The organism is Nocardia sp. Tas62D01, from assembly GCF_055232035.1.
Genome location: NZ_JBUYUZ010000001.1, coordinates 1 through 461373, shown reverse-complemented (window position 1 = coordinate 461373; position 461373 = coordinate 1). Strand labels below are relative to the sequence as shown.

Sequence of the window (461373 nt, the reverse complement as noted above, 5' to 3'; positions counted from 1 at the left end):
GGACACCCCACGCACCGAAGAGAGGGATTTCGTGCGTCGCAAGTTGTTCGCCGTCGCCATGCTCGCCATCGTCGCCGCCACCGGGTTGTCCGCGTGCGGCAGTCGCGACCCGAACGTAATCAAGGTCGGCACCGAGGGCACGTACTCGCCGTACAGCTTCCAGGGACCCGACGGCAAGCTGACCGGCTACGACATCGAAGTGGTTCAGGCCGTCGCCGACAAGCTCGGCAAGAAGGTCGAGTTCGTACAGACGCCATGGGACGCGATCTTCGCCGGCCTGGAATCCAAGCGCTTCGATCTGGTCGCCAACCAGGTGACGATCAACGACGAGCGCAAGAACAAGTACGCGCTGTCGGAGCCGTACACCACCTCCGAGGGTGTGATCGTTACCCGCGCCGACAACAACAGCATCACCTCGCTGGCCGACCTGAACGGCAAGACCTGCGCCCAGTCCTCCACCAGCAACTGGAGCAAGGTCGCCTCGGGTGCGGGCGCGAAGGTCGAAGCGGTGGAGGGTTTCGTACAGGCGATCCAGCTGCTGAAGAGCGGCCGTGTCGACGCCACCGTCAACGACACCCTCGCGGTGCACGAGTACAGCAAGACGACAGGTGACACCAGCGTGAAGGTCGCCGCCAAGACGGGCGAGATCAGCAAGATGGCCTTCGCCGCACGCAAGGGTGACACACTCATCGACGACGCGAACAAGGCGCTGGATCAGCTGCGCACCGAGGGCAAGCTGACGCAGATCTCGGAAAAGTACTTCGGCACCGACGTCAGCAAGTAGTAGCTCGCTGCCATGGATGCCGCTACGCGGGAACTCATCTGGCACAACCTGTGGCCGATGTTGCAGGCCACGATCACCAAGACCATCCCGCTGACCGCGATCAGTTTCGCGATCGGCTTGGTCATCGCGCTGATCGTGGCACTGGCAAGGATGTCGCCGGTGTGGCCGGTCTCGGCGGCCGCCCGGTTCTATATCTCGATCATCCGGGGCACGCCGCTGCTGGTGCAGCTGTTCATCGTCTTCTACGCGCTGCCGCAGTTCAACATCGTGCTCCAGCCGTTTCCGGCCGCGGTGATCGCGTTCAGCCTCAATGTCGGCGGCTACGCGGCGGAGGTGGTGCGCGCCGCGATCCTGAGCGTGGCCAAAGGGCAGTGGGAGGCTTCTCAGGCGCTCGGCATGTCGTATCCGAAGATGATGCGGCTGATCATCCTGCCGCAGGCCTCGCGCATCGCGGTGCCGCCGCTGTCCAACACGCTGATCGCCCTGGTGAAGGACACATCGCTGGCCTCGACCATTCTGGTGACCGAACTGCTGCGGGTCGCCCAGATCGCGGCGGCCCCGACGTTCGATTTCTTCGCGCTCTACGGCGTCGCGGCGATCTACTACTGGGTAATCTGCCTGATTCTCGGATTCGGGCAGACCCGTCTGGAAACGCGGTTGAGTCGGCACGTCGCGCGATGACGACAGGTTTCACCAACTACGTTCATATTCTTCACCAAGGTTTCACCGAGGCCGCCACATGTCGAGTGCACCCATCAGGTCTAGGCTCTACCCGTGATACGACGGACGAAGATTGTGTGCACACTCGGCCCGGCCACTGCCACCGAGGAGCGAATTCGAGAACTCGTCGAGAGCGGCATGGACGTGGCGCGGCTGAATTTCAGCCACGGCGAACACGCCGACCACGCCGAGAATTACAAGAAGGTACGACAGGCCGCCGACGACCTGGGCCGCTCAGTCGGCGTTCTCGCCGACTTACAGGGCCCGAAGATCCGGCTCGGCCGGTTCATCGGGGACCGCACGGTGTGGGCGACCGGTGAAGAGGTCCGCATCACCGTCGACGACATCCTCGGCACCCACGACCGCGTCTCCACCACGTACAAGGAACTGGTCAAGGACGCCAAGCCGGGCGACCGGCTGCTGGTGGACGACGGCAAGATCGGGCTGACGGTCACCAGTGTCGAGGGCAACGATGTTATCTGCCGGGTGACCGAAGGCGGACCGGTCAGCAACAACAAGGGTGTCTCCCTGCCGGACATGAACGTGTCGGTGCCCGCGCTGTCGGAGAAGGACATCGAGGACCTCGAGTTCGCGCTGAAGCTCGGCGTGGACTTCATCGCGATGTCGTTTGTGCGCTCGGCCTCGGATGTGGAGCTCGCGCACGACGTGATGGACCGCGTCGGCCGGCGGGTTCCGGTGATGGCCAAGCTGGAGAAGCCGGAGGCCATCGACAACCTCGAGGCCATCGTGCTCGCCTTCGACTCCATCATGGTTGCCCGCGGTGACCTCGGCGTCGAGTTGCCGCTCGAGCAGGTCCCGATCGTGCAGAAGCGTGCCATCCAGATGGCGAGGGAGAACGCGAAGCCGGTCATCGTCGCGACCCAGATGCTGGAGTCGATGATCGAGAACTCGCGCCCCACCCGGGCCGAGGCCTCCGACGTGGCGAACGCGGTGCTCGACGGTGCCGACGCGGTGATGCTCTCCGGCGAGACTTCGGTCGGCGCCTACCCCATCGAGACGGTGCGCACCATGGCGCGCATCGTGCACGCGGTGGAGACCGAATCCACCCAGGTGCCCCCGCTGACCCACGTGCCGCGCACCAAACGTGGCGTCATCTCCTACGCGGCTCGCGATATCGGCGAGCGACTGAATGCCAAGGCGCTGGTCGCGTTCACCCAGTCGGGTGACACGGTGCGTCGCCTCGCTCGGCTGCACACCCCGCTACCGCTGCTGGCGTTCACCCCGCTGCCGGAGGTGCGCAGCCAGCTGTCGCTGACCTGGGGCACCGAAACATTCATCGTGCCGACTGTGAAGAGCACCGACGCGATGATTCACCAGGTCGATGTAGCACTGCTGTCGATGGAGCGATATCAGAAAGGTGATCTGGTGGTAATCGTTGCGGGCTCCCCGCCCGGTACCGTCGGATCGACGAATCTCATCCACGTGCACCGTATCGGTGAGGAGGACCATTAATTTGAGTGCCGCGCCAGGTGGTGCTGTCGGCGTCGGTGCGACGTCGACGGGAGGTTCCGATCTGCAGGTGCTGCTCGGACTGCTGGATCTGGAGCAGGTCGACGAGGACGTCTTCGTCGGTCAGCATCCGGAGAAGGTGTGGAGCCGCACGTTCGGCGGGCAACTCGTGTCGCAGGCCATCATGGCGGCGGGCCGGACGGTCGGCGACCGTCCGGTGCACGCGGTGAACGCGCACTTCGTGCGTGGCGGCGATGTGAAGAAGCCGATCGAATACCGGGTCGACCGCCACCGCGATGGGCGCTCGCTGGCCAACCGCACGGTGACAGCGATCCAGGCCGGCCAGGAGCTGTTCGTGATGCTCGCGGCGTTCCAGGACTGGGGCAAGGGACTTGAGCACGCCGCGCAGCAGCCGGTCGTGCCCGACCCCGAAACGCTGCCGCGGGTGGAGGAGAGCTTCGAAGGCTTCGAAGACAAGCTGGAGATGTTCGTCAAGGCGCCGCATCCCATCGACATGCGCTACACCAACGACCCGGCCTGGATCATGAAGGGCACCGGCGAGCGGCTCAACCACAACCGGGTGTGGATGCGGACCGACGGCAGGCTGTCCGACGATCCGCTGATTCACGTTGCGATGCTGGGCTATTCGTCCGACGCCACGGTGCTCGACTCGATCATCACCACGCACGGGCTGTCTTGGGGCCTGGACCGGATCGTGGCGGCGACGATCAATCACTCGATCTGGTTCCACCGGCCGTTCCGGTTCGACGAATGGACGCTGTACGCCACCGAATCCCCGGTGGCCGCGGGTTCGCGTGGCCTGGCCACCGGCAGGTTCTTCTCCCGCACCGGTGAACTGCTTGCCACCGTCGTGCAGGAAGGCGTCATCCGGCACTTCCCGGCCCGCAGGTGAACTGAAGCGGTTGGCGCTAGAGATATTGGCGCCTAGAGCGATTCGCGTTCGGTCTCGAAATCGAAGCTGTCGCGCCGCTGCACGCGGATCGTCCGTGGGATTTCGAGATCGGTTGGGTCACCGGAGGTTTCCAGCATCAGTCGGCGCTCCAGCGCGGCCAGGCCCGGCGCGGTGAGGTCGCGCGGGGCGCCGACCAAGCTCAGTGCGATCTCGTAGGTGCAGCGGGCACCCGGCTGCCGACCGGGATGGTCGACGCGCCATTGTGTTTCGAGCATGATGTGGTCCGGTGCGTCGGAGTCGACGGGCAGCGTGAAGCGCCACGCGAACACGTCGCGGTCCTGAAGGTGGTCGTCCAGCACGGCGCGCACCGTATCGACGACGCGCTCGAGGGTTTCCGGTGTCACATAAACATGGAGCGAAACATCCGAAATTCGTTTCGGCATGTCTGATTCCTGTCGTGTGTCGAACCATCAACTGCGGATGTTGTTCGCGGGGAGTTTAACCCTCGACGCACATGATGGACACAGCCAGGGGCGAATTCGTTGAAGATGTCACTGGATTCGGTGCGCCGCCAGGAATGCCGCCAGCGGTGCGGGCGCGGCTCCCGGTGCGACCACCAGGCCCGCCCGTTCGTCCTCGACCGGCCGGGACTGCTCGTGCGGAGCGAGTGCCAGCAGCAGTGGAACCAGCGCCTCGGCGATCCGATCGCCGACTTCGCAGAACGCGGCCTCCGACAGCCCGACCGGGTCGGCGATGTTTTCCCGGCCGACCATCGACAGGTCGTGGCGTGAGCGATGCAGTTCGGCGATGGTCTTGGCGCCGGTCACCTTGGCGATCCGGTGCGCCTCCAGCAGCGTGAACGTCCGTGAGCTCGCGCCGAATCCCATCTCGGCCGCCTGGTCGCGGAGCTGTTCGGTCATTGTGAGGACGAGGTCGGCTTTGTCGATCATCTCCGGCTTCAGCCTCCGTGCGCGGAAATTATCGGGGTCCGCGCCGAGACCCGCAATGGTTTGTGCTGCGAGTGGTTCCACCGGAAAGCCGACCAGCGCACGGGTTCCCGCGCTTTCGGCGGTCAGGCCGGTCAGCTTGTGATCGACCGCGACGGCACGGGTAAGCCGCTCGGCGATCACCGAACGGCAAACATTGCCGTTGCAGACGAACAGGACGTGCATGGGAATACGGTAGGACGGCAGATAACGCTTCAGAAGCGGTCCGACCACGAATCACACCGCGACGAGCATAAATTCATCTGTACGTCGTGTGCCGTACACGAAATACGCCCTGGTATTGGGGGAGACGCTCGATGACTGTTGCCGACATATTGTCGGCCCGTCATCGAGGTCTGGGCTTACCCGTGCTGTTACCCGATGCGAATGAATTCAATCATGATGTCGGGAACCCGATGTTCCCGAGTTTGGGAAGTCTCACTCGGATTCGGTTCCGTAGTAAGTGGATTCGTCGACCACCGGCGCAACCTTCGCGGGCTCATCATGCACCCGGCTGCGCGTGGAGAACATCCGACCCCGCGACGCGACCACGGGCGCGAAGCGGGCGAGGCCCGTCGAGGCCTGCAAATCGTCGTACATCGTGTCGATCCCGCCCCGCAGGAGATATGCCTCATGCCAGAACCCGGTACCGCCGGAGTCGCGCAGGAACTTCTGCCACCAATCCCGATGTGGCGCCGCGAGTAAGCAATCAGTTCGATGGCAGACGTGAAGCCGCACATACGCGTAGCGCCCGAGGAACCGGCACCCATACGTCGACTCAACTACAAGACACAGGAGACAGCCGCGCATGCCCTCGACGTACCCATTGGGAGGGTTGGGAAAAGACCCGCACATCCGCCGTCAACGCAACCCATGAAGGGGGCCAGCGCAGCGAAGCCCCGCCGGGTGGGGTCTGGGGCCCCAGTAGTCACGCCAAGCGAAACGGCTCACGCTCTCAGTGAGCATGAGCCGTCCATGAGCTTGGTGCCGATTGTGGGACTCGAACCCACACGTCCTTTCGGACAACGGTTTTTGAGACCGTCGCGTCTGCCAGTTCCGCCAAATCGGCGCACCGGGAGAGAACTATAGCGGGTCGTCGGCCGGGTTCGCGAATGGGTTGTCCCACGCGGCGCGACCGGGGGTCTTTGCGCAGGGTATATGCGTTCTATGCGGAAGTGAAAGGTACTGTTTACATCACTCGACAGCGCGACGGTTGGCCGATGGACCGGCAGTTGGGCCACGGCCATCCTTCGGCGTGTCGGGACAGGCATCGGAACCAGAGGGGTCTACCTATGAGCAGTACAGCAGGGGGCGCCGCGAAGCGCGACGCCGGGGCGAAGCGAGTCGTCGTCGCCGAGGACGAGGCGCTCATCCGCATGGATCTGGTGGAGATGCTGACCGAAGAGGGTTATCGGGTTGTCGGTGAGGCGGGTGACGGCCAGCAGGCGGTCGATCTCGCGGTGGAGCATCGGCCAGACCTGGTGATCATGGATGTGAAGATGCCGCGCCGCGACGGTATTGACGCGGCAGCCGAGATCGCGTCGAAACGTGTTGCGCCGGTGGTGATTCTGACTGCGTTCAGTCAGCGTGACCTGGTCGAGCGGGCGCGTGATGCCGGTGCGATGGCATATCTGGTGAAGCCGTTCACGAAGTCCGATCTGGTGCCGGCCATCGAGCTGGCGGCCAGTCGCTTCCATGAGATCACCGCGTTGGAGAGCGAGGTCGCGAATCTGTCCGACCGGCTGGAGACGCGCAAGCTCGTCGAGCGGGCCAAGGGCGTGCTCATGCAAACGCAGGGTCTCTCCGAGCCGCAGGCTTTCAAATGGATTCAGCGCACCGCGATGGATCGCCGTACTACCATGAAGGCGGTAGCCGAGGTGGTGCTGGAGAACCTGGCCCCGAAGTGATCGTGACCTGTCAGTGACCTCGGCTCCGGAGTGACCTTGGGCGGCGTCTGAAGTGACACAGGGCTGGTCGCGGCCGGAAAATTTACAAAGTTGAAACAAAATCGCGAAGAAGAATTCGAACAAAGTCATCCGCATGACGCGATTGTGATGCGGATCTAACGTGGCGACGCTATGTTCTGACCGGGCTGACGTGGTCGGCCTCCTCGGAGAGCCGGGGGAGCACAGGACGTAGAGGTGAGACGTGCTTAGTTCGACATGGCGCCGTTCGACGCTGGGTGTGTTGGTCATCGGTGCCGCCGCCGCACTCGTGCTGACGGGTTGCAGCAGCAAATCGACCAGCAATGACTCGGGGTCTTCCGGCACGAGCGGTGCGGGTGGTCTGTCCATCCAGCCGGTCGCGCAGGTGGATATCGACGGCAAGCAGGTGCCGAAGACCGACCCGGCCAAGGCCGCCGATCCGGCGGGTGATGGCAAGGCGACCTGCGCGCCGGGCACGACGATCGCTTTTGCCGGCGCGTTGACGGGCCCGAACGCCGCTCTCGGCATCAACATCGTCGACGGTGTCAAGCTGGCGCTGGATCAGCACAACAAGGCGAATCCGGGCTGCAAGATCGAGCTCAAGCAGTTCGACACCGAGGGTGACCCGCAGAAGGCTACCCAGGTCATCCCGCAGATCGTCAACGACAAGTCGATCATCGGCCTGGTCGGCCCGGCGTTCTCCGGTGAGACCAAGGCGACCGGCAAGATCCTGAGCGATGCGGGCCTGGTCTCGGTGACCGCCTCGGCCACCAACGCCACGCTCACCCAGAACGGCTGGGTCACCTTCTTCCGCGGCCTGGCCAACGATGACATCCAGGGTCCGTCGGTCGCGAAGTACCTGACCGGCTCCGCGGGCTACAAGAAGGTCTGCGTCGTCCAGGACAACAGTGACTACGGCACCGGCCTGGCCAAGAGCATCACCGAGGGCCTGGGCGCTGCGGCCGATCCGGCCTGCGCGGCCAGCATCAAGACCGGTGACAAGGACTTCTCCGCCACCGTCACCAAGGTCGCCAGCGCGAAACCGGACGCGGTCTTCTACTCCGGCTACTACGCCGAGGGCGCCCCACTGGCGCAGCAGCTGAAGTCCGGTGGCGTCAACGCCGTCTTTGTCGGCCCGGACGGTGTGAACGATCCGCAGTTCCTCTCGCAGGCGGGTAGCGCCGCCAAGGGCGCGACACTGACCTGCCCGTGTGGTCCGGCCCCGGACAAGTTCGCCAAGGACTACGAGGCCCTCAACGGCCAGCCGTCGGGTGTCTACTCCGTCGAGGCCTACGACCTGGCCACGATCCTGGCCAAGGGCATCGACAGCGGCAAGGTGAGTCGTCCCGACCTGCTCGAGTACGTGCGGTCCTACGACGGTGCCGGTCTGGCGCGTCAGTACAAGTGGAACCCCAATGGGGAACTGTCCAATGCACTGATCTGGATCTACACGGTCAAGTAACCCACGGCACGACGCGCAGCACGTATGGGGGTTCGCGCGAATCCCCATACGTGCTGTTTCGTGAGAGCGAATGAATGAGGGCGAATTACGAATGACATCAACAGCATTGGCCGGCGCTGTACAACTAGCCGGCGGATCGATCGACTTCAACTATCAAGGAGTCATCGACGACTTCTGGCGACTGACTGTCGACGGATTGTCCTACGGTGCGATCTACGCGCTCGTCGCTGTCGGCTACACCCTGGTCTACGGCGTATTGAGGCTGATCAATTTCGCCCATTCGGAAATATTCATGCTCGGCCTCTTCGGCCAGTATGTCGGGCTTATGTTGCTCGGATTCTCACCGAGCGGTGATGTCTACTCCCAAGGCATCATCCTGACCGTCACCTATCTCGCACTCGCCATGATCTTCGGAATGGCGGTATCCGGTGCGGCCGCCGTCGGATTGGAGCGGGTGGCTTATCGGCCGCTGCGCAGGCGCGGCGCCAAACCACTGATCTTTCTCATCACCGCCATCGGCGCCTCGTTCGTGATCCAGGAGGTCATGCACTTCGTGGTGCCGAAGATCTGGCCGAAGCTCGGCGGCACCAACGCGCAGAAGCCGATCATGCTGGTCGAGCCGACCAAACAGTTCAGCTTCGGCGGCGCCGATGTCACCAACGTGACGATCGTCATCATCGTCGCGGCGGTCATTCTGGCCATCGCGACCGAGGTGGTGATCAACCGGACCAAGTTTGGCCGCGGCATCCGGGCCGTGGCGCAGGATCCTGATACTGCGACGCTGATGGGTGTTTCGCGGGAGCGGGTCATCATGCTGACCTTCCTCATCGGCGGTGTGCTCGCCGGTGCGGCCGCGCTGCTGTACGCGCTCAAGATTCCGAACGGGATCATCTATTCGGGCGGATTCATCCTGGGCATCAAGGCATTCAGCGCCGCGGTGCTCGGCGGTATCGGCAATCTGCGTGGCGCGTTGCTTGGCGGGTTGATGCTCGGGCTGGCGGAGAACTACGGCCAGATTCTCTTCGGTACCGAATGGCGCGACGTGGTCGCGTTCGTTGTCCTGGTTCTGGTGCTCATGATTCGCCCGACCGGCATCCTCGGTGAGAGTCTCGGAAAGGCGCGCGCATGACCGACACGGTAAAGAGCCTGCGTCCGCCGCAGTACAGCCCGGACGAGACGCCCAAGCGCGGCGTCGGCGATGCGGTGCGCACCTGGTGGAGCGGATTGTCACGGCCCGCGCAGTGGTGTGTCGGCGTGCCCGCCATCATCCTGCTCGCGCTGCTGCCGCTGTACCCGCCGCCGTTCCTGGATACCCCGGGTACCAGCTTCGGCGGCGTAATGGCACAGTTCGCGATGTACGCGCTGTTGGCCATCGGCCTGAATGTCGTTGTCGGACAGGCGGGTCTGCTCGATCTGGGGTACGTCGGCTTCTACGCCGTCGGCGCCTACACGGTGGGCTTGCTCACCAGTCCCAACAGTCCGTGGAACCAGACCGACGGCGGCTGGCTGAGTTCAAATTGGGCCTGGTTGGCCTGCCTGCCGCTGGCGGCGGCGGTCACCGCGGTGTCCGGCCTGATCCTCGGGTCACCGACGCTGCGGCTGCGCGGTGACTATCTGGCGATCGTGACGCTCGGCTTCGGTGAGATCGTCCGGCTGCTGGCCGACAACCTCGGCGACATCACCAACGGCAGCCTCGGCCTGTCCGGCATCGCCTACCCACGCCTCGGCGAATCGGCCACCCGGCCCAACGGTGTGTTCTCCGCGGGCAATACCGGAGATGCCAACGCTTCCAACATCTTCGACAAGGCCAACTCCGGCGTGTGGTGGTTCTGGGTCGGCATGGTGCTGGTCATCGTCGTACTGCTGATCGTCGGCAATCTGGAGCGCAGCCGGGTCGGCCGGGCTTGGGTCGCGATCCGCGAGGACGAGGACGCGGCCGAGATCATGGGCGTGCCCACCTTCAAGTTCAAGCTGTGGGCGTTCATGATCGGCGCCGCGGTCGGCGGGCTCTCGGGTGCGCTGTATGCGGGCCAGGTGCAGTTCGTGAATCCGAGCGGGTTCAACATCATCAACTCGATGATGTTCCTGTGTGCGGTCGTCATCGGTGGTCAGGGCAACAAGCTCGGCGTCATCGTCGGCGCGTTCATCATCGTGTACCTGCCGAACCGGTTGCTCTCGGTGCAGGCAGTGGGACAGTCCGCCTTCGGTTACGTGATGCTCGCGCTGTCCATCGCCGCCGTCGTCGCATTGGTGATGGTGTGGAAGCGTTGGGCTCGCGACCAGGAACGGCCGGTGCGTCTCGGCTATGTCGTCGGCGCGATCGTGGTGGTGATCGGGTTGTTGATCGTCCTCGGGAATGTGCTGAAATTCCATGAGGCAGGGGCACAGTCGCTCGGCGACTTCAAGTACCTGTTCTTCGGAGTCACGCTCATCGTGTTGATGATTTTCAAGCCGCTGGGGTTGTTCCCGGTGCGGCAGAAGTTGCTCGCCTACGGGCGGCAGGTATATCGGGCCGTGCGTAGACCGTTCGGCAACGAGGCGATCGGGGAACGGGCATGACCGGGCCGGGCGCGGGTGGCGCGCTGTTCGACAACGAGGACATGGCGGCGGAGGGCTATGCCAGCGAACCGGAAGCGGCGCCCAGCGCCGGCATGGTCGATGTGACCGCCGTGCTTCCGGTACTCGGCGACGCCGATGCGGTCGCGGAGGTGGTCGCGCCGAGCCGGGAGATCGAGACTCCGGTCGGCGAGGCGCTGCTGCGCACCGATGGACTGACCGTGAAGTTCGGGGGTCTGACCGCATTGGACAACGTGGGTTTCGAGATTCGCCGCGGCGAGATCCTCGGGCTGATCGGTCCCAACGGAGCGGGCAAGACCACCTGCTTCAACGCGATCACCGGTGTATACCGGCCGTCGTCGGGCGTGGTGTATTTCGACGGCAAGCCGCTGACGAAGACCAAACGTAATGCCATCACGCGGCTCGGTATCGCCCGCACCTTTCAGAACATTCGGCTCTTCGCCGAGATGACTGCGCTGGAAAATGTCGTGGTCGGCACCGACGCCAGGCACAAGACTTCGGTGCCCGGCGCCATCTTCCGCACCACCAGGCATCGGCGCGAGGAACACGAGGCCATCGAACGCGGCATGGCGTTGCTCGAATTCGTCGGCATCGCACCGCGGGCGGTGGAGAAGGCGCGCAACCTGTCCTACGGTGATCAGCGCAGGCTGGAGATCGCCCGTGCGTTGGCCACCGAGCCGAAGCTGTTGTGTCTGGACGAACCCGCCGCCGGATTCAATCCCAGCGAGAAGTCCGCGCTGATGGATCTGATCCGCAAGATCCGTGACGACGGGTTCACCGTGCTGCTGATCGAGCACGACATGCGACTGGTGATGGGGGTGACCGACCGGATCGTGGTGCTCGAATTCGGCCGCAAGATCGCCGACGGGCTGCCCGCCGAGATCCGCGAGAACCCCGATGTGATCGCCGCCTACCTCGGTGTGCCCGACGACGGCACCGAGGCAGGGGCAGCAGACGGCGCACACGGGACGGACGGGTAGGGACATGGCTTCTCACAAGCAACCGGACAACCAGACCGAAGCCTCGGGTGCACTGCTCGAGGTCGAGAGCATGGTCGTCAACTACGGCAGAATCCAGGCGCTGCACGGGATTTCGCTGCAGGTGGCACACGGCGAACTGGTGACACTGCTCGGCGCGAACGGCGCGGGCAAGACCACCACCATGCGTGCCCTTTCCGGGCTGCTGCCGTTGAGCCGCGGCCGCATCATGTTCGAGGGTCGCGACATCACCCATATGAAGGCGCATGAGCGGGTGAAGTCGGGACTGATCCAGGCACCGGAAGGCCGCGGCGTTTTCCCCGGCATGACGGTGCAGGAGAACCTCGACATGGGTTGCTACGCACGGCCGTTCAATCCGAAGTCGGAGTACGACACGACCTTGGAGTGGGTATTCAGCATGTTCCCGCGGCTGGCCGAGCGGCGCAAGCAGGTCGGCGGCACGCTCTCGGGCGGCGAGCAGCAGATGCTGGCGATCGGCCGCGCGCTGATGGCCCGGCCGCGGCTGCTGCTGCTGGACGAACCGTCGATGGGTTTGGCGCCCATGGTGATTCAGCAGATCTTCCGGATCATCTCGGAGATCAATCAGCAGGGCACCACGGTGCTGCTGGTCGAGCAGAACGCACAGCAGGCGCTTGCCCGCAGCGATCGGGCGTACATCCTGGAGACCGGTGAGGTCACCAAGTCCGGTAGTGGCCGCCAACTGCTCACCGATCCGGCGGTGAAGTCGGCCTATCTCGGTGTCGGCTAGCCAAATCTTCGGCATGATGGATCGTCATGGATGCGCATGATGAACTGACGGGTTTGGCCGACCAGTATTGGGACAGCATGCTGGCGGCCTCGCCCAGTCAGGCCACGGTATTGGGCGACCATCGTTTCGACGACCGCATCGAGGACCTTTCGCTCGAGGCGGAGCAGCGGCTGCTGGCGCAGTGGCGGGAGCTGCTCGGCAAGGTGACCGATCTCGATGTCGACCGGTTGAGTCCGGAAGACCGGCTCACCCGCAGCCTGCTGCACACCGAACTGGCCACGACGGTCGATCGTTTGGCGTGGCGACCGCTGGAGCTGGCGTCCGATCAGATGGACGGCATCCACGCCGGAATGCTCATGGTGGCGCCACATCCGTCGGCAGCGTCGGCTGGCCGCCGATCGGCTCGGGGATCGGTTCGATATCAAGGCATTTCACGATGTGGTGCTGAGCGCGGGGTCGGTGAGTCTGCCGGTGCTGCGTGAACTCGTTGCCACGCTCTGATGTGCCGATCGGCCGCACCGGGGCGCCTCTCGATGCGGCCGTGGTGCTTTCGGTGGTTTTGACTGCTTTTCGCTGGTGCCGTGGTGCTTTAGGTCGTGCCGTGGCGCTTTGGACGGCAGGTGGTCGTCGATGGCGCTGATCTGCTCGTCACCGGTCCGACCAGAACGTGCTCAATTGGTTCAAGCAGACCGCCATGCCGGCGAAGTCGGCGCCTTCGGTGATGTAGGCGGCCTCCGCGGCGAGAACCGCCGCAGGGCGGACATTGTTGTGGTCACGGGGAAATGTTGTCCGGTGAGCGTGGCTCGGTCTGGCGGGAATCGGACGGAACCCCTGGCCCCCGGCGGCACGCGGGTCCCGCCGCTGTGAGTTGTCGGTGCCGCTCCCTAGACTCGTCCTCGTGACCCCAGCGACCACTGATCAGCGTACGAGTGCAGCGTCTGCAGCCGACTCCGATTCGGCCGGTCCCCAGCCGACTCTGCTGTTGCTGGATGGTCATTCGATCGCGTATCGCGCGTTCTTCGCTCTGCCCGCGGAGAACTTCAAGACGGTCACCGGACAGACCACGAACGCCGTGTACGGGTTCACCGCGATGCTGATCAACCTGCTGCGCGACGAGAAGCCGACACATATCGCGGCAGCGTTCGACGTGTCGCGCAAGACATTCCGCACCGAGGCATATCCGGAGTACAAGGCCAACCGCAGCGCCACCCCGGACGAGTTTCGCGGCCAGGTCGAGCTGACCAAGGACGTGCTCGGCGCGATGGGCATCCCGGTGATGGCGATCGACGGTTTCGAGGCCGACGACCTGATCGCCACGCTCACCACCAGGGCGGCGGCCGAGGGCTTCCGTGTGCTGATCGTCTCCGGCGACCGCGACGCGATCCAGCTGGTCAACGACAACGTCACGGTGCTGTACCCGCGCAAGGGCGTCTCCGACCTCACCCGGTTCACCCCGGACGAAGTGATGGCCAAATACGGTCTCACCCCGGCTCAGTACCCGGATTACGCGGCGCTGCGCGGCGACCCGAGCGACAACCTGCCCGGCATCCCCGGCGTGGGAGAGAAGACCGCCGCAAAGTGGGTGCGCGAATACGGCGACCTGGCCACCCTGGTGGACAAGGTGGACGAGGTGAAAGGCAAGGTCGGCGACGCGCTGCGGGCCAACCTGAGCAGCGTCGTGCTCAACCGTCAGCTCACCGAGATGGTGCGCGACGTGCCGCTGCCCTACACCCCCGGCCAGCTGGCCCAGCAGCCGTGGGACCGCAACAAGATCCACCAGCTGTTCGACGATCTGGAATTCCGAGTGCTGCGCGACCGGCTTTTCGAGACCCTCGCTCCGCCGGAGCCGGAGGCCGAGGCGGGCTTCGAGATCAGCGGTGGCGCACTCGCCATCGGCGCGGTAGCGGACTGGCTGGCCGAGCATGCGAAAGCCGGTGTCCGGCACGGTGTTTCCGTGATCGGCAGCGGCACGCCCGGCGGCGGTGATGTGCGCGCGCTCGCGATCGCGGCGGGCGACGGCGAGAGCGGCTACATCGACGTCACCGTGCTGACCCCCGAGGACGACGCCGCGCTCGGCGCCTGGCTGGCCGACCCGGCGGTGCCCAAGGCGCTGCACGAGGCCAAGTCGGCGATGCACGCGCTGCGCGGACGCAGCTGGACCCTCGCGGGCCTGACCAGCGACACCGCCCTTGCCGCGTACCTCGTGCGCCCCGGCCAGCGCAGCTTCAACCTCGACGATCTGTCGCTGCGCTACCTTCGCCGCGAACTGCGCGCCGAAACCGACGAGACCCCACAGCTGTCGCTGCTGGACGACGAGGACGCCGTCGACGCCGAGGTCGCGCAAACCGAAATGTTGCGTGCCAGGGCGGTCGTCGACCTCGCCGCAGCGCTGGACGCCGAACTCCAGCAGATCGAATCCGTTCCACTGCTCGCGGAGATGGAGCTGCCGCTGCTGGGCGTGCTGGCCACCCTGGAGGACGCGGGCATCGCCGTCGACGTCGACCAGCTGGAGACGCTGCAGCGCCAGTTCGCCGACAAGGTGAACGAGGCGGCCAACGCGGCCTACGAGGTGATCGGCAAGCAGATCAACCTCGGCTCACCGAAGCAGCTGCAGGTGGTGCTGTTCGACGAACTCGACATGCCGAAGACCAAGCGCACCAAAACCGGGTACACCACCGACGCCGACGCGCTGGAATCGCTGTTCGAGAAGACCGAGCACCCGTTCCTGCAACACCTGCTCGAGCATCGCGACGCCACCCGCCTCAAGGTCACCGTCGACGGCCTGCTCAAGTCCGTCGCCGACGACGGCCGCATCCACACCACCTTCAACCAGACCATCGCCGCCACCGGCCGGCTCTCCTCCACCGAGCCGAACTTGCAGAACATCCCGATCCGCACCGACACCGGCCGCCAGATCCGCGACACCTTCGTCGTCGGTCCCGGTTACGCGGAGTTGATGACCGCGGACTACAGCCAAATCGAAATGCGGATCATGGCGCACCTTTCCGCTGACGAGGGACTGATCGAGGCATTCAACTCGGGCGAGGATCTGCACACCTTCGTCGCGTCCAAGGCCTTCGACATCCCGCTGTCGGAGGTGCATCCCGAGATGCGCCGCCGCATCAAGGCGATGTCCTACGGCCTGGCCTACGGGTTGAGTTCCTACGGTCTGTCCGCGCAGCTGAAGATCAGCACGCAGGAGGCGAAGGAGCAGATGGATGTCTACTTCGATCGTTTCGGCGGCATCCGCGACTACCTGTACGAGGTCGTCGAACAGGCCCGCAAGGTCGGCTACACCGAAACCCTGTTCGGCCGCCGCCGCTACCTGCCCGACCTGGACTCCAGCAACCGGCAACGCCGCGAGGCCGCCGAACGGATGGCGTTGAACGCCCCAATCCAGGGCACCGCCGCCGACATCATCAAGGTCGCGATGATCAACGTGAACAAGGCGATTCAGGCCGCGGGGCTGCGGTCGCGGATGCTGCTGCAGATCCACGACGAGCTGCTGTTCGAGGTCGCCGAGGGCGAGCGGGAGACGCTGGAAACGCTTGCGCGCGAACAGATGTCCTCGGCCATCGCGCTGTCGGTGCCGCTGGATGTGTCGGTCGGCACCGGCCGCAGCTGGGACTCCGCGGCGCACTGACCGCTGCGCTCTACCGAGTAGATGTGCCGCACTGCGTTACGCCGACCATCCGGTGTAACTGGCCTAATCGACGTATGCCGCGATGAGTCGAGGAGTTCAGGGCATCGGCGGCCTGCGCGGGATTGGAAAAGCGCAGGATCGCCAACTCCGGGTCCAGGCCGAGCGTGCCTGCCTGCGCTGTGCGGCGGTGCCGAAGCCCGTCGGCGGCACGCCGGGCTACCGCGCGCCGCCGCGGCACCGACACCGCTCTTGCGCGTATCCCGTGAGCTGCGGCGACGATACTCGTGAGTAGGCACGCCGGAGGGACGAATAAGGTTGCGATTGCGTCGATATGTCCCTATCGTGTACCGCGTGCCGAATCCCGCCGACCGCCACAGTGCAGCGCTGAATGTCGCAGACCGCGACAGCGCCGCGCTAATTCCGCTTACCGCGATGGTGGCGCCCCGGCGACTTCTCCTCGTAGTAACCCGCCGTAGCGGGGTCTGATTCGGACCAGCTTTCTCGCTGCGGCTGTTGATTGTTAGTGCTGGTCCCCTCTGCCGATTCTCTTCGGGAAGACCTGATTGCAATGACGATCCTGACCACTGACACACACACGTTCATCGCCGCCGCACCCAAGGGCCTGCGGGCCGAATGCGGCAGCCTGACGCCTGCGGAGTTCTACGACCGCTACTGCGAACATGCCGGGCCCATCCGGATCAGCGACTGGTCGCTGGCCGGTAACGGGAGCTCGGAGTACGCCGCCACGCTCGAGTTCGCGGATCATCTGCGGACGGTCAGCACCACCGGCAGCCCGGTGGCGGCGCTGACCTCCGCGCTCTACGACGAGGGCTATCCGGTCGAGATCCTGCAGTTCCACCAGCGCCGCACTGAGGATGGCACCGCCACCTTCGTGCAGTGCGAGGTCAACGGAAGGCGCGGCTGGGGCGCGGCCATGGCCGACGACGGGTCCGAGTCGACGATTCGCGCAATGATCGCGGGCGTCAACCTGATCGGGGCCTGACAGCACAACGGACCGTTCATCTCCGTGGTGGCGATGAACGATCCGTGTGTGGGTCTTACTGAGCGGTCTGCTCCGCCTGCTCGGCGAGCTGCTTGCGAACCTCATCCATATCCAGGGCCTTTACCTGGGTGACCAGATCCTCCAATGCGGCGGGCGGGAGCGCGCCGGGCTGTGCGAACACGAGCACGCCCTCGCGGAACGCCATGATCGTCGGGATCGAGCGGATGTTCGCCGCGGCGGCCAGGCCCTGCTCGGCTTCGGTGTCGACCTTGCCGTGCACGACGTCGGGGTGCTTGGTCGAGGAGGTCTCGAAAGTAGGCGCGAAGCTCTTGCACGGGCCGCACCACTCAGCCCAGAAGTCGACGAGTACCACGTCGCTTCCGGTGACTACCTCGTCGAAGTTCTGCTGGGTCAGCGTCTGGGTCGCCATGACGTCCTCTCGTGTCGTTTTATTGCCAGCTGTAACGTCTGGCGTTCTCTTTATCTTCCTCGGGCCACCGGCCACTCACGCCGTTGGTCGCCGTCCCAACGCCGTATACCCACCACGGTCGCCGGGAAATCACGATCCCGCGCAACCGCGTGCACGGCCTCGCCGAGTTGCTGGTGGGCAACCCGTCGAGCCAGCGTCACGTGCGGGGTCCACTGGTCGGGGTGCAGGTTCGCCGGGATACCAGGACACGGCGCAACCGTGGTGAAGATTCGCCGTTGCACCGCGAGCAACTGCTCGGACGGGACGATGGCACGGACCAGGATCGGCTGGCGGGCTCCAAAGACAAGCAGCCCGCCGAGCCTCAGCGGGATGGGCCGGAAACTCTGCTGGTCCAGGGCCTGTTCGATGCGCGGCCAGATCTGCCGGGCGACCGCGACGGTGATGTGTGGGCGCGTGGGTTCGGTCGTTTTCGAGGCCAGGCTCGGAATTCCCGCGTCCGCGAGCAACTGCCACTGCCGCCGGATCTCCGCGTCGGCCGCGTCGTCCAACAGTAATTCGACCGACTGCACCATGGTCTTCAGAAAGTAGCGCCCCACGCGTGTCCGTGGGTCGGTTCGGTCACAGCGGACCCGCGGCGGGAGGATGACCAGGTGAACGATGCGACGGAACGCGCCGGTTCGACCGTGCGCTGGGGCCTGATCGAGGGCAACGGGATCGGTCCCGAGGTCATGCGGGCCGCCCGGGCTGTGGTCGACGAGGCACGGGCCGCGGCGGACGCATGTCGGCGTCGTTGAACTGTTCGACGACCCGGGCGATGGCGCAGGCGGTGCACGGCGCCGCTCGCGCGTTGGCCGGGCACAATCGCGCGAATCCGGTGGTGCTGCAATTGTCGTTGGCAATGTTGTTGCACTGGTTGGGAACTCGTCGCGGTGACCGGGCGATGCTCGGCGCCGCCGCGCGGATCGAGCGCGCGGTCGCGGCCACCTTCGAGGCCGGTATCGGGCGCGCGCCTTCGCCGAGCGGGCCAGATACGCGCGGACCGCGCTCATCGACGGCCGCATCGGCATCCTCAACGCACTTCGCGCTCACCGGGCTGTTGCTCGACAGAATGCTGCCGGTGCCGGGCTCGCGGGTGGTCACGGTCAGCAGCGTCGGCCATCGTATCCGGGCGCGGATCAACTTCGACGATCTCCAGGGGGAACGGTCCTACAACCGGGTGGCGGCGTACGGCCAGTCCAAGCTGGCGAATCTGATGTTCACCTACGAGCTGCAACGTCGCCTGTCCGGCACCGGCAACGCGATCGCGGTCGCGGCTCACCCCGGTGCTGCGAACACCGACTTGATGCGCAACATGCCGACTGTGCTGCGTGCGCTCGTGCCTGTTATCGCACCCATCGCCACGCAGAGCCCAGCGATGGGTGCCTTGTCGATACTCTGCGCGGCCACCGACCCCGACGTGCTCGGCGGTCAGTACTACGGACCGGGTGGATTCTTGGAGACTCGTGGCTACCCGATAATCGTCGAATCGAGTCCACAATCGCATGACACGGCGATTCAGCAACGCTTGTGGACGATCTCGGAGAAATTGACCGGCGTCACGTTCCCTGTCTGATCGCAGCGGCCGGCCGCTGCTCCGTGTTATCGGCTGGTGACCCAGCCCCCCCGATTCGTCCTGACCATGGCCGCTGGATCGGTCACCGGCACGCTGGTCGGGAGTCTGCTACTGGGCGTGGTCCCCAGTCTCGCACTCATCCCGGGATTGGCTGCGCTGCTGCTGTTCTCCGCCGTCAAGGTGTGGCGCCATCGGTAGCAACCGCCGACCGCCACCACGACCGACACACCAGTGCAGCGACTTTCAGACTTCCGATATTGCTACGGAGTCAAGCGTCGGCCTGTTCGGGCGCGCCGCGAATAGTTCACCGAGGCCTGTGGTGGGGTCGTCGGTTTGGCTGGGGAGGCGTTGTCAGCGGTGAACAAGTCCTCGTTTAACGTGCTGGAGCGGCGGATTGGCAGGTGAGGAGAGGGCAGCGTGACTGGTAGAGGGTGGCGGATGCTCGCACGGGTGCGGCGATGGCTGGCAGGCGACCTTGCTCCGGGGGTGGTTCTGCTCGTCGCGACCGCGGTGGCCTTGCTGTGGGCGAACAGCCCACTGGCCGACTCGTACTCCGCGCTGTGGGAGACGGCGCTGCCGCATTCGGCGGGGCTGCCACACGATGTCCGGCATTGGGTCAACGACGCGCTGATGACGGTGTTCTTCTTCGCCATCGGGCTGGAGGTCAAACGCGAGCTGGCGGTGGGTGCGTTGTCGCATCCGCGAGCGGCTGCAGTGCCCGCGCTGGCCGCGGTCGGCGGTGCCGTCGTGCCTGCCCTCGTGTTCCTGGCGATCATCTGGGGCGGGCCTGCCGCATCGGGCTGGGGTATCCCGATGGCCACAGACCCAGCCTTCGCCGTCGGTGTGCTGGCCCTGCTCGCTCGCCGCGCGCCCTCGGGAGTGCGGCTGTTGCTGCTGGCCATCGCCACAGTCGACGATGTGTTGGCTGTGGTGGTCATCGCCGCCGGTTACACCGGCGGCTTGGACTGGCCGTGGCTGGCCGCCGCTGCGGTGGCCTGTGTGGTGGTCGCGGTGGTGCGCCGGTGCGGGGTCACCGCGATCTGGCCGTATCTGCCGCTGGGCGTTGCGGTTTGGTATGCGACGCTGCGTTCGGGGGTGCACCCCACGCTGACGGGTGTGGCATTGGCCCTGCTGACTCCGGCCGGGTTGGTCGCGGGCCGCGATCTGCTCGCGGACCTGCTGCGGTGGGTGACCCCGTTCAGTGTGTTCGTCGCGGTGCCGGTGTTCGCGCTGGCCAACGCCGGGGTGCGGTTGGATGCCGACTCGATCGCCGCCGCGTTCGGATCGCGGGTCGCCTGGGCGGTACTGGCCGCGCTGGTGGTGGGTAAAACGGTCGGAGTGGTAGGCACCATCGCAGCGGTCACCGCGAGCCGGGTGGGCCGCTTGCCCGAAGGGATCACCCCACGCCACCTGCTGGGTCTCGGCTTGGTCTGTGGTCTCGGGTTCACTGTCTCGTTGTTCGTCACCGAACTCGCCTACCAAGACCCCGCACTCATCGCGCACGCCAAGATCGGTGTCCTGGCCAGCGCGCTGATCTGCAGTGCCGCGGCTGCTTTGGTGCTGGCCATCGGGCGCGCTGCCGGCAACCCCACAGGGCCCCCGATTTCCGCGCAGCTCGGGCAACACTCCGAGTAAACGGGCATGGTCTACCCTGATAATCAGCAACTGCCCCGGTGTATCGGGGTTGTGCGCGGCGGTGGGGCCCGCCGTACCCGAACCGCGGCACCATAGCCGCCAACGGTCCCTGCTTGTGATGGTCTGCGCCCACACCCGGGCGACGCACGAGTGGGAGACACGCGTATGGAAACACCTCGCCCCAATACAGCACCGGCGGATACCGCCGATTCCGGTGTCTTCGCACCTGCGGCTCGATCCGGGAGCACCTTCCGGTAGTGGTCGTGGTGGCGCTCGGCGGTGCGGTCGGGGCGAGTGCCCGGTACGGGGCGTCGCTGCTGTGGCCGACCGCGCCCGATGCGTTCCCGTGGACGACGTTGGCGGTCAATGTCACCGGCTGCGCCGTGATGGGGATCTTCATGGTCCTGATCACCGAGGTGTGGTCGGCGCACCGTCTACTGCGGCCCTTCGTCGGCACCGGCATCCTGGGCGGCTACACCACCTTCTCCACCTACACCGCCGACATCGTGCATCTGGTCGATACTGGCCACGCGGGCACCGGGCTGGCCTATCTCGCGTTGACCCTGATCTCGGCGCTCACCGCGACCTGGAGTGCGGCCGCACTCACCCACAGCATCACCACGAGGAGGACACGATGACCAGACTCACCGGAAACGCGCTGCGGCTGACCGTGTTCATCGGCGAAAGCGACACCTGGCACCACAAACCACTGTTCACCGAGATCGTGCACCGCGCCCACCACGCCGGTCTCGCCGGTGCCAGCGTGTTCCGCGGAGTGGAAGGCTACGGCGCGTCCTCCCACATCCACACCACACGACTGCTGTCGCTGAGCGAGGACATGCCGATCGCCATCGTCATCATCGACGCCGCCGACCGGATCCGCGCCTTCCTTCCCAAGTTGGATGAACTCGTCAGCGAGGGCCTGGTGATACTCGACGACGTCGAGGTCATCCGCTACATCGGCCGGAGCGCCGAGCAATGAATTGGATTCTGGTCATCGCAGGCGCTGCGGTCGGCGCACCCCTGCGGTATCTGACCGACCGGATCGTGCAAGCCAAACACGACACCCTGTTCCCATGGGGCACCTTCACCGCCAACCTCACCGGCTGCCTCATCCTCGGCATGCTGACCGGTGCGGTGACCGCGGGCGCCGCCTCCTCACACACCCAACTGCTCGTGGGCACCGGACTCTGCGGAGCCCTGACCACCTACTCGACCTTCTCCTACGAAACACTGCGACTGACCCAGACCAGCGCACGGTTCTACGCCGCCACCAACGTCATCGCCAGCGTGATCGCCGGACTCGGGGCGACCTTCATCGGAACCGCACTGGCCCTGGCCGTCTGGACCTGACTGACAGCCATCGGCGATGATTCGACGGAGGCCGGTTCCCGCGATCTGTTCGAACCGAGCTCGCCGGAATCGCTCGCGACACAACAGTATTGGGGCGGCTCGCCGCGTAATCAGGTGTGTAGCTGGGATCCGAAGATACGCGTGCCGAATTGCTGAGCATCCGCGAGATCCAGGATCACACCGCTGATGTTTGGGTGCGTGGTCTGCCCATTCTTGGGCGCTGTGCCGGTCGGTGAAGAAGTTGAGGTAGTTGCAGCAGGTTTATCTCGGCTCTGTCGATATCCGCCATGCCGCGTCACCCTTCGAGCGATCTGTCCCCATTGTCGTTCCAGGCATGGGATTTCGCGCCCGTCTCGCCGACTCGATTGTACAGATTGACGTGAATACAGACAAATCTGTATCGTTTGTCTATGGCCACATTGGTGCACAGCGACGCGCTGTCCCGCTTCGGATACGCCTTGTCGGATTCGACGCGATCACAGATCCTGCTCGCGCTGCGCACCGCGCCGAGCTACCCATCGGATCTCGCCGACAGGATCGGCGTCTCACGCCAAATCCTGTCCAACCATCTGGCGTGCCTACGCGGCTGCGGGCTCGTCGTCGCCGTCCCAGAAGGCCGACGCAACCGCTACGAACTGGCCGACTCCCGGATCGGGCGAGCGCTCGACGACCTAGTTGGGCTGGTCCTGGCCGTGGATCCCGCGTGCTGCCCGGATTCCGACGCGGATGGGTGCTGCTGATGAGCGCGAACCTCGGACTACCGATCGTGCTCGGCGCCCCAACCCCTGCGCGGCGACAGGTTCTGTCGAAGCGGATACGGCTGTTCGTGGCCGCGACGATCAGCTACAACGTGATCGAAGCAGTGATCGCGTTGACCGAGGGCACCCGAGTCTCCTCGGCGGCCTTGATCGGCTTCGGACTCGACTCCGCCATCGAAGTGTCCTCCGCCGCCGCGGTGGCGTGGCAGTTCGCTGGTCGCGACCCCGAGGCGCGAGAAAAGCTCACCCTGCGGATCATCGCGTTCTCCTTCTTCGCGTTGGCCTTGTATGTGATGGTCGACGCGGTGCGCTCCTTGCTCGGGCTCGGTGAGGCGCAGCATTCCCTGGTCGGGATTGCCTTGGCCGCAGTGAGTTTGGCCGTCATGCCGGTCCTGTCTTGGGCGCAACGACGTGCGGGTCGTGAACTCGGCTCGATCACGGCGGTCGCCGATTCCAAGCAGACGCTGCTGTGCACCTACCTGTCGGCAGTTCTGTTAGTCGGGCTGCTGCTCAACACCCTCTTCGGGTGGTCGTGGGCCGACCCGATCGCCGCCTTGGTGATCGCGGTCATCGCGGTGAAGGAAGGCCGCAATGCATGGAAGGGCGACACCTGTTGCGCCACACCGATCGCCGCGGTGGGAGGACCCAAAGCCGGTGAGCGCGACTGTGATTGCTGCGACTAACGCCGCCGGAACACGGCACCGGCGGGGGCGTCGAGTGTGCTCTCATCGGGGCAAGCTTTGGGTGATCCGTTACAGGCGCCGCGGTAGCTCGCCTTCCTCGAACGTGTGGACCTCGTCCAACTGCCGGCCTTCGGCGAGGTCGTCGACAAGGTGGCGGGAGAAGAAGTGCACGGCGAAACCGCCGTGCTCGAAGATGTCGTCACCGTGCGCGGTCTCTGTACCGTAGTGCGCGTCACCGGTGTTGCGCACCGTGTAGATGAAGGTGCCGCCCGGGCGCAAGACACGGCGGACCTCACCGACCAGGGCGACGATCTCCTCGGTGGACAGCGCCATACACAGCAGCATGTGCGCGAACACCGCATCCACGGAAGCATCCGTCTGCGGCAACCGCTTCCTGACGTCGACTACGGTCGTGCTGACGGTGTTCAGGTCCTCGTCGTTGGCGCGATCCCGCAACTGTTCGAGGCCCACATCGCTGAAGTCGGTGGCCTGCACGCTGAACCCGAGCCGCGCAAAGTGCACGGCATCGCGGCCGTGCCCGGAGCCCAACTCCAGGACCTCACGCGCACCGGCTGAGCTGAACACATCAACGGCATGCAGCGCCGGCTCGGACGGTTGGTCGCCGTACATGTGCGGATGGGCACATAGGTGCTCTGCCCGTGTTCGCGCTGGATCTCGGCCAGCTCCCGGTCCTGTGCGTGCATCACCACCAGATTTTCACAGGGTGAACAATCCGCCGAAGATGGAACCGGCTCAGGCCCACGGTCTGGGAGAGTTCCATGATTCCGACGTCGGCCTGATCCTCGCTCCGCTCGATCCCGCTGCGCGACCCGAATCCCGAAATGTTCGGGTCGCGCAGTGTTGGCAATTCAGCTTCGGCGCGCGCCGTGCCAGTTCAGAATGAAACTGAGCACTACCACAACCACAGTAGTTAACTGTTGGTAATTACCCTGGGTGGCTACGGCGCGGTGAGGATGAAGGTCTCGTCATGCAACAGTCTTCCGCTCCACCGACCGACACCGGTATCGGTCTGTCCGAGGGCGCGTTCCCGCTGTCGGCAGCGCAGCGCGGAATCTGGTTTGCCCAGCACATCGCGGGCGACATCCCGATCTCCATCGCCCAGTACGTCGACCTGGCCGGACCGATCGACCTCGACCTGCTGGCACCGGCAGCGCGCCAGGCCGGGCGCGAGTTCGGCACCGGCTATCTGCGCCTGATAGAAATCGATGGCCATCCATTCCAGTGTGTCGACACCACCCTGGACGACAGTGCGCGCATCGTCGACTTCCGGCGTGAGCCCGACCCGGTGGCCGCCGCGCACGCCTGGATGCGCGACGAATACTCGGCACCCCTTGATCTGATGAGCGATCGGCTGGTCTGCGTCGTCATGCTGCGGATCGCCGACGACCGCTGGTTCCTGTACTGGCGGATTCATCACATCGTGCTGGACGGCATGGGTGTGTCGACCATGGCGCGGCGCACCGGCGAGCTCTACACCGCGGCGATCGAGGGGAGGCAGCCTCCCGCCGCGCAAGCCGAGGACCTCAGGAAGATCGTCGACGCCGATCTGGCATACCGCAGCTCCGACCGCTTCGCGGCCGACCGGGAGTACTGGCTCCGGCACCTCGACGGGATGGCCGACCCGGTGAGCCTCGCAGGCCGCACCGCCGACGTCGACGCGCACCCGAGCCGCGTCGAGGGCGCGCTGGCGCAGGACGCGGTGGAGTTGCTGGAGATGGTCGCGAAGGCGGCCTCGTCCGGTGTGGCGCCCACGGTGGTCGCCGCGTTCAGCGCCTATCTCGCCGCGACGACCGGTGCACCAGAGGTGGTATTGAGCCTGCCGGTTTCTGCGCGCACGACGGCAACCATGCGGCGCTCCGGCGGCATGATCGCCAACGTCGTCCCGCTGCGACTCACCCTGGATCCGACCACGACCGTCGGCGAGGTGATCAGGGCCGCACAGGGCGAGCTGACCGGTGCGCTGCGGCGGCAGCGCTACCGTCAGGAGGATATCTTCCGCGACCTCGGCTGGCCGATGGACGAGGTCGCGTCGTTCGGTCCGTCGGTGAACCTGATGATGGTGGACACCAGGGTCCAGCTCGGCGCGGTCACGGGACGAGCGCATGTGCTGACCGCCGGGCTGATCGAGGACCTGTTCGTCAATCTGTATCCCGGTGTGGGCGGTGAGAGCACCCACATCGATTTCCAGGGCAACGCAAACCTGTACAGCGACACCGAATTGGCCGCGCACCACAGCCGGTTCCTGCGGTTCCTGCACCGGTTCCTCGCTGCCGGACCGGACGCGGCGCTGTCGACGGTATCCGTCGTGTCCGACGACGAGCTGGCCGAGCTGGCACCGGCACGTGGACCGGCGGGCGTCGCGCCGCGGACGCTGCCCGAAATCCTCACCGCCGGTGCGGAACTCGACCCTGATGCGATCGCTGTCCGCAGCGGCGCGACCTGTCTGACCTACCGCCGGGCCGACGAATACACCAACCGGCTCGCGCGCGTCCTGATCGCCTCCGGTGCCGGGCCGGAACGCAGTGTGGCGATATCGATTCCGCGCTCGGTCGAGTCCGAGCTCGCGATGCTCGCGGTGGCCAAGACGGGCGCCGCCTTCGTGCCGATCGATCCGACCTATCCCGCCGACCGGATCGAGCACATGGTCGGCGACAGCGGGGTCGTCGTCGGCGTGACCGTGGCGGCCGCGCGAAAGTCGTTGCCGGACCAGGTGAACTGGCTGATCCTCGACGAGGAGGCGACCGGCCGGAGCGTCGCCGAGCAGGACGCGGCACCGGTCGACGACGCCGCGCGGCGTGCCGCGGTGCACCTGGATCAGGTCGCGTACATCATCTACACCTCGGGATCGACCGGATTGCCCAAAGGCGTGCTGGTCTCGCATCGGGGATTGGCAAATCTGGTCGCGAGTTCCGGTCGCGGGTTCGGCATCGGTGCCGATTCCGTAATGGCACACGCCGTTTCGCCGAGTTTCGACATCTCGGTCGAGGAGATCCTGGTCACCTTCGCCGCCGGTGCGACGCTTGCTGTCGTCCCGCCGTCGGCGTACGCGGGTGAGGAGATGGCGGAAGTCCTACGCGCGCACCGCGTCACCCATCTCAATGTCACGCCGGCAGTCGTGGGATCTCTTGACCCGGCGACACTGCCCGACCTGCGCACCGTCATTGTCGGTGGCGACGCCTGCCCAACTGAGCTGGCGGCCAAGTGGTCCGGCCGTGTTCTTCTCAACGGATACGGGCCCACCGAAACCACCGTCACGGCGACGTTGAGCGACGCGTTGACACCAGCTGCGCCGGTCACCATCGGTGGCCTCGTTCGCGGTGTCTCCGCGGTCGTGCTCGATCCATGGTTGCGACCCGTGGCTCCGGGCACCATCGGTGAGCTGTACCTCGCCGGTGCCAGCGTGGCGCGCGGCTACCATCAGCGCAACGGCCTCACCGCAGGCCGATTCGTCGCGAACCCGTACGCGTACGGCGAGCGGATGTACCGCACCGGAGACCTGGCGCGCTGGACCAAAAGCTCCGGCACGTTGGAGCTGGACTACCAGGGCCGCAGCGACTTCCAGGTGAAGGTGCGCGGCTTCCGCATCGAGCTCGGCGAGATCGACGCCGCCCTGCAACGGCACCCGGACATCGACTTCGCGATCACCCTCGGCGCCCAGACCGATTCCGGTGCCACCGCGCTGGCGGCCTACGTGCTGCTCAAGCCGGGTGCCGAGGTGCATCCGGAAGCACTGAAAGCGGCTGCCGGTGAATCGCTTCCGGCCTACATGGTGCCCGCCGCGGTCATGGTGCTGGACAGCATCCCGCTGACACCGCTGGGCAAGGTGGATCGTAAGGCGCTGCCCGAACCCGATTTCGGTGCCCACGCGCTCATGAGCCGACCGCCCTCGACTCCGCGTGAGGAGGCGCTGGCCGCGTTGTTCGCCGAGGCTCTCGGGCTGGACTCGGTCGGCGTCGACGAGAGCTTCTTCGCACTCGGCGGCGACAGCATCGTGTCCATCCAACTGGTCTCGAGGGCGAAGACCGCCGGGATCGGCTTCAGCGCACGGGATGTGTTCGAGCGCAAGACCGTTGCCGCGCTGGCGGCGGTGGCCACCGAGGTGCGTGCCCAGGTGGTACACGAGCTGCCCGGCGGTGGCGTCGGTGCTGTCGAGCTCACGCCGATCGTGCACGCGATGCTGGACCAGGGAGGTACCTGGTGCCGGTTCAGCCAGGCCGTCTTGATCGGCCTCCCGGCGGGCGTCGCCCGCGCCCGGCTGGTCGCGGCCGTGCAAGCGCTCCTCGACCACCACGACCTGCTGCGCTCCTCGTTGTGCAACTCCGAACACGGCTGGGAATGGGTTGTCGCCGAACCTGGTTCGGTCGAGGCAGACACCCTGGTGGACGTCGTGACGACATGTCGCGACGTGAACCAGACCTGCGAACACGAATTGCAGCGCGCCGCCGACCTGCTCGACCCCGAGACCGGAATCGTCGCGCGCTTCGTGCTGATCGAACGAGCGGACGCCGCTCCCCTATGCTGGCTCGTGCTGCACCACCTCGTGACCGACGGCGTCTCGTGGCGCAACCTGCTGCCGGATCTGGCGACCGCGGCCATGGGCGGCGCCCTCGCTCCGGTCGGCACCTCGTTCCGGCGCTGGGCGCACGGTCAGCGCGCGCACGCGGCCGGACGCGGTGGCGAACTGCCGGTCTGGCAACGCATCCTGGCCACGCCCGATCCGCCGATCGGCACGGGCACCCTGGATCCGGCCGTCGACGTCGTCGCCACCATGGCGACCTGGCAGACCACCATCGCGTCGGACGTCGCAGACACGGTACTCACCACAGTGCCGGACCGATTCCATTGCAGCGCCGACGATGTGCTGCTAGCCGGGCTCGCGATGGCGGTGAGCCGCTGGCGCGACCGAAGGTCATCGCTGTTCACGCTGGAGGGCCACGGGCGCGCGGAGGCCATCCTGCCCGGCGCCGATGTCGCGCGCACGGTGGGCTGGTTCACCAGCGTGTATCCGGTGGCCATCGATCTGACGGGCATCGACCTCGGCGACGCGTTCGCCGGCGGCCCCGCGGCGGGCGCCGCGATCAAGACCACAAAGGAACAACTGCGGGCGGTGCCGGACAAGGGCATCGGCTTCGGCATGCTGCGCTACCTGAACGCCGACACCATCGATGCGCTCGTGGACGCGCCGACCCCGCAGCTCAGCTTCAACTATCTGGGCCGGGCGGCAACCGGCGGCGAAACCGGAGCCTGGCTGCCGCAACGCTTCGCGGCAACGCAGGACGACCGAGCGCCGTTGGCCGCGGTCGTCGACATCAACGCCGTGCTGACCGACACCGGCTTGGAAGTGACCTGGGCCTACGCTTCTCGGCTGCTCGATGCGGCCGACGTCGGAGAGCTCGCCGACCTGTGGGCGGACGCGCTGCGGGCTCTGGTCGACCACGCCAGGACCGCGGGCGCGGGCGGGCGCACGCCGTCCGACTTCGACCTCGTCCCGGTGACCCAGCGGCAGATCGATACGTGGGAGCGCACCTATCCGAATCTCGCTGACATATGGCCGCTCTCACCACTGCAGTACGGCCTGTTCTTTCACGCGCTGTACGATCCCGACACCGCCGACGGCTACACGGTGCAGTCGCTGCTCACCCTGGCGGGCACCGTCGACACCGCGCGATTACGCACCGCCGCTGAGGCAGTCGTGGCGCGGCACGACAACCTGCGGGTCGCCTTCGTGGAAACCGACGACGGGCCCCGCCAACTCGTCCTGACCGACGCCGACATCCGCTGGCAGGAGATCGACCTGACCGGAATCGCCGATGCCGAGGAACGGCAGCGGGAGCTCGACCGGGTGATCGCCCTGGACGCGAGTACCCGATTCGAGCTGACCTGTCCGCCGCTGGTGCGCTTCACGCTCGTGCGTACCGCCCCCGACCGGTACCGGTTTGTGCTGACCAATCATCACCTTGTGCTGGACGGCTGGTCGACGCCGTTACTGGTGCGCGAGTTGCTGACGCTGTATGTCACCGCGGGCGACGCCTCCGCGCTGCCGCCCGCGCACTCCTACCGCGAGTTTCTGTCCTGGCTGCGCGAGCAGGACTATGCCGCGGCGACCGCCGCATGGGCGCAATCCCTGGCCGGCATCGACACCCCGACACGGGCGGTCCCGACACTGGCAGGGATCGGGTCGATCGAGGCCGGGATGGTGTCCGCCGACCTGTCCCGGGACACGGCCGACCGATTGGAAACGGCCGCGCGCGATTCAGGCACCACGGCCAACACGATAGTGCAGGCGGGCTGGGCGATGCTGCTGGCCATGCTCACCGGCCGAACCGATGTGGTGTTCGGCGCAACGGTGTCCGGCAGGCCACCGGAACTGGCCGGTGTCGAAGAAATGATCGGGCTGTTCATCAATACGCTGCCGGTGCGCGTGCGGCTCGATCCCACGGAGAAGGTGGTCGACCTGCTGGCCCGCCTGCAGAGCGAGCAGGCGCGGCTGATGGACCACCAGCATGTCGGGCTCGCCGCCATCCATCAGGCCGTGGGCCTCGCCGAATTGTTCGACACGCTCACCGTTTTCGAGTCCTACCCGATCGACCGGGAAGCGTTGTCGCAGCCGCTCGACATCGCGGGCATGCGGGTGCTCGACGTCGAAGGCACCGACGGCACGCCATATCCGTTGAACCTCATGGTTATTCCACTCCGCGGCAGCGATGGGCACAACACGCTGCGGATCACCCTGAAGTTCCTGGCCGACCAGCTGGATCCCGCGGCAGCCCGGCCCATGCTCGATCGCTTCGTCCGGCTGCTGACGCAGCTCGTCGGCAACCCACGCGCCCTGGTGTCCCAGCTGCAGTACTGCGACGACGCGGAACGCGCTGCCCTGCTGCCGGTTCGCGGACCGGAGTCCATGCCGCCCCTAACCCTGCCCGAGATCCTCTGCGCCGGAGCGCAGATCGACCGCGACGCCATCGCGGTGAGCGCGGGCGAGCTGACCCTGTCCTACGGCGAACTCGACGCGTGGTCCAACCGCTTCGCGCGGGTCCTGCTGTGCCGCGGTGTCGGGCGCGAGGTGTTCGTCGTGCTCGCGCTCACTCGGTCACTGGAATCGGTGGTCGCGGTGTGGGCACTGGCCAAGACCGGCGCCGCGTTCGCTCCCCTGGATCCGAACTACCCGGTGGAGCGGATCGAGCACATGCTCACCGACTCGAAGGCGCCGATCGGCGTGACGGTGACCGCGACCGGCGAGACGCTGCCGAGCACCGTCGACTGGCTGCTGCTCGATGACCTCGATACGATCCGCCGGGTCATGACGGTCTCCGATGCGCCGATCACCGACGAGGAGCGCGGCGGCCCCATCCATATCGACCAGACGGCCTACCTGATCTACACCTCGGGCTCCACCGGCAAGCCGAAGGCTGTGCTGCTCAGCCATCGCGGCGTGGCGAATCTGGTCGCCGCTCAACGGGAGTCACTCGGGCTGGATCCGACGGCCAGCGCGCTGCATGTGGCCTCACCGAGCTTCGACGCGTCGGTCTTCGAGCTGCTGACCACGCACGGCGCGGGCGGCAGGCTCGTGGTCTCGCCGCCGGATGTCTACGGTGGCGCCGACCTGGATCGGCTGCTGCGCACCGAACGGGTCACCCACGCGGCCGTCACGCCGTCGGCGCTGGCCACGATGGAGCCCACCGGCCTCGACCACCTGCGGGTGCTCGCTGTCGTGGGCGAGGCCGCGACACCAGAATTGATCGAGCAGTGGTCGACCGGGCGGCGAATGGTGAACCTGTACGGTCCGACGGAGTTCAGCATCTGGGCGACCGGCCCGGGCGAGCTCGTCGCGGGCGAGCGGATCACCATCGGCGGGCCGATCCGCGGTGCCGCAAGTATGGTGCTCGACCCCTGGCTGCGCCCGGTGCCGGTCGGCGTCGCCGGTGAACTGTACCTGGCCGGTCCCGCGCTCGCACGCGGCTACTTCAACCGATTCGAGATGACCGCGGGACGATTTGTCGCCGACCCCTACGGCGAACCGGGCGAGCGGATGTACCGCACCGGCGACATGGTGCGCTGGGTCACCGGGCACGACGGCGCGTACGAGCTGGAGTACCTGGGCCGCAGCGACTTCCAGGTCAAGATCCGCGGCCTGCGGATCGAACTCGGCGAGATAGACACGGTGCTGTCCCGCGACGAACAGGTCGAATATGCGGTTACGATCGGCCGCGCCGGACCGGCGGGGGCGACCGTGCTGGTGTCGTATGTACTGCCCGCCGATGGCGTCGAGCTCGACGTCGCACACGTGCGCGCCGTCGCGGCCGATACCCTGCCCGCCTACATGGTCCCGTCCGCCTTCGTCGTGCTGGATGCGATCCCGCTCAACGCGGTCGGCAAGCTCGACCGGGCAGCGTTGCCGACAGCGGTATTCACGGCCGAGCAGACCGAGTACCGAGCACCCTCGACACCGACCGAGGAAGCTCTCGCCGCCATCTACGCGGAGCTGCTCGGTCTCGACGAGGTCGGTGCCGACGATTCCTTCTTCGCCCTCGGCGGCGACAGCATCCTCGCCATCCAGCTCGTGTCCAGGGCAAAGCAGCAGGGCATCAACTGCACCCCGCTGCAGGTGTTCGAGCACCGCACCGTGGCCGCACTGGCCGCGGCCGCCGACGCCGCGGGCGCGGTGGTGGTGCTCGACGAGCTGCCCGGTGGCGGTACCGGCGAGCTGCCCCTCCCGCCGACCGTGCGCTACATGCTGGAGCGCGGTGGCAATTTCGACCGCTTCGCGCAAACCGTTGTGCTGGAGCTTCCGATCGGCATCGGACGACCGCAGATCATCGCCACGCTGGCGGCCGTCATCGACCGGCACGACATGCTGCGCGCGCGGCTGTCCCCGTCCGAGGACGGCGAACCGCGCCTGTGGGTGGACGCACCGAGCTCCGTCGACGTGGACGCGCTGGTGCGCCGCATCGAGTTCGACACCGCCGCCGATACCATCGAACTCCGCGAATACGCCGTGACCGAGCTGGATTCCGCAACGAATCGGCTGGATCCCGCGAACGGCACTGTGCTGCAGTTCATCTGGCTCGACCCGGTAGGCGACGGTGGCGCCGGGACCAGGACGGGCCGACTGATCGTGGTGGCGCACCACCTCGTGATCGACGGTGTCTCATGGCGCATCGTAATACCCGACCTGGTCGCCGCCTGGGCACAGGTGTCCGTCGGTAACACGCCGGTCCTCGCCGAGACGGGCACGTCGATGCGACGATGGTCGCACGCCCTGACCGATGAATCACGCATGCAGCGACGGGTTTCCGAACTCGCATACTGGCAGAACGTCATCGCGGGCTCGGACCTGCTGATCGGTTCCCGGGAACTGGACCCGGCGATCGATCAGGCGCACACCTTGCGCACGGTCGAACGCGAGGTGTCCGAGAAGGTCACTACTGCACTGCTCACCACGCTCCCCGGCCTCTTCCAGGGCGGCGTCATCGACGCCATGCTCGCCACACTGGCGCTGGCCCTGGTGCGCTGGCGGGCCCGGCGCGATGCTGCCGAGGGCACGACGCTGGTGCGGCTGGAAGGCCATGGTAGACAAGAGGAAGCGATCCCCGGCGCCTTGTCTCGGACCGTGGGCTGGTTCACCAGCATCTACCCGGTGCGGCTCGACCTCGGCGGCATCGATGTCGATGACGCACTCGCCGGCGGTCCGGCCATGGGCGCGGCGATCCGCGCGGTGAAGCATCAACTGCTCGCGGTGCCGGACAAGGGCATCGGGTTCGGCCTGTTGCGCTACCTGAATCCCGCGACTGCAGCGGCACTTCCGAAACGCCTGCCCGGCCGGATCAGCTTCAATTATCTCGGCCGGCCCTCGACCGGCGACATCCCGGCCGGGCTCGAAGGCCTCGGTTGGCTGCCCACCGACGAGTTCGGCGACCTGCACGCCGCCGAACATGCCGACGTGCCATTGCAATCGGCGATCGACGTCAATGCCATGCTCATTGGCGACCGGTTGCGGGCGAGTTTCGGCTTCCCCGAAACGCTGCTGCGCCAGGACGAGGTGGCTGAGCTGGCCGACCTGTGGATCGACGCGCTCGGCGCGGCGGCCCACTTTGCCTGGACTCCGGCCGCGCAGACCGCTGCGGCCGACGAGGCCGCGCCCCTCGCTGCGCAATCGGCGGTCGACGCCGTACCCGGCGGACTCGGGCTCGACGTTGTGTTGCCGATCCGGCTCGGCGGCACCGAACCGGCGCTGTTCTGCATCCACCCGTCGTCCGGAATGTCGTGGACCTACCTGGGATTCGCGGATGCGCTGGCACCGGGCAGGCCGATCTATGGACTGCAGGCACCGGATCTGCGCGGCCACGAAGCACCGGCACGCTCGATCGAGGAGTTCGCCGATCGGTACATCCGCGAGATCCGCGCCGTGCAGCCCACCGGGCCGTACCACCTGCTCGGGTGGTCGTTCGGCGGACTCATCGCGCACGCGATCGCCGCGAAGCTGAAGGACGCAGGCGACACCGTCGGTGTCCTCGCGCTGCTCGACACCGATACCGCTGACATCGACGCTGACAGCATCGAGCGGCTCACCGCGGGCGCCTTCGTCAATACCTTCGGCCCGATCTTCAATATCCACGATGTGCCTGCCGAGGCGTCCGCACAGGAGGCCGCCGATCTGATCCGTGCACGGCTGGGCGGTGTTTCGCTGATCGACGCAGGCACCATCGAGCGGATGGCCCGGTCGTACAACGCAGGGATGCAGACCAGAACGGGATACCAGCGTCCCGTATTCGACGGCGACATCGTGTATTTCAGCGCGACCGTCGACACCTCCGACATCTTCGGTCCGGCCGGCTGGCGGCCCTATGTGACCGGTGAAATCATCAACCACGACGTCGAAGTCACCCACGACGAACTGACCGCACCGCACGTGCTGCCGATCATCGCGGGCATACTCGACGAACATTTGGGAGGTCGAGGATGAGTTCCGAACAAGGAGTCGTCGTCGAAGGAGTCGAGAAGTCGTTCGGCGCCGTAAAAGCTTTGCGCGGCGTCGGTTTCGAAGCCGCACCTGGCGAGGTGCTCGGCATTCTCGGCCCGAACGGTGCAGGCAAGATCGCCGCCGAAGCCGAATAGCGCGTCGCCGTCGTCGCCGAGGAACGCGACAGCATCCGTGCCGAAGCCGAGTCAGCCTCAGCCTTGTGAAACCGCCGGCCCAAACGCCCCCGGCTGGTGGCCGACCGAGCTGACCCGCTGCATTTCGACGGTAGCGCGGCTGGTCGCGGCACAAGGGTCGGCATTGTCGCGGACCCATGTGCCTGTAAGGAATTCGGTGGGGTTGGGTCCCGCATCGGACTGGAACAACTCCCAATGAAATGTCGCGTTGGTGTGCGGCTCGTTCGATCCAACGTAGCAGGGATAAGGCTTGTTGTAGCCGGTCCGCCATGCCCCGCCTTCGAGCACGAGCAGCGGAGAAAAGATGGCGCGCGGATCTGCGCGAGGATCTGCCTGTGTCGTTGCGGCACAGCGGTCGCCGCTGCGCACGCAGATAGTGTCGTATCGTTGCCGGATCTTGTCCGGCGGTGGGGGATTGAGAACATCCGGTGTCGCGGTGTAGGTGATGGTCACGTCGTAGGTGCCGCTGATCAGCGCGATGGGCAGGGTATCGACGCGAGCGGGGATGGTTTCGGGCGGGACGACGGCGACATTCGGGTCGATCTCGCCGAGGCGGGAAAGCGTCATCCCTTCCTCTTGGATGTATGCGCAGGGCCCGCCGGCGAAGTCGAAGTAGGTTCCGGTCCACGACGGGGCGCCGAATCGGAATTGGACTCTCTGCCATGCCGGGACGTTTTGGGGCTCGCTGGTGATCGGACTTTCGCAATCGGTATCGGGCTGGGGCGATAGCTCTCTTGTCATCATCCACGTGCCGTCGCGATAGTCTGCGACGAACTGGGCCGGGGCTTTCTCCGGCTCGGACGGGTTCTGGCTGGTTATCGAGGCTACGCAGCGTTCGCTGTGCGGTGGGCAGTGCGATCGAACCGACCACACCTTGGTACTCTGGGGCCGGTCGACGGGCTTCCCGTTCATAGTCCGGGGCGTGTAGGTGACCTCGTACTTGCCGTCGAAGGCGGGCCCGGGCTTCGAGCTGTGGGTTAGCCGCCAAAGTCCCGCCACCATCGCCGTGGCGATCAGCACGGCAACCACGGCCACCGCTACACGGATGACGGGCCGTTTACGTCGCGGCGGTGCGGGGCCGTCTCGTCGGATCCGCACCGATTCGGATCTGGGGGTGGTTCTGGTGGTACTTCCGGTGATAGCTGCGGCGCCGGTGGTGAGGGCGTGGTCGGCGGCGGCGGCCAGTTCTCCGGCGGTCGGGTAGCGGTCGTCCGGGCTTTTCGCCATGCCCCGGGCGACGACGTCGTCGAACCCGCCCGGCAGGTCGGGTCGCCGCAGGCTCGGTGCAGGGGGGTCGGCCGTCAGGTGTGCCGCGATCTGTTGCTCCGCGCTGTTGCCCAGGTAGGGTGGGATTCCGGTCAGGCATTCGCACAACACGCAGGTGAGGGCATACACGTCGGATCGGGCGTCGGCGACGCCGGTAGTGAATCGCTCCGGAGCCATATAGGCCAAAGTTCCGATCATCGCGCTGGCGCTGGTCATCGCGGTATCGTCGGCCGCGCGGGCGATGCCGAAGTCGATCAAATACACGAAGCCGCTGTCGGTGACCAGCAGGTTGGATGGTTTGACGTCGCGGTGCACCAAACTTTGGGCGTGTGCCGCATCCAGCGCCGCCGCGGCTTGGGTGATCACCGCAACCGCCATCTGTGGCTTCATAGCACCATCGCGGTTGAGCACGGTTTTCGCGTCGGCGCCGTCGATCAGGCGCATGTCCAGGTAGAGGTGGCCATCGATTTCGCCGTAGCCGTGGATCGGGACCACATGTGGTTCGCGCAGTTGGGCGGTTTCGTGAGCCTCGCGTCGGAATCGTTTCCGGAAGCTGGGATCGGTGGCGCAGTGTTCGGGCAGCAATTTGACCGCCACAATGCGGTCGGTGACGGTGTCGTAGGCCCGCCATACCTGGCCCATGCCGCCCTCACCGATCATCTCCTGCAACCGGTAGCGGCCGAACGCTATGCCGTTCACCGACCACCTCCCGCAAGGATGGATCGCGTTTGCTATGAAGGATTCGCATCGTGAAAAGGTCGCATATCGATCATATCGGCCCCGACCGCATCACTGTGTGGGCAAGGCGATCCCGTACAGGATCTATGTGTGGTCGCCAATACCGGCCGGGTCGATGTCGGTACCGCTCACGACACCGCCGCGTTCGCGATACTCCTACCGCCCCAAGGGTCAAGTGCGCTCGCACACTCGCAAGGCAGTATCGAAGCGCAAGGCTCCGGTGAGCTCACCGTGACGGACTGGCAGCAGCACACCAAGCAGCAAACCGATCTCATCGAAGGTCTACGGAAAAAGGTTGCGGCAGCCGAACGATGCCGAGACGACTTCCGGGCAATCATCAACGACCAGCGGCTCCATTTTCAACCTTCAGCAAGCCGAATTACCGCAGCTCGAAATAACCATTCGCTCATTTCCGGCACGAAGTGCCGGAAATGCCATGAATAGCCGAGGTCAGCCTCGATCTTTCGTCCGGCGGTCGTGTCGGCCTGATCGGGTTCGGATTCCGGATTCGACCGAGATTTCCTTTGTCTGGCGTGGTCGTCCTGCACCGCCAGCTTCCGACGCGGCGCGCGCTGCTCTACGCCGCCGAACTGCGCTTCCCCGGTGACACGCGCACCGAGGAGCGCGAGCAGCGGGTCGATGAGGTCCTCGACGAGCTCGGCTTGGCGCGGCACGCCGATACCCGCATCGATAGGCTCTCGGGCGGGCAGCGCAAACGCGTGAGCGTCGCACTGGAGTTGCTGACCAAACCGTCCCTGTTGTTTCTCGACGAACCGACCTCCGGCCTCGACCCCGGCCTGGACAAAACGGTCATGGAAATGCTGTCCGAACTGGCGCACGACGGGCGGACCGTCATCGTCGTTACGCACAGCGTGGCGAATCTTGATTTCTGCGACCGCCTGCTGGTCCTGGTGCCCGGCGGTCGGCTGGCCTATTACGGGCCGCCCGCGGAGGGGCTGCAGCAGTTCGCACAGCGCACCTGGGCTGAGGTGTTCCAGGCATTCGAGCGCGAGGCCGACCGCGACTGGGCCGATGAGTTCCGGACTTCGCCACGCTTCGAGCAGTACGTGGCGGTCGGATTGACCGACGATGTCGGCCCAGCGGAAGTGCACCCACCGGCGCCGCCGCCCGCGCCGCAGTCCAAGCTCAGCCAGCTCAGTAGGTTGTGCCGGCGATATCTGGCGGTGATTGCCTCGGACCGAAGTTATTTGGCGCTCCTCGGTGTGATGCCCCTGCTTCTCGGTGGCTTGATCGCTGCAGTGCCGTCGGGCGAGGGGTTCACCGGGACGCCGGGAACCAATACCGATGCCCCGACCAAGCTCATGATTTTGGCATTCGCCGCGTGCTTCGTCGGCACCGGCAACGCGATTCGCGAAATCGTCAAGGAGCAGACGATCTACCGCAGAGAACGCGCGGCAGGCCTGTCAGCGGGGGTCTATCTGATGTCGAAACTGCTGGTCCTGGGCGTGATCACCACCCTTCAGGCGGCGGTGTTGGTCTTGATCGGCACCATTGGCGTGAATATGCCGCCCAGGGGGATTTTCACGGCAGTCGAGGTGGAGCTGATTCTGGCGATGGCGATGCTCGGCATCGCATCGCTGGCATTGGGCTTGCTGGTGTCGGTGTCGGTGAACACCTCGGAGAAGACACTGCCGCTGCTGATTGTGCTGTCGATGGCACAACTGGTGCTCACGGGCGGGCTGGTGCGGCTCCCCGGCACACCCGGCCTGCAGCAACTGTCCTACCTATCGCCATCCCGTTGGGGGTTCGGCGCGGGAGCCGCCACCCTCGACCTCGACACCCTCTCACCGCACACGGGCGGACCCGACCCGCTGTGGGAACACACCCTCGGCACATGGCTGGTCGACATGGGAGTCGTCGCCGGCCTAGGGGCCGCCTTCCTCGCGCTGGCCTGGTACCGCCTGTACCAGCTGCGTCCACGGCGCCGCGGTGCCCGCCGCGCGAGGCTTTGACGCCCAGCGACGCGAACCGGCGGCTCGTCGACTGGCTGGTTTCCGCAGGTCAACCGCGCTTAGGTTAGGGCTTCAAGCAATCGTTGGACCGCTTGGCGGTGACGCGATGGTAGACACGGCGGATGCCCGCACAAACGCCATCGGGAGCAATTCCGACTTCGACATTCGACCCCGATCCCGACCCTGTCCCCGAGGTGGTGGCGTGGCATCCCGATCACACCTATCCGCTCGACGAGAACGGCCACGCCGACCGCCAAGCCGCGATCCGGCTCGAGCGGATCGGCCGCATGCGCGACTGCGCCATAGGCGTCGCGGGTGAGGGTGGCCGGCAGCGCGGCATAGACACGAGGCACGTATTCGGCGAACGTCGGCGCCGAGGGCCGAGTGCGCAGACCTTTGAGGTCCTCGGGGGACACCCCGAGGCTTCGCAGCACCGTCATGGCGGTGGCGATCTTCTCACGACGGCGCCGACCCCGTAGAAGGTGGTGGTCTTACGGGATTCGCTGACTCCGGCCAAGGGTGGCGGAGTCTGGTTCGGGGTGGGCGGTGTGCATGGACCGGGCCCGTTACCATCAGGAAAACTAGCGGGATCACCGACCGGAGTACGTCAGAAGACTCGGCTGTCCCCATTCGTCTCGAAGCCGCTGATCAGAGAGGCAGAGGGTAGGGGTTTCGGCGGCGTATAGACACCTGGGCAGGGGTGAATTCGCAACGACTTCGCGTCACTCTTCCGTTACTGTCCAGCACGAAGCGTCTCGGTCGCTTAGATTGCCAAACGGGTGGTGACACCCGGGTTTCTCGAATCCGAAATGTGGAGGGCTGCTGTGTCTGTTCGATCGGTTCTTGGCAGGCGCGCCCTGCAGGCGATGTGCGTTGTCTCAGGCGGCGTGCTGGTGCTATCGGGCTGTAGTAATTCCGAAGACAACACGCCCGCGGTGGCGAAGGTGAGCGGCGTCAACAAGGTCGACGCGATCGCCGCGCAGCTTCCGGACAAGATCAAGCAGTCGGGCAAGCTGGTCGTCGGAGTGAACGTGCCCTACCAGCCCAACGAGTACAAGGATCCCAGCGGCAAGATCGTCGGATTCGACGTCGACCTGATGGATGCGGTGGCCGCGACCCTCGGCATCAAGGCCGACTACGTCGAATCCTCCTTCGAGAAAATCATTCCCGCAATCCAGGCCGGTACCTACGACGTCGGTATGTCCTCGATCACCGACTCGAAGGAACGCGAGCAGAGCGTCGACTTCACCACCTACTTCAGGGCGGGCAGCCAGTGGGCCCAGCAGAAGGGCAAGCCGGTCGACCCGGACAACGCCTGCGGCAAAAAGGTCGCCGTCCAGGCCACGACGGTCCAGGACACCGACGAGATCCCGAAGCGCAGCGACAAGTGCGTCGCCGAGGGTAAGCCCGCGATCGACAAGAAGTCCTTCGACGAGCAGAGCGCGGCGACCAACGCCCTGGTGCTCGGCCAGGTCGACGCCATGTCGGCGGACTCCCCGGTGACGGCGTACGGCATCAAGAAGAGCGACGGCAAGATCGAGGCCGCCGGTACGGTCTTCGACTCCGCGCCCTACGGCTGGGCCCTCCCCAAGGGCTCGCCGCTGGGCAAGGCACTGCAGGCGGCGGTGCAGAACCTGATCGACAACGGCAAGTACCTGGAGATCACCAAAAACTGGGGTGTACAGGAAGGCGCGATCACCAAGTCGGTCATCAACGGCGCCGAGAGCTGATCGATGACGTCACAGGACACGTCGGCGCCCGGTGGTAACACCGGGCCCGGCGGGGCAGCAGCCTCATCGGAGCCGCAGCCGATCAAGGCGGTACCGCTGCGCAGACCCGGCCGGTGGATCGCCGCGGCGCTCATCCTCGCGCTGGTCGGGCTGTTCGTTTACGGCGCCGCGACGAACCCCGCGTACGCGTGGAACACGTACGCGAAGTACCTATTCGACAGCCGGATCGCCGCCGGGGCGTTGGTCACCCTCGAACTGACCGTGCTGGCGATGGCCATCGCCGTCGCGCTCGGCACAGTGCTCGCCGTCATGCGACTGTCGCCGAACCCGGTGCTGCGCTCGGCGGCATGGGTATATCTCTGGATCTTCCGTGGCACACCGATTTTTGTGCAGTTGGTGTTCTGGGGGCTGTTTCCGTCGCTGTACAAGCAGATCGCGCTCGGCATCCCGTTCGGGCCGGAGTTCGTGAAGCTGGATGTGCAGGGGCTGCAGGCCGCGTTCACCTTCGCGGTGATCGGGCTCGGGCTCAACGAGGCCGCGTACATGGCCGAAATCGTCCGTGCCGGAATCAATTCCGTCGGCGAGGGACAGCGCGAAGCCTCGACCGCGCTCGGCATGTCCTGGTCACAGACGATGCGCAGGACGGTGCTGCCGCAGGCCATGCGGGTGATCATTCCGCCGACCGGCAACGAGCTCATCGGCATGCTCAAGACCACGTCACTGGTCACCGCGATCCCGCTCAGTACCGACCTGTACGGGCGCGCCCGCGATATCTATGGTGTGAACTTCCAGCCGATTCCGCTGCTGCTGGTCACCGCGACCTGGTACCTCGCTGTCACCAGCGTGCTGATGGTGGGACAGTTCTACCTGGAGCGCTACTACTCGCGGGGCGCCTCGCGCACGTTGACCACCAAGCAATTGCAGGAACTGGCCGACGCCCAGACGATTGTGAAGGCGAAATGACCGACGGCGCCGAAACCGAAAAGGCCGCTGAAACCGACACTGCCGCCGATACGACTGCCGCCGCCGAAAAGACGTCTCGGCTACCGATGATCGTCGCCGATCGGGTGTGCAAGAACTTCGGCGCGTTGCAGGTGCTCAAGGGCATCTCGCTGCAGGTCGGCCGCGGCGAGGTGCTGTGTCTGATCGGCCCTTCGGGGTCGGGCAAGTCGACTTTTCTGCGTTGCATCAACCACTTGGAGCAGGTCAACGCGGGTCGGCTGTATGTGGACGGCGACCTCATCGGCTACCGGGAGAAGGGCGACAAGCTCTACGAACTGCACCCGCGTGAGGCGGCCAAGCAGCGCCGCGATATCGGCATGGTGTTCCAGCACTTCAATCTGTTCCCGCACCGGACGGCGCTGGAGAACATCATCGAGGCGCCCACCCAGGTGAAGAAGATGCGCAAGGCCGATGCGGTGGCCCGCGCGCACGAACTGTTGGACCGAGTCGGCATGGGGGACAAGGCGAATGCCTATCCCGCGCAGCTGTCCGGCGGTCAGCAGCAGCGCGTCGCGATCGCCAGGGCGCTGGCGATGGATCCGAAGCTGATGCTGTTCGACGAGCCGACCTCGGCACTCGACCCGGAGTTGGTCGGCGAGGTGCTCGGGACCATGCGAGAGCTGGCCGCCTCCGGCATGACCATGGTGGTCGTCACGCACGAGATGGGTTTCGCGCGCGAGGTCGCCGACCAGTTGGTGTTCATGGACGCCGGCGTCGTGGTCGAGGCAGGCAGGCCACGCGAGGTGCTGGCCAACCCGCAGGAGGAACGCACCAAGGCTTTCCTGTCGCGGCTGCTATAGTGCCGCAATGATTCTCGGAGCCTGCGGCGGCTGCTAGGGGGTCTTTGTTCCGGCGAGCGCGATCCGGAGCTGGCCTAGTAGGACCTTGGCGGCAGGGCTGCCCGGTCGGTCGCGCCGCCAGGCGAGCGCTAGGTGGCCGTGCAGTTCCGGTTCGGTGATCGGCAACACCCGCACTCCGAATGCCGCGGCCTCTGTCGCTGTCAGCGCAGGCACCACCGCGATGCCGAGGCCGCGGGCGGCCAGTCGCAGCAGCAGGGCCGGCGCGGCGGCTTCGAATTCGATCTCGGGCTCGAATCCCGCTGCGGCGCAAGCGCGGTCGAGCACACCGCGAATGCCGGTGCCGCGCGGTAGGCAGATCAATGGCTGGTCGCGCAGGTCTGCGAGCGGGCATCTCGGTGCGGTCCGGTGCGTCGAGCGCGACGGCCGCGTCGACCGGGGTGTCGAGCACGACGTCGGTTCCGATATCGGCGTCGATATCGGCGCCCGTCAATCCGATCGGTGCGATATCCAGCTCGCCGTGCCGCACCGCGGCCAGCATCCGCTCGGAGGTGTCCTCGGTCAGGCTGATGCCGACCTGTGGAGGATCGTCGTGGAAATCGGACAGTGCCTGCCCTTCAAAGGGGCATCGCGAGTCGCCTCGACAGGTACTCCGCAATGCCGGACCCGCCAACCCCAACGTCCTCTCCACCGCCACCGACTGCCCAACCGCCGCGACCCCATGCCTCCCAACCACGCGCACCGGCAAGCTGCCGCCCCATCACCCCGCACCGTCGTCTGCTATCGTTGTGATATCACTTTGATACTTCGGAGGTAGTCATGAAGTTTCGGGCCGCATTCCATCTCAACGGCTTTCTGGTGCTGTTGTCCTGGCTGGTGCTCACCATCCTGTTCGGCGGCGGCGCCATCTTGGGCTACGTGGCGGCAGGGAAGGGCGACAATGTGCCCGCGCTGATAGGTGCGATCGTCGCGACCGTCATCGTGGTTGTGCTGCTCCTGTTGGCGACCGGATTGACGGTGGTCAATCCGAACGAGGCGAAGGTGGTGCAGTTCTTCGGTCGCTACATCGGCTCGGTGAGTGAACCGGGCTTCTTCTCGGTGGTGCCGCTGTCGGATCGCCGCAGTATCTCGTTGCGGGTGCGCAACTTCGAGACGCAGAAGCTGAAGGTCAATGATGCCGACGGTAACCCGGTCGAGATCGCCGCGGTGGTGGTCTATCGCGTAATCGACAGTTTCAAGGCCGCCTTTGCCGTCGACGACTACGAGGAGTACGTGGAAACCCAGTCCGAGGCGGCGGTTCGGCACCTGGCGACCACGCATCCCTACGACGCGCACGACGATGACCGCACCAGCCTGCGCGACGGCGCCGAAGTGGCCGAGGAGCTGACCGTCGAACTGCGCGAACGCACCGAGTTGGCCGGCATCGAGGTGCTCGAGGCTCGGATCACGCACCTCGCTTACGCGCCGGAGATCGCCCAGGCCATGCTCGTTCGCCAGCAGGCCGCGCAAGTGGTTGCCGCTCGCACCCGCATTGTCGAGGGCGCCGTCGGCATGGTCGGTCTCGCCCTGGGCAAGCTCGCCGAGCAGGGTGTGGTCGAACTCGACGAGGAACGAAAGGCCACCATGGTCTCCAACCTCTTGGTTGTGCTCTGCGGTGACCGCGCCATCCAGCCGGTGGTCAATACCGGATCCATCTACTCCTGAGCCGCGCTGATGGCCGAACGTAAGAAGCTACTGCTCCGCCTCGACCCGGCAGTGCACGACGCCATCGCCAAATGGGCGGCCGACGACCTGCGCAGCATCAACGCCCAAATCGAGTACGCCCTGCGGCGCGCGCTGGAAGATGCGGGCCGAAAACCGAAATGATCCGAACAGGGTCCCGTCACCGATGTCGTTGCGAAAGACCGGAACCGACTGGTGGCGGGACCCTTTCGTGTGTGCTGGTTCCCGGCGTTCGACGGGGCGGCTGAGCGGGCTGCCAGCCTGAGCGAGGTGACCGGTTAGGGATGGTCGAGGCGTGGAGCGTCGGTTGTGAGCTCATCGAGTAATCGGACACTGTCGGTGTACAGCGCTCGCTGCGCATCGAGGTCGTAGGACGCGATCGATGAGCGTCGTTCGTCACGTCCGGCGAAGTAGCGGCCGGTTAGATCGGCGACCGCGGGATCGGTGACCAGCCAGGCGAGATCGGCGCCGGATTTGCGGGGCGTATTCACCCCCGGCAGTGCGAACAATGCCCGGGCGGCCGTGCGCCACAGCAGCCGTGCCGCCCGACCCGCGCCCCTGGCCAGCCCGGTGCCCGGCATCAGACCCGGATCGAATGCGTTGACCGTGATCCCTCGCGGCTCGAGCTGCCTGGCCAGTTCATAAGTGGTTTGCAGGTTGGCCAGCTTCGAGGTGCTGTATCGACGCCTGCCGTCGCGCTGTTCGGATTCGGTCGCCGTCGGTGGGTAGGCGAGTTCGCGCGCACCGGCGGTCAGGGGGTGCGGCATTCCCGTGAATTGGTCGGGATCGTGGGTTCCGGAACTGACGAACACGATGCGTGCCGGTGCGGTCAGCTCGTCGAGCAGCGCCAGGACCAGCGCGAGGTGCCCCAGGTGATTGACGCCGAAGGTGGCTTCCACGCCGTCGGCGGTGTAGCTGCGCCGCGTGAACTGCAGCCCGGCATTGCAGACCAGTGCGCGCAAGGGCGGCAGTCCGGCATTGCGCAATTCGGCCGCGAAACGGGCTACGGATGCGAGCGAGCCGAGGTCGAGTGCGGCCCCGCGCGTGCCGATCGCGGTCGCGTGGTCGTGCGCCCGATCGGCGTCGCGTCCGGTGACGATGACGGTCCATCGCGGGTCTGCGGCGAGTGTGCGCGCGCATTCGCGGCCGAGTCCGCTTGTCCCGCCGGTAATCACGGCGGTTCTGTCACTCGTTGCCATATGGCAGAGTCTGCCATATGACGCGTTGTGTGACAATAGCCGGATGTCGTTGCGGGACAGGAAGAAGGAACGGACCAGGCGGGCGATCGGCGACGCCGCGCTGCGGCTGTTCGTCGAGCGCGGTTTCGATGCGGTGACCGTGGCCGATATCGCCGCCGAAGCCGATGTGGGAACTCGCACCCTGCACCGCTACTACGCGAGCAAGGACGAGTTGCTCTTCGCCGAGGACGACGACCATCGGGAAGAACTGGCCGAACTACTGCGGGAGCGCCCGGCGGGCGAAGCCCCGGAGGTGACGCTGGCCGCGGTGATCGGCCCGATGGTCGAACGATTCGCCGATCGGCTTGCCGACGCCCGCGCACGGGAAGCGCTGATCGCGGGGAATCCGGCCCTGCAGGCCAGGGAACTCGCCAAGCGCAATGCCGTCGAATCGCTCGTTGCCGAGCACCTCGCGCATCCGATGGGCGTCGAGGTCGGCGTTGACGTGCGGCCGCTGCTGTGGGCCAAAGTCGGGATGGCCTGCTTCTTCTCCGGCTACCAGATCTGGCTGAGCACCGGCGGCGACCTGGGCGCGCACATCGCGGCCGCGCGCGCCGCACTGCTGACCGAATTCGGTAGGCCGACGAGCGCCGCGCCTGCCGCAAACTGAACTCCAGCCGCGCAGCGCGGCGCCAAATGCCGGGTATCTGCCGGTGTAGGAGGCAGTATCAGGACGTTCGGTCAGCGATTCCAACGGCGGGAGTGATGATGCAGGGCACTGTCAAATGGTTCAATGCGGACAAAGGATTCGGCTTCATCGCTCCGGATGACGGAGGGCCGGATGTCTTCGTCCACTTCAGCGCTATCGCCGATAGCGGCTTCCGAAGCCTGAACGACGACCAGCGGGTCGAGTTCGATGTCACGCAGGGCCAGAAGGGCGCGCAGGCGGAAAACGTACGGCCGCTCTGAGGTGCTTCGGGGCCTGTGTGTCGCCGGCGGATCTAGGAATCCCTGGCGGCGCATAGGCTTTCGGTTACTCGGGTTTGCGGGTGACGAAGATGGCGGTGCCGGGGAAGAGTTCGCCGCGCAGCGGACTCCATTGGCCCCATTCGCGGTCGAGCCGCTCGGGCCAATCGGGTTCCACGATGTCCTCGATGATCAGTCCCGCGGCGACGATCTCGCGGACGCGGTCGCCGATGGTGCGGTGGTGTTCGACGTAGGTGGCCGCGCCGTCGCCGTCGACCTCGACGTAGGGTGTGCGGTCGAAGTAGGGGATCGAGGCGGTCAAACCGGCGGGGCCGGGGTCGTCGGGGAAGATCCAGCGCATGGGGTGATTGACCGAGAACACCCAGCGGCCGCCGGGGCGCAGCACTCGGGCGACTTCGCGCATCACCTGGGCGGAATCGGCGACGAAGGGGATGGCGCCGAAGGCCGAGCAGGCCAAGTCGAAGGCGGCGTCGGCGAAGGGCAGCGATTCGGCGCCGGCCTGGACGAGGGGAACCTGGGGTCCGCCGCGCGCCATCGCGGCCAGGCCGCGTTCGAGCATGCCCATCGACAGGTCCAAGCCGACCGGGAGCGCGCCCTGACCGGCCAACCAGCGCGAACAAGGCGCCGATCCGCAGCCGATCTCGAGGATCCGCTTGCCCGCGACCGCGCCGAGGAAATGCATGTCGCCCTCGTGCAGGCCCTCCGGGCACCAGACGAATTCGCCGTCGGGCGAGTCGACGCCGAGAAAATCGGCGTGGGTTTCGTGATACTGGGTGGCGTCGGCGTCCCACCAGCGCCTGCTGGCCTGCTGGCTCGCCGCCGAGCCGATCCGGGTGCGCGCGGTCCCGGCTGTCCCCAGCAGTGTGTTTGCTAGCGCATGGCGATCTTCCGACACTCGGTCAGCCTAGTCCGGCGTGGCGTCAGCACTGGTTTGCCCGGCCGGACCAAGGTCGCGTACGCTGAACGCGCGAGTGTCTTGTGTACTGCCGTACCGGTGTCCGAATGCGGGGTGCCGAAGTGTCCTGTACAGGGTACTGAAGTAGCCGGTGCGGTAACAGAGCACCCGCGCTGAGTTTCACAAGCTTTGCCGTGCGGTACGTTCATCATGTCCGTCACGTCGCGTCATCGCGGTGAGTTCGCAGCGTACCGAAAGTTCCAATGTCCGCAACCGACCACAATCCGTCCGGAGCAAACCGACATATGCCCACCACCGTCACCTCGCCGCAGGTAGCCGTCAACGACATCGGCTCCGCCGAGGATTTCCTCGCCGCCATCGACGCCACGATCAAGTACTTCAACGACGGCGACATCGTCGAAGGAACCATCGTCAAGGTCGACCGCGACGAGGTCCTGCTCGACATCGGTTACAAAACCGAAGGCGTCATCCCTTCCCGCGAGCTCTCCATCAAGCACGATGTCGACCCGAACGAGGTCGTTTCCGTGGGTGATGAGGTCGAGGCCCTCGTTCTCACCAAGGAGGACAAGGAAGGCCGCCTGATCCTGTCGAAGAAGCGGGCTCAGTACGAGCGCGCGTGGGGCACCATCGAGGAGCTCAAGGAGAAGGACGAGGCCGTCAAGGGCACGGTCATCGAGGTAGTCAAGGGCGGCCTGATCCTGGACATCGGCCTGCGTGGCTTCCTCCCCGCCTCGCTCGTCGAGATGCGTCGCGTCCGCGACCTCCAGCCGTACGTCGGCAAGGAGATCGAAGCCAAGATCATCGAGCTGGACAAGAACCGCAACAACGTGGTCCTGTCCCGCCGCGCGTGGCTCGAGCAGACCCAGTCCGAGGTCCGCAGCGAGTTCCTGCACCAGCTGCAGAAGGGCCAGGTCCGCAAGGGTGTGGTCTCCTCGATCGTCAACTTCGGTGCCTTCGTGGACCTGGGTGGCGTCGACGGCCTGGTGCACGTCTCCGAGCTGTCCTGGAAGCACATCGACCACCCGTCCGAGGTTGTCGAGGTCGGCAACGAGGTCACCGTCGAGGTTCTCGACGTCGACCTGGACCGCGAGCGGGTTTCGCTGTCGCTCAAGGCGACTCAGGAAGACCCGTGGCGTCAGTTCGCCCGCACCCACGCGATCGGCCAGATCGTTCCGGGCAAGGTCACCAAGCTGGTTCCGTTCGGCGCGTTCGTGCGCGTCGAAGAGGGCATCGAGGGCCTGGTGCACATCTCCGAGTTGGCCGAGCGCCACGTGGAGGTCCCGGACCAGGTTGTCGCGGTCGGCGACGACGCGATGGTCAAGGTCATCGACATCGACCTGGAGCGGCGCCGGATCTCGCTGAGCCTCAAGCAGGCCAACGAGGACTACCACGCCGAGTTCGACCCGTCGAAGTACGGCATGGCCGACAGCTACGACGACCAGGGCAACTACATCTTCCCCGAGGGCTTCGATTCCGAAACCAACGACTGGATCGAAGGCTTCGACAAGCAGCGCGAAGAGTGGGAAGGCCGCTACGCCGAGGCGGAGCGTCGCCACAAGATGCACACCGCGCAGATGGAGAAGATGGCGGCCGACGCCGCGGCCGAGGCCGCGAACGGTGGCGGCTCGTCGAACTACTCCTCCGAGAGCGGTTCGCAGTCTTCCTCCAGCCCGGCCGAGTCCGCCGTCGGTTCGCTGGCGAGCGACGCCCAACTCGCGGCTCTGCGGGAGAAGCTCTCCGGCAACGCCTGATTCGGGTAGACACACGCACGAAGGCCCCGGTCCGTATGGACCGGGGCCTTCGGCCTCTGTGGGGTGGGTGGCCGGTCTTTTCGGTGGGCGGAGTGTGAGAGGAGCCGGACGGTGTTCGACAGTGTGAGGCACGACCGGTGACCGGTGTTGCCACCACCGTGGCGAAGCTGGCGCCCATCGCGCTGGGGTTCGGGGCCGGGGTGGTGTTCGCACGGCGCAAGATCATCGGGGCAGAGACCGCTGCGGCCACTCGCGCGCCCTTGGGGCGGGTCGCTGCGTCCAGTCGGACGGATGACCAACTTACCGGTAGGGTCAGCGCGGGCAGTCAGCACTCTGCTCGATCGAGCTCGGCAGAAAGGCCGTAACCCCACAATGTGTGCATCGGGTCCGTTCAGCGGTCTCAACCGCAGGCAATTCCTGGCCAAGGCCGCGGCGGCGGGCGCCGCGGGGGCACTGGCCTCCTGGGCCAACCCGATCATCGAGCGCGCCTACGCCGCCGATCCGGCGGGGACCGGCGGCCTCGGCGATATCGAGCACTTTGTGTTGCTCATGCAGGAAAACCGTTCGTTCGACCACTATTTCGGCACCATGTCCGGCGTGCGCGGCTTCAGTGAGGCGTCCGCGGCCTGGCAGCAGTACGGCTGGACACCCGGCGTCGGGCCGACCCCCGACGGCTACGTGAACCCGTTCCGGCTCGACACCACCCGCGGCGCGACCCTGGACGGCGAGTGCGTCAACGATCCGGACCACACCTGGGCCGGCATGCACCGGGCCTGGAACGGCGGCAAGAACGACCAGTGGATGCCGATGTCGGTGGCCAGCGTCGGCGCGGCCAACGCGCCCGCGGCTATGGGTTACTACCTGCGCGAGGACATTCCGATCCACCACGAGCTGGCGGACGCGTTCACCCTCTGCGACAACTATCACTGCTCGGTGCTCGGTCCCACCGACCCGAACCGGTTGTACTGGATCAGCGCCACCATCGACCCGGACGGCCGAGCGGGCGGGCCGCTGGTGGAAACACCGACCCTGATCCCGCAGCACGTGTACAGCTGGCGGACCTACCCCGAGAACCTCTCCGAGGCCGGGGTCAGCTGGAAGGTCTACAACAATCGTGATGTCGGCCCGCTGTCATCGGTGCTCCTCGACGGCATGCTCGGCTGCTTCACCCAATCCTCCGACCAGAATTCCGAGTTGGCGCGCCGCGGCCTTGCCCCGGTGTACCCCAACGACTTCCAGGCCGATGTCGCCAACGACACGCTTCCCGCCGTGTCCTGGGTGATCCCGTCGCTGATCAACTGCGAACATCCCGCGCTACCCGCCGCCTTCGGCGCTTTCGGCATCGTCAAGCTGCTGGATATCCTGACCTCGAACCCGATGGTGTGGGAGAAGACGGCGCTGATCATCAGCTATGACGAGAACGGCGGCTTCTTCGATCACGTCGCCCCGCCGACGGCGCCGCCGGGCACACCGGGCGAGTTCCTGACCGTGCCGCTGGCTCAGGTGAAGTCGTCGAACGGCATCAGCGGCCCCATCGGACTGGGCTATCGCGTTCCGGGACTGGTGATTTCGCCCTACAGCCGCGGCGGCCTTGTCGCCTCGGAGACCTTCGACCACACCTCACAGTTGCGCCTGCTGGAGACCCGGTTCGGGGTGGAGGTGCCGAATCTGACGCCGTGGCGGCGCAGCGTTACCGGCGATATGACTTCGACGTTCGATTTCGGCTCGAAGCCGAATTCGGCGAAACCGATCCTCACCGATCCGAAACCGAAAATGGATGCCGCAATCGCGCAATGTGGCCCGAATGTCGCATTGGGCATGGCGACCGCGGGCGCTCCATATCCGGTGCCGCCGAATGCGATGCCGCAGCAGCAATCGGGCAGCCGGCGCAGGCCGAGCGGCCTCGTCTAGGAGGACATGGAGGTGGCCCAGCCCCGATCCGGCCGGGCCACTGGAGAAGTCGAGGTCAGCTGGCGGTGGCAGGTGCCCAATACGCGGCGGCCATGGCAGAGCGTTTTCGCATAGCGGCGAAGCTGTGCCGGGCGGGGTTGGTCAACGCGGTGAACCATGAGCGGCGGTGCTCGGTGAGCGCGGCCGCGACGGCGGGGATCCGGATGCAATGCATTCCACCCGCCATACCCAGGCGGTGGCGACCCGTCTGGTTGTTTCTGGTGCCCAATAGTGTTCCTTTGTTTGCTGGTACTGGCCTGCATCGCCACGGCGAAGATTAGCCGAACGAAAGGGCGAGTCAGAGTATTTTGCGTAAGCAATTGCCTCGGCGTGTCGGAAAGATGTCGTCCCCGAATGGGAATCGGCCGAAAATGTTGCGAGATGGTCTCGGCGGAGTCACGGATCGGGCAATTAGCCGTGTGGGTGGTGGAATACGCGGTCGGACTGGGTAATCGAGTCCGATTGGGGTTGTGTGCGGCGCGGCGGTCATCGGGTGGTGCACCGATCCGGATGGCGCGGATGCAAGACTGGTCGAATGTTGCGGATCGGCCTCACCGGAGGCATGGGAGCGGGCAAGTCGACAGTGGCGCGAATTCTCGCCGACCGCGGGGCGGTGATCATCGATTCCGACCTGATCGCCAGGGAGGTCGTCGAGCCTGGCACCGAGGGCATTGCCGCGTTGGTCGACGCGTTCGGGCCCGATATCCTCGCCGCGGACGGCAGCCTCGATCGGCCCGCGCTCGCAGCCAAGGCATTCGGTAATGATGAGGCACGCGCGACTTTGAATTCGATTGTCCATCCACTGGTCGGAAAATGCACCGCTGAATTGATCGGCGCCGCGCCACCTGATGCGATTCTCGTGCAGGATATTCCGTTGTTGGTCGAAAATGGTCTCGCGTCACTCATGAACCTTGTTCTGATAGTGGACGTTCCCGAGGAAATTCGAATCCGGCGATTGGTTGAATTACGTGGTGTTTCCGAAGCCGATGCGCGGGCGCGTATTTCGGCACAGGCCACCGATGAGCAGCGCCGCGCGGTCGCCGACGTGCTGCTCGACAACAGCGGAGCGCCCGACGAGATCGTCCCGGTGGTGCATTGGCTGTGGGACGAGCGCCTGGTGCCGTTCGAACACAACCTGCGCACCGGCGCACCCGCGCAGCGACCGGATGTGCGCATCGTGCCGCCGAACCCGGACTGGCCGGTCCAGGCGCAGCGGCTCATCGCCCGGCTGTGGGTGGCGTGTGGTCCGACCGCGTCGCGGATCGACCACATCGGATCGACCTCGGTACCGGACCTGCCCGCCAAGGACGTGATCGACTTGCAGATCACCGTCGCTGATCTGGCGGCAGCCGATGGCTTGCGCGATGCGCTCGGCGCGGCCGGTTTCCCGAACATCGCGCGGGTCACCCACGACAACCCGAAACCGACCGATGCGGATCCGGCCGGGACGGACGCTGCGCTGTGGGCCAAACGACTGCACGCCAGCGCCGACCCGGGTCGGCTCGCCAATGTGCATGTCCGCGTGGCGGGTTCACCGGGCCAGCAGTTCGCGCTGGTCTTCCGGGACTGGCTGCGCGCCGACGCCGCGGCGCGCGCCGAGTACGGCGAGGTGAAGCGCGCGGGTGAGGCCAAGGCGGCCGGACTGACCGGCGAGGAGGCGATGCTCGCCTACCTGGACGTCAAGGAGCCCTGGTTCGACGCCGCCTACCAACGCGCCCTGGCTTGGCGCGACGGTCAGGCCTGACGCGACGCCGACACCAGCGTCGCCAGCCGGTCCAGCGCCTGGCCCCAGCCTTCCCGCGCCCCGTCCTCCGGGCTCAGCGGTCCGGGAGCGAGCAGGTGGAAGGCCATGGTGGTTCTTGTCGCCGGTCGGCGAAGGTCACCGTGGCGACCGACTCGTTCGCCGCCGTACCGTCGCCGATGTCAAGGGGTTGCGCGAAAAGGGGTTACTGCCAGGTGAGCGTGATGCCGAGGGTGGCGAGCCAGCGTTCGAGGGAGTGGCCGTTGGCGGCGATGCCGTCGATCGTGGTGGCCGCGTGCTCGATCGCCGACTGCGCCGCGGTGAAGCCGATCAGGCCCACGGTGTGCGCGGCGAGTAGCTCGTCCACGTCGAGCAGTTCGGTGTCGCGGCCGGTGCGCACCACGATGTCGAGATAGTGATCCACCGACTTCCAGATGGTCGGACCGACCTGGGTGAACTCACCGAGATCGATATAATAGTCCTGATCTCGTTGATGTTCGGGGTGGTAGTGGAAGACCGTCACGCGAATGAACAGCTCGGGCAGCAGCCACGACTCGATGTAGTGGAACTGCGGATGATCGGAGACGCGCGCCATATACAGGCCCCACGGTTCGGCGCGAAACTGCTCGACCGGCCGGATGAAGCCCTTCGGGTCCGTGTTGGTCAGCTCCGCGACGTCGAAGTACTCCACCTTCGGGCGATGCACGTCCACTGATGGTGCCTGTGTCATGCACATAGAATCTACCGCCGCCGGCCCCCCGTCGAGTCCAGCGGCGGTGGTCTCCGCTACATCCAGGTGAGAGTGATGCCCATCGACGCGAGCCAGCGTTCGGCGTCGTGGTCGTATTCGGCTAGGCCGTCGACCACAGCGGTCGCCCGCTCGAAGGCATGCCTGGCCTGCGCGGTGTCGATCAAACCGGCCGCGTGGGCGGCCAGCAGGTCGTCGGCGCCGCGCAGTTCGGACGCGTGGCCGTGGTGCACCATGATGTCGAGATAGTGGTCGACGGCCTTCCAGCGTTTCGGCTCTACCTTGGTGAATTCGCCGATATCCAGACAAAAATCCTGTTCCCGGTGATGTGCCGGGTTGCGGTGGGAGATCGTCGCGCGGACCCACAGGTCCGGCATCAGCCACGATTCGACGTAGTGGAACTGCGGGCCGTCGACCATCCGCGCCATATATAGGCCCCATGGCTCGACGTGATAGCGCTCCACCGAGCGGACGAACCCTCTGGCATCGGTATTGGTGAGTTCGGCGAGATTGAAATACTCGACCCTTGGTCGTTGTGGGGTCGCCGCCGATAGCTTGTCGGGTGGCGCGGTCACGAGCCGGGTGGCTAATTGCGCTGGCATGAGAGCGCGGACATCTCTCGCGACATACCCCGCAACCCCGGTCACCGCGGGGACTGCGACGAGCAATGGAATCAGAGCGCTCATGGCGTCTTCCTTCATCAGTACCGACAACCAAATCAGGCTACACCCGGGGGGCGTCGCGTTCGTTCTTTACGATTATGGCGAATGTCGTTGCGGCAACGGACATTTCGGACAGGCTACGAGTCGCGTGGCAATGCTGGTAATTAGCGGCGCGGCGAATTTCGAATAGCGCGCCGCGTCGGCTGGTCTGTCCGCGAGTGGCCGAGCCGATCTTGTACGGCTCGCCCGCGTCAGTTCGGGCGAGGCCGCGGCACCGCGCGGGCGGGAAGAATCTGTCGGTGGCTGCGCCTAGGCTGGTGAGCATGGCTTTCGCAACGGAGATCCCCGCCGGGGGCGAGACACCACTCGCGCATTCCGAGTTCCGCCCGGTCGGTGCGATCGAGCGCGCCGTCGGACGGTTCCAGGTGGTCAGCGAGCACAAGCCGGCCGGCGATCAGCCTGCGGCCATCGAGGAACTGGAGCGTCGGATCAATACCGGCGAGCGCGACGTGGTGCTACTCGGCGCCACCGGCACCGGTAAGTCGGCGACCACCGCCTGGCTGATCGAGCGGCTGCAGCGCCCGGCCCTGGTGATGGCGCCGAACAAGACCCTCGCCGCGCAGTTGGCCAACGAGCTGCGAGAGATGTTGCCCAACAACGCAGTCGAGTACTTCGTCTCGTACTACGACTACTACCAGCCCGAGGCTTACATCGCGCAAACCGATACCTACATCGAGAAGGACAGCTCGATCAACGACGACGTCGAGCGATTGCGGCACTCGGCCACCTCGAGCCTGCTGTCGCGCCGCGATGTGGTGGTGGTCGCCTCGGTGTCGTGCATCTACGGTCTCGGCACGCCGCAGTCGTATCTGGATCGGTCGGTGCAGCTGGAGGTCGGCACCGAACTCGATCGGGACAAGTTCCTGCGGCTGCTTGTCGATGTCCAGTACACGCGCAACGACATGTCCTTCACCCGTGGCTCGTTCCGGGTGCGCGGCGACACAGTCGAGATCATCCCCTCCTATGAGGAACTCGCGGTCCGCATCGAGTTCTTCGGCGACGAGATCGAGGCGCTCTACTACCTGCATCCGCTGACCGGCGATGTGGTCCGCCAGGTCGATGTGGTGCGGATCTTCCCGGCCACGCACTATGTGGCGGGTCCGGAGCGGATGGAGCGAGCGGTCGGCGATATCGAGAAGGAACTGGAGGAGCGGCTGGCCGAGCTCGAGCGCCAGGGCAAGCTCCTGGAGGCGCAGCGGCTGCGCATGCGTACCCAGTACGACCTCGAGATGATCCGGCAGGTCGGCTTCTGCTCCGGCATCGAGAACTACTCGCGGCATATCGACGGCCGCCCAGCCGGTTCGGCGCCCGCCACGCTGATCGACTACTTCCCCGAGGACTTCCTGCTCGTCATCGACGAGTCGCACAACACCGTGCCGCAGATCGGTGGCATGTACGAAGGCGACATGTCGCGCAAGCGGAACCTGGTCGAATACGGCTTCCGCCTCCCGTCCGCGGTCGACAACCGGCCGCTCACCTGGGAGGAATTCGCCGACCGGATCGGGCAGACGGTATACCTGTCGGCCACGCCGGGCCCGTACGAGCTGGGGCAGGCAGGTGGTGAGGTCGTCGAGCAGGTGATCCGGCCGACCGGTCTGGTAGACCCGAAGGTGTTGGTGAAGCCGACCAAGGGCCAGATCGACGACCTGATCCACGAGATCCGCCAGCGCACCGAACGCGATGAACGCGTGCTGGTCACCACGCTCACCAAGAAGATGTCCGAGGATCTCACCGACTATCTGCTCGGCCTCGGCATCCGGGTGCGCTACCTGCATTCCGAGATCGACACCCTGCGCCGGGTGGAACTGCTGCGGCAGTTGCGGCTGGGCGAGTACGACGTGCTGGTCGGTATCAACCTGCTACGTGAGGGCCTCGACCTGCCGGAGGTGTCGCTGGTCGCGATCCTCGACGCCGACAAGGAAGGGTTCCTGCGCAGCACCACCGCGCTTATCCAGACCATCGGCCGCGCGGCGCGCAATGTGTCCGGCGAGGTGCACATGTACGCCGACAAGATCACCGACTCGATGCAGTTCGCCATCTCCGAGACCGAGCGGCGCCGGGCCAAGCAGGTCGCCTACAACGAAGAGATGGGCATCGACCCGCAACCGCTGCGCAAGAAGATCGCCGACATCCTGGACCAGGTGTATCAGGAGGCCGACGACAGCGAGGTCGCCGTCGGCGGATCCGGCCGCAACGCCAGCCGCGGCCGCCGCGCCCAGGGTGAGCCGGGTCGGGCGGTCAGCGCCGGAGTCTACGAGGGACGCGACATCAAGTCGATGCCGCGCGCCGAACTCGCGGACCTGGTGAAGGAGATGACCGCGCAGATGATGAACGCGGCCAGGGAACTTCAATTCGAGTTGGCCGGACGGCTGCGCGACGAAATCGCTGACCTCAAAAAGGAACTGCGCGGTATGGACGCCGCCGGGTTGAGTTGAGGCTCGCCCCGGCGGCCGTTCCGGCTGTCGCTCCCGGGGCCCCGGCGAAAGCCGGTACCCCGCAGCGAGTTTCGCGCTGGATACCACATCCGGGTTTCGGCGTGTGCGAGACCCATGCAGGCTCAGCTCTGCGTGGCCATCCACTCGTTGACGCGGCGCTCGGCTTCTTCGCGAGACACGTTCTCCACCTTGGTAAGTACCGCCCAGCGGTGGCCGAACGGGTCGATCACCACGCCGAAGCGGTCGCCGGTGACGAAGGTCTGTGGCGCTTCCGCACTGCGCGCGCCGTTTTCGACGGCGCGTTTGATGACTCCGTCGACGTCCGGGCAGTAGTGCACGATCGACGTGTGCACCCATTCGCCGTTCGGGGCGAGCACGTTGTTGTCGGGGATGGGCATGCCGAGTTGCAGGGTGGAGTCGCCGAACTTCAGTTCAGCGTGCGCGGGCTGGCCGTCGGGCATGTCATTGCGGCTGATCACCTCGGCGCCGAAGACCTTGGTGTAGAAGTCGATTGCCTTGTTGCCGTCGGGCACCGCGAGGAAGCAGGTGATCGAGTGGTAGCCGTCCGCGATGGGGTTCACTGTTTCGCTCATGGGTGTAAGCCTCGTCGATCGCGCGGCGTGGGTCTTGTAAGAAAGCGACACCATGCCAGGGAGTGCTGACCAGGTGCCGGTGCAACCCGTCAGGGTCCCGGCTCCCGACGACATGAAGGGCATCCTGCATCCCGACGAGCAGGCCCGGCATCGGTCGCTGGCCCGGTTGCCTGCCGGACCCGGGGTGGGGCGGTTCGTCGAGTGGTATTGGTCGGTGCGCTGGGATTTACGTGGCCGCGCCCCCTACTACGCCGAAGTGTTGTCGTATCCGTGCGTGAACGTCACTTTCGAGCGGACCGCTACCCGCACCGGCGGTTTCGTCAACGGTGTGTCCACGACCAAATACATCCGCGAACTCAGCGATGTGGGGGAGACCTTCGGCGTCCGCTTCCGTGCGGGCGGCTTCGGCGCCTACACCGGTCTGGACGTCAGCTCGTTCCGCGACGCGGCGGTCCCGTTGACCGAGGTGCTGCCCGAGGCCGAGGGGCTGACCGAGCGGGTACTCGCCGCGCTGTCGGACCAGCAGCGCCGCACCGTCATCGAGGATTTCTTCGCCGGTCGGCAGACCGCGGACGACCCGAACTACCGGCTGGTGTTGCGCATTGTCGAGGCAATGGAGCACGACCAGGAACTGACCAGGGTCGATCAGGTCACCGAACGGTTCGACGTGCCGACCCGCACACTGCAGCGGATGTTCCGCAGATACGTCGGGGCCGGGCCGAAATGGGTGCTGCGCCGCTACCGCCTGCAGGACGGCGCCGATCTGCTGGCGTGTGGACACATAGGAGATCTGGCCGCTCTCGCCGCGGACCTCGGTTACTTCGATCAGGCGCATTTCTCGCGCGAGTTTGCCGCGGAAGTCGGAATGGCGCCGCTGGAATATGCCAAGAATTCGCTACGCTCGCGCAACGAGGTCACTTCGAAAGTCCTGCCTACCGAAATGTAGCTGCGGGTCGACAATGGAATAAGACCTCGTGTACCCATTGCCAATGAGGGAGCAGGACATGGACGTCGTGGTTTTGATCGGGCGGGTGCTTTTCGTGGTGTTGTTCCTGAGCTCGGCATTCGGGCATTTCACACAGACCGATGCGATGACGGGGTACGCGCAGAGCCGTGGCATCCCGTCGCCCAAGGCGGGCGTGCTGGCCGCGGGCGCGCTGATGGGCATCGGTGCGCTCAGCCTGCTGCTCGGCGTATGGGCGGATCTGGGTGCGCTGCTGCTGGTGATCGTGCTGCTGCCGACCGCATTCCTCATGCATCGGTTCTGGTCGGAAACCGATGCGGAGGCCAAGCAGGGTGAAATGATCCACTTCAATAAGGATCTCGCGCTCGGTGGCGCGGCACTGATGCTGTTCGCGTTCTTCGCGCATGTCGACGAACTCGGATTGACCATCACCAAGCCGCTTTTCCATCTCGGCTGAGCTCGTCGCGCCGATATTGCCGGTGTTCGTATCGGTGACCGGTCCACAACCGATGAATGTGATCAATCTCCCAGGGGCGCAAGAACGTTCGCGGTAGTTGTGATGGATCACAGAACTCGACAGGTGGAATTGAATCCGCCCTGGTCGGAAAGGTCGTGGGGCATTGGCCCACGTAATGGGTGTTCGGAATGCCCGAACACCACCAGTGTGATGTGTTGCGATTTCTGATATTTCCGGGTGTTTTGCCGCTAGGGTCGAGCGCAGTCGCCGCGCCGGTGCTCGACATGCTCGGGACAGGACCCGACGCAGGCACCCGACCACCGCATAGTTGGAGGAGAGCATGACCGCCTACCGGACCATTGTCGTCGGTACTGATGGCTCGGATTCGTCGTACGTCGCCGTAGAGAAGGCCGCCGCACTGGCCGCCGCCGCGGACGCGACGCTGATCGTGGCCTGCGCGTACTACCCGACCGACGATCGCGATCTCGCGGCTGCGGCCGATGTTCTCAAGGACGAGGCATACCAGGTGCGCGGTTCCGCGCCGACCAACGAGATCCTGCGCACCGCGCGGGATAAGGCCACCGCCGTCGGCGCCAAGAACATCGTCGAGCGCTCCATCGTCGGCGAGCCCGTCGAGTCGCTGCTCGGCCTGGTCAAGGAGACCGAGGCCGACCTGCTCGTGGTCGGCAACCGGGGCCTGAACACCCTGGCCGGTCGCCTGCTCGGCTCGGTGCCGTCCGATGTCGCCCGCAAGTCGCGCTCCGATGTGCTGATCGTGCACACCACGCGCTGAGCCGTCTGACACCGGACCAAAACCCCGTCGCCTCGGCTTTTCGCCGGGACGACGGGGTTTCTTGTCCATACGGCCTAGCTCAACGCTCGCAGCACCGACGGCAGCTCCCCGGTGTGCACCACACCGAGTCGCTGCGTGGCGCGGGTCAGCGCCACATACAGATCGTTGAGCCCCCGCGGCGACTCCGCGAGGATCTGCGCAGGCTCGACCAGGTACACCGCGTCGAACTCCAAACCCTTCACGTCGTGCACCGTGAGCACCCGCACCGCTTCGTCCACCAGGTCGGCGAATTCCGCGACCAGATCGTGCGGCGTGATCACCGCGGTGGTGCCCGGGCCGTCCTCGGTGGCCACTAATCGTGCTACCTCGCCGTGCAATTCGCTCGCGGTCACCGCATAGGCGCGCGGCGGCAGCCCGGTCTCGCGGACCGATCGCGGCGTCGTCGCCTCCGGGTCGATCGCGGCGAGCACGTCGGCGGCGACGTCCATGATCTCCGCCGGGGTCCGGTAGTTCACCGTCAGCTCGGTGAGCTTCCAGCGCTTGGCGACATAGGGTTCCAGCATCGACTGCCAGGACGAGGCGCCCGCCGGGTCGCCGGTCTGCGCCACGTCACCGACCACCGTGATCCAGCGGTTCGGGATGCGGCGCATCACCATTCGCCACGCCATCTCCGAAAGTTCCTGCGCCTCGTCCACGATCACGTGGCCGTAGGTCCAGGTGCGGTCGCCCGCGGCGCGTTCGGCGGTGGTCTGCCTGGCCCGCACGTTCTGACGTTCGGCGAGCTGGCCGGCGTCGATCAGGTCGTAGGCCATCAGGATCTCGGGGTCGAGCTCGTCCTCCAGATCCTGCGGCGCCGAACCGGTCAGGATGTCCAGCGCGTCCTGCGCCTCCGCCAGCTGGGCCCGCCAGCGCCGCTTGGCGCGTTCGCGTTCCTCGGTGTCGTCCACACCCAGCAACTCGGCCAGCTCGTCCAGCAGCGGCGCGTCGGCGGCGCTGTATTCGCCGTTGTCCGGTCGCACCAGCTCGGCCCGGTCGGCCGGGTCGAGGCTGCTCGCCACCCGGTCGAGTGCCTTCGGGTCGGCGAGCAGATCGGCGAGCACGTCCTGCGGCGACATGATCGGCCAGAGCCTGCCGATGGCCGCCTGGATCTCGGGGTCGGCGCGCATCTCGTCGCGGATTTCGGCGAGATCGGTTCGGCTGAGCAGGCTTTGGCCACCGGACAGGTCGGCGCCCATGGTCTGGGCAAGCTGGTCGGCCAGCGCGTCGAGCACCGAGCTGGCGAAGATCGGCCTGGCCAGGTTGTGTGGGCGCCGCGAGGAACGGGCCCGGCCGCGGGCCCGGGTGGCGATCTTGCGGTCCAGGATTACCGGATAGCCGTCGAAGCTCAGCCGGATCGGTTCGGCGGGGATTTCCTGCCGGTCGCGCACCGCCTGCTTGAGCACCTCGAGAATGTCGAGGGAGCCCTTGATCTCACCGGCTCGCAGCGAGTCCTCACGGGTGGCCTTCACACCGGGATACAGGTCGCCGATGGTGGACAGCAGCACACCGGTCTCACCGAGCGAGGGCAGCACCTGACCGATGTAGTCCAGGAAGGTGGCGTTCGGGCCGATGATCAGTACGCCGGACTTGGCCAGCTGCTGGCGGTAGGTGTAGAGCAGGAACGCGACACGGTGCAGCGCGACGGCGGTCTTACCGGTGCCGGGACCGCCCTGCACCACCAGCACGCTCTTGTGCTCGGAGCGGATGATGGCGTCCTGCTCGTGCTGGATGGTCTCGACGATGTCGTTCATATGGCCGGTGCGGGCAGCGTTGAGCGCTGCGAGCAGCGCGCTCTCGCTGCCGACGCCGCCGTCCGCGCCGGTCACCCCGGCGGTGCGGGCGGTATCGAGATCGAGGTATTCGTCGTTGATCGCGGTGACCCGGCGATTGCGTGAACGGATGTGCCGCCTGCGGGTCACCCCGTCGGGCGTCGCGGTGGTCGCCAAATAGAACGGACGGGCAAGCGGCGCACGCCAATCGAGCAGCAGCGTCTCGTAATCGTCTCTTTCGTCGAGGATTCCGAGCCTGCCGATATAGCGATATTCACCATCCTGATCACCGACGCCATTCCCCGAAGTGTCGCGCTCCTGCCCGTCGGTGAGGTCGATCCGGCCGAAACACAAACCGTGTTCGGCGGCATCGTATTTGGCCAGATCCTCGGTATAGAGCTGACTGAACGACTCGCGTTCGGTGCGGGCCTGCGGGGTGCCGCCGGTTTCCAGCAGGACGGTGCGCAGCCGATTGGTGGCGTAGTCGCGCATGCCGTCGAGCCGTTCGTACAGCACAGACAGATATGTCTGTTCCTGTTCGATGTCGCGGTTCCGCTCGGGCGCGCCGTCGTGCGCGGCACGGTCCTGAGTGAGACGGTCGGGCAAACTGAACTCCTTGTCACCGCGATGAGCAGACATACCCGCAGGGAGCAGGGCACGCGAACGCTCGGAAAACAGAGTTGTCGAGTCTACTGTTGGTTCGGCGTACTCGCCGTAACCGCAGGTGGAGTACCCGGTGTCGCGTCGCTCACTACCGTGACGAAGTGCTGCACCACCGGGAATGGGTCGTAGAAGTGGTGCAGCAACCGAAAACCGGGCTTCGCCGAGATGATCGGCCTGGCCTCGGCGAAGGCGGCCTCGAAATCGTCGGCTCGTTCGGGGCGGACCGGAAGCAGGGCGTGTTCGAGAATCATCGAGAGAACCTGTCAGGAAGCGTGTGTGTTGTTCGGACGGCGGCCCAGGCCGGCGCCGCTTTCGCGGTGCCCGGCGGGCTTCGCGCGGTACATCGCCAGATCGGCGTCGTGCAGGACCGCCTCAGGGGTCCGATGGTCGCCAAGCGTGAGCTCGGTGACACCGATCGAGGCGTTCACCTCGATGCGATGCCCGCGCGCGATGATCGGCTCGGCCATCGACGATCGCAGCCGCGTCACCAGGGTCTCGATATCGACGCGTCGCGCCGGACCGGACAGCAACACCAGGAATTCGTCACCGCCGAGCCGACCGACCAGATCGTCGCCGCGCAGCGCGCGCTGCAGCCGTTGCGCGACGATCTGCAGCACAGTGTCGCCGATGGCGTGGCCGAGGGTGTCGTTGATCACCTTGAAGCCGTCCATGTCTATGAAGAGCACGGTCGCGACCGGCAGCGTCTCGCTGGTGGCCAACGCACCGGCGAGCTGGGACAGGATCAGCGAGCGGTTGGCCAGCCCCGTCAGCGAGTCGTGGGTGGCTTGGTACTCCAATTGCCTTCGGCTGGCCCGGAATTCGGTGATATCGGCGAACGAGGAGACGGCGGGGGAGTCCGGGTCGCCGGGGTTGAGCAGGCGGCTGCTTCCGGACAACCAGCGCCGCTGCCCGTCCTTCCGGTCGACGCCGAAGATGTAGCCGGTGATGGTCTCGCCGGTGGCCAGCGTCCGCGCGACGGGGTGGCGGGTCGCGGGCAGCGGCTGCGCGTTGGCATCGAGCAGCGCCAGCGGCAGTTCGACGATCGCCGCGCCGACGAGGTCGCCGGTGCGCTCGTCGGTGCCGAAGATCCGCAGGGCCGCCGGATTGGCCGATTCGATGCAGCCGCTGCGGTCGATGACCACCACGCCCTCCTCCAATTGGGAGACGACGGTGGTGAAGTGCTGTTCGGCGCGACGCTGTGCGGCCTCGGCGGCGCGCTGCGCGGTGAGATCGTGCATGACCACCTGGTAGGCGAGATGGTCTTGCCAGGCGGTGAGCACCGACACCATCTCGACGGGGACGATGCCGCCGTCGACGCGCACCAGCGACATTTCGGCCGGATCGGAGGCGTCACCAGAATGCGTCAGCGTGCTGATGCGCTCGATCATGCCGAGCACCGATTTGGGATGGACGAATTGAGTCAGCGGCTGCCCGACGATTTCTTCTGGGTTCTCGGCAGCGAGCATCCGCACCATCGCCGCATTGACGTAGACAATGGTGCCGCGCTTGTGCACACAGATGCCGTCCGGTGTGTGTTCGACCAGGAACCGATACCGCTGGGCCAGCTGATCGGCGTTGACCGCGACGTCTGCCTTGTCCTCACCCACTCGAAACCCCCGATCGTCGACCCCAATTATGGCCACCCAATTATGGCCATTGGAACGTGGGATTATTCTCGTATCGACGTGCACAACATCACATCGTCGACGCCATTGCTTCGATCACAGTTCGGAACTGCATCGGGCCTTATCCGATGATCATTACAAACCCGGTTCCCCGCGAACATCTCGAGCCAACATGCTGGTCGGCCCGGGATCGGCGAAGGAGCGATGCTATGCCAGGCTCGAACGCCGGTACCGAAGAGTAATACCAAGATCATATGACGATTGCCGGGATCGGCGCGGTCACCGGGTACAGCTGGGATCGAGAGACGCTGTGGCACGGGTTGCTGAGCGGCAAGTCGGCGACTTGCCTGCAGCCGGGCTACGGTCACGGCCAGGACGAGCACGCCTGAGTGACGCTGATACCCGAGGGAGGCGATCCGGCGGACATTGTCAGGGGGCTGCGGCCGGAGGTGGCCGCGGCGGCACTCGGCGACGAGCGGGGTATCGTGCCCGCCGCGCCGATCGTCGCACCCGCCTATTCGCGACTGCTGGATGGGCCGACGCCGTTCGAGGGTGGCATCACGGTGAAGCTGTCGCTGGGGATGGGCGGCCACAATTCGATAGTGGTGCTCGGACCGGCCCGCGCGTAGCGGTGCATCGGACGCCCCCGGCGGTGGGGGTTCCGCCCGGGGTAGGGACTCAGGGCAGCGGTACCGACCAGCTCAATCGGGTGCCGGGACGCACGGTGCCGTCCGACGCGTCGGCGCGGTGTGCGCCCGGCCCGATGGTGAACTGCCCGTCGGCCTTCTCGGCCCGCTGCTCCAGATTGTGTAATCCACTGCGGATCACGTGATTCGGTATGCCCCAACCGTTGTCGGTGACCACGATGCTCAGATCGTCGGCCACACCGATCTCCACCGTAACGAGATCGCCGCCGGAATGCCGCACCGCATTGCTCACTGCCTCGCGTACCACCGCCTCGGCATGGTCGGCGAGCTCAGCTTCGAGCACCGACAAGGGGCCGGTCACCTGGATGGTGGCGCGCAGCTCGGCGTCGGCAGTCTGCTGTCGGATCGCCGACTCGATCCGCTGCTGGACCCCGGTGCCGTCGGCACTGCCGCTGTGCAGGTCGAAGATCGAGGTGCGGATCTCCTGCACCACTTCCTGTAGATCGTTGATGACCGTCGAAAGGCGCTCCTGCACTTCCGGAACCCGTGCCTGCGGTACCGCGCCCTGCAGGGTGAGTCCGATGGCGAACAGCCGCTGGATCACGTGGTCGTGCAGGTCGCGGGCGATGCGATCGCGGTCGGCGATGATATCCAGCTCGCGCATTCGGCGCTGGGTATCGGCCAGCTGCATGGCCAGCGCCGCCTGATCGGTGAACGCCGCGGTCAGCTCGACCAACTCGTCGGTGTAGGGCGCCGCGCCGACCGGACGCACTGTCACCAGCGCGCCGAGGGTGGCATCCGGGGTGCACAACGGCAGGATCAGCGCCGGGCCGACATTAGGCAGTGGCGCACCCAGATCGACCTGGGCGGCGTCGTCGAAGCGCAGCGGCGTACGGCGGGTGAATGCCTCGCCGAGCGCGCTGCCGTCGGTGTGTACCGTCCAGCCCTCGTGCCCGGCACCCGGCCCGGACCACTGTGTGACGATCAGCTCGGTGACCTCGTCGAGTCCTTTGACCGGGACGGCGACGCTGGCCAGGAAAGACTGATGTGAACCCGTCAGGGTGCGCGCGTGGTCGACTACATGTGCTAGCACGAGATCGGGTTCGGTGCCCGCCAGGAACTCGGTGGCGATGTCCCTGGTCGCCTCGATCCACGCCTGCCTGGTGCGCGCCGATTCGTAGAGCCGGGCATTGTCGACCGCGATGCCCGCCGCGGCCGCGAGCGCTTGGACGAGCACGTCGTCGTCCTCGGTGAACGGTTGCCCGCTTGCTTTTTCGGTCAGGTACAGGCTGCCGAAGACCTCGTCGCGGATCCGCACCGGAACGCCGAGGAAGGTATGCATCGGCGGGTGGTGCGCCGGAAACCCCACCGACGCAGGATGATTCGACAGTTCGTCCAGGCGTAGCGGTTTGGGTTGGTTGAACACCACGCCGAGAACTCCGTGTCCGGCCGGCAGCCGGCCGATCAGTTCGCGGGCCTCGTCGTCCATGCCCTCATCGATGAATTGGGTCACCTGCTGGTCGTGGCCACGTACCGCGAGCGCGCCGTAGCGGGCGTCGACCAGGCTGGTGGCGGTGTGCACGATGGTGCGCAGGGTTTCGTCGAGGTCGAGGCCGGAGGTCACTGCCAGCATCGCCTCGACCAGGCCATCTATCCGGTCCCGCGAATCGATGATCAGCTCGACGCGTTCCTTGACCTCGGAGAGCAACTCCCGCAACCGCGGTTGCGAGAGGGTGTCGCGCACCGAATACGGGCCGCTGCCGTCGTCTTCGGTCATGTCGGCTTCCTGTCCTGGCGAGCGCGTAACGGCCCGCCGCCAGTCTAATTGTCCGATCGAGGACTTTCGGCCCTGTTCACGGTGCGGTTGCGGTGATGAGGTGGGCGCACCGGGAGAATAGAAAGTAGGAGTGTCCTATGAATTCGACTGAGATGGTGGGTGTGTCCGAGCTACTCGGCTCGACCCAATTGATGCGTTCGACCGAGCTGTGGGCGACCGCGGCCGACCCGGAACTCGCGGTGACCACCCGGGGCGCCGTATCGCCCGCCGACGTGACGAGGGCGGTGCGGGCGATCGGGCGGGTGTTGCGCCGCCATCATGTCGATACGGCGGCGCGGGTGCGGGTCACCCAACCCGCGGATGCCACCGAACCGACGCTGGTGCAGGCGAATATCCGCGTCCACGACACTCCGACCCGCGTGCAGGTCACCGGTCCGCGTGGTTTCGCGGTGACCTTCGCTGTCGAACGGCTGGATCGGCAGATCGCCCGGCTGGCGACGAAACAGTCGCGCTCCTGGCCGGATCCGGCCCGACCGCCGCTGGCCAGGGTCACCGAGCCGCATCCGATCGTGCGCAGGAAGCACTGCGCGCTGCTGACCGGAACGCCCGCCGAGGCGACGGCGGTGCTGGATGCGATGGATTACGACGCATACCTGTTCACCGACGCGGAAACCGGTGAGGACGCCATCGTGCACTGGGCAGAATCGGTCGGTGTGCAACTGACTCGGCAGCGCACGACGTCCGCACCGCTCGTGGCCGAGGATGCGCCGCTGACGGTGAATTCGCTGCCGCTGCAGGTGGATTCGGAACCAGCGCCAACATTGGACGAGGACGAGGCGGCGACCGAGCTGTGTCACAGTGGCCTGCCCTTCCTGTTCTTCAACGATGCCGTCGGCGGTCGCGGCCGGTTGCTGTATCGCCGGTACGACGGCGACCTCACCATAGTCGTACCGGCCGGATCCGCTTAGCTGTCGCGGAGTTTGGACGCCAGCACCGCAGCCTGGGTGCGACGTTCCATTCCGAGCTTGGCCAATAGTCGGGATACATAATTCTTGACGGTTTTTTCGGCAAGGAACATTCGCACCGCGATCTGCCGATTGGTCAATCCTTCGCCCAGCAGTGCGAGCAGCCTGCGTTCCTGTTCGGTGAGTCCCGCCAATGGTCCGTCGTTCTCGGTGCTGTTGTGCAGGCGCGCCTTGAGCGCGGCCGCGGCGCGATTATCCAGCAACGATTTTCCGGCGCCGACTTGTTTGATGGCCGCGGCCAATTCCATGCCCTTGATGTTCTTCACCACATAGCCGCTCGCACCGGCCAGGATTGCGTCGAGCATGGCGTGTTCGTCGGTGTAGGAGGTGAGGATGAGGCAGCGCAGGCCATCGATACCGGCGAGCAGATCGCGGCACAACTCGATGCCGTTGCCGTCGGGCAGTCGCACGTCGAGCACCGCGACATCGGGGCGCAGCTCGCGGATGCCGGTCATGGCCTGAGCCACGTCGCCCGCCTCACCGATCACCGTCAGCTCGGGGTCGCTTTCCAGCAGGTCGATCAGGCCGCGCCGGACGATCTCGTGGTCGTCGACGAGGAACACCTTGAGCACACCGACCTCCTGTGTCCCGCTGGGCCTCTCGATGACCCCGACCCCGCCAAGGTATCGCGTCGATCGACCGTCGGGATAGTCAACAGATAATTTCGGGTAAAGGTGACTCGAATTTACACCCGGGTGCGAGCGAAAGATCCGACCGCGAAAATCGGTGTGCGAATCGAGGTTCCGGGTATGCTTGCACCGAAGTCACTCAAAGGAGGGCTGGTGGCAGCGGCGCCGAATGGCCCGTACACTGTTATCTCGGACGATGACTTATTCAGCGACACTAGATTTCGGTAATATTTTCGGTCCACCGCGCGCTTGTCCCGGTTGCGGATCGAACTCCATCGGTAGTCCAGGTGGCCAGGCTGGCGCATCGGAAGTTGTTGTTGATCACGAAGATGCGGGAACCGGAGCAGCTGCGCTACTACAATGAACGAGTGCGTCTGCTGATGGGCTCCGACGATCCCGAACCGCGCGAAGAGCCACTGGCATCGCGGGTCGAGCTGATCCGCCACGCCGACGCGCTGATCAATCCCATCGAATGGCCGGAACCGGTCGGACTGGTGATGGCGGAGGCATTGGCTTGCGGCACACCGGTATTGGCGTTCCCCAACGGCGCGGCGCCGGAGATCGTCGACCACGGTCGGACCGGATTCCTCTGCCGCGACATCTGGGATATGGCCGACGCGCTGGAACGGGTCGACTCGATCGATCGGCGCACCTGCCGGGCTACCGCCGAACAACGCTTCGGCGTGCTGCGCATGGCCCATGACCACGAGCAGTTCTACCGCCACATCCTCGCCGGTGAGCGGATGAGCCGCGCGATGCTGCCGGCGCCGGTTGGATGACGCGGGCGAGCCGCGGCGAGGTGTAGTAGTGACGAGGCAATGGGGGGACGGCGGCGACTCGGACGAGCTGACGGCCGTCGGGGCGGGCGTCACCCTGGTCGAGGGTTCGACCTTCTGCATCAGCGAAACCGGCGGCACCATCAGCCCGCATCGGGCGGAGGGACTGTTCGTTCGCGACACCCGGGTGCTGTCGCGCTGGCGGCTGACCGTCGACGGGCTGCCCCCGCAGCCGCTCACCGTCCAGTACGCCGACCCGTACAGCGCGACCCTGCTGGCCAGAACCGTGCCGCGCACCGGCCGCGCCGACAGCACGGCGCTGGTGATGGTCGGTCGCCACGTCGGCGACGGCATGCGCGAGGACATCACCCTGCGCAACCTGTCCGGTGACCCGATCAGCTGTGTGGTCGGGCTGGAGGTCGACGCCGATTTCGCGGATCTCTTCGAGGTGAAGGAGGGCCGCACCGGCCACGGCGCGGTCACCAGCAGCAGCACTGTCGACGGCGCCGTCGAGATCTGGAGGGCCGATCTCGAGCTCGCGGTCACCATCGTCGCGGCGGGCGCCACCGCGGTGGATCGCAAATTGCGCTGGGAGGTGGCACTTCCCGGCCGCGGCGAATGGACCGCCTGCATCCAGTACCAGCCCGCGCTCGGGTCGGTACCGGTGACGCCGCGGCATCTGTGCGGCAGTTCGGTTTCGCGCAGCGAGCCCGCGCAGCGTCTGCGCGAGTGGTACGAGAACTCGCCGACCGTGCACACCGAGGACGAAACCCTCGCGGCGGTACTGCAACGCGCCGTCACCGACCTGGGCGCGCTGCGTATCTTCGATCCCGGTCACCCGGAACGCGCGGTGGTCGCCGCGGGCGCGCCCTGGTTCATGGCCCTGTTCGGCCGGGACTCGCTGCTCACCTCCTGGATGTTGCTGCCGTTGGACCGCAGGCTCGCGGTCGGCACGTTGCAGAGCCTGGCCGATCTGCAGGGCAATGAGATTCGCACGGTCACCGAGGAACAGCCGGGCCGCATCCCGCACGAGGTGCGATTCGGCCGCGCGGCGACCCTGCTGCTCGGCGGCGACACCGTGTACTACGGCACCGCCGACGCGACACCGCTGTTCGTGATGCTGCTCGGCGAGTTGCACCGCTGGGGGCTGGACGCTAGGACCCGCGATGAGCTGCTGCCGCACGCCGATCGGGCGCTGGACTGGATCGAGCACTACGGCGACGCCGACGGTGACGGCTTCGTCGAATATCAGCGCGCCGCCGAACACGGGCTCGCCAACCAGGGGTGGAAGGACTCCTGGGACGGGGTGAACTTTATCGACGGCAGCATCCCGACGGCGCCCATCGCGCTGGCCGAGGTGCAGGGGTACGTCTATGCGGCATACCTGGCGCGGGCGGCGCTCGCCCTCGACACCGGCGACAACGCCACCGCGGATCGGTTGCGCGCCAAGGCGGCTCGATTGAAGGCCGCGTTCAACGAGGCGTTCTGGCTGCCGGAGCACGGCTGGTACGCGATCGGCCTCGACCGGGACAAGCGGCCTATCGACGCGCTCACCTCCAATATCGGGCACTGCCTGTGGACCGGTATCGTCGATGAGGACAAGGCGGGCCTGGTCGCGGACCGCCTGCTCGCACCCGAGATGTTCAGCGGCTGGGGGATCCGCACGCTGGCCACCACCATGGGCGCCTACAACCCGGTCAGCTATCACAACGGGTCGGTGTGGCCGCACGACAACGCGATCTGCGCCGCCGGGCTGATGCGGTACGGCTACACCGCGCAGGCCACCCGGGTGATCGATGCAATGCTGGATGCGTCGAACCGGTTCGGCCATCGACTGCCCGAACTGTTCTGTGGCTTCGACCGCGCCGAGTTCGCGGCGCCGGTGCCGTATCCGACGTCGTGCTCGCCACAGGCGTGGGCGGCCGCGGCGCCGCTGCTGTTCCTGCGGAGTATGTTGCGGCTGGAGCCGGGCGGCGACGGCGTGGCGTCGGTGGCGCCCGTAGTGCCGCAGCGGTATCTGCCGCTGCGGGTCAGCGGGCTGCGGGTGGGCACGGATGTGCTGGCCGTCACCGTGGACGAGGACGGCTGGCAGCTGCGCGGATTGTCCGGCGAACAGCATCGATCAGGGCGCTGACCTGGGTAGACGCCGCCCTCGGACGGCGCTGGACGAAACTTGTCGGTGGGCGGGCCTAGCATGGCGACGGGGGTACGTCTGGACACGTCTACACACGATCGAGAAGGGACACCTGGTGGCGGAACGCCTCACTGTGCGTGGAGCTCGGGAGCACAACCTGAAGGGGGTCGACCTCGATCTGCCCCGCGACAGTCTGATCGTGTTCACCGGACTGTCGGGCTCCGGCAAATCCAGCCTCGCCTTCGACACCATCTTCGCCGAGGGCCAGCGCCGGTACGTGGAGTCGCTGTCGGCCTACGCCCGCCAATTCCTCGGACAGATGGACAAGCCGGACGTCGACTTCATCGAGGGCCTCTCGCCCGCGGTGTCGATCGACCAGAAGTCGACCAACCGCAACCCGCGCTCCACCGTCGGCACCATCACCGAGGTCTACGACTACCTGCGCCTGCTCTACGCCCGGGCGGGCACTCCGCACTGCCCGGTCTGCGGCGAGCTCATCGCCAAGCAGTCGCCGCAGCAGATCGTCGACCAGGTGCTGGCCATGGAAGAGGGCATCAAATTCCAGGTGCTCGCGCCGGTGGTGCGTACCCGTAAGGGTGAATTCGTCGACCTGTTCGACCAGCTGAACACCCAGGGCTACTCCCGCGTCCGGGTCGACGGCGTGGTCTATCCGCTGACCGATCCGCCGAAGCTGAAGAAGCAGGAGAAGCACGACGTCGAGGTCGTGGTGGATCGTCTTGCCGTCAAACCGAATTCGAAGCAGCGCCTCACCGATTCGATCGAGACCGCGTTGCGGCTGGCCGACGGCATCGTGGTGCTCGACTTCGTCGATCGCGACGAGCACGCGCACGATCGAGAGCGCCGCTTCTCCGAACGCCTCGCCTGCCCCAACGGACATCCTCTCGACATCGAGGATTTGGAGCCGCGGTCGTTCTCGTTCAACTCGCCCTACGGCGCGTGCCCGGACTGCACCGGCCTCGGCATCCGCAAGGAGGTCGACCCGGATCTGGTGGTTCCCGATGCGGAGCTGAGCCTGGCCGACGGCGCGATCGCACCGTGGTCGCGCGGCCAGACCGCCGAATACTTCACCAGGCTGCTGTCCGGTCTCGCGGAAGCCATCGGCTTCTCGATGGACACGCCGTGGAAGGATCTGCCCCTCAAGGCACGTAAAGCGGTGCTCGAAGGCAGCGCCGATCAGGTGCACGTCTCCTACACCAACCGCTATGGCCGGAAGCGTTCGTACTACGCCGATTTCGAGGGCGTGATGCCGTTCCTGCAGCGGCGCATGGAGAACACCGAGTCCGAGCAGATGAAGGAGCACTACGATGGGTACATGCGCGACGTGCCGTGCCCCGTCTGCAACGGCGCCAGGCTGCGCCCGGAGATCTTGGCCGTCAGCATCGCCTCGGGCGGTGAGCGGAAGTCGATCGCGGACGTCAGCGAGTTGTCCATCGCCGACTGCGCGGCCTTCCTGAATTCGCTGACCCTTGGCGAGCGGGAGACCGCGATCGCCGGGCAGGTGCTCAAGGAAGTGCAGGCGCGCCTCGGCTTCCTGCTCGATGTCGGGTTGCAGTACCTGTCGCTGTCGCGCGCCGCCGCCACGCTGTCCGGCGGTGAGGCACAGCGCATTCGACTGGCGACCCAGATCGGTTCCGGGCTGGTCGGCGTGCTCTACGTGCTCGACGAACCCTCGATCGGTCTGCACCAGCGCGATAATCGGCGGCTCATCGAAACCCTCACGCGGCTGCGCAATCTCGGCAACACGCTGATCGTGGTGGAACACGACGAGGACACCATCCGCGCCTCGGACTGGGTGGTCGACATCGGCCCGCTGGCCGGCGAGCACGGCGGCACGGTGGTGCACAGCGGTCCGTATCAGGAACTGCTCACCGACCCGAATTCGCTGACCGGCGCGTACCTTTCGGGCCGCGAGCGGATCGAGGTGCCGCTGGTGCGCCGCCCGATCAGCAAGAAGCGTCAGCTCACCGTGGTCGGCGCGAACGAGCACAACCTGCGCAACATCGACGTCAGCTTCCCGCTCGGCGTGCTCACCTCGGTGACCGGCGTATCCGGTTCGGGCAAGTCCACGCTGGTCAACGACATCCTGGCGACCGTCCTGGCGAACAAGCTCAACGGTGCGCGGCAGGTGCCGGGCCGACACACCAGGATCAACGGTCTCGATAACCTGGACAAGCTGGTGCAGGTGGATCAATCGCCGATCGGTCGCACGCCGCGCTCGAACCCGGCCACCTACACGGGTGTGTTCGACAAGATCCGGACGCTGTTCGCGGCGACCACCGAGGCGAAGGTGCGCGGCTACCAGCCGGGGCGATTCTCCTTCAACGTCAAGGGCGGTCGCTGCGAGGCATGCTCCGGCGACGGCACGTTGAAGATCGAGATGAACTTCCTGCCGGATGTGTATGTGCCGTGCGAGGTCTGCCACGGCGCCCGATACAACCGGGAAACCCTCGAGGTGCACTACAAGGGCAAGACCGTCGCCGAGGTGCTGGACATGTCCATCGAGGAGGCCGCAGAGTTCTTCCAGCCGGTCACCTCCATCCACCGCTACCTCAAGACGCTGGTCGACGTCGGGCTGGGTTATGTCCGGCTCGGTCAGAGCGCGCCGACCCTGTCGGGCGGTGAGGCACAGCGCGTGAAGCTGGCCGCGGAACTGCAGAAGCGTTCCACCGGTCGCACCGTCTATATTCTCGACGAGCCGACCACCGGCCTGCACTTCGAAGACATCCGCAAACTGCTGCTGGTCATCAACGGCCTGGTCGACAAGGGCAACACCGTCATCGTCATCGAGCACAATCTGGACGTCATCAAGACCTCCGACTGGGTGATCGACATGGGTCCCGAGGGCGGCTCCGGCGGCGGCACCCTGGTTGCCGAAGGCACACCGGAAGACATTGCGGCCGTTGCGGACAGCTACACCGGACAGTTCCTGCAGCATGTGCTGACCGAGGTTGCCGCGGCACCGCGTGCGCCCGCCAAGAAGACGGCAAAGAAAGCGGCGAGCAAGACGGCCGCGGCCAAAACTGCACCGGCCAATGCCGGGGCAGCCAAGACCGCGGCAACAAAGATCCCGGCACCGTCCGCGGCCGCCAAGCGCGCGTCGAGGAAAGCCGCCGCACTCAGGTGACGATCGGGCGGCGCCGCACACAATGCGGCGCCGCTCTCGCCTCGCACGTCTCGGGAGAGAGCCGTTTGCGGTCAGTTCTCCGGTGTTCGGCCGCAGTAGAGTAGATCGGTGGATGTCTGCGGCAGGCGTCGGCGATCCGGCGAAAGCCGCGATCAGCGGTTGGCGACCTTGTGGATCAGCTCGGCGAGTTCGCGGTGCTTCGACCACATCGGCCAGTGACCGGTGGGAAGGTCGATGTACTCGGCGTCGATGCGGGACAGTTCGGCGAACAGCGGTTCCTCGCCCGCGTCGCGGAGTTGTTTCACCAGGTCGGCGCTGATGCTGTTGCAGATCACCGTGGTCGGTACGGCCAGGCGCGCCTCGGAATCGCTCAGCCGCAGCGGGGCGGCGGCGATGCCCGCGGGTTCGGAGACCGCGCGGTCACGGAAGCGGCTCAGCATCGCCTCGTCCAATCCGGTCAGGCTGTTGCCGTCGGCCTCCATCTGGGGCCAGTCCGGTAGCGGCAGTTCGCGGACCGCCGCGTCCAGCGCGGAATTGAGGACGAAACCGTTGGGCAGCGGTGCGCTGTCGACGTAGATGGCCTGGCTGAACCGGTCCGCCGCAATGTCGGTCGCGCGATAGGCGGGCGCGGCCCCACCCGAGTGGGAGACCAGCACCGCGGATTCCCTGGGCGTGACGGCGTCGAGGATCGCGTGCGCCTGCCTTTCGAGGGCGGCTTCGAGCCGGTCGTCGTCGGCCGGATCGAGGCCGGGCAGGGTCAGCGACAGCACCTCGTCTCCCCAACCGCCCAGGTGGCCGGCGACCTCTTCCCACGCCCACGCGCCGAGCCAGAATCCGGGAACAAGAATTATCCGTGCCATGCCCTGAGCATCGCATGTCGAAGCCTGCGGAAGGCTCCGATGGCGCGCAGCCGATAGTGGCTGTGCGCCATCGAGGCTGCCGGTGCCGCTAGGAGTCCAGTGCGGGACCGAACCAACGTGACAGCGCGTTTTCGAGCCGATCCGCGTTGGACTCCTCGGTATCGCTTGCGGCCCAGGCGACGTACCCATCCGGGCGGATCAGCAGTGTGTCGGCGGGCGCATCGGCACTCGTCGCGGTGACGGTGTCGACGCGATCGCGCCAGCCCCGCGCGATATCGGCGAATTCTGTGCCACCGGCCAACACCAGCAGCACCGGTCGTGCCTTGTGCAGCAATTCGGCGACGCGCTGCGGTCCGTCTGCGAAGTCGAAGGTGAGTTCGGGGACCATCCGCCCGGCGAGCGCGTGGCTGTCGCCGGTGTCGTAGCGAACGTCGGATCCGGCGAGGAGGTGGGCAATGTGTGCGGCGTTGGCAGGCGATTCGAGCAGTTCGCCGAAGAGCTTGCGCACCGCGGTCACCTCGGGGCCCGGTGCCATCAACGCGGTTTGGGTGAGCGACTGCATCATGACGCGTTCACCGACCGGGTAGCGCTCGGACTGATAGCTGTCGAGCAGTCCGGGCGGCGCCCAGCCGTTGATGTGCCCGGCGAGCTTCCAGCCGAGGTTGGCCGCGTCCTGCAGTCCCAGATTGAGGCCGGGCCCACCCATTCCGGAGTGCACATGTGCGGAATCGCCGACGAGGAAGACATTTCCGTCGCGGTAGCGCTCGGCCTGCCGGGTGTTCTGGCCGTCGATCCGGCGCAGCGCGTGCGGTCCGGGGCCGTGCGGCGGTTCGATCGGCAGGTCGACGCCGAGCACGCGATGGACGCTCTCACGCAGTTCCCCGAGCGTCATCGGAAGGTCTTCCGGCACCGGATCACCGCCGAACTCGATGGTCGCGACGATCGGCGTGCCGGGTTCGAGTTCGGCGAAGACGAACCCACCGCGTTCGAGCCGGTTGTGCCCGAATGGCAGACGGCCGAAGCCCGGAACTTCGATTCCGCCGTCGGCGGTGCGTAGTTCGTCGGGCAGACTCACATGAGCCATCCGAGTCAGCGTCACCGCGAGTGTGCTTCCGGGAAAGTCGATTCCGGTGCGCTTGCGGACAAAGCTCTTGCCGCCGTCGGCGCCGATCAGATACGTGCTCGCGATGTCGTAGTTGCCCTCGGGACCGGCCACTGTGACGGTGACGCCATTGTCGTACTGGTTCAGCTCCGTCAGTCGGTGTCCCCATCGAAGGTCGACGCCGAGTCCGAGCACGTGTTTCTCCAGCAGGCGTACCAGTTTCGGTTGCGGGAGGAAGAGCATGCTCATCGGATTGTCTTGCAGCGCGGCGAAAGATACCGGCATTCCGCTGAACATGTAATGCGGGAGCTGCGCGGGCGCGCCTGGCGCTCCGCCGAATTCGTGGTACAACCCACGCATGTCCAACAGCCGAATCACCTGTCCGACAAGGCCGTTCGCCTTTGGTTCGGCACTCGGCCCGGGCAGCTCATCCAGCACGATCGGGCGCACTCCCGCCAGTGCGAGTTCGCACGCGAGCATGAGCCCGTTCGGCCCAGCGCCGGAAATGACTACGTCGACAGATATTTCGGGCATGACAAATACACCTCTTGTTGTTTTTGGGTTGTTCTACTTACATGTCAGGCTTGTGCTGAGCCGAGTCGTTCAGCCTGCGGCCGACGGGTCGGGGAGTCCTGCTGCTATCTCGTCGAGAGCGCGCCGCAGCAGTGTGGTGATGCGCATCGGTGGATCCGCGCGGATGTATGTCTCCATGGCGGCTTGATGGACGACGCCGATCGCGCCCGCGACCAAGCGTGGATAAATGTCGCGGACGGGGTCGGTGCCGGTGCGTTCCGCGATCACCTCGACCAAGTCGTCGAATGTGTCCTTGGACAACGCGGTTCGCATCTCGGGCGCGTCGAGTAGTTTGCGGATTTCCAGCAGTTGCGCCGTGCTCGGTATCGCGTCCTCGGCCCCGTCCGACTGCAACGGCTCGAGTACCGCCGTGGTGATCGCCGTCCAGAGCGGCTCGTGCTCGGGTCGGTTCCGCAGCACGGTTACGCTGCGTCGCACTCGTTCGACCTGCCGGTAGGCCAGCGCCTCGAACTTGCCGGTGAAGTAGTTGTTGAAGGTCCGCACCGATACGCCCGCGCGTGCTGCGATGTCTTCCCTTGTGATGTTTTCCAGGCCGCGCTCGAAGGTCAATTCGAGCGCGGCGTCGCTCAACGCCCTGCGGGTATCGAGCTTCTTGCGTTCTCGAAGACCCAACGACTGTTCATCCGGCACGGCATCAGCGTACCGACAAAAGTGCCCGGCGGGCAATATTTCCTGCCGGGCAAAATTCTAGAGCGGTGACCAGAGCGCTCGCGCTCGAGTGGGCGCGGGTCAGAAGACCGGGCCGGTGTACTTCTCGCCCGGACCCTTGCCCGGCTCGTCGGGGTGCGCCGAGGACTCGCGGAAGGCGCGCTGCAGGGACTGCAGGCCGTCGCGGTAAGGGCCCGCGTGCGGTCCGAAGTATTCGACCGACGAGGTGATCAGCCCCGCGAGGGCGGTGATCAGGCGGCGGGCCTCGTCCAGATCGCGGTGCGGGCTGGAGTCCGGGTCCTCGTCGCCGAGCCCGAGCTTCTCCGCAGCCGCACTCATCAGCATCATTGCGGCGCGGCTGATCACCTCCACCGCCGGGATGTCGGCCAGTTCGCGGACCGTGGTGTCGGGCTGCTCAGTCATAGTCATCAGGCTAGCGAGGCCGCCCGCGAGGCTCGGAGCTGGCCGAAGGCCGAGGTGGGTTCGACCCGCCGATTCGGCGATAGCGAGTGAGAATGTTAGACTTTTCGCTGACGACCGCCCCGGGCTTGCCTGGGGCTGATAAGTGGAGCCCGACTCCCACCGTTGCCGACGAGCAATCGTACAGGTCAAACGGTCCGGTCCCCCGCCCTTCCGGGGCGGGTTTCTTGTGCAGGGTACTTGCGCGGCGAGCGATTCGTCGCGGAGGAACCTCGAAGCACGGGGTCGACGCGAGCGCCGTTGGCGCCTGATGTCGGCGGCCGGTCGACTCGGGCCCCGTGGCGGAGAAATACCGCACTGGGGCCTTTGTGTTGAACAAGGGGTTGCACTTATTGCACGCGGTTGTCAGACGACATCGCTTGACCTAGGAGGCCCCATCAGCACTGAGACCCGCATCAACGATCGCATCCGTGTTCCCGAGGTTCGACTCATCGGACCCGGCGGTGAACAGGTTGGGATCGTGCGTGTTGAAGATGCACTACGCGTCGCCCTCGAGGCCGATCTTGATCTGGTCGAGGTGGCTCCGGACGCACGTCCACCGGTCTGCAAGATCATGGACTACGGCAAGTTCAAGTACGAGACGGCGCAGAAGGCGCGTGAGTCTCGGAAGAACCAGGTGCAGACCGTCATCAAGGAGCAGAAGCTCCGCCCGAAGATCGACGACCACGACTACGAGACCAAGAAGCGCAACGTCGTTCGCTTCCTCGAGGTGGGTTCGAAGGTCAAGGTGACGATCATGTTCCGCGGTCGCGAGCAGTCCAGGCCCGAACTCGGGTTCCGGTTGCTGCAGCGGCTGGCCTCCGACGTCGCGGAGCTGGGTTTCGTCGAGACGTCCGCCAAGCAGGACGGTCGCAATATGACCATGGTCCTCGCGCCTCACAAGGGTGCGAAGACGCGTGTCAAGGCGCAGGAGGAATCGGCGTCGCGGTCGCAGCAGGCTGCCGCACCGCGCCCCGCTGCCCCCGCCGCCGACCCGCAGGCCGCCCCCGCTGCCCCCGCGCCCGCCGCGGCCTCGGCGGAGTCGGCCGGCTCGCAGTAATAACGAACAGCACCGGCGGTCCGCAAGGACCGCCGGCACGAGACAGATAGAGGAATCCATGCCGAAGATGAAGAGCCACAGCGGCGCGTCGAAGCGGTTCAAGGTGACCGGTCGGGGCAAGCTGCTGCGCCAGCAGGCCAACCGTCGCCACCTGCTCGAGCACAAGTCCTCCCGCCGGACTCGTCGTCTGGATGGCACGGAGTCCGTCGCGTCCGTTGACGTCCCTCGCGTCAAGCGGCTGCTCGGTCTCTGAGACCGGCACGGTCTCTCCAGATCCAAGCAGCACCCGCGATCCGGATTCCGGACGCCGACCACCGACCGAACCCAGGGCGCCCGCATGCGCCCCCTAGATCGACAAAGGACTGACCCATGGCACGCGTCAAAAGGGCCGTCAACGCTCAGAAGAAGCGTCGTTCCATCCTCGAGGCATCCAAGGGCTACCGCGGACAGCGCTCGCGCCTGTACCGCAAGGCCAAGGAACAGCAGCTGCACTCGCTCACCTACGCCTACCGGGACCGCCGGGCGCGCAAGGGTGACTTCCGCAAGCTGTGGATCGCCCGCATCAACGCCGCGGCGCGCCTCAACGACATCACCTACAACCGCTTCATCCAGGGTCTGAAGGCCGCCGGTGTCGAGGTTGACCGCAAGATCCTCGCGGAGCTTGCCGTCTCCGACGCCGAGGCGTTCGCCGGTCTGGTCGCGGTCGCCAAGGCCGCCCTCCCGCAGGACGTCAACGCTCCGGCTGCCTGAGCCGGCGTTACGTGACTGATCTTTCGGAACGACCCGTGGATGCGCTTTCCGAGCGCAATCCGCGGGTCGTTTCCGCTGTCAAGCTGCATCGTTCCGCACATCGCCGCAAGACCGGGCAGTTCCTCGCCGAGGGCGCCAATTCGGTTGCGGCGGCGCTGGATACCGGACGGGTGCGGGAGCTGTTCTATTCGGCTGACGCCGCGGCCCGTGAGCACGAACTCGTCGCGGGCGCCGCGGCATCCGGGGTGCGCACCACGCTGGTGAGTGATCGCGCCGCCAAGCAGCTCGGCGAAACCGTCACGGCCCCAGGGTTGGTCGCGGTGTGCGAGCTGATCGATGTGCCGCTCACCGAGGTCCTCGACGCGCATCCGCGCATGCTGGCCGTCCCGGTCGAAATCGCCGAACCGGGCAACGCGGGCACCCTGATCCGAGTCGCCGATTCCGTCGGCGCCGACGGAATCGTGCTGGCGGGGGACACCGTCGACCCACACAACGGAAAATGCGTGCGCGCCAGCGCGGGCAGCCTCTTCCACGTCCGCATCGCCCGCCACCGCGACGTCACCGAAACACTGGATTCCATTGCGGCAGCGGGCATTACGATCCTCGCGACCGCCGCCGACGGCGAGATCGACTTGGACGACGCCGACCACCTCTTCACCGCCTCCGTCGCCTGGCTCTTCGGCAACGAAGCACACGGCCTACCCCCCGCCGTCGCCGCCCGCGCCGACCACCGCATCCGCATCCCCATCCGCGGCCGCGCCGAAAGCCTGAACCTGGCCACCGCCGCCGCCATCTGCCTATACGCGAACTCCCGGGTCCGGTTCGCGCGGCACTGATCGCCGATATCTGGTCATGATGGTCGGCAGGTGCAGTGCCGCAAACGCTTTTGCGGACGCCGTGGCGGATCATTTGGTCGGTGAGGAACCCGAACCATCGGCCCCTGGCCGGCCAGGGCGATGCTCACCCGCACGGTGGGGCGCATGGGGGATAGGATCGCGCAGTACGCCTCGCTTGGATTCTCGCGGACTTCTTGCCCCTGGGAAACCACCGATGTAGGCGCACCCTGGAGCTCGACGCCTGGAACAGACATGACTCTGACTGCCGAAGGCTAGTGTCGCTCGGCCGACGCTAACTCACACCGGCTCAGGAACGGGCGTGTCCGGGCCGGGGTGCTCGCCGCGGCGGGGCAACCTTCGCTCAGCGATGTGCATGCAGTTGACTATTAACCCCTCGGAGGCTCAACGGTCACTGGCCGCCGCAGGTGGCCAACGTGGTGTCGATGAAGGCCTGAGTCGCGGCGGTGACGGGGCCACCCCGGTATATGAGCCACTGCGGAAGTGTCTCCGCAGGCGAGAACCGGTAGACCTCCGCACCGGCCCGCAGGGCGAGATCAGCCCAGCCGTCCGGCATCAGGCCGGCCCCGATTCCCTTGAGCACCATGGGCAGGACCACGCTCCGGTCACCGACCTCCGCCGCGATGGTCATATCCCCGACGGTGGCGGCGAGCCGGTCGAACAGGGCGCGGACCGCCGTCGCCGGCTTGGTCATTACGAACCGCATGCCGCGCAGCGCCTCGGGAGTCACCGTGGGCCCGGTGGCCGCCATCGCGTTCGGTGGCGCTACGAGCAGGAACTCTTCGTCCCGCAGGTGATGTGCGACCAGCCCCTGGCCGGTGGGGCGCTCGGCACTGCCTGTGACCCCGACCTCGCAGCGGCCCTGGAGCACCATGGCGACCACTTCGGCCGCCGACAGGCCGGACGAGGTACTGACCGTGACGCCCGGATGACGCACGCGGAGTTCGGCGACAATGCTCGTCACGGGCTCCAGCGCCGAGGATGACGTCGCCGCGACATCCACCCTGCCCACCGTTCCATGGCCGATCGACCGCGCCGCGGCACGCAGGGCGTCGAGATCGCGGAGCACGAGCCTCGCCTTGTCGGCCAGCATCTCCCCGGCGCTGCTGAGCACGACGTTGCGGCCGACCCGGTGGAAGAGCGTGACCCCGAGGTCGCGTTCGAGCTTCTGGATCGCACGCGACAGCGAGGGCTGGGCGACGCGCAGCGACCGTGCAGCGTGGGTGAACCCGCCCTGCTCCACGACAGCCACGAAGTACTCGAGCTGGTGGCGTTCCATGGAGTCCTCACGAACTGATCGATAGCGAAAGCAATGGATAGCGATTGACTATCTGAATGGTGTCATAGATGTCTTGGACGCAAAGCGAGCAGCGGGTGTTTACTTTCTGAAAGAGCGTAAGCACTGGCGGGACCTGCGTGAGGTGAGTCGAGGAACGCGCGCCCGGGAAGCTATGTCGCGTTCTTGGACAGTGCTGAAAAACATGAACGGAAAGGACCAAGTTGTTCACCACCCGACCGACCCTGCAAGGCCTGCACGGCATGGTGTCCTCCACCCATTGGCTCGCCTCCTCGACGGCCATGGCAGTACTGGAGGATGACGGCAACGCCTTCGACGCGGCGGTCGCCGCCGCTTTCGTGCTGCACGTCGTCGAACCGCACCTGAACGGACCCGGGGGCGAAGTACCAATGATCCTGGCCCCGGCCGGCCATCGCCCCCAGGTCCTTTGCGGACAGGGCCCGGCGCCCGCCGGAGCGACCATCGAGCACTACACCTCGCTCGGCCTGGACCTTGTCCCCGGCACCGGTCCGCTGGCAGCCGCCGTGCCCGGCGCGTTCGATGCCTGGATGATGCTGCTGCGCGATCACGGAACCAAGCGGCTTTCCGATGTGCTGAAGTACGCCATCGGTTACGCCGAGCAAGGGCACCCCGCCGTCGAGCGGATCGGGGCGGCCGTCGACACGGTGCGGGAGCTCTTCGAAACCGAGTGGACAACGTCGGCCGAGCTTTATCTCCGCGACGGCAAATCACCCGCCGCCGGCGCCCTGCTGCGGAATCCGGCGCTGGCCGGCACCTGGCGGCGGGTCATCGCGGAAGCCGAAGCGGCGGGCTCCGGCCGTGAGACCCAGATCGACGCGGCCCGCCGGGTGTGGCGCGAGGGCTTCATCGCCGAGGCTCTCGCCGAGTTCGCGGCACGCCCCACCATGGACACATCCGGCGAGCGGCATGCCGGTACCCTCACCGGCGCGGACCTCGCCGCGTTCTCCGCGACCTACGAGGAGCCCGCCACTTACGACTGGAACGGCTGGACGGTGGCCAAGCCGGGCCTGTGGAGCCAGGGCCCGGTGTTCCTCCAGCAGCTCGCGCTGCTGCACGGCACGGAGCTGGACTACGGCACGCCGGACTACGTACACACCCTCATCGAGGGCACGAAACTTGCGATGGCCGACCGTGAGGCATGGTACGGCGACAGCGCGGATGTGGCGCTGGAGACGCTGCTCTCCGCTGAGTACAACGATGCCCGGCGTGCCCTCATCGGAGAGCGGGCTTCATGTGAACTGCGGCCGGGCAGCCCCGGCGGCCGCGCCCCCCGGCTGAGCAGGCATGCCCGGCACGCCACCGACTACGGCGCGGTGGACCTGCCGCCGGGCGCCGGTGAACCGACGGTAGCGAAGGTTCACTGGGGGCACCCGGCCGGAGAGTCTCCGATCGGCGGGGCACCGGTGGACCTGCCGCCGGCCGCGGGCGCCGGTGAACTGACGGTGACGAAGAACGGTTCCACCCGGGGGGACACCTGTCACGTGGACGTGGTCGACCGGTGGGGCAACATGATCGCGGCCACCCCGAGCGGCGGCTGGCTGCAATCCAACCCCACTGTGCCCGGCCTCGGCTTCCCGCTGGGCACCCGGTTGCAGATCGCCTGGCTCGAGCCCGGGCTGCCCAATTCCCTGGCCCCCGGGCGGCGCCCGCGTACCACGCTCACACCGTCCATGGCACTCCGCGAAGGTGAGCCGGTCATCGCGTTCGGAACTCCAGGTGGTGATCAGCAGGACCAGTGGAGCGTACATTTCTTCCTCGCCGTCGCATTGCGGGAGAAAGTACGCGGCGGGCTCGACCTGCAAGGCGCGATCGACGCGCCCAACTGGCACAACGAAAGTTTTCCGAGTTCTTTCTATCCGCGCGTCATGAAGCCGGGAAGCGTCACGGTGGAATCGCGAATCGGCGATTTCGCCATTGCCGAACTCCGACGCCGCGGGCACGAGGTCACGGTCGGCGAACCTTGGTCGGAAGGCCGACTCTGCGCGGTCGCCCGCGACCCTGAAACCGGCATCCTATCGGCGGGCGCGAACCCGCGCGGCATGCAGGGTTACGCCGTTGGGCGATAGTGACGGGTGGGGGGAATAGAGAAATAGAGAAATAGAGAATGGCGAATAGCGGCCCGGACTCGGGCCGCTATTCGCCATTCTCTATTTCTCTATTCTCCACACCCTTTCATAAGGGCAATTCGTAACAGTATTTAATCTCTCCGCAATCGACCACGGGCACACAGGAACTACCTTAAGCTTCACCTAAAATGATTTCGGGAGTTTTCATGTTCCTCCGGTGTTCCAAGTTTGTGCGCGGTGCCCCGATTTGGCCTGTGGTGATCGGCCTGGCCGCGGCAGTGCTCACTTCTTGCGCCCCCATTCAGCACGTCGGCGTCGCCGGCGATCACACCGACGTCTACGGCGCCCCCGTCGGAAACCAGCAGGTCCGTGCGGGCGGTGATCTCGTTGTGGGCCTCTCCGGCGAACCGGACCAACTCGACCCGACCAGTTCCAGCTCGTCGTTGACGCGCAACGTGATGAGCGCGATCTGCGAGAAGCTGTACGACCTCGACGCGAGCGGTCGGATCATCCCGCAACTGGCGACCGAGCTACCCACGACCTCGCGCGACGGGCTGACCGTGACGATTCCGGTCCGCACCGGCGTCGTGTTCGCCGATGGCACTCCGTTCAACGCGGAGGCCGTGCGCACCAGCCTTCAGCGACATTTCACGATGAAGACTTCGCAGCGCAGGACCGAAATGGGCCCGATCGTGAGCATGGAGGCGACCGACGCGACCCATCTCGTGCTCCACTACAAGCGCCCGTTCGCGCCGATCACCGCCGCACTCGCCGACCGGGCCGGGATGGTCATGTCGCCGGCCGCGCTGGCCACGAAGGGCGACGATTTCGGCAACTCACCGGTGTGCGTCGGTCCGTTCAAGTTCGTCAACCGTGTCCCGCAGACCTCCATCACGGTCGAGCGCGACCCGCTGTACTACGACGCCGCCCAAGTCCACCTCGACACGATCACCTACCGGATCATGACGGACGCGAACATCAGGGCCGCGAACCTGCGCTCCGGCGATGTCCAGGTGGCCGACACCATGTCCCCGCAGGACGTCGACGCGCTGGCCAAGGATCCGAATCTGAAGGTGCTTCAGTCCGGTTTTCTCGGATATCGCGGAATCACATTCAACACCGGCAATGTGGACGGCGCCGGGAAGCCCCCGAAGACCGTCGACACGCCGGTCGCGGACTCCAGAGTCCGGGAGGCCTTCGGCTACAGCGTCGACCGCGAGACCTTGGTCAACACCGTGTTCAACAACTGGTTCGAACCGGCGTGCTCCCCCATCGCCCCCAATACCCCGTATGCCTCGGCGGCCAGCAATGCCTGCCCGGAGTTCAACCCGAAGCGCTCACTTCAGTTGCTCAAGGAAGCGGGCGTCCAGGTGCCGCTCAAGGTGGACCTCACGGTGGCCAACGCCCAGGATGAACTCCGGTATGCGCAGGCGCTACAGGCCAGCGTCGCCGAGGGCGGCTTCGATCTGCGCATCCTCCCGGTCGAATACGCCACTTCGCTCGATGTGCGGAAGCGCGGTGGCTTTGAGCTGATGCAAATCGGCTGGTCCGGGCGCATCGACCCGGACGCGAACACCTCGAGTTTCCTTGCCACGGCCGCGAGCTCCAACTACGGCGGATTTTCCTCGGCGCAACTGGACGACCTGTTGGTCCGGGCCGCGGCGATCACCGACACCGCACAGCGGGCCGAGCTGTACGGGCAGGCGGCGCAGTTGATTCAGAAGGAGAACCCCATCGTGTACCTCTACCGGATGCGCAACATCACCGTCCACTCCACCCGGGTCGCCGGCGTCGAGGTGTACTCCGATGGGATTGTCCGGCTCGCCAAGGCCGCGTTCGTCTCACAACAGGAGAGCTGAACCTTGCTGCGCTACCTGTTCAACCGCCTGTGGCAGTCCGTTGTCACACTCGTACTCGCGTCGATCGTCGTGTTCGTCGGTGTGCGCGCGCTGCCGGGTGACCCGGCGGTGGCGATGGCTGGGGATGGAGCCGACGAAGCGACGATCGCGGCGGTGCGGGCCCACCTCGGCCTGAATGATCCACTTCTGGTGCAATACTTCCGGTTCGCCGGCCACGCGCTGACCGGCGACTTCGGCAATTCGGTCCGGACCGGTATGCCGGTTGACCAGATGATTGGCACGACGCTGCCGGTGACCATCCAGCTCGCGGTATTCGCGATGGTCATCGCCGTACTGGCCGGGATGTCGGGGGGCGTGCTCGCGGCGGTCTTCCGGGGCCGGTGGCCCGAGTGGGTGGCGAACGGCTTCTCCCTGCTCACGCTGTCCGTGCCGACCTTCTGGCTCGGCATCCTCGCGATCCTCTACCTCGCCGTGCAACTGGGCTTGTTTCCGGCATCGGGTTACGTCTCCCCCTTCCAAGATCCGCTGCGCGGGATTTACTACCTGATCCTGCCAGCAGTGATCCTCGGGATGACCCATGCCGCGGTCGTCCAGCGGCAGACCCGGGCGGCGATGGTCGGCACCCTCACCGCCGATTTCGTGCGCACCGCGCGAGCGAAGGGGCTGGGCCGCGGCGCCGTGATCTTCCGGTACGGCTTGCGCAACAGCCTGATCGTGGTGACCACGGTCATCGGCCTGCAACTCGGTGGCCTGATCGCCGGTGCGGTGGTCACGGAGCGTATCTTCACGCTGCCCGGCATCGGCAAGCTCACCCTCGACTCGCTGCTCAGCCGGGACTATCCGGTCATCCAGGCCGTCGTCCTGGTCGTCACCGCGTCCTACATCGTGATCAATCTGCTGGTCGATCTCCTTTACACGGTCATCGACCCACGCATTCGAGTGTCTGGGAGGGCGCAATGAGCACAGCCACCGAAATGAGCACAGCGACCGAAACGGCGGCGCTTGGCACCGCGGATCTCGGGCGGGTGCGAGGCAGGGTGTTGCGCAAGCTGTTGGGCAACCCTATGGGCCTGGTCGGCGGCGCGTTGCTGCTGATCGTCATCGTTGCCGGGGTGTTCGCGCCCTGGCTCGCGCCCTACCCGCCGGCCGCGGTGCACTTCTCGACACCGTTCCAGCAGCCGAACACCGTCGGTTTCGCGCTGGGCACCGATGACCTCGGCAGGGATGTGCTGTCACGGGTGTTGTACGGCACGCGCGCTTCGCTCGAGGTCGGCGTGCTGTCGGTGCTGCTCGCGCTCGTCGTCGGCGTGCCGCTCGGACTGCTCGCGGGCTACTGGCGCCGGTTGGACGCTCTGGTGTCCAGGCTCGCCGATCTCATGCTTGCGTTCCCCTTTCTCATCCTCGCGGTCGGCCTCGCGGCGATCAACGGCGCCGGACTCGGCAACGCGGCGATCGCGTTGGGCATAGCCAACGTTCCCACCATGATCCGTGTGGTCCGCGCCGAGACCCTGCGGTTGAAGGACACCGATTTCGTGACCGCCGCGCACGCCATGGATGCGGGAGCATGGCGGATCCTCGGGCAGCACATCCTGCCCAACGCCTTGTCCGCGATCATCGTGCAGGCCACGGTGATCATGCCGGCAGCCGTGCTCGGCGAAGCCATCCTGTCGTTCCTGGGGCTCGGCATCCAACCCCCGGCCCCGAGCCTGGGCATTATGCTCTCCGACGCCCAGCAGTACCTGTTCCGCACTCCGTGGCCGGCCGTCTTCCCCGGCATCGCGATCGCTTTGATCTGCCTCGGGTTCAACCTGTTCGGCGACGCCCTGCGGGACGCGCTTGATCCGAAGACCGGAAAGTGAGGGCTGAGTGATGACGAAATCCGATGCCGGGCCGCTGCTGGAAGTGAGCGATCTCGAGGTGTCCTTCGCGGGCGGCGCGGTCCCCGCCGTGCAGGGTGCCGGTTTTCGGCTGATGCCGGGACAGCGGGTCGCCGTGGTCGGCGAGTCCGGCTCCGGTAAGTCGACCACGGCACACGCCGTGATGGGTCTGCTGCCTGGTTCGGGCCGGATCACCGGTGGCCGGATCCGCTTGCGGGGCGAGGACATCACGCATGCCGACGAGAAGCGGTTGCGGCGTTTGCGCGGGCGCGAGATCGGGCTCGTTCCGCAGGACCCGATGTCCAATCTCAACCCGGTCGCGCGGGTGGGGCGGCAGGTCGCGGAAACCCTAGTGGTGCACGGCATGGCCAGTCGGCGTGAAGCACCTGCACGCGCGGTTGAGATGCTGGCGGAGGCCGGGCTCCCGGAGCCGGCCCGCCGGGCGCGGCAGTACCCGCATGAGTTGTCCGGCGGCATGCGTCAGCGCGTTCTGATCGCGATCGGCCTGGCCTGCCGGCCGGATCTGCTGATCGCGGACGAGCCGACCTCCGCGCTCGATGTGACCGTGCAACGGCAGATCCTCGACCACCTGGAGAAACTGACCGACGAGCTGGGCACCGCGCTGCTGCTGGTCACGCACGATCTGGGCCTTGCGGTCGACCGCGCCGACCAGGTGGTGGTGATGTCCAAGGGCAAGGTGGTGGAAGCGGGCCCCGCGCGGCAGATCCTCATGGATCCGGAACACGAGTACACCAGGAGACTGGTGGCTGCCGCGCCCTCTCTCTCGACTCCACGCCGGCGAGCGGTCGTGCCCGGCGAGCACAGCGAAGAGACGGTGCTGGAGGTCGACCGGGTATCGAAGGAGTACCGCATCCCCGGGCGGGGTGGCGTGCTGCGTGCCGTCGATGAGGTGTCCTTCACCGTGGGACGCGGACGTACGACGGCGATCGTCGGCGAATCGGGCTCGGGCAAGACCACCACGGCCAGGATGGTGCTCGGGCTCGTGCCGGCGACCACCGGCGCCATCCGGCTCGACGGCTCGGAAATGGCCGGACTCCGTGGTGGGCGGCTGCGCGCGGTACGCCGGGCCATGCAGCCGGTTTTCCAGGATCCGTACGCGTCGCTCGATCCGACGTTCACGGTCGAGCGGCTGATCACCGAGCCGCTGCGGATCTTCGGCGTCGGAAACCGCGCCGAGCGCGGGGCCAGGGTGCTGGAACTGCTGGAACAGGTCGCGCTGCCGGCCGCCGTAACTCAGCGGTACCCGAACGAGCTGTCCGGTGGCCAGCGCCAGCGGGTGGCGATCGCCCGCGCGCTCGCGCTCGGTCCCCGGCTGGTCGTCTGCGACGAGGCAGTCTCCGCGCTGGACGTACTGGTGCAGGACCAGATTCTGAAGCTGCTCGACAACCTTCAACACGAACTCGGGCTCAGTTATCTGTTCATCTCGCACGATCTCTCCGTCGTCAGTTCGATCGCCCATGACGTCGTGGTCATGCGCGGCGGCAGGGTGGTCGAGCAGGGTCCGGTCGACCAAGTGCTCAACTCGCCGGCGGATCCCTACACGCAACAGCTTCTCGAGGCGGTCCCCGGTGCGGGGGTGTTCAACTGACTTCTCTTCCCGGTTAAGCGGTCGGGGGTCGGTGCCCTGCGCGTCAGCGTGGGCACCGGCGGCTCCCGCAAAGGACAACGCATTGCAGACACCGAGCCCGACAGGTAAGAGCTCGCGCAGATAGGTGGCGTGGCCGGCAACCGTCTCGACATCGACCGCGTCGACGGGGGTGCCCTGCTGGCTTGTCCGGCGCTGCATGGGCAGGCGCCTGTCGCGGCGGTGTCAGCGCGGGTGGCTGGTTCGCTGAGTACGCCGCCGGTGCCCGATTCCCGATGGTGGGGCGAGCCTCGAGTCGCCACACCATCGGTGCTGTCAGCCGCTGAGCTAGCGGTTCTCGCTAGTCGATACCGAATGGCGCGGCGTAGCGAACGGTGCCGCGCGGTAGCGGTTGAGCAGAGTCGAGTGTCAGCGCCATCAACGCCTCATCCGGCACCTCGATGCTGAGGCCTATGCCGTGCTCGGATGCCCTCCCGAAGCCGAAGCGCGGGTAGTACATGGGATGGCCGAGCACAATGACGAAAGGCTCGCCCATCCGCGCCGCAGCCGCGAGCCCGGCCCGGATCGCGGCGGTACCGGCACCGGTCTTCTGGTATTCGGGCAGCACCGCGCAGGGGCCGAGACACAGTGCCGGCGTGATGTCGACGTGGCAGCGGGTCAGCAGCGCGTAGCCGACCAATGTGCCGTCCGACAGTGTGCTGACGATAGACAGTCCGTCGATCCAGGCAGGATCGTCGCGCAGTGCGTCGACTAGATCGGCTTCCTCGGCCCTGTCGAAGGCCGCTTGGTTGATCGCGTGGATGGAGAGGATATCGGCATCGGTTTCGGCGCGCGTGCGCCAATCGATGGGGGAATTCAACTCGGATTCTCCGTATTCGTGATGGTTTGAGCCCGGTCGCGGACACAGCACCACCGTCAGGCGAGCCGGATGGCTCGCGGCACGAACGCCGGACGAAGAGAGATCAGACAGGACCCGGGGCGTTGTGTATGACGGCGGTCTTCGGCGCGGTCATCCCGCCCCACCTCCTCAGGCTGTGCACCAGGTCGAATACGAACAAGCGATGCTAGCGCGCCCGATAGCAGGCGGGCTAGCGAATTAGAAACGAGCGCTGGACACAGTCCATATTCGACTTCCGACGCGACATGTTGGTCAGAGCGGGATCGGTTCGCACCGAGCTCGGCGCCTCGCTGAGTGACCTGCAATGGTTCGTCAACGCCTACACACTCGCCTTCGCCTCGCTGCTGCGGTCCCGCGCCTTCCGGGTGAGCACCATGTTCACCTTCTCGGTCGGCGTCTTCGGCTCGATCTTCCTGCTGGCGCAGTTTGCAGGGCTACGGCCCGCTGCAATCGGGCATCCGCACCATGCCGTGGACGATGGCGCCGATGGTGGTTGCGTGCTCGCGGGTCTGATCGTCGACCGGGTCGGCGCCCGCACGCTGCTCGCCGCTGGGCAAGCGGCGCTGGCCGTCGCGCTGGCCTGGATGGCGGCGATCACCTCGAGCTTCGTCGACGGCCTGGTACCCGCGGTGTGGGTCGGCGCCGCCATCGTGGCGGTCGGCGCACTGGTGTCGTGGTTGCTGCCCAGACGAATCGTTGTCGTGGACTGACCAGCAGTCGAAACGCGTCGCGCCCTTCCCGAGCCCGGGGGAGGGCGCACTGCCGTACGTCGGGCAAACTGGGAGAAGTGCCCGATTCGGGCGTAGCACACCCGTCGCAAACGCTGGAGCGGTAATCCGAGTGAATCGGATATGTCCGATCGAATACGATTCCACCAGCAGCAATGTGGGTAGGCAATGAGCCGAACCAGCGAACCGATCCCCAGGGGAGAGTCGAACGATCGTGGCCGACGACAACGACGCAGTCGAGCAGAGCCCGGCATTGACCGAGGAGGCACTGGCCGCCGCCGCGGCCGCGGCCGAGAAGGCGTTTGCGGCTGCCGCCGATCTGGATGCGCTCGCGGTCGGGAAAACCGAGCACCTCGGCGGCAAGGCGCCGCTGGCCTTGGCTCAGCGCGCCCTGGGCGGCCTACCCAAGTCCGAGAAGGCCGACGCGGGCAAGCGGGTCAATATCGCGCGGGCCAGGGTGTCGGAGGCATTCGAGGCGCGCCGCGCGGTGCTGCTGGCCGAGCGTGATGCCGCGGTGCTGGTCGCCGAGGCGATCGACGTGTCGTTGCCGGCACGCAGGCAGCCGGTCGGTGCCAGGCACCCGATCACGGTGATCTCCGAGCAGATCGCCGACGTGTTCGTCGCGATGGGTTGGGAGGTTGCCGAGGGTCCCGAGGTCGAGACCGAGCACTTCAACTTCGACGCGCTGAACTTCCTGCCGGATCACCCGGCCCGCACCATGCAGGACACCTTCCACATCGCGCCCGAGGGCTCGCGGCAGGTGCTGCGCACGCACACCTCCCCGGTGCAGGTGCGCTCGATGCTGGAGCGCGACGTGCCCATCTATGTGGTGTGTCCCGGCCGCACCTTCCGCACCGACGAACTCGACGCCACCCACACCCCGGTGTTCTCTCAGGTGGAGGGGCTGGCCGTGGACAAGGGCCTGACCATGGCGCACCTGCGCGGCACCCTGGACGCGTTCGCACGCGCTCTGTTCGGGCCGGAGACACGGACGCGCATGCGCCCCAACTATTTCCCCTTCACCGAACCCTCCGCCGAGGTCGACGTGTGGTTCCCGGATAAGAAGGGCGGCGCGGGCTGGGTCGAGTGGGGCGGCTGCGGCATGGTGAACCCGAAGGTGCTGATCGTCAGCGGGATCGATCCCGAGGTGTACAGCGGGTTCGCGTTCGGCATGGGGCTGGAACGTACCCTCCAGTTCCGCAACGGCATCCCGGACATGCGGGACATCGTCGAGGGCGACGTGCGCTTCACGTTGCCCTTCGGTATCCGGTCCTGAGCCGGGGCGATTCCACATACTCCCTTCGATCGAGAGAGCGAAACGTCAAGTGCGAGTAGCGCAGTCCTGGCTGACGGACATCATCCGCCGGACCACCCCCGAGTGGTCGGTGACGCCGGAGGAACTCGACGCCGGGTTCGTCCGTGTCGGGCTCGAGGTCGAAGAGGTCGACAAGCTCGAGCGGGTGACCGGTGACATCGAGAAGCCGCTGGTCGTCGGCCGCGTCGCCGAGATCACCGAGCTGACCGAGTTCAAGAAGCCGATCCGCTTCTGCAAGGTCGACGTCGGTCGGGGCGAGCGGAGCGACGGGGGATCGGACACTGCGCAGCTGCAGGAAATCGTCTGTGGCGCAACCAACTTCGCCGTCGGCGACCTGGTTGTCGTGGTACTGCCCGGCGGCGTGCTGCCGGGCGGTTTCGCCATCTCCTCGCGCAAGACCTACGGACACACCTCGAACGGCATGATCTGCTCGGTCGCCGAACTCGGTATCGGCAAGGACCATTCGGGCATCCTGGTGCTCGAGCCGGGCACCGCCGAGCCGGGCGCCGACGCCAATGAGCTGCTCGGCCTCGACGACACCGTCATCGAGCTGAACATCACGCCGGATCGCGGCTACTGCTTCTCGGCCCGTGGCCTGGCCCGCGAGCTGGCGTGCGGTTTCGACCTCGATTACGCCGACCCGGCGGTGCGGACGCTGCCCGACGCGGACGCCGACGCCTGGCCCGTCCGGATCGAGCCGGAGTCCGAGTGCACCAGTTTCGCGGTCCGGCGCGTCACCGGCATCGACCCGAAGGCCGTGAGCCCTTGGTGGTTGCAGCGCAGGCTGCTGCTGTCGGGTGTGCGCCCGATCTCGCCCGCGGTCGACGTCACCAATTACGTCATGCTCGAGCTCGGCCAGCCACTGCACGCCTTCGACGCGGCCAAGCTGAACGGTGGCCTGGTGGTGCGCAACGCCGATACGGGCGAGACGCTGCGCACCCTCGACGAAACCGAGCGGGTGCTCGATGCCGAGGACGTGGTGATCGCCGACGATTCCGGCGTCGTCTCGCTGGCCGGAGTGATGGGCGGCGCGACCACCGAGGTCGGCGCCGAGTCGACCGATATTGTGCTCGAGGCCGCCACCTGGAACCCGCTGCGCGTCTACCGCACCGCACGGCGGCACAAGCTGGTTTCGGAGGCGGGTAAGCGGTACGAGCGGGTCGTCGATCCCGAGATCAATGTTGCCGCGCTGGACCGGGCCGTCACCCTGCTGGCCGACATTGCCGGTGGCATCATCGAATCCGCGCTCACCGATGTCCGGGTGCCGGTGGCGCCAGTGGAGCCGATCCGCATCGACATCGACCTGGCCGACCGGGTCGCCGGCCTGATCTACCCGACCGGCACCTCGGCCCGTCGCCTCGCGCAGATCGGCTGCACCGTCGAGGTGGGTGTCAACGAGGCCACCGGACACGGGCAACTGGTCGTCACCCCGCCGAGCTGGCGGCCCGACCTCGCCCAGCCCGCCGACTTGGTGGAGGAGGTGCTGCGGCTGGAGGGGCTCGAGCAGATCCCGTCCGTCATCCCGACCGCACCGGCCGGGCGCGGCCTCACCGCCGCGCAGCGCCGCGGCCGCGCGGTCAGCCGCGCGCTGGCCTTCGCCGGTTGCGTCGAGGTGCCGCCGCCGGTGTTCCTGCCCAACGGTGTCTTCGACGCTTGGGGCCTGGACGCCGATGACCCGCGCCGCAACACCACCCGCGTGCTGAACCCGCTCGACGCCGAACGTCCGGAACTGGCGACCACGCTGCTGCCCGGTCTGTTGGAAGTGGCCGCTCGCAACATTTCTCGCGGCGCCCGCGACCTCGCGGTCTACGGCATCGCCCAGGTCGTGCTGCCCGGCCCGAACGTCAGGCCGATCGAACCGCTGCCGGTCGACCGCCGCCCGACCGACGACCAGATCGTGGAACTCATCGACTCGCTGCCCGCACAACCGGTGCACGTCGCCGCCGTGCTGACCGGCCGTCGTGATCCGCGTGGTCCCTGGGGCCCCGGCCGCCAGGTGGAGGCCGCCGACGCCTTCGCACTCGCCGACGCCGTCGCCGATGCGGCGGGCGTGACCATCGAACGCCGCGCCGCCGCTCACCTCCCGTGGCATCCGGGCCGCTGTGCCGAACTTCTGGTCGACGGCGAAATCGTCGGCTACGCAGGCGAATTGCACCCAGCCGTGCTGGAACGCTCCGGCCTGCCCCCGCGCACCTGCGCCGTCGAACTCGACCTCGACGCACTGCCGCTGCGCGAATCCCGGCCCGTGCCAGTGGTTTCCCCGTTCCCCGCGGTGCTGCAGGACGTGTCGGTGAGCGTCGAGAAGACGGTCGCGGCCGCATCGGTGGAATCGGCTTTGCGTTCCGGCGGTGGCGAACTGCTCGAAGACATCGCGCTTTTCGACGTCTACGAGGGCGCCCAGGCGGGTGAGGGCCGCAAGTCACTCACCTACGCCCTGCGCTTCCGCGCCGCCGACCGCACGCTCACCGAGGACGAAGCGAGTGCCGCTCGGGACGCCGCGGTCGCTACCGCGGCGGAGTCCGTCGGCGCGGTCCTGCGCGGCTGATACGCATCAACGTCGAGATCGAGCGGCCCTGACGGCCGTACGGTCTCGTGCGTTATCCGGCCGGATGACCAGGTCGGCCGTGACGCTGTCGGCGGCGATGGCGTATACAGGCAAGTTATGCGACATCCGGCACTCCCGATCCTGCATGCGCTGACCTACCTGCCCGCGCGGCCGATCGCGCGGACCCCGGCGATTCTCGGGATGGAGTATACCGATCTGTCCATCGCGACCGAGGACGGCGAGACGCTGCACGGCTGGTGGGTGCCGGCGCGCCGGTCGATCGGGCACGTGCTGTTCGCGCACGGCAACGCGGGCAATATCGGGGACCGGGTGGCGATCTTCGCGCTGCTCACCGAGATCGGCCTCGACGTACTGGCATTCGATTACCGCGGCTTCGGACGCAGTACCGGACGACCCACCGAGCACGGCACCTACCTCGATGCCCGGGCGGCACGGCGAGTGCTGCTCGAGCAGCCGGACGTCGATACCGAACGCGTACTATATCTGGGCAAGTCACTCGGCGGTGGCGTGATGCTCGAACTGTCCACGGCGCATCCGCCCGCCGGACTGATCCTGATGTCCACCTTCACCGGCATTCGCGATGCCGCCAGGTCGGTGTATCCTTTCTTGCCCCGCCCGCTGGTTCCCGACGCCTACCCGAGCGAGCGCCGGATCCGGACCCTGCGCGCGCCGGTCCTGATCATGCACGGCGATCAGGACGAACTGCTGCCGCTGCGGCACGCCGAAAAGCTGTATGCCGCAGCACCGGAGCCGAAGCAACTGGTGGTCTTCCCCGGCGCGGGCCACAACGACCTGATCGTTTCGGCGCGTTCGGACTGGACCGCCCTCATCCGCGACTGGGCGACCGGCGTGCTCGGACAGTGAGCCGAACGCTGGCCCGCAGCACCTTCCGCGCGGCCGCCGACATCCTGGCGCCGATGGAGCAGACCCATCTGATCACCGAACGCATCGATAACCAGCTGGACTCGCCGCTGATCGCGATCGTGCGGAGGTATTCGGACGAGGTGATTGTGCAGCGGCGCAAGGCGGCGTCTGCTGCGTAACCTGGCGGTATGAGCGATACCAGCGAGATTGTCGACCGGTTGGCGGCGTTGTCGGATGACGAGCTGGTGGCCGTGCTGCGCGCCACGACGGCCGACCGTCCGGCACTGGCCACGGTGCATGCGGCGCTCGTCGCGGCGGCCGAAACCGATGATTCGGTGAGCGATGCGGTTGTGACTCCTACCACTGAGTCGACGCCGGACTATGTGTCCCCCGCGGGGCGCGGCGCATCCGAGCAGGTGGGAGGCGGTTCTGCGGTACCCGCGGTACCGGTAGCGCCGACAGGTATCGTTCTGCCCGCGGAGGTGGGCGGATATTCGCCCGGTGGAGTCCCTACTTTCGAGTCAGTTCACGATAAGGTCGAGCAGCGCTTCGGTACCGCGCAGGGAATGGGCGAACTCGACCGGCAGACCCCGGCGGGCCGCAGCGCCGACGAGCAATGGGAGGCGCGCGAGAAAGCCGCGCGCGAGCGTCTGGACCAGATACGGAAATCGTTGCACGGCAACGACGTCGAAACGCAGGAGCCGTAATCTGCCCGGACGCACCGGACTACGAATGTGATGGGTGGAACTCGATGAGCGAGCCGCGTGAGATCGCCGAACGGCTACTCGATGCCCAGGTGGAATTCTTGCTGGCCGAGGTGAGCGGCGACCGCTTCGCGGAGGTGATCGCCCGCGATGTGGAGGCGGTCATCGGTGTCGCCGACGCCCTGGTCTTCCGGGACGTGGTGGAGGTCGATCAGGCCAAGCAGACGGTCGCGACGATCATCGATCTGATCGGTGGCAGCCCGGTGATCGCGGACATGGTCGGCGTCTTCGCCGACGCGATCTACGACAACATCGCCGCCAACCACGACTACACCCTCGGCCAGGTTGTCGACCGGGAACCGGTCGAGGCGTTGCTGGAGAAAATCTTCGGCATGCACCAGGCGCAGGAACGCATCCTGGATCGGCTCACCGAGAGCCCGCTGGTCGCGACCGTCGCCTCGAAGTTCGTCGACAAGCTGATCAACGACTTCATGGCGGCCAACCGGGAACGCGCTGAGAAGATACCCGGGGTGTCCTCGCTGATGTCGCTCGGTCAGTCCGCGGCCAATCGAGCCAAGAAGGCCGCCGACGGCACCTTCGTCGGTGACCTGGCGGGCAAGAGTGCCATGTTCGCGCTCAAGCGCACCAACAACGCCATCCGCGAGATGCTGCGCGACGCACCGGTGCACTCCGCCGCCATGGAGTTCTGGGACCTGCACGCCGACGAGCCGGTGAGCGGTCTGCGCGAATACCTCAGCCAGAAGGACCTCAACGAGTTGGTGCTGATCTGCTATGAGATTGTGATCACCACGCGCGAGAAGGAATACTTCGGGCTGCTCGTCGAGGAATGCGTCGAGGTGTTCTTCACCAAGTACGGCGACTACACCCTCGCGACGATGCTGCCGGAACTCGGCCTGTCCGGTGACGACATCGCGACCGAGATCCTGCGCTACGGCCCGGCGGTCATCGAGGGGGCCAAGCGCAACGGCGTGCTCGGCAAGCTGATTCGCGAACGCCTAGAGCCGTTCTACACCTCCGATGTCGTGCTCGGCATCCTCGGCGGCGCCACCAACTGACCTCGCACTACCGAACCGCGTCGGCATGTTCGGCGCGGTTTGTGTTGTTACAGACTATTTCGGCCAGCTCTGAACCGGCAAGATATGGCGTCCGTGCACCCGTCGGTTCGGCCGCGCTGCCGATCGGTGACACGTCACATCGGCCGGCGCCGTCGTGTGAGCGAATCGACACCGCGGATACGGTTAATTACCAGCGTGTATACAAATGTGGCCGATGTCCGATTTATCCGGATCTTACGGTTGACATCGAGACGGCCCTGTGGGAGTTTGCTCCTGACCTTCCGTGCGCTCGCCGTGGAGCTGTCACGGCTTGCAATCGGAGGAGCAGGTGGTGCGTGTACGTCGACGGCCGGAATTATCCGGCGGCACACCGGAAGTCGCTTTGACGGCGGCCGTAAATGAACGGCAGGTGTCCAGCAGTCGAATAGTACGGCCGCGCACTATTCGGGGTCAATTGGCCCGGATACTTGTCGTATCGCTGACTTTGGTGTTGGCGCTGTTGGGTGTGACGGTCGCCAGGGAGATCGATGCCTACCGGCAGAGTGGCGACATCGTGCAGGAGGTGTCATTGGCGCTCGCGGTGCAGGATCTGGTGCAGGAGGTGCAGCGCGAACGCGGGCTGAGCAACGGCCTGCTCGGCGGCGACACGCGACTGTCGCAGCCGGTCGCCGACCAGCGGACCCACACCGACTGGGCCCTGGGTCAGCTCAACGATGCGATGGCGGGCGACCCGCCGGGCACGGCGCAGGTGCGTTCCGCGGTCGGCCAATTGGCCCCGCTCGCCGCGACCCGCACGCAGGTCGACAGCAGGCGGACCACCAGGCAGGCCGCCTTCCAGTTCTACACCGACGGCATCAGCGCACTGAATCGGCTCTCGCTCGGGCTCGATCAGGCCAGCGACCCGCAGGTCCGCCACGGCTTGCAGGCGCTGTACGCGCTGGGCGACGCCAAGGAACAGACGGCCAAGGAGCGCGGATTCCTCAACGGTGTGTTCGCCGCCGACGAATTCGGCCCCGGTGAATACGTGCAATTCCTCGACATCCGCGCCGCCAAGGTGGCGGGGCTCGCCGCCTTCGCGCGCGATGCCACTGCCGCGCAGCAAGCGCTGCTCGACGATGCGCTGCGTAGAGAAAATGCCATCAAGGCAACCGAATCGGAGAATATCGCGATCGCATCCAACCGGGGGCCGCTGGTGCAATCAGTGGATCCGAGCACCTGGTGGGCGCAGATGACCAGCGTCATCGATGAGCAGCGCAAGGTGCAGCAGGCGGTCGGCGACACGGTCCAGCAGCGTGCGGCCGAACTGCGCAAGGTCGCCGCGTTGACCCTGGGCGGCTTCCTGATCGCCGCGCTGTTGGCCATCCTCGCCGAGGTGATGCTGGTGATCACCAGCGTGCGTGCCATCGTGCGGCCGCTCGGCGCGCTGGCCGCCGAAGCCGACGACGTCTCCACCCGCCGCCTCCCCGATGTCATCGCGGCCTGGCATCGCTCCGACGACACCCAGCCGGATCCGCCGCCGCCGGTGCGGACCCCGCGCGGCGCGAGCGTCGAGATCGCCGCGGTGGCAGGGGCACTGGACCGGGTGCAGACCACCGCCTTCGACCTGGCCTCCGAGCAGGCGCTGGTGCGCCGCAACACCACCGAATCGATGGCCAACCTGGCCCGGCGCAACCAGAACCTGGTCCGCCGCCAGCTGGGGCTGATCAGCGAATTCGAAAGGGAGGAACTCGATCCCAAAGCGCTGTCGAACCTGTTCGAGCTCGACCATCTCGCCACCCGCATGCGCCGCAATGCCGAAAGCCTGCTGGTACTGGTCGGTGAGGCCAGCCCGCGGCGCTGGGCCGAGCCGATCGCGCTCACCGACGTGATCCGGGCGGGCCTCTCGGAGGTCGACGACTATCGCCGGGTGGTGCTGCGCAGGGTGGATGACATCTCCATCACCGGTGCGGTGGTCAGCGAACTCGCGCACATGCTCGCGGAGCTGATCGAGAACGGCCTGGCCTTCTCGCCACCGGATCTCGAGGTGGAGATCTACGGACGCAAGCTGCCCAACGGGTATCTGCTCGCGGTGGTCGACCACGGCATCGGCATGGTGGTGGATCAGCTGGCCGAGGCCAACGCCCGGCTGCGCGGCGAGCAGGACTTCATCGTCGCGCCGACGCGCTACCTGGGCCACTACGTCGTCGGCCGGTTGGCGCAGCGGCTCGGCATCGATGTCGAGCTCAATGTTTCGCCTGTGAGCGGGATCGTGGCGAGATTGCTGCTGCCCGCGAATATCCTTGCGGGCGAGAAGGATCGGCATCCGGCGGCACCCGCGGCACGGACGGTCGGCGAGCCCGCGGCGCGACCCGCGCTCGAATCCGCTGCCGCGTCGGCCGTACCGGCGATTGCCGCCGCACCGGCAAGTGGCGCAGCGGAATCCGCTACACCGTCACCCAGCGCACCCAGAAATGGCGCCGCCGTGCCCGCGATGACCGGAGTGACGGGGCGGGTGCCCACGCACGCCGCCTCAACGTACGAAGGGATCAATTCCACCGGCGCCCATGCCGCGGACGCCACGGGCCGATCCGGTCCCGCGCACACCACGACCGGTCGTTCGGCGTCCGAGGCGCCCCGCGACGCGGGATCGAGTGGACCGGCGCATGCCCGGGTGGGGGCGCCGACACCGGCGCCCGCTCCGTTCACTCACTTTCTGACCACACCCGATATTCCCGCGGTGCACGGTTCTTCGCCCGGTGTGCCCGCCGCCAACGGTTCCGGTCCTGTCACATCCCCGAATCTCCTGCACGCGTCGGAGCAGTCGATGTGGCGTATTCCCGAAACTAGCAGCGCGCCCGCGCAACCCGCCGAATCGTCCGCCGCCGCGGCGGACGTCCAGCGCACCCGCAATGGACTCGTCAAGCGCACCAAGCGAACTCGCGGCACCGACGCGGCGAGTGGTGCACCGGCCGCGCCGTCCAGGCCGACGAATGCCCCGGCCGCCGAACGCACCCCCGCCGAGGTGCGCAATATGCTGTCGTCGTTCCGTGCTGGACATCAGCGTGGCGCTCCCGAGTCCGCGGCAGCCGCGCCGCCGCGCCCCTACGTTGCCGGATCTTCCGAGACCGACACGCGCGCTACGGATCTGGCGCACCCCTCAGCTTCAGCCATGACCACCGCAGAGGAGATTCGGTGACCACCCATATACAAAGCGCCGACCCGCATACCTTCAACTGGATGCTGGCCAACTTTGTGCGCGACACCGACGGCGTCCGCGACACCGTCGCCGTATCCTCGGACGGATTGCTCATCGCGATGTCCGACGGCCTGGACCGCGCGGGTGCCGATCGGCTCGCCGCGATGGTGTCGGGCCTGTCGAGTCTGGCCCGAAGTGCCTCGCGCAGCTACTCTTTCGACGGCCTGAAGCTGATCATGATCGAGATGAAGCGCGGCTTCCTGCTGGTTTCGGCGCTCGGTGACGGCAGCTGCCTCGGCGTGATCGCCGACGGCGGTTGCGATATCGGCCTGGTCGGTTACGAGATGGCGGTGCTTGCCGAGCGAGCCGGCGCGCTGCTCGACCCGACCCTGATCTCGGAATTGCGAGAGTCGTTGCGCAGATGAGAGATCCAGACCGGCCGAGGCTGCCGGACCCGCGGATGATTCCGGTGAATCAGTTCGTCGGCTGGTTCGCACCGAACCAGCCGCAGGAACGTCCGGAGGAGCTCGTCGAGGACTCGGCCGCCGACACCGACGACCGATTCGTTCGGCCTTTCGTCGTCACCGCAGGGCGCACCACACCGTTGATGGACGGGCTGCGCATCGAGACACTCGTGCAGGCGCCGCCCGCCGCCCTGTCCGCGCCGCTGCAATTCGAACAGCGCACCGTCGTGCAGCTGTGTCAGCGGCCCCATTCCATCGCCGAGATCGGTACCGCGCTGCGGGTGCCGGTCGGCGTCGCGAAAGTCATCGTCAGCGATCTCGCGGCCGCCGGTCACGTTTCGGCGCGGGACGCCCCAGAACTGTCCACCGCAGCCATCGAGAGGATCAGGGACCTTGTACGGGCACTCTGAATATCGGGCACCAGCACCCGTCGAACGTATGCCGTCGTCGGTGAAGATCGTGATCAGCGGCGGATTCGGTGTCGGCAAAACAACTTTCATCGGCTCCATCTCCGAGATCGAGCCGCTGGTGACCGAGGCCGCGATGACCGAGGTCGCGCTCGGTATCGACGATCCCGGTCGGCGCGCGGATAAGACGCAGACCACCGTGGCCCTCGACTTCGGCCGCATCACGCTGGACAGTTCGCTGATCCTCTACCTGTTCGGCACCCCCGGCCAGGACCGTTTCGTGTTCCTCTGGGACGACTTGGTCGACGGCGCGCTCGGCGCGGTGATCGTGGTGGACACCGGCCGCGTCGAGGACTGCTATCCGGTGCTGGACTACTTCGAGGAACACAACGCCCCGTTCGTCGTGGTGGTCAACCGTTTCGAAAACGTCGACCGCTTCGATCTCGACGAGGTACGGGAGGCGCTCGGCCTCGACGACTGGATCCCCGTGCTGGAATGCGATGCGCGAGAACGAGAATCGGTGAAGGTCGTGCTGGTCGCGCTGCTGGAGCAGGTGCTACTGCACCGACTGTCGGCACCGCAACTGCGGGCCCGCGAGGTCGGCTAGCCGGTCTTACCCAGTACCGCGCTGCCCACCTGTACGTGACCGCCCTCCGCGGCGACCAGATTGTGCCACCGGTTCGGCGCCGTGTGATTGCCGCCGAACGACCCGCATACCAGCAGGTCGTCACCGTCGTGGACGAGCATCAGCACCACCGAACGCGGCACACCGGACTTCCTGCCCCCGACGGTCAGCTGAAACACCGGACGCCCCAACCGCTTTCCGAATCGGGTGCCGCCGAAGCGGCGGTAGAGCTTGCTGTGCAGCCGCCCCTGAATCTTGCTGATGCCGTTCAATCGGGTGCTGGCGAAGTGAGCGAACCGTCCGGTGAGCGTGAGCTGGGGGTGATCGCCGGGGGCCTTGTCGGCGAGTCACATTCACTGCGGAGTCTGCTGGATTGGGGGCGGCGCGGCGAAGCGACGAGCGTCACGGCGAACGTGTGATCTTGGCGCAGTAATGTCGGGTTCATGAGTGAACCGCAGATCGAGGCGGAACAGGACGCGACCCGGCCGCTGCGCGACGACATCCGGTTTCTCGGTGGCGTCCTCGGCGACACCATCCGTGATCATGAGGGCCCGGAAGTGTTCGATCTCATCGAACGCGTGCGCATCGAGGCATTCCGGGTGCGCCGCGAGGAGGTCGAGCGCAGTGCGGTGGCGGAGATGCTGGACGGTGTCGATATCGCCGTCGCGCTCCCGCTGATCCGTGCCTTCAGTTATTTCGTGCTGCTAGCCAATCTGGCCGAGGACATTCAGCGCGACCGTCGCCGCGTCGTGCACGAGGCGGCGGGGGAGCCGCCGCAGGATTCCTCGCTCGCGGCCACCTACCGCAAGCTCGACGCGGCCGCACTGGACGGCGCGGAGGTCGCCGATCTGCTCGCCGACGCACTGGTGTCGCCGGTGATCACTGCCCATCCGACCGAGACCCGGCGCCGCACGGTCTTCGATGTGCAGACGCGTATAACCGAGCTGATGCGGCTGCGGCAGCGCTACACCGAAACCGAGCGCGAGCGTGGCGAATTCGAGCTGCGGATCCGCCGCCAGGTGCTTACGCTCTGGCGGACCGCGCTGATCCGGTTGCAGCGCTTGCGGATTCAGGACGAGATCGCGGTCGGCCTGCGCTACTACGAGATCACCCTGTTCGAGGTGATTCCGGCGATCAACGCGGAGGTGCGGGCGGCGCTGCGCTCACGGTGGCCGGGTGTCGAGCTGTTGCCGCGCCCGATCCTGCGCCCGGGTTCGTGGATCGGCGGCGACCGTGACGGAAATCCTTATGTGACAGCGGAGGTGGTGCGCACTGCGGCGGATCAGGCCTCGGCCGTCGCCTTCGGCCGGTATCTGCGCGAGCTGGTGGAGTTGGAGAAGGCGCTGTCGCAGTCGGCGCGCCTCGTTCCGGTGACACCGCAGGTGGCCGCGCTCGCGGCGACCGGCTACCCCGATCCGACCACGCGCGCGGATGAACCGTACCGCCGTGCGCTGCATGGGATTCGGATGCGATTGGCGGCTACCGCTGAGCACGCACTCGGCATGGTGCCCGGCGGAGCCGGCGCGGGCATCCGATCGGGTGCGGCGGTCGCCGCAGCGGGCATTGCGGCACTGTCGAACTCGCCGCAGCGGGCGATCGGCATTCCAGGCGCGACGCAGTCGAGTGCCTCGTCGCAACAAGCTGTGGATCAAGGCGTTGCGGTGCAACCCTATTCGTCGCCGCAAGCGGTGCTCGACGACTTGGACGCGGTCGATGCCTCCATGCGGGCCAGTGGCGACGACCTGTTGGCCGATGAGCGGCTCGCTGCGCTGCGGCACGCGATCGAAACCTTCGGCTTCCATCTGCAGGGCCTGGATATGCGGCAGAACTCCGAGGTGCACGAGCAGGTCGTCGCCGAACTGCTGGCCTGGGCGGGCGTGCATCCGGACTACGCGAGCTTGGCCGAAGCGCAGCGGGTCGAGCTGCTCGCCAACGAATTGCGCACCCGGCGCCCGCTGCTCGGCCCGCACGCGCGGCTGAGTGAGCTCGCCGCCAAGGAGCTCGACATCGTCCGTGCCGCACGGGATGTCGTGGTCACCTTCGGCGCGGAGGCGGTGCCGAACTACATCATCAGCATGTGCACCTCGGTCAGCGACATGCTGGAGGCGGCGCTGCTGCTGAAAGAGGGCGGACTGCTCGATCCTGGCGAGCCGGACGGACCACCGCACTGCCCGATGGACATCGTGCCGCTGTTCGAAACCATCGAAGACCTGGGCGCCGGGGCGGCGACCCTGGCCGCCGTACTGGAAGTTCCGGTGTATCGAGGGCTGGTGGCCGCCAAGGGGATGCGGCAGGAGGTGATGCTCGGCTACTCCGATTCGAACAAGGACGGCGGGTATCTGGCCGCGAACTGGGCGCTGTATCGCGCGGAGCTGGATCTGGTCGAGGTAGCGCGCAAAACCGGGATCCGGTTGCGGCTCTTCCACGGTCGCGGTGGCACGGTTGGTCGCGGCGGTGGCCGCAGTTACGACGCCATCCTCGCGCAGCCCGCGGGCGCAGTGCAGGGTTCGCTGCGGCTGACCGAGCAGGGTGAGGTCATTGCCGCCAAATACGCTGAACCCGGTACCGCACACCGCAATCTAGAGTCGCTGATCGCCGGCACTTTGGAATCGACCCTGCTCGATGTCGAGGGTCTCGGCCCCGACGCCGAGCCGTCCTATGAACTCATGGACGATCTGGCCGCGCGCGCCCGAGCGGCGTATTCGCGTCTGGTGCACGAAACGCCGGGATTCGTCCAGTATTTCCGACAGTCCACGCCGGTCGCCGAGGTCGGTGACCTGAATATCGGCAGCAGGCCCGCCTCGCGCAAACCGACGAACTCCGTCTCCGACCTCCGTGCCATCCCCTGGGTGATGTCATGGAGCCAGGCCCGCGTCATGCTGCCTGGTTGGTACGGCACCGGAGCCGCGTTGGAGGAGTGGGTCGGTGGCGACCCCGATCGCCTCGCCACCCTCTCCGACCTCTACCGCCGCTGGCCGTTCTTCCGCACCGTCCTGTCGAACCTGGCCCAGGTGATGGCCAAGAGCGACCTCGATATCGCGGCTCGCTACGCCGAACTCGTCGACGATGCCACCCTGCGCGAGCACATCTTCGGCATGATCCGCGACGAGCACGCTCGCACCATACGCATGCACGCCGCCATCACCGGCAACGACCACCTACTCGCCGACAACCCGAGCCTGGCCGAGTCCATCCACAACCGCTTCCCGTACCTGGAGCCGCTCAACCAGATGCAGGTCGAGCTACTGCGTCGGTTGCGCGCGGGCGACGACTCGGAACTCGTCAAGCGCGGCATCCTGCTCACCATGAACGGTCTCGCGACCGCCTTGCGAAACTCGGGTTAGCCCACGCAATCCCGGCGTCCCGGTGAATGCCGGACGCAGTGGCCGGGACGTCGAGGGTCGCCATGCGGATTCGAGCACCGTCGGTGTGAGCCGGGCCCTTGCCCGCTAGTCCGTGACGACGGCGATCGCGTCGATCTCGACCAGCATCTCGGCGCGGGGCAGGCCGGTGCAGACGGTGGTGCGGCTAGGCAGCACGTCGCCGGTGGTGTTGGCGGTGACAAATTCGCCGTAGGCGTCGTTCATGGCGGCGAAGTCGTCGCGGGTGGTGAGGTAGACGCGCAGCATCACCACGTCATCGAAGGTGGCGCCGCTGGCGTCGATGATCGCCTTCACGTTCTGCAGCGTCCGAATGGTCTGGGCGGCAACATCTCCCGGGAAGAGGTACTCGTTGGTCACCGGGTCCACCGGACCCTGGCCGGAGACCTGGACGAACGGACCCTTGCGGACACCCTGAGAGAAGGTGTGCGCGGGGGCAGGGGCGTCTGTGGTGCGGACGGCGATCTTCTCACTCATGGGTCAGCCTTTCATGGCGGTGGTCGGTCGGCCGGAAGTCCAGCCGAGTTCGGTGGAGATGGCGTCGGCCGCCGCGCGCAGCTGCGGCAGCTCGGCCAGTACCTGGTCGTGGTCGAGCAGCATGTCCGGCACGGACATAGACACCGCCGCGACCACCGCGCCGGTGCCATTGCGCACCGGAACCCCGATGCAGTTGACGAAGCTCTCGTGCTCCTCGTGGTCCTCCGCATAGCCTTGCGTGGCAACGAGTTCCAGCTCCGCCAGGTACTGGTCGGGGGTGCGGATGGTGCGCTCGGTGAAGTCGCGGTAGTCGAGGTGCTCCGCGATCGCCCGCCATTCCGTGCGCGGTTGGGCGGCGACGAGTACCTTGCCGACCGCCGTGCAGTGCAGTGGAGCGGGCCGTCCGATCCGGGAATACATGCGCACGCTCTGGTTCGCGTCGAACTTGTCGATATAGATAGCCTCCCGCGACTCATAGGTGGCGAGGTGAATGGTCTGTCCGGTAACGGAATTCAGCGCGCTCAGATGCGGACGCGCGATGGTGCGGACATCACGCTGTTCGAGCGCGCGATTGGCCAACTCGAAAAGCTTTGAGCCAAGCACATATTGGTGCTGACTGTCGTGGGTCACGAAGCGCTGCGACTCCATGGTCTGCAGCAGTCGCAAAACCGTCGACTTGTGTACGCCGAGCTCGGTTGCCAGCTGATCCAACGACCGCGCATCCTCGCCGAGTGACATGAGAATGGTCAACGCACGCGACAGACTCTGACTCATGACACTCTACCTACGATTCGCTCGCTCATAACGCCACATTCTGGTTCACGACCGCCTCGGCGTAATGCACTCGCGCCCACGCGGGCTCGTCCAGGGCCGCGAGAGGCTCGAGCACCTCGGGCGCGGGCAGTTCCGCGACGTCACCGGTGCCGGTCAGCGCCGCGGCGGCGCACAGGTGTCCGAACCGCAACCGCTGCGCCAGGCGGCGGCCGTGCAGCAGCGCCGCCAGATACCCGCCCGCGAACGCATCGCCCGCCCCGATTCGCTCGGTGACATCGAGTCCGAGAGCGGGCACCTCCACGCGCTCGCTACCGGAGAACCCGGTCACCGAATGCTCGTTGTTCTTGACCACCAGGTGCTCGGGCTCGGGGAACAGCGCGCGCAGCCGGTCCGCGTCGTCGACATCGAACACCTCGCCCGCCTCGTCGGCGCCGAGAAACACCACGTCGCTGCCGCGCACATGCCGGGCGAGCACATCCGCCGCCCGTTCCTGCCGTCCGGCCCAGAGCGCCGGCCGGAAGTTCAGATCGAAGCTGACGAGCCTGCCGTGCCGGGGCAGCGCGATGAGCGCCTCGGTGAGCCCAGTTGCCGATTCCGACAGCGCGGTGGTGATCCCGGTGAAGTGCACAAGATCGCAGCGGTTGAGCAGCCCGGCCGCGGTTTCGGCAGTCAGATCGGCGGTGGACAGCGCGCTGGCCGCGGAGCCGGTGCGGTAATACAGCATCCGGCTGGTCCGCTCGGCCAGGTCGGTCGCCTTGCCCGACCCGCTACCGCGTTCTTTGACGTACACGGCGGTCGGCCGCGCCGGATCGGTGACGACCGCGGACACATCCACCCCGCGTCTGGCGAGATGCCCGACCAGATACCGGCCGAATCCGTCGGCGCCGACCCGGGAGATCCACGCGGCGTCGACACCGAGTTGGGTGAGCACGGTGGCGACATTCGCCTCGGCGCCGCCCGCGGTGCGTTCGAAGTTTTCCGAGTCCTCCAGCGGGCCGGGCCGGGCCACCAGAACGGCGAGTCCCTCCCCGAGGGTCACCGCCCGCGAGCGGGTCGATGTACGCCACATCACACCGATCTCCTTCCTGCCCTTGCGGCCATCGGCCATCCCGTGCAGAATAACCACACAAAACACGATGTGCAACAAGCGTTGCATAATGTGCAATGCTAGTGGATGAGTTCGGGGCGCGACACTGTGGACGCGATCCGCGGGAAGGAACGCCGTGGCGATCGACGAGAAAGCTGTTGCCGCACTGGAAGAGCGGACACTGGGGCCGGAGCACAAGGGACTTCCGCCCGCGGCTTGGGGCCGCACCGTCCGGGAATTCCTGGACGGTGCGCCCCATCTCGACGAGTTCGAGACACCGGTACTGACGGTGGATCGGGCGGTGGTTGCCGCCAATGTCGCGGTGATGGCCGACTGGGCGCGGGCCGCGGGCGTACGGCTGGCTCCGCACGGGAAAACCACCATGGCGCCGCAGCTGTGGGCGCAGCAGCTGGTGGCGGGCTGCTGGGGCATCACCTTCGCCACCGTGTGGCAGGTCCAGGTCGCGCGTTCGTTCGGCGTCGGTCGGATCGTGCTCGCGAACGCGCTTGTCGATCCCGTCGGTTTGCGTTGGGTCGCTGAGGAATTGGAGCGGGACCCGTCCTTCGAGTTCGTCTGCTGGGCCGACAGTGTCGAGACGGTTACGCTGATGGACGAGCACCTGCGTTCGTCTGCGGGGGAGGCGCGAATCCGGGTGATCGCCGAACTCGGTGGGCCACACGGTCGTACCGGCGCCCGCACGATCGAACAGGCGCACGCCATTGCCGCGGCGGTGGCCGGTTCCGCCCGACTGGCGCTGGCCGGTGTGGGTGGCTACGAGGGCGCGCTCGCCCACGACCGCACCCCGGAGGCCATCGCTGCCGTGCGTCACTATCTCGACGAACTCGCCCGCCTGCACCGCGAACTCGCCGCCGCAGGGCTCTACCACGACACGGCGATCGTTACCGCGGGGGGCAGCGCCTACCAGGACCTGGTTGTGGAGTGTCTGGGCGCGCTCGCCGATGAGGAAGGCGCACAAGGCATTCCGACGACCGTCGTGCTGCGCTCGGGGGCCTACATCATCCACGACGATGGCTTCTACGCGGGCATCTCGCCGCTGGCCGCACCGCGCAGCGAGCGACCGCTGCGCTCCGCGATGCACGGCTGGGCGCGCACCGTGTCGCGACCCGAGCCGGAGCTCGCGCTACTGGACGCGGGGAAGCGTGATCTTCCCTTCGATGAGGGGCTTCCGGTCCCGCAGCATAGTGCGGGACAGGAGGACTCACTGAACCCGGCCGCAACGGTGTCGGCGCTGAACGACCAGCACGCCTTCCTGCGGATGCCGGGCAGTAAAGCCGATGAGCTGCCCGTCGGCAGCGTCGTGCGGCTCGGTCTGTCGCATCCCTGCACCGCCTTCGACAAGTGGCGGCTCATCCCGGTCATCGATGACGCCGACGCCGAACGACCCCGCGTCGTCGACCTCGTGCACACGTTCTTCTGACGAGGGAGAACCATGACCGACTTATTGTTTCGCGACATCGACATTATCGACGGCACCGGTGCCCCCCGCTTCCGCGGTGACGTGCTCATCGATCGCGGCCGGATCAGCAAGGTCGCCGCGCCGGGCACACTCAGCACCGCCACGCGGATCGTCGACGCGGCGCCGGGCACTGTGCTGACCCCCGGTTTCATCGACATGCACGCCCACTCGGATCTGCATCTGCTCACCGAGCCCGGTCACTTTCCGAAGATCAGCCAGGGCATCACCACCGAACTCCTCGGGCAGGACGGGCTGTCCTACGCCCCGATCGACGACGCGGCGCTCGCGGTGCTGCGCCGCCAAATCGCCGGATGGAACGGCAATCCCGTCGATCTGGACTTCTCCTGGCGTAGCGTCGCCGAGTACCTGGACCGCCTGGATCAGGGCATCACGCCCAACGCCGCGTACCTCGTGCCACAGGGCACGCTGCGGCTGCTCGTCATCGGCAGTGAACAGCGTCCGGCGACGGTGGACGAGATTCGACGGATGCAGGAGCTGCTCGCGCAGGGGCTGCGCGAGGGTGCGGTCGGCATGTCCAGCGGGCTCACCTATACGCCCGGAATGTATGCCGACACCGGCGAATTGGCCGCGCTGTGCGAGGTTGTCGCGGATTTCGGCGGGTTCTATGCCCCGCACACCCGCTCCTACGGTGCGGGCGCGCTCGAGGCCTACGCCGAAATGATCGAACTGTCACGCAGTACCGGCTGCGCACTGCACCTCACCCACGCCACCATGAACTTCGGCGTCAATCGTGGTCGCGCACCGGAGTTCCTGGCGCTGGTCGATGACGCCCGCGCCGAAGGCTGCGACATCACCCTGGACACCTATCCGTATCTGCCCGGCACGACAACACTTTCCGCGCTGTTGCCCAGCTGGGCGATGTCCGGAGGACCGGATGGAGCGCTGGCGCGGATCGACGATCCGGCGATGCGCGCGCGAATCATCCGCGATGTCAACGTGAACGGCTCCGATGGCTGCCACGGTGTCACCGTCGAATGGGAGACCATTCAGATCAGCGGCGTCGCCAACGCGGAGCTGGACCGCTACGTCGGCAAGACCATCGACGAGATCGCCGCGGACCGCGGTGTCGCACCGGTCGAGGTGTTCTTCGACCTGCTGCGCCGCGACGCGCTGGCCACCACGATCCTGCAGCACGTCGGGCACGAAGAGAACGTGCGCGCCACCATGGTGCACCCCGGCCACATGGGCGGCAGCGACGCGCTGCTCGTCGGCGATCGGCCGCATCCGAGGGCCTGGGGCACCTTTCCCCGCTACCTCGGCCACTACGTTCGCGAGCTCGGCGTGCTCGGGCTCGAGGACTGCGTCCACCACCTGACCGGCCGACCGGCCGACCGGCTCCGACTCAGCGACCGCGGGCTCGTATGCACCAGCTACGCCGCCGATCTCGTGCTGTTCGACCCGGCGACCATCGTCGACACCGCGACCTTCGACAACCCGAAGCAGCAGGCGCGCGGCATTCAACACGTGCTGGTCAACGGTGAGTTCGCCATCGAAAACGGCGCGCCGACAGGCGCACTCGCCGGTCGCGCCCTACGGATGCATTCGTCGAGGAAGGAGACATATTGAACGCCAACGCTCTCGAGGTCATCCGCGCCGATCGAGTGCTCTGCGTGGTTCGCGCCCCGGAGATCCCGGACCCCGCCGCGCTGGCGGATGCCTTGGCGCGGTCCGGCATTCGCGCGTTGGAGCTCACCTTCACCACGCCGGGTGTGCTCGACTATCTGAGCGCGGCCGCGGCGACCGAAACAGCGGTGCTCGGTGTCGGGACGGTGTTGCACGCCGATCAGGCCGAGGCCGCGATCGACCACGGCGCCCGTTTCCTGGTCACGCCGGGTGTGCGCGCCGAGGTCGCGGCCGTCGCCGCGCAACACGACATCCCGGTGGTCATGGGCGCTTTCACGCCCACCGAGGTGCTCACCGCACTCGACCTCGGCGCGGCCGCGGTGAAAATCTTCCCAGCCAGGGCATTGGGCCCCGGCTACCTGAAAGACCTGCGCGGCCCCTTCCCCGACGTGGCGCTCATCCCTTCCGGGGGCGTCAATGCGGGCAATGCCGCCGAATTCCTCGCCAACGGGGCCGTGGCAGTTACCGCGGGCACCGATGTCGTTGCCCCATCCGATGTTGCCGCGGGCCGATGGTCCGACATCGCCTCGCGCGCGGCGTCATTCGTTCGATCCATGAATTGAGAGGTACCCCATGGGCGCCACCGTCGACTGGCTGCGCACCACCACCCCCGGGCTGTTGGTGCTCTGCGGTCTCGCAATAGCCGTACTGCTGTTCGCCATCATCAAGGTCAAGCTCGAGCCGTTCATCGCGCTGCTGCTCACCGGACTGGCGCTGGCGCTCGCCGCCGGACTACCGGTGTCGACGATCGTCGGAACCGCGATCAAATCCGGAGATTCACTGCTGGAGACCGGATTCGGCAGCATCCTGGGGCACATCGCGGTCATCATCGGCCTCGGCACCGTGCTCGGCGCGATTCTCGAACGCTCCGGTGGCGCCGATGTTTTGACCGGCAAGCTGCTCGGTGTGTTCGGCGAGCGGGGCGCCCCGATCGCGATGGGTCTGCTCGGGCTCATCTTCGGCATCCCCGTCTTCTTCGACATCGGCATTTTCGTGCTGGCGCCGCTGGTGTATGTGGCCGCCAAGCGTGGTGGGCGCTCGTTGGTGCTGTACGCGATGCCGATGCTGGCCGGTCTGTCGATGACGCACGCATTCCTGCCGCCACACCCGGGGCCCGTCGCGCTGGGCGGTCTGCTCGGCGTCAGCCTGGGCTGGCTGATCCTGATGGGATTCATCTGCGGCATACCGGGATTCATCGCCGCCGGCATTGTGTGGGGTAGCTACATCGGCAAGCGCGTGCAGGTGGAGGTGCCCGCGGAGTTCCTGGTTCGGCCGGAGACGGCGCAGACACCGACCATGGCAACCGAACCCTGGGCCGACGCCGACCCCACCGGCAATCCGGGCTCGACCATCACTCGTACGGAGCAGAAGGCGCCGTCCGTCGCTGTCATCGGCGGCATCATCGCCATCCCGCTGCTGCTGATCCTCGGCGCGACCTTCGGCACCCAGTGGCTGGACAAGAAGTCGCAACTATTGCAGGTGTTGACCTTCCTCGGCACGCCTGCCGTCGCACTGCTCATCGCGGTGCTCGTCGCCTTCTATGTGCTCGGCGTGCGGCGCGGTTCCAGCGTGCAGGAACTCAGCACGCTCACCGCGGAATCGCTCAAGCCCGTCGGCATGCTGCTGCTGGTCGTCGGCGCGGGCGCGTTCTTCGGAAAGATCATCTCCGCCACCGGAATCGGCACTGCGCTCGCCGACACCATGTCGGCCGCAGGTCTTCCCGTGATCGTGCTGGCCTACATCATCAGCTGTGGCCTGCGCATCGCCCAGGGCTCGGCCACCGTCGCCATCGTGACCACCGGCGGCATCGTCGCACCGCTGGTCGCCGGCCACGGCTACTCGCAGATGTCCGTCGCACTCATCGCCATGGCCATCGCGGCGGGCTCGATTATCCTCAGCCACGTCAACGACGGCGGCTTCTGGATCATCTCGAAGTACTTCAACCTGACGGTGAAACAGACGTTGCAAACCTGGTCCGTACTCGAAACAGTGCTCTCCGTAGTAAGTTTCGCGGTCGCCGCGATTCTGTTCGCGATTGTCAGCTGAGCAGCGCGAAACAGTCCCTCCGCTACGCGGGAAAGTTGCGGAGGGACTCGTCGCAGCGGGTTGCGTGGGCGAGTTCTAAGCCGCCACATCACCTTCACAGGTGGTTGGACCGTCGGCGGCTCGATCCAGCCACTCCGATAGCAGGGCGCTCTCGGCGTCGGTGAGCATTGTCAGCTTCGGTGCGACGGCCCGGACTGCGACAGCGACCGCGGTCGCGCTGTCGGTGGGAAGCGTCGGCACGTCGGTGAGGATCGATCGCATCACCGCCTCGTACATCGTGTCCGCAAGGTCGAGGTCCCGGTGCTCCGGCGGGGTGGAGAGCAAGGTGAGTACGACGCCGGTGCCGGCAGCGTGGATGAGTTCGACGGCGCGCCTTACTGGGACCCGAAGCCGGCCGATTGTGGCAACGCTGTGCACCCGGGCGCGCAGAACCTCCAGGCCAGCGGCCGCCGCCGGTGAACGAGACCCACGGCTGGGGTCGGTGAGGAGACCGAATAGCGCTGCGTTGGCGAGACCGAAGCCAATATGCGTGTCCCACCCCGCCCGAAGATCCGCAACCGGGTCGCCGCCGTCCTCGACGAGTGTCTTCCCGGCGACGTAGGTGGCGAAGACGTGTTCGGCAACGGCGTCGAGCAGCGCGTCCTTGTCCTCGAAGAACCGATAGATGGTCGGCGCCTGCATGCCGGCCGCCTGCGCGACCGCACGGGTCGTGACCGCGCTCGCGCCCTGCTCACGCAGGAGCTGCGCCGCGCACTCCACAATGTTCGCTCGCGTCTTATGCCTGCTGGCGCTATCCGGTCTAGTCTCCGCCATGCTTCCAATGATAACGCACTCTTGTTATCTCTGTTGCTAACACTGGTAGCATCGCTATCGTTCCAGTGTTAGCATGAGAGGCCAACATGATCATCATTACTGGCGGTACCGGCCAGCTCGGCTCCCAGATCGTTGATCGGCTGCTGGATCGGGTCTCGGCGGACCGGGTCGGCGTCAGCGTGCGCGACACCGACCGCGCCGGCGACCTGGCCGCACGTGGGGTACGCGTGCGACGCGGCGACTTCACCGACCCCCACTCCCTCGCCGATGCGTTCGAGGGCGCAACGCAGGTGCTCATCGTGTCCACGAACCAGGCGGGCGAGGCAGCGGTTGCCCAGCATGTCGCGGCGATCGACGCCGCTCGCGATGCCGGTGCCACGCGCATCCTCTACACCAGCCACCAGGGCGCCGCCGAGGATTCGGTTTTTGCGCCGATGCCCGACCATGCCGCCACCGAGCGCTACCTGTCGAAGACGGGCACGCCGTTCACGGCGCTTCGGAACGGGTTTTACGCCAGCACCATCCGGCACCTGCTCGGCCGGGCGCTCGAGACCGGCGAACTTCTCGCACCGGCCGATGGGCCCGTGTCCTGGACTACGCACGCCGACCTCGCCGAAGCGGCAGCGATCATCCTCGCCGACGAGGGCCGGTTCGTTGGTCCGACCCCGCCGCTGACCGCACCGGCCGCGCTCGACCTCGCAGACATCGCCGGCATCGTCACCGAACTCACCGGACGCACCATCCGCCGCGTCGTCGCCGACGACAACGCGTGGACGGCCGCAATGATCGGCCACGGTGTACCCGCGGATCAAGCGAACATGCTGCTCGGCATATTCCACGCAGCACGCCGCGGGGAGTTCTCCGCCACCGGACCCGAGCTCGAGAATCTCCTCCAGCGCCCCGTCACGCCCGTCCGTTCGATCCTGGAAGGACTCACCACCCATTCTTGAGCTCGATGTGGCCGCCCGATACGGACGGCCGCATCGCACTCAATTCGGCAGAAGCGGACATTCGCGGACCGCGCGATAGGCGGCATGACAGTGCATTGACTGCCGTGGTCGGAGGCTTGGGTTGTGCACCCTCGTGTCGCGGTTACTGCATCTGATCCAGCATGTCGGAGAACGCCGCCTTGAGTCGCAGCGCCTTCTTGATCTCATTCGATGTCACATACGGATACTCGCCGTACTCGACGAAGCTCGGGACGTGGTGGGCGCGCACGTACTCGACGAACCCTTCGGGGCGCTCTCGCCAGTCCGCGGGGAATCCTTCCAGGTTCTCGAAGGTAGTCGCGATGCCCGATTGGCCGAACAGCATCACCGCATCCTCGGTGTACTTGTCGAAGTCGGTGTCGAAGATGCCCTGATATTGAAAGTACGTTGCGCCCTCGATCTCGAAGAGTTGCCATCTCAGGTAGTGCAGTTTCAGCGGTGCCAGCACCTCGGGGTCGGCTGTTACCGCAGCCTCCAAGGCTTTGCCATGCTCACGGATAGCGTCCTCGCGCCCGGGTATGACCTTTGCGATGATCGTAAAGCCGTAGCACGCTGGGGTTCTGGGAAATATCGGGCCGTATCGACCCCTCTCGAGTTCGAAGTATCCCTCCTTCGGGATCGCCATCATCGCAGGCTTTGACCAGTCGCCGTCACCAGTTGCCATGATCACCCCATCCTGTGTTGTCGAACTCGGAGTGAAGCCTCCCTTGCGATTCTCGCCGCCCGCCCCCAGGCTTTGGAGCACCGAGCCTCGGCGAGTCGACCGCCGGCACCCGAGCGGTAGTGCGAGGAGTCCGCTCGGAACTCGGCATTACCGCGCGTTGGGAATTACGTGATCGTCTCGCTGGCGTTGTGGTGCCCCCTTCGAAGCGCACCCCGGAGGGCCTAGCAACCCGGCTGGACCGTCGCAGACCCACTGATGTCAAGCCGACGGTGGTTGAGATTCGTGTGCAACCGCCGTCACCGCGGTGTAGGTTTTGCGGTCGCCGCGATTCTGTTCGCGATCGTCAGCTGAGCAGCGCGAACGGTCTCTCCGCTACGCGGGAAAGTTGCGGAGGGACTCGTCGCAGCGGGTTGCCTGGGCGCGGATGGCATGGGCGAGTTCTGGGGGGCCGGTGAGGAGGGTGAAGTCTATGTCGACGGAGGTGATCATCCAGACGAGTGCTCCTGGAGCGTCGGCGCCGACGTGCAATTGGCAGCTGTGCTCGTCGACGGCTTCGACTACGCCCATGCCGGGCCACACATTGCCGGTCGCTTCGGCCGCGGACGTGTGTAGGAGCACGGTCGCCTGATAGGGCCAAGCGCGCGCGGACAACTGCATCGAAAGGTGGGCCGCCACATCGCCTTCGGGGAGTTCTCGTGGCGTGAACCGTGGGCCGCTGGGCACTCGGGGTGTGATGCGGTCCGCGCGGAAGGTGCGCCAGTCGGCGCGGTCGATATCCCACGCCACCAGGTACCAACGGCGGCTGAAGTGCACCAGGCTGTGTGGCTGCACCGAGCGGCGGCTCGGCGTGCCGCTGTGCGCGCGATAGTCGAAGCGCAGTTGCTCCAGGCGCTGGCAGGCTTCGGCGATCGCCATCAGGGTGTCCGGCTCTACCGTCGTGCCCGGTGTGCCGACTCGGACCGTCGCGCTGCGCACGGTGCGCACTCGACGGCGCAGGCGCGGTGGCAGTAGCTGCTCCAGTTTGGTGAGGGCGCGCAGCGAGGCTTCCTCGATGCCCGCGACAGTGCCGTCGGAAGCGCTGCGCAAGCCGACGGCGACGGCTACCGCCTCGTCGTCATCGAGCAGTAGCGGCGGCAGCGCCGCGCCCGCGCCCAGTCGGTAGCCGCCAGTGCCTCGGGTGGCGTGCACCGGATAGCCGAGTTCGCGCAGCCGCTGCACGTCGCGGCGGACCGTCCGCGCGGTGACGTCGAGGCGTTCGGCCAGATCGGCACCGGTCCAGTCCCGATGGATCTGCAGCAGCGCGAGCAGTCTGAACAGCCGCGCTGAGGTTTCCAACATGCTTTCGACAATGCCAGAAGCTTAGGAACAGGGCTGTCCTAAGTGGCTCGTAGCGTCGTAAGCATGACCACCGAACAGGACATCCGACCCTTCCACATCGACATCCCGCAGGGCCAGATCGACGATCTGAACGCCCGACTGGCGAACATCCTGTGGCCCGACGAACTGCCCGGCGTCGGCTGGGACTACGGCATGCCGGTCTCCTATTTGAAGCAGCTCGCCGAGTACTGGCGCACCGGCTACGACTGGCGGACCCAGGAAGCGCGGCTGAATGAAATTCCACAGTTCATCACCGAAATCGATAGCCAGACACTGCATTTCCTGCATGTGCGCTCACCAGAACCGAATGCGCTGCCGCTGGTGCTGAGCCACGGTTGGCCCGCGTCGTTCATCGAGTTCCTCGAGGTGATCGGCCCGCTGACCGATCCCCGCGCACACGGCGGCGACCGCGCCGACGCCTTCCATGTGGTGATCCCGTCGTTGCCGGGCTTCGCCTTTTCCGGTCCTACCAAGTAGGTGAGGGACGGGGGAACCGAGCGGTACGCGCAGGTCATCGCCGAGCTGATGGCACGGCTGGGCTACGACCGCTATGGCGCCCAGGGCGGCGATGCCGGGTACTTCGTGTCCACCGAACTCGGTCGCATCGCCACCGAGCACCTCGCCGGTATCCACGTGAACGGGCCGATCACGATTCCGTCCTTCGGCGGCGGCGACGAGCAGTCCTGGGGTGGCGAGCACGCCGAGAGCGCAGGTGAACAGTCCTGGGGCAGTGCGGAATCCGAGTACAGCCCGCAGGATCAGGCGCGGCTCGAGGCGATGACCGGGCCGGACAGCTACACGCGGTACGGCTACGCCATGGTTCAGGCGGGTCGTCCGCAGACCCTGGCCATCGGCATGCACGACTCCCCGGCCGGGCTGCTGTCATGGATCGTCGATATGTTCCAGCGCTGGACGAACCCGGCCAAGGAGCTGCCCGAGGATGCGGTGAACCTCGATGCGCTGCTCACCAATGTCAGCATCTACTGGTTCACCAAGACGTTCGCGTCCTCCATCCGGCTGTACCGGGAGTCGAACTCCTGGGGTGTGGATCTGAAGAGCTCCGGGGTGCCGACGGGCGCGGCGATCTTCCCCGGCGACAACTCCATCCGGAAACTGGCCGAGCAGGCCCACAACATCGTGCGCTGGACGGAATACGATCGCGGCGGTCACTTCGCGGCAATGGAGGCGCCGGACCTGTTGACGGCCGACATCCGCGAATTCTTCCGATCGCTGCGCTGAGTCGCGATAAATCGTCGTGCTCGGAACAGCTGTGGCGCTGTCGGTTCCGTGGTCGAGACTTGGTTGCGGCTCGAAGCTGGGGTTCCGGTGCGGCGCGAGGTGTGCGATAGCTATGGCGAGTTCGCTGGCGCTAGACCGTACGATGGGCGGGCCGCGCGTAGCGGTCCGCCATCGCCGCGGCCGTTGCCGCGAGCTGAGCGCGCAACTCGGGTGGATCCAGGATCTCGGCGTGCTCACCCAACGGCAGGATGCCGTGCGCGAGCACCTCATAGGACTCCGAGGGGACAGTGAGCTCGACCCACCCCTCGGAGTCCGGCGGACCTGCCGAGGCAAGCGCCTCCGCCACCGCGGTCGGGTCGTTCATCAATCGCAATAGGCGCAGATGTGATTCGGCGATCCGGCACCGGGCCCGCACCCGCAACATCGAACGGACGAAATCGTCCGCGGCCTCGGACCAGTGCGCGGCGAGATCGAAATCATCCGGCCTGTCAAAAGTTTCGTCGGTCGGCTCGGCGGATACGATCCGGCTGACGCGATAGGAACGTACCGCCGATCCATTTCGCCCGACGAGGTACCAGGTACCCGCCTTGAGTACCAGGCCGAGCGGATCGAGGCAGCGCTGCACCACCTTGTCCTTGCGCCCATACCGTACCCCCAGCCTGCGGTCGTGCCACAGCGCGTCGGCAACCGTTGCGAGCGTGGGCGTTTCGTCGGGGCGGTGGAACCAGCCCGGCGCGTCGATGTGTATGCGCTCCGCGATTCGTGTTGCCCGGCCGCGCAATTCGGGTGGAAGCGCCGCCAGCACCTTCAGCTGCGCGGTCGCCAATACCGTGCCGAGTCCCAGATCAGCGGCCGCGGCGGGCAACCCCGCGAGCAGTACCGCGTCGGCTTCCTCGGTCGTCAGCCCGGTCAGCCGGGTCCGGTAACCGTCGACCAGCTGCACGCCGCCCGCGCGCCCCGGTTCGCTGTACACCGGCACACCCGCCGACGACAGCGCTTCGATATCGCGGTAGACGGTCCGCACCGACACATCGAGTTCCCGCGCCAGCTCCGGCGCTGTCGACCGGCCGCGCGTCTGCAGCAGCAACAGCAGCTGTACCAGTCGACTCGCTCGCATGAATTCGAGATTAGTCGCCCAAAACCTGACAGAAGATGTCAGGTATAGTCCGTACCGTCGGTGTCATGACCACTTGGAGCCAATTCACCGAAGAAGCGCCCCAGATCGCCGCCGTGTTCACCCGCCGCCACAAGGCCACCGGCAACCTCTGCATGCTCGGCACCATCCGCTCCGACGGTTTCCCGCGAATCAGTCCGGTCGAGCCGAGGATCTTCGAGAACATGCTGGTGATCGCGGGCATGCCCAACACGACGAAGTTCAGCGACCTGGCGCGCGACCCGCGTTTCTGCCTGCACACCGCCACTGTCGACACCCGGGTCGGTGATGGCGACGCCAAACTGTTCGGCACCGTCACCGATCTGCCGGACCGGGACGTCCATGCCCGCTTCGCCCAAAACCTGTTCGAGGAAAGCGGTTTCGACATCCGCGGACAAGAATTCGACCACTTTTTCGTCGCCGATCCGACCAGCGCGTCGACCGTCACAGTCGTCGACGATCACCTGGACATCACCATCTGGAAGCCGGGGCAAGGGGAGCGGGTGGTGCGTAAGCACTGACGGTTGCGTGCGCCAGATCGACTGACTTGGCTCGGGCGACAGTCGATACGGCGCGCACTGCCAGGTGGCGACCGGTTGGGTGCGTATCCGAGTACCGCTACCGGGAAGTGGGCCAGTGCTCCGGCCTTCAGGCCGGGGGTGAAGGCCCACGCGGGAGGGCCGCCAAGGCCCGAGCGTGCTCTAACGATCAGTGTTCGCCTGCGTGTGCGAGGTAGTCCAGCACCTCGGCAGAGACCACCGCCGGGTCGATCCCGATCGCACCGAATACGTGATCGGTGAGATCGCGGTCGCTGGCCAGTATTCCGAGCAGGAGGTGCGCGGTTTCGATGCTGGTGCTGTCGTGGTCGCGAGCCTCGGTCGCGGCGCGCAAGAGTGCCGTGGTGGCAGACGGCGCATAGGGGAGGGCGGGTGGTTCCGGCGGCGGTCCCGGATGCCGGATGGCCTTGCGCAGATCGGCATAGGACACGCCCAGCACGGTGATCGCCTCGGCGAGTTCGGTGCCCGGGGTGCGCGCGCCGAGCCAAAACAGTGCGAGCAGCATATGCTCAGGAGCTATCGAGGCCTCGCCAATCGATTCTCGCAATGCGCCCTCGAGCGTCCGCTTGGCATCCGGAGTGAACGGAATGTGCCCCGCCGCAGCCTGTTTCGCCCGTCCGGGCGTCAGATTGATCGTTGCTATGGCGGCAGCAGGTTCGATTCCCAACTGTGCCAAGGCTTGCGCGGCAGCGCAACCGCTGTCGGACTCGCATTGGCGAAGAACGGCGATCAACAGATGTTCGGCGCCGATATGGTCGTGATCGAGCTGTTGCGCCTCCTGGTGTGCCAGCACAACAACGCGCCGCGCCTCATCGGAGAACTTGTCGAACACGGCCACCTCCCTCCGGGCCTCTCTCCGATTATCCACCAATCCACGCAGCGACGAGCCCATGTTCGCCATCTCGGCCCGACCTGAACGCAATATCGCAGCGCACCTCGACGGTTCCACCCGAACGTGAACCGGTTCGCAGGGCGTCTGGAGGCACTGTGGCATCCGTACACATCATCTTAATGCCGCGGCGTGAGGTTGTGCGGTGATCGGGCCGGTATGGCACGCTGCGCTGCCGGGGCGGCTCCGGGGGCAGCGCCGCAGTGTGAGTTGAGTGGCAATCGGGGCTGGTAGGTGGTGTGGTCAGAACCGAGCGGCCGCCACGACTTCAGGAGTCGGAGGCAGTGATGGCCTGCACCTCGCGGTAGCTGGGAATCTCTGCGCCTACCCGGCCGTCCTCGCGCACCGTGCGGGCAACGCCGACGATTGCCGCGAGTGCGGCGCGATAGAGCAGTGAACCTGTACTGATCCGGCGTACACCCAACGAAGCGAGTGTCGCGATCGACGTGCCTTTCGCGGCATACAGCATGTTGACCGGCAGCGGAGTCGCGGCGACCAACCGGCCGATCTGGTCCGGGTCGGTCATGCCGGGAACGAAGATTCCGTCCGCGCCCGCGCTCGTATACTGCTCGACGCGGGCGTGGGTCGAATTGTGTTCTAGCTTCAGCCAATACGTGTCGACTCGGGCGTTGATGAACATTTCCGGTGCGCGGGCTTTGATCGCGGCGATCAGCGCCGCCAGGTGGTTCGGTTCGGCGAGTGCGCTTTCAGAACGACCGTCCTCGAGATTCACTCCGGCGATCCCCAATTCGGCCAACTGTGCGACGAATTCGGCGACCGTCCCGGGGTCTTCGCTGAAACCGCCTTCGATGTCGACTGTCACCGGCACCGACAGACGCGCCAATCGACTTGCGACCGTGAGTGTTTCGTCGCGAGTGACGCCCGCACCGTCGGGGAGCCCGGCCGCGATGGCAACTCCGAGACTGGTTGTCCCGATCGCCGGAAACCCTTCGGCCGCGAGCATCGCCGCGGAACCGAAATCCCAGGCGTTCGGCAATATCAGCGGCTGATCGCCATGGTGCAGCTCGTGGAAGATCTTCGTCTTGTTCATCAGGATCCTTCGATGATTCCGGTGGCAATGGCAATGGCGTGCTCGCGCCCGGGGCACTCGTGCGGTCCCGCACCGAATCCCAGGCCATCCTGGGTCAAATCCAGCGCTACCAGCTCGTCGTCCACAACGCGCCTGGTCTGGCGAACCGGCGGGTCTTCGGTCATGGTCCGTGCGATGCGCTCATCGGCCGAACCCGCCGTGCCCGACTGTCGGGCATTGGCCACCAGACCACCCGTCGCTGCGCAAGCCTGAACCAGCAGGCTGATCCGGGCCGCCGTGCCTTCGTCCGCCACATTTCCGCACGCGGTGACCAGCTCCGCGACCGCACGATCGGCGGCGGGATCGTCCGGCGTGTGCGGCTGATAGTGCGCGGCGACCACGTCTACCGCCGAAAGTGAGATGCCAGGCAGCCCAAGGGCTTCGGCGAGAACGCGCACATGGGCGAACGGTTCGTCGGCGACCGCTCTGGCCCGCCGGCGCAACAGGTCCGGGGAGATCCGAGCCAATTCGGCTTCAACCAATGCCCGCCGCCGCTCGTGCACCGGCCCGTCGCAGAAGCGGGGAACATGGGCGCGCAACCACGCGATCCCCGGCGGCGTACCCACCTGCGCAACCGCAGGCATCGGCGCATTCAGCAGCGCATCCCGCACCCGATCGGGGTCGGTGATCACTGGACATGTCCCGTTCATACCGCGACCGTAGTGCGAGGTTGTTTCGGTGGCCGCCGAAACAACCGCGCACCATCATGGTGGGGTGCACACCCGAGGAGCCGAACTGGCCGGACTGGCCGCATTGCTCGCCGACCGCACCCGTGCCGACATGTGCCTGGCCCTGGTCGACGGCCGCGCTTGGACCGCGGGCGAACTGGCGCGCCACGCGGGCGTCGCGCCGTCCACCGCCACCGAACACCTCAACCGACTGCTCAACGGCGGCCTACTCGTCGAACGCCGTCAGGGCAGGCACCGCTACGTGCAACTGGCGGGCCCCCAGGTGGCCGAACTACTGGAGGCCATGGTCGACCACCTCGACCCGCCGCGCACCGAAGTGAAGAACCTCCGCTCGGCGACCGTCGCGGCCGCGCTGGCCCGCGGCCGAACCTGCTACGACCACCTGGCCGGACGACTCGGCGTAGCCATCGCTGACGCGATGACCACTCGCGCCCTGCTCGACACCGACGGCGGGTTCGCCCTCACCCCGGCCGGACTGACCTGGCTCGCCGACCAGATGGGCATCGACCCCGCCGCCCTGCGCGCCACCCGCCGCCCCATCGCCCGTCCCTGCCTCGACTGGACCGAACGTCGCACCCACCTGGGTGGCGCCGCGGGCGCCCACCTCTGCCGCCGTTTGCAAGACCTCGATTGGATCCACCGAGTCGGCGCCAGCCGCGCCATCCGCGTGACGCCGAAAGGCGAGCGCGGCCTCAACGACGTACTCGGCATCGATCCCGCCGTGCTGGGCTGAGTCCGCCGCAGCGATGGTCTGCGGGCGACAGGTTTGCCGATCATCGTCGCGGTTACTCAGGTCGCGACTGCGGTGCTGGTATTCCCGCTCGTCGCAGGGTTGAGCGGCCGGCGCGATACCCCGTTCATGAATGGGCTTGCATAATCGTGCATAATCATCACATGGTTGATTCAGCGGACGGACCCGTGTTGCGGGTCGCGGTGGCCGGTGCGAGCGGGTACGCGGGCGGTGAGGTGCTGCGTCTGTTGCTGGAGCATCCAGAATACCGCGCCGGGCGCCTCGTCATCGGCGTGCTGACCGCGGGGTCGAACGCGGGCAGCATGTTGGCGGAGCATCAGCCGCATCTGCTGCCGCTGGCCGATCGAGTGCTCGCGCCAACCTCTGCCGACGAGCTGGCAGGGCACGACGTGGTGTTCCTCGGCCTGCCGCACGGCCAGTCCGCCGCCATCGCGACGGCGCTGCCGGACTCGATGGTGATCATCGACTGCGGCGCCGACTTCCGGCTGACCGATGCGCGGGCCTGGGAGAAGTACTACGGCAGCGCCCACGCGGGCAGCTGGCCCTACGGACTACCGGAACTGCCCGGCGGCCGGGAGAAGCTGCGCGGCGCGAGCCGGATCGCCGTGCCCGGCTGCTATCCCACGGTGGCGAGCCTCGCGCTGGCACCGGCGGTCGCCGCGGGCATCGTCGAGCCGAAAGTAAATGTGGTTGCGGTGAGCGGTACTTCGGGCGCTGGCCGCAAGCTCGACGTCGGCCTGCTCGGGTCCGAGGTGATGGGTTCGGTCCGGGCCTACGGCATCGCCGGCGCGCACCGGCACACGCCCGAGATCTCGCAGAACCTGAAGGCCGCGGGCGGCACCGATGTCGCCGTCTCCTTCACGCCGGTATTGGCGCCGATGCCACGGGGCATTCTCGCCACGTGCACCGCGCCGACCCGAGTCGACGCAGCGCAGGCGCGCGCCGTCTACGAAAAGGCTTACACCGACGAACCGTTCGTGCATCTGCTGCCGGAAGGGCAACTGCCGCAGACCGGTTCGGTGCTCGGCTCCAATGCCGTCACCCTGCAGGTCGCGGTGGACACCGACGCGGGTCTGCTCGTGGTGATCGGCGCGATCGACAACCTGACCAAAGGCACCGCGGGCGCTGCGGTGCAATCCATGAATCTGGCTGTCGGATTCGACGAGACCGCAGGACTTTCCACCGTAGGAGTAGCACCGTGACGACAACCGAAGCCAGCGCTGCGCGTGGCAAGCTGGTCCGGACCCAGGGCGTGACCGCCCCGCTCGGCTTCCGGGCAGCAGGCATCGCCGCGGGCATCAAGGCCAGCGGGAAGCCCGATCTGGCGCTGGTATTCAACGAAGGGCCGGAGTACGCGGCCGCGGGCGTATTCACCCGCAACCAGGTGAAGGCGGCACCCGTGCTGTGGTCGCAGCAGGTGCTGACCTCGGGCCGACTGCGCGCGGTCATCCTCAACTCCGGTGGTGCCAACGCCTGCACCGGGCCGGGCGGATTCCAGGACACCCACCAGACCGCCGAGGAATTGGCTGCGGCGCTGAGCAATTGGGGCACCGAGACCGGCGCCGGCGAAATCGCCGTCTGCTCCACCGGTTTGATCGGCGACCGGCTACCGATGGACAAGGTGATCCCCGCGATCACCGAGATCGTGAAAGAGATGGGCGGCGGCCTCTCCGGCGGCCTCGACGCGGCGCACGCGATCATGACCACCGATACCGTGCCCAAGGAGGCGGCCTTCCACCACCGCGACAAGTGGAACGTCGGCGGCATGGCCAAGGGCGCGGGCATGCTCGCCCCCTCGCTGGCGACTATGCTCGTGGTCCTCACCACCGACGCCGCGGTGCCCGCGGCACAACTGGATCGGGCGCTGCGCAACGCGACTCGACTCACCTTCGACCGGCTCGACGTCGACGGCTCCTGCTCCACCAACGACACCGTGCTGCTGCTGGCCAACGGCGCCAGCGAGGTCACGCCGTCGCAGGAAGACCTCGATGCCGCGGTGCTGGCGGTCTGCGACGACCTGGCCGCGCAGTTGATGGCCGACGCCGAGGGTGTCACCAAGCGGGTGCGGGTCACCGTCGCCGGTGCGATCAGCGAGGACGAGGCGCTGATCGCGGCGCGCGCCGTCGCCCGCGACAGCCTGGTCAAGACCGCGCTGTTCGGTTCCGACCCGAACTGGGGCCGGGTACTCGCCGCCGTCGGCATCGCGCCCATCACCCTCGATCCGAACCGGATCTCGGTGTCGTTCAACGGAAGTCCGGTCTGTATCGACAGCGTTGGCGCACCCGGCGCGCGCGAGGTCGACCTGGCGCGCGCCGATATCGACGTGCTCATCGACCTGAATGTCGGCGACGGCATGGCGATGATCCGCACCACCGACCTCTCACACGGTTATGTCGAAGAGAATTCGGCCTATAGCTCATGAGCGAGCGCAGCGAGCGAGTCATCGGCACAGCGCCCTCGGGCATGAGCGGTCAAGTGCTGCACGATCTTTCGGCGCTGGACAAGGCGCACGTGCTGGCCGAGGCGCTGCCGTGGCTGCAGAAGTTCCGGGACAAGATCGTGGTCGTCAAATACGGCGGAAACGCGATGATCGACGCGGACCTCGAGCGGGCCTTCGCCGCCGACATGGCCTTCCTGCGCACCGTCGGCGTGCACCCGGTGGTGGTGCACGGCGGCGGACCGCAGATCAGCGCGATGCTGAAAAAGCTCGACCTGCAAGGCGAATTCCGCGGCGGCTTCCGGGTCACCACGCCCGAAGTAATGGACGTGGTGCGGATGGTGCTGTTCGGTCAGGTCGGCCGGGAATTGGTCGGGCTGATCAACGCACACGGCCCGTACGCGGTCGGTATCTCCGGTGAGGACGCGCGACTGTTCACCGCAACCCGGCGCACCGTCGATGTCGACGGCGAGCCTACCGACGTCGGTCTGGTCGGCGACGTCACCGCGGTGAACCCGGAATCGATCCTCGACCTCGTCGGCGCCGGACGCATCCCGGTGGTGTCGACCATCGCCCCCGATGTCGACGGCGTGGTGCACAACATCAATGCCGACACCGCCGCGGCCGCGCTCGCCCAGGGGATCGGCGCCGAGAAATTGGTGGTGCTGACCGACGTCGAAGGCCTGTACACCAACTGGCCGGACCGCTCGTCACTCACCTCGCGTATCGACGCCGCCGAGCTTGCGAAGTTGCTCCCGAGCTTGGATGCAGGCATGGTGCCCAAGATGGAAGCCTGCCTGCGTGCCGTTCAGGGCGGAGTGCCTACCGCGCACGTCATCGACGGTCGTGTCCCGCACTCGGTCCTGTTGGAGCTGTTCACCGGAGAAGGAATCGGAACGATGGTGACGCCCGTGCTGTCCACACCGGACGGGGCAAGCGCACTGAACGGAACGAAATCATGAACACACCAGATCTGCAGCAGCGGTGGTCCGCCGCGATGATGAAGAACTACGGCACGCCGAAGATCGCGCTGACGCGCGGCGCGGGGGCGGTGGTCTACGACGCGGACGGCAAGCGCTACGTCGACTTCCTTGGCGGCATCGCCGTCAACAGCCTCGGCCACGCCCACCCGGCGATCCTGGAGGCGGTCACCCAGCAGTTGGGCACTCTTGGGCACACCTCGAATCTCTACGCCAACGAGCCGGTGATCGAACTGGCCGAGCGGCTGCTCGCACACTTCGGTGACGGCGAATTCGGCGACGGGCACGGCCGGGCGTTCTTCTGCAATTCCGGCACCGAGGCCAACGAGGCGGCATTCAAGATGGCGCGGATGACCGGCCGGAGCAAGATCATCGCCTGCGACGAGGCGTTCCACGGCCGAACCATGGGCGCGCTCGCACTCACCGGGCAGCCGTCGAAGCGGTCGCCGTTCGAGCCGATGCCACCCGGCGTCGTACACGTGCCCTACGGTGACGCCGCGGCCCTGGCGGCCGTGGTGGACGAGGACACCGCCGCGGTGTTCCTCGAGCCGATCATGGGGGAGAGCGGCGTCGTGGTGCCGCCCATCGATTACCTGGTGAAGGCACGCGAGATCACCGCGCGGCACGGCGCGCTGCTGGTCCTCGACGAGGTGCAGACCGGTATCGGGCGCTGCGGAAAGTTCTATGCGCACCAGGCTTTCGGCGTCGTGCCGGATGTGATCACCCTCGCCAAGGGTCTCGGCGGCGGACTGCCGATCGGAGCCGTGCTCGCCACCGGGCCGGCCGCCGATCTGCTGACACCGGGTCTGCACGGCACCACCTTCGGCGGCAACGCGGTCTGCGCGGCCGCCGCCCTTGCGGTGCTGCGCACCATCGAGGAACTGGATCTGCTCGCGCACGTCGAGTCCGTCGGTAAGCGGCTCAGTGACGGCATCGAACTGCTGGAGCATCCGCTGATCGACCATGTGCGTGGCGCCGGTCTACTGCTGGGCATCGTGCTGACCGAGGACGCTGCGGCCGAGATCGAGACCAGGGCGCGGGAGGCCGGATACCTGGTGAATGCGCCGAAGCCGAACGTCGTCCGGCTCGCGCCGCCATTGGTGCTCACCGAAACACAGTCCGACAACTTCGTCGCCGACCTGCCGGAGATTCTGAACGGCGCCGCCGAAGATGCGAAGGGAACCAAGGGATGAGCCTGCGCCACTTCCTACGCGACGACGATGTGACTCCGGTCGAACAGGCCGAAATTCTCACGCTCGCAGCCGAACTGAAGAAGGCGCCGTTCTCGCACCGGCCGTTGGACGGACCGCGCGGTGTCGGGGTGATCTTCGAGAAGAACTCCACCCGCACCCGCTTCTCCTTCGAAATGGGCATCGCCCAGCTCGGCGGGCACGCGGTGGTCGTCGACGGACGCGACACCCAGCTCGGTCGTGAGGAAACCCTCGGCGACACGGGTACGGTGCTGTCGCGCTATGTCGACGCGATCGTCTGGCGCACCTTCGAGCAGGTGCGCCTGGACGAAATGGCAGCCACCGCAACGGTTCCGGTGGTGAACGCGCTGTCCAACGAGTTCCACCCGTGCCAGTTGCTTGCCGACCTGCAGACGCTCGCCGAGCGCAAGGGCAGCCTGGTCGGCCGCAACCTCACCTACTTCGGTGACGGCGCCAACAACATGGCGCATTCGCTGCTGCTCGGCGGCGTCACCGCCGGACTGAACGTAACCATCGCCGCCCCAGCGGGTTTCGAGCCGCTGCCGTGGATCCTGGAAGCCGCCCGCAAACGCGCCGCCGAAACCGGCGCCATCATCACCCTCACCGGTGACCCGGTCGCCGCCGCGACCGACGCCGATGCGCTGGTGACCGACACTTGGACCTCGATGGGCCAGGAGAACGACGGCCTGGACCGCGTCGGCCCGTTCCGTCCGTTCCAGCTCAACACCGAACTGCTCGCCCACGCACAGTCCGATGCCGTTGTGCTGCACTGTCTTCCGGCGCATCGCGGCGAGGAGATCACCGACGAGGTGCTGGACGGCCCGCACAGCGTCGTCTGGGATGAGGCCGAGAACCGCCTGCACGCGCAGAAGGCGCTGCTGGTGTGGTTGCTTGCCAGACGTAACGAGGGTGCGGCGTGAGCGAACCAGCCAAGGGCACAGTGCTTTCGGGTACCGCGGAATTGAATACCGGCGAGGTGGAGTCGTGAGCGAGCAGAGCGACCGAACCAGGGGCGAGGTGGCGCGATGAGCGTTACCCGCCCGGAACCCGGCAAGCCCGGCCCGGCGATCGCCGGTACCCGCGCCGGTCGGCAGTCGCGCATTATCGAACTGCTGTTGGCGCATGCGGTTCGCAGCCAGACCGAACTCGCCGCACTCCTGTCCGCCGAAGGCATCGAGACCACCCAGGCCACTCTGTCACGTGACCTCGATGAACTCGGCGCGGTGAAACTGCGGGCCGCCGACGGCGGCGCGGGCGTCTACGTGGTTCCCGAAGATGGCAGCCCGGTCCGCGGCGTCACCGGCGGCACCGACCGCCTCTCCAAACTCCTCGGCGACCTGCTGGTCTCCACCGACGCCAGCGGCAACATCGCAGTTCTGCGCACCCCACCCGGCGCCGCCCACTACCTGGCCAGCGCCCTGGACCGCGCCGCCCTCCCCTACATAGTCGGCACCATCGCAGGCGACGACACCATCGCCGTCATAGCCCGCGAACCCCTCACCGGCGCCCAACTAGCCGCCGAAATCGAACAGCTGGCCTGAGTGCGGGTCCGATAGAAGGTTCCGCCCCATAGCGTGCGAAGAGAGCTTCGATCGTGGGAACGTAGCTGCTCCGGGCCGAACCATACCCGGTTATGAATGGGCTTGCATCGTCGTGCATAATCATTTGTAGAAACGGTGCAGCTGCCGGGACGTGGGCCCGGCCCCGAACTGCGCGCCTGCCGATGCGGGCGCAAGACCACAGATAAGCACGAACCCGAGGAGCACACAGACCATGTCCGAACGCGTCGTACTCGCCTATTCCGGTGGGCTGGACACCTCCGTCGCGATCAGCTGGATCGCCAAGGAGACCGGTGCCGAGGTGGTGGCTGTCGCCATCGACCTGGGCCAAGGCGGCGAGGACATGAACGTGGTGCGCCAGCGAGCGATCGACTGCGGCGCCGTCGAGGCGATCGTGGTCGATGCTCAGGACGAGTTCGCCACCGACTACTGCCTGCCGACCATCCAGGCCAACGCGCTGTACATGGGCCGTTACCCGCTGGTGTCGGCAATCAGCCGCCCGCTCATCGTCAAGCACCTCGTCGAGGCCGCCAAGTTCCATGGCGCGAGCACCGTCGCACACGGCTGCACCGGCAAGGGCAACGACCAGGTGCGCTTCGAGGTCGGCATCGGCGCGCTTGCGCCCGACCTGAACGTGATTGCGCCGGTCCGTGACTACGCGTGGACCCGGGAGAAGGCCATCGCCTTTGCCGAGGAGAACTCGCTGCCGATCAACGTCACCAAGAAGTCGCCGTTCTCCATCGACCAGAACGTATTCGGGCGCGCGGTGGAAACCGGCTTCCTGGAAGACCTGTGGAACGCGCCGACCAAAGACGTCTACGACTACACCGCCGACCCGACGGTCAACTTCGAGGCGCCCGACGAGCTCATCGTCACCTTCGACAAGGGTGTCCCGGTCGCCATCGACGGCCGCCTGGTCACCGTGCTCGAGGCCATCGTCGAGTTGAACCATCGCGCCGGACGTCAGGGCGTCGGTCGCCTCGACATGGTCGAGGATCGCCTCGTCGGCATCAAGAGCCGCGAGATCTACGAGGCGCCCGGCGCCATCGCGCTGATCACCGCGCACCAAGAGCTCGAGGCCGTCACCGTCGAGCGCGAGCTCGGCCGCTACAAGCGGCAGGTCGAGCAGCGCTGGAGCGAGCTGGTCTACGACGGCCTGTGGTACTCCCCGCTCAAGCGCGCCCTCGACGCCTTCGTCGGCGAGACCCAGGAGCACGTCTCCGGCGACATCCGGATGGTGCTGCACGGCGGTTCCGTCGTGGTCAACGGTCGCCGCTCCGAGCAGTCGCTCTACGACTTCAACCTGGCCACCTACGACGAGGGCGACACCTTCGACCAGTCCCTGGCGAAGGGCTTCGTGCAGATCCACGGCCTGTCCTCCAAGGTCGCGGCGCGGCGCGATCTGAACCAGAAGTAGCCTCGAACGGGTCGGTGCGTGCGCACCGGCCCGAAGGGAGCGCTATGCGGACCGACGACGACAGCTGGGATATCGCGACGAGCGTGGGCGCCACCGCGCTCGGTGTCGCGGCCATGCGGGCGGCCGAAACCCGTCGCGACGACGCACTGTTCCGTGACCCGTTCGCCGAACCGCTGGTGAGTGCGGTCGGTCTGCCCGCGTGGGACAAGCTCGTGCGCGGCGATCTCCGCGATGTCGATGAAACGATCGCGCGGGTCTACAGCCCGATGACCAGTTTCATGGTCGCGCGGACTTGCTACTTCGACGACTACTTCGAGGCCGCCGCGGCCGACGGCATCCGGCAGATCGTCATCCTGGCCGCGGGTTTGGACGCCAGGGCCTACCGGCTCGGCTGGCCGGTCGGCACCACGGTGTTCGAGCTGGATCAGCCGAAGGTGTTGGAGTTCAAGGCGACCGCGCTGGCGGCGCACCAGCCCGTCGCGGATCGTTGTGCCATTGCGGTAGATCTACGCCATGACTGGCCTGCGGCGTTGCGGGTCAACGGGTTCGACGCGACGGCCCCGACGGCCTGGCTCGCCGAGGGGCTGCTGCGCTACCTCCCGGCTGACGCCCAGGACCGGCTCTTCCAGAACGTCGTCGACCTGTGCGTGCCGGGCAGCCGGTTCGCGTCCAACCTGGCGGGCGACCCGACGCCGGAGTCGAAAAAGCTGGATGACACGCGCGCCAAGATGATGGCCGCGTTCGGTATCGAGGTCGATGTGCAGAGCCTGTGGTATTCGAGCGAGGGTCGCAGCAATCCGGTCGACTGGTTCGGCGCACACGGCTGGACGGCCAGCAGGACCGACCCGATGACCGTGCTGCGCGCCCGCGGCCGCGCGGTGCCCGGGCCGATCGCCGACGAAATGAGCAGGCACACACTGATGACCGCAATCCGACCCCGAGGAGACAGCGCACGATGACGCAGAGCGGCAGCACCAACGAAGGGGCGCTCTGGGGTGGACGTTTCGCGTCCGGTCCGGCCGCGGCAATGGCCGCGCTCAGCAAGTCGACGCACTTCGACTGGGTGCTCGCCCCCTACGACATTCGCGCATCGAAGGCGCATGCGCGCGTGCTGCACAAGGCCGGGCTGCTGTCGGAGTCCGACCTCGCCGCCATGCTCGCGGGCCTGGATCAGCTTGCGGCGGAAGTGGATTCGGGCGCATACACCCCGGCGGAGTCCGACGAGGACGTGCACGGTGCGCTGGAACGCGGGCTGATCGAACGGGTCGGCACCGAGCTCGGCGGTCGGCTGCGGGCCGGACGCTCCCGAAATGATCAGGTGGCCACGCTGTTTCGGATGTGGCTGCGCGACGCCGTCCGCCGGGTCGCGGCCGGTCTGCTCGAGGTAGTCGACGCGCTGGTCGGCCAGGCAGCGGCGCACCCCGACGCGGTGATGCCCGGCAAGACACATCTGCAGGCCGCGCAGCCGGTGCTGCTCGCGCATCATCTGCTGGCGCACGCGCATCCGCTGCTGCGCGATATCGACCGGCTGCGGGACTTCGACAAACGAGCGGCGGTGTCGCCCTATGGTTCCGGCGCGCTGGCCGGCTCATCGCTCGGACTGGATCCGGAGGCGATCGCGGCCGAACTGGATTTCGATGCGTCCGCGGCTAATTCGATCGACGCTACCTCCTCGCGTGACTTCGCCGCCGAGGCCGCTTTCGTGCTAGCGATGATCGGCGTCGACCTGAGCAGGATGGCCGAAGAGGTCATCATCTGGAGCACACCGGAATTCGGTTATACCACCCTCGCGGACGCCTGGTCCACCGGCTCGTCGATCATGCCGCAGAAGAAGAACCCGGACGTCTCCGAACTCACCCGCGGCAAGGCCGGTCGCCTCATCGGCAACCTCACCGGCCTGCTGGCCACCCTGAAAGCGCAACCGCTGGCCTATAACCGAGACCTGCAGGAGGACAAGGAACCCCTGTTCGACTCGGTCGCGCAACTCGAACTGTTGCTGCCCGCGATAGCGGGCTTGGTCTCCACCCTGACCTTCCACACCGATCGCATGGCCGAACTCGCCCCTGCCGGTTTCACCCTCGCTACGGATATCGCCGAGTGGCTGGTCCGCCAAGGCGTTCCGTTCCGTGTCGCGCATGAGGCCGCCGGTGCATGCGTGCGCGCCGCCGAGTCCCGCGGCGTCGGCCTTGACGAACTCACCGACGAGGAATTCGCCGCCGTCGACCCGGCGCTGACCCCGCAGGTGCGTGAAGTGCTGACGGTGCAGGGCTCCATCGCTTCCCGCAACGCGCGTGGCGGTACCGCAGGCGTGCAGGTCGCGGCACAGCTCGACGAGATCCGCAGCGCGGTAGGAGGATTGTGCGACTGGTTGGCGTGAGTCGCGAAATCCTCAGCGGCCCAATAGGTCTGCCACATGCAGTAACGGCGCGGCGAGCCAGGGGATCGAGCTCGGGTCGCTGAGTTGATGCGATGTGGCTTTGTAGGTGAGCAGTTCCGTCCCGACGACGCTCCACTGCGGGACCGCTCCGGCGATGTGCGCGGCGATCAGTGGCGGACCCACCAGCCAGCCTGCGTATTTCGGGTCGGCGGCAGTGATCCGGAACTGGGAATCGAACATCCCGTTGCCGGTCGCGGTCGGCCGGTCACCGAACAACGCGCGGCCCAGCTGTGACACCAGGCCGCGACCGACCACGGCAACCGGCGTATGCGGCCGGTCCAGCTGCACCAGCACCACGATGAATCGGTGGATTGTGGTCGTTGTCGAATCCGCAACCGTCGATGTCGTCTGGTACGAGTAGTCCGCCACGGTGACCCAGCGGCCGCCGAGCATCCCGGTCAATGTCACGCCGACCCGGCCGTGGTGGCCGCTGGGCAACCGCGATGCCCAGGGCGGCCGCGAGGACTCCACGAATGTCCAGCCGTGCGCGGTCGCCCATCGCCACAGCGCCTCTTTGCGAGCCCGCTCGGCGCGAATCGACAGCGGCACCACCACGACCAGCAGTCCGATCATCACCACTCCCAGCAGCACGCAGCCGACCACGATCAGTTCCACTGCTCACCCCTTCCACGCCGACCATCGCCGCAGCCCTTGATGATTGGCCCTGCAGCGTGCTTGCCATGCTGCGGGCGTCACCTTTGTGTCCGCTTAAGAATTGGTTACCACACACTGCCGCGGTCGAGACACGAGGATTTCGGCAAGCCGGTTGTATAGAGGTGTTCGCCGGTGTCCCTTGCATCAGGCGTCGGGGTATGGCGGTATCACACGGTTAAACTACGGCCCATGACCTTGCTGCTGTTGGCTCTGGCCATTGCGTCCGAGGTGACCGCGACCGTTTCGTTGAAGATCTCCGACGGCTTCAGCAAGCTTGTCCCGTCGATCATCGTGGTCATCGGCTACAGCGCCGCCTTCTTCTTCCTGTCGCAGGCGCTGAAGCGGGGGATGACTATCGGTGTCGCCTACGGCATCTGGTCGGCCGTCGGTGTCGCGGCGATCGCGATCATCGGTGTGCTGTTCTTGGATGAGCGGTTGACCTTGGTTCAGATCGGTGGCATCGGTCTGGTGATCCTCGGTGTGCTGGCGCTGGAACTCGGCGGCGAACACTGATGCGGTGATCCGCCCGAGATTCGCTGCGGGGGACTATGAACCGTCCGAAATCGGCCGGTAGGTGACCCCGTGGGGGCTGTCGAGGGCAGTGGCATTGCGCCCTCTGCATTTTGCCGAATACGTCCCGGGCGGCATGGCGGCGAACGTAACATCGGCCGATGGACTGGACGTTTGCTCAGCTGAGTCCACGCGGATGTACCCCATGACCTCGGGCGATGATGCCAAGGCCGCGGGGAAGCAGGCAGCGGGAAAGACCGGCGATGCCGTCATGGTGTTGGAGGCTGCCGGTCTGGTCAAGCACTACGGCAGCGTGGAGGCGTTGCGGGGTGCGAACTTTCAAGCCAAGGCCGGTGAGGTCGTCGCACTGATCGGGGACAATGGCGCGGGCAAATCGACTCTCGTCCAATGTCTTTCGGGCGCGGAGCAACCGGACTCCGGCAGCATCGTGCTCGACGGCAAACCCGTGGTGCTGAGTACTCCAACGGCCGCACGAAAACTCGGCGTGGAAACCGTGTACCAGGATCTCGCGGTAGCCCCCGATCTCGACCCGGCCGCCAACCTGTTCCTCGGCCGCGAACTGCTCCGGCGGGGACTTGCGGGCAGGCTCGGCATGCTGGACAAACCGGCCATGAGAAGCCAAGCGGTCGAAGACTTTCGGCGACTAGGCGTCACCCTGCAGAGTGCCGACGTGCCGATCGGCTCGCTATCGGGTGGGCAGCGGCAGAGCGTGGCCGTGGCCAGGGCGGTGATGTGGGCCAGCCGGGTGGTGTCGAAGTACTTCTACAAGCGGAAGTGCTGAGCGACAGTCGGATAGGACGTGCCGACCTTGTGCAGAACGGTCGGCCTACGTCCGAACGAAACCACGCTAATCCTCGACGCGGACAACATAACCGGCGTCATTGAGCGCGGCCAGGACGTCGTCGCGATGGTCCGGACCGCGGCTCTCCAGGGTCAATGCCACTTCGACCTCGTCCACGGCAAGCCAGGTGCCGGTGCGGGAATGCGCGACATCGACCACGCTCGCACCTGTTTTGCCGACCACCCCGAGCAGACTGCTCAATCCACCGGGTCGATCCGAGATCGTCACGCGCACAGCGAGATAGCGGCCCGCAGCGCTCAACCCGTGGCCGATCAGCCTGGTCAACAGCAGTGGGTCGATATTGCCGCCGGACAGGATCGCACACACCGGGCCCTCGAGCCCGAGTTCGTCCGGATCGCAACTCATCAGCGCCGCGACCGCTGCCGCCCCTGCCGGTTCGACGATGAGCTTCGCGCGTTCCAAACACAGCAGCAGCGCCTTGGACAGCGCGTCTTCGCCGACGGTCAGCATGGTGGACACGTGCTCGGCAACATGCATGAACGGCACCTGCCCGGGCAGCCCGACCGCGATGCCGTCGGCCATCGTCGACATCCGGGCCGCTCGCACCGGCTTGCCCGCCGCCAGCGAATCCGGCCAGGCCGCAGCGTCGGCCGCCTGCACCCCGATCACCCGGACATTAGGAGCCAGATGGTGCAGCGCGACGGCGACACCGGCCAGCAGTCCGCCACCACCGGTCGGCACGATCACCGTCCCGACATCGGGCAGTTGTTCCAGGATCTCCAGCCCCACCGTTGCCTGCCCGGCCACGATGTCCGGATGATCGAACGGATGGATCAGGATGGCCCCGGTGCGCTCCGCGAACTCCACGGCCGCATCCAACGCCTCATCGATGGTTTTGCCCACCTGCCGCACCCGCGCACCGTATGCCTTGGTGGCCGCCAGCTTCGGCAGTGATGCCCCCACCGGCATGAACACCGTCGACTCGATCCCCAGTGACGAAGCCGCCCACGCCACACCCTGCGCATGATTGCCCGCACTCGCCGCGACCACGCCGTTGGCCCGATCCTCCGGCGCCAGATTCGCGATCCGGTTGTACGCCCCGCGCGGCTTGAACGACCCCGTCCGCTGCAAGTTCTCACACTTCAGCCGCACCTCATGACCGGTCCGCTCGGACAACACTCGCGAAGCCACCACCGGCGTCCGCCGAATCACCGCCCCCAACAGTCCCACCGCCGCCTCGATCCGCTCCATCCCGACCACATCCATCACAGCCATGCTGCCAGCCGCACTCCCGAACCACGCGATCTGTCCTCAGAAGGGTGAAGTGATCCCCGGGCGGAACTCGGCATGACGCAGGCCGAACTCGGCGAGCGGGCCGGGCTCGAGCTACCCGCGGTCGCGCGGTTCGAAGCGGGCAGCACTATGCCGACCATTCCCATGCTGGAACGGTTGGCGGAAGCGCTGCACTTAAGGCTCAGCGTGCAGGTTTCATCCACTCCAGGAAGCCGGGTAATCAGGCGCTTTTGGCGAGGTTGTGGGCGAGGGTGCCGAGGCGGGCCAAGCGGGCGTCGCCCAGAGGGGTGAGTTTGCCGCCGAGGCGGTTGGTGATGAAGGCGAGGGACATGGCGGTGGTGGGGTCGGCGAAGGCGCCGGAGCCGCCTAGGCCGAAGTGGCCATAGGCGGAGACGGGGTCGGCTTTGGAGGGTTTCATGGGGACGCCGTGGTAGCCGAGCGCCCAGGGGATGCGGAAGGCGAGGACGTAATCGGGGGTGAAGACTTGGCGTTGGGTGATCTGTGCGATGGCTTCGGGTCGCAGTAGCCGGAAGCCATCGAGCTTCCCGCCGTTGGCGAGAGCGCTGTACATGCGGGCCAGCGAGCGTGCGGAGAAGACGCCGTTGACGCCGGGCATGACCGAATCGTGTAGGCGCGGATCGGAAACCAGATTGGCGAAACCCGCGGGGGTGGTGTCGGCGGCGGCGGAGAATCTGGTTCTGGCCATCAGCCGGGCGCCGCTGTCCCAGTCGAGGCCCGCGACGGTGAGTCGAGGGAAGTTGGTGGCGATGCGGGCGCGCTCGGATTGCGGTACCCGGAACCAAAGATCGTCGGCGGCAAGCGGTTCGGCGATCTCGGTGCGCAGCGCGTCGGTGAATGTCGAGCCGCTGATCCGGCGCACCAGTTCGGCGACCAAGTGGCCGAAGGTGATTCCGTGATAGCCGCTGGTGACGAGGTGTCGTGGGTCGGGTGTGGCGGCGGCTAAAGCCGCGGTGACCGCGGCGTCGTCGAGGAACCGATCCACCGGACCCGAGAGCAGACCACGCAGCCGGTGCAGCCCGGCCCGATGGGTGAGAAGCTCGCGGACGGTGATGAGTTCCTTACCGGCAGCGGCGAATTCGGGCCAATAGCTGGCGACGGGTTCGTCGTAGTGCAGTAGCCCGCGCTCGGCAAGACGATGCAGCAGCGTCGAGGCGACGCCCTTACCGGTGGAGTACGCCATCGCCATCGTGTCGTGCTCCCACGGCACGCCGGGGTGGGCGAATCCGGCCCACACGTCGACGACCGGTTCGCCGTGCTGGTAGACGACGAGCGCGCCGCCACCGTCGGACGGCCGCCGAAACAGCCGGTCGAATTCGGCGACCAGCCGCACGAAGCGTCGATCGACGGTTTGCGTAGTCGGCAGGGTGGTCATCGTTGATCCTTGTCGTTCTGGGGATCCATACAGCGTATGACAGGAGGAATTCCCGGATCCGACGGCCGAAACTGTCTGAGAGTGCATTTTCCTGGTCGTCACATCAGGGACCGAAAATGCAACACAGCTCGCCTACGGTGGTCGACATGCCTCCACGGAGACGTTCGGCCCTGCTGGCGAGATTGGTTGTCGACGAGCCCGGCAGGCCACAGATCATCCTCGGCGAACTACGCCGGGTGATCCTCGACGGGGCCGTGCCACCCTGCACGGTGATTCCGCTGCGTGAGGTGGCCGAATTGTTCGGGGTCAGCCATATCCCGGTGCGCGAGGCGCTCAAGACGCTGCTGGGGGAGGGCCTGGTCACCCATCAGCCGCATGGCGGATACATGGTGGCCCAACTCACCGCCAACGAGCTGCGCGAAATGTACATCGTGCGGGAAACATTGGAAACGGCGTCGCTCGCGGCGGCGGCCCTGAATGCCTCGGATGCCGATCGCGCGGATCTGCTCGCAGTGAATACCCTGCTGGAACAAGCGATTCGGGACGACGAACCGGCCGCCTACCATCGCCAGTCCCGCCTCTTCCACGTCGCGCTGACGAGGCCGTCGCGGATGTTCCGGTTGTTGCACATGCTGGAATCGGCGTGGAATGTCACCGAGCCCGTGCAGTCGATGGTGCACATCGGCCGTGGCGACCGGGTGCGCCTGCACACCGACCACGCCCTGATGCTCGATGCTTTCCTTGCCCGCGACGTGGATCGCCTGCTGCTGGTCGCCGAACGGCATCACCGGAGGCTGGAGACGGTAATCGCGACGCTGCCCACCGACACCGGGTTGCTGGCTCCGGAAGATATATCTGCCGTGCAATAGTCGGGCAATAACTGCGCAATGCACGGGCAATGCGCGGTTTCTACCGTCGTTTCGATCACAAGTTTCACCTTCGGATGGGGAACACCATGACCGGAACGCTTACCACCGCGAACGCGGCGCCGCCCGCGGCCACGGCGCCTGCCGCTCCCGCCTACGATCCGCGACTGACCAACGAGGACCTCGCCCCGCTGCGTAAGCAGAACTGGGGCTCCTACAACATCTTCGCGTTCTGGATGTCGGACGTGCACAGCGTCGGCGGCTATGTCACCGCGGGCAGTCTGTTCGCCCTCGGCCTGGCCAGCTGGCAGGTGCTCGCGGCACTGCTGATCGGCATCACGATCGTCTACTTCTTCTGCAACCTGGTGGCCAAGCCGAGCCAGGCGACGGGGGTGCCGTATCCGGTGATGTGCCGCAGCGCATTCGGCGTGCTCGGTGCGAATATTCCCGCCATCATCCGCGGCTTGATCGCCGTTGCCTGGTACGGCATCCAGACGTTCCTCGCTTCCGCGGCGCTGGATGTGGTTCTGGTGAAACTCTTTCCGGGGCTGGCACCGTATGCGGTCGTCGGGGACTATGGCTTCCTCGGCCTTTCGCTGCTCGGTTGGGGCAGCTACCTGCTGCTGTGGGTGGTGCAGGCATGCGTGTTCTGGCGCGGCATGGAATCCATTCGCAAGTTCATCGACTTCTGCGGTCCCGCAGTCTATGCCGTGATGTTCCTGCTCTGCGGCTACCTCATCGCCAAAGCCGGTTGGGGCGCCATCGACCTGAAACTGGGTGATGTGAAGTACACGGGCTGGGCATCGGTCCCGGTGATGCTCGGCGCTATCGCGCTGGTCGTGTCGTACTTCTCCGGCCCGATGCTGAACTTCGGCGACTTCTCCCGCTACGGCAAGAGTTTCACGGCGGTGCGGCGTGGCAATCTGCTCGGCCTTCCGGTCAACTTCCTGCTGTTCTCGCTGCTTGTGGTTATCACCGCTTCGCTGACCGTGCCGGTCTACGGCGAGCTGATCACCGATCCGGTAGCGACCGTTGCCCGCATCGACAGCACCTCCGCGATTGTGCTGGGCGCGTTGACCTTTACCGTCGCCACCATCGGCATCAATATCGTCGCGAACTTCATCTCCCCGGCGTTCGACTTCTCGCACGTGAGCCCGCAGAAGATCAGCTGGCGTGCCGGCGGCATGATCGCCGCAGTCGGCTCGATCGTGATCACGCCGTGGAATCTCTACAACAACCCGGAGGTCATCCACTACACCCTCGAGGTGCTCGGCGCCTTCATCGGCCCGCTGTTCGGCGTGCTCATCGCCGACTACTACCTGGTGCGCAAGCAGAAAGTCATCGTCGATGACCTGTTCACGATGTCGAAGGACGGAACCTACTGGTACAGCAAGGGTTACAACCCGGCCGCGATCATCGCCACGGCCGTCGGCGCCGTCGTCGCGGTGATTCCGGTGCTCGCGAAGGATGCCACCGGCATGTACACCGCGGCCCAATACAGCTGGTTCATCGGCTGTGGCCTCGGCTTCGCCGTCTACTACCTGCTGGCCACGCGAACCAGGTTGGCAGTGAAGGGGGATTCTGCCTGATGCCTGTGCGACGCAGCCGGACGGAGTCCGTCTACAGCCTTGCGCCGGGCCGAGCGAAGGCGAGGCAGCCGCGCATCCGGGTCGTCAACCCGAACACCACGCGGGCAATGACCGAGACGATCGAGCAGTGTGCCAAGGCCGTCGCGGGCCCGGGCACACTGCTCGACGCGGTGACCGCCGAAATGGGTCCGGTCTCGATCGAAAGCCATTACGACGAAGCCCTCAGCGTCCCAGGCATTCTCGCCGCGATCCAGCGCGGCGAACAGGAGGGCGTCGACGGCTATGTGATCGCCTGCTTCGGAGATCCCGGCCTCGACGCGGCCAGGGAACTGGCCCGTGGACCGGTGCTCGGGATCGCGGAGGCGGCGATGCATACCGCCAGTCACCTCGGCCGCGGCTTCAGTGTGGTCACCACGCTCGGTCGAACCATCGGTCGCGCTGCTGATCTGGCGGAACGCTATGGGATGCAACGGTTCTGCCGCGGCATCCACGCGTGCGAGATTCCGGTGCTCGCGCTGGACACGGACCTGGACGCACGCAAGATCGTCACAGAGGCATGCCGTGAGGCCGTCGAGGCGGACGGCTCCGACGCGATCGTGCTCGGCTGTGCGGGAATGGCGGACCTGTGCAACGACATTCGCGCGGAGATCGGCGTTCCCGTCATCGATGGCGTCGCCGCCGCGACCCTGACTGTGCAGTCACTGCTCAGCATGGGCCTGCACAAGTCGGGTAGGGGAGAGCTCGCGACGCCACCGGCCAAGCGGTACACCGGATTGCTCCGGTCGTTCGGCTCGTGATCAGGCCGCGGCGGCGGAGGCCAGTGCCTGCATTGCGGCACCGGGGTCGGCGACATCCACGACGACTCGGGTGAATCCTGGCCCCTCTAGATCGATGCGGATCGCTTGGCCGTCGAACCTGGTGTCCCAGAATTCCTTTCGGCGCCTGCCGCGATAGGTACCCGCTGCGATCACGCCGGGAAAGAACGTCCCCGGTGCGCGCACCCACGGTGGGCGCAGGTCGACCGGGGCGGGGGTGATCTCCTTGATATCGGAGAGATCGAAGCTGAACTGCTCGCGCAGTGCCAGGAGCCGGTGCCCGCCGAGGACATGAACCGTCACCGTCGTATCCGTGACTTCGACTTCGACCATCGTGCACCTCACTGATTGCCACCTGCTCGTACTCAGCCAAGGATCCGAGGCGCCCCTGGCCATAGCCTGTGCCGTTCCTGTGAGTTCTCGAAGGTTTTGTGCAGTGTGACGAGCGTCGCTCCAGTCTACATGCGTCTATTTAGATATGCGCATCTATCGATACACCGGAGATAATCGGTGGCTGTGTCGGATCCGGTGTGCGTACTGGCGTCGGACGGGTCAGCGGGACCACCTGCCAGTGGGGTAGTGCGCCTCCTCGGCGATGTCGAGCACGGCGGCCAGCCACGGGGTGTAGCCGGCCGGATCGTCGGCGATGGCGTCGCGCAGCGCTTCGGGCTGGATCCAGGCGCAGTCGGCGACCTCGGCGGGGTCGGGGCGTGGCGCTCCGGTGTCCAGGAGGCCGATGAGCACGTGGTCCCATTCGTGTTCGACGCGGCCGGTGGCGGGGTCCTGCGCCCGGTAGCGGAAGATACCGACCTCGGTGAGGGTGGTGGCCAGCCCTAGCTCCTCAGCGAGACGCACCGCCGCGGCCGCAGCCACCGGTTCGCCGGGTGCGGGGTGGCCGCAGCAGGTGTTGGCCCACAGCATCGGGAACCGCGTCTTCACCGCGGCCCGTTGCTGCAGCAGCACCCGGCCCGTGTCGTCGAACAGCAGCACCGAGAAGGCTCGGTGCAGCAGACCTGGTGCCTGATGGGCCTGCGCGACGGGGCACGCGCCGACCGCGTGGCCTTCCTCGTCGACGAGTTCGACGGGCAGCGCCTCGCGGTCGGTCAACGGCTGGGCCAGCGTGTCGGTCACCTGCCCACCTTATCGGGCCGATCCCGTCGCTGGTCTGAGCGGTTCTAGATCGGAAGTCGGCAGATCGGGCGGTTCCGACGCGGCGCCTGCTCTTGTCGAATCGGGTGGTTCGGTTGCCGGGAGGCTCGGCTCCGCTACGGGCGGCGCAAGAAGCAGCGCCGCCGCGCCGAGGCCGCTGGGACGGACGAGCCGAATCGGGATCGCACGTGCGGCGGGTCGTTCGATAGGAGGCGAGTCCTCAGGCGACTCATAATGGAGACACGATGTGGAAAGCGCGTCTGAACACGTCGAGGTGTGTGATATGTGTCACGTTTCTTGGTAGGGCTGGGAGCGATCGTGAAGTTCAGTGCGAAGGATATGGTCGGGTCGGTACAGCGGTTGATGGCGACTGCCCAGAACGGCCTCGAGGTCATCCGCTTCGGCGGGCTGACCCACGATGTCGAGTCGTCCCCGTTCGAGGTCGTCGAACGCAGACGGATGTATCGGCTGCGCCACTACTTCCCCGACGATGCGACGCCGGGCCGCCCGGTCGCGGTGCTGGTGCCGCCGCTGATGGTGAACGCCGACATCTGGGATGTCAACGCCGAGGACGGTGCGGTCGGCATTCTGCATCGCGGCGGAGTCGATTGCTGGGTGGTCGATTTCGGCTCACCCGCGAGCGAAGAGGGCGGCTGGGAGCGGGATCTGGCCGATCACGTGCTCGCGGTCAACAGCGCGATCGACACCGTCTGTGAAGCGACCGGCAGCAACGTGCATCTGATGGGCTATTCGCAGGGCGGCATGTTCGCCTACCAGACCACCGCCTACCGGTACGGCAAGGGTGTCGCCAGCATCGTCACCTTCGGCAGCCCGGTCGACGTGGTCGCGGGCATGCCCTTCGGGCTCCCGTACGGCATGGTGTCGGAGGTCGCGGAATTCGTGGCCGACCATGTCGTCACCCGGCTGCCGATCACCGATTCCATGGTGCGTCTCGGCTTTCAAATGCTCGACCCGGTGAAGACCGCGAAGTCGAGGATCGACTTCCTGCGTCAGTTGCACGACCGGGAGGCATTGCTGCCCAAGGAGCGTCAGCGCCGGTTCCTCAACAGCGACGGCTGGGTCGGTTACGCGGGTCCTGCGGCCGCCGACCTGCTCAAGCAGTTCGTGGTGCACAACCGGATGATGTTGGGCGGCTTCGTGATCCGCGATCAGCCGATCTCGCTGGCCGAACTGAAGTGCCCAATTCTGGCGTTCGTCGGCGAAGTCGACGATATCGGCCAGCCCGCCGCGGTGCGTGGCATCGTGCGGGCCGCGCCCAACGCCGAGGTGTACGAAGCCAGTTTGGTGGCAGGACATTTCGGTCTCGTCGCGGGCAGTACAGCCACCAACCACACCTGGCCGCTGGTGCGGCAGTGGATCGATTGGATGGTCGGCGATCAGCCGCTGCCCCCCGAGATCGCGCCGATGGCCGAGCATGTCCCGACCAATCGGCAGCACTCGGCGACCACCCGGGTGGTGCACACCGTCGGCACACTGGCCGAAGCCGGTGCGAGCGTGGGCAAGGCGCTGGAGGGGATCGCGAACAACACCGTGCGCGGCTCGGTCGAGCTGATCGGCGAGGCGGCGCGGGCGCTGCCGCGACTGACCCGGCTCGGCATGATCCAGCCGCACACCCGAGTTTCCCTGGGGGGGTTGCTGGCCGAGCAGGCGCAGCGGGCGCCGCTGCGCGACCTGTTCCTGTTCGACGATCGCGTACACACCAACGCGGCGGTCAACGTTCGGATCGATAACGTGGTGCGCGGCCTCGTTTCGGTCGGTGTCCGGCCCGCGATGCGGGTCGGCGTCGTCATGGAGACGCGGCCGAGCGCACTGGCGACCGTCGCCGCGCTCTCGCGGCTCGGTGCGGTCGCGGTGCTGCTCGCCCCTGGCAGCGAGCTGGAACGGGCGATCGAACTCACCGGCATCAAGACCTTGGTGGCCGATCCGGAGAACCTGCGGACCGCGGCGGCCACCGGCACCCGGGTGCTGGTGCTCGGCGGCGGCGACGCGCGTGGACTCGATATCCCGCAGAGCGACAATGTGATCGACCTCGAACAGATCGATCCCAGCCAGGTGCGGCTGCCCGCGTGGTACCGGCCGAACCCCGGCCTGGCGCGCGAACTGGCCTTCGTCCTGGTGACCGGCACCGGCGACCGGCTGGAGACGAAGTACATCACCAATCATCGCTGGGCGCTGTCCGCGTTCGGCACCGCTACCTCGGCCGACCTGGACCGCAAGGACACGGTGTACTGCCTTGCCCCGCTGCATCATTCGTCCGGTTTGCTGGTGAGCCTCGGCGGCGCGATCGCGGGCGGCAGCCGGATCGCACTGGCCAGATCACTGGATCCGGCGCGGTTCGCCGAGGAGGTGCACCGCTACGGCGTCACCGTGGTGACCTACACCTGGACCATGCTGCGCGACATCCTCGACGCCGAGGTGTTCCCGGCCGGGCACCGGCACCCGATCCGCCTGTTTATCGGCTCCGGCATGCCCGCAGGTCTGTGGCGGCGCACCACCGAACAATTCGAACCCGCCCGGGTGCTGGAGTTCTACGCCTCCATCGAGGGAGATGTGGTGCTGGCCAACGTGACCGGCGCGAAGGCGGGCTGCAAGGGCAGGCCGGTGCCGGGCACCGCCAAGGTGGAACTGGTCGCCTACGACCCGATCACCGAGCAGATCCTGGTGGACGAATCCGGTTTCGCCCGCCGGTGCGCGGACAACGAGGTGGGCCTGCTGATCGGCAAGGCCTCTGACGGCGTCGATCTCTCCGACGGCGGCCTGCGCGGCGTATTCACCGCGGGCGACGCCTGGATGCCGACGGAGAACCTGTTCCGCCGCGACAGCGACGGTGACTACTGGCTGGCCGACCGCACGGACACGGTGATCCGCACCGCGCGCGGGCCGGTGTACACCCAGCCGATCGTCGATGCGCTCAACGACATCACCGCGGTCGACATGGAGGTCGCCTACGGGCTCGATGTCGGGGAGCGCTGCCTCGCGGTGGCGGCGGTCAGTGTCCGCGTAGGCTTCCGGCTCGAGCCGAAGGACGTGACCGAGGCGCTGCAGGTGCTCGATCACCACCAGCGGCCCGACCTGGTGTACGTGGTGGACGAGATCCCGCGCAGCTCGTCCTACCGCCCGTCCACCCGCGCCGTGCAGGCGGCCGGTCGGCCCGAGCCCGGCCCCGACACCTGGTGGTACAACCGGGTTTCGGAGTCCTACGAGGTGCTCACCGAGGCGGATGCCTCCGAGGTGCTCGGCGACTGACGAAGACGAACCCGGCCCCGCTCGGGAAACTCGGGCGGGAGCCGAATTGCGTTGTCGTCCTACCGGATTCAGAATGGATTCACCGCACTTCGGCGATGGTCGCGTGTGCTCCGCCGGTTTTCGCCGTAGCATCCGACATAGCGGCCGAAGCTAACCGGAACTGCGCAAGGAAACCGTGGGTACGAGCCTTATCTATCGCAACCGATTCGTCTACGAGCTGGCAATGTGTGGGCTGTACGGCCGGCACTACGGCGCTCGGTACCGTGCCATCGCCGGAATCGTTCCCGACGGCGCCAGCGTGGTCGACGTGTGTTGTGGGCCTGCCACGCTGTACTCCCGCTATCTGCGCGGTAGATCTATTCGCTACACGGGCCTCGATCTCAACGAGCGTTTCATCGCCCGAGTGGTCAAGGCGGGCGGCCGCGGTGAGGTTCGGGACCTGCACTCCGACGCCCCGCTGCCGGAAGCCGACTATCTCGTCATGCAGGCCAGCCTCTACCACTTCCTGCCCGAGCCAGAGCCGCTGATCGATCGAATGCTGGCCGCGGCGGGCAAGCAGGTGATCATCGCGGAGCCGATCCGGAATCTGGCGTCGAGTGACAACCGTGTACTCGCCGCGATCGGCAAGCGCTTCACCGACGCGGGCGACGGCGCACAGGCGCATCGATTCACCGAGGCGACCCTGGACGAGTTCTTCTTCGGCTATGAATCGCGGGTGGTGCAGCGTTCGCTGATCGCGGGCGGCCGAGAGAAGCTGTTCGTCCTCTCGGCGTGAGTCAGACCGTGAACGCCGTGACGGCATCGACGACGCGGGCCACCTGCGCGTCGGTCAGATCGGGCCACAGCGGCAGGCGCACGATGGTTCCGGAGAACTCGGCGCTGCGCACACACGGCTGCGTGGTGCGGCCGAGCTTGAGCCCGGCCGGGCTGGAATCCAGCGGCACGTAGTGGAACGGGGCCGAGATGCCGCGTGCGCCGAGATGCGCGATCAGGTCGTCGCGGCGTTCCTCGGTAGGCGTGCGCAGGTAGTACAGGTGCGCGGTGTGTGCGCGATCGTCGGGCACGGTCATCAGGCGAACGTCGTTGTGGCGGGCCCACTCCGGCAGCGCGGCGGCGTAGGCGTCCCATACCCGGTGCCGTCCGGCCTGGATGGTGTCGAACTCGTCCAGCTGCGCGTCCAGTACCGCCGCGTTCAGCTCGCTGGGTAGATAGCTGGAGCCGATGTCCTGCCAGGAGTACTTGTCCACGGCGCCGCGCAGGAAGCGGGCGCGGTCGGTGCCCTTCTCCCGGATGATCTCGGCGCGCGCCATCAGGATCTCGTCGGTGAGCAGCAGCGCGCCGCCCTCGCCGCAGTGCACGTTCTTGGTGTCGTGGAAGCTGAGGGTGCCGAGGCCGCCGATGGTGCCGAGCGGGCGCCCGCGCCAGCTGGCGCCGAGGCCGTGCGCGTTGTCCTCCACGATGGCGAAACCGTGGGCGTTGGCCAGGGCTAGCAGGCGGTCCATGTCGGCGGCGACGCCGCCGTAGTGGATGACGACAACGGCCTTGGTCCGCTCGGTGACCGCCGATGCGACCGACTCCGGGTCCAGATTGCCGGTCTCCGGGTCGATGTCGGCGAAGACGCAGGTGGCCCCGCGCAGTGCCATCGCGGTCGCGGTGGAGGTGAACGCGAAGCTCGGCACGATCACTTCGTCGTCGGGGCCCAGCTCGAGCAGCAGGCCCGCCATTTCCAGCGCGGAGGTGCACGAGGTGGTCAGCAGCGCGTGCGGCGCGGCGGTGATGGTCTTCAGCTTCGCGGTGGCGGCGGCGGTGAACTGCCCGTCGCCGTGGCTGTGATCGGAGGCGAGCACGGCCTCCAGATTGGCCAATTCGCGGCGTGCCCGGAACGGGCGGCTGAAGATGACGCGATCAGTGCTCAAGCTGGTCGGTCCCCCTGCTGGCGGCGGTCGTGGACAGTTCCCCGGATATCCGCCGGGCGCGGCGTCGGTGTATCGACGGTCAGGTAGAGCGGTTTACCGACGAGGATATGCAAGGCCACCCCGAGGTATTCGGCGATGAGGCCGAGTGAGAACAACGTCGCGCCCGACACCAACAGCAGCACCACCATGATCGAGGCCCAGCCCTCGGGCGCCCAGTTCTCGGCGGTGAGGGCCTCGTAGACGACGAACGCGGCCATTACGCCACCGGCTAGCGCCAGCGTGACGCCGAGCAGGCTGACCAGCCGCAGGCCGCGAGTTCCGCTGCACAGCACCATCTTCCAGAACAGCGAGAACAGGCGCCGGTAGTTGTAGCCGGACTTCTCTCGGCCCTCCGCGCGCAGCTCCACCGGCACCTGGGCGACCGTGCCGACGACCCAGGTCAGCGCGACATCGAGGTAGACACCGTTGGAGGCGACTTCGGCGAGTTGGCGACCGATGGCGCCGCGGATCAGCCGGTAGCTTTCGAACCGGGTGGAATCCGGGAACGCGAACGCCGTCGCGAGCACGATCTTTGCGCCGCGCGAGGTGAGGTTGCGCAGGAAACCGTGCGGACGGGTGTTGGTCGGCCTGGAGTAGACCAGATCGGCGCGCTCGGCAAGGGCGGCGTCCAGGAAGGTGCTGATGAATCGGGGATCGTGCTGGCCGTCCTCGTCCATGGTGACGATCCAGCGGCCGCCGGCCGCCGACATGCCCGCGATCGTCGCGGCGTCCTGGCCGAAGTTCCGGCTGAGCCAGACGGTGCGCACCTCTGGGTAGGTCTGCTCCAGCTCCTGCAGCACCAGATCGGACCGGTCGGGTCCGTGGTCGTGCACCAGGATGATCTCGTCGATCGCGAAGGTGGCGCCGCCTGGCGTCTCGGTGGGGACGGTCAGCTTGTGCAATTCGGCGACCAGTCCGCCGATGGTGTCCTCGCCCCGGTAGACCGGTACGACGACGGACACCGTGTGTGCGTGGCCCGCGTCGGGTCGGCCGTTCGGCGCGACGGCATCGGTGCGGGGCGTGGAAGTAGTGGGAATCGGCATCAGCTGGATCGACTTTCGCTTACGGTGCGTGCCGGTACTCCCCGCTGGACAGCAGGGCCCGAGCCGCCCAGAACTTTAGCACGGTGCGGGTTTCGGCTTCCGGAGCTGCGCATCACGCCAACATCATCACGTCCATGCCAAGCGTGACAGCGCACGGTAGGGTCTGGAACTCGTGACGGACAGTGCAGTACTCGATTCGCGGCGAGACATATACCGATGGGGAGCCATCACCGCGATCGGGGCGGTCGCGGGGTATATCGCGGTCCTACTTGCCAACGTCAGGCACTTCTATACCGACGATACCGAATCCCAGTACACCGGATTATGGATCGGCCTCGGGCGGTCTTTGCGTGACGGGACCTTCCCGGTGCTGGTGCCCGAGCGGTGGATGTCGGGCAACAACACGATGGACGACGCGGGGCTGTTCAACCCGCCGCAGCTGCTGATCGATCTGATCGCGCCGTCAGTCGACAACATGGCGTTGTACGCGACCGTCGTTAAACTGATCTTCGCCGTCATCGCCGCGCTCGGGGTGTATCGGATCTGCCTGGCCTACGGCGGTCGGCCCGCGTGGTCGGCGGCGGCGGGCATCGCCTTCCCGCTCTCCGGTTTCTTCCTCTTCTTCGACGAGGCCAGCTGGATGACCGCGCTCACCGGCACCGCGTGGCTGGTGCACGCGTGGGCGTCGTCGGTGCGCTACACGCGGGGCACGGGTGGGCCGATTCCGGTGTTCGTCTTCCTGTACCTGACCATCTCCACGCAGTACATCTTCCCCGCGGTGGAGGCGGCGATCATGCTGTTCGCCGTGGCGGTGGGCGAGCTTGTCCACCAACGCAAATGGCAGCCGGTGGCTCGGCTGACCGTCGCGGGAGCCTGCGCCGGTCTCGCGGGCCTGCTGACCTTCCTGCCAAGCATGCTGTCGGCGAAGGTGACCTGGCGTGGTACCTCGCAGATCATCAACGACCAGTTCCTGACGGTGCCGTGGTCGGAGTCGCTGAACGCCAGCCTGCCGAGTGCGATGCCCGCCTTCACCTCCTGGTGGGGTTACGTGCAGCCGATGCCGGTCACCTATATCGCCTGGTTCCTGATTCCGGCGCTGGCGTTCATCGACTGGCGGCGGGCCAAAGAAGGCTGGCGGGAGCTCAGCGCCGTGGCGGTGTTCTCGGTCCTGATGCTGATGTGGGCCGCGGGACCGGGTTCGATCGGTCCACTGCGCTGGCCGGTGCGGGTGCTGCCGATGCTCGCCATCGGGCTGCTGGTGCTGGTGTGCGTGCTGCTCGGGCGCTACGGCACGGTCCGGGATCTGAAGAGTCGCGGTATCGCAGCGGGGGTGCTGATCGGGCTGCTGTGGGTGCGGTCCTTCTCGGCCGATCCGCACCAAGTGATCAGGCATGTGGTTGCGGCCGTCGCGATCGCCGCGCTCGGTGCCGGGGTGGTGTGGCTGGATCGCACCAAGGGGGTGGCCGCGGCTTGTGCGCTGACCATCGTCGCGATGTTCCCGATCGCCTACATCCAGGTCAGGGCGGCCCAGCCGACCCCGATGACGTGGAATCTGCCGACCAACCGCTCGGAGGCGGCGGCCGCGTTCCCGGACTTCCCAGGAAACACCATCCAGCTCGCCGAGCGCGGGTTGCTGCAGCCGCAGGACAAGAGTCTCGAAGGCGCTTACGGTTCCCTGGTTTTCGGTAACTACGCCAAGTCGCTGGACCTGTCCTACGTCAACGGCTACACGCCGACGGGCCATTTCTACTTCGGCGAGCTGCTCTGCATGCGCTGGGACAGCAGCGTCTGCCCGGATGCCTACCGCAGGATGTTCGCACCGGAGCCGACCACCGGGCGACCGCTGGTCGATCTGATGAAGCTGGACCGCGTGGTCCTGCAGCGCGCCCTGTTCCCGGATGCACGCAACCAGCCCGCGCCGGAGGGCTGGAAGTGGGTGGACTACCCCGGCCACGAGCGCTACATCTCGGTGCTCGAGCGGGTGGACGGCCCGATTTCGACGGTGAACGGCCGGGTCGCTGACGCGAAGAACGCGACGGCGACATCGGTCTCCGAGACCGACACCACCAGCCGGGTGCGGGTGTCCTCGGCCGATGGCGGTCGCGTGGTGTTCGCGCGCCTCGGCTGGCCGGGCTACCGGGGCACCCTGAACGGCGAGTCGATCCCGATCAAGGTGGTCGCGAAAAGCTTCGTCGCCGTGGATATTCCGGCAGGCACCAAGAACGCCGAACTGGTACTGACTTGGCGCCCGCCTGGCTGGAAGATCGGCATCGCGACGATGGCGGCCGGTGTGCTCGGCATCGGTGTGCTGCAGTGGTTGTATGTGCGGTCGCGGCGCCGTGACGCCGAGGCGTCGGTCGGCGACCGCGAAGACGGTGAGCCCGAACGTGAACTGGCGGACGTTGTTTCATGATCGCTGATCTGTATCCGGTGACGCCGATGGGCGCGCCTGCGCCGGTGCGGGAAGCGGCCGGCTTTTGGTGCGCATGCCGGTCTTCGTCGTGGCGGGCTGTAGGGTCTGGAACTCGTGGTGGAAAGTAGCGCCCCCGCCCGGCGGGACGTGTACAAGTGGGGTCTCATTACCGCACTCGGGGTGATTGCGGGATACGTCGCGGTCCTGTTGGCCAACGTCCGGCATTTCTATACCGACGACAGCGAGTCGCAGTATGCGCCGCTGTGGGTAATGCTCGGTCGCCAGCTGCGCGACGGCCGGTTCCCCACGATGGTCCCCGAGCACTGGATGGCGGGCAACTACACCATCGAAGAGGCGGGCCTGCTGAATCCGCCGCAGCTGCTGATCGATCTGATCGCGCCCTCGGTGGACAACGTCGCGCTCTACACCACGGTGATCAAGCTGATCTTCGCGATCATCCTCGGGCTCGGCGTGTACCGAATCTGCCTGGAATACGGCGCCGAACTGCCGTGGGCCGCGGTCGCGGGCATCTCGATTCCTTTCACCGGGTGGCTGCTGTTCTTCGACGAGGCCAGCTGGTACACCGCGCTCACCGGCACCGCGTGGCTCGTGCACGCCTGGGCCTGCGGTGTGCGGTACGCGCGGGGGCGCAGCGGGCCGATCCCGACCTTCGTCTTCCTGTACCTCGCGATCTCGGTGCAGTACATCTTCCCTGCCGTCGAGGCCGGTCTGATGATCGGTGCCGTCGCTGTCGGTGAGGTGGTCTACCAGCGCAAGTGGCAGCCGTCGGTGCGGCTGCTCGCGATGGCGGGTTGCGCGGCGCTGGCCGGGGTGGCGACCTACCTGCCGAGCGCGCTCTCGGCGAAGGTGACCTGGCGCGGGACCGCGCAGATCAATAACGACCAGTTCCTGACCGTGCCGTGGTCGGAGTCGCTTAACGCCAGCCTGCCGAGCACGCTGCCGGCCTACAGCTCCTGGTGGGGTTATGTGCAGCCGATGCCGGTGGTCTACATCGCCTGGTTCCTGATCCCGGCGCTTGCCTTCATCGACTGGCGCAAGGCACGCGAGAACTGGCGCGAGTTCACCGCCATCGCACTGGTCGCGGTCATGGCGCTGATGTGGACCGCGGGCCCCGGCACCATCGGCCCGCTGCGCTGGCCCGCCCGGGTGCTGCCGATGCTTGCTCTCGGTCTGCTGGTGCTGGTGTGCGTGCTGCTCGGGCGTTACGCCACCTTCGCCGACTGGCGCAGGCGCGGGATCGCGGCGGCGGTGCTGATCGGGCTGCTGTGGTTGCGGTCGTTCTCGGCGGCGCCGCGCGAGGTGGTGTGGCATGTGGTCGCGGCGCTCGGCATTGCGGCCCTCGGAGCAGCTGTGGTGTGGCTCGGTCTGCACCGCGGCAAGGCCGCGGCCTGTGCGCTGATCATCGTCTCGGTGTTTCCGATCGCGTTCCTGCAGGTGCATGCGGCGCAGCCGACGCCGATGAGCTGGAACCTGCCGGAGAAACGCTCCGACATGAAGGCCGCCTTCCCTGATTTCGCTGGCACCACACTGCAACTCGCGGACCGCGGCCTGATCCAGCCGGGCGAGCGCACCCTGCAGGGTGCCTACGGATCACTGGTCTTCGGCAACTACGCCAAGGATCTGGAGCTGACCTATGTCAGCGGCTACACGCCCAACGGCCACTTCTGGTTCGGCGAGATGCTCTGCATGCGGTGGGACACCAGTGTCTGCCCCGACGCCTACCGCAGGGCTTTCGCCTCCGAGCCGACCACCGGCAAGACCATCGTGGACCTGATGAAGGTCGATCGGGTGGTGTTGCAGAAGGCGCTGTATCCAGATGCGCGCAACCAGCCCGCACCGCCCGGCTGGAAGTGGGTCGACTACCCAGGGCACGAGAAATACATCGCCGTGCTCGAGCGCGAGGGCGGGCTGCTGTCCACCCAGAACGGGCGCGTCGCTGACGTCACGGGCGGCACCGCGACGTCGGTCTCGGAGTCGGAGGCGACCAGTCGGGTGCGGATAAGCTCGGAACAGGGCGGGCGGGTCGTCTTCGCGCGGCTTGGCTGGCCCGGCTACCGGGCGACACTGAACGGTCGCGAGATCCCATTGGACCTGGTCGCGAAAACCTTTGTTGCCGTCGATATTCCGGCAGGCACCAAGAACGCCGATCTGGAGCTGACCTGGCGTCCGCCAGGTTGGAAGCTCGGCGGTGGCGCTGTGCTGCTCGGATTGCTCGGGGCGGGCGCGCTGCAATGGATGTACCTGCGTGGCCGACGTCGTGACGACGAGCCAGGCGGTGGCACACCGGCGGCGGCGGACAGCCCTGCGCCGGAACCCGACCTGGCAGGCGCGATCCGGTGAGCGCGGGGGAGCCCGTGGTCCACGCGGGAGCGACGGGAACCGAGGATCCCGGACCGCTGCTGCGCCTGGTGCGCAGGCAGGAGCTCGCGTTCGCCGTGGTCGGCGGCTTCAATACCGCCTTGGGTATGGCGCTGACGGTGGCGTGGCTTTCGGTACTCGGTCCGGATGTGCCGCCGTCGGTCGCGGTGGTCGCCGCGTACGGCATCAGCATCGTGATCGCGTTCGTACTGCACCGCACGCTGGTGTTCCGGGTGCGCGGCCACGTGATGCGCGATTTCCTGCGCTTCGTCGCGGTGAATTCCGGTGGGCTGCTGCTGAATATCGTGCTGTTGGAACTGGCCGTCTCGGTGCTCGGCTTCCCGGATAAGCCCTCGGCGGTCGTCGTGATGGGGCTGGTCGCCGTTGCCAGTTTTTTCGGCCATCGCTACATCTCGTTCCGGCGCGAACCGGCGGCGCCGTCGGCCGGTTCCGGTGCGGAGCGGTTGTAGGGGCCGGGTAAGTTATCGATCATGCCGGAGGAAACCGCCTTGGACGCCACACTGTTGAGCCTGCTCGCCTGCCCGCAGGACAAGGGTCCGCTGCTGTTGGTCCGCGATGACAAGGGCGCGACGGCGCTCTACAACCCGCGCCTGCGCCGCGCCTACCCGATCGAGAACGGCATTCCGGTGCTGCTCATCGACGAGGCCCGCGACGTCAGCGACGCCGAACATGCTGCGTTTACCAGTCAGCACGCCGACGCCTGATCAGGCGCTGATCCCGCGGCCCGCCCTGATGGGTGTCGCTGGATTCATCGGGTGCCGATATCTTCTGCCCCAGCGATATTCCGGTCGATGCTTCGCTGACCTGCGGAATTATGTTGCGGCGGGATCGATTTCGCCGGTGAGGTAGCGCTGCAGGGTGGGGCCGATGGCAGCGACCAGCTCAGGGATGGGCATCGAGGCGACCGGCTCCACTTCGACGATCTTGCGCCCGACGAGCACGCCGATCATTTGAGTGGCGACCAGCGCGACGCGGGCGCGGCCGTCGTCGTCCGGGGTCGCGATCCGCAGCCGGACTCGTTCGAGCACGACATCCAGCACGAACGTCCTGGCCAGCGAGATATCACCGCCGCCGAGGATGCTGCGCACCGCAGCGACCACCCCGGGACCTGCGGGAGAGTCCCACACGCTCACGACCGCGTGCAGGATGGTCGCACCGAGCTGATCCAGCGGCGCGGCCTCGATGATGCGCAACGTGGCCTCAGGGTCCACCGGCAGCTCGACCACCGCCGCGAACAGCTGCTGCTTGGTCCCGAAGTAGTGGTGCACGAGCGCAGGATCGACTGCGGCGTCGGTGGCTACGGCACGGATCGAAGTCTTGTCGAAACCGACTTCGGCGAACCGGGTTCGGGCGGCGGCCAGGATCGCCTCGCGGGCGCCGGATTGTCCTGGCCTGCGCCCGGTATGGGTCGCGCGGTCGCCGTTGCCTGCCGTAGTACCGTTGCGTGCCGTCACACCATCGCCTTCTTTCGCCCCATCGCCTCCCGTCACGCTATCGCGCGGCGTTACGGGGTTCGCCGACGTAGGGTGGCCGCGCCGAGGCACAGGGCCACGACGGCGAATCCGGCGACCACGGCCAGGTCGCGCCACATCGTGCCGGTCGCCTGAGGGTGGATCGAAACCTGTTGCAGTGCATCGACCGCGTAGCTCAGCGGCATCACATTGCTGATCGCCTCCAGCCAGCCGGGCAGCTGCCCGCGCGGAACAAGCAAGCCGCAGAGGAAGATCTGCGGCGCGACCACCACTGGCATGAACTGCACCGCCTGGAATTCGGTGCGCGCGAAGGCACTTGCCAGCAGCCCGAGCGCGACGCCGCACACCGCGTCTACCACCGCGATCAGCACTACCCAGCCGGGACTGCCCGCCGAGTTCAGACCGAGCAGGCCGAAGGAGACCAGACAGGCCACTGCCGCTTGCCCGGCCGCGGCCAGCGAGAACGCCGACCCGTATCCGGCAAGCAGATCGATTTTCGACAGCGGCGTGGTCAGCAGCCGCTCCAGGGTGCCAGAGGTGCGTTCGCGCTGCATGGCGATGGCGGTGATCAGGAACATCACGATGAAGGGCAGGATGCCGAGCATGCTGATGCCGACCCGGTCGAACAGTGACGCCGGATTGAGCGGGTTCTTCGGGGTGTCCTTATAGATGAAGTACAGCAACGTCATCAGCAGCGCGGGAACGACGAGAATCATCGCGACGGTGCGGTGGTCGTTGCGCAGCTGACGCAGGATGCGGGAGGTCGTTGCGATATACGGGCGCAGGGAGGTCGTCCGTCGCGTCGCGGGTACGGGGTCGAGGACGGTGCTCATGCTGTCTGTCCCATCGTGATCAAGGAGAGGAATGCCTGTTCGAGGTTCTGTTCGCCGGTCTTGGCGCGCAGTTCGTCGGGGCTGAGCTGCGCGAGCAGGTCGCCGTCGCGCATCAGTAGCAACTGGTCGCAGTGTTCGGCCTCGTCCATCACGTGGCTGGACACCAGCAGAGTCGTTCCGGCGGCGGCCAATTCGTAGAACTGTTTCCAAAGATCCACGCGCAGCACGGGATCCAGGCCGACCGTCGGTTCGTCGAGGATCAACATGTCCGGCTGTGCGACCAGCGCGCAGGCCAGCGAGGCGCGCGTCTGCTGACCCCCGGACAGCTCGTCGCCGCGCTGATGCGCGTGTTCGAGCAATCCGACGGCAATGATGGCCGTGTCGGTGGCATCGCGATCGCGACCGTAGAGCGCCGCGTAGTACGCGACGTTCTCGAGGACGCTGATATCCGAGTAGATGCTCGGCGCCTGGGTCACGTAGCCGATGCGATGCCGCAACTCCTTGGACCCCGCGGGTAGCCCGAGTGCGGAAATGTCGCCCGATTCCACGATCTGGGTGCCGACGATGCTGCGCATCAGGGTGGTCTTGCCGCAGCCGGACGGACCGAGCAGTCCGGTGATCGAACCGCGCGGGATGGTCAGCGAAACATCGTGCAGAACTTCGCGTCCGCCGCGACGGACCGTCAGGTTCCGGACGTCGATGGCGGGGGATGAGTGCAGGTCCGGCATAGGACGCCTCAATTCATCGAGTGTTGAATTCACTGTGTGATGAATTTAGCGCGGTGCGGACGCCCACGCAAGACCGGGCCATCTCTGCCCTTGACGAGCGCTCGTCAAGGGCAGCCGTGGCACGGGTGAGCGCCGTAGTCCCCACGAGAGTGGCGATCTGCTCGGTGGGCAGGATCAGTGCCCGTGGTGCGGTGGCGCGCCGGCCGACCCTCCCGGCTCGACCACGACAAACTGGCCCATCATTTCCTGGTCCTCGTGCCAGAGCAGGTGACAGTGATACATGTACGGCGTGTTTGGATCGGCCGGTCCGTCGTTGCTGCGCAGCACCGTGCGCTCGCCGGGCCGCACCCGCACCACGATCTCGGCCCGTCACCGGGCGACAACCGCAGCCGGTCGAGCGTGACCGGACGTTCGAGCAGACCGCCATCGGTGGCAACGAGGGAGAACCCGCGGTCATCGGCGAAGCCGAACGTGTAGATGCGCGCGGTGGACGCGTTGAGCAGTCGGAGGCGGACGAGTTCGTCGCCGACATTCCGGTAGGGCGTCATGGTGCCGTTCACCATCGTTCGATCGCCGAGGAATCCGACGTCCCGGACCAAAGTCCATACTGCCGACGGTGGATACGGACGCGCTGACGTACACACACCGGGGTGGACATGCCCGGCGCCGCGCGCGCCGCGTACTTCCGGGTCTTCGATCGAATCCGCCGGGGCGAGGTGAGTCCGCAAGAAATTCTCGCGACCGCTGGGCTTTTCGACAATCACTTCCACGACAGTCCGGCGTGGTGGGAGTTCCTTGCCGGTGGCGCCAGTAACCCGCTGATCAGCGTGCCGTCCGCAGAGAACGGCTGAGCCTCGGGCGGATTCGGTCGTGACGTCACTCGTCGGCGAGTTCGGCGGTGGAGTCGGGCCCGGCTGCGGCGTACGGACCTTTGTTACGTCTGTCATATTGTATGATTATAAAATTAGTTGATATGATTTCCATACGATACGACGCCCGGATGGACGGGTGCCGGACCGCACATCTGACGAAGGAACCCCGCTATGCGCATCATCGTTTTCGGAGCCAACGGCCCCACCGGCCAGCTGCTTACCGGCCAGGCACTCGCCGCAGGTCACGACGTCGTGGCCGTTACCCGTCGACCCGAAGAATTCCCGATCGAACACGACCGGCTCACCGTCTTCGGTGGCGATGTCCATCAACCGGATTCGGTCGACACGGCCGTCGCGGGCGCCGACGCGGTGCTGTCCACGCTTGGTGTGCCCTACAGCAAGGAGCCGATTACCACCTACTCCGACGGAGTCGGCAATATCGCCGCCGCCATGCACCACCAGGGCGTGCGCCGCCTCGCCGTCGTCTCGTCGAGCGCGGTGGACCCGAAGCCGTACTCCGACGCCGGGTTCCTGTTCAATCGCGTGTTGCAGCCCTATATCGCGCGCATCATGGGCAAGACGCTCTACGACGACATGCGCCGCATGGAAGCACTGCTTCAGGCAAGCGATCTCGATTGGACGATCGTGCGGTCGGGTGGGCTGTACGAGCTGCCCGACGTCACGGATTACACGATGGTGGAGGGGCACGTCGACAGTTGCTACACCGCGCGCATCGACCTGGCGGCAAGCCTGCTGCGGCTGGCCGATGATGAATTGTTCGTTCGCAAGATCGTCGGCGTGGCCACGACGACGGACAACCCGAGTCTCTTCCAGCTGATCCGACAGGAGGCGCTCGGCAAGAACTGAGATCGGGCCGGGGAATCGTGGCTGCACCGACTTGTTTGCGCTGGTGGCGGCCACTTCTCACCCAATCCGCCACCATCAACGGCGAACTCGGCGTCCTGGCCCGCATCGGCGGCGCCCCGTCGCCGCGTTCACCCACGACCTCGTCGACGGCCACATCCAGAATCTGCGCTTCCAGGTCAACCCGGCCGAACTCGGCGCGCTGCAAGCAAGCAACAAAGCCCTCGGCTGAATGTCTCTCGCCCAGGCGTCCGCTCGAGAGGGCGGAAATCCGCTATCCGCTGCTGGTCGGCATCATCGTGACCGCGGCAGGGATCCAGATGAGCATCGCCCACGGCAACGAGGCCGCGTCCATCGCGACCGCCGCCGCCGCGGTCGCGGTCGCGGCGACCATCCCGATCGGGGTCGCGTGGGTGGCATGGGCCCACTCGCCGCCCTCCCCGGCATCGCCTACGTTGCCGTGATCACCGACGACCTGATTACCCCGCGCACCGGGCAGCACAGCGCGTACGCCACTGACAACGGGCATCGCGGACTGGCCTGGGCCGACCGACCCCGGCTTCGAGCACAATGGCCGCTGTGTGTGTCGATGAACTCGCGACCGAACCGCCCGCTGCCGCCCGCCGATTGCTCGGGGCCACGCTGTGGTCGGGACCGGTCGGGGTGCGGCTCGTCGAGGTGGAGGCATACGGTGGGGATCCGGCCGGGCCGTGGCCGGACCCGGCATCGCACTCCGGGCGTGGGCGGACCCAGCGCAATGCCGTGATGTTCGGACCTGCCGGAGTGTTGTACGTTTATCTGAGTTACGGCATGCACATGTGTATCAATGTGACAACAGGGCCGGACGGGACGGCAAGTGCGGCGTTGCTCCGCTCCGGCGAGGTGGTGGCTGGGCTGGACACCGCGCGGGCGCGGCGTCCAGCGGCACGCAGCGATGCCGACTTGGCCAGGGGCCCCGGCAACCTCGGCAGCGCCCTGGGAATCACATTGAGCGACTACGGAGCTGCGCTCCTCGATCCGTCCTCACCGATCCGGTTGGAACTGAACGGTGCGACCGACGCCGCCGAAATCGCCAGCGGACCGCGCGTCGGGGTCAGCCTCGCCGCGGACGTGCCGTGGCGGTTCTGGCTGCCCGCCTCGCAGGCGGTCTCGGTCTATCGGCGCAGCCCGCGAGCGCCACTGCCGGTGATCGAAACCGCATAGTGCCAGGTCATAGCTATCTTCACGCGATGCGATGAGTTTTCGCGACGGCCATCGTCCTATCAGGTGAACGCGCTCGACCCGGCGCGACCGACCTGAAGGAAAGACACCATGACCGCCACCGCTGCTTCCGCCACCGGCCCCGTCACCGCCACTTCCGCTCGGCCCGGCAAGAAACTGAACGCCACGCTCTGGACCGTGCAGATTCTGCTGGCACTGTTCTTCATCGTGGCCTCTGCCGCGCCGAAGCTGCTCGGCGCGCACGCCGCCGTCGAGTCCTTCGACACGATCGGCTGGGGACAGTGGTTTCGATACTTCACCGGTGTGGTAGAGCTCTTCGGCGGCATCGGCCTGCTGGTTCCTCGGCTGACCGGCCCCGCGGCCATCGGTCTCACGATCACCATGGTATGCGCGTCGCTCACCCAGGCATTCCTGCTCGGCGCACCCGCCCTGATGTTCATGCCGCTGGCGCTGGGCGTGGTGTTCGTCTGGATCGCTTGGCAGCGTCGTGACAGCATCATCGCCGTGCGGGAGCTGCTGTCTCGCTGAACAATTCGATAACGCACCCGATCGGCGGATCTGGTCCGATCGTCGTGCTGTGTGCGGCGGCCTTTCGCTCCCGGCTCATTCCGTAATGGGTTGGGAGAGATCGTCTTCCGCGACCACCCGGTACACGGCGTTCGGGGTCGGCTCGCCCACCAGGTGCTCGATGCGTTCGTGACGTTGTTCCTCGATCGGGGTGAGGCGCTCCATCCATACCGGTGTCGGCCCATACCGGTGTCGGCGTCATCGATCAGCGCGATGGTGATCAGTTCGACGTTCACCCGGCTGACTTACCCCGACGCGGGGATGCCCCTATAACTAAGTGATAACTACGTGATAACTACGTGCCCAGCAAGGCCGCGCTGCTGGACGGCATGGTCGAGCGCGTGCTGGAACGTTCGATGGGCGAGCTGCTCGAGTTCGCGTTCCTTCGGGTCGCCGATGACGCTCGGAAATTCGCTCGACCCACGTGGCCTGGTTCGTCGACACTGAGGCGCACATCGGGCAGGAGCAACCGTGCGGAAAGATAGGACAGCGTGAGCGGCGACATCATCGATGAACTGACCTGGCGCGGACTGATCGCGCAGTCCACCGACCTGGACGCCCTGCGCTCGGCGCTGGCCGCCGGTCCGCTGACCCTCTATGCCGGATTCGACCCCACCGCGGCCAGTCTGCACGCCGGTCACCTGGTGCCGCTGCTTGCGCTGAAGCGGTTCCAGCGTGCCGGCAATCGGCCCATCGTGCTGGCCGGCGGTGCGACGGGCTTGATCGGCGATCCGCGCGATGTTGGTGAACGCACCATGAACTCCACCGACACCGTGGCCGAGTGGGCCGAGCGGATCCGCTCGCAGCTGGAGCGTTTCGTCGACCTCGACGACTCGCCGACCGGCGCGGTCATCGCCAACAACATGGACTGGACCGGGTCGCTGTCCACCGTCGACTTCCTGCGCGATATCGGCAAGCACTTCTCGGTGAACGTGATGCTGGCGCGCGACACCGTCAAGCGCAGGCTCGACGGCGACGGCATGTCCTACACCGAATTCAGCTACATGCTGTTGCAGGCCAACGACTACCTGCAGCTGCGCCGCAACTACGGCTGCATGCTGCAGGTGGGTGGCTCGGACCAGTGGGGCAACATCATCGCCGGCGTGGAGCTGAACCGGCGCGTCGACAGTGCCTCGGTACATGCGCTGACCGTGCCGCTGGTGACCTCCGCCGACGGCAAGAAGTTCGGCAAGTCGACCGGCGGCGGCAGCCTGTGGCTGGATCCGGAGATGACCAGCCCATACGCCTGGTACCAGTACTTCGTGAATACGGCCGACGCCGATGTCGTCCGCTACCTCCGCTGGTTCACTTTCCTGTCCCGTGAGGAGCTGGCCGAGCTGGAGTTGGCGACGGCCGAACGCCCGCATGCGCGGGAGGCGCAACGCAAGCTGGCCGAGGAGATGACGACGCTGGTGCACGGGGAGGGGAACACCCGTTCCGTGCAGCTCGCCAGTCAAGCCTTGTTCGGTCGCGCGGACCTGCGTGAACTGGATGAGGCGACGCTGGCGGCCGCGCTGCGGGAGGCGGCCGTCGACGGCACTGTCGCCGAGGTGCGGTCGGAAGAGCCGAGCACCATCGTCGACCTGTTGGTCGCCACCGGTCTGTCGGAAAGCCGCGGCGCCGCCCGTCGTGCGGTGAACGAGGGGGGCGCGTCGGTGAACAACGAGCGCATCTCGGATCTCGAGTGGACCCCCGCCGATACCGACTACCTGCACGGACGCTGGTTGGTGCTGCGCCGCGGCAAGCGGAACTTCGCCGGCGTGCTGTGGGCAGGTGCATGAAGATCGCGTGGTTTGGGTCACATTCGGGTGATCCGAACAGGCTTTCCGCCGGTACATATGCCCCTGACCTGCGAAATTACATGCGTGTAGTGCGGATTTGACGTTACGTTCTCCGCCGCGTAACTTTGTCCAAGTCAGAGCGACACGGACACCGACCCGGAGCCGAGAAGCCCAGCGGAGACGCCGAGCGGAGGGCCTGGGAAACGAGGTAGGACGAGGAGCGCCTGACTGCCAGCAAGATTGATCGAACGAGTAGGCTTGACTCTGCCCGAGCGATTGGCTAGGCTGGGACAGTTGCCCCAGAGAGCCCCCGAGAGAATCCGGGGGTGAGCTGTGTGCGTGTGTTCTTTGAGAACTCAATAGTGTGTCGATGAATGTCAGTGCCAAATATTTTTTGGTTCCGGCCTCTCATACCCCCCGGTTGGTGAGGTTGGATTTTTGTCAGCAATTTTTTTTGTTGGCGTTTTGTTTTGCTGGGTTTTCGGACTCTTGTTTAGGTATTTCTGATTGCATCCTTTTTGGGGTGTGGTTGAGAGTCTTCAACGGAGAGTTTGATCCTGGCTCAGGACGAACGCTGGCGGCGTGCTTAACACATGCAAGTCGAGCGGTAAGGCCTTTCGGGGTACACGAGCGGCGAACGGGTGAGTAACACGTGGGTGATCTGCCTTGCACTTCGGGATAAGCCTGGGAAACTGGGTCTAATACCGGATATGACCATTGGATGCATGTCTGGTGGTGGAAAGATTTATCGGTGTGAGATGGGCCCGCGGCCTATCAGCTTGTTGGTGGGGTAATGGCCTACCAAGGCGACGACGGGTAGCCGACCTGAGAGGGTGACCGGCCACACTGGGACTGAGACACGGCCCAGACTCCTACGGGAGGCAGCAGTGGGGAATATTGCACAATGGGCGAAAGCCTGATGCAGCGACGCCGCGTGAGGGATGACGGCCTTCGGGTTGTAAACCTCTTTCGACTCCGACGAAGCGTGAGTGACGGTAGGAGTAGAAGAAGCACCGGCCAACTACGTGCCAGCAGCCGCGGTAATACGTAGGGTGCGAGCGTTGTCCGGAATTACTGGGCGTAAAGAGCTTGTAGGCGGTTTGTCGCGTCGTCTGTGAAAACTCACAGCTCAACTGTGAGCTTGCAGGCGATACGGGCAGACTTGAGTACTTCAGGGGAGACTGGAATTCCTGGTGTAGCGGTGAAATGCGCAGATATCAGGAGGAACACCGGTGGCGAAGGCGGGTCTCTGGGAAGTAACTGACGCTGAGAAGCGAAAGCGTGGGTAGCGAACAGGATTAGATACCCTGGTAGTCCACGCCGTAAACGGTGGGTACTAGGTGTGGGTTTCCTTCCACGGGATCCGTGCCGTAGCTAACGCATTAAGTACCCCGCCTGGGGAGTACGGCCGCAAGGCTAAAACTCAAAGGAATTGACGGGGGCCCGCACAAGCGGCGGAGCATGTGGATTAATTCGATGCAACGCGAAGAACCTTACCTGGGTTTGACATACACCGGAAACCTGCAGAGATGTAGGCCCCCTTGTGGTCGGTGTACAGGTGGTGCATGGCTGTCGTCAGCTCGTGTCGTGAGATGTTGGGTTAAGTCCCGCAACGAGCGCAACCCTTATCTTATGTTGCCAGCGCGTTATGGCGGGGACTCGTGAGAGACTGCCGGGGTCAACTCGGAGGAAGGTGGGGACGACGTCAAGTCATCATGCCCCTTATGTCCAGGGCTTCACACATGCTACAATGGCCGGTACAGAGGGCTGCGATACCGTGAGGTGGAGCGAATCCCTTAAAGCTGGTCTCAGTTCGGATCGGGGTCTGCAACTCGACCCCGTGAAGTTGGAGTCGCTAGTAATCGCAGATCAGCAACGCTGCGGTGAATACGTTCCCGGGCCTTGTACACACCGCCCGTCACGTCATGAAAGTCGGTAACACCCGAAGCCGGTGGCCTAACCCCTTGTGGGAGGGAGCCGTCGAAGGTGGGATTGGCGATTGGGACGAAGTCGTAACAAGGTAGCCGTACCGGAAGGTGCGGCTGGATCACCTCCTTTCTAAGGAGTACTTCTCCACGGACACCCACGGTGGTGGGAGGGTAAACGTCTGTGGCAGAGACCGTTTCGGGCGCATACGTTGTCCGGCGGATGCTCATGGGTGGAACGCTGGCAGGTTTCATCGCGGGTGGTCGGAGCTGAGTCTTCGATCGCGGTGGATATATCGACACACTGTTGGGTCCTGAGAGAACACGCGAGTGTTTCCTCTTAGGCAAGATAACGACAAGGCTGGATTCGCAGTCATACCGCAGGGCAGTTGTTCTGGCTGGTGTTGCGTCAGGTTCAGTTTTGTGTGTTGTTTGAGAACTGCACAGTGGACGCGAGCATCTTTGTTTGTAAGTGTTTAAGAGCGTACGGTGGATGCCTTGGCACCAGGAGCCGATGAAGGACGTAGGAGGCTGCGATAAGCCTCGGGGAGCTGTCAACCGAGCTGAGATCCGAGGATTTCCGAATGGGGAAACCCAGCACGAGTGATGTCGTGTTACCCGCATCTGAATATATAGGGTGTGTGGAGGGAACGTGGGGAAGTGAAACATCTCAGTACCCACAGGAAGAGAAAACAATAGTGATTCCGTGAGTAGTGGCGAGCGAAAGCGGATGAGGCTAAACCGTGTAGATGTGATACCCGGCAGGGGTTGTCTATACGGGGTAGTGGGGTCATTCTTCTCAGATCTGCCGGTCTGGGCGGGAGTCATAAACCGTTGTGTTAGTCGAAGGGTCTGGAACGGCCTGTCGTAGAGGGTGAGAATCCCGTAGGCGAAAACTCAACGGCTCTCGTGGATGATGCCCGAGTAGCAGCGGGCCCGTGAAATCTGCTGTGAATCTGCCGGGACCACCCGGTAAGCCTGAATACTCCCTGGTGACCGATAGCGGACTAGTACCGTGAGGGAAAGGTGAAAAGTACCCCGGGAGGGGAGTGAAATAGTACCTGAAACCGTGCGCTTACAATCCGTCAGGGCCTGCGAGCACTTTGGTGTGTTGTGGGTGATGGCGTGCCTTTTGAAGAATGAGCCTGCGAGTTAGTGGCATGTGGCGAGGTTAACCCGTGTGGGGTAGCCGTAGCGAAAGCGAGTCCGAATAGGGCGTTTCCAGTCGCGTGTTCTAGACCCGAAGCGGAGTGATCTACCCATGGCCAGGGTGAAGCGACGGTAAGACGTCGTGGAGGCCCGAACCCACTTAGGTTGAAAACTGAGGGGATGAGCTGTGGGTAGGGGTGAAAGGCCAATCAAACTCCGTGATAGCTGGTTCTCCCCGAAATGCATTTAGGTGCAGCGTCGCGTGTTTCACACCGGAGGTAGAGCTACTGGATGGTCTAGGGGGCCTACAAGCTTACCGAAATCAGCCAAACTCCGAATGCCGGTGTGTGAGAGCGCGGCAGTGAGACTGCGGGGGATAAGCTTCGTAGTCGAGAGGGAAACAGCCCAGATCGCCGGCTAAGGCCCCTAAGCGTGTACTAAGTGGAAAAGGATGTGGGGTCGCGAAGACAACCAGGAGGTTGGCTTAGAAGCAGCCACCCTTGAAAGAGTGCGTAATAGCTCACTGGTCAAGTGATCCTGCGCCGACAATGTAGCGGGGCTCAAGTACACCGCCGAAGCCGCGGCATTCACACAATACATCCGCCATTCCCTGCGGGGGGTGGTGCAGTGGTGTGGATGGGTAGGGGAGCGTCCTGCAGCCAGGGAAGCCACGGAGTGATCCAGTGGTGGAGGCTGTGGGAGTGAGAATGCAGGCATGAGTAGCGAAAGACGAGTGAGAAACTCGTCCGCCGAATGACCAAGGGTTCCTGGGCCAGGTTAATCCGCCCAGGGTGAGTCGGGACCTAAGGCGAGGCCGACAGGCGTAGTCGATGGACAACGGGTTGATATTCCCGTACCCGTGTATCCGCGCCCATGATGAATCAGTTGTGCTAATTGTCCAAAACCTCCGAGAAGACCTTCGGGTCTCGGGTGAGGGGCTGCACGAGACCCCGGCTGGTAGTAGTCAAGCGATGGGGTGACGCAGGAAGGTAGCTGGGCCAGTCAGTGGTTGTACTGGTGTAAGCCTGTAGGGCGTGACATAGGTAAATCCGTGTTGCATGAGCCTGAGAGGTGATGCGTAGCCGATTGAGGCGAATTCAGTGATCCTATGCTGCCGAGAAAAGCCTCTAGTGAGTTGGTACACGGCCCGTACCCCAAACCGACACAGGTGGTCAGGTAGAGAATACTAAGGCGATCGAGAGAACTGTGGTTAAGGAACTCGGCAAAATGCCCCCGTAACTTCGGGAGAAGGGGGACCAACGCTGGTGACCGGATTTACTCCGTGAGCTGGTGGTGGTCGCAGAGACCAGTGAGAAGCGACTGTTTACTAAAAACACAGGTCCGTGCGAAGTCGTAAGACGATGTATACGGACTGACGCCTGCCCGGTGCCGGAAGGTTAAGAGGACCGGTTAGCGCTTCGGCGCGAAGCTGAGAATTTAAGCCCCGGTAAACGGCGGTGGTAACTATAACCATCCTAAGGTAGCGAAATTCCTTGTCGGGTAAGTTCCGACCTGCACGAATGGCGTAACGACTTCTCAGCTGTCTCAACCACAGACTCGGCGAAATTGCATTACGAGTAAAGATGCTCGTTACGCGCGGCAGGACGAAAAGACCCCGGGACCTTCACTATAGCTTGGTATTGGTGTTCGGTACGGTTTGTGTAGGATAGGTGGGAGACTGTGAAGCGGACACGCCAGTGTTTGTGGAGTCATCGTTGAAATACCACTCTGATCGTATTGGACCTCTAACCTCGGACCATGATCTGGTTCAGGGACAGTGCCTGGTGGGTAGTTTAACTGGGGCGGTTGCCTCCTAAAATGTAACGGAGGCGCCCAAAGGTTCCCTCAGCCTGGTTGGCAATCAGGTGTCGAGTGCAAGTGCACAAGGGAGCTTGACTGTGAGACTGACAGGTCGAGCAGGGACGAAAGTCGGGACTAGTGATCCGGCACCGGCAAGTGGAAGCGGTGTCGCTCAACGGATAAAAGGTACCCCGGGGATAACAGGCTGATCTTCCCCAAGAGTCCATATCGACGGGATGGTTTGGCACCTCGATGTCGGCTCGTCGCATCCTGGGGCTGGAGTAGGTCCCAAGGGTTGGGCTGTTCGCCCATTAAAGCGGCACGCGAGCTGGGTTTAGAACGTCGTGAGACAGTTCGGTCTCTATCCGCCGCGCGCGTCAGAAACTTGAGGAAGGCTGTCCCTAGTACGAGAGGACCGGGACGGACGAACCTCTGGTGTGCCAGTTGTTCCGCCAGGAGCACTGCTGGTTAGCTACGTTCGGAAGGGATAACCGCTGAAAGCATCTAAGCGGGAAGCCTGTTCCAAGATGAGGTTTCTCACCACCTTCGAGTGGTTAAGGCCCCCCACAGACCATGGGGTTGATAGGCCAGAATTGGAAGCCCGGTAACGGGTGTAGGTGACTGGTACTAATCGGCCGAGGACTTACCAACAAAGAAGCTACGCGTCCACTGTGCGGTATCTGAAACAACACACAGATACAGATGCACCACAGCGACACTCTCCGGAGTTCGAGTGTGTGCTCTCTGTGTACAGTTTCATAGAGTTACGGCGGCCATAGCGGCAGGGAAACGCCCGGTCCCATTCCGAACCCGGAAGCTAAGCCTGCCAGCGCCGATGGTACTGCACTCGACAGGGTGTGGGAGAGTAGGACACCGCCGGAACATCATTCACGATAGGGGACCCAGAATCTGGGTCCCCTATCGGCGTTTGGGTACCTTGCCGTGCCTCCTCCGTGACGCGTCCGTGTCCATGCACCGCCGTCGGCACGTGATTCAATTTGTGGGGCCCCCGACCACTCTCGCGGAACCTAGAAAGGGATCACCGTGTCGGAACAGAACGACAACCGGAAGTCCTTCCGGCGTGACACCCCCGCCTCCGGTTCCGGCCAGGGGGGTGCGGGAGCCGATCGCCCGGCCCGCGGTGGCGGCTCGGAGGGACGCTCGTCCCAGGGCCGCCCCGACCGTGATCGCTCCGGTGGTCACGGTGGTGGCGCCCCGCGTCAGGGGTCACCACGTGGCTCGGACCAGCGCGGCGGCTTCAACAGGCGTGAGGATTCCGGCCAGCGTGGCGGATCCGGTGATCGTGGCGGTTTCAACCGGTCCGACAACGCCGCAGGCGAACGCGGCGGCTTCAAGCGACGCAATGATGCTGGTGAACGCGGCGCGTCCAGCCCGCGCGGTGACTCCGTAGGCGGCTTCAAGCGGCGTGACGATTCCGGGGACCATGGCGGTTTCGACCGTCGGAGCGGCTCCGGTGAGCGTGGCGGCTTCAACCGAGGCGGCGATTCCAGCGGGGGTGGCGATTCCGGTGCAGGAGGCGGTTTCAACCGGCGCGGTGACGCCCGCGAACGCGGCGGGGCAAGTCGCGCTGGCGATTCCGGCCATCGTGGCGGTTTCAATCGCGGGAGTGATTCCGGTGAGCGCGGTAGCTTCAATCGGCGTGAAGACTCCAGTCGTGGTGGCGATTCCGGTGCAGGAGGCGGTTTCAATCGGCGCGGTGACTCCGGCGAACGTGGTGGCTTCAACGCTCGCGGCGATTCCGGTGGGCGCGGTGGCTCCGATCGGCGCGATGATTCCGGCCAGCGCGGTGGTTTCAAGCGGCGTGACGACTCCGCCCCGCGCAGTGAATCGAGCCGTGGGGATTGGAGCCAGCGCGGCGATGGTCCGCAGGATCGGCGCCGGGGTGGCGAAGGTGCGCGTGCCGGGGCGCCGGGCGGTCGGTCGCTGGACCGCAAGCCGCCGCGACCCGAGGAGCCGGATCTGCCCGACGACGTCGAGGCTTCCGATCTGGAGCCTGCGGTCCGCCGCGACCTGCTGAGCCTCGACAAGGGCAATGCGGAATCGGTGGCCCGCCACCTGGTGATGGCGGCCCGATTGATCGATGACGACCCTAGGCTCGCCCTCGCGCATGCCCGTGCGGCACGACAGCGCGCAGGCCGCATTGCGGTGGTCCGGGAAACCGCCGGCGTCACCGCCTATCACGCGGGTGAATGGGCTGAAGCCCTCGCCGAACTGCGCACCGCCCGCCGCATGTCCGGCGGGGCCGGCCTGCTCGCGGTAATGGCGGACTGCGAACGCGGTCTCGGCCGCCCCGAGCGTGCCATCGAACTCGGCCGTAGCGACGAAGCCCGCGCCCTGAGTGGCGACGAGGCTTCCGAACTGCGCATCGTGGTTGCGGGCGCCCGCATGGACCTCGGCCAGTACGATCAGGCCGTGGTCACCCTGCAGACCTCCGAGCTTGACCCGTCCCGCACCGGCTCCGCCGCAGCCCGCCTCTTCTACGCCTACGCCGATGCCCTCGTCGCTGCGGGCCGCACCGACGACGGCCTCACCTGGTTCCTCAACGCCGCCTCCGCCGACCTCGACGGCGAAACCGACGCCGAGGATCGCGCCGCGGAACTGACCGGCGACGCCGACGTGTGAGGACCGCGGAGGTAGTCGAGCTGGTTCCCCGTCCCGCCGTGTTCGCGGGTTCAGCTCGACCCAGCCTTCGGTCGGGAACACGCGCTATCAAGTCTGTCGCGGCTGGCGTGCCGATCAGCTTGTGCCGCAATAGAATCGACCGAACTCAACGAGCTGTCCGGCCGAACTCGGTAGACATCGAGCAGAGTCGACAGTATGGCGGCGTCAGGTAACGCCGAGGCGTAGATGCCACCAGTGCGCGGTTGCTCTACACCCAGTGACTGGCGTCATCCCATGGACGCTGCCGGGTATCAGGAGACCCGGCGGGTTCGGATTCTGTCGGCAGGTCGGCGTAATGTGCGGGGTGCTTCCGAGGGCCGTTCGCCACTGTGCCGACCGTGGAAGCATCGGCATGACCGCCGGGGCAACCGGTGTAGGCGAGGAGTTCGGCAATTGCTGCCGACCGGTGATACGGAGTGAGAGTGGTGTGAAGCGGCTACGAGATCGTTACGAAGCCCTGCTGCTGGATCTGGATGGCACGTTGTATCGCGGTGATGCGGTGATCGAGGGTGCTCCGGAGGCTTTGGTGTCCGCGGGGAGTACGGCTGCACGGCAGCGGCTCGTGTACGTGACGAATAATGCCAGTCGCGGCCCAGATGTGGTCGCGCGGCATCTGGCCGAGCTCGGTTTCCCCGCGACCACCGATGATGTGGTGACCAGTGCGCAGGCAGCCGCACGACTGCTGGCCGAGCGGCTCGACCCGGGCGCGACCGTGCTGATCGTCGGCACCGATGACCTCGCCGCGGAAGTGGACGCCGTCGGGCTGAAGCCGATTCGCCGCTTCAACGGCACCGCGCCCGCCGCTGTCGTACAAGGACATTCACCCAAGACCGGCTGGCCGGACCTCGCCGAGGCCGCCTACGCATTGCGTGCGGACGCGCTGTGGGTCGCGGCCAACACCGACAAGACCTTGCCGAACGAACGCGGCCTCGCACCCGGCAACGGCGCGATGGTCGCGGCGCTGCGTACCGCCTCCGACCGTGAACCGATTGTCGCGGGCAAACCGTATGCGCCGCTGCTGGAGGACGCCTTGGTGCGGGCCGAGACCCGCAGTGCGTTGGTGGTGGGCGACCGCCTCGACACCGACATCGAGGGCGCGAACCGCATCGGCCTCGAATCGCTGCTGGTCCTGACCGGCGTCAGCACCCTCGATGAGCTGCGTGACGCACCCGCCGACCGGATCCCCACCTATGTCGCGGAATCGCTGGATGCGCTGAACCACCCGTCGGTGGACAGCGAACCCGACGGTGATCGCACCGCCGACCTGGCGGACAGGTTGCGGCGTAACCCGGGACGGGCTGTGACGGTACGCGCGTCTCGTTCGGAAATCCGATAGCGTTGACGTCACAATGAGTACTCCGACGCCCCGCTCGAATGGACCCGGTATGAACGGCCCCGGCTCGAACGGACCCCGCCCCGGGGTTCCGCTGCCCGGCCAGCATCTGCCGGGCGCGCAGGGGCGCCCGGAACCGGCCGACCCGGCTCGGATTCGCGCCGAGGTCGACAGCCTGCTCTCTGAGCTCGATATCCGCACCGGCGTCACCGAGGGTTCCGAATCCGGCGCGGATGTCACTCGGCGCGCCCGCATCCTGGAGCAGGCCCATGACGTCCTCGTCCAGGCCCTGGCCACGGTGGACAAGATCTGAGGTGGCCAGGCGCGCGCGAGTGGACGCCGAACTGGTTCGCCGCGGATTGGCGAGATCGCGGGAGCACGCGGTCGAGTTGATCGGCGCGGGTCGGGTCCTGATAGCTGGAACGGTCGCGGTAAAACCGGCGACCGCGGTGGAAACGGGCACGCCGCTGGTGGTGCGCGAACAACCCGACGAGGTCTCGTGGGCATCGCGCGGCGCGCACAAGCTGCTCGGGGCGCTCGAAGCGTTCGAATCCGAAGGGTTGACCATCGCGGGCAAGCGCTGCCTGGACGCGGGCGCGTCGACCGGAGGGTTCACCGATGTGCTGCTGTCGAAGCAAGCGCGTGAGGTCGTGGCGGTCGATGTCGGTTACGGCCAGCTGATCTGGCGGCTGCAGAACGATGATCGGGTGCTGGTCTTCGACCGCACCAATGTCCGCTCCGTGACCCCGGAAGCGATCGGCGGCCCCGTCGAATTGGTGGTGGGCGATCTGTCGTTCATCTCCCTCGGCCTGGTGCTGCCCGCGCTCGCCGCCTGCTCGGCGCCGGGCGCTGATCTGCTGCCTATGGTGAAACCCCAGTTCGAGGTGGGCAAAGAGCGGGTAGGCTCCGGCGGTGTGGTGCGGGATCCGGCCCTGCGTGCCGAAGTGGTGCGCGATGTCGCCGCCGCGGCCGCGGCATTGGGGCTGCGCACCAAGGCGGTTGTGGCCAGCCCGCTGCCCGGCCCGTCGGGCAATGTCGAATACTTTGTGTGGCTGCGTAAAGACGGGCGGTTCGAGTACGACGGCGAGCAGGTCGCGGCCCTCGTCGAGCGTGCGGTTGAGGAGGGTCCACAGTGAACGTGCAGGCGCCGGCCGAGTCCGGTGGCCGGGAGATTTTGCTGGTTTCGCACCCGGGTCGGGCGGAGATCATCGAAACCGCCCATCGGGTGGCGAAGATCTTCGCGGACGCGGGTATCGGGCTGCGGGTGCTCGCCGATGAGGCCGAAGGCACCCGATTCGATGTCGATATCGACTGTGAGGCCGCTGGCCCGGGCGCCTCGGCGGTGGCCGCGCCCGGCGGGTACCCGGTCCGCGTGGTCGAGCACTGCCCGGATGCCGCGGTGGGCTGCGAGATGGTGCTGGTGCTCGGTGGTGACGGGACCTTCCTGCGTGCCGCCGAACTGGCCAGGCCTGCGCGGGTGCCGGTGCTCGGAATCAACCTGGGCCGCATCGGTTTTCTTACCGAAGCCGAGGCCGAGCACCTCGATGAGGCGCTGGCCCACGTGGCCCGCAAGGACTATCGCATCGAGCAGCGGATGACGATCGACGTCACCGTCCGGGTGGACGACGAGATCGTCGAAACCGGTTGGGCGCTCAACGAAGCCAGTGTCGAGAATGCCTCGCGGATGGGCGTGCTCGAAGTGGTACTCGAGGTCGACGGCCGCCCGGTCTCGCAGTTCGGCTGCGACGGCATCCTGATTTCCACGCCAACCGGCTCTACCGCCTACGCGTTTTCCGCGGGCGGCCCGGTGGTGTGGCCGGAACTCGAAGCGCTGCTGGTGATTCCCAGCAACGCGCACGCCTTGTTCGCGCGTCCGCTGGTGACCAGCCCGGAGTCCCGGATCGCGGTGGAATCCGTTGCGACGGGCCATGATGCGATAGTTTTCCTGGATGGCAGGCGCACCCTGGCACTGCCGAAGGGCGGGCGGGTCGAGGCCGTCCGTGGCGCCGAGCCGGTGCGCTGGGTGCGGTTGGATTCCGCACCCTTCGCAGACCGGATGGTGCGCAAGTTCCAATTGCCCGTGACAGGCTGGCGTGGCCGACGGCGAACGGAGAGCACACGTGCTGACAGAGATCAGGATTGACGGCCTTGGCGTCATATCCACGGCCACTGCGCAATTCCACGAGGGTCTGACCGTTCTTACCGGTGAGACCGGCGCGGGCAAGACCATGGTGGTCACCAGCCTGCACCTGCTCAGCGGCGCACGGGCCGATGCGGGCCGGGTTCGGCTGGGTGCCGCGCGCGCCGTGGTGGAGGGCCGGTTCACCATCGAGGACGTGAACGACGCGGCGCGTGCCGAGGTCGGTCAGGTGCTGGAATCGGCTGCGGCGGACGCCGATGACGACGGCAGCATCATCGCGATTCGGACGGTAGGCAGTGATGGACGTTCGCGTGCCCACCTGGGCGGCCGCGGTGTGCCCGCCGCGGTGCTCGCCGATTTCACCGCTCCGCTGCTGACCGTGCACGGGCAGAATGACCAGCTGCGACTGCAGCGACCGGACCAACAGCTGTCCGCGCTGGACCAATTCGCCGGTGACGCGGTCGGGCCGTTGCTGCGCAAGTACCAGGTGCAGCGCCGATCCTGGCTCGACGCCCGCACCGAACTGATCGAACGCACCGCGCGCAGTAGGGAACTCGCGCTGGAGGCCGACCGGCTGAAGCATTCGCTCACCGAAATCGACACCATCGCACCGGAACCCGGTGAGGACGTGCGCATCCTCGATGAGGTGCGCCGACTCAGTGATCTGGACTCGCTGCGGGAGGCCGCCGCGACCGCGCACGACGCTTTGGCCGGTCCCACCGACTCGGCCGAAGACGGTTCCGGCGCACTGGAATTGCTCGGCACCGCCCGCGCGCGCATCGAATCGGCCGACGATCCGGCTCTGACCGCACTCGCGCCCCGGCTCGGCGAAGCCATCGAAGTGGTGATCGATTTGACCACCGAGCTCAGCGGCTACCTGTCGGACCTGCCGTCGGATCCCGGCGCACTGGACTCGCTGCTCACCAGGCAGGCCGAGCTCAAAACGCTCACCCGCAAGTACGCGCCCGATATCGACGGCGTCATCGCCTGGGCGGACGACGCGCGCAGCCGGTTGGACTCGCTCGATGTGTCCGATGAGGCGCTGGCCAAGCTGGCCGCCGAGGTGGATATCGCCGCCGACCACGTTCGCGAGGCGGCACGCAAGCTGACCACCGCACGAACCAAGTCCGCTGGGAAACTCGCCACGGCGGTGAGCGCCGAGCTCGCCGGGCTGGCAATGGGGAAGGCGCGACTCGAGATCGAAGTGCGTCCGGTGGCCGCGAGCCCGCAGGATTCCGCGCCGCTGACCGTTGATGGGAAAGAGTTGCACGCCGGGTCGAATGGCGTGGACGAGGTGGAGTTCCGGCTGTCGGCACACTCCGGAGCGCAGTCACTTCCGTTGAGCAAGAGCGCATCGGGTGGCGAGCTGTCCCGGGTGATGTTGGCTCTCGAAGTGGTGCTCGCCAGTTCGGATCACGGCGCCACCATGGTGTTCGACGAGGTCGACGCCGGTGTCGGTGGCCGTGCGGCAGTGGAGATCGGGCGCAGGCTCGCTCGACTCGCACGGACCCATCAGGTGATCGTGGTGACCCACCTGCCGCAGGTCGCGGCATTCGCCGACACGCACCTGGTGGTGGACAAGTCCGACGACGGCAAGGGCAAGGTCAACAGTGGCGTCCGCGCGCTCACGAAGGATGAGCGAGTGATCGAGCTGGCCCGCATGCTGGCGGGTCTCGACGATACCGAGACCGGCCGCGCGCACGCGGAGGAACTGCTCGAAACCGCCCGCTCCGAACGCGCCCTGGCCTGACTGTCCAGGAACCAGTGCACCCCTTCTGGGTCTCCGCAACCGGTGCGGATCCCGAGAAGGGTGCGGTCGAGCTACCGGCTCAGCGCACGGCCTTCTGTGCGCCGTGGACGAACTGGGTGATCAAGTTGCGCAGGCCGAACTCCAGAACCTTCGCAGGCACAGGCAGTTTCGGCTCCGACTCCATCGTGTAAGAGACCAGGGTGCCGTTGTCCACATCGGTGAAGGTGACGATGCCGACGTGCCGCTTGACCGGCGCACCCTTGACGATCTTGTACTCCATGCGCTCACCGGGCACCAACTTGGTGATCTCCTCGGTCACCCCGACCGGGCCGACGCCGATCAGGTGCTGCGCGCCGACGCCTTCGCGCTCGGTCAGGCCCGGCTTGGTCAGCTTGATCTGGAGCGGAAGGTAGGGGCTGATGCTCTCGCGCTCGGCGAAAAGCCGGTACACAACGTCACGCGGGGCGGCGATGATGGCGTCGACGGTGGTGCTGGCCATCAATGTCTCCTCTTCGAGATATCTGTGACCCGCAGCATACGGGTACTGTCTCCAGACCCGATGCGTCCGTGCCACGGGCATCACAACGACTGCGGTAGCGGCACGGTAGCCGGGCTGCCTTTCACCCACGGTATGTTGCTAGAAGGATCACAGTGACGAATGTGACAGGTGATTTCGGCGCGCCTCCACCAATGGTTGAGGGTTGGCGGCCATTATCGGGCCCATGAAGATGCTGGCGCTGTTGTCGAAGAACACCGAAACGCTGCCTGGTCTAACCGGCATCGCCCGGGTGGATCGCAACACTTGGCGTCTGCTGAAGCGGGTCGGGCCCGGTGATGTAGTTGTCCTCGACGAGATGGATCTGGATCGGCTCACGGCCGATCGGCTCGTCGAAGCGGGGGTTGTCGCGGTGGTGAATACCTCGCCGTCGATCTCGGGACGCTATCCGAATCTGGGCCCGGAAGTGTTGGTGGCCAAGGGGATTCTACTGCTCGACACGGTGAGTTCGGACGCGTTCACCAAGATCAAGGACGGCATCAAGGTCCGCATCAACGAGGGCATCATCTACGCGGACAAGTTAACCAAGAAGGAGCCAGAGGTCCTCGTCGAGGGCATCGAGCTCACCGTATCCGCCGTCGCCGATCGGATGGTGGAGGCCCGCAACGGCCTCGCCGACCATCTGGAGGCGTTCGCGGGCAACACCATCGAGTTCATCCGCACCGAAAGCGCGCTGCTCATCGACGGCATCGGCGTGCCGGAGCTCGAGCTGACCATGAAGCATCGGCACGTGGTCGTGGTGGCCGACGGCTCGGACCACGCCGATGACCTGAAGCGGCTCAAGCCCTTCATCAAGGAATACGCGCCGATCATGGTCGGTGTCGGCCGTGGCGCGGACACCCTGATGAAGCGGGGCTATCGGCCCGATCTGATCGTCGGCGATCCTGACGAAATCACCACAAGCACCTTGAAATCCGGCGCCGAGGTGATCCTGCCCGCCGATACCGACGGCCATGCCAAGGGTCTCGAACGCATCCAGGACCTCGGCATCGGGGCGACGACCTTCCCGTCGTCGGGCGCGGCCGCCGATCTGGCGCTGCTGCTGGCGCACCACCACGGTGCGTCGCTGATCGTGACCGCGGGCGCCGCCGCCTCGCTCGACGACTTCTTCGACCGCGGCCGCCGCGGCAGCAACCCGGCGACGTTCCTGACCCGGCTCAAGGTCGGGACGAAGCTGATGGACGCGAAGGCTGTGGCCACGCTCTATCGAAACCGGGTGTCCGGCACTGCCATCGCGATGGTCGTGCTTGCCGCGCTCATCGCGGTGATCGTCGCGATGTTCGCCTCGCATATGGGCGGTGAGGTGCTCGATTGGGCGGTCGACACCTGGAATCGATTCGCGCTGTGGGCACAGGGCCTGGTCGGCAAGTGACCGGGCGGAAAACTACACGGGAGTATCGATGATTTCGCTACGCCAGCACTCCATTTCGATTGTCGCGATCTTCCTAGCGCTCGCGGTCGGCGTGGTGCTCGGCTCGCAGACGGTGGCCGCGGATCTGCTGTCCGGGCTGCGCGCGGACAAAACCGATCTGCGCAAACAGGTCGACACGGTCTCCGAGCAGAATCGTCGACTGACCGACGAACTGAACGCGGCCGATCGGTTCATCGCAGGCTCGGCCGGGCGCATCCTGGGCGGCACCCTCACCGACCGCAGTGTCGTGATGTTCACGACCCCCGATGCCGATCCCGCCGACATCGAGGCGGTGACGAAGGGGCTGGAAACCTCCGGCGCCACGACGACCGGCAAGATCGCGCTCACCGACGCCTTCCTCGACGCCACCGAGGGCGACCGGATGCGCACCACGATCACCAACGTCATCCCGGCCGGTGCCCAGATGCGCACCGGCGCGGTCGACCAGGGCAGCATGGCGGGCGACCTGCTCGGCCTGGTGCTGCTGCTCGACCCCACGAACTCGCAACCCCGCAGCACCCCGCAAGAGCTGAGTCTGGCTGTCGAGACGCTGCGCGGCGGTGGCTTCCTCGCCTACGGCGACACTCCGGTGCATCCCGCTCAGCTCGCGGTCGTCGTCACCGGCAACGGCGCGCGCGCCGGAGAGAACGGTCAGGGCTCCAACACCGCCCGCTTCGCAGGCGCCCTGCGCGGCCGCGGCGTGGGTGTGGTGCTGGCCGGTCGTTCCGGCGCGGCCGACAATCCCGGCCCCATCGCGGTCGTCCGCTCGGACGCCGCCCTCGCCACCGCCGTAACGACCGTCGACAACCTCGATCGGGAAATCGGCCGCGTTACCACCGTCCTCGGCCTCAGCGAGCAACTGAACGGCGGCGCAGGCCGCTACGGCACCGGTACCAAGGCCAACTCTCTCACCCTCGCCGGCGTGCCTGCCTGAACCGACGCGCGGTGCGTTGATTCCCGGCAGTCCGGTCATGTGCTGGTCCGCGATACTACGGCGGTCACGAGGCGACCTCGCTCACAGTTATTGCCGTGGTGAATCGGCGAAGAGACGGGTCGGGGTTGCGCACGCGGTCGCTACGCGGTGAACACCTGCCTCGGGCACATGATTGATCGCAGCGACCGAGTGGCAAACGGGAGTCAGGGTGATCGGGACTGCGGATTCGTGTTACCGTGAAGACCCGTGGGTCAAACACGGATTCAGGCGCGAACGGCCACGAAGCACATCTTCGTCAGCGGTGGAGTCGCCTCCTCATTGGGTAAAGGTCTTACCGCCTCCAGCCTCGGTCAGCTGTTGACGGCGCGCGGGCTGCGCGTCACGATGCAGAAACTCGACCCGTACTTGAACGTCGATCCGGGCACCATGAATCCGTTCCAACACGGAGAGGTGTTCGTGACGGAGGACGGCGCCGAGACCGACCTGGATGTCGGTCACTACGAGCGGTTCCTCGACCGGGATCTGTCCGGGGACGCGAATGTCACGACGGGCCAGGTGTATTCGTCGGTGATCGCCAAGGAGCGGCGCGGCGAGTACCTCGGTGACACGGTGCAGGTCATTCCGCACATCACCGACGAGATCAAGAGCCGCATCCTCGCGATGGCCGATCCTGATCCAGAGGGACACGTCCCCGACGTGGTGATCACCGAGATCGGCGGCACCGTCGGCGATATCGAGTCGCAGCCGTTCTTGGAGGCGGCCCGCCAGGTGCGCCACGACGTGGGCCGGGAGAACGTCTTTTTCCTGCACGTGTCGTTGGTGCCGTACCTCGCGCCGTCGGGCGAGCTCAAGACCAAGCCGACCCAGCACTCGGTGGCCGCGCTGCGCAGCATCGGTATCCAGCCGGACGCGCTGATCCTGCGCTGCGACCGGGACGTGCCGCAGGGCCTCAAGAGCAAGATCGCGCTGATGTGCGACGTCGACGTGGACGCCTGCATCTCCACCCCGGACGCCCCGTCGATCTACGACATTCCGAAGGTGCTGCACCGCGAGGGCCTGGACGCCTATGTGGTGCGCAAGCTCGGCCTGCCGTTCCGTGACGTGGACTGGACCGTGTGGGGCGACCTGCTGGACCGGGTGCATTCGCCGCGCGAGACCGTCGAGGTCGCGCTGGTCGGCAAGTACGTCGATCTGCCCGACGCCTATCTGTCGGTAACCGAAGCGCTGCGCGCGGGCGGGTTCGCCTCGCGGGCGAAGGTCAACATCCGCTGGGTGCAGTCCGATCACTGCCAGACGCCGGCGGGTGCCCAGGCGGCGCTGCGCGATGTGGACGCGGTGCTGATCCCCGGCGGGTTCGGTATTCGCGGCATCGAGGGCAAGGTCGGCGCCATCCGGTACGCCCGGACCAGGGGTCTGCCGCTGCTGGGCCTGTGTCTCGGTTTGCAGTGTGTGGTGATCGAGGCCGCGCGTTCGGTCGGTCTGACCGAGGCCAATTCGGCCGAATTCGAGCCGGACACACCGTATCCGGTGATCTCGACCATGGCTGATCAGCAGCACGTCATAGCCGGTGAGGCCGATCTCGGCGGTACCATGCGACTGGGCGCCTACCCGGCCACCCTGGCGAAGGGGTCGGTGGTCGCGCAGGCATACGGCACCGTGCAGGTCTCCGAGCGGCACCGGCATCGCTACGAGGTGAACAACGCCTACCGCGACAAGATCGCCACCAGCGGCCTGAAGTTCAGCGGCACTTCGCCGGACGGGCACCTGGTCGAGTTCGTCGAGCTGCCCGCGGACAAGCACCCGTTCTTCGTTGCTACCCAGGCACATCCGGAACTGAAGAGCCGCCCGACCCGCCCGCATCCGCTGTTCGCGGCGCTCATCTCCGCGGCGCTGAAATACAAGCTGGCCGAGCGGCTTCCGGTCGATCTCCCGGACGACGAGCTCGCGAACACGGATCAGGCTTCGTAATGACGGAGCACGGGGGTGGACCTGGCAGCCACGATTTCGAAACCGTCTCCAGCCGAACGGTTTACAGCGGCGCGATCCTCGCACTGCGGCTGGACCAGGTGGCGATGCCCGGCGGTCGGATCGTCGAACGTGAGGTGATCGAGCATCACGGCGCCGTCGCTGTCGCGGCGATCGATGACGACGACAACGTGGTGCTAATCCGCCAATATCGGCACCCGATCGGCACCCGGCTGCTCGAGTTGCCCGCCGGGCTGCTCGACCTGCCGGGCGAGGATCCGCTGGAAGCGGCGAAGCGTGAACTGGCCGAGGAGACCGGTCTGGCCGCGCGGGAATGGTCGGTGCTGGTGGATGTCGCGCTGTCGCCCGGCTTCACCGACGAGGCGCTGCGGGTCTACTTCGCACGGGATCTGTACGAAACCCACCAGCCCGAACCGGAAAACGAAGAGGCGGACCTGGAGCTGGTCCGGATGCCGCTCGACGAGGCCGTCCGGGCCGCGCTGGGCGGTGCGATCGTCAACGCCACGGCGGTCGCGGGCGTGCTCGCGCTCGCGGCCGCGCGGGCCGGCGGTACCGAACTGCGCCGCGCCGACGCGCCGTGGCCCGGACAGCCGACCGCGTTTCTCCGCCGCAGGGCGGCACAGCAGCAGTCCGAAGACTGACGGGCCCGGGCGGTGCTCGCGCGGCAAATCGGCGCCTACCTCGACCATTTGGCGGTGGAGCGCGGCGCCGCGCGCAACACGCTCGGCGCGTATCGCCGGGACCTGGATCGCTATCGGAATTTCCTGACCGAGCGTGGCATCACAGGACTCGACAAGGCCTCCGAATCCGACGTCGCCGAGTTCACCATGGCATTGCGGGCCGGCGGTATCACCCACCCACCGCTGGCGGCCAGTTCGGTGGCCCGCGCGCTGATCGCGGTGCGCGGGCTGCACCGGTTCGCGGCGGCCGAGGGCATGACCACGACGGATGTCGCGCATGCCGTGAAGCCGCCCGCCGCTGGTCGCCGATTGCCGAAAGCGCTGCCCTACGACCAGGTCTTGAAGTTGCTGGAGGCCGCGGGCGGCGGACCGATGGATGCCGACAATCCCGACGCCTCGGTAGCGACGGACGGCGGGCCACGGGGATTGCGCGATCGTGCGCTGCTCGAACTGCTTTACTCGACCGGAGCGCGCATCTCCGAGATGGTCGGCTTGGACGTCGACGACCTCGACACCGACGAGCGGGCAGTCGTGCTGCACGGCAAGGGCGGTAAGCAACGGATGGTGCCGATCGGCAGGCCCGCCCTCGCCGCAGTCGACGCGTATCTGGTCCGGGGGAGGCCGGTGCTTGCCGCCAGCGGGAAAGGCAGTGCGGGCGCGCTGTTTCTGAATGCACGCGGCGGCAGGCTGTCGCGGCAGACCGCCTGGCAGGCTTTGCAGACCGCGGCCGAGCGCGCCGGGATCGGTGCGGCAGTGTCACCGCACACGTTGCGGCATTCATTCGCAACGCATCTGCTCGACGGCGGGGCCGATGTGCGAGTGGTGCAGGAGTTGCTCGGGCATGCGTCGGTGACAACCACACAGATCTACACGCTCGTCACTGTCAACACGTTGCGCGAGGTCTGGGCCACCGCGCACCCCCGCGCACGCTAGGTCGACACGCGCGCTGGATTCGCCAAGGGATCGAACTGGCGAACTGAGACGCCGTCACCCGACTCGCGGAAGGCGTTGACCACATCGTCTTGAATGTAGTGCCCACGTGAGCGTTGGTTTGTCCCAGCCGAATTCGACGGGGCCATGCGCGGGAATCGGCCCTGCTGCCGCGATACCACCAAACCGAGGAAGAATATGGACCATAGTCCGGTTACCTTCGATGTCGAGTCACGCCGTGCGTCGGCTCGGCATGTTGTCGGCTGAGCATGTGAGGTGAGCTGAATGGCAAAGGCTTTCATCGTCCACGAGTCCGATGTCGAAGAGGTATCGTTGCCGGGCGGCGGTTCCTTCCAGCTGCTCGAGGACAGTGAGAATTCCGATGGCTTGTTCAAGGCCAACCGGCTCGTCCTGCAGGCCGGTGCGGATGGCACCAGGCCGCACCATCACACTGAGTCGACAGAAATCTTCTACATCCTCGGCGGCACCATGGAATTCCTCGTCGACGGCGAACATCAATCGGTATCCAAGGGCGGCTTGGTCGTCGCCCCGCTGGGCACTGTGCACGCGTTCGGCGCCTCCGTCGACGGCCCGGCGGAGTTCCTGGCGGTGCTCACACCGGGTATCGTCCGATTCGAATACTTCCGGCAATTCGGTCGCGTCGCCCGAGGTGAGGCGGATTGGGACAGTATGGACGAACTACACGATCGGGTTCGACGTCCATTTCGACGGCGGACCCGAGTGGCGATGACACAGTGAGAGGTAACGTTTTCACTGCGAACACGCCGCGCTGAGGCGCGGCAGTTGGACACAGTCAAGCGGTAGCGTTCTTGCGAGAGCTGGACCGTACGAAAGCGAGGTCGGGCCCGATCGGCCTCGCTACGCTCGGCGAGGCAACGGGCAGGAACGCATAAGGAGCAGCGGATCGTGACGACAGCCAGTGCGGCAGAGCCGCCGATCAGTGCTGGGGCGCAGCCGCTTACGGGTACCCGGACGGGTCCGTACTCGGAGGCCGCCGCGGAAACGCTGTGGGGCATCGGCGCCGAACCCGTCCCAGAAGACGCGGCGCTGGGTCCCACCGGTCGGCCCCTGCGCGCGGTTCCCGACCCGCCCCCGGTCGAGCGGCACGGCGATGCCCTGATTGTCGCCATGTGCAATCAGAAGGGCGGCGTGGGCAAGACCACTTCGACCATCAACCTCGGTGCCGCGCTCGCCGAATTCGGCAGGCGGGTGCTGCTGGTCGACCTCGATCCGCAGGGTGCGCTCTCGGCGGGATTGGGTGTGGCCCACCATGATCTCGATCTGACCGTGCACAATCTGCTCATCGGGTCCAAGGTGTCCATCGAGGACGTGCTGACGGAGACCCGCGTCGAGAACCTGGACTTGCTGCCGAGCAATATCGATCTGTCGGCGGCGGAGATCCAGCTGGTCAACGAGGTGGGCCGGGAGCAAACACTGGCCCGCGCGCTGGAACCCGTGCGCGACCGCTACGACTACATTCTCATCGACTGCCAGCCGTCGCTCGGCCTGCTCACGGTGAATGCGCTGGCCTGCTCGGACGGCGTGATCATCCCGATGGAATGCGAGTATTTCTCGCTACGCGGGCTGGCGCTGCTCAATGACACCGTGGAGAAGGTGCGCGACCGGCTCAACCCGCGGTTGAGCCTCTACGGCATCGTGGTGACCATGTTCGATGCGCGGCTACTACATTCGCGTCAGGTGATGGCGCGAGTCGTCGAGGTGTTCGGCGATCTGGTCTACGACACGGCGATCTCGCGCACCGTCCGGTTCCCGGACGCCAGCGTGGCGGGCGAACCCATCACCACATGGGCATCGAAATCCGCTGGGGCCGAAGCATATCGGGCGATGGCGCGGGAAGTCATCCACCGGTCCGGCCGGTGACGGGAGATCCTGAGCCGGCGCCATCGACAACCACGGAAACGCTCGGCTCGGAGTCTGTCGTGGGCCCGGGCGAGGAAGCTCCTGCGCAAAAGTCCGGATTTCATCTGAGGCTGAGCAATTTCGAGGGGCCGTTCGATCTGCTGCTCACCCTGATCAGCTCGCGCAAGCTGGACGTAACCGAGGTGGCGCTGCACAAGGTCACCGACGAATTCATCGCCTACACCAAGGCGTTGACGGCGGCACTGTCCGGGAGCGACGCCGGGGTCGCCCTGCGCGCAGACAAGATCCTGGACCAGACCACCGAATTCCTGGTCGTCGCCGCCACTTTGCTCGACCTCAAGGCGGCCAGGCTGCTGCCGTCCGGTGAGATGACCGACGCCGAGGATCTCGAACTGCTCGAGGCACGCGACCTGCTGTTCGCCCGGCTGCTGCAGTACCGCGCGTTCAAGCAGGTCGCCGAGTTGCTCGGCGAGCTGGAGGCCGTCGCGCTGCGTCGCTATCCTCGTGCGGTCGGGCTGGAGGATCGGTTCGCCGACCTGCTGCCCGAGGTTACCCTGGGAGTAGACGCGCACGAATTCGCCGCGATCGCCGCCAGCGCCTTCCGGCCCCGCCCGATACCTAAGGTCGGGCTCGACCACCTGCACTGGCACGCCATCTCGGTCGCCGAACAGGCCGCCATCGTGCTCGAGCAGTTGAAACTGCGCGGTCCCGGCGGCTGGACGACCTTCGGTGAACTCGTCGCCGACTGCGATGTGCCGATCCAGATCGTCGCCCGCTTCCTCGCGCTGCTCGAGCTCTACCGCGGTAAGACGATCGAATTCGACCAGCCCGACCCGCTCGGCCCGCTCTCGGTCAGCTGGACCGGCGACCCGAAGGAAGACATCGCGCACGCGGCCGACACCGTGACTATCGAGGAGGACTACGGGTGAGCGAGCAACGGGTGAGCGAGCAACCCATGGACACGGCCGAGGAGAGCGAGGGAACGGTCGACTCGGCGGACGGAAGTGCGCGAATCGTGGCGGACGAGGGCGCGAGAGCCACCGACGCGGCCGAGAGCGCCGAGCGAATCGTTGACGCGGCGGCCGATGGGGCAACCGTCGACGCGGCCGAAGGCGCTGCGAGCGCGGCCGAGGATGCCGAGAGCGACACAGTGGCGGAGTTCACCCCCGAGACTCTGGATGACGATGAATTCCGGGCGGCATTGGAGGCCATGTTGCTCATCGTGGACTCTCCGGCCCCGGTAGAACTGCTTGCCGATGCCTTGGCGGACACCTCGGTGCGGGTGGATCGGACCCTGCGCGAACTGTCCGCGGAACTGTCCGCGCGGGCCAGCGGCATCGACCTGCGTTTCGTCGGGGACGGCTGGCGCTTCTATACTCGCAGCGAGTATGCGCCGTATGTAGAACGGATGTTGCTCGACGGCGCCCGGTCGAAACTGACGCGGGCGGCATTGGAAACTCTGGCGGTTGTGGCATACCGTCAACCGGTGACCCGGACCAGGGTCAGCGCGGTGCGCGGCGTGAACGTCGACGGGGTGATGCGAACCCTGCTGGCTCGGGGATTGATCGCCGAGGCCGGGGTCGACTCGGAGACGAACGGCACGCAGTACTGCACGACCGAGCTGTTCCTGGAACGGATCGGACTCTCGTCGCTGACCGATCTACCGCCGCTGGCGCCCCTACTGCCGGGCGTCGACCTGATCGATGAGATTAACGAGAGCCTGGATACGGATCCCCGTTACACCAGGCTGAGGAAACCCGTCGAGGCCGATTTGGACCTCGGCACCGAGGACTGACAGGACAACATGAGTACGCCCGCTCGCCGAGATGGCACACCGGATCGTAGAAAACGCAGCGACCAGCCCACCAGGGGCGGCGCAGGCCGTGACGCAGGCTCCCGAGGAGCCCGTTCGGCACAACGGGGGGACACACAGCGCGGGGCTTCCTGGGGAGGCGAAGGTGGGTCTTCGCAGGGCGGAGGCTATCGCGGGGGTTCGCACGGCGGAAGCGGCCAGCGAGGGAGTTCGCAGGGTGAGGGCGGTTACCGCGGGTCTTCCCAGGGCGGTTACCGCGGGGGCTCGCAAAGTGAGGGTGGTTACCGTGGGGGTTCGCAGGGTGGATCCGGACAGCGTGGGTCCTCGCAAGGCGGCGGCTACCGTGGCAGCTCGCAGAGCGAGGGGGGTTACCGTGGGGGTTCGCAGGGTGGATCCGGCCAGCGTGGCTCGTCGCAGCGTGGCGGTTCGCAGGGCGAGGGCGGCTATCGCGGATCCTCGCAAGGCAGTGGGGCGCAGCGTGGTTCGTTGCAAGGCGGCGGCTATCGCGGTCCCTCCGAGGGCGGCGGCTATCGCGGATCCTCGCAGGGTGACGCCCCGCGTCGCCCCGCCCAGTCTTCGTCATCCGGGACGACAGCTCGCAAGGCCAAGAACCCGAAGCCGGAGCGTAAGGTTGTCGCGCCGACGCTGCTGAACAATGCCAAGCCCGCCAGGCGCCAGCACGCCGAACCGGTCGCCGAAGGACACGTGAAACTGCCTGCGGGCGAAGGCGAACGGCTGCAGAAGGTGCTCGCCAAGGCGGGCGTCGCCTCGCGCCGCGCCGCCGAGGAAATGATCGACCAGGGCCGCGTCGAGGTCGACGGCGCAATCGTCACCGAGCAGGGCTTGCGGATCAATCCGCAGACCGCCGTGGTCCGCGTCGACGGCACGCGGGTGATGGTGCGTGAGGAATTGGTCCACATCGCGCTGAACAAGCCGAAGGGCTGGCAGTCCACCATGTCCGACGATCTCGGACGCCCGTGCGTTGGTGACATCGTCGCCGAACGGATCGCGGCCGGGCAGCGGCTGTTCCACGTCGGTCGGCTCGACGCCGACACCGAGGGCCTGCTGCTGCTCACCAACGACGGTGATCTGGCGCACCGGCTCATGCATCCCTCGTTCGAGACGCCGAAGACCTACCTGGCGACGGTGAACGGCGAGGTCAACAAGTCGATCGGCAAGCGGCTCAGAGACGGCATCGAACTCGAGGACGGCCCCGCGAAGGTCGACAAGTTCCAGGTGCTCGAACTGGGCGAGGGACGTTCCCTGGTCAAACTGGTGTTGCACGAAGGGCGCAAGCACATCGTGCGCCGGCTGCTCGACGCCGTCGGCCACCCGGTGACCCGGTTGGTGCGCACCAATATCGGTCCGGTCGCGTTGGGCGATCAACGGCCCGGCACGCTGCGTGTGCTCGGTCGCGATGAAGTCGGCAAACTGTATGAGGCGGTGTCGTTGTGAACGGTGTGGAGATTCCGGTGGAGGCCCTCGGGCAGATATCGGGCACTTCGCCACTGGTCGTCGCGATGGACGGTCCGTCGGGTACCGGCAAGTCCAGCGTTTCGCGGCGGCTGGCGACGTGCCTCGATGCCCGCTACCTGGATACCGGCGCGATGTATCGCGTGGCGACGCTTCGGGTGCTGCGCGCCGGTATCGAGCTGACGGACGCCGCGGCGATCGGCGCGGCGGTCAAGGAGCTGCCGCTGACCATCGGCAGCGACCCGAGCCGGGAAGTAATCCTGCTCGATGGTGCGGATGTGTCCTCGGAGATTCGCGGCGACGCCGTCACCAAGGCCGTCTCTGCGGTGTCCGCGGTGCCCGAGTTGCGTGACCTGCTGGTCGCCATGCAGCGCGAAATCACCTCTGCTGCACAGCGAATCGTGGTCGAGGGGCGCGACATCGGCACCGTCGTGCTGCCGGACGCGGACGCCAAGATCTACCTGACCGCGTCCGCGCAGGCCCGTGCGGAGCGGCGCAATCAACAGAACATCCGCGAAGGCCGCGGTGACGACTACGAGGCCGTGCTCGCCGACGTGCAGCGTCGCGACAACCTCGACTCGACACGCAAGGTGTCGCCGTTGCGCCCCGCCGAGGATGCGGTGCTGGTGGATACCAGCGACATGAACATGGATGAGGTCATCGATGAGCTGTACCGCGTTGTGGCGCGGCAGGTTTCAGCTGGCCGGACAGGAAGGGTACAGTGACCGAGGACGTTCTGGTCGGCGACGGCGTATGGAGCGACGAAACCGACTGGGAGACTATTGATCTCGACGGTGAGTTCGCGGAGGACGCCGATGTCGCGATGCCTACCCTCGCGGTTGTCGGTCGACCGAACGTCGGCAAGTCGACCCTGGTCAACCGGATCATCGGACGCCGCGAGGCGGTCGTCGAGGACATTCCCGGCGTGACCCGCGACCGCGTCTCCTACGAGGCGAACTGGTCGGGACGCCGTTTCCTCGTGCAGGACACCGGCGGCTGGGAGCCCGACGCCAAGGGCCTGCAGCAGTCGGTGGCCAGGCAGGCCGAATTGGCGATGCAGACCGCCGACGCGATCCTGCTGGTCGTCGACGCTGTTGTCGGCGCCACCGCCACGGACGAGGCGGCGGTCAAGGTGCTGCGTCGGTCCAAGACCCCGGTCATCCTGGTCGCCAACAAGGTCGATGACGAGCGCGTCGAATCCGAGGCCGCCGCGCTGTGGTCGCTCGGCCTCGGTGAACCGCGCATGGTCAGTGCCTCGCACGGACGCGGCACCGGCGATCTGCTCGACGATGTCCTCGCCGTGCTGCCCGAAACCCCGCGCGAAGGCACCGGCGGGACCGGCCCGCGCCGCGTCTCGCTGGTCGGTAAGCCGAATGTCGGCAAGTCGAGCCTGCTCAACAAGCTGGCGGGCGACGAACGCTCGGTCGTGCACGATGTCGCGGGCACCACCGTCGACCCGGTCGACTCACTGGTCGAATTGGGCGGCAAGATCTGGAAATTCGTCGACACTGCGGGCCTGCGCCGCAAGGTCTCCCATGCCAGCGGCATGGAGTTCTACGCGTCGCTGCGTACCAAGTCGGCACTCGAGGCATCCGAGGTCGCCATCATGCTGGTGGATGCCTCGCAGCCGATCACCGAGCAGGATCTGCGGGTGATCAGCATGGTCGCCGAGTCCGGTCGCGCACTGGTGCTTGCCTTCAACAAGTGGGACATGGTCGACGAGGACCGCCGCTTGCAACTCGAACGCGAAATCGATCGCGACCTGGTCCGTGTCCCGTGGGCGCAGCGGGTGAACATCTCCGCCCACACCGGTCGCGCGGTCCAAAAGCTCGTTCCCGCGATGGAAACCGCGCTGGAATCGTGGGACAAGCGCATTCCGACCGGCCGCCTGAACACCTGGCTCAAGGAAGTGGTCGCCGCGACCCCGCCGCCGATGCGCGGCGGTCGCCTGCCGCGGGTCATGTTCGCCACCCAGGCGACGACGCGTCCGCCGACCTTCGTGCTCTTCACCACCGGCTTCCTGGAAGCGGGCTACCGCCGCTTCCTGGAGCGCCGCCTGCGCGAGGAATTCGGCTTCGACGGTTCGCCGGTGCGTATCTCGGTGCGCGTCCGTGAGAAGCGGGATCGCAAGAAGTAACCGGCATGGCGGCGAAACAGTTTGTTGCCACGGACATTTCACACGCCTCACAGCATTTATACGCGCTGTGAGGCGTGTGGAGTCTGTGTGGGGGAGACGCGGATTGCCCTCAGGGCTATCGCCGTACCGGGGGCGAACACCCGTGATCGAGCGTCGGTACTAGTGCGGTGACGCGGGCATTGTCGCGGGCGTGGGTGGGGCCATAGGACAATTCGACGGTTCGCTCGAATGCGCCCGGCGTGTTGAACGCCGCCAAAGCGTGCATCATCGCGTTATCCCAGGTGGCTACCGGGTCGTCGCCGAGTCGGTCACCCTCCAGTGCGTTGCCGAGATCGCCGATGGATGCGCCGTCGGACACCAGGGGTGGCACCCACATCTGTTCGACGGCAAGGTGATTCACCAGATCGCGGACGGACCATTCGGAGCAGGGAGTGGGTGCGCCCCACTACTCGGGGGTAATGGCGTGCACCCGTTCCGCGAACAGGGTAAGCGCTTCCTGGTAACGGGTGAGCAGGTCGGCATCACTCATGGATCCCATCCTGCCACCGTCGGCGGTCCGAGATCGTCCCCGCCGAAGTATCAGCGGAAGCCGGCGATGTGGTCGCTCACCCACCCATGCGCCACAACGGAATCCTCCGCCACCAACTCGACATCCAGCCCGCCACAATGGGTTTCACACCGAGGCCCGCCTTTGGATCGCCACTGAACCCGCCGCCACCAGCACCGTCGGCGAATCCCTCGCCCAACACCCCGAAGTCTCCTTCGCAGCCCTCACCACCGGCCCACCAACTTGGTAGCCGCCATCAACTGCCGCGACCACCAAGATCTCGGCCGCTACCTCACCGGCCGCATCGGCGGACTCCTGGGGATCAGAACGATCGAGACCGCCCCGATCATCCGCACCGTCAAACGCGCTGGCGCCCTACTGCTTTAGCGGCCATGTAGTTGTGCACGGACGACACCGGTGCGATCAGCAGCGTGAGGCCGGTAATGGTTCGCCACCAGACGAAGGGATCGATAGCGAGGCGTTCGGCGGCGCCGGGACCGAGGTGTGAGCTGGTGAGGCTCGCGACCACGCCCACGATGCTTGCGACGAGGAGCGCGAGAGTTGTTGCGGCGTAACCGCGGTGCGACCAGTAGAGGCGAGAAACAATCGCCATGATCGCGATGCCGGATAGCAGTTCGAGGTAAGCGCCGGTCGGGTGTACAAGAGCGCGAATGTGGCTGCCGCCGGATACTTCGCCGGAGCTGCCGGGGAAGGCTCCGACCAGGACTATGCCGAGGCAGTTGCTCAGCGCCAGGTACGGAACCGCCTTTCCGAGTGGGGTTTTCGGCAGCAGCGGTGACAACAGGAGAGTGGCGGCCAGCACGAGGATGCCGAGTAGCACGAATTCGGCGGACATCAGCGCGTGCCACGGCGAGCAGATGTAGCGGCTGCTCAGTGTGCCGTATTGGCGCATGTCTCCGAGGCATTCGGGGACGCCGAGGTCGCTGATCATGTTCTGCTTCCAGCTGTAGACATGGGGCGTGGGCCAGCGGGAGGCAACGATCAGTTCGACGATGTAGTAGGAGATCGTCAGGATAAGCAGGGCCGCACCGGTTTTCAGCCGCTTGGTCGACAGGTTCGATGTCATCGGCGGCACGTGGTTGCCGTGGCGGGTGCGCCCGCGAACCGGTCGTTGATCCACGCCGTCCATTGCTCGACACCGGCGGCGAAGGCATCGTGTCCGCCCGACAGCAGAGTGTCCTGCACCGGGATTCCAATTCGGCACATATCGGTGACGGCCTGGTTGCCCCATACAGTATTGACGAGGGTGTCACTGTCGCCTCGCGAGATGTACGTGGGGATGTCGGTGGCGGTCTTCGGCAGGTTCCCGTTGGCTTCGTAGTCGGCGAACGCCCGCCGAGCGTCGGCGTCGACGAACTGGGCGTCTGGAGCGGTCGCAGACTGGGCTAGCGCGCCGTCCTCTGCGGTGAACTGGCCGGTGCAGGTGGATTCCAGGCGAGGCGCCGCCGCGAGGAGCCCGCCGTGCAGGACTTTATCGTAGGAGTAGCCGGAGTTGCGGTATCGAACGGCTTCAACCAGGTAGGGCAGGATCAGATACTGGGCGGCGCTCAGCGTCTTCGTCTCGACGCTCTGAGCCAGGTCGGTACGCAACGCGGGCGAGAGCAGTACATTGCCGAGAACTTTCAGTTCGGGGGCGTAGGTCTTCGCCGATTCGGCCGCCGATTCTGTGGCGCGCCCGCCCTGGGAGAGCCCGACGAGCACGATGTCCTTCGATAACGGCAGGCCGAGCGTCTGTGCTGCGCGGACCGAGTTGAGCACGTCGTACCCGGAGGACGGGGTATCCAGATACGGGGCCTTGCCGGGGCCGTCGAGGCCTTGGTAGTTCGTCATGACCACGGCTTTGCGGTCGTTGAGCAGGGCTGCGACAACGGTGTCGTTGCCGAACAGGATGGGTGAATTCGTCGGCGCGCAGTTATTGACGACCCCCGAAGTGCCGTGGGCGAAGGCCACCACCTGCCAGCCTCCATGAGGCGCCGCGCCCTTCGGCAAGAACACCGCACCCGACACCTCGATCGCGGATTTGTCCGGCGCCGTCGAGACATAGCGGAGGTACGTCGCCGCGGAAGCCGCCGCTGCGAGGGCCGGACCGCCATTCGTCAGCGGTCGCTGCGCTACCAATTTTCCCGGTTTGTCCGGCGGATTAGCGTTGGTGTCAGTCGAGCCGCAACCGGCAGTCAGGATGGTCGCCACCAGGGAAACCCAGATGAGTGCCATTTTCGGTCGCAAGATCACCCGCTCCTTCGCTGTGAACCCCCACCACCGCGGAACACCAACTGTCGAACCGGGGGCCGCTGAGGCGGTTAGCGCTTCAGGCCACGCTATCGTGCCCATGCGCCCGAGCAGGCCTCGGCGTGTCAGGTCTCACTATCGATGCTTCGACTACGTAATCGCATCTGCGTGTGCGCGAAATCCGATGAGCCAGCGCCGCCTGCGAGCCCGCCGGCTGACCGGAGTGAGCTTGACCGGAGCTGGGCCGAAATCCTCGAAACAGGCAATGCCCATCTGGCGACTTGCCAGCGGTAAAGCTGGACCGGTGCGCGCGCGAACCGACGCGACCTGGCATTATCCGACCATGGTCATTCCCAGCGTGCTGTCGGAACGCCCTACCACCGGAACACCGTTCCAGACGGGTTGGCCGGTGCGCCTCGCCGACACCGACGGCGATCAGCGCCTGCGCCTCGACGCCATCGCCCGCTACCTGCAAGACATCGGCTTCGAACATCTCGACGCCGTCGAAGACGGTGACACCCACCGCGGCTGGGTGGTCCGCCGCACCGTCATCGATGTCCTGAAGCCGATCGAACTCGGCGAACATGTCACCCTGCGCCGCTGGTGCTCCGGCTTGTCCAACCGCTGGTGCAACATGCGTGTCCAAATCTGCGGTAGCAACGACGGCCTCGTCGAAACCGAAGGATTCCTAATCCATTTCGGCACCGAATCCGGCGTCCCAGCCCGCATGAGCGACCGCTTCATGGCGCCCATGCTCGCCAGCACCACCGAACACCGCCTCCGTTGGAAAGCGGCACTTACCGACCCGATGCCAGCAAGCGACCAGCCCGGCGTACACGAGCTGCCCTTCCCGCTCCGCGTCGCCGACATCGACTGGCTCGACCACGTCAACAACGCCGTCTACCTGTGCGCACTCGAGGAAATCCTCGCCACCCACACCGACCTCATGTCCCGTCCGCACCGTGCGGTCATCGAGTACGCAAAACCCTTGAAGGCGGGGGAGCAGGTCCGCTTGATCGGCCGCCGCGACGGCTCTGCCCTCGACGTCTGGTTCGCCGTAGCCGACGACCCCCGAGCCGTCTCCCGAGTCACGCAGTTGTGACTCGCACCTCAACCTGCCACCCCGCCAGCCAGGCGATTCGGTGTCTCGCCCCTCCCTGAGGTAATCTTTTCCAGCGCCCGCACGCGGACGCAACCGGGATGTGGCGCAGCTTGGTAGCGCACCTGACTGGGGGTCAGGTGGTCGCAGGTTCAAATCCTGTCATCCCGACAGTAGAAACCCCTTCCGACCTCGATCGGAAGGGGTTTTCTTATGTCCGGTTCGGGTCGAGATTTGAGCCGAATCCCATCAAAATCTCAGATTTTCGAGCTCATCCGCCCCGCGCCCACCGCTCGAGCACGTCCCGATTATCGGGCACGGTCTCGGGGACATCGATGTAGTGGCCCTTCGCCACGGCGGTGGTGTTACCTAGTTGCCGGGCCGCCCGTTCCGGGTCCTCATACTCGCGATCGACCGCGGTAGCGGCACCCTTGCGGAACGTCCGCGGGGTGATCCATGCGAAGGTCTCACCTCGAGCGGCCCGCCATGTCCTGCCGAAGTTGTTCGGGTTGCGCACCGTGCCGACTCGTGACGGGAACAGCAATCTCATCGGGTTCGGCTGGCCCGAGGCCTTCAGGTGTTCGATGGCCTCGCGGATCGACTCGACCGTGTGCGGGGGTAGCAGGATCCGGCGCCATCCGCTGTCGGTCTTCGGGGCGGGTTTACGCACCCACCCGCCAGTGCCCTTCCCCTTCGCCTCGACCAACGTTCCGGTGATGTCCAGGTACGGGTCAGGGGCATCGAGATCGATGTCGTCGAGGAGCAGTGCGAACACCTCATGCGGGCGCATGCCGGTTCCGGTGATCACGTCGATCACCCACACCACTGTCCAGTCCCGTGCGGGTCCGGTCGTGTAGGCGGGGGTACCAGGTATTTCCTCACCGCGAGCCCATGCTCGAACCTGAGCGCGGAAGGCGGGCAGCGCGTGCTGGTCTTTGACCTTGCCGCGGGCTTGCTTCGTGCGACGCGTGATCGGTTCGACACCGTCCATCGGGTTGGTAGCGATCGCTCCGTGCCGGACGGCGATCGCCATCATCGCCCGCAGGATTATCTTGTGCTGCTTGGCTTTGCGGCGCAGCCCCTGGCTGACGAGATGCTTGAGGTGACGATCCAGTTCCCCGGCGGTGGCCTGCCAGATTTGGAGGTTGCCGACAGAGTTCTCGATCTTGATCGTTTTCGGGTTGGCGCGCTTGTCGGTCGAGACGTAGATCTCGCGGCGGTAGTCCTCGATGTTTCCTTCGGTGTTGGCGTCGTCGGCTTCGAGTTCGCAGAGCAACTCGGCGGCGAGAGCGATCAGCTTGGTGGTGCGGGTGATGCGCTGCGATCCGATTTGTTCACGGTGATCGCGCATGGCTTCGGCAAGTCGATTGCGTGCCTCGTCGGCGCTGGTACCCATGCGTTCCAGCTGCGTGCGTCCTGCTGCGCCGTAGTAGTAGACCGTCGTGCGCCAGCGTCCGTTCTTCTGCTTCTTCGGCTTCATCGGTGTGCCGAAGGTTCCGACGGGCTTGGGGAGTCTGCCGCCCAATTGTGCTTTCTCCCTTCAGTGCTCGGTGCGTGTGGGTTCCTGGGGGATGCTGCGTGATGTCGGGTCGCTGACTTGGTGGCGCCTGGCGGTACTTGGTGGACTGCGTGAGATGGCTTTGGCGACTGACTGTTCGGCCGTGGTGGGTAGCGATGTCCAGCGACGACGAGTCTCGAAGATCAGAAACTCGGTTTCAAGGTCAGAATGTTTGCTAACTAATAGCTGTGAGTCGAAATTGCTCTGCCGGGGTGCTCGGATTTTGTGACGACTCCATCAGCGACGACTTGTGCTGGTGCGCAGTAACACGGCAGCGGGTCACGTCTTGTCCAGTTGTTCTTGCTCCCAGGTGAGCAGATCGCTGAGTCGGTAGCGTCGGTACCGGCCCATTCGCGCAAACCGAGGGCCGCGTCCCGCAGATGCCCACGCCGCCAACGTCTTCTTCGGTATTTTCAGCCGTTCGGCAACATCGTCTGTGCTGAGCCAGGAGTCGTCACTATCCATTGCAGACTCCGTTGAAATGCCGCGGCATCTGGACGCTAGGACCCGGGTCCGATGACGGAAGTGTCGTACGCCAACGCGGGGCCTCCTGCTGAGCAGCCGTGATGAGAACGCGCACGTCGCGGTGGAGTCGACCAAGATCGTCCTCGACCGTTGGTAGTGAGCCGCCGGGGCAAATTCGACGCCTTGAGTGGCTAGATTTTGCAGCCACATTGACAGGAGATGAGGACATAAGGCATCTCTTTCGTGCCTGTCTACTGATTCTCCCGATGTCCATTTAATCCCACCAGCGGCCGGCCCGCCACTGTCGCCGAAGTTCAGTGGTCAGGTGTAATCCCCGACGCGCGTGGACCAGGGGCTCAATCGCGATCGCTGTGGCCACGCCAAAGTTGAGTTGCTCCAGAGGATTTCGATACTGACACGCACTACCTGGACATAGGATGGCCTCATCCGCGCACCAGCAAACCAGCCCAGTTCCTGTTCACCCGGCAAGGTCACCGCCTATCCCAATAGGCGCTCGGGGGAGTGGGAGTCCTGTGACTTCCGACGGTGAGCGAGCGGGCATGTGGTTGTGCTGAGCAGGTGCGGCGGCGTTGGGAGCAGGGTGTCCCGCCGAAGGTGATCGCGCGTGCTCTGGGCGTGCGGCCGTCGGTGGTGGCGCCGTTGGTGCGACGAATCGCTGCCGAGGCCGAGGTGTCCCGAGGGTTGGGGAGGGTGCTGGGTTGCTGGGTCAATTGCGGTTGGAGTGTCGGGTTGGGGCTCGAGGGTCATCCGGAGTGGGCGGAATTGGATGCTCCCGTCGGTGAGGCCGAAGGATTCGCGCAGGTGTTCGTGGCACGAGAGACACGGCGTGGCCGGGCCACGCTGCGAGGCTAACTGGCCGACGTGCACTGTCTGGGGGTGAAGACGCCACCGACCCCGAAACCATGTACGTGGGCAGGATCCCCAGCGCTATCCGCGTGTATTACGCCTCGTTCGACCGTCCGGCGCTGGAGATTCCGATCGAACTCGGCCGTGAACTGATTCTGGGGGTGGTGCTGTATGCGCGCGGGCTCGGTTTCGAGCCTGCGGAAGCCTTCGATGGTGATGCCGCTGCGTTCCTGGGTGAGTGGGACGGGCCGGGCCGGATCGAGTTCGGTAGAGACGGTCAGCCGTTCTACCTCAACGGGCCCTACGACAATCCGGCCGCTGTCATACGGACCCTCGAGCAGTCCGTGGGTGCGGGGAACTTCCACTTCTCGGTGGCTGCAGGACCGATGTGACTGCCACGAGCACAGTCGAGTAGAACGCCCGATCACATGGGCCGCAAACCAGGCAAGAGCAAACGCCGGCGGGCGAATGGGAAGCGCCGCCACCGGCCGGACACGTGGATGGACGGGCGGAGTTCGATTGGATCATGGTGGGCGAGCGGCGGATGTTCGTTGTCGGCTACACCGCGAACGGCGTTCGAGCACGAGCCGGACGACGATGTATTCGACGGTGTCACCGCGGATCCGTTCGGCTAGCCCCCGCGGGTGCGCCCCGGGTCGGGCGGCCCATCGTGTTCGGCCCGCCGTTCTGAACAAGCTCCGCGAACAAGAGATCCCCACGAGATGGGGCCGTCCGGATCCACGATCACGACGGTGCCGCCCGCGCCGCCGAATGTGCGCTGGGGGTGGTTCCACTACTTCCCGGTGTAGGGCAGAAGGGCCATTTCGCGGGCGGTCTTCACTGCGGTAGCCACCTGAAGTTGCTGTTGTGGGTAAGTCCGGTGACCCTGCGGCTGCGGATCTTGCCGCGGTCGGACACGAAGGTCCGCAGCAGCGGCACATTCTTGTAGTCGATCTCGTCGATACCGGCCACCATCAGCGGATTCTTGCGGACCTTGCGGGGTGCCTCGATTCGCTTGCGTGTGTTGCGGGCTCGCGACGCTGTCATGGAATCTCCTCCTACCAGCTGGATTTGCTCACGCCAGGCAGTTCGCCCCGATGTGCCATCTCGCGCAGGCGGACTCGGGACAGCCCGAACTTGCGCAGATGCCCGCGCGGACGGCCGTCCACCACATCGCGATTGCGCAGCCGGGTCGGGCTGGCGTCGCGCGGCAGCCGCTGCAGGGCGAGCTGCGCGGCGGCCTGGGCTTCGGGTGTCGCATGCGGATCCCGCACGGTCGCACGCAGTTCCGCGCGCCGTTCGGAGTAGCGGGCTACCACCACCTTGCGCTGCTCGTTCCTGACGATCTTGGACTTCTTCGCCACGGCTCAGCGGTCCTCTCGGAAGTCGACGTGCCGCCGCACGACCGGGTCGTACTTGCGCAGTACCAGCCGGTCCGGGTCGTTGCGTCGGTTCTTGCGGGTCACGTACGTGTAGCCGGTGCCCGCCGTCGAGCGCAGCTTGACGATGGGGCGGATATCGGTGCTCTTGGACGCCATCAGATCCGCTCCCCTCGGGCCCGCAGGCGGGCGATGACCGCGTCGATGCCGTCGCGGTCGATGACCTTGATGCCCTTCGCCGACACGGTCAGCGTGACCCGCCGCCCCAGGCTGGGCGCGAAATATGTCTTGCGCTGGATGTTCGGATCCCAGCGCCGGTTGGTACGCCGATGCGAATGCGACACCGACTTGCCGAATCCGGGCGCCCGCCCGGTCACCTGGCAGTGTGCGGACACGCCACCCTCCTCGCTATTGAAAATCATTTTCGACAACCGTCGGCTGACACTGTACCCTCGAACCGAGGTTAATGAAAATGGTTGTCGAAAGGAGCGGAGTGGACGCCAGGACGCCCGTCATCATGGTCGGGGCTACTCCGACGGGGTGCAACAGCTCGGCGCCGGACTGCTCACCCCCGGAACGGCGCTGGTCCGGCACGATCTCGCGCTGCTGCGCGAAGGTGTGGTGACCCGGACGGTCGCCATGCACGATCGCGAGCAGACCTCGGTGCTGGAACTGGCGCACGGCTGCGTGTCCTGCACGCTGCGCGCGTCGCTGCTGCCGTTGCTGCGTACTCTGTCCGAGCGCAGTTCGGTGACGCGCATCGTGCTGCTGCTGGATCCGGTGATGGAACCGATCGAGGTGTGCGAGGCGATCGAGACCGTCGTCGTCACCGGCATTCCCGGTCGGGTCGACGCTCCGGCCGGACACGATGTGCGGGTCGCGGCGATGCTGGCCGCTGTCGATGCCGCCGCCTGGCTGGCCGATGCGACCGGGGACGAGACCCTCGCCGAGCGCCTCGGCACCGGCGACGACGATCGCACGGTGGCCCAAGTCGCGCTCGCTCAAGTCGAATACGCCGACGCCATAACGCTTTTCGGGCAACTCGACCAGCTCGATGCGGCCATGTTGAACGCCGTCTTCGCCCGGTTGGCCCCGGGTGTGCCGCGGCGCTGGGTGAGCGGGAGTCCCGATGCCGCGGTCGTGCTCGCGAGCGCGGGTGAGCACTCCCGGACCCGGCGCGGCTTCGATCCGCACGCACCGCTGCTGGCCGGGGCGCCGCCGCTGGAGATGGACGCCGGGGTCTGCCTGATCGAGTTCACCGCCGACCGCCCGTTCCATCCCGAGCGGCTGCACGAGGCCATCGATGTGCTGCTCGACGGGGTGATCACCGCGCGTGGGCGGATCTGGCTGGCGACCCGCCCCCAGGATGTGCTGTGGCTCGAATCCGCCGGCGCGGGACTGCGTATCGGCCCGGCCGGGCCGTGGCTGGCGGCTCTGTCGCCCGCGGATCAGCAGGCCGAGAACCCCGAACGGCTGGCCCTGGCCGCCGCGGGCTGGCATCCCCGCTACGGCGACCGGCACTGCGCACTGATCGCCCTGGTGCACCACGCCGACCCCAGCGACATCGACCGCGCTCTGCAATGGGCCCTGGTCACCGACGACGAACTGCGCCACCCGGATTCGTGGCAGCACTGGCCGGACCCGTTCGGCGACTGGCACGAGGACCCGTGCGCCACCACCGAATCCACCTCCGTAACCCCCACTCGCGAAGGAGAACAGTTGTGAAAGCCGGCATCCATCCCGACTACCACCCGGTGGTCATCGAGGACTCCAGCACCGCAAAGCGTTTCCTCACCCGCTCCACCGCCACCAGCGACCGCACCGCGACCTGGACCGACGGGCAGACCTACCCGCTGCTCGTCCTGGACGTGACCTCGGACTCGCACCCGTTCTGGACCGGCGCCCACCGCGTCCTGGACACCGCGGGCCGGGTGGAGAAGTTCGAACAGCGCTACGGCCGCCGGGTGCGGCCCGGAAAGCAGGCCTGAGCATGGCCGTGCCCAAACGCCGCACCTCGCGCGCCAACACCCGCCACCGCCGGTCGCAGTGGAAAGCCACTGCACCCCAGCTGATTCCGATCACCGTCAACGGTGTGGTCCGGTACATCCCGCCCCGGCTCGCGGCCGCGGTGCGCCGGGGCCTGATCGACCTAGACCGCCGGTGAGCGAGCGCAGCGAGCCAACCGGTGATACAGCCCGCGGCGGGCACGCCGGAGGCGAGGGTCAGCCAGGCGCAGGCGTGAGTGGCACCCGGCTGCCGGTCACGGTGTTGTCCGGCTTCCTCGGCGCCGGCAAGACCACGCTGTTGAATCACATTCTGGCCAACCGCGAGGGCCGCCGGGTCGCCGTGATCGTCAACGACATGAGCGAGATCAATATCGACGCGGCGCTGGTCGCTGGGCAGGGTCACCTGGATCGCACCCAGGAAAAGCTGGTCGAGCTGACCAACGGCTGCATCTGCTGCACGCTGCGCGAGGATCTCATCGAGGCGGTCGACACGCTCGCCACCGCAGGGCGTTTCGATCAGCTGGTTATCGAGTCCACCGGGATCTCCGAGCCGATGCCGGTCGCGGCGACCTTCGACTGGGAGTTCGAAGACGGCTTCACCCTGAACCGCTCGGCCCGGCTGGACACCATGGTGACCCTGGTCGACGCCTCGACCTTCCTCGGCGAGATCGGCCGCGGCCAGACCCTGGCCGAACGGGACCTGGCCGCGGGCGACGGTGACGAACGCGGCATCGCCGATCTACTCGTCGACCAGGTGGAGTTCGCCGACATGATCCTGGTCACGAAGGCCGATCTGGTGAGCCCGCAGCTCGCGGGCGCGGTCGAGGCGACGCTGCGCCGGCTCAACCCGGCCGCCGAGATCCGCCGCGTCGACCACGGCCGTATCGACCTGGCCGCGGTCCTGGACACCGGCCGCTACAACCCGGTCCTCGCGGCCGAGACTCCCGGCTGGGCCGAGGAATTGGCGGGCGGGCATACGCCCGAGACCGAGGAGTACGGCATCCGCAGCTGCACCTATCGCGCCGACCGTCCGTTCCACCCGGCCCGGCTCGAGCAGGTACTCAACGGCCTGCGAGGTGTATTGCGCAGCAAGGGTTTCTGCTGGATCGCGACTCGTCCCGAGATCGCGGCGATCTGGTCCCAGGCCGGGCCGAACCTCACCTTCGAACCGGCCGAATACTGGTCCACCGCGTCCGAGGAGCCCGGTCAGGAACTGGTATTCATCGGTGTCCGCCTGGACACCGACCGCCTGCGCCGCGATCTGGACGCCGCCCTGCTGACCGACGCGGAATTCGCTGCCGGGCAGCAGGGGTGGCGCAGCTACCCCGACCCGTTCCCGGCGTGGGACGCGGTGCACGAGCACGCCTGAAGGGGCGGAGTCCCGGCGCGGTGCGTCGCCACCGTCACCACCGCGGGGCTCGCACCCAGCAGTGGTGCGGACGAGTCGGCGACACGATACGCCGCAAGGGCGAAGAACGATCCCCGACGATCCGCAGCGCCGCCCGCTCCCGCTGTCACGGGTCCGGTCCGGTGAACTGAGCGCCGGCCGGGGCGACGTTCCAGGATTGGCAGACCGGTCAGTTGCAGTCGCTGGAAGACGCCTTGCACACCGCGACCGGCAAGTAGCCATGACCAGGTTGGAGGCGAGGGCCGTGCCGGACGACATCGCGACCTTGCCCCCTGTCTCCGTGGTCCTTATGAGGGGGGCCGCGGCGGTAGTGGGCGGCAAGCAGATCTGGTCGCACGTGTCCCTGGACGTCGAACCGGGACAATTCGTCGCGGTCCTCGGCCCGAACGGCCTGCTGCGCGGACACCAGCGCGAGCGGCTGCTGCTGATGGTGCACGTGTTCGGGACAGCCCCGCCGCCGGCGCGACGGCGGGCGTTGCTCGTGCGCCGCGTGCGCTGGGTGGTGGCGATGACGATCTCCTACAACCTCATCGAGGCGGCCATCGCCCTCGCGGCGGGCGCCCGCGCCCATTCAGTGGCCCTGACCGGCTTCGGCCTGGACTCGGTGCTCGAGGTGGTCTCGGCCGGCGCCGTCGCCTGGCAGTTCGCGGGACGCGATCCGGCACGGAGGGAAAGAATCGCGGTGCGGCTCGTCGCCTGGTCATTCTTCGGGCTCGCGGCACATATAGCGGCCGATTCGCTCCGGTCGCTGCTGGGGGTCGGCGAGGTCCGGCATTCGCCGATCGGCATAGCCTTGGCCGCGGTCAGCCTGGTCGTGATGCCGGTCATGTCGAGTGTGCAGCGGCGCGCCGGCCGCGAACTCGGATCCGTGTCGGCGGTCGCCGATTCGAAACAGGCCCTGCTGTGCTCCTACCTGTCGGCGATTCTGTTGATCGGGTTGCTGCTCGACCTGCTGCCCGGGTGGTCCCGGGCAGATCCGCTCGCCGCGTTCGTGATCGCCGTGATCGCGGTGATCGAGGGCCGCGCAGCCGCGCGCGGCGACACCTGCTGCCGTACCCCCGCTGCCGCCGAGGCGGGCGATCATCACGACGACTGCTGTGCGTGATCTCCAGGACCGGTTGGCGCTCAGTGGTGTTCGACGCCGGGGGCGATTCCTACGGTGGCGGTCGCCCGGCGGAACACGGGCTGCCCGGCGGCGAGGGTCACGGTGCGGTGCCGCGACGATCGTCGGCGCCGAATTCACCGGGGCCCAGGTGGTCCGCACCGATACCGCCAACTCGCGAGCGCTGTCCGGCCCGGACAGTAGCCGGCTGCCGGGCGGCTGCCGCCACGCCTGTGCGGTGCCGCCCGGCCCCTCCGCTAACGAGTCACCAGTGCGCCCGGCCGCATGACAAATCCCGGATCAACCTGTGCGACAAGATCTTTCCCCGCCCATGCCTCCGCGTTGCGGACATGGAATTCGACAGCGTAACGCTGGTAGGCTTCCCAGTCCCGGTCGACAGAATCGAGTGCCGACCGGAGGTCGGCCAGCGCATCGCGGTTGTCCGGTTCGAGGTCGGTGATCGGCCGGATCTCGCCGCGCTCGGCGGCACGCACATGCGCCGACCGTCCCACCCAGCACAGCAGATTATCGCCCACCTGCTCGCGCAGGAACGCGAGATCGTCCTCGTCGCACACCTTGTTGCCGATCACCGCGATCCGGATGCCGAAATCCTTGGCGTAGCCGAGGTATTGCCGGTAGACGCCGACGCTGCGCAATGTCGGCTCACATACCAGGGCGGTCACATCGAAGTGGGTGAACAGTCCCGAAGCGAACGAATCGGCGCCAGCGGTCATATCGACCACCACGTATTCGCCCGGGCCGTCGGCCATGTGGTTGAGCAGCATCTCGGCGGCGCCGACCTTGGAGTGATAGCACGTCACCCCGAGATCCTCATCGGCGAACGGTCCGGTCACCATCAGCCGGGCCCCACCGGCCTCCCGCGCGCAGGCGGTGTAGATCGGGTTGTCCTCCACCACCCCCAGCAGCCGCGACCCGGTTCCCGGCGGGGTCGTCTTGATCATTGCCTCGGCCGAGGGAATCCGTGGATTGCTGCCCCGCAGGTAGTCCTTGATCAACGGCAGATGCCCGGCGAGCGTCGGCAGCGTCACCGACTCCTCCTCGCTCATCCCCAGAGCCGCCGCCAAGTGCTGGTTGATATCGGCATCGATCGCCAGGACCGGTGCGCCCTGCTCGACGAGATGACCGATGAACAACGACGACAGCGTGGTCTTACCGCTGCCACCCTTTCCGCCGAAGGCGATTTTCACCGCCGCACTACTCTCATGCTAAAAACGACATTCATTTCCGAAAGCTAGCGACAACACTGTACCGAGACGTTCGGTGGGAGCGGGTGCCGGCACACACTCACATCCCGACGGTGAGCAGCGCGAGAGTTGTCAGCCTTCTGGCTCTGTCGCACTTCGTCCCGGTGCGTACTCGGTGGTATCCCATGACACATGGTCATGACACGCGAATCATGATGGCGCGCTGGGGTATTCGGCCGGTATCCCAGGCCGCGGCACCAACCCTGCTCCTAGGGTCGGATGTTCGGTGTGGTGTGTTCCTGGCGGGCGCGCAGGGCGGTGGCCAGTGCCCGGTACGGGTCGGTGGTCTCGTCGGTGGTGGTCTCGCTGTCGGACCGCCACTGGAGCACGAGTGCTGCTATCGCGATCAGTAGTGCTGTCTCGCCGATGAGCAGGGCAGCGACGGCGGCGGTGTGCTGATCGGTGGCCAGGTTGTCCACCCAGGGCAGGCGCAGCGCCGAATACATGTTGGCGCTGGCTCGGCTGTTTCCGATGACGGTGCGGGTGTTGAGCAGGGTGGCGGCGAACACGATGTCCGCGGGCATGGCGGCCAGCAGCATGCCCAGGCGGGCGATCATCGGTATCGGACGCGGGCTGGGGTCCGGGCCGATGACCGTCCAGGCGAACAGGTAGCCGATGCTCAGGAACACTACGTCGATGAGCAGGTGCGCCCAATGGAAACGTACTGCCCAGTCGAACAATCCGGTGAAGTAGAGGACGAAGGGCGCGGCGGCGAAAAGGGCGGTGGCGACCAGGGGCTGGGTCAGGAATCGGATGAGGCGCGAGTCGGCGAGTGTGGTGATCCATGCCGTGGGACCCGAGTCGTCGTGCGCCCCGGTAGCGCGCAGGAGTGCGAGCGGCGCGCCGAGAGCGAGCAGGATCGGTGCGAGCATGCCGATGAGCATGTGCGCGACGATGTGGTAACTGAACATCGCGCCCGCGTACCGGGCGATACCGCTGCAGGTCGCGATGAGCAGTACTGCGCATCCAGCCAGCCACGCGATCATCCGCCTGGCCGGCCACCCGTTGTGCCGGATGCGGTAGCACGCGGCCAGGTAGGTGGCGGCCAGGACGAGTACGAGGGTGCCTAGAAGGGGATCGAATCGCCAGTCCAACAGCAGTCGAAGGGCGTTCGGTGCCTGATGAAGATCGAATCCGAGGAAGGTCTGATCGGGGGTGGCGACGGGCCCGGTGTCGGCAGGCGGTGCCAGGTGCGTCAGTCCTACCGATACGCCTGCGGTCGCGGACAAGATCACCAGCTCACCGCTGCACAGCGCGAGCATTCTTGCGGTGCCCGATCGATGATTCAGGTTGCGCCGCAGCCATATTCCGATCACACCGAGCCCTGCAACAAGCACCAGTTTGGCCAGGAACCACCACCCGTAATCTCCGGTGAGGCGCCGGCCGAACGGCAGCAGTACCGCGGCGACGATCAGTCCCGATCCGGCCAGCGCCAGCCAGCTTCCGAGTGCGAACCGTCGATAGCGGCGATGCAATACGGTCGCGGGCACGCCGCGCCGCCAGCTCGGCCGGAGCAGGGCGATCAATACGCCGATCCACGCCACGGCAGCCGGCACATGGATCAGCAGCGCGGCCTCGGCCAGATCGTGCCCGGCGTCGGAGGCGCCGTGTCCGGTGACCGCCTGCGGTAGTACCGCGACGATCGAGATCGCCCACACCGCCACGGTCGGTTGCCAGCGCAGCACCCAGCGGCAGGTGATCGCTACCACGATGGCCAGCACCGCGGTGACCAGCCAGGCCATCGGCTGTTCGAGGGTGGCCCAGAGGACGAGCTGATCTTGGATAGGTGCCCGCAACTGCGGTCCGGACAGCGGCACCCCCGACAGGTCCGCCGTCTCCACCGGAACCAGCGCTGCGGCCGCGATCGCCCAGCCGATCGCCCAGCGTCCCGCACTCACCACCGCGGCGTACCCGTGCGGCGAAAGCCGGCTCGATTCGGCCGGGGCGAAGAATGCCGCGAACGTCAGGGCCCCGACGCACATCACCGCACATACCTCGGCGATCAGGCGGAGCAGCGGAGCGATCACTCGCACCAGCGTTCCGGGATCACTCAGTCCGAAAACGGAATACGGTGCGGCGCCGGCACTCATCGCAACCACGAGGACGATCGCCGGTGCGGCGATCGCGGCGAGCGGCACCGCCCAGCGCGCCTGCCGTTGCCGGTCTGTGCTCATCGGTGCGGCGTGAGCTTGCGCAGCCGGAGGCTGTTGGTCACGACGAACAGCGACGACACAGCCATGGCCGCGGCCGCGATGAGCGGGTTCAACAGCCCTGCCGCGGCGATGGGGATGGCGGCGATGTTGTAGCCGAACGCCCAGACGAAGTTGCCGCGGATGGTGGACAGGGTGGCGCGCGCCAGCCGCACTGCGGTGGGCACGACGTCGAGCTCCTCGCGGACCAGAATGATGTCCGACGCGCCGAGTGCGATGTCGGTGCCGGTCACCACTGCCAGGCCGAGGTCGGCGCGGGCCAGGGCCGGGGCGTCGTTGATGCCGTCGCCGACCATCGCCACCACACGGCCCTGAGCTTGCAGCCGTGCGATGGTCGCGGCCTTGTCCGCCGGCAGCACCTCGGCGATGACCTCGCCGACGCCGATCTCGGCGGCGACCGCCCGTGCGGTCACGACGTTGTCGCCGGTGAGTAGAACCGTGGCCAGGCCGAGTCGGTGCAACTGTGAGATCGCTTCGGCTGCATCGGGTTTCACGACGTCGGCGAGGGACAGCACACCGATCGCGGTGCCGTCGACGGCCACGGTCACCGTAGTGCGTCCCAGCTCCTGTTCGGCGCTGCGCTCGGCTGCCAGCTCCGCGGGCACGGTGACATCGGCCTCGGTGGCCATCCGCGTGGATCCCACGAGCACCGTGCGGCCCTCGACGGTACCGCGGGCACCCAGACCGGCCAGGGCGGTGAACTCGGCGACCGAGGGCAGGGAGCCAAGTTCGGCCCGGGCCAGTGCCGCGATCGCCCGGCCGACGAGGTGTTCCGACGCGTGCTCCACCGCGCCGGCCGTTCGGAGCAGTTCCGCGCGGTCGACTCCGGGAGCGGGATGAACCGCCACGACTGTCATCCGGCCGAGGGTGAGGGTGCCGGTCTTGTCCAGCACCACGGTGTCGACCGCACGCGCCGACTCGAGTGCCTGATGCCCCTTGATGAACACGCCGAGCTGCGCGCCGCGCCCGGACGCGACCAGCAGGGCAGTGGGGGTAGCCAGGCCCAGGGCGCACGGGCAGGCGATGATCAGCACCGCGAGCCCGGCGCTGATGGCATGTTCGGCCGTGCCGCCCGCGAGCAGCCACCCGATCAGGGTCGCCAGCGCCAGTGCCACGACGACCGGGACGAACACCGAGGAGATCCGGTCGGCGAGGCGTTGGATGCCCGCCTTGTCCTGCTGTGCCTGCTCGACCAGCCGGACCAGTTGCGCCAGTTGCGTATCCGCGCCGACACGGTCGGCGCGTACCACCAGTCGTCCGGCCAGCACCACGGTCCCGCCGATCACTTCGTCGCCGACTGCGACCTCGATCGGGGTTGCCTCCCCGGTCATCGCGGAGGTGTCCACCGCACAGCCGCCCTCCACGACGACGCCGTCGGTCGCGACGGTCTCACCGGGGCGCGCCACGAACCGGTCCCCGACCCGCAGCATGCGGACATCGACACGCTGTTCGACACCGTCCTGGTCCAGTACCGCAACATCTTTGGCCCCGAGTTCGGCCAGTGCCCTCAGCGCGCCGCCGGCGGTGTGCTTGGCCTTGGCCTCGAACAGCCGCCCGCCCAGGACGAAGATGGTGACCCCGGCCGCGACCTCGAGGTACACCGAGCCGCCGGGAGTGAACAGCGCACCCCATCCGCCTGCGGTCAGATCGGCCGAACCGTGCGCGAAGATCGTGTACAGCGACCAGCCCGATGCGGCGATGATGCCGATCGAGACCAGCGTGTCCATCGACGTCGCACCGTACCGCAGCCCGGTGAACGCCTTGCGGTGGAACGGCCACGCACACCAGCTCACCACCGGCAGCGACAGCGCCAGCAGCAACCACTGCCAGCCCTCGAAACGCATCCGGGGCACCAGCACCATGACGAAAGCCAGATCACCGGCCGGGACCCCCAGCAGCATCGCGAGGGCCAGCCGCCGCCACAGATACCGCACCCGCGCCGATTCCGGATCACCGTCGGTCCGCTGCTCGACCGGCACCGCGCGATACCCGGCCCGCTCGACCTGCCCGATCAGATCGTCGATCGTGAGTTCGCCGGGGGCGTGCACCGTGGCCTTCTCGGTGGCGTAGTTGACCGTGGCGCTCACGCCGTCGATCTTGTTGAGCCGACGCTCGACTCGCGCCGCGCACGCCGCGCACGTCATCCCACCGACCTGCAACTCCACCGTCCGCGCATCCGCGGTGGGGATCGGGGTAGGGGTCTCGGTCGCCGAAGGCATCACTCGTGTGCCCTCGGAAATCCAGCCTTCGGAGAGTTACGAGAACTTCTCGCCGCGGATGGTACTCGCGTGGTCATATCCGATTGCCTTCCTTGGTCGTCGTGCCGGTGGACAGGTTGCCGGCCGTGCAGCTGTGCGAGCCGGGCGTTGTAGGCGTCCAGTGCCGCCTGCTCAGCGTCGATATCGTCGCTGCCGGAAGCGGATTCGCCGAGGATGGCGCGCTGGCGGATTCCGTCGAGCCACGGACCGAAATTGCGGGCCTGGTCGCCGGAATGTACCCACTGCCCCGCGACGAGGACCATCAGCAGCATCATCAGTCCGTCCCCGCCCAGCCACATGATCACCCCGGCGGTGTTCTGGTCGGCCAGCGCGCCGGGCCCCCACGTGCGTGACGCGGCGTAGGCGGGCGCCAGCACGCTCGAGGACATCATCAGCGTGACGCCGACGAGGGTGTCGGGTCCGACGCAGATCGCCAGTACCAGCAGGCGTAAGCCGTATGGCCACGACGGTTCCACTGTCAACTCGTCCCCGGCGAGCGGGAGCAACAGCAGATAACCGCTGATCAAGTAGAGGAGCAGTTCGGCGTCGTGGATCCAGGCATGGGTGAGCATCGCCTGCTGGAATCCGGTGAGATGGGTCAGCACCAGAACCGCGGCGTACAGCGGCACCGTGAACCGTGCCGATATCAGCCACCGCCACGGCGAGCGTAACCGGGCGGCGTCGATGATCGCGCGGGTGCGTGGCCCGCCGGTCGAGTGCAGCAGCCGGATGGGCTGCCCCCAGACCGCCAGGGCGGGGACGACCGTGATCATCAGCAGATGGACCGCCATGTGCGCGGTGAACAACTGATGCGCGTACCGCGCCAGCGCGCTGTCGAGAGCCAGCACCAGGCATGCCAGTCCCGCGTACCAGCTCACGATCCGGATCGCCGGCCACGCTTGCGCGCGCCGGCGCATCCGTATCACGAGCCATCCGTACCCGATCGCGGCGACCACGATGAGGATGTCTGCGATCGGCGAGAACGTCCAACTCGTCAGCACCCCGGTCACCGTCGGGGCCGGACCATCGATCGGCACACCCACACAGGCAGTATGCAACAGTTGCGCAGAGCACATGAATGCGCCTCGCTGCGACCCCGGGACAGGCATGATTGCCAGGCCCCGGAGACGGCATCAGCATTCACCTCTGCACTGTCGGTCCGGAGGCCGGAAAAGTTCCCGGCGGCGCGGATGTCAGCCAACCTCGTCAGCGCGGGCCTCGCTCGCGGCGGCCAGCAGAGCCTCCCTGGCCCGTGCGACTCGCGACCGGATGGTTCCCACCGGCACGCCGCACGCGTCGGCGGCTTCCTGGTACGACAGGCCCAGAACCTGGGTCAGCACCAGCGCCTCGCGTCGCTCGGGATCCAGATCCTCGAGCAGAATCCGGGTCTCGACCAGATCTTCGAATGTGCGCTCCGAATGCCGTGTGGCACAGCGTTGTTCGGCGATCGCCTCCCAGTCGTCACCCGCCTGGATCTGCGGGCGGGCCACCGCGGAACGGATCGAATCGACGATCACCCGCCGCGCGATCGATAGCAGCCACGATCGCGAGGACGACCGCGCCGCGAACCGCGGCAGACTGCGGTAGGCCCGCGCGAACGTCTCCTGGGTCAGATCGTCCGCCGCGCCGGGCCCGGCGCGATAGGCGTGGAAACGCCACATATCGGCCTGCAATGCCCGCACCCACTGCTCGAACGCCCGCCGGTCACCGCGTCCTGCGGCCAGGGCGAGCGCGGTCAAGTCGTCTTCGAGCTCACCATGCACGGCGCTGAGACTACTACGTTGTGTCGTTGATCTTGCAGGCCGGCGTCCGGGTAGCGCCTCCTCGGCTGTTCTGTGGCCGGTCCGTCGAGATCCGGACGGCCCCATCACGCGCACCGAGACCGCCGCGCATCACGTGCGCGGCGGCCCCGTACAAGCGCAGCCCCGTGCCCGGGGGGAGCGCTGTGGACCGGAACCCGGATCTGTCGCACTTTCGGCCGGGCCGGGTGCGGTTGGTGTAGTTCCGCTGTCAGCCGGTGTAGGACAGGAACATTGCTGCGGTGGCTCCGGCCATGACTGCTTGCATCGCGCCGGTTCGGTTGTGCGCGCGAGCGATGTCGTCGCCTGATGCGCGCCGATACGTGTGGGCCACCCAGGCGCCCGCCACCACGATATAGACGAGTCCGATCACCAGGTCCAGGGATCCGGCCCAGGATGGCAGTCGCATCGTCGTCATCGCCGGCATGGACATCGTGGTGCCGCCGCCCATGTCCATCGAGCCGCCGCCGGAGGAGGTGCGGGTGCCAGTGATGATCGACGAGTCCATCACCGCATACATCCACACCATCGTGGCCATCATCAGCGCGTGATAGCTGTTCTCGACGCGGTGCTCACCTCGGATGGCGAGCAGAATCAGGAAGACCACCGCCGCCGCGGCGAACACGATCATGCCCGCGGCCGCAGGCACGTTCGGCAGGCGAGGCCACACCATCGTGAGCATCGCCAGCGACATCACCACGTGCAGGATCCCGGCGACGCGGGCGGGGATCGCCGCGGACCGCTCGCCGGACCGCGCTGCCCAGAACACGGCCGTCACCACGAATGCGAGCGTGACGGCCCATTTCAGGAATGGATCGGTGATCATGCCGCAGTCTGCTTTCGCCGGCGCTGGAACTCACCGGCGAGGACATCGCCGAGGACGAACAAGCCCAGGGTTGCTCCGAACAGTGGAGCGAACCAGCCGATGCCCGTGAGGACGACGACCACGATCGCCGCTTCGATCGGGCGCAGGCCCGACAGGGCGCCGCGTTGGGGTGGGTTGGGCCACCCGCCGCGAGTAGGGCGCCGCTTCCACCACATCACATAACCGCGCGCGACCACCGTGATCAAACAGATGGCGAGCAGGGCCAGCGCGATCTGGTTCGGCAGAGCGAACAGCAGCCCCATATGGGTATCGATCGCCCAGTTGGTCAGCTTTGCCAGCAGTGGCCATTCGGAGAACCGGATCTCGTTCACGATCCTGCCGGTCCGGCCGTCGATCGAGGCCGCGTCGAACCGTGTCGGGAAGTCGCGTTTACGCTCGTCGACCTCCCATGCTCGACCGGGCCCGTCCGGTGGTTTCATCCACATCGGCGGGCGCAAGCCCGCGGTCTGCGCGCTGCGCAGCACCAGATCGGCGCCCGCCGCCGGGTCGGCCGATGTGCCGGTGGCGGTTCCCGGCAGCGTTGTCGGTACCGAGGGGGTGGTCCAGCTCAGCTGGGTTCGCAACTGGCTGACGTGGTCACCGGCGAACCGCGACCACGTCAGGCCGGTCACCGACAATCCCAGCAGACCGATCACGATCCATACCCCGACCGCGCCGTGCCAGCTCACCGTTCGTTTTCGTGACCCGTTCGGCGCACCTCGACGGTCCGGGGTCACCAGAGCTGCTCGTCCGCGTCGGCGCGTGTGGGCGATCCACAGTGCCAGGCCGCCGAGGGCCATCACCCACAGCCAGCTCGCCGCGATCTCGCTGTAGTAGCGGCCGACCGCACCCAGATGCAGAGTGCGATGCATCTCGTCGAGCCAGGCCCGGATCGGCAGCCACTGACCGTAGGTGGTCAACGTCCCCTGGACATGTGCCGTATAGGGATTGACGAACACGGTGCGGGTGTAGTCCTGCGGCACACCCGGCGCCGCGAACGCGATCTGTGTCGTCTCGCTGGCCACCGTCGGGGGCTTCACACTGGTGATCGGCGCATCCGGGTAGACCGTGCGCGCTGCCGCAATCTGGTCCGCGAGGCTACGCATCTGAGGGGCGTACCCGTCGACGGTCACCTCGTGCCGGAACACGATCCCGTCCAGTTGCGGGGTAAACGTGTACAGCAACCCGGTCGCCGCCGCGACGAGAATGAACGGCCCGGCGAACATGCCGCCGTAGAAATGCAGCCGCATCAGCAGCGGCCGCCATCGCGCCCACATTCCGGGATCCGGTCGTTCCCGCCTCCTGCGTGGCGGTTCACCCGCGTCGTGCAGCGGCTCGTCCAGATCCGTGCCGCCCGTATCCGGCACGCTCGCAACCTGATCGACCATCTCGTGGACCCTCACTCTCTAGGCGACCTCATTCGCCCTCGAAGCGAACAGTCGTATGGGAACGCTTGAAAGTTCCCGAGCGACGGGGGTGATTCTGATCGGAAGGATTTCCGAGGTGGCTGCGGGGAATCGTGCCGGGGCCGCGTCGCATCGGTGCATGTGAACGGTTGTGGCGGATAGGCTGTCATCCTGCCGGTCTCGCGGCCAAGGCGGCCACGACCGTTCTCGCGCAGGAACTTTCGATGGTTTGGCGACGACTTCACTGTGGTAGCCGAATGCCGGAAGAGGGAGCGCGATGATGGGGCGGCGTGCCGACAACGCGACCGAGCAATAGCTGCGTGACGCAGAGAGTGTCACGCGCGGTATCGAACGGTCGGTGATGGGCGAGGTGTTCCTGAGCCGGCGACTCGTGACGATGCTACTGGTTGTTGCCGGTGGTCTTCTCGCGGCGATCGTGGCCGCGACGCCGGTGGTGACGGTCGCGGAAAGACCGTTGCTGCCGGCGGTTTCACTGCTGGTGTCGGGTGTTGTCGTCGCGGCGACCGTCGGCGGGATCCTCTCGCGCCGGTTCTCCTGGACCTGCTTCAATGTGCTCGCAGCCGTCCACCACAACGCGTTTCGAGGTCGGCTCGACGCCGCGCCGTCGCAATTCCTCCAGAACCAGCCAATGCGAGGTGGCGTGGCGGTCGGCCGGAGTCGCACCGCGCTGACCGCCACGCCGGCGGTGGTCCGGTCGCGTCGGAGATCGTTCAGAGTGCCGAGTCGGTCGCCGGGTGGCCGCTGAGGGTATCGAGCAGTTCGGCGACGTCGGCATCGCGCAGGTGATAGCGGACGATCTGGCCGGACTTGATCGCGTGGACCATGCCGGAGGTGCGCATCAACCGCAGGGCCTGCGAGACGGCGGTGTCGCTGATGCCGGTCGCGGTCGTGAGGTCGGAGACCGCGATGGGCCCGGCTCGGTGGATCGCGAGCAGCATCGACAGCGGGCCGGGATCGGACAGGAGAGGTCCTGATCCGGGTTCATCTGTCCACCGGCCACGGCGCACGAACCGTCCACGAGGTGCTGGAGAGGCGCCAGATGTACCCGGTCGGCCTGCTGTAACCGGGCGTTTCCCGTCGGCCATCAGTTTGCGCGTGGTGTTGTCGATGGCGGCTATGTGGGGGTCACCGCGTACACCCTGGGGATGCGGCACGCCTTCGCAGAGTCCAGGACGTGGTGAAACGATGCGTTCCGGTACCGATGAGCGCGCCGAAGGTGGTCGGGCCGATCACGAAACCGGCGAAGAACCCCGCCGAGACGACGGCCGATTCCGGCCGATGTGTTCGGGCGCGGCCGTGGCGATGACGGTCATCATCGACACGGCATTCGCCGCGACCGCGAAGCCACCGATGCCCAGGACGCCGAGCCAGATCAACCACGACTGTGACCGGGCGGCGGCCATGATCACCAGCGCCGAGACAGTGGCGCCGAAGGCCAACGGCCCCAGCAGCACTGCCGGACTGCTCAGCGTCGCCGAGCGGCGAGACCAGCCGACGCGCCCGAGGATCCCGGCGATACCCAGGACGGCCACCAGCGTGCTCGCCGTCGAACTGGTCATGCCCAGCCGTTGGGCGGCGTACACCGCGGTATGGGTGTTGATCGCCGAGATTCCGGCGCCCAGCAGGATCGAATAGCCGCATATCCAGCCGGCGTCGCCCCGAGGTCTCGCGATCTTCAGGACCGGAATCCGCGGGGGCGCGGCATCTTCGGTGATGCCAAGGCTCAGGGCCGCCGAGATGAGCGATACTGCCGTCGGGATCGCCACGGCCACTTGTCAATTCGCCGCACCTGCCACTGCGGCTAGGGGCAGGCCGGCCACGAACGCGCCGAACTGCACGCCCGACTGTTTCCACCCGGCCACCGCGCCGCGCCGGGCGGGAACGACCCGGGAGGCGATGAGCTGATTGGTCACCGGGTTCGCCAACGCCTGCCCCGGGCCGGACAACGCGGTCGCCACCACCAGTATCGGATAGGACCGGGCAGCGGCGAACACTCCCAGCGCGATGGCGGACAGCATGAACATCGCGATGAGGCATCGGCGGGCGCCCAGCGCGGCGACGGCGGGACCGATCACCGGCGACAGGACCGCGGCCACGCCGAATCCCACCGCCACCAGAACCCCGAGAGCCATAGGGGTCACACGGAATTCGGCGATGAGCCGGGGCCCCAGCGCACCCAGCAGGAACAGCGGCAGCATCGACATCGTCATGGCGGTGACCAACAGGCCGGTCGATAATGCCCGCTGTGGCAGCGTTGTCTCCGTTTTCGTATCCACACCGAGACAGTCGAGCAGAGCAGCGCGAAAGTTCCTGGTATATCTTAATCTTTCAACTCGCGCCGTCCTCGCGACGCTCCTTCACGGCGGCCAGGAGATCCTCTCTGGCTCGTGCCATGCGGGAGCGGACGGTGCCGATCGGAACACCGCACACCTCGGCCGCCTCCTGGTAGGACAGGCCCAGTACCTGGGTGAGCACCAACGCCTCGCGCCGTTCGGGATCCAAGCCGTCCAGCAGCATCCGGGTCTCGACCAGATCCTCGAAGCCCCGGCCCGCACCGCGGGGAAATGCGTTCTGCGCCATCACCGCTTCCCACTCGCCGGTGTGCAGTCGCGGCCGAGCGAGTGCGGCGCGGATCGAGTCGACCACGACGCGACGCGCGATCGACAACAGCCAGGCCCGTGAGGTGCAGCGCCCAGCGAAACGCGGCAGACTGCGATAGGCGCGCAGGAACGTCTCCTGAGTTAGATCGTCCGCCGAGATCGGGTCCGCCCGGTAGGCATGGAACTGCCAGACATCGGCCTGTAGTGCACGCACCCATCGGTCGAATGCTCGGCGGTCTCCGCGTCCCGCCGCCAGCGCGAGTGTGGTCAAGTCGTCTTCGTCGATGCCGCGCACGACGGTCAGAGTACTATTTGCCGAGGTGATGGGAACTCGACTCGTGAGATGCGCGACTATACTGCCATGAACTGCGACACGGCGCGTGAAGCTCTCTCCGCACGGATCGACGGAGAGTTCGAGCCGGTGCCGTCGGCGGCGGTCGACGAGCACCTCGCCGATTGTCCGTCCTGCCGGAACTGGTACCAGGCGGCCACCGATCTGCGCCGCACCATGCTCGTTCGGCCCGCACCGGTCGTGCCGGATCTGGCGGAGGCGATCCTGGCGCAACTACCCGCACCGCGTCGGCCTCGAGGTCATCTGATCATCAGGTTCATGCTCGCCACTATCGCGGTGGTGCAGACAGGATTGGCGCTGGCGGAATTGTTCGGTGTCGCGGTCGGCTTGGCGCATGAGAATTCGGTATTCATGTTGGGCCATATGAGCCACGAGAGTGCTGCCTGGAACGTGGCGATCGGTATCGGGCTGGCATGGGCGGCCTTCCGCGCTCGCGCCGCCGCCGCGCAACTGCCGATGCTCACCGTGTTCGTCGCTGTCCTGGCTGTGGCATCGGTGATCGATATCGTCCACGGCGAGGTCACCGCTATCCGATTGCTGTCGCATATTCCGGTGGTGGTCGGCGTCGTCCTGCTGTGGCTGGTGCGCCGTACGCTCCCCGACGAGGGGCGGCCGATCCCGTCGACAGGGTCCGCCGACCAGGAGAACAACGATGCCGAAGCCGCAGGGGCGCAGCCGGTGCCGCTGGTCGGGTGGCCCGGGTTCGATCAGCGACCGACGGGTAGCCATGACGCGGCCTGATCTCGCCCGCCGCCGCGCGCCGTCGGCTCGGATCAGCCGTTCCATCCCGCCGACGATGCCGTTCGAGGTGCGCACCCCGCAGCAGGTTCTCCTGCGGAACAGGGTCGCCGGCGTGTGCCGGTACCTGCGCGAGCGGCGATTCGTGGCGGAGTCGCTATGACCTCCGTGGCAGTGCGCCGGATCGGGGCCGCTGTCCCGGTACGTCGTGTGGTGCTGTCGGTCGAGGGAATGACCTGTGTCGCATGTGCGGCTCGGGTGGAAAGGACGCTGAAGGGGCTCGGGGACGTTGCGGCGTCGGTGAACTTCCTGACCGGCACCGCGAGCATCGATGCACCGGAGGATCGGAGTGTCGCTGATCTGTGCAGAGCCGTCGAACTGTCGGGTTATCGTGCCGTGCGCGTGGATCCGGGTACAGTGCCGTCGGTCCGGGGCCGGAAACCGGATCGGCTTCGGCCCGCGGTGTCCGCTGTGCTCACCGGAGTGCTGTTGTGGTTGTCCACGGGCGCAAGCTCCGTCGGTTCGGGCTCCCTCATCGCTGTGCTGGTGATCGCTCTGGTCGTGCCGGTCGTGACATGGGCCGCGTACCCGGTGCACGTGGCCGCGGTGCGCCAAATACGTGGTGGTGCACCGACAATGGATGTGCTCCTGTCCGCGAGCATCTGTGTCGCGACGGCATGGCCGCTGGTGGCGCCGGTGATCCGAGCAGCGATCGGGCTCGGTGCGGCATGGTCGTCGTTCGTCTCGGACACCGTGTTCCTGTACACCGCCGCCGGCGTCACCACCGTCGTGCTGGCGGGGAGATATCTGCGCGCGGCGGCACAGATGCGCGCCGGCTCGGCACTGTCGGAACTGGCCGAGCGAGGCTCGAAGACGGTGACAGTCGTCGGCGAGTCCGGCCGGCGGATGCGGGTGTCGTCCGGTGATCTGCGCGAAGGACAGCGGTTCATCGTCCGGCCGGGCGAGGCGGTCTCGGCCGGCGGGCTGGTGGTCGAGGGCGGGTCGATGCTCGACGAAAGCACCTTGACGGGCCGATCCACGCCGGTGCCGGTGCGGCCGGGCGCGGCGGTCGAGGCGGGCACCGTGGTGCGCGAGGGCTGGCTCGTCGTCGAGGCGGCCGCGAACAACGGTGTCTCGGCGATGCTGCGGGCGGCGCAACGTGCCCAGCACGGCAGAGGCAGGTGGCAGTACCTGGCGGACCGGATCTCGGCGCGTTTCGTCGTCGCGGTGCTGTCGCTGGCGGTGCTGACCGCGGCAGCATGGCTGATCGCGGGTGCGCCGGTGGACCGCTCGTTCGGCGTCGGGCTGGCGGTGATGGTCGTGGCGTGTCCGTGCGCCCTCGGCCTGGCCACACCGACCGCGTTGCACGTCGCGGCAGGCAGGGGAGCCCAGGAGGGAATCTTCCTCGACGGCCACGCGGCACTGGAACGTAGCCACAGCATCGATGTGGTCGTCTTCGACAAGACCGGAACTCTCACCGAGGGGGACCCGGTCGTCGACCGGATCACCCTCGGTGCGGGCGTGTCACGAACCGAACTTCTGCGCCGGGCCGGTGCGGTCGCGGACATCTCGACGCACCCGTTCGCCGCCGCAATTACCGCCGCGGCGCAGACGGAGTGCGGTGTGCTGCCGCAGGTTACCGAATTCGCCGAAGTCGGCGGGCACGGCGCAGGCGGGTCGGTCGAGGGGCGGCATGTGCGGATCGGGCAGTTGAAATACATGCTCTCGCAAGGAGTCTCCGTCCCGGAAGAGCTGCGGATGGCCTGCCGTCGCAGCGAGTTCGACGGGCGGACAACGGTCCTGGTGGCGATCGACGACCGGGCCGCCGGGGTGCTCGCGGTATCGGATCGAGTCCGCGACGGGTCGGCCGCGGCGATCGACATGTTGCACCGGCGTGGTCTGCGGACCATTCTGCTGACCGGTGACAATCGCTACGCGGCGCGCGCGGTCGCCGATCAGGTCGGGATCGATGAGGTGACCGCCGAGGTCCTGCCCGAGGGCAAGGTGGAGGAAATACGCCGCCTACAGGACCTTGGGCACCGTGTGGCGATGGTGGGGGACGGGGTGAACGACGGTCCGGCACTGGCGGCGGCGGATCTGGGCGTGGCGGTGGGCGCGGGTGTGGACGTAGCGGTCGACGCCGCCGACATCGTCCTCGTCGGCAACGACCTGCGCTCGATCTCCCGGGCATTCGACCTGGCCGCACAGACCTTGTCGATCATTCGTGAAAACCTGCTGTGGGCAGCCGGTTACAACGTCGTGGCCATACCGGTCGCCATGTCGGGAACCCTCAATCCACTGATCGCCTCCGGCGTCATGGCCGTGTCATCGTGCCTCGTCGTGTGGAACAGCTCGAGGCTGCGAAAGGACAACACGGCCCTGGTTCGTCTACGAAATCGCTTCCGGCGCAACATCCACCGATGACGGCCGCGCACGGCCTGGGTAAGGGCCCGATCTCGCGGCCCGAGCCGGAACATCCCGTCAGCTCGGAACCGAACACGGCTGCACCACGACTCCTATAGAGAAGAAGTTCGATTAGGAGCCCCATGCACACTATGCCGCCCGACATGCCTGCAATGACGGGCTCTGCCACCGATATATCGATGCTGCCCGGGTGGGTTCGTGTGCTGTGGACCATCGCCCTGCTGGTGGTGGCACTGTTGCACGTGTGGCACGCCGCGGCCCATCCCGGGCAGGGACGATGGTGGCACGGCACGCACGTGGCGATGGCTCTCGCCATGGCCGCCATGTACGCCGCGGATCCGATGCACCAGAGCCTGCTGGACCACTGGCTGGCAGCAGTGTTCGCGGTGGTGACCGCTGCCATGCTGATCGTCATAGTTGTTGTGCGGCAGCGTGAACGGACGGTGAGCGTGCGCTGGGTCGCCACCGCCATCGATTCTGCCGCCATGACCTATATGGCTGTGCTGATGCCCTCGCCGTCCGCCGTCCCCGGGTGATCACCTGGATAGTCGTCGCCTACCTGGGTGTCGCGACCCTCGCCTGGCTATGCGGCTTGTGGGACCGGACCCAGGCTGCGCGACCCACCGCTGTCGGGCTGACTGGACACGATGGTCTCGACGTTCGTATCAGCCTCGCCGTCGTGACCGCGGCGATGGCCGCCATGCTCGCATCGATGCTCGGATAACCGATACGACGCCTCCGATCCCAGTGGGAACCGCAAGACCCCGCCATCCGACCTACTGTTGTCGGGATCGGCCACGAGCCGGTCGAAACGAGAGCGGGAAAGGCCACCACAGTGATCGAGACGATGTACCAAGTGCCAGGAATGTCGTGCGGACACTGCGCGGCGGCAGTCACCGAGGCATTGACCGGGCTCTCCGGCGTCGATCAGGTAAACATCGACATCGATCGAGGCGCCGTGACGATACACAGCGACACCGCGCTGCCAATCGATCTCGTCCGTGCTGCGGTCGAGGACGCTGGGTACTCACTGGCCGATGCGTAGACAAGCGATGGGATTTGCGGCTCATCGGTGAGGTCGGGATCGTTTTATCCGCTGAACCCTCCGCCGCGGTGTGAACTCGACGGTGCCACAGCCGAACTCTTTGGTCGAGCAGCAGCGGGAGAACCCCCGGTGCTAGCAATTACAACCTGATCGCAACCATTTCACTTGTCCAATTAGGTGCCCCCGGCAGGGCGCTTTCGCGCGGTGATCGTCGTAGGAATGAGCGGTTGGCCCGGTTGCGGTCGATCGTGCGTAGGGATTTCGCGGTCGTGGCGGTCGACCCTGGCGTCGGCCAAGCAGGCGGCGGTAGTCACTGATCACGACTCGGCCGTGCTCGGGCGGCGCATGTTCACAGGGGATGCGTGGGTGATCGACGACATCCTGGACTGGGCCGGGCCGATCGCGGCGAAGGCCGGCTACGGTGGTGTCGTGTTGGGGTGTGAGCCGGCCGGGCATCGCTGGAAGCCGCTGCTGGACCGGGCCCGTGCTCGCGGGGTGGAGTTGGTGTGCGTGAACCCGATGCTGGTGCATCGCGGCCGGGAGGAAGAGGACTTCACCCGGGTCCGCTCGGACTTCAAAGACGCCACGATCATCGCCAAACGCGTCGCGGAGCTGCGCTGCTATGTGCCTTATGTGCTGGAGGGGCACTGGTGTCTGTTGCGGAATCTGGGCGCCCGCCGCGCCGATCAGCTCGTCGCCGCGGGATCGGCCCGGCAACGGTTGCGTGATCTTCTTGAAGGTGCTTGGCCCGCAGTAGCACGAAGACCAGAACATAGATCTGTCACACGTGCGTCAGGAACGGCAGCGACGATGCCACGGCGGTCCGCACCAGATCCGCGGAAATCAACACGACCTTCTCAGACCGGTAGCCGGCCTAGTCGGTCAGTTTTGATGCGTCCCGCTCGGCAGGGCGGTCAAGGCCCGCGGCCACTTCCTATTAGTCGGCGGCGTTGAAGTGCGTGTACCTGACGATCATGAGCCTGGATCGCACTAGCACAGCCCGGCAGCGCTCGATGGAAAGCCGCCCTCAACGCCTTCGAGATCACCTTCGACGGACGCCTGACCAGCGGCGAACGAAAGTAACTACAAATCAACCAGTTACACCGGCAACTTGACAGACCCCGCGGTCCGGCGGTACCGACGGGGCGATGGCATGCTTTGGGGATGGTGACCAACGGATGAGTCGCGGCGTGCTGGTGACTGGTGCTTCTCGGGGGATCGGGCGGGCGATCGCGACGGCGTTCGCCGAGAACGGCGATCGGGTGGCGGTCCACTATTCCTCCAACCGTGCCGACGCCGAGGAGACATTACGGGGGCTGCCGGGTAAGGGGCATGTACTCGTCAGGGGTGACATCGGGTCGGCGGAGGAGGCCGAGGCAATCGTGGCCGGGGCGGTCGAGGCGCTCGGCACCGTTGAGGTGCTGGTCAATAACGCGGCGGTGAACATCGCACACCCGTTGCCGGAGACCAGCTTTGATGAGTGGCAGCGGGTCTGGCGGCAGACAGTGGACGTCAACCTGTTCGGCACCGCCAACATGTCCTATTGCGCCGTCCGGCACATGATCGACCGTGGGGTGGCCGGGCGCATTGTCAATATCGGCTCACGCGGCGCGTTCCGCGGTGAGCCCGATTTCCCCGCATACGGTGCCAGCAAGGCCGCGGTGCACGCGCTCGGGCAGTCGCTGGCAGTCGCGCTCGCACCCTACGGAATCGCCGTGGCCTCGGTCGCCCCCGGCTTCGTCGCGACCGACCGAGTCATCCACCGCGTCACCGATGAGGTCCGCGCACAAAGCCCCTTCGGCCGCGTCGCGGCCCCCGAGGAAATCGCCTCGGCCGTGCGCTATCTCGCCTCCCCCGAGGCAACCTGGACCTCTGGCGCCGTCCTGAACATCAACGGCGCCTCATACCTGCACTGACCCTAATCGTTTTCAATAAATGTAGTGAGGTCGAGTGGTCGACGGCAACGGCTTCATGCCAGGCGAACTTTGGCGGTCGCGTGGCCGAAGATGTCGTGGCCGCCGGTGTGTGCGGTGAGCGCGATGACGGCGGTGCGGTCGCGATGGTCGATGGATCGCACGATGCCACTGAACTCGAGATCGGTCGGGGTTCGGGAGTTCACGGTGACAGTTCGGGCGAACCGTACGGTGTATTCGCTGACGCAGGCTGGATCGTCGAGCCGGCTGGTGAGGTATCCAGCGCCGAGGCCCATGGTCAGCATGCCGTGTGCCACGACGTCGTTCAGGCCTGCGGTGTGCGCGACGGTGTCGCTCCAGTGGATGGGGTTGTTGTCGCCGGAGACTCCGGCATAGTTGACGAGGTCGCCGCGGCCCAATCGGTAGGTTCGGCGCGGAAACCGGTGTCCGGCCACGATTTCTCGACGGTGTGGCGATGTGGCGTCCGGCTGGTTCGGGGAAGCCGGCGGGCCTGGAACCTTCCGCGCACTCTGGATCGGCGGGGCGATCTCCTGTATCGAAACCCGTTGTGCGGCTTCGATGATGTCGGTGACATCGTTGCCGCCGCGGCCGCTGAGCGTGGTGTGCACGGTCTGCACCGGGCCGGTATCTCGATCGCTGATGACGGTGGTGACGACGATGAGGTCGCCTCCGTCGACCGCGCGGTGGCTGTCGACTGCGAGTTCCCAGGTCAATCGGTCGTTCGCGCGGATCGGCCGGTGGAACAGCAGTTCCTGTTCGACGTGGAGCAGGCGGCTCGGCTCATAGCCTCCCGTCGCTTCGCGGAACATCGCCCGCTGTGCGAAGGTCGCGACCGACGAAGCGAAGGTCAAGGGTGCCAGCAGGGTTGGATGGCCGAGCGCCGCGGCCGCCGCGTCGTCCCAGTGTGCCGGGTGGACGTCTTGGACGGCGCGGGCGAATTCCCGGATCTTTTCGCGGCCGACCTCGTAGTGGTCGTCGCAGTGGTATTGCTCCACGATGTCCTTGGGGTCAGGGGCGTTTGCGGGCGAGGAAGACGCGCTGGCCGAGCGCGGCAAGTGGATGGTCCGCGTCGGGCAGCACCAGGTGCGGTTGCAGACCGGCGAGGGTGAGCTGGTCGAGCCATTGATGCTCGCGCAGGAAGATTCGATCGGTTCCGGCGCGGATATCGGTGCTGCCGGGCGGGGTGCCGCCTGGTTTCGGCGACATCAGGAAATGCATCGAGGTGAGTAATTGGCCGTGCTCGCGGCAGGATTCGACGAAGATCAGGAAACCGTCCGGTGCCAGGAGTTCGCGCAGTTCGTGCAGCGTCCGGCCGCAGTGTTTGGCGTTGTGTAGGACGTTCGCGGCCAGCACGATGTCACACGTGGGCTGGCGTGGCAGGTCGGCATTGAGATCGACGATGCCGTAGCGCATCCAGGGGTAGGCGGCGAATTGTGTGCGTGCGGTGTCGAGGAAGAATTTCGACAGGTCGGTGAAGTGGTAGTCGACCCGCGAATCGCTGAGCGCCGCGACAATATCGGAGGTGGTTCCGCCGACTCCCGCACCAAGTTCCAGGATTCGGACCGGTGCGCGGTCGGTTTCGAGTGCGCGCACGGCCCAGGTGATGATCTCGCGGGTCGCGGCGTTCAAGTAGTGGTTGATCGGGTTGGTCCGGTAGGCTGCTTCGGCGGTGCGGAAGTCGCCGTCGGGAAACAGGAGTTCCTGCGCGAGTACGCGATCGCGCAGTAGCTCGGGTAGCGCTTGGTTGGCGCGTTCGAAGAATTGCGCGAGTTCGGGTGCGAAGCCGAGGTCGGCGCAGACTTCGCGCAGCTCGGCGCGAGCCGGGATGTGCTGCTCCCGCGGTGCTCCGTAGCCGCCTGCCGGTTGCCGGGACAGCCATCGGCGCGCGGTCAGTTCGGCGAGCCATCGGCGCAGCAGCCAGCGATGCCGCGGCGCGACCCGCAGGTGGGCGGCGATCTCGTCTTCGTCGCGCACCGCATTGTCGGGCAGTGCTTCTCCCAGCACGCGAGTCATGGCGCGCAGTCCGAAGGTGTCGAGGTCGTCGACGGCCGAAATGTAGTGCTGTGGGTCGGATGTGCTGCTCGATAGGGGAGTTGCGGCGTCGGCGGCACGGCGGGCGTTATCGGCGAGTTCGGTGATCATCGTGGCTCGCCGTCGGGTCGGGCGCCGGCGGGTGGGATGTTGTGGTTGCAGCGGAAGACGTTGTTCGGATCGTATTCGGCTTTGACGCGCTGTAGCCGTTGGTAGGCGTGGGGGTGGAAGGAACTGCGGACCCGCGCGGGTGAACTGGTTCCGTCGAGGATGCCGAGGTACGGGCCGCCGGCTGAACAGCTTTGGACGGTTTCGATGATGTCGGCGATCCAGCGTTGTGATGCCGCCAGCTGCCGACCGCCCGGTGCTCCGGAGAAGACGACGAGGTGATAGTTCGCGTCGTGGAAGCTGAATGCCGTTGTCTCGTTGGATGTCCGGCGGATCGCCCCGCCTAGCTGGTGAATCGAGATGAGGGTGTGCGGTGTGGGCATCCGGGCGCCGAGGTCGATGACCGAGTCGATGGTGGGGTCGTCGAGTGCGCGCAGCCATTCGGTTCCGGTCGCTGTGCCGTGTCCTTCGGTGAAGGCTTGCTCGGTATTGCTCTGCAGCTCTGGATAACTCAGCGGCCGCATCAGATCGAGCTCCGGTTCGCCGATCCGCCGCAATGGCCGCAGCGCCGCGCGGGCGTCGGCGGCCGAGCCGAGGTAGGAGGCGGTGATCGCCGCCATCGGTGGTCCCTTGGGTGAGGTGGGCGGCCAGTTGATCAGGGTGGCCCGCAGCGACAGCTCGGCCGGTGCGGTGGCGCACAATTCGCGGAAGGCGGTGAGCACCGCGCGCGCCTTGTCGTATCGGTACAGCAGGGTCCCCGCGTAGACGGTACTGATCGGATGGAGTTGAAGTTCCAGGCTGGTGACGATGCCGAAGTTACCGCCACCGCCACGCAAAGCCCACAGCAGGTCCGGATGGTGGTCGGCGTCCGCGCGCACCTGTCGGCCATCGGCAAGCACGATATCCGCCGCAAGGACATTGTCGCAGGTGAAGCCCAATGCCCTTTGCAGCCAACCGGTTCCCCCCGACATTGCGGTGCCGATCACCCCGACCGTCGAGACGTCCGCGCCGGTGACCGCCAACTCGTGCGCCTGAGCGGCGCGATCGAATTCGGTCCAGGTCACCCCGGGCGCGACGGTGCCGCGACGGTTGATCGGATCGATGGTGACGGTCTTCAGCGGTGACAGGTCGAGCATTATCGAGCGCTCGACCTCGGCGTGGTCGGCGACATCGTGTCCGCCCGCGCGCATCGATACGGGCAGGCCGCGGCGGCGCGCGAAGTCCACGGCCGCACGGATATCCGCGGTGTCGGCGCAGCGCACGATCACCGCGGGGCGGTGGTCGACGGCGGTGTTCCAGGTGTGGCGGGACGAGTCGTAGCCAGTGTCGGTCGGGAGCAGCACCGCACCGTGACAGGCGCTGCGCAGGTCGTCGAGTTGGTCGAGGAATGGTGTTGTCGTCATCGGACGGTTGGCTCCTGTGCTACCGCGATATCGAGTGCGGCCGCTGTAGGGAGTTCGCTCTCTAGATAATCGGTGAGGATCTCCGGCAGTCGCCGCTGCACGAATGTGGTGTTGGGATCGTTGCAACCGACAGTTGAGTCGTTGTGGTGCAAGGCATCTCGATCGTGATAGTGCTGCGGCGGACCGGCGGCGAGCAGTCGGCCGTCGGCGGAGTCGAGCAGCACCGCCCACGTGGGCGGGATGGCTGCGGCGAGTTCGGCGGGGCGGATGGCGTCGGGGGCGTGCGGATCCAGCAGTGCGTTCGGAATACCGGTGACGAGTGTGGGTTTGCTCGTCAGGTCGGCGGCGCGGAGCCGGTCGGCGGGTAGCGCGGACCATTCGACGGTGCGAACTGGTTCCGGTGCGGGGGCGTCGACGGTGTAGACGATGTCGTAGCGGTATCGGGTGAGTTCGGTGTCAGCGTGGAACGGCTTGGCGTAGCAGGTGGTTCGGATATCGCGGTGATGGTGATCGGCGATGCGGGCGAATAGCCGCGGATCGCAGAGCAATTCCTCATCTGCGGAAAGCCGACCGGCGATACGCGCGGACAGTTGCGGATCGGCCAACTCGGGGTTGCGTGCCATTTCGAGCCAGCGCGCGAAACTCGGGGCGTTGGCGAGATTGCGGATATCGCCGACGACCACCGTCCCGCCCGCGGCGACGAGATCGAGGGCGTCGTCGAGCACTGCCGTCAAATACTGTTGGTTGGGGAAGCACTGGGTGACGCTGTTGAGCACCACACAATCCGGTGCCGCCGTATCGTCACCGGTCGCCTCGCGTAGCGCCGCGGTGACCGATGCCGAGGTGAGTTCGTGCGCGGCCCCTTGCAGCACCCGCACACCTGGTAATGCTTGGGCGCGTAGCCGCTGCACGGCGGGTTCGGCGACATCGATGCCGAGGTAGGCGCGGGTGCTGCGGTGTACGCGGTGGGCGAGGAGACCGCTGCCGCAACCCAATTCGAGTACCACGCGTGGTTTGGCGCGCAGGATGAGTCCGACCGCGTGCGCCACCCACTCGATCATGTGGTCGAGCGGAAAGGGCTTACCGGTATCGGAGGCGCGCCAGCCGGACAGGTCGAGATCGTCGCCGTGCCGTCCCTCGGCGGTGGAGTACACATACTCGTATACGTGCCGCCAGTGCTCCAGATGTTCGGTGAGCAATGGTCCGGGACCCGGTCGGACGGCCACCGCGGAGGCGGCCGGGCTCACCAGGATCGCGCTTCTGCCTTCGTCCCACCAGGCCGCGTCGACCCACGGGTGGCCGACCAGGATCGACACCGCCTGCTCGGTCACAGCTGCGCTGCGACCGGCCGGTGCTGTGCCTGTGGCCCGCTCGCTGCGCTCGGTCACGATTTCTGCTCCCGAGTATCCGAAGGGGTCGACCCCGATGTCGGCGTCGTCAATTCGGCTGCTCCGAACATGCGGTAGGCGCGTTCGGGGTCATTGGCGGCATGTGCGCGTCCGGCGTGTGCATCGCGCCAGAATCTCTGGATGGCGGTGCCGGCTCGCAGTGCGCGGCCGCCGGAATTCTCGAAGAGCCGGTCCACGGCGAAGATCGCCCTTTCGGTGCCGCGGACCTGGTCGCGGCGCACCCGCAGCCGGTCGATCGCGGTGATCGGCTCGCCGGTTGCGGCGCGGTCGTAGAGGGTGGCGATGTTGTGGGTCAATTGCAGCCATGCGGCGTCGATCTCGCTGGCGGCCTCGGCGATGCGCACCAGCGTGGCCGGATCGTCCTGGAAGGGCGTTCCGGTGAAGCCGCTGTCCTTGGTCGCATCACCGGGCAGCGCCACCCGCACCCGGCCGCGCTGGTGTTCGATGTGCGCCGCGTATGCCCCGCGCGCCATCCCGATGATCGGTGCGGTGATCGCGCTGGTGTGGATCGAGCCGAACGGAATCCGGTACAGCGGACTGTCATTGACGGCATGGCCGGGAGCCACACAGGTGGCCACCGCACTCGAACTCAAGACGCGGTGCGCGGGCACGAACGCGTCCTCGACAATGAGGTCATTGCTTCCGGTGCCGCGCAGACCGATAGCGTCCCAGACATCCTCGATCACGTAATCACCGAGCGGCACCAGGACCGTGCAGGTATCGACCGCCGTACCGTCCTCGACGATGCGCGCGCCCAGCAGTGCCCACGTCGCGTGATCGCAGCCCGAGGCGAAACCCCAACGGCCACTGAGCCGATAACCGCCTTCGACCGGAACTGCCGTGCATGTCAGGGCATACGACGAACAGATGCGAGTGGCGGTACTTTCACCCCACACCTCGTCCTGCGCGCGGACATCGAAAAGTGCCACATTCCACGGCGGTACGCCGAGAACGGACGCTACCCAGCCGGTGGAGCCGCAGGCGCTGGCGAGCCGTGCCACCGCGGTGTAGAAGGTGACCGGATCGGTTTCGTGGCCGCCGTAGCGCCTCGGTTGCAGCAGTGTGAAGAAGCCCGATTCCTGTAGCCCCACAATGGATGTCGCGGGAATACGGCGGGCGTCCTCGGTCGCCGCGGCGCGTTCGCGCAGCGCGGGCGCCAGGTCTTCGATGGCGGCGAGCACCGCCTCGGCACCCAGGCTGTGGATGCCATTGTGCACAGTCATCGTTCCTGCCTTTCCTTGACGAATCGCAGCAGTCCGGTCTCGCTGTCGGCGCAGGTGAGTCGAAGGCCTGCGACGTCGGCTTCCTTGGCGAGCCGATCCGGGTCGGCGGGCCAGACGAGGTGTTCGGCGACGGTCTCCTGCAGCAGGAGCTGGTCGCGGTAGACGCGGTAGGTCATGCGCCAGAGCAGGGATTCGGCGTCGACGACCTGCGCCGCACTCCAGCCCTCGTAGCGCAGCTCACCGGCGTGGGTGCGGGTGTAGCGGCGCTCGGACACCTCGGCCACGCGCCCGGGCCGCTGCACCTCCACCACCGCGCTGGCCCCGGGTGCGAGGGCGGCGGCGATCGTCGACCACACCTTCGGTCGCGCGGTGGCGTCGAAATGCCCGATCACGCCGAGGGCGATGATGGCCGCGCATTTGTTCGGCAGTCCGGTGTCGAGAAGACCCTGCGGCAGCACCGTGATCCGCTCGCGCAGGTCCTTGCGTGCGGCCAGCCGCGACATCAGCACCGCACGCATCGCGGATGCCGGTTCGACTGCGACGAGTTTCGCCTCGGGCAGTGCGTCGGCGATCATGACGGTGGACAGTCCGGTGCCCGCGCCGATATCGACGATCGGCCCGAGCACGGTGTCGACATCGTCCAGTAGTGCGGTGAGCACCGGTTCGACTTGTGCTACATAGGGTGTCGCCATCAGATCGTAGAACTCCGCGGCCGCCGCGTAGGAGTCGTGACCCGGGTCAGTCATGACGCTCCCCAACCTTCGCCCCTGCGCGTTCCAATGCCTCGGATACCAGCCGCGCGACGGTGTCGACGGCGGGTTCGTGCAGCAGCGAATAGTGGTGCGCCGCAACCATATGCGTGGTGATCGTGCCGTCGGTATAGGCCCGCCAGCCCAGGTCCGGCAGATCCCGGCAATCGTCGACGCCCATCCCGACTCCGGAATTGCGTGGCGCGGGCAGATCCGCCCGCACGATGAGCGTTTCGAGTCCGCCGTCGTCGAGGAATCCGGTGCTGTGCGCGCCGAGCGCGCGCAGGTGCCGCTCGAAGGTCGTCTCGCGCAATTGCTGGGTCGAGGGATCGCGTCCCACGAGACCGGCCGCGTCCAAGCGCCGTGCGATCGCCTCGCGCTGTTCCTGCTCGGGCAATTCTGTATCGAGCGAGGCCGATTCGAGGTCGATGTCCAGGAACGCCTCTAGCGACCCGAGATACCGCGACCAGAATTCGCCGCCGTTGGTGTGCCGGATGCGGTCGGCGATATTGGCGTCGATCAAGGCCAGCACGGCGACGGTCTCGCCGGACTCCCGCAGGCGCCGTGCGACTTCGTGCGCGACGATCCCGCCCATCGACCAGCCGCCGAGGTGGTAGGGCCCAGTGGGTTGCTGGGCGCGCAGCACGCCTTCGTAGATCCGGGCCAGCTCCGCGACGCTATCGGGTCCCGGCGCACCGGCCAGCGCCGGATCCTGGATGCCGATGACGGGCCGATCGGTGCTGAGCTTGCGCGCCAATTCGGCGTAGCACAGCACATCACCGCCGGTGGGATGTAGCAGGAACAGCGGTTTCCCGGTGCCGTCGCGCAGCGTGACCGCGCAATCGTCATACCTTGCGGCGGCCTGCTGCACCTCGGTCGCTCCGGCGGTCGCCGTGAGCGTGGGATCGGCCAGGAAGGCTCGGGGTGTGACGACCAGTCCGAGTTCACTGCGCAGCCGGTTCAGCATCCGGATGGCCAGCACCGAATCGCCGCCGATGGCAAAGAAGTCCGTGGCCCGATCGAATCGGGCGTCGTCGGGCTCGATCTCGAGCATGCGTGCCCACAGCGCCGCGACAGCGCGTTCGGCGTCGGTGCCGAGCGGACCGCTGGCGGCGGCCCGTCCGGTCGTCGCGACGGCGGTGGCGCTGCGTTCGGCGGTGGGCAATTCGACGGTGGCGGTCCAGGTTTCGGGCTGTTCGATGAGCGCGTCGACCTGGGTGCGAATATCGGCGAACAATGCGTCGAGCACGCCGGGGGAGAACAATTCGGCGACGGCGTCCAGGTTCACCACGACCGAGTCGTCCCAATCCCATTGGAAGACTTGCATATCCAAGGCCACCTGAGGGGTGCGTACGCGTTGGTAGAACTCCCTGACCCGTACGGTCTCCGGTGTGCCGCCGGGCGGATGCAGTCCGAGGGTGCTGTGGAAGACGACCGGTGCCTGCGGTGCGGTATCGCGGCGGCGGCGGCCCAGCTCGCGCACGATCTCCACACCGCTGACCTGTCCGTGGTCGAGCATCCGCGCGGTGGCGTCCTGCATGCGCCGGGCCGCGTCGATGAACGGCGCCGATGCGGGCAGGTCGACATCGAGCAGGACCGTCCCAGCGTACGGGCCGATGGCGTGATCGAGATCCGCTGGCAGGTGCAGGCGGTTGAGGTAGAGCACGTTGAGCAGGAATCGACGGTGCCCGGCCAGCCGGGCCAATGCGATCGTGTAGCAGGTGGCGAAGGCGCTGGTGGGTGTGATGCCGTACTCGGTGCAGCGGGTACGCAGGGTCGCCATCTGCGTGCCCGACACCCGCAGCTCGCGCCGGACCAACGTGTCCGGACGGACCTGATCGAACGGTGCCGCCAGGGGAAGGGCCGGCGCGGTTGGCAATTCGTCGAGCCGGTCCCACCACCAATCGCGTTGGGCCTGCCATTCCGGTTCTTGCCGTTGCCGATTGATGGTTTCGACGTAATCGCCGAAGTGCGCGGTCAGCGGCGGCAGCACCGTATTCGGCTCGTCCAGATAGGTGAACAGTTCGGTGAACATCAGCTGCACCGACCAGCCGTCGGCGACCAGCAGGCTGCACACGATATGCAGGCTGAGCTCATCGCCGGGCAGCCGGATCGCGGTGATCCGGAACGGCCACGGATCCATCGCTGGTCCACTGCGCTGCATTTCGGCGCGGGTCTCGGCGAGCAGCGCGTCGATTTCGCCGACATCTGTGCCGCGCCGATCCAGCGCGGTGATCGGCAGGACGGCCAGGCGCGGATCCACTTCGTCGAGCACCTGCTGGGTGCCCTCGGGCAGGAATATCGCGCGCAGCATCGGCTGTCGGCGGATCTGGCTGCGGACCGCGGATTCGACCTCGGCCGGGTCGATGCCCGACAGCCGGAAGTCGACATAGTTGTGGGCCGAATCGTAGCTGAGCGCCCAACCATGCTGCTGCCCAACCCAATATGCCTGCTGCAATGGTGTCAGCGGGAACGGGGCGGTGGGGTCGGACTGGTACACCAATTCGACGCTCGCCGAGGCCGGGGTATCGGCTCGGCGTTCGGTGATGAAGGCCACCAACTGGTGGAAGGTCAGATCGCCGACGAGATCGACCACCGGGACCGCGACGCCGAGCCGCCCGCGCACCATGGTGGCCATCCGCACCGCGAGCACCGAATCGCCGCCGAGTCCGACGAAGGTGGAATCCGCACGGACAGTGTCGGTTTCGAGGCCGAGCACCTGGGTCCAGATCACCTCGATGGCGGCCGCCACATCCGCGCCCGGACTCGTCAGCCGTGGCCCGCCTGTGGCGGCGGTCCAGGTGCTCGGATCCGCGACGAGCAGACGCAGCCAGGCCAGATAGGCGGCGAAAGCGGTATCGGCGGCGTCCGGATCGAGCACGGTCTCCAGGACGTCCCACTGCAATTGCAGTGCACCCGCGTGCACGAACACCTGGTGATCGAGCCAGACCTGCGGCGTCTGGCTGACGCCGTGCACCATCCGCCCGGCCCATTCCAGATCCGGATCCGCGCCCACCAACTCGGCGACATCGAGAGCGCTGGTGAAGACCACCGGAAGCAGTTGCCGCTCACCGGATCGGGTGGACAGTTCGGCGAGCAGTTCGAGCGCGGAATAGTCACGGTGATCGATATCGTCGAACAGCTGCTGCTGGGTGCGTCTCACCCGGTCGGCGAACGATTCGGCACCGGTGCGATCGACCTCGTGCGCGAGCAGCGTGGTGAAATCACCGATCGCGTCCCCGATTCCGGGCAGCGCGAACGGCCGGTCGATCAGCGTCAGCATGACCGCGAACCGCTCGTCGCCGGACCAGGCAGCGAGCACATCGGCGTAGGCGGTGAGCAGAACCGCCGACGGTGTCACGCCGTGCTCGGCGGAAATCCGGCGCAGCGAGGTCCATTCGGTGGCGTCGAGTTGTCCGGCGCGGCGGGCGAACCAGGGTCGGGTCTGGGTGCGGGTGCGGGTCGGGAGTGCGGGCGGTCCCGGGATCAGGTCCATGCGCTGCTGCCAGTAATCCACCGCGCGGCGGTGCGCGGGTGTGTCGAGGCGGGTCGCGGTGTGGGCGACGTAATCGGCGAATCGGGTCCGCACCGGCGGCAGGGGGGTTGCGGGGTCGTCGTAGAAGTGCCGCAGATCGCGATCCAGGACCAGGAAGCTGCCCGCATCGCAGATCAGGGCATCGATTCCCAGGAACACCCGGGTCGTGGTGTCGTCGACGGTGGCTGCGCGCACGTCGAACAGCGGCCAGCGATCCGGGCGGTGCACCCGGTGCGATAGCTGCCTGCGCAGGTCAGCGAGGGTGTCCTCGCGTTCGGCAGCGGGCAGGTCGGTGAGGTCGTGGCGGCGGATCCGGTAGTCGGGGACCGTGTCGAGCACCCGGTTGCGACCGTCTTCGGTGATGACCGCGCGCAACATGTCGTGGCGGGCGATCAGCCGATGCCAGGCCTGCTGGTAGCGGTCGAGATCGAGGTCGGTGCAGTCGTATTCGAGATAGATGTGACAGGACACGTCGCTGAGGCCGAAGGCGCCCGACCGGCCGACCCAGTAGGCATGCTGGACCCGAGTGAGCGGAAACGGTTCGACGGCAGTGTCTGCAGCGGCGGGCGGGTTGGGTGCCACCGGTTCCGTCAGGGGGGCCCGTCGCGACGATAGGAGTTTCGCGAAGGTGGCCACGGTCGGCTGCGCCAGTAGTTCGCGCAGTCGGATGTCGGCCTGCTCTTGGTCGTTGAGCTGTTCGAGCATGCGGGTCGCCAGCATCGAGGTCCCGCCGAGGGCGAAGAAGTCGGCGTCGGCGGCGGGCACCGGGGTACCGAGAAGTTCGCCCCACAATGCCGCGACAAGCTGCTCGTCGACCGTGGAGAAATCTGCCGGGGCATCTCGATGGAGCCGAGGCGCACCAGATCGTGCCTCATCACCGAGGTGAATGCCATTGTCTGCCACGGGAACCCGAACTCTGCCGGGGTTGCTGTTGTGGTGTCTAGGAATTAGGCCCGGACCCTCGGCCGGTATGTCGGTGCTTTGAGTCAGGGCAGCGGAATGTCCGTGGCCTGTGGCAAAACTCGCTACCGCACCGGACTGTTCGGGCGGGTCGATCCACACTCTGCGTCGCTGGAACGGGAATCCGGGCAGACGCACACGCCGCCGACGGCCGTGCAGCGCCTCGGGGCGCAGATCAGCTCCGGCGCACCACAATTGGCCGACCGCGGCCAAGAGCGCGGCCCGGTCAGGTGATGTCGTCTCGGTCGCTTCGTCGGCACCGGGCAGCGTGCTCAATGCTGCGACCAATCCGGCCGCAGCATTGCGCCGCGCCAACGACGCCAACGCACCGCCGGGACCGACCTGGACGATCACGGTCGGTTGCGCACCAGCGGCAGCCCGGACGGCCGCAGCGAAACGCACCGGTTCACGCAGGTGCCGCGCCCAGTGCTCCACGTCGACGGTGCGCGTCGCCTGCCCGGTGAGCGTGCTGTAAAGCGGCATCGCGGCAGGCACCGTCGGCACCGTCGCCGCCGCCTCGCGTACCGCCGCGACCGCCCCCGCCACGGCGGGGGAGTGCAGTGCGGCATCGATCCGGAGCTGGGCGGACCGGATCCCACTGCGGTCGAGCACGGTGGTGAGATCGCCCAGGGCGGCAGCGGGACCGGAGACCACACATGCGTCGGGCGCGTTGATCGCGGCAATGGTGAGGTCCGGATGATCGGCGAGCAGGTCGGTGAGCTCCGTTTCGCTGAGCTCCACCGCGAGCATCCCGCCCGGCGCGGCCCCGGCCAGCGCGAGGGAACGCACCGCGACCAGCCGGGCCGCATCGGCGAGATCCATCATCCCGGCCACGACCGCGGCCGCGTATTCGCCGAGGCTGTGCCCGAGCACGCCGTCCGGCGCGATGCCGAACTCGCGCAACGTCATCGCGGTCGCCAGTGATACTGCGAACAACGCGGGCTGGCCATAACGCACGTCATCTACGGCACTCTGGGGTGCCCGCCCGCTGACGATGTCACGGATATCGAAGTCGAGCAGCGGGAGCAGCGCCTGCGCGCATGTGTCGATCGTGTCGGCGAATACCGGTTCGTCGCGGTAGAGCCCCGAACCCATGCCCGAAAACTGCGCCCCCGCACCAGGAAACGCAAAGACGATATACGGCCGCTGCGCCGCTGGCCGTCGCGAGGCGACCTGCTGCGGCACCGGACCGTGCTCCGACAGAACCGCCGCCGATCGCCATCCGCCGCCGGTGTGGCGGCCGTGCAGCAGGGTGTAGGCGTAGTCGGCGCGACTGTCCGCCTCGATATGCGCTGCGGCGAGGTCGAGTTGGGCACGGCAGCTCTGTTCACTGTGCCCGGAGACCAGCAGCAGCTGGGTCCGCTCGTCCTGCTCCGAGTGCGGTCTGTCGGCGGGGGCCTGCTCCAGCACGATGTGACAGTTCGTGCCGCCGATCCCGAAGGAACTGACTCCGGCGATTCTGGTGCCGTGGCGCTGCGGCCAGTCCGTGGTGCGGTTGGCCACCTCGAAAAGGCCACGGTGGCGGGCGAGTTCGGGATGGGCCGGGTCGGCGTGCAGCGTCGCCGGTATCCGGCTGTGGTGCAGCGCCAGTGTGGTCTTGATCAGCGCGGCGATTCCCGCAGCCGTATTGGTGTGCCCGATATTGCTTTTCACCGAACCGATCGCGATCGGCTCCGGCGCGGTACGGTCACCGAATACCGCGGCCAGCGCGGCCAATTCGATCTGATCACCCAAAGCTGTCGCGGTGCCATGCGCCTCGATGAGATCGACCTCGTCGGGTTGGACATCGGCGGCGGCCAGCGCCTCCGCGACGACCCGAGCCTGTCCGGTCGCCGAGGGCGCGGTGAATCCCGCCTTCCCCGCACCGTCGTGGTTCACCGCGCTGCCGCGCAGCACCGCGTAGATCGGATCACCGTCGGCCACCGCGTCTTCCAGCCGCCGCAACAGCACGATGCCGACGCCTTGACTGTGCACCATGCCCGACGCCTCGGCCCCGAAGGTGCGGGTATGCCCGTCGGCGGCGAAAATGGCGTCCGGTACGTGCAGGTAGCCGCGGCCCTGCGGCACGATGAGCGAAACACCGCCCGCGAGTGCGCCGTCGCATTCACCGCTGGCCAGCGACTGGGCGGCGGTATGCACGGCGACCAGCGAGGTGGCGCAGGTGGCCTGCACCGCCATCGCCGGTCCGGTCAGATCCAGCCGGTAGGCGATCTGCTGCGGGAAGTAGTCGGTGATCGAGCCCATCGTCGCCTGCAGATACCCCAGCGGGTCACGGTCGGCGGCGCGTCGATAGTGAGCGAGGTTCTCCGCGAGGTAATCGCTGTGCGAGGCACCGGTGAAGACGCCGACCGCGCCGAGTCCCGCGCCACCGCCATGGCCGGCATCGCCGAGGGCGTCCCACGAGCATTCCAGCAGCAGGCGCAGCTGGGGGTCGAGCAGTTCGGCCTCACCGGCGGTGAAACCGAAGTGGTCCGGGTCGAAGCGATCCTGCTCATCGATGACGCCGCCGACCGGCACATAGTTGCGGTGCGCACGCAGTTCGGCCGACACGCCGCGCGCGGCCAGTTCGCCATCGCTGAACCGGCTCAAACCCTCCCGGCCCGACGCGAGCAGATCCCAGAAGGCCGCGAGGTCGGGAGCGCCCGGGAATCGGCAGGCCATGCCGACGATCGCGATGGCATCGAGGTCATTGCTGGTCATCAGGAGATCTCCAATTCCGAATGCACCGGGGTCTGTCCGCGCGCGATCGCCAGGACTGGGCAGGATTGATCGACGAGGTGCTGCAGTTCCCGGTAGCGTTGCGGCGCGCTCGGGCCGCTGACTCGCGCCCGCATCTGGATCGCGCCGACCTGCGGTGCCGTATCGATGCCGAATACCGGTCCCATATCCAGCTGGGCGCTGATATCGACGGCGAGTGAGTCGATGTCGATGCCGAGGCGGGCTGCGTGGAAGCGGTAGGTGACGATCTGGCAGGTGCCGAGGGCCGCGAGCGCCAGCCCGATCGGGTCCGGACCAGCATTGCCGCCGCCCGCCGCGACCGGCTCGTCGACTACCAGCGCATGCCCGTTGATCCGGACGCTCACCTCGGTGGCCGTGCCCGGTCGGTGCTCGGTGTGCGCGGTGAAGCGCTGCCTGCGGTCCGTCCGGCGACGCAGGGCGGTGTGGAGCTGTTGTACGACATCAGTGAGCGGCATGCGATGCCCGCCTCGCTTTCGATCGATGGGCCCGCCGTCGTCGGCCGCGTTCGGCGGCGTCGGTGAGATTCGGTGTGGCCCGGAGCGATTCGTCTCGGTGGCTGGCGTCCGATCCGTTGGTCTGCGCGACGATCCAAGCGGCGAGGCGTCGGACCGAACCGTGCCGGAACAGATCCGGCACGGTCAGCTCCGGTGCCAACCGCCGCAACCGGCGGTGCGCCCGGACCAGGGTCAAGGAGGTCGCGCCCAGGTCGTAGAAGGGTGTTGTCGCCGAGACTTCGGTGCCGAGGAGTTCGGTGAAGACCGCGGTGACCGCCTGTTCGATATCGGCGGGCACCACGGCCTCGCGGGCTGGCGAATCGTCGAAGACCAGTGTGAATTCGACAACGATGTCTGTGGCACTGGGTATTTCGGTGACCAGTAGACCGTGGGTGGCGGCCCCCGCACGCAGCTGACGCGTCCACTCGGTGGCCGCGGGGTGTGCCATCCCGTCGAGTTCATTCGGTTCCAGCCGCATCGTGAGCGTCAATCCGAGGCCGCGTGCTTGTTCGGCTGCCTCGACCAGCCATCCGGCATCCACTGCGCGCGGCAGATCATCCGCGCCGGTCCCGTCGGCTTCGAGGGACGCGATACCGTTGCGGCGGAACGGGTTCGGCAGGCGCGACGAATCGACCTTGCCGTTCGGCGTCAGCGGGATCGAGTCGACCGATATCCACCGCGACGGCACCATGTACTGCGGCAGTTGCCGGGCAGCGTAAGCTGCCAATTCGCTGGGGTCCGGAAGTGCAGCCCCGGCAACGAGATAGGCCACCAACCGCGGTCGGTCGTCTGCGCCGGGCAGCACCGCGGCGACGCAGCGGCGCACGCCGGGATGCCGAGTGACCACCGATTCGATCTCGCCGAGCTCGATCCGGTGGCCGCGAATCTTGACCTGGCGGTCCACGCGGCCGAGGAATTCGATCGCACCATCGGGACGCCAGCGGCCCAGATCGCCAGTGCGGTAAAGGCGTTCGCCGAGATGCTGATTACGCACAAATCTGCGCGCGGTCTGTTCCTCGTCGCCGACATAGCCGCGGGCCAGACCCGCGCCGCCGATATGCAGCTCACCGGGCACGCCGACCGGACACGGCCGACCGTCGTCATCCAGGATCAGGAAGAACTGATCGCGCAGCGCGCGACCATACGGAATGCTCGTCCACTCCGGCGCCACTCGCTCGATCGGGTGGTGGATCGACCAGATCGCGGCCTCGGTCGCGCCGCCGAGGCTGATCACCCGCAGATCGGGGACGAGCGCGCGCAGGCGGTCCGGCAAGGAGATCGGTATCCAGTCACCGGAGAGCAGCATCAGCCGCAGCGACTTCAGCTGGGCGGCCGCGGCGGGATCGGCCTCGGCGTACTCGACGAGCATCTCGGCCACGGCGGGCGCGGTATTCCACACCGTCACTCGATGTTCGGCGATCAGATCGCACCAGTGCCCGGGATCGCGCTGTCGGCCCGCCTCGGGCACGACGAGTGCGCCACCGACGCCGAGCACGCCGAACATGTCGTAGATCGAGAGGTCGAAACTCAAGGCCGACAATGCGAGCACTCGATCGTCCGGCCCGATGTGGAATCGGTTATTGATGTCGTCGATGGTTACTCGCGCGGCGCGGTGCTCGACCGCAACGCCTTTCGGCGTACCGGTCGAACCCGAGGTGAAGATGATGTAGGCCAGCTCGTCCGGTTCGGCGCGGTCCGGTTCGGCGGCCTCGGTACAGTCGGATCCGTCGATGAGATGTCCGATGACATTGTGCGGCAATTTGTTCCGGGTATCCGGCGTGACCAGCGCGTGGGTGATTTCGGCGCGCGCGCACACCGATGCGATGCGTGCCTGGGGCCACTCCGGCTCGATCGGTACGAAGGTCGCACCGGCCCAGAGTGCCGCGTACACAGCGACGATCTGTCCGGCCGACTTCGGCAGCACCACCGCCACCCGATCGCCGGAACCGACACCAGCGGTAGCCAAGCGGGCGGCTAGGCCCTGGGATTTCGCCAGCAGTTCGGCATGGGTCGTGGCACCCTTCGGACTCAAGATCGCCGGTGCGTCCGGTCGGGTCAGCGTGGCCCCCTGTTGGGGGTCCATGAGCAGCGGCTCCACGGTCGGCTCGGGCCCGGTCTCCATCGTCTCGAAGTAGGGATTCCACCCGAGATCCACGCTGTCCCAAGCACTGTCGTCATCGGCCAGCCTGCGCAGCAAGCGCACGTACGCCGCTAACATCTGCCCGACGAGCTCGCTCGGGAACACCTCCGTCACCGCATCCCAGGCGATACGCAACTCACCGGCCTCGTCCCAAACGATGTGGTCGAGCACCACTTGCGGGGTCTGCGAGACGCCGAACATCTCGGCCCCCAGCCAGCCCGCCGCCGCGCCGCGCGCCCCGCCGAGTCCGACACCGCTGGTGAACACGACCGGATAGCGCGGCGTGAGGTCACCGGCCTGGGTGCGCTGCACTTCCACGCCGCTATAGGAGCGATGCTCCAGATCGGCCCAGAACTGGGTGTTGACCCGTGCGGCGAAATCGGCGAAGCCCGGCCAGGAGCCCAGCTCGGCCGCGGGCAGTTCGACCAGGGCGGTGGTCGTGAAGTCGCCGACCACATCCAGCTGGTCGGCGGCATCGGGGCGATCGAAGAGCGTGGCGTTGAGACAGAACGGATCCGTCGCGCCCCAACGGGACAGCGTCAAACCGAACGCCGCGAGCAGCACGGCCGTCGGGCTCAGCCCGCGCGCCGCCGCCCGCGCCGTCAGCGCCGACCATTGCCGCGCATCGAGTTCGGCACCGTGGCGTTGGAATCTGGGTTTGCGGATCTGCTCCGGGGCCACGACATACGGCAGCTGGGGGCCGGGCGGAAGCGTCGCCGTCCGCGTCTGCCAGTATTCGCGGTCCTGTTCGCGGCGTTGGGCATCGGCCCGCTTGCGCTCGCGCAGCAACTGCAGAAACGAAGCCGCCGGGGCGAGCGTGGCGGTGGGGTCCGCAACGAGCTCGCCCCACTGACGCATCAGCAGATTCCAACTCGCCATATCCAGCACGATGATGTCGAACCCGACCAGCAGTCGCAGGTTCCCCTCGGGGAGCACGACGGCATGGATATCGAACAGCGGCCACACCGTGGTGTCCCGAACCTGATGCGACCGCTCCCGGCGCAACTCACCCAGCGTCGACTCGACATCCTCGGGGCGCGTGCACAGATCGGTCACCTCGATGCGATACCTCGGACCCGGTGGTTCGACGCGTTGGGTGCCGTCGTCGGTGATGGTCGCGCGCAGCATCTCATGGTGATCGACCAGTCGATTCCACGCGACTTCGAGTGCCTGCACCTCCGCGAGCGGATCCGCGGCGACGAATCGCGTCGCGTCGCGGTCGAATTCGAAGTAGTAGAAGGTGGCCACCCCGCCCAACGGCATATCGGCTTCCCGACCGACCCAGTACGAGGCCTGGATCGGTGTCAGCTCCTCCTCATCTGCCCGGTTCGGGAATGGGGCGACTTCAGCTGTGCCGCCCGATAATTCGGCCGCCGGCCCGGTGTCCGCCGCTGTAACACTTCGCTGTTCGACCTCTGCGGTCAACGATTCGAGGGTGGCGCCGACGAACAACTCCAGCGGAACCCGCACCCCGATCCGTTCCGCGAGCCGCAGGTGTAGTCGGACCGCCAGGAACGAGTCCATCCCCAGTTCCTGCAACCGTCGAGTCGAAACCAATTCCCGCGGTTGCACTTTGAGTACCGTGCCGACACACCGTCGGACTTCGTCTGCTGCTGCCACAATCTCCCCAGCCCTTGCTCGACAAACCCGACACAGCTACATTAACGGCAACGATTGTCGTTATCAATATGGTGACTGATGAATAGCTGTCGCCGTCGGCCGTACTGCGTATCTGCGGCGCGGCGGATGCTGTCGGCAACTCCTGGATGGGCGGAAGATGTTGGCGCACAATGCATCGTGGAATGCGACCGGATCGGCGGCGCGGGTGCTGGAGCTGGACAGCTATCGGCTGCTCGGCCGTTCCGGGCTACGTGTGTCGCCGCTGGCGCTCGGCACGATGACCTTCGGCACCGATTGGGGCTGGGGTGCGGACAAGGATGAGGCGCGCCGGATCTTCGACGCCTACGTCGCGCGCGGCGGCAACTTCATCGATACCGCGAACCAGTACACCAACGGCACCGCCGAGGAATGGCTGGGCGAGTTCGCCGCCACCGATCGCGAAAGTCTGGTGCTGGCAACCAAGTACAGCGCGATCCGACGGCTCACCGATCCGAATTCCGGTGGCAATCACCGTAAGAGCATGGTGGCCTCGGTCGAGGCAAGTCTGCGCCGACTGCGCACCGACTACCTCGACGTGTTGTATCTGCACCTGTGGGACGGGCTGACACCGATGGACGAAATCGTGCGCGCTATGGATGATCTCGTCCGTGCGGGCAAGGTGCTCTACCTCGGCATCTCGGATACCCCTGCGTGGCGGATCGCGCGCATGCAGACGTTAGCGGAGCTGCGCGGCTGGTCGCCGCTGATCGCGTTGCAGATCGAATACAACCTCATCGAGCGGACCGGTGAACGCGAGCTGATTCCGATGGCGCGCGAACTCGGCCTCGGTGTAATTCCCTGGTCACCCTTGGCGAGCGGCGTACTGACCGGCAAATACACCCGCGCCGATCTTACCGACACCACCGCGACCGGGGGATCACGCAAGAGCATCGCGGTGGCCAACGACTCGCTGACCGAGCGCGGACTGGCGATCGCCGATGCCGTCGGTCAGGTCGCCGACGAACTCGGGCGCACACCCGCACAGGTCGCACTGGCGTGGACGCTGCGCAACCCCGCCGTCGCGGCTCCCATCGTAGGAGCCCGCACCATACGCCAACTCGACGACAACCTCGGCGCATTGAGCGTTGCCTTCGATGACCACCACCTGAATCGGTTGCACCAGGCCGCCGCGGTGGAACTCGGTTTCCCCCACGATTTCCTCGCTCGGCCGCTGGCACGCAACACCGTATTCGGTGATCTGCGCATCCGGGCCTACACGCAGACATGAGCCGCAAATAGATACCCGCTCAACGAATTCTGGCGACTACGCCGAGAACAGGAAGGATGGGTGCTCGCCGATGCCGAACATCGCCGACGTACTGACGGACCGAATGCTGTCACGTCCCAGGGGGCCTATCGCCCGCCTGTGGTGGCGGGACATGAAGGCCCACCATGAAATATTTCGCGACACCTTGCAAGCACTGGAGCTCCAACCGGCCGACAACCTACTCGAAATCGGCTGCGGCGGAGGCACCTTCGTACAGTGGGCGCTCGAGTCCGGCTGTCGTGCGACCGCCGTCGACCATAGCACTGATATGGTCGCGCTGACCACCCGCAACAATGCTGCCGCGGTACACGACGGTCGCCTCGAGGTGGTCGAGGCAACAGCCGAGGCGCTACCTATGCCCGATGAGCAATTCACCTGCGCGGCAATGGCAAACGTCTTCTTTTTCCTCGACGCCCCACGCGCGCTCACCGAACTGCGGAGGGTACTCGCACCGGGCGCGCGGATCGTGGTGCACACCGTCGCGCCGAACCCGCCCGCATCGGTCGTGCCGCCGCCGGTGGCCCGACGCATGCGCCTGTACACCGACGACGACCTACGCGCACTGTTCCAGGATGCGGGGTTCACCGAGCCCAACGTTGCGCGGCTCGGCGCGGCATTCCAACTCGTCACGGCCAGTCGCTGAGGAGCGTACTTCGTTCGCCGTTGTGTGCCCCTACCGGATTCACGAGCCTGACCTGAACCGAATCGGGCATTCCGGGTCGTCAAGGCCGCTACCGCGAAATCTGCCGTGCCACTATCGCGGCATCGGCGTAGCCGTCGCGAGCGTTCTCTGTGCGGGGCCACGGCCGATGTCGCGCTGGGCGGGTCGTCGAAGTCAGTGTTCGTCGTAGTGGCCGTCGTGCGCGGCGTGGCGATGGCCGTCGTGCACGTAATCGACGTGGTCGCCGTGCGGAATGGCGACGTGTCCACATTCCTCGCCGTGGATATGGTCGTGGCTGTCGTGGGCGATGTGTGTCGGGGGTTCGCATTCGTCGTAGTGGTTGTCGTGGGCGCGATGCACATGGCCGTCGTGCACATAGTCGACGTGGTCGCCGTGGGGGATGGCGACGTGGCCGCAACTAGGGCCGTGGGTGTGTTCGTGGCGTGCATGCTCCGCGTGAACCGCTGCTGTCATCGTGTTCCTCTTTTCTTTGCGGCACTGAGGTGAACATCTACTTGTCACATCATTATATGCGCATGTTCATGTGTGTGCTGATGAATTGCTGAGGTATCGCCCTACCTGCGGCGTGTCCAAGGGCAACTTCGCGAACTCGGGTCGTGCATCAAAGGGGATACCTGTTAGATTTGCGACAATGGTTTTCAGTTTCAAGATCTGATGAGGGATGCAGAATGGCTCGTCCGGGTTCAGCACACGTCTGGTAGGGGCGGCGGTTTGCGCGGCCGCGATTGTCGCGATGGGGACGGCGTGCAGTTCGTCGTCGGATTCGTCGGGGTCGGGCGGCAAGCTCGAGGTGGTGGCGACGATCAACGCGTGGGGCAGCATCGCCGCCCAGCTCGGCGGTGACAAGGTGCACGAGACGAGCATTATCTCCAACCCCGACACCGATCCGCACGACTACGAAGCCTCGCCCGCGGACGCGCGCGCGATCGCTGGTGCCAAGGTCGTGATAGCCAACGGGATCGGCTACGACGCCTGGATCGACAAGCTGCTGGCGGCGAATCCGAGTTCGGACCGCACCGTATTGGATGTCGGCAAGCTGGTCGGTGTCGCCGACGACGGCAACCCACACCAGTGGTACTCGCCCGACGTCGTCGCCAAGGTCGTGGACACGATCACCGCGGACTACAAGAAGGCCGATCCGGCCGACGCCGCGTACTTCGATCAGCAGCGCCAGAAGTTCCTCGACGAGGGTCTGTCGAAGTATCACGGTCTGATCTCCGAGATCAAGACGAAATACGCAGGCACTCCCGTCGGCGCGAGTGAGTCGATCTTCTCTCCGCTGTCGGATGCGTTGGGCCTCAACCTGATCACGCCGCCGGAGTTCTTGAAGGCGATCAGTGAGGGCACCGACCCGGCGCCTGCGGACAAGGCCGCGATCGATCAGCAGATCGCGACCAAGGCGATCAAGGTGTATGTCTACAACAGCCAGAACAGCACCCCGGATGTGCAGGGCCAAGTCGACGCGGCCAAGAAGCAGGGCATCGCGGTGGCGACGGTGACCGAAACCCTTGCCCCGGAGAACGCGTCGTTCCAGGATTGGCAATCGAGCCAGTTGACGCAGCTGCGCGACGCGTTGCACACCGCGACCGGCAAGTAGGTGACCAGCACGCAGACAGGGGCCGCGAAGGACGATGTCGCGGCCCCGCCGAACCCACCGGCCCCTGCCGATGCACTCCCCGCAGCCGCGATCCGGTTGCGGGGGGTGGCCGCGGTCGTGGGTGGGAAACGAATCTGGTCGGATGCTTCCTTGGACGTGCAGCCTGGCGAGTTCGTCGCCGTGTTGGGGCCGAACGGGGCCGGAAAGTCCACGCTGCTGAAGGTCGTGCTCGGCCTCACCCCGCCGGTCGCGGGTACGGTCGAGGTGCTGGGCAGTCGCGCCGGTCGAGGCAATACCCGCATCGGCTATCTGCCGCAGCGGCGGGCCTTCGATGCGAGCGTGCGCATCCGCGGCGTCGACATCGTGCGACTCGGACTCGACGGCGCACGATGGGGGACACCGATCCCGTGGTTGTCCAGACTGCTGACACCCCAACGGTTCCGGGATCGAGAGCATCGACTGCGCGAGGTTATCGAACTGGTGGGCGCCAGCGCGTACGCGCACCGGCCGATCGGGCAGTGCTCCGGTGGTGAACAGCAACGGCTGCTGATCGCGCAGGCCCTGATCCGACGACCTCGGCTACTGCTGCTCGACGAGCCCTCGACAGCCTCGACGTGCCGAGCCAAGCCGGTATCAGCGCACTGGTGCGCGATATCTGCCGACAGCAGCAGGTCGCGGTCGTCCTGGTCGCTCACGACGTGAATCCGATCCTGCCGTATCTGGACCGCCTCGTTTATGTCGCGCGCGCAACAGCAGTGAGCGGTACGCCCGAGGAAGTGATCACCAGCGCGAAACTGACCCCCTCTACGGTATTCCGATCGAAGTGCTGCGCGACAGCACCGGCCGGATGGTGATCGTCGGACAACCCGACGTGCCCGCCGTGCACGCTATCGCGGATCCTGTTGCGGGGCAGGAGCGATGAACCCGGTCGCGACCTGGAATCTGGCGCATGATCTGCGGCAGATGATGGCGTATCCGTTCATGGTCAATGCCGTGCGCGCGGGCACCATTGTGGCCATTGTGGCGGGCGCGGTGGGCTGGGTGATGGTGCTGCGGCGCGAAAGCTTCGCCGGGCACACCCTGGCCGTGGTCGGGTTTCCCGGTGCCGCGGCCGCCACCTGGCTCGGATTGTCCACCGGATTCGGCTATTTCGCCGCCTGTGCGGGGGCGGCGCTGGTGATAGCCGCGCTTCCGTCGGCGGCCCGATCTCGCGGGGCCGGCGAGCAGCCCGCGATCATCGGCACCGTGCAAGCCTTCGCACTGGCCACCGGCATGCTGTTCGTCAGCCTCTACAAAGGATTCCTCTCCGGGTTGACGAACCTGCTGTTCGGCACCATCGCCGGTGTCACCGACGACCAGGTCACCCTGCTACTCGCTGCCGGAATCCCGTGTCTGCTCCTGCTGCTGGGCAGGCCTCTGCTGTGGGCGTCACTGGACCCGGAAACCGCGGCAGCCCACGGAGTTCCGGTGCGATTCGTGGGCGCGGCATTCCTGCTGCTGCTCGGCGTCGCCGCGGCCGGCACCAGCCAGGTCACCGGGAGTCTGCTGGTCTTCGCGCTACTCGTCGCGCCCGCGGCGGCCGCGCACCAGCTCACCTCCCATCCCGGTATCGGCATCGCGGTCTCGATCGTGATCGCCCTCGTCGTCACCTGGGCCGGTATGGGTTTCGCGTTCTACTCGCCGTATCCGATCGGATTCTGGGTCAGCAGTTTCGCCTTCGCCTGCTATCTGCTGTGCGCGGGGTACCGAGCCACGCTGCAGCGTTGGCGAGGACGCCATGCGCCGGTACCGCAGCCGCCCAGCGCGCTAGAACGGGCCGTCGTATGAGCGATTTGACGGCGATGCTGTCGCATCCATTCATCATCCACGCACTCACCGCGGGCACGGCCGTCGCGATCCTGTGCGGACTCGTCGGCTACTTCGTCGTCCAACGCGGTGAAGTCTTCGCCGGTGATGCCCTCGGCCACGTCGCCTACACCGGAGCCATGGCCGCCCTCGCAGCCGGAATAGATCCGCGGATAGGACTTTTCGCCGCGACTCTCATCGCCGGACTCGCGCTCGGAGCGGGCGGCGGCCGTGGTGGTGATGATGTCGCGATCGGTTCGTTCTTCGCCTGGATGCTGGGGCTGGGTGTGCTGTTTCTGACCTACTACACCACCCACCGAAGCACCGGGAACAGCACCGCGAACGTCACCGTCTTATTCGGCAGCATCTTCGGTATCAGCGCCAGCGCCGCGACGACCGCGGTCCTCATCGCCGTCGGTGTCGGTATGGTGCTGCTTGCGATATCGCGCCCGCTGCTGTTCGCCACGGTGGATCCGGCGGTCGCCGGGGCGGCGGGAGTGCCCGTCCGAATCCTGGGTGCGCTGTTTCTCGCGATCGTTGGCGCCACTGTCGCCGAGGCTACCCAAATCGTCGGTGCCATAGTCGTTCTCGGGCTGCTCGCCGCCCCGCCCGCCGCAGCCGCGCGGCTCACCGGGCAGCCTTGGCGCGCGTTCTGGCTGTCTGCGGGACTGGCCACCCTTGCGGTCTGGGTGGGCATCACACTGTCCTATGCGATCCCGGCCGCGCCGGCCAACTTCACCATCATCGCCGTGGCCGCCGTCGGCTATCCGGCCGCCGTACTCTTCGACCGAATTCGCCGATACCGTTCGCGTGGCTATGTCGCAACCGGACCGTCGCTCAGCTGAGCGCACAGTGGCGCGGCGCCCTCGTGTGACCGTGCGGCAACGTGTCGTGCTCGACGCGCTGCGCCGCGACGACCGCTTCCGAAGCGCCCAGCAGCTGCATGCCGATCTCCGCCTGAGCTCTACCATCGGAATCGGGCTGACCAGCGTCTACCGCATTCTGCATCGACTCGCCGACCTGCAGCTCGGGAAACCCAGCGTGCCGAGGATGGCGAACTCTTGTATCGAATCCGCGACGGCGTCGGCCACCACCACTACCTGATGTGCCGAATCTGCGGCCGCGCCGAACGATTCACCCTCGACGAAGTCGAACAGTACGCCGATCATATCGCCCGGCAACATCGGTACCGCGACGTCAGCCACCGCCTCGACCTCTACGGCATCTGTCCCCGGTGCGCCGCATGACCATAGAATGGCCCGCAGTGCCGGGTGAATACGGCGCGGACGCGTGTCGGTGAGCGCCTCGCGTCGCGAACACCGTATCGCCGATAACACGGGAGCACAGTCGGTCCATTATCAATCAGGGGTTGGTTGACGAACCGATTCGACGGCTGCCGCTGACAGGATGGGGGATCAGTGCTCGCCCAGAACACGCTGAACTCGGTACGGACGAAGCTGTCCTCGACGTATGTGCTTGCGGCTCTCGTCGTCGCCGGGCTGGTCGTGCAGGCTCCGCTGGCGCGCGCCGTAGGGGCATCGGCGCGGTTGCAGACCGCGGTGACGATCTTCGCAGGTGTTTTCGTCCAGGCGGTGCCGTTTCTTGTGCTCGGCGTACTGGTCAGCGGCGCGATCGCGGCCTTAGTTTCACCTGCGGTGCTGCGAAAAGTATTGCCGCGTAATGAATCCGCGGCAATCGGTGTGGCCGGGCTGGCGGGTATGGCACTGCCGGGCTGTGAGTGCGGCGTCGTACCGGTGGCACGTCGGCTGACCGATCAGGGCGCGCCGGGTTCGGTCGCCCTGGCGTTCATGCTGTCCGCGCCCGCGATCAACCCCGTGGTCTTGATCGCGACGGCGGTGGCGTTCCCCGGCGAGCCAGGGATGGTGGCAGCGCGGTTCACCGGCTCACTCGCCACCGCGGTGGTGATGGGCCTGATCTGGTCGCGGATCGGGCGTCCGGCGTGGATGCTTCCGCGCGGTCGCGGCCACGACCACTGTGTGGTCGGGCGGACCCGCTGGGAGGTCTTCACCGAGGCCGCACGCCATGATCTCCTGCAAGCCAGCGCATTTCTCGTACTCGGCGCCGCGGCCGCTGCCGCCCTGCATGTGCTGGTTCCGCCGTCCTGGTACGAGCATCTGGCGGGCCAGATGGCGATGGCCGTCTTGGTGATGGCGGTGCTGGCGATCGTGCTGGCACTGTGTTCGGAGGCCGACGCGTTCGTCGCCGCGAGCATGTCGGCGCTGCCGCTGCTGCCGCGCCTGGTGTTCCTGGTGGTCGGCCCAGCGGTCGATGTGAAACTCTTCGCCATGCAGGCCGGAACGTTCGGGCGGTCGTTCGCAACGCGGTTCGCGCCGTTGACATTTGTGGTGGCCGTGACATGCGGCACGATCGCCGGACTCGTCTTCCTGGGAGGTGCCCGATGAAACGGGAGACACAGAATCTGGTGTTGGTGCTGATCGGCGCCGCGGTGTTGTGGATCGCGCTCGACGGTGCTTACCTGCGCTATGTGAAACCGAGCCTGTATCCGTTTCTGCTGATCAGCGGCGTCGGATTCATCCTGCTCGGGCTGGTCGCGATCGTGCGCGATATCCGCCGCGGCACGGCCACCCCAGGTGACGATGACCATGAGCACGGCACCGGCCGCTCCCATTGGCTGCTGCTGATCCCCGCCGCCGCACTGCTGCTCATCGCCCCGCCCGCACTCGGTGCGGGCGCCGCCGTGACCAGCTCTCCGGTCCAGGTCGTGCCGCGCGATTCGGCTGCGTCGGCACCGAAGCAGCGGCCGTTCCCGCCGCTGCCCTCCGATGCCGCGCCGAACTTGACGGTCGTGGACCTGGTCAACCGGGCGCTGCTGGATTCCAATCATTCCCTGGACGGCCGCGAGGTGACGATCAGCGGATTCGTCATCCGCCCAAAGGATCTCGAACAACAACAGCCCGCTACCACCGAGGCCGATCTGGCTCGCGTGGTCATCACCTGCTGCGTTGCCGATGCCCGCTACGTGCTCGTACATCTAGCCGGTCTGCCGGAACCGATCGAGGACGACGCCTGGCTGGAGGTTCGCGGTGTCGTGCAAACCGATAGCGCCCAGCACGATCCCGATCAGACCCCGACCCTCGCTGTCATCGACTACCAGCGGATCCCGGCTCCCGACCGTCCATACGAACGCGGGCGATAGCGACGACAGTTGCTCTCACGGTCGACACGCGCAGCGACGTAACGACAGGCTTCGTGTGGATGTGTAGGGCATGTGATCGGTTGCGGCACCATGCTGTCCGGCGGTGAGCACCAACGTGTTTCGATCGCCGCGCGCTGCTCGAACTGGCCCGGGTGGTGCTGTTGGACGAGGCAACCGCCCTTGATCCCGGCAATGAGGCCGCTGTCGGCGATGTGCTGCGCGCCCTCGCGGCCGACCGCACCCTGCTCGTCATCGCCCACCGCCTGCAGACGGTTACCGCGGCGACCGGATCCTGCTACTGGTTCATCCCGGCGGTACGGCGAAACAACTGCGGGGTGGCGCGGATGAGCTCGTCATGAACGAGGCCACCTCGAATCTCGACAGCGAAACGAACGGGCGATCCACACCGCGCTGAAAGCGGCACGTGCAGGCCGCACGACGACCATTATCGCACACCGGCTTTCGACGATCCGCAGTGCCGACCGCATCGTCGTACTGGACGGCGGATCGGTCGTCCAAGTCGGCCCGGACAAGGAACTGGTCGCGGAACCCGACGGCGCATACGCCCGATTGATCGCGGCCCAGTTCTGACCGCCCGGCAGATGAAGTGACCGTGGCAGAGATCGCCGACCGGGCGGGAGTAGCGGCGTCGGGACCGGCTGATCTCGAAGGGGCGGACTACCCGGCGAATCCTGCCGGGTAGTCCGCGACCGGTCGGCGATCCGCTCAGGAACGAGAGGCCAACTCCACCGGCTGTCCGGACTCGGTATCGGGTCGGGGGACGAAGTCGGGATCGATCTGTGCGACCAGATCCTCACCGGCCCATGCCTTGGCGTTGCGCACGTGGAACTCGATGGCTTGGCGCTGGTAGGCGACCCAGTCGCGGGTGACTGCGTCGAGGGCGGACTGGATCGTCGCCAGAGCTTGGCGGTTGTCGGGTTCGAGGTCGGTGATCGGCCGGATGTCGCCGCGCTCGGCCGCGCGTACGTGTGCGGAGCGGCCTATTGAGCACAGCAGGTTCTCACCGACGTGTTCGCGCAGGAAGGCCAGATCGTCGGCGTCGCAGATCTTGTTGCCGATGATGGCGATGCGGATGCCGAAATCCTTGGAGTAGTTGAGATATTGGCGATAGACCCCGACGCTGCGCAGGGTCGGCTCGCACACCAGGGCGGTCAGGTCGAAGCGGGTGAACAACCCTGATGCGAACGAGTCGGCTCCGGCGGTCATATCGACCACCACGTACTCACCGGCACCGTCGACCGTGTGGTTGAGCAGCAACTCGGCCGCTCCGACCTTGGAGTGATAGCAGGCCACCCCGAGATCCTCATCGGTGAAAGGGCCGGTCACCATCAGCCGGGCACCACCGACGTCCCGCACGCAGGCGGAGTAGACCGGATTGTCCTCGGTGACGCCTATCAGCCGGGAACCCGCTCCAGGCGGGGTCGTTTTGATCATCGCCGCTGCCGAGGAAATCCGCGGGTTGTCCCCGCGCAGATAGTCCTTGATCAACGGCAGGTGCTCGCCCAGGGTCGGCAGGATCAGTGATTCTTCTTCGCTGGCCCCCAATGCCGTGGCCAGGTGCTGGTTGATATCGGCGTCGATCGCCAAGGTGGGCGAACCCTGCTCGACCAGATGACGGATGAACAACGAGGACAGGGTTGTCTTGCCGCTGCCACCCTTACCGACGAAGGCGATCTTCACCGCCACACTCCTCTCGTATCAGTAACGATATTCATGTTCGAGATTGACAACGACAATGTACTCGACACCTCGCCGCGATCGAACGGAGGGTGGCGCAAGCGTCGATGAGTTCCGTTCTCCCACAAGAGGTTCCAGGCGACACGCACGCGACGAGCGTCCGGCGCACAGAACGCTTTCTCCCCGAGTCGATTCCCGAATCCTGATGCGGGGCGTCGAACATCCGTCCCCACTTGCGATGCGGCCAGCTGGCCACTCGGGATCAAGGCAGCTTGGGGCGTGTCGATTCAGGCCCTTATCATGCGCGCCGGAGCGCTGGACCTGATCAACGAGACCCGCACGCGATCGTTGATGGTGCAGCTGTCGGCGAAAGGCTGGCGACGCGACGAACTCGTTACCGTCGGTCACGAGCGCCAGTTGCTGATATGGACGCTCCTCAGCCGACGATTCGGCCCCAAGCCCTACCGCCTTGCCGCGGACCCACTGGCGATACCGGCTGCGGTCCTTCGGTCTGTCGCGCCGAGGCCGGACGAGGCCCGCGACGGAACGTCGGACACGCCCGGATCGGTCCACGCGATCGGGTCAACTCACTGAACGTCTTCCGTCTGTTGCCAGGCTGGTTCGTCGCCGAGGTTCATTCGGCCCGCGAGGATCGCCGACGAAAGTGATCAGCCTTGCCAGGCGGTGGATAAGGTGTCCGGGTGCCTGGCACGCTGATGGGTTCGGATCTTGAGTTGCTCTACGGCCGGGGACAACGTGATCTCCGGCTTGCCGTCGCCAGGACTGTGTTTCTGGATGTCGAATAGGGTGGCCGTGACGAACTCGCCGAATTTGGTTGGGTCGTTCCGCGGGCGCGGGGCGGTATCCTGATCGCGGAGTGTCAGGACGCGCACGCGCTCCCTTCTCGCCTGAGTCACCCCGCCCACGCCGGTTCGGTGACGTCGATGGCCGAGGTCCTTCCCGGGGCCCGCGATAGCTCGATTTCCCCTGTATCGCATGGTCTTTCGTCATAGGCAGGGGTGGTGTGGGTGCCCGTGCCGGAACTGGACGAGGACATGCCCAAGAACAGCAGCGCGCGCCGCCGACGCCGGGCTCGTCGGATCGAGGCCGAGGAAGGCGTGAAATACACCGAGGCTCTGCACCGCGGCGACGAACTCGCCGAACAAGCCCGGACCGAGTCGGTGTTATGTCCACCGAAAATCGAGATCGACGGGGTCAAACGGTATTACCGGCGCAGCGACGCCGAGCAGCTCGGTCAGGACGGTTTGGCAGATCCGGTCGGTGAGGATGTGGTGGCTGCGGCGGATGTGCTGTTGCCACAGGTGCGAGCCTTGCAGTCGGTCAGGCTGCGGCCGAGCTCTGCGGCCGGCCCAGACGGACAGCGGCGCCGGGTGGTGCAATGCGAGCAGCGTGAGGAGTTCCGTGAGACGGTGCGGAAGGTACTCGACCATTTGCTTCGGGTGCGCGAGGACGCCGACATCGCCTGTGTCGAGTGGCAGACCGTGGCCGTCGCCCGCTACCAGGTCGAGGTGGGGCTGAGCGGGCTGCTTCGGATCACCGACGGACCACTGCGTGACAGGGTCGAATCGGCTGTCGAAGCTTCCGAGCTCCTCTTCATGATCACCGAGGCCGTCCACAGCCGCGGATGCCTCCTCGGCGCCGGAGACAACCGGTCCCGGCGAGGCCGGGGACACTCAGCTTGTGGCGGCGGAGAGGTGCGGGTGCGAGTACAGGTCTTCGACGACGAAACGATCATCACTGTCCCGGGATGTCCCCGGCACGCCGCCGAGGAAATCGTCTATTGGGACTGCGATGTCGAGATGGGCGAGGTCGGAATTGAGGTGATGGGCGGCACGGACGAGGATCTCGACACGATTTACGCACTCGCCGACGAGGTCCGGCGCGAGCGTGACCGGACTCGGCGAGAACGGGAGAAGAACAAGTCAGGTTCGTACACGTTGCCTTCGCCGCCGTGGATGCGCCGCGAGGACTGGTGATAAGTCAACATCCTCCCGGGATTGCCCGAGGAGACCGTAGCGGAACATGTCGTGGTCATCTGACAGCGTCGACTATGCGGCGCCGCTACGGGCGATTGCGCTGAGGAGGTATCTGGCGACGCCTGCGAGTTTCCTTGCGTCGGCGCGGGCGCGTCGAATCGGAGGAGCTCGGTGTTGCGGCGGTGGGCCCTGACTTGGTGGTTACAGGCCGCTGTGTGGATTCGAGAGCCGCCGCGATGTCGCCGGCGTCCGGATCCGCAGCGCCTCAGCGGCGAGTTTGAACAGCGCGCCGTCCGCGTCGAACTGGCAGCCCGCCGATTGCTGCATGATTATTCCGTTGCGGAGCAACGATTATCGGTATACGGGGACGCCGCTTACGGCGCGGGAAAGGTGCTGAGCGATCCTCGTAGAAGGCGATCTCGGTCCGTGAGACGCCGACCTAACGCGCCACGTACTCCACGGCATTATCCGGGACCTTGCCGCGACCACGAGGGAATTCGCCGTCGTCGGATAGCAGCGGACCGTAGGCGATGATGAGGTCCGTCCAGACGCGTGGGTCGCCGAAGCTGATTCGCGTGTTGCGACGATCCCGTGACCCCGCTGCTCTCATGCGACGTTGGTGATGGGTAGCAGGTTGCGCTCGCCGAAGACTTTCTTGGCGACCAGGGTAGCGTTGATGGCGCGTGGTATGCCGCAGTAGACGCTGGCGTGCAGCAGCGCCTCGGAGATCTCCACCGGGGGCAGCCCGACGTTCAGGGCGGCGTTGAAGTGCACCTCCAGCTCGATCTCGCAGCCGCCCAGCGCCGTGAGGACGCCCAGGGTGACCAGCTGGCGGTCGCGGGGCGGCAGCTCGGGCCGGGAGTACATGTCGCAGAAGGCCCAGGCGACCACCTGGTGGCCCAGTTCGGGCGAGGTGTCGGCCAATGCGTCGACGATGCGCTGCCCGGCCTCGCCGTCGACCTGCTCCAGCACTGTCATGCCGTGTCCGTAGCGGTCCTGCTTCGTGGTCATCTCGGGTCCTTTCGATCTCGTACCGATGGCTCAATGCTGGCCCGGACGCACCCGAAATCTGCTCATCAGGCATGACTAGATATAGTTTCCATGCTTGGGAGGTATGGATGGAATTACGGCTACTCGGTTATGTGGTGGCGATTGCCGAGGAGGGCAGTATCAGCGGGGCGGCGCGGCGGCTGAGCTTGACCCAGCCGACGCTGAGCCGTCAGCTCAAGGAGCTGGAACGGCGGGTGGGCACGCCGCTGTTCGAGCGGGAGGGGCGCGGGCTGGTGCCGACGGCGGCGGGGGACGCGTTGGCCCGGCGGGCCACCATCGTGCTAGCCGAGGCCGAGGCCGCGCTCGAGGACGTCCGGCTGGCCGCGGAGGGTCGCAGCGGGCGGCTCACCGTGGCCTTCGCCGGATCGGGCATCAACGGCCCACTCGGCGCGGTGCTCGGCAGAGTGAGCCGGGAACTTCCCCGGGTGGCGTTGCGGCTGGAGGAAAGCTTCAGCGACACCGAGATGTCGGCCGGTGTGCTGGACGGTCGCTTCGATATCGCCGTGCAGCGGCTGCCGATGCGCGACCCCCGCCTTGCCACCCAGGTCTGGTGGCACGAGCCGATGGCGCTGTTTCTGCCCGATGGTCACCCGCTCGCGTACGGCAGGGAGCCCGCACCGCTTGCGGCGCTCGGGCAGATCCCGCTGGTGCTGTGGCCGCGGGAGGTGTCGCCGCAGTCCTACGATGAAATCATTGCGCTCTGCGAGAAGGCGGCAGTGGTCCCCCGGATCGGTGCCGAAGGCCGCAGCGTGCAGACCGTCCTAGCCCTCGTCGCCGCTGGCTTCGGCGCCGCCGTCATGTCCGACTCACACCGCGCCCTCAGGCGCGTGGGTGTTACCGCACGCGCGCTGGCCGGCACCCGCACGACCCTGCATCTGGTCTGGCGCGCCAAAGACCGAAGCCCCATCGTGGAGCGCTTCCGCTTGGTACTCGCCGAGATCCGCGCCAGGAGTGAACAGTCCTGAGCAGCAACCTGAACCTGCTGGCTTGCCGGCCAGCCTTCATCGACTGGCAACACCGCATCTATCGAGGTCGACATCGACGCCGAACTCGCCCAGCTCGGGCCGACCGGCTATCGGCCGCTGCGGGTCCGCGACACCTTGTTCTGATCCAGCCAACGCCGGGCCACGAGGTTGTCGGCGTGATCGACGCGGTCGGGGACGATGTCACATCGTGGCAAGTCGGCGAGCGGGTCGGTCTGGGCTTCCTCGGCGGTCATTGTGGCGAATGAGACTGGTGCCAGCGTGGTGATTTTGTGAATTGCGAGAATCAGCCGCAACCCGGCACGACAGCAGACGGCGGCTACGCCGCTACGCCGAGGTGACATATGCGCGCGCGACCGGCGTGGTCGGTATCCCGGACGCGTTGAGTTCGCTTGAAGCGTCGCCATTGCTGTGCACAACGCGCCGGCGGCGCGGCCGGTGGTCTCGTCGGCATGCAGCACCGGCGCGGACACCAACAAGGCGCGCATGTGGGCGGTGAACGTCTTCTCCAACCGTCGGGCCGCGCGGCCACGCACCCCGGCGAGGAACCCAGTCGAGACGTCGATGCCGCACAACCCCCGAATGCTCGCCCGCGTCGGCCCAATCCCCCGGCCGTCACCGCCCCGCAACACCCGCACGCACGCGAAACACACTGATACTCGGTGACTTCCGGTGCCGGTGCCGAGGGGATGTCGACCACCTGGCGACGTTGCCGCCCCACCTCCGCCGCATCCCGCAGCGAACCCGAACAACCCTGGCAGCGTGGGGGTTCGAGTATGACGATCGTGCGGTCCGGGTCATCGAAAAAGCCGCTGCGATACCGACGACGACCCCGGCTGCTTACCCGGCTTACGACCCGACCGCGACCGCGACGAACGTTTCTTGGCCGGCTTCTTGTCCCACGGCGGTGCCCGTCGACATACAACACGCCCATGCACACGCGCGCAAGCTACATCGTGAAAATCGGGATCCCCGGCACGACGGAAGCTTGAGTTCGCGTACCGTTTGGGGGATTTTTCGGGAAAACGGAGAGTACTCAATCCTTTCCCTTCTCAACATATAGCCCACCGGGGGCCTTGCGGCAAGACCCGGGGTGTGCCGCAGAATTGCCGACCTAAGCCAGAATCTGCGGACATTGGGAGTAACGCGTGACCGACATCGACGTGATCATCGTGGGCGCCGGCCCGGCCGGGCTGACGCTGGCCGCCGAATTGAGCCTGGCCGGTGTGCGGCCGCTGGTGCTGGAGAAGCACCTGGAGCCCCGAGACGTCCCGAAGGCCAGCGGTATCGGCGGTCGGATCCTGGACGTGCTGCACTACCGCGGCATTCTGGATCGCTTCGAAGCGGCCAGCAACGACCCGCACGTGGCCGCCCGATTCCCGTTCGGCGGAACGCATGTGGACTTCACGCAGCTGGCGGATCCGCCGATGCGGGCGGTGCCGCTTCCGCAGATGGAGATCGAAGGACTACTCGGCGAACGCGCCCGCGAACTCGGTGCCGAGATCCGCCGCGGCCACGAGGTGGTCGGGGTGAGCCAGGACGAGGCCACGGTGACCGCGGAGGTGCGCGGGCCGGTCGGACCGCACCAGCTGACCGCCCACTACCTGGTGGGCTGCGACGGTGGCCGCAGCCGGATCCGCGACCTGGCGGGTATCGGGTTCCCCGGCACCACCTATCAGGAGGTCAACCGGGTCGCTCAGGTCTCGGTGGGCGATTCGGTCACCGTGCACGGCAATGGCGACATCGATGTCCCCGGGCTGGGCCGGCTTCCCTTCGGGTTCAACCGAACCGACCGCGGTATGTTCGCGTTCGCGCCCAACCGCGGGGGTCTGTTCCTGCAAACCGTCGAGGACGAGACCGCCGACTACGACGATGACGATCCGCTGACCCTGACCGAGCTCGCGGACAGCGTGCGCCGCGTGCTCGGCGCGGATCTCCCCATGTCGGATCCGAAGCGCCTGTCGCGCTTCACCTTCAAGGATCGGCAGGCCGAACGGTACCGGGACGGGCGGATCCTGCTGGCCGGCGATGCGGCGCACCTGCTGCCCGCCACCGGCACCGCGCTCAATGTCGGCATGCTCGATTCAGTCAACCTGGCTTGGAAGCTGGCCGCCGACGTCCAGGGCTGGGCTCCGGCCGGGCTGCTGGATACCTATCACGACGAACGCCACTTCGCCGGTGCGCGCGCACGGTTGCAGACCCGGGCGCAGGTGGCGCTGCGGCGCGGACACGACGAGGCCGCCGACTCGCTGCGCGAGGTCTTCCAGGAATTACTCAGCGACGAACCGGCTCTGCGCCGCATAGGAGCGCTGGTCGGCGGCACCGACATCCGCTACCCGATGCCCGGCGAGCACGCCCTGACCGGCGTCTTCGCAGCCGATCTCGCCTTGCACACCGACCAGGGCACGACGAGCGTCGCGGAACTCATGCACGCTGGACGGCCCGTCTTCCTCGACCTGGCCGAACGTCCGGAGCTCCGCGAGATCGGCCGGGAATGGGCGCACCGCATCGACATTCGCGCGGCCAAGACCGATGATCAACCGGCCGACGCCCTGCTGATCCGCCCGGACGGCCACATCGCCTGGGCCGCGACGATCGGCGAACCGGCCGACACCGCCGCACCCACGCTGCGCGAAGCGCTGTCGCAATGGTTCGGCTCAGCTGACGGCGCGTAATCCCGCGCGTCCCACCGCATGCGGCTCGACCACTGGCAGCGCCACGAGGATGGCGACGCCGGTCAGAGGGAGGAAGTCGAGGCTGACCGCGGAGAGGAGGATGCCCGCCACCAGCAGTGGTGGGCTCCACCTCGGGAGCTGGTCTCGCCGGGCCAGCAAGACCGTGGGGACCACCAGGCCGAGGAAGAACAGCTGGGGCCCAACGGTATATAAGGCCAGTCGGACCCCGGGGATATCGGAAGAACCGGTGGCTCAGCCGGGACATAACGGCCTTGGTTTCGGCTAAGTGCGGTCAACGGAACCGATCAAGGGCCTAACTGTCCCGACAACGCGTGTCCCACCCCCAACTGACAGAGAGGATGTAGGTGAGTACCTCCCGCCGGGGTCTGACCCACCACCTGACTGACTCTGGGTCTTCAACGGGATCTGTCGGCCTGGGCGGGAGGTACTCGTGTGCACCCACCAGGTGTTGGCGCTGTGACTTCATAGGAGCCTGGCCAGAGGCCCCATCTCTGTCTTGTCCGCGTTGCCCGGCTGGTGCGTGCCGCCCTGCCCACTCTCACGCGCAACAGGACGACGATGCCTTCCATTACACACGAACCCGCCGCCACTATCGAGGTCGCCGGTGGCGTCGACACCCACTCCGACACGCACACCGCGGCCGTGATCGACTTGATCGGCCGGGTGCTGGGAACCGCCGTGTTCCCGGCTGACGCGGCCGGTTACGCCGCGCTGCTGGCGTGGATGCAAGGGTTCGGGCGCCTGGTCCGGATCGGTGTCGAAGGCACCGGTGTCTACGGCGCCGGACTCGCTCGTGTCCTGCGTGATAATGGCCTCGACGTGGTCGAGGTGGACCGGCCCGACCGCAAGACCCGCCGGTTCCAGGGCAAGTCCGATCCGATCGACGCGATCGCTGCCGCCAAGACCGCACTGGCCGAAAACCGCACTGGCACACCGAAACAACGCGACGGTCGCATCGAAGCTCTCCGCAACCTGCGCGTGGCCCGTCGCTCGGCGGTCGACCAGCGCGCCGACGCGCAACGCCGGATCAAGGCATTGATCGTCACCGCACCCGACGAACTGCGCGAGCGGCTGCGTGGCCTGTCGAGCACCGAGCTCATCACCACCTGCGCGTCACTGCGTCCCGACCGCGCCGACGCCGCGTTCCCGGTCACCGCGGCGAAGATCGCGTTGCGCTCGCTGGCACGCCGTCACCAGCAGCTCACCGTCGAGATCACCGATCTGGACGAGCTGCTCGAACCGCTCCTGGCCGCGATCAACCCGAAGCTGGTCGCCGCCAACGGCGTCGGCACCGACACCGACACCCAACTGCTGGTCACCGCCGGGGAAAACCATGAGCGGCTGCGTTCGGAGGCCGCGTTCGCCATGCTCTGCGGCGTCGCACCGATACCCGCATCCTCCGGCAAAACCAGCCGGCACCGCCTCAACCGAGGCGGTGACCGCCACGCCAACGCCGCGCTCTACCGCGTCGTGCTCTGCCGACTGCGCTGGGACCCCCGCACCCGCGCCTACGTCGAACGACGCACCAAAGAGGGCATGTCCAAGAAAGAAATCATCCGCTGCCTCAAACGCTACCTCGCCCGCGAGCTCTACCAGCTCATCACCGCCGAACCCGCGCAAGCCACCGCTTGACATCCATAGGAGCATCAGCGCCGCACGTCGGCACTGGTTCGGGTGTGGTCTCTGCGCCCCGAACTCGGCGGCAGCGCTTCGCGGCCCGAACTTACGTGACACGCCTGAAGCACGTTGATGAAGATCATCGACGGCGTCCAGCGCCCGGATTCGGGTCAGCTCCTCGTCGACGGCGTACCGGTCGTCGCCGCCGTGGTCGTCGGAGGTACCTCCATCACCGGCGGGCGCGGCTGCAACTGCGGCGGTCAGGCCGAGCGCCGAGCCGGTGCTGATACCGATTTCGCCAGTCAGGACGACTTGGTTGACGGCCAGCGCGACTACCCCGGTCACGGCGATCTGATCCGCGCGGCACGGAAACCATGCGGGTCGGCGTACAAAGTGGCCTGACTACAGGTTTTTGTCCGGCTTCTACCAGCGCTTTTGTTGGATTCCGGAAGTACTGTTGCGAATACCGTCCGGGATTCGGCACAGAACTCAAGTTGGCGGAATGCGGGTTTGGTGTGGTGGTAGGGGTTTTGGGGTTGGGTGTTGCTTGGTTGGTGAGGTGGTTGATGTGGTCGAGGGTTGGTGCGGTGATGTGGATGGTGAAGTGTGCGTGGTGGGTTTGGTGGTTGTAGGTGGTGGTGAAGGCGTAGGCGTCGAGGAGTTGTCGTAGGAGTGGTGTGGGGAGTTCGGTGAGGTCGAGTTGTGTTTGGGGGAGTTGGTTGATGAGGTCGAGTGCTGGTTGGGGTTGTGGTGGTTGGGTTTTGGTGAGTTCGGTGAGGTCGGCCACCTTGGTGTGGTGTTGGATTTCGAGGTCGCGGAGTTGTTGTCGGATGTCTTCGATGACGTGTCGGTCGGTGTCGTAGTCGAAGATGCCGAGGTTGCGGATGAGTCGTGTCCGGGTGTTGTCGATGCGGGTGAGGGTTCGTTGGGTGGTGTCGATTTGGGTTTGGTGTTCTTCGGCTTGTGCGGTGTCGGTGGTCTGGAGTGAGGTCAGGAGTAGTTCGCGTCGGTGGGGTCCGAGGACGTGGGTGTTGAAGAATTCGGTGATGGCGGCGAGGATTTCGGGTTCGGGGAGGTAGATCCCGGTGGGGTGTCCGGGGGGTCGTGAGGCTTTGGTGCGGGGTTGGCAGAAGTAGTAGGTGCGGGCGCCGCCGTCGGCTTTGCCGCACATGCGGTGTTTGCAGTGGACACAGGTGATGTAGGAGCGCAGCCGGGGGTAGACGTGTTTGGTTTGGCGGTGGGGGTTGGGGTCGCCGGGTGTTCGGTCGCTGCGGGAGCGTTCGCGGCCGGGTGCGATGTGTTGGGCGGCGTGGAATTGGTCGATGGTGATGATGGGGGGGTGTGCGGGTTGGGGTGACCAGATCCATTGGTTGGCGGGTTTGGTTTTGCTTTTGTGGAGTGTGGTTTTGTTGCGGGTGCGGTTGTAGACCTGGTAGCCGGTGTATTTGGGGTTGTGCAGGATGTGGGAGATGGTGCTGGTGGACCAGGGTCCGCCGTTAGGCGATGGGTAGCGGTCCATGTCTTGGTTGAGTCGGTCGCAGATGCGGGTGTAGCCGAGTCGTTCGGTGATGCGCCAGGTGTAGATCTGGCGGATGGTGGGTGCGGTGTCCTCATCGATCATGAGGATGGTTTTGTGGAGTCCTCGGGATCGTTTGGCGGGTACTGGGTGTGGGATGTGGTGGGGTTGGTAGCCGTGGGGGATTTTGCCGATGTTGTAGCCGGCTTTGATGTGTTGTTCGGTGCCGCCGCGGGATTGTTCGAGGAGGTTGCGGACGTACCAGTCGGCGATGGCGCGGTTCATGCCGCGTACGAGGGTGGTGGTGGCGGCGGGGTCGCCGGTAGTGATGTCGATGGGTTCGTTGGCGCACCAGAGTTGGATGTCGCACTGTTTGAGCCGGTGTTCGAATTCGATGGATGCTCGGGTGTCGCGGGCGGTGCGTGAGATTTGTTCGGCGATAACGACATCGAAGGCGGGCTGTGCGGCGGCCGCGGCGGTGAGGAGGTCGGTGATGCCGCCGTCACGCGGGACGGGGACGTTGAACTTTTCGTGGCTGGTGCCGTGTCCGCGTTGGTCGAGGTCGAGGCGGCCGGTTTCGATGTCCCAGTAGTAGGCGACGATCACCACTTGGATCGGCAACCCTGCGAGTTTGGCTTGGCAGGTGGTGACTTGGCGGGGGATGGAGAGGGTGGGGTCTTGGTTGTCGTCGGTGGAGGTCCTGCCGACGAAGGCGGCGCGGATGATGGGTGCGATCTGGTTTGGGTTGGTGGGGGTGAGTCGGGCGATCAGGTCTTCGATGGTCACCGTGGACTGTGGGTCACCGATCAGTTCCCGCTCACCGGCGGCGGGGTTGTCGTCCTGCGTGGGCTGGGTGTCGGGTCGGGCGGTATCGCGGTGGGGTTGGATGGGGTTTGTTGGGTCGACCATTGCAGTGCCTCCCGGATGGCTTGTGCTTGCAGGATGTTCAGGCGTCGTCCTTGCTCACCTGCGATGTGGATGATGTCGAAGGTGGCCGATAGGTGTGGATTTGTGGCTGGTTGCCGGGAGTGATTCGGCCCCAGCGTATTCGCTGCAGGTGCGCTGTCCATGTTTGATCATGAGATGCTGCGCGCGGCAGCCGACGGCCAGATCGTCATAGAGGTCCGCGGTCGAGTGGCCCGGGGGAATCGAACCCCCGGCAGTCTCGCCCTGAAAGGCCAGGTCAGTGAGCTGACGTTGGTGTATCCCCGCCGCTCAACTGCCGTTTCACGACGTGTCGAGACCGAACACGACGATCAACAGACCGGCCCCGATCTGCAGCCAGGTGCGCGCGCCGACCGACAGCTGGACTGCACCGCCGAGCGCGGCGCCGGCCAACGTGTGCGAGACCAGTTTTCCTGCGAGGAAGCCACCGACCGGTGCGAGGTCGTCGCCGAGCCGCCGACTCCGTCGTTCACGAAAAGGACTCCTGCGGGAATGGACCGGCGGCGTCTGGGTACGCCACCGGCTGCCCGGGGTCGTCACCGTGGCGACAAACCGTCGGGCAGTTGCTCTCTCTATGTCCGCAGCACGCAGAGTTCGGCGAGGCTGGGTGCGCGCGCCGAGGCCGATCGCGGACTGACCGCCCGGCCCGCACGACTCAACCGCACCAGGAATGATGCGCCACCGCGTCGCGGCGCTACCAGCGCCGCGAGCAGCGCGAGGAAGACCGCCAGACGCCATCACGATTCTGGCGGGCACCGGTGTCGACCCATCGGCCATCGCATCGACCGACGCAACGACGGCCTCATGCACACGGAGGTCAGCGTGCGGCGCAGTGTGCTCGACGTGATGCACAGCAAGGTCACTGGTCGCTGGCATCAAGCCGTAGTCCTGAGCCGCGATGCCACTGGCGGCGATCGGCTGTTCCATGACGATGCCCAAGCCCATGTCCATGCCGTCTATGGGCATCGCAGCCCGGCACCGCCACGGTGGCGAAGGCCACCGCCGCCAACTAGAGCCGGCCGACCCGGCCCGGTCCACCGAGGGGACCAGCCATGACACCCTTTTGTGTCAACCTCGAGACCAAGGTCAGGCTGCGGCCTGCTGTTCGGTGCCCTCGCGGGCACCGCCGTGCAGAGCCGGATCGTAGGTAGTGCCGTTCTGCCAGCAGCGCCACATGACCCGGATCCAGGCTCGGGCCAGGATGCGGGTGGCGTGGGGATGATCCTTGCCCGAGGGCGGGATCGGTCGTAGATGTCGGCGGTCCAGGGGCTGGAGAAGCCGCTGTTCGCGGCGAAGGTGGTGATCGCGACGCGCAGGCGTTTGTTGCAGGCCCAGCGGAACGACACTCCGTGTTGTTTGCTCGATGCTTCGGTGACCGGGGTGATTCCGGCCAGCGCGGCGACCTGGTCGGGGTGGTCGAATATCTCGCGGGCGTCGCCCCATTCGGCCAGGATCTGCGCGGCGTTGATCGTGCCGGCACGGGGAAAGGACCGGAACAGTTCGCCGTCGGGGTGGGTGTGCGTGTGGGCTCACGGCTCCTTCACGCGCGACAAATGGAACCACTACACCGGGGTTCCACAGTTGAGTTGATGGTCTAGTCGGTGTTTTGGTGGTTTGACCTGCGGGTATGGTGATGGGCCTGGTGACGGGTGTGTCACTAGGCGCTCGGATCGTGGCTGGTCAGGCTGGTGGTGTCAGATCGAGGATCTTCTTGGGTTGGTCGACGGCGAGGGCGGTGAACAGGTCGCGTTGGGGCTTGGACAGTTCGGTGGTCTGCCGGAAGGTGCCGGCGGGGCCGGTGAAGGTGACGGCTTGGACGCGTTGTAGTTCGGTGCGGATGCGGTTCCAGGTGTGTCGGGTGCGGTTCTCGGCGACGCGGATGAGTAACAGCGCCAGCCAACACAGCAGCACGTGTGCGCGGATTCGGTCCTCGCGGCGGTGGTAGACCGGACGCAGGTCGATGACCTGTTTCATGTCTCGCCAGCCGCGTTCGACCTCGAGGAGTTGCTTGTAGCCCAGTGCGATGTCCTCGGCCGACAGGTGTGGGTCGCTGCAGCGCAGCAGGTACTTGCCGTCGAGGTTTTCCTCCTCGGCGATCTTGGTCTTGTTCACGCGCAGCAGCCCGCTGCCGGTAACGCGCAGGAATCGTTTGAGACCGGGCTTGGCCGACAGTTGGCCTTCGAGCTTGGCGCGTTCGGTGGCCGGGAGTTCGTCGGTGTCGGCGATGATCTGTTCCAGCTGGGTGATCAGGCGGGTGCGGATCGCGGCATCACGGTCGGCTTGATCGGGGTTGTAGCACAGCACGAACCGGTCGTCGCTGCCGATGCGGACTTCCTTGACCTGCAGGTTGTCTCGCACCGTCTTGTAGCGTCCCTGCCGCGACAGGGCGGCTTGCACCTCGGCCGAGCCCGAGCGCAGCTTCTCACCGATGATGTAGCCCCCGCCGCCGCGCATCAACTCGCGCCGATTGCCGGTCGAGGTGAATCCGCGGTCGCACACCCACACCACCCGCGACAGCGTCCAGGACCGGATGTCGTTGCGGACCTGGGTGATCAGGGTGGTGTCGGTGGTGTTGCCCGGCCACGACCATACCCGCACCGGGATACCGTCGCGGGTGACCGCCAGCCCGACCACCACCTGCGGCAGGTCGTCGCGGGAGTCTTTGGACTTGCCGTAGGCACGGAACCCGCTGTGACGCACCGCGTTCTGCTCGTCGGTGACCTCGCCGCGCGCGTCGCGCGGGTCCGGCATGTCGGCGTCCTCGGTCTCGAAATACGTTGAGGTGGTGTCGAAGAAAAGCAAATCCACTTCAAGGTTGAGCAGATCGGCGACCCGGAAGTAGATCGACTCGGCCAGCACGGGCTCGATTTCCAGCAGCCAATCCATCGCCCGATAGCAGGTCTCGTCGATCACCTCGGTGAGCCCGTCGATGTGCACGTCGGCGGCGACCCATTCGGTCGCGGCGAGCTTGCTGGAGGCGGCCAGGGCGCGGTTGGCGGTCAGAGCGAACAGCACCCGCTCCACCCGCGGATCGATCCGACGCCCTTGAAGGGCTTGCCGCATCGCGGCATCGATGCCCAACTGCCGCCACAACCCGTCAAGCACATGCGTGCCGCCCAACGGGCGAGCCTCGGTGAACGCCAGCCCTCCCCGGTCGGCGGCCGACACGGCCGCCGACGGGTCCAGCAGCCGCGACAACGACCCGATCAGCCGCTCGATCCCGGCCCGATCCAGCTGATCCTCACGCCCGAACGAGTACAGCACCTTCGTCCGCGACGTCCCCGCCACCGAGTCCCACTCGTTGTGGGCAAGCTGCAGATACCGGACCACCCGGCCGTCCTTGTTTCTACGGGTCGAGGCCTTCACGAACACGACCGCACCCTAGCGCCTACCAGGGAAGAATGTCATATACGCATGACAAAGATCACTTCATCACTAATTCGTGTCACTAGCAGATTTCGGATCTTCCACCAGACCGCAACACCCTGAACAGCGCCGACGGTCGAACCTGCTACCCAGAACCGCCATCAACTGTGGAACCCCGGCTACACGCCCGCCGGCCCCGCGTACTGGGAGCTCTGCTCCTAGCGGGAGTTTCCACCCTTCGTAGTTGAGCGGCACTAAATCCGTTGTGGCGCTTCATCACAGTTTTGGCGTATTACCCATATGCTGCCAGAGGTTGACATCAATCCCGGTGGAACAGATACCATTTCTTGTCGCCTCACCTGGGCGAACGGCAGTAGCAAACGTCGACACGTCGACCTGTGCCAATGCAAAGATGGATAATACACCGGCAGCCTGCAAAAAGCACTGCTGACCTGCACGGACGACGGCTAGTCGCGACCAAGGGTGGAAACTCCCGCTAGGACTTGACAGCCCTTAGCAATGCACGTTCGACCTCGTCACTCCCCACCGGAACCTGGCGACAGCTCGGCCAGACGAAATGCGCGCAAATCGGCATTATGGGAGGTTCGAGGAGCAGGCACGATCGGCTCGTTCCGGTTGTTGCGCAGGATCGCGCCGACGATGCGCCGCTGAGATCCGCTGTCGCTGCTCATCGTCGAACCCGGGACCACCACTGCGGCTTTTCGCGTCAGCGAGATCACAGTTCTGGTGCTGTGTTCCCCCGGCCGCTGAATTCCGGCAAGTTCCCGACATACCCGGCACCGAATCCGAAGCAACCACTAGCCGGTTGGCTTTACGTGCTACCGTGCGGGTGTCCCACGGGGCAGTTCACTGAATTTTTCTGCAATACAGGAGACGTCAGAGTGACAAATTCATACGTTCGCCGAGCAGGTAAAGGCGCCGTGTTGGTAGGTGGTTTCGCCGTTGCCGCAACGCTGTTCGCCACCACTGCGCAAGCCAACGTCACGAACCTGACAGTGAGTGGCAACAACGGCGGCACGTACGGCGTGGGCACCGCCTATACCGTGAGCGGCAGCTGCGACGGCCAGTCCCAGGTAACCTTTACCGACAACGGTCAGCCCATCGGCACGGCCACCCCGGTCAACGGCTCCGCGGCCATCCAATGGACCCCGCAGAGCACCGGCAGCCACACCATCGGCGCCACCGGCTGTTACACACCCGGCGAGACCGACACCCCGGCCCAGGTCGCCGTCACCGTCGGCCAGAACGGCGCCCAGTCCGGCCCCCTCGGCCAGTTGAGCCCCCTGCTCAACCAGCTCGGCCCCTTGGTCCAGCTGGTCCAACCTCTGCTGAGCAGCCTGTCCTCGCAATAGATTTCACCCCGGACGCACCCCGTCGCAGCCGAGTGCGCAGAAGACGGTGCCTGAACTCGTGACGGGGTGTGCCCGGCGCCGACCGCATGGCACGACCGCGTGGGTGAGACGCCCGATGCCCGGCAACTTCCCGGACTCAGCTCGGTCTGGACCGGGTCGGCGGGGTCGGGGATGGTGCGGGCGAGGAAGTCTTCGGCCAACCGGTCCGGCAGCACCGGTTGCAGCGCGGTCCCGGGTTGCAGCGGGGGGTAACACAACCGGTGATCGTCGACGAACTGCGCGGTATCGGGGGTGGTGACCCCGGCGCGGGTAAGGATCTCGGCGGCCTGGTCGTAGGCGACGGCGCCGGTGAGCGCCGCCACGGCCACCACGCGGGCCATGTGCTGGGGGGTGGTGGTGATGCGATGGTTGTCGAACATGGTCGCCCAATGGTCGACTTCGCGGTCGAGCAGATACCGCGACAGATCAGCGGCGGGCTGGTCTGGCGGGCGGCGGCGACGGCCACGAGTGCGGTCATACCCCGCAAGGCGGTCCGATTTCGCCGCTGATGGCGAACGTCTACCTGCATCGGATCGATCGGGTGTGGGAGGTGCGCGAGCACGGGGTGCTGGTGCGTTTCGCCGACGATGCTGTGGTGATGTGTTGCCGGACGTGGCAGCAGGCCGAAGCCGCGCTGACGCGGTTGACGGTCCTGCTGGCCGAACTCGGTTTGGAGCCGAAGAGAGCCAAGACCAGGATCGTGCACCTGCGAGTGGACGGTGAAGGCCTGGATTTCCTCGGGTTCCACCACCGGTGGGTGCGTTCGCAAGGACGGACCTCGGGTAAAGGTATCGAATTCCTCGCTCGCTGGCCTGCGGACAAGGCGATGCAGCACGCGCGAGATCGTATCCGGGTGCCGCCGCCGGCGGCCGGGCCTTGCTCTACCGCAGATAATTCGCGGAGTCACCTGCCCAGCAGGGTGCCGTTCACCCGGTGCAGCAGCGTTGCTACCGCAGATAAGGGGCTCTTATCTGCGAAAGGTCGCGTATTTCATCAGATGAATGATTTCTGCGTGTTGGCAATCCGCGTGCTGACGTGCACGTATTTGCCGGTCGGGGACGTGCGGCGATGCAGCGAGAATGCTTCGGCGTGGCGCTGCGACCAGGTGCATCCCGGTCTATCTATCATCTGATGAACGAATCCTTCGGCAGATGTTGGGGTGATTGGTGGCAGGTACGCGGAAGTTCGAGGTGGCCGGCGCGGCTCATCGGGTGATCTCGGCAGGTGTCCCGCTGCTGAGACCGGATGCCCAGGTGTTCGGGGCGATGGTGTCTGTCAAGTCAACGTGTCGAACTTCTTGAGCTGTCCCCTCGGTCGTCAGCTGCTTCTTCTGCCTGCCTGACTTTCTCGACTGCGGAGGCTTCGACCTGCGCGGTCCGCTTTTTTCGACGTGTTTCCGCAGCTCAGTGAATTCTTGCGGTAGATCGGTTCGGTTCGAGTAAGTTCCCGCCATGTCCATTGAGAAGGCCCGGTCCACCAGGATCGGGCCTTCGTCGTCAACGCCCCGGCACGGTCGACCGGACTGCGACGTCACTGTTTGCCTGATTGGAAAGAAGTGTGTAGTTTCCAATCAGGCAAGCAGTTGATAGGAGAGTGCGATGGACGAGTACGAAGACCAGCGGCAGGCACAGGAAGCGCTCGCGTTGATGCGGACGCATCAGGAGCGGACCAGGCGGTCGGCACTTGTGCCGGGCTGGTTCTACGTGGCGATGTTCGTTTTCTCCGTCGGGGCGACCGCAGCGAACGATTTCCTCGATCTCACCGGTACCAAGGTGATCGCGGCGGTGATCTTTGTCTTGCTGGTGGCCACGCTGGTGGTCAGGTTCGTGGGCGGGGCGGCTCCGCTGAGCCTGGTGCGCGGGGTGGCCCCCAGGGGTTCGTTCGCGCCGCGGGAAAGGATCGCGCTGCTGTTTGCCGTGGTGGTGATCGGGTGGCTGATCGCGCGGTACGGCGAAGGTCTCGGCCACACCATCGCCTCGGCGCTCGGTGTCCCCGGATACCCGCACACCGTCACCGGGGTGCTCTACGGGGCCCTGGCCACCGGACTGTTCGCCCTGAGCCAGCGACTGGTCACCGTCGGCGGGCAGCGCTCGGACCGATGAGCGGCCCGGGGCTGGACCGGCTGCTTTCGGACCCGACACGACTGGCGCTCATGTCGGTGCTGTCCGCGGCCCAGTGGTGCGAATTCGCGTTCCTGCGCGATGCGGTCGCACTGTCGGACTCGGCGCTGTCCAAACAGTTGGCCACCCTGCGCAAGGACGGTTACATCGAGCAGCAGCGCACCTATTCCGGCCGGATACCCAAGACCACCGTGCGCGCCACCGACCACGGATTACGTTGCCTGGCAACGCATGCCGAGGCATTGCAGGCGATCCTCGACCGCGCCGGCGCACCGCAGCCCGACCGGCGATAACCACCGAAATCAGGGGTACCACCATGCTCGACAACCGGCTCCGAGCCCGTCTGGCCGTTCTCGCCGCAGCGATCGGCTGCTGCGCAATCGCAATCGCAACCGCAACCGCGTCCGCTCAGCTGGGCGACTCGATCGACGTCCAGGGCAATCCGGACTGGACAGGCGGCATATATTCGCTCGAAGGTTCCGCCACCTGCAACGGAGGCGGAAAGGCCGATATCGAGCTTGACGGCTCGCTGACGTCGAGCAAAGGCAATTCCGACCTGGGTCCCACCCAGGGGACCTCGAGAGCTTGCGACGGCCGCCCGCATTTCTGGTCCGGCAGTGTGGTCGCCATCATGGCGACCGTGCCCTCGGACGCCTTGGGCACCGTGGGCATCAACCTCCGGAAGGGATCGACAACGATCGCCTCGACCGTCGCCAAGGTCGAGGGCCCACACTGAACCCTCTGCGGCAACGGGCCGTTGCAGATCGCCGAGGGAGGTGTCGGTCGGCTACTGTCCGGCACCGCGGCGAAGCCCCTGCAATGCATCCTCGCCCAGTCCCAGCAGACCGGCGCAACATGCCCCCCGAGCAGTCGGAAACCCCACTGACCCAGCGGCTTCGTACACACACGGGGCCTGCTGTACAAAACCGTCGTCGCAGTCTCACGCGGTGCGGAATTCATATCGTTCGTTCAGATCGGAGTTGACAAGTAATGCATAAGCGACTGACCAAAGCCCTGGGTGTCGCCGCCCTCAGCATAGTGACCATGGGACTGTTCATTCCCCAAGCCGCTGCCGATCGGGCCGACAATCTCCCATCGGGTCTCGACTGCGAGAGATTGCATTGCAACAACAACACCAACGACACCTACGAGGTCAATTACAACGCATTCTGCATCGATCCCGACACCCATAAACCGAAGGGAGTGGTCGAGAACCATGAGCTCGTAAGCCCGCACGAGAACAGGACCATGTTTCCGAGTTGCAACGGAGGCACAGCGGTCGATGCGGACTACGAGTCAGCGACGGTCTACAGTCTGCCGCCCCTGAAACCGGGGACCGGCTCGGCTCACTCAGCCTTTCCGAGTAGTGCGCTCGGCCCTGGCGTGACCTGGCGACACGCCGGAAGTTGTTGGGGTACAACGTAGAAGCGCAGAATCCCGGGTATGAAGGTGGTCCTACCAAAGATCAACTTCACTGAGGTTCTGCGCGTCATGAGTGTGACATACACAGCCGTCCTGCCGGTCGAAGAGGCCACCGTCGAGTACGTGGCCACGCTGCTCGAGGCCTCGCGACGCGACCGCGGGACTCGCTGGCGGGCTCTGACCTGCATGGCGCAGGCGGTGTTGGCGTTGCGCTGGTTCCTCGACGGCACCCGGATCGCGCAGCTGATGATCGACAACGAGATCGGCAAGACGACCTGCTACAGCTACCTGCACGAGGCGATCGACGTGCTCGCCGCCCAAGCGCCCGGCCTGCACAACGCGCTGCTGGCGGCGAAAGCCGCCGGATATGAGCACGTCAGCGTCGACGGCACCCTGATCGGCACCGACTGTGTCGGCGAGCCCGGCCCGTCGACACGAAAAACCAAGGGCAACACTGGGAAACATCGGCCGGTGGACCTGTGGTGGTCCGGGAAACATCGCCATCACGGTGGCAACGTCCAGGTCGTCACCGTGCCGGACGGGTGGCCGATCTGGACCTCCGATGTGCGGCCCGGCCGCGAGCACGACACCACCGCGCTGCGTACCCATCCGCAGATGCTGCCCGCGTTCACCGCATGGACCAACGATCAGCGACCGGTACTCGGCGACCTCGGCTACGAGGGCGAAGCCACCACGATCACCGTGGCAGTCAAGAAACCCAAGAACGGCGCGCTCACCGACGATCAGAAGACCGCCAACAAAGCGCACAACAGCAAACGAGCCATCGGTGAACGCGGAAACTCCCTGCTCAAAACCACATTCAAAGCACTCCGGCGAGTGACCCTGTGCCCCTGGCGAATCGGTGCCATCGTCGCCGCAGCCCTGGTCCTACTGCGCATCGAACATCACCGCACCGTCTGACGAGAACGACATACCACTACTCGGAAAGGCTCACTGAGCCCACAGGATCGCCCCCGGGGCCGAATCTAATTGCCGCGCAGAAATTCCCGTTTGCGCGGTATAGGCCGAGCCGGGCTCGGGGGCAGCCGGCGCGATCATTCTTCTGTGTGGGGTGGCAATCCTCGCCGAATCGGTATGACCTCAGCGCTGGGGTTCGCCAGCGCCTCCCGCAGCGCCTGGTTCTCCAGCGTGAGTTGATTCACCGCCCGGACAAGGGAGGGGACGTCGGCCCGAAGTTGGACGAGTTCGGCGTACTTGTTCGCGATCGTCTTCTTCAGTGCAGCGATGGTGGCCCGAAGTCGAGTCTCAACCTCCGATGGTGCCCCGCGCTCGGCCACCCGCGCGTAGAACTCGTTATTCAAGTCCGTATGCCGTTGTGTCAGAGCATTTCTGGGGACATCAGCCTCCAGGGCAAGGGCGACGATCGTGAGTGCACCGCCGTGCCTGCTACCGCGGCGTCGCGTCGTACGCGGTGCGGATCTCCTGGCTGAAGCGCTCGGGGGCAGGGGCCTCGGTTTCGGGGCTGGTCGGCCCCAGACCCATGGTCGTGCGCGGGCGTTGAGGGCGGCGGTGGCCTGGCGGGTGGCCTGGTCGATCTCTGTGTGGTCGGCGAAGGTCTGGCCGGCGAGTGCTTCTCGCCGGAAGATCCGCCACCACGGCTCTTGCAGGTTGAGCCAGCACGCCCCGACCGGGATGAAGGCATGTTTGATCCGAGGGTGATCCTCGAGCCATTCGCGGGTGGATTTGCTGTTGTGACTGGAGAGGTTGTCGGTGATCACATAGATGTCACCGACTGGGTTGGCCTGTTCGATCAGCTCGAGGAAACGCTGATAGTTCACGCTGTTGCGTGAACCGGCGGTGAGCGTGATCGCCTGGCCGTCGCGGACGCGGATCGATCCGTAGACCCAGATCTTGTCCGGACCTCGCGAATATTGCAGGGGCGCCTTGATTCGGTGCCCATCGACCGACCAGCCCGGCGCGGGTCCGAAAGTGCGGGGCGAGACCGGGCCCAACTCGTCGGCGCAGACTACCGTGGCCCCGGCCGGTGGCTGCGTGTAGAGACCGACGATGTGGGTTCTTTTGGGACGAAGTCCGGATCCTTGCTCGTCGTCCACGACCGCGGCCTACGCCATCACCCTTCTGCCACAAGAATTCTGCGCACTTGACTGCGACCCACAACGATGCCTTCGGCGCGTAGGGTCTCGGTCAGCGAATCCAGCGTCCAGCACGACGGGGCTGCGTCCCGCTCGGCTTCCAGAGCGCCATCGGATCGCCGTGTCAAACGCCCCGGCGGCGTGGTGGCGACCAAGGCCACGATACGACTGCGTTCTGTCTCGGTCAGCCGAGGTTTACGGCCCGACCCCGGGCGATCACCCAGCCCCTCCACACCGTGAGTGTTGAACCGCCGCAGGCGTTCACGCACCGTCTGCGGATGACATCCCAACTCATCTGCGATCATCGCAGTGGACTTCCCGTCCCAGCTCGCCGTGATCATCCGCGCCCGGCGAATCCAATCACCTGGAGCATGCCGAGCTCCAGCGAGCTTACGAATCTTCCTCTCCTCCAACACATCCCGTGCAGGACGCGCGACCAGCACCTTCGGCAGCCCCATGACACCCGAACCAACAAGACCGACAACAAGATACATGATCATTGGGGAACGTAGCACTAGCTGTTGTCGTTTGCTGCCGACGCTACGAATGCGTCCCACTCGGAGGAGGTGAAGTCAAGTGCGGGGCCGGTGGGGTTCTTGGAGTCGCGGACGCCGACGGTTCCCCCGTCGAGGAATGCGACCTCGACACACTCCTTGCCCATCGAGCTGCGGCTGCTCTTGAACCACTGGGCTCTCGACAGGTCCACGTGCACGCGCATGCACCTGGATCCGTGCGACGGCAGCCCGAAAAAGGCGTTGAGCATGTGGCCCAGTGCCGACGATACGGCGAGGACCCTTGCCGCGCGGGTACGGTGCCGACTCTGCCGCACGGACGCGTGAGCGCGCTTCCGTCGATGGATCGATTGGACTGTGGCCGAGATTAATTCGAGCGCGTGGTCAACGTCATACCGATAGGTTCAACCCGTCTCGAGCGGTTTCATGATTGGGAGGGAGGCTCGGATGACGTACGACGATGCGGGGTGGCATAGGGATTCCGTCGCGGAGCTCGACTTGCCGGAGTCCGCGGCGCGTACACACATCGGCATGTTCATGGTCTGGCTGGTGTTGCACGGTCTGGTGACGGAGGAGCAGCGGGTCAGTGTGCGTGGGTTGTTCGATAGATCGATAACGCCCGGTGAATACCTGTTCGAGGCCTGCTGCGGCGAGATCAACTCGGCGATGTTGAACGAAACCGGTGATGCGTTCACCAAAGCGGCCTATGACACCTATGGCGAGGCGTACGAGTCGCTTCCGTCGGACGCGGCCTACCATTCGAGCTACGCCGTGCCGGATTCGTGGGAAACCTACGATCTCATATCGCCCAGCATCGACCGGCTGTTCGCACAGTGGCGGTCGATGCTGGGCGGATAGACCCCACTGTCCACCACGGCAGTGGCCGCTGCCGAGCCAATTCGTCTGCAGCCTCGACCAATTCGGTCAGGTGCGAGTGACGTGCCGGAGGTGATCTCGGTACGTCGGCGGCTCAGGGTGGGAAGGCTCCGCGGCCGACTGTGCTCTCGCGGATCTGTAGGGCGAAGGGAACCTGCACGTCCCGCACCGCCCAGCCGTCGCCGTCGGCGTGATTGCCCAGACTCCGTTGATGCAGCAGATCGACTGCGGTGCGGGCGATTTCGGACTTGTCCGGAGCGATCGTGGTCAGGGCGGGAACGCTGAACGCGCTCTCCTCGGTGTTGTCGAAACCCACCACCGCAATATCCTCGGGCACCCGCACCCCGCGCTCGGCGGCCGCCCGCATCGCGCCGATGGCCAACAGGTCGTTGAAGCAGAAGATCGCGTCGGGCGGCCGCGGCAGGTCCAGCAGGCGCCGCATCGCCTGCGCGCCCTCCTGCCGGTGGTATTCCAGCGCCGTCACGATCAGCTCACCCGATTCCGGAATTCCCGCCGCCGCCATCGCCTGTCGATACCCGGTCAGGCGCAACGCGGCGGTCCCGCGGCGTGGATTGTGCCCGATCGCGGCGATTCGCCTGCGGCCCAGGCTGGTCAGGTGGTCGACCGCGGTGCGAGCGGCCAGCACGTTGTCGATCGCCACGTGGTCGATGGACACGTCCACGGCATGCTCGCCGAGCAACACCAGCGGCACCCCCGGGGCCAGTTCGGCGAAATCCTCGGCGTCCAATGCCTGCGGACCCAGGATCGCCCCGTCCACCAGATGCGGACCCATCGAGCTCAGCGCCGTGCGCTCGCGTTCCCGGGTGCCCTGCGTCTGCTCGATCAGCACGCTCCACTCGTGTTGCTGGGCGGCGGTGATGACAAGGCTGGTCAGCTCGGCGAAGTATGGAATGTTCAACTCTGGCAACACCAATGCGATGAACCCGGTGCGGCCGCGACGCAGGTTGCGGGCGCCGCGGTTGGGCCGATATCCGGTCGCCTCCAACGCGGCCAGCACCTTGCGGCGGTTCTCCGGCTTGACGAATTCATACCCGTTGACCACGTTCGACACAGTCTTGATGGAGACGCCGGCCAGGTTGGCGACGTCTTTGAGTGTGGCGGCCAAAGGTGCTGCTCCTCCTCGAGATCACGGGCGCGGTGAACGTAACCGAGCGATTTTCCCAATCTACTTACAACGTTGCTTCAACGTTGTAAAACTTCTCTAACGCCTCGAAGGGGGCGCCCGAAGGAGTACCCATGCCTGTGACCAAATCCTTGACGGGCAGCGTCGTCCTCGCCGCTGCACTCACCCTCACCGTCTCCGCATGTTCGAAGTCGGAGAACTCCACCGCACCGAGCCAGAGCGCGGGCCCTGCCGCCACCGCCGCGGCGGTGCAGCCCAGCAGCCAGTCGACCTGCACCCTCGCCCAGACCGGCTATCCGAAGCTGGACCTGAAGACCGCCAAAATCGGGTTCTCCCAGTCGGAGAAGGAGGACAACCCGTTCCGGATCACCGAGACGGCCTCGATGAAGCAGGAGGCGGCCCGGCTCGGCATCCCGGCCGGAAATCTGCTCACGACCGATGCCCAGAGCGATCTGAACAAGCAGATCAGCGACATCAAGTCACTGCTCGACCAGGGCATCCAGGCGCTGATCGTAGCGCCGCTGAATTCCGATGGGCTGCAACCCGCTTTCGATGCGGCCAAGGCGAAGAAGGTGCCGGTGGTGACGGTCGACCGGCTGGTCACCTCGCAGCCGTGCACGGACTATCTGACCTTCATCGGCTCGGATTTCGTCAAGCAGGGGCAGCGGGCGGCCGACGAGATGATCCGGGTGACCGGCGGGCAGGGCAAGATCGCGATCCTGCTCGGCTCCTCGGGCAACAACGTCACCACCGACCGCACAAAGGGTTTCAAGGACAAGCTGGGCAGCGCAGCAGGGCTGTCGATCGTGGCCGAGCAGACCGGTGATTTCGACCGTTCCAAGGGCCAGGCGGTGATGGAGCAGTTGCTGCAGAGCCATCCCGAAATCACGGCGGTCTACGCCGAGAACGACGAAATGGGCGTGGGCGCGGTCAATGCCATCAAGGGCGCGGGTAAGCAGCCCGGCAAGGACATCAAGGTCGTCTCGGTGGACGGGACGCACAACGCGGTCAAGCTGATCGTCGACGGCAGCTACAACGCGGTGATCGAGTCCAATCCGCGATTTGGGCCGTTGGCATTCCAGACCCTGCAGCAGTTCGAGGACGGCAAGCCGATTCCGGCGACGCTGATCATCTCCGACGATCAGTACGACGAGACCAACGCCTCGGCGAAGGTCGGCAACTCGTATTGATCACTCCCGCCCGCGATTCCGGCCCCGCCGGAATCGCGGCCGCCTGCTAGGAAATCCGATGAACGAACCGGTGCTCGAGGTCGTCGAGGTGACCAAGGTATTCGGTGGCGTGCGCGCGCTGGACACGGTGTCGTTCACGCTGCGGCCCGGCGAGATACATGCGCTGGTCGGTGAGAACGGGGCTGGCAAATCGACCCTGATCAAGGTGCTCACCGGCGTCTACCGACCGGACCGGGGCCAGGTGCGCTATCGCGGTGAGCCGGTGGTTTTCACCAGCCCGATCCAGGCACAGCAGTCCGGGATCTCCACGATCTATCAGGAGGTCAATCTCATCCCGCTGATGAGCCTGGCACACAACGTGTTTCTGGGCCGGGAACCGCGAAATCGGTTGGGATTCATCGATCAGCGCCGTATGGTTGCACGGGCCGCCGAGCTGCTGGCCGAGTACGGAATCGCCGACGATGTGCGGAAACCGCTGGGCAGCATCGGTGTCGGCGCGCAGCAGATGGTCGCGCTGGCGCGGGCGGTGTCGATCGAGGCCCGGGTGGTCATTATGGACGAGCCGACCTCATCGCTGGAACCGCGCGAGGTCGAGACGCTGTTCCGGGTGATCCGGCGGCTGCACGAGCGCGATATCGCGGTCGTCTTAGTCAGTCACCGGCTCGACGAGCTGTATCGAATCTGCGATCAGGTCACCGTGTTACGCGACGGCCGGCGTGTGCACACCGGACCGCTGGCCGAACTCGACCGGCTGGCTCTGGTTTCGATGATGCTGGGGCGCGACGTCGCCGACGTGCGCGCGCACGGTGCCACGAATTTCGCCGACGACGGTCACGCCACCGCCGAAATGCTCCTACGTGCCGAGGATCTGGTGAGCCGGCCCCGGTTGTCCGGGGTGTCGGTGACGGCGCGGGCGGGCGAAGTGGTCGGCCTCGCCGGTCTGCTGGGCTCGGGCCGCAGCGAGACGGCACGGGCGATCTTCGGTGCGCTACCGGTGGATGGAGGCCGGATCACCGCGGGCGGCAAGCCCGTTCGATCCGGCAGCACGGGGGCGGCGATCGATGCCGGCATCGCGATGCTGGCCGAGGATCGCAAGACCGACGGGATCATCCCGGAGCTGTCCGTGCGGGAGAACATCGTGCTTGCCGCGCTGCCCCGGCTGTCACCGTACGGGCTGGTCAGCCGGGCCCGGCAGGATCGGATCGTGAACACCTTCATCACCCGGCTGCGGATCAAGGTGTCCAGCCCGGAGCAGAAGGTGTCCGAACTGTCGGGCGGAAACCAGCAGAAGGTGCTGCTGGCCCGCTGGCTGTGCCTGCGGCCGCGCGTGTTGCTGCTGGACGAGCCGACCCGCGGCATCGATGTGGGTGCCAAGGCCGAGGTGCAGGCACTGATCGACGAGCTCGCCGACGAGGGCCTGGCCGTGGTGCTCATCTCCTCGGAGATGGAGGAACTCGTCGACGGTTCGGACCGGCTGGTCGTGCTGCGTGACGGCAGCGTCGTGGGCGAACTCGTCGGCGATCAGGTCGATGTGGACGCCGTGCTCGCGGCGCTCGCAGATACCGAAGGGACCGCTGATGGTTGAGACGGTGAGCGCGCGCCGATGGGAGCTCGGCCGCACCCGCGCGACGGCCTGGCTGCAGGAGTACGGCGTCTATGCGGCGATCGCCATCCTGCTGCTGTTCAATGTCGCCTTCACCGCGAATTTCCTGTCACCGGCTAACTTTCGCACCCAGCTGCTCCAGGCCGCCCCGATCGCGATCGTGGCGCTGGGAATGGCGCTGGTGATCGGCACCGAGGGCATCGACCTCTCGGTCGGCGCGGTCATGGCCCTCTCGGCCGCGGTGCTGCCGCTGTATCTCGGCTACGGGTTGGTACCAGCGCTGGTCGTGGCGTTGCTGGTCGGGCTGGCGGCCGGATTCATGAACGGTATTCTGGTGGCGCGCATCGGAATTCAGCCGATCGTGGCCACCCTCGCGCTGCTGGTCGGCGGGCGCGGGCTGGCCCTGGTGATCACCCACGGTCAGCTGGTCGATATCCAGAACAGGCAATTGCTCACGCTGGGCTCGCAGTCGTGGCTGGGGATTCCGATCAGCGTGGTGGTCGCGGCGGTTTTGGCCGTGGTGACCGGAGCGCTGGTGCAGCGCACCACCTTCGGGCGGCAGCTGGTAGCGATCGGCGGAAATCGCACGGCCAGCGCCCTGTCCGGGTTGCCGGTGCGGCGGGTGCTGGTCGCCGTCTATGCGCTGTGCGGGTTGTTCGCCGGGCTCGCCGGGGTGCTGGCCACCGCGCGGCTGGGCGCGAGTGACCCGGCCAATGTTGGCCTGCTGATGGAGCTTTCGGCCATCACGGCGGTTGTGGTCGGCGGGACACCGTTGACCGGCGGCAAGGTCCGGGTGCTGGGCACGGTGGCCGGCGCGCTGCTCATGCAGCTGGTGCGGGCCACCCTGATCAAACACGATCTGCCGGATTCCTCCGCGCAGATGATCCAGGCAGCGATCATCGTGGTCGCCGTGTACGCCGCACGCGAGCGGAGCAGTCGTTGAGCGCCACCACCGAATCCCCTGATACGCAACACGATATGGCCGGCGTCGCCCGGCCCGCGGTCGGGCGGTCCGTGCTGATACTGACCGGCCTGCTGCAAAAACAGGGCGCCGCCATCGTTTTCGTCGTGGTGTCGGCCATCGCCTGGCTCACCTTCCCGCAGTTCGGGACTGCGGGGAATCTGCGCGATCTCGCCCTGCAGAGCTCGTTTCTCGCGGTCATCGCACTGGGCATGACATTCGTGATCATCTCAGGCGGCATCGACCTGTCGGTCGGGTCGGTGTATGCGCTCGGCGGTGTGCTGGCCGCCCACGGCTCGCGCTGGGGCTTCTTCGTGGCGCTGCTGCTGCCGTTGGCGGTCTGCGGGGCGATCGGCCTGGTCAATGGGCTGCTGGTGGCACGCACCCGGATGGCGCCGTTCATCGTCACGCTGGCGAGCCTGCTGTTCGCCCGCGGGTTGCTGCTGGCGATCACGCACGAGGGCTCCACCACGTACAAGATCTCCGCCGGGCAGGCGTTCCTGCAGCTGGGCCGGGGCACCTTCCTCGGCCTCGGCTACCCGGTCTATGTCACCCTGATTCTGTTCGCGGCCGGAGGATTCCTGCTGCGGCGCACCAGATTCGGCCAGACCCTGTTCGCCACCGGCGGGGCCGAGAACTCGGCCGTGCTGATGGGCCTGCCCGTAGTCCGTACCAAGATCATCGTCTACACCCTCAGCGGAGTGCTGGCCGGGTTCTCCGGGGCGATGACGGCCGCGTACCTGGAATCCGGCGTCACGGTGCTCGGCGTGGGCACCGAACTCGATGCGATCGCGGCCGTCGTCATCGGCGGCACCCTGTTGACCGGTGGGGCCGGCACCGTGCTCGGCACGATCTTCGGGGTGTTGCTGCGCAACGTGATTCAGAACATCATCAACCTGGTCGGCAACCTCGACAGCAACTACCAATCCGTGGTCAGCGGCGGCTTCCTACTCGTGGTCGTGGTGCTGCAGCGCGGCCTGGCCCGCACCCGCCGGGAGAAATGATCTCCCGGCGGCCGATAACCGAGCTCAGCTGTCTGGAAATGCACGGGATCATCACCACGATGGTGCCCTTCGCCGGGGACGACACCCCCACCATCAATGCTTTCTCCACCTCCCGCATGCCACGCCCGCTGGTCGTGCTCACACCGGACCGCGGCGACGACGTGTGTACTGGCACCGATTCACCGCCGCCCACGAACTCGGCCACTCGTCCTGCATCGCGACGCCGCCCCCGGCGACCCCGAACAAGAACGCGAAGCCGACGCCTTCGCCGCCGAATTCCTCACCCCCGCTGCCGAGATCGGTGACCGGCTCCCCCGCCGGGTCGACTTCAAAGCCCTCGAACAGATCAGCCACGAATGGGGCGTCTCGTTCAAATCCCTGATCTATCGATCCCGTGAACTCGGCGCCATCTCCGACGCCAGCGCCCGCCGCGCCTACCAACGCCTCAACCACCTCTATGAACTCAGCCTCATCCCGACCCCGTCACCAAATACCCCGGCGAAATGCCCACCCTGCTCGGCAAAGCCTTCGAACTCGCTGAAAACCACGGCACGCTCACCATGACCAGCCTCGCCCGCGAACTACGCTGGCGCCTCCCAGGACTGCGACTGCTCCTCGGCCATCCGGACGAACGCCCCGTCCTACGCCTGGTCACAGACATCGACGACACCGCCGCCACCGCGTGAACGACGAATCAGAAAGTCGAGATTCCACAACGACGCACGCTCCGGTCTGACCGCCGAAAAACACTGCAATGCAGGCGTTATCGGCGGACTACTGTCCCAACAGCGCCTGCGCCAAGCCCGCCCCGTGCCCGGCTCGGCGCCGACCGCTTCGGTCAGGTGGCCTTGCGGGTCGGTGGTGCCGGGTTCGTCGAATGTTGTTGCCGGTGGATGAGGTTCGGTCCGGTGTGGCGGCGCCGGGAACACGAAGAACTCCTGGTAGAGCAGCATTATCGAAATCGCGTTCGGGGTCAGCCTCATCCGCCTACCATCGGCGCCAGCACCAGCGTGAACTCGGCAAGATCATACGAGTACGAAGCGGTCTGAAACAGCTGCCGCATTAGTCGCATAGGCCGACATTGAGCTTGCGAAAAATTATTTGCTGCCCGCGGCGTTTGTCTAGGGTTGTCGTCATGGGTATCACCTATGACATTCGCACCTACCGCGACGGAGAAACCAAACTTACTGGCCTTCTCCACCGTGACTTCGCATCTGCCTCCACCACTCCCGGGATTCTCCTGATCCATGGTGGCGCCGGCCTCGACGACCACGCGCGAGAGCAGGCACAGCGCTGGGCGACGCTCGGATACACCGTGTTCGCTTGCGATATGTACGGCGATGGCATCGCGGGTGACAGAGACCGCGTCATGAAAACCGTTACGACCTTGAGCAACGACGCCGCGATGCTCACCCAGCGCGCCGAAACCGCACTGGCCGTCCTGACAGACATCACCGGCCATGAGCGGATCGCCGTCGTCGGGTACTGCTTCGGCGGCATGACGGCACTTCAGTTAGCGCGATCCGGCAGCGCAGTCCAGGCCGCGGTCAGCATCCACGGAAGCCTCAAGACCCAGAACCCCGCCGAACCAGGGGCGATCCAGGCGAAAATCCTGGTCTGCCACGGCGCGACCGACCCACACGTGCCGCTCGCCGACCTGACCATATTCGCCGACGAAATGGATCGCGCCGAGGCCGACTGGCAATTCAACATCTACGGCGGCGCAGCACACGGGTTTACCCACCAGCACGCAACACCCGGCGCGACACCCGGCGTCGCCTACAACGAATCCGCCGACCACCGGTCGTTTGAGGACGCACGACGATTCCTTGACACGGCGCTGACCTAGCCTAAACGGGGTTCCGGAACCGCCGAAAAACCGGCGAATATGCAGGTCAATGACTATCTCGGGCCCCGTACCCACAGCCGCCGCCCTGGCAGGGCTGTGACCAGGCAATCCGTTGAAAATTCTGCCGTTACTACCGGGACCCCAACCGCCGCAGGGACTCCAACTCCTCATCGGTGAACACCGGAGCGACCAACCAAGCACCTCCCGACGAGACCGAAGATCACCAGCTCAGGAGCCTACTCAGCCATATCCGCCCGATAATTCCCGAGTACTACGGCAACCCCCATCACGGGCCGGCCGAGCTCCCAGTGTGCCGCAGAGTCTCAGCCCCGCCTGTAGAACCAACGCCGAGGCCCGGGACTGCGACGATAGACTACAGCGGTGATCCGGGGACCCATAGAGTTGGTGACGTAGAAGTACCCGCCACCGAGATCGGTAGCGGCGCGGGCGATCTCGTCGATCGAGCCGTGAATGTCCCCTGCACCGATGTGGCTCAACTTCATCTCGACCGCCCCACCGGATCGAATCCGCCGGACGGAGCCGTGTCGAGTTCCTCTGCCCGCAAACGCATCACACCACTGTCGATTGGATGCGGACGGTAGTCAAGATCGTCATGCCGCACTATCACCCAGAAGGTACGGCCAACCACCGGTGAAGATTCAACGCCGTAAACCCTGAAAGTGCACAGGCCGCCTCACTGCCACGGGCACAGCGATTCTGTCTCGGCAACGAAGGTTCGCGAGACACCTTGCACGGCAGAATGTTTCCGCGTAGCCGTCAGCCGAGGTGACTCGGGAAGCTATCTGCCGTACAACGCAATCGGATCGCATCCGAAGCGGTACGAACTGCCAGGTGGACGGCGCTCCATGCCACTACCGCCGGATTTCTGGCGGATGTTCCCCACCCCCGAGTCGAACAGCGCCGTAGTGAACAGGACCTCGATACCCACCACTATTCGAAGTCCTGTTCACTCACACCGGAATCCGCAGGTCAGCGGTGTGTGAGCGCGACTTCGAACATTCACAATTCCGGTCTCGGCGGCCCGGTGTCGATAAAACGATCAATTCTCAACACCCGCAGCACGCCACCCGACTCCCTCCCGGTTGTCGAAAGATGGTGAGAATTGATCGGTCACATCCGGCCAACGGCCGGTGATGCCGCGGTCAGCACCCTGCGGCACGCATCGAATCGAGGAACCTGCCGGTTGCGTCGGTAAGGTCCTCCATCAGATTGAGCACTCCGAGTCTCCCGAACTCTGGTGTGTCGAGGTGTTCGATGTACGCGGTCTCTCCTTGCCCTGCCACCAGCTTGGACCTCGTGCTGGGAGTCATCATCGGTCGCAGAAAGCGCTGTCTGGTCAGTACGGCACCGTCCACGATTGGCTGAGCTGATGCGGGGAGCTCGGTGATGTGGCCGTTGCTGTGGTCCAGCGTGGACGCTCCCCGGTTGACCGCCGTCGGGACGGGGCTGACCAGCGAGCGGGAACGGCACCTCGCGATCATCAACGTGCGGCTGACTTGCAGTCCGAGTGGCACCAGCCGAACGCCGACGACTTCCAAACTGGGCAAGCAAGTGAAACGGGTCGAGGGGGGTACATGGCCACGGCACCCGCCGCTGGCGCGGCCCGGTCAATCCGCTCGACGACGATCAACGATGGGTGATCGCGCGCCAACTGCTGCACGACACCACGATCGACACCGAAGATCGCCTGGCCGGCCTGCTCCTGCTCCTCTACGCCCAGGGCCCATCCGCCATCGGTCTGCTGACCACCGACCAGATCTCGATCACCGACGACGACGTCCGAATCAGCTTCGGCCACACACCCATTCGTCTGCCCCACCCCGTCGATGACCTGGCCCGCACCGTCGTCACCACACGCAAAGGCCACGCCACCATCGGCGTTACCGGACCATCGCGCTGGCTGTTCCCCGGAGGCCAGCCCGGCCGCCCGATCAGCACCCAACGACTCAAACAGAGGCTCAACCGGCTCGGCATCCGCCCCAACCAGGCCCGCAGCACAGCACTGTTCCAACTCGCCACCGAGATCCCCGCCGCAATCCTCGCCCGAACACTCGGAATCAGCGTCAACTCCGCGGTCCGCTGGCAACAGATCTCCGCCGGAGACTGGACGGGCTACGCCGCCGACGTCAGCAGCCGATCACCTCAGCAACGAACTGAGTCCACCGACCGACGTTGACAACAGCGACAGCATGGTGCGAATCTGTCCACACCCGTCGGCTCAGCGTCCGCCCTCAGCACAGCTCGCAACCCGCTGTCAGTAGCCGACGCGATCACATGTCGCCACCGGTGATCGACACCGTGGTTGTTTGCGTCTCGCCAACCGATCAGGCAGCGCCAACCAAATTCGGCATCCGAGCCGCCCATCGGCGCGCCCACCCGTCACACGGTCGATAGCCGCGCACGCGTGCCCAATGCCGCCCCGCTCAACCGGGTCACGCGGCGGCACGACATCCAGCGATCCCCCCGAGATCCGAACGACGGACCTGACACGTCCGCAAACCGCGAAACCAATTCCGACACAACAGAAATACGAGAGGACACACGAATATGTCTTTACCGCAGAGAGTTACCGACGGTCCCGAGCGCGTCCTGCTCGAGAACATGCTCGACCGCAACCGGGCTGGGCTCATCGACACCGTGCACGGGTTGTCGGACGAAGAGGCCCGCCGTCGCCTAGTGCCGTCGCTGACCACGCCGATCGCGTTGATCAAACACGCCGCCGCCGCCGAACGGACCTGGTTCCAACGCTTCCTCGAATCCGGCGGCGACACACCCCGTCCGGGCGAGGTCGCCAGCTTCGCGGTCGGGGAGAACGAGACCCTCGCTGAGGTCATTGCGGAGTTCGAGCGTGCCAGCGAACGATCCCGAGTGATCGCCGCGCAATACGACCTGAATGATACGAAACAACACCCGCGCGCCGGCACGGTCAGTATCAGGTGGATCTACCTGCTCATGATCGAGGAGTTCGCTCGCCACGCGGGCCACAGCGACATCCTGCGCGAACAGCTTGCTGCCGCACACGCCCAGTAGTCACGGTCCTCGCCACAGGACATCCCGATCCAAATACACCGGCCTACGGCAGGTATTCGGACAGTTCCAATATCCGACGGTGCCATTTCCGACCTCGCTCAGAAAGAGAAAGCACTCGCCCGAATCGCTCCGCCGTCAACACCGCCCGGGCGCTACCACCCAAGCGACACCCTGCTGGCGTTCCTCGAAGCCCTCTGACTATGCCGAACAACCACACAAGACCGCCACCCTGACCAGCGGTAACGCTCACCGACTCGGCATAATCCACCCCTCGGCATATTCCCGGCTATGCCGAATTCGGCATAGCGGTGAAACGGGCACGGCCGGTTCTTAGGGGGCGGGGGCGCGGCAACGCGTCCCCGCTACCCGACGAGCGATTGTTCGGCCTGATCACCGACCAGAAGATCCGCCGCGGAGTCCACAAAAGCGTTGCGGCACTGGAGAAAGACATCCGAGACTGGATCGCGGACTGGAACGAAAACCCGAAGCCCTTCGTCTGGACCAAGACCGCCGACGAGATCCTCGAACGACTCGCCTCATATCTTCAACGAATTCCTGACGCAGGACACTAGGTGTACGACTGCTGCTGCGGCCCCTGTCAACCCCAGCGATGTGCGGGCCAGGCGAGAGGGGTGCGCTCGTCTGCGAGTGAGAATCTGATGTCTGGCTCGGTGGGAGTCGAACTCATTGGGCTGTTGCTTTCGTAGCTGTGCGCTGGTTAGTTGTTGTGTGGCAGGAAGGCGTTGTCGAGAACGCCTCCATAGTTCGGCAGGTTCGTTGATGCGTCGATTCGCCCTTGGCTCTTGGCCCAGTCGGCGAGGGTGGTCAAGTTGGCTGCGAGATCGGGCTGTAGCTGCAGTGTGAAGTCGAATTCGGGCAGGACCTTCTCGAGGAGATCCGCAGGGAGCTGGGTGGCCTCGGCGACGGCGGAGATCGCGTTCTGCGATCGCGCGGTGAGTTGTGTTCCGGCGTCGTTCAGGGCGGTGAAGAACGCGGACAGCGCTGCGGGTTTCTGTGCTACCGCGCTGTCGGTTGCCAGGTACAGGCTGTGTTGGTTATAGGTCCCGCCGGGGAGTTCGATCGCGTCCTCTCCCAGGGCGGCAACGACCTGGGCTTGGTATGGCTGGAAGATCGAGATGGCATCCACGTTGCGTTGGGTGGCGGCGGTGACCGTTGCTTGTGGCGCTACCTGGACGAGGTCGGCCTTGATCCTGTTGTCCGACAGCGCCTTCGCGACGAAGTAGGCCGCGCTCGTCCCCAACGGGGTGCCGATGGATCGCCCCGCGAGGCTTTCGATGGAGGTGATTCCGGCGCTACGCCGAGCCACGATGGCGCGGTTCATGCCGCGTACGAGGGTGGTGGTGGCGGCGGGGTCGCCGGTGGTGATGTCGATGGGTTCGTTGGCGCACCACAGTTGGATGTCGTGTTGTTTGAGCCGGTGCTCGAACTCCACGCTGGCTCGGGTGTCGCGGGCGGTGCGCGAGATTTGTTCGGCGATAAACGATTTCGAACACACGATCCGGGGACGCGGCTGCGGTGAGGAGGTCGGTGATGCCGCCGTCACGCGGCACGGGGATGTTGAACTTTTCGTGGCTGGTGCCGTGTCCGCGTTGGTCGAGGTCGAGGCGTCCGGTTTCGATGTCCCAGTAGTAGGCGACGATCACGACTTGGATCGGCAACCCTGCGAGTTTGGCTTGGCAGGTGGTGACCTGTCGGGGGATCGACAGGGTGGGGTCTTGGTTGTCGTCGGTGGAGGTCCTACCGACGAAGGCCGCGCGGATGATGGGTGCGATCTGGTTTGGGTTGGTGGGGGTGAGGCGGGCGATCAGGTCCTCGATCGTCACCGTGGACTGTGGGTCACCGATCAGTCCCCGCTCGCCGGCCGTGGGGTCGTCGCCCTGCTGGTCGCAGCCACCTACGGTCCTGATCGAATCGGACATGAAACTCTCACCGGCGGTACGGGCTGTAGCGGCTCAGAACGTCCGGTATTGCCGATTACAGGATGTCAACCCGGTGCGATCGGAGGGCGGACTGGCAGCCGCCTCGCCGCCTCGCACGGAAGATTCTCGGACTGCTATTTGACACCGTGGTGCAGTCGAGCCCGGGCCCCGTGGCTTGAGGGCTCGGGCTCGACAGTATCGTGTAGCACGCTGCTGGATCAGCTGTCGGGCGTGAGCTGAGACGGATCGCCGCGAATCCCCTTGACCTCGAGCGCGATCGAGGTTTGAGGATGGTGGTATGGCTGACAATTCACTGACCGTGATCGATATGACGCGGTTGCCGCGCGACCGAGTCGACGAATTCATAGAGCATTGGCGTGCGTGCGCCGGAATCTTCAGCAGAGCGGCGGGATTTCGCGATGCTCGGCTGCATCGCGCACTCGCATCCGATGCGCCGCATCCGCTGGTGATGGTCGCGAACTGGGACAGGGCCGCGGACCGCGATGCGGCACTGGCGAATCCGGCCTTTCAGACTTCGGCCGGGTCTGCGGACGGCTACGGCGGGGTTGCGGGCGGCGAATACGAGTTCGCGGCCGGCTATCGTTCGGACGTGATGTCGGTCGGGCCGGGGATCACCTTCGTCAACGCTTTCGAGCTACCTGCCGACCGGGTGGACGAGTTCCTCCCGCACTGGTGCGATCTTGCCGAAATGATCAGTGCTACACCAGGATTCCGCGACAACCGGTTGCACCGGGCGATCGGCCCGACAGCCCGGTTCCAGGCGGTCAATGTCGCGCACTGGGACAGCGTGGACGCCTGGCGTTTCGGAGGCGACGATCCTGTCTTCCAGCAGCGGCTCGCTGCCATGCCGAACTACGTCACGATGGTTCCCCACCTATGCGAGGTAGTCGCCGAGTTCACGGCGACAACGGCCTGAGGGCTATCTGGGTGAGGGCTCGGCTCGCGCACGCCCGCCCTGCACAGGGTTCCGGCCGCCCCCCGTTACCGGGATAGAAGATGTGGGGTAGGTCGCCGAATTTTCGGGCCGGTCACGGTTGCTGGGTCGGAATGGTGAAGGTTACTGCCGTACCGGGAACGACGCGCCGCAGGCAGGCCAGCGCGTCGGCGCCGACCGGAACCGGTCGCACGCGGATCACGATCCCCGCATCGTGCGCACTGCGGGGACTCGGCCATCTGACAGCGTGATCCCGGTGTCGAATCCGCTGGGCCGGTCGAGATACAGCCAGCAACGCTCCTGCGGCAGACTTCCGCCGCTGACTTGCGCGAAGTGGGACATGACCTCGGCGGTATCGGTTTGCCGGTCGGGTGGACCGAGCAAAGCGACGACCTCCTGTTCGGTCATACCGACCGACACTATCGGCGGCTGGTCCTCGGCCCGTTTGCGACCGAAACGAAATCTCATGGGTCCTCCCTGATTCCATGGCTGACAACGAATCCGTCGTGTCGACAGGGAACCCTCGTCCCGGCACCAACCAATCCGTTGTCACCGTATCAAGGCACCGCAACCTATCCAGCCGATTATCGAGCGGTGCGGTCGGGCGAGTGCGTCTCGGCCCGGACTGCATTCCGATGAGAACGCACTCCGCGTACGAGTTGTCGTGGTCGTCTTCGACGGTCGGGAAACCTCTGCCACAGGCAACTTTCACGAGTCAGCGGAGCTAATGCTGGTTTTGCCCGACGGCGGTCGGCGCGCACCAGATGATCAACGATCATGAACTGAGACGAGTTGTAGTGCCAGGTATGGGGTTGATGGGTCGTCAAATGCCGCCACCTCCACCTCCACCGCAGCCGCCACCTCCACCGCAGCCGCCACTGCAACCACCGCCGCTACCGCCGTCGAAACCGCTACCGAGGATGCCCGCGCTCCAGCCATCGCCTCCTCCACCTCCTCCGCTTCCTCCACCTCCACCTCCTCGGCTGTAGCTCCGCTTGTTGCTGGAGCCTCGCCGGGCAGGGCGGTGCAGGCCGAGGTCCTTCATGATCTCTGTACGCGAAGCGCCGAGAAATTCGGCGATCCATTCGACGTCGCGATGGCGTACATACAGCAGCCGTACCACTGCGGACATCGCCAGGCGCGTGGCTTCCGGGTCTCTCGACTGCCGTTGTATGGACATCGCACGATCGTCGTGGTAGAACGACCGCAACTTTCTGCGCGCTTCGGTTGCGGCTGCGCTGATGTATTCGAGCCGTTCCGTAGACGCTTCGTATTCGAGTCGAAGACGGATGTGTTCGTTCCATGCCCGCCGCCGTCGGCGCCCCAGCCCCCGCAGACGCGGCAACGCAGGCCTGGGATGCAGTTCTTCCCACTCCTGGGCCGCACGTGCCCGGGTGGCCTCCACCGCCGCATCAAGGCGCTCACTCGGACTCAGTTGCAGGTCACGGGCAGCCGTATATCTTCGGCGCAGTTCGTTGTCGGTATGGCGCGAAGGCAGCGCATCGTCGAGATCGTCGGCCACAAGCCAATTGTGGCCCCTCGCCGTCCGAACCGCCGGCGCCGCGCGCCTCGGAAGGCAGCGGCCTGGCTGCCGTACGGACGCTCGGCAATGCTCGCTCATAGCCGCATCCCGCGCGTGTCAATGTAAGGACTCAGGACATCCTTGACCGTTTGTTCTCAAGAGACACTTGACGTTTCGGCGTCGCTCGTGATCTTGTTCTGCCCGGTGCTGTCGGTGAAGAACGGGCGGATGCATGGATCAGCAGGCGGCGGCGGTTCAAGGCCGAGGGCATGGCCGGGCTGGCCGGTCCGCCAACAGCCCCCCGCACATACGCCCCGCGTCCGCAACCGCGGCTCCGCACGATAGAACCGGCCCGCAACCCGCCCAAACAGATCATCCGGCCCCAGCCACGCACGCAGCCAGATCCTCATCGATCGAAACAACGAAAGAGGCTACCGCACAGCATAACTCAGTGCGGCTGGAGTACTAATCGCTTTCGCGACGATCCATCAACCGTACCTCCGGCGCGACCTTGGCGATGTAGTCGAACAACTCGGGCCACCGGGGCCGGCGGTGCTGGTCGGGCGGGGAACTTGCCGCCTTGGGCCTTGTGGGGAATCGAAGCATCGCACGCTTTGTCGGCTGGATCGCGAAATGGAATCTGCGCATACAAATTCCGGACGAGAAACTGCGGGCGGCGCTGACGCCGGACTATCCGATCGGGTGCAAGTGTGTGCTATTCGGCAACAACTTCTATGCCGCGCTCACCGAAACCAATGTGCACGTGGTGACCGAGGCCATCACCGAGATCACCCCCCGAGGAATCCGGACTGCTGACGGTGTTGAGCACGACGTCGACGCGATTATCTACGGGACAGGTTTCCTGGCGCAGGAACTGTTGGCGCCGATGAAGATCCGAGATCACAACGGTCGCGACCTGCACGATGTGTTGGCCGCAGGCGCGCGGGCCTACCTAAGGTCATCCTGAACCAGGTGGTTGCGCCTGGGTCTCGGCGGTGCCGGTCCGGAGCGTGAGTGCTCGGTTGAGGGCGGCTTGGGTGTCGTTGGCCAGGGTGTGGGGGTTGTTGCCGAGGCGTTTGGCGGTCTGGTAGCAGGCGAGGGCGATTTGAGCGGCGAACCGGGCGGTGGCTTCGTCGGATCCGCGGTGGATGAGGAGTTCGCTCAGCTTGTCGGCGATCTGCTGCATCTTCACCGCGTCGCGCGCACGCAGCTCCGGGTGCTGCTCGATGAGCTGGAAGTGGCGGGTGTAGGCGTCGGGGTCGGCGGTCGCCTGGGTGCACAGGGCGAGCAGGACGGGGCGGAGTTGTTCGAGGGCCTCGGCCGCGTCGCGCGGGGCGGGGGCGACGTCGGCGTCGGCGGGGCCGGCTGTGGTGATCGTGTCGAGCAGTTCCTGCTCCTTGGCGAAGACGACTTCCTGCTTGTCGCCGAAGTGGCGGAAGAAGGTGGTGCGGCCGACTTCGGCGCGCTCGGCGATGTCGCCGACCGAAACCCCGTCGAAGCCCCGCTCGAGGAACAGCTCTCGGGCGGCCTCGATGATGCGCTGGCGGGCCTGGCGTTGCTTGCGCTCCACGAGCGGGAGGGACGGGGTCATGAGGGTAAGCATACCAACATCGGTTTACCGTTCCAAGGGGTACGTGGTATGCTACGGTACTGAGTACCAAAACGAACGGAGGACGCAATGGCGCACGAGCTGCACGCGGAAGACCGCCTGGCGATCGGCGAGGTCTTGTCTTTGCACGGGCACCTATTCGACGGAGGCCACCTGAGCCGGCTCGGGGAGATCTTCACCCCCGACGCCATCTACGACATGAGCGCCTTGGGAGCAGGAATCTTTGAAGGGATCGAGGCGATCAGGAGCGCGGCTCTGCGCCTTGGCCCGGGTAACCCCGTCGCTCATCACGTGACGAACGTCGTCATCAGCGGCGAGAGCGACGGCACGGTGACCGCGCTGTCCAAGGGCATCGTGCTCAGGGCGGACGGGACGCTCGCCAGCGTGAATCACCACGACTCCCTGCGGCGTCACGACGGGGGCTGGCGTATCAGCCGCCGGGTCATCTCCCCGCAGCACACGCCTTTGGGCGGAGCCCACCTCGCCGACGCGGGCGACCGGTGAGCTCGCCCTTCTCAACGGCCACTATCTGCGAAGTGAGGGAAAAGTCATGACCGAATCGCTCGTCATCACCCGGGTCACCCACAGCTGCCACCTGATCCAGATCGGCGGCCAGACCGTGCTCACCGACCCCTGGTTCTCCCAGCGCGCCATGTACCACCCGGGCGAGCTGATCGCCTTCCAACCGGAACAGCTGCCGCACCTCGACGCCGTCGTGATCAGCCACGAGCACTACGACCACTGCGACCTGGACGCCTTCCGCCGCTACCGCGACAAGGACGTACCCCTGCTGGTCGCCGGGCCGGTCGTCGACAAGGCCCGCAAGGCCGGCTTCACCAACGTCCGCGCGCTCGAACCGTGGCAGTCCGCCCAGGTCGGCGACCTGACCATCGCCGCCGCCCCCGGCAAGCACGGCGTCTACGAGGTCACCTACGTCATCAGCGGCGGCGACCGCAGCGTCTACTTCGCCGGGGACACGCTGCTCATCCCAGAACTGCACACCCTGACCGACCGCTACGGCCCGCTGGACGTGGTACTGCTCCCTGTCAACGGCTTGCACATCCGGATGGCGCGCAACAAACAGGTCGTCATGAACGCCGAAGAGGCCGCCGAACTCACCGCCACCCTGCGCCCGAAGCTCGCGATCCCGCAGCACTACGCCTTTACCGGCGGCACGGTAGGCGACATGCTCTTCCTAAAGAGCGACAAGGACCCCGGCCTGTTCGTCGAGGCGGTCAATCGTCTCGTCCCCGACGTCCCGGTCAAGGTCATCGACCCCGGACAACCACTGACCGTCAACCCCTGACCCCGAGCAGCCGCGTGGAGCCCCGACGGGGCGTCTGTCCCGCCGGCGTCGCGATGCGTGCGTGCTGCGCTGATCGAAAGGATGTGCCATGTCAGACATGAAGTCCGTGCCTCGATGGCTCCGGGTCGGCAACTACGCGGTGCGCGCCATGTCGCGCATCGGGCTCAGGATGGGGCCTGTGTGCGTGCTCACAGTGCCGGGACGGCGCACCGGCAAGCCGCGCTCCACTCCGATCTCGCCGCTGACGGTCGGCGGCGGCCGGTACGTGGTGGCCGCGCTGCCGGATTCCGACTGGGCCCGCAACATCCGGGGCGCCGACGCGAGCCCGTCACGCTTATCGAGGTCACCGACAGCACGCTGAAAGAGCAGGTCATGCGCGCGTATCCGCGCGAAGTCCCGAGAGGCGCCCCGATGTTCGTCCGGGCCGGCATCGCCGGCAGCCTCGACCCCGACGCCTTCGCCACAGCCGCCGGGCACGTCGCGGTATTCGAGATCCGCCCAGTCCCGCCAGCGCAGTGACAGTGCGGAACCGCCGCAACGCCGTACAGAACCGGGCGGGCTGTCAGCCAATGCGGTCGGATCTCAAACGATGAGACCTGAAACTCAGGAGGATGTGTCATGACCGTTCTGGTGACCGGTGCCCGGGGGGACGTCGGCGCGGCCGTGCTGGCGGGGCTGGTGGCGGCCGGGGAACCGGTGCGCGCGTCGAGCCGCGCCCCACGGCCCGGCGAGTTCCCCGCCGGTATCGAGGTGGCGCGCGTTGACCTGACCGACCCGGCGTCCTGGCCTGCTGCCCTGGCCGGCGTGCGCAAGGTGTTCCTCTATGTGCATCCCGAAGGCGTGGCGCAGTTCGCGGCGGCGGCGCGCAAGACGGGCGTGGAACACGTGGTGCTGCTGTCCTCCAGCACGGTGCTGTACCCGGACTCCGAAGCCGACCCGATCGCACTGCGGCACATCACAGCGGAGCGCGCGTTGGACAAGGCCGGGCTGGACCGGACCTTCGTACGGCCGGACTACTACGCCACGAACACGCTGCGCTGGCAGCTGATCCGCACTGGGCGCGTGCTGCGCACCGCGTTCCCCGAAGCGATCACCTCCCCAGTACACGAACGCGACATCGCCCAGGTGGCGGTGCGGGCACTGCTGGACGACACGCACCGCGGCGCCGCCTACCCCGTACTGGGAGCGGGCCCGGCGACCGCGCGCGAGCAGGTCGCCGCGATCGCCGAGGCACTCGGCGAACCGGTACGGCTGGAGGAGACGGACGTTGACACATACCGCACCCATTTGCTCACGCAGATGTCCGGGCCGAGCGTCGAACGCCTCCTCCAGGCCCGCGGGAACATGCCCCAACTGCCGGCAGAGCTGGCCACCGACGCGGTACCCGAGATCCTGGGCCGCCCCGCGATAACGTTCGCCGCGTGGGCCCGCGACCACGCAGCCGACTTCCGCTAACCGCCATGAACCGCGTGAATCATTCGCCGACTCCCGGGACGGACGCGCCACAGTCACCACCCGGAAGTAGAGCACTGGAGAGCCGGATGCCTGGAAATCGGGCCCGTCCGGTTCGGGAAGGGACCGCCGGAAAAGGACCCGAACCACGGGCACCTCGCCGGCGGTCTACTTCACCTATCGTGGGCCATCAGTGCTCTGTCCAGGCGTGCGCAGGAACGACAGCGGCCGGCAAGCCCGATCAGCGGGCAGATGGATTTTGCTGGTCGGTCCGCCTCGGGAGCATCCGAGTTCGGCCGCATTGCGATCGGCGCGGGTGATCTCGCCCTTGTGGACCGCGAGTGCGCTGCGGGGACATCATGTCGGCCAGGTTGTCCAGGGCGGCGAGCACCGGTTTGCCGTCGCCGGTGATCCACGCCTGATCCGCGATCCATGCCGTCAGCTCCGACTCAACGTCGGAGAACGGCTTCAACCCGTGTGCCTGCTGGATCTCGCCCTGGTGCTCGAACCGCGTCGGACGACGCTCCATGTAGGGGTGCCGTTAACGGTCGTGTCACCTGGTACATGAAGCCCTGTTCGGCCAGGTAGCCGTCACTCCTGTTCGGTCGCCGGCGTGAGGTAGCGGTGCAGTGATGTCTTCGGAATGCCGGTCTTGCTCGTGATTTCGCCGAGGCTGTTTCCCTGTTCACGGAGCAGTCGGGCGTAGTCGATCTTGTCGTTGGGCCAGGCGGTGGGTCGGCCGATGTGGCGTCCTTTGGCTTCGGCGACGGCGCGGGCGTGGGCGGCGCGTTCGGCGGTGAAGGTGCGTTCCATCTCCGCGAACAGCGCGAGCAGCAGGAACGCGATGCGGGCCATGCCTTCGTCGGCGGTGTTGATCGGGATGGGGTCGGCCAGTGTGCGCACGCCGATTCCCTTCTCGCTGAGGTCGTGGACGAGGTTCAGCACTTCGCGCAGGTTTCGGCCGAGCCGGTCGAGGGTGTAGGCCACGATGGTGTCGCCGGGGCGCGCGTATTCGAGCATTTTGGCCAGTCCGGGCCGGTCGACGGTCGCTCCGGTCTTCTTGTCGATGTAGATCCGTTCGTCGGGCAGTCCGGTGTTGGCGAGGGCGTCGAGCTGGCGTTCGAGGCTCTGCTTGGTGGTCGAGACTCGGGCGTAGCCGAGTTCGAGTCCGCCGGCCGGGTGTGCTGGTGTGCTCGCCATTCCCGAAATGTACCGGAATTCGTCAGCGTACGGGCTTTCCGGAACATTTCTGGTGGAACGACTTCCGGAACGAATGCCGTCGCAGTTCGCCCTGGTCGCCGATCACCAGCGGCGACTTGATCGGCCTGGCGTCGGTCGTTCCGCTTCCAAGGAAGTGGAACGGTGGCTGAGCTGACCGAAAGTCCTGGGCGAGATTGCGGCGCAAGCTGTTCCGCGCACCGTCGACGCGCGATCACCGCAGCCGGGTGTGGTAGACGATTGTTCGAGTTGACCGGCTATTCCTCGATCGAGAAGACCTGACGCTTTCGAACAGACAGCCTGTACTATCCTAGTAGTTTCAGTACAAACTGAAACTACTAGACACATTAGAGGGTTGGTGGCGATGAGCGAACCGGGTGCCGAACATGAACGGCTACTGGAGTGGGTCGAGCAGGTGGCGATGTTCTGCACGGCGGAGTACGGGGTGCCGCCGATCGCGGGCCGGATCCTGGGCTGGTTGATGATCTGCGATCCGGCGGAGCAGTCCGCCGAGCAGATCGCGGCGGCGATCGGTGCGAGCCGGGCGTCGCTGGCGACCAACATGCGAGTGCTGACCGATGCGGGTTTCATACGGCGCCGCACGAAGCCGGGTGAGCGCACGAACTATTACCGGATGGACGACGACGCGTGGGAAACCGTGGTGCGCCGCCGCGTGGCCTCCCTGGCCGCGTTCCGTGATGTCATCGCCACGGGAATCGACCTGTCGGGAACAGGATCGGCCCGGGCCCGGCGGCTAAGGGCCGCGCACGACGTTTACGACTGGATGGCCAAGCGACTCACCGACGAACCTCTGCCCTTCGGAAAGGACAGCACACGATGACCGAATCTGTAGAGCGTGCCCGGACCGCGATAGTAGTCGGTGGCGGGATCGGCGGGCTCGCCGCGGCGATCGGGCTGCGGCGAGCCGGATGGTCGATCACGGTACTGGAGCGACGTGCCGATATCGGCGAGGTCGGGGCGGGCTGGTCGTTCGCGCCCAATGCCGTCCGCGCTATGGATGCGCTGGGGGTGGGCGAGGACTTCCGTGCCGTGTCGGTTCCGACGCAGGCCGGTGCGACGCTGCGCACCCCGGACGGCCGCTATCTCATGCGATTCCGTCCAGGCCGTGATACGGCACTGCTGGCCAACCATCGCGCCGATCTGCACGGTGTGCTGCATGCGAATCTTCCGGCCGAATGCGTAGTCCCTGCTGCGGAAGTCATCGGCGTCGAGCAATCCGACATCGAGGCCACTGTCACCTACCGCACTGCGAAAGGATCGCGGCGAGCCACCGCCGATGTGGTCGTGGGAGCCGACGGTATCCGCAGCACGATCCGGCGGTCCGTGTTCCCGAATGCGCCCGAACCGGTGTTTCAGCGGATTCTGTGCTGGCGCGGGGTCACCACGCCCGGCGCGGTGTGGCCGGTCGACGGATTCCAGACCTGGGGCCGCGGCGCACGATTCGGGGCACACCCGCTGGCCGGACAACGCGTGTTCTGGTTCCTCGCCATCCGCTGCGACCAGCCCGGCACTCGACACGACGACGATCTCGCCGAGATCGGCCGCCGCGTCGGCGACTGGCACGACCCGATCCCCGCCATGCTGGCCGCGACACCGCCGGAATCGCTGCTGCGCCACGATATTTACGACCTCGAGCCGCTCGAGTCGTACACCGATCGCCGGGTCGTGCTCCTCGGCGACGCCGCGCACGCGATGACTCCGTTCCTGGCTCAAGGTGCTTGTCAGGCGTTCGAAGACGCGTGCGTGCTCGCCGCGCAACTGTCACGCGACACCGAAATCCCCACTGCCCTGGCGGGCTACGACCGGCTGCGCCGGCCCCGCAGCCAACGGGTGGAGCGCATGGCCCGCCAGGACCCGCGAATCAGCCTGTCCACCAACCCGTTCACCTACAGCCTCATGACCGGGCTGACCCGCCTCGCCGGCAGCGGTATCGGCGCCCGCAAGTCCGCCCACCTGTGGGACTGGACCACCCGCCATCAGCGCACACCCCACCACGGTGAAGGCGAATGACATGACTGTCGAGCACGTGATGTTCCGCAGTGACCAGGTCCGATGCGCCGGCGACCTCTATCTGCCGGACGAGGCCGACGATCCATCCCCCTTTCCCGCGGTCGTTATGGGTCACAGTGTGCACATGGTCAAGGAGGCACTGGCGCCGCATGCGGACTATCTGGTCCGGGCCGGATATGCCGTGCTGGCCATCGACTACCGCACCATCGGATCCAGCGAAGGCACACCCCGGGGGCAGGTCTTTCCCGACCGTTACGTCGACGACATCCGCAACGCTGTGTCCTATCTGGAAACACGTCGTGAAATCGACCCGCGGCGGATCGCTGTGTGGGGCCACAGTCTCGGCGCGACCGTGGCCATCCAGGCAGCTGCGATCGACCGCAGGATTGCCTGCCTCGCCTGCCAGAACCCGAGCATGTTCAACGGCTGGCGAGCCTTGGAGAAGGCCCGCGGCCGCGCCGGTGTGCAAGCCCTGCTCGACACGATCGACCGCGACCAGCAACAACGGTTCGCAACCGGCACCGGAATGCGCATCCCGCTGCTCGGTGCCGGCGATCCCCACATCGTCGACTACCTGACCCTGGCCAAAGAAGCATTTCCCAGTTTCGACGACGAGGTGCAGGTGGAATCCCTGACCCACATCCTCGCCTGGATGCCGGAGGTATTCCTGACCCGAGTGGCGCCACGGCCGCTGCTGATGGTCACCGGAAGTGCAGACCTCACCCACGATATCGACGAAGTCCTCACCGCCTTCGCCGCTGCCCACGAACCCAAACAGCTTGAGACACTGCCCTACGACGAGCGCGGCCTCACCATCGAACCCGGCCTCGGCCAAGCCATGGCCATAGCCGTCGACTGGTTCGATCACCACCTGCGCACAGCAGCCACCATCACCACCTCCCCACCCGCCAGTCAAGTCCGATCCCAAGGCCTACGCACAGAATTCCGTTGACACGAACACAACAGCAGCACAACAGAACCCGAAAGCAAGCTGCGCCTGCTCCGATGAGTCACTCACCCTCGGCGGCCTGGTCTACACCCCTTCGCCGAGGGTGAGGCGGCTGCTCATGTTGAGCTTGACCTCTCCGTAGGGCAGGACGTGTTCCCAGAACAGCGGGGTCACCCCGCGCTTGTCGGCGGCGGTGACGAGGATGTCGCCGGTGTCGGGGTCGTCGATGAAATCTTGGATCATCAGGGTGTTGACGTAGACCAGGGACGCTTGCACGATTCTGAGGCATTGCACGCTCAGTTCCTGAGACGGGGCCACCCTGGTCCGGCCCGACGGATACATCGCCTGGCTCGACCCGACGGCTCAATCCTCAGCTCCAGGTCTAGGCCCAGGTCCTGTGAGGTGGCTGCGGATCCTATCCGGATCAGGGCCTCACCCAGTGGCGGCGTTGCACCTGGTGGGCCTTCGGCGCGGATGATGCGGGCAGGCAGAGGGATGTCAGGGGGCTACGCCGTAGGTGACGAATCTGTGGAGTGCGTCGTGCTCGGGTGATCCGAGTTCGACGGACATCGCGACTGTGGTTGAGAGCGGACGAAGCCGGAATGACTCCGCACAGCACGGGTAGACACGCAGAACCCACAGATGGCTCTTATCGATCTCACGGGCGATGACAGTGCATTCCTCGCTGTCGGCCCCGGCCAGGGCACCGAACTCGATATCGGGATCGTTCATGCTGCCCAACCGACCAGCGGATCACACCCCGGACGGGAGACCAAATAGAGAGTGACCCAAGCCGACTCGGCTCGAGGGGGCACACATGATGGCCGCGACAGCAGTGGGCAGGTCGCCGTGCGGCAGCGGGGTCGGCACCGTCTCGGTGTCGTCGGCCACGCTCGCCCAGGCCGCGCGGCTGCTAAGTGGTCGACGCTCGAAGTCCCTCGGGGGTTGACTCCCGCTGTTGTTGTGTGTGAAGTCCGGTCAGATCTCGGGGACGGCCAGGTAGAGGCCGCAGGCGCAGTCTGGGTATCTTCCGGGGTGCCGCCGAAACTTCCTGTCGCCACTCTCACAGATGGTCATTTGTGAGGGGGCGGAGCGTCGCGGGAGGTGAGAGTTCGGGCATGACTCTCCCGATGAGGCATCAGGAGGTTGCGGTCGACACCGGACTGGCCGCGGGTAGCTCTGCCTCCGCGCGACCGCGCACGGAGGTCGCTCCGGTGTTGTCGGGCTGAAGGAGCCCGGTGAGCACGCGGGTGAGGATGCGGTCGAAGAGCGATTCCGACGAATCCTCGGCCTCGGGCGGCTGCCCGGTCAGGGCGGTGGCGAGGTGCGGGTGGTGGCCCGCCATGGCGACCTGGGTGAGATATTCCGCCTGGGCCTGCTGCCACTGCGGGGTGGTCTGCCCGGCGAGACGCTGGGTCACCTCGGCGCGGGTCAAAGTGGAGACGACGGCATTGAGGATCGCGATGGCCTCCAGCTTGGTCCGGGGACTGACGTCGAGGTCGGCCGACGTGGCCAAGGCGTGCTCCAGGTAGGTGACCGCGTGCGGCCCCACCGGGGTCCTCGTCGCGGTCGCGTCGAGCAGCCATGGGTGCGCGAGGTAGACGCTCCTGCTCTGCCAGGCCAGGGCGAGCAGGTCGTCGAGCCACTGTCCGGAGCCGAGCTCGGCGTAGGAGATCTCGCCGTTGACCTGGTCGATCATCAGTTCCAGCAGTTCGTCGCGGGTGGCCACATAGCGGTAGAGGGATGCCGGTCCGGCCCCGAGGGCGACCGCCACGGCCCGCATGGTGACGGCGGGCAGGCCGTCCGCGTCGGCCAGGGCGATCCCGGCGGCGGCGATGCGGTCGCGGTCGAACGTGGGCGTCGGGCCGCGTCCGGCGCGTTCGGGGCGGAGCCAGATGCTGTGGGCGGACGGCTCGGTCATGGCCCCTCCTGTTCTGCGAACGGCGTATGCAGTACCTTAGGCCATATGAACTGCGAACATGGATCGCAGTAGATGAAAGAGAGCCGACGTGCCCCAGATGCAGCCGCAGCAGGAGTGGACGCCGACCCAGTACGCGCGCAACGGCGACGTGCAGGTGGCCTTCGACCAACTGAAGGGCTCCGAGGGCGAACCGCTCCTGCTCATCATGGGCTTGGCCACCACCCGGTTCTGGTGGCCAGCCGGGCTGGGCCAGGCCTTCGCCGACGCCGGGTTCGCCGTGGCCCGCTACGACCAGCGTGACGCCGGCCAGTCGACCCGGATGCCGGACACCGCCACCACCAACCCCTTCAAGGCCCTGTTCGCCAAGCGCGGGGACGCCTACACCTCCGAGGACATGACCGACGACGCCATCGCTGTGATGGACGAACTCGGCTGGGAGCGAGCCCATGTCTTCGGCCATTCCCTGGGCGGCGCGATCGCCCAGCGGATCGCGCTGCGACACCCCGACCGAGTGCTCAGCGTCACCTCCTCGGCGGCCCTGCCCAGCGACGTCTCCGGCCTGGGGGTCCTGCGCTATCTGCGGTTCGGCCTGCTCGCCAAGCTCGCCCGGACCAAGTTCCCCGAGGGCCGCGAGGGCGACATCGAGGCCGCCCTCACCGTCTGGCGCGGTATCGCCTCTCCCGGCTACCCCTTCGACGAGGCCGCGGCCCGCGCCTGGGTCGAGGCCGACGTGGACAGCGGCCCGCGCGACAACAAGGCGCAGAGCCGCCAGATCGGCGCCCAATGGCGCGGATCCAGGCTCAAGGACCTGCGCCGACCCACCCTGGTCCTGCACGGCGAGCAGGACCCGATCCTGCGTGTCAGCGCGGGCCGCGCCACCGCCCGGGCCATCGACGGCGCCCGCCTGGTGACCTACCCGGGCGTCGGCCACGACCTCCCCGCCGCCCTGTGGACCGACATCGCCCGCCAGGTCAGCGACATGGCGGTCCGTCAGTTGCGGTCAGGCAATGCGGGCGTGTTCGGACAGCCGCTGGGCGAGTGACAGCCGGGTGCACTCCGGCGTCGTGGGCACGGTGGCCATCTTGCCGGATCGTTGAGGCGCCGGACGCGGCAGCTTGCCACCCGTCGTGATCCACTTCCCCCGATCGGCCCGTCTGTCATGCCCGTTGCCCCGGCCTGCCCGATAGTCGCGACCGCCGCCGAGCGCAAGCAGTTGAAGAAGATGGCCTACGGCCATAAGACCCCGTACCGGTTACGGCGGCGGGCGGAGATCGTCCTGCACGCAGCACGGGGGCGCTCCAACGCGCGCATCGCCCGCGAGACGGGCCTGCACCTGGACACGGTCCGCGCCTGGCCTGACCGGTTCGCCCACGGCGGGCTGCCGGCCCTGACCGACCGCAAGCGCATCGGGCGTCCCGCCGGCTTCACCCCCGTGCAGGTCGCCGAGGCCAAGGCGCTGGCCTGCCAGTTGCCGGCCGAGACCGGTACGCCCCTGTCGCGCTGGTCGTGCCCGGAACTGGCCGCCGAGCTGACCGCGCGCGGGATCACCGACACCGTCTCCGCGTCCACGGTGCGCCGCTGGTTACGTCAGGACGCGATCAAGCCCTGGCAGTACCGGTCCTGGATCTTCATCCGAGACCCGAACTTCCGCGTCAAGGCCCAGCGGGTCCTGGACCTTTACGCCCGCACCTTCGAGGGCGTCCCGCTTCGGGGGGACGAGTATGTCCTGTCCAGCGACGAGAAGACCTCGATCCAGGCCCGCTGCCGCTGCCATCCGACCCTCGCCCCGGGCCAGGCCCGGGCGATGCGCGTCAACCACGAGTACGGCCGCGGTGGAGCCCTGGCCTAGCTGGCCGCCTACGACGTCCACCGCGCCCAGGTATTCGGACGCTGCGAGCCGACCACCGGCATCGTGCCCTTCATGACCCTGGTCGCCCAAGTCATGACCACCGAGCCCTACGCCAGCGCCAAACGCGTCTTCTGGATCGTCGACAACGGCTCCTCCCACCGCGGCAAGAGAGCCATCGACCGCCTGGCCAGCGCATTCCCGAACGCGGTCATGGTCCACACCCCCGTTCACGCCTCCTGGACGAACCAGATCGAGATCTTCTTCTCCATCGTCCAGCGCAAGGTCGTGTCGCCCAACGACTTCACCGACCTCAGCGAGGTCCGGGATCGGCTCCGAGCCTTCGAAGACCGCTACAACGCCACAGCACAGCCGTTCCAGTGGAAGTTCACCACCTCCGACCTGGACGATCTACTGACCCGGTTCGACCGACACACATCCGCCGACCGACAAGAAGAATCCTCCGCCGCCCTGACAACCTGATCAACCCCCGAAGGACGTCGAAACTCGACCACTAAGGCGCGCGACAGACCTGCCGAGCATCAGTTGCGTGGCAGGCGACTTCGGCGTCAACCGACCCACGGCGGAGTCACCGGAGTGCCATCAGCCATTTCGGCCGAGAAACCGACGCGGGTACTGACCCACATGACAGCCGGGACGGTCGCAGCGTTATCGACACCGATGCTCGCCCCTGCCGGAACGACAGCCACGTCGCCGACCTGCAGCGAGTGGACCTCGCCATCGATCGCCAACTCGACAGCACCTTCGACGATGACGAACACCTCCTCGGCATGAATACGGTGGCCGGCACCCGTCGATTCAGCCTGGAGCTCGACGCGCCACAGGCACAGTTCGGCACTACCGGTGCCAGGGCGGGCGTACGAGGTGAAGCGGGCATTGTGCAGATCGTGAGCGACGGCGTCGGCAGCGCGGATGACAGGCATGATTTCTTCCTTCACATAGACAGGTAGCTTGTCTATATAGTCAAGTAACTTGCCCTTCATGTCAAGATGTATCCATGCCCAACCATCCACCCGATCTCACCTACTGGCTGTTGGTAGCCGCTGCCGAAGTAACCGACGGCATTCATGCGGGAGTTGTCGCGGCCGGCTTCGCCGATCTGCGCCCAACCCACGGATTCGCCTTCGCACGGATGGCACCATCCGGAGCGACGGTCGGCGAGATCGCCGATCACCTGGGAGTGACCAAGCAGGCCGCCAGCCAGCTGGTCGAGGAAATGGTCCGCAAAGGCTATGCGGCTCGCGGCTCGCATCCGACCGATGCCCGCGCCCGACTGATCACGCTGACCGAGCGCGGCTGGGCCTGTACCAGGGCCGCCGATGCGGCAGCAGCGGCGCTCGTCGGGCGCTGGGCGGGCACACTCGGCGACGCGGCGGTGACCGAGCTGCGCAACACCCTTGCCAGGGTGGTCACTCCCGGGCGCGTACGCCCGGCAACATGGTGACTGATGCGAGAAGGCAGTTACGTCGACATCGCTGACACGGCCTCCTGGCAATCGAGCGACGGGCGGGACACTCGTACGACAGCTCACGCCCCGCCGACAGCCTGTGACGAAATCTACCGACGCCCGGCGACGAATTGCCCGGTCAGCATCCCGGGCCGCTTCGCTGGCCCGCCGTGGAGGCGGGAAAATGGGTGCGCGTTCGTCCCGGAACCCCGTAATTTTCCTTGATGCCTCGAGTTCGTCGGTCAGCATGGCGGTTCGGGAGCCACCGACAGGAGTTGTCGATTGTTGCCATGAGCACGCGGATCAGAGTCTTCAGATCCCTGTGGCTCCTCCGGGCGGACGCCCCTGGCAGGACACGGTTTCCGGAGGAATGTTCGTGGAGTTGTTGCATGAGCGGTGCGCCGCGTTGGACATCGGCAAGAAGGATCTCAAGGCGTGCGTGCGGACACCGAGCGTGAGCAAACGTAAGCGCTCGCGCAACCAGGAGATCCGCATGTTCGCCACGACCACCAACGCCCTGCTGGAGTTGCGGGACTGGCTGGTCGAGCAGGAGGTGACCCTGGTGGTGATGGAAGCGACCGGGGATTACTGGCGGGCGGCGTTCTACTTGCTGGAGGACTGTTTGAACGTGATCCTGGTCAACGCCTCCCACGCCAAGGGTCTGCCCGGCCGCAAAACCGACGTCTCCGATGCGGCGTGGCTGTGTCAGATGGGTGAGTGTGGCCTGTTGCGGGCCTCGTTCGTGCCACCCGAACCGATCCGGCACCTGAGGGATCTGACCCGCTACCGGACCACGCTGACGGCCGAACGCACCCGGGAGGCGCAGCGGCTGGAGAAGGAGTTGGAGGACGCCGGGATCAAACTGTCCAGCGTGGCCACCGACATCCTGGGCCGCTCCGGCCGCCAGATGCTGGCCGCGTTGATCGCCGGCGAGCAGGACGCACAGGTGCTGGCCGACATGGCCAAAGCGCGGATGCGCCCGAAGATCCCACAACTGGTCGAGGCGTTGACCGGCAACTTCGGTGAACACCACGCCTTCCTGTGCCGGCTGCATCTGGAACGAATCGATCAGTTGTCTGCGACGATCGAGGAACTCTCGACACGGATCGAGGAGCAGATGCGCCCTTTCTCCCGCACGATTGACCAGTTGGTGACCATCCCCGGAGTCGGTCGGAGGGTGGCCGAGGTCATCATCGCCGAGACCGGCGCCGACATGAGCCGATTCCCCACCGCCGGACACCTCGCCTCATGGGCTGGGGTATGCCCCGGACACCACGAATCCGCCGGCAAACGCCGATCGGGCAAAACCCGCCACGGCGACCGGTGGCTGACCGGTGCGTTGGGCACCGCGGCACTGGCCGCCGCCCGCACCCGCGACGGCACCTATCTCGGCGCGAAATACCGTCGGCTCGCGCCACGAATAGGCAAGCAGAAAGCCCTTGTCGCCCTGCAACACTCGACCCTGGCAGCGGTCTGGCACATGCTCACCGACGACGTCGACTACCAGGATCTCGGCGGCGACTACTTCGCGCGCCTGGATCCCGAACGCGCCATGCGACGCATCGTGCGCCAAGCCAACGCCCTGGGATTCACCGTCCGTTTCGACCCCATCCAAGCCGCCTAATCAATAAGACCTGCAACCACACCAAACGTGACGACCCATCCCGGCTCGCTACGCATCGCCGGGAACTGTCACGTGCCCGCTCACCCGCCCACAGCCACTCACCATGGGTTTATTTTCGGATCAGCATCCCGGGCCGCTTCGCTGGCCCGCCGTGGAGGCGGGAAAATGGGTGCGCGTTCGTCCCGGAACCCCGTAATTTTCCTTGATGCCTCGAGTTCGTCGGTCAGCATGGCGGTTCGGGAGCCACCGACAGGAGTTGTCGATTGTTGCCATGAGCACGCGGATCAGAGTCTTCAGATCCCTGTGGCTCCTCCGGGCGGACGCCCCTGGCAGGACACGGTTTCCGGAGGAATGTTCGTGGAGTTGTTGCATGAGCGGTGCGCCGCGTTGGACATCGGCAAGAAGGATCTCAAGGCGTGCGTGCGGACACCGAGCGTGAGCAAACGTAAGCGCTCGCGCAACCAGGAGATCCGCATGTTCGCCACGACCACCAACGCCCTGCTGGAGTTGCGGGACTGGCTGGTCGAGCAGGAGGTGACCCTGGTGGTGATGGAAGCGACCGGGGATTACTGGCGGGCGGCGTTCTACTTGCTGGAGGACTGTTTGAACGTGATCCTGGTCAACGCCTCCCACGCCAAGGGTCTGCCCGGCCGCAAAACCGACGTCTCCGATGCGGCGTGGCTGTGTCAGATGGGTGAGTGTGGCCTGTTGCGGGCCTCGTTCGTGCCACCCGAACCGATCCGGCACCTGAGGGATCTGACCCGCTACCGGACCACGCTGACGGCCGAACGCACCCGGGAGGCGCAGCGGCTGGAGAAGGAGTTGGAGGACGCCGGGATCAAACTGTCCAGCGTGGCCACCGACATCCTGGGCCGCTCCGGCCGCCAGATGCTGGCCGCGTTGATCGCCGGCGAGCAGGACGCACAGGTGCTGGCCGACATGGCCAAAGCGCGGATGCGCCCGAAGATCCCACAACTGGTCGAGGCGTTGACCGGCAACTTCGGTGAACACCACGCCTTCCTGTGCCGGCTGCATCTGGAACGAATCGATCAGTTGTCTGCGACGATCGAGGAACTCTCGACACGGATCGAGGAGCAGATGCGCCCTTTCTCCCGCACGATTGACCAGTTGGTGACCATCCCCGGAGTCGGTCGGAGGGTGGCCGAGGTCATCATCGCCGAGACCGGCGCCGACATGAGCCGATTCCCCACCGCCGGACACCTCGCCTCATGGGCTGGGGTATGCCCCGGACACCACGAATCCGCCGGCAAACGCCGATCGGGCAAAACCCGCCACGGCGACCGGTGGCTGACCGGTGCGTTGGGCACCGCGGCACTGGCCGCCGCCCGCACCCGCGACGGCACCTATCTCGGCGCGAAATACCGTCGGCTCGCGCCACGAATAGGCAAGCAGAAAGCCCTTGTCGCCCTGCAACACTCGACCCTGGCAGCGGTCTGGCACATGCTCACCGACGACGTCGACTACCAGGATCTCGGCGGCGACTACTTCGCGCGCCTGGATCCCGAACGCGCCATGCGACGCATCGTGCGCCAAGCCAACGCCCTGGGATTCACCGTCCGTTTCGACCCCATCCAAGCCGCCTAATCAATAAGACCTGCAACCACACCAAACGTGACGACCCATCCCGGCTCGCTACGCATCGCCGGGAACTGTCACGTGCCCGCTCACCCGCCCACAGCCACTCACCATGGGTTTATTTTCGGATCAGTGAAATGCCGACTCTCAGCCAGCTCGTGCCGGAAGCGGTGACGAACAGCCCGCCGCCCGGGATTCTCACAAACGAGTCATTTATGAGAAAAAGTCGAGTTTCTCTCAGGTGTCGGTAATAGTGGCCCATCGGTGTGTGAGTCGGCGGCATGCGTGGACGAGTTGGGGTGGATGAAGGTCGGTGAGTTCGGTGTCGAAGGTGGCGAGGATGCCGGCGACGCCAGCCCAGGACCAGGCGCCGAGAGTGAGCCGGCAGTGCTCGGTGTCGAGGTGTTCCACGACGGAGCCGCCTGGCGCCCAGCGGGCCACGATGTGAGCGGGCAGGTTGAGCCGGGCGCTGCCGGTGCATTGCCAGGCGGCCGGGGTGTCGCCGCGGTCGTGGGTGCTCATCACGAAGTGGGCGAGGTCGTCGTCGGGAAGCGCGCGGGCGGAGAAGTGCTGCGTAGTGGGGCGGGGGTGCAGTCGATCGACGCGGTGCACTCGCCATTGGTGGTCAGTGAGGTCGTAGGCGACCAGGTACCACCGGGCGGCCCAGACGACCAGGTGATGCGGCTCGATGCGGTGTGCGGGCGAGAAGTCGGGATCCCCGGGTTCGGGGCGGGTGCCGTCGGGACGCAGTGTCTCGCTGACGAGTAGGTGGCGGTGGCGCACCGCGGTTCCGACGGCGGTGAGAGCGGCCGGGTCGATGGGAGGCGCGGGGAACTCCCAGTAGTTCTGCAGCCGGGTCAGGCGCAGGGATTCCATGGATGCCCGCAGCGCAGGGGGCATGGCATGGTGCAGAGTGGCCAGTGCCCGCGCCGCGTCGTCCCCGAGGCCGAACATCGTGCTGGGCGCGGTCTGCAGGGCCACCGCGACCGCGAGAGCCTGGTCGTGGTCGAACAGCAGCGGCGGCAGGGTGCGCCCGGCGCCGAGCCGATAGCCGCCGTCGGGGCCGTGGATGGTGGTGATCGGGTAGTCGAGCTGGCGCAGCGTTTCGATGTCGCGGCGGACGGTGCGTTCGCTGGCCCCGAGCCGGGTGGCCAGCTCGCCCAGCGGCCACTGACGTCCTGATCCGAGCAGAGACAGCAGTCGCAACGCCCGGTGTGAGGTGTTCGCCATCGTCCCATCATGACCGGTAGTGGCCACTCGGTGTCCACCACCGGTGCCAGGGTTGGCTCTGTTCAGCAAGCAGCGGCGGAAAGGACGGTCAGGTATGCGGGTAATCGTGGTCGGCGGCGGGATCGGCGGGCTCGCACTGGGGGCGGGGCTGCGTCGCCGGGGGTTCGAGGTAGCGGTATTCGACCGCGACACCGATGTAGGTGCGACGGGCGGCTACCACATCACGTTGGACGAGCGGGCGCAAGTCGGCGCTGAACGAGCTGGTGGAACCGAAGATCATGCAGCGGTTGCTGGCATCGGGTTCGGCGCTACGGCTGCGCGAGCGCGACGCGTTCTGGGACCGCCGCGGCCGGCTGCTCGGCCACGGGCCGGACCTCAGCGGCAGCGGCAGTGTCGACGTCGATCGGATCACCCTGCGGATGCTGCTGGCCGAAGCGGTCGGAGATGGCCTGCACCTGGGATGTAGCGTGTCCGGCGTTGGCCATGATGACCACGGCGCGCCCCAGGTGCTGTTCACCGACCGGGCGCCGGTCTCGGCGGATCTGGTGGTGGGCGCGGATGGCACCCACTCGGTGGTCGCCTGCCACCTTGCGGGAGGCCCGACCAACAGCCCGGCGGGCATCTTCGGGTTCTCCGGCCGCACTCTCCTGCGAGACCTCAGCCCCGGTGAGCAGCAACGGCTGAGGCCACGGTCGGGGCTGGCGATCGGCCCGCGCGGAGCAGCGCTGTATGTCGGCTTCCTTGACCCGGTCGGCAACGCCGCGTTCGACGCTCCCGAACTGCGGATGTCGGTCACCACCGGACCCACCTACATCTGGGGCGCCATTCCCCGAATCCGCCGGCACCGATTCACTGCGTGACCTGCGTGGCGGCGAGCTGCAGGCCGCGCTGCTGGGCCGGTTTCGCAAGCGGGGCTGGGCCGAGCACACGCTCGAGGTCATCGCCCAGGCCGACCCGCACAGCGTGGCCGGGTTCCGCTTCAACGCCGCCTCCACCCGCGCGGACGATCTCGCGCCCTGGCCTGCGGGCCGCATCACCGCGCTCGGCGACGCTGTCCACGCCACACCACCCACCGCCGGAATGGGAGCTGGCGCTGCCATCCGCGACGCCGCCAGCCTGCTCCAGCACGTGAGTGACGCCGCCGTCGACGGCACCACCACCCTTACCGACGCCGTGGACCATTTCGAGGCCGGCATGCGCCAGCGTGGCAGCGAAGTCCTCACCCTGGCCATGAAGACCGTCCGGTGGATCCTGGCCACCGACACCACACTCGGCGCCGCAGCCACCGCCGTGAGTACCCCGATTCTGGCCGCAGCCGCCCGGCTACGTCACTGACGAGCCGCGCGACGTCCGTGCCCTGCACTCAGAACAGGGGCCGGGCTGCTGCTGGCGGTGGTGGTCACCGCCGCCAGTATCCAGGACCGTGACGGCGCCCACCGGCTGCTGACCGCAATGCGTGCCCGATTCGCCACGATCACGCTCGTGTGGGCCGACGGCGGCTACGCCGGACGGCTCGTCGAATGGGCGAAATCCGTTCTCGCACTGACAGTTCAGATAGTCAAACGCTGCGACACCGCCACCGGGTTCAAGGTACTGCCCCGCCGCTGGGTGGTAGAGCGCACGTTCGGCTGGCTGGTCAAGCACCGACGCTGCGTCCGCGACTACGAAACCCGCACCGACCACCACGAAGCCATGGTCTACATCGCCGCCATCCATACCCTGACCCGCCGGCTCGCCCGCACCACCGACCCCAACACATGAGTTCTCAGATGCGCTCTTACAGCTCGGCGGCCCCGAGGGCGGAACCCTGCACCTGATGGTCGCGGACTGGCTCGGCGTCGAGTGTATGGGCGAGCTGTTCGCCACCCGCACCGGGCGCGTGCACACCGTCGAGGTCGCCGTCCCGCGCGCCGGCCGCCCCTGAGCGGACGCCGAGTCCCGTTCGGCCCGTGACGGTGTCACGCACCCGGCGCTCACGCCATACGCTCGTACACCCCGTCGCCGGCGAAGTCGTCGAAGTCCATATTGCCGAGGTCCAGATTCGTGCTGATCTCCACCGCGGCGTCGGGCAGCAGACGGAACTGCGTGACGAACTCCTCCTCGTCGTCCTCGAAGGGTTGACCGTCCCACTCGGTCGTCACGGCCAGCAGCGGATGACCCGGCTCGCGCATCGTGATGCCGTCGGCGATGAACACCGCCCCCGGCGTGCCAGGCTGGGGCAGCGCCGCGCACACCTCGCGCAGCACCTGCTCGGCCCGGGCACCGGCCAATCGGGGATCGGAGATCAGGTAGGGGTCCACCGGACAGTTGTCCACCCACGGCGAGCGCATCTCCTGAATCACCCGATCCCAGGCATCCTCGTCGGTGAAGTCGGTGCGGACCACCAGCGGGGTCATGCTCTCCCACCCCTCCACCACCAGGAGCGGCCCGGCCGGGGCCGCTGGCTCGGGCTCCGGCTCATGCGCCAGGACACCGCCGAGCAGCTCGCCGCCCAGTCCGGCGGCGCTGGGAACGACCCCGGCCGTGCGGAACAGCAGGGCGTAAGAGTGCAGCGGGTGCACGATTTCCTCCAGTGCGGCGGCGACCTCCGGCACCTTGGTTCCCTTGCGGCGGTGCGGGAACTCCCGCAGTTCGGTCACGAGCCGACGGTCCCGATGGACTCTGAACGCCGCGAAGCCGAACTCTCCGTCCGGTTGATGCACGGCCGCCACCGACTTCGCCAGCGCCGCCACCGGCAGGCCGGGATCGTCGGCGACCAGCAGAACGTCCGGCCCCACGGCGACGGCCGCCACCACGGTCCCGCCGTCCGGATGCGTTGCGTCCCTGTGGCGTTGGAACTCATGCCAGGTGCCCGCCACCGGCGTGACACCGGTCCGCCCGAGGACCTCCCGCGGGGTGCTGTCCCGCACCACCGCTACGCAGTGACCGCGCCCGGTCAGGGCAACGAACCAGGCGGCCAGGTCGTCGTTCTGCGCCAGCCCCGGCTCACGGACCGGGGCCGGTCGCTGCGAGCGATGAGACGAGGCCCACACGACGGCCCCCGCGTCGTCGCGCAGCTCGGCCGCGCCGCGCTCGACCACGAGCTCGGCGCCCGGCCCGGCGATCTGTTCCAGCACCGCGCCGTCCAGGTCCCGCAGGCGCAGGAACCCGTCGTCGTCGAGCACCAGGACGTTTTCCGTATCGGGGAACACATCCCAGTGCGAGGTGCGTCCCCGCACGATGATCCGCACCACGCGACCGTTGTGAAACAGCACGGTCGACCCGTCGACGCTGGTCAGCGACTGCCCGTACAGGCTCTCGCCGCGGCGCAACGCCGATCCCCGGGACACCGGGCGAGGTGCGTCCCCCGTAGGCACGCCGGGGATCCCCGAACTCCACACCACCTTGCCGTCCGCGCCGGTCAGGGCCAGCTCACCGCTGTCGCGCAGCTCCAGCCGCCGCACACCCAGCCACGCCGTGCCGGTGCCCCACACCCGGTTGCCGCGGTGGTCCCAGGCCACCAGGTCGCCGTCGGGGCCCAGGCACACCAGGCTCGAGGACGGCGAATCGCTGGTCCACACCCGGTCGCGGGTGAGGTTGTCCCGCACCGCCAACCACGGCTCGTACGGCGAGTGCAGCAGCGTGAATCGCCCCGACGACGAGGTCAGGGACTGCATCGACAGGGTGCCCCCCAACGGCAGCCACGACCCTCCCGGCTGCCATCCCGTCCACTCGGCCGGGCGGCTCCCACGGGCCTCGTATACATGATCCGGCGTCGACGCGGATGAGCCCGGCACGACCGGCCGGAACTCGCGGGCTCGCATAGGGGTATGTTTCTGCGGCACTCGCGGTGAGAGCGGTGCCGCCGCATCCCCGGGCAGCGGTTCCGCCGGTATCTCCGGCGCCGCCCGCACCACACCGATGCCCCGGTAAGGGGCCGGGGCGTGCCCGGCGCGCTGGCGGTAGCCGGCGAAACCGCCACCGCCGTCGGCCAGGAACCGTACGGTCTCGAGCTGCAGGTGCGGTGAGCCGTGGTTGCCGGTGATGTCCAGGCGATAGTGCTCATAGGATCCCGGCTCCGCGATCCAGTACGTCCTGGACCGGTGCCGCCCGGCGAACGACTGACCCGAGCGGATATCGAGGGTTCGCCACAGGCGCCCATCCGCCGAACCATGCAGCGTCCATGCCGCCGGATCGCGATCGGGTGCGTCGTTGGCGGAGGTGAGAACGTACCGATCCACCGCGATCGGCTCGGTCAGCTGGAACTCGAGGGTCGCCCGGTTCTGCCAGGCGAACCACTTGTCGGTCGACGCGCGCACCAGATTCCGGGCCACCTCGCCCGCGTCGCGATGCTCGGCACTGGCCCACACGCCGCGCACGAGGTCTCCGACGTCCTCGGCGCCGGAGGGGCGCGCCGAGCGCAGCACGATCGAGCAGACGTCGCCCGATCGGCCGGACCAGGCCGCCGATCGTATGTGGGCCTCGCCGCCGTCGTCGATCAGCATCCGCAACCGCCCCGCCGGGCTCCAGCCGTCGGCATCCGCTGTCTCGGTGTCGAACTCGTACCCGCGCATACCGGCCGCGTCCTGCGCGGGCCGGTCGTCGAGTTCGCCCCGCAGCTCCTGCACCTCGCCGCCGCTGGCGTGGCGATGCCCGTAACAGCTCGCCATATCCGGCGCGAAGCCGAGCGCGGACCGGGCGCCGTCCTGCGTGACCCAGGACAGCTGTGCGGGCACCACGCGATCGCCGTCGCTCACGTGCACCAGCAACCGCGCCGCGGGCACCCACTGCGCGGACTCCCACGCGCGACGCCACATGCGAAACGCGAACACGGACGCCTCATCCGACACCGGCCGCACGGATCCTCCTCATCACCCACGGGCACCGGAGACGAATTCCCCAGCGGCACACGGTCGTACGTGGCCATCGCAAGGACGGCTCGGACACCGGACGGGTAGCCGCCAAAGCGATTGCCGGGAGCTCGATCTCGGCGGAGGCTCGTGCGCGGGCCGATATCCGCGTGCGGACCGAGCATAGGCTCCGGTGCCGACACAATCGCGCCGAGCGAGTATCCGCGCCGGTCGGGGCGCTGCCGTCCTGCTGCTGTTGGTTCCTCGCGAGGACTACGGGGCGGCCGTCGAAAAACGTATGAGCGCGCTGCAACCGATGGAGGGGTTCGTCCGCGAATCGAACACTGGGAGTGCCTGGCCTGTACCCGAGTACCAGCTCGAAAGCCACATTGTGTGCGTCGGAATCGCGGCGGTCCATCTTCCACGCGACGGGCGACCTCCGAAGATGAAGTAGGACACGACGGGTGGAAACGAGACAGATCCCGCGACAGTTGAATACGCATTATCAACCTCGCCACAATCGTCACCCGCGAACTCCACATCCACCGCGAAACCACCGATCCTCACCAGGGGGAAACCATTACGCACCTCGAGTCGCTGTGGAAGCAGACACGAGATCGCCTACACGCCATAGTCTCCGACACTTGACCAACCCTGCAGTACCACGGAGGTAGCGGCGAACGGACCGCTCAATCGGGCACCGCTGACAGACCGCACGCCGGCAGGGCCGCCCCGTCTCACCCGCATGCGGAATTTCGTTGCGACGGTGTCGAATTCCTGCTCGGCGACCAACTATGGATCCAGAACCCGTTGGCAACGTCGCAGATCGAGGAGTGTCGGCCGCGCGCTAGGTGGCTGGTGTTTTTCGTCTGGCGTTGACCGGCTGGGTGGGGCTCGAGTTGAATGACTGGGTGACGTTGGGACGGACACCGGGGCAGGCTGATCTTTTTCGGTCGACTGTGCATTTCTGCGAGGGTCGGGTGGCGGCGGGCTCGATTTATGGTGTGTTGCATCGGGAGTGTGTCCGGTTGTTCCCGGATGAGATGTTCGCTGATCTGTTCACCGTGGTGGGGCGTCGGTCGGTGCCGCCGATGATCGTGGCGGTGGTGATGGTGTTGCAGCGGTTGGAGGGTTTGTCGGATCGGGAGGCGGCCGACCGGTTTGCGTTCGACGCGCGGTGGAAGTACGCGGCGGGGGGTTTGGATTTCGATTATCCGGGGTTCGTGCACACGGTGTTGGTGGATATGCGGGCCAGGTTGGCGTCCTCGGATCGGCCGAACCGGATCTTCGAAGCCGTGTTGGAGGTGGCGAAGGCGGCGGGGTTGGTGGGCCGCAAGCGGGTGTTGGACTCGACGCCGTTGTATGACGCGGTGGCCACGATGGACACGGTCACGTTGATTCGTTCGGCGATCCGGTCGTTGTTGCGGGTCGCGGACCTGGCGTTGGAGGCGGAGCTTCGGTCGGTGTTGCGTCGCGACGACGACTATGTGGCGGCGGGCAAACCGGTCTGTGATTACGACGACCCCGAGGCGCGGGAAGCGCTGGTCGACGCGTTGGCCACCGACGCGCGGGCGTTGTTGGCGGTGGTGGACGGGCGTGAGTTGTCGGCGGGGATCGACCAGGCCGCGAAGTTGTTGGCGACGGTGATCGGTCAGGATCTCGACGAGGACGTCGATGGGGTGTTCGGTATCGCGCGTCGGGTGGCGAAGGATCGGGTGATCTCGATCGTGGATCCGCAGGCACGGCATGGACACAAGACCGCCGCGCGGGGTTTCGACGGCTACAAGGGGCACGTCGCGGTCGATCCGGATTCGGAGATCGTCACCGCCACCACGCCTCACTCCGGGCAACACCGGTGATGTCGACGCGGCCACCGACCTGCTCGCCGAGGACCTGCCCCACCGCGCCGACACAGAGGTCGACGACGCCGACGAGATCGACGACGCCGACGAGATCGACGAGATCGACGAGATCGACGAGATCGACGAGATCGACGAGATGTGCGGTGACAGCGACGGTGGGGCACCCCGCGCCGACGGCGACGAGTGTCATACGGATGGCGTTGCCGTGCAACGGTTGTCGGTGTATGGCGACGCTGCTTATGGAGCGGGGAAGCTGCTCGAGGAGTTGGAGGACGCTGACGCGGAGATCATGACGAAGGTTCAGCCCCCCGCGTCGAGGGACGGTCGGTTCGCCAAGGATCGTTTCGTCGTCGACCTGGAACATGACACGGTCACCTGCCCCAACGGGATCACCGCGGCGATCCGCCCAGCCACCGCGGATTCCGGGAACAGGGTTGCCTCGTTCGGAAAGGCATGCGCCGGTTGCCCTTTGGCGACCCAGTGCACCAGCTCCAGCAAGGGGCGCAATGTGACCATCACCCCGTATGAGGCGCAACTCGTCCGTGCCCGCACCGCCCAGGCCGATCCCGCGTGGCGTGCCGAGTACCGGGCGACCCGCCCGAAAGTCGAACGCAAGATCGGGCATCTGATGCGACGCAAGCACGGTGGTCGCCGCGCCCGTGTCCTCGGCCGCGACAAAGTCGCAGCCGATTTCTCCCTGCTCGCCGCCGCGATCAACCTCGCCAGGCTCACGGTCCTCGGCATCGCCGGCGGCCCCGACCGAACCTGGACAACCGCGACCGCCTGACAGGCCCCGCCAAGAGCTATATCCGCAGCTGTCAAGACCCATCAGCCGCCCGCCCCCATGAAACCACCAATCCGCCGAGCGACCAGATGATCCCGACACCGTCCCCACACATCCAGGGACCATTCCATGGCATCGCCCACGCCACGGATTTACCGGCTCTGATTCACAAGGCCTCGTTTAACACCAACCACCTAGGGGTGTGGTCCGCCGGTCCCGATCAGGACGGGCCGTGACATCGAGTTCGGCCCCGCTAGCGGGATCAGCCCTCACTACGGTGCGGTTGCTTCGCACCGACCTGTCGGCCCGTGCCAGTGAATAGCCGATCCACGCACAACGCTGGCTGATCCTGCAACGAGAATGACGACCTCCGAAACCGTTGCCGTCGTGGCTCTTTGGCCGCACCACATCTTCAACGCCGCCACCGCGAAACCCGTGAGCCTCGAGGAGATTGCCGAGGCCATCGCCGAGAACACGGGCACGGAGGCATATGACTCCGGGCGGGCGACGTGCATACACGTTAGCCTCGAATCATGTGCCGAAACATCACCGCCCTGCGCGGGCTGGACCCGGCGGCGACACCCGAGGAAGTCGAGGCCGCAGCGCTGCAATACGTCCGGAAAGTGGGCGGATTGTCCAGCGTGTCCGCTACCACCCGCCCGGCGGTCGACGCCGCCGTCGCCGAGATCGCGGCGGCCACGAGCAGACTGCTGGCCCAACTACCGGAACGCAAGGTTGCGCCGAAGTCCGTTCCACCATTGCGGCGTCCCGAAGTGCAGGCGCGAATCCACGCCCACGGCTGAGGGAACCGGCCGACTCGGCACCACGCTCGGCCTGCTATCTTGAACGTCGTTCAAGTTTGTCAGAAGGATGTCATCGTGGCGGATGTCGAGAACTCTCGGGAGTCGAGGGTCGGTTTTTCCGCGCGGGACATGGCGCAGGTCGCCGTGTTCGCGGCGCTGATCGCGGCGTTGGGGCTGCCGGGCGCCATCACGATCGGATTCAGCGGCGTGCCGATCACCGTGCAGACGCTCGGCGTCATCCTCGCCGGAGCGGTGCTCGGTGGACGCAAGGGCACGGCCGCGGTGGTGGTCTTCCTCGCACTGACGATGATCGGTTTACCGCTGCTCTCCGGTGGTCGCACGGGATTGACGGCGCTGGCGGGGCCCAGTGCCGGTTACCTCATCGGCTGGATTCCCGCGGCCCTGTTCATCGGCCTGCTGACCGCCAGGATCCTGCCGAAATACCCGATCGTGCTCGGTCTGCTGATCAACGCGGTCGGCGGAATCCTGATCATCTACCTCTTCGGCACCATCGGGCTGCTGCTCCGCACCGATCTGGGGGTCAGGCACGCTATCACCACCAACTTCGCGTTCATTCCGGGCGACCTGGCGAAAGTTGTCGTCGCGAGTGTCGTCGCCAAAGGAGTGCACCGTGCATACCCCGGTCTGATCCGTGCCTAGTCCCGAACTCGGCGGCGCGGGCGATCAGCCTGCTATCGACTTCGACGGCCGCACCTACACCTACGGGCAACTCGACGATGCGGTCGAGCAGTGGATCGATCGACACGGGCCGAACGCGCTCGTCTACGACGCATCGACGCTTGCTGTTCCGGACGCACTGATCTGCGTCTGCGCCGCGGCGCGGCAGGGCGCGCCGGTGATCGTCGAGAACCCCGAGGCGCGTCCTCTCCGCCCGAGCTTTCCGCCGTCGGCGTTTCTGCTGGTGACGACGTCGGGCTCCACCGGCCGCCCGCGGCCGCTCGCCCGGACGGCGGCGTCCTGGTTCGACAGTTTCCCCGCGTTCACCACGATCACCGGCGTCGAGGCAACGGACAACGTGCTGATCACGGGCCCGTTGCACGCGACCATGCATCTGTTCGGTGCGCTGCATGCGCTGTGGCGTGGTGCGTGCGTCACCGACGACCCGGCGCAGGCCACGGTGGTCCATGCTGTCCCCGCCGTGCTGCGTGACGTGGTGCGTACCGCTCCGAAGCTGCATACGGTGATCGTCGCGGGCATCGCCCTGGACGACGGCGCTCGAGCAGCGGCGGACGGCATCGAGATCATCGAGTACTACGGGTCCGCGGAAGTCTCACTCGTCGCGTCGCGGCGGGTTCCCGAGCCGCTTCGATTGTTGGACGGCGTCGATGCCGAGGTCCGCGGCGGGTTGCTTTATGTCCGTTCCCCCTACAGCGTGATCGGAGCGCCCGAGTGGTTCGGCGTCGGCGACCTCGCGGAGCTGGGTGAGAATCGCGAGCTGACGGTCCGTGGCAGGGGCGAATTCGCGATCAATGTCGGCGGCACCACCGTGATCGCCGAGGATGTCGAGCGGATTCTCCAGACCCTGGATGGCGTCATCGCCGCGGCCGTCGTCGGATCGCCGCACGCTGTATTCGGCGAGACCATCACGGCCGCAGTGCAACTCGATGGCATCGCCGGGATCGACGAGGTCAGGTCGCGAGCACGCCGGGTGCTGTCGAAGGAGGCCATGCCCCGTCGCTGGGTGCCGCTCGCTGCTCTGCCGCGGACGGCCAACGGCAAGGTGGCGCGGGGTCGGCTGAAAGACTTGCTGACATGAACCATGTCCCCGTTCTGGTGGCGCCGCGTCGGACGCCGATCGGCAACGCCGGGCACGGATTCGCCGATCTGACAATGACCGATCTGGTCGCCCCGGTCCTGCGTGACGTGCTGGCGTCGCTCCGTGGCGCGGGCATCGACGCCGAGGTGGACGATGTGATCCTCGGCAACTGCCTCGGGCCGGGCGGCGATCCCGCCCGGATCGCGGCATTAGAGGCTGGCATGGGCGTGCACGTTCCCGGCGTCACCGTCGATCGGCAGTGCGGGTCCGGCCTCGACGCGGTCATGCAGGCGGCGTTGCGGGTGCGCAGCGGCGCGGACGAGCTCATTCTGGCCGGGGGAGTCGAATCGGCGAGCACGGCACCGTGGCGGTTCTGGCCGCCGGTCTCGGGCGCGGAACCCGTGCGATACACTCGCGCTCCCTTTGCGCCGCAAGGCTTTCCGGATCCCGATATGGGTGTGGCCGCCGACGATCTCGCGCGAGTCCGTGGCATCGGCCGGGAGCGGCAGGATGCGTATGCGGCGCGCTCGCATACCCTCGCCGCGGCGGCCGACTTCTCGTCGGAGATCGTGCCGATCGGCGCTGTGTACCGCGACGAACGCATTCGTGCGGGCATGACCGAGGCCCGGCTCGCACGGCTGCGCCCCAGTTTCGGCGTCGACGGAACCGCGACGGCGGGTAACTCGTGTGGCATCTCCGATGGCGCCGCGGCGGTGGCGGTCACCAGTGAGTCGCTGGCCGCGGGGCTGCCCGCACTGCGAATCCTCGGGTCCGCGGTGGCCGGATCCGACCCTGCGTTCCCTGGTCTCGGGCCGGTGCCCGCGATACGTAAACTACTGCGGCGCACCGGATTCGACTCGACGGACCTGGGTGTCATCGAGATCACCGAGGCATTCGCGTCGGTGGTGTTGGCGGTGTCGGACGAATTGGGTCTGGACGAATCCAAGATCTGCCCCCAGGGCGGCGCCATCGCGATGGGGCATCCGTGGGGAGCGTCCGGCGCAATCTTGTTGGTGCGGTTGGCAAGTCAGATGCTGCGCGAGAGCGGACCCGCACTCGGGCTCGCAGCGTGTGCCATCGGCGGCGGGCAGGGCATCGCCATGCTCGTGGAGCGTGTGTCGTGAGTGAGATCGTCTTCGACTCGATAAGCCACAGCTTCGGGGAACGAAAAGTACTGCGCGACATCGACCTTCGCATCAGCGAGCGCCGCGTCGGCATCATCGGATCCAATGGTTCCGGCAAATCGACCCTGGCGCGCATGATCAACGGGTTGCTGGCGCCGACCTCCGGCACCGTCACGGTCGACGGCGCCGACGCGGCCAGGAAGGGCGCGCAGGTGCGGCGCAAGGTCGGGTTCGTATTCACCGACCCCGACACCCAGATCGTGATGCCAACGGTCTCAGAAGATCTCGCGTTCTCGCTGCGGCGAACGGGTCTGAGCAAGCAGGAGATCGCGGCGCGCGTCGAGGAGATGCTGGTTCGGTTCGGGCTCGATGAGCATGCCGAGCATCCCTCGCACCTGTTGTCGGGCGGTCAGAAGCAGTTGCTCGCCATCGGCGCGGTCCTCATCCGCAGGCCAGAGGTGATCGTCGCCGACGAGCCGACCACCCTGCTGGATCTGCGCAACGCCCGCGTGGTCGCCGATGCACTCGACTCGGTGGACCAGCAGGTGATCGTCGTTACGCATCAACTGTCGCTGCTGGACAGCTTCGAACGTGTCATCGTCATCGATGACGGTCTCGTCGCGTTCGACGGAACCCCCGCCGACGCCGTCCCCGCGTACCGGGCATCGGTCGAATGATCGGCGTGTATCGTCCGGGCGACTCGCTGCTGCACCGGATGCCCGCCGGGCTGAAACTGCTGCTGTTGATCGTGTCGATTGTGACCGCCACAGTGTTCGTGCGTGGCCCGCTCGAGGTTTTGATCGTCGGTGTGGTGGTGGCGGGATTGTTCGCCGTGGCTCGTATTCCGTTGAAAGTCGTTCTGGCCCAACTGCGTCCGATGGTATGGATGCTACTGATCATCGCCGCGTTCCAGGTGTTGATCACCTCGCCCGCGCGGGCAGTCGTCGTGTGCGGCGTGCTGCTGATCTCGGTGGCGCTCGCGGCGCTGGTCACGCTCACCACCCGCGTCACCGACATGCTAGACGCCGTGACGCGCGGGCTCGGACCGCTGCGGCGGGTCGGGGTCGATCCCGAGCGGATCGGGTTGATGCTGGCGCTGGCCATCCGGTGTGTCCCGCTGCTGGCCGGGATCGTGCACGACGTCGCCGAGGCCCGGCGGGCCCGCGGGTTGCAATGGTCGATGACGGCGCTGGTCACGCCCGTGCTGGTACGGGCGCTGCGCATCGCGGACGCGATGGGTGACGCCCTCGCCGCGAGGGGAGTGGACGATGACTGAGCTGCTGGCCGAGCGCATCGCCCGACGGGCCGCCGAGCACCCGGAGTCGACAGCCGTCGTTTCCGGTCGCGAGAGCGTCGACTATCGCGAGTTCTGGTCGCGGGTCAGCCGCACAGCCGCGGGGTTCGACGGCATGAACCGGGTTGCCGTGCTGCCCACATCGGATATCGAATCGCTGGTCGTCGTGGCGGCGGCGGTGCACGCCGGTGTCAGCGTCGTGCTGCTGCACCGCCACCTGCTGCCGAATCAGCTGGCCAGGGCGCTCGAGCTCGCGAAGCCCGGTGCCGTCGTCGCGGCGCCGCACCAGCACCGGCGGTTGCGGAGACTGGGGCTCGACGGAGAGGTTCAGACCGCTGCCGCGCTGGAGTCCGACGGTCCGGTCGGCCGCACGCACCCCGACACCGAACTGCTGGTCGGCATCACCTCCGGCACCACCGGTGAACCAAAGCTGTTCGTGCGCAACCAAAGATCGTGGGCAACGACTCTCGATCGATCCGACGCCACGTTCGACATCGGCGGTCGGGATCGCGTCTCGGTGCCCGGCGTCCTCGATCACACGCATTTCCTGTACGGCGCGTTGCATGCCCTCACACGAGGCGCGACAGTGGATCTGCGGCCGGTCGCGCAGTCTCTGAAAGATGGTGTGACGCACCTGTATTCGGTTCCCACGATTGCCTGGGACGTGGTGCGGTCCGGGATCGGTCCGGTCGAGAGCGTCCGCGAGGTGCTGTCCTCGGCGGCCCGGTGGCCGCGCACGGGACGTGAAGCTTTGCAGGAGATCTTGCCGAACGCGTCGCTCGTGCATTTCTACGGTGCGTCCGAATTGAGTTTCGTGTCGTTCGATCGCGGACTCGGTCCCGATGACGAGAATTCGGCGGGTGAACTGTTCGACGGCGTGGAGGCGGAGATCCGCGACGGGCTGGTGTTCGTGCGCAGCGACATGCTGTTCGACGGCTACCTCACCGAGGAGGGTGTGGTGGACGGACCCGTCGACGGGTGGATGTCGGTGGGCGACCGAGGCCAGGTGTGCGGCAACCATTTACAGCTGTTCGGCCGCGACAGTGACATGCTGATCCGGGCGGGGCTCAACGTGGAACCCGCCGCCGTCGAGGCGGCGCTCACCGCGATACCTGGCATCGCGGAAGCAGCCTGCATCGCAGTGCCCGACGCGCGAATGGGCGAGGCGCCCGCTGCCGCGATCGTGGTGAACGGCGACGCCCCGAGCGCCGACGAAATCTGGCGCCACCTACGCGCGACGCTGCCGAGCCCGAGTATGCCGGTCCAGATTCTGACAGTCGAGAGCCTGCCGCGCACACCGCGTGGAAAGCTCGATCGTCGAGCCCTTTCCGTCACTCTTGCCGCTCGTCGAGATTGGGCTCGGTTCGCTTCGCCCGCTACCCGGCACAAGGCCCGTTCACCAACCGAATCGAACGGAGACTATCGGTGAGCGCGACGACAACCGACCACACCCCGGCGCCTCGGCCGCTGCGGCACCAGGTAATCGGTGACGTCCATCTGCTGCTGCGCCACGGGACCCAGGTGCTGCTCGGTCGGCGCCACAACACCGGCTTCGAGGATGGTGCATGGCACCTGCCCTCCGGCCACCTGGAGGCCGGCGAATCTGTCATCGACGCGCTGATCCGCGAGGCGGCCGAGGAAATCGGGGTGACGATCGTGCCTGCCGATGTGCTGTTCAGCCACATCATGCACAACTCGTCGTCGGGCGGTCGGATGGCGTTCTTCTTTACCCTATCCGGCTGCTGCTCTGGGCCGCACAGTGTTCAGCGTCAATGGCCGGTCGTAGCCGCGGACGTGCGGCCCGGGTCAACCGGTGATGCCGAGTTCGCCGAGCAGGGCGCGGACTCGTTGCTCGATCTGATCTCTCGGATCGGCCGGATGGTGTCGAAGTCGAGTCCGGCGCGCTGAGCCGGGTGTCAGCTGAAGGTGCGGCGGTAGGTGTGGGGACTGACGCCGGTCGTCTTCTTGAAGCGGTCGCGGAAGGCGGTGGATGAGCCGAAGCCGACTTGAGCGCCGATGCGTTCGACCGAGTGGTGTGTGGTTTCGAGTAGATGTTGGGCCTGGCGGATGCGGGCGCGATGGAGCCACTGGAGCGGGGTCGTACCGGTTTGTTCGCGGAATCGGCGTATCAGGGTTCGGGTGCTGGTTCCGGCGTGGGCGGCGATGTCGGCAAGGGTGAGTTCGGATCCCAGGTTGTTCTGCAGCCAGGCGAGCACTGGTTCGAGGACAGAGCCCTGGGGGGTGGGCGCGTAGTCGTGAACGATGAATTGTGCTTGTCCGCCTTCGCGTTCCAGGGGCATGACCGACAGTCGGGCGGCGTGGGCGGCGACGGCCGAGCCGTAGTCGCGGCGGATCATGTGCAGGCACAGGTCCAGGCCGGCCGCTGGCCCACGACAGCACGCTGGAGTGGATGACCCCCAGGGGCCAAGCTGCAGCCGACAAGCGGTCCGACGCATTTCACGACACCTGTTGCACAACAAGCGGTTCAGGAATACCCTCGCTACGAGCAAGGACCGCGGGCGCAACGCTGGCGAACCCCAGAGAATAGTAGTTCACACCAGATGCCTTGCCGGACCACATGATTGGCTACTGCCGTACAGCAATTCAACACATCGGCCACAGCGCACCCTTCTCGATCTACGGCTGGTAGTCCGACGGCGGCACGCATCCACAGTCGGGTGGTCTTCGGGCGGTCAGCACGACGACGGCGCCGCCGCTGCAGAGCGCGCCACCGGCCAGGACTCCGAGTTCGGCGTGTTCGATGAGCGCCGGCTCGTAGTAGGCGAGTTCGGTGACGAACAACGCGACGGTGAGACCGAGGCCGCAGACCGGGCCCGGACCCAGGATGTGGCGCGGGGTGATCCCATCGGGCAGGTGGCCGAGTCGGCTCGCCGTGCGGCCCAGCCGGTCACGGGCGGGGCTGTTGGCCTACACCATCGCCGCGGTCGTTGGCCACCAGCAGAATCACACCGGGGCGAGATCGCTGGCCAGCCACTGTCCTGCCCGCGCGGATCCGGCACCGTCCGACGATCATCGTGGCCTCGTCATCCTCGTGACTGCCATGGTCTTCCGCGCGGGTGGGGATCGAGTGCGGATTGATGCGAGATTCCCACACTGAAACCACCGAATACTGACGCCGCGTCATTCCGTAGGTGTAAACGGAATGTCAGGATTTCGGCCGACTGGGTGAGTATGGCGTTGATGCCGGTCAGGATGGTTTTGGCACGGCTGGATGCTGTTGCCGTGACGCACCGGGCCAGCATGTTCCGCGTGTGCCGCGAACCCACATCGGTGACACACGAGAAGAGCTTGTGAGAGGCAAATTCCGCGTCTACCTCGGCGCCGCTCCAGGAGTCGGCAAGACGTACGCGATGCTCGACGAAGGTCGCCGGCGCGCGTTGCGCGGCACCGACGTCGTTATCGGCTTGGTCGAAACTCACGGTCGCATCCACACCGACGCGGTGATGGAAGGGCTGGAGGTTGTCGCTCGCGGCGAAGTCGGATACCGCGGCGCCATTTTCGCCGAAATGGATACCGACGCCGTGATCCGTCGGGCCCCGCAGGTCGTGCTGGTGGACGAGCTGGCGCATACGAACACCCCCGGCTCGGCGAACGAGAAGCGTTGGCAGGACATCGAGCAGCTGCTCGACGCCGGTATCGACGTCATCTCCACGGTCAATATCCAGCATCTGGAATCGGTCCACGACGTCGTCGAACACATCACCGGTACCGCGCAACGGGAAACCGTGCCCGACGAGGTGGTGCGCCGTGCCGACCAGGTCGAGCTCGTCGACATGGCGCCGGAGGCGTTGCGTCGCCGGATGGCGCACGGCAACATCTACCGGCCCGAGCGCATCGACGCGGCCCTCAGCAATTACTTCCGAGTCGGAAACCTCACCGCGCTAAGGGAACTCGCACTGCTGTGGGTCGCCGACAAGGTCGACGAGCAGCTGTCGCGCTACCGCGCAGAGCACAATATCGCCGCGACCTGGGAGGCCCGCGAATGTGTCGTGGTGGCCCTGTCCGGAGGTTCGGAGGGCGACACCATCATCCGCCGGGCCGCCCGGATCGCCGCGCGTTCGCACGCGGAGCTGCTCGCGGTGCACGTCACCCGCATCGACGGGCTCGTCCGGATGGCACCGGTTCATCTCGAACGTCAGCGGGGGCTGGTCGAGAGTCTCGGCGGCACCTATCACCAGGTGGTGGGTGACGATGTCCCCGCCGCGCTGCTCGAATTCGCGCGGGCCGTCAACGCCACCCAACTCGTTCTCGGCACTTCGCGCCGCGGGCGGCTTGCGCAGCTGCTCGCCCCCGGCGTCGGCAGTGAGACCACGGTACGGTCCGGGGCGATCGACATCCATACGGTCAATCACGAACGCACCAGACATGGCCGCCGCAACGGCAAGACCACCGCGCTGACCAGACACCGCCGGTCGGCCGGATTCGGTCTCGCGGCCGTTGGCCTGCCGCTGATCACCGCGTTGCTGGCGAATCTGCGGACCGAGCTGTCGCTGACAAGCGAGATCCTGCTGTTCTTGGTCGCGGTGGTCGGTGTGGCCCTGGTTGGCGGGCTGTATCCGGCACTGGTGTCGGCCGTGGCGGGATTTCTGCTGCTCGAATACTATTTCGCGCCACCGCTGCACTCGTTCGCTGTCGCGGATCCGCAGAATGTGCTCGCCCTCATCGTGTATCTCGTCGTGGGGGTGGCGGTCAGTGTGGTGGTCGATGTCGCCGCCAGACGGACCGAACAGGCAGCGCAAGCCAGCGCCGACGCGACCGTGCTCGCGACGTTGTCCGGCAGCGTGGTGCGTGGCGCGGACTCCGCCGACGCGATCCTGGACCGGCTGCGGCACACCTACACCCTGCAGGCGGTGACGCTGCTGGAACGGCTGCCCGGTATGCCGATAACACCTGCGCGACAACGCGAGCCACAGCGGTGGCGGGTCGCTGCGGGCGCGGGCGCCAGCACGAGCCCGGACGACGGCGACACCGCCATCCGGATCGACGACGATCTGGTGCTGGTTTTGCGGGGCCATGTCCTGGGCTCCTCGGACCGACGGATTCTGGAGGCATTCGCCGCTCAGGCAGTGGCGGCCCTGCAGCGGCAGCGGTTACGGCAAACCGCCGAGGAGATTCGCCCCTTGCAAGAGGCCGACCGGTTGCGTACCGCACTGCTGAACGCGGTCGGTCACGACTTTCGCACACCGCTCGCGGCGGCCACGGCTGCCGTGGACAGTCTGCAAAGCGACGAAATGCGCTGGAACGAGGAGCAGCGGGATGTGCTGGTCGACATCGCCGCCGAATCCCTTCGCAAACTGCATCACCTGGTCGAGAACCTGCTCGATCTGAGCCGATTACGGGCCGGCGCGCTCGGGATCGCCACGCATAAGATCGGCGTCTCCGCGCTGCTCGAGGGGACTATCGGGGCGCTCGGGGAGACGGCGGATTCGGTGCATGTGGGTATCGCACCGAATCTGCCGGACGCGTTGGTGGACCCGGTGTTGCTCGATCGAGCACTGGACAACATCATCCGCAACGCCCTGCGCTACGCGCCGGACGGCAGCGGGGTACTGGTCACCGCCAGTGCCTTCGGCGCGACGATCGAACTGCGGGTGATCGACCATGGGCCAGGTGTCCCACTGTCCAACCAGGAGCGCATCTTCCAGCCCTTCCAACGCCTCGACGACCGGGACAACACCACCGGTATCGGCCTGGGGCTTGCTCTGGCACGCGGTCTCGTCGAGGCGATGGGCGGCTCACTGACACCCGACGACACACCGGGTGGCGGCCTCACGATGATCCTCACACTGCCCGCGGTGCAGGCCAGTCTGGAACCGGCGCCATGAGCATGCCGGATTGGAGTACGTACACGGGCCACTGGGTGTTGGCACCTCGGCGAGCCGCGGATCGCGGCGTTGATTGCCGCGGTTGGTGGCAGTGATGACGATCGGCGCGGGCGGGCCTCGGTCGCGGCAGCTCCCGGATTCGGTGTCGGCTCGACTGCGCGCGGCGGTGTCGGCCGCGCACGCCGACGCGGTTCGCGCCGTGGCGGCAGCCGAGGAAGTCGGGATATCGGTCAACCGGGATCTTGTCGAACTGATCGAGTTGCAGCGGCGTATCACCGGTATCGCCGAGCGGTTCGAACAGTTCGACATCGGCGATGCTGGGTGAACTCACCGGGTGGTCCGTTATCGCATTCGGGTCTCTGGATCGTCGTCGTCCTGTTGATAGCGATACGCCGCCGCCTGCTGGAACCCGGCGAGATGCGTCGATGTCCGGGATATCGAAATGAATCAGCAGGTAGTGCATGCCGATGGGCGTGATGTCGTACCACATGCCTTCCAACTGCATGCCGTGATTGCGCGTCGCCAGGGCGAGCTAGTCGAAACGGACTGCCTGCGCGCGTGAGACGAGATCGGTCATTCGCTCGGACTGATGTTCTGATTGAAGTGGAACAGGTTGTCCGGGTCGTAGGCTCGTTTGACGTCGGCCAGACGTTGGAAATTCCCGCGGTAATTGTCGTGCACCCGGGACCGATCGTCGTCGTCCATGAAGTTGATGTATCCGCCCGGCTCGGAATGCGGCGATGTCGCGTTGTAGTAGTCGCGTACCCACTGAATGCGCTCCGCGTCGACGGCAGGATCTTGCCAGGCGGCCAGGATTACCGTCGCGAACGTTGCGTCGCGATAGGCAAACGCGGTGTCCTCGGCCGCGACTCGGTGGCATGCCCCGTTGATCGGATACATGTGCATCATTGCGCTCACCTCGGGCACCTTCGGCCCGTAGACCAGGTGCTGTTCAATCGCGGCGTCTGTCAATTCGGTGACGAAGCTGCCCTTCCAATAGCTGCGGATTCCCTTGGGGAAGAGTGGATCGAATGCGGTGTTCAGCGCTGGATAGGGCATCGGCCCGACCATTTCGGCGACTCTGGGTGCCAACTCGCGGAACGGCGCCATTGCTTCTTCGCCCTTGTCGAGCGGTCCGGCCCAGTGCACGACCGCGGCGCAGAAGGTATCGCCGTGCCGGTCGGCGGGGATGAACTCCAGCGGCGGGGCAATCTGAAATGCGGGGAACGCGCCATAGGCTTCGGGCGCATCGGGGATGAAGTCACGGAAGAATCGCAGCAGCGCACCGGCGTGCTCGAGTTCGAAGAAGAACAGGCCGACATAGACCTCGTCGACCGGGTGCAGCTGGAACTCGAACGAGGTGACAACGCCGAAGTTTCCACCGCCACCGCGCAGCGCCCAGAAGAGGTCTTCGTTCTCCTTCGGGCTCGCGGTCTGGACCTGCCCGTCTGCGGTTACCACCTCGGCCGAGAGCAGATTGTCGATCGTCAATCCGTATGCGCGCGACAGGTATCCGATTCCTCCGCCGAGGGTGAGTCCGGCAACGCCGGTGGTCGAGACGATCCCGCCGGTCGTCGCCAGCCCGTACGCGTGTGTCGCGTAATTGAAGTCTCCCCAGGTTGCCCCGGCCCCGGCCCGTGCCGTGCGAGATATCGGATCGACGTGAACGTAGCGCATCAGCGACGAGTCGATGACGACTCCGTCGTCGTTGGTGCCGAACCCGGGTGCGCTGTGCCCGCCACCCTTGATCGAGAGATCGTGGTCCGCGTCGCGAGCGAAGTTCACCGCAGCGATGACGTCGGCGACCTGCTCGGCCCGAACGATGACCAGCGGATGTCGATCGAACATGCCGTTGTGGATCGTCCGTGCTTCGTCGTACCCCGGTGCGCCCGCGGTAACGACAGGCGTGCGCACCTGCGCGCGTAGTTCTTCCAAAGTCGTGCTCATCGGTCTTCCTTCCACTGTGCGGCGCATGCCGCGGAAGTATTGACGAATGCTGCTTGGCAATTCGGCCGACATCGCTTCTCGCGATTCGGAATTCGGTGAAAAGCCGACGATCTGATCTGCGTACCGGACTCTCGCCGCTAGTTGCCCTGTTGAATAGAAATCTCGCCGATCTCCCGACCCACGATCTCCTACATCTAGATCGATGGAGGTAGGCAAAGTATAAGACTCGCCGGGCAGCGGCGAGAAGAGCCAGAAAAGACCGCGTTCCGGGCGTCCGTGGCCTCGCTGCTGTGAGCAGATCTGCTCACAGCAGCAAGGGGCGATTTCTGTGGTGCCGCTGTGTCCACTAGTCGAGCTACCACACGAGCGATGCCATGTCGTGCGAGTTCGCCGCTAGATCAGTCGTTGGGCGACTGCGCCGAGGCCGTCGGCGATGGCGGTCTGCTGGTCGGGGGTGAGTACATCGATGAGGACGCGGCGGACGGTCTCGACGTGGCCGGGGGCGATCTGTTCCAGGCGGTGGCGGCCATCTTCGGTGAGGATGGCGATGACGCCGCGTACGTCGGTGTCGCATGCCTCGCGGCGGACCAGGCCGGTCTTCTCGAGTTGCTTAACCTGGTAGCTCAGACCACTTTTGGATGTGTAGAGCGCATCCGCGAGTTCGGTCATTCGCAAGCGGCTGTCCGCCGCTGCGGCGAGGCGGACCAGGACTTCGTATTGGGTGTGCGATAGCCCTTCCTGTTTGAGCTGCTGCTCGACCTCTCGGCCCACGAGCGCCCCGGCCGCCAGGAATCCCTGCCAGGTTCGCATCTCCCGCTCGTTGAGCCATCTCGCATCAGCCACGTACCGTAGCCTATCCGGGTTGTTCAAATTTGAACAACGAGCTATAGTCCGAGTTGAGTTCAAATTTGAACTACTTGGATGGAGAACAGCATGACAGGATCCATGCCGGTGCTCTACGTATCGCACGGCGCTCCGCCCTTGGCCGACCATCCGCGGTGGCCGGGCGAGCTGGCCGAGTGGTCGCGTGAGTTGCCCCGGCCGACAGCGATTCTGATGATTTCCGCGCACTGGGAGGCCGCGCCCATCGCGCTCGGCGCCACCACCACGGTGCCACTGGTCTACGACTTCGGGGGTTTCGCGGAGCACTACTACCAGGTCCGATACGCCGCACCCGGCGCGCCGGAGCTGGCGGCGAAGGTGCGCAAGCTGCTCGGCGGCCCCGGCGCCACCGTTGTCGACGTCCCGGACCGGGGGCTGGACCACGGCGCCTATGTGCCGTTGAAGGAGATGTACCCGGATGCCGATGTCCCGGTGCTGGAGCTGTCGATGCCCACGCTGGACCCGCAGCGGCTGATGGACGTCGGCCGGCGACTCGCCCCGCTGCGGGAGGAGGGTGTGCTGATCATCGGCAGCGGCTTCTTCACGCACAACCTGCGTGCCCTGACCGCCGACGACGAGCACGTCTACGGCTTCACCGCCGAGTTCGACGACTGGGGTCGCGAAACCCTGGCCGCGCACGACCTGGACGCGCTACTCGACTTCGAAAACAAGGCTCCCGCAGCGCATCTCGCGCACCCGCGCACCGACCATTTCGCACCACTTTTCGTCGTACTCGGTGCCGGTGCGGACGATCTGGCCAACCAGCGCACCGTGATCGACGGCTACTGGCTCGGCATGTCCCGGCGATCCATCCAGCTCGGCTGATCCACCTCGACCCACGACCGAAAGGCCCCACCTGACCGCGACCGTCACCGCTCCCGCACCGCGCGTCGACGCCACGTCACCCACCCTGACCTACGACATCGGTCTGTTGGTGCTGCGCGTGGCCGTCGGCCTCACCATGGCCGCACACGGCGCCCAGAAACTGTTCGGCTGGTTCAACGGCGGGGGCCTCGACGGCACCGGCAAGTTCTTCGCGATGAGCGGCTACCCCGCGGGCAAGGGCATGGCCGTAGTCGCCGGACTCAGCGAAACCCTTGGCGGGCTTGGTCTGGCTGTCGGCCTGCTCACCCCGCTCGCCGCGGCAGCGCTGGTCGGCACCCTGCTCAATGCGATCGCCGTGAAATGGGGCAGTGGCTTCTTCGCTGCCAAGGGCATCGAATACGAACTGATTCTCGCCCTCGGCGCCACGTCGCTCGCCCTCACCGGTCCTGGCCGCTACGCCGTCGACAAGTTCATCCCGGCCCTGCGCACCCACCGACTGACCTACGGCATCGCCGCCGTCGTGCTCGCCCTGGTTGTCGCGGGCGCTGTCCTGATCGTTCGTACATAACCAATCAAGGGCTGACCGTGCTCACTACGGTGCCGATTGCTCCGGTCGGGCGATGAGCAGGCCGTCCATCGTGAATGCGACCAGGCGGTCGGACTGTAGGGGAGAGGCGTGCTCGCGCGGCCACGTAGCCGCGTTCAGGGGGCCAGGCGGGGCGGCAAGCTCGCCGAGGGTGCGCACTGGGAGATCGAGCAGCACCTGCGGTCGTCCGGTTTGGACTGGGTGCTGCTGCAACCGAGCGGCTTTATGCAGAACTTCCGCACTGGCGCAGGCGCGTTCACCGAAGAGGGCAACCGAGAGTTTTGTGCTCACCGGCCCGGAGGCGCTGAGCCACGCCGAGATCGCAGCCAAACTGTCGGCCGCGCTCGGCCGGACCATTCGCTACCTCGACCTGCCGTCCGCCGAATTCGTGCCCCGGCTTACCGCGCAGGGACTGCCTGCGGATTTCGCCGCCGACGTCGCCGAACTGTTCGCCTATGTGGCGAGCGGCGCGCTGGCGGCGACAACGGACACGGTCCGTGAGTTGACCGGACGCGAGGCCCGAACATTCGACGAGTTCCTCGCCGGGGACTGGTCCGAATCCGGCGACGTGGCTCTGGAGGCGTGATGTCGCTAGCAAGTTGCTAACTATGGCAAGTATGTGTACGAAGAAGCCCGCCCGCGTGACTTCCAGCAATACTCTGGCGTATCCAAGTCCATACGGGGATGCCGCGCTCAGCGCGACGGCGTCGTGTTTGAAGGGCTTCTATCTGCATCAGGCTGTGCTGGGAGTGAATCCGGAGTTGGGTGCGAGCCTGGACAAGAAGCGGTAACCGACGCGGGCGGACCGGCGGCGCTCCTTCCTGGGGCACACGACAACGTCGTTGCCCGCGAACCCGTTGGCGCCGGTTGGGCCGCGGCGACGGCACCCGAAGATGCTGCCCGACGGAGCGCGAGAGGCGCTGATGGCGGTGGTGAATTCGGCGCGCGATGCCATGATCGCCCGCGATGCGGGCGGGTGGGCGTCGGCGGCGATGGTCGACGAGGTCTATGGGTACGTGGACGTGCACGATCCGGCCTTCGATGCCGCCCTGCGTCAGGTCTCGGGGCAGCAGTGATCGAGTCGGGTGCCGGATTGCATCACGTCCGATGCGCCCGGCCCGACCGCGTCGGGCGCGACCGGCTGGAGATCCTGACCGCGATGACCAGGTCTTCCGCTGGCGATGCGTTGTCGCGGGCTGCGAATGGTCTTCCGATGGAGGTGCTGATGTCTGCACCGGCCACGCCGAACAGTGGCGGCATGCGCGGGCTAGCGGTATCAGCAAGGTCGAATTCATCTCCACAGCAACACCATTGGCGCGGATGGCCCGTCTTCGGGAACTGCTGTGCTGCATATGTCAGCACCGGCCCGCCGAACGCACCAGTCTCGAGCTGTGTCGCACACACGCGAGCCGTTGGGATCTGCACCGCGACGCCATCGGCGTGAAGGCTGATTTCGCAGCGTGGGTCAGCCAGCAGACACCGTTGCCGACGTACAGTGGCTGCCTGGTGTCGGTCTGCCCCCAAGCGGCCGAATCACCGTTGGGTTTGTGCGCCCGACACCGCCGCCACTACCGGAGACCATCATCGCCACGGGTCGCCGTATCAGCGAGGTCACCAACCTGCGCCTGGACTGTCTGGGCCGCTACGGAACCCTGCCGATGCTCTGGCACGACCAGACCAAGGTCGGCAACTACGACGCCGCGATCCGCATCCCCGAGCGCGTCTACCAGCGGCTGAGCGAACGCCAGCACAAAACCCTCGACAAATTCACCATCAGCCACGGCCGCCGACCCACCATCGACGAACGAGCTCGCCTGGCATTGTTCCCCACTCCCAATCGCAACCATGACGGCAGCAGGGCGTTGTCGACCACATGGTTCCGCAATCACTTCAACCCTTGGGTCGAATCTCTCGACGTCGGACAGTGGGAGCCCCACAAGCATGTCATTCCCTGGCCACCAGCCTGCTCCGCGCCGGAGCATCGCTGGCCCACATCCGCACCTACCTCGGCCACGTTAGCGATCGCATGGCCGAACACTATGTGCACCTGTCGAATTCGGACCTCGAAGATATCCTCGCCCACGTCTGGGTCGCCGGCCCTGGAACCACCAACCCCGGCGAACTTCTCACCAGCAGCGCCGAATCGATGACCGCGGAGCAGGCCCAAACGCTGGCGATCGACCTGTCGCGGCGCAGCTCTGCCGCCGAGGGCGGGTTCTGCACCTTCCAACCGGTCGTCAACGGCGGAAACTGCCCCTGGAACCTGAACTGCCACAGCTGCGACAAGTTGGTCCTGTCCGGGGCCGACCTGCCCTACTGGCAGCGCAAACGCGAGCAATGGCGCCAGCTCGCCGAAGGCGCGCCCGACGACGCCACCGCCGACTACCTGCACCAGTACTTCGAGCCCACCGCCCGCGCGATCGACGGCCTCGAGAAAGCACTGGCCGGGCTCGGCCCGACCAGGCCCTGGAGCTGGATCTGCGCAAACCCCAGGACTACTTCCACCGCGTCTGGTCGATCGGCTTCCGACCCGCCGACCTTGCCGACACCGACAACCACGAACTCGAGGACGGAACAGACCTGTGAGCACTGCCACCGCGACCATCCGCACCGCCGCGGCGCTAGCCGCCCGCCGCCGCGACAGCCAAGCAGCGCTCGACCGCGTCCACACCGCCATCGCGCAGCTGCGTCGGCAACGAACACCAGTCAGCGCCGCCGCCATCGTCCGCCACGCACGCGTGTCCCGCACCTACCTCTACACCAACCCAGACGCCCGAACCGCACTCGAATCGGCGAAAACCGAAGCCACACAACCCCACTCCACCAACACCAACACCCGAAAGAAGCGACCTGGCGCGAACGCGCACACAACGCCGAATCCGCGTTGAAAGCCGCCAACACCGAAATCCTCACCCAACGCGAGCGCATCGGTGAACTCCTCGGCCGCATCCGCGACCTCGAAGCTGAATGGACCGAAGAATCGATCCAACGGATCACGACCGAGAACACCACCCTCAAACAACGCGTCCGACAACTCACCAACGACAACCGCGCCCTCGATGAGCGACTCCAAGCCGCACGGTCGAACCTGCGCTTCCACGATCGTCGCACCGCAGACCTCGAAGCCCAGCTCACCGAGCAAAAGACGGCGCGATGACCATGACCGCCACACAGACAATCCCGATCACAACTAACCCGAGCGGAAACTGTTAACTGCACCATCCGAGGCGCAGCTCCGAATCATGATCATGACAGATTCGAGAGACGCGCCCAGTCGGGCTTGAACGGTTGCATCGGCGAATCCGAAGTTCAGTGTCGTTCCTCCTGCCCGTCGGATGCGTTGTCCGACGGTGCCGGCGGTTGTTTCAGCAAGCCGCGTGCCACGAGGTCGAGCACCTGTCCGAGCGCGAAATCGATGTCGGCCGGGGTGGCGGGCAAGGGGCCGTCAACCAGCAGACTGGCGAGTCCGTGGACGGCCGACCAAGCGGCAATCGCGGCCCCGGGCCTGCGGTTCGGGTCCAGCAGGCCGGCGGACTGCGCCTGATCGAGAACTTGACTGAGGATCTCGTAAGGCTCCGCACTGTCGGTCTGGGCTTCGACCTTGCGTGTAGTCGGTGGATCGCGCTTGTCGTCGCCGCCGGCCATGGGGTGCGAACCGAAGGCGGTGCGGAACAGCCCGGGCTGGGTCAGCGCGAAGTCGACGTATGCGGTCCCGACGGCGCCAAGCCGGCTGATGGGATCGGCGGCGCGATCGACGCCTCGGCGCATCTGTGCGGCCAGTTCGCTCCGCGCGTGGCGCGACACCTCCGCGAGCAGTGCCTCGCGGTCCGCGAAGTGGCGATAGGCGGCCGAGTGCGAGACCCCAGCGGCCCGGGCGGCCTCTCGCAGGATCACACTGTCGGGTCCCCCCTCGCGCGCCAGCGCAATGCCCGCGTCGATCAGGGCCGAGCGCAGCGAGCCGTGGTGATAGGACCTTCGGCGATCCGGAGAAACCTCGGCTGAGCTCATGGGGTCAAGGATCGCATACAACCCCACAGTGTTGACAGTGGTCACATTGGTGGGCACACTCTGAATGTGACCAGTGGTTACTTCGCTGGTTCGCAGATTGCTACCTGATGTGGAAGGAAATCCGATGGCACAGGCTTGCGTGCTGGTTACTGGGGCGACAGGCAAAATCGGCGGCGCGGTCGCCGCTCAACTGGTGGAAAAGGGCGTGCCGACTAGGGCATTGGTGTATCGAGACGATGAACGCAGCGCCCGGCTGCGGGCCTCGGGCGCGGAGGTCGTCGTGGCCGACAAGTTCGACTACCGGCAGGTCGAGACGGCGATGGCCGGGGTCGACCGGGTGTTCTTCAATCCCCCGTACCACCCTCACGCGCTGGACAGCGCTGTTGCATTCGCGGTGGCCGCGCGACGTTCGGGCGTGGAGGCGGTGGTCGCGTTGGGGCAGTGGTTGGCGAGCCCCGAGCATCCGTCGCTGATGACAAGGCAGCATTGGCTGACCGACAAAGTGTTTGAGTTACTCCCGGATACCGCCCATGTCGCGGTCGATCCGGGGTTCTTCGCCGACAGCTACCTGAAACTCGTCCCGACTGCCGCATTGCTCGGGGTATTCCCGATGCCGGCTGGGGTGGGCCGCAACGCGCCGCCCTCCAACGAGGACATTGCCCGTGTCGTGGTCGGTGGGTTGCTCGACCCCCACCGGCACGACGGCAAGGCATACCGGCCGACCGGACCGACGCTGTTGTCGGCGGCCGAGATCGCCGACGCGATCGGCGAGGCCGTCGGCCGACGGGTGCGGCACGTCGAGGTTCCGCGGTCGATGTTCATGCGCGCCGTACGGATGGACGCCAAGCGCTTGAAAGCCGACATGTTCTTCGAATCCAGTCTGCGCCACTATCTTCCCGAGCACGCCTTGGGAACCTGGGAGGTCGGCGGTCCCACGACGCACGTCCGTGATGTCGCCGGTGTCGAGCCCGAAGACTTCCTCACCATCGCCCGCCGATACGCCGCCGACCCCGCCGCCCGGCGCACCGTCGGTAACTTCGTTCACGCGCTCGCCGGGTCCCTGCTGATGGCATTCGTGCCGATGCATCGGCTGGACCGGTTCGACCGCATGCAGCAGCATCCTCGGCCCGCGCATCCTCGGCTTTCCGGTGAGTCGGCATTCTGGCGCGGCGAGCACCCCGCGTCCGCCGATCGCGAGACCGTCGCGGCGTTCGACACCGACCACCCATCGTCGTAGAACTACCAAGGAGAGGCACATGAGCGACACGCTGATTCATTCCCAGTATTCGGCCGGCGACTCCCGCCGCAATATCGAGGACGCCCTCGTCGCCGCAGGCAAGAGCCTGTACGACCTTCAGCTGGCGGACCTGGCACTGCTCGAAGACTTTCACACCATGGGTCGCTTCGCCACGAGCCGATTGGTCGATATCGCCGGCCTCGGCCCCGACACCGAGGTACTCGACGCCGGCAGCGGTATCGGCGGCACGGCCCGCTATATCGCCGACCGGTTTGGGTGTCGAGTGACCGCCGTAGATCTCACCGAGGACTACTGCGGCACGGCCCGATGGCTCAATCGCCTGGTCGGGCTCGACGACCGAATCGCCGTTCACCAGGGCGACGTCACCGAACTGCCCTTTGCCGATACTGCGTACCAGGTCGTGTTCAGCCAGCACGTACAAATGAACATCACAGACAAGCAGCGCCTCTACCGGGAGGCCCGCCGCGTATTGGTCGACGGAGGCCTGCTCGCCATCTGGGATATCACCGCCGGCGAGCTCGCCGAACCCGACTATCCACTGCCCTGGGCCGACGATCCCCGACTGAGTCATCTGGTCGATTCGGACCAGTTGCGCGGCATCGTCGAAGCATCGGGATTCGAGATCGAACAGTGGAACGATCTCACCGAACAGGCATCCACCGCGATGCAGGCGATACTGGCCATGCCGCCCAACCCTCTCGGGCTGCACGTCTTCAACACCAACTTCACCGAGAAGATGAAGAACCTCACCATCGCCCTCTCCGACGGCAGGCTGCACGCTATCCAAGGTATCGCCCGGGCACGCCGACTATGACCGCTCATCGCGGATAGAACGGAACTGATGCTGGTCTATTCGGAGAGGAAGCGCTCGATCCGCGATTTCGCCGCGAGCGCTTTCCCGCCGTAGTCCTCGTAGAGATCCGGGGTGAGTCGCGAGCTCGGGCCGGAGATGCTGAAGCTGGCGACGGCGTGGCCGCCGCGGAGATGCAGCGCGACGGCGATGGCCGTGATGCCGTCGTGCAGTTCCTGGTCGGTCACGGCATAGCCGCGCTCTCGGATGGTGGCGATCTCGCGGCGAAGGGCATCGGGGTCGGTAAGGGTGTGATCGGTGACCTGCGAAAGGCCGTCGCGCAGAAGCGTTTCGATGACGGCGTCATCCAGCGAGGCGAGGTACGCCTTGCCGTTGGAGGCGGCGTGCAGCGGTAGCCGGGTTCCCAGCGGGAGAAATGCTCGCAACTGATGAGGGCTGTCCAAGCGCTCGATCAGCACGAGCTCATTGCCGTCGGGTACGGCCAGGTGGATCGTCTCCTGGGTCTCGGCCTGTAGCTCGTTGAGGATCGGGAGGGCGACCTCACGCAGGCGCGGCCCCGAGGCGAGAACGCTGCCGATGCTGAACGCTCTGCCGGTGATCACCCATTGACTGGGGTTGCCGGGAGCGTTACGCACCCAGCCCGCCTCGGCGAGGGTCTTCAAACAGCGCTGCACGGTGCTCTTGGGCACGTCGAGTCGACGCGCAAGTTCGCTCAGGCCCGCGGGTTGCTGCGCGGCAACCTCCTCGAACACCCGCAACGCGGTCAGGACACTGTTCATCTTTCCCCTTCTTGACGGACTGTGAGCCGCCTCATATGGTCTACGGACCACATTGTAGCCCAGCGGTCCATTATGTGGACCGATTGATGAAGGGCCGTAACCGTGACAGCACTCAGCGATCCCCGTCGAAGCCGACGGGCACGACAGTCCGACCGCCGCGCGAACATTGATGACCCGGACCCAACGCAATGCATTTCTGGGGTCTTTCGGCGCGCCGGCCGGCGGCGACATCGATCGCCTTCGTCCTCGGCCTGTTGCTCCTGCTGTTGGTACCCGAAACCCGCAACCGAGTCCTGCCGGACTGAAAGGGTCACATCGCCATGACTTTCCACCACTCCGCCCTGCTCACCTCGCTGGCCGACCCGGCCGCCGCCGACCACCCGGCCGCCGTCACGATCGGCGCGGACAGCCTCTCGCGCGCCGATCTCCACGCCGCCGCAGCGGCCGTCGCCGACAATATCGCCGGAGCCGAACGTGTCGCGATCAACGCGACGCCCACCGTCGAAACCATCATCGGCGTCGTCGGATGCCTGATGGCCGGCGCCGCGGTAGTCCCGGTCCCCTCCGATGCCGGTCCCGCCGAGCGGCACCACATCCTCGCCGACTCCGCGGCCCAGCTCTGGGTAGGTGCGCGACTCGACGACGTCACGCTGCCCGTCGTACCGATCGACCGCCACGCTCGCGCGGCCTCGACCCACCCCGAGCCTTCGGCCTCCGACATCGCGCTGATCATGTACACCTCGGGGACGACCGGCGCCCCGAAAGGGGTGCTCCTGTCCCGAACCGCGATCGCCAACTGCCTCGACGCGCTGAGCAGCATATGGGAATGGAACTCCGAAGACACTCTCGTGCACGGACTTCCGCTGTTTCATGTGCACGGACTTGTCCTCGGTGTCCTCGGCGCCCTGCGGGTGGGCTCCCCGCTGATCCACACCGTGCGACCGAAACCCGAGGCATATGCCGCGGCGTCGGGCTCGTTGTATTTCGGCGTGCCAACCATTTGGTCGCGGATCTGTGAACAGCCCTCGGCCGCAAGGGAACTCAGCTCAGCTCGGCTCCTGGTCTCCGGCAGCGCGCCGCTCCCGGTTCCGATCTTCGACCGTCTCAGCACCTTGAGCGGAGCCGCGCCGATCGAACGCTATGGCATGAGCGAAACGATCATCACTGTGAGCACCCGGTATCGAGGTGAGCGTCGGCCGGGATGGGTCGGGTTGCCGCTGCCCGGCGTCGGTACCCGAGTGCGTGACGAGCACGGCAACCCGGTCGCGCACGACGGTCAGAGCCTGGGCCAGCTGCAGGTCACCGGAGCCACACTGTTCGACGGATACCTCGCGCAACCCGACAAGACCGCGGAATCGATGACCGACGACGGTTGGTTCCGCACCGGCGACATCGCCGTCATCGACGACCAAGGATTCCATCGCATGGTCGGGCGAGAATCGGTCGACCTGATCAAATCCGGCGGCTACCGAATCGGCGCCGGAGAGATCGAGCAGGCCCTGCTGGCCCATCCCGGCATCCGCGAAGCGGCCGTAATCGGCGCGCCCGACGCCGATCTGGGCCAGCGGGTGGTCGCGTATATCGTCGGCGACATCACCGACACCACGTCGATCGCCACCTTTCTGGAGAATCTGCTGTCGTTCCACAAACGCCCCCGCCAGATCCATGTCGTCGAAGCACTGCCACGCAACGCGATGGGCAAGGTTCAGAAGAAACTGTTGGCCGGGTAATCCCCGCGGGTGTCGGTCCTGAGTCGACGGCGGTCAGCCCGCGACGGAACCGTGGATCACCGAGCGCGCCAACGCCTCTCGCGCGTTGAGATCGAGCTCGCCGACGGCCTCGTCGCGGCCCGCCAGATAGTGCAGCAGTGCCTGCTGGAACAGGCCGTCGAACGTCGCGTAGGCCACCGGCGGCGTGACGGCGAGCGGTAGCCCGGTCAACTCGGCGTACTTCGCGACGATGCGCCAGATCATCTCTTCGCGTCGCTGGTCGATCTCCAATACGTCGGCGCGGAACGATTCCTCGAACAGGCTCTGATTGCGCAGGTCGTACCACAGCCGGTGCATCAGCGCGTCCGTGCGCAGCGTGGTGGTCATCGCAGCCGCGAAGCCCTGCTGCAGGTCCGCGGCCGAGTTCGCGGTCGTGACCACCTCGTCGTAGCGGGTGACGCAGGCAGCCTCGTACTGCCGCACGGATTGCGTGAGCAGGTCGACCTTGTCGCTGAAGTAGTAGTGCAGCACGCCGTGCGAGAACTCGGAGTTCTGCGCGATTTCCCGCAAACTCGTTCGGGCGTAACCGAGTTCGGCCAGGGTCTGCAGCGTGGACGCGGCCAGCTGAGCCCGCCTTTCGGCGAACTTGTCCACCTGTCGGCGCGAAATCCGGTCACGGTTGCGCTCCGTTACCTCGGTCACGGTGAATCTTCCTGTCGGCTGACACTTCCTCGCATCGTGCGAGTTCCCACCGAGTCTATCCCGCCCCGCCACGAACGCACCGAATGTCTTGACGTCTGTCCAAAAAAGTCTTGACGACTGTCAAGAAATCGGTAGTCTATGACATGCATCACAACGATGCGTCATTCGACGCCATCGGCGACTTGGTCGCCGTCGCTCATCTCAATGAGGAGATCCCCTATGGGTGTGTATGACCTGACTGGACGAAACGCGCTGGTGACCGGCGGTGCACAGGGGCTAGGCGCGGAGATGGCCGAAGCGCTGGCCCGCGCGGGCGCGGGCGTCGTCATCGGCGATATCGACGAAGACGCCGGGCGCGCGACCGCCGACGCACTGAAGCAGTCGGGCGCGCGGGCGGTGTTCGTTTCACTCGATGTGACTGACGACGCGAGCTGGGAATCGGCCGTCGCGGCCACGATCGCCGAACTGGGCGGCCTTGACATCCTCGTCAACAACGCCGGGATCGAAATCACCGAACTGCTGGCCGATCTCGACGAGCATCGGGTCCGCTCGATGCTCGACGTCAACCTCCTCGGTCCCGCGCTCGGCATCAAACACGCGTTCCGGGCGATGCGGCCCGGCGGTCCCGCTGGCGCCGGTGGCGCGATCGTCAACATCTCCTCGGTCGCCGCCACCATCGCATTCCCCGGCATCGCGGGTTATTCCGCGACCAAAGCCGGCGTCGATCGATTGACCAGGGTGGCGGCCATGGAATCCGGCAAGCTCGGTTACGGCGTCCGGGTCAACTGCGTATATCCCGGCCTCGTGGCCAACAAGATGGGCATCGGACTCGCCAATGACGTTGTGGCACTCGGCCTATTCCCCGGCCCCGAGGAGGCCGTCGGGGCGGTCGTCGGCTTGACCCCGCTCGGCAGGCTCGGCGTCGGCGCCGAGATCGCCGACGCCGTTGTGTTCCTGGCCTCCGATGCCGCTCGATTCATTACCGGCGCCGGGCTTCCCGTCGACGGCGGAATGGGGATGTGATTCAGATGAGCACCACGAAACCTGTTGTCGTATATGGGGTCTCCGGCTATACCGGTCGGCTGATCTGCGAATACCTCCGCGAATTCAATGTCCCCTTCATCGCGGCCGGACGGGACAAGCGCCGCACCCAGGAGGCGCTCGACAAGATTCCCGGCATCGAAACCGTCGAGCACGACGTGGTCGAGGTGTCGCACGAGGTCGAGTCGCTGACCGAATTGTTCAGCGGCGCAAAGGTTGTCTGCAACACCGTCGGGCCGTTCTCCCAGTACGGACACGAAGTCGTCGAGGCATGCGTGCGTGCGGGCACGCACTATCTCGACACCACCGGCGAGCAGGACTGGTTGATCGACTGCGACGAAACCTACGGCGCCCGAATGGCGGAGCGTGGGCTGCTGCTCTCGCCTGGCGTCGCGCAGATGTACACCACCGGCGAGATCGCGGCGAACATCTGCCTGGAGACGCCAGGACTGGACACCCTCGACATCCTGGTGTTCTGGAAGGGCTTTCCGACCGTCGCCTCGACCAGGACCATCCTGGTCAATGCCGCGCTGTCGAAAGCCCATTACCTGGAACAGAATCGGTATGTCGAGTGGCCTGCCGATGGCGGGCTGTACGACGTCACCGTGCCGGGCCAGCACGAAACCGGGCTCGCCCTACCATGGGGCGGCACCTCACATCCGGTGTGGTTCCGGCGCGATCCGCGGGTGGCCAATGTGAAGGCGCTCGGTGGCGTGTTCGATCGGCAACTCATGCAGGGCGTTCCACTGATCGTGCAGGCCGTTGTCCAACAGCTGGAAGGGCTGTCGGACGCGGAGAAGTACAAGGCGCTGCATGAGCAGGCCGCCGCGGTACGCAGCGAGATGCCGCCGAGGGAGAACCCGCGGATCAACACGTCGCTGGACTCGGTGCACGCCTCGGGTCCACTCGGGCGCGCGCACTGCGTGATCCACGGGAATTCCAACTACAAGCAGACCGGACTGCTGCAGGCGTACGCGGCATATTCGCTACTGCAGCAGGCCCCCAAGCGGGTCGGATTCGCCTCCGCCTGCCAGGCCTTCGGCCATCGCGAATTGCTCGGCGTCCTCAAGACTTTCGGGCTGGTGCTCGACCCGATTCACACCGTCTACAGCTGACAACGAAGGGCTCCCGGTACACCACCGGGAGCCCTTCGCCCGCAACAGGATTGGCACTCGACGTAAGGATGGCGCTGTGCGGCTGACCGAATATCTCGACAAGGGTGCCTCGCTCGGCCCGCTCTCGCCCTGCCTCACCACCGACGGCGTCTCACTGAGCTATCTAGAGGTGCAACGGTTGTCCTGGCAGGTGGCCGGGGCGCTGGCGCGGTCCGGGGTCCAGCCGGGGGACAAAGTGGCGATCCTGTCCGGCAACGACCCGATCGCGTTCTCCTGCGTCTTCGGCATCGCCCGGGCTGGTGCAGTGTGGTGTCCGATCAATCCGCGCAACGAGGCGGGCGAAAACCGGGACCTGCTGGACCTTTTCGACTGCTCCTGCCTCATCGTCCAGGAGGCGTTTGCCGGGCTGGTCACCAAGATCCTGCCGGAGCTGCCGCAGCTCACCACACTGATCTGTCTCGATGGCGAGATCTCCGGGGCGACGCCGTTCCAACAGTGGCTCGACGGTGTACCCGCAGCACCCCGGCAGGCGGACCCGGTCGACGACGTGATCATGATCGTCGGGACCGGCGGCACCACCGGACGCCCGAAAGGCGTGATGCTGACCGGCCACAACATCGAAACGATGACCGCGCTCACCCTGATGAGCTACCCCTTCGAGGAACGACCGAGATACCTCGCACTCGCGCCGCTGACCCATGCCGCGGGCGTGCTGTGTTTCCCGGTGCTCGCGCTCGGCGGCGAGATCATCGTCATGCGGGCGCCCGAGCTCTCGGAGTTTCTCGGGCTGCTCGAACGACATCAGGTCACCCATACCTTTCTGCCGCCGACCTTGATCTACATGCTGCTGGATCATCCCCGCCTCGCGTCGACGGATCTGACGTCCCTGCAATGCCTTTGGTACGGCGCGGCCCCGATGTCCGCGGCGCGGCTCGAACAGGCCATCGAGCGGATCGGGCCCGTGCTCGGCCAACTGTTCGGACAGACCGAAGCGCCGATGATGATCTCGACCATGGCGCCGAAGGATCATTTCCACGCCGACGGCAGCCTCGCGCGTGAACGGCTGTCCTCGGCGGGGCGGCCGACTCCGCTGGTGCACGTGGCGATCATGGACGGCGCGGGCAACCTACTGGGTGCGGGGGAGCGCGGCGAGATCGTCATCCGGAGCCCGCTGGTCATGGCCGGCTATTACAAAGATCCGGCGGCATCCGCCGAGGCCGCACGGCACGGCTGGCATCACACCGGGGACATCGGCTACCTCGACGACGCCAACTACCTGTTCATCGTCGACCGCGCCAAGGACATGATCATCACCGGTGGTTTCAATGTGTACTCCGCCGAGGTCGAGCAGGCGTTGATGACGCATCCGGCGATCCGGGACTGCGCGGTGATCGGCCTGCCGGACGAGAAATGGGGGGAGCGGGTGACCGCGGTCCTCGAACTGCACGGCGGGCAGCATGTCACCGAAGACGAGGTCCGCGTCTTCGTGCGAGAACTGGTCGGCAGCGTGAAAGCGCCCAAGCAGGTGGAGGTTTGGGCCGATCTGCCTCGGTCCAAGCTCGGCAAGGTACTCAAGAGCGAGATCAGGCCTCGGTTGCTGCACGACCTGGAGATGGATCACTGAGCCGTACCCTGCGTGCGGTGGGGTCCAGTGTCCGGTCGGCTGTGAACAGACCCAGCAGGGCGGACGGAACAAGGGCCCGATCCTGCGCACTCTCCGGCCGACGAACTCGCGCGCGACTGCGCCGCCGACCACCGCTACGAATGCCTGCTGACCGTCAAACCGCTCGATCTCATCGGTGGCGTCGGCTCATCGGCCAATGCCACCGCCATCACATGACGATGACGACCTGGTTCGGATCCGACGCCGGTGCCCGAGACCGGTCGGCTGCCACCGCATCTCGCGCAGTGGACGCACAAACCCGGCCACGGGAATATGCTCGTGGTAACTGGCTGGTAGTTGTATCGGGGGCGTCGTGGCGCAGTTCGATCCGCTTTCCACGCACCGCGACCTGACCACAGGGTTCGCGGCGGAGCTCGATGCTGCCGGGTTCACCGAAGCCACGGAGATCGGTCGGGGCGGATTCGGGGTGGTGTACCGGTGTTTTCAGCCCGCGCTCGATCGCACGGTAGCGATCAAGGTGCTCACCGCCGACCTCGAATCGGAGAACCTCGAACGATTTGTTCGTGAGCAGCTTGCCATGGGCAAACTGTCCGGTCATCCGAACATCGTCAGCGTGTTCGAAGTGGGATCCACCGGGACCGGTCGGCCCTACATCGTCATGCCGTATCACCCACATGGATCGCTGGACGGCCGGATCCAGGACCACGGCCCGATCGGCTGGCAGGACGTGCTGCATATCGGCGTGAAGATCGCGGGTGCGCTGGAGACCGCGCATCGGCGCGGCATGCTGCACCGTGACGTGAAACCCGGCAACATCTTGCTGACCGAATACGGTGAGCCGCAGCTCGCCGACTTCGGGATCGCGCGACTGGTGGGTGGTTTCGAGACGACCGCGGGCACCGTCACCGGTTCGCCCGCCTTCACCGCACCGGAGGTCCTGCAGGGCCACACCCCGGACGTGACGGCCGATATCTACAGCCTCGCCTCCACGCTGTTCTGCGCGGGCACCGGTCATGCCGTGTTCGAGCGGCGCAGCGGCGAGCACCTGGTCGCGCAGTTCCTCCGCATCACCAAGCAGCCGATACCGGATCTGAGCGATGCGGGGCTGCCCGGCGACGTGACGGCGGCGATCGAGCGTGCGATGTCCCGCGATCGGGGCGAAAGGCCCACCACCGCAGCTGAATTCGGTGAGATGCTGCGTGAGATCCAAGACCGGTACGGGCTTTCACCCGACGAGATGCCGATTCCGTTGACGGCCTCCGAACCGGTCGGACACCGCCCGTCGGCGACACCGACCGCGTCAGCTCGTCGTCGCACCTCGGGCCTGCGTGCCACGCGATCGACGTCGCCACCGGTTCCCGCGACGCGGTTGCGGCCGCCGGCGCCAACCCGGGCATTGGTCGAGCGGGCGCGGTTGCTCGAATTGCTGCGGCAGGGGCGCGGCCGTCGGCTGGCGGTCATCCACGGCCCCACCGGGTTCGGCAAGAGCACGCTTGCCGCGCAGTGGTGCGAGGTCCTGACCGCCGACGGGGCCGCGGTGGCGTGGCTGACCGTCGATCACGACGACAACAATGTCGTCTGGTTCCTGTCGCACCTGATCGAGGCCATTCGCGCGGTGCGTCCCTCGCTGGCACAGGAACTCGGCGAGCTGCTGGAGGAGCACGGCGATGAGGCCGAGCGGTTCGTATTGACCTCGTTGATCAACGATATCGATCGGCGTGGTGAGCAGTTGATCGTCGTGATCGATGACTGGCACCGGGTGTCCGATCCAGCGACCACCAGCGGGTTGCGCTTTCTGATCGAATGTTGCAGTCCCGCACTGCAAACCGTGGTGACAAGCCGTCAGCAAACCGGGCTGCCGATGAGCTCCATGCGGGCAAGGGACGAGCTGGTCGAAATCGGTACCGCCGCACTGCGTTTCGATGTCGACGAGGCCCAGACCTTCCTGGTCGAGCTGGGTGGACTGGATCTGGATCGCAGCGATGTCGAGGATCTCACCGAATCGACCGGCGGCTGGGTCGCGGCCCTGCAACTCGCGTCGCTGTCGCTGCGCGGCAGCGACGATCCCGGCGCGCTGATCGGTTACCTGACCGGCCGCCACCACGCCATCAGTGAATTCCTGGCCGAAAACGTCCTCGACACGCTGGAACCCGGGACGCTCGACTTCATGGTCGCCACCTCGATCACCGAGCGCACCTGCGGCGAACTAGCGTCGGCGCTCACCGGCGTGGCCGACGGGCAGGGGCTGCTCGAGCAGATCGAGCAGCAGGACCTGTTCCTGCGCAGGCTCGATGACGGGCAGTGGTTCCGCTATCACCACCTGTTCCAGGAATTTCTGCAGCAGCGGCTCGAACGTGATCGGCCCGAGCGGATTACCGAGTTGCACCGGAGGGCCTCGCAGTGGTTCGCCGAGCATCGAAACGTCAGCGAAGCGGTCGATCACGCGCTGCTGGCCGGTGACGAGCAGCGCGCCGTCGAGATCGTCGAACAGGACGGCATGTCGCTGCTGGAATACGGGCAGATGGCCAGCCTCATCGGTTTGGTGGGCAAACTGCCCGCCACGATCATCGAGACGCATCCGCGGCTGCAGCTGGATCTGGCGTGGGCGAACATCCTGCTGCATCGCGCCGGTCCCGCGGAACGCGCACTGCGGCTTGCGGAGTCGACGTTGGATCGGGACGGTCTCGACGAAGCCGTGACGGCGCGGCTGCGCGCCGAAGCGGGTGTGGTGCACGCGGTGGTGACCGTGCGTGCGGACGTGCTGGCGGGTATCGAGGACATGCTGGCGCCGTGTTTCGCCCGGGCCGACGAACTGTCACCGTATGTGGTGGCCATCGGCGCGAATGTCGCGAGCTTCGCCGCGGGCTATCGCTACGACTTCGACGAGGCGCTGCGCATTCAGGAGTGGTCCGCATCGTACATGCGGCGAAACAAGGGCTATTACAACAAGGTCATCGGATTGTGCTTCCTCGGACTAGGCGCCAGCCTGCAACTCGACATCGCTAGGGCGGAGCAGTATTTCCGTAGGGCGATGAAGGTGGCAAAGCAGTCCGGCGGCAGCCACTCCTACGGCGCGCGGCTGGCCGGATCGCTGCTCGGCGAACTGCTCTACGAGCGGGGCGAGATCGTGGAGGCCGAACGGCTACTGGACGAGGGGTACAAGCTGGGACCCGAGGCGGGTGTCGTCGACTTCAAACTGGCCCGCTATGTGGTCGGTGCCCGCATCAAATTGCTGCGTGGGGACCGCGCGGCCGCCATTCGCAGGCTGAATGAGGGTGCCCGCGTCGCACGGTCGATGTCGTTGCCGCGCTTGCGTGCCGAGGTGGAGAACGAGCGGCTGCGGCTAGGGTTGCCACCGCATCCCGAGTTCGGTCCGCTGCCGGTGGTCGACTACCGCAACCGCCGCACGCCTGTCGACCCGATAGACGAATTCACCGTGCTGTACGAGGAATTCACCGCGATCCGGCTGCTGCTTGCCGAAGAGTTGCCGGACACCACCGAACTTGCCTGCGCTTGGGCGCAGGAGTGGGTGCATCGGCTCGAAACAATGGATCGTCCAAGGGAACTGCTGAAGGCACGCCGCATGCTGGTCGCCTGTCTGGCCGCGGCCGACCGACTCGATGCGGCGAAGGCGTTGCTGGCCGCGGTTACCGCGCAGTGCGCCGAACTCGGGTCGGTCCGCTATCTACTCGACGGCGGACCGCACGTGGTGTCGACGCTGGCGGCGCTGCACGCGGACCAGATCGCGGGCCGGTGGCACCACGACTGGCCCGACGTGCCGGAGGCGTTTCTGCTCGCCTTGGTCAATGCCGATTCGGCACAAACGATCTGACGCCGGTGGTCAGTCGACGCGGGCGCCGGGAATTTCCGCGCCCGAGGGCATCCCGGCGGCGACGTAGGCGTCGTAGTGCGGTTGCCAGGGCTCGGCGGTGTCGCTGTGTGGTCCTGCGGTGGGTTGGCCGGCGAGGTGTTTGTCGAGTTCCGCGAGGCACACCGTCCATCCGGCCGCGTTGCGCGCGGCGGTGTTCTTCGCGTCGAGCACGTTGATCATGGTGAGCGTGGTGTGCTGTCCGTTGACGGGCTCCAGCTCGAAGTGCAGTTCGTCGCCACCCCAGCTGTAGGCCAGCCGTCGTGGTGGCTCGAACACCAGGACTTTCCCGATGCTCGGGTCGATATTGGGATCGTCGGAGAATTCGACGACACCGCCCGCTTGCTGCTGCATGGTCACGGTGGCGGGGAACCAGTGTCGGAGTTCCTCCGTTTCGGTGATCGCGGACCACACCCGTTGAATCGGGTGCGGGTAGCTGGGCTGGAAGCGCACCGCCGGGCGGCCGTCGTACTCTGTGAAGGTTCCGTAGTCGGTCACGGTGAATCCTTTCCTCGGTCTGTGCCGGTTCGACTGTCGAGATGGCGACCCAAAGCGTCGAGGCTGTCGTTCCACAGCCGCCGATACGGCTGCAGCCAGGTGTCCAACTCGGCCAATCCGTCGGGGTCGATCGCGTAGATGCGCTGCTGCGCGTGCTTGCGAACCTGTACCAAGCCCGCTTCCCGCAGCACCTTCAGATGCTTGGACACCATTGGCTGGCTGAAACCCAGCGTTTCCACCAGCTCGGCCACCGGACGAGGACGAACCCGCAGCACCTCGAGCATCGCTCGACGATGCGGTTCGGCAAGTGCGGTCCAACGAGCGTCCATCACTTTTTGAACATACCTTATCACGTATATACTTGACAATGAATATATGCGAGCAGCCCCACCGACGCCGACTACATGCTGGACTGTGTCACCGGCAACTGGATGCGATTCGCCTGCTCATCGACATCCGGAATTCGTCGTGATCGGCGTATTGTCGGACGCCGCAGAGTAGTTCGACCATCCGGGTAGTTCGACCTCTCGGCGATTGGGCGGCTTCGGCGGTGCGCGTTAGGCCTCGATTGCCGGTTCGCGAGTGCTCGCGGGGCGGTTTCGACGCACTGTAAGAGGAGGTACCGGTGGATCAACTACCGTGGCTGGTATTGCCGTACCTGGCCTTCGTCTCGTTCGTTCTCGGCCACGTCTGGCGTTTTCGGCACGACCGATTCGCGACTCCGGCGCGTGATGAGGACCGTGTGCAGCGGTTGGGCCGCGGACTGTTCCGTGGCGGCATGCTGGCCGAAATCATGGCTCATCTGGCGGAGTTGCTGGTCCCGGGGGATCGCACCCAGTCGGCCATGATGCCCGAAACCGTCTACCACCTCTCATTGGTGAGCATCGAGGTCGTCGCGGCGATGGCCGCATTCGTGGGTGCGGCGATCCTGTTGACCTGGATCGCGCCGACCACGACGGCCGTCACCGGGTGGAGCGACAGGGTGGTGCTTCCGGTGCTGGCCGTGGGACTGCTGACCGGCATGGCAATCCTGTTCGAACCCGACAACTATCAGTCGCGCACAGCGTTGTTCGTCTGGTTCCACAGCCTGTTCACCGCCGACCCGGAGCCCGATCTGATGGCGCACGCGCCGCTCATCTACCAGACCCGCGCCCTGGTGGTGCTCACGGTGATCGGCATCTGGCCCTATACCCGACTGGTCTACATCTTCACCGTGCCGATCGGCTTCCTGATTCGGTCCGCCACCCGACGGCTGCGCCGCGCACTCACCTCAGGAGTGCGCCGCGCTGTGCGGCGGAGTCGGTGCTCGACCCGCGAGCAGGTCGGTTACCTGGTGGGCAGGCATGGGGCGGTGGAACAGCCAGCCCTGGGCGGTGTCGCAGCCGAGGTCGCGCAGGCGGCTGGCTTGGTGCGGCGTCTCGACGCATTCGGCGGTGACGGTGAATCCGAGTGCGTGGGTGAGTTCGATGATTGATTCCAGGACCAGCAGGTCGGTGGCGCTGGGCGTGTCGGGTGCTCGGATGCACCGGATGAAGGGACCCGCGAGTTTCACCACGTCGAGCGGGAGTTGGCCGAGATAGGCCAGATTGGAGTAGCCGGTGCCGAAGTCGTCGATGGCGATGTGGACACCGGATTCCGCCAGGGTGCGCAACGCCTGCAGCGGCCGCCCGGAGGTGTGCATGAACGCGCGCTCGGTCAGTTCGAGTTGAAGCCGGTCCGGCGGGATGCCGGTCTCGACGATGACCTGTTGTACCCGATCCAGCCAGGTGGGGTCGGCGACCTCGGCGGCGGACACATTCACGCTGACGATCGGCATGTGATCGGGATACCGGTCCTGCCAGTCGCGGCTGTCGCGACAGGCGCGTTCGAGGACCAGCGCGCCCAGCGCCCCGATGTGGCCGTTGTCTTCGGCGAGGTCGACGAACTGGGCCGGGGTGAGGACCCCGAGTTCGGGATGTCGCCAGCGCACCAGCGCTTCGACGGCCGTCATCCGCTGATCGGTCAGGGCGACGATCGGCTGATAGTCGAGGAATAACTCGCCGCGTATCAATGCGGCGGGCATGGCCGCCGACAATTCGGAACGGGTGTGCTCCTGTCGGCCACGGTCGGCGTCGAATACCGCGTAGCGCCCACGGCCCGCGGCCTTGGCCCAGTACATGGTGGTGTCGGCCGCCTGGAGCAACTCGTCGGCGGTGGTGTGCTCACTGCGCCCGTCCATCACGCCGATGCTGGCGGTGACGGTCAGGTGGTGGCCACGAATATCGAATGGCCGGGCGAAGGCGTCGAGCACGGTCTGGGCGAGCTCGGCGACCGTGTCGGAACCGCTGAATTGTGGGACCAGGATGACGAATTCGTCGCCGCCCATGCGGGCCACCAGCTGGCCGGGCCGGGTGGCGCAGTCGCTGAGGCGGGCGGCGGCCTGCATGAGCAGTTCGTCGCCGACCGCATGTCCGAAGGTGTCGTTGACCATCTTGAAATGGTCGAGATCGACGTAGCAGAGCCCGAATGTGGAGTTGGCGTCGCCGAATGCGGCGGTGAGCGCGTCGATGAAACGGGACCGGTTCGGTAGACCGGTCAGTTGATCGTGGTGGGCGCGGTAGTGCAGTCGTTCCCGTAGTGCGCGCCGCTCGGAGATGTCCTCCACCAGCACCAGCGTGTATTGCGGTTGGCCGCGCTCATCCCTGATGAGTGAGACGTTGAGGTTGGTCCACACGGTGTGGCCGTCGCGATGCCGGTAGGCCTTCTCGAGTTGCACGTTGTCGTGGTCACCGCGCAGAAACGCCAGGTAGAGGTCCCACATGCCGGGATCGTCGTCGGGGTGCACCAGATCGGTGACCTCGAGCTCGTACATTTCGGCGGGCTGGTAGCCGAGCATGCTGGCGAACGCGGTGTTGACCTCGATGATCCGGCCGGTCATATCCGAAAGCCCGGTGCCGATCCCGGCCTGGGTGAACACTGCACGCAGCCGTGCCTCGCTGGCACGCAGTTGCTCCTCGACGGCGCCGCGGGCGGCGATTTCGGCGGCGCGGACGCTTTCCTGCTCGGCAAGCAGCCATGCCCGGAACGCGCGGAGGTAGCCGTTGGTAAAGGCCCCGAGTAGCTCGGCCAGCCGATCTGACGAGGCGGTGCCCGCTTCGGCGAAATGTGCGCAGAGCACCGCGATGGTGCGGCCGAGTACTTCGTCCCCGACGAAATGCGCCTGGGCCAGCTCGGCGCCGAGCTCGGCAACCCGGCCGGTCGGTTCCCGTGTGCGGGCGGCGGTTTCGAGTTCGTGGGCCAGCCCGGTCAACAGCATGCGCGCTTCTGCCGCGCTCATCGGCACCACATGATCGCGAGTCCCTCCACCGAGCGCGGCCGTCCAGCGGGCGGTCAGGTCGGTGTACGGGCCGTCATCATCTGATCCGGGCCCGGCATCCCAACCCATGGGTGCTGATCCTAGCTCCGCTGGCGGCGGCGCGTGAACCACGGCGCCGCACCTACCGCTGGGATACGATGGCAGCGCTTCCGTGTCGTTGTGCGGGTGTGGCCGAAATATGGGCGGTACGAGAGGGTTTCAGGATTCATGACCAGACCGAGTTGGGCTCCCGAAGGTATTGATCTGGATCGCCCCAGCGCGTCCAGGGTCTACGACTATTTCGTCGGCGGCATGCACAATTTCGAGATCGACCGGCATTTGGCGCGGCAGATCGAGGCATTCACCCCGAATGTCGCCGAGACCATGCGCGCGAACCGGGACATGTTGCGCCGCTGTGTGCGGTTCCTCGTCGACGCCGGGATCGACCAGTTCCTCGACATCGGATCCGGCATCCCGACGGTCGGCAACGTGCACGAAGTGGCTCAGGGCCGCGACCCGTCGGCGCGCGTGGCCTATGTCGACATCGACCCGGTCGCGGTCGCGCATAGTCGCGCCATCCTGGACGGCGATCCGCGCACCGCGGTGATCCAGGCCGACATCAGCAGTCCCGAAACCATCCTGGCCGACCCGCAGGTGACACAGCTGATCGACTTCGAGAAGCCGGTAGCTGTGCTGCTGCTCGGTGTGCTGCATTTCGTGGCGGACGAGGCCGACCCGGCAGGCTGCGTGGCCGGCCTGCGGGACGCGGTCGCCCCCGGCAGCTTCCTCGCGATCACGCACGCCACCTCTGATGGACAACCCACCGAGGTCTTGGAGGCGCAGAAACTGTCCGGCCGCACCTCGACCGAGATCGTGCTGCGATCCAAGGACGAGATCACCGCCTATTTCGACGGTTGGTCGCTGGTCGAACCCGGCCTTGTCCACCTGCCGCTGTGGCGGCCCGACAACCCGGACGACATCGCCGCCGACCCCGAACAGTCCGGCGCCTTCGGCGGCGTCGCCCGCAAGGTCTGAACCGAAGCGGCGCGCAGCCGGTTGCTGCGGCCCCCGGCTACGGGTTCAGCGCCTATCCTCGGAAGCTGACCTGAACCGTTGCCCGAGATAGGGCCGGCCCGGACCAAAGGAGCACCGATGGAATACCGCAGGCTCGGCCGTAGCGGCCTGATGATCAGTGAAATCGCCTATGGAAACTGGCTGACGCACGGATCCCAGGTGAAGCAGGACGCGGCGCGGGCTTGCATTCGCGCCGCGCTGGATATCGGGATCACCACGTTCGATACGGCCGATGTCTATGCGGAGACCAGGGCCGAGGAGGTCATGGGACGCGCACTGCAGGCTGAGCGTCGGTCGGGGCTGGAGATCTTCACGAAGGTGTACTTCCCCACCGGCACCGGGCAGAACGATAAAGGGCTGGGACGCAAGCACATCCTGGAATCGATAGATGGTTCGCTGCGTCGGCTGCGCACCGATTACGTCGATCTCTACCAGGCGCACCGGTATGACCATTCCACGCCGCTGGATGAGACGATGGAGGCGTTCGCCGATGTGGTCCGCTCCGGCAAGGCGCTGTACATCGGCGTTTCGGAGTGGACCGCCGACCAGCTGCGCGCCGGGCATCAGCTGGCCCGCGAACTCCGGATACCGCTGATCTCCAACCAACCCCAGTACAACGCGCTCTGGCGCGTCATCGAAGCCGAGGTCGTCCCCACTTCCGAGGAACTCGGCATCGGCCAGATCGTGTGGTCACCTATCCTGCAGGGCGTGCTCACCGGCAAATATCAGCCGGGCAAGCGGCCGCCGAAGGGGTCGCGGGCGACCGACGAGAAGGGCGGGGCCAGCTTCGTCGGTCGCTGGCTGCGCGACGACGTGCTCGAACGCGTCCAGCAGCTGCGACCGCTTGCCGAGCAGGCGGGCCTCTCGCTCGCGCAGCTCGCCGTGGCCTGGGTGCTGCAGAATCCCAATGTCTCCGCCGCGATCATCGGCGCCTCCCGTCGCGAACAGGTCACCGAGAACGCCGCGGCCGCGGGCAAGCGACTCGACACCGACCTGCTGAAGGCCATCGATGAGATCCTCGAACCCGTCGTCGAACGCAACCCGCAGCTCACCGCGAGCCACCCGTCCAACAACACCTGACGGTTCCCTCGCCGCGGTCAGGCGAGATGTGGCAATACCTCGGTCGCGAGTCGCTCCATCTGCGCCGCCTCGTCGAAAAGCGGGTTGATCAGGGTCATTTCGGCTCCGGCGGCGGCCACGTCGCGCAGTCCCTGGACGCAGTCATCCGGCGTGCCGCAGACGGCGGCGGGCAGCAGGGTCTTACCGAAATCGCCGTAGATGGCGACGAGGGTGTCGGCCATGCGCTGTTTCGCGTGGTCGGTGTCGTTGTCCACGGCGATGTAGACGCGTTTCGCGATGCGGAAATCCGCTGTGTCGCTACCGCTTTCGGCAAGGGCGGCGCGCACGGTGCGGACCTGCTCGGCGAACTGCTCTGTCGTCGACGATCCGGCGCCGAAGAATCCGTTGCCGTGCCGGACCGCGCGGCGCAGCGCGGCGGGAGTGCTGCCGCCGAACCACAGTGGCGGGTAGGGCTTCTGGAACGGCTTCGGCTCCATGGAGGCGCCCTTCAGCTGCCAGAACTGTCCGTCGATGTCGACCGTCGGCAGGGTCCAGAGCGCCTTCATAGCCTGTAGGCCCTCGTTGAAGCGAGTCACGAGATTGTCGCCGGGGTCGACGTCGAACGCGGAGAACATCCGCTGTCGGCCGCCGATGCCGACGCCGATTTCGAGGCGTCCGCGGCTGAGCTGGTCCAGCGTGCTGACGCGCTTGGCGAGGTGGACCGGATTGTGCAGCGGAGTGACGAACACCGCGCATCCGAGTCGCAGTCGCTCGTTGCAGGCGGCGGCGAAGGTTAGCAACTCGATCGGGCTCAGGTGGGCCTCCGAACCGAGAACCTGCTCGGTCGTCCACGCGCTTTCGAAGCCGAGTTCCTCGGCCCTGGTCAGGTAGGCCCGCAGTTGCTCAGGCTGGAACGCCTGGTCGGGGACAAGCTGCGGAAGCGAGATCGCGTACTGCATGATTCGACGATAGCTCGCGGCCCGACAGTGCTGGCAGCGCGTCATGGATAGCCATCCCGGCGAGGCACGAAAGGTCCGGAGCGGCAACCGGTTCTCAGTATTTGGGCGAGCTCGGTGGTTGGTAGGCGGGATCGGCGACGCGCATGGCAGTGACGTCGTTTCGGTCGTGCATGTCGGGCATGGACAGCCAGCGATCGTGTAACCGAGCCAGAGCGTCGCGGTCGAGTTCGACGCCGAGGCCGGGGGTGTCGGTGACTTCGACGGCGCCGTCGGTGAAGGTGAGCGGCGCGGTGATGACGTCGTCGCTCTGCCAGGGGTAGTGGGTGTCGCATGCGTAGTCGAGATCGGCGATGGTGGCGGCGACCTGGGTCATTGCGGCGAGGCTGATGCCAAGATGGGTGTTGGAGTGCATCGAAATGCCTTTGCCGTAGGCGCGGCAGACGGCGGCGAGGTCGCGGGTGGCCAGCAGGCCGCCCCAGAAGTGGTGGTCGGACAGCACCACCTGCACCGCGTTGGCGTCGAAGGCGGGACGGATTTCGTCGACGGCGGTGACGACCATGTTGGTGGCGAGGATCGTGCCGGTGCGGCGGTGGAGTTCGGCCATATCGTCGAGGCGTGCGGTGGGATCCTCGAGGTATTCCACGACACCGGAAAGTTGTTCGGCGACAGTCGTTGCCGTGGTAAGCGACCAGCCGCCGTTGGGGTCCAGCCGAAGTGGGTGGTCGGGAAACTCCTTGGCCAGCAGTTGGATCGCGGCGACCTCTTCCTCGGGAGGGAACGCGCCACCCTTGAGCTTGAACGAACGAAATCCGCCGTAGGCAGCGAATTTTCGGGCAAGTTGAACCACACCCTCGGGGTCGACCACTTCGCCCCAATCGTCGGTAGGCGCGCCGGGGACCGGATGTTCGGCCCACTTGTAGAACAGGTAGCCGGAGTAGTCGACGCGGTCACGGACCTTGCCGCCGAGCAGGGCGTGCACCGGCATCCCGAGTTCCCGAGCGTGCGCGTCGAGTGCGGCGGTCTCGAAAGCGGAGATCACGCTGAGTCGGATCTTGTCGGTGGTGAGCGTGCCGCGCAGACCACCGGCGACCGGATTGTCTTCCAGCACTCGGCCATCGGAGTGTTCCGTGCCGAGCAGGCGGATCGAGTTGATCGCCGCGACCGGCATTCCGGCGAGCGGGGGAGCGAGTTCGGTCGCCAGGTCGAGGTATACGCGATCGCCATAGGTTTCACCGAGACCGACTGCGCCACTGTCTGTTTCGATCTCCACGATCAGCCGTGGCGTGTAGGGCTGGTGTACGCCACCGACATTCAGCAGGGGCGCGTCGGCGATGAGGATCGGAGTGAGTCGAACATCTGTAATGACCGGTGACATGGTCGCCTTTCGGAGTGGGTCAGCTGTGCTTGCCGTCGATGCGGCGCGGCAGCCGCCAGGGGTTGGCCTCGCGCAGGGCGGGCGGGAGCAGGCTGTCGGGAAAGCCCTGCCAGGCGACGGGGCGCAGAAACCGCGTGATCGCCGCGGCGCCGACCGATGTCGTTGTCGGTGCGGTGGTCGCCGGGTATGGGCCACCGTGCTGCTGTGCCCAGCTGACCGTGAGGCCGGTGGGCCAGTCGTTCCAGATGAGTCGACCGGCCAGCGCGGTCAGTGCGGGCAGCAGCGCACGGACATCGTCGACCTCGTCGTCCTGCGCGAACACGGTGGCAGTTAGTCCGGGCTCGAGCTGTTCGAGCAACTGTGCCAGTTCGTCGGAACCGTCGTACTCGACCACGATCGAGGCAGGCCCGAAGCATTCCGTCCGCAACACCTCCCCAGCCGCCAGGAAGTCGGCGGCACGCACGCCGAGCAGGGTCGGCTCGGTCGGTGCGCTGTCGGCGGTGGGCGCGGAAATGGTTGTCACAGCGGGGTACCCGCGAACCTGAGTGACGCGGGCGCGGTAGCCGTCGGCAATGTGACTGTTGAGCAGCTGCTGTCCGGGCACCGTTGCGACGGCCGAACGCAGCGTGTCGGCGAGGCCGTGCCCGGTGGGCAACAACAGCAGCCCGGGCTTGGTGCAGAACTGTCCCGCGCCGAGAGTGAACGATCCCACATAGCCCTCGGCGATCTGCCTGCCGCGGGCGCGCACCGCGCCCGGCGTCACCACCACCGGATTGACGCTGCCCAGTTCGCCGTAGAACGGGATCGGCCGTGGCCGCGATGTCGCGATGTCGAACAATGCCCGCCCACCCGCAACCGAACCGGTGAAGGCCGCAGCGGCGATGTCGGGATGACGCAGTGCGGCGGTGCCCGCGTCGACACCGTGGATGACCTCGAACGTGCCGTCCGGGGCACCGGCGGCCGCCAACGCGTCCCGCACGATTCTGCCGGTGCGGTCGGACAAGTGCGGGTGCCCTGGATGGGCTTTCAGCACGACGGGACAGCCTGCGGCCAGCGCGGCGGCGGTGTCACCGCCAGCGACGCTGAACGCGAACGGGAAGTTGCTCGCGGCGAAGACCAGCGTCGGTCCGATCGGAACAACGGTGCGCCGGATGTCGGGTCGCGGCCCCATCGGCCAGCTGGGATCGGCGTGATCGACTGTCGCAGCGAGGAATTCGCCGTCGGCAAGCACCTCGGCGAACAGCCGCAGCTGGAACGTGGTGCGCGCCGATTCGCCACGCAACCGCGGTGTTTCGGGCAGGTGGGTTTCCGCGGCGGCGAGCGGTACGAGTTCGTCGGCCGCGGCATCGAGCGCGTCCGCGAGGTGCGTGAGCCATCGTCCGCGCTCGGCCGGTGTGCTGTCCGCGATACGGGCTGCGGCATCGGTCGCGGCAGTGATGATGCGCTGGAGTTCGTTCGGTGCGGTGTCCATGATTCTCCTGAAAAGTCAGGCCCGGATCGTGTTTTCGGCCTCGGTCCAGGCGCGGGCATGCTCGCTGAGGGTCACCCCGAGGCCGGGGCGTGCCGACAAATGCATCCGGCCGTCGGCGATCTCGAGGCGCTCGTTGAAAAGCGGGTCGAACCACTCGAAATGCTCGACCCACGGTTCGCGGGCATAGGCCGCCGCGAGATGAACGTGCACCTCCATCACGAAATGCGGTGCCAGCTGAAGATTTTCGCGTTCGGCCAGCGCCAGCACCCGCAGAAACTGGGTAACGCCGCCGATGCGCGGCGCATCGGGTTGCACGATATCGGCGCCGCGCGCGCGAATGAGTTCGGCGTGCTCGGCGACGCTGGTCAGCATTTCGCCGGTCGCGATCGAGGTGTCGAAGGTCGACGAGAGCTGCGCGTGGCCCTCGAAGTCATAGGCGTCCAATGGTTCTTCGATCCACACCAGTCCGAACCGCTCCATTGCCCGGCACATGCGCCGCGCGGTGGCCCGGTCCCACTGCTGGTTGGCATCGACCATCAAGGCCACCTCATCGCCGAGCTTCTCCCGCACCGCAGTGAGCCGCGCAAGGTCGACGCTGCTGCCGGGATGACCGACCTTGAGCTTGATACCGCCGATACCGCGCTCCAGCGACTCGCCCGCCCGGTCGAGCACTTCCTCGATCGAGGCATGTAGAAAGCCGCCGGAGGTGTTGTAGCAGCGCACGGAATCACGGTAGGAGCCAAGGAGTTTCGCCAGCGGCAGCCCCGCGCGTTTGGCCTTCAGATCCCACAGCGCGATATCGAACGCGGCGATCGCCTGTACCGACAGTCCGCTGCGGCCGACCGACGCGCCCGCCCACATCAGCTTGTCCCAGATCTTCGCGATATCGCTGGGGTCTTCGCCGAGCAGCACCGGCGCGAGCTCGCGGGCGTGCGCGAACTGGCCGGGCCCGCCCGCGCGTTTTGCGTAGCTGATGCCGATACCTTCCAGGCCGGTCGCGGTGCTGATCTCCGCGAACAGCACGGCGATCTCGGTCATCGGCTGCTGCCTGCCGGTGAGCACCTTCGCGTCACTGATTCCGGTGGGCAGCGGCAGCGCGACCGAGGAAATCTTGACCTCGATGATCCGATCCAGCGTAGCCGCGCCCGGTGCAGTGATCACGGTGCCTCCGCTGCGGCGAACGTCGAGACCAGTGCGGTGAGTTCGGTGAGTTCCGCGTCGGTGAGGTTGGTCAGCGGCGGGCGCACGGGTCCGGCGGGGCGGCCGATGGCGGCGAGTCCAGCCTTGATGATCGACACCGCATAGCCGGGTCGGCGGTCGCGAATGTCCAGATAGGGGATGACGAACTCGCGCAGATACCGGTAAACGGTGTCGCGGTCGCGGGCCCGCACCGCCCGGTAGAACGCGAGGGCGAACTCCGGCAGGAAGTTGAAGATCGCGGACGAGTAGGTCGTGACGCCCATTTCGGTGTACGGCAGGGCGAAGGTCTCCGCGGTCGGCAGGCCGCCGATATAGGTGAGCCGATCGCCCAGCCGGGCGTAGATCCGGGTCATCATCTCGATATTGCCGACACCGTCCTTGAACCCGACGAGGTTCGGGCAGCGCTCGGCCATCCGCGCCAAGGTCACGTCATTGCAGGTGGCGTTCGCGCGACTGTAGAAGATCACGCCGAGTGATGTCGCCGCGCAGACGGAAGCGACGTGTTCGACCAGACCCTCCGGACCCGCCTCGGTGAGATACGGTGGCAGCAGCAGAATGCCTTCGGCGCCTGCGGTTTCGGCGGCCTTGGCCTGTTCGATGGCCGAGGCGGTGCCCGCGGTGGCCGGTGCGATCACCGGTATCCGGCCCGCGGTCTCGGCGACCGCCGCGCGCACCACCTGGTCGATCTCGGCCGGCGTCAGCGAGAATCCCTCGCCGGTGCCGCCTGCGGCGAACAGCCCGGCGACCTCGTACTGGGCGAGCCAGGCGATGTGTTTGCGGTAGGCGGCCTCGTCGAAGGCGAGGTCGGCATCGAAATGCGTGACGGGGAACGACAAGAGCCCCTGCCCTAGTGCGGGGCCGAGTTCTTCGGCGGATAGGTGTGACACGGTAATTCTCCTCGAGATGATCGTGGGAAGCATGCGTCCGTCAGGGTGAGCGTCATCGGGCAGGCGGCAGCGACTCGAGCAAGCCGACCACCCGATGCAGGGCCGGATTCGCGCACTCGCGACGCCACACCGCGTGCAGGACGGCCGGGTCGTCGATGCCGTCGAGCGGCCGGAACCGCACGCCGTCGGGGTGCAGGTGGGTGGCGGACTCCGGCACCAGCGCCAAGCCGCGGCCCGCGGCCACCAGCGCGAGCATGGTGTGCACCTGGGTCAGCTCGTGCGTCGAGGTGTAGGGCACCGCGGCCAGGATGCGGGTGACCAGGTCGGCGAAATAGCGTGCCGGACCCGGCGCGTACACCAGCAGCGCCTCGCCACCCAGCTCCTCGACCTCGACGGGACCGTCGGTGGCTAGCCGATGCCGCTCCGGCACGGCAAGTACCAAATGCTCGGAATGCACCAGCCGAGAATCGAATTCGGCCGGATCGAACGGCGGCCGGGCCAGGGCGAGATCCAGTTTGCCGCTGCGCAGATTCTCGAACTGCTCGGAGCTCACCATCTCCCGCAGCACCACCTCGACATCGGAGAGTCCCTTTTCGATGTGGTTGAGAAACCGGCCGAGGAAGCCGAACCCGGACGCCGCGGTGAAGCCGATCCGCACCGTGCCCGCTCGGCCCGCCGCAACCAACCGGGCGGTACCGGGGGCCGCCTCGGCCAGTGCAAGCAGTCTGCGTGCCTCGGTCAGGAAGACCACCCCGGCCGGGGTGAGCTCGACCTGCCGCTGGGTGCGGTCGAAGAGTTCGACACCGATATCGCGCTCGAGCTTCTGGATCTGCCTGCTCAGCGGCGGCTGGGTCATCCGAAGGCGCTCCGCGGCGCGGCGGAAGCTGCCCTCCTCGGCCACCGTCACGAACCCGCGGAGCTGTTCCAGCGACAGCATGGACGTGACCCGACCGGTATCGGCCTGTACCGCGTCACTATCCGACATCATTTCCTCCTGAGCCGCAGCGGGGTCGGGTGCGACACCCGTGCATCGATCTGTTCGCAGGCTATGGCCTTGCAGTGATACTCGTCCAAGCCCATTTCGGCATTGACTGATACTCGTGCCGCATATGCGCGGCCGTGGTTCGCCGCGCCAACTCACGATGCGGGGAGCTCGACGATGTCGACCCAGTTGGGATTGCGGCCGACCGGACAGCGGTGCAGCGGGGTCAGTGCGCCGCTGTCGGGGTCGATCGCGTAACTGGTCAGGCTGTCGGACTGCTGTCCCGCCGCCACCAGGAACCGGCCGTGCGGATCGATGGCGAAGCCGCGCGGCTGGGTTTCGGTCGGTGTGTGCCCGAGTGGGTCGAGCGTGCCGGTCGCGCCGTCGACGCGGAACCCGGCGAGGGTGCTCGACGTCCGCTCGGCCACATAGAGGAAGTCACCGCCGGGGGTGACCCGCAGATCCGAGGTCGCGGGATCCGTGCCGTCGAAATCCGCGGGCAGCACCGATGCCGAGGCGACCCGCGCGAGCGTGCCCGCGTCGGTATCGAACCGGTAGCTGTTCACCGTGCCGTCGAGTTCGTTCGAGGCATAGACGACACACCCGCTCGGATGGAACACGAGATGTCTTGGGCCAGAGCCAGATTTGGTCGCGACGAACGGCGGCTGGTTCGGTGTCAGCGCGCCGGAGGCGGGATCGAACCGATACTGCAGGATCTCGTCGCCGCCGAGCACCGCCGCGAACACCTGGTGATTCGACGGACCGGTCACGATCGAATGGGCATGCCGCGCAGTGGCAATGACCTCGACCGGCTGCGCCGCCACCGCGCCATCGGCGCCGATCGGACTGACCGTGATCTTGTCGCCGGTATAGGACGCGGCCAGCAGGAACCGTCCGGTCCGATCGGTGGCGAGGTAGCACATATTGTCGGGCAGTGCGGTGTTCGCGAGCGCGGTCAGCCGCCCGGTCGCCTGGTCGATCGCGAACGCCGCGACCGTGAACGGCGCCGAACGCAGCGACGCATACAGATACCGGCGATCCGGACTCACCGCCAGCGGCATCACGGTGCCGGCGACCGGCACCCGCTCCACCGGCGCCAAGGCGCCGGTGGAATCCAGGTGCAGCATCGAGATCTCACGACTGTCGGCGTTCGAGACGTATACCGTGGTCACGCGATCGGTCATCGGCATCCGCTCACGCCGCCTTGGTGGCACGGCCGCCGCCGACCCGGGCCCGCAGATCCAATTCGATCTGTTCCAGACTGCGGCCGTTGGTCTCCGGCACGAACTTGGTCACCAGTGCGAACAACACCACACTGACCCCGGCGAAGATCCAGGCCGAGTAGCCGAGCCCGAGGTGGTCGTTCATCACCGGGAACACGAAGGTGATGGTGAAGGTCGACGACCACAGCACCACGCTGCCCACACCCATGCCGACACCACGCACCCGCAGCGGGAAGATTTCCGCCATCATGACCCAGACCACCGCGCCCCAGCCGAGTTCATAACCGGCTAGGTAGACGTTGAGCAGGATCAGCGTGGTGAGGCCGGTAACAGTGGAATTGTGCACGGTGAGCACCACGAGGCCGAGCGCGAACAACGAGACGGCCATACAGACATTGCCGAGCAACAGCAGCGGCTTGCGACCCCAGCGGTCCACCATGAAGATCACCCATGCGGTGAACGCCACTTTCACGGCGCCGAGCACAATGGATGCCAGGAGCGAGGTCGAATTACCGAAACCCAAGTCGGTGAACATCGTTGGCGCATAAAGATTTACCGCGTTCACGCCGGAGAATTGCTGACCGACGGCCAGAATCAGCGCGACGACCAATGCCGGTCGCGCCCACGGCATCAGCAGATCTCGCAACCGTCCCTTGTGCTGCGCATCCAATTGGGCGACCGCTTGAATGCCGCTGATCTCGGCATCGATTTCGTCGGCGCGATGGGTGCTGGCCAATACTGCGCGCGCTTCGTCTTCGCGACCGGCCTTCAGCAGCCAGCGCGGCGTTTCCGGCAGGAAGGACATGCCTACCAGCAGCAGTATCGCCGGGACCGCCGCGACCGCGAACATCGCCCGCCAGTTCCCGGACCCGGAGAAGGCCCAGTCCACGATGTAGGCGATCAGGATGCCGGACACGATCATCAACTGGTTCAACGTCGACAATGCGCCGCGCGCTCGGGTCGGAGCCAGCTCGGACAAATAGGTGGGCACGGTCGCCGACGAACAGCCGACCGCGATTCCGGTGATGAACCGGGCGCCGATCAGCGCGATCACATTGGGAGCGACGGCGCAGCCGATGGCTCCGATCGCGAAGATCACCGCGGCGAGCATAATGCTGCGCTTGCGCCCGAGCCGATCGGTGACCCGACCGGCAAGGGCCGCACCGATTATCGCGCCTGCGGCGAGGCAACCACCGATGACGCCCTGCGTCAGTGACGTGAGATGCCAGGACTTCTTGATGAACAACAGGACGCCGGAGATCACCCCGAGGTCGTAGCCGAACAGGATGCCCCCGAGAGCACCGAAGAAGTATAGGAAACGAACATTGATTCCGGTGCCCGACTTTGTGGGTACCAGTGATTTGTACTGCATGGGGTGCTCTTCTTTCGCGATGGAGCAAGTGCTATCGGCGTCACATGCCGATAGAGCGGGGTTTGAGAAATCCCGATTCGATTTTGGTATCGCGCCATGCGTTTTCGGAACGCAAAGATGCGGGCGTTACAACGGGTTCGGCTTGCCGAGCGGAGTTTCGACGAAAGGGCCGCCGACGTATATCGGGCCGGTGGCGTGTCCGGGGTCTCGGCCAAGGATTTTCGCGGCGAACTGCTCGGCGTCGTCGGCGCTGCGGTAGCCGAGTTCCATTGCCTCGCTGAGGGATACGGCCGCGCGGGTATTGGCCGATACGCCCCAGATCACCCGATAGCCGGGCTTTTCCGCCGACAGGCAGGCCTCGAACAGTCGCGCACAATCGTCCGGAGACAGCCACATCGACAGTCCCCGAACATCATTGGGGCGATCGAAGCAGGAACCGATCCGCACGCAGATCACGTCCATGCCGAAGCGGGAGTGATAGAGGCCGCCCAGCGCCTCGACGGCGACCTTGCTGACGCCGTAATAGGTGTCCGGCAGCGCAGCGGCGTCTCCCGGGATGCCGTCGGGACCGGACTCGCCGAACACCCGGAACCCGACGGCGTGATTGCTGGACGCGAGCACGATCCTGGACACACCGGCCTGGCGGGCGGCTTCCAGCACTGTATGCGTGCCGTCCACATTCACGGCCAGCACCCGGTCCCAGCTGTCCTCCCTGCTGATCCCACCGAGATGGATGATCGCGTCCACATCCCGGCAGGCCGCCGCCATCGTCGCGGCATCGGTGAGCGAACCGGGGATGATCTCCACGCGTTCGCCGGGTGCGGGCGGATCCACCGCTTCCAGGTCCAGCAACCGCAGCACGCGGTCGGGACGTTGCAGCCGGGAGCGCATCTTCAAGCCGATACCGCCCGCGGCGCCGGTGATCAGAATTCGATGATCACTCATACGGCACCGATTCGGATCCGCTCGACGGCCGGGGGCCTGCCGCTTTCACACATCGTTGTCCTCCTGGGTCCGGCGGTGAGTGTGGTCTGGATCACTCGCCGCTCGACGTGACAGAAGGCTAGGACGCTGGACTGATGCGTGTCCAACACCATTTGGACATCAACTGATGCTCGCAGGGCATCGGATGAGGCGGCCGCTACCAAATGTCTGCTAGTGCGCCGTCCTTCAGGGCGGTGATGAAGGCGGACGCGGGAGTCCGCGTAGCGGGCGAGCGTGCCCTAGACGGGGTGGTCCTGTTGCTCAATGTACTGACGCAGCACCGAGATCGGAGCGCCACCGACGGAACCGGCGAAATAGGAGCCGGACCAGAGACGCTGGGCACGCCAGTAGTGGCGGACCAGTTCGGGGAACTCTTGGCGCAGCCGACGCGACGACACTCCCTTGAGGGAGTTGACCAGTTTGGACAGGGCGACCTTGGGGGGAAGTTCACCAGCAGGTGAACATGATTGGCTTCGCCGTTGAACTCGACCAGTTCGGCCTCGAAGTCGGCGCATACGTCGCGCATGATCTGTTCCATGCGCTGGAGGTGAGTGTCGGTGAACACGCGATGCCGGTATTTGGTGACGAAAACCAAGTGTGCGTGCAGCACGAAAACACAGTTTCTACCAGTGCGGATGTGTATGTCTTCGGTCATAAACCAATGATAGAATATCGGGGTGCAGCTTCGATACAACTTCCGCCTCTACCCGACCGCGGGCCAGCAGGCGTCGTTGGCGAAGGCGTTCGGCTGCGCAAGGGTGGTGTTCAACGATGCGTTGCGGGCACGTCAGGACGCGCGGGCCGATGGGCTGCCGTACCTGTCGGATGGTGAACTGTCCAAACGGTTGACGCAGATGAAGAAAACCCGGAACGGGTGTGGCTGGCGGACGTTTCTTCGGTGGTGTTGCAGCAGGCGTCGGCGGATCTGAACACGGCGTACCGGAATTTCTTCGGCTCGATCACAGGGAAACGCAGGGGCGCGAAGGTCGCTGCGCCGCGTTTTCGTTCCCGCAAGGACAATCGTCAGTCGATCAGGTTCACCCGCAACGCCCGGTTCAGTATCACGCCCGGCCGGAAGCTGAGCTTGCCGAAGATCGGCGACGTGCAGGGGCGCTGGTCACGGGAGTTACCTTCGGCCGTCGTCGGTGACGGTGATCAAGGATGCGGCTGGCAGGTACTTCGCGTCGTTCGTGGTGGAAACCGGGGAACAGCCGTTGCCGATGGTCGATTCCGAGGTCGGTATCGACCTGGGGTTGACGACGTTCGCGGTCCTGTCCGACGGCAAGGTCATCGAGTCTGCGAAGTTCCTGCGGCACGCCGAACGCAGGTTGCGGAAGCGTCAGAAGGCATTGTCCCGCAAGGAAAAGGGCAGCAAAAACCGTGACAAGGCTCGGGTCGAAGTCGCCAAGGCGCATGCCAAAGTAGCCGATACACGCAAGGATTGGGCGCACAAGCATTCCACGAGGATTATCCGTGATAACCAAGCGGTGTACGTCGAGGATTTGTGTGTCAAGGGTTTGGCTCGAACGAGGTTGGCGAAGTCTGTTCACGATGCGGGTTGGGGCATGTTCGCCCGCATGTTGGAGGAGAAAGCCGCCCGGTATGGGCGGACCTTCGGCAAAGTAAGCCGATTCTTTCCGTCGACGCAGATGTGCTCCGTGTGCGGGGCTGTCGGCGGCAAGAAGCCCCTGCATGTCCGGGAGTGGACGTGCACGTGCGGCACCGCCCACGACCGGGATGTGAACGCCGCGAAGAACATTCTGGCCGCAGGACGTGCGGACAGGTCAACGCCTGTGGAGCTGGTGTCAGTCTCGACTTCGGTCGAGCGACCGGCTGTGAAGCAGGAACCCGCCGGGAGCGCGGCGTAAGCCATGCAGACCGGAATCCCCGCCCTTCACTTCAGGGCGGGGAGGATGTCAATCGAACCGGACTTCCCAGCGCTTGATGCCATTGAGCCAGCCGGACCGCAGGTGCTCGGGCTCGGCGACCTGGCTGATATCGGGCATGGCGTCGGCGATGGCGTTGAACATCAGGTCGATCTCCAGGCGTGCCAGGTTCGCTCCGAGGCAATAGTGCGTTCCGGCGCCGCCGAAGCCGACGTGCGGGTTGGGATCGCGCAATATATCGAAGGTGAACGGTTCGTCGAAGGCGTCCTCGTCGAAATTGGCCGAGCTGTAGAACATTCCGACGCGCTGGCCCTTTTTGATCAGTTGGCCACCGAGTTCGACATCGCGGGTCGCGGTGCGCTGAAAGGCGGTCACCGGGGTCGCCCAGCGCACGATCTCATCGGGCGCGGTGCGCGGGCGTTGTTCGCGGAAGAGCTCCCATTGAGCGGGGTTGTCCACGAATGCCTTCATGCCGTGCGTGATCGAATTGCGAGTGGTTTCGTTGCCCGCCACCGACAGCAGGATGACGAAGAACGCGAACTCGTCCGAGCCGAGATGTTCGCCATCGATATCGGCATTGACCAGCTTGGTGACGATATCGTCGGCGGGGCACTTACGTCGATCCTCGGCCATATTCCAGGCATAGCCGGTCAGTTCGAGCTGCGCGGTCTGTGAGCCGCCCTTGAACTCGGGATCGTCGGAGCCGATCAGCTGATTCGACCAGGTGAACAGCTTCTTGCGGTCCTGCTGCGGCACCCCGAGTAGTTCGGCGATCGCCTGTAGCGGCAGTTCGGAGGCGACCAGCTCGACGAAATCTCCGCTGCCGTTCTTCTTCGCCTCGTGCACGATGGCCGCCGCCCGTTCGGTGAGCGCGCCCCGCAGGCTCTCCACCGCGCGCGGTGTGAATCCCTTCGTCACGATGCGGCGACTCTTGGTGTGCGCGGGCGGGTCCATATTCAGCAGGATCACCCGTTGCACGTCGATTTGTTCGCGGGTGATCTCGGGCTGGTAGCGGATGATCGCGGTATTTTCGGTCGACGAGAAGATCTCCGGATGCCGGGAAATCTCCTTGACGTCTTCGAGTTTGGTGACCACCCAGTAGCCACCGTCGTCGAATCCGCTGACGCCGTTCGGTTGTGCGTTCCACCAGACCGGCGCGGATCGGCGCAGCTCGGCGAACTCCTCGATCGGTCGGCGCGTTGCCCACAGATCTGGATCGGTGAAATCGAACCCCGCCGGTATCGACGGTGTGGCCATGGCCACCTCCAATTGAAACACGTTCTAGGCGTTCATTGAAGCACGGGAGGTCGTCCGGCGGGGCGGTTCGACGAAGCTCAATTCTTCGAGACTTCATGCACTCTCGTTCTCACCGGCCCAGCATCCTTCAGTTCGATCCTGCCGCCGAAGGCGAATTATCGACCTACTGATCGTTCTCGACAGCCGCGTCGCGACTGCCGTTGCGCCGTAGCCGCCAGGCCAACCCCACCAGCAGGGCGGCGCCGAGCAAGAGCGGCACGGTGGTGTCCGAGACCGCGTCGCCGAGCTGCTTCCCCTCGTCCTCCAAGGCAATTCGGTATCGGCGCCGAGTACTGCAGCCCGCCCATCGCGATGATCGTCCAGCTGCCGATGGCGATCAGCAGGTCGCGGTGGCCGGTCGGCGGACAGGCTTATCGCCGGACCGCAATCGTGAACTACTCGGAGCCGAAGCCCGCGAACATCTTTCGCTCGAGCGACGGGACGGCCTCGGCTACTCGGAACATCGTGCGTCCGATGGTCCGACCGATCCGGCCGTCGGAGACCGTCTGGTTGGCGGCAGTGAGCGAATCGCGTACGGCCTTGAAGCCGTAGTCGATCATCTGCGAGGACATCGCCGACGGCCAACTGCACCACGCCGACTCGGACCGGATCGAACGTTTTCGCCACGCCAATCGAAAGAACCCGAATACGCTGGTTCTTTGAGCGAAGGGATGACACCCTTAACCGGTGACCTATCCTCCGGATACGCAGTCGGGGCCAGACCCGACAAACGACAAGCTAGATGCGGCCGTGTTCAAGGTGGCAGGCGTGGTCGTGCTCGGCGCGATCATGTCGATCTTGGACATCACGGTCGTCAGCGTCGCGATCCCCACCTTCCAACGCGAATTCGACACCAGCTACGCGATCGCCGCGTGGACGATGACCGGCTACACCCTGGCGCTCGCCACCGTCATTCCGATGACCGGTTGGGCAGCCGACCGGTTCGGCACGAAGCGGCTCTACATGATGGCGCTGACGTTCTTCGTGCTCGGCTCGATCCTGTGTAGCACGGCTTGGAACATCGAGTCGCTCATTGCCTTCCGCGTGATCCAGGGCATCGGCGGCGGCATGCTGATGCCGCTCGGCATGACGATCATGACGCACGCGGCCGGTCCGCAGCGCGTCGGTCGCGTCATGGCGGTGCTCGGCGTGCCGATGCTGCTCGGCCCGATCGGCGGCCCGATTCTGGGTGGCTGGCTGATCGGCAGCTTCAGCTGGCACTGGATCTTCATGATCAACCTGCCGATCGGCATCGTCGCGCTGATCCTGGCCTTCATCGTGTTCCCGTCGGACAAGCCGGAACCCTCGGAATCCTTCGACTTCCTCGGCATGCTGCTGGCTTCGCCCGGTCTCGCGCTGTTCCTGTTCGGTGTGTCGTCGATTCCCGGCGAGGGGACAGTCGCCTCACCGAAGGTGTTGATCTCCGCGGCTCTCGGGCTCTTGCTGATGGTCGCGTTCGTCTTCCATGCGTTGCGCACCGAGCATCCGCTGATCGACCTGCACCTGTTCCGCAACAGGGCGTTGACCTTCTCGGTGCTCACCATGGTGCTGTTCGCGTGCGCGTTCTTCGGCGCGGGTCTGCTGCTGCCGACGTACCTGCAGCAGGTGCGCGGTGAATCGGCATTGCAGGCCGGTCTGCTGATCGCGCCGCAGGGCTTGGGAGCGATGCTCACGATGCCGATCGCCGGTCGCTTCGTCGACAAGATCGGTCCTGGCAAGATCGTGATTGCCGGCATAGCGCTGCTGGCGATCGGCATGTCCTTCTTCATCCAGCTCGGAGCGGACACCTCGTACGTGGCCATGTGCGCGGCGTTGTTCGTGTCCGGTCTCGGTATGGGCTGCACGATGATGCCGATCATGACCGCGGCGATTCAGACCCTGAGCCACCAGCAGGTTGCCCGCGGCTCGACGCTGATGAACATCATCAACCAGACCGCCGGATCGATCGGCACCGCGACCATGTCGGTGGTCCTGACGAACCTGCTGAACAACCAGCCGCTCGCCAGGCCCGCGATCGCGTCGAATTTCGATCCGACCATCGCGCAGAAGGTTCCGCCCGGCGCGATCCAAGAGGGTCTCAATCAGGCCGCGACCGCGTTCAGCCACACCTACATCGTGGCGCTGGTGCTCATCATCGCCACCTTGATCCCGGCATTCTTCCTGCCGCGGACGAAGCAGAAGACGCTGGTGGTCGCCGACGCACCGGCGGCCGTGGTGCACTGACCGCGAACCTCGCACGGTGCGGCCGGGCGTCGGTGTTTCCCACGCTGACGCCCGGCTATCCGCGGCCGGCCTTCCAGGCGACGCCGCAGTACAAGCCGCCGCACTTCCCGGATCCCGAGGCATCCCAGCAGATCCACCTCGACATCCTGGCCGACGACATCGAGGTTGCCGAGCCGAAGGCACTCGCAGTCGGCGCGAAACCAGTGCAGGCCAAGGAGATCGACCGGTTCCGCGTCTACTCCGATCCGGTCGGGCATACCTTCTGTCCGATCTGGCTGAGCTAGCGCGACGCCGCACGGTCGAGGCCGATGGCCGAAACTCGCTAGAAAATGTGCCGCCGCTGACTTAGCGTTCGATTGATGGTGCATGACGAACGGTCCAATGATCGGCGAGCCCTCGGCGCGGCCGCGGGCACGGTGGTGCTGTGGGCATCGGCATTCGTGTTCATTCGCGCCGCAGGGCAGGACTTTTCGCCGGGTGCGCTGGCGCTCGGTCGACTGTCGACCGCGTCGGTCACGCTGGTGGCGATTCTGGTGGTGAAGGGCGAGGGGCTACCCGCCCGCGGCGCGTGGCCGGGCATCATCGTCTCGGGCGTGCTGTGGTTCGGCGTGTATATGGTCGCGCTGAACTGGGGTGAGCAACACCTCGACGCGGGCACCGCCGCGATGGTCGTCAACATCGGTCCGGTGCTGATCGCCGTACTGGGCGGTTGGCTACTGCGGGAGGGGTTTCCGGCGCGGCTGATGGCGGGGCTGGCGGTGTCGTTCGCCGGTGCGATCATCGTCGGGTTCTCGACATCCGATGGTGGCGCCACCGCGCTACTCGGCGTCGTCCTGTGTCTGGTCGCCGCGATCGTCTGGGCCGCAGCGACGATCGCGCAGAAGCCCGCGCTCACCCATGCCTCCGCACTGCAGGCGACCACTTTCGGCAGTGTCATCGGGACGATCGCGTGCCTGCCGTTCGCGGGTCAGCTGGTCACCCAGGTGGCCGCCGCGCCGTCGTCGTCGACGCTGAGTCTGATGTACCTGGGCGTTTTCCCCACGGCGTTGGCATTCACCACCTGGGCCTACGTGTTGGCCCGTACGACGGCCGGAAAGACGGGCGTGACGACCTACGCGGTTCCAGCGCTCGTCGTGCTGATGTCGTGGCTCGCGCTCGATGAGGTACCCGGCGCGCTGACCATCGTCGGTGGCGTGCTGTGTCTTGCGGGCGTGGCGATTGCGCGGTCTCGACCCTGTATTACCCAGCCGCCCGCGGACCTGGATCCCGAGCAAGCGGGTGCGGCGTCCCGCTAGCCCGGCCGCAGCCGCAAGCTGGGCGTTCCCCGAGATCGACTCCGCCACACCGAAGCTCATGCACAAGCTCGCAGTCGTATGCAGAGAGACTTCGTGGCAATGCTGCTAGGGTGGGCGAGTCGTCGGGTCCTGGGTGCTGGTTGGACTCGCTCTGTTCGGTCTGCGATTGAGCTTGGAATCGCCTGTCCGACAGGCATTGCGAGGTCGAATGCGTAGACCTCCGGAGCCTCGCTGGAGCTCTGGTCCTCCGACGCAACCTCATTCGACGAGGGTTACTCATGGTCGGCGCCGCGAGGAAGGTGAGACGAAGCGCTGTGGCAGCAGGCTGTGGCATCACGCGGAATCAGTCGTCGCGTCCGACCGCCAACGACGAGAGAGCTGATGAATCAAGATATCGCCGTGGTGCTTTCATGGATCCTCGCCGCCGCGCTCGTGCTGGCTGTGGCGGCGGCGTTGTGGGCACTGCAGTTCGCCAGAACGCAGCGGGCCCGCGCCGACGCGCTGATGCAGCAGAATCGAGCGCTCGAGGGAGCCGTCGAGCATCTGGCGGCCAACACATTGCCATCGGTGGCGGAGTCGGTCCGCCACGCCGACGTTCCGATGCCCGCGGTCGACGTGCCGGTGGGTATGGAGCATTCGCTGTTCGCGCAGTGCCTGCGGTGGATTGCCGAGCGTTATGCCGATGACCTGAGACTCGTGCACGCCGAGACGCGGGAGACGATCCTGCGCGAGGCCGAGGACAAGGCACATGAGTCCGAGGAGAACGCCAGGGCGGCGGTCAAGACCGCCCAGGAGTCCGCGCGCGCCGAGGTCGAGAACTCCTCGCGCGCGGCCACCAGTGCGGCGGTGCGCTCCTTCGGCACGTCGGTGGTCAGCCTCGGCGCGGATGTCAGCCAAGTGGTCAGCGCCGCGCTGCGCGAGCATCGCGACGACGAGGTCTACGCCACCCTGACCCGCATCGACCACACCGTGCAGCAGATGCTGCGGCAGGCGCAGTCGTATGTGATCGTGTGTGGCGGTCTGCCCGGTCGACGCTGGCCTGCGCAGTCGCTCACCGATGTGGTCGGAGGCGCCACCGGCCGTGTCCGCGACTACCTGCGGGTGCGGCCCAGCCAACTCGACCGCGTCATCATCAGCCGGGCGGTGGAACCCCTGGTGCACACCATGGCGACCCTGCTCGACAATGCGTTGCGCTACTCCCCGCCAACGTCTTTCGTGGACATTAGTTTTCAGGAGGGCCACCACGGCGTCACCGTCATCATCGACGATGCGGGCGTGCGGATGAACTCCGAGCAGATGGAGGAAGCCAGGCAGGTGCTCGCGCACGAACGCCCGGTCGACATCCACCAACTCGGCCCGTCGCCAAGGGTCGGTTTCCCCGGTATCGCGGCGCTGGCCCGCCGCTACGGGTTCACCGTCTACATCGATGGCCCCAACATCTACGGCGGTATGCGCGCGATGGTCTACATCCCCGAGGCCCTGCTCGTCGCACAGACCGCGGCCGACGAGAGCGCCGCCACGTCCCAGCCCGCCGCGACGGCCGCGCCAGTCGCCGAGACGCCGCGCGAGGAGGCACCGGTACCCGTGTCCGCTGGGATACGGGAGCAGCCGCTCGCCGACGAGCCTTTCACCATGCACGAGATCACCAGCGGAGGTCTGCCCAAGCGGCGGCGTCGGGCGGCCGCGTCGATGCCGGCGCCGACAGCTCCGCGCATCACCTCGACCGAACCCGAGGTCGTACTGGCTCGGCCCGATATCGCGGCCGCCTGGCAGACCGGCTCCAAAAGCGGTCGGGCCGCGGCCGGCGAGAGCACTGATACCGCTGGCGAAGGTATACCGGTTATTCGCAACTCCACCCCATCCGACCACACCGAAGGGATGACATCCTGATGGGCACACCGATTACGGCGGGGGCCGACAGCGCCAACAAACTGGGTTGGCTACTCGAGGATCTCAACGCTCCGGGTGTCAGATTCGCGGTCTTACTGTCAGATGACGGCCTGCGCATCGCGCACTCCGGCGGTGTGTCTAAGGATGACGCCGAACGTTTCGCCGCCGCCGCATCGGGTCTGCGGTCGCTCGGCAAGGCGCTCGGCGAGTTCTGCGGCGGCTCGAATAACGGTGTGCGGCAGAACATGACCGAATACGACGAGGGCATGATCCTCATCACCGCCGCTGGCGAGGGCGCACTGCTCGGCGTCTCCACCACGGCGGAGACCGATGTCGGCCTGATCGCGCACCGCATGAACGAGCTCGCCGCCCGAGTGGGGCACGAGCTCGGTAGCCAGCCGCGGGGGAGGGCTGATAGCGGCGGCCTTCCGTGAGCGGCTCGCGGCGTGATCCCGATCTGGTCCGCGCATATGTGCGGACCGGCGGGCGGACGCGTGCCAGTCGCGAATTGGATCTGGTCACTTTGGTTCTCGCCGCAAAGGACCCACCACCTGGCGCCAGTCCGGACGCGCGCCAGGTGCTGAATCTCTGCAGTCGCCGCAGCGCGCTCTCGATCGCCGAGGTCGCGGCCTATCTCGATCTGCCGCCCTCGGTGGTGAAGATCGTCATTTCCGATCTGCTCGATACCGAGCACCTGGTCATACCCACCCCGGCGGCTGTCCTGCCGGAAATCTCTTTGCTGGAGGAGGTACTCAATGGGCTCCGTGCTCTCCCGGCCTGAGCGCGCCGTCGACTATGTGCCCGACACTGTGACCAGGTCGGTAAAGCTCTTGGTGGCAGGCAATTTCGGTGTCGGCAAAACCACCTTTGTGAACAGCATCTCGGAGATCAAGCCGCTGCGCACCGAGGAGACGATCACCGAGGCGAGCGTCGGCGTCGACGATATGGCGGGCCTACCGGGCAAATCGCAGACCACCGTCGCCATGGATTTCGGCCGCATCACGCTGAATCCCGAACTCGCGCTGTACCTTTTCGGTACCCCGGGCCAGAAGCGGTTCGTGCCGCTGTGGGAGGAGTTGGCGCGCGGTGCACTCGGCGCATTGGTGCTTGTGGACACCCGGCGCATCGAGAAGGCCGACGAGGTGCTGTCGGTACTCGAGGAGCGCGGCGTTCCGTATTCGGTGGCGGTCAACCAGTTCCAAGGCGCCAAGCCGTATCCGCTCGAAGAGATCCGGGACGCGCTCGACCTGGCGGCCGGCACCCCACTGACATCCCTCGACGCACGTAATAGGGGTACGTGCCTGCGGTCCTTGATCACGCTCGTAGAATTCCTGTTTCAGCGTCTGGAGTCACGTCGTTGACCCGGCAGCACATGCGATCCGGCAGCCCCATGCCGCACGGATCGCCAATCGATACCGACGGCCCCCGAGTTTCGCTCTACTCCGAAGAATTCGCGCAAGACCCACACCGCGCCTATCGCGATATGCGCCGCCAGCACGGCTCGCTGGTACCGGTGGAGCTGTCGCCCGGCGTGCCGGCCACCCTGGTGATCGGATACCACGTAGCCATAGGGATTCTCAACGATCCCGACCACTTCCCTGCCGATCCGCGCGCCTGGCAGCAGAACGTGCCAGGTGAGTGCCCCGTCCTGCCCATGCTGGAGTGGCGGCCGAACGCGCTGCGCAGCGCCGGTCTGGAGCACGCCAGGTACCGGCAGGCGAATACCGCCAGTATCAACGAGGTCGATCGGCACGCACTGCACGACATCGTGGAGAAGATCGCGATCCCACTGGTCAACACCTTCTGCGCCGACGGTGCGGCCGACCTGATCAGCCAGTACGCCTTCCCGCTCAGCTTCGAGGTGCTCAACACCATGCTCGGTTGCACGCCGGAGATCGGGCATCAGGTGGCGATGGGGATGGCGGCGATCTTCGAGGGCGTGAACGCCGACAAGGGCAACGCGATGCTCACCGACGCGCTGCTGGAACTGGTCACCATGAAGCGGGACGCACCCGACGACGACATCACCTCGCGGCTGCTCGGGCACCCGACCGGGCTCGACGACGTGGAGATGATCCACCAGTTGGTCACCCTGTACGGCGCGGGCATCGAGCCGCAACAGAATCTGATCGTCAACACGCTGCTGCTGATGATGACCGACGATCGGTTCGCCGGAGCATACCTCGGCGGCAGCCTGTCCACCCGCGACGCCCTCGACGAGGTGCTGTTCACCGACCCGCCGATGGCCAACTATTGCGTCTCCTATCCGAAGCAGCCGATCCTGATCGACGGTATCTGGCTACCCGCGCACCAGCCGGTCGTCATCAGCATGGCCGGGTGCAACAACGACCCCGCCATCGGCTCCGGGGGCTACACCGACAATCGCTCGCATCTGGCATGGGGTGTCGGGCCGCACGCCTGCCCTGCCCGATCGATCGCGTACCTGATCGCGCAGGATGCCATCGATCAACTGCTCGATGCACTGCCCGAAATGCAACTTGCCGTGGCTGCCGAAGACCTCAGCTGGCGGCCGGGTCCCTTCCACCGAGCACTGGTCTCCTTGCCTGTCGTCTTCCCCGAATCCCCACCGTTGCCAGTGTTTTAGGTGTTAAGGAGATCCCGATGGACCTACAACCAATTGCCCTGGACCCCACGGGCACTGACATCCAGGGTGAGTCCGCGCGTATTCGTGAGCGTGGACCGGTCACACTGGTCGAGTTGCCCGGTGGCGTGCGGGTGTGGTCGGTGACCGATGCCGAACTGCTGAAGTAACTGCTCATCGACGCCCGGGTGTCGAAGGACGCCAGCCAGCCTGGCCCGCGTTCATCAATGGTGAAGTGCCGCAGGACTGGCCGCTGTTCCTGTGGGTGGCGGCGAAGCGGGCCTCGAAGGAGCATTTGGCCTTCGGTTACGGCGTCCATCACTGCCTGGGCGCACCGTTGGCCCGGCTCGAGGCCACCGTCTCGCTTCCGGCCATCTTCAAGCGCTTCCCGAACATGCGTTTGGCCGCGGATCCGTCGGAGTTGGGGACCGTGGCGAGCTTCATTTCGAACGGGCACGGGCAGGTGCCGGTGTATCTGGAGGCGGCGCAGTAGCCGCTTCGTGAAATAGCAGCCCCTCTGAGGTCGGTCGGACGGGCTTCGTCACCGCGCTCTCGGGGAATCAGGTTGTCGGCGCGCGTCGGCACATGGAGGAGACGGATGGAACTGGACCTGATGCCCGACCGCAACCCGCTCGAATTCACCGAACAGGTTGTCGAACTGGTAGCGCGGGTGGCCGCGATTTAGTCAAGCCGGATCGAGAGTGGGCCAGCGGTCGGCCCAGGGGCGTACTTGTTCGAGTTGCGTTGCGACGCGCAGGATTCCGAGTTCGTCATTGGGCCGGCTGACCAGTTGGACGCTGAGGGGCAGCCCTGTCGTCGACCAACCTGCGGGAATCGCGGCGGCGGGGTTGCCGCAGACGTTCCAGAGTGCGGTGTAGCTGGTCATGGGCACGCTACGCAGCAGGGCGCGCAGCACCCCGACGCCGTCGAGTCGGCCGACCGGCCCGGGGAGATGTGGCAGTGTCGGAGTCAGCAGCAGATCGTAGCTGTCGAAGACGCGGTTGACGGTCGCGGCGACCTGCTCGCCGCGACGTTCGGCCCAGCGCAGTACGGGTTGCGGCGCGACGACGCGGGCGGCGGCGGCGATCCTGCGGGTCCGGCCCTCGAGCAGGTCCGGGCGATCAACCCGGTCGGCCTCTTCCCTGATCCCGCCGAGGAATTGGGGGACGAAGGCCGATGTCACATCGGGGTAGCGCGGATCGAAGTCATCGACGTGATAGCCGAGCCCGGCGAGTGCGTCCGCAGTCGCGCGAACGGCCCCAACGCATTCCGCATCGGGCCGGATTCCGGGCACGGCAGACCGGAGGGATACCGCGATCCGCAGCGGGCCGGGGGGTTCGGTTGCGGTGAAGCTGGTTTCGGGCGCCTGCCAGCGGTCCACCGCGTTGCTGCCGCTGATGATTCCGTAGAGCAGGGCGCTGTCGGCCACGGTCCGAGTGAGCACGCCCAGCGTGCCGAGCGCCCGCCACAGGTCGCAATGTGGTGCGGTGCTGACGCGGCCCCGCTGCGGTTTGAGACCGAACAGGCCGCAGCACGCCGCCGGTATCCGGATCGAGCCGCCACCATCGCCACCGGTGGCGGCCGCGACGATGCCCGCCGCGATGGCCGCAGCGGAGCCACCGCTCGAGCCGCCGGTCGTCCGGGTAGGGTCCCACGGGTTGCGGGTGTAACCGTGCGCCGCCGATTCGGTGAACGGCCAAGTGCCGAACTCCGGCAACGTGGTTTTACCGACGATGATCGCCCCGGCCGCCCGTAGCCGTCGCACAAGCTCGGCATCGGCCGGGGCGGGCGCGGTATTGCCCGCGCCGCCGAACGTGGTCGGCACCCCCGCGACATCGACCTCGTCCTTGATCGCGATCGGCACCCCGTGCAGCGGCCCGAGTTGCACCCCGCGCGCCTGCTGATCATCGAGCTCGCGAGCCTGGGCCAGCGCCTGATCGGTGAGCACCCGAGTGAACGCGTTCAACCGTGGCTGTAACCGCTCGATCCGAGCCAGCGTCTGCTCGGTCAGCTCGACGGCCGTCACCTTGCCGGACCGGACTGCCTCGGCCTGCGCCGCCACCCCGGTGTAGGCGAGCTTCTCGCCACGCTTACTCGTATCCTCGCTCATCGCGTTCCTCTCGGTCCCGGCGACGGAATGCGACGAAAGACGCGCCGGCGCGGCTCACTGGACGAATGCTCAGCTGCTGAGTACACGCCGCTGCGGCGCACGTGTCAACATCGGCCGGATCTCAGTCCTCGCTGCTGTCCCGATCCCCGATAACCGCGGCAGAGCGGGATCGGCGGAGGTGAGGCGGTCCACTTCCTCGCCGCCGGTGCACTGGAACAAGCCCACGGTCACGCGGCTCGATCGCCTGACGATCACGCGCCACACAGCTCCCGAGTCCTACGCGGTCGACAGGATTGGGCCCGCCGCCGCTGAGCTGGCCACCGGCGGCAGGCCTTGACCGTGTCAGGCGCTGACGGGCGCCTCATCTTCGGACGCGCCCGCGTCCGGTTCCGCGAACGTGCGCTTGGGTCCGGTGAACCAGCGCTTGGCAGACACCAGCCACCAGAGCCCGATCGCGCCGACTACGACGACGAGGGTTATCGGCGCGTAATTCACGGTGTTCCAGGTGAATTCGTTATTCCACGGATAGCCGCGGTCGTCGGTCGGCAGGATGAACAGCAGGCTGATGAACACGATCCAGACCAGCGCGATGATGCCGATCGGTCGATACCAGGAGCCGAGTTGCCAAGGACCGGTGTGGAATCGGCTGCCGCGCAGCTGGCGCAACAGGATCGGGATGCCGTAGGCGATATAGAGGCCGATGGTGGCGACCGAGGTGGCCGCGGCATAGGCGGTCGGTGCGTTCTCGGCGGGAACCAGCATCGATGGAATCAGCAGGACGAACGCGAAGAACGAAATGAACAGCACCGCGTTCACCGGCACCTTGCGCGCCGAAAGTTTCGACCAGAGCGCCGATCCCGGCACCGCGCCGTCGCGCGAGAACGCGAACAGCATGCGGGAGGCGGAGGTGACCGAGGCGTATCCACAGAACAACTGCGCGATGGCGGCGATGAGCAGCAGCAGGCCCGACCAGAACGAATTCAGCGAGTTCTGCAGAATGTAGATGACCGGATAGCCGCTGTTCTTCGCCGGATCCAGGGCATCGTCGAGATTCGGGATGGCGAAGGTCACCGCCATGATGAGCAGATAACCTGCGACGGCCGACACGATGATCGTGTTGATGATGCCCTTCGCCGCCGTCCGCGCCGCATCGTGCGTTTCCTCCGACATATGGGCGGACGCGTCGTATCCGGTGAAAGTATATTGGGCGTGCAGCAATCCGAGCAGGAAACTGAACGCCACCCCGCCGAACCCGACCGCGCTGTTGTCGACGGTTTGGGTGAACACGAACCCGACGCTCTGATGGTTGCTCGCCCCGAACCCGAGCACGATCACGAAGATCGCCACGCCGCCGACGTGCCACCAGGCCGAGACGTTGTTGATCACCGCCGACAGGTGCGGACCGATCGCGTTCAGCACGGCGTGCAGGACCAGGATGACGATGTAGACCACAAAGATTGCGGTGCGGTCGGTTCCGATGTCGATACCGATCACGTTCAGCACCGCGGTGGTGAAGATAGCGGCGCCGTAGTCGATCGCCGCGGTCACCGCGATCTGGCCGATCAGGTTGAACCACCCGGTGAACCAACCCCACACCGGACCGCCCAACTCGGACGCCCACCAATAGAGGCCGCCGGACGTCGGGTAGGCGGAGGCCAATTCGGCCATCGCCAGGCCGACGAACAACACCATCACCGAGACCAGCGGCCAACCCCAGGCCATGGTGATGGGCCCGCCATTGGCCAAACCGATTCCGTAACTGGCCAGTCCGCCGGTCAGGATGGAGACGATGGTGAAGCTGATGGCGAAGTTCGAGAACCCCGACCAGGATCTGGATAGTTCTTGCTTGTAGCCGAGTTCGGCGAGCCTGCGTTCGTCATCGGATGGTGTGTGGGCTTGGGTCATTTTTGCTCCCGGGTGAAAACGCTGCCCTCATACGGCGTTTGCCAGAAGATAAGTGTGAAGTGAACGCGGGTCAATCGCAGGAAAACATCGAAACCCGGCGGATTCGCGATCGACCCGCGCCCGTTACTCGGCGCTACCGACCCAGGAGGGCGCGTACCGCTTTGACGACATCGGCGGGTGCTTCTTCGGCCATGAAATGCCCGTAGGCGACCGTGGTGTGCTCCAGCTCCGGCGCCAAGGCCCGCCACCGGGCGGCACCGTCGAAGCCGAGCGCTGCGCCCCAATCCTGTTGCAGCACAGTCACCGGCATGCGCAGCAGGTTGCCCGCCTCGCGGTCGGCCGTGTCGTGTTCGATATCGATTCCGGCCGATGCGCGGTAGTCGGCGACGATCGAAACGACGGCTTCCCGGGAGGATCGCAGGTAGTCGGCGCGCACGTCGGCGGGAATCGCCTCCGGATCCTGCGTCCAGATATCGAGGAAGTGGCCGAAGAACGCGTCGGCGCTCGCGGCGATCATCTGCTCGGGGAGGCATGGAGGCTGCGCCATCAGGTACAGGTGGAAGCCGACCGCCGCGCTCGTTCCGTGCATCACGTCCCAGGTGTCGAGGGTGGGCAGGACGTCCAGCGACGCCAAGTGGGTGATCGTGTCCGGGTGATCGAGCGCGGCACGGATCGCGACCAGGGCGCCGCGATCGTGACCGACCAGCGCGAACCTGTCGTGGCCGAGTGCTCGCGCCACCGCGACGATGTCGGCGGCCATGGTGCGCTTCGAGTACGTCTCGCCGGTGTCGACCGGCTTGTCGCTGTCGCCGTAGCCGCGCAGATCCGGGCAGATCACGGTGTGATCGGCGGCCAGGTCGGCGGCGACGTGCCGCCACATCAGGTGCGTCTGTGGGAAGCCGTGCAGCAGCACGATCGGGCTGCCGGAGCCGCCGACAGCGACGTTCAGCGACACACCCCCACCGGCCTCGATCCGCTGCTGTTCGAATCCGACGATCTTCGATGCCATGTTCGGTCCTTTCGCTCTGTTTCGGCTGTCCGGACCAGCGTGCGAGGTGGCGGTCAGCGTTGGATCAGCACCGACTGAGCAGCCGGGCCGGCATCGACCTTGGAGCGCGGCAGTGCCGACCGCGGGCGTGCAGTTCCGACCGGTTGGCGTGCGGTCCCGACGACCGGGCGTCGTGTGGCGACGACCGGGCGTCGTGTGGCGACGACCGGGCGTGCTGGCGACGATGGGGTGCGGTGCTGACGAGGGGCGTGCGGTGCGGACCACGGGGACGCGCGGTGTCGACCGGGTGGCGGGGAGTGTCGAGCCGGGGACGCGTGGTGCCGACCGGGTGTTGGCGGGTAGTGCCGATCGAGTGGTGGTGAGGGCGGTCGGGAGTGTTCTGTGCGTGTCGTTGTTGAGAGCACGGTTCACGACGATCGGAGAAACACGCCTTAGATTGGGATGTTGTGATGGCGCCGTGGTGACGTTCGGTGTGCTCGGTCCGCTTGTTGCGGTGGACGAGCACGGCTCGGTCGACCTAATGAGATGTAGCGGGTCGGTCGATCGGGCAGACTCGCTACTGGTAGCGGCTGGTAGGTGAGCACTGATTGGCCCCGGACTTCGAGTCCTGCTTTGAGATCGTGCCCCTGCCGGTCGGCCGGGAGAAATGGATCGCTGATGGGATGTCGTGCCTGCCGCATGACGGCGTGAGCACCGATTCATTAGGTCGCCGACGTTCTCCCGCACGCTGCCGGATTTGGTGTCCGACAACGATGAAGAGGGAACAGCTGTGCTGCTGGTCGGTGATGACTGGGCCGAGGACCACCACGATGTCGAGCTGATGGATGAGGCCGGGAAACGGCTGGCCAAGGCTCGATTACCGGAAGGGATCGCCGGGATCACCCGGCTGCACGCCATGATCGGTGAACACCTCGGCGACGACGCCGATGCCGCGCAGGTACGGATCGGGATCGAAACCGATCGTGGCCCGTGGGTCGCGGCGTTGATCGCGGCCGGCTACACGGTGTACGCGGTGAACCCGTTGCAGGCGGCCCGGTTCCGGGAACGCCGCAGCGTTTCGGGTGCGAAGAGCGATGCCGCCGACGCGCATACCCTTGCCGACATGGTCCGTACCGACGCGCACCAGTTGCGTCCGGTCGCCGGGGACAGTCCCGCCGCAGAAGCGGTGAAAGTTGTTGCGCGAGCACATAAAACGTTGATCTGGGAACGCACCCGCCACACGCAGCGGTTACGGTACGCGTTGCGGGAGTACTTCCCCGCCGCTTTGGAAGCGTTCGACGACCTCGACGCTCCCGACGCCCTGGAGCTGCTCGGCAAGGCACCCGACCCGGCCGCCGCGGCGCGGTTGTCGCTCAACCAGATCCGGGCCGCGCTGAAGCGGGCCGGCCGCCGCGGCGACCTCGACGCTAGAGCCGCCCGTATCCAGGCAATCCTGCGCAGCGAGCAGCTGGGCCGCAACCAGGTCATCGCGGCGGCCTACGCGGCAGGGACCCGCGCCGCGGTCGCGGTCCTGGCCACCCTCGACGAGCAGGTGAAAGTCCTGCAAGGGGAGGTCGAGGCCCATTTTGGCCGGCACCCGGCCGCTGAGATCATCTTGTCCCAGCCAGGACTGGGCAAGATCCTCGGCGCCCGGGTGCTCGCCGAGTTCGGGGACGACCCCACCCGCTACGCCAGCGCCAAGGCCCGCAAGAACTATGCCGCGACCAGCCCCATCACCCGCGCCTCGGGGAAAATGAAGGTCGTCGCGGCCCGGTTCGTGCACCAAGACCGGCTCGTCGACGCGCTGATGGCCCAAGCATTCAGTGCGCTCAACGTATCGCCGGGAGCCCGCGCCTACTACGACAAGCAACGCGCCCGCGGCCTAGCCCACCGTGCCGCCCTGCGTCAGGTCGCCAACCGGCTCGTGGGCATCCTCCACGGCTGCCTCAAATCCGGAACCCTCTACAACGAGACCACCGCCTGGACACACCACACCCAAGATCAACAAGCCGCAGCTTGACAAGCTAAGCCCTGGGATGTCTCAAAGGGCCCCGGCATCGGGCGGTGTTGGCGCGGCTGCTGGTCGCCAGGGGCGCGATCGTCCCGGTCCAACGGCTGGTCGACGACCTGTGGGACGACCCGCCCGAGGCCGCCGTCGGCGCCGTGCAAACCTTCGTTGCCGCGCTGCGCCGCGCCATCGAACCCGACCGGCCACCGCGCAGCCGCGCCCGAGTACTGGTAACCGAAGCCCCCGGCTACGCACTGCGCGCGACTGCCGACGCCGTAGACGCCTGGCGCTTCGACACCACGGTCGCTGTCGCCCGCGACCTGCTGGCCGCCGGACAAGCGTACGCCGCCCGCGCCGAACTGAACGAGGCTCTCGCCCTAGGGCGTGGCCCCGCCTACGCTGAGTTCGCCGACGAACCCTGGGCGCGGGGCGAAATCTCCCGCCTGAGCGAACTGCGACTACTCGCCGTGGAGTCGCGAGCCGCGGCGAATCTGATGCTCGGCCGGGCCGGAGATGTCGTTCCCGACCTGGAAACCCATGTGCTGGAACATCCTTGGCGCGAGGACGCCTGGCGCCTACTCGCCCTCGCCCTCTACCGAACCGGCAGACAAGCCGACGCCCTCGCCCTACTACGCCGCGCCCGCGCCGCCCTGATCTCCGAGCTCGGCATAGACCTCGGCCCCGCCTTGCGTGAGCTCGAGACCGACATCCTCGCCCAGGCACCACATCTCACCGCCCTGAACGAGCAGAACCAGCCCAACACTGGCGTCCATGTGGGGCGCTCGACTAGGCAGCCGGTGCTGGACAGCGCAGGGGAGACCAGGCGGCTAGTGGGGCGCATGGCGGAGTTGGCACAGCTCGAGACGGTCGCCGACGCCATTGCGGTGCGACGCGAGCTCGGATTGGTGCTGGTTTCCGGTGCGGCCGGTGCGGGCAAGACCGCGCTCGTCGCCGCGCTGGCCGAACGGCTGGCGGGCTGGACGCTGGCGCGTGGCCGCAGCCCTGATGACGAAGGCGCACCGGCACTGTGGCCGTGGACGGAGATTCTGAATTCCCTCGCAGACCAGCGCCGCGGCTGGATAAACCCGGTACCCGCCGCGGCACCCGGTCCGCCCATAAACCCTGCGGCGCGGTTCCATATGCACCGCGCCGTCGCCACCTACTTGGCGACCACTGCCGAGCAAGCGCCGCTGCTGCTGGTCCTCGACGATTTGCATTGGGCCGACGCCGATACGCTTGCCCTGCTGACCTACATGGTCACCGAGCCCGCGCCCGGACCGGTACTGATTGCTGGCACCTACCGCATCAATGAGATCTCCCCGGCCCTGGCCGACGCGCTCGGCCGCTGGGCGCGCGCCGAACCCGTCCGGATCTACCTGGATGGGCTGTCCGAACAGGCCGTTCACGAATTGGTCTGTGCCACTACCGGTTACGAAGTTCCCAGCGCGACAACGCGCCTGCTTTATCAGCGCAGCGGTGGCAACCCGTTCTTCGTGCGCGAGCTCGCCCGCGCACTCGACACCGAGGGGGAAACGGCGCTGTCGTCGGTTCCGGCGGGCGTGCGCGAGATCATCCGGCACCGGCTGGCCGCACTGCCGGACGCGCAGCGGACAGTCCTGCACCAGGCCGCGGTCATCGGGCGCGATATCGAATTGGACCTGCTGATGCCGCTTTCCAGCGATGAGGAACTGGTGTTGACCGCCATGGAATCGGCGCTGCTCATGGGTTTCGTGGTGGAGAACGGGGCCGACCGATTGGGGTTCGAGCACGACCTGGTGCGTGAAACCCTCTACCAGGATGTGGCACGCCCGCGTCGAGCGCGCTGGCACGCCCGCGTGGCCGAGACGTTGGAAGGCTTGCGGCCCAACGATATCGAGGCATTGGCCCATCACTTTCTCCGGGCCGAGAGCCGGTCGACAGCGGCCCGAGCCGCCGGTTACTCGCGGTCTGCCGCCGAGCAAGCCGAGCAGCGTTTCGCCCCGCACGTGGCAGCGCGACTGTGGCAGGAAGCGATCACGGCGCAGGACCGCACCGGCATCGACGATCCGCGAGCACGCCTGGAGTTGGTGGTCGGATTGGCGCGGACTCTGGCTGTCACCGGTCAGCTGAAGAGCACTCGTCGCCACATGCTGGCGGCGATCACAGCCGCCCGCGGGCTGGATGACCCCGAACTCACGGCGCGACTCATCGGCGCCTACGACGTCCCTGCGATCTGGACGACCAGCGACGACCCGGCCCTCGCAGCGCATGTCGTGGCGATCGCCGAGCAGACGCTCGCCGCCTTGCCGGAAGAGCTGGCTGAATTGCGCTGCCGACTGCTCAGCACGATCGCGCTGGAACTGCGCGGCACCGTCAGTGATCGCGGCCGTGCCGCCGCCCGCGAGGCCGAGGCCATTGCCCGCGAGCTCGGCGACCCGTCGTTGCTCGCCTACGCGCTCAACGCCCGATTCATGCAGGAATTCGAGCACGCCGGGATGGCGGCGCAACGCGCACGCATCGGCACCGAACTGGTCGAGCTGGCCGCCCGCCACCGCCTGGTCGCCTTCGAAGTCCTCGGACACCTCATTCTGCTGCAATCCCATTGCGCACTAGTTGATTTCGATGCCGCCGACGTGCACGCCGACGCCGTCGACCGGCTCGCCGAACAGTTCGAGATCCCGCTCGTCGGCATCTTCACCCGGTGGTACGCCGCCCTCCGAGCGGTCGTCGGCGGGCGCTTGGCCGAAGCCGAAGCCGCCATCGGCACAGCCACTATCGCCGTCGGCGCCGCCGAGATGCCCGGCCTGGAACACGGTCTGCGCGCGCTGTCCCTGCTGTGCCTACGCATCCAACAGGGCAGTCGTCTCGATCCCGACGAGCCAATGGGCTGGGGTCCGTACCGCCGCTGGACCGAACCACTGCTCCTGCTGGCCGCGGGCCGCCGCACAGACGCCGAGGCGGCCGCCGAAGCCATCCCGGATGCGCCCCGCGACCTGCTCTACGAAGCTCGCCTCTGCCTCGCCGCCCGGACCGCGCTCGCCGTCGACGACCGAGGGGCGGCCGAGCGGATCTACCGAGCCCTGCTGCCCGCCGCCGCCGAGTTGGCCGGGGCGGGCAGCGGCGTACTCACCCTCGGCCCGGTCGCCTGCTACCTCGGCGAACTCGCTACCTACCTCGGCAGCCCCGACGACGCCGAACGCCACTACTGGCAAGCGCTCGAGATAGCGGCGAAGGCCGAAGCGCCACAATGGCTCGACGCCGCTAAGGATGCACTCCAGCGCCTCGATCGATAGTCGACCAGCAGGTACGGGCGATCCCGCTGACCGTCAACACCCGATGTTGCCCGAAACGAGTGACCAGCGGCCGGGTCAGTCGTGAACCGATCAGTCCGCCGACGCACGGAGCGCCGAACGCCAGCCCGTACTGCCAGGTCGCGCAGGAGCAGCGCGGCAAGCAACGGAGGGGTGGCCGTGATCAGACCGTTGACCAGGCTCGTGTTGATGAACAGCGGCCGCAGTTGTCGGTGACGAAGGATGAATCGCCACCCTTCGAAGATCTCATCGGCCGCGACGCGCCGTGTCGCCCTCGCCGCAGGCAACGGCTCTGTGCTCCGGATCGCGCGGATGCCAAGCGCCGACAGCAGATAGCTCGCGGCGTCCACCACGACGGTCGTCACCGGGCCGAGCAAACCGATCGCGGCGCCGCCCAAAGGAGGTCCGACCGCGTTGTGGTTCGGCCCGTGGACCTCGAGGCGGTACGCACGTTCGTCGTCGTCGCCGACGGCCCGCCCGGCTTCGGCGAGGCTATTTGTCGCCATGGGAGAAGTAGGGAGCTTGCGAGCAGTGTGGCGGCTGCGCATCCGATGGCGACGCGGGTGCTGGAGTATTCAACCCCGTCTTGGCTCGTGGTCATATTGGGCGTCCCTCTCTTCGGCATCACCGGATCGCCGCCGGTGGTTACCTCGGCCATACCCGGAACAGGCCGCCGTACACGATCATGCTGGTCCGCGGCCGGGTAATCCGTGGTATCGAGGACGGATGAAGCCGATGAGTTCCTCCTACGACGTGGTGGTGGTCGGCGGTGGCCACAATGGACTGGTGGCCGCCGCGTACCTGGCGCGGGCCGGGCGATCGGTGCTGGTGCTCGAGCGGCAGCCGCATACCGGTGGTGCGGCGGTGTCGGCGCGGGTGTTCGCCGGCGTCGATGTCCGGGTGTCGCGGTATTCGTACCTGGTGAGCCTGTTGCCGCGGCAGATCGTTCGGGAGCTGGGGTTGCGTTTCGCGACGCAGCGCAGGCGGATCTCGTCGTTCACGCCAATGGGTGCCGGTGGTCTGCTGATAGACACCGCCTCGGCGGACCGCACTCGGGAGAGTTTCGTCCGGCTCACCGGGTCCGACCGCGATTTCGACGCGTGGCAGCGGTTCTACGGCAGGACGGGCCGACTCGCGCAACGTGTCTTCCCGACTATGACCGAGCCGCTCCCGACGCGAGTGGAATTGCAGCGCATCGTCGACGAATCCGCCATCTGGGAGGCGCTGTTCGAGCGGCCGCTGGGGGAGACGGTCGAAGCGGAGTTCACCGACGACACCGTGCGCGGCGTCGTACTGACCGACGCACTGATCGGAACCTTCACCCACGCACACGATCCCGAACTCCGACAGAACCGCTGCTTCCTCTATCACGTGATCGGCGGCGGCACCGGCGACTGGGATGTGCCGATCGGCGGCATGGGCGCGCTGACCGACGCCCTGGCCGAGGCCGCCCGCTCTGCCGGAGCGGAGCTGGTCACCGGTTGTGAGGTAACCGCCATCGAAACAGATGGCGCCACAACCGAAGTGGAGTATCGAGGCGGCACGGTAGGAGCACGCCACGTGCTGGTCAACGCCGCGCCGCACGAACTACGGCACTTGCTCGGCGAACCAGAACAGCCGAAACCCGAAGGCTCCCAACTCAAAGTGAACATGGTGCTGGCGCGTCTACCCCGGTTACGCGACGCTGCGACCGACCCGCGCGAAGCCTTCGCCGGGACATTCCATATCGCCGAATCGTATTCGCAACTCGACCATGCCTATCGCGAGGCGGCGAACGGAAAGCTCCCGTCCGCCCCGCCGTCGGAGATCTACTGCCACACACTGACCGATCCGTCTATTCTGGCTCCCGGCGCGTCCGGCATGAACACGCTGACCCTGTTCGGGTTGCACACGCCGGCAAGGCTTTTCGCCGCCGATCCGGACGCCGCGAAAGCGGCGCTCGTGAAAGCCACTCTCGCGCAACTGGATGCCGTGCTCGCCGAGCCGATCACCGATTGTCTCGCCGTCGACGAGAACGGCAGCCCGTGCATCGAGGCGAAATCCCCGCTCGACTTGGAACACGAAGTCGGCCTACCCGGCGGTCATATCTTCCACCGAGACCTGGCCTTTCCCTACCGAGCCGACGACGAGGACACCGATCCCGCCAGCCGTTGGGGCGTGGCGACCGGTCATCGAACCGTATTCCTGTGCGGCGCAGGGGCTGTCCGTGGCGGCGGTGTCAGCGGGATCCCCGGCCACAACGCGGCGATGGCCGTCCTCGAACTGTCACATGAACGATGACTCCTGGTGATACCGCGAGCAGTGGAATGCCGGGGCAATGGATCGACGCCATCGCCCCGGCGCTGTCAGCGATCAGCGACGTTCCTTTGGGATTTCGGTGTCGACGTCTTCGGCATCGTTCCGCTCCTTGCGCACGGTATCGGAGACCGTCCAGCTGTCCTTGACCTCGTCCTTGGTTACCCCATATTTGTGCAGCCCCGCGGTGTCGGCCTCGTGCTGCTCGGTGCCGATGTAGAGGCGTTCCTGCGACCGCACCATGCTGTCGTCATCGGGTCGCCGGTCGGCGCTGTCGCGCTGTCCGACAACCTGTCGCCCGTAGGTGTCCCAGCCGGCTCGATTCGGGTCGATGTGGTAGTGGTGGAACAGCTCTTGTTCGTCCTTGGCGCTGATTCGCCCGTTGTGGTCGAGATGCGGCGCCGACTTGACGGCCTCCTTCACGACCTGCACCTGCAGGGTGTGCGACTCCGGCCGGTGCCGGGCGCCTGCCAGCGGAACCAGCGTATCTTCGCTGAAGAATCCGGTGGATACGGCCACCCAGGTGGGCGCCCCGGTGTTGTCCTGAATGTAGATCTGCTTGACCTTGCCGATCTTGTCTCCGTCGTGGTCGTACACAGAGCTGCCGATAAGATCGTCCAATAGTTCGGGCATGATCTCCTCCTCGGTTTCTGGTGTGCGGTGCGGTGCCCAGACCAATGGAGCGCGGTCCATTCACCGCGTGTGGATCGGAAACAATTCAGTTGTCGATGTCTTCGGACCGATCGCGATCCTGGACGAGGCGCTGCCTTTGCCGTGCGTCCCGCACCGTGTCGTCGTCGCGAATCGGCCCCAGAATGCGGCCGATGTCCAGCCGCTGGGTGTCCTGGTCGAACTTGGACTTGTGATAGGCAACATCAAGCATCGAAGTGCTCCTGCCTCGTAGTGAATATCCCCGTCCCGGCTGGAACGGGCCGATCAGCTACAAGGTGGCAACTACCCGGTGACTTCGTGGCCAAACACGGATTCGCCAAGAAATCGGCGCGGCGTGCCCGCGCCGAACCCGCGGCCGGGTCACAGTGGCCGAAAGGATTTTGCGTGATCGGGAAGATGCGCTGCGTCGATGATTCCGTCGAGCACCGACCTCACGGTCGCGACGCTATCGGCCCCCACTCGCTCGATGAGCTGCTGTTCGAAGTCGGCATGGAACTCACGGACCGAGCGAATCATCTCCCGGCCCGACGCCGACAGGTGTAGCCGCTTGGCCCGCTTGTCGGTCGGATCCTGGCGACGTTCGACCAAGCCGTGACCGACCATCTCGTCGACGACCTTCGCCGCGCCCTGGGCAGTGATGCCCAGCTGTTCCCCCAATTGGCTTGCGGTGAGCGAATCTTCAGCGAGGGCGCGCAGGACGTAACCGTAGGACGCGCCGAGCACCGTGAAGCCCCGATCGGCCAGCTGGGCATGCAACGACTGAACGAAGGCTTGGTAGGCCTGGCCGAGCAGGATGCCGAAATCCACCTTGACTGTCCCTTCGATATATTCAACTTGAGTTGAACACCTTAGTTGAATACATGGAGGAGCATCACATGCCACTCATCAAAGCCGCGACCGCACCGATCTTCGAAGCCCCTCTCATGACCGCCACCGGATTGGCAGCACCGAGCCGTGGCTCCAAGGAAAACAGCGTCTGGCGGTTCACCTTGCATCCAGGCAATGCCGGGGATGAGCACTCGGTGTCGCGCGAGGAGATCTTCATCGCGATCGCCGGTCGGGCGGTTGCCACCTTCGACGGCGAAACCCGCGACTTCTGCGCGGGAGACGCACTGGTCATCCCGGCGAACACGCTGTTTCGCGTGGCTGTCCCCGGCGAAGAGCCCTTCGAGTGTGTGGTGATCCTGCACGCACCAGCCCCGACCCCTATGAATCCGCGGCACGCATCATCGCCGGAGAAAGCGGCTACTGCTACCACCTCAATGGAGCGTTCTCGGTCCTGCTGGAAGTCCTCGGCTACGACGTCGCGTGGCACCGTGGGCGGGTCTGGAGTCCGCCACCGCTCGGTACCGGCTTCGGCCCGATTCTCGCTGAGCCGAACCATCTTCCGCTGAAGCGTCGAAGTCGAAGACCAGGAGTTCTTCGTCGACGCGGGTCTCGGTGACGCCATCCACGAACCGATTCCCCTCGAGACCGGCACCTACACCCGCAGGGCCCCTACACCTACCGCCTCGAACGGACGACGTTCGATTCCGGCGGATCCGGCTGGAGCTTCACCCACGACCCGATCGCGGACTCCTTCACCGGCATGATCTTCCCCGAGCCGGACCGAGTCGCCTACGGAAACGATGCCGGGGGTGTTGGCGGTGGCCTGTATGCCGAGCACCGTGTTGTGTTCGCTACCTGGTGTTTTCAGCAATGCCGGATCGACCGAGGTGCCCGACTGCGGTTGGTCCATTGTCCGAGATGGACCTGGAGTGATGTATAGGCCACGCGCTCCACATGCGCGCGTGCCAATGCGAACAAGTCCTGTGGGCGGGAGGCCCTCGATCGTGGGTTCTCCGGGGTGGTTCAAGCCCAGGTGGTGGAGGTAGCCTTGGACGTCTACGTCTGCCATGGGGGAAGACTAGGTCAAGAGGGCTGGGACGCGTCGGAACCCGAGCGAAGGTTCTCATGCCGCGCAACCGGTTGGCCCGTAGTGTCAGCTGGCAGAGGATCGCATCGCCGGCCTCCCGGACTTTCTGGCCCGCCACGAATGGATGGAGACCGACCCGGAATCGAACTTCGTCAAGAAGTTCGATGTCTATCGGCGCGATGCTACCGGCATCGATGCGATGCGTGGCTGCCAACTGAAGCGCAAGAACGGCGCCACCAGCACCGAACGCGAAATCACCGATCCCGCCGAATGGTTCGCAGCCCTCGACGACATCTTCGGCCTCCGCCTGCCCGGGGTTTCCGAAGAAGGCCGTGAACAGCTCTGGAAGCAAGTCTGGACCAAGCATCAGGAGTGGATCGCCACCGGATAGGCCCAATACTCGAAGCCCGCTGGTGCGGAAGAACCTGTCGCGGTAAAGCTCTTCCGCACCAGTGCATTTCGATCAGACCGCCCGGACACGACCCTCTGGCGCGTTTACTTTCCAGGCTTGATGTCGAACGTGGTGGAACCATTATCCCCGGACGGGATGAAAGGCAGCGATACCGAGGATGGATGCGCCGCGTCCTTATAGATGGTCTGCGTCGCCGGTGCGGTGCGGGCGTTGTCGCCGAATCGGTCGCCGGTGTTCGGGTTCGGCGCATACTGTGGGTAGTCGCTGCTGGTCACCGCGATGCGGATCCGGTCTCCGGCCTTGAATTGATAACTAGTAGGCCAGATTTTGATGGTGAACTGGTAGGGCTGGCCGGGTACCAGCGGCGTTGGATCGCTGAGCGAATCCCGGAACGTGGCTCGAATAATGCCATTGTTCAGATTGACCGCCATACCGTCCGGGGAGACCACTTCCAGTCGCGCGACGAAGTCGGTGTCGGGAGTTGTGGACGAGGCCCACAGCTTCACCGTGATCGGCCCGGTCACTTCGGTATCGGCGCCGAGCGGGTCGGTGTCGTAGGTGAGAACGTCCGAACGTTGTTCCACCGCGGTCTGTTCGAAGGGGCCCTGCGGTCCCGATGACGCACCACAGCACGAGTGTCCGCCGCTGCTCGGCGCCGGGTTGGTGGGGTCGTACACATACCGGTCGGCCTCCGCCGGACCGGCGGGAGCCTGCGTGGTGAGCTTGCCCGCGCGACCGCTGATCCCGTTCGCGCCGCTGCCGGTGAAGTAGTAATCCTTCCATTGTGTTTGCGGCAGTGGCCAACTCGGCGCGGTCTTCCACCGGTTCGCGCCCATGAGGAAGTAGTCGATACGCGGCCCGCTGGAGACGCCGTTGCCTTCGCCCTTGAGGAAGTGGTCGAACCAGGCGAGCATAAGCTCGTTGACCGGGCTGTCGCCCACGGCGCCGATCTGGTTCAGCCGAGGCGCGAACGACGAAGTCGGTCGACCCCAGCCGACGTGATCCCACGGGCCGATCACCAATCGCTGCTGCTGACGCGCGTCCGGTGTCCCGCCCTGCGCGATCATGCCGGTGAAATTCTCTACACCGCCCGCGAGAAACGCGTCATACCAGCCTTCGATGTCCAGGACCGGGACATGCACGTTCTGATACCGCTCGCGGATGCTCCACTGTTTCCAATAGTCGTCGCGCGTCGAGTTGCTGATCCAATCGAAGAACCATGGTGCGACGGTGGGGCTTTCCGGGTGCATGGGCGGAAAGTCCTTGTAGGGCAGGTGGTTCAGCCACAGCGTGTAGTTCTTGGTGGCCGCGATAAGTTCGGCCGCAGTGGCGGTGTCGTTGCGATGCTGGGCGGCCTCGAGACCGATGGTGCCCATGGCCCATGGTTCGACGAAACCGATCCGGAAGGCGCCGCCCTCGTAGGTCCAGCCGTCGTAGTAGTCCGATGAGGTGTTGGCGGGCACGATGGTCGTCAGGTGCGGTGGGGTGGAGACGGCGGCAAGCCACTGGGTCGCGCCGACGTAGGACGACCCGTACATCCCGACCTTGCCGTTCGAACCGGGCAGCCCCGCAGCCCATTCCACGGTGTCGTAGCCGTCTTGCATATCGTTCGCGAACTCGACGAACGTGCCATCGGACTTTCCCAGACCACGGATGTCCTGAACCACCACCAGGTAGCAGTGCGACGCGAACCAATCGGGTGTCTGATAGCGCGATGGCTGGATCTGCGCGGCCGCCTTGCCGTACTGGGTCCGCATCAGCACCACCGGCGCCGGATCGGCGGTCTGCGGCCGATACACATCGGCCCGCAGCACCGTGCCATCGCGCATGGTCGCGGGAACATCGGTCTGCTTGTCGACCGCGCATTCCCCGCGCCCACCGGCCGGCGGCCACGCACCCGCGTCGGCGGACGGCCTCGTGTCGCTGCTGGTTGTGCACGCGCTCATCAGAAAGACGAAACCCAGTACCGCGGTGAGCCATCGGCCAACCGGACGTGCCGTCGCATGATCGGACAATCTCGCACACCTCGCTCGGTAGCGGCGCCGGAGTTCCGGCGCACGCTGTCGCTATCAGTACGTGTGAAACGCCTTGTCCAGCCGGATATTACCAAGCAGGGGTGACATGCCGCAGGTGAGTTTCGATACCGGTGCGGGGCGATTCAGGCTGTCAGCAGCGGCGCCAGGCGTTCGAGTTGGTCGACCACGGACGGCAGGTCCGTCCCGCGCGGTGTCAGCAGCACATGGTCCGCGCCCGCGGCGCGCTGCGCGTGTAGCCGCTCGGCGACCGCGGCCTCGTCGCCCCACGCGAGGACGGCGTCGACCAGTCGGTCGCTGCGTCCGTCCGCGAGGTCGGCGTCGGTGTAGCCGAGTCTGCGAAAGTTCCAATCGTAGGGGCTGTTTCCGACGCTGCGTGGTGGAAACAGGCCGCGCAGCGCTGCCCGGGCCGAGTCCGGATCGGTGTCGAGCACGAGCATCTGCTGCGGTATGAGTAGCGGCTCGGAGCCGAGCAGGCCGCGCGCGACTTCGGTGTGTGCGACCGGCTGTAGGAAGGGGTGGGCGCCCTGAGCTCGGTTCGCGGCGAGCCGGTTGGCTCGCGGGCCGAGCGCGGCCAGGACCCGCGGGTAGGTCACCTCGGGCAGTAGCGTTTCGGCCGCGGTATCCATGGCGTCCAGGTATTCGGTAAGCCGGGTGATCGGCCGGTCGCCGCCCGCACCGCCGAGTCCGAGGATGAAGCGGCCCGGGTACGCCTCCGCGAAGGTGGCCGCACCGGTGTGCATCGCGGCCGGGTCACGGGCCTGGATGTTGGCGATGCCGGTGCCGACGACGATGCGTTCGGTCGCCGCGAGCATCAGTCCGTGCTGGACGAACGCCTCACGTCCGCCGGGGTATCCCGGCGGCACATCGCCGCTCCAGAGAGACCCGTATCCCAGGTCTTCGATGCGAGCGAATTCCTTGCGCTGCACGGCAATTGGCGTAGCAAGCAAGAGCTGCGGTGGCAGCCAGACACCGAATGCGCCGAGTTGCCGCCGCAGTTCCGTCAGGGACATCACATACTCCTCTTCCATCCGGAGGATGCCTCCGGATTACTGGTTGCTAGATTATGGGAGGCAGGCTCCGTTTCGCAACCGGGAGGATCGTGAACAACACTTCGACGCCGCGCCCGATGCGCGCGGACGCCCGGCGCAACTACGAGCGACTCCTGAGCGAGGCGCGCACGATGTTCGCTGAAGACAGCATCGAGGCATCGCTGGAAGAGATAGCCCGCCGCGCGGGAGTCGGCATCGGCACGCTCTACCGCCACTTCCCGACCCGTGACGCCCTGCTGGAGGCACTGCTGCGGGACCGATTCGACACGCTTGCCGCGCGGGCGCGCGCCCTGCTCGAGGAACCGCCAGGACATCCCGTCCTGTTCGACTGGTCCCTGTCGTTCGTGCGGCTGAGCACCGCCTACCGGGGCCTCACCGCCGCCCTGTTGGCCACACTCCGGGACGAAACCTCCGACCTACACGCCTCCTGCGAGGGGATGCGCACCGCGGCAGGGGAGCTGCTACGCCGCGAGCAGAAGGCGGACCGGGTACGGTCCGACGTCGACCCGTCGGAGTTCCTCGCGCTCGTCCACGGCGCTGCGTGGGGTGCCGAGCAGGCATTCGCCGGATCGCACGAGCGGTTGGAGAAACTTGTCGGCTTGGTCATCGACGGCCTGACGCCCACACCATCCCGCTGACGCCTCGGGTCGGAATCCGGCCAGCGCCGCCCTCAACCGGTCTCTACCCATTGGCCTGCCCAACGTCGCGCAACCATGAGGCGTGCTCGCCGGTGCGGTATCCCGCGCTCTCGATGTAGCCCGCGACCGCCTCTTCGACCTGTGTAGTCTTCGGCGGCTGACGCCGCTGGATCGCCGCCGGACACAGTCTCACCGAAGTCGACCGGCAGCGGATGGTGTTACGGCTCCGCGTGAATCTCGCGCACTTCGTGGCTCGTGTCCTTGCCCGCGCCCCAGCCGACATGCGCCTCGGCCCGCATCCGGTCGATCATATGCGGGTAGTGCAGCTCGAAAGCCGGACGCTCCGAACGGATTCGGGGGAGTTCGTAGAAGTTGTGCCGCGGCGGCGGGCAGCTGGTGGCCCATTCCAGCGAGTTGCCGTAACCCCACGGGTCATCCACGGTGACGACCTCGCCGTAGCGGTAGCTCTTGAAGACGTTCCACAGGAACGGCAGTAGCGAGGCGCCGAGGATGAACGCGCCGATGGTGGAGATGGTGTTCAGCGTGGTGAAGCCGTCGCTGGGCAGGTAGTCGGCGTAGCGGCGCGGCATGCCTTCGGCGCCGAGCCAGTGCTGGACCAGGAAGGTGGTGTGGAAGCCGATCAGCGTGGTCCAGAAGTGCCACTTGGCCAGGCGTTCGTCCATCATTCGGCCGGTGATCTTGGGGAACCAGAAGTAGATGCCCGCATAGGTGGCGAACACGATGGTGCCGAACAGTACGTAGTGGAAGTGTGCCACGACGAAGTAGGAGTCGGTGACGTGGAAGTCCAGCGGCGGGCTGGCGAGGATGACACCGGACAGACCACCGAACAGGAACGTCACCAGGAAGCCGACAGAGAACAGCATCGGCGATTCGAAGGTCAGCTGACCGCGCCACATGGTGCCAATCCAGTTGAAGAACTTGATTCCGGTCGGCACCGCGATCAGGAAGCTCGTGAACGAGAAAAACGGCAGCAGCACCGCGCCGGTGGCGAACATATGGTGCGCCCACACCACCATCGACAACATCCCGATACCCAGGGTGGCAAACACTAGTGCGGTGTAACCGAAGATCGGCTTACGTGAGAACACCGGGAAGATCTCGGAGACGATGCCGAAGAACGGCAGCGCGATGATGTACACCTCGGGATGCCCGAAGTACCAGAACAGGTGCTGGTAGAGCAGAATGCCGCCGGTGGCCGGATCGTAGATGTGCCCGCCGAGGTGCCGGTCGTAGAACAGCGCCAACAGTGCCGCCGTCAGCACCGGGAACGCGATCAGGATCATAATGCTGGTTACCACGATGTTCCAGGTGAAGATCGGCATCCGGAACATGGTCATGCCCGGACAGCGCAGGCAGATCACCGTGGTGATCATGTTGACGCCGCCGAGAATGGTGCCGAGACCGGAAACCGCCATGCCCATAATCCACAGATCCCCGCCCACACCCGGCGTGTGCATGATGTCGTTGAGCGGCGCGTATGCCGTCCAGCCGAAGTCCGCGGCACCGCCTGGGGTGATGAAGCCCGCGGTCGCCAAGGTGGCGCCGAACAGGTACAGCCAGTAGCTGAGGGCGTTCAATCGCGGGAAGGCGACGTCGGGTGCGCCGATCTGCAGCGGCAGCACGACATTGGCGAAGCCGAACACGATCGGGGTCGCGTAGAACAGCAGCATGATCGTGCCGTGCATGGTGAACAGCTGGTTGAATTGTTCCGGCGACAGGAACTGCAGGCCCGGCCTGGCCAGCTCGCCGCGCATCAGCAGCGCCATCAGACCGCCGATGAGGAAGAAGCTCATCGAGGTCACCAGGTACATGACACCGAGAACCTTGGGGTCTGTGGTCGTGACCGCCTTGTAGAGGAACGAACCCTTCGGCCCGGTGCGCGCCGGATACGGCCGAGTCGCTTCCAACTGCGGCACAGGCTGGGGCTCTACGGCAGTCACTGAACCTCCTGGCTGCGGGACGAACCTGACAACAAACCAGCAACAGCGTATGTGTGGCAATCCGCAATTCTGGCGAACTACCAGCGGACACGCCCTATTCGAGTAGAAATCCTGGCGACGAGCTACCCATCGCGCGGCTTAACCGGCCGACACCAGTTCGTCGGCGATCGCGGAGGAGCCCTGCGGCCGCGGATGTGGGGCATGATTTCAAGTGGAACGCAATCGAAGTGGAGGGCTTTGATCCGATGCAGACCAATCAACCGGCGTTCCTGGCCATCCTCGCGGGCCTCGCGCTCGCGAGCGCTGCCTGCGGGTCCAGTGGCGATAACGCCGCACCCGCTATCACGGTGTCACCGCCCGCGACCATCTTGTCGCCCGCACCATCCGCGTCGACGACCTCGACCGAGGTACCCGCGCGGGTATGCGGGGTCGATCTCGGCTCGCCGGTGATCCAGTCCGCCATCGCGACGCTGCCGATGGAGCAGGGCACGCGGACACCATGGTCCACCGACCCGCGCGGCTTCGCGGGCAACTTCAACTCGTGCACCACGCTGTCGACGGTCATCATCACCATCCAGGGCGCTACCGGCAGCTCGCCGAATCAGGCGCTGCTGTTTCACCAGGGCAGCTACGTCGGCACCGCGACCCGGGAAAACTACGGGTTCACCGCACTGGATCCCGACCACACCTCCGACGACACCGTTGGCCTGACCTACAAGACCCCCGGCAGCTGCAACGCCAGCCCCGATCGGACCTATACCCACGTCTAATTCCATTGGGACGGAAAGCAAGTCCAGATGATCGGCGCTCCGCCGAAGTAGCCGTCAGCGTTGGGCTCGGCCGAGCGTCCACGCGGCACGGCTGCCGACGCCCGATAGGCTCACCCTGTTCCGCCCATCCGAAGAGAGCTCCTAGCCCGCGCGAATCTGCTTGCGCGGGCCCACCAAACCGCCCGCGGGTGCCAGCACCATCGGCGTGCAGGGCAAGGAGATCGAGGTCGGTGTCAACCCGGATCTGCTCGGGGCGATAGAACAGATGATCCCGCCGGGACCCGCCGAGGCCACCGACGCGGTTTACTTGTTCTGCCGTCCTGTTCTGAGCGTCAGATTTGTTCGCCGCCTGGGTATTTCGCGATCACTGGTCGGGGAGCCAGTTGCCGTGGAAGCCGTACGGGACGCGGCTGGGCAGGTGGATGGTGGCCACCGGTGGTGCGGTCAGGTTGGTGGTGTCGAGGATGGCCAGGTCGCTGCGGTCGGTATCGGCGTTGTAGACGTAGGTCATCAGATAGCCGTCACCGCCGGGTCGTTGGTCGGTGGGTGCGAATGCCGCTTCACCCGGCAGGTGTCCGTCGCCGAATTCGTGTGCGGTGTGAATGCCAGTCTCCAGGTCGTAGCGGATCAGGGCGCCCGACTCGCCAGACACGGTGACATGGCCGAAGCGTGCGTTCGATCCGGCCAGCCGGTCGTCGATTCGGGGAAACTCTGCGGCACGATCGTCGAGTTGCTCCTCGGTCACGGCGCCGGTGGTCAGGTCGATGGTCCAGCGCCACAGGCTGGCTTCGTCGAAGGCGTGCGATTCGGTGCGCCACAGCTCCGGATAACGCATCACGTGCAACACGATCCGCCCCGGTTCGTCGTGCGCGTTGAGCGCGTGGAAGACATAGCAGGGATCGATGGGGAACCACCGGATCTCGCCGTGCGGATCGTCGCGGCGCAGCACCCCGAGCTGGGCCTGGTAGTCATTGCGCCACCGAAAGGCCATTCCCGCACCGGATTTCGCAGTCTCGACGTCGAAAAGCACTGGCAGGTCCATGAATACAACATGTTCGGCGGTCAAGTTGAAGTCGTGGTGCATGGTCGCGGCGGGTACGTCGATGGGGCGGCTGAGTAGCAGCGTGCCCGCGGCGTCGGCTCGATGGTAGGTCAGGTAGGGCGGCGCGACGACGTCGTAGCCGAAGAAGTGCAGCTCACCGGTGATCGGGCAGGTCTTCGGATGCGCGGTCATCGCGGTGTGCAGTTTGCCGTCGAAGTCGTAGGGGCCCACGGTATCCAACTCGCGGGTCAATTCGTACGGGTAGGACGATTCGACCAGCGCCAGCGTGCGCCCGGCATGCCGGACGACGTGGGTGTTGGCGACTCCGGCCGCGAGATCCCGGTTGCCGTTGCTGTCGTAACCGCGGGCGCCGTCGGTGAAGGTGGAGGTGCGGACCCAGCGATTGCGGTAGGACACCGCGCGTCCGTTGTCGATCCGGACGCCGTGCACCATGCCGTCGCCGAGGAACCAGTGCGCCGACGCGGCGGCGTGCGGATTGGGGCCGTTACGCAGGTACCAGCCGCTCAGCTCGGTGGGAATTCGCCCGGTGACCGGGAGATCGTAGGCGGTGAGTTCCTCGGTGACGGGGGCGTAGTTCCCGGCGAGGTGGGGGAGTGAAGTGGTCATGATCGGCACCGATCTCTTTGTGGGAGTTAGGAAGTGGGCTCGCCGAGCGCCTTCGCCTTGCCCTGGATGTGGGCGACGTAGCGGATGGTGAAAACCACCGGAATCGCGAAGGCCAAGACCTGCGCGACGGTGCGGAGGGTCGAGGAGGAATGGGCGAGAGCGGCCAGTACCACGCTGCCGATGGCGAAACTCGCGGTCCAGACCGACGTGATGACGTAGCTGGTTCGAATGAAACCGGGGTGGTCCCACATCTCGCGCGGGGTGTTCTGCTTGGCGATACCCAGCGTGAACGGCATGCGCAGCGCCAGCGAGGTGCCCGCGATGAGCGCGAGCACGCCCGAGGAGAGCGCCGGCGAATACGGGTGCAGGGCGGTGTTCGGGTCGGCGAAGGCGAGCACCGTCAGTGCGGCGAAAAAGACCCCGGAACCGATGTCGATGATCTGAGCGTCCATCGGCAGGCCGGATCTGGTCTGCTGCGCGATGGTGGCGACGGAGATGACGAGGGCGATCAATGCGGCCCACTCCCAATGCGCGGTCGGGATCACGGCGTAGACGATCCAGGGGGCGAAGGTGCGCAAGTACGACATTTCGAGAAGCTCCTCGGCCTCGATATTCCAGTTATGACATGTCCAAACTAGAGTGTCGATGTTCGACATGTCAATACTGGAATGTAAAGTGAAGGCATGAGCCTCCGATATGCCATGCTCGGACTGTTGGCTGATCGCCCCGCTAGCGGCTACGACCTGCTGCAACGGTTCAACGGCTCACTGTCCAATGTCTGGGCCGCCACGCAGAGCCAGATCTATACCGAACTCACCAAGTTGGCCGATGCCGGCCTGATCGCAGTCACCGATGAAGGGCCGCGCGGTCGCAAGGAGTACACGCTGACCGACGCGGGCCGGGCCGAGCTCATCCATTGGCTGACCGACACCAAGCCGAAACGCCTGGCGCGCAACGAGATGCTGCTACGGGTCTTCTTTCTCGGTGTCATTCCGCCTGCGAACGCGCGCGACTACCTGACCGACATCGAAACCGGTTCCGCCAAGGCGCAGGCCGACCTGGCCGCGCTGAACGCGTCCATCGACTGGGAAGACAACGACTTGTCCCACTACGGCCGCATGGCGATGGAGTGGGGCGCGCGGTTCTACGCCATGAATCAGGAATGGGCACAGTGGGCGCTCGAGCAGATCCCCAAGCCTGGCGAGTAGAGAGACCTCGGTGGCCCGAAGATGCTTCGGGTCGCACGCCCACCTGGCACTATGTGATGAATCTCTGATTGACAGATGAGTCATTATAAAATTATCTTCAGACTTATAGCCTTTTCATTGCATAATATTCATACTTAGTCCCTGTGGCGATCCCACCTCTTCGGGGTCACCGGCCGTCTATCCGAATCGACGTTCAGGAGTGGTGGTGAAGATCGGAATTCCTCGCGAGGTCAAGAACCACGAGTATCGGGTCGCGTGTACGCCGGCCGGGGTGCATGAGCTGGTTTCCCGCGGGCACGAGGTATACATCGAGTCCGGGGCCGGTCGGGGCTCAGCATTCGAGGACGAGGCGTACCGGGTTGTCGGGGCACGCGTGCTGGCGACTGCCGACGAGCTCTGGGGCTTCGCGGATCTGGTGCTCAAGGTCAAAGAGCCGGTGGCCGAGGAGTATTCGCGGATGCGCGAAGACCAGGTGCTGTTCACCTATCTGCACCTGGCGGCGTCCAAGGAATGCACCGACGCGCTGCTGCGGTCCGGCATCACCTCGATCGCCTACGAGACCGTCACCGGCCGCGACGGGTCGCTGCCGCTGCTTGCGCCGATGAGCGAGGTCGCGGGCCGGTTGGCGCCGCAGGCCGGGGCCTACCATCTGATGCGCAGCGGCGGCGGCCGCGGCGTACTGATGGGTGGCGTGCCTGGCGCGCGTCCGGCCAAGGTGGTCGTGATCGGCGCGGGAGTCGCGGGCAGCAACGCGGTCGCCGTGGCCGTCGGCATGCACGCGGATGTGACCGTCCTCGACCTGGACATCTCCCGCCTGCGCGACCTCGATGCCCTCTACAACGGCCGGATTCGCACCATCATTTCCAACGGCCTCGAGGTGGAAACCGCGGTCCGCGAGGCCGATATGGTGATCGGCGCCGTGCTGGTGCCGGGTTCGAAGGCGCCGAAGCTGGTGTCCAATGACCTTGTCGCACAGATGAAGCCGGGCGCGGTGCTGGTCGATATCGCCATCGATCAGGGTGGCTGCTTCGAGGATTCGCGGCCGACCACCCATGCCGATCCGACCTACCGGGTGCACGAGTCCGTCTTCTACTGCGTGGCCAATATGCCCGGCGCGGTGCCCTACACCTCGACCGTCGCACTCACCAATGCCACACTGCCGTACGTGGTTTCGCTTGCCGAGCGCGGATGGCGCGAGGCGACCGCCGCGGATCCCGGTCTGGCGAACGGCCTCAGCACCCACAAGGGCATGCTGCTGTCCGAATCCGTCGCGGCCGCACACGATTACCACGCGCAGCCGGCCGCCTAAGCGAGCGGGTGATTCCTGGGTCGTACGTGCTCGAAGATGAGGATCGTCTCGGTCGAGGCGACTGCGGGGTGCGCGCTCAGGTGGTTGAGCACGAATACCCGCAACTCGTCGGTGTTCGCCGTGGCGACGTGGATCAGGTAGTCGTCGGCGCCGGCGATGAAGTACACATTCAGCACCTCGTCGAGTTCGGACAGTTGCTCTCCGAACTCGGCGAGGTGCGCTCGCGCGGTGCCGTGCACCCGGACCGCGATCATGGCCTGCAGGTTCCGGCCGAGCGCGGCCGGGTCGATATCGGCGTGGAACCCGCGGATGACGCCGCGCTCGACCAGCGACCGCACCCGCCCAAGGCAGGTGGACGGCGCGATGCCCGCGATGGCGGCGAGGGCGTTGTTCGTCATGCGCCCGTCGCGCGCGAGTTGATCGAGCAGGACCCGGTCGATGTCATCGATCGGCACGACCTGGTTCGGCTTGTTCGGTATGGCCGCGACCGCGGGTGGTTCGTTCTTCTGCACAGCCTCGACCGTACAGAACATCGTTCGCGGGAAGGTCTTGTCGGTAAACAATATTCGGCGGCTTTCGCTGTCGACGTCGGTATACGATCGACCGGTGAACACGTACTGGCATGTTGTCACTCCGCCGCCGTGCGCCTGACCGGGCGCACCTGCTGAATTCTTGACCAGCATCCCCGGCTGACCCCGCAGGCAGTCCGGGCCGTATCGTGCGCCTGTTTCGAATCCACATCCCCCGGAATTCGACGACGGAAGTTCACGACTGTGCCGAATCGCAGGTAGCGCCCGTCTGACCTGCACCCGCCGTTCGCAAGGATGCACCGCCTTCGGTCGCTGGCGGCCGGTTACCCGGCGTAGCGGTGAATAAGCAGGCCCAGGTCGGGCGGCTGCTCGACCTGGGCCCTTCGTGCTCGGTTGCTCCGGACCGACCTACTGCTCGGAAGGTGTCGCCGCGGCGGGCGCGGCGGCGTTGAGCTTGGAGTGAGTGCGGGAGTAGCCGAAATACACGCACAGCCCGACAACCAACCAGACCGCGAACCGCACCCAGGTCTGCCACGGCAGCGACCAGATGAGGTAGACCGAGAAGCCGATGCCGATGAGGGGGATGACAGGCATGAACGGCAGCCTGAACTCCCGCGGCTGGTCGGGCCGGGTGCGCCGCAGCACGATCACCGCGACGGACACCACGATGAAGGCCATCAGAATTCCGATATTGGTCAGTTCGGCGACCACCGTGATGTCGAGCAGACCGGCCATCACCGCGGCACCGATACCGACGATCCAGGTCACCCGGGTCGGTACCTTCCGGACCGGGTGCGTCTTGGCGAACCACTCGGGCAGCAGTCCGTCGCGACTCATGGCAAACCACACGCGGGTCACGCCGAGCATGAAGGTGAGCACCACGGTGATGATGCCGACGATGGCGCCGACGGCGATGATGTTCGCGACGCTCGGCATGCCGACGGATTCGAAGGCGGTGGAGAATCCGCTGGTCGGGCTGATCTCGGTGTACTTCTGCATGCCGGTAAGCACCAGTGTGGCCAGCACGTACAGCACCATCGCGATGGCCAGCGAGTAGATGATGGCCTTCGGGAGGTGCTTCTTGCCGTCCGTGGATTCCTCCGCGGCGGTGCTCATCGCGTCGTAGCCGAACACCGCGAAGAACACGGTGGCGGCGCCGGTCCACACCGCGCCGGTACCGAAGGGGAAGTACGGGGTGTAGTTGGAGCTGTCGATGTGGAAGACGCCGAGCACGATGATGAGCACGACCAGGGCGACCTTGATACCGACCGCGACCGTTTCGAAGCGGCCGACGCTGCGAATGCCACGCGAAAGCAACCATGCCGTGCCGAGACAGAACAGCATCGCGAACACATCGACCACGTGGCCGCTTCCGGTGCCGTGGGCGCCCATCATCCAGTCGGGCAGCGTGATGTCGACCTGTCCGAGCAGGAATCGGAAGTATCCGGATACGCCGATGGCGACGACGGCGGCCACCGCGATGTACTCCAACAACAGATCCCAGCCGATGAACCAGCCCGCGATCTCACCGAGGGAGACATAGCCGTAGGTGTAGGCGGACCCGGCCTTCGGGACCATCCCGGCGAACTCGGCATAGCACAGCGCCGCAGCGGCGCTGGCGACACCGGCGATGAGGAACGAAATGAGCACCGAGGGGCCGGTGACCGAGTGCGCGACCGAACCGGCGAGAGTGAAAATACCCGCGCCGATGATGCCGCCGACGCCGATCGCGGTGAGCTGCCACAGCCCGAGCGATCGCGACAGTTGCTCATCGGCGGGAGCGTCGTCGTCGACTTGGCCAATGGGTTTGCGGCGCAACATTTGGCTGCGCAACTCCGCGATGGACATAGGCATCCTTTCCTCCTCTGCGCCACTGCGGCAACGCAGTAACCCAGATCACACTTTCATCTGGAGATAGCTAATACGACCACAGCGGCAGTGTGATCGGCGAGTTGGATAAACAACTTTCAGGTGCTTTTGTCCGATTGCACAGAGGTCGCGAACCTCAGCGCTGATTACGGGCATCAACGAGCGCAGGAAGAAGGCGAGATTGGCCGGACGCTCGGCCAGCCTGCGCACGAAATAGCCGTACCACTGGTCGCCATAGGGCAGGTAGACGCGCAGGTGCCGCTGCTCTTCGACCAGCCGTCGTTGCTCGACATCCCTGATGCCATAGAGCATTTGGAACTCGAACTCGTCGGCCTTGCGCTCCACGTCGTCGGCGTAGCGCTGTGCGGCCTCGATGATCGCCGGGTCGTGGGTGGCGACCATCGGGTAGCCGTAGCCGTTCATCAGTGGTGGTGTGGTCCTCGGCGTTTATGGTGACCAAGACCGCGGCTTCGTGTGCGGCACTGCAGATTTAGTGCGCGTGCTCGCGGGCGATTGCGTGCCCGTCGTGCGAGAGGGACTGGCCGAGCGCCGAGAGCTCGAGCGACACTTCGAGCGGACCGACGGGGCCGGGGTCGTCGATCGCGCCGTGCAGTCGCGTCAGCGCCACGAGCAACTGCAGGTAGTGGGCCACGGTGTTGCGCGCCTGCTCAATCTCGGTGGTGTCCTCGCCGAGGTAGTCGATGGTGATGTATCGGCTGGAGCCGAGCAGGGCCGCGGACGCGGCGATCGCCTGATCCTCGGATCGGCCCGCGACGAACCGGTCGACGAGTTTCTTGGTCGCGGGCATCCGGGTGATGGTGCGCTCGATGCGGGGCGAGCGGGAGGCCGCCAGCATGGCGGGCCGCAGCAGACCAGAGTTTGCCATTACCGCGCCTCCAATTCCGTTGCCTGGTGCGGGTATCGGTGATCGGTCGGCGGGACGAAGGTCTCCTTGATGGTGCGCGCGGAGGTCCAGCGCAGCAGATTCTGCGCCGAGCCCGTCTTGTCGTTGGTGCCGGACGCGCGCGCTCCACCGAAGGGCTGCTGCCTGACGACGGCGCCGGTCGGCTCCTTCGGCTTGCTGCCAGGAGCCTGACCGCCAGGAAGTTTTGGCAGCTTGCTCACCTCGGTGCTGCTCGTGTGGCCGCCCCGCTTCTCGAACGTGTCCGTTCGGTCTTTCTTGGAGATGGCATCGTTGTGGCCGAGTCCGCTGCTCTTCCCGATGCGCTCTCCGGTGACGTCATCGCCCTTTTTGTAGCCCACTACTGTGGATTTTGGCGTCACTGTGCCGGGAGTGTCGTGGCGGTGGGCGTGTCCGGCTCTGGCCGCGGCCGATCGCCGAGCAGGAATGTGACCTGTTCGTTCAGCGTTTCCGCTTCTTGTTCGGCGACGAAGTTGTCGCTGGCGGCGACTCTGCCTGCGAAACCGTCGAGCAGCAGCAGGATCCACTCGGCGAGCCGTTCGGCGTCCACGTCGGCGCGGACGCTCTGATCCTGCTGGGCGGCCCGCACAGTGGATTGCAGTGCAGCACGGGCGGCTTCGTCGTCGGCACTCAGCGCGCGGGCGATTTCCGGCCGGTGAGTGAGCCCGCCGACCACGGAGATGAATCCGGCGGCCCGGGGGTCTCGCAGGCCGGACACGGCGTGCTCGACATAGTCGAACACCACACGACGGGGATCGACCGCATCGGCTCGCTGCTCGAAGAACTCGCGGGTCTCGGCGGCGCTATGTTCGAGGATCGCCACCAGCAGCGCGTCCTTCGTTGGGAAGTAGTGGAAGAACGTGCCCGATCCGATACCGGCGGTGCGGCAGATGACAGCGGTGGTGGCCCCGGCGTAGCCGTGCTCGGCGAAGGCGGTCAGGCCGGCGTCGATGATCTGGAGCCGTCGGGCGCGGTGTCGCTGCGGGTCGATTGGACGGGGCACCGCTTCATCATAGTTAATGGAGTAGCCACTCTGATAATATCGCGGCATGCATCCGTCGTCGCGATCGAGCGTCACCACCAGTCATGCACGGGAAAAACGGCAAGCCGTGCTTACACTCTTCATCCTCACCCCCGTGATGGGGGAGGTCGTCGTCGCTTCATTGAGGTTGAGCTACTTTGCTCAGCCGCTGCGTGTGGTGGGCATCGTGTTCTTCTACGGTGCCGGCGTGGTGCTGATCCGCGAGATCGCGCAACGGCTACATCTGACCGGCTGGGGACTTGTGTTGCTAGGCTGCGCCTTCGCTCTCATCGAGGAGGGTCTTGCCCTGCAGACCATCTTCAACCCCGTCGGCATGGACGGCGAGGCGGTGCACGGAAACGCGTTCGGGGTCAATTGGTTCTGGGCGGTCGTCGTGTCCGGCTACCACGTCGTGTGGAGCGTGCTGATACCCATCGCGGTAGTCCATCTCGTCTTTCCGCGCAGCCGCCGCTCGCCGTGGCTATCCCGGCGCACCGCCGGTGTGCTCACCTTTCTGTTCGCCTCCGGCACCGCCATATTCCTGGTGATCTCGCATCTGCGATCCGACTTCCGGCTGTCCTGGGGGCAAGCCGCCGCCACGATCGTCGTGGCGGCGGGCCTGGTCTGGGCGAGCGCGAAGTGCACGGACCACGGAAGTGTCGCGCTTGCGGGGCGCGCCCCGGGTCGCATGGTCGTGGGGTTGTTCGGGTTGGTGGTCGGCGTGGGCTGGTTTGTGTTGTTTCTGGCCGCCTTCATCGGCGGGCCAGTCTCGTTCGTGTGGTGGACCGCCGGGGCTCTGTCGTTCGCCGCCGCAGCAGCGCTGGTGGTGCAGCGTTGGACCCGGCGAGCGTGGGCACTACGACACCAGCTCGCCCTCTGTTTCGGTGCCAGCATGGCGAGCGCGCTATTCGGGCTGCTCCTTGTTGCCGTGGACGGACACCGCGCGAACACCGGCTTCCAATGCGTCGTCATCGCCGCGCTCATTACCGGCTACATATGGATGGATCGGCGTCGTGCCGAATATCGCTGACATCGCATTGGCCCGGTGGTTCGAAACATCCGGCGTGATCAACCCCGACTCACCTTCGACTGACGAGGCAACGGCGGCTCTTCCCGTGTGGCGCCGTGGAGACGAGAAGCCTTCCACCGCAAGCAAGACCACGTCGTAAAAATTCGCCGATACGAACATCCACCCAGGCCGATGTAGCCAACTGGTGTGCTCGGCAGCGTAATCGCTTGGGGTCACCGTGACCTCGAATATCTCCGAGGCCGATCGGCGGATTGCGGAAGCTCTGGACGCGGCCGCCGCAGCCCAGCTCGTCGAATACGCCTGCGTCGCCACGTACGAGGCATTCGGCGGGCTGCGGAAAGGCGTTGACCGCGCAGCTTCTGCGCATAGGCTAACCAACAGTCGACGAGTTCCTGAGCCGTCCTGTCTTCTCCCCCCTGCCGTTTCGTGCCTGGGCCTGGCGGTTTCCTCGTTCCCCTGCGCCATATCACTCGACTGAAGTAGCCTCGCTGCGGCCGATCAGATCACGGCTGTAGCGATAGTTCTTCACTGGGAGTGAAATCAAGGAGGCGTGGGTTGGCGCTCGCGGCGGTGCGGGATCTGCGGGAGCTGCGGGCTCCGGCGACCGAGGACGAACTCGCCGCGTTCGAGACCGACGTGCTATCTGGGTTTGTTCTGGCGCGGGCCTCCGCGGGGCTGGTGGACTCCACGATCCGTAACGACGTCAATCACCTTGAGCTGGTTCGGGATTGGTTCGGTCGGCCATTGTGGGAGATGGAGCCTTCCGACGCCGACACCTATTTTGGGAAGGTGCTGCGGGAGGCGAAGCCATCCACGCGGACCGGCCGCGCGGCCGCGCTGACGGTGTTCTTCCACTTCCTGGAGCTGCGACACAAGGTCGAGCTGCACAATCTCACCGGCCGGGTCGTGGAATGCCCACTCGACGAGATCAACCGGCCGCGGGCGTCGGTGGATCCGCAGCTACGCATCCCGCCGACGGCCGAGGAGATCGAGCAGTTGTTCGCCGGGTGGCGCGCAGAGCTGGCGACCTGCCGCAAGTTCGCCCCGATCGCCCGCAACTACGCCGTCGCCCGCCTGGCCGCCGATGTCGGCTTGCGGATCAACGAGGCCCGCATGCTCGATCTCGACGACGTGCGGTGGGAGCTGGGCCGGTTCGGAAAGCTGAATGTCCGCCATGGCAAGGGATCTCGCCGCAAGGGCCCGAAACCTCGACTGGTGCCGCTGATCAACGGCGCCGACCGGAGTCTGCGCTGGTTCATCGAGGACGTCCTCGGTCTGTTCGACATCGACCCCTCGCGCCACGGGACGCCGCTGTTTCCGTCCGAGCGTAAGAACACCGACGGCACCGCCATGCGCGCGACCGCCGACGTGTTCCGCCGTGCCCTCGCCGATGCCGCCGACCGGCATCTGCTGACCTGGTCCGGGAAACTGACACCGCATGTCCTGCGCCATTTTTGCGCTTCCCAGCTTTATCTCGCTGGGATGAACCTGTTCGCGATCCAGGAATTATGTGGTCACTCCTGGACGGCCACAACTGCCCGGTATATCCACGTCCACGCCACCCATGTCGAAGACGCGTGGGTGACCGGGCAGCGCCGGGTCGCCGACCGATGGAAAGGACTCACCCGATGAAATGGAACCTGCGCCTGGCCGCGGCCAACCGCGGCATCTGGAAGGCCAGCGAACTGCAACGCATGCTCGCCGACCGCGAGCTGGTTATCAGCGCCGGGAAGATGTCCGGGCTGTGGTCGGGCAACCCGAATGTCGTCAAACTCCGCGACCTGGACGTCATCTGCGCTGTCCTCGGCTGCGGCGTCGAGGAACTGCTCATCCCCGAACCCGAGACCGTCACCGCACCGGTTCCGGCGGCCGAGGACACGCCTGCGGCGGTCGGCGAGGTTCGGCCGGTCGTCCCACGCGCCCGGACCGGGAGGTCGCTGCCGCCTCGATGAACTGCCTGCACTGCGGCACTCCGCTGCCGGAGAAACGGCGGCGAGACAAAATCTATTGCAGCCGAACCTGTTCGGCACTTGCCTCCTACTACCGGCGAAGAAACGGTGAGCCGCTCCCGTCACGCTGGCAGCACCAAGCGCTGACCGTCAGCGATCCCGCCCTGCGGGCGGCGGCGCAGCACGCGCAGCAGCTCGCCGCGACGAGGGGCTGGAGCCCGTCGACCTTGCACTGCGTGCTCGATGGGTTGGTCACCGTGCTCGACGGGCGGACCGCCGGTGACAAGGTGCCGGTGAGCGAGATCCGTCAGCGACCTCACCGCCACGTGTCCAGGACACGGCTGATCGAGGTGCTTGCCGATCTGGATCTCCTTCACGACGATTCGACACCGCCGGTTCGTTCCTGGATCGACCGCGCGACAAGCGATCTCGCGCCCGGATTCGCCAGTCCGGTCCGATCCTGGCTGCTGGTTCTGCTCGACGGCGACGCCCGCGCCAGACCCCGCTCGCCCGCCACCTTATATGCCTATTTCGGCGACGTTCGGCCGATCCTGCGCCAATGGGCGACCCACTACGGTCACCTGCGGGAAGTCACCAAATCCGACATCTACGCCGCCCTCGAGCCGCTGCACGGCTACCAGCGCAACAACGCAGTTCAGGCGCTGCGCTCGTTGTTCCGAACCACCAAGAAACGTGGCCTCACCTTCGACAACCCGACCATCGGCGTCAAAGCACCACACATCGACCCCGCGATGGTGCCGATGACCGACGACGAGATCCGCATCATCGAGCAGTTGGCCGTCCGGCCATCCGACCGTCTCGCCCTTGCCTTGGCCGCCGAACACGCGGCCCGGACGAACACGATCAGAAACCTGATGCTCGACGACGTTGATCTGCCCAACCGCCGCATCACTCTGGCCGGCCACAACCAGAGGGTCGGCGACCTCACCTACCGGGCGATGCGAGCTTGGCTCAACCACCGCCGCACCACCTGGCCGCACAGCCCCAACTCACACCTGCTCGTCAGCCCCCGCACCGTCCACGGCACAGGACCGGTCAGCCACGAATTCGCGCGTTTCTCCCTGGGGCACAACGGATTCAGCATCGACCGAATCCGCGCCGACCGCATCCTGCACGAAGCCCTCACCGCCGGACCGGACCCACTGCACCTGTCCCTTGTCTTCAACATCCACCACGAGACCGCCCTGCGCTACTCGACCGTCGCCGAGCACCTACTCAGCGACGAAATCGAACAGCCACCTGGCCGATAGAACAGTCCGGAACGGCTAGAATCCGGCCACGAACCCACCGCATTCCAGATCTGCGAGCGCCGAAAAGCCGTGGGTTCCCGTTGAAATCGCTTCAGTCGCGATGAACCCACGGGAGAGCCCCGAATCCTGAAGCAGTCAGGAAGTGCAAAAGTAGCGGCGCAGCAGCGGCGTTTTGCTCGACAATCCGTAGGTCGCCAGCCCCGTCACCCGCCGGGGTGGAACCCCCGAGACATCCAATGGCCCACCACCCACCGCGAGCAGGTCGACCGTCCGGTTCAGAGCCGCCACCATGCTCTTCGACGACGGCCGGAACACGCCCTTACGGAGGCGCTCCAGCTCACTGACCCGCCGTTTGCCCTCGGTCGGGGCGGTCGAGCAACGCCACCAGCGCCGAAAGCGCGATGGAGAGCCCTGATCGACGATTCCGAGCGCGGACTCGAACCCACCGGGGGCGGCATCGTCGTACACGTGGACGGCGAGGATCGGGCCGAAGTATTCGGTGTGGAACGACTCGTCGGTGGGGTCGCCGCCGGGCAGCACGGTCGGGTCGACGAAGTATCCGACGCTGTCGTCGGCGTGACCGCCTGCCGCGATCGTCAGGCCGGCGGTGGCCTTCGCGCGGGCGAGGACCTCGGCCATCGCCGCTCGCATCATCTCCCGCAGCCTGGAGGCGCCCCCCACCGAGACGCTCCTGATTCAGCGCCTGTTCGGCGCCCGAGGTAGCGGGGTGGACGTCCCGGCGGTGGCGAGCGCGCTGAACATTCCGGTGACCGGGCCCGCCGCGGTCGTCGGATTCGCGCTCACCGGCCGAGAACTCGTCGACCGACCGAGCGTCCCGCCCTGGTGAGCATGCTTCGCTTGCACGCCAGGTCTTTTCGGCGCGACGCGGTGGTCACCGCCCTCGATGACCGCGTGTATGCCCAGCTATCAATCCGAGCGGGTGGTGACCGCATGGACGCGGCAACTGGTCGAGCAGTTCGAATCGAAGCGTTCGCTGGTATTGCGCGCCATCCCGGTCGCCGAACTCGCCGGTGTCGCCGCCGCTCGCACCGAGGTCGACCGGGTCCTCGACAGCACCGTCGCCTCCTTCCCGAAGGGCCGGGTGACCCCGCTGGCCGAATCCCGCACCGCGGTACTGCTCGGCGAGATCCTCGATGTCGTAGGCGCCCACGCCGAACTGCACGATCCACGCCTGGACGCGCTGTTCGGCTACGACCGGAAACACTCGGCGAACCTGCGCGAAAGCGTCGAGACGGTGACCGTGGCATCATCCAGTTCGATCCGGACCGGATGACACCCGTCAATCAGATCGGGAACGTCACCATCACCGGCGTCGGCGGACCGGCGCAGTTCCCGATGGTGGTCTGCAAGAAGGGCCGCACCACCGGCAGTACGTGCGGTGTCGCCTGGGGCGACGTTCTGCGGACCAACAGCGAGACCTGGACCCAAATATGTGTGTCCTGGAAGGCGATTCCGGCGCGCCGGTCGTCGTCGGCTCGACGCTCGTCGGCATGGTGAACGCCTATCTGGCCATCGGCTGCTTCGGTCCGACGGTGGGGACCAATATGAGCGCGATCATGGACGACATCAACGCGCGAGGGGATATCGGTGCCGGGTTCGCGCCCATTTGATGCGGTAGGGAGTCGTCAGTAGCACCCCTCCAGGGTTGCCTCGCTCAACGCGGCGACGACATCGCCGACATCGCAACGTCCACGAAAAGCGTTGCGCTGGCGCATCGCACCGTTGCCGCGAGCCAGCACGGTCGTCACGGTCTCGGCGACGAAAGTCCGCTCACCCAACACCTCCAGTGCGGGTTCGACGTACTCGACGAGCCGGGCCAACTGGTCGCGAGCCGGGCGGACGCGCCCGTCCACCGGATCGACACAGTCGCCGTCGATGCCGCTGCGCGCGGCCTTCCAATACGCCGCGCGTAGTACCTCGGCGGCGACCGTGGGAGCAGTTCTCCCTTGCGCCAACGACTTTCGCGCCATCAGGACAGTGGCCCGCACCAGGGTCGCGAGCAGCGCGGACTCCTCGGCCGTCGCGGGCACATCGCTGACACGGACCTCGACGGTGGGAAAGGAGACCGACGGTCGGACATCCCAATAGACCATCTTCTCGTCGAAAATGCTGCCGCTGGAAAGCATCATGGCGACCATCGTGTCGTACTCGCCCTCGGACGCGAAGTACGGCGGCGGACCCGCGCTCGGCCAGCGCCGCCACAGGATGCTTCGCCAACTGGCATAACCGGTTTCGGTGCCACGGTAGATCGCGGAGTTCGCGGTCAGCGCGAGGAATAGCGGCAGCCACGGTCGCAAATAGTTGCTGACCTGAAGCGCGGCTTCGCGATTCGGCACCGCGACATGAACATGGCATCCGCACAGACCCTGTTCGTGGGCGAGCATGCCGAAGTCCGCGGACATACGGCGATAGCGCGGAGTATCGGTGATCGGAAACGTGTGCGGCACGGTCGGCGGAATCGCCACTGCCAGCAGCAGGGCATCGTTCTTCTCGGCACAGACCGCACTGCCTCGACGTAGCTCGTGCAGTTCATCGAGCAGTTCCGTCGCGCTGGTGTGCACGGTGGTGCTGGTCTCCACCTGACACCGGGTCAGCTCCAATTGCAGGCTGATGCCGAGTTCGGCCGCCGTGCGTGCGACCTCGACGTTCTTCGGGACGGGCGCACCGGTCCGCGGATCCGCAAGGAGAAACTCCTCCTCGACACCGAAGGTCGCCGAGTGTGAGTCCATAGCCGCAGAATACCCGCTGCCAGCAGGGCAAACGCGGTGTTGCGTCGGATTCGACGCCGCAATGTGTTCACTGATCTGCCATGGTGCGGGTGGCCGTGTGGGAAGAGTTGCATTTCGGGCGGGCGGCGCAGCGGTTGCATCTGACTCAGCCCAGTCTCAGCGCGCAGTTGCAGAAGTTGGAGAAGTAGCTGGGTGTGCAGTTGGTGGCGCACCGCGAAGCCGAGCAACTGCCAGCCGGTGATCAGGATGATGACGCCGTGGGCGGTGTCGACGTCGTAGACCCAATTGCCTCGCCACTCACGTCGACGCCCTGCGTGCCGCCGGCAGCCGAGTCGAGGTGATCACACCGGATGCGGACTCCGGCAACGCCTTCGGCCGCAATCAGCTGGACCCGGCAACCCGCGCAGGCTCGGGCCGAGCCGGTTTCGCCAGGCCAAAGCTATTTCCGCGCAGGTGGCGGCTCTGTGGCAGTGACCATCGGTGCTTGTGACCTGGTCGAGGGCGCCTCATGTCGCCTCGACACCGTTGCGCGCGTCCTTTACCGTGCCCGTATGACGACCAAGAAGCAGGCGGGCGCCGCGGTGCTGGCCGCCAAGGCTCGGCTCGGGCTGACCTGGGCGCAGCTCGCCGAAATGCTCGACGCGCCTGAGGCGTGGATCGTGGCCGCTCTGCTGGGCCAACACCCGCTCACGGCCGAGCAGGCCGAGACCGCGGCCCGGATCCTGGAACTCGGCGCCGAGGAAATCGCCGCGTTCGTGGCCCAACCCACCCGCGGCGCATTGGACGACGCGGTGCCTACGGACCCGACGATTTATCGTTTCTATGAGGTCCTGCAGGTGTACGGGCCCGCGATCAAGGAGCTGATCCACGAGAAGTTCGGCGACGGCATCATGAGCGCCATCAACTTCAAGATCGACGTCGATCGCCGCGACGATCCGGGCGGCGAGCGCGTCGTCGTCACGCTGGACGGGAAGTTCCTGAAGTATCAGTGGGGCTGAGAGAAGTCTCGGCGCGGCTGACTGGGAACCCAAGGGCAACAACGGCACATGGGTCGTCAGACAGAAGGGGTGACGGCCGGGTCCAACAGGACTCGCCACCGATCCGGTCCCGGTTGCTTGTCCGCGCGACGAGTTTCAGCGCCTCCGCCTCGGCCTCCCCGACATCGAGATCCTCGACGACGAGGTCGAGGTGAATGTGCTTGGGATGGCGCCGTTCGGCCAGGTCGGCGGCTGATAGTCGGGGACGCGACCATGGCGACGACGCTACCGAAGAGCGGCGCTCAGGTGGGTCGGCCGCCGATGCGGCGGGTGAGATCGTCTGCGGTGCCACGGACTTGATGGGCTAGGCCGGACCAGTCGGTGTCGCAGGGTTGTTGTGCGCAGTGGTGGCGCAGGGTCACGCTGATTGCCGCGATCGGGCGGTGGTCGTGGTCGAATATGGGGTAGGCGACCGAGGCGAAACCGGGGGTCACGTGCCCGTCTTCGCAGGCCCAGCCATGGCGGCGCTCCGCGGCGAGGGTGCTGCGCAGCTGCGCGAGGGTGGCGGGTCCGCGTTCGGTGCGGCGCACGAATGCCGACGCGGTGGGAAACAGGGCGCGAACTTGCGCGGCGGGCAGGTGCGCGAGGATCGCGCGCCCGGAGGCGGTCAGCTGGGCGGGTAACCGGACCCCGACATCGGTGACCAACGTTTCCGGTCGGGCCGGGCGTTCCTTGATCAGATACAGCAGTTCGCTGCCGTGCAGCACGCCCAGGTGCGCGTTGTGACCGACCCGTTCGACCAGTTCGCGCAGCAGCGGTCGGGCCAGCCGTTCCAGGGGGTCGTGGCGCAGGTAGGCCGAGCCGAGCTCGAACGCCGCGATGCCCAGTCCGTAGCGCCGTTCGGCGGGCAGGCGGGTGACGAATCTGGTCTGCTCGAGTTCCGCGAGCAGGTGGTAGGTGGTGGAGCGGGGCAGGTCGAGCTCGCGGGCGATGGTGGAGGCCGAGACCGGTCCGGCCCGCCCGGCCATCAGCTGTAGAACCGCCAGTCCGCGCCGTAATGCCGGTATATCGCTGCTCGGACCCATGGCCACTTCCTCGGATGTCTCGGATACCAGACACAAGCTGGCCGCGCCTCATTCTCCACCAGCGTTCGGCCCTGTGGAATGGTGTACATGCCGGATACCACGCAGTTACCGACAGTCGAGCTGGACGGTCCGTTGTCCTTGGCGCGGGTTGTCGCCGTCGCGCGCCTCGCGGCGAAGGTGCGATTCAGCGAGGCCGCCGAGAAACGTCTGACCGCCGCGCGCCAGCACGTCGACGCGCTGGCCGCCGGGACCGTTGCGGCCTACGGTGTATCCACCGGCTTCGGCGCACTCGCGACCCGCCACATTCCGCCGGAGAGCCGCGCGGCGCTGCAGCGCTCGCTGATCCGCTCGCATGCCGCGGGCACGGGTCCGGCGGTCGAGCCCGAGGTGGTGCGGGCCATGATGCTGCTGCGGCTGCGCACCCTGGCCACCGGGCATACCGGTGTGCGGCCGGAGACCGCGGCCACCTTGGCCGCGATGATCAATGCGGGTGTCACGCCGATCGTGCACGAATACGGTTCGCTCGGCTGCTCTGGTGATCTCGCGCCGTTGGCCGCGGTGGCGCTGGCGTTGATGGGGGAAGGGGAGGTCATCGATTCCTCGGGCGCCGTTGTCGCGGCCGGAACGGCGTTGCGCGCCAACGGCATCGAGCCGGTGACCCTCGTCGAGAAAGAGGGGTTGGCGCTGACCAACGGCACCGACGGCATGCTCGGCATGCTGGTCCTGGCGCTCGACGACCTGCACCGACTGCTCGATATCGCCGACCTGACCGCCGCGATGAGCGTGGAGGCACTCCTGGGCACCGATCGGGTGTTCGCCGCGGACCTGCAGGCATTGCGGCCACACCCCGGCCAGGCGCGCTCGGCGCAGCGGATCAGGGCCGCGCTCGCGGGGTCGGAGATCGTGGCCAGCCACCGCGGCCCGGACTGCAATCGGGTGCAGGACGCGTACTCGTTGCGCTGCGCGCCGCAGGTGCACGGCGCGGCCCGCGACACCGTCACACACGCCGAAACGGTCGCCGAGCGAGAGTTGGCCGCCGCCATCGACAATCCGGTGGTGCTGGCCGACGGACGGCTGGAATCCAACGGCAACTTCCACGGTGCGCCGGTGGCCTACGTACTCGACTTCCTGGCCATCCCGGTCGCAGACGTGGCAGGCATGGCCGAACGACGGACCGACCGGATGCTGGATGTCGCACGCTCCCATGGCCTTCCGGCGTTCCTGGCCGCCGACCCCGGTGTCGATTCCGGTCACATGATCGCCCAGTACACCCAGGCGGGCATCGTCAGCGAACTCAAACGCCTTGCCGCGCCCGCGTCGGTCGACTCGATCCCGAGCAGCGCGATGCAGGAGGACCATGTATCGATGGGCTGGTCGGCGGCACGCAAGCTGCGCAGGGCGGTGGACGGCCTGGCCTCCGTCCTTGCGGTGGAGTACCTGACCGCTGCCCGCGCCCTCGACTTCCGCGCCCCCCTGCGTCCCGCCCCGGCCACCGCCGCGGCGCTTGCTCTGTTGCGCACCAAGGTTGACGGACCGGGACCGGACCGGCACCTCGCCCCCGAAATCGCTGCAGCCAGAGAGCTCATCGACTCCGGCGCATTGCTGAACGCGGTCACACCCCACCTGAAGGTCTAACCCGGTTCCCTGCGGAGGGAGGCATCCATGGCACCAGCGATTCTCACCGAGCCTTGGGTCAACCATCACGGCCCCACGCCATACGCGGCCTGCCCGGTTGCCGATCGAGTCGCGCTGCCGAGTGGAACACCGTTGGGAGTGGGTCTCGCTGTTTGCCGCCACCATGTGCCACTCGCGCGAGGCAGTCGCTGTTCCCGATGTCGCAGCCATGTGCGACTCGCGGGTGGCGCGGACGTCCCGGTGGCGGTTGTGTCGGATTTCCTTGGGATGGAGGGATTGTGATGGCGCGGACGGTTCGGGCGGCGCGGGGGTCGCAGTTGACGGCGAAGAATTGGCAGGCCGAGGCGGCGCTGCGAATGCTGCACAATAATTTGGATCCGGAGGTGGCGGAGCGGCCGCAGGATCTGGTGGTGTACGGGGGCACCGGGAAGGCAGCCCGGAACTGGGCCAGTTTCGATGCGATCAGCCGGTGTTTGACCACGCTCGAAGGCGATGAGACCTTGCTGGTGCAGTCGGGGAAGCCGGTCGGGGTTTTCCGGACGCACGAGTGGGCGCCGCGCGTATTGATCGCCAACTCGAATCTTGTTGGGGATTGGGCGAATTGGCCGGAATTCCGGAGGCTGGAGGCGCTCGGTCTGACCATGTACGGGCAGATGACCGCGGGGTCGTGGATCTACATCGGCACCCAGGGCATCCTGCAGGGCACCTATGAAACCTTTGCCGCCGTGGCGGACAAGCGATTCGGCGGCACCCTGGCGGGCACGCTCACACTGACGGCCGGGCTCGGTGGGATGGGCGGCGCGCAACCGTTGGCGATCACCATGAATGGTGGTGTGGCACTGGTGGTCGAGTGCAATCCTGCCCGTGCCGAGCGGCGCAGGCACGACCGCTACCTCGACGAGATCGCCGACGATTTCGATGACGCGGTGCGCCGGGTCGCCGCAGCGCGCAAGGCGCGAAAGGCGTTGTCGGTCGGGCTGATCGGCAATGCCGCAGAGGTGCTGCCGGAGCTGCTCGCCGCCGGTGTGGAGGTCGATATCGTCACCGACCAGACCTCCGCGCACGACCCGCTTGCCTATCTGCCGCGCGGTGTCGCCCTCGACGACTGGTCGGACTACGCGGCGAAGAAACCGGACGAATTCACCGATCGGGCACGGGAATCCATGGCCGACCATGTCGACGCGATGCTCGGGTTCCTCGATCGCGGGGCCGAGGTTTTCGACTACGGCAACTCGCTGCGCGGCGAGGCGAAACTCGGCGGCTGCGAGCGGGCGTTCGACTTCCCCGGGTTCGTACCGGCCTATATCCGTCCCTTGTTCTGCGAGGGCAGAGGCCCGTTCCGCTGGGCCGCGTTGTCCGGCGACCCACGCGACATCGCGGCAACCGACCGCGCGATCCTGGATCTGTTCCCCGGCAACCAATCCCTGCGACGCTGGATCAGCCTTGCCGGGGAACGCATTGCTTTCCAGGGACTTCCGGCCCGCATCTGCTGGCTCGGCTACGGCGAGCGACACCTGGCCGGCCTGCGCTTCAATGAGATGGTGGCCAGCGGCGAGGTGCGGGCGCCCCTGGTGATCGGACGCGACCACCTGGACTCCGGCAGCGTCGCCTCCCCGTATCGCGAGACCGAGTCGATGGCCGACGGTTCCGACGCCATCGCCGACTGGCCGCTGCTGAACGCCCTGGTCAACACCGCGTCCGGCGCCAGCTGGGTGTCGATCCATCACGGCGGCGGCGTCGGCATGGGCCGCTCCATTCATGCCGGGCAGGTGTGCGTCGCCGACGGCACCGAGCTGGCCGCGCAGAAGATCGAGCGAGTACTGACCAACGACCCCGGCACGGGCGTCATTCGACACGTGGACGCCGGGTACGAACGTGCCGGCGAGGTCGCGTCCGAGCGTGGTGTACGGATCCCGATGCAGGAGGCCAAGTGAGCGGCGGCAGGCGGCCTCGGCCACAGGAGGTGCTGGTCATATGAGCGCATTCTGGGCCGAATATGCCTGGCTGCCCTATGGTCTCGCGGAGTCGGTCGGCATCGATGTCGACGGGGCCGTGATCCGATCGGTGATGGTTGGCGCTGAGCGGACGGGGAAGGTGTTGCGCGGGTTGACCGTTCCCGGGTTTGCCAATGCGCACTCGCACGCATTTCACCGGGCGTTGCGGGGGCGCACGCACCGTGATCGCGGCACGTTCTGGACCTGGCGGCAACGGATGTATGCCGTTGCGGCGCAGCTGGATCCCGATTCGTATTACCGACTCGCGCGTGGGGTATACACGGAAATGGTGCTGGCGGGATACACCAGCGTCGGCGAGTTCCACTACCTGCATCACGGGCCGGGCGGCGTGCCCTACGACGATCCGAACGCGATGAGCAAGGCATTGGCCGCCGCGGCCGACGATGCCGGCATTCGGCTCACTCTTCTCGACACCTGTTATCTAGCAGGAGGATTCGGCTGGAAGCTCGAAGAACATCAGGAGCGATTCAGTGACGGCGATGTGGGTGCCTGGGCCGAACGCGCGGCCGCGTTCACGCCGAAGCCGGACTTTGTGCGCACCGGGGTTGCCGCGCACTCGGTGCGTGCCGTGCCGCCGGGCGCACTGCGGGTGGTCGCCGAACAGGCCGCTGGTCGGCCGATACATGTCCACCTGTCCGAACAGCCTGCCGAGAACCGAGATTGCCTTGCCGCGCACGGCCGCACCCCGACCGCGCTGCTTGCCGAGACGGGCATGCTCGGTCCTGACACGGTCGCCGTGCACGCCACGCATGTGACCGGCGCCGATATTCGGCTGCTCGCCGGAATGCGGGCGAATGTGTGCTTCTGCCCGACCACCGAACGCGACCTCGGCGACGGCATCGGCCCCGGCCGGGCGCTGGCCGACGCGGGAGTGCGACTGTCGCTGGGTAGCGACAGTCACGCGATAGTGGACGCTTTCGAGGAATGGCGGGCACTGGAACTGAACGAGCGACTGGCCAGCCGCGAGCGCGGCCGGTTCGACCTGACGCAGTTGTTCAGCGCGGCAACGGATCACGCATCGATCGGCTGGCCCGAGGTCGGCCGCATCCACGCCGGCGCGGCAGCCGACCTGGTGACCGTCGACCTCGACTCGGTCCGCACCGCGGGCGCCGACCCGGCCGCCGCGCTCTACGCCGCCACTGCCAGCGATATCCGAGAGGTGCTGATTGCGGGCAAGCCCGTGGTCTCCGACCACCGGCACCGGCGGCTGGAACACCCGGAAACGGTACTGCGAGACGAGATTCGAGCCTTGACTCAGCCGTGATCGCAGGTATCGGCTCGCGGACGGGCACTGTCGTCGTGATCGACGAGCAGCGCTACGACCGGTCCCGACACCCTCAGGTGACCGCATTCCTGAGAGCCGCTCGCCGAACGCCCGCGTCAGTCGGACGCGGCTGTAGGTGTCACCGGGTCGGTGCTTCCGTTGGGTCCCGGTATCGACACCGGTTGGATCTGTTGCGGGTTTTGGGCCGAATGCAGGCCCGCGGCGGTGGTTTCGCGGGCGAAGAAGGCGCCGATGTCGCCGATCGCGCTCATCAGCTGCGCGGGGAACACGATGGTGGTGTTCTTGTCGACACCGAGTTCGATCAGGGTCTGCAGGTTGCGCAGCTGCAACGCCAACGGGTGCGCCATCATCGTGTCGGAGGCATCCCCAAGCGCCGCGGCAGCCAGCGACTCACCCTCGGCGGCAATGATTTTCGCTCGCTTCTCGCGCTCCGCCTCGGCCTGTCGCGCCATCGCCCGCTTCATGCTGTCGGGCAGTTGGATGTCCTTCAACTCGACCAGGGTGACCTCGACGCCCCATTCCAGGGTGGTGGTATCGAGGATCTCCCTGATACCCGCGTTGATGACATCCGTCTCGGCGAGCGCCTCGTCGAGGGTGTGCTGTCCGACCACCTTGCGCAGCGTGGTCTGCGCGATCTGATCTATCGCCGAGTACACGTCCTCGATCGCGACGACCGACCGCTCGGCGTCGACGACCCGGAAGTAGGCGACCGCGGAGATATCGACGCTGACGTTGTCGCGGGTGATGATCCCCTGCGACTGGATCGGCATGGTGATGATGCGCATCGTCACCTTCCGCAGCCGATCGATGACCGGAATGATGAAATTCAGGCCCGGTTCCCGTACCTCGATGACCCGTCCGAGCCGGAACAACACGCCCTTTTCATACTGGGTCACCACTCGAATCGACAGTGCCAGCGCGATCAACGCCACCACTGCCAGAATGACGATTACAACGACTACGTTCACTACTGCTCCTCCCGACGCGCATTCGCGTCGGCATACGACACAAGGTGATCGTCGGGGTCGTTGCCGGCGACAGCGGCGAGATGAGCTTGGTAGACCGTCCGACGCGACTCGTCGAGGACGATCTGTGCTCCCTGTTACCAGTATGCGCTCCGCGCGGGCAGAGTGCGGCTTTCGGGGTTCAGCCGAGCCGGGTGCCGTACCAATCCAGCACGCGCCGCCACGCCTCGCTGGCCGCGGCCGCGTTGTACCGGGGCCCGGTGTCGTTGAAGAAGGCGTGGTCGGCGTTCGGCGCCACGAACACCTCATACGGTAGGCCCGCGCGCTGCAATGCCGCTTCGGCGGCCGGTCGTGACGCGTCGACCCGGGTGTCCAGCGCCCCGTAGATCGCCAACACCGCGGCCTTCGATCCCGAGAGGTCACCGTTGTCCGGGAAGGGACCGTAGAACGGCGTGGCCGCCGCCAGCTTCGGTGCACCGGACGTCAGCAGCAACCACAACAGCCCGCCACCGAAGCAGAATCCGGTGGCACCCAGCTTCTTACCCGGCACCCGCCGTTCGAGTTCGTCGGTCCCGGCCTGCAGGTCGGCGACGAACTGCTCCGGTGCGATCTTGCCGAGTTCGGCGGTCGCGGCGGCCGGATCGGTGAAGGCGGCGGTTCCGCCCGCCTCGGAGAGCAGGTCGACGGCGAGTGCGGAATACCCGGCACCCGCGAATCGCCCTGTCACAGAACGCATGTGGTCGGTGAGGCCCGTGTTCTCGTGGATGACGAGCACTCCGCCGCGCGGCTGTGCTGCCGCTGCCCACGCGCCCTGCAACACCCGACCTTCGGGACCGGGGAAGGTGATCGGCGTGGTGGGTACCGCGGTGCTCATCCCCGGCGGCGTGGACGTCGCGGAACCGGTCGACGATGGTGCCGGGCTCACGGTCTTGTTGCCGCTGGAACAGGCTGCCAGAAGCGCGACCGCCGCCGGGGCGCCGAGCCCGAGCAGCCCGAGGCGGCGCAGCGCCTCACGGCGGGACAGTAGCCCGTCGGCGTGGTCGGCAGCGATTTCTTCGACGATGTAGCGCTGGAGCGGCGTCATGGCCCCCAGCCTAGGACCGAATGCGATCCGCCGATACGTCTTCGGGCGATCGCGTGCGGCGGCGGGGCAGGCGTCGGTGCGGCGCCTCTGCGAGTAGGTCGAGGCGCTGTCGGTCAGGGCTGGACGATGGCGGCGTTGCCCTGCGTCCAGGTGGAGCGCAAGGTGCGAGAGGTGATCCGCGAGCCGGCGTCGGTGCGGCGGAGCCGGTCTCGTGGGCCGATCGGCACCGGGCCGCGATCCGCGCCGCGCAAGCGGAGTACGACCGCGCCGAAGCGAACTGGGCGCGGACCGCACTCGACTAGCCGGTCGGCGCGCTCGCGTCGAGGGTAGCCAGCAGGTGGCGGAGGGTTTCGCGCTGGTCGGGGGAGAGCACGGCGAAGAGTTCCTCGGCGGCCTTCCGGCGCGCGGCCGACATCTGGGTCAGGGCGGCGCGGCCCGCCTCGGTGAGGGTGACCAGCGTGGAGCGGCGGTTGGACGGATCGGGGGTGCGAGCCACGAGGCCCGCGGACTCGAGCGCGTCGACGACGGTGGTGGCCGAGCGCGGGACGATGTCGAGGCGTTCGGCGAGCGCGGCCATGTGCAGGGGCTCGCTCTGACGGGCGATGATGCGCAGCGCGCGGGCCTGGCCAGGGGTGAGGCCGAGCGGTGCCAGGCGGGTCGCCTGGTTGCGGCGGATTCGTTTGGCGGCGCGCAGGAAGAGCTCGGGCAGGTCCGTTTCGGCAGCGGTATCCACAAAGCTGAGCATAGCTCATTGTTCCGTGGAATAATTGTGAGCCATACTCAGTTCTACGGGTAGTTTCCGCGAAAGGAGGCGCCTTTGCCGCCCCCACAGTCTCAGCTCGGCCGGATCGTCCGGCTCTTCCGGCCCTATCGGGCCCGCCTCGCTCTCGTTGCCGCGCTGGTCGGCCTGTCCTCGATCGTCGCGCTCGCCTCGCCGTTCATGCTGCGCGGCGTGCTCGACAACGCACTCCCGAACGGCCGCACTGGCCTCCTGACCCTCCTCGCCGTCGGCATGATCGCCGTCTCGGCGTCGACCAACGTCTTCGGCGTGCTCCAGACCTATATCTCCACCGCGGTCGGCCAGGAGGTCATGCACGACCTTCGCTCCGCGGTCTACGCGCAACTGCAGCGCATGCCGTTGTCCTTCTTCACCGCAACCCGCACCGGCGAGGTGCAATCCAGGATCGCCAACGACATCGGCGGCATGCAGTCGACGGTCACCTCGACTGCGACGTCGCTGGTCTCCAATTTCACCACGGTCGTCGCCTCGGTCGTCGCCATGATCGCCCTGGACTGGCGGCTCACCGCGGTCTCACTGATCATGCTCCCTTTCTTCGTCTGGGTGAGTCGTCGCGTCGGCAACGAGCGCCGCAAGATCACCGCGCAGCGCCAGCAGAAGCTCGCGGGCATGTCGGCGATCGTCGAGGAGTCGCTCTCGGTGAGCGGCATCCTGCTCGGGCGCACGATGGGCCGGTCATCTGCACTCGTCGATAACTTCGCGCAGGAGTCACGCGGACTGGTCGAGCTGGAGATTCGCTCCGGTATGGCCGGTCGGTGGCGGCAGTCGACCATCCAGATCATCATGTCGGCGATGCCCGCTGTCGTCTATTGGGCCGCCGGACTGACCGTCGCCACCGGGCATCCGCTGGTGTCGATCGGCACGCTGGTCGCCTTCACCACCCTGCAGAACGGTCTGCTGCGGCCCATGGTGCAGTTGCTGTCCACGGGGGTCGAGCTGCAGAGCTCGATGGCATTGTTCGGACGAATCTTCGAATACCTGGATCTGAAGCCGGACATCGAGGAGCCGCTGTGGCCGCTGCCACTGTCGAACGCCGAGGGCGAGGTCCGGTTCGACCGCGTCGGCTTCTCCTACGGGTCCGGAACCCGAGATGTGTTGAGCGGCATCGACATCACCGTGCCCGCCGGGACCAGCCTGGCCGTGGTGGGGGAGACCGGTTCCGGCAAGACCACGCTCGGTTATCTCGTCGCGCGGTTGTACGACGCGAACTCGGGACGGGTCACCATCGACGGAACCGATGTGCGTGACCTGTCGTTCGCCGATCTGTCCGCCGCCGTCGGCGTGGTCTCACAGGAGACATACCTGTTCCACGCGTCCGTGGCCGACAATCTGCGCTTCGCGAAACCCGATGCCTCCGATGCGGAACTGTACGAGGCGGCCCGCGCCGCACAGATCCACGACCACATCGCCGGCCTGCCCGGCGGCTACGACACCATGGTCGGCGAGCGCGGCTACCGGTTCTCCGGTGGTGAGAAGCAGCGCCTCGCGGTCGCCAGGGTCATCCTGCGCAACCCGCCGATCCTGGTGCTGGACGAGGCGACCAGCGCGCTGGACACCCGCACGGAGCGCGAAGTGCAGGCCGCCATCGACGCGCTGTCGGCCGGTCGAACCACGATCACCATTGCGCACCGGCTGTCCACCATCCGTGACGCGGATCAGATCGTGGTCCTGGACCAGGGGCGGATCGTCGAACGCGGCACGCACCGGGAACTCGTCGATTCCGACGGTCGCTACGCCGATCTGCTCGCCCGCGATGGCGCCTACGATATCGACCCGGCCCTGGCCTCGTCCGATATCGAGTTACTCGGTCCGCCAGTGGTTTTGGAGAGGGTGGAGTAGATGTTCAGCGGGCCGGGAACCGGATGATGCGGTCGTCGCCGTCGCGGATATCACCGCGTCCGTCCCGGTTGGACGAGGTGACCCACAGTGCGCCGTCCGGCGCGACCGTCACCGTGCGCATCCGCCGAGCGGGTGTCCGATTACGTCGACGCGAGCTCCGTCGGGCGGGTGCTTCGCACCTGCCGGGCCAGCAGATAGGCGGCGATCGCGGCGGGGATGTTCATGAGCACCCCGTAGACGGCGGGCGGGACCGCCATCGTGTCGTTGTGCAGCACGGTCGACGCGACGGCGATGGCCAATGCGCCGTTGTGGATGCCGATCTCCATGGCCGAGGCGATCGCCTGGTCGGTGTCCACCTCGACCAGTCGCGGCGCCGCATAACCGATCGCGAAGCTCAGCGCGGACAGCAACAGGCTGATGGTGGCCAGCTTGCCGATGTTTTCGGTGAGGGTGTCGAATTCGCGTCCCACTGCTGCGACGACGACCAGCAGTAGCACGACGGCCGACACGATCTTGACGTTCTTGCGCATCCGGTCCGCCCACGCGGTGAACCGCCGATGCACCCACATGCCGATCGCGGCCGGAACGAGCACGATCGCGAACACCTGGACGAACTTGTCCGGCCGCAGCCCGATGGACGCGTCCTCGTCCATGAACAGCGTGTAGGCCAGCGCGACGACCAGCGGCATGGTGAACACCGCGAGGATCGAATTGATCGCGGTGAGGGTGATATTCAGGGCCACATTGCCGCCGGCGATATGGCTGAACAGATTGGCCGACGGCCCGCCCGGCGCAGCGACGAGCAACATCATGCCGACGGCCAGCGCCCCCTCGAGCCGAAACAGGTAGATCAAGCCGAGGCAGATCGCGGGCAGCAGCACCATCTGGCACACCAGCGCCACCACGGCGGCCCTGGGATATCGGAGCACGCGGGCGAAATCATCGACAGTCAGCGTCAACCCGAGGCCGAACATCACCAGAGCGAGGGCAAGTGGCAGGAACACCGCGAAAATCGTTGAACCCATTCGGATCTCCTCATCGGGGACTCGGTCGGGTGTCGACGTTATCGACTGACGGAGCCGGACGCGAGCCGTTCGGCGCAGTCGCAACGGAGCGGGCGGTTTTCGGATGGGTCACTGGTCGGTCAAATCTGCTTCGAAGAGCTGGCAGAGACTGGTCGGTCGTATTCTGCGGCAGGCGAATCCGGTGCGCGACGCGACGAACCGACCGGAGCGTACTTAACGCACTATTCGCCACCCGATTGCTAGGGTCGGTCTCGTTATCGGGGTGGCTTGTCAGGGTGCGGAGTATCAGTCGAGGAGGGTCATGTTGTCGGGGCGTGAAGTGGCACACATGTTTGTCCGCACGCTTCGACTAGCGGCAGTGGTCGTCGTGGTACCGCTATTGATCGCCACCACGGTCGGATCGGCGGCCGCACAGCAATCGACCGGCAGTACGCGCAGCGAGCAGTGGACCCAACTGCACGACGGCCGGCAGCAGTACCCGGACGTGCACATCGACTGGGATGTCCCGATCCGGATGAGCGACGGGGTGGTGCTGAAGGCGAACGTGTATCGGCCGATGGACCCGTCCAGGGCGGTCGTCGACCAGCCGCTGCCGACGATTGTGAACCTCACCCCGTACACAAAGCTCGTGACGAACCTGGTCGATACCGCGCTGGCCATCCCGAGATTGCAACCGATGACCATGGACCTGGTCCGTCGAATCAACCTTTCCAGCACGCCGATCAGCGGATTCGGAGACCTCCTGCACGCACTCGACGGCGGCACCGTCCGGACCGTCCTCGGCATCGACCGCAACCTGATCCGCAGCGGATACACGCTGGTGGTGGTCGATGTGCGCGGCACCGGCTTCTCCGAGGGCACCTGGAACACCCTGGGCGCGCGCGAGCAATTGGACACCCGCGAGGTGATCGACTGGGCGGCGGCGCAACCGTGGTCCAACGGTGACATCGCCATGAGCGGCGGCTCCTACGCGGGCATCAACCAGCTGCGCGCGGCCGAAAACGCCCCGCCCGCACTGAAAGCCATTTTCCCGGTGGAGCCGGGCAGCGATCTCATGCGTGATGTCGTCGCGCCGGGCGGCGGTGTCGGCACCACCTTCTTGCCGCTGTGGCTCAGCAATGTGAACCAGCTGAAACTGATCCCGGACGTTCAGTCGATGCTCAACGGCACCTTCGATTGGAAGTGGTTCAACGACCGCGTGGCCGACCCGACCACAAACGTGGATCTGCTGGCCCAGGCCCTGCTCACGCCCTCACTCGACAATCTTCCCCCAGCGCTGGCGGGGGCGCTGGACGCCGACAGCCCCTTCCGGCAGGGCATTGAAGGGCATCCGGAACGAATCACGGTGCCCACCTTCGTATACGGCGGCTGGCACGACATCTTCGCCAACAGTGCGACCAAGCTCTACAACGCCATCCCGTTGCCCGCGGGCAAGAAGCAACTCATTGTCGGCGACACCTATCACGCCAACCCGGGTGCGGGCACCGGCACGGCCAAAGCCCCGCCGCGACTGGATGTGCTGCAGCGGGTGTGGTTCGACAAGTGGCTCAAGGGAATCGACCGCGGCATCAGCGACTTCGGACCGATCAACGTCTGGGAGCAGGGCGGCGGGTGGATCAAACTCGGTCAGTTCCCGCAGCAGGATGTCAACCACCGCCGGGTCTACCTGTCCGACGCGGCAAGCGGCACCACCGACGAGAGCCTGCACGACGGATCGCTGTCGATGACGCCGCCGTCCCAAGTGACAACGCTGAAGGTCGCGCCCGGACTGACCACGGCATGCTCACGTGATGCTACGCAGGGCGCCGCCGGAATCCCCGCGGCACTCGACCTCTGCGCCAAGGACTCGCGCATCGCCGAACGGAACGGGCTCACCTTCACCAGCGCGGCGGTCACCGAGCCGACCGAGATCTCCGGCCCGATCAACGTGCACCTCAACACGATTCACGACGCCGCCGATGGTTACTGGAGCGTCACCGTCAACGACGTCGCGCCCGACGGCACCTCGACCGTCCTGACCACCGGCCAGCTCATCGCGTCGTTGCGGGCGGTCGACGAGTCGAAGAGCACCCGCTCACCCAACGGCGACTTCACCGCACCGTTCAACCCGATCACCGTCGCCAGCATGCTCCCGGTGGAGCCGGGGCGGCCGACGGCTCTCGACATCGCTGTCATCCCCACCCAGGCCGTCATTGCGCCCGGCCACCGCCTCCGCGTCGACGTCTTCGCCGGAAACTCGCCCAAGGCACTGGCTTTCCGGCCCATGCTCAACAACACCGAACTCAAACCGCAGTACCTGCGGCTGGATCCGGCGGCACCGAGCTTCGTGAACCTGCCGACGAATCGTGCCGTCGGCTGATCACTGGAGCTGCGATTTCACCTGCGCGGCAATCAGTTCGAGGTGAGCGAGGTCGCTCAGGTCGAGGATCTGGAGATAAATTCGGGAGGCGCCGATTTCGGCGTAGCGGCCGATCTTGTCGACCACCTCGGCCGGAGATCCGGCCAACCCGTTCACCTTCAGTTCGTCCACGTCGCGGCCGATCGCCTCGGCCCGCCGGGCGACCTCGGCGTCGGTGCGGCCGACACAGGCCACCAGGGCGTTGGAGTACACCAGGTCGTCGGCTCGGCGGCCGCGGGCCTCGGCGGCGGCGCGGATGCGATCGAATTGGCGGGCGCTGTCCTCGATCGCGGAGAACGGCATGTTGAACTCGGTCGCGTACTCGGCGGCCAGCCGCGGTGTGCGGGCGGCGCCGTGGCCGCCGATCACCACCGGTACCGGGTCCTGGACCGGCTTGGGCAGCGCGGGGGAGTCGGTCAGCTGGTAGTGCTCGCCATCGAAGTTGAATTTGTCGCCGATCTTCGTCGACCACAATCCGGTGATGATCGCGAGCTGTTCCTCGAGCCGCGCGAACTTGTCCGCAGGGAAGGGGATGCCGTAGGCGGCGTGCTCCTCGGCGAACCAGCCGCTACCGAGCCCGAGCTCGACCCGGCCGCCGGACATCTGGTCCACCTGGGCGACCTGGATGGCCAGCGGGCCGGGCAGCCGGAAGGTGGCGGCGGTCACCAGAGTGCCCAGCCGGATCCGATTGGTCTCCCTGGCCAGCCCCGCGAGGGTGATCCAGGCGTCGGTCGGGCCGGGCAGGCCGTCGGAGAAGCCCATGTGCAGATAGTGGTCGGAGCGGAAGAACGCGTCGTACTCCAGATCCTCGGCGGTCTTGGCGACGGTCAACAGTGTGTCGTAGCTGGCACCCTGCTGCGGTTCTGTGAAAATGCGTAAATCCATATCGATCATGGTGCCCGAGCAGCCCGCGCTTGTCGCGGCGGGGTGGATCGCCATGCGGCCCGGCGATGCGACGGGAAACCACGGTCGATGACGTGACGCACTCTAGTTGTGGGTGTCGGCAAGCCGACGAGGTCTTGTGCCCCTGGGGCCGCGACGGTAGTACTGAGCTATGAGTACGGCACTCGTCACCGGTGGCACTGGCGCGCTGGGCAGGCTCGTGGTCGAGCGATTGCGCGAGCGGGGGCATGACGTGCGGGTGTTGTCGCGGCGTGTGGGGGCTGGAACGCACGTGGGGGATCTTCGGACGGGTGTCGGGGTTGCGGAGGCTGCGGCGGGGGCGGAGTTGATCGTGCACGCGGCGTCGGACTTTCGTCGGGTCGGCCGGCCCGACATTATGCAAACCGAGCATCTGCTCGCGGCGGCGGGGAGTGCGCGGCACCTGCTGTACGTGTCCATCGTCGGAATCGACCGGATCCCGTTCACCTACTACCGGAACAAGCTCGCATGCGAGCAGCGGATCATGGAAAGTGGTGTGCCGCATACGATTCTGCGGGCGACACAGTTCCATGAGCTGATCGCGTCCGCGCTGCACGGCGCCGAGCGGCTGCCACTGGCGCCGCTGCCGCTGGACTTCCGCTTCCAGTCGGTTGCCGCCGCGGATGTGGCTGTGCGGGTTGCCGAACTGATCGACGGTACGCCGACGCACCGTGCCCCCGATTTCGGCGGGCCGGAAGTGCTGACGCTCGCGCGGATGGCCGAGGTGTGGCGGGCGGCCCGTGCCCGGCCGCGCCGGGTTGTGCGCATCCCGGTGCCGGGCCGCATCGGGCGCGCATTCCGTGCTGGTGCGAATACCTGCCCCGAACACCACGATGGCACGCAGACCTGGGCGCAGTTCGTCGCGTCGAACCCCGTCGACGCCTACACGGCGAAGCCGCAGCAGTAGCTACGTCCCCAGCAATCGGGTGATGGCGTCAGATTGGCTAGTGTCTGATGCCGAGGCCACGACGAATGAACGATGGCAGCCGAGGAGCGGAATGACCGAACGACCCGTGCCACCGCTGATCGTCGTGATGGGTGTCTCCGGCTGCGGGAAGTCGACGGTCGGTCGATTGCTCGCCGAGGCGTTGCACGTGGAGTACGCGGAGGGCGACGACTTCCACCCCGCGACGAACATCGCGAAAATGGCGGCCGGGTTGCCGCTGACGGACGACGACCGCTGGCCCTGGCTCGACATCATCGCGGCCTGGCTGGCCGAACGGTGCGAACGGGGCGGTGTGGTCAGCTGCTCCGCGCTCGAGCACAGCTACCGCGACCGGTTGCGCGCGGCGGCGCCGAGGGTTTTCTTCGTCCATCTGCACGCGTCGCGGGCCGAACTCGCCCACCGTATGGCGTCGCGCCCCGGTCATTTCATGCCGACGAGTTTGCTCGATTCCCAGTTGGTGGCGCTGGAACCGTTGTCCGCCGATGAGCGCGGCATCGTCCTGAACGCAACCCGCGATCCCGCCGAGCTGGTTCGGGAAGCGACGGCCGCGCTGGCACAGGGCGACCCGGCTTAGTTGACGGGCGCCGACGGCGTGGGACAAGACCCGTTGGACAGATTGGGAATACAGATGCCGGACGCGTCGGCGAGCAGCAGCCCACCCCCGACGATCAACGCGGCCACCGCAACCGCACCGAACAGCAGCACCCAGAGCAGACCGGGCAGGTGCGTGAGCCGGGCGAGCTGATCGGCGTCGGAATCGGCGCCGCCGGGGTTGCGCGTGTGCCGCGAACGGCCCCGCTGCAGTTCGATCACGGGCCTGGCCCCGGCCAGCAGCAGGAACCACGCACCCAGGTAGGCGAAACCTGCTTGGAGCGTGTCGGTACCGAACCAGGACACCGCAAAGACGATGGCGCCCAGCCCGAATACGGTGATCAGGCCATAGATATTGCGCACCTTGATCAGCACGGCGGCGAGCAGGACGATCGAGGTCCAAAGCATCAGCGTGATCCGGTCGGCGCCGAGCAGTGCCGCGAAGCCGAGGCCGAGCAGCGGCGGCGCCGGATAGCCCGCCATCGCGGTGAGAATCATGCCCAGCCCGTAGGGCTTTCCGCTCGACACCGTCAAACCCGACGTGTCCGAATGCAATGTGATGCTGTTGAGCCTGCGCCCGGTCAGCAGCGCCAGTAACGCGTGACCGCCCTCGTGCGCGATCGTGACCACATTGCGGGTCAATCGCCAGACGGGCCAGTACCCGACCAAGAACAGGGCCACCACTCCGGTCGCCACTACCAACCACCACGGCGGCGGCGCCTGCGTCGTTGTCAGCCGGTCCGCAATGGAGGAACCGCGCTCGACAAATTCGGCTGTATCCACCGCCGCACCCTATCCGCCGAAAGCCACTCGCGCCCGTCGGTGCGTCGGCCCGCAGGCCGAGCACACCTGCAACGGGGTCCCGATGGCTCATCCGGTCATGGTCGTACCGGTGTCGGCCGATCGGCGCGCGGCATCGATGATCCGCAGCGTGTTCACCGCGTCGCGCGGGTCGACGGGAACGGCGGCTCCGTCGAGTAGCGCGGCGGCCATGGCGGCGTAGAACGCGGGGTAGTCGCCGGCGAGGGTCGGGACCGGCGCGGTGTCGGGCTCGGCGCCGAGCACTCCGTACCGTTCGGGTTCGACTGCGCCCCAAGGACCTTCGCCGTCGTCGGGCCGTCGGCCGGCGCGCAACGCCTCCTCCTGCGGATCCAAACCGTAAGTGACATAACCGGCCTCGGAACCGAGCATTCGGAAACGCGGACCGAGCTGCGGGGCCACCGCGCTCATCCACAGCTGGGAGCGGACGCCCGACTCATGGGTGAGCGCAAGGAACGCATCGTCGTCGGTCTGGATCCCGGCCCGCCGCCGGTCCAGCTCGCAATACACCGAGCGCACCGGCCCGAACAGCGTCAGCGCCTGGTCGATGAGGTGACTGCCGAGGTCATACAGCAGACCGGCGCCGTCGGCGGGCGCGCCGACCTCGCGCCAGCCGCCCTTCGGCACCGGCCGCCACCGCTCGAACCGGGACTCGAAACGCCGCACCTCGCCGAGACGGCCGTCGGCGGCCAACTGCCGCACGGTCAGGAAGTCGCCGTCCCAGCGCCGATTCTGGAAGACCGACAAGGCAAGGCCGCTCCGTTCGGCCCGGGTGACCAGGTCCTCGGCCTCGGCGACGGTGACCGCGAACGGCTTGTCCACGACCACCGGTAGGTTCGTGTCGAGGGCTCGGCGTGCCAGCGGCGCATGGGTCCGGTTAGGTGTCGCGACGACGACGAGATCGAGGCCGGAAGTGTCGGTGAACAACTCGTCGGCGCTCGCGACCACGCGCACGCCGGGATGCTCGCGCCGGGCCTGCGCGGCCCGCTCGTCCGACCCGGTGACCACCACCGCCACCCGCATGCGCGGTTCGGCGGCGATCAGCGGCGCATGGAACACCGATCCCGCCAGGCCGTATCCGACAATGGCGACCTCGATGTTGCTCATCTTTCAGACGGTACCGGGAACCGAGGGATGGCATGGGTGTCGTCCTGTGGAACAACGCGACGTCGGTCTCGGGGATGACGACACCGGCCGGTCGCGGTCCTAACGTTGGTGCGCGAGAGCAGTGATAAGCACAGCGCTGCGCGCCCGCGCGGCCGCCGGTGAATCGAAAGCCGCACTGGCCAAGGCATTCGGCGTCAGCCGCGAGACCGTGTACAGCTACCTGCGGATCCCGAGCGCCACCATCGCCTCATCCCTGACCGCTGGAGAAGACCGGCCTATCCCTGACATCACCAAGTACGACCAGTTGCTCACCCGCACACCAGATCCGATCTCACCCACCGAAGACCAAGACGCCACACCACAGGTAGCCGACGAAAAACCCCCGGCTGCCACGGGGCCCAGCGGAAGCGCACCCCGGCAGGGGGAGGCAGGTAGCCCCCAGCTTCGACTCATCTGGATGGTGTGGGGAACGACCCCGATGCGGTCGTATGGCAAGGCTATGATGTTGGCATGGCGTCACCAGAGTCGTCCAGGTCGTCGGCGCTTCCCGCGCTATTGGCGCCACACCGCGCGCAATTCGTGATGCCCTGGTTGGTTCCGAACGCGTGGAGTTCGAGCGCCACTACGCCGAGGAGATGGCGACCGCAGCCCAGTCCCTGGATCTGACGGGCGTGCTGGCGGTGTTGGAAACTTTCCGCAAGGTCGCCGAGATCACCCAACGCCACGGTGCCGACGCTCACACCCGGATGCTCGCCCGGGTCGCGGACCTCCAGCTGGGCCGGAATGTCACCACCATCGGGGCGGCCGCGCACCGAGCAGAGATCAACGCCAAACTCGGCTCGTAGGCCGATGTATTCCTACGAGATGGTTCCCGAGGCCCGGGAACAGGTCGACGGCATCCCCAATGATGCGCTGGTGTTCTACGCCGAGCTCATCGCCTTCTTGGAGCTGACTCCGTGGGCGGGCCCGCCCTACCGGGCAGACAACCCGGATGCCAACATGCGCGGTCGTCGTAGAGTGGCAATCGAATACGCCGACGTGGGAAAGGCCGAGGGTTGTCCGCAACACTGGCGAAGGGTCAGAACCGCCCGCTAGCCGCGGCCGATGTGGTGATTACCGTGCGGGTCGCCGCGTCCGCGGATCTGTCGGCGTTGCTGGTCACCGCACACGGCAAGGTCCGCTCGGATGCCGATTTCATCTTCTTCAACCAGCCCCGGGGTCCGGGGGTGAACCTGCGGCCCGGCCCGGCGGGGCAACCCTCGGCATTGGCGGTGTCGCTGGGTGCGGTGCCCGCCGATATCGACCAGATCCGGGCAGTGATCACCCTCGATGACCCGGCCACCACGTTCGGGCGCATCCCGGCGCCGGTGGCGGTGGTGGCCGATGCCGGTGGAAACACACTGTGTGAGTATCGGATCGAGGGGCTGAGCACCGAATCAATCGTCATCGCGGTGGAGCTGTATCGCCGCCAGAACAGCTGGAAGATCCGCGCGGTCGGCCAAGGGTATGCCGGGGGATTCGCCGCGCTGGTCACCGATCATGGGGTGAGCGTCGAGGACGCACCACACCTGGCTTCGGCACCCACCACGCCTCCGCCGACGGTCACGCCCGCGGGCGCGACCTCACCGGTCCCGACCTATCCGCCGCCCAATTCCCCCGTCTATCCGGCGCAGCCGCCACCGCAGTATTCCCCGGCCGCGTCCTATCCGTCTCCGCCCGGACCGGGGTACCTACCCGCCGCCCCTGGGTATCCGCCGATGCCGGCTCCCGGCTACCCGACAGGATCGGCTGGGCAGGGCTACCCGCCCGCGGTGCCACGGCCGACGCCGCCTCTGGCTGAGGAGGTGAGCTTGGCGAAGGGGCGCCCGGTCAGTCTGGCCAAGGGGCAGCGGGTCACCTTACGGAAAGAGGGTGGTGTCGCGTTGACCTACGTCAGGATGGGGTTGGGCTGGGATCCGGTGAAGAAGGGCGGGCTGTTCGGCGGCCGCACCATCAATATCGACCTGGACGCGTCGGTGGCGTTGTTCGCCGAACGGAACTTGGTCGATGTCGCCTACTACGGTCAGCTCACCTCCAAGGACGGGTCGATCCGGCATCAGGGCGACAATCTGACCGGTGAGGGTGAGGGGGACGACGAGGTGATTCTGGTCGACCTGACCTGGGTACCGGCGCACGTATCCACCCTGTTGTTCTTTGTGACCTCGTATCAGGGCCACACCTTCGAGCAGATCAGCAACGCGTTCTGCCGCTTGGTCGATGCCACCAACGACGCCGAGCTGGCCCGCTACTCGCTGACCGGGGGGATGGCGTTCACAGCGTTGGCGATGGCGAAGGTATACCGCGTCGGCGGTGACTGGAAGCTAGAGGCCATCGGCGACGGATTCCAGGCCAAACATCCCGGGGAGGCAGTTCCGCAACTGGGACGGTGGGTGACCGCCGGGTGACCGACGCTGTGGCGCTGGGAACTGTCGGCGAATCCTGTTGGGTGAGTTGATCGTTGACTTGCCGCAGCGCAAGCACCTATAGAACTGGGCACGGCAGACGGCGAACGGGGTCAGCTTCTTGGTCTCGAAGTACGAGGTGAGGAACGTGACCGAGACATAGGACAGCACGCCCGCGACCACCGAGCCCGCCGGCGCTGGACCGAGAATGTCGTGGTTCTCGGGCTTGAACAGTTCGGGTGTCTTGAGCATACCGGCGGCGAGGATGACCGGGGTGGCCAGCAGGAAGGCGAAGCGGGCAGCGTCCTGCGTGCCGCAGGCCCTTGAACAGGCCCGCCACGATGGAGGACCGCCGATGCGGCCTTGAGCGTGTGCGGGGCCGCTGGTCGCGGCGGAGAAGTTGCTCAGGCTGTCCAGCTCGGTACGGGCGTGCTGTGAATGCGGCGTGGTAGCGCCTCGAACCGGCGCCCAGAAAGTGAGACTGCCGTCCAGGCCTTCGGTGAGCCACGGCGGCTCGACGGCGGCAGGCTCGATAACAGCGGCGTGGCCGTTCTTGTCCTTTTCCGGGATGGTCAGCTTCCAGCCCTGCAGGCTGATCCGGTTGGGCGGGACGGGCATCAGCTGTGGCGGCGTGCCGAGAGGGTGCTGGTGCAGGCCCCACCGTGACGGGCGGACACCCACCACAGACTCCCGCCGAGCAGCACGAGAACAACCACGACAGCCAGCCGACCGCGGTTTGAGCACCCCGACCGGCTGCCCGCATCCGTGGTCATGAATACACCCCTCGTCGGTCGGCTCGAGTGCATTGCTGCCGGATCGTGTCCATGGTGTGCGGCATGGGCGAGGACGTCGGCGGCCGACCCCGAGCTCTCATGCAGATTCCGTCGGCAAGGCCAGCACAATCGTTTCCACTCGACCAGCAGCCGAAACCGGAAACCCCGTCACACCGCTACCGATACGGCGGGTGGTCTACTTGCCGTCGGGGTGGCCGAGGTCGACCAGGGCCGTGGTCCAGTCGGCGGCTATGGCGTTTTGGGCGTCGGTCAAGGCGACCTTGCCCGAACACACCAGCGCGTGCAACTTGTTCTCGACGGCGTCTTTCGGATTGTTCGGCCCCGCGCCCGGCTTGTGACCGGGCGACGGTGGCTCCACCCACAGGTTGCGCGGATCGTTCGGGTCGCCGCCGAGCTCCAGTGACACCAGGTGGTCGTACTCGGCGTCATGCAATGGGCCGGTGTAGTCGTAGGACTTCGCGTCGGCGTCCTTCTCCCGGTCGGTGATGTTGGCCGGTGGGCGGATCGAGGAAGTGTATCCGCCCTTGCAGATGGTGTCGCCGAGGTTGTCCGCGGCAACCTTCGGATTGACCGCTCCCGGGGTGCACGCGGGATCGGGCAGTGGCTGCCCGTCGCCGGACTTGCGGTAGTGGCAGCTGCCCGGAGCCGGTTGCACCTGTACCGTGTACGTGCCGGAGGGACCGGGACCGACCGGCACCTGCAAGGTCTGTCTCGCGGCAGGGGGTTGAATCACCGCATGCGCGACGGTTTTCGAGCCCTCATGTGCGCAACCAACAACCAACAACGGTGCCAGCACTGGAACCAGCAGCGTCTTACGAATATTCATGACTCACCTCGGGCCGAACCTTCATCCGCATCCAATTGTGTGGCATACCGCTGGCATTCGGCACGGAAACATCTGCGAAGGCCTCGATGGTGTGGGATCCGGGACTCGAACTCGGCGCACCTACCGCTGGCAGGCTCTCAACCCTGGCCCCACACCGCCGCCGGTCGGCGGCGGGTCCATGTTTCCGTTCGCGATTCGGAAGCGATCAAACTATATCTCTCAAATATATTGTGCTGCAAGGATTTACAGCTTCCATACTCGCTTGACTCGTTCGAGAGGGCCTGGATTCATAGACGGAAATATCCGTCTACCTGGAGGTCCTTAGATGCCGACTCCTCGTCCGCGTGTGCGTCGTGATGGCACGGTGGTGTGGCAGGTCCCGATCCGTATCGCTCGTGATGGGCGTGTGCCTCGAAATCGGTTTCGGCGCACGCATATTCGTCGGTGTGCTCGGCGGTGTCGGCATCGCGTACGCCCGCCACCGCAGCCTGCGCGAGCAGACCGAGCAGACCGAGCAGACCGCGCGCGAACTCGGCGGTCTGGACCCCGACCAGGTCGAGGAACTCGACGCCACCGAACTCTCGCGTGCCGAACGCACAGCGATCCTCGAACACGACCGTGATGCCTGGCGCACCCCGGCACTGGACACCCTCGAGCGACCAGCGTTCTCGCCGCTGCGCATGGCAGGCATGCTCGCCCTGCGCGGTTACCTCCTCGTCGCCGTCGTGCTGGTCGGAGTCAAGGTCGTCAAGCCATCACCGGCTGACCGATACATCAACTGGCGCATCGGCGGCAGGCTCACCCACCGCCGCCGATGCGACCGGGTGCCGGTCCCCGGTAGCCTTGGCCGGAGTATCCGAACCCGATCTCGATGATCTGGGCAAGAGGGAGCGGCCGTGACCGCCTTCTCAGCTCGCGGCGCCGCACTGACCGCCGTCGCGATGGTCGGCCTCCTGTCCGCGTGCGCCACGAACCTCGACACCGGACGCCGCTTCGGCGGTCGGGCCGAACCCGCTGGCCCATTGCCAACCGCTCATCGAAGATCAGCGGGGCCGTCCACGCCGACACCCTCACCGGCCATCTCACACCCCCGACCTGCCTGTGGCACGGGAAAAACACCGACGGCGAACTCGACGTCACCTTCGCCTTCTCCGAACATGATTCGCTGCAGCAACTCTGGGAACGCGCCAACGAAGACGGCTTCAGCACTGAACACTTGACCGTCGTCCGCGATGTCCTCGGAACGAAGGTCACCGCCACCGGGTTCTACGCTCGCAACCCCGGCGACCTCGGCGACTGCTCGGTATCGGCCCAAGCCAATGGTGCGATCACCTGGCGAGTACGAAACAATTCCCACTCCCCACAGCCCGACCCCTGCTCCGCGGCCCTCGCATTGACCACTCTCACCGTCGATCTGTCCCCGTAGTTATTCGGTCGGGTGCCGACCGTGCGAGCGACGGCATTTGCCGATGCGGCGTAAGTAGTGGTCGTCTGGGAATTGTCCGGGACCGGGGCGGATCGCCTGTCGCCATTCCCTCGGCGGGGGCCTATTTGAACAGGCCGATCGCGCGGGCGATCACCAGTGCGATCGTTATCAGCGACACCGCCGACTGCAGCATCATGATCATCTTGGCGCGGATCGTATACGGCATGACGTCGGTGGGACTGAACGCGGTCGCGTTGGTATAGGCAAGATAGAGGTAGTCGGGGAAGCTGGGCATCCAGCCCACCAATGCGGGATCGGGGTCCTGCTGCTGCGGGAACACGAAATCGCGATGACAGATCGCACCCCGGGACCCGAGCGGCCCCCCACGGTCGAGCTGCCAATACCACAGCCCGAACACGATCACATTGGTCGCCCAGATCGCGGCGCCGGAGATCAGCAGAACGAACGCGTCGTCCTGCTGGCCTTGAACGATCTGGGTGACCAGCCGGATCGCCGACCACCCGTTGGTCACGGTGATCATCGCGGTGAGCAGGACCATCATCCGCCGCAACCACCGTGTCGGACGAGCGCGGTTACGCGGATCGGCGACCACCAGGCCGGCGAGCAGGACGAGCTCGAGGCCGGGCACCAAGCGATGCCCCGGCGTGAAACTGTTCGGCAGGCACACCTGTAGCGCGACCGCGACGACGACCGCCGCGGCGACCGGCCATCGTGACTGCACGATCCGGGTCAACGCTGGTGAGGGTTGCTGCTCCTCGGCGATATCGAGCAGCCGCTCGGTTTTGCGCAGCTGTTCCTGCAACTGCCGCAGCGCCTGACGCGCCGTCAACCCGCCCGGCTCTGCCGAGCCGGATCGATCCATCTTGTCCACCGATTACCTCCACTGACCGCTCGGTCTCGCCATCACATGCCGACATCATCGCCGAGAGCCGAATTACCCGCACGATATCCACGATGAACTCTCGCAGTACGATGCCGGACTGGCCGGATACCTTGCGCGCCAGCATGAATCACTATTCCGGCTGCCGCGCCCGCGCTTGCCGTGCCCGCATCATGTGCCCGAATCGTGCGGTTGACAACGCGGCCGGTCACCACAACAGTGGGTGCCGCGTCGAGAGACCTGACGACGCATTCACCGCAGCAAACATAGAGGAACACATGAACGTTCGCCGTTGACCGTCAGCGCTGCCCTCGTAGGATTGACTCTGCTTGCCACACCCATCGCGCTGTCCGACCCACTGCCGATGCCGTCGGGTTCCTCCGGGACCGGTTCTTCTGGGATCGACTCGGGTTCGGCCGCGGTCGGATCCGCGGGTCTGAACCAAACCGGTTCGGTGGGCGGCGCGTTCGCCAACTGCGACGCCGCTCGTGCGGCAGGCCGCGCGCCGCTGTTCCGCGGGGAACCCGGCTACTCCCCGGCCCTGGATCCGGACAACAGCGGGATGGCTTGCCCAACCGTCTAACTCTCGCGGGCTGCTCCCGCCAATTGTCGCCTTGCCGTGTGGCGACCGCGCTCATAGCCGCACAATCGCTGACCTGCATCGCCCGAACAGCGACCACAGCGCGGTCCCTGCAGACGCCACAGGCGGGCTGGCCGGGGCTCGGACTCGAGACAGCAGCACCGACAACTGCGGCAGTGTCGGCCGTGCCGATCCAGTTCGTCAACGCCACGTACTCCTGCGAAATCAACTGGTCGACAACGAGATTCGCGCCACCGATCGTGGCCCTCCGCAGGTGCCCGGTCTTCGTGCCACGACGATGTCGTCGCGTACTGGTCACCATCGATCGTATCCACGTGAATACCGCAGCTGTTGCGGGTTGCGGCCGATGAGTGCCGTGGTGGCCTCGGCGATGGGGGCAACCGCCGGTGGCGCGGTGTTCGCGAGTTCGCTGCGCGCCCGGTGCGAGATCCGGACCAGTAGGGCGATGCTGATGTAGTTGGCCAGCAGTGAGGAGCCACCGTAGGACATGAACGGTGTGGTGATGCCGGTCAGCGGGATCAGTTTGGTGACTCCGCCCACGACCACGAACAGCTGCCAGCCGATCGCGAACGCCAGGCCGCCCGCGAGCAGTGTTCCGAACAAATCACGAACGGTCAGTGCCGCTTTGAAGCCGCGCATGGTGAGTATCAGGAATACCATGATGACGGCGGTCAGCCCGATGAGGCCGAGTTCCTCGCCGATGGTGGAGATCATGAAATCGGTCTTGGCGAACGGTACGTCCTGCGGGCGACCGGTCCCCAGGCCGTCGCCGCCCAGCCCGCCGGTGGCCATCCCGAACAATGCTTGCGAGATCTGATAGCCATTGCCGAAGTAGCTGGCGAACGGGTCCTGCCAGACTTGCACGCGCACCCGGACATGTGCGAACAGGTGATAGGCGATCGCGCATCCGATCGTGAACATGACTATCCCGATGAGCAGCCAGGAAACCCGGTTCGTCGCGATATAGATCATGGCCAGCACGGTGCCGAACACCAGCAGCGAGAACCCGAGGTTCTTCTCCACCACCAGCACGAGCACCGCGATACCGGTCACGACCAGCAGCGGCGCCAGGTGGCGTGCCTTCGGGATCGTCATGCCCCACACGCGGGTGCCCGCGGCGGCGAACAGTTCACGGTTGGCCACCAGGAACGCGGCGACGAAGATCAGCAACGCCACCTTCGCGAACTCACCGGGCTGAACCGAGAAGCCGTGCAACCGAATCCAGCTCTTGCCACCGTTGACCTCGCTGATACTGCTCGGCAGTACCGCCGGGATCATGAGCAGCACCACCCCGGCCAGGCCGAAGGTGTAGCCGTAGCGCGACAGCACGCGATGGTCCCGGATCGACACCAGAACGGCCGCGAACAGCGCGACACTCACGATCGTCCAGATCAACTGATGAGCAACGTCCGGCGTCGGGACCGGCTCGCCGTCTGCGACCGCGCGTGCCGCCTCGGCGTGATCGAGCCGATCGATCAGCACCAACCCCAGCCCATTGAGCAGTGCCACGCACGGCAGGATCAACGGATCCGCGCCATCGGCCCATCGGCGTACCACCAGGTGCGCCGCCACCGTCACAACCGCGAATAACGCCAAGTCTCGCGGCACGTACCCTTCGATGCCCGAACCCGTGCCGATCGCCATCAGACACCACGCCACTGCCGTGATCACCAACGCGAGCACCAACAGCAGCAACTCCGCCCGCCGTGCACGCCCAGGACTACCGCTCACGCCGCCAGCAGGGAGTCCGGTCCGATCAGGAGCAGCAATCACATCACCAAGTATCCGCGCGAGGACCACTGAAATGCTGGGTTAACTCACCACGGGAATGGCATCCATCCCGCGCCTACGCAACGGCACCAATCGCGACTCCCACGACGCCCTCGATGGCACCGACTGATGGTGGCTGGAGACCGGATCGGTCACGCGTGCCGATCTCAAATACCAAGGCAGTGATGCCGGAGCACGGTCAACGGCCGCGATGGCGGCGGACCCGTAGTGGCGGTCGTTTCGCCTACCACAACGCCCCGGATGGCGCGTGTAGAGCAGCATAGAAACCGACTTCGGCGCAGGTGCTCGTCTTGTCAGGCGCGGCCACCGATGAGCATCAGGGTGAACAACAATGCCTCGGCGATCATCAATACGGTGCCGACGATGCCGAGGATGAGTCCGACGGTGGCTTGTGAGCGGCCGCTGAGGCAGCCGCCGGATCGGTTGATGTCGATGAGGGCTTGGCGGCTCATGGCCCAAGCAATCGGTGCGCAGATTCCACAGCAGGCCAGACCGAGCATGCCCACGATCAGTGCACTCGATGCACGGGGATGCTCGATCGGCCCATCGATGGGTTTGCCGAATTCGTCGGTCGGGATCCCGAGCATGCCGCCGGGCTGGAACCCATAGGGATCGAACATAACTCGAAAGTTAGAACACAATATCCATTACGCACTGATGCCACACCGCCCCACCTACCAACTATCCTGGTCAGGCTGTGCGCGGGCGGGTGAGGGTGAAGCGGTCGACGAGCGTGAGTTCACCGAAGGGGCCGTTGATCGCGTAGTAGGTGGCCTTGATCGACGTGGACCCGCCGCGCTGGCCCGGGTCCACATCGAACGCCACGAAGCCGTAGGGATGTTCGCGGTCGCGGAAGGCCGACCAGGGTGCGTCCTCTTCGACGTAGTTCTGTGCCTTGCGGCGGATCGCCGGATCGTAATCGCCGACGCTGGTGAGGACCCGGCAACGCGGGGTGTCGAACAGGGTCAGGTTCGATGGTGAGGAGGTGCCGCTCCCGCCGATGACCAGGTGTACCGTGCCCTTGCTGGTGTCGATGACGTCTTCGTTGGTGACCGACGGTGTCGGCGTCAGTGTGTCGGTGCCGAGCACACCGCGCACCGCGTGCGAGCGCTCGCAATGATGTTCGTGCCCGCAGACGACCAGATCGACGTTGTACTTGTCGAACAGAGGCAGCCATTCCTGGCGGATGCCGAGATCGGCGCCGTTCCCGGTGCGGGAGGTAGAGATCGCGGTCTGGTGCATGCAGACCACGATCCAGTCGATGCCGTGATCGGCGCGTGCGGCCGCCAATTCGGTTTCCAGCCAACGCTTCTGGGCGCCGCCGGAGTAGCCGTGCACGTAGGAGTTGCCGCCGTCCTGCAGGCAGATGTCGTCGTTGCCGAGACTGATCACCCGCACCGAGCCCGCCATGAACGAATACCAGAGCCCCCGCGTCTCGGCGTCGGATCCGGAATCGGGGACCGCGAAATACGTTTGGTAGGCGCCGAAGCCGGTGGGGCCGTTGCCGAGTTCGTTCTCATGGTTGCCCGCTGCTGGCATCTACGGCCGGTACCGCGCCGATCGAGAGTTGTTGTCGAACCAGTCCGACCAGGTGCGGATGCGGTCGGTGGCGATGTTGGCGTAGCAGCCGTTGACGAGATTGAACAGCGGTGCGAGCCATTCGACGCCGGCGGTGATGTCGCCCGCCACCGGCGTGCCGAGGTTGTCGCTGACATAGGCGCCGTTGGCCTGCTTGCCCAGCGTCGGCGTGGACTGATCACCGAAGCTTGTGAAGCGAAACAGGGCCCGGCCCTTCTGGGCCGTGCGGATGGTGCCGAGTTCCGGTGTCATGCCGTCGTGCACCGCGGCATAGGTGTAGTCGGTGTAGGGTATGAGCCCGGTCAGCCGTGCGTGGTTCACCGGAACTCCGGTCTGCGATTTCGCGTCCCGGTAGGTGGTGGTCCTAGCCCGGACGCTGTCCCCGAAACCGCCGGTCGGCGAACCGAACAACACCCGGGGATTGTCGACGGCGGCGGTGGTGTGCCAGGATACGACGACCTCGGTCGGGGCATAGGCGCCGAATTGCACGTGCAGACCGCTCACGCGGGGTGCACCCGCCACACCCGGGCGCTGCCACAGATCCGGGCCGCCCGATCCCCTGAACAGCGCCGCGCCGACACGCAGCGTGATGACCTTGGCCGTATACCGGGCTGGTATACGCCTCGATCAGTATCGCCGCACTCTCGGCGGTGGTCTGGGCACACCACATGTTCGCCACCGGGGCGGTACTGCTGCCGTTCTTCTCGTTGACCAGCTACCTGATCGCCGTGCCGACCGGGGTGAAATTCTTCAACTGGATCGGCACAATGTGGATGGGGCAGCTGACGTTCGAGACGCCGATGCTATTCGCCGTCGGATTCATCGTCACGTTCCTCTTCGGTGGCCTGACCGGGGTGATGTTGGCCAGCCCGCCGATCAATTTCCATGTCACCGACACCTACTTCGTGGTGGCCCACTTCCATTACGTCCTGTTCGGCACCATCGTGTTCGCCACCTTCGCCGGTATCTACTTCTGGTTCCCGAAAATGACCGGCCGGATGATGGACGATTGGTCGCCGCTCTGGACCTGATCGCCTTCCTCGGGCGCGACACCGGCTGGGCCGAAGAGTTCTATCAGGCCGCGTCGCTGATCCTGGTTGGAGGGGCCGCGGTGTCTGTGCTCACCGCCGCGACCGGGTTTTGGGATCGGTGGAAATCGTCGGAGGCCGGCACGCAGGTGCGGCGCACCATCAACACCCATCCAGTCCCCACACATGTGCACACCGCCAACACAGGATGCTTTGAGCCGCAGCACATCTGGCCGCTCGACGCGCGGTATGCGGCTACTTAAGACTGGTGGTAGGGCCTGATCCCGGCCAGGATCTGGTCCAGGTGCCCGGTGGGAGACTCGGTATGCGGCTGCCCCGTCGTCATTGGTGTGGCTCTCACATGGCTTGCCTTTCACCGGGTGCCGTGCCGGGAATGGCTGAAGAGGGGTCTGCCCAGCTCGAAGTAGCGTCGTGGCCGAGCGTTTGTGCAGGTCCATTCCGATGATCACCGTCACCGGCGCATCCTCCCTGTCGCCGTGTGATGTCCGTGCGGGAAGGCACCGGGAAAGAAGCGGTCGCGATCGCCGAAATAGCTTGCGGGCGTCGAAGATCAGGCGATAGTCGTCGGCAGCCACCCGCTCGGGGCCGATGACGGTGACGCGCCCGTCGTCGTCGGTGCTGGCGGAGCCCATCTCCCGCCAGCCGTCCTCGGCGCGGGCCTCCAGCCGCACCGCGACGCCTCGGGCCGGGTGGCCGGCGGCGCGGTGTCGAGCACATGCGTGGTGATGGCGCTGCGGGTCACGGGATAACAATCCGTTCCAGCCGCTTTCGCGCGATCGCGGCGAGTTCTGTTCGGGTGACGCCGATTTCGGTGTCCGGATCGTTGGTCAGCCGCGCGGTGAGATCTGCGAGCATTTCGTGACCGCTGCGGCCGGATGCGCACACTAGATAGATGTGCCCGAACCTGGTCTCGTAGGCTACGTTTCCCTCGCGCAGCCGCGCGGCCAGTTCGGTGTCGGCGCTGTCGACGCCGGACTGTTCGCGCGCGGCCGGTGAGTCCGCGGCGGTGGCCGCGCCGATGCGCGGATGGTCCGCAAGCGCCTCACGGACCTGCACCTCCGTCAGCGCGAGCACCGCGCCTCGGTCAGTTCCAGCAGCGCGTCACGACCCGCGTAAGGGCGAGCAGCGCTTACCTTGTCGGACCAATCCGCCAGGTCCACAACGTCATTCAGGGATGCGCGCCAAGCGTCGGCGGCCAGTTCGTTGATCCAGGAAATCGTGAGCGGTTCCCTCACGGGATACACCTCCGTCCGGAAGACGGGATGGCCATAGTTCTACTATGCGGAATCGAAATTCCATTTGTGGAGTAGGTCGAGTCCCGAGTCGCTGCCAACGGGTCGGCACAGGTCCGTCCAGATTTTCCGCAAAGTGTTGACCGCCACACCCCGACCAGCTATCGTCAATTCAATTAACGGAATAAAGATTCCACATTGCGGAAGCTAGTTGGCATCGGCGTCCACCCGGTCTCCGCCAGGACGACGGCCCAACCGACCCGATTCCTGCCTCAGCGGGACGACGGCACACCCTGGCACCCGGTCCGCACGGGCACGACAGGTCCAGGCACAAGAAGAGACCGAATGACTCGAGAACCACTCCCTTAGGCGGTGAACTTGTCCATCCTGTTCACCGAGCTGCCACTACTGGAGCGTCCCGCCGCGGCCAAGGCGGCCGGCTGGGGTGCCGGGCGTTCAATGCCTTGTACGGCAACCGGAGGCCTGCTCGCAGACCTCTACCACCTGGCCACTAACGGTGACGATCTGGACAAGGTGATCGAGCAGTACAGCGACCGCATCGCCCACGTCCAGATCGCCGACGCTCCCGGCCGGCACCAGCCCGGCACCGGCGAGCTCGACATCTTCGGCTACGTCGACAAGCTCGGCGCGGCCGGCTACAGCGGCTACGTCGCCGCCGAATACGTCCCGAGCGGTGCCAGCGCCGCCAGCTTCGTCTGGCTGCCACAATGACAAGGAGAAACTGAATGAGCAAGATCGGATTCATCGGCCTGGGCATCATGGGTTCGCCCATGGCGAGCCATTTGGTGAAGGCCGGGCACGAGGTCGTCGGCTACACCCTCAACACCGAGGCGTTCGAGCGGCTCGAGGCCGACGGCGGCAAGGCGGCCGGCAGCATCGCCGAGGCGGTGGCCGACGCCGAGATCGTCATCACCATGCTGCCCAACCATCCGCAGGTCGAAGACGTGGTGCTCGGTGCGGACGGCGTCTTCGTCCATGCGCCCGCGGGTGCGCTGCTGATCGACTTCTCCACCATCCGCCCCGAGAGCTCGATCGCCATCGCCGAGGCCGGCGCCAAGGCCGGGTTCCGGGTGCTGGACGCGCCGGTATCCGGTGGCCAGGCCGGCGCCGAACAGGGTGTGCTGTCCATTATGGTCGGCGGCACCGAGCTCGACTTCAACGCTGCCACAGCGATTTTCGAGGTGGTCGGCAAGACCTACATCCACGTAGGCCCGCACGGTGCCGGGCAGGTCGTCAAGGCGGCCAACCAGCTGGTCGTCGGCGGCACCTATGCGCTGGTTGCCGAGGCGATCATGTTGATGGAGGCGCTGGGCGTCGACGCAGGCAAGGGCCTCGACGTGCTGGCCGGCGGCCTGGCCGGCAGCCGCATCCTCGAACTCAAGCGCAAGTCGATGGTGGCGCGCGAGTTCGCCCCCGGATTCCGGATCGACCTGCACCACAAGGACATGGGCATCGTCGCCGACGCCGCGCGCCAGGCCGATGTGTCGCTGCCGGCCTCCGCGCTGGTCGCCTCGCTCATCGCGGCGGGTCGCGCCCAGGGCTACGGCTCACTGGATCACTCGGCACTGCTCAAGGTGATCGAGAACCTCAACGGCCACGGCGAGAAGTAGACCTAGCCATGAACGCGCCGCGAATCGTACTGGCCCCGGACAAGTTCAAGGGTTCGCTGACCGCCGGGGCGGTCGCCGCCGGGATCCGGCGGGTGCGCCCCGACGCCGAAATCCGCTGGGTGCCGGTGGCCGGCGGCGGGGAGGGGACGGTGGACACGGCGGTCACCGCCGGGTTCGACTGTACAGAAGTCGAAGTCAGCGGACCGACCGGGAATCCGGTGCGAGCGGCCTTCGCGCACAACGGCGATACCGCGGTCGTGGAGACGGCCGCAGCATGCGGGCTGTCTCGACTGCCGGGAGGCTCGCTCGCCCCGCTCACCGCGACCAGCCTTGGTGTCGGCGAACTGGTGCGAGCAGTGCTCGACACCGGTTGCCGGACAGTAGTTCTCGGCGTGGGCGGCAGTGCCGGCACCGACGGCGGCGCCGGTCGGCTGGCAGGACTGGGCGCGGCGTTACTGGACGCGGACGGGCGCCCGGTGGGTCCAGGTGGCGGTGCTCTCACCGACATCGCGTACCTGGACCTGCACAAGCTCGATCCGCGTGTTCACGAGGTGGAGCTGGTGCTGGCCAGCGACGTCGACAACCCCTTGCTCGGAACACGCGGTGCCGCTAGTGTTTTCGGTCCGCAAAAGGGGGCCGGTGCGGATGAAGTGGCCGCACTGGAGGCAGGGCTCGCCCACTGGGCTCGGCTGGTCGCCCAGCGCACCGGCTTCGATGCCGCCGGTCGGCGGCATCGGGTTCGCGGCGATCGCCGTGCTCGGTGCCCGCCGCGCCGGCGGCATCGACGTCATGCTCGACCTGGTCGGCTTCGAGCGCAGCCTCAAGGGTGCGAATCTCGTTGTCACCGGGGAGGGCTCGCTCGACCAGCGGACCCTGCACGGCAAGGCGCCCGCCGGGGTCGCGGCACGGGCCGCGAAGGCCGGGGTGCCGACGATTGCGGTGGCGGGCCGGCGACTGCTCGATGAGGGGCAGTTGCGGTCCGCCGGGTTCGAGGCCGCCTACGCGCTCACCGATCTGGAACCGGATCTGCAGCGCTGTCAGGACGAGGCCGCGGCATTACTGCAGCGCCAAGGAGAGCGGATCGCCCGCGATCAACTCGCCGAACCGGTGTCGCACCGAAGGCGTCGTGAAGCTCGCCCCGTCGTCCGGGTGGAAGCCGGAAACCCAGCCGCCGTTTCCGGCTTCCGCCCGCACGGCGGGAGCCGTCCGACAGAAGGCCACCTTCATCGCGCCGGACAGACCAACGGGCACCTTCAGTCGGTGTGCCCACCGCAGCATCGCTCTCGCGGAGGTCGGAACCTATCCCGCCGTCAAACGGGTTCCGACTTCCGCCGGACCGATGCCGCGTTCAACGGCCGCATCACCCCGCCGGCCGGCAACACCTGCACGACCGCTTCACCGCCACCACCGACGGCGATCGACCCGAACGGAGACCCCGATGGTCCTGATGTTCCTCAACGGCGACGGCATGCGCGGCGGCCGCCTGCACGAGCAACTGAAAGGCGCACCGCTGCTGCGCAAAGGCACGCAGCGCCCCGAAGTACCGCTACTACTCGGTCGCCGACCGATTTCCCGCCATGATCGCCACCGACGTAAACGGGCGTCCGGTCACCGGCGAGGTGTACGAGGTGCCGATGGAAGTCTTGCGCGACAACCTGATCCCAGCCGAACCCCGGGCTCGAGCTCGGCCTCGTCGAACTCGACGACGGCACGGCCTGCCTGGCCATCGTCCTGCGCGAGAACCAACTCGGCTCCCCCGATCTGATCGACATCTCCGACATCGGCGATTGGCGCGCCTACCGCTCGGCATGCGAAGGGTGACGGCGCCGTGCACCGCGCCGGCCGGTAGCCGGACTGAGATACCAACTGACACTGGATAATTGGAGAATATGTAAGGCCACGCATGCGGGCCGTCGACGCGGCCGTCAAGATCCTGGAGCTGGAAGGCGCCACACAGGCGTTCGGTCTGCCCGGCGCCGCCATCAACCCCTTCTACTCGGCGCTGCGCGCGCACGGCGGCATCAAGCACGTGCTCGCCCGCCACGTCGAGGGCGCCTCCCATATGGCCGAGGGCAACACCCGGACGGCCCACGGCAACATCGGCGTGTGCATCGGCACCTCTGGCCCCGCCGGCACCGACATGATCACCGGCCTGTATTCGGCTATCGCCGACTCGATTCCGATCCTGTGCATCACCGGGCAAGCGCCGACCTCCCGACTGCACAAGGAGGACTTCCAGGCCGTTGACATCGCCTCGATCGCCGCGCCGGTCACCAAGATGGCGGTCACCGTGCTGGAGCCGGCACAGGTCCCGGTGCGTCCCAGCAGGCGTTCCACCTGATGCGCTCCGGCCGCCCGGGTCCGGTGCTCATCGACCTGCCAATCGACGTGCAGCTCGCCGAGATCGAATTCGACCCCGACACCTATCAGCCGCTGCCGGTGTACAAGCCGGCGGCGACCTGCGCGCAAGCCGCCAAGGCGCTGGATATGCTGACCGCGGACCAGCGGCCGCTGATCCTCGCCGGCGGCGGCATCATCATCAACGCCGGCGCCGAGGACCTGATGGTCGAGCTCGCCGAGCTGCTGAACGTGCCGGTGGTGCCCACCCTGATGGGCTGGGGCATCCTCCCCGACGACCACGAGCTGGCCGCGGGCATAGCCGGCCTGCAAACCTCGACCCGCTACGGCAACGCCACGCTGCTCGCGTCGGACTTCGTTATGGGCATCGGCAACCGGTGGGCCAACCGCCACACCGGTGGGCTGGAAACCTACTGTAAGGGCCGCACTTTCGTGCATGTGGACATCGAGCCGACGCAGATCGGGCGGGTGTTCGCCCCCGACTACGGGATCGCCTCCGACGCCAAGGCGGCGCTGGAGCAGATGATCGCGGTCGCCAAGGAGCGCAAGCAGGCCGGCACGCTGCCCGACTATTCGGCGTGGGTGGCCGACTGCGTGCAGCGCAAGCAGACCATGCACCGCAAGACGCACTTCGGCAACATCCCGGTCAAGCCGCAGCGGGTGTACGAGGAGATGAACCGGGCGTTCGGCCGCGACACCCGCTACGTGTCCACGATCGGCCTCTCGCAGATCGCCGGCGCCCAGATGCTGCACGTGTACAAGGCGCGCAACTGGATCAACTGCGGCCAGGCGGGTCCGCTCGGGTGGACGGTGCCGGCCGCGCTCGGCGTGGTCGGCGCCGACCCGGAGGCGAATGTCGTTGCACTGTCGGGTGATTACGACTTCCAGTTCATGATCGAGGAGCTCGCGGTCGGTGCCCAATTCAACCTGCCGTACGTGCACGTGCTGGTGAACAACTCCTATCTGGGCCTGATCCGGCAGGCGCAGCGGGCCTTCGACATGGACTACTACGTCCAACTCGGCTTCGACAACATCAACGCCGACGACTCAATGGGCCAGGCCAAAGGCTACGGCGTCGACCACGTGCAGGTCGCCGAGGGCCTGGGCTGCAAGGCGATTCGCGTCGAGGACCCGAACGAGATCGGAGCCGCGCTGCAGCGGGCTCAGCAGCTGGCCAAGGAGTTGAGGGTGCCGGTGGTGGTCGAGATCATCCTCGAAAAGGTCACCAACATCGCGATGGGTGCTGCCGACATCGACAACATCACCGAATTCGAGGACCTCGCCGAGACCGCGGCCGACGCCCCCACCGCCCTGCTGCCGCTGGCATGATCCGGAACTGATCGATCAGCTCGGCTCTCGGGCGCGCTCCTGCCAGCCCCGCCGCACCGGCGATCCAGGTGCGGCGGGGAGTAGTCCTGAGCGAACGGTTTCTGTGCCGTGAGTTGTTGTACCCAAGTGAAGTCGGCCGACAGCAGTTCGGTCAGGACCCCATCGCGAGCGCGAAGGGCAGGACGTGCACCAAAAGCGCTTCCAGCAAACGCTGCACGTCTTCGAAACGCCGCGTTCGGAGCCGCCGGTGCAGGAGCAGTCCGTTATGGAGCGCTCCTGCACCGGGTGTCCGCTTGGAGTGCAGCGCTGCGGCTACAGTCCGAACCGCATGACGCCGCCGGCGGCGGTCGCCGTCGGAGCCACTGGCACGAACACGTTTCCGGTGTTCGAGTCGACCGCGACGGAGTGGGCGTCGCTGACAGTGGGAAGGTTGGCGATCCAGGTATTCGACCCGGCGTCGATGATGCCGAGAACCGGCGTGAACGTTGCGCCCTTCACGCCGGTCTGCGACGTCCCGTTCGCCGTCCAATTGCGCGATGCGGTGTAGTACCGGTTGAGCTTGGAGTCGTAGGCAACCTCATCCGAGCCGCCGACCGAGGTAATCGTCTTGACGATCGAACCGTTGGTCGCGCTCACGATCTGGGTGATCTGCGGACTCCCCTCCGGCGCGTCGCAGCCCACGACCAGGTTCTCTTTGGGCCCGAGTGCCAGGCCCGTAGGCCCGCAGGCCCCCTCGGCGTAGGTCGCGCTCACGGTCGGCGTCCCAGCGACGACGCTGGCCGCCGAGATCACGTCGAGCTCACCCTCCGGGTTCGCCGGCGTGCCGTCGTTGTTGATGAAGAAGTTCTTCGTCCCGGGGTCGTACACGCACTGTTCGAGACCTTTCGAGCCAGCGAAGGCATGCGTCGCTTTGACGGTGTTGGTCGTCGTCGAGATCCAGGTCGTGTACGGCGGTGAGTCTGCCGGGTTCGCGAACATCATCAGCTTGTCGGCCGGGTCGTAGCAGCCCTCGTCGGTGCGAAACCCGGCGCTCCCCGTCGCGATCGTCGCGGAGGTCGTTCCCGCGACCGGGTCGACCACCTTCACCGCGTTGACGTCGCCGACGTAGACGACGCCCGGGGTGGACACGACACCGTCCGGCCCGGAAACGTCGTTCGTCGCCTTCGCGCCGGTGAAGCCGGGAACTTCGTGCAGTGCAAACGAGGTCGTGTCGATGATGTCGAGCGCCGAGTTCGTGCGGTCAGCGAGATAGTACCGGTGCGCTGCCGGGTCGACAATGCCGATGTCGTCGGAAAACTTGCCGCCCGCCGGGAGATTCGGCAGCGGGATCATCTGCTTGAACTGCACGTTGGGTGCCGGAACGCTCGGAACGGACGGGTTGGAATTGCTGCAGGCGGCTACTGTCCCAAGCAGCAAGCAAGCAACGACTGGAAAAAACCGACGCATGTCGGACCCACTTTCATATGAAAACGCGTGCCGAATAGGCCGTCACCACCGACACGTCGTGCACACACCATACTGCTGGTGGGCCGGAGGCGCCCGTGGGGAATCGGATCGACTTCGCCGCATACGGGGTGGCGCACAAGGCCGCCCGGGATGCGATCAAGGAACGCGACCACGACCTCGCTGTCGAGCGTGCTGTGGCTGCTGGCTTTGCGCGTCGAATCCGGGTGACAGTGTTCAAGATTGGCCATCTTTCCGCGGACCGACCCTGGGCTCCGGAAGTCCGAGCCCCGAGCAGCTTCTGGATGAATCGGCAACTGGCGCAACAGAGCAGACAAACTCGATCACCCGAACGTCGTTGACGTCCAACTCATGCCAGTCGTTGCTTGCAGTCAGATCACATGCAAGAATTAGTTCGCGCCAAGTCCAGTCCGGAGGACGCTCCCTGGTTAGTTGAATCGCAGTCGCCACACCGGAACCCGTCCCGGAGCTGCCGCCATCGGGAACATCCAGCTGCACGGCGTCGAGCAAGTCGCCTGCCTGCTCGCCGCTGAAGAAACGTGCGACTATGGCCTGCACGGTCGTTTCCCGGGTTTCTGCGCTCGCGGCGAGGCCCTCGTAGACCTCAATCGCCAGCCCACCACGGGGATTAACCTCATTGAGCCACTGCAGAACGCCGCCGTGAGCTCTCGGCACGTCGTCGACATCGGGGAGCTCCCACCAATCGGTATGTGCGAGCGCCACAAATGGGTACTGTGGTGTCGCTGCGCTATTCTCAGGAAGACCGAAATCACCCAACAGGTTTCGCAGTTCATCACGAGCATCCGACCACCGAACCAGCCGAGGAAGACCTCGCCGTGCCCGGCCAATCGCCCACAGCAAAACAAGTGCCTGATGGCGCATTGGCCGATCGCGCGCACCGGCGGTACGTAGCTGGCCAACCAGATCGACCAGATCGATCCCGTTCACAGCAGTGGCCGGCCGAAGCAGGCCCGTTCGACTTCGGCCTGACACCTCGAACCCGAGCGAACGCAGGTGACTCGCAACGGTGTCTTCGCCGCCGCCGAAATCCTTTGGCCGCAGCGGACTCAGGCCTCGCAGATGTCCATGAGCAACACCAGCGATGGCTTTTGAGTCATACAATCGCCCCTCGACGCTGACGAACTATGTTCGCGCTCGCCCGAACCCATACTTGGACAGAAAACTATCCCGCCCCAGCTCATCAATTCACCCATCGCGGCGAGCACGACAGATCTGGTTACGTCCCCAAGTCCTACAGCCCGGACTGTAGCGCGACCTACTGACAGCGAACGTAGTCCCTGCTACCACGGCCGTCCGCTGGTCGCGGCCCAACACTTCGGCTGCGTCGGAACCTGGTAGTGCCTGACCATCCGACAGTCCCCGTCCAGCTGTCATGGCCCAGCTGTCGGCCTCCGCCGGCGAGAAGGTTTCATCGTGCCGGGGATGATGTCTTTGCCGAGATGTTCCATGATCAGGTATTTCAGCTCCGGTCCATCTATGAGTTGCATGCGACGGTGTCGTTCAGCGAAATCCGTGCTGGCCTTGCCGAACCATGATGTCGTCACCAGTACGCCGCGGCTGGCATGCATGTCTTCCATGACGCCAGCCAGCGCTCGAACCGCGTCGATCCCGACGACGCCGCAATACCGCTTGGCCTGAATGACGCACTCGCCACCCATGACCGGGTCGGTATTGATCGCTACGGCGTCAATGCCGTCGTCTTTGGACTCTTGGGTGTTCCACGACTGCATGCCATCGCCTCGAAAAGTTGCCGCACCAGCCGCTCGAACTCGTACGGCGTCATGTCCAACAGCACGGGCCGCGAATCGAGGCTGCTAGCGACGTCCACCGAAGGGCCGAGCTTGTAGCGCGACAGGTCTGGATCGAAGATCGGCCGTACAGGCTCGAGGTCCCAAGGATGCGGTGAAACGATCGCATGCAAATGCCGAAGGCACTCAACCGGATCCAGCTCCGTGAGCACCAGCTCACCGAACTGCTCCCTCGTGGCGGAGACGCTGATCAGGCACTGGTCCTCCGGCTGACCGGTCGCCTTGTTCCTCCCGGCCACCAGACCATTGATGGCGACCTCGTTGACCAGCGACGCGGGCTGGACGGCAAATGCATCGCGCATCGTCAGCAAGACCAGTTGGCCGAGCAGATCGGCGTATCGCTGCCGGAGTTCCTTCACCGGACGCACCGTGCTCACGATTTCATTCCAGCCCGGCTTCGAGAAGTTCCTGTCGCTCATCTCGCTTGTCCAAATTCGTGACCGTCCTTCCCCAGTTCGACGGACCCCGGCTACCGCCGGTTCCAGCGGGCGAAGTTAGTTCCGCCAGTCGCCTCTCCGCCCCGACTTGCTTCCGCCCGCAACCGAACCCGCCGTGCCACGAAATCGGTCCGGCCGACCCGCTTTCCACCCCCGCAACGGCCTCCGGGCATGATCAGAGACTGTTGCGAACTCGCCACAGATCCGGCATGATCTGACCTGCAAGGATTCGAGCCCAATCAGGTTGAGCCACAACAGATCTAACTGGCGATAGAATCAAAGACGTCGAGGTGTCCGGCACCGGCTGGCGGGTCGCCCGGGGGTCCGGTGTGTCGTTCGACGGCCCGGTGATCGAGGGCACTTGGGCACTATTCGCGCCCTGGTCGGCACCGGCTGGATGCCGGACACGACTGGGGCGCTGCTGATCCTGGAAGAGGTGTTCGTGCCCTGGGTCCAGGTCGACGTGGCCCTGACCCACCTGCGTTTGGCTGGGGTGTTCGACCGGATCGCGGGCTTGCTGGTCGTCGTCCCGGTCGACAGTGCCCGCGAGGACGCCCCCGACGAGATGCTTACGACGAGCTGATCCTGCGCTGCGTCGGTGGCAGCTTCCCCGTCGTCACCGGCGCCGAATTCGGGCACACCGCAACCAAGTTCCCTCTGCCGCTGGGCCTCCGCTCGATCTGACCGGTACCCACCCGGTGCTGCGCTACCTCGAGAACCTGGTGACCCCATGAACCCTGAGACCACCGTGATCGACCGGGTGTCGTCCACGTCGACAGCACGCTGCGCCCGCAACGGGTCGACGAGCATCGGCAGCCTGCCTACGCGCGGCTGCTGCACGCGGCTGCTCTATCGGGCCACGGTCGTGTGAGCAGGCATCGCCGCGCCGGGTGCGGTGCCCTCGGCGCGGTGGCGGCGCTCATTGAGACACGGTCTCGATCACGGGCAGCCACGACACGGCATTGTCCTTGAAGGACTGGTGGACACGGGTCAGGGCACTGTGGTCGTCGAGACCCTTATGGATGGGGTTTAGGGCTGTGACCATTGACCATCGGTTGTGCCGAGTTGTGTGGGGACGCCCGCTTCTTATCGGCCCGTGATGCGGGTTATCTGAAGAGCTTGCTCGAGCTGTTCCTTGAGGAGATGGTTGTCCAGCGTAAGCCGTGCGAGGCCGGCGGTGGCCATGCCCATCTGCTCGCGGAGTTCCCGGTTGGCGCGGCGGAGTTTGGCGTTGCGTGCGACCAGTGAATTTGACTGCGCGAGTGATGTGGAGCTTCGCGGCGTCGGTACTGAGCTGCTGTGCAGCTTCCATCCCGACCTCGGTCCCAAGCGTTCCGCCGTACCGGGTTACGAATCGATTCCCAAAGATGGGAATAAGAGGAGGAACCAGACGGTGGCGACGTGACTACAGTGCACTTCGCGGAGGGTGAGCCCCTGGACCATTTCGTGCGGATCAACTGCGGCCGGACAGGTGCGCTCCTGAGCGAAGCCGGCAGGCGGATCAGGCGTGCACTGAGTCATCTTGAGTCCTGACGTCTATCGACGCAGGCAGGCAGACACAAAGAAGCCGACTGACGTGGAGCAGAAGATCACGAACGACAATAAGCAAGGACTCAGCGAGGAGGAACGCGACAGGGGTCCGTCCCGTACACGACCGTCCCTGCCGCCTCTCACCTACGTCCCCCTCGGTGAGCGACCGCTCATACGGTTTCCCCAATTACTGGTCGGTCTCGCCCTTTACGGGTTCAGCCTCTCGGTCATGGTCCGCACCTATCTGGGCGTCAATCCCTGGAGCGTCCTGTACGAGGGGCTGCAACACCACACACCCCTGAGTTTCGGCATGATCAGTGCCCTGCTGGGCGTTCTCGTGCTCCTGCTGTGGATCCCCCTCAAGCAGAAGCCGACATTGGGTACCTTCGCCAACATCATCGTCGTGGGGTTCTCCTCCGACCTGGGTCTCTCGCTCATCCCCCAACACCTCGGGCTCGCAGCCCGGGTTGTCCTGGCCATCGGGTGTGTCGTGCTCAACGGCTTGTCCATCGCCGTCTATGTCGGCGCGCGCTTCGGCCCCGGCCCCCGCGACGGGCTGATGACCGGCACGTCCGCCACGACCGGGCGTTCCATCCGGCTCATCCGCACCTTGATCGAGCTCGCCGTGCTCGCGGTGGGCTGGGTCCTCGGCGGGACCGTGGGTGTCGGCACGGTGCTGTACGCGCTGCTGGTTGGCCCCGTCGCCCAATTCTTCCTGCCCTGGTTCGCCTACCGGAGGACCACCGAACGCGCAGTGGAAGGGGGTCGCTGACCAGCCGCTCCAGGGTCGTGATGCCCGGGCGGCAGGGCATTGCGCTCCAGTAGCCACGCCACCGCGAACAGCGCTTTGGGAGGCGCGTGACCGGGACCTGCGGCACCGGCCAGACTGGCCTACGGGCCAGCCTGAACTGGCTCAGTCCTGTGCGCCGACGATCGGAAGCCACGGGACGGCGTTGGGGCGGAAGCTTAGTCGCTCGGGTATCAGGCCGCCGTGATCGTCGAGGCCATCATCGTGACTCCGACCATCGAGTCGCCCTCATCGAGAGTCGCCACCGTACTGCCACACGTGCCACAGGAGCCTCGCCGAGTCGTCGGGAACGTGTAGTACCAGACAGGCTCGCCGCCAGGTCCGTTCCACTCGAATCCTTCCAGCGGGAAAGAAACCCACGCCATCACCGGCGCACCCGAAAGTCGCTGGCAATGTGGACAACTACAGGTGCGGCCAGTCGGCCTCCGCTTCGGCGCGGAAGCGGAGAAGTCACAGACAGCCACCCTCATACATCATTTTTCCCTCTCGCTTGAAACACATTGTCACTGTGGTGAATTGACGTCTACGTGCTGAATTTGCCGGGCGTTGACCCCGCCAGCGTAGAGCACCTGCGCGGGCCGGGCGGGGACTTCGAGTGCGCGCCGCGGCCCGCTGCCCCGGCGGCAGGTTGCGGTACCAATGACGTGTGTTCTCGCGCGAAATTGATCTGTTGTTCATCCGGCCCCGTACGTGAAATCATTCCTGGTCACAGATACTGGGTGGCTGAGGAGTCGAACAAAAGGTCCGTCGATGTTTATGGTGCGCGGGTCGTGGGTTTGGGCGAGCACGGTGCCCTCGGTTCACTGCACTGACGCTGGTGTCCTGATGGCATGGAGGGATAACTCAGTGGGCGGAATCGCTCCGTCGGAACGCGATCCGGTCGTCATCGGGTTCTGGGGAACCACCGCCGGCAGCGAAAGACATCCGCCGCGACCGTGCCGACGAGATCCTCGGCACACCCCGTACCGACGCGGATGATCGCTGAATCGCGCATGGCCTCGCCCCTCCTGCAGCGCCACGCGCGTCGTAACTTGATGTCATCACAACTACTGGCACCGCGCACCGGACCACACGCGGTAACCCCGCGACCTAGGCTTTCATGATCATCGTCCTGCCCGGCTACCGACTCGCTGTCGCAGTGCACGGCGCGACTTCGCAATCTGGTGTGCAGCCGTCGGCTACACCGCACTGCCCGCCGACCTTCGACGATCCCGCCGCAGGTGGAGTATCGGCTCACCGAGACCGGACACAGTCTGGCCGCGGCGATCGGCGCGCTCGCCGACTGGTCGCGAGATCACAAGGACGTCATCGCCTCGGCCCGGCAATGCTGGGATGTCGAACACGGCGTCGACGGAACCGAATGACCGCGATAGTTGTCGCGGGGCGGTTGAATAGACAGAGATACCCGTCCGATAGGGAGGTTCCGATGACTGTTTCCGCCCGTGCACTGCTCGACGGTATCCAGGCGGAGCTGGGCCCGCACGACGACGACAACCGCTTGATCCCGCTGATCACGGCGGGTAAGGCGCCGCTGGCGGTCTTCGCGGCGATCGCGGCGGAGGAGCAGCTCATCACCAGCAGCGACTGGCGCAGCTTCCACGCCATGGCGGCGCGGGCGGACGAACCGCACACCAGTGTCTTCTTCAGCGGGCTCCCACCGGGCGAGCAGCAGGCGAACGGCATGCTGGACGCGCTGGTGGCGGCGGTGGGACCCGACCAGGGCATGGAGCTGCCGAGGGCCGGCTGCCAGGCGTATCCGGCCTACGTCGCCTGGTTGGCGATGCACGCCGAACCCTCCGCCGCCGCAGCGGGTATCTACTCGAATTTCACCGCATGGAGCCGCTACTGCAAGGCCGTAGCCGAGGCGATGCGCACCCACTACGACTTCGACGACCCCGCGTGCGCGTTCTTCGACTTCTTCGCTGCCGAGGTCTCCGAGATCGAGCAGCGGGCCCTCGCCGCCATACAAGCCGGACTCGACACCGGGCGGCTGAAGCCGGGCGAGGCGCATTTATACGCGAGGCTGTTCCAGAATTACGAGCTCATGTTCTGGAACACCCTCGCCGACGAGTTCTCGGTGTAGCCTAACGCCGCTCGGTAAGCTGCTGAGTTCCCGTGATACGCAGCAGTTCCAGCGCCGAAGTCGCCGGGAACCCACTGGCACGCCGTCTATGAGCACGCGGCTGGGAACGGAAGGTCATCAGCTCCCCAGTACGCGAGCTGTCCGCCGATGGGTTCGACGAAGTGATCGGCGCGTGGATGTGGCTGCGTACGAGCATGATCGGTGGGCGGCGGGTCATCGCGTTCGACGGCAAAACCGTGCGCGGAGCCCGCGACGCCGCCGGGAACCTGACGCATCTGCTGGCTGGATTGTGCCAGCGCACCGGCATGGTGCTTGTCGATGTTCGAAGTTGTCTGCACTGATGTTCGGAGTGCTCTGCACTGCGCATTCAGGGGCCTGCCGAACAGCGACAGTGGGCGGCAGAACCGAGTGGGCGAGGTGATTCGAGAACGCGGGCACGCCATCAGAAGGGTTAAACGCGGGTTAAACTAGTCAATTCGGGCAGTTGCGGTGCGTGCAGCCCGGCGGGCCATCGAGTCGGCAGCGCCGGACGTTTTTCTCGGCTTGGTTTGTGGTCGTTCGTGATGTCGGTCGATGTGGATACGCTGCGGGTATGGCCCTGTCGATGGAGTGCAGCGACGTCCGGTGGGCGCTGGCCGCCGCGCTCGATGTCGATCTCGACGTCGCCGACGACTACCCGATTGCGGACTATCTGTCCGAACCCGATGACGATGATCCGACGTATGACTGGCGGCCGTCGGTGATGGCGTTCGATATGAGCGGCGTCCCGGGACAAAACCGATGTCGCCTGGATCGCGTGGCCCGGCTGATTCCACACCGTCCACAACACCGCGGCGAGGTCTGCGCGCGGCCGGCAGATGTTCGATCCGCACGGGTGTGGAAGGCTCTGCCAGTCCCGGCCCGTGGCTGCGACCCGGGCCCTGCACGTGCGCGTTCTGACGTTGTACCAGCAGAGGCAGACCCCAGCCGAGATCGCGACGACCGTCGCCTGCTCGGTCGATGAGATAGAGCGGATCATCATGTTCCACCGGTGAAAACCGGCTGGTTCGGTGTGGCCGGGATCTGGTGCAGGCAGTCCAGAGTGAGATGTCAGTAGAATTCGTCACCGGATGTCAGTTCCGACTTGCCTGTTCGGGGATGCAAGGCGAAGTTCAGAGATGCGTTACAAAGAGGGCAGACTGCAGTAGCTGCAGGAAGCCAGGGATGCCCGCGACCAGTCCCTGGGATTGCGGGCATCCTGCCGTAAATGTGCTTGGCGGCGATCAGCGGCAGTGCGAAGGCTCCGAATACCAGACGTTCCACCCCGGATCAGAGGCGCCTCCCCAGATGATGCAGACACCCGGAGCGGTCACCTTCACCGGGCCAGCGTAGTTAGTGTATTCGCCCTCGTCATTGATGTTGCTGTAAATTCCGTCTACGTCTTTCGCGATGGAAGCCAACATCATGGTTTTGGTTCCGGGGTTGTTCTTCGTCGTGACTACGCAGTCGGTGGTGCCGTTGTAGAGCAGGTGGATACGTGCGCCGGGGATGTCGTGGTGATCGATTTCGTGGTAGTTGCTGCCGCATGCCTCGGCCGGGGTCGCTACCGCATTCGCCGGGCCGGCCACAGCTATTGAGCCAGCGACGACCGCCGACGCGGCGAAGGCCAGCCTGACTGCCTGGGTGAGTGTGCGCATCTACTCCACATTCGTTCTGTGCCCGCTGGTGCGGACAAAAGCTAGAAAATATGAGATAGATATCGTACGAGTCACATTCAACCGATCGCGTCGATCGCCTCCCCAGTGGTGGTTGGTTGTGGCACCCCGACAGGGGCGAGGCGCATCCATGAGCCCGTCCCGGCGCAGGCGGGCGTGTGATGTTGGGGCACATCCGAACACCCGCTCATGATCATCATGTAGTCGCGTTGTGCAGTCGATCCCGGTAGATCCGGTATGCCTTGCGGTCGGCGGCCGACGCGCTCTCACCGACTGTTTCGGCAGCAGCCAGTAGCGTCCGGTGGACGTGCGGCGGCGCGGTGACGTGCAGGCTGTAGCCCTGTCCGCGTCGTATCTCCCGGCTCTGTTGCAGAGCGCGGCGCTCGGTTTCGCCGAGGTCGGCGGTATGGCCGGTCAGGTGGCGGGCGATCTTGCCCGGGATCTCGATCCGGATCGGGCCCGGTTCGTCCATGCGGGCGGGTGCGGGTTGTTCGGGGCGGCCGGGCAGAAGGTCGGCGAGGGCGGTGCGGATCGCAACTCGGCTCACCTGGTGCCGGCGGGCCAGAGCAGCGATTGTCGCCCCTTCGCGGAATTCCTGGCGTACCTGGTCCAACGCCCCGTTCGTGGCGACCTGTGGGCGGCGTCCGGATCGGGCGCCTTGTGCCCAGGCGGCGGCCAGGCCCTCGCGGGTGAGTTCGTTTTGCAGGTCGCGCTGGAATTGGCCGACCGAGATCAGCACGTTGACCAGCATGGTGGTGGTCGCGTCGGCCGCGGCAAGATCGGTGATGCCCGATAGCGCCCCGGACAGGACCCGCAGCTTCACCCCGTGCAGCCGGCACCAGTCGCGCACGGTGAGGATGTCGGCGAGGTCGCGGCACAGCCGGTACAGCTCGGACACGGTGAGCTGGTCACCGGGGCGCGCATATCCGGCCAGCCGACGGAACCCGTCGCGTTCGAGTGCGGGGATCTTCGATGAGGTGGCCGGGTCGGCGAACAATTGCACACCGTCTGCGCCGTCGACGAGACCGGCCTCGCCGATCAGGTGGGTCTGGCGTGCGGTGCTTTGCTCGTCGGTGGACACCCGTGTGTAGACGAGTTCGGCCATCGCAGCGCCCTTTCACCTCGACCCGATTAGCTTCCATTCACCGTTCTATCTGTCGTCAAACCCTGTCGTCAATCGGGAACGGACCGCATTGGATCGATTGCGCCGTTTCCGCATGATCCGGACGGCGCGGAAGCCGCACTGACTACATGTCTTCAAAGGGTCATTTGACGACATCAACGGATCCGTTTCGGCGGTCGGGTGCGCGCTCGCGAGCCTGGACCGACAGGCCATGTCGGTCGCCGATCCACTGGGGGAGGTCGTCCAGGCGCATGCCCATCTTGCGGATCACCGCGAAGACGTCGTCGTCGCACATCGGGCACAGCCGTGTGGCGTACTCGGTCGTCGTGGGCAGGAAGTCGGTGGAGATGCCGAGGATGACGAGAAAGTCGCGTTCGCGCTCGAAGTGCTCCAGTGTCCGGACCGACAGGGTCGCCAGCGCGAGCAACTGCTGCGCGGTCGCCGGATCTACGCGGGCGCGGTCGATCGCCGCGGTCACCTCGGTGATCGCGGTCCTCCAGGCGGTCACCAGCGGTGTCGGTCTGTCGCCCTCGTACACCGGGGTGTGCGGCGGGGTCACCAGCGCCGAGGCGAACTCGCCGTCGGCGGTGATCCGCCGCGCCGCGACGAGGTCGAGCGCGACCGCCGCCGCGTGGCGCATCGCTTCCTGCGTCGGCGGGTCCATCAGTTCGTAGGGTTTCCAGGCGCTCAGCCCGCCGCGCGGCCCGCGGCCGGTGCTCTGCCAGATCAGTTCGAGGCGCGCCTTCGTACGCTGGCGGCGACCGAGCAGGCTGACCTCGTCCAGCAAGCTCCGCAACAACCGCAGCCACACGGCCACGTGGATCGGGCGGCCGGGCAGGCGAACCTGGCCGGTGGCCAGGCCCTCGTAGGTGAGACGGTCCAGCCTTGCCAGCGGTTCGGGAACCGGGATCGGTTGTAGGCGTTCGTGTTCGGGAAGAAGAAGCTTCCACCTATCGCGGTTGTCGATGAGGCGGCATCCGTGCTCGGCACACCCGGTCACCAGCGGCAGTTTCCACGCCAGCGCCTGGGGCCGCGCGGGGTCGGTGGCGCAGACTGGGCAGTGCCGCTGCCGGTATGCGGGACCCGGCATCCAGGGCCCGCGCCAGCGCCGCTCGGTCACATGGTTGCGGCCGGCCTCGCCGGGGCGCAGCAGCACCGAGTTCTGCCGCACGTAGGTGTCGAACACTTCCTGCGCTTCGAAATCGCGCACGCCGGCTTTGTCGAGCAACCACGGCGTCCACCCGCCCAACGTCATTGTCTTCAGGTGTCCGGGATCGACTCCGGTCCGCTCGACCAGCGCTTTCGCCAACGGTTCGGGGACCTCCCACCGGTCGTCCTCGATGAGGTGCGGGGATAGTTCGGGCACGAGGGCGGCGAGCAGTCGTTTGACCGGCATTCGGTAGATCCCGGCCAGTCGCCCCAGCCAGGATGACAGCGACTCCAGGGGGTCCGGTTGCGGATGCAGCGGCCATCGCGTGGATGGCGCGGTCACGCCAGTTCGCGTTCGAACATCCGACGGCGTTCGGTCGGCCCTGCATAGGACGCCATCACCAGCGTGCTCTGGTTGATCGCCTCCTGGCCGGACTCGATGGCCGCGATCGCGGCATCGGTCAGCAGCGCGGTCAGCTCGCCGATGGTGCCCTCGCTGCGAGTCAGCAGATAGGTGGCCATTTCCGCGGTCCCGATCGCCGAGGGCCGGCGCAGCGGGAACGCGGCGGCGAAGCTGGCCAGCAACGCACACCCCTGAGCGTCGGGCTGCCACCGAGGAAGCAGGAACGGGGCGAACCGGTTCTCCAGTTGCGGGTCCGACCGGATCGCCAGATAGGCGTCGTTGGTGCCGACCCCGACCAGCGGAATCCGCAGCTCGTTGCCGAGGAACCGCAACAGGTTCAGAAACTCCCGCCGGACCGCGCTGTTGCGGCCGCCGAGGATGTTGTGCAGCTCATCGATCACCAGCACACGGACACCGGTAGCCCGCAGCAGGCTCAGCACCAGCTGCTCGAGGTCGGCCAACCGTGGCGCGCGGGCCCGCATCGGCGCGCCCAGGGCGGCCAGTAGCGCGGTGTAGAACCGGGTCACCGACGGCTCGGAGGGCATCTGCACCGTCAGCACCGGGATCTGTTCACGATCCGAATGTGACACCGGCGGATGAGTCCGGCAAAACTTCTCGATGATCATCGACTTGCCGTTGTTCGTCAGGCCGACGATCAGCAGATTCGGCATCCGCTGCTTACTGGGCGTGTCCAGCAGCGTTTCTAACCTGGTCAGGGCTTCGGTGGCGCGGGTGTAGCCGATCCACCGGTCCCCACGCACATACCGCAACCGCTCCTCGCCCGGCAGCATAGCGATCGGCTGCGCCGACGGGTGCAGATGCGACAGGTCCGGTTCACCGTTCACCATTGCTCGATCACCTCGAACGGCTTCACGGGTCCGGGCGCTGTGTCGGCGGGTGGTTGCGGCGCAACCAGAGACGGTCCCTGGCGCGGCGGGGTGTTGTTGCGGCGGCGCTGCCCGTCGCGGCGGGCCTTGCGGCTGGCCGAGGTCGCGGCGTCGGTGATGTGCCGCATCTGCTCGACCATCGCGAACAGCGCGTTCTCGTCGATCTCGCCGCGGCCCTGCTCCCGCAGCCGCGCCACCGCCGCGGTCTGCTCCCACACACTGATCGCAGGCCGTGACCACGTCCGATACGGCACCTCCAGATATTCGCCGGTGTCGGGATGCAGGGCCCAGATGCGGGAGATGTCGCGCGGATCGCGGCGTAAGACGAACTTGCCCAGTGGTTCCCGGCGCGCGATCAGCGGTTTCAGCGCGTCGCAATAGTATTGGACGTGGTCGAGCCGAAATCCGCTGCGGGTCAGAGATCTCCGGATCACCGGTAGGAAATCGACCAAGAACGCGGTCGCGTTGGTCACGGTCTTCGGGGTTCCCTGCTCAGCTGCCTTGTCCGTCCACACCCCGCCCGGGGGCCGACCGCCCAGCCCGTCGTGCGGTTCACCGTGATAGCAGGCCACCGCCAGGGCCATCCACCGCTGCAGTTCGGTCAGGGTGAGCACGGCTTTCGCGTCACTGTCGTAGCCGCCGCGCTCCCCTGGGTTGGAGAACGTGGTGCCCGGCAGCTCATGGGTCAGCCGCATCATGGTGCCGACCAGGCGTTCGATGATGCCGCCGTAGTGCGGTGCGCCCGGCGGCCGGTAGTCGATGTCGATGCCGTGCTGCTCACAGCCGCGGCGCAGGGCTTCGCTCTTGAACTCGCTGGCGTTGTCGACATACAACTTGGCCGGTTTGCCGCTCATCGGCCACACCGCATCCAGCCCCAGGCGTTCGAGCCAGGCCCGTTTGTCGATCGCCATATGCGCCAGGCACAGCCCGACCGACGCCGCTGACGGCGCTTCGAGGGTGATCACCAGCCCAGGAACGCATTTCGACGCCTCGTCGATCGCCGCGGTCACATACGGCCGGCCGATCGGCAACCGGTGCAGCTCATCGACCACGATCACATCCGCCGGAGTGTGATCGATCTGCACACGCTCCAACAGACCCTCCACCGGCGGCGTGGAACCACCCGCCGCGCGGCGTGAGCGGGCCGCGTCGGAGCCCTCCCGCACGGTGATCGCCTTCACCTGGTCCAACCGGCCGATCCGCCGCACCACCGCCGACCGCGACGGCGGCCGCAGGCCCTTGGCCCGGCATTCATGGGTGATCTCGCGGCAGATAACCGCCACCGAACGACGCTGCCGCGTCAGATACCTCGCCCGCAGCACCTTCCGCACTATCGCTTCCACCTCATCGCCCAGCCGCTCACCACCACGACCACCACTCGACCTACCGGGCAGCAGATCCGAGGCTAGACCGTCCCCCGCCCGCCACCGCTTCACCAGCGCATACACCTGCCGGCGTTTCAACCCCAGCTCCGCACCGGCTTCACCGGCAGCCGCTGCGCTCACCCGATCGTGGCGCGCGAGACGACCGATCACCTCCGCCCGGCGCACTGCAGACTGCCAACGCGACTCATCCGCGGTGACCACACCGCGATCCACAGCCGTGGCCGTATTCTCGGACATACCGCAGCTCTCTCGTGCACACGAGTTCGAACGAAAAGCACGGTAGTGCAGACGAGTTCGCGACACGCCGATGTCCGAAGTCCACTGCAAACAGAACCGAACCCCAGGACAACAGTGCAGAGGAGTTCGAACATTGA

General features: G+C 66.3%; 440 protein-coding genes, 2 tRNA genes, 3 rRNA genes and 25 pseudogenes. 286 read left to right on the top strand and 184 right to left on the bottom strand.

The genetic code is table 11. The features are described from left to right. The first annotated feature begins 31 nt into the window (after positions 1–31). The 4 genes from ACV7NQ_RS02350 to ACV7NQ_RS02335 all read left to right on the top strand — a co-directional run bounded on the left by ACV7NQ_RS02350 (position 32) and on the right by ACV7NQ_RS02335 (position 3887). A complete protein-coding gene (locus ACV7NQ_RS02350) occupies positions 32–784 on the top strand; it encodes an amino acid ABC transporter substrate-binding protein (RefSeq protein WP_463358077.1) in 753 nt (250 codons plus the stop codon). A 12-nt stretch (positions 785–796) separates the two neighbouring features. Further along, the gene (locus tag ACV7NQ_RS02345; RefSeq protein ID WP_463358076.1) at positions 797–1465 is read left to right on the top strand and encodes an amino acid ABC transporter permease; all 669 of its coding nucleotides are present in this window, start codon (positions 797–799) and stop codon (positions 1463–1465) included. A 93-nt stretch (positions 1466–1558) separates the two neighbouring features. Then, positions 1559–2977 carry a pyruvate kinase gene (pyk, locus tag ACV7NQ_RS02340; protein ID WP_463358075.1) on the top strand — a complete coding sequence of 473 codons (1419 nt, stop codon included), beginning with the start codon at positions 1559–1561 and terminating at the stop codon, positions 2975–2977. 1 nt (position 2978) lies between these two features. Beyond that, complete coding sequence (locus ACV7NQ_RS02335) at positions 2979–3887, top strand: acyl-CoA thioesterase (protein WP_463358074.1); 909 nt, start codon at positions 2979–2981, stop codon at positions 3885–3887. A gap of 32 nt (positions 3888–3919) precedes the next feature. Here the strand turns inward: ACV7NQ_RS02335 and ACV7NQ_RS02330 are convergent, their stop codons facing one another. From ACV7NQ_RS02330 to ACV7NQ_RS02315, 4 genes are all read right to left on the bottom strand, one after another. Further along, positions 3920–4330, bottom strand: coding sequence for a hypothetical protein (locus ACV7NQ_RS02330; RefSeq protein WP_463358073.1), 411 nt, complete (start codon positions 4328–4330; stop codon positions 3920–3922). Between the two features lie 108 nt (positions 4331–4438). Continuing rightward, positions 4439–5059, bottom strand: a complete 621-nt coding sequence (locus tag ACV7NQ_RS02325) for an arsenate reductase/protein-tyrosine-phosphatase family protein (RefSeq protein ID WP_463365502.1) — start codon at positions 5057–5059, stop codon at positions 4439–4441. Between the two features lie 252 nt (positions 5060–5311). After that, positions 5312–5473, bottom strand: coding sequence for a hypothetical protein (locus tag ACV7NQ_RS02320; RefSeq protein ID WP_463358072.1), 162 nt, complete (start codon positions 5471–5473; stop codon positions 5312–5314). Between the two features lie 382 nt (positions 5474–5855). Continuing rightward, positions 5856–5942: transfer RNA gene (locus ACV7NQ_RS02315), tRNA-Leu, on the bottom strand. 223 nt (positions 5943–6165) lie between these two features. Here ACV7NQ_RS02315 and ACV7NQ_RS02310 point away from each other — a divergent pair. From ACV7NQ_RS02310 to ACV7NQ_RS02265, 10 genes and pseudogenes are all read left to right on the top strand, one after another. Then, the gene (locus ACV7NQ_RS02310; RefSeq protein WP_463358071.1) at positions 6166–6780 is read left to right on the top strand and encodes an ANTAR domain-containing response regulator; all 615 of its coding nucleotides are present in this window, start codon (positions 6166–6168) and stop codon (positions 6778–6780) included. Between the two features lie 277 nt (positions 6781–7057). Next, complete coding sequence (locus ACV7NQ_RS02305; RefSeq protein ID WP_463365501.1) at positions 7058–8260, top strand: branched-chain amino acid ABC transporter substrate-binding protein; 1203 nt, start codon at positions 7058–7060, stop codon at positions 8258–8260. Between the two features lie 91 nt (positions 8261–8351). Beyond that, positions 8352–9389 carry a branched-chain amino acid ABC transporter permease gene (locus tag ACV7NQ_RS02300; protein WP_463358070.1) on the top strand — a complete coding sequence of 346 codons (1038 nt, stop codon included), beginning with the start codon at positions 8352–8354 and terminating at the stop codon, positions 9387–9389. Beyond that, a complete protein-coding gene (locus tag ACV7NQ_RS02295; protein WP_463358069.1) occupies positions 9386–10819 on the top strand; it encodes a branched-chain amino acid ABC transporter permease in 1434 nt (477 codons plus the stop codon). The genes ACV7NQ_RS02300 and ACV7NQ_RS02295 overlap by 4 nt, the downstream gene beginning before the upstream one ends. Next, positions 10816–11817, top strand: coding sequence for an ABC transporter ATP-binding protein (locus ACV7NQ_RS02290; RefSeq protein WP_463358068.1), 1002 nt, complete (start codon positions 10816–10818; stop codon positions 11815–11817). Before ACV7NQ_RS02295 ends, ACV7NQ_RS02290 begins: the two co-directional genes overlap by 4 nt. A 4-nt stretch (positions 11818–11821) precedes the next feature. Then, a complete protein-coding gene (locus tag ACV7NQ_RS02285) occupies positions 11822–12583 on the top strand; it encodes an ABC transporter ATP-binding protein (protein WP_463358067.1) in 762 nt (253 codons plus the stop codon). 26 nt (positions 12584–12609) lie between these two features. Further along, positions 12610–12954: pseudogene (locus ACV7NQ_RS02280) on the top strand (DUF885 family protein); the annotation flags it as partial. Next, positions 12872–13084 (top strand): DUF885 family protein, encoded by a 213-nt coding sequence (locus ACV7NQ_RS02275; protein WP_463365500.1) that lies wholly within the window; start codon positions 12872–12874, stop codon positions 13082–13084. The pseudogene ACV7NQ_RS02280 and the gene ACV7NQ_RS02275, both read left to right, overlap by 83 nt. A gap of 397 nt (positions 13085–13481) precedes the next feature. Next, the gene (polA, locus tag ACV7NQ_RS02270; protein WP_463358066.1) at positions 13482–16226 is read left to right on the top strand and encodes a DNA polymerase I; all 2745 of its coding nucleotides are present in this window, start codon (positions 13482–13484) and stop codon (positions 16224–16226) included. A 568-nt stretch (positions 16227–16794) separates the two neighbouring features. Next, the gene (locus ACV7NQ_RS02265; protein ID WP_463358065.1) at positions 16795–17229 is read left to right on the top strand and encodes a 2-keto-3-deoxygluconate kinase; all 435 of its coding nucleotides are present in this window, start codon (positions 16795–16797) and stop codon (positions 17227–17229) included. 55 nt (positions 17230–17284) lie between these two features. On the opposite strand, the gene trxA is transcribed toward ACV7NQ_RS02265, so the two are convergent. Continuing rightward, positions 17285–17659 carry a thioredoxin gene (gene trxA / locus ACV7NQ_RS02260; protein ID WP_463358064.1) on the bottom strand — a complete coding sequence of 125 codons (375 nt, stop codon included), beginning with the start codon at positions 17657–17659 and terminating at the stop codon, positions 17285–17287. 50 nt (positions 17660–17709) lie between these two features. Further along, entirely contained in the window at positions 17710–18255 is a 546-nt protein-coding gene (locus tag ACV7NQ_RS02255) for a 2'-5' RNA ligase family protein (protein ID WP_463358063.1), read from the bottom strand. 54 nt (positions 18256–18309) lie between these two features. On the opposite strand from ACV7NQ_RS02255, the gene ACV7NQ_RS02250 reads away from it, so the two are divergent. The 9 genes and pseudogenes from ACV7NQ_RS02250 (at position 18310) to ACV7NQ_RS02210 (ending at position 23700) form a co-directional block, all read left to right on the top strand. Next, entirely contained in the window at positions 18310–18453 is a 144-nt protein-coding gene (locus ACV7NQ_RS02250; protein WP_463358062.1) for a hypothetical protein, read from the top strand. Between the two features lie 47 nt (positions 18454–18500). Then, positions 18501–19271, top strand: a pseudogene (locus ACV7NQ_RS02245) (oxidoreductase); the annotation flags it as partial. A gap of 36 nt (positions 19272–19307) precedes the next feature. Next, positions 19308–19469 carry a hypothetical protein gene (locus tag ACV7NQ_RS02240; protein ID WP_463358061.1) on the top strand — a complete coding sequence of 54 codons (162 nt, stop codon included), beginning with the start codon at positions 19308–19310 and terminating at the stop codon, positions 19467–19469. Positions 19470–19688: 219 nt separating this feature from the next. Beyond that, positions 19689–20906 carry a Na+/H+ antiporter NhaA gene (gene nhaA / locus ACV7NQ_RS02235; RefSeq protein WP_463358060.1) on the top strand — a complete coding sequence of 406 codons (1218 nt, stop codon included), beginning with the start codon at positions 19689–19691 and terminating at the stop codon, positions 20904–20906. A 266-nt stretch (positions 20907–21172) separates the two neighbouring features. Further along, the gene (gene crcB / locus ACV7NQ_RS02230) at positions 21173–21544 is read left to right on the top strand and encodes a fluoride efflux transporter CrcB (protein WP_463358059.1); all 372 of its coding nucleotides are present in this window, start codon (positions 21173–21175) and stop codon (positions 21542–21544) included. Continuing rightward, positions 21541–21888 carry a DUF190 domain-containing protein gene (locus ACV7NQ_RS02225; protein WP_463358058.1) on the top strand — a complete coding sequence of 116 codons (348 nt, stop codon included), beginning with the start codon at positions 21541–21543 and terminating at the stop codon, positions 21886–21888. Before crcB (ACV7NQ_RS02230) ends, ACV7NQ_RS02225 begins: the two co-directional genes overlap by 4 nt. Continuing rightward, positions 21885–22259 (top strand): fluoride efflux transporter CrcB, encoded by a 375-nt coding sequence (crcB, locus tag ACV7NQ_RS02220; RefSeq protein ID WP_463358057.1) that lies wholly within the window; start codon positions 21885–21887, stop codon positions 22257–22259. The genes ACV7NQ_RS02225 and crcB (ACV7NQ_RS02220) overlap by 4 nt, the downstream gene beginning before the upstream one ends. Before the next feature lie 410 nt (positions 22260–22669). Next, positions 22670–22999 (top strand): ArsR/SmtB family transcription factor, encoded by a 330-nt coding sequence (locus ACV7NQ_RS02215; RefSeq protein ID WP_463358056.1) that lies wholly within the window; start codon positions 22670–22672, stop codon positions 22997–22999. After that, the gene (locus ACV7NQ_RS02210) at positions 22999–23700 is read left to right on the top strand and encodes a cation efflux transmembrane domain-containing protein (RefSeq protein ID WP_463358055.1); all 702 of its coding nucleotides are present in this window, start codon (positions 22999–23001) and stop codon (positions 23698–23700) included. Before ACV7NQ_RS02215 ends, ACV7NQ_RS02210 begins: the two co-directional genes overlap by 1 nt. Positions 23701–23769: 69 nt before the next feature. Here the strand turns inward: ACV7NQ_RS02210 and ACV7NQ_RS02205 are convergent, their stop codons facing one another. Next, positions 23770–24285 carry a class I SAM-dependent methyltransferase gene (locus tag ACV7NQ_RS02205; protein ID WP_463358054.1) on the bottom strand — a complete coding sequence of 172 codons (516 nt, stop codon included), beginning with the start codon at positions 24283–24285 and terminating at the stop codon, positions 23770–23772. Positions 24286–24688: 403 nt separating this feature from the next. Between ACV7NQ_RS02205 and ACV7NQ_RS02200 the strand changes: the two genes are divergently transcribed. Continuing rightward, positions 24689–34684: an amino acid adenylation domain-containing protein gene (locus tag ACV7NQ_RS02200; RefSeq protein WP_463358053.1), complete on the top strand. Its 9996-nt coding sequence runs from the start codon at positions 24689–24691 to the stop codon at positions 34682–34684. Then, positions 34681–34815, top strand: a pseudogene (locus ACV7NQ_RS02195) (daunorubicin/doxorubicin resistance ABC transporter ATP-binding protein DrrA); the annotation flags it as partial. The gene ACV7NQ_RS02200 and the pseudogene ACV7NQ_RS02195, both read left to right, overlap by 4 nt. Positions 34816–34893: 78 nt before the next feature. Here the strand turns inward: ACV7NQ_RS02195 and ACV7NQ_RS02190 are convergent. Next, positions 34894–36840 carry a serine/threonine-protein kinase gene (locus ACV7NQ_RS02190; protein WP_463358052.1) on the bottom strand — a complete coding sequence of 649 codons (1947 nt, stop codon included), beginning with the start codon at positions 36838–36840 and terminating at the stop codon, positions 34894–34896. Positions 36841–36969: 129 nt separating this feature from the next. On the opposite strand from ACV7NQ_RS02190, the gene ACV7NQ_RS02185 reads away from it, so the two are divergent. From ACV7NQ_RS02185 to ACV7NQ_RS02160, 6 genes are all read left to right on the top strand, one after another. After that, complete coding sequence (locus tag ACV7NQ_RS02185; RefSeq protein WP_463358051.1) at positions 36970–37323, top strand: hypothetical protein; 354 nt, start codon at positions 36970–36972, stop codon at positions 37321–37323. An 89-nt stretch (positions 37324–37412) separates the two neighbouring features. After that, positions 37413–38852 carry an ABC transporter permease gene (locus ACV7NQ_RS02180; protein WP_463365499.1) on the top strand — a complete coding sequence of 480 codons (1440 nt, stop codon included), beginning with the start codon at positions 37413–37415 and terminating at the stop codon, positions 38850–38852. Positions 38853–38974: 122 nt separating this feature from the next. Beyond that, positions 38975–39331, top strand: coding sequence for a hypothetical protein (locus tag ACV7NQ_RS02175; protein WP_463358050.1), 357 nt, complete (start codon positions 38975–38977; stop codon positions 39329–39331). Positions 39332–39718: 387 nt separating this feature from the next. Continuing rightward, entirely contained in the window at positions 39719–40582 is an 864-nt protein-coding gene (locus ACV7NQ_RS02170; RefSeq protein ID WP_463365498.1) for an ABC transporter substrate-binding protein, read from the top strand. A gap of 3 nt (positions 40583–40585) precedes the next feature. Next, the gene (locus tag ACV7NQ_RS02165) at positions 40586–41545 is read left to right on the top strand and encodes an amino acid ABC transporter permease (protein ID WP_463358049.1); all 960 of its coding nucleotides are present in this window, start codon (positions 40586–40588) and stop codon (positions 41543–41545) included. 86 nt (positions 41546–41631) lie between these two features. Then, the gene (locus tag ACV7NQ_RS02160; RefSeq protein WP_463365497.1) at positions 41632–42384 is read left to right on the top strand and encodes an amino acid ABC transporter ATP-binding protein; all 753 of its coding nucleotides are present in this window, start codon (positions 41632–41634) and stop codon (positions 42382–42384) included. Between the two features lie 33 nt (positions 42385–42417). Here the strand turns inward: ACV7NQ_RS02160 and ACV7NQ_RS02155 are convergent, their stop codons facing one another. Further along, positions 42418–42744, bottom strand: a complete 327-nt coding sequence (locus ACV7NQ_RS02155; RefSeq protein WP_463358048.1) for a LysR substrate-binding domain-containing protein — start codon at positions 42742–42744, stop codon at positions 42418–42420. A gap of 456 nt (positions 42745–43200) precedes the next feature. On the opposite strand from ACV7NQ_RS02155, the gene ACV7NQ_RS02150 reads away from it, so the two are divergent. Both ACV7NQ_RS02150 and ACV7NQ_RS02145 read left to right on the top strand, forming a co-directional pair. Next, on the top strand, positions 43201–44085 hold the full coding sequence (locus tag ACV7NQ_RS02150) for an SPFH domain-containing protein (protein WP_463358047.1): 885 nt from the start codon (positions 43201–43203) through the stop codon (positions 44083–44085). Between the two features lie 9 nt (positions 44086–44094). Continuing rightward, on the top strand, positions 44095–44247 hold the full coding sequence (locus ACV7NQ_RS02145; protein WP_463358046.1) for a type II toxin-antitoxin system antitoxin: 153 nt from the start codon (positions 44095–44097) through the stop codon (positions 44245–44247). A 134-nt stretch (positions 44248–44381) separates the two neighbouring features. Here ACV7NQ_RS02145 and ACV7NQ_RS02140 read toward each other — a convergent pair whose 3' ends face one another. Further along, complete coding sequence (locus ACV7NQ_RS02140) at positions 44382–45302, bottom strand: SDR family NAD(P)-dependent oxidoreductase (RefSeq protein WP_463358045.1); 921 nt, start codon at positions 45300–45302, stop codon at positions 44382–44384. Positions 45303–45345: 43 nt separating this feature from the next. Between ACV7NQ_RS02140 and ACV7NQ_RS02135 the strand changes: the two genes are divergently transcribed. Both ACV7NQ_RS02135 and ACV7NQ_RS02130 read left to right on the top strand, forming a co-directional pair. Next, a complete protein-coding gene (locus ACV7NQ_RS02135) occupies positions 45346–45951 on the top strand; it encodes a TetR family transcriptional regulator (protein WP_463358044.1) in 606 nt (201 codons plus the stop codon). A gap of 95 nt (positions 45952–46046) precedes the next feature. Further along, complete coding sequence (locus ACV7NQ_RS02130; RefSeq protein WP_463358043.1) at positions 46047–46250, top strand: cold-shock protein; 204 nt, start codon at positions 46047–46049, stop codon at positions 46248–46250. Between the two features lie 64 nt (positions 46251–46314). Here the strand turns inward: ACV7NQ_RS02130 and ACV7NQ_RS02125 are convergent, their stop codons facing one another. Next, entirely contained in the window at positions 46315–47163 is an 849-nt protein-coding gene (locus ACV7NQ_RS02125; protein ID WP_463358042.1) for a class I SAM-dependent methyltransferase, read from the bottom strand. 305 nt (positions 47164–47468) lie between these two features. Here ACV7NQ_RS02125 and rpsA point away from each other — a divergent pair, with 305 nt between their 5' ends. Beyond that, positions 47469–48935 (top strand): 30S ribosomal protein S1, encoded by a 1467-nt coding sequence (gene rpsA / locus ACV7NQ_RS02120; protein ID WP_463358041.1) that lies wholly within the window; start codon positions 47469–47471, stop codon positions 48933–48935. Between the two features lie 372 nt (positions 48936–49307). After that, positions 49308–50846, top strand: a complete 1539-nt coding sequence (locus ACV7NQ_RS02115) for a phospholipase C (RefSeq protein WP_463358040.1) — start codon at positions 49308–49310, stop codon at positions 50844–50846. Positions 50847–50901: 55 nt separating this feature from the next. On the opposite strand, the gene ACV7NQ_RS02110 is transcribed toward ACV7NQ_RS02115, so the two are convergent. Beyond that, the gene (locus ACV7NQ_RS02110; RefSeq protein WP_463366090.1) at positions 50902–51114 is read right to left on the bottom strand and encodes a hypothetical protein; all 213 of its coding nucleotides are present in this window, start codon (positions 51112–51114) and stop codon (positions 50902–50904) included. Positions 51115–51420: 306 nt separating this feature from the next. Here ACV7NQ_RS02110 and coaE point away from each other — a divergent pair, with 306 nt between their 5' ends. Further along, complete coding sequence (coaE, locus tag ACV7NQ_RS02105) at positions 51421–52629, top strand: dephospho-CoA kinase (RefSeq protein ID WP_463358039.1); 1209 nt, start codon at positions 51421–51423, stop codon at positions 52627–52629. A 202-nt stretch (positions 52630–52831) separates the two neighbouring features. Here coaE and ACV7NQ_RS02100 read toward each other — a convergent pair whose 3' ends face one another. Both ACV7NQ_RS02100 and ACV7NQ_RS02095 read right to left on the bottom strand, forming a co-directional pair. Then, a complete protein-coding gene (locus ACV7NQ_RS02100) occupies positions 52832–53356 on the bottom strand; it encodes a ribonuclease FAU-1 family protein (protein ID WP_463358038.1) in 525 nt (174 codons plus the stop codon). Positions 53357–53412: 56 nt separating this feature from the next. Next, positions 53413–54060, bottom strand: a complete 648-nt coding sequence (locus ACV7NQ_RS02095; RefSeq protein WP_463358037.1) for a ribonuclease FAU-1 family protein — start codon at positions 54058–54060, stop codon at positions 53413–53415. Positions 54061–54359: 299 nt separating this feature from the next. Between ACV7NQ_RS02095 and uvrB the strand changes: the two genes are divergently transcribed. Beyond that, the gene (uvrB, locus tag ACV7NQ_RS02090) at positions 54360–56531 is read left to right on the top strand and encodes an excinuclease ABC subunit UvrB (protein ID WP_463358036.1); all 2172 of its coding nucleotides are present in this window, start codon (positions 54360–54362) and stop codon (positions 56529–56531) included. Positions 56532–56653: 122 nt separating this feature from the next. On the opposite strand, the gene ACV7NQ_RS02085 is transcribed toward uvrB, so the two are convergent. Continuing rightward, entirely contained in the window at positions 56654–57124 is a 471-nt protein-coding gene (locus ACV7NQ_RS02085; protein ID WP_463358035.1) for a VOC family protein, read from the bottom strand. 52 nt (positions 57125–57176) lie between these two features. Here ACV7NQ_RS02085 and ACV7NQ_RS02080 point away from each other — a divergent pair, with 52 nt between their 5' ends. From ACV7NQ_RS02080 to ACV7NQ_RS02070, 3 genes are all read left to right on the top strand, one after another. Continuing rightward, positions 57177–58070, top strand: a complete 894-nt coding sequence (locus ACV7NQ_RS02080; RefSeq protein WP_463358034.1) for a helix-turn-helix domain-containing protein — start codon at positions 57177–57179, stop codon at positions 58068–58070. A 58-nt stretch (positions 58071–58128) separates the two neighbouring features. After that, the gene (locus ACV7NQ_RS02075; protein WP_463358033.1) at positions 58129–58545 is read left to right on the top strand and encodes a DoxX family protein; all 417 of its coding nucleotides are present in this window, start codon (positions 58129–58131) and stop codon (positions 58543–58545) included. 340 nt (positions 58546–58885) lie between these two features. Continuing rightward, a complete protein-coding gene (locus ACV7NQ_RS02070; RefSeq protein WP_463358032.1) occupies positions 58886–59338 on the top strand; it encodes a universal stress protein in 453 nt (150 codons plus the stop codon). A 74-nt stretch (positions 59339–59412) separates the two neighbouring features. Here ACV7NQ_RS02070 and ACV7NQ_RS02065 read toward each other — a convergent pair whose 3' ends face one another. From ACV7NQ_RS02065 to ACV7NQ_RS02055, 3 genes are all read right to left on the bottom strand, one after another. Continuing rightward, a complete protein-coding gene (locus tag ACV7NQ_RS02065) occupies positions 59413–61752 on the bottom strand; it encodes a HelD family protein (protein WP_463358031.1) in 2340 nt (779 codons plus the stop codon). Between the two features lie 83 nt (positions 61753–61835). Then, the gene (locus ACV7NQ_RS02060) at positions 61836–62060 is read right to left on the bottom strand and encodes an antibiotic biosynthesis monooxygenase family protein (protein ID WP_463358030.1); all 225 of its coding nucleotides are present in this window, start codon (positions 62058–62060) and stop codon (positions 61836–61838) included. A 12-nt stretch (positions 62061–62072) separates the two neighbouring features. Then, on the bottom strand, positions 62073–63416 hold the full coding sequence (locus ACV7NQ_RS02055) for a diguanylate cyclase domain-containing protein (RefSeq protein WP_463358029.1): 1344 nt from the start codon (positions 63414–63416) through the stop codon (positions 62073–62075). Between the two features lie 272 nt (positions 63417–63688). Here ACV7NQ_RS02055 and ACV7NQ_RS02050 point away from each other — a divergent pair, with 272 nt between their 5' ends. Together ACV7NQ_RS02050 and ACV7NQ_RS02045 are read left to right on the top strand one after the other, a co-directional pair. Further along, positions 63689–63823 carry a hypothetical protein gene (locus ACV7NQ_RS02050; RefSeq protein ID WP_463358028.1) on the top strand — a complete coding sequence of 45 codons (135 nt, stop codon included), beginning with the start codon at positions 63689–63691 and terminating at the stop codon, positions 63821–63823. Next, on the top strand, positions 63824–64063 hold the full coding sequence (locus ACV7NQ_RS02045; protein ID WP_463358027.1) for a hypothetical protein: 240 nt from the start codon (positions 63824–63826) through the stop codon (positions 64061–64063). Between the two features lie 49 nt (positions 64064–64112). On the opposite strand, the gene ACV7NQ_RS02040 is transcribed toward ACV7NQ_RS02045, so the two are convergent. Continuing rightward, positions 64113–65858: a sensor histidine kinase gene (locus tag ACV7NQ_RS02040; protein ID WP_463358026.1), complete on the bottom strand. Its 1746-nt coding sequence runs from the start codon at positions 65856–65858 to the stop codon at positions 64113–64115. Between the two features lie 137 nt (positions 65859–65995). On the opposite strand from ACV7NQ_RS02040, the gene ACV7NQ_RS02035 reads away from it, so the two are divergent. Further along, positions 65996–66826 carry a sigma 54 modulation/S30EA ribosomal C-terminal domain-containing protein gene (locus ACV7NQ_RS02035; RefSeq protein ID WP_463358025.1) on the top strand — a complete coding sequence of 277 codons (831 nt, stop codon included), beginning with the start codon at positions 65996–65998 and terminating at the stop codon, positions 66824–66826. Here ACV7NQ_RS02035 and ACV7NQ_RS02030 read toward each other — a convergent pair. Then, positions 66823–67455: a response regulator gene (locus ACV7NQ_RS02030; protein ID WP_463358024.1), complete on the bottom strand. Its 633-nt coding sequence runs from the start codon at positions 67453–67455 to the stop codon at positions 66823–66825. The genes ACV7NQ_RS02035 and ACV7NQ_RS02030 overlap by 4 nt on opposite strands. A 374-nt stretch (positions 67456–67829) precedes the next feature. On the opposite strand from ACV7NQ_RS02030, the gene ACV7NQ_RS02025 reads away from it, so the two are divergent. From ACV7NQ_RS02025 to uvrA, 3 genes are all read left to right on the top strand, one after another. Further along, the gene (locus ACV7NQ_RS02025) at positions 67830–68291 is read left to right on the top strand and encodes a glycosyltransferase (protein ID WP_463358023.1); all 462 of its coding nucleotides are present in this window, start codon (positions 67830–67832) and stop codon (positions 68289–68291) included. A gap of 28 nt (positions 68292–68319) precedes the next feature. After that, positions 68320–70422, top strand: a complete 2103-nt coding sequence (locus ACV7NQ_RS02020) for an amylo-alpha-1,6-glucosidase (RefSeq protein ID WP_463358022.1) — start codon at positions 68320–68322, stop codon at positions 70420–70422. Between the two features lie 115 nt (positions 70423–70537). After that, entirely contained in the window at positions 70538–73567 is a 3030-nt protein-coding gene (gene uvrA, locus ACV7NQ_RS02015; RefSeq protein ID WP_463358021.1) for an excinuclease ABC subunit UvrA, read from the top strand. 152 nt (positions 73568–73719) lie between these two features. On the opposite strand, the gene ACV7NQ_RS02010 is transcribed toward uvrA, so the two are convergent. From ACV7NQ_RS02010 to ACV7NQ_RS01995, 4 genes are all read right to left on the bottom strand, one after another. Continuing rightward, complete coding sequence (locus ACV7NQ_RS02010; protein ID WP_463358020.1) at positions 73720–74427, bottom strand: alpha/beta fold hydrolase; 708 nt, start codon at positions 74425–74427, stop codon at positions 73720–73722. Between the two features lie 88 nt (positions 74428–74515). After that, entirely contained in the window at positions 74516–76063 is a 1548-nt protein-coding gene (locus ACV7NQ_RS02005; RefSeq protein WP_463358019.1) for an FAD-dependent monooxygenase, read from the bottom strand. A 69-nt stretch (positions 76064–76132) separates the two neighbouring features. Next, on the bottom strand, positions 76133–76753 hold the full coding sequence (locus tag ACV7NQ_RS02000; protein WP_463358018.1) for a TetR/AcrR family transcriptional regulator: 621 nt from the start codon (positions 76751–76753) through the stop codon (positions 76133–76135). Positions 76754–76852: 99 nt separating this feature from the next. Then, positions 76853–77194, bottom strand: coding sequence for a recombinase RecA (locus ACV7NQ_RS01995; protein WP_463358017.1), 342 nt, complete (start codon positions 77192–77194; stop codon positions 76853–76855). 388 nt (positions 77195–77582) lie between these two features. On the opposite strand from ACV7NQ_RS01995, the gene infC reads away from it, so the two are divergent. The 4 genes from infC to ACV7NQ_RS01975 all read left to right on the top strand — a co-directional run bounded on the left by infC (position 77583) and on the right by ACV7NQ_RS01975 (position 79876). Beyond that, the gene (gene infC / locus ACV7NQ_RS01990; RefSeq protein ID WP_463365496.1) at positions 77583–78290 is read left to right on the top strand and encodes a translation initiation factor IF-3; all 708 of its coding nucleotides are present in this window, start codon (positions 77583–77585) and stop codon (positions 78288–78290) included. A 58-nt stretch (positions 78291–78348) separates the two neighbouring features. Continuing rightward, positions 78349–78543 carry a 50S ribosomal protein L35 gene (gene rpmI, locus ACV7NQ_RS01985; protein ID WP_412013595.1) on the top strand — a complete coding sequence of 65 codons (195 nt, stop codon included), beginning with the start codon at positions 78349–78351 and terminating at the stop codon, positions 78541–78543. A 116-nt stretch (positions 78544–78659) separates the two neighbouring features. After that, positions 78660–79040, top strand: coding sequence for a 50S ribosomal protein L20 (rplT, locus tag ACV7NQ_RS01980; RefSeq protein WP_014983432.1), 381 nt, complete (start codon positions 78660–78662; stop codon positions 79038–79040). A gap of 35 nt (positions 79041–79075) precedes the next feature. Further along, on the top strand, positions 79076–79876 hold the full coding sequence (locus ACV7NQ_RS01975) for a TrmH family RNA methyltransferase (RefSeq protein WP_463358016.1): 801 nt from the start codon (positions 79076–79078) through the stop codon (positions 79874–79876). 409 nt (positions 79877–80285) lie between these two features. On the opposite strand, the gene ACV7NQ_RS01970 is transcribed toward ACV7NQ_RS01975, so the two are convergent. Beyond that, positions 80286–81173: a LysR family transcriptional regulator gene (locus ACV7NQ_RS01970; protein WP_463358015.1), complete on the bottom strand. Its 888-nt coding sequence runs from the start codon at positions 81171–81173 to the stop codon at positions 80286–80288. A gap of 221 nt (positions 81174–81394) precedes the next feature. Here ACV7NQ_RS01970 and ACV7NQ_RS01965 point away from each other — a divergent pair, with 221 nt between their 5' ends. The 5 genes from ACV7NQ_RS01965 to ACV7NQ_RS01945 all read left to right on the top strand — a co-directional run bounded on the left by ACV7NQ_RS01965 (position 81395) and on the right by ACV7NQ_RS01945 (position 88623). Then, positions 81395–83278 (top strand): gamma-glutamyltransferase family protein, encoded by a 1884-nt coding sequence (locus ACV7NQ_RS01965; protein ID WP_463358014.1) that lies wholly within the window; start codon positions 81395–81397, stop codon positions 83276–83278. 254 nt (positions 83279–83532) lie between these two features. Further along, on the top strand, positions 83533–85137 hold the full coding sequence (locus tag ACV7NQ_RS01960) for an ABC transporter substrate-binding protein (protein ID WP_463358013.1): 1605 nt from the start codon (positions 83533–83535) through the stop codon (positions 85135–85137). 3 nt (positions 85138–85140) lie between these two features. Then, the gene (locus ACV7NQ_RS01955; RefSeq protein ID WP_463358012.1) at positions 85141–86097 is read left to right on the top strand and encodes an ABC transporter permease; all 957 of its coding nucleotides are present in this window, start codon (positions 85141–85143) and stop codon (positions 86095–86097) included. Beyond that, on the top strand, positions 86094–86996 hold the full coding sequence (locus ACV7NQ_RS01950; RefSeq protein WP_463358011.1) for an ABC transporter permease: 903 nt from the start codon (positions 86094–86096) through the stop codon (positions 86994–86996). The genes ACV7NQ_RS01955 and ACV7NQ_RS01950 overlap by 4 nt, the downstream gene beginning before the upstream one ends. A gap of 10 nt (positions 86997–87006) precedes the next feature. Then, a complete protein-coding gene (locus tag ACV7NQ_RS01945) occupies positions 87007–88623 on the top strand; it encodes a dipeptide ABC transporter ATP-binding protein (RefSeq protein ID WP_463358010.1) in 1617 nt (538 codons plus the stop codon). Positions 88624–88960: 337 nt separating this feature from the next. Here the strand turns inward: ACV7NQ_RS01945 and ACV7NQ_RS01940 are convergent, their stop codons facing one another. Beyond that, positions 88961–89479 (bottom strand): GNAT family N-acetyltransferase, encoded by a 519-nt coding sequence (locus tag ACV7NQ_RS01940; protein WP_463358009.1) that lies wholly within the window; start codon positions 89477–89479, stop codon positions 88961–88963. 284 nt (positions 89480–89763) lie between these two features. Here ACV7NQ_RS01940 and ACV7NQ_RS01935 point away from each other — a divergent pair, with 284 nt between their 5' ends. The 11 genes from ACV7NQ_RS01935 (at position 89764) to ACV7NQ_RS01885 (ending at position 101424) form a co-directional block, all read left to right on the top strand. After that, on the top strand, positions 89764–90228 hold the full coding sequence (locus tag ACV7NQ_RS01935) for a hypothetical protein (protein ID WP_463358008.1): 465 nt from the start codon (positions 89764–89766) through the stop codon (positions 90226–90228). 232 nt (positions 90229–90460) lie between these two features. Next, the gene (gene pheS / locus ACV7NQ_RS01930) at positions 90461–91522 is read left to right on the top strand and encodes a phenylalanine--tRNA ligase subunit alpha (RefSeq protein ID WP_463358007.1); all 1062 of its coding nucleotides are present in this window, start codon (positions 90461–90463) and stop codon (positions 91520–91522) included. A gap of 49 nt (positions 91523–91571) precedes the next feature. Next, complete coding sequence (pheT, locus tag ACV7NQ_RS01925; RefSeq protein ID WP_463358006.1) at positions 91572–94106, top strand: phenylalanine--tRNA ligase subunit beta; 2535 nt, start codon at positions 91572–91574, stop codon at positions 94104–94106. A 117-nt stretch (positions 94107–94223) separates the two neighbouring features. After that, entirely contained in the window at positions 94224–94991 is a 768-nt protein-coding gene (locus ACV7NQ_RS01920; RefSeq protein ID WP_463358005.1) for an alpha/beta hydrolase, read from the top strand. Continuing rightward, positions 94988–95170 carry a hypothetical protein gene (locus ACV7NQ_RS01915; RefSeq protein ID WP_463358004.1) on the top strand — a complete coding sequence of 61 codons (183 nt, stop codon included), beginning with the start codon at positions 94988–94990 and terminating at the stop codon, positions 95168–95170. Before ACV7NQ_RS01920 ends, ACV7NQ_RS01915 begins: the two co-directional genes overlap by 4 nt. 9 nt (positions 95171–95179) lie before the next feature. Next, complete coding sequence (locus ACV7NQ_RS01910; RefSeq protein ID WP_463358003.1) at positions 95180–95698, top strand: hypothetical protein; 519 nt, start codon at positions 95180–95182, stop codon at positions 95696–95698. 44 nt (positions 95699–95742) lie between these two features. Then, positions 95743–96771 carry a hypothetical protein gene (locus tag ACV7NQ_RS01905; RefSeq protein ID WP_463358002.1) on the top strand — a complete coding sequence of 343 codons (1029 nt, stop codon included), beginning with the start codon at positions 95743–95745 and terminating at the stop codon, positions 96769–96771. Positions 96772–97180: 409 nt separating this feature from the next. Continuing rightward, positions 97181–99946: a sensor histidine kinase gene (locus tag ACV7NQ_RS01900; RefSeq protein ID WP_463358001.1), complete on the top strand. Its 2766-nt coding sequence runs from the start codon at positions 97181–97183 to the stop codon at positions 99944–99946. Further along, positions 99943–100371 (top strand): roadblock/LC7 domain-containing protein, encoded by a 429-nt coding sequence (locus ACV7NQ_RS01895; RefSeq protein ID WP_463358000.1) that lies wholly within the window; start codon positions 99943–99945, stop codon positions 100369–100371. The genes ACV7NQ_RS01900 and ACV7NQ_RS01895 overlap by 4 nt, the downstream gene beginning before the upstream one ends. Before the next feature lie 35 nt (positions 100372–100406). Next, entirely contained in the window at positions 100407–100820 is a 414-nt protein-coding gene (locus tag ACV7NQ_RS01890) for a DUF742 domain-containing protein (protein WP_463365495.1), read from the top strand. Positions 100821–100848: 28 nt separating this feature from the next. Further along, complete coding sequence (locus tag ACV7NQ_RS01885; protein WP_463357999.1) at positions 100849–101424, top strand: GTP-binding protein; 576 nt, start codon at positions 100849–100851, stop codon at positions 101422–101424. Here ACV7NQ_RS01885 and ACV7NQ_RS01880 read toward each other — a convergent pair. Continuing rightward, on the bottom strand, positions 101421–101714 hold the full coding sequence (locus ACV7NQ_RS01880; protein ID WP_463357998.1) for a nitroreductase/quinone reductase family protein: 294 nt from the start codon (positions 101712–101714) through the stop codon (positions 101421–101423). The genes ACV7NQ_RS01885 and ACV7NQ_RS01880 overlap by 4 nt on opposite strands. A 15-nt stretch (positions 101715–101729) precedes the next feature. Here ACV7NQ_RS01880 and ACV7NQ_RS01875 point away from each other — a divergent pair, with 15 nt between their 5' ends. Continuing rightward, positions 101730–101861, top strand: coding sequence for a hypothetical protein (locus ACV7NQ_RS01875; protein WP_463357997.1), 132 nt, complete (start codon positions 101730–101732; stop codon positions 101859–101861). 24 nt (positions 101862–101885) lie between these two features. Next, entirely contained in the window at positions 101886–104786 is a 2901-nt protein-coding gene (ppc, locus tag ACV7NQ_RS01870; protein ID WP_463357996.1) for a phosphoenolpyruvate carboxylase, read from the top strand. 105 nt (positions 104787–104891) lie between these two features. Here the strand turns inward: ppc and ACV7NQ_RS01865 are convergent, their stop codons facing one another. From ACV7NQ_RS01865 to ACV7NQ_RS01855, 3 genes are read right to left on the bottom strand one after another with little or no spacing between them, the layout of a single operon-like run. Next, positions 104892–105299: a RidA family protein gene (locus tag ACV7NQ_RS01865; protein ID WP_463357995.1), complete on the bottom strand. Its 408-nt coding sequence runs from the start codon at positions 105297–105299 to the stop codon at positions 104892–104894. 3 nt (positions 105300–105302) lie between these two features. Further along, complete coding sequence (locus ACV7NQ_RS01860) at positions 105303–106073, bottom strand: IclR family transcriptional regulator (protein WP_463357994.1); 771 nt, start codon at positions 106071–106073, stop codon at positions 105303–105305. A 25-nt stretch (positions 106074–106098) separates the two neighbouring features. Next, positions 106099–107199 (bottom strand): sugar kinase, encoded by a 1101-nt coding sequence (locus ACV7NQ_RS01855; RefSeq protein WP_463357993.1) that lies wholly within the window; start codon positions 107197–107199, stop codon positions 106099–106101. 103 nt (positions 107200–107302) lie between these two features. Between ACV7NQ_RS01855 and ACV7NQ_RS01850 the strand changes: the two genes are divergently transcribed. Genes ACV7NQ_RS01850 through ACV7NQ_RS01835 form a run of 4 tightly spaced genes read left to right on the top strand, consistent with a single transcriptional unit; the run spans position 107303 to position 112327 of the window. After that, a complete protein-coding gene (locus ACV7NQ_RS01850) occupies positions 107303–108598 on the top strand; it encodes a type III PLP-dependent enzyme domain-containing protein (RefSeq protein WP_463365494.1) in 1296 nt (431 codons plus the stop codon). A gap of 12 nt (positions 108599–108610) precedes the next feature. Then, the gene (locus ACV7NQ_RS01845; RefSeq protein ID WP_463357992.1) at positions 108611–110224 is read left to right on the top strand and encodes an N-acyl-D-amino-acid deacylase family protein; all 1614 of its coding nucleotides are present in this window, start codon (positions 108611–108613) and stop codon (positions 110222–110224) included. Beyond that, positions 110221–110844 (top strand): bifunctional 4-hydroxy-2-oxoglutarate aldolase/2-dehydro-3-deoxy-phosphogluconate aldolase, encoded by a 624-nt coding sequence (locus ACV7NQ_RS01840; protein WP_463357991.1) that lies wholly within the window; start codon positions 110221–110223, stop codon positions 110842–110844. Before ACV7NQ_RS01845 ends, ACV7NQ_RS01840 begins: the two co-directional genes overlap by 4 nt. 10 nt (positions 110845–110854) lie before the next feature. Next, on the top strand, positions 110855–112327 hold the full coding sequence (locus tag ACV7NQ_RS01835) for a GntP family permease (RefSeq protein ID WP_463357990.1): 1473 nt from the start codon (positions 110855–110857) through the stop codon (positions 112325–112327). Positions 112328–112402: 75 nt separating this feature from the next. On the opposite strand, the gene ACV7NQ_RS01830 is transcribed toward ACV7NQ_RS01835, so the two are convergent. After that, positions 112403–113140: a TetR/AcrR family transcriptional regulator gene (locus ACV7NQ_RS01830; protein ID WP_463357989.1), complete on the bottom strand. Its 738-nt coding sequence runs from the start codon at positions 113138–113140 to the stop codon at positions 112403–112405. Between the two features lie 86 nt (positions 113141–113226). Here ACV7NQ_RS01830 and ACV7NQ_RS01825 point away from each other — a divergent pair, with 86 nt between their 5' ends. Continuing rightward, positions 113227–114090, top strand: a complete 864-nt coding sequence (locus ACV7NQ_RS01825; RefSeq protein WP_463357988.1) for an NmrA family NAD(P)-binding protein — start codon at positions 113227–113229, stop codon at positions 114088–114090. A 142-nt stretch (positions 114091–114232) separates the two neighbouring features. Here ACV7NQ_RS01825 and ACV7NQ_RS01820 read toward each other — a convergent pair whose 3' ends face one another. After that, positions 114233–114793, bottom strand: a complete 561-nt coding sequence (locus tag ACV7NQ_RS01820) for a hypothetical protein (RefSeq protein ID WP_463357987.1) — start codon at positions 114791–114793, stop codon at positions 114233–114235. A 372-nt stretch (positions 114794–115165) separates the two neighbouring features. Beyond that, positions 115166–116131: a helix-turn-helix transcriptional regulator gene (locus ACV7NQ_RS01815; RefSeq protein WP_463357986.1), complete on the bottom strand. Its 966-nt coding sequence runs from the start codon at positions 116129–116131 to the stop codon at positions 115166–115168. Positions 116132–116194: 63 nt separating this feature from the next. Here ACV7NQ_RS01815 and ACV7NQ_RS01810 point away from each other — a divergent pair, with 63 nt between their 5' ends. Together ACV7NQ_RS01810 and ACV7NQ_RS01805 are read left to right on the top strand one after the other, a co-directional pair. Further along, on the top strand, positions 116195–116647 hold the full coding sequence (locus ACV7NQ_RS01810) for an epoxide hydrolase family protein (protein ID WP_463357985.1): 453 nt from the start codon (positions 116195–116197) through the stop codon (positions 116645–116647). Beyond that, entirely contained in the window at positions 116648–117409 is a 762-nt protein-coding gene (locus ACV7NQ_RS01805) for an alpha/beta fold hydrolase (protein WP_463357984.1), read from the top strand. A gap of 130 nt (positions 117410–117539) precedes the next feature. Here ACV7NQ_RS01805 and ACV7NQ_RS01800 read toward each other — a convergent pair whose 3' ends face one another. Beyond that, positions 117540–118526 carry a helix-turn-helix transcriptional regulator gene (locus tag ACV7NQ_RS01800; RefSeq protein ID WP_463357983.1) on the bottom strand — a complete coding sequence of 329 codons (987 nt, stop codon included), beginning with the start codon at positions 118524–118526 and terminating at the stop codon, positions 117540–117542. A 65-nt stretch (positions 118527–118591) separates the two neighbouring features. Between ACV7NQ_RS01800 and ACV7NQ_RS01795 the strand changes: the two genes are divergently transcribed. Continuing rightward, positions 118592–119083 carry a pyridoxamine 5'-phosphate oxidase family protein gene (locus ACV7NQ_RS01795; protein ID WP_463357982.1) on the top strand — a complete coding sequence of 164 codons (492 nt, stop codon included), beginning with the start codon at positions 118592–118594 and terminating at the stop codon, positions 119081–119083. 187 nt (positions 119084–119270) lie between these two features. Here the strand turns inward: ACV7NQ_RS01795 and ACV7NQ_RS01790 are convergent, their stop codons facing one another. The 3 genes from ACV7NQ_RS01790 to ACV7NQ_RS01780 form a co-directional block, all read right to left on the bottom strand. Further along, on the bottom strand, positions 119271–119951 hold the full coding sequence (locus ACV7NQ_RS01790; RefSeq protein WP_463357981.1) for a Clp protease N-terminal domain-containing protein: 681 nt from the start codon (positions 119949–119951) through the stop codon (positions 119271–119273). 325 nt (positions 119952–120276) lie between these two features. After that, positions 120277–121059 (bottom strand): isocitrate lyase/PEP mutase family protein, encoded by a 783-nt coding sequence (locus tag ACV7NQ_RS01785; protein ID WP_463357980.1) that lies wholly within the window; start codon positions 121057–121059, stop codon positions 120277–120279. Continuing rightward, complete coding sequence (locus tag ACV7NQ_RS01780) at positions 121059–121748, bottom strand: cytochrome P450 family protein (protein WP_463357979.1); 690 nt, start codon at positions 121746–121748, stop codon at positions 121059–121061. The genes ACV7NQ_RS01785 and ACV7NQ_RS01780 overlap by 1 nt, the downstream gene beginning before the upstream one ends. Positions 121749–121776: 28 nt before the next feature. On the opposite strand from ACV7NQ_RS01780, the gene ACV7NQ_RS01775 reads away from it, so the two are divergent. From ACV7NQ_RS01775 to argH, 10 genes are all read left to right on the top strand, one after another. Then, on the top strand, positions 121777–122520 hold the full coding sequence (locus tag ACV7NQ_RS01775) for an ArsR/SmtB family transcription factor (RefSeq protein WP_463357978.1): 744 nt from the start codon (positions 121777–121779) through the stop codon (positions 122518–122520). Positions 122521–122681: 161 nt separating this feature from the next. Continuing rightward, on the top strand, positions 122682–123740 hold the full coding sequence (argC, locus tag ACV7NQ_RS01770) for an N-acetyl-gamma-glutamyl-phosphate reductase (RefSeq protein ID WP_463357977.1): 1059 nt from the start codon (positions 122682–122684) through the stop codon (positions 123738–123740). Continuing rightward, the gene (argJ, locus tag ACV7NQ_RS01765; RefSeq protein ID WP_463357976.1) at positions 123737–124960 is read left to right on the top strand and encodes a bifunctional glutamate N-acetyltransferase/amino-acid acetyltransferase ArgJ; all 1224 of its coding nucleotides are present in this window, start codon (positions 123737–123739) and stop codon (positions 124958–124960) included. The genes argC and argJ overlap by 4 nt, the downstream gene beginning before the upstream one ends. Before the next feature lie 41 nt (positions 124961–125001). Continuing rightward, positions 125002–125937: an acetylglutamate kinase gene (gene argB, locus ACV7NQ_RS01760; RefSeq protein ID WP_463365493.1), complete on the top strand. Its 936-nt coding sequence runs from the start codon at positions 125002–125004 to the stop codon at positions 125935–125937. Next, positions 125934–127148 carry an acetylornithine transaminase gene (locus tag ACV7NQ_RS01755; protein ID WP_463357975.1) on the top strand — a complete coding sequence of 405 codons (1215 nt, stop codon included), beginning with the start codon at positions 125934–125936 and terminating at the stop codon, positions 127146–127148. The genes argB and ACV7NQ_RS01755 overlap by 4 nt, the downstream gene beginning before the upstream one ends. Beyond that, positions 127145–128086: an ornithine carbamoyltransferase gene (argF, locus tag ACV7NQ_RS01750; RefSeq protein ID WP_463357974.1), complete on the top strand. Its 942-nt coding sequence runs from the start codon at positions 127145–127147 to the stop codon at positions 128084–128086. Before ACV7NQ_RS01755 ends, argF begins: the two co-directional genes overlap by 4 nt. A 105-nt stretch (positions 128087–128191) precedes the next feature. Continuing rightward, positions 128192–128707, top strand: a complete 516-nt coding sequence (locus tag ACV7NQ_RS01745) for an arginine repressor (RefSeq protein ID WP_463357973.1) — start codon at positions 128192–128194, stop codon at positions 128705–128707. Between the two features lie 232 nt (positions 128708–128939). Beyond that, complete coding sequence (locus ACV7NQ_RS01740) at positions 128940–130142, top strand: argininosuccinate synthase (RefSeq protein WP_463357972.1); 1203 nt, start codon at positions 128940–128942, stop codon at positions 130140–130142. A gap of 44 nt (positions 130143–130186) precedes the next feature. Further along, entirely contained in the window at positions 130187–131101 is a 915-nt protein-coding gene (locus tag ACV7NQ_RS01735; RefSeq protein WP_463357971.1) for an SAM-dependent methyltransferase, read from the top strand. Continuing rightward, complete coding sequence (gene argH, locus ACV7NQ_RS01730) at positions 131098–132519, top strand: argininosuccinate lyase (protein ID WP_463357970.1); 1422 nt, start codon at positions 131098–131100, stop codon at positions 132517–132519. Before ACV7NQ_RS01735 ends, argH begins: the two co-directional genes overlap by 4 nt. A 12-nt stretch (positions 132520–132531) precedes the next feature. On the opposite strand, the gene ACV7NQ_RS01725 is transcribed toward argH, so the two are convergent. Further along, positions 132532–133194 carry a hypothetical protein gene (locus ACV7NQ_RS01725; RefSeq protein WP_463357969.1) on the bottom strand — a complete coding sequence of 221 codons (663 nt, stop codon included), beginning with the start codon at positions 133192–133194 and terminating at the stop codon, positions 132532–132534. A gap of 228 nt (positions 133195–133422) precedes the next feature. Between ACV7NQ_RS01725 and ACV7NQ_RS01720 the strand changes: the two genes are divergently transcribed. Together ACV7NQ_RS01720 and ACV7NQ_RS01715 are read left to right on the top strand one after the other, a co-directional pair. Beyond that, positions 133423–133746, top strand: a complete 324-nt coding sequence (locus tag ACV7NQ_RS01720) for a DMT family transporter (protein ID WP_463357968.1) — start codon at positions 133423–133425, stop codon at positions 133744–133746. A gap of 202 nt (positions 133747–133948) precedes the next feature. Beyond that, a complete protein-coding gene (locus ACV7NQ_RS01715) occupies positions 133949–134545 on the top strand; it encodes an ATP-binding cassette domain-containing protein (RefSeq protein ID WP_463357967.1) in 597 nt (198 codons plus the stop codon). 66 nt (positions 134546–134611) lie between these two features. Here the strand turns inward: ACV7NQ_RS01715 and ilvA are convergent, their stop codons facing one another. Next, the gene (gene ilvA, locus ACV7NQ_RS01710) at positions 134612–135841 is read right to left on the bottom strand and encodes a threonine ammonia-lyase (protein ID WP_463357966.1); all 1230 of its coding nucleotides are present in this window, start codon (positions 135839–135841) and stop codon (positions 134612–134614) included. Positions 135842–135913: 72 nt separating this feature from the next. Here ilvA and ACV7NQ_RS01705 point away from each other — a divergent pair, with 72 nt between their 5' ends. Next, the gene (locus tag ACV7NQ_RS01705) at positions 135914–136150 is read left to right on the top strand and encodes a helix-turn-helix domain-containing protein (protein ID WP_463357965.1); all 237 of its coding nucleotides are present in this window, start codon (positions 135914–135916) and stop codon (positions 136148–136150) included. Here ACV7NQ_RS01705 and ACV7NQ_RS01700 read toward each other — a convergent pair. Further along, on the bottom strand, positions 136080–137252 hold the full coding sequence (locus ACV7NQ_RS01700; protein ID WP_463357964.1) for a serine hydrolase domain-containing protein: 1173 nt from the start codon (positions 137250–137252) through the stop codon (positions 136080–136082). The two genes, ACV7NQ_RS01705 and ACV7NQ_RS01700, sit on opposite strands and share 71 nt — an antisense overlap. Before the next feature lie 146 nt (positions 137253–137398). Between ACV7NQ_RS01700 and ACV7NQ_RS01695 the strand changes: the two genes are divergently transcribed. From ACV7NQ_RS01695 to ACV7NQ_RS01685, 3 genes are all read left to right on the top strand, one after another. After that, entirely contained in the window at positions 137399–138121 is a 723-nt protein-coding gene (locus tag ACV7NQ_RS01695) for a GntR family transcriptional regulator (protein WP_463357963.1), read from the top strand. Positions 138122–138207: 86 nt separating this feature from the next. Further along, the gene (locus ACV7NQ_RS01690) at positions 138208–139707 is read left to right on the top strand and encodes an NCS1 family nucleobase:cation symporter-1 (protein WP_463357962.1); all 1500 of its coding nucleotides are present in this window, start codon (positions 138208–138210) and stop codon (positions 139705–139707) included. Beyond that, complete coding sequence (locus ACV7NQ_RS01685; RefSeq protein ID WP_463357961.1) at positions 139707–140504, top strand: aspartate/glutamate racemase family protein; 798 nt, start codon at positions 139707–139709, stop codon at positions 140502–140504. The genes ACV7NQ_RS01690 and ACV7NQ_RS01685 overlap by 1 nt, the downstream gene beginning before the upstream one ends. Here ACV7NQ_RS01685 and ACV7NQ_RS01680 read toward each other — a convergent pair whose 3' ends face one another. Both ACV7NQ_RS01680 and idi read right to left on the bottom strand, forming a co-directional pair. After that, positions 140505–140855, bottom strand: a complete 351-nt coding sequence (locus tag ACV7NQ_RS01680; RefSeq protein ID WP_463357960.1) for a hypothetical protein — start codon at positions 140853–140855, stop codon at positions 140505–140507. A 219-nt stretch (positions 140856–141074) separates the two neighbouring features. Further along, on the bottom strand, positions 141075–141653 hold the full coding sequence (gene idi, locus ACV7NQ_RS01675; protein WP_463357959.1) for an isopentenyl-diphosphate Delta-isomerase: 579 nt from the start codon (positions 141651–141653) through the stop codon (positions 141075–141077). 336 nt (positions 141654–141989) lie between these two features. Here idi and ACV7NQ_RS01670 point away from each other — a divergent pair, with 336 nt between their 5' ends. Together ACV7NQ_RS01670 and ACV7NQ_RS01665 are read left to right on the top strand one after the other, a co-directional pair. After that, complete coding sequence (locus ACV7NQ_RS01670; protein ID WP_463357958.1) at positions 141990–144938, top strand: acyl-CoA synthetase; 2949 nt, start codon at positions 141990–141992, stop codon at positions 144936–144938. A 175-nt stretch (positions 144939–145113) separates the two neighbouring features. Then, positions 145114–145713: a class I SAM-dependent methyltransferase gene (locus tag ACV7NQ_RS01665; RefSeq protein ID WP_463357957.1), complete on the top strand. Its 600-nt coding sequence runs from the start codon at positions 145114–145116 to the stop codon at positions 145711–145713. A 1-nt stretch (position 145714) separates the two neighbouring features. Here ACV7NQ_RS01665 and rffA read toward each other — a convergent pair whose 3' ends face one another. Both rffA and ACV7NQ_RS01655 read right to left on the bottom strand, forming a co-directional pair. Further along, positions 145715–146854, bottom strand: coding sequence for a dTDP-4-amino-4,6-dideoxygalactose transaminase (rffA, locus tag ACV7NQ_RS01660; protein WP_463357956.1), 1140 nt, complete (start codon positions 146852–146854; stop codon positions 145715–145717). Beyond that, entirely contained in the window at positions 146851–147936 is a 1086-nt protein-coding gene (locus tag ACV7NQ_RS01655; RefSeq protein WP_463357955.1) for a glycosyltransferase, read from the bottom strand. The genes rffA and ACV7NQ_RS01655 overlap by 4 nt, the downstream gene beginning before the upstream one ends. Before the next feature lie 172 nt (positions 147937–148108). Between ACV7NQ_RS01655 and ACV7NQ_RS01650 the strand changes: the two genes are divergently transcribed. From ACV7NQ_RS01650 to ACV7NQ_RS01635, 4 genes are all read left to right on the top strand, one after another. Continuing rightward, on the top strand, positions 148109–150349 hold the full coding sequence (locus tag ACV7NQ_RS01650; protein ID WP_463357954.1) for a hypothetical protein: 2241 nt from the start codon (positions 148109–148111) through the stop codon (positions 150347–150349). Between the two features lie 147 nt (positions 150350–150496). Next, positions 150497–152710 carry a hypothetical protein gene (locus ACV7NQ_RS01645; RefSeq protein ID WP_463365492.1) on the top strand — a complete coding sequence of 738 codons (2214 nt, stop codon included), beginning with the start codon at positions 150497–150499 and terminating at the stop codon, positions 152708–152710. After that, the gene (locus ACV7NQ_RS01640; protein WP_463357953.1) at positions 152707–153198 is read left to right on the top strand and encodes a GtrA family protein; all 492 of its coding nucleotides are present in this window, start codon (positions 152707–152709) and stop codon (positions 153196–153198) included. The genes ACV7NQ_RS01645 and ACV7NQ_RS01640 overlap by 4 nt, the downstream gene beginning before the upstream one ends. 21 nt (positions 153199–153219) lie before the next feature. Then, positions 153220–153453, top strand: a complete 234-nt coding sequence (locus ACV7NQ_RS01635; RefSeq protein WP_463357952.1) for a Trm112 family protein — start codon at positions 153220–153222, stop codon at positions 153451–153453. Positions 153454–153561: 108 nt separating this feature from the next. Here the strand turns inward: ACV7NQ_RS01635 and ACV7NQ_RS01630 are convergent, their stop codons facing one another. The 4 genes from ACV7NQ_RS01630 to ACV7NQ_RS01615 all read right to left on the bottom strand — a co-directional run bounded on the left by ACV7NQ_RS01630 (position 153562) and on the right by ACV7NQ_RS01615 (position 156130). Then, positions 153562–154203, bottom strand: coding sequence for a TetR/AcrR family transcriptional regulator (locus ACV7NQ_RS01630; protein WP_463357951.1), 642 nt, complete (start codon positions 154201–154203; stop codon positions 153562–153564). A gap of 50 nt (positions 154204–154253) precedes the next feature. Next, positions 154254–155054, bottom strand: coding sequence for an ABC transporter permease (locus ACV7NQ_RS01625; RefSeq protein ID WP_463357950.1), 801 nt, complete (start codon positions 155052–155054; stop codon positions 154254–154256). Continuing rightward, positions 155051–155782 (bottom strand): ABC transporter ATP-binding protein, encoded by a 732-nt coding sequence (locus tag ACV7NQ_RS01620; protein ID WP_463357949.1) that lies wholly within the window; start codon positions 155780–155782, stop codon positions 155051–155053. The genes ACV7NQ_RS01625 and ACV7NQ_RS01620 overlap by 4 nt, the downstream gene beginning before the upstream one ends. A gap of 174 nt (positions 155783–155956) precedes the next feature. Next, complete coding sequence (locus ACV7NQ_RS01615; protein WP_463357948.1) at positions 155957–156130, bottom strand: multicopper oxidase domain-containing protein; 174 nt, start codon at positions 156128–156130, stop codon at positions 155957–155959. A gap of 302 nt (positions 156131–156432) precedes the next feature. Here ACV7NQ_RS01615 and ACV7NQ_RS01610 point away from each other — a divergent pair, with 302 nt between their 5' ends. The 3 genes from ACV7NQ_RS01610 to ACV7NQ_RS01600 all read left to right on the top strand — a co-directional run bounded on the left by ACV7NQ_RS01610 (position 156433) and on the right by ACV7NQ_RS01600 (position 157750). Then, complete coding sequence (locus ACV7NQ_RS01610) at positions 156433–156633, top strand: hypothetical protein (RefSeq protein WP_463357947.1); 201 nt, start codon at positions 156433–156435, stop codon at positions 156631–156633. A 192-nt stretch (positions 156634–156825) separates the two neighbouring features. Beyond that, entirely contained in the window at positions 156826–157521 is a 696-nt protein-coding gene (locus ACV7NQ_RS01605) for an NAD(P)-dependent oxidoreductase (protein WP_463357946.1), read from the top strand. Between the two features lie 43 nt (positions 157522–157564). Beyond that, a complete protein-coding gene (locus ACV7NQ_RS01600) occupies positions 157565–157750 on the top strand; it encodes a hypothetical protein (protein ID WP_463357945.1) in 186 nt (61 codons plus the stop codon). A 42-nt stretch (positions 157751–157792) separates the two neighbouring features. Here ACV7NQ_RS01600 and ACV7NQ_RS01595 read toward each other — a convergent pair whose 3' ends face one another. After that, entirely contained in the window at positions 157793–158047 is a 255-nt protein-coding gene (locus tag ACV7NQ_RS01595) for a hypothetical protein (protein ID WP_463357944.1), read from the bottom strand. A 41-nt stretch (positions 158048–158088) separates the two neighbouring features. Here ACV7NQ_RS01595 and ACV7NQ_RS01590 point away from each other — a divergent pair, with 41 nt between their 5' ends. Continuing rightward, on the top strand, positions 158089–158721 hold the full coding sequence (locus ACV7NQ_RS01590; RefSeq protein ID WP_463357943.1) for a DNA-3-methyladenine glycosylase: 633 nt from the start codon (positions 158089–158091) through the stop codon (positions 158719–158721). 108 nt (positions 158722–158829) lie between these two features. After that, positions 158830–159267 (top strand): DoxX family protein, encoded by a 438-nt coding sequence (locus ACV7NQ_RS01585; RefSeq protein ID WP_463357942.1) that lies wholly within the window; start codon positions 158830–158832, stop codon positions 159265–159267. A 75-nt stretch (positions 159268–159342) separates the two neighbouring features. On the opposite strand, the gene ACV7NQ_RS01580 is transcribed toward ACV7NQ_RS01585, so the two are convergent. Beyond that, positions 159343–159471 (bottom strand): hypothetical protein, encoded by a 129-nt coding sequence (locus tag ACV7NQ_RS01580; RefSeq protein WP_463357941.1) that lies wholly within the window; start codon positions 159469–159471, stop codon positions 159343–159345. Between the two features lie 326 nt (positions 159472–159797). Here ACV7NQ_RS01580 and tyrS point away from each other — a divergent pair, with 326 nt between their 5' ends. From tyrS to recN, 10 genes and pseudogenes are all read left to right on the top strand, one after another. Then, complete coding sequence (gene tyrS / locus ACV7NQ_RS01575) at positions 159798–161087, top strand: tyrosine--tRNA ligase (RefSeq protein ID WP_463357940.1); 1290 nt, start codon at positions 159798–159800, stop codon at positions 161085–161087. 539 nt (positions 161088–161626) lie between these two features. Then, a 16S ribosomal RNA gene (locus ACV7NQ_RS01570) occupies positions 161627–163145 on the top strand. Between the two features lie 333 nt (positions 163146–163478). Further along, positions 163479–166612: ribosomal RNA gene (locus tag ACV7NQ_RS01565) — 23S ribosomal RNA — on the top strand. 114 nt (positions 166613–166726) lie between these two features. Continuing rightward, a 5S ribosomal RNA gene (gene rrf, locus ACV7NQ_RS01560) occupies positions 166727–166843 on the top strand. Together the 16S, 23S and 5S rRNA genes form the textbook arrangement of a ribosomal RNA operon. 783 nt (positions 166844–167626) lie before the next feature. Further along, positions 167627–168604, top strand: a pseudogene (locus ACV7NQ_RS01555) (tetratricopeptide repeat protein); the annotation flags it as partial. Positions 168605–169070: 466 nt separating this feature from the next. Then, positions 169071–169979 (top strand): HAD-IIA family hydrolase, encoded by a 909-nt coding sequence (locus tag ACV7NQ_RS01550; RefSeq protein ID WP_463357939.1) that lies wholly within the window; start codon positions 169071–169073, stop codon positions 169977–169979. Between the two features lie 49 nt (positions 169980–170028). Next, positions 170029–170289, top strand: a complete 261-nt coding sequence (locus ACV7NQ_RS01545) for a hypothetical protein (RefSeq protein WP_463357938.1) — start codon at positions 170029–170031, stop codon at positions 170287–170289. 1 nt (position 170290) lies between these two features. After that, positions 170291–171112: a TlyA family RNA methyltransferase gene (locus tag ACV7NQ_RS01540; RefSeq protein WP_463357937.1), complete on the top strand. Its 822-nt coding sequence runs from the start codon at positions 170291–170293 to the stop codon at positions 171110–171112. Then, positions 171109–172119, top strand: a complete 1011-nt coding sequence (locus ACV7NQ_RS01535) for an NAD kinase (protein WP_463357936.1) — start codon at positions 171109–171111, stop codon at positions 172117–172119. The genes ACV7NQ_RS01540 and ACV7NQ_RS01535 overlap by 4 nt, the downstream gene beginning before the upstream one ends. Next, positions 172097–173866, top strand: a complete 1770-nt coding sequence (gene recN, locus ACV7NQ_RS01530; protein WP_463357935.1) for a DNA repair protein RecN — start codon at positions 172097–172099, stop codon at positions 173864–173866. The genes ACV7NQ_RS01535 and recN overlap by 23 nt, the downstream gene beginning before the upstream one ends. 79 nt (positions 173867–173945) lie before the next feature. Here the strand turns inward: recN and ACV7NQ_RS01525 are convergent, their stop codons facing one another. Then, a complete protein-coding gene (locus ACV7NQ_RS01525) occupies positions 173946–174365 on the bottom strand; it encodes an SRPBCC family protein (RefSeq protein ID WP_463357934.1) in 420 nt (139 codons plus the stop codon). 223 nt (positions 174366–174588) lie between these two features. Between ACV7NQ_RS01525 and steA the strand changes: the two genes are divergently transcribed. The 12 genes from steA (at position 174589) to der (ending at position 187688) form a co-directional block, all read left to right on the top strand. After that, the gene (steA, locus tag ACV7NQ_RS01520; protein WP_463365491.1) at positions 174589–175794 is read left to right on the top strand and encodes a putative cytokinetic ring protein SteA; all 1206 of its coding nucleotides are present in this window, start codon (positions 174589–174591) and stop codon (positions 175792–175794) included. 28 nt (positions 175795–175822) lie between these two features. Then, positions 175823–176767 (top strand): copper transporter, encoded by a 945-nt coding sequence (locus ACV7NQ_RS01515; protein ID WP_463357933.1) that lies wholly within the window; start codon positions 175823–175825, stop codon positions 176765–176767. Positions 176768–177013: 246 nt separating this feature from the next. Next, on the top strand, positions 177014–178735 hold the full coding sequence (locus ACV7NQ_RS01510; RefSeq protein ID WP_463357932.1) for a CTP synthase: 1722 nt from the start codon (positions 177014–177016) through the stop codon (positions 178733–178735). Then, complete coding sequence (locus ACV7NQ_RS01505; protein WP_463357931.1) at positions 178735–179394, top strand: NUDIX domain-containing protein; 660 nt, start codon at positions 178735–178737, stop codon at positions 179392–179394. Before ACV7NQ_RS01510 ends, ACV7NQ_RS01505 begins: the two co-directional genes overlap by 1 nt. A gap of 12 nt (positions 179395–179406) precedes the next feature. Next, positions 179407–180366: a site-specific tyrosine recombinase XerD gene (gene xerD, locus ACV7NQ_RS01500; protein WP_463357930.1), complete on the top strand. Its 960-nt coding sequence runs from the start codon at positions 179407–179409 to the stop codon at positions 180364–180366. Between the two features lie 282 nt (positions 180367–180648). Next, entirely contained in the window at positions 180649–181122 is a 474-nt protein-coding gene (locus ACV7NQ_RS01495; RefSeq protein WP_463357929.1) for a cupin domain-containing protein, read from the top strand. Positions 181123–181389: 267 nt separating this feature from the next. Next, entirely contained in the window at positions 181390–182265 is an 876-nt protein-coding gene (locus ACV7NQ_RS01490; RefSeq protein ID WP_463365490.1) for a ParA family protein, read from the top strand. A 59-nt stretch (positions 182266–182324) separates the two neighbouring features. After that, a complete protein-coding gene (locus ACV7NQ_RS01485; RefSeq protein WP_463357928.1) occupies positions 182325–183194 on the top strand; it encodes a segregation and condensation protein A in 870 nt (289 codons plus the stop codon). 26 nt (positions 183195–183220) lie between these two features. Continuing rightward, on the top strand, positions 183221–184060 hold the full coding sequence (gene scpB / locus ACV7NQ_RS01480) for an SMC-Scp complex subunit ScpB (protein ID WP_463365489.1): 840 nt from the start codon (positions 183221–183223) through the stop codon (positions 184058–184060). 504 nt (positions 184061–184564) lie between these two features. Next, a complete protein-coding gene (locus tag ACV7NQ_RS01475) occupies positions 184565–185533 on the top strand; it encodes a pseudouridine synthase (RefSeq protein WP_463357927.1) in 969 nt (322 codons plus the stop codon). Positions 185534–185598: 65 nt separating this feature from the next. Further along, positions 185599–186276: a (d)CMP kinase gene (gene cmk / locus ACV7NQ_RS01470; protein WP_463365488.1), complete on the top strand. Its 678-nt coding sequence runs from the start codon at positions 185599–185601 to the stop codon at positions 186274–186276. Further along, a complete protein-coding gene (gene der, locus ACV7NQ_RS01465; protein ID WP_463357926.1) occupies positions 186273–187688 on the top strand; it encodes a ribosome biogenesis GTPase Der in 1416 nt (471 codons plus the stop codon). Before cmk ends, der begins: the two co-directional genes overlap by 4 nt. A gap of 115 nt (positions 187689–187803) precedes the next feature. Here der and ACV7NQ_RS01460 read toward each other — a convergent pair. From ACV7NQ_RS01460 to ACV7NQ_RS01450, 3 genes and pseudogenes are all read right to left on the bottom strand, one after another. Further along, a pseudogene (locus tag ACV7NQ_RS01460) lies at positions 187804–188121 on the bottom strand (maleylpyruvate isomerase N-terminal domain-containing protein); the annotation flags it as partial. Positions 188122–188593: 472 nt separating this feature from the next. Next, positions 188594–189322 (bottom strand): DUF998 domain-containing protein, encoded by a 729-nt coding sequence (locus tag ACV7NQ_RS01455; protein ID WP_463357925.1) that lies wholly within the window; start codon positions 189320–189322, stop codon positions 188594–188596. Then, a complete protein-coding gene (locus ACV7NQ_RS01450; protein WP_463357924.1) occupies positions 189319–190488 on the bottom strand; it encodes a lipase family protein in 1170 nt (389 codons plus the stop codon). Before ACV7NQ_RS01450 ends, ACV7NQ_RS01455 begins: the two co-directional genes overlap by 4 nt. Before the next feature lie 340 nt (positions 190489–190828). On the opposite strand from ACV7NQ_RS01450, the gene ACV7NQ_RS01445 reads away from it, so the two are divergent. Together ACV7NQ_RS01445 and ACV7NQ_RS01440 are read left to right on the top strand one after the other, a co-directional pair. Next, a complete protein-coding gene (locus tag ACV7NQ_RS01445) occupies positions 190829–191587 on the top strand; it encodes an acyl-[acyl-carrier-protein] thioesterase (protein WP_463365487.1) in 759 nt (252 codons plus the stop codon). Between the two features lie 94 nt (positions 191588–191681). Beyond that, a tRNA-Pro gene (locus ACV7NQ_RS01440) sits at positions 191682–191755 on the top strand. Positions 191756–191855: 100 nt separating this feature from the next. On the opposite strand, the gene ACV7NQ_RS01435 is transcribed toward ACV7NQ_RS01440, so the two are convergent. Both ACV7NQ_RS01435 and ACV7NQ_RS01430 read right to left on the bottom strand, forming a co-directional pair. Then, complete coding sequence (locus tag ACV7NQ_RS01435) at positions 191856–193109, bottom strand: hypothetical protein (protein ID WP_463357923.1); 1254 nt, start codon at positions 193107–193109, stop codon at positions 191856–191858. Between the two features lie 312 nt (positions 193110–193421). Beyond that, entirely contained in the window at positions 193422–193607 is a 186-nt protein-coding gene (locus tag ACV7NQ_RS01430) for a helix-turn-helix domain-containing protein (protein ID WP_463357922.1), read from the bottom strand. Positions 193608–194186: 579 nt separating this feature from the next. On the opposite strand from ACV7NQ_RS01430, the gene ACV7NQ_RS01425 reads away from it, so the two are divergent. Together ACV7NQ_RS01425 and ACV7NQ_RS01420 are read left to right on the top strand one after the other, a co-directional pair. Then, entirely contained in the window at positions 194187–194480 is a 294-nt protein-coding gene (locus ACV7NQ_RS01425; RefSeq protein ID WP_463357921.1) for a hypothetical protein, read from the top strand. Positions 194481–194530: 50 nt separating this feature from the next. After that, positions 194531–194866, top strand: coding sequence for a hypothetical protein (locus ACV7NQ_RS01420; protein ID WP_463357920.1), 336 nt, complete (start codon positions 194531–194533; stop codon positions 194864–194866). A 401-nt stretch (positions 194867–195267) separates the two neighbouring features. On the opposite strand, the pseudogene rpsR reads toward ACV7NQ_RS01420, so the two are convergent. From rpsR to rpmB, 4 genes and pseudogenes are all read right to left on the bottom strand, one after another. Next, positions 195268–195521 (bottom strand): annotated as a pseudogene (gene rpsR / locus ACV7NQ_RS01415) (30S ribosomal protein S18). Positions 195522–195532: 11 nt separating this feature from the next. Next, complete coding sequence (gene rpsN / locus ACV7NQ_RS01410; RefSeq protein WP_463357919.1) at positions 195533–195838, bottom strand: 30S ribosomal protein S14; 306 nt, start codon at positions 195836–195838, stop codon at positions 195533–195535. Between the two features lie 3 nt (positions 195839–195841). After that, complete coding sequence (rpmG, locus tag ACV7NQ_RS01405) at positions 195842–196012, bottom strand: 50S ribosomal protein L33 (protein WP_463357918.1); 171 nt, start codon at positions 196010–196012, stop codon at positions 195842–195844. Beyond that, the gene (rpmB, locus tag ACV7NQ_RS01400) at positions 196012–196248 is read right to left on the bottom strand and encodes a 50S ribosomal protein L28 (protein WP_463365486.1); all 237 of its coding nucleotides are present in this window, start codon (positions 196246–196248) and stop codon (positions 196012–196014) included. Before rpmB ends, rpmG begins: the two co-directional genes overlap by 1 nt. Positions 196249–196393: 145 nt before the next feature. Between rpmB and mrf the strand changes: the two genes are divergently transcribed. From mrf to ACV7NQ_RS01375, 5 genes are all read left to right on the top strand, one after another. Further along, the gene (mrf, locus tag ACV7NQ_RS01395; protein ID WP_463357917.1) at positions 196394–197578 is read left to right on the top strand and encodes a ribosome hibernation factor-recruiting GTPase MRF; all 1185 of its coding nucleotides are present in this window, start codon (positions 196394–196396) and stop codon (positions 197576–197578) included. Continuing rightward, positions 197575–197841: a type B 50S ribosomal protein L31 gene (locus ACV7NQ_RS01390; protein WP_463357916.1), complete on the top strand. Its 267-nt coding sequence runs from the start codon at positions 197575–197577 to the stop codon at positions 197839–197841. The genes mrf and ACV7NQ_RS01390 overlap by 4 nt, the downstream gene beginning before the upstream one ends. Positions 197842–197843: 2 nt before the next feature. After that, entirely contained in the window at positions 197844–198017 is a 174-nt protein-coding gene (gene rpmF / locus ACV7NQ_RS01385; protein ID WP_463357915.1) for a 50S ribosomal protein L32, read from the top strand. 74 nt (positions 198018–198091) lie between these two features. Continuing rightward, positions 198092–199228, top strand: coding sequence for a GTP-binding protein (locus tag ACV7NQ_RS01380; protein ID WP_463357914.1), 1137 nt, complete (start codon positions 198092–198094; stop codon positions 199226–199228). 466 nt (positions 199229–199694) lie between these two features. Next, on the top strand, positions 199695–200372 hold the full coding sequence (locus ACV7NQ_RS01375) for a cation efflux transmembrane domain-containing protein (protein WP_463365485.1): 678 nt from the start codon (positions 199695–199697) through the stop codon (positions 200370–200372). Positions 200373–200626: 254 nt separating this feature from the next. Here the strand turns inward: ACV7NQ_RS01375 and ACV7NQ_RS01370 are convergent, their stop codons facing one another. The 10 genes and pseudogenes from ACV7NQ_RS01370 to ACV7NQ_RS01325 form a co-directional block, all read right to left on the bottom strand. Next, complete coding sequence (locus tag ACV7NQ_RS01370) at positions 200627–201577, bottom strand: ATP-binding protein (protein WP_463357913.1); 951 nt, start codon at positions 201575–201577, stop codon at positions 200627–200629. Between the two features lie 266 nt (positions 201578–201843). Next, positions 201844–203808: a cytochrome c oxidase assembly protein gene (locus ACV7NQ_RS01365; protein WP_463357912.1), complete on the bottom strand. Its 1965-nt coding sequence runs from the start codon at positions 203806–203808 to the stop codon at positions 201844–201846. Then, positions 203805–206063 (bottom strand): heavy metal translocating P-type ATPase, encoded by a 2259-nt coding sequence (locus ACV7NQ_RS01360; protein ID WP_463357911.1) that lies wholly within the window; start codon positions 206061–206063, stop codon positions 203805–203807. Before ACV7NQ_RS01360 ends, ACV7NQ_RS01365 begins: the two co-directional genes overlap by 4 nt. Further along, positions 206063–207145: a cytochrome c oxidase assembly protein gene (locus tag ACV7NQ_RS01355; protein ID WP_463357910.1), complete on the bottom strand. Its 1083-nt coding sequence runs from the start codon at positions 207143–207145 to the stop codon at positions 206063–206065. The genes ACV7NQ_RS01360 and ACV7NQ_RS01355 overlap by 1 nt, the downstream gene beginning before the upstream one ends. A gap of 150 nt (positions 207146–207295) precedes the next feature. Next, positions 207296–207865 carry a sigma-70 family RNA polymerase sigma factor gene (locus ACV7NQ_RS01350; protein WP_463357909.1) on the bottom strand — a complete coding sequence of 190 codons (570 nt, stop codon included), beginning with the start codon at positions 207863–207865 and terminating at the stop codon, positions 207296–207298. 247 nt (positions 207866–208112) lie between these two features. Further along, positions 208113–208727 carry a DUF5134 domain-containing protein gene (locus ACV7NQ_RS01345; protein ID WP_463357908.1) on the bottom strand — a complete coding sequence of 205 codons (615 nt, stop codon included), beginning with the start codon at positions 208725–208727 and terminating at the stop codon, positions 208113–208115. Further along, on the bottom strand, positions 208724–210043 hold the full coding sequence (locus ACV7NQ_RS01340; RefSeq protein WP_463365484.1) for a PepSY-associated TM helix domain-containing protein: 1320 nt from the start codon (positions 210041–210043) through the stop codon (positions 208724–208726). Before ACV7NQ_RS01340 ends, ACV7NQ_RS01345 begins: the two co-directional genes overlap by 4 nt. Positions 210044–210903: 860 nt before the next feature. After that, a complete protein-coding gene (locus ACV7NQ_RS01335) occupies positions 210904–211200 on the bottom strand; it encodes an ArsR/SmtB family transcription factor (protein WP_463357907.1) in 297 nt (98 codons plus the stop codon). 222 nt (positions 211201–211422) lie between these two features. Next, positions 211423–212397: pseudogene (locus ACV7NQ_RS01330) on the bottom strand (MFS transporter). Positions 212398–212521: 124 nt separating this feature from the next. Next, the gene (locus tag ACV7NQ_RS01325) at positions 212522–213064 is read right to left on the bottom strand and encodes a sigma-70 family RNA polymerase sigma factor (protein WP_463357906.1); all 543 of its coding nucleotides are present in this window, start codon (positions 213062–213064) and stop codon (positions 212522–212524) included. A 90-nt stretch (positions 213065–213154) separates the two neighbouring features. Between ACV7NQ_RS01325 and ACV7NQ_RS01320 the strand changes: the two genes are divergently transcribed. The 8 genes from ACV7NQ_RS01320 to ACV7NQ_RS01285 all read left to right on the top strand — a co-directional run bounded on the left by ACV7NQ_RS01320 (position 213155) and on the right by ACV7NQ_RS01285 (position 219268). Continuing rightward, a complete protein-coding gene (locus ACV7NQ_RS01320) occupies positions 213155–213886 on the top strand; it encodes a zf-HC2 domain-containing protein (RefSeq protein WP_463357905.1) in 732 nt (243 codons plus the stop codon). After that, entirely contained in the window at positions 213873–214046 is a 174-nt protein-coding gene (locus tag ACV7NQ_RS01315) for a hypothetical protein (RefSeq protein ID WP_463357904.1), read from the top strand. Before ACV7NQ_RS01320 ends, ACV7NQ_RS01315 begins: the two co-directional genes overlap by 14 nt. Next, the gene (locus tag ACV7NQ_RS01310; RefSeq protein ID WP_463357903.1) at positions 214043–216307 is read left to right on the top strand and encodes a heavy metal translocating P-type ATPase; all 2265 of its coding nucleotides are present in this window, start codon (positions 214043–214045) and stop codon (positions 216305–216307) included. Before ACV7NQ_RS01315 ends, ACV7NQ_RS01310 begins: the two co-directional genes overlap by 4 nt. A gap of 152 nt (positions 216308–216459) precedes the next feature. Beyond that, entirely contained in the window at positions 216460–216843 is a 384-nt protein-coding gene (locus ACV7NQ_RS01305) for a hypothetical protein (RefSeq protein WP_463357902.1), read from the top strand. After that, complete coding sequence (locus ACV7NQ_RS01300; protein ID WP_463357901.1) at positions 216840–217031, top strand: hypothetical protein; 192 nt, start codon at positions 216840–216842, stop codon at positions 217029–217031. Before ACV7NQ_RS01305 ends, ACV7NQ_RS01300 begins: the two co-directional genes overlap by 4 nt. Before the next feature lie 123 nt (positions 217032–217154). After that, positions 217155–217352 carry a heavy-metal-associated domain-containing protein gene (locus tag ACV7NQ_RS01295; protein ID WP_463365483.1) on the top strand — a complete coding sequence of 66 codons (198 nt, stop codon included), beginning with the start codon at positions 217155–217157 and terminating at the stop codon, positions 217350–217352. A gap of 219 nt (positions 217353–217571) precedes the next feature. Then, the gene (locus ACV7NQ_RS01290; protein WP_463357900.1) at positions 217572–218306 is read left to right on the top strand and encodes an IS110 family transposase; all 735 of its coding nucleotides are present in this window, start codon (positions 217572–217574) and stop codon (positions 218304–218306) included. Positions 218307–218530: 224 nt separating this feature from the next. Beyond that, positions 218531–219268 carry an SDR family NAD(P)-dependent oxidoreductase gene (locus ACV7NQ_RS01285; RefSeq protein ID WP_463357899.1) on the top strand — a complete coding sequence of 246 codons (738 nt, stop codon included), beginning with the start codon at positions 218531–218533 and terminating at the stop codon, positions 219266–219268. Positions 219269–219321: 53 nt separating this feature from the next. Here the strand turns inward: ACV7NQ_RS01285 and ACV7NQ_RS01280 are convergent, their stop codons facing one another. From ACV7NQ_RS01280 to ACV7NQ_RS01240, 9 genes are read right to left on the bottom strand one after another with little or no spacing between them, the layout of a single operon-like run. After that, positions 219322–220281: a fused (3R)-hydroxyacyl-ACP dehydratase subunits HadA/HadB gene (locus tag ACV7NQ_RS01280; RefSeq protein WP_463357898.1), complete on the bottom strand. Its 960-nt coding sequence runs from the start codon at positions 220279–220281 to the stop codon at positions 219322–219324. Positions 220282–220294: 13 nt separating this feature from the next. Continuing rightward, positions 220295–221428, bottom strand: a complete 1134-nt coding sequence (locus ACV7NQ_RS01275) for a class I SAM-dependent methyltransferase (protein ID WP_463357897.1) — start codon at positions 221426–221428, stop codon at positions 220295–220297. Beyond that, positions 221425–222828, bottom strand: coding sequence for an FAD-binding oxidoreductase (locus ACV7NQ_RS01270; protein ID WP_463357896.1), 1404 nt, complete (start codon positions 222826–222828; stop codon positions 221425–221427). Before ACV7NQ_RS01270 ends, ACV7NQ_RS01275 begins: the two co-directional genes overlap by 4 nt. After that, positions 222825–224216, bottom strand: coding sequence for a class I SAM-dependent methyltransferase (locus ACV7NQ_RS01265; RefSeq protein WP_463357895.1), 1392 nt, complete (start codon positions 224214–224216; stop codon positions 222825–222827). Before ACV7NQ_RS01265 ends, ACV7NQ_RS01270 begins: the two co-directional genes overlap by 4 nt. Next, entirely contained in the window at positions 224213–225460 is a 1248-nt protein-coding gene (gene hsaA / locus ACV7NQ_RS01260) for a 3-hydroxy-9,10-secoandrosta-1,3,5(10)-triene-9,17-dione monooxygenase oxygenase subunit (RefSeq protein WP_463357894.1), read from the bottom strand. The genes ACV7NQ_RS01265 and hsaA overlap by 4 nt, the downstream gene beginning before the upstream one ends. Beyond that, positions 225457–226206 carry a class I SAM-dependent methyltransferase gene (locus tag ACV7NQ_RS01255; protein ID WP_463357893.1) on the bottom strand — a complete coding sequence of 250 codons (750 nt, stop codon included), beginning with the start codon at positions 226204–226206 and terminating at the stop codon, positions 225457–225459. Before ACV7NQ_RS01255 ends, hsaA begins: the two co-directional genes overlap by 4 nt. After that, positions 226199–233404: a condensation domain-containing protein gene (locus ACV7NQ_RS01250; protein WP_463357892.1), complete on the bottom strand. Its 7206-nt coding sequence runs from the start codon at positions 233402–233404 to the stop codon at positions 226199–226201. Before ACV7NQ_RS01250 ends, ACV7NQ_RS01255 begins: the two co-directional genes overlap by 8 nt. Continuing rightward, positions 233404–233898 (bottom strand): OsmC family protein, encoded by a 495-nt coding sequence (locus ACV7NQ_RS01245; RefSeq protein ID WP_463357891.1) that lies wholly within the window; start codon positions 233896–233898, stop codon positions 233404–233406. The genes ACV7NQ_RS01250 and ACV7NQ_RS01245 overlap by 1 nt, the downstream gene beginning before the upstream one ends. Further along, positions 233885–237697, bottom strand: coding sequence for a non-ribosomal peptide synthetase (locus tag ACV7NQ_RS01240; protein ID WP_463357890.1), 3813 nt, complete (start codon positions 237695–237697; stop codon positions 233885–233887). Before ACV7NQ_RS01240 ends, ACV7NQ_RS01245 begins: the two co-directional genes overlap by 14 nt. A 157-nt stretch (positions 237698–237854) precedes the next feature. Between ACV7NQ_RS01240 and ACV7NQ_RS01235 the strand changes: the two genes are divergently transcribed. Both ACV7NQ_RS01235 and ACV7NQ_RS01230 read left to right on the top strand, forming a co-directional pair. Beyond that, the gene (locus ACV7NQ_RS01235) at positions 237855–238964 is read left to right on the top strand and encodes an aldo/keto reductase (RefSeq protein ID WP_463357889.1); all 1110 of its coding nucleotides are present in this window, start codon (positions 237855–237857) and stop codon (positions 238962–238964) included. A gap of 151 nt (positions 238965–239115) precedes the next feature. Next, positions 239116–239646, top strand: coding sequence for a class I SAM-dependent methyltransferase (locus ACV7NQ_RS01230; protein WP_463357888.1), 531 nt, complete (start codon positions 239116–239118; stop codon positions 239644–239646). Between the two features lie 192 nt (positions 239647–239838). On the opposite strand, the gene ACV7NQ_RS01225 is transcribed toward ACV7NQ_RS01230, so the two are convergent. Then, positions 239839–240138 (bottom strand): hypothetical protein, encoded by a 300-nt coding sequence (locus tag ACV7NQ_RS01225; protein ID WP_463357887.1) that lies wholly within the window; start codon positions 240136–240138, stop codon positions 239839–239841. A gap of 208 nt (positions 240139–240346) precedes the next feature. Here ACV7NQ_RS01225 and ACV7NQ_RS01220 point away from each other — a divergent pair, with 208 nt between their 5' ends. From ACV7NQ_RS01220 to ACV7NQ_RS01180, 9 genes are all read left to right on the top strand, one after another. Beyond that, the gene (locus ACV7NQ_RS01220; RefSeq protein ID WP_463357886.1) at positions 240347–241282 is read left to right on the top strand and encodes a metal ABC transporter solute-binding protein, Zn/Mn family; all 936 of its coding nucleotides are present in this window, start codon (positions 240347–240349) and stop codon (positions 241280–241282) included. Then, a complete protein-coding gene (locus tag ACV7NQ_RS01215; protein WP_463357885.1) occupies positions 241283–241984 on the top strand; it encodes a metal ABC transporter ATP-binding protein in 702 nt (233 codons plus the stop codon). Positions 241985–242200: 216 nt separating this feature from the next. Beyond that, positions 242201–243109: a metal ABC transporter permease gene (locus tag ACV7NQ_RS01210; protein ID WP_463357884.1), complete on the top strand. Its 909-nt coding sequence runs from the start codon at positions 242201–242203 to the stop codon at positions 243107–243109. Continuing rightward, the gene (locus tag ACV7NQ_RS01205) at positions 243106–243972 is read left to right on the top strand and encodes a metal ABC transporter permease (RefSeq protein WP_463357883.1); all 867 of its coding nucleotides are present in this window, start codon (positions 243106–243108) and stop codon (positions 243970–243972) included. Before ACV7NQ_RS01210 ends, ACV7NQ_RS01205 begins: the two co-directional genes overlap by 4 nt. 31 nt (positions 243973–244003) lie before the next feature. After that, a complete protein-coding gene (locus ACV7NQ_RS01200) occupies positions 244004–244231 on the top strand; it encodes a hypothetical protein (RefSeq protein ID WP_463366089.1) in 228 nt (75 codons plus the stop codon). Continuing rightward, entirely contained in the window at positions 244231–244374 is a 144-nt protein-coding gene (locus ACV7NQ_RS01195; RefSeq protein ID WP_463365482.1) for a hypothetical protein, read from the top strand. Before ACV7NQ_RS01200 ends, ACV7NQ_RS01195 begins: the two co-directional genes overlap by 1 nt. Positions 244375–244545: 171 nt before the next feature. Further along, entirely contained in the window at positions 244546–245550 is a 1005-nt protein-coding gene (locus ACV7NQ_RS01190; protein WP_463357882.1) for a permease, read from the top strand. Then, positions 245547–246305, top strand: a complete 759-nt coding sequence (locus ACV7NQ_RS01185; RefSeq protein WP_463357881.1) for a TIGR03943 family putative permease subunit — start codon at positions 245547–245549, stop codon at positions 246303–246305. Before ACV7NQ_RS01190 ends, ACV7NQ_RS01185 begins: the two co-directional genes overlap by 4 nt. Before the next feature lie 161 nt (positions 246306–246466). Continuing rightward, positions 246467–246664 (top strand): hypothetical protein, encoded by a 198-nt coding sequence (locus ACV7NQ_RS01180; RefSeq protein ID WP_463357880.1) that lies wholly within the window; start codon positions 246467–246469, stop codon positions 246662–246664. A 367-nt stretch (positions 246665–247031) separates the two neighbouring features. Here the strand turns inward: ACV7NQ_RS01180 and ACV7NQ_RS01175 are convergent, their stop codons facing one another. Next, on the bottom strand, positions 247032–248006 hold the full coding sequence (locus ACV7NQ_RS01175) for an ATP-binding protein (RefSeq protein WP_463357879.1): 975 nt from the start codon (positions 248004–248006) through the stop codon (positions 247032–247034). Positions 248007–248282: 276 nt separating this feature from the next. Here ACV7NQ_RS01175 and ACV7NQ_RS01170 point away from each other — a divergent pair, with 276 nt between their 5' ends. Then, on the top strand, positions 248283–248597 hold the full coding sequence (locus tag ACV7NQ_RS01170) for a hypothetical protein (protein ID WP_463357878.1): 315 nt from the start codon (positions 248283–248285) through the stop codon (positions 248595–248597). Between the two features lie 74 nt (positions 248598–248671). On the opposite strand, the gene ACV7NQ_RS01165 is transcribed toward ACV7NQ_RS01170, so the two are convergent. Then, complete coding sequence (locus ACV7NQ_RS01165; protein ID WP_463357877.1) at positions 248672–248896, bottom strand: hypothetical protein; 225 nt, start codon at positions 248894–248896, stop codon at positions 248672–248674. Between the two features lie 135 nt (positions 248897–249031). Here ACV7NQ_RS01165 and ACV7NQ_RS01160 point away from each other — a divergent pair, with 135 nt between their 5' ends. Continuing rightward, on the top strand, positions 249032–250000 hold the full coding sequence (locus tag ACV7NQ_RS01160; protein WP_463357876.1) for a hypothetical protein: 969 nt from the start codon (positions 249032–249034) through the stop codon (positions 249998–250000). Between the two features lie 201 nt (positions 250001–250201). On the opposite strand, the gene ACV7NQ_RS01155 is transcribed toward ACV7NQ_RS01160, so the two are convergent. The 3 genes from ACV7NQ_RS01155 to ACV7NQ_RS01145 form a co-directional block, all read right to left on the bottom strand. Then, a complete protein-coding gene (locus ACV7NQ_RS01155) occupies positions 250202–250327 on the bottom strand; it encodes a hypothetical protein (RefSeq protein WP_463357875.1) in 126 nt (41 codons plus the stop codon). 112 nt (positions 250328–250439) lie between these two features. Then, a complete protein-coding gene (locus tag ACV7NQ_RS01150) occupies positions 250440–250610 on the bottom strand; it encodes a hypothetical protein (protein WP_463357874.1) in 171 nt (56 codons plus the stop codon). Further along, positions 250607–251011 carry a carboxymuconolactone decarboxylase family protein gene (locus tag ACV7NQ_RS01145; protein ID WP_463357873.1) on the bottom strand — a complete coding sequence of 135 codons (405 nt, stop codon included), beginning with the start codon at positions 251009–251011 and terminating at the stop codon, positions 250607–250609. Before ACV7NQ_RS01145 ends, ACV7NQ_RS01150 begins: the two co-directional genes overlap by 4 nt. 107 nt (positions 251012–251118) lie before the next feature. Between ACV7NQ_RS01145 and ACV7NQ_RS01140 the strand changes: the two genes are divergently transcribed. After that, on the top strand, positions 251119–252015 hold the full coding sequence (locus tag ACV7NQ_RS01140; RefSeq protein WP_463357872.1) for a LysR family transcriptional regulator: 897 nt from the start codon (positions 251119–251121) through the stop codon (positions 252013–252015). Positions 252016–252191: 176 nt separating this feature from the next. Then, positions 252192–252281, top strand: coding sequence for a hypothetical protein (locus ACV7NQ_RS01135; protein WP_463365481.1), 90 nt, complete (start codon positions 252192–252194; stop codon positions 252279–252281). A gap of 240 nt (positions 252282–252521) precedes the next feature. On the opposite strand, the pseudogene ACV7NQ_RS01130 reads toward ACV7NQ_RS01135, so the two are convergent. Then, a pseudogene (locus tag ACV7NQ_RS01130) lies at positions 252522–252569 on the bottom strand (hypothetical protein); the annotation flags it as partial. A 612-nt stretch (positions 252570–253181) separates the two neighbouring features. On the opposite strand from ACV7NQ_RS01130, the gene ACV7NQ_RS01125 reads away from it, so the two are divergent. Then, complete coding sequence (locus tag ACV7NQ_RS01125; RefSeq protein ID WP_463357871.1) at positions 253182–254708, top strand: FAD-dependent monooxygenase; 1527 nt, start codon at positions 253182–253184, stop codon at positions 254706–254708. On the opposite strand, the gene ACV7NQ_RS01120 is transcribed toward ACV7NQ_RS01125, so the two are convergent. Then, positions 254691–254882 carry a hypothetical protein gene (locus ACV7NQ_RS01120; protein ID WP_463357870.1) on the bottom strand — a complete coding sequence of 64 codons (192 nt, stop codon included), beginning with the start codon at positions 254880–254882 and terminating at the stop codon, positions 254691–254693. The genes ACV7NQ_RS01125 and ACV7NQ_RS01120 overlap by 18 nt on opposite strands. A gap of 405 nt (positions 254883–255287) precedes the next feature. Between ACV7NQ_RS01120 and ACV7NQ_RS01115 the strand changes: the two genes are divergently transcribed. Further along, the gene (locus ACV7NQ_RS01115; RefSeq protein WP_463357869.1) at positions 255288–256361 is read left to right on the top strand and encodes an IS110 family RNA-guided transposase; all 1074 of its coding nucleotides are present in this window, start codon (positions 255288–255290) and stop codon (positions 256359–256361) included. Between the two features lie 214 nt (positions 256362–256575). On the opposite strand, the gene ACV7NQ_RS01110 is transcribed toward ACV7NQ_RS01115, so the two are convergent. The 5 genes from ACV7NQ_RS01110 to ACV7NQ_RS01090 all read right to left on the bottom strand — a co-directional run bounded on the left by ACV7NQ_RS01110 (position 256576) and on the right by ACV7NQ_RS01090 (position 262865). Continuing rightward, positions 256576–258771: a recombinase family protein gene (locus tag ACV7NQ_RS01110; RefSeq protein ID WP_463357868.1), complete on the bottom strand. Its 2196-nt coding sequence runs from the start codon at positions 258769–258771 to the stop codon at positions 256576–256578. 318 nt (positions 258772–259089) lie between these two features. Further along, on the bottom strand, positions 259090–259773 hold the full coding sequence (locus tag ACV7NQ_RS01105) for a hypothetical protein (RefSeq protein WP_463357867.1): 684 nt from the start codon (positions 259771–259773) through the stop codon (positions 259090–259092). Further along, positions 259764–260258, bottom strand: a complete 495-nt coding sequence (locus ACV7NQ_RS01100; protein WP_463365480.1) for a transposase — start codon at positions 260256–260258, stop codon at positions 259764–259766. Before ACV7NQ_RS01100 ends, ACV7NQ_RS01105 begins: the two co-directional genes overlap by 10 nt. Positions 260259–260487: 229 nt before the next feature. Beyond that, positions 260488–262179: an IS1634 family transposase gene (locus ACV7NQ_RS01095; protein ID WP_463357866.1), complete on the bottom strand. Its 1692-nt coding sequence runs from the start codon at positions 262177–262179 to the stop codon at positions 260488–260490. A 530-nt stretch (positions 262180–262709) separates the two neighbouring features. Beyond that, entirely contained in the window at positions 262710–262865 is a 156-nt protein-coding gene (locus ACV7NQ_RS01090; RefSeq protein WP_463357865.1) for a hypothetical protein, read from the bottom strand. A 249-nt stretch (positions 262866–263114) separates the two neighbouring features. On the opposite strand from ACV7NQ_RS01090, the gene ACV7NQ_RS01085 reads away from it, so the two are divergent. From ACV7NQ_RS01085 to ACV7NQ_RS01055, 7 genes are all read left to right on the top strand, one after another. Beyond that, a complete protein-coding gene (locus ACV7NQ_RS01085) occupies positions 263115–263546 on the top strand; it encodes a hypothetical protein (protein ID WP_463357864.1) in 432 nt (143 codons plus the stop codon). Positions 263547–263782: 236 nt separating this feature from the next. Then, positions 263783–264094, top strand: coding sequence for a hypothetical protein (locus ACV7NQ_RS01080; protein WP_463357863.1), 312 nt, complete (start codon positions 263783–263785; stop codon positions 264092–264094). Then, positions 264094–264717: a hypothetical protein gene (locus ACV7NQ_RS01075; protein ID WP_463357862.1), complete on the top strand. Its 624-nt coding sequence runs from the start codon at positions 264094–264096 to the stop codon at positions 264715–264717. Before ACV7NQ_RS01080 ends, ACV7NQ_RS01075 begins: the two co-directional genes overlap by 1 nt. Before the next feature lie 466 nt (positions 264718–265183). Further along, positions 265184–265687 (top strand): hypothetical protein, encoded by a 504-nt coding sequence (locus ACV7NQ_RS01070; protein WP_463357861.1) that lies wholly within the window; start codon positions 265184–265186, stop codon positions 265685–265687. Further along, complete coding sequence (locus tag ACV7NQ_RS01065; protein WP_463357860.1) at positions 265684–265998, top strand: transcriptional regulator; 315 nt, start codon at positions 265684–265686, stop codon at positions 265996–265998. Before ACV7NQ_RS01070 ends, ACV7NQ_RS01065 begins: the two co-directional genes overlap by 4 nt. Positions 265999–266021: 23 nt before the next feature. Then, positions 266022–266441, top strand: coding sequence for a hypothetical protein (locus ACV7NQ_RS01060; RefSeq protein WP_463357859.1), 420 nt, complete (start codon positions 266022–266024; stop codon positions 266439–266441). 755 nt (positions 266442–267196) lie between these two features. Next, on the top strand, positions 267197–268048 hold the full coding sequence (locus tag ACV7NQ_RS01055; RefSeq protein ID WP_463357858.1) for a transposase family protein: 852 nt from the start codon (positions 267197–267199) through the stop codon (positions 268046–268048). 134 nt (positions 268049–268182) lie between these two features. Here ACV7NQ_RS01055 and ACV7NQ_RS01050 read toward each other — a convergent pair whose 3' ends face one another. Genes ACV7NQ_RS01050 through ACV7NQ_RS01040 form a run of 3 tightly spaced genes read right to left on the bottom strand, consistent with a single transcriptional unit; the run spans position 268183 to position 269959 of the window. Further along, complete coding sequence (locus ACV7NQ_RS01050; RefSeq protein WP_463357857.1) at positions 268183–269202, bottom strand: IS630 family transposase; 1020 nt, start codon at positions 269200–269202, stop codon at positions 268183–268185. A gap of 17 nt (positions 269203–269219) precedes the next feature. Further along, positions 269220–269699: a helix-turn-helix domain-containing protein gene (locus ACV7NQ_RS01045; protein WP_463357856.1), complete on the bottom strand. Its 480-nt coding sequence runs from the start codon at positions 269697–269699 to the stop codon at positions 269220–269222. 56 nt (positions 269700–269755) lie between these two features. After that, positions 269756–269959: a DUF397 domain-containing protein gene (locus ACV7NQ_RS01040; protein ID WP_463357855.1), complete on the bottom strand. Its 204-nt coding sequence runs from the start codon at positions 269957–269959 to the stop codon at positions 269756–269758. 241 nt (positions 269960–270200) lie between these two features. Here ACV7NQ_RS01040 and ACV7NQ_RS01035 point away from each other — a divergent pair, with 241 nt between their 5' ends. Beyond that, entirely contained in the window at positions 270201–270611 is a 411-nt protein-coding gene (locus ACV7NQ_RS01035; protein WP_463357854.1) for a DUF7832 domain-containing protein, read from the top strand. Positions 270612–270723: 112 nt separating this feature from the next. Here the strand turns inward: ACV7NQ_RS01035 and ACV7NQ_RS01030 are convergent, their stop codons facing one another. Beyond that, a complete protein-coding gene (locus ACV7NQ_RS01030) occupies positions 270724–271755 on the bottom strand; it encodes a LacI family DNA-binding transcriptional regulator (RefSeq protein ID WP_463357853.1) in 1032 nt (343 codons plus the stop codon). A gap of 131 nt (positions 271756–271886) precedes the next feature. Between ACV7NQ_RS01030 and ACV7NQ_RS01025 the strand changes: the two genes are divergently transcribed. From ACV7NQ_RS01025 to ACV7NQ_RS01000, 6 genes are all read left to right on the top strand, one after another. After that, positions 271887–272963 (top strand): ABC transporter substrate-binding protein, encoded by a 1077-nt coding sequence (locus ACV7NQ_RS01025; RefSeq protein ID WP_463357852.1) that lies wholly within the window; start codon positions 271887–271889, stop codon positions 272961–272963. 58 nt (positions 272964–273021) lie between these two features. Continuing rightward, complete coding sequence (locus ACV7NQ_RS01020; RefSeq protein ID WP_463357851.1) at positions 273022–274548, top strand: sugar ABC transporter ATP-binding protein; 1527 nt, start codon at positions 273022–273024, stop codon at positions 274546–274548. Continuing rightward, positions 274541–275509: an ABC transporter permease gene (locus ACV7NQ_RS01015; protein ID WP_463357850.1), complete on the top strand. Its 969-nt coding sequence runs from the start codon at positions 274541–274543 to the stop codon at positions 275507–275509. The genes ACV7NQ_RS01020 and ACV7NQ_RS01015 overlap by 8 nt, the downstream gene beginning before the upstream one ends. Continuing rightward, positions 275506–276531 carry an ABC transporter permease gene (locus ACV7NQ_RS01010; protein ID WP_463357849.1) on the top strand — a complete coding sequence of 342 codons (1026 nt, stop codon included), beginning with the start codon at positions 275506–275508 and terminating at the stop codon, positions 276529–276531. Before ACV7NQ_RS01015 ends, ACV7NQ_RS01010 begins: the two co-directional genes overlap by 4 nt. A gap of 96 nt (positions 276532–276627) precedes the next feature. Further along, on the top strand, positions 276628–277095 hold the full coding sequence (locus ACV7NQ_RS01005) for an ImmA/IrrE family metallo-endopeptidase (protein WP_463357848.1): 468 nt from the start codon (positions 276628–276630) through the stop codon (positions 277093–277095). Then, positions 277035–277217, top strand: a complete 183-nt coding sequence (locus ACV7NQ_RS01000) for a hypothetical protein (protein ID WP_463366088.1) — start codon at positions 277035–277037, stop codon at positions 277215–277217. Before ACV7NQ_RS01005 ends, ACV7NQ_RS01000 begins: the two co-directional genes overlap by 61 nt. On the opposite strand, the gene ACV7NQ_RS00995 is transcribed toward ACV7NQ_RS01000, so the two are convergent. Continuing rightward, the gene (locus ACV7NQ_RS00995; RefSeq protein ID WP_463357847.1) at positions 277173–277514 is read right to left on the bottom strand and encodes a hypothetical protein; all 342 of its coding nucleotides are present in this window, start codon (positions 277512–277514) and stop codon (positions 277173–277175) included. The genes ACV7NQ_RS01000 and ACV7NQ_RS00995 overlap by 45 nt on opposite strands. A gap of 152 nt (positions 277515–277666) precedes the next feature. On the opposite strand from ACV7NQ_RS00995, the gene ACV7NQ_RS00990 reads away from it, so the two are divergent. The 4 genes from ACV7NQ_RS00990 to ACV7NQ_RS00975 all read left to right on the top strand — a co-directional run bounded on the left by ACV7NQ_RS00990 (position 277667) and on the right by ACV7NQ_RS00975 (position 282003). Then, the gene (locus ACV7NQ_RS00990) at positions 277667–278380 is read left to right on the top strand and encodes a dienelactone hydrolase family protein (protein WP_463357846.1); all 714 of its coding nucleotides are present in this window, start codon (positions 277667–277669) and stop codon (positions 278378–278380) included. A 1657-nt stretch (positions 278381–280037) separates the two neighbouring features. Further along, entirely contained in the window at positions 280038–280577 is a 540-nt protein-coding gene (locus ACV7NQ_RS00985; RefSeq protein WP_463357845.1) for a hypothetical protein, read from the top strand. 371 nt (positions 280578–280948) lie between these two features. Next, positions 280949–281431, top strand: a complete 483-nt coding sequence (locus ACV7NQ_RS00980) for a DinB family protein (RefSeq protein WP_463357844.1) — start codon at positions 280949–280951, stop codon at positions 281429–281431. 308 nt (positions 281432–281739) lie between these two features. Then, entirely contained in the window at positions 281740–282003 is a 264-nt protein-coding gene (locus ACV7NQ_RS00975; protein ID WP_463357843.1) for a hypothetical protein, read from the top strand. Positions 282004–282149: 146 nt separating this feature from the next. On the opposite strand, the gene ACV7NQ_RS00970 is transcribed toward ACV7NQ_RS00975, so the two are convergent. Both ACV7NQ_RS00970 and ACV7NQ_RS00965 read right to left on the bottom strand, forming a co-directional pair. Further along, positions 282150–282773: an ABC transporter substrate-binding protein gene (locus ACV7NQ_RS00970; RefSeq protein ID WP_463365479.1), complete on the bottom strand. Its 624-nt coding sequence runs from the start codon at positions 282771–282773 to the stop codon at positions 282150–282152. Continuing rightward, positions 282745–283371, bottom strand: coding sequence for a hypothetical protein (locus ACV7NQ_RS00965; protein WP_463357842.1), 627 nt, complete (start codon positions 283369–283371; stop codon positions 282745–282747). Before ACV7NQ_RS00965 ends, ACV7NQ_RS00970 begins: the two co-directional genes overlap by 29 nt. A 298-nt stretch (positions 283372–283669) precedes the next feature. Between ACV7NQ_RS00965 and ACV7NQ_RS00960 the strand changes: the two genes are divergently transcribed. Then, positions 283670–284308, top strand: coding sequence for an antibiotic biosynthesis monooxygenase (locus tag ACV7NQ_RS00960; RefSeq protein ID WP_463357841.1), 639 nt, complete (start codon positions 283670–283672; stop codon positions 284306–284308). Between the two features lie 216 nt (positions 284309–284524). Here the strand turns inward: ACV7NQ_RS00960 and ACV7NQ_RS00955 are convergent, their stop codons facing one another. Then, positions 284525–284794 carry a hypothetical protein gene (locus tag ACV7NQ_RS00955; protein WP_463357840.1) on the bottom strand — a complete coding sequence of 90 codons (270 nt, stop codon included), beginning with the start codon at positions 284792–284794 and terminating at the stop codon, positions 284525–284527. Positions 284795–285149: 355 nt separating this feature from the next. Then, positions 285150–285848, bottom strand: coding sequence for a hypothetical protein (locus ACV7NQ_RS00950; RefSeq protein ID WP_463357839.1), 699 nt, complete (start codon positions 285846–285848; stop codon positions 285150–285152). A gap of 580 nt (positions 285849–286428) precedes the next feature. Between ACV7NQ_RS00950 and ACV7NQ_RS00945 the strand changes: the two genes are divergently transcribed. Beyond that, entirely contained in the window at positions 286429–286815 is a 387-nt protein-coding gene (locus ACV7NQ_RS00945) for a hypothetical protein (protein ID WP_463357838.1), read from the top strand. Here the strand turns inward: ACV7NQ_RS00945 and ACV7NQ_RS00940 are convergent. Next, positions 286807–287439 carry a TetR/AcrR family transcriptional regulator gene (locus ACV7NQ_RS00940; RefSeq protein WP_463357837.1) on the bottom strand — a complete coding sequence of 211 codons (633 nt, stop codon included), beginning with the start codon at positions 287437–287439 and terminating at the stop codon, positions 286807–286809. The genes ACV7NQ_RS00945 and ACV7NQ_RS00940 overlap by 9 nt on opposite strands. Before the next feature lie 87 nt (positions 287440–287526). Here ACV7NQ_RS00940 and ACV7NQ_RS00935 point away from each other — a divergent pair, with 87 nt between their 5' ends. The 5 genes from ACV7NQ_RS00935 (at position 287527) to ACV7NQ_RS00915 (ending at position 290218) form a co-directional block, all read left to right on the top strand. Next, a complete protein-coding gene (locus ACV7NQ_RS00935) occupies positions 287527–287961 on the top strand; it encodes a nuclear transport factor 2 family protein (protein WP_463357836.1) in 435 nt (144 codons plus the stop codon). 46 nt (positions 287962–288007) lie between these two features. After that, positions 288008–288763, top strand: a complete 756-nt coding sequence (locus ACV7NQ_RS00930) for an MBL fold metallo-hydrolase (protein WP_463357835.1) — start codon at positions 288008–288010, stop codon at positions 288761–288763. Positions 288764–288851: 88 nt separating this feature from the next. After that, positions 288852–289124, top strand: coding sequence for a nitroreductase/quinone reductase family protein (locus ACV7NQ_RS00925; protein ID WP_463357834.1), 273 nt, complete (start codon positions 288852–288854; stop codon positions 289122–289124). Between the two features lie 11 nt (positions 289125–289135). Beyond that, positions 289136–289282 (top strand): hypothetical protein, encoded by a 147-nt coding sequence (locus ACV7NQ_RS00920; protein ID WP_463357833.1) that lies wholly within the window; start codon positions 289136–289138, stop codon positions 289280–289282. 99 nt (positions 289283–289381) lie between these two features. Next, positions 289382–290218: an SDR family oxidoreductase gene (locus ACV7NQ_RS00915; protein ID WP_463357832.1), complete on the top strand. Its 837-nt coding sequence runs from the start codon at positions 289382–289384 to the stop codon at positions 290216–290218. A 238-nt stretch (positions 290219–290456) separates the two neighbouring features. On the opposite strand, the gene ACV7NQ_RS00910 is transcribed toward ACV7NQ_RS00915, so the two are convergent. Both ACV7NQ_RS00910 and ACV7NQ_RS00905 read right to left on the bottom strand, forming a co-directional pair. Further along, on the bottom strand, positions 290457–290744 hold the full coding sequence (locus ACV7NQ_RS00910; protein WP_463357831.1) for a DUF4158 domain-containing protein: 288 nt from the start codon (positions 290742–290744) through the stop codon (positions 290457–290459). A 62-nt stretch (positions 290745–290806) separates the two neighbouring features. Continuing rightward, the gene (locus tag ACV7NQ_RS00905; protein ID WP_463357830.1) at positions 290807–291415 is read right to left on the bottom strand and encodes a recombinase family protein; all 609 of its coding nucleotides are present in this window, start codon (positions 291413–291415) and stop codon (positions 290807–290809) included. Positions 291416–291797: 382 nt separating this feature from the next. Here ACV7NQ_RS00905 and ACV7NQ_RS00900 point away from each other — a divergent pair, with 382 nt between their 5' ends. The 3 genes from ACV7NQ_RS00900 to ACV7NQ_RS00890 are packed head-to-tail and all read left to right on the top strand — an operon-like array spanning position 291798 to position 294416. Continuing rightward, on the top strand, positions 291798–292274 hold the full coding sequence (locus ACV7NQ_RS00900) for a GbsR/MarR family transcriptional regulator (protein ID WP_463357829.1): 477 nt from the start codon (positions 291798–291800) through the stop codon (positions 292272–292274). Further along, a complete protein-coding gene (locus ACV7NQ_RS00895) occupies positions 292271–293464 on the top strand; it encodes an FAD-dependent monooxygenase (RefSeq protein WP_463357828.1) in 1194 nt (397 codons plus the stop codon). Before ACV7NQ_RS00900 ends, ACV7NQ_RS00895 begins: the two co-directional genes overlap by 4 nt. 1 nt (position 293465) lies before the next feature. Further along, a complete protein-coding gene (locus ACV7NQ_RS00890) occupies positions 293466–294416 on the top strand; it encodes an alpha/beta hydrolase (RefSeq protein ID WP_463357827.1) in 951 nt (316 codons plus the stop codon). 81 nt (positions 294417–294497) lie between these two features. Here the strand turns inward: ACV7NQ_RS00890 and ACV7NQ_RS00885 are convergent, their stop codons facing one another. From ACV7NQ_RS00885 to ACV7NQ_RS00875, 3 genes are all read right to left on the bottom strand, one after another. Continuing rightward, positions 294498–294755: a Tn3 family transposase gene (locus ACV7NQ_RS00885; protein ID WP_463357826.1), complete on the bottom strand. Its 258-nt coding sequence runs from the start codon at positions 294753–294755 to the stop codon at positions 294498–294500. Positions 294756–294911: 156 nt separating this feature from the next. Further along, the gene (locus ACV7NQ_RS00880) at positions 294912–295145 is read right to left on the bottom strand and encodes a hypothetical protein (RefSeq protein ID WP_463357825.1); all 234 of its coding nucleotides are present in this window, start codon (positions 295143–295145) and stop codon (positions 294912–294914) included. A 406-nt stretch (positions 295146–295551) separates the two neighbouring features. Beyond that, positions 295552–296334, bottom strand: a complete 783-nt coding sequence (locus ACV7NQ_RS00875) for a TetR/AcrR family transcriptional regulator (protein WP_463357824.1) — start codon at positions 296332–296334, stop codon at positions 295552–295554. A gap of 97 nt (positions 296335–296431) precedes the next feature. Between ACV7NQ_RS00875 and ACV7NQ_RS00870 the strand changes: the two genes are divergently transcribed. The 3 genes from ACV7NQ_RS00870 to ACV7NQ_RS00860 all read left to right on the top strand — a co-directional run bounded on the left by ACV7NQ_RS00870 (position 296432) and on the right by ACV7NQ_RS00860 (position 298663). Continuing rightward, the gene (locus ACV7NQ_RS00870; protein ID WP_463365478.1) at positions 296432–297376 is read left to right on the top strand and encodes an alpha/beta fold hydrolase; all 945 of its coding nucleotides are present in this window, start codon (positions 296432–296434) and stop codon (positions 297374–297376) included. Between the two features lie 117 nt (positions 297377–297493). Further along, positions 297494–298183 (top strand): helix-turn-helix domain-containing protein, encoded by a 690-nt coding sequence (locus ACV7NQ_RS00865; RefSeq protein ID WP_463357823.1) that lies wholly within the window; start codon positions 297494–297496, stop codon positions 298181–298183. Then, positions 298184–298663 (top strand): transposase, encoded by a 480-nt coding sequence (locus tag ACV7NQ_RS00860; protein ID WP_463365477.1) that lies wholly within the window; start codon positions 298184–298186, stop codon positions 298661–298663. 86 nt (positions 298664–298749) lie between these two features. On the opposite strand, the gene ACV7NQ_RS00855 is transcribed toward ACV7NQ_RS00860, so the two are convergent. After that, positions 298750–299214, bottom strand: a complete 465-nt coding sequence (locus ACV7NQ_RS00855; protein ID WP_463357822.1) for a cupin domain-containing protein — start codon at positions 299212–299214, stop codon at positions 298750–298752. Here ACV7NQ_RS00855 and ACV7NQ_RS00850 point away from each other — a divergent pair. The 3 genes from ACV7NQ_RS00850 (at position 299199) to ACV7NQ_RS00840 (ending at position 302877) form a co-directional block, all read left to right on the top strand. Continuing rightward, positions 299199–299645 carry a MarR family winged helix-turn-helix transcriptional regulator gene (locus tag ACV7NQ_RS00850; RefSeq protein ID WP_463357821.1) on the top strand — a complete coding sequence of 149 codons (447 nt, stop codon included), beginning with the start codon at positions 299199–299201 and terminating at the stop codon, positions 299643–299645. The two genes, ACV7NQ_RS00855 and ACV7NQ_RS00850, sit on opposite strands and share 16 nt — an antisense overlap. 379 nt (positions 299646–300024) lie before the next feature. Further along, positions 300025–301272 carry an IS110 family RNA-guided transposase gene (locus tag ACV7NQ_RS00845; RefSeq protein ID WP_463357820.1) on the top strand — a complete coding sequence of 416 codons (1248 nt, stop codon included), beginning with the start codon at positions 300025–300027 and terminating at the stop codon, positions 301270–301272. Between the two features lie 357 nt (positions 301273–301629). Further along, positions 301630–302877, top strand: coding sequence for an IS110 family RNA-guided transposase (locus tag ACV7NQ_RS00840; protein WP_463357820.1), 1248 nt, complete (start codon positions 301630–301632; stop codon positions 302875–302877). Between the two features lie 228 nt (positions 302878–303105). Here the strand turns inward: ACV7NQ_RS00840 and ACV7NQ_RS00835 are convergent, their stop codons facing one another. Next, entirely contained in the window at positions 303106–304098 is a 993-nt protein-coding gene (locus ACV7NQ_RS00835) for a helix-turn-helix transcriptional regulator (protein WP_463357819.1), read from the bottom strand. Positions 304099–304192: 94 nt separating this feature from the next. Between ACV7NQ_RS00835 and ACV7NQ_RS00830 the strand changes: the two genes are divergently transcribed. The 3 genes and pseudogenes from ACV7NQ_RS00830 to ACV7NQ_RS00820 form a co-directional block, all read left to right on the top strand. Further along, a complete protein-coding gene (locus tag ACV7NQ_RS00830; RefSeq protein WP_463357818.1) occupies positions 304193–304564 on the top strand; it encodes an NAD(P)-binding protein in 372 nt (123 codons plus the stop codon). Between the two features lie 263 nt (positions 304565–304827). Further along, entirely contained in the window at positions 304828–305433 is a 606-nt protein-coding gene (locus tag ACV7NQ_RS00825) for an FAD-dependent oxidoreductase (RefSeq protein ID WP_463357817.1), read from the top strand. Positions 305434–305469: 36 nt separating this feature from the next. Beyond that, positions 305470–305859: pseudogene (locus ACV7NQ_RS00820) on the top strand (transposase); the annotation flags it as partial. Positions 305860–305875: 16 nt separating this feature from the next. Here the strand turns inward: ACV7NQ_RS00820 and ACV7NQ_RS00815 are convergent. Continuing rightward, positions 305876–306064, bottom strand: coding sequence for a hypothetical protein (locus tag ACV7NQ_RS00815; RefSeq protein WP_463357816.1), 189 nt, complete (start codon positions 306062–306064; stop codon positions 305876–305878). 7 nt (positions 306065–306071) lie between these two features. Continuing rightward, positions 306072–308936: a DUF6924 domain-containing protein gene (locus ACV7NQ_RS00810; RefSeq protein WP_463357815.1), complete on the bottom strand. Its 2865-nt coding sequence runs from the start codon at positions 308934–308936 to the stop codon at positions 306072–306074. Positions 308937–309955: 1019 nt separating this feature from the next. On the opposite strand from ACV7NQ_RS00810, the gene ACV7NQ_RS00805 reads away from it, so the two are divergent. Then, the gene (locus ACV7NQ_RS00805) at positions 309956–310786 is read left to right on the top strand and encodes a transposase (RefSeq protein ID WP_463357814.1); all 831 of its coding nucleotides are present in this window, start codon (positions 309956–309958) and stop codon (positions 310784–310786) included. Here the strand turns inward: ACV7NQ_RS00805 and ACV7NQ_RS00800 are convergent. Next, positions 310749–310979: a hypothetical protein gene (locus ACV7NQ_RS00800; RefSeq protein WP_463357813.1), complete on the bottom strand. Its 231-nt coding sequence runs from the start codon at positions 310977–310979 to the stop codon at positions 310749–310751. The genes ACV7NQ_RS00805 and ACV7NQ_RS00800 overlap by 38 nt on opposite strands. 15 nt (positions 310980–310994) lie before the next feature. On the opposite strand from ACV7NQ_RS00800, the gene ACV7NQ_RS00795 reads away from it, so the two are divergent. The 9 genes from ACV7NQ_RS00795 to ACV7NQ_RS00755 all read left to right on the top strand — a co-directional run bounded on the left by ACV7NQ_RS00795 (position 310995) and on the right by ACV7NQ_RS00755 (position 318479). After that, positions 310995–311576, top strand: a complete 582-nt coding sequence (locus ACV7NQ_RS00795; RefSeq protein ID WP_463357812.1) for a transposase — start codon at positions 310995–310997, stop codon at positions 311574–311576. Positions 311577–312106: 530 nt separating this feature from the next. Continuing rightward, entirely contained in the window at positions 312107–312376 is a 270-nt protein-coding gene (locus tag ACV7NQ_RS00790; RefSeq protein WP_463357811.1) for a DUF2277 domain-containing protein, read from the top strand. A 75-nt stretch (positions 312377–312451) separates the two neighbouring features. After that, positions 312452–313036 (top strand): biotin transporter BioY, encoded by a 585-nt coding sequence (locus ACV7NQ_RS00785; RefSeq protein WP_463357810.1) that lies wholly within the window; start codon positions 312452–312454, stop codon positions 313034–313036. After that, complete coding sequence (locus tag ACV7NQ_RS00780; protein WP_463357809.1) at positions 313029–314153, top strand: class I adenylate-forming enzyme family protein; 1125 nt, start codon at positions 313029–313031, stop codon at positions 314151–314153. The genes ACV7NQ_RS00785 and ACV7NQ_RS00780 overlap by 8 nt, the downstream gene beginning before the upstream one ends. Then, the gene (locus ACV7NQ_RS00775; RefSeq protein ID WP_463357808.1) at positions 314150–315277 is read left to right on the top strand and encodes a thiolase family protein; all 1128 of its coding nucleotides are present in this window, start codon (positions 314150–314152) and stop codon (positions 315275–315277) included. Before ACV7NQ_RS00780 ends, ACV7NQ_RS00775 begins: the two co-directional genes overlap by 4 nt. Continuing rightward, on the top strand, positions 315274–315954 hold the full coding sequence (locus tag ACV7NQ_RS00770) for an energy-coupling factor ABC transporter ATP-binding protein (RefSeq protein WP_463357807.1): 681 nt from the start codon (positions 315274–315276) through the stop codon (positions 315952–315954). Before ACV7NQ_RS00775 ends, ACV7NQ_RS00770 begins: the two co-directional genes overlap by 4 nt. Then, a complete protein-coding gene (locus tag ACV7NQ_RS00765; RefSeq protein ID WP_463357806.1) occupies positions 315951–316553 on the top strand; it encodes an energy-coupling factor transporter transmembrane component T family protein in 603 nt (200 codons plus the stop codon). The genes ACV7NQ_RS00770 and ACV7NQ_RS00765 overlap by 4 nt, the downstream gene beginning before the upstream one ends. Then, positions 316546–318000: an AMP-binding protein gene (locus ACV7NQ_RS00760; protein WP_463357805.1), complete on the top strand. Its 1455-nt coding sequence runs from the start codon at positions 316546–316548 to the stop codon at positions 317998–318000. Before ACV7NQ_RS00765 ends, ACV7NQ_RS00760 begins: the two co-directional genes overlap by 8 nt. Then, the gene (locus ACV7NQ_RS00755; RefSeq protein WP_463357804.1) at positions 317997–318479 is read left to right on the top strand and encodes an NUDIX domain-containing protein; all 483 of its coding nucleotides are present in this window, start codon (positions 317997–317999) and stop codon (positions 318477–318479) included. The genes ACV7NQ_RS00760 and ACV7NQ_RS00755 overlap by 4 nt, the downstream gene beginning before the upstream one ends. Positions 318480–318487: 8 nt before the next feature. Here the strand turns inward: ACV7NQ_RS00755 and ACV7NQ_RS00750 are convergent. Then, a pseudogene (locus ACV7NQ_RS00750) lies at positions 318488–318961 on the bottom strand (GlxA family transcriptional regulator); the annotation flags it as partial. Positions 318962–319208: 247 nt separating this feature from the next. Then, positions 319209–319475, bottom strand: coding sequence for a Na+/H+ antiporter NhaA (locus tag ACV7NQ_RS00745; RefSeq protein WP_463365476.1), 267 nt, complete (start codon positions 319473–319475; stop codon positions 319209–319211). Positions 319476–319882: 407 nt separating this feature from the next. On the opposite strand from ACV7NQ_RS00745, the gene ACV7NQ_RS00740 reads away from it, so the two are divergent. Continuing rightward, positions 319883–322417, top strand: a complete 2535-nt coding sequence (locus ACV7NQ_RS00740) for a sensor histidine kinase (protein ID WP_463357803.1) — start codon at positions 319883–319885, stop codon at positions 322415–322417. 94 nt (positions 322418–322511) lie between these two features. Further along, positions 322512–322742 carry a hypothetical protein gene (locus ACV7NQ_RS00735; protein ID WP_463357802.1) on the top strand — a complete coding sequence of 77 codons (231 nt, stop codon included), beginning with the start codon at positions 322512–322514 and terminating at the stop codon, positions 322740–322742. Positions 322743–322990: 248 nt separating this feature from the next. Here ACV7NQ_RS00735 and ACV7NQ_RS00730 read toward each other — a convergent pair whose 3' ends face one another. Both ACV7NQ_RS00730 and ACV7NQ_RS00725 read right to left on the bottom strand, forming a co-directional pair. Beyond that, a complete protein-coding gene (locus ACV7NQ_RS00730; protein WP_463357801.1) occupies positions 322991–324364 on the bottom strand; it encodes an FAD-binding oxidoreductase in 1374 nt (457 codons plus the stop codon). A gap of 393 nt (positions 324365–324757) precedes the next feature. Then, the gene (locus ACV7NQ_RS00725) at positions 324758–325207 is read right to left on the bottom strand and encodes a MarR family winged helix-turn-helix transcriptional regulator (RefSeq protein WP_463357800.1); all 450 of its coding nucleotides are present in this window, start codon (positions 325205–325207) and stop codon (positions 324758–324760) included. A gap of 90 nt (positions 325208–325297) precedes the next feature. Here ACV7NQ_RS00725 and ACV7NQ_RS00720 point away from each other — a divergent pair, with 90 nt between their 5' ends. Both ACV7NQ_RS00720 and ACV7NQ_RS00715 read left to right on the top strand, forming a co-directional pair. Further along, a complete protein-coding gene (locus ACV7NQ_RS00720) occupies positions 325298–326071 on the top strand; it encodes a dioxygenase family protein (protein ID WP_463357799.1) in 774 nt (257 codons plus the stop codon). A gap of 109 nt (positions 326072–326180) precedes the next feature. Further along, entirely contained in the window at positions 326181–326639 is a 459-nt protein-coding gene (locus ACV7NQ_RS00715) for a DoxX family protein (protein ID WP_463357798.1), read from the top strand. Between the two features lie 24 nt (positions 326640–326663). Here the strand turns inward: ACV7NQ_RS00715 and ACV7NQ_RS00710 are convergent, their stop codons facing one another. Further along, complete coding sequence (locus tag ACV7NQ_RS00710) at positions 326664–326870, bottom strand: hypothetical protein (RefSeq protein WP_463357797.1); 207 nt, start codon at positions 326868–326870, stop codon at positions 326664–326666. 70 nt (positions 326871–326940) lie between these two features. On the opposite strand from ACV7NQ_RS00710, the gene ACV7NQ_RS00705 reads away from it, so the two are divergent. The 6 genes from ACV7NQ_RS00705 (at position 326941) to ACV7NQ_RS00680 (ending at position 329814) form a co-directional block, all read left to right on the top strand. Continuing rightward, positions 326941–327243, top strand: a complete 303-nt coding sequence (locus ACV7NQ_RS00705; RefSeq protein WP_463357796.1) for a hypothetical protein — start codon at positions 326941–326943, stop codon at positions 327241–327243. A 55-nt stretch (positions 327244–327298) separates the two neighbouring features. Then, positions 327299–327448: a hypothetical protein gene (locus ACV7NQ_RS00700; RefSeq protein ID WP_463357795.1), complete on the top strand. Its 150-nt coding sequence runs from the start codon at positions 327299–327301 to the stop codon at positions 327446–327448. Between the two features lie 102 nt (positions 327449–327550). Continuing rightward, positions 327551–327733 (top strand): hypothetical protein, encoded by a 183-nt coding sequence (locus ACV7NQ_RS00695; protein ID WP_463357794.1) that lies wholly within the window; start codon positions 327551–327553, stop codon positions 327731–327733. A 471-nt stretch (positions 327734–328204) separates the two neighbouring features. Continuing rightward, entirely contained in the window at positions 328205–328807 is a 603-nt protein-coding gene (locus tag ACV7NQ_RS00690) for a hypothetical protein (RefSeq protein ID WP_463357793.1), read from the top strand. A gap of 432 nt (positions 328808–329239) precedes the next feature. Then, on the top strand, positions 329240–329545 hold the full coding sequence (locus ACV7NQ_RS00685; protein ID WP_463357792.1) for a DUF6262 family protein: 306 nt from the start codon (positions 329240–329242) through the stop codon (positions 329543–329545). Further along, entirely contained in the window at positions 329542–329814 is a 273-nt protein-coding gene (locus ACV7NQ_RS00680) for a hypothetical protein (protein WP_463357791.1), read from the top strand. The genes ACV7NQ_RS00685 and ACV7NQ_RS00680 overlap by 4 nt, the downstream gene beginning before the upstream one ends. A 152-nt stretch (positions 329815–329966) precedes the next feature. Here ACV7NQ_RS00680 and ACV7NQ_RS00675 read toward each other — a convergent pair whose 3' ends face one another. After that, entirely contained in the window at positions 329967–330665 is a 699-nt protein-coding gene (locus ACV7NQ_RS00675) for a TetR/AcrR family transcriptional regulator (protein WP_463357790.1), read from the bottom strand. Positions 330666–330789: 124 nt separating this feature from the next. On the opposite strand from ACV7NQ_RS00675, the gene ACV7NQ_RS00670 reads away from it, so the two are divergent. Continuing rightward, positions 330790–331902: an NmrA family NAD(P)-binding protein gene (locus ACV7NQ_RS00670; RefSeq protein ID WP_463357789.1), complete on the top strand. Its 1113-nt coding sequence runs from the start codon at positions 330790–330792 to the stop codon at positions 331900–331902. 19 nt (positions 331903–331921) lie between these two features. Further along, a complete protein-coding gene (locus ACV7NQ_RS00665; RefSeq protein WP_463357788.1) occupies positions 331922–332737 on the top strand; it encodes a class I SAM-dependent methyltransferase in 816 nt (271 codons plus the stop codon). Positions 332738–332772: 35 nt separating this feature from the next. Here ACV7NQ_RS00665 and ACV7NQ_RS00660 read toward each other — a convergent pair whose 3' ends face one another. Further along, positions 332773–333513: an IclR family transcriptional regulator gene (locus tag ACV7NQ_RS00660; protein ID WP_463357787.1), complete on the bottom strand. Its 741-nt coding sequence runs from the start codon at positions 333511–333513 to the stop codon at positions 332773–332775. 320 nt (positions 333514–333833) lie between these two features. Here ACV7NQ_RS00660 and ACV7NQ_RS00655 point away from each other — a divergent pair, with 320 nt between their 5' ends. Then, positions 333834–335243 carry an acyl-CoA synthetase gene (locus ACV7NQ_RS00655; RefSeq protein WP_463357786.1) on the top strand — a complete coding sequence of 470 codons (1410 nt, stop codon included), beginning with the start codon at positions 333834–333836 and terminating at the stop codon, positions 335241–335243. A gap of 33 nt (positions 335244–335276) precedes the next feature. Here the strand turns inward: ACV7NQ_RS00655 and ACV7NQ_RS00650 are convergent, their stop codons facing one another. After that, a complete protein-coding gene (locus ACV7NQ_RS00650; protein ID WP_463357785.1) occupies positions 335277–335924 on the bottom strand; it encodes a TetR/AcrR family transcriptional regulator in 648 nt (215 codons plus the stop codon). A gap of 219 nt (positions 335925–336143) precedes the next feature. Between ACV7NQ_RS00650 and ACV7NQ_RS00645 the strand changes: the two genes are divergently transcribed. The 4 genes from ACV7NQ_RS00645 to ACV7NQ_RS00630 all read left to right on the top strand — a co-directional run bounded on the left by ACV7NQ_RS00645 (position 336144) and on the right by ACV7NQ_RS00630 (position 343536). Then, a complete protein-coding gene (locus tag ACV7NQ_RS00645; protein ID WP_463357784.1) occupies positions 336144–336947 on the top strand; it encodes an SDR family NAD(P)-dependent oxidoreductase in 804 nt (267 codons plus the stop codon). Positions 336948–336952: 5 nt separating this feature from the next. Further along, positions 336953–338080, top strand: a complete 1128-nt coding sequence (locus ACV7NQ_RS00640; RefSeq protein ID WP_463357783.1) for a DUF5938 domain-containing protein — start codon at positions 336953–336955, stop codon at positions 338078–338080. A gap of 76 nt (positions 338081–338156) precedes the next feature. Beyond that, positions 338157–339704, top strand: coding sequence for an acyl-CoA synthetase (locus tag ACV7NQ_RS00635; protein WP_463357782.1), 1548 nt, complete (start codon positions 338157–338159; stop codon positions 339702–339704). A gap of 352 nt (positions 339705–340056) precedes the next feature. Then, on the top strand, positions 340057–343536 hold the full coding sequence (locus ACV7NQ_RS00630; protein WP_463357781.1) for a protein kinase domain-containing protein: 3480 nt from the start codon (positions 340057–340059) through the stop codon (positions 343534–343536). Positions 343537–343545: 9 nt separating this feature from the next. Here ACV7NQ_RS00630 and ACV7NQ_RS00625 read toward each other — a convergent pair whose 3' ends face one another. Both ACV7NQ_RS00625 and ACV7NQ_RS00620 read right to left on the bottom strand, forming a co-directional pair. Continuing rightward, complete coding sequence (locus tag ACV7NQ_RS00625; RefSeq protein WP_463357780.1) at positions 343546–344070, bottom strand: SRPBCC family protein; 525 nt, start codon at positions 344068–344070, stop codon at positions 343546–343548. Then, entirely contained in the window at positions 344067–344399 is a 333-nt protein-coding gene (locus ACV7NQ_RS00620) for an ArsR/SmtB family transcription factor (RefSeq protein WP_463365475.1), read from the bottom strand. Before ACV7NQ_RS00620 ends, ACV7NQ_RS00625 begins: the two co-directional genes overlap by 4 nt. Before the next feature lie 296 nt (positions 344400–344695). On the opposite strand from ACV7NQ_RS00620, the pseudogene ACV7NQ_RS00615 reads away from it, so the two are divergent. Further along, positions 344696–345301: pseudogene (locus ACV7NQ_RS00615) on the top strand (respiratory nitrate reductase subunit gamma); the annotation flags it as partial. Positions 345302–345340: 39 nt separating this feature from the next. On the opposite strand, the gene ACV7NQ_RS00610 reads toward ACV7NQ_RS00615, so the two are convergent. Continuing rightward, entirely contained in the window at positions 345341–347494 is a 2154-nt protein-coding gene (locus ACV7NQ_RS00610) for a putative bifunctional diguanylate cyclase/phosphodiesterase (protein ID WP_463357779.1), read from the bottom strand. A 138-nt stretch (positions 347495–347632) separates the two neighbouring features. Here ACV7NQ_RS00610 and ACV7NQ_RS00605 point away from each other — a divergent pair, with 138 nt between their 5' ends. After that, positions 347633–348439, top strand: coding sequence for an SAM-dependent methyltransferase (locus ACV7NQ_RS00605; RefSeq protein WP_463357778.1), 807 nt, complete (start codon positions 347633–347635; stop codon positions 348437–348439). A gap of 117 nt (positions 348440–348556) precedes the next feature. Continuing rightward, positions 348557–349558, top strand: coding sequence for an aldo/keto reductase family protein (locus ACV7NQ_RS00600; RefSeq protein WP_463357777.1), 1002 nt, complete (start codon positions 348557–348559; stop codon positions 349556–349558). A 17-nt stretch (positions 349559–349575) separates the two neighbouring features. Here ACV7NQ_RS00600 and ACV7NQ_RS00595 read toward each other — a convergent pair whose 3' ends face one another. The 10 genes and pseudogenes from ACV7NQ_RS00595 to tnpA all read right to left on the bottom strand — a co-directional run bounded on the left by ACV7NQ_RS00595 (position 349576) and on the right by tnpA (position 360645). Further along, positions 349576–350496: an LLM class flavin-dependent oxidoreductase gene (locus tag ACV7NQ_RS00595; protein ID WP_463357776.1), complete on the bottom strand. Its 921-nt coding sequence runs from the start codon at positions 350494–350496 to the stop codon at positions 349576–349578. Between the two features lie 94 nt (positions 350497–350590). Next, the gene (locus ACV7NQ_RS00590) at positions 350591–351871 is read right to left on the bottom strand and encodes an enolase C-terminal domain-like protein (RefSeq protein WP_463357775.1); all 1281 of its coding nucleotides are present in this window, start codon (positions 351869–351871) and stop codon (positions 350591–350593) included. A gap of 19 nt (positions 351872–351890) precedes the next feature. Continuing rightward, a complete protein-coding gene (locus tag ACV7NQ_RS00585; RefSeq protein WP_463357774.1) occupies positions 351891–353342 on the bottom strand; it encodes an aldehyde dehydrogenase (NADP(+)) in 1452 nt (483 codons plus the stop codon). A gap of 15 nt (positions 353343–353357) precedes the next feature. Beyond that, positions 353358–354503 (bottom strand): L-talarate/galactarate dehydratase, encoded by a 1146-nt coding sequence (locus ACV7NQ_RS00580; protein ID WP_463357773.1) that lies wholly within the window; start codon positions 354501–354503, stop codon positions 353358–353360. Continuing rightward, the gene (kdgD, locus tag ACV7NQ_RS00575; protein ID WP_463357772.1) at positions 354500–355429 is read right to left on the bottom strand and encodes a 5-dehydro-4-deoxyglucarate dehydratase; all 930 of its coding nucleotides are present in this window, start codon (positions 355427–355429) and stop codon (positions 354500–354502) included. The genes ACV7NQ_RS00580 and kdgD overlap by 4 nt, the downstream gene beginning before the upstream one ends. A 52-nt stretch (positions 355430–355481) precedes the next feature. Continuing rightward, positions 355482–356414 carry a LysR family transcriptional regulator gene (locus ACV7NQ_RS00570; RefSeq protein ID WP_463357771.1) on the bottom strand — a complete coding sequence of 311 codons (933 nt, stop codon included), beginning with the start codon at positions 356412–356414 and terminating at the stop codon, positions 355482–355484. Between the two features lie 152 nt (positions 356415–356566). Further along, the gene (locus tag ACV7NQ_RS00565) at positions 356567–357595 is read right to left on the bottom strand and encodes a lactonase family protein (protein WP_463357770.1); all 1029 of its coding nucleotides are present in this window, start codon (positions 357593–357595) and stop codon (positions 356567–356569) included. A gap of 10 nt (positions 357596–357605) precedes the next feature. Further along, entirely contained in the window at positions 357606–359006 is a 1401-nt protein-coding gene (locus ACV7NQ_RS00560) for a sugar porter family MFS transporter (RefSeq protein WP_463357769.1), read from the bottom strand. A gap of 126 nt (positions 359007–359132) precedes the next feature. Continuing rightward, positions 359133–359951 carry an NAD-dependent epimerase/dehydratase family protein gene (locus ACV7NQ_RS00555; RefSeq protein ID WP_463357768.1) on the bottom strand — a complete coding sequence of 273 codons (819 nt, stop codon included), beginning with the start codon at positions 359949–359951 and terminating at the stop codon, positions 359133–359135. A 278-nt stretch (positions 359952–360229) separates the two neighbouring features. Continuing rightward, positions 360230–360645, bottom strand: a pseudogene (tnpA, locus tag ACV7NQ_RS00550) (IS200/IS605 family transposase). Between the two features lie 22 nt (positions 360646–360667). Between tnpA and ACV7NQ_RS00545 the strand changes: the two are divergent. Together ACV7NQ_RS00545 and ACV7NQ_RS00540 are read left to right on the top strand one after the other, a co-directional pair. After that, complete coding sequence (locus ACV7NQ_RS00545; protein WP_463357767.1) at positions 360668–360919, top strand: helix-turn-helix domain-containing protein; 252 nt, start codon at positions 360668–360670, stop codon at positions 360917–360919. 216 nt (positions 360920–361135) lie between these two features. Beyond that, a complete protein-coding gene (locus tag ACV7NQ_RS00540; RefSeq protein ID WP_463357766.1) occupies positions 361136–361858 on the top strand; it encodes an RNA-guided endonuclease InsQ/TnpB family protein in 723 nt (240 codons plus the stop codon). Between the two features lie 48 nt (positions 361859–361906). On the opposite strand, the gene ACV7NQ_RS00535 is transcribed toward ACV7NQ_RS00540, so the two are convergent. The 3 genes from ACV7NQ_RS00535 to ACV7NQ_RS00525 all read right to left on the bottom strand — a co-directional run bounded on the left by ACV7NQ_RS00535 (position 361907) and on the right by ACV7NQ_RS00525 (position 363744). Next, positions 361907–363133 (bottom strand): cytochrome P450, encoded by a 1227-nt coding sequence (locus tag ACV7NQ_RS00535; protein WP_463357765.1) that lies wholly within the window; start codon positions 363131–363133, stop codon positions 361907–361909. 163 nt (positions 363134–363296) lie between these two features. After that, a complete protein-coding gene (locus ACV7NQ_RS00530) occupies positions 363297–363440 on the bottom strand; it encodes a hypothetical protein (protein WP_463357764.1) in 144 nt (47 codons plus the stop codon). Between the two features lie 127 nt (positions 363441–363567). Next, complete coding sequence (locus ACV7NQ_RS00525) at positions 363568–363744, bottom strand: hypothetical protein (protein WP_463357763.1); 177 nt, start codon at positions 363742–363744, stop codon at positions 363568–363570. Positions 363745–363859: 115 nt separating this feature from the next. Between ACV7NQ_RS00525 and ACV7NQ_RS00520 the strand changes: the two genes are divergently transcribed. The 10 genes from ACV7NQ_RS00520 (at position 363860) to ACV7NQ_RS00475 (ending at position 371675) form a co-directional block, all read left to right on the top strand. Beyond that, positions 363860–365395, top strand: coding sequence for a DHA2 family efflux MFS transporter permease subunit (locus ACV7NQ_RS00520; protein ID WP_463357762.1), 1536 nt, complete (start codon positions 363860–363862; stop codon positions 365393–365395). A gap of 32 nt (positions 365396–365427) precedes the next feature. Next, complete coding sequence (locus tag ACV7NQ_RS00515) at positions 365428–365679, top strand: VOC family protein (protein WP_463357761.1); 252 nt, start codon at positions 365428–365430, stop codon at positions 365677–365679. A gap of 75 nt (positions 365680–365754) precedes the next feature. Next, positions 365755–366690 carry a DMT family transporter gene (locus ACV7NQ_RS00510; protein ID WP_463357760.1) on the top strand — a complete coding sequence of 312 codons (936 nt, stop codon included), beginning with the start codon at positions 365755–365757 and terminating at the stop codon, positions 366688–366690. Positions 366691–367071: 381 nt separating this feature from the next. Continuing rightward, positions 367072–368580, top strand: a complete 1509-nt coding sequence (locus ACV7NQ_RS00505) for an ATP-binding protein (RefSeq protein WP_463357759.1) — start codon at positions 367072–367074, stop codon at positions 368578–368580. Beyond that, positions 368580–369014, top strand: coding sequence for a roadblock/LC7 domain-containing protein (locus ACV7NQ_RS00500; RefSeq protein WP_463357758.1), 435 nt, complete (start codon positions 368580–368582; stop codon positions 369012–369014). Before ACV7NQ_RS00505 ends, ACV7NQ_RS00500 begins: the two co-directional genes overlap by 1 nt. Further along, on the top strand, positions 369011–369361 hold the full coding sequence (locus tag ACV7NQ_RS00495; protein WP_463357757.1) for a DUF742 domain-containing protein: 351 nt from the start codon (positions 369011–369013) through the stop codon (positions 369359–369361). The genes ACV7NQ_RS00500 and ACV7NQ_RS00495 overlap by 4 nt, the downstream gene beginning before the upstream one ends. After that, complete coding sequence (locus tag ACV7NQ_RS00490; protein WP_463357756.1) at positions 369336–369941, top strand: GTP-binding protein; 606 nt, start codon at positions 369336–369338, stop codon at positions 369939–369941. The genes ACV7NQ_RS00495 and ACV7NQ_RS00490 overlap by 26 nt, the downstream gene beginning before the upstream one ends. A gap of 11 nt (positions 369942–369952) precedes the next feature. Beyond that, a complete protein-coding gene (locus ACV7NQ_RS00485) occupies positions 369953–371185 on the top strand; it encodes a cytochrome P450 family protein (RefSeq protein WP_463365474.1) in 1233 nt (410 codons plus the stop codon). Positions 371186–371202: 17 nt separating this feature from the next. After that, positions 371203–371352: a hypothetical protein gene (locus ACV7NQ_RS00480; protein WP_463357755.1), complete on the top strand. Its 150-nt coding sequence runs from the start codon at positions 371203–371205 to the stop codon at positions 371350–371352. A 65-nt stretch (positions 371353–371417) separates the two neighbouring features. After that, a complete protein-coding gene (locus tag ACV7NQ_RS00475) occupies positions 371418–371675 on the top strand; it encodes a cytochrome P450 (protein WP_463357754.1) in 258 nt (85 codons plus the stop codon). A 192-nt stretch (positions 371676–371867) separates the two neighbouring features. On the opposite strand, the gene ACV7NQ_RS00470 is transcribed toward ACV7NQ_RS00475, so the two are convergent. From ACV7NQ_RS00470 to ACV7NQ_RS00460, 3 genes are all read right to left on the bottom strand, one after another. Next, entirely contained in the window at positions 371868–373292 is a 1425-nt protein-coding gene (locus tag ACV7NQ_RS00470; RefSeq protein WP_463357753.1) for an amidase, read from the bottom strand. 342 nt (positions 373293–373634) lie between these two features. Further along, on the bottom strand, positions 373635–375197 hold the full coding sequence (locus ACV7NQ_RS00465) for an amino acid permease (RefSeq protein WP_463357752.1): 1563 nt from the start codon (positions 375195–375197) through the stop codon (positions 373635–373637). Between the two features lie 133 nt (positions 375198–375330). Next, on the bottom strand, positions 375331–376206 hold the full coding sequence (locus tag ACV7NQ_RS00460) for an alpha/beta fold hydrolase (RefSeq protein ID WP_463357751.1): 876 nt from the start codon (positions 376204–376206) through the stop codon (positions 375331–375333). Positions 376207–376975: 769 nt separating this feature from the next. Here ACV7NQ_RS00460 and ACV7NQ_RS00455 point away from each other — a divergent pair. The 3 genes from ACV7NQ_RS00455 (at position 376976) to ACV7NQ_RS00445 (ending at position 383763) form a co-directional block, all read left to right on the top strand. Then, complete coding sequence (locus tag ACV7NQ_RS00455) at positions 376976–378205, top strand: IS110 family RNA-guided transposase (RefSeq protein WP_463365473.1); 1230 nt, start codon at positions 376976–376978, stop codon at positions 378203–378205. Positions 378206–378216: 11 nt separating this feature from the next. Continuing rightward, the gene (locus tag ACV7NQ_RS00450) at positions 378217–381465 is read left to right on the top strand and encodes a BTAD domain-containing putative transcriptional regulator (protein WP_463365472.1); all 3249 of its coding nucleotides are present in this window, start codon (positions 378217–378219) and stop codon (positions 381463–381465) included. 753 nt (positions 381466–382218) lie between these two features. Continuing rightward, the gene (locus tag ACV7NQ_RS00445) at positions 382219–383763 is read left to right on the top strand and encodes a phytoene desaturase family protein (RefSeq protein ID WP_463357750.1); all 1545 of its coding nucleotides are present in this window, start codon (positions 382219–382221) and stop codon (positions 383761–383763) included. A 72-nt stretch (positions 383764–383835) separates the two neighbouring features. Here the strand turns inward: ACV7NQ_RS00445 and ACV7NQ_RS00440 are convergent, their stop codons facing one another. The 3 genes from ACV7NQ_RS00440 to ACV7NQ_RS00430 form a co-directional block, all read right to left on the bottom strand. Beyond that, the gene (locus ACV7NQ_RS00440; protein ID WP_463357749.1) at positions 383836–384411 is read right to left on the bottom strand and encodes a PRC-barrel domain-containing protein; all 576 of its coding nucleotides are present in this window, start codon (positions 384409–384411) and stop codon (positions 383836–383838) included. An 85-nt stretch (positions 384412–384496) separates the two neighbouring features. Next, positions 384497–384661, bottom strand: coding sequence for a hypothetical protein (locus tag ACV7NQ_RS00435; RefSeq protein WP_463357748.1), 165 nt, complete (start codon positions 384659–384661; stop codon positions 384497–384499). Positions 384662–384810: 149 nt separating this feature from the next. Further along, entirely contained in the window at positions 384811–385257 is a 447-nt protein-coding gene (locus ACV7NQ_RS00430) for a MarR family winged helix-turn-helix transcriptional regulator (protein WP_463357747.1), read from the bottom strand. Between the two features lie 53 nt (positions 385258–385310). On the opposite strand from ACV7NQ_RS00430, the pseudogene ACV7NQ_RS00425 reads away from it, so the two are divergent. Continuing rightward, positions 385311–385622, top strand: a pseudogene (locus ACV7NQ_RS00425) (cupin domain-containing protein); the annotation flags it as partial. Further along, entirely contained in the window at positions 385622–385894 is a 273-nt protein-coding gene (locus tag ACV7NQ_RS00420; RefSeq protein ID WP_463365471.1) for an arylamine N-acetyltransferase, read from the top strand. The pseudogene ACV7NQ_RS00425 and the gene ACV7NQ_RS00420, both read left to right, overlap by 1 nt. Positions 385895–385930: 36 nt before the next feature. Here ACV7NQ_RS00420 and ACV7NQ_RS00415 read toward each other — a convergent pair whose 3' ends face one another. Continuing rightward, on the bottom strand, positions 385931–386188 hold the full coding sequence (locus ACV7NQ_RS00415) for a hypothetical protein (RefSeq protein ID WP_463357746.1): 258 nt from the start codon (positions 386186–386188) through the stop codon (positions 385931–385933). Positions 386189–386435: 247 nt separating this feature from the next. On the opposite strand from ACV7NQ_RS00415, the gene ACV7NQ_RS00410 reads away from it, so the two are divergent. Beyond that, positions 386436–386756 carry an arylamine N-acetyltransferase gene (locus tag ACV7NQ_RS00410; RefSeq protein ID WP_463365470.1) on the top strand — a complete coding sequence of 107 codons (321 nt, stop codon included), beginning with the start codon at positions 386436–386438 and terminating at the stop codon, positions 386754–386756. 104 nt (positions 386757–386860) lie between these two features. Here the strand turns inward: ACV7NQ_RS00410 and ACV7NQ_RS00405 are convergent, their stop codons facing one another. Together ACV7NQ_RS00405 and ACV7NQ_RS00400 are read right to left on the bottom strand one after the other, a co-directional pair. After that, positions 386861–388723 carry a CocE/NonD family hydrolase gene (locus ACV7NQ_RS00405; protein WP_463365469.1) on the bottom strand — a complete coding sequence of 621 codons (1863 nt, stop codon included), beginning with the start codon at positions 388721–388723 and terminating at the stop codon, positions 386861–386863. A gap of 212 nt (positions 388724–388935) precedes the next feature. After that, positions 388936–389823: a TIGR03620 family F420-dependent LLM class oxidoreductase gene (locus tag ACV7NQ_RS00400; RefSeq protein ID WP_463357745.1), complete on the bottom strand. Its 888-nt coding sequence runs from the start codon at positions 389821–389823 to the stop codon at positions 388936–388938. Positions 389824–389912: 89 nt separating this feature from the next. Here ACV7NQ_RS00400 and ACV7NQ_RS00395 point away from each other — a divergent pair, with 89 nt between their 5' ends. Beyond that, positions 389913–390500, top strand: coding sequence for a TetR/AcrR family transcriptional regulator (locus ACV7NQ_RS00395; RefSeq protein ID WP_463357744.1), 588 nt, complete (start codon positions 389913–389915; stop codon positions 390498–390500). A 43-nt stretch (positions 390501–390543) separates the two neighbouring features. Here ACV7NQ_RS00395 and ACV7NQ_RS00390 read toward each other — a convergent pair whose 3' ends face one another. Then, the gene (locus tag ACV7NQ_RS00390) at positions 390544–390693 is read right to left on the bottom strand and encodes a hypothetical protein (protein WP_463357743.1); all 150 of its coding nucleotides are present in this window, start codon (positions 390691–390693) and stop codon (positions 390544–390546) included. A gap of 25 nt (positions 390694–390718) precedes the next feature. Further along, positions 390719–392461, bottom strand: coding sequence for an aa3-type cytochrome oxidase subunit I (ctaD, locus tag ACV7NQ_RS00385; protein ID WP_463357742.1), 1743 nt, complete (start codon positions 392459–392461; stop codon positions 390719–390721). A gap of 245 nt (positions 392462–392706) precedes the next feature. Between ctaD and ACV7NQ_RS00380 the strand changes: the two genes are divergently transcribed. Next, on the top strand, positions 392707–393231 hold the full coding sequence (locus ACV7NQ_RS00380; RefSeq protein ID WP_463357741.1) for an LppP/LprE family lipoprotein: 525 nt from the start codon (positions 392707–392709) through the stop codon (positions 393229–393231). 364 nt (positions 393232–393595) lie between these two features. Here the strand turns inward: ACV7NQ_RS00380 and ACV7NQ_RS00375 are convergent, their stop codons facing one another. Both ACV7NQ_RS00375 and ACV7NQ_RS00370 read right to left on the bottom strand, forming a co-directional pair. Continuing rightward, positions 393596–394900, bottom strand: a complete 1305-nt coding sequence (locus tag ACV7NQ_RS00375; RefSeq protein WP_463357740.1) for a carotenoid oxygenase family protein — start codon at positions 394898–394900, stop codon at positions 393596–393598. A 26-nt stretch (positions 394901–394926) separates the two neighbouring features. Then, entirely contained in the window at positions 394927–395487 is a 561-nt protein-coding gene (locus tag ACV7NQ_RS00370; RefSeq protein ID WP_463357739.1) for a hypothetical protein, read from the bottom strand. 96 nt (positions 395488–395583) lie between these two features. On the opposite strand from ACV7NQ_RS00370, the gene ACV7NQ_RS00365 reads away from it, so the two are divergent. After that, the gene (locus ACV7NQ_RS00365; RefSeq protein ID WP_463357738.1) at positions 395584–396108 is read left to right on the top strand and encodes a PadR family transcriptional regulator; all 525 of its coding nucleotides are present in this window, start codon (positions 395584–395586) and stop codon (positions 396106–396108) included. 205 nt (positions 396109–396313) lie between these two features. Then, on the top strand, positions 396314–397417 hold the full coding sequence (ald, locus tag ACV7NQ_RS00360; RefSeq protein WP_463357737.1) for an alanine dehydrogenase: 1104 nt from the start codon (positions 396314–396316) through the stop codon (positions 397415–397417). Here the strand turns inward: ald and ACV7NQ_RS00355 are convergent. From ACV7NQ_RS00355 to ACV7NQ_RS00335, 5 genes and pseudogenes are all read right to left on the bottom strand, one after another. Next, positions 397414–397929, bottom strand: coding sequence for an Lrp/AsnC family transcriptional regulator (locus tag ACV7NQ_RS00355; protein WP_463357736.1), 516 nt, complete (start codon positions 397927–397929; stop codon positions 397414–397416). The genes ald and ACV7NQ_RS00355 overlap by 4 nt on opposite strands. A 426-nt stretch (positions 397930–398355) precedes the next feature. After that, positions 398356–399795, bottom strand: a complete 1440-nt coding sequence (locus ACV7NQ_RS00350; RefSeq protein ID WP_463365468.1) for an amino acid permease — start codon at positions 399793–399795, stop codon at positions 398356–398358. Between the two features lie 177 nt (positions 399796–399972). After that, positions 399973–400702 (bottom strand): annotated as a pseudogene (locus ACV7NQ_RS00345) (proline dehydrogenase family protein); the annotation flags it as partial. Next, positions 400702–400887: pseudogene (locus ACV7NQ_RS00340) on the bottom strand (L-glutamate gamma-semialdehyde dehydrogenase); the annotation flags it as partial. The pseudogenes ACV7NQ_RS00340 and ACV7NQ_RS00345, both read right to left, overlap by 1 nt. A gap of 209 nt (positions 400888–401096) precedes the next feature. After that, on the bottom strand, positions 401097–401741 hold the full coding sequence (locus ACV7NQ_RS00335) for a TetR/AcrR family transcriptional regulator (RefSeq protein WP_463357735.1): 645 nt from the start codon (positions 401739–401741) through the stop codon (positions 401097–401099). 106 nt (positions 401742–401847) lie between these two features. Here ACV7NQ_RS00335 and ACV7NQ_RS00330 point away from each other — a divergent pair, with 106 nt between their 5' ends. The 4 genes from ACV7NQ_RS00330 to ACV7NQ_RS00315 all read left to right on the top strand — a co-directional run bounded on the left by ACV7NQ_RS00330 (position 401848) and on the right by ACV7NQ_RS00315 (position 406009). Continuing rightward, positions 401848–402789: a hypothetical protein gene (locus ACV7NQ_RS00330; RefSeq protein WP_463357734.1), complete on the top strand. Its 942-nt coding sequence runs from the start codon at positions 401848–401850 to the stop codon at positions 402787–402789. Between the two features lie 555 nt (positions 402790–403344). Then, entirely contained in the window at positions 403345–404421 is a 1077-nt protein-coding gene (locus tag ACV7NQ_RS00325; protein ID WP_463357733.1) for a tyrosine-type recombinase/integrase, read from the top strand. Further along, the gene (locus ACV7NQ_RS00320; RefSeq protein ID WP_463357732.1) at positions 404418–404741 is read left to right on the top strand and encodes a helix-turn-helix domain-containing protein; all 324 of its coding nucleotides are present in this window, start codon (positions 404418–404420) and stop codon (positions 404739–404741) included. Before ACV7NQ_RS00325 ends, ACV7NQ_RS00320 begins: the two co-directional genes overlap by 4 nt. Further along, on the top strand, positions 404738–406009 hold the full coding sequence (locus ACV7NQ_RS00315; protein ID WP_463357731.1) for an integrase: 1272 nt from the start codon (positions 404738–404740) through the stop codon (positions 406007–406009). The genes ACV7NQ_RS00320 and ACV7NQ_RS00315 overlap by 4 nt, the downstream gene beginning before the upstream one ends. 405 nt (positions 406010–406414) lie before the next feature. On the opposite strand, the pseudogene ACV7NQ_RS00310 reads toward ACV7NQ_RS00315, so the two are convergent. Next, positions 406415–406645 (bottom strand): annotated as a pseudogene (locus ACV7NQ_RS00310) (aldehyde dehydrogenase family protein); the annotation flags it as partial. Positions 406646–406925: 280 nt separating this feature from the next. Here ACV7NQ_RS00310 and ACV7NQ_RS00305 point away from each other — a divergent pair. Both ACV7NQ_RS00305 and ACV7NQ_RS00300 read left to right on the top strand, forming a co-directional pair. Next, positions 406926–407303, top strand: coding sequence for a hypothetical protein (locus ACV7NQ_RS00305; protein WP_463366087.1), 378 nt, complete (start codon positions 406926–406928; stop codon positions 407301–407303). Further along, a pseudogene (locus ACV7NQ_RS00300) lies at positions 407267–407640 on the top strand (chymotrypsin family serine protease); the annotation flags it as partial. The gene ACV7NQ_RS00305 and the pseudogene ACV7NQ_RS00300, both read left to right, overlap by 37 nt. 15 nt (positions 407641–407655) lie before the next feature. Here the strand turns inward: ACV7NQ_RS00300 and ACV7NQ_RS00295 are convergent. Next, positions 407656–408759: a glutamate--cysteine ligase 2 gene (locus ACV7NQ_RS00295; protein WP_463357730.1), complete on the bottom strand. Its 1104-nt coding sequence runs from the start codon at positions 408757–408759 to the stop codon at positions 407656–407658. An 80-nt stretch (positions 408760–408839) separates the two neighbouring features. On the opposite strand from ACV7NQ_RS00295, the pseudogene ACV7NQ_RS00290 reads away from it, so the two are divergent. Together ACV7NQ_RS00290 and cynS are read left to right on the top strand one after the other, a co-directional pair. Beyond that, positions 408840–408944 (top strand): annotated as a pseudogene (locus tag ACV7NQ_RS00290) (LysR family transcriptional regulator); the annotation flags it as partial. 366 nt (positions 408945–409310) lie between these two features. Further along, positions 409311–409757 carry a cyanase gene (gene cynS / locus ACV7NQ_RS00285; RefSeq protein ID WP_463357729.1) on the top strand — a complete coding sequence of 149 codons (447 nt, stop codon included), beginning with the start codon at positions 409311–409313 and terminating at the stop codon, positions 409755–409757. Between the two features lie 281 nt (positions 409758–410038). Here cynS and ACV7NQ_RS00280 read toward each other — a convergent pair whose 3' ends face one another. After that, positions 410039–410821: an IclR family transcriptional regulator gene (locus tag ACV7NQ_RS00280; protein ID WP_463357728.1), complete on the bottom strand. Its 783-nt coding sequence runs from the start codon at positions 410819–410821 to the stop codon at positions 410039–410041. A gap of 87 nt (positions 410822–410908) precedes the next feature. Between ACV7NQ_RS00280 and hutH the strand changes: the two genes are divergently transcribed. From hutH to ACV7NQ_RS00265, 3 genes are all read left to right on the top strand, one after another. After that, positions 410909–412456, top strand: a complete 1548-nt coding sequence (gene hutH / locus ACV7NQ_RS00275) for a histidine ammonia-lyase (RefSeq protein WP_463357727.1) — start codon at positions 410909–410911, stop codon at positions 412454–412456. Between the two features lie 281 nt (positions 412457–412737). Next, entirely contained in the window at positions 412738–414390 is a 1653-nt protein-coding gene (gene hutU, locus ACV7NQ_RS00270; RefSeq protein ID WP_463357726.1) for a urocanate hydratase, read from the top strand. Between the two features lie 40 nt (positions 414391–414430). Beyond that, complete coding sequence (locus tag ACV7NQ_RS00265; RefSeq protein WP_463357725.1) at positions 414431–415735, top strand: formimidoylglutamate deiminase; 1305 nt, start codon at positions 414431–414433, stop codon at positions 415733–415735. A gap of 116 nt (positions 415736–415851) precedes the next feature. Here the strand turns inward: ACV7NQ_RS00265 and ACV7NQ_RS00260 are convergent, their stop codons facing one another. The 3 genes from ACV7NQ_RS00260 to ACV7NQ_RS00250 form a co-directional block, all read right to left on the bottom strand. Continuing rightward, complete coding sequence (locus tag ACV7NQ_RS00260) at positions 415852–416724, bottom strand: slipin family protein (RefSeq protein WP_463357724.1); 873 nt, start codon at positions 416722–416724, stop codon at positions 415852–415854. A gap of 178 nt (positions 416725–416902) precedes the next feature. Continuing rightward, positions 416903–417805, bottom strand: coding sequence for a dienelactone hydrolase family protein (locus ACV7NQ_RS00255; protein WP_463357723.1), 903 nt, complete (start codon positions 417803–417805; stop codon positions 416903–416905). Positions 417806–418103: 298 nt separating this feature from the next. Beyond that, complete coding sequence (locus tag ACV7NQ_RS00250; protein WP_463357722.1) at positions 418104–418550, bottom strand: MarR family winged helix-turn-helix transcriptional regulator; 447 nt, start codon at positions 418548–418550, stop codon at positions 418104–418106. Positions 418551–418622: 72 nt separating this feature from the next. Between ACV7NQ_RS00250 and ACV7NQ_RS00245 the strand changes: the two genes are divergently transcribed. Then, positions 418623–420443 carry an ABC transporter ATP-binding protein gene (locus ACV7NQ_RS00245; RefSeq protein ID WP_463357721.1) on the top strand — a complete coding sequence of 607 codons (1821 nt, stop codon included), beginning with the start codon at positions 418623–418625 and terminating at the stop codon, positions 420441–420443. Between the two features lie 4 nt (positions 420444–420447). Here ACV7NQ_RS00245 and ACV7NQ_RS00240 read toward each other — a convergent pair. Next, a pseudogene (locus ACV7NQ_RS00240) lies at positions 420448–420567 on the bottom strand (PQQ-dependent sugar dehydrogenase); the annotation flags it as partial. Positions 420568–420583: 16 nt separating this feature from the next. Further along, on the bottom strand, positions 420584–421468 hold the full coding sequence (locus ACV7NQ_RS00235) for a bile acid:sodium symporter family protein (protein ID WP_463357720.1): 885 nt from the start codon (positions 421466–421468) through the stop codon (positions 420584–420586). A gap of 328 nt (positions 421469–421796) precedes the next feature. Between ACV7NQ_RS00235 and ACV7NQ_RS00230 the strand changes: the two genes are divergently transcribed. After that, positions 421797–423827 (top strand): CocE/NonD family hydrolase, encoded by a 2031-nt coding sequence (locus tag ACV7NQ_RS00230; RefSeq protein WP_463357719.1) that lies wholly within the window; start codon positions 421797–421799, stop codon positions 423825–423827. Here the strand turns inward: ACV7NQ_RS00230 and ACV7NQ_RS00225 are convergent, their stop codons facing one another. Continuing rightward, positions 423828–424751: an LLM class F420-dependent oxidoreductase gene (locus ACV7NQ_RS00225; RefSeq protein ID WP_463357718.1), complete on the bottom strand. Its 924-nt coding sequence runs from the start codon at positions 424749–424751 to the stop codon at positions 423828–423830. A 169-nt stretch (positions 424752–424920) separates the two neighbouring features. Here ACV7NQ_RS00225 and ACV7NQ_RS00220 point away from each other — a divergent pair, with 169 nt between their 5' ends. Then, positions 424921–425694 carry an SDR family oxidoreductase gene (locus ACV7NQ_RS00220; protein WP_463357717.1) on the top strand — a complete coding sequence of 258 codons (774 nt, stop codon included), beginning with the start codon at positions 424921–424923 and terminating at the stop codon, positions 425692–425694. A 91-nt stretch (positions 425695–425785) separates the two neighbouring features. After that, positions 425786–426307 (top strand): gluconokinase, encoded by a 522-nt coding sequence (locus tag ACV7NQ_RS00215; RefSeq protein ID WP_463357716.1) that lies wholly within the window; start codon positions 425786–425788, stop codon positions 426305–426307. On the opposite strand, the gene ACV7NQ_RS00210 is transcribed toward ACV7NQ_RS00215, so the two are convergent. Together ACV7NQ_RS00210 and ACV7NQ_RS00205 are read right to left on the bottom strand one after the other, a co-directional pair. Further along, a complete protein-coding gene (locus ACV7NQ_RS00210) occupies positions 426304–427107 on the bottom strand; it encodes a M50 family metallopeptidase (RefSeq protein ID WP_463357715.1) in 804 nt (267 codons plus the stop codon). The two genes, ACV7NQ_RS00215 and ACV7NQ_RS00210, sit on opposite strands and share 4 nt — an antisense overlap. Before the next feature lie 87 nt (positions 427108–427194). Continuing rightward, complete coding sequence (locus tag ACV7NQ_RS00205; RefSeq protein WP_463357714.1) at positions 427195–428250, bottom strand: Gfo/Idh/MocA family oxidoreductase; 1056 nt, start codon at positions 428248–428250, stop codon at positions 427195–427197. Positions 428251–428371: 121 nt separating this feature from the next. Here ACV7NQ_RS00205 and ACV7NQ_RS00200 point away from each other — a divergent pair, with 121 nt between their 5' ends. From ACV7NQ_RS00200 to ACV7NQ_RS00185, 4 genes are read left to right on the top strand one after another with little or no spacing between them, the layout of a single operon-like run. Further along, positions 428372–428833: a helix-turn-helix domain-containing protein gene (locus ACV7NQ_RS00200; protein WP_463357713.1), complete on the top strand. Its 462-nt coding sequence runs from the start codon at positions 428372–428374 to the stop codon at positions 428831–428833. Between the two features lie 22 nt (positions 428834–428855). Further along, complete coding sequence (locus ACV7NQ_RS00195; RefSeq protein WP_463357712.1) at positions 428856–429095, top strand: DUF6247 family protein; 240 nt, start codon at positions 428856–428858, stop codon at positions 429093–429095. Between the two features lie 4 nt (positions 429096–429099). Next, entirely contained in the window at positions 429100–429345 is a 246-nt protein-coding gene (locus ACV7NQ_RS00190; RefSeq protein ID WP_463357711.1) for a hypothetical protein, read from the top strand. After that, entirely contained in the window at positions 429306–430694 is a 1389-nt protein-coding gene (locus ACV7NQ_RS00185; protein WP_463357710.1) for a TerD family protein, read from the top strand. Before ACV7NQ_RS00190 ends, ACV7NQ_RS00185 begins: the two co-directional genes overlap by 40 nt. On the opposite strand, the gene ACV7NQ_RS00180 is transcribed toward ACV7NQ_RS00185, so the two are convergent. Together ACV7NQ_RS00180 and ACV7NQ_RS00175 are read right to left on the bottom strand one after the other, a co-directional pair. Next, a complete protein-coding gene (locus ACV7NQ_RS00180; protein ID WP_463357709.1) occupies positions 430611–431372 on the bottom strand; it encodes an undecaprenyl-diphosphate phosphatase in 762 nt (253 codons plus the stop codon). The genes ACV7NQ_RS00185 and ACV7NQ_RS00180 overlap by 84 nt on opposite strands. Positions 431373–431660: 288 nt before the next feature. Continuing rightward, positions 431661–432311 carry a hypothetical protein gene (locus tag ACV7NQ_RS00175; protein ID WP_463357708.1) on the bottom strand — a complete coding sequence of 217 codons (651 nt, stop codon included), beginning with the start codon at positions 432309–432311 and terminating at the stop codon, positions 431661–431663. A gap of 404 nt (positions 432312–432715) precedes the next feature. On the opposite strand from ACV7NQ_RS00175, the gene ACV7NQ_RS00170 reads away from it, so the two are divergent. Together ACV7NQ_RS00170 and ACV7NQ_RS00165 are read left to right on the top strand one after the other, a co-directional pair. Beyond that, the gene (locus tag ACV7NQ_RS00170; RefSeq protein ID WP_463357707.1) at positions 432716–433186 is read left to right on the top strand and encodes a hypothetical protein; all 471 of its coding nucleotides are present in this window, start codon (positions 432716–432718) and stop codon (positions 433184–433186) included. Between the two features lie 86 nt (positions 433187–433272). Continuing rightward, complete coding sequence (locus tag ACV7NQ_RS00165) at positions 433273–433737, top strand: DUF3558 family protein (RefSeq protein ID WP_463357706.1); 465 nt, start codon at positions 433273–433275, stop codon at positions 433735–433737. A 121-nt stretch (positions 433738–433858) separates the two neighbouring features. On the opposite strand, the gene ACV7NQ_RS00160 is transcribed toward ACV7NQ_RS00165, so the two are convergent. Continuing rightward, positions 433859–434629: a hypothetical protein gene (locus ACV7NQ_RS00160; protein WP_463357705.1), complete on the bottom strand. Its 771-nt coding sequence runs from the start codon at positions 434627–434629 to the stop codon at positions 433859–433861. A 301-nt stretch (positions 434630–434930) separates the two neighbouring features. Here ACV7NQ_RS00160 and ACV7NQ_RS00155 point away from each other — a divergent pair, with 301 nt between their 5' ends. Beyond that, on the top strand, positions 434931–435221 hold the full coding sequence (locus tag ACV7NQ_RS00155) for an excalibur calcium-binding domain-containing protein (protein WP_463357704.1): 291 nt from the start codon (positions 434931–434933) through the stop codon (positions 435219–435221). A 312-nt stretch (positions 435222–435533) separates the two neighbouring features. Here ACV7NQ_RS00155 and ACV7NQ_RS00150 read toward each other — a convergent pair whose 3' ends face one another. From ACV7NQ_RS00150 to ACV7NQ_RS00140, 3 genes and pseudogenes are all read right to left on the bottom strand, one after another. Continuing rightward, positions 435534–436970: an FtsW/RodA/SpoVE family cell cycle protein gene (locus ACV7NQ_RS00150; RefSeq protein WP_463357703.1), complete on the bottom strand. Its 1437-nt coding sequence runs from the start codon at positions 436968–436970 to the stop codon at positions 435534–435536. Between the two features lie 353 nt (positions 436971–437323). Continuing rightward, on the bottom strand, positions 437324–437650 hold the full coding sequence (locus ACV7NQ_RS00145) for a DUF4190 domain-containing protein (protein WP_463357702.1): 327 nt from the start codon (positions 437648–437650) through the stop codon (positions 437324–437326). 70 nt (positions 437651–437720) lie between these two features. Next, positions 437721–439226: pseudogene (locus ACV7NQ_RS00140) on the bottom strand (purple acid phosphatase family protein). Between ACV7NQ_RS00140 and ACV7NQ_RS00135 the strand changes: the two are divergent. Next, positions 439211–439618 (top strand): annotated as a pseudogene (locus ACV7NQ_RS00135) (cbb3-type cytochrome c oxidase subunit I); the annotation flags it as partial. The pseudogenes ACV7NQ_RS00140 and ACV7NQ_RS00135 overlap by 16 nt on opposite strands. After that, positions 439618–439899: a hypothetical protein gene (locus tag ACV7NQ_RS00130; protein ID WP_463366086.1), complete on the top strand. Its 282-nt coding sequence runs from the start codon at positions 439618–439620 to the stop codon at positions 439897–439899. The pseudogene ACV7NQ_RS00135 and the gene ACV7NQ_RS00130, both read left to right, overlap by 1 nt. 291 nt (positions 439900–440190) lie before the next feature. Here ACV7NQ_RS00130 and ACV7NQ_RS00125 read toward each other — a convergent pair. The 3 genes and pseudogenes from ACV7NQ_RS00125 to ACV7NQ_RS00115 form a co-directional block, all read right to left on the bottom strand. After that, positions 440191–440409, bottom strand: a pseudogene (locus ACV7NQ_RS00125) (hydroxyisourate hydrolase); the annotation flags it as partial. Continuing rightward, a complete protein-coding gene (locus ACV7NQ_RS00120; RefSeq protein WP_463357701.1) occupies positions 440396–440731 on the bottom strand; it encodes a 2-oxo-4-hydroxy-4-carboxy-5-ureidoimidazoline decarboxylase in 336 nt (111 codons plus the stop codon). The gene ACV7NQ_RS00120 and the pseudogene ACV7NQ_RS00125, both read right to left, overlap by 14 nt. Continuing rightward, complete coding sequence (locus tag ACV7NQ_RS00115) at positions 440719–440892, bottom strand: hypothetical protein (protein WP_463357700.1); 174 nt, start codon at positions 440890–440892, stop codon at positions 440719–440721. The genes ACV7NQ_RS00120 and ACV7NQ_RS00115 overlap by 13 nt, the downstream gene beginning before the upstream one ends. A 369-nt stretch (positions 440893–441261) precedes the next feature. Between ACV7NQ_RS00115 and ACV7NQ_RS00110 the strand changes: the two genes are divergently transcribed. From ACV7NQ_RS00110 to gcl, 6 genes and pseudogenes are all read left to right on the top strand, one after another. Next, positions 441262–441621 carry a TIM barrel protein gene (locus ACV7NQ_RS00110; protein WP_463357699.1) on the top strand — a complete coding sequence of 120 codons (360 nt, stop codon included), beginning with the start codon at positions 441262–441264 and terminating at the stop codon, positions 441619–441621. Between the two features lie 14 nt (positions 441622–441635). After that, positions 441636–442520: an NAD(P)-dependent oxidoreductase gene (locus ACV7NQ_RS00105; protein WP_463357698.1), complete on the top strand. Its 885-nt coding sequence runs from the start codon at positions 441636–441638 to the stop codon at positions 442518–442520. Positions 442521–442528: 8 nt separating this feature from the next. Then, positions 442529–443176 (top strand): annotated as a pseudogene (locus ACV7NQ_RS00100) (glycerate kinase); the annotation flags it as partial. Next, complete coding sequence (locus ACV7NQ_RS00095) at positions 443166–444101, top strand: glycerate kinase (protein WP_463365467.1); 936 nt, start codon at positions 443166–443168, stop codon at positions 444099–444101. The pseudogene ACV7NQ_RS00100 and the gene ACV7NQ_RS00095, both read left to right, overlap by 11 nt. Continuing rightward, positions 444089–444341, top strand: a pseudogene (locus tag ACV7NQ_RS00090) (allophanate hydrolase-related protein); the annotation flags it as partial. The gene ACV7NQ_RS00095 and the pseudogene ACV7NQ_RS00090, both read left to right, overlap by 13 nt. A gap of 82 nt (positions 444342–444423) precedes the next feature. Beyond that, positions 444424–446207, top strand: a pseudogene (gene gcl / locus ACV7NQ_RS00085) (glyoxylate carboligase). Between the two features lie 312 nt (positions 446208–446519). Here gcl and ACV7NQ_RS00080 read toward each other — a convergent pair. From ACV7NQ_RS00080 to ACV7NQ_RS00065, 4 genes are all read right to left on the bottom strand, one after another. Next, complete coding sequence (locus tag ACV7NQ_RS00080) at positions 446520–447554, bottom strand: YncE family protein (RefSeq protein ID WP_463357697.1); 1035 nt, start codon at positions 447552–447554, stop codon at positions 446520–446522. A 333-nt stretch (positions 447555–447887) separates the two neighbouring features. Next, positions 447888–448793 carry a hypothetical protein gene (locus tag ACV7NQ_RS00075; RefSeq protein WP_463357696.1) on the bottom strand — a complete coding sequence of 302 codons (906 nt, stop codon included), beginning with the start codon at positions 448791–448793 and terminating at the stop codon, positions 447888–447890. 269 nt (positions 448794–449062) lie between these two features. Continuing rightward, positions 449063–449422, bottom strand: a complete 360-nt coding sequence (locus ACV7NQ_RS00070) for a restriction endonuclease (protein WP_463357695.1) — start codon at positions 449420–449422, stop codon at positions 449063–449065. Then, the gene (locus tag ACV7NQ_RS00065) at positions 449371–449919 is read right to left on the bottom strand and encodes a hypothetical protein (protein WP_463357694.1); all 549 of its coding nucleotides are present in this window, start codon (positions 449917–449919) and stop codon (positions 449371–449373) included. Before ACV7NQ_RS00065 ends, ACV7NQ_RS00070 begins: the two co-directional genes overlap by 52 nt. A 379-nt stretch (positions 449920–450298) precedes the next feature. On the opposite strand from ACV7NQ_RS00065, the gene ACV7NQ_RS00060 reads away from it, so the two are divergent. From ACV7NQ_RS00060 to yczE, 3 genes are all read left to right on the top strand, one after another. Further along, the gene (locus ACV7NQ_RS00060; protein ID WP_463357693.1) at positions 450299–450520 is read left to right on the top strand and encodes a hypothetical protein; all 222 of its coding nucleotides are present in this window, start codon (positions 450299–450301) and stop codon (positions 450518–450520) included. A gap of 147 nt (positions 450521–450667) precedes the next feature. Beyond that, positions 450668–450808: a hypothetical protein gene (locus tag ACV7NQ_RS00055; protein WP_463357692.1), complete on the top strand. Its 141-nt coding sequence runs from the start codon at positions 450668–450670 to the stop codon at positions 450806–450808. Between the two features lie 705 nt (positions 450809–451513). Beyond that, entirely contained in the window at positions 451514–452239 is a 726-nt protein-coding gene (gene yczE / locus ACV7NQ_RS00050) for a membrane protein YczE (protein ID WP_463357691.1), read from the top strand. 209 nt (positions 452240–452448) lie between these two features. On the opposite strand, the gene ACV7NQ_RS00045 is transcribed toward yczE, so the two are convergent. Continuing rightward, positions 452449–452640: a GFA family protein gene (locus ACV7NQ_RS00045; protein WP_463357690.1), complete on the bottom strand. Its 192-nt coding sequence runs from the start codon at positions 452638–452640 to the stop codon at positions 452449–452451. 765 nt (positions 452641–453405) lie between these two features. On the opposite strand from ACV7NQ_RS00045, the gene ACV7NQ_RS00040 reads away from it, so the two are divergent. From ACV7NQ_RS00040 to ACV7NQ_RS00030, 3 genes are all read left to right on the top strand, one after another. Next, the gene (locus ACV7NQ_RS00040; protein ID WP_463365466.1) at positions 453406–453639 is read left to right on the top strand and encodes a winged helix-turn-helix transcriptional regulator; all 234 of its coding nucleotides are present in this window, start codon (positions 453406–453408) and stop codon (positions 453637–453639) included. Positions 453640–453701: 62 nt separating this feature from the next. Further along, on the top strand, positions 453702–454358 hold the full coding sequence (locus ACV7NQ_RS00035; protein ID WP_463357689.1) for a hypothetical protein: 657 nt from the start codon (positions 453702–453704) through the stop codon (positions 454356–454358). 161 nt (positions 454359–454519) lie between these two features. After that, positions 454520–454699, top strand: a complete 180-nt coding sequence (locus ACV7NQ_RS00030; protein ID WP_463357688.1) for a hypothetical protein — start codon at positions 454520–454522, stop codon at positions 454697–454699. 921 nt (positions 454700–455620) lie between these two features. Here the strand turns inward: ACV7NQ_RS00030 and ACV7NQ_RS00025 are convergent. The 5 genes from ACV7NQ_RS00025 to ACV7NQ_RS00005 form a co-directional block, all read right to left on the bottom strand. Next, positions 455621–456034 (bottom strand): hypothetical protein, encoded by a 414-nt coding sequence (locus ACV7NQ_RS00025; protein ID WP_463357687.1) that lies wholly within the window; start codon positions 456032–456034, stop codon positions 455621–455623. 214 nt (positions 456035–456248) lie between these two features. Then, positions 456249–457157, bottom strand: coding sequence for a recombinase family protein (locus tag ACV7NQ_RS00020; protein ID WP_463357686.1), 909 nt, complete (start codon positions 457155–457157; stop codon positions 456249–456251). A gap of 160 nt (positions 457158–457317) precedes the next feature. Further along, a complete protein-coding gene (locus ACV7NQ_RS00015; protein ID WP_463357685.1) occupies positions 457318–458667 on the bottom strand; it encodes a TniQ family protein in 1350 nt (449 codons plus the stop codon). Further along, the gene (locus tag ACV7NQ_RS00010) at positions 458664–459575 is read right to left on the bottom strand and encodes a TniB family NTP-binding protein (protein ID WP_463357684.1); all 912 of its coding nucleotides are present in this window, start codon (positions 459573–459575) and stop codon (positions 458664–458666) included. The genes ACV7NQ_RS00015 and ACV7NQ_RS00010 overlap by 4 nt, the downstream gene beginning before the upstream one ends. Next, a complete protein-coding gene (locus tag ACV7NQ_RS00005) occupies positions 459569–461236 on the bottom strand; it encodes a transposase (RefSeq protein ID WP_463357683.1) in 1668 nt (555 codons plus the stop codon). The genes ACV7NQ_RS00010 and ACV7NQ_RS00005 overlap by 7 nt, the downstream gene beginning before the upstream one ends. Between the last annotated feature and the right edge of the window lie 137 nt (positions 461237–461373).

Coding starts and splice junctions, on each gene's coding strand:
- argH (WP_463357970.1), top strand. CDS start 131,098: ATGACGCAGAGCGGCAGCACCAACGAAGGGGCGCTCTGGGGTGGACGT.
- ACV7NQ_RS02095 (WP_463358037.1), bottom strand. CDS start 54,060: ATGAGCGCTCTGATTCCATTGCTCGTCGCAGTCCCCGCGGTGACCGGG.
- ACV7NQ_RS00225 (WP_463357718.1), bottom strand. CDS start 424,751: ATGGATTTACGCATTTTCACAGAACCGCAGCAGGGTGCCAGCTACGAC.
- ACV7NQ_RS00145 (WP_463357702.1), bottom strand. CDS start 437,650: ATGTTCGATCCCTATGGGTTCCAGCCCGGCGGCATGCTCGGGATCCCG.
- ACV7NQ_RS00605 (WP_463357778.1), top strand. CDS start 347,633: ATGACCAGACCGAGTTGGGCTCCCGAAGGTATTGATCTGGATCGCCCC.
- ACV7NQ_RS01305 (WP_463357902.1), top strand. CDS start 216,460: ATGACGGGCTCTGCCACCGATATATCGATGCTGCCCGGGTGGGTTCGT.
- ACV7NQ_RS01035 (WP_463357854.1), top strand. CDS start 270,201: ATGACGTACGACGATGCGGGGTGGCATAGGGATTCCGTCGCGGAGCTC.
- ACV7NQ_RS02215 (WP_463358056.1), top strand. CDS start 22,670: ATGGCCACATTGGTGCACAGCGACGCGCTGTCCCGCTTCGGATACGCC.
- ACV7NQ_RS01525 (WP_463357934.1), bottom strand. CDS start 174,365: ATGGCCAGCACCACCGTCGACGCCATCATCGCCGCCCCGCGTGACGTT.
- ACV7NQ_RS01420 (WP_463357920.1), top strand. CDS start 194,531: ATGTACGTGGGCAGGATCCCCAGCGCTATCCGCGTGTATTACGCCTCG.
- ACV7NQ_RS01430 (WP_463357922.1), bottom strand. CDS start 193,607: ATGGATAGTGACGACTCCTGGCTCAGCACAGACGATGTTGCCGAACGG.
- rpmF (WP_463357915.1), top strand. CDS start 197,844: ATGGCCGTGCCCAAACGCCGCACCTCGCGCGCCAACACCCGCCACCGC.
- ACV7NQ_RS00480 (WP_463357755.1), top strand. CDS start 371,203: ATGGACCTACAACCAATTGCCCTGGACCCCACGGGCACTGACATCCAG.
- ACV7NQ_RS00505 (WP_463357759.1), top strand. CDS start 367,072: ATGAATCAAGATATCGCCGTGGTGCTTTCATGGATCCTCGCCGCCGCG.
- ACV7NQ_RS01580 (WP_463357941.1), bottom strand. CDS start 159,471: ATGGAGCGCCTCACCCCGATCGAGGAACAACGTCACGAACGCATCGAG.
- ACV7NQ_RS01860 (WP_463357994.1), bottom strand. CDS start 106,073: ATGAGTCAGAGTCTGTCGCGTGCGTTGACCATTCTCATGTCACTCGGC.
- ACV7NQ_RS01040 (WP_463357855.1), bottom strand. CDS start 269,959: ATGCGCGTGCACGTGGACCTGTCGAGAGCCCAGTGGTTCAAGAGCAGC.
- crcB (WP_463358057.1), top strand. CDS start 21,885: ATGAATTGGATTCTGGTCATCGCAGGCGCTGCGGTCGGCGCACCCCTG.
- ACV7NQ_RS00500 (WP_463357758.1), top strand. CDS start 368,580: ATGGGCACACCGATTACGGCGGGGGCCGACAGCGCCAACAAACTGGGT.
- ACV7NQ_RS00220 (WP_463357717.1), top strand. CDS start 424,921: ATGAGTACGGCACTCGTCACCGGTGGCACTGGCGCGCTGGGCAGGCTC.
- trxA (WP_463358064.1), bottom strand. CDS start 17,659: ATGGCGACCCAGACGCTGACCCAGCAGAACTTCGACGAGGTAGTCACC.
- ACV7NQ_RS01515 (WP_463357933.1), top strand. CDS start 175,823: ATGATTTCGCTACGCCAGCACTCCATTTCGATTGTCGCGATCTTCCTA.
- scpB (WP_463365489.1), top strand. CDS start 183,221: ATGGACACGGCCGAGGAGAGCGAGGGAACGGTCGACTCGGCGGACGGA.
- ACV7NQ_RS01680 (WP_463357960.1), bottom strand. CDS start 140,855: ATGGTCGAAGTCGAAGTCACGGATACGACGGTGACGGTTCATGTCCTC.
- ACV7NQ_RS01635 (WP_463357952.1), top strand. CDS start 153,220: ATGCCGGAGGAAACCGCCTTGGACGCCACACTGTTGAGCCTGCTCGCC.
- ACV7NQ_RS00070 (WP_463357695.1), bottom strand. CDS start 449,422: ATGCAGTCGTGGAACACCCAAGAGTCCAAAGACGACGGCATTGACGCC.
- ACV7NQ_RS02210 (WP_463358055.1), top strand. CDS start 22,999: ATGAGCGCGAACCTCGGACTACCGATCGTGCTCGGCGCCCCAACCCCT.
- ACV7NQ_RS00900 (WP_463357829.1), top strand. CDS start 291,798: ATGAGCGAACCGGGTGCCGAACATGAACGGCTACTGGAGTGGGTCGAG.
- ACV7NQ_RS01075 (WP_463357862.1), top strand. CDS start 264,094: ATGGCGAACGTCTACCTGCATCGGATCGATCGGGTGTGGGAGGTGCGC.
- ACV7NQ_RS00955 (WP_463357840.1), bottom strand. CDS start 284,794: ATGAGATTTCGTTTCGGTCGCAAACGGGCCGAGGACCAGCCGCCGATA.
- ACV7NQ_RS01045 (WP_463357856.1), bottom strand. CDS start 269,699: ATGGGGCTGCCGAAGGTGCTGGTCGCGCGTCCTGCACGGGATGTGTTG.
- ACV7NQ_RS01690 (WP_463357962.1), top strand. CDS start 138,208: ATGACCGGAACGCTTACCACCGCGAACGCGGCGCCGCCCGCGGCCACG.
- ACV7NQ_RS00835 (WP_463357819.1), bottom strand. CDS start 304,098: ATGGCGAACACCTCACACCGGGCGTTGCGACTGCTGTCTCTGCTCGGA.
- ACV7NQ_RS01755 (WP_463357975.1), top strand. CDS start 125,934: ATGAACACACCAGATCTGCAGCAGCGGTGGTCCGCCGCGATGATGAAG.
- steA (WP_463365491.1), top strand. CDS start 174,589: ATGAAGATGCTGGCGCTGTTGTCGAAGAACACCGAAACGCTGCCTGGT.
- ACV7NQ_RS01655 (WP_463357955.1), bottom strand. CDS start 147,936: ATGCCGATTCCCACTACTTCCACGCCCCGCACCGATGCCGTCGCGCCG.
- ACV7NQ_RS00620 (WP_463365475.1), bottom strand. CDS start 344,399: ATGGACGCTCGTTGGACCGCACTTGCCGAACCGCATCGTCGAGCGATG.
- ACV7NQ_RS02165 (WP_463358049.1), top strand. CDS start 40,586: ATGACGTCACAGGACACGTCGGCGCCCGGTGGTAACACCGGGCCCGGC.
- ACV7NQ_RS00930 (WP_463357835.1), top strand. CDS start 288,008: ATGACCGAATCGCTCGTCATCACCCGGGTCACCCACAGCTGCCACCTG.
- ACV7NQ_RS01210 (WP_463357884.1), top strand. CDS start 242,201: ATGAACCCGGTCGCGACCTGGAATCTGGCGCATGATCTGCGGCAGATG.
- ACV7NQ_RS00280 (WP_463357728.1), bottom strand. CDS start 410,821: ATGGGTCCGAGCAGCGATATACCGGCATTACGGCGCGGACTGGCGGTT.
- ACV7NQ_RS00255 (WP_463357723.1), bottom strand. CDS start 417,805: ATGACGCCGCTCCAGCGCTACATCGTCGAAGAAATCGCTGCCGACCAC.
- ACV7NQ_RS00565 (WP_463357770.1), bottom strand. CDS start 357,595: ATGACCGATCGCGTGACCACGGTATACGTCTCGAACGCCGACAGTCGT.
- ACV7NQ_RS01115 (WP_463357869.1), top strand. CDS start 255,288: ATGCCTTCCATTACACACGAACCCGCCGCCACTATCGAGGTCGCCGGT.
- ACV7NQ_RS02050 (WP_463358028.1), top strand. CDS start 63,689: ATGACGATTGCCGGGATCGGCGCGGTCACCGGGTACAGCTGGGATCGA.
- ACV7NQ_RS01070 (WP_463357861.1), top strand. CDS start 265,184: ATGGACGAGTACGAAGACCAGCGGCAGGCACAGGAAGCGCTCGCGTTG.
- ACV7NQ_RS00535 (WP_463357765.1), bottom strand. CDS start 363,133: ATGGCCACACCGTCGATACCGGCGGGGTTCGATTTCACCGATCCAGAT.
- ACV7NQ_RS02075 (WP_463358033.1), top strand. CDS start 58,129: ATGGACGTCGTGGTTTTGATCGGGCGGGTGCTTTTCGTGGTGTTGTTC.
- ACV7NQ_RS01060 (WP_463357859.1), top strand. CDS start 266,022: ATGCTCGACAACCGGCTCCGAGCCCGTCTGGCCGTTCTCGCCGCAGCG.
- ilvA (WP_463357966.1), bottom strand. CDS start 135,841: ATGGCTGTGATGGATGTGGTCGGGATGGAGCGGATCGAGGCGGCGGTG.
- ACV7NQ_RS00510 (WP_463357760.1), top strand. CDS start 365,755: ATGGTGCATGACGAACGGTCCAATGATCGGCGAGCCCTCGGCGCGGCC.
- ACV7NQ_RS00940 (WP_463357837.1), bottom strand. CDS start 287,439: ATGACCCCGTCCCTCCCGCTCGTGGAGCGCAAGCAACGCCAGGCCCGC.
- ACV7NQ_RS00235 (WP_463357720.1), bottom strand. CDS start 421,468: ATGGGTTCAACGATTTTCGCGGTGTTCCTGCCACTTGCCCTCGCTCTG.
- ACV7NQ_RS00735 (WP_463357802.1), top strand. CDS start 322,512: ATGACGATCGGCGCGGGCGGGCCTCGGTCGCGGCAGCTCCCGGATTCG.
- ACV7NQ_RS01185 (WP_463357881.1), top strand. CDS start 245,547: ATGAAACGGGAGACACAGAATCTGGTGTTGGTGCTGATCGGCGCCGCG.
- ACV7NQ_RS00570 (WP_463357771.1), bottom strand. CDS start 356,414: ATGTCGGATAGTGACGCGGTACAGGCCGATACCGGTCGGGTCACGTCC.
- ACV7NQ_RS01830 (WP_463357989.1), bottom strand. CDS start 113,140: ATGGCGGAGACTAGACCGGATAGCGCCAGCAGGCATAAGACGCGAGCG.
- ACV7NQ_RS01905 (WP_463358002.1), top strand. CDS start 95,743: ATGAGCGAGCCGCGTGAGATCGCCGAACGGCTACTCGATGCCCAGGTG.
- ACV7NQ_RS01590 (WP_463357943.1), top strand. CDS start 158,089: ATGGCCGCTGTGTGTGTCGATGAACTCGCGACCGAACCGCCCGCTGCC.
- ACV7NQ_RS01025 (WP_463357852.1), top strand. CDS start 271,887: ATGCCTGTGACCAAATCCTTGACGGGCAGCGTCGTCCTCGCCGCTGCA.
- ACV7NQ_RS00915 (WP_463357832.1), top strand. CDS start 289,382: ATGACCGTTCTGGTGACCGGTGCCCGGGGGGACGTCGGCGCGGCCGTG.
- ACV7NQ_RS00525 (WP_463357763.1), bottom strand. CDS start 363,744: ATGTCCTCGCAGATGATCGACTACGGCTTCAAGGCCGTACGCGATTCG.
- ACV7NQ_RS00885 (WP_463357826.1), bottom strand. CDS start 294,755: ATGTATCCGTCGGGCCGGACCAGGGTGGCCCCGTCTCAGGAACTGAGC.
- ACV7NQ_RS00925 (WP_463357834.1), top strand. CDS start 288,852: ATGTCAGACATGAAGTCCGTGCCTCGATGGCTCCGGGTCGGCAACTAC.
- ACV7NQ_RS00175 (WP_463357708.1), bottom strand. CDS start 432,311: ATGAATATTCGTAAGACGCTGCTGGTTCCAGTGCTGGCACCGTTGTTG.
- argB (WP_463365493.1), top strand. CDS start 125,002: ATGAGCGGTCAAGTGCTGCACGATCTTTCGGCGCTGGACAAGGCGCAC.
- ACV7NQ_RS00965 (WP_463357842.1), bottom strand. CDS start 283,371: ATGTCCGATTCGATCAGGACCGTAGGTGGCTGCGACCAGCAGGGCGAC.
- ACV7NQ_RS00765 (WP_463357806.1), top strand. CDS start 315,951: ATGATCGGCGTGTATCGTCCGGGCGACTCGCTGCTGCACCGGATGCCC.
- ACV7NQ_RS02040 (WP_463358026.1), bottom strand. CDS start 65,858: ATGACCGAAGACGACGGCAGCGGCCCGTATTCGGTGCGCGACACCCTC.
- ACV7NQ_RS00675 (WP_463357790.1), bottom strand. CDS start 330,665: ATGAGCTCAGCCGAGGTTTCTCCGGATCGCCGAAGGTCCTATCACCAC.
- ACV7NQ_RS00065 (WP_463357694.1), bottom strand. CDS start 449,919: ATGAGCGACAGGAACTTCTCGAAGCCGGGCTGGAATGAAATCGTGAGC.
- ACV7NQ_RS00895 (WP_463357828.1), top strand. CDS start 292,271: ATGACCGAATCTGTAGAGCGTGCCCGGACCGCGATAGTAGTCGGTGGC.
- ACV7NQ_RS00315 (WP_463357731.1), top strand. CDS start 404,738: ATGAACTGCCTGCACTGCGGCACTCCGCTGCCGGAGAAACGGCGGCGA.
- ACV7NQ_RS01740 (WP_463357972.1), top strand. CDS start 128,940: ATGTCCGAACGCGTCGTACTCGCCTATTCCGGTGGGCTGGACACCTCC.
- ACV7NQ_RS00730 (WP_463357801.1), bottom strand. CDS start 324,364: ATGAGCACGACTTTGGAAGAACTACGCGCGCAGGTGCGCACGCCTGTC.
- ACV7NQ_RS00470 (WP_463357753.1), bottom strand. CDS start 373,292: ATGAGCGAGGATACGAGTAAGCGTGGCGAGAAGCTCGCCTACACCGGG.
- ACV7NQ_RS00350 (WP_463365468.1), bottom strand. CDS start 399,795: ATGTCCATCGCGGAGTTGCGCAGCCAAATGTTGCGCCGCAAACCCATT.
- ACV7NQ_RS00485 (WP_463365474.1), top strand. CDS start 369,953: ATGCGATCCGGCAGCCCCATGCCGCACGGATCGCCAATCGATACCGAC.
- ACV7NQ_RS00560 (WP_463357769.1), bottom strand. CDS start 359,006: ATGCAGTACAAATCACTGGTACCCACAAAGTCGGGCACCGGAATCAAT.
- cynS (WP_463357729.1), top strand. CDS start 409,311: ATGACGACCAAGAAGCAGGCGGGCGCCGCGGTGCTGGCCGCCAAGGCT.
- ACV7NQ_RS01890 (WP_463365495.1), top strand. CDS start 100,407: ATGATTCCGGTGAATCAGTTCGTCGGCTGGTTCGCACCGAACCAGCCG.
- ACV7NQ_RS00875 (WP_463357824.1), bottom strand. CDS start 296,334: ATGACCGAGCCGTCCGCCCACAGCATCTGGCTCCGCCCCGAACGCGCC.
- ACV7NQ_RS00670 (WP_463357789.1), top strand. CDS start 330,790: ATGGCACAGGCTTGCGTGCTGGTTACTGGGGCGACAGGCAAAATCGGC.
- ACV7NQ_RS02295 (WP_463358069.1), top strand. CDS start 9,386: ATGACCGACACGGTAAAGAGCCTGCGTCCGCCGCAGTACAGCCCGGAC.
- ACV7NQ_RS02080 (WP_463358034.1), top strand. CDS start 57,177: ATGCCAGGGAGTGCTGACCAGGTGCCGGTGCAACCCGTCAGGGTCCCG.
- ACV7NQ_RS02035 (WP_463358025.1), top strand. CDS start 65,996: ATGAATTCGACTGAGATGGTGGGTGTGTCCGAGCTACTCGGCTCGACC.
- ACV7NQ_RS00960 (WP_463357841.1), top strand. CDS start 283,670: ATGGCTGACAATTCACTGACCGTGATCGATATGACGCGGTTGCCGCGC.
- ACV7NQ_RS00600 (WP_463357777.1), top strand. CDS start 348,557: ATGGAATACCGCAGGCTCGGCCGTAGCGGCCTGATGATCAGTGAAATC.
- ACV7NQ_RS01945 (WP_463358010.1), top strand. CDS start 87,007: ATGACGAAATCCGATGCCGGGCCGCTGCTGGAAGTGAGCGATCTCGAG.
- ACV7NQ_RS00555 (WP_463357768.1), bottom strand. CDS start 359,951: ATGAGTGATCATCGAATTCTGATCACCGGCGCCGCGGGCGGTATCGGC.
- ACV7NQ_RS01310 (WP_463357903.1), top strand. CDS start 214,043: ATGACCTCCGTGGCAGTGCGCCGGATCGGGGCCGCTGTCCCGGTACGT.
- ACV7NQ_RS00760 (WP_463357805.1), top strand. CDS start 316,546: ATGACTGAGCTGCTGGCCGAGCGCATCGCCCGACGGGCCGCCGAGCAC.
- ACV7NQ_RS01820 (WP_463357987.1), bottom strand. CDS start 114,793: ATGGCAACTGGTGACGGCGACTGGTCAAAGCCTGCGATGATGGCGATC.
- ACV7NQ_RS01020 (WP_463357851.1), top strand. CDS start 273,022: ATGAACGAACCGGTGCTCGAGGTCGTCGAGGTGACCAAGGTATTCGGT.
- ACV7NQ_RS00595 (WP_463357776.1), bottom strand. CDS start 350,496: ATGCAGTACGCGATCTCGCTTCCGCAGCTTGTCCCCGACCAGGCGTTC.
- ACV7NQ_RS00320 (WP_463357732.1), top strand. CDS start 404,418: ATGAAATGGAACCTGCGCCTGGCCGCGGCCAACCGCGGCATCTGGAAG.
- argC (WP_463357977.1), top strand. CDS start 122,682: ATGGTTGATTCAGCGGACGGACCCGTGTTGCGGGTCGCGGTGGCCGGT.
- ACV7NQ_RS02085 (WP_463358035.1), bottom strand. CDS start 57,124: ATGAGCGAAACAGTGAACCCCATCGCGGACGGCTACCACTCGATCACC.
- argF (WP_463357974.1), top strand. CDS start 127,145: ATGAGCCTGCGCCACTTCCTACGCGACGACGATGTGACTCCGGTCGAA.
- ACV7NQ_RS01695 (WP_463357963.1), top strand. CDS start 137,399: ATGCCTCCACGGAGACGTTCGGCCCTGCTGGCGAGATTGGTTGTCGAC.
- ACV7NQ_RS02175 (WP_463358050.1), top strand. CDS start 38,975: ATGCCCGCACAAACGCCATCGGGAGCAATTCCGACTTCGACATTCGAC.
- ACV7NQ_RS00490 (WP_463357756.1), top strand. CDS start 369,336: ATGGGCTCCGTGCTCTCCCGGCCTGAGCGCGCCGTCGACTATGTGCCC.
- ACV7NQ_RS01605 (WP_463357946.1), top strand. CDS start 156,826: ATGCGCATCATCGTTTTCGGAGCCAACGGCCCCACCGGCCAGCTGCTT.
- ACV7NQ_RS02290 (WP_463358068.1), top strand. CDS start 10,816: ATGACCGGGCCGGGCGCGGGTGGCGCGCTGTTCGACAACGAGGACATG.
- ACV7NQ_RS01140 (WP_463357872.1), top strand. CDS start 251,119: ATGGAATTACGGCTACTCGGTTATGTGGTGGCGATTGCCGAGGAGGGC.
- ACV7NQ_RS00610 (WP_463357779.1), bottom strand. CDS start 347,494: ATGGGTTGGGATGCCGGGCCCGGATCAGATGATGACGGCCCGTACACC.
- ACV7NQ_RS01995 (WP_463358017.1), bottom strand. CDS start 77,194: ATGACTGAGCAGCCCGACACCACGGTCCGCGAACTGGCCGACATCCCG.
- ACV7NQ_RS00585 (WP_463357774.1), bottom strand. CDS start 353,342: ATGGACACCGCACCGAACGAACTCCAGCGCATCATCACTGCCGCGACC.
- ACV7NQ_RS01815 (WP_463357986.1), bottom strand. CDS start 116,131: ATGTTGGAAACCTCAGCGCGGCTGTTCAGACTGCTCGCGCTGCTGCAG.
- ACV7NQ_RS00025 (WP_463357687.1), bottom strand. CDS start 456,034: ATGCGCACACTCACCCAGGCAGTCAGGCTGGCCTTCGCCGCGTCGGCG.
- ACV7NQ_RS01495 (WP_463357929.1), top strand. CDS start 180,649: ATGGCAAAGGCTTTCATCGTCCACGAGTCCGATGTCGAAGAGGTATCG.
- ACV7NQ_RS01595 (WP_463357944.1), bottom strand. CDS start 158,047: ATGCCCGTTGTCAGTGGCGTACGCGCTGTGCTGCCCGGTGCGCGGGGT.
- ACV7NQ_RS00105 (WP_463357698.1), top strand. CDS start 441,636: ATGAGCAAGATCGGATTCATCGGCCTGGGCATCATGGGTTCGCCCATG.
- ACV7NQ_RS01920 (WP_463358005.1), top strand. CDS start 94,224: ATGCGACATCCGGCACTCCCGATCCTGCATGCGCTGACCTACCTGCCC.
- ACV7NQ_RS01275 (WP_463357897.1), bottom strand. CDS start 221,428: ATGATCACCGAACTCGCCGATAACGCCCGCCGTGCCGCCGACGCCGCA.
- ACV7NQ_RS02200 (WP_463358053.1), top strand. CDS start 24,689: ATGCAACAGTCTTCCGCTCCACCGACCGACACCGGTATCGGTCTGTCC.
- ACV7NQ_RS01375 (WP_463365485.1), top strand. CDS start 199,695: ATGGTGCACGTGTTCGGGACAGCCCCGCCGCCGGCGCGACGGCGGGCG.
- ACV7NQ_RS01585 (WP_463357942.1), top strand. CDS start 158,830: ATGACCGCCACCGCTGCTTCCGCCACCGGCCCCGTCACCGCCACTTCC.
- hutH (WP_463357727.1), top strand. CDS start 410,909: ATGCCGGATACCACGCAGTTACCGACAGTCGAGCTGGACGGTCCGTTG.
- ACV7NQ_RS01950 (WP_463358011.1), top strand. CDS start 86,094: ATGAGCACAGCCACCGAAATGAGCACAGCGACCGAAACGGCGGCGCTT.
- ACV7NQ_RS01715 (WP_463357967.1), top strand. CDS start 133,949: ATGACCTCGGGCGATGATGCCAAGGCCGCGGGGAAGCAGGCAGCGGGA.
- ACV7NQ_RS00665 (WP_463357788.1), top strand. CDS start 331,922: ATGAGCGACACGCTGATTCATTCCCAGTATTCGGCCGGCGACTCCCGC.
- ACV7NQ_RS00380 (WP_463357741.1), top strand. CDS start 392,707: ATGCAGACCAATCAACCGGCGTTCCTGGCCATCCTCGCGGGCCTCGCG.
- ACV7NQ_RS01315 (WP_463357904.1), top strand. CDS start 213,873: ATGACGCGGCCTGATCTCGCCCGCCGCCGCGCGCCGTCGGCTCGGATC.
- ACV7NQ_RS00190 (WP_463357711.1), top strand. CDS start 429,100: ATGTATTCCTACGAGATGGTTCCCGAGGCCCGGGAACAGGTCGACGGC.
- ACV7NQ_RS01970 (WP_463358015.1), bottom strand. CDS start 81,173: ATGGAACGCCACCAGCTCGAGTACTTCGTGGCTGTCGTGGAGCAGGGC.
- ACV7NQ_RS00655 (WP_463357786.1), top strand. CDS start 333,834: ATGACTTTCCACCACTCCGCCCTGCTCACCTCGCTGGCCGACCCGGCC.
- cmk (WP_463365488.1), top strand. CDS start 185,599: ATGGACGGTCCGTCGGGTACCGGCAAGTCCAGCGTTTCGCGGCGGCTG.
- ACV7NQ_RS00890 (WP_463357827.1), top strand. CDS start 293,466: ATGACTGTCGAGCACGTGATGTTCCGCAGTGACCAGGTCCGATGCGCC.
- ACV7NQ_RS00010 (WP_463357684.1), bottom strand. CDS start 459,575: ATGGTGAACGGTGAACCGGACCTGTCGCATCTGCACCCGTCGGCGCAG.
- ACV7NQ_RS01865 (WP_463357995.1), bottom strand. CDS start 105,299: ATGAGTGAGAAGATCGCCGTCCGCACCACAGACGCCCCTGCCCCCGCG.
- ACV7NQ_RS01910 (WP_463358003.1), top strand. CDS start 95,180: ATGAGCGATACCAGCGAGATTGTCGACCGGTTGGCGGCGTTGTCGGAT.
- ACV7NQ_RS02140 (WP_463358045.1), bottom strand. CDS start 45,302: ATGGCAACGAGTGACAGAACCGCCGTGATTACCGGCGGGACAAGCGGA.
- ACV7NQ_RS01195 (WP_463365482.1), top strand. CDS start 244,231: ATGTGCCGAATCTGCGGCCGCGCCGAACGATTCACCCTCGACGAAGTC.
- ACV7NQ_RS01365 (WP_463357912.1), bottom strand. CDS start 203,808: ATGAGCACAGACCGGCAACGGCAGGCGCGCTGGGCGGTGCCGCTCGCC.
- ACV7NQ_RS02135 (WP_463358044.1), top strand. CDS start 45,346: ATGTCGTTGCGGGACAGGAAGAAGGAACGGACCAGGCGGGCGATCGGC.
- ACV7NQ_RS01220 (WP_463357886.1), top strand. CDS start 240,347: ATGCAGAATGGCTCGTCCGGGTTCAGCACACGTCTGGTAGGGGCGGCG.
- hsaA (WP_463357894.1), bottom strand. CDS start 225,460: ATGACTGTGCACAATGGCATCCACAGCCTGGGTGCCGAGGCGGTGCTC.
- coaE (WP_463358039.1), top strand. CDS start 51,421: ATGTTGCGGATCGGCCTCACCGGAGGCATGGGAGCGGGCAAGTCGACA.
- ACV7NQ_RS01445 (WP_463365487.1), top strand. CDS start 190,829: ATGGTCATTCCCAGCGTGCTGTCGGAACGCCCTACCACCGGAACACCG.
- ACV7NQ_RS02265 (WP_463358065.1), top strand. CDS start 16,795: ATGACGATCCTGACCACTGACACACACACGTTCATCGCCGCCGCACCC.
- ACV7NQ_RS00305 (WP_463366087.1), top strand. CDS start 406,926: ATGCCCAGCTATCAATCCGAGCGGGTGGTGACCGCATGGACGCGGCAA.
- ACV7NQ_RS01705 (WP_463357965.1), top strand. CDS start 135,914: ATGACGCAGGCCGAACTCGGCGAGCGGGCCGGGCTCGAGCTACCCGCG.
- ACV7NQ_RS01015 (WP_463357850.1), top strand. CDS start 274,541: ATGGTTGAGACGGTGAGCGCGCGCCGATGGGAGCTCGGCCGCACCCGC.
- ACV7NQ_RS01230 (WP_463357888.1), top strand. CDS start 239,116: ATGAAGGCCCACCATGAAATATTTCGCGACACCTTGCAAGCACTGGAG.
- ACV7NQ_RS00800 (WP_463357813.1), bottom strand. CDS start 310,979: ATGACACTCGTCGCCGTCGGCGCGGGGTGCCCCACCGTCGCTGTCACC.
- ACV7NQ_RS01545 (WP_463357938.1), top strand. CDS start 170,029: ATGAACGGCCCCGGCTCGAACGGACCCCGCCCCGGGGTTCCGCTGCCC.
- ACV7NQ_RS00990 (WP_463357846.1), top strand. CDS start 277,667: ATGGGTATCACCTATGACATTCGCACCTACCGCGACGGAGAAACCAAA.
- ACV7NQ_RS01455 (WP_463357925.1), bottom strand. CDS start 189,322: ATGACATCGAACCTGTCGACCAAGCGGCTGAAAACCGGTGCGGCCCTG.
- ACV7NQ_RS01720 (WP_463357968.1), top strand. CDS start 133,423: ATGACCTTGCTGCTGTTGGCTCTGGCCATTGCGTCCGAGGTGACCGCG.
- ACV7NQ_RS00370 (WP_463357739.1), bottom strand. CDS start 395,487: ATGTCGTACTTGCGCACCTTCGCCCCCTGGATCGTCTACGCCGTGATC.
- ACV7NQ_RS00045 (WP_463357690.1), bottom strand. CDS start 452,640: ATGGCGTGGGTTTCTTTCCCGCTGGAAGGATTCGAGTGGAACGGACCT.
- ACV7NQ_RS00995 (WP_463357847.1), bottom strand. CDS start 277,514: ATGAGGCTGACCCCGAACGCGATTTCGATAATGCTGCTCTACCAGGAG.
- ACV7NQ_RS01250 (WP_463357892.1), bottom strand. CDS start 233,404: ATGACCAGCAATGACCTCGATGCCATCGCGATCGTCGGCATGGCCTGC.
- ACV7NQ_RS01000 (WP_463366088.1), top strand. CDS start 277,035: ATGCCCACCCTGCTCGGCAAAGCCTTCGAACTCGCTGAAAACCACGGC.
- rplT (WP_014983432.1), top strand. CDS start 78,660: ATGGCACGCGTCAAAAGGGCCGTCAACGCTCAGAAGAAGCGTCGTTCC.
- ACV7NQ_RS02060 (WP_463358030.1), bottom strand. CDS start 62,060: ATGATTCTCGAACACGCCCTGCTTCCGGTCCGCCCCGAACGAGCCGAC.
- ACV7NQ_RS00405 (WP_463365469.1), bottom strand. CDS start 388,723: ATGAGCGCGTGCACAACCAGCAGCGACACGAGGCCGTCCGCCGACGCG.
- ACV7NQ_RS00695 (WP_463357794.1), top strand. CDS start 327,551: ATGCTGCCCGACGGAGCGCGAGAGGCGCTGATGGCGGTGGTGAATTCG.
- ACV7NQ_RS02170 (WP_463365498.1), top strand. CDS start 39,719: ATGTGCGTTGTCTCAGGCGGCGTGCTGGTGCTATCGGGCTGTAGTAAT.
- ACV7NQ_RS01360 (WP_463357911.1), bottom strand. CDS start 206,063: ATGCCTTCGGCGACCGAGACCCCTACCCCGATCCCCACCGCGGATGCG.
- ACV7NQ_RS01735 (WP_463357971.1), top strand. CDS start 130,187: ATGCGGACCGACGACGACAGCTGGGATATCGCGACGAGCGTGGGCGCC.
- ACV7NQ_RS00825 (WP_463357817.1), top strand. CDS start 304,828: ATGTCGGCTTCCTTGACCCGGTCGGCAACGCCGCGTTCGACGCTCCCG.
- ACV7NQ_RS00465 (WP_463357752.1), bottom strand. CDS start 375,197: ATGACCCAAGCCCACACACCATCCGATGACGAACGCAGGCTCGCCGAA.
- ACV7NQ_RS00640 (WP_463357783.1), top strand. CDS start 336,953: ATGAGCACCACGAAACCTGTTGTCGTATATGGGGTCTCCGGCTATACC.
- ACV7NQ_RS02300 (WP_463358070.1), top strand. CDS start 8,352: ATGACATCAACAGCATTGGCCGGCGCTGTACAACTAGCCGGCGGATCG.
- ACV7NQ_RS01505 (WP_463357931.1), top strand. CDS start 178,735: ATGACGGAGCACGGGGGTGGACCTGGCAGCCACGATTTCGAAACCGTC.
- ACV7NQ_RS02130 (WP_463358043.1), top strand. CDS start 46,047: ATGATGCAGGGCACTGTCAAATGGTTCAATGCGGACAAAGGATTCGGC.
- ppc (WP_463357996.1), top strand. CDS start 101,886: ATGAGTGAACCGCAGATCGAGGCGGAACAGGACGCGACCCGGCCGCTG.
- hutU (WP_463357726.1), top strand. CDS start 412,738: ATGGCGCGGACGGTTCGGGCGGCGCGGGGGTCGCAGTTGACGGCGAAG.
- ACV7NQ_RS01090 (WP_463357865.1), bottom strand. CDS start 262,865: ATGAGCAGCGACAGCGGATCTCAGCGGCGCATCGTCGGCGCGATCCTG.
- ACV7NQ_RS00445 (WP_463357750.1), top strand. CDS start 382,219: ATGAGTTCCTCCTACGACGTGGTGGTGGTCGGCGGTGGCCACAATGGA.
- ACV7NQ_RS00980 (WP_463357844.1), top strand. CDS start 280,949: ATGTCTTTACCGCAGAGAGTTACCGACGGTCCCGAGCGCGTCCTGCTC.
- ACV7NQ_RS00055 (WP_463357692.1), top strand. CDS start 450,668: ATGAACCCTGAGACCACCGTGATCGACCGGGTGTCGTCCACGTCGACA.
- ACV7NQ_RS00720 (WP_463357799.1), top strand. CDS start 325,298: ATGACAGGATCCATGCCGGTGCTCTACGTATCGCACGGCGCTCCGCCC.
- ACV7NQ_RS01685 (WP_463357961.1), top strand. CDS start 139,707: ATGCCTGTGCGACGCAGCCGGACGGAGTCCGTCTACAGCCTTGCGCCG.
- ACV7NQ_RS00865 (WP_463357823.1), top strand. CDS start 297,494: ATGCCCGTTGCCCCGGCCTGCCCGATAGTCGCGACCGCCGCCGAGCGC.
- ACV7NQ_RS01845 (WP_463357992.1), top strand. CDS start 108,611: ATGACCGACTTATTGTTTCGCGACATCGACATTATCGACGGCACCGGT.
- ACV7NQ_RS02115 (WP_463358040.1), top strand. CDS start 49,308: ATGTGTGCATCGGGTCCGTTCAGCGGTCTCAACCGCAGGCAATTCCTG.
- ACV7NQ_RS02070 (WP_463358032.1), top strand. CDS start 58,886: ATGACCGCCTACCGGACCATTGTCGTCGGTACTGATGGCTCGGATTCG.
- ACV7NQ_RS00910 (WP_463357831.1), bottom strand. CDS start 290,744: ATGGAGCGTCGTCCGACGCGGTTCGAGCACCAGGGCGAGATCCAGCAG.
- ACV7NQ_RS00095 (WP_463365467.1), top strand. CDS start 443,166: ATGAAGTGGCCGCACTGGAGGCAGGGCTCGCCCACTGGGCTCGGCTGG.
- ACV7NQ_RS01270 (WP_463357896.1), bottom strand. CDS start 222,828: ATGACGACAACACCATTCCTCGACCAACTCGACGACCTGCGCAGCGCC.
- ACV7NQ_RS00880 (WP_463357825.1), bottom strand. CDS start 295,145: ATGAACGATCCCGATATCGAGTTCGGTGCCCTGGCCGGGGCCGACAGC.
- ACV7NQ_RS01810 (WP_463357985.1), top strand. CDS start 116,195: ATGACCACCGAACAGGACATCCGACCCTTCCACATCGACATCCCGCAG.
- ACV7NQ_RS00775 (WP_463357808.1), top strand. CDS start 314,150: ATGAACCATGTCCCCGTTCTGGTGGCGCCGCGTCGGACGCCGATCGGC.
- ACV7NQ_RS00250 (WP_463357722.1), bottom strand. CDS start 418,550: ATGCTCAGCTTTGTGGATACCGCTGCCGAAACGGACCTGCCCGAGCTC.
- ACV7NQ_RS00400 (WP_463357745.1), bottom strand. CDS start 389,823: ATGTCCCTGACGGAACTGCGGCGGCAACTCGGCGCATTCGGTGTCTGG.
- ACV7NQ_RS00970 (WP_463365479.1), bottom strand. CDS start 282,773: ATGAACCGCGCCATCGTGGCTCGGCGTAGCGCCGGAATCACCTCCATC.
- ACV7NQ_RS01320 (WP_463357905.1), top strand. CDS start 213,155: ATGAACTGCGACACGGCGCGTGAAGCTCTCTCCGCACGGATCGACGGA.
- ACV7NQ_RS00920 (WP_463357833.1), top strand. CDS start 289,136: ATGCGCGCGTATCCGCGCGAAGTCCCGAGAGGCGCCCCGATGTTCGTC.
- ACV7NQ_RS01795 (WP_463357982.1), top strand. CDS start 118,592: ATGACCACTTGGAGCCAATTCACCGAAGAAGCGCCCCAGATCGCCGCC.
- ACV7NQ_RS00905 (WP_463357830.1), bottom strand. CDS start 291,415: ATGGCGAGCACACCAGCACACCCGGCCGGCGGACTCGAACTCGGCTAC.
- rpmI (WP_412013595.1), top strand. CDS start 78,349: ATGCCGAAGATGAAGAGCCACAGCGGCGCGTCGAAGCGGTTCAAGGTG.
- ACV7NQ_RS02325 (WP_463365502.1), bottom strand. CDS start 5,059: ATGCACGTCCTGTTCGTCTGCAACGGCAATGTTTGCCGTTCGGTGATC.
- ACV7NQ_RS00035 (WP_463357689.1), top strand. CDS start 453,702: ATGACTGTTTCCGCCCGTGCACTGCTCGACGGTATCCAGGCGGAGCTG.
- ACV7NQ_RS01345 (WP_463357908.1), bottom strand. CDS start 208,727: ATGATCACCGATCCATTCCTGAAATGGGCCGTCACGCTCGCATTCGTG.
- ACV7NQ_RS00460 (WP_463357751.1), bottom strand. CDS start 376,206: ATGGCATCGAAGATCGTCGGATTCGAACAGCAGCGGATCGAGGCCGGT.
- ACV7NQ_RS02330 (WP_463358073.1), bottom strand. CDS start 4,330: ATGCCGAAACGAATTTCGGATGTTTCGCTCCATGTTTATGTGACACCG.
- ACV7NQ_RS00020 (WP_463357686.1), bottom strand. CDS start 457,157: ATGGCCGAACTCGTCTACACACGGGTGTCCACCGACGAGCAAAGCACC.
- ACV7NQ_RS02005 (WP_463358019.1), bottom strand. CDS start 76,063: ATGCCCGAAATATCTGTCGACGTAGTCATTTCCGGCGCTGGGCCGAAC.
- ACV7NQ_RS01255 (WP_463357893.1), bottom strand. CDS start 226,206: ATGACTGACCCGGGTCACGACTCCTACGCGGCGGCCGCGGAGTTCTAC.
- ACV7NQ_RS01935 (WP_463358008.1), top strand. CDS start 89,764: ATGTTGGTCAGAGCGGGATCGGTTCGCACCGAGCTCGGCGCCTCGCTG.
- ACV7NQ_RS00870 (WP_463365478.1), top strand. CDS start 296,432: ATGCAGCCGCAGCAGGAGTGGACGCCGACCCAGTACGCGCGCAACGGC.
- ACV7NQ_RS01245 (WP_463357891.1), bottom strand. CDS start 233,898: ATGCCGCTCACTGATGTCGTACAACAGCTCCACACCGCCCTGCGTCGC.
- ACV7NQ_RS01225 (WP_463357887.1), bottom strand. CDS start 240,138: ATGACAGCAGCGGTTCACGCGGAGCATGCACGCCACGAACACACCCAC.
- ACV7NQ_RS01285 (WP_463357899.1), top strand. CDS start 218,531: ATGAGTCGCGGCGTGCTGGTGACTGGTGCTTCTCGGGGGATCGGGCGG.
- ACV7NQ_RS01800 (WP_463357983.1), bottom strand. CDS start 118,526: ATGCGAGCGAGTCGACTGGTACAGCTGCTGTTGCTGCTGCAGACGCGC.
- ACV7NQ_RS01055 (WP_463357858.1), top strand. CDS start 267,197: ATGAGTGTGACATACACAGCCGTCCTGCCGGTCGAAGAGGCCACCGTC.
- ACV7NQ_RS00230 (WP_463357719.1), top strand. CDS start 421,797: ATGTTTGTCCGCACGCTTCGACTAGCGGCAGTGGTCGTCGTGGTACCG.
- ACV7NQ_RS01155 (WP_463357875.1), bottom strand. CDS start 250,327: ATGCAGCAATCGGCGGGCTGCCAGTTCGACGCGGACGGCGCGCTGTTC.
- ACV7NQ_RS01785 (WP_463357980.1), bottom strand. CDS start 121,059: ATGAACAAGACGAAGATCTTCCACGAGCTGCACCATGGCGATCAGCCG.
- ACV7NQ_RS00590 (WP_463357775.1), bottom strand. CDS start 351,871: ATGTCACCGGTCATTACAGATGTTCGACTCACTCCGATCCTCATCGCC.
- ACV7NQ_RS01825 (WP_463357988.1), top strand. CDS start 113,227: ATGATCATCATTACTGGCGGTACCGGCCAGCTCGGCTCCCAGATCGTT.
- ACV7NQ_RS00830 (WP_463357818.1), top strand. CDS start 304,193: ATGCGGGTAATCGTGGTCGGCGGCGGGATCGGCGGGCTCGCACTGGGG.
- ACV7NQ_RS02100 (WP_463358038.1), bottom strand. CDS start 53,356: ATGACACAGGCACCATCAGTGGACGTGCATCGCCCGAAGGTGGAGTAC.
- ACV7NQ_RS01885 (WP_463357999.1), top strand. CDS start 100,849: ATGCCGTCGTCGGTGAAGATCGTGATCAGCGGCGGATTCGGTGTCGGC.
- ACV7NQ_RS01290 (WP_463357900.1), top strand. CDS start 217,572: ATGAGCGGTTGGCCCGGTTGCGGTCGATCGTGCGTAGGGATTTCGCGG.
- ACV7NQ_RS02285 (WP_463358067.1), top strand. CDS start 11,822: ATGGCTTCTCACAAGCAACCGGACAACCAGACCGAAGCCTCGGGTGCA.
- ACV7NQ_RS02010 (WP_463358020.1), bottom strand. CDS start 74,427: ATGGCACGGATAATTCTTGTTCCCGGATTCTGGCTCGGCGCGTGGGCG.
- rpmG (WP_463357918.1), bottom strand. CDS start 196,012: ATGGCGTCCAAGAGCACCGATATCCGCCCCATCGTCAAGCTGCGCTCG.
- ACV7NQ_RS01110 (WP_463357868.1), bottom strand. CDS start 258,771: ATGGTCGACCCAACAAACCCCATCCAACCCCACCGCGATACCGCCCGA.
- ACV7NQ_RS00265 (WP_463357725.1), top strand. CDS start 414,431: ATGAGCGCATTCTGGGCCGAATATGCCTGGCTGCCCTATGGTCTCGCG.
- ACV7NQ_RS01295 (WP_463365483.1), top strand. CDS start 217,155: ATGTACCAAGTGCCAGGAATGTCGTGCGGACACTGCGCGGCGGCAGTC.
- rpsA (WP_463358041.1), top strand. CDS start 47,469: ATGCCCACCACCGTCACCTCGCCGCAGGTAGCCGTCAACGACATCGGC.
- ACV7NQ_RS00435 (WP_463357748.1), bottom strand. CDS start 384,661: ATGCTTGATGTTGCCTATCACAAGTCCAAGTTCGACCAGGACACCCAG.
- ACV7NQ_RS00215 (WP_463357716.1), top strand. CDS start 425,786: ATGACCGAACGACCCGTGCCACCGCTGATCGTCGTGATGGGTGTCTCC.
- ACV7NQ_RS00645 (WP_463357784.1), top strand. CDS start 336,144: ATGGGTGTGTATGACCTGACTGGACGAAACGCGCTGGTGACCGGCGGT.
- ACV7NQ_RS01205 (WP_463357883.1), top strand. CDS start 243,106: ATGAGCGATTTGACGGCGATGCTGTCGCATCCATTCATCATCCACGCA.
- ACV7NQ_RS00375 (WP_463357740.1), bottom strand. CDS start 394,900: ATGACCACTTCACTCCCCCACCTCGCCGGGAACTACGCCCCCGTCACC.
- ACV7NQ_RS00205 (WP_463357714.1), bottom strand. CDS start 428,250: ATGAGCAACATCGAGGTCGCCATTGTCGGATACGGCCTGGCGGGATCG.
- ACV7NQ_RS02160 (WP_463365497.1), top strand. CDS start 41,632: ATGATCGTCGCCGATCGGGTGTGCAAGAACTTCGGCGCGTTGCAGGTG.
- ACV7NQ_RS01835 (WP_463357990.1), top strand. CDS start 110,855: ATGGGCGCCACCGTCGACTGGCTGCGCACCACCACCCCCGGGCTGTTG.
- ACV7NQ_RS01625 (WP_463357950.1), bottom strand. CDS start 155,054: ATGAGCACCGTCCTCGACCCCGTACCCGCGACGCGACGGACGACCTCC.
- ACV7NQ_RS00295 (WP_463357730.1), bottom strand. CDS start 408,759: ATGGACTCACACTCGGCGACCTTCGGTGTCGAGGAGGAGTTTCTCCTT.
- ACV7NQ_RS00365 (WP_463357738.1), top strand. CDS start 395,584: ATGAGCCTCCGATATGCCATGCTCGGACTGTTGGCTGATCGCCCCGCT.
- ACV7NQ_RS01620 (WP_463357949.1), bottom strand. CDS start 155,782: ATGCCGGACCTGCACTCATCCCCCGCCATCGACGTCCGGAACCTGACG.
- ACV7NQ_RS00850 (WP_463357821.1), top strand. CDS start 299,199: ATGCCCAACCATCCACCCGATCTCACCTACTGGCTGTTGGTAGCCGCT.
- ACV7NQ_RS01700 (WP_463357964.1), bottom strand. CDS start 137,252: ATGACCACCCTGCCGACTACGCAAACCGTCGATCGACGCTTCGTGCGG.
- ACV7NQ_RS01340 (WP_463365484.1), bottom strand. CDS start 210,043: ATGTGGGCGCGATGGCGGCCGCTGCTGATGCGGCTGCATTTCTACGGC.
- ACV7NQ_RS02320 (WP_463358072.1), bottom strand. CDS start 5,473: ATGTACGACGATTTGCAGGCCTCGACGGGCCTCGCCCGCTTCGCGCCC.
- ACV7NQ_RS01105 (WP_463357867.1), bottom strand. CDS start 259,773: ATGCCCATAGACGGCATGGACATGGGCTTGGGCATCGTCATGGAACAG.
- ACV7NQ_RS02310 (WP_463358071.1), top strand. CDS start 6,166: ATGAGCAGTACAGCAGGGGGCGCCGCGAAGCGCGACGCCGGGGCGAAG.
- ACV7NQ_RS02225 (WP_463358058.1), top strand. CDS start 21,541: ATGACCAGACTCACCGGAAACGCGCTGCGGCTGACCGTGTTCATCGGC.
- ACV7NQ_RS00935 (WP_463357836.1), top strand. CDS start 287,527: ATGGCGCACGAGCTGCACGCGGAAGACCGCCTGGCGATCGGCGAGGTC.
- ACV7NQ_RS02150 (WP_463358047.1), top strand. CDS start 43,201: ATGAAGTTTCGGGCCGCATTCCATCTCAACGGCTTTCTGGTGCTGTTG.
- ACV7NQ_RS01005 (WP_463357848.1), top strand. CDS start 276,628: ATGCTTTCTCCACCTCCCGCATGCCACGCCCGCTGGTCGTGCTCACAC.
- ACV7NQ_RS01065 (WP_463357860.1), top strand. CDS start 265,684: ATGAGCGGCCCGGGGCTGGACCGGCTGCTTTCGGACCCGACACGACTG.
- ACV7NQ_RS01150 (WP_463357874.1), bottom strand. CDS start 250,610: ATGAGAGCAGCGGGGTCACGGGATCGTCGCAACACGCGAATCAGCTTC.
- ACV7NQ_RS00440 (WP_463357749.1), bottom strand. CDS start 384,411: ATGCCCGAACTATTGGACGATCTTATCGGCAGCTCTGTGTACGACCAC.
- ACV7NQ_RS01745 (WP_463357973.1), top strand. CDS start 128,192: ATGAGCGTTACCCGCCCGGAACCCGGCAAGCCCGGCCCGGCGATCGCC.
- ACV7NQ_RS02145 (WP_463358046.1), top strand. CDS start 44,095: ATGGCCGAACGTAAGAAGCTACTGCTCCGCCTCGACCCGGCAGTGCAC.
- ACV7NQ_RS00790 (WP_463357811.1), top strand. CDS start 312,107: ATGTGCCGAAACATCACCGCCCTGCGCGGGCTGGACCCGGCGGCGACA.
- ACV7NQ_RS01145 (WP_463357873.1), bottom strand. CDS start 251,011: ATGACCACGAAGCAGGACCGCTACGGACACGGCATGACAGTGCTGGAG.
- uvrB (WP_463358036.1), top strand. CDS start 54,360: ATGGCTTTCGCAACGGAGATCCCCGCCGGGGGCGAGACACCACTCGCG.
- ACV7NQ_RS02345 (WP_463358076.1), top strand. CDS start 797: ATGGATGCCGCTACGCGGGAACTCATCTGGCACAACCTGTGGCCGATG.
- ACV7NQ_RS00415 (WP_463357746.1), bottom strand. CDS start 386,188: ATGGACCAACCGCAGTCGGGCACCTCGGTCGATCCGGCATTGCTGAAA.
- ACV7NQ_RS01235 (WP_463357889.1), top strand. CDS start 237,855: ATGTTGGCGCACAATGCATCGTGGAATGCGACCGGATCGGCGGCGCGG.
- ACV7NQ_RS00660 (WP_463357787.1), bottom strand. CDS start 333,513: ATGAACAGTGTCCTGACCGCGTTGCGGGTGTTCGAGGAGGTTGCCGCG.
- ACV7NQ_RS00005 (WP_463357683.1), bottom strand. CDS start 461,236: ATGTCCGAGAATACGGCCACGGCTGTGGATCGCGGTGTGGTCACCGCG.
- ACV7NQ_RS01780 (WP_463357979.1), bottom strand. CDS start 121,748: ATGAACGGGACATGTCCAGTGATCACCGACCCCGATCGGGTGCGGGAT.